Source organism: Chryseobacterium subflavum, from assembly GCF_055762745.1.
In genome coordinates this window covers 691,571-1,152,943 of sequence record NZ_JBVTMR010000001.1, presented here as the reverse complement: position 1 = coordinate 1,152,943, position 461,373 = coordinate 691,571, and the positions used below count along the sequence as shown (strand labels likewise).

340 protein-coding genes, 1 tRNA gene and 1 pseudogene (1 of these 342 running past the window's edge) are annotated in these 461,373 nt (G+C 37.9%); 117 read left to right on the top strand and 225 right to left on the bottom strand.

All coding sequences use genetic code 11. The annotated features are described in order from the left end of the window. Window positions 1-74 precede the first annotated feature (74 nt). A complete protein-coding gene (locus tag AC0INN_RS04875; RefSeq protein WP_273647832.1) occupies window positions 75-971 on the bottom strand; it encodes a carbohydrate kinase family protein in 897 nt (298 codons plus the stop codon). 33 nt (window positions 972-1,004) lie between these two features. Continuing rightward, a complete protein-coding gene (locus AC0INN_RS04870) occupies window positions 1,005-2,006 on the bottom strand; it encodes a LacI family DNA-binding transcriptional regulator (RefSeq protein ID WP_306612039.1) in 1,002 nt (333 codons plus the stop codon). 304 nt (window positions 2,007-2,310) lie between these two features. Between AC0INN_RS04870 and AC0INN_RS04865 the strand changes: the two genes are divergently transcribed. After that, the gene (locus AC0INN_RS04865) at window positions 2,311-2,874 is read left to right on the top strand and encodes a Crp/Fnr family transcriptional regulator (RefSeq protein ID WP_273647830.1); all 564 of its coding nucleotides are present in this window, start codon (window positions 2,311-2,313) and stop codon (window positions 2,872-2,874) included. Between the two features lie 161 nt (window positions 2,875-3,035). After that, the gene (locus tag AC0INN_RS04860) at window positions 3,036-3,362 is read left to right on the top strand and encodes a DMT family transporter (RefSeq protein ID WP_273647829.1); all 327 of its coding nucleotides are present in this window, start codon (window positions 3,036-3,038) and stop codon (window positions 3,360-3,362) included. A 58-nt stretch (window positions 3,363-3,420) separates the two neighbouring features. Here AC0INN_RS04860 and AC0INN_RS04855 read toward each other — a convergent pair whose 3' ends face one another. The 6 genes from AC0INN_RS04855 to AC0INN_RS04830 all read right to left on the bottom strand — a co-directional run bounded on the left by AC0INN_RS04855 (window position 3,421) and on the right by AC0INN_RS04830 (window position 9,493). After that, entirely contained in the window at window positions 3,421-4,188 is a 768-nt protein-coding gene (locus AC0INN_RS04855; protein ID WP_273647828.1) for a class I SAM-dependent methyltransferase, read from the bottom strand. Further along, window positions 4,188-4,997 carry a type I methionyl aminopeptidase gene (gene map, locus AC0INN_RS04850; RefSeq protein ID WP_273647827.1) on the bottom strand — a complete coding sequence of 270 codons (810 nt, stop codon included), beginning with the start codon at window positions 4,995-4,997 and terminating at the stop codon, window positions 4,188-4,190. The genes AC0INN_RS04855 and map overlap by 1 nt, the downstream gene beginning before the upstream one ends. A gap of 109 nt (window positions 4,998-5,106) precedes the next feature. Next, window positions 5,107-5,538 (bottom strand): BT0820 family HAD-type phosphatase, encoded by a 432-nt coding sequence (locus AC0INN_RS04845; RefSeq protein ID WP_172283266.1) that lies wholly within the window; start codon window positions 5,536-5,538, stop codon window positions 5,107-5,109. Between the two features lie 91 nt (window positions 5,539-5,629). After that, window positions 5,630-6,607, bottom strand: a complete 978-nt coding sequence (locus AC0INN_RS04840; RefSeq protein ID WP_273647826.1) for an acyl-ACP desaturase — start codon at window positions 6,605-6,607, stop codon at window positions 5,630-5,632. A 155-nt stretch (window positions 6,608-6,762) separates the two neighbouring features. Further along, window positions 6,763-8,313: a 2,3-bisphosphoglycerate-independent phosphoglycerate mutase gene (gene gpmI / locus AC0INN_RS04835; RefSeq protein WP_273647825.1), complete on the bottom strand. Its 1,551-nt coding sequence runs from the start codon at window positions 8,311-8,313 to the stop codon at window positions 6,763-6,765. 244 nt (window positions 8,314-8,557) lie between these two features. Then, window positions 8,558-9,493: a DUF2268 domain-containing putative Zn-dependent protease gene (locus tag AC0INN_RS04830; RefSeq protein WP_306612032.1), complete on the bottom strand. Its 936-nt coding sequence runs from the start codon at window positions 9,491-9,493 to the stop codon at window positions 8,558-8,560. 195 nt (window positions 9,494-9,688) lie between these two features. Here AC0INN_RS04830 and AC0INN_RS04825 point away from each other — a divergent pair, with 195 nt between their 5' ends. Beyond that, the gene (locus tag AC0INN_RS04825) at window positions 9,689-10,012 is read left to right on the top strand and encodes a translation initiation factor (RefSeq protein WP_306612030.1); all 324 of its coding nucleotides are present in this window, start codon (window positions 9,689-9,691) and stop codon (window positions 10,010-10,012) included. A 1-nt stretch (window position 10,013) separates the two neighbouring features. Here AC0INN_RS04825 and AC0INN_RS04820 read toward each other — a convergent pair whose 3' ends face one another. From AC0INN_RS04820 to AC0INN_RS04810, 3 genes are all read right to left on the bottom strand, one after another. Continuing rightward, entirely contained in the window at window positions 10,014-10,913 is a 900-nt protein-coding gene (locus AC0INN_RS04820) for a leucine-rich repeat domain-containing protein (RefSeq protein ID WP_273647823.1), read from the bottom strand. Between the two features lie 56 nt (window positions 10,914-10,969). Then, window positions 10,970-13,117 carry an alkaline phosphatase PhoX gene (locus AC0INN_RS04815; protein WP_273647822.1) on the bottom strand — a complete coding sequence of 716 codons (2,148 nt, stop codon included), beginning with the start codon at window positions 13,115-13,117 and terminating at the stop codon, window positions 10,970-10,972. 299 nt (window positions 13,118-13,416) lie between these two features. Further along, window positions 13,417-15,270 carry a cytochrome-c peroxidase gene (locus tag AC0INN_RS04810; protein ID WP_273647821.1) on the bottom strand — a complete coding sequence of 618 codons (1,854 nt, stop codon included), beginning with the start codon at window positions 15,268-15,270 and terminating at the stop codon, window positions 13,417-13,419. Between the two features lie 196 nt (window positions 15,271-15,466). On the opposite strand from AC0INN_RS04810, the gene AC0INN_RS04805 reads away from it, so the two are divergent. Then, the gene (locus AC0INN_RS04805; RefSeq protein ID WP_172283278.1) at window positions 15,467-15,934 is read left to right on the top strand and encodes a hypothetical protein; all 468 of its coding nucleotides are present in this window, start codon (window positions 15,467-15,469) and stop codon (window positions 15,932-15,934) included. A gap of 7 nt (window positions 15,935-15,941) precedes the next feature. After that, the gene (locus AC0INN_RS04800; protein ID WP_172283279.1) at window positions 15,942-16,796 is read left to right on the top strand and encodes a nucleoside phosphorylase; all 855 of its coding nucleotides are present in this window, start codon (window positions 15,942-15,944) and stop codon (window positions 16,794-16,796) included. A 43-nt stretch (window positions 16,797-16,839) separates the two neighbouring features. Here AC0INN_RS04800 and AC0INN_RS04795 read toward each other — a convergent pair whose 3' ends face one another. Next, complete coding sequence (locus AC0INN_RS04795; protein ID WP_273647820.1) at window positions 16,840-17,682, bottom strand: hypothetical protein; 843 nt, start codon at window positions 17,680-17,682, stop codon at window positions 16,840-16,842. Between the two features lie 32 nt (window positions 17,683-17,714). Beyond that, window positions 17,715-18,278, bottom strand: a complete 564-nt coding sequence (locus AC0INN_RS04790) for a DNA-3-methyladenine glycosylase I (protein WP_273647819.1) — start codon at window positions 18,276-18,278, stop codon at window positions 17,715-17,717. A gap of 140 nt (window positions 18,279-18,418) precedes the next feature. Between AC0INN_RS04790 and AC0INN_RS04785 the strand changes: the two genes are divergently transcribed. From AC0INN_RS04785 to AC0INN_RS04775, 3 genes are all read left to right on the top strand, one after another. Further along, window positions 18,419-18,718: a hypothetical protein gene (locus AC0INN_RS04785; protein ID WP_172283282.1), complete on the top strand. Its 300-nt coding sequence runs from the start codon at window positions 18,419-18,421 to the stop codon at window positions 18,716-18,718. A 120-nt stretch (window positions 18,719-18,838) separates the two neighbouring features. After that, window positions 18,839-19,651: an enoyl-ACP reductase FabI gene (locus AC0INN_RS04780; RefSeq protein WP_172283283.1), complete on the top strand. Its 813-nt coding sequence runs from the start codon at window positions 18,839-18,841 to the stop codon at window positions 19,649-19,651. A gap of 215 nt (window positions 19,652-19,866) precedes the next feature. After that, on the top strand, window positions 19,867-20,601 hold the full coding sequence (locus AC0INN_RS04775) for a hypothetical protein (protein WP_306612026.1): 735 nt from the start codon (window positions 19,867-19,869) through the stop codon (window positions 20,599-20,601). A gap of 88 nt (window positions 20,602-20,689) precedes the next feature. On the opposite strand, the gene AC0INN_RS04770 is transcribed toward AC0INN_RS04775, so the two are convergent. From AC0INN_RS04770 to AC0INN_RS04745, 6 genes are read right to left on the bottom strand one after another with little or no spacing between them, the layout of a single operon-like run. Continuing rightward, window positions 20,690-22,129 carry a glycoside hydrolase family 30 protein gene (locus AC0INN_RS04770; protein ID WP_172283285.1) on the bottom strand — a complete coding sequence of 480 codons (1,440 nt, stop codon included), beginning with the start codon at window positions 22,127-22,129 and terminating at the stop codon, window positions 20,690-20,692. Between the two features lie 43 nt (window positions 22,130-22,172). Beyond that, entirely contained in the window at window positions 22,173-22,982 is an 810-nt protein-coding gene (locus AC0INN_RS04765) for a glycoside hydrolase family 16 protein (RefSeq protein ID WP_273647816.1), read from the bottom strand. A gap of 45 nt (window positions 22,983-23,027) precedes the next feature. Beyond that, the gene (bglX, locus tag AC0INN_RS04760) at window positions 23,028-25,250 is read right to left on the bottom strand and encodes a beta-glucosidase BglX (protein ID WP_273647815.1); all 2,223 of its coding nucleotides are present in this window, start codon (window positions 25,248-25,250) and stop codon (window positions 23,028-23,030) included. 3 nt (window positions 25,251-25,253) lie between these two features. Next, window positions 25,254-26,684, bottom strand: a complete 1,431-nt coding sequence (locus tag AC0INN_RS04755; protein ID WP_273647814.1) for a glycoside hydrolase family 30 protein — start codon at window positions 26,682-26,684, stop codon at window positions 25,254-25,256. A gap of 4 nt (window positions 26,685-26,688) precedes the next feature. Then, window positions 26,689-28,242, bottom strand: a complete 1,554-nt coding sequence (locus AC0INN_RS04750; protein ID WP_273647813.1) for a RagB/SusD family nutrient uptake outer membrane protein — start codon at window positions 28,240-28,242, stop codon at window positions 26,689-26,691. An 11-nt stretch (window positions 28,243-28,253) separates the two neighbouring features. Beyond that, window positions 28,254-31,163 (bottom strand): SusC/RagA family TonB-linked outer membrane protein, encoded by a 2,910-nt coding sequence (locus AC0INN_RS04745; protein ID WP_273647812.1) that lies wholly within the window; start codon window positions 31,161-31,163, stop codon window positions 28,254-28,256. Window positions 31,164-31,340: 177 nt separating this feature from the next. Between AC0INN_RS04745 and AC0INN_RS04740 the strand changes: the two genes are divergently transcribed. From AC0INN_RS04740 to AC0INN_RS04725, 4 genes are all read left to right on the top strand, one after another. Next, a complete protein-coding gene (locus AC0INN_RS04740) occupies window positions 31,341-32,531 on the top strand; it encodes an MFS transporter (RefSeq protein ID WP_273647811.1) in 1,191 nt (396 codons plus the stop codon). A gap of 22 nt (window positions 32,532-32,553) precedes the next feature. Then, complete coding sequence (locus AC0INN_RS04735) at window positions 32,554-33,345, top strand: NUDIX hydrolase (protein WP_172283297.1); 792 nt, start codon at window positions 32,554-32,556, stop codon at window positions 33,343-33,345. A gap of 159 nt (window positions 33,346-33,504) precedes the next feature. After that, window positions 33,505-34,683 carry an acyl-CoA dehydrogenase family protein gene (locus AC0INN_RS04730; protein ID WP_273647810.1) on the top strand — a complete coding sequence of 393 codons (1,179 nt, stop codon included), beginning with the start codon at window positions 33,505-33,507 and terminating at the stop codon, window positions 34,681-34,683. Window positions 34,684-34,844: 161 nt separating this feature from the next. Next, the gene (locus AC0INN_RS04725) at window positions 34,845-36,788 is read left to right on the top strand and encodes a T9SS type A sorting domain-containing protein (protein ID WP_273647809.1); all 1,944 of its coding nucleotides are present in this window, start codon (window positions 34,845-34,847) and stop codon (window positions 36,786-36,788) included. Window positions 36,789-36,898: 110 nt separating this feature from the next. On the opposite strand, the gene AC0INN_RS04720 is transcribed toward AC0INN_RS04725, so the two are convergent. The 5 genes from AC0INN_RS04720 to AC0INN_RS04700 all read right to left on the bottom strand — a co-directional run bounded on the left by AC0INN_RS04720 (window position 36,899) and on the right by AC0INN_RS04700 (window position 42,658). Next, the gene (locus AC0INN_RS04720; RefSeq protein ID WP_273647808.1) at window positions 36,899-39,598 is read right to left on the bottom strand and encodes a PD-(D/E)XK nuclease family protein; all 2,700 of its coding nucleotides are present in this window, start codon (window positions 39,596-39,598) and stop codon (window positions 36,899-36,901) included. Then, window positions 39,595-40,131 (bottom strand): DUF922 domain-containing protein, encoded by a 537-nt coding sequence (locus AC0INN_RS04715; RefSeq protein ID WP_306612017.1) that lies wholly within the window; start codon window positions 40,129-40,131, stop codon window positions 39,595-39,597. The genes AC0INN_RS04720 and AC0INN_RS04715 overlap by 4 nt, the downstream gene beginning before the upstream one ends. After that, window positions 40,131-40,535, bottom strand: a complete 405-nt coding sequence (locus tag AC0INN_RS04710; protein WP_306612015.1) for a hypothetical protein — start codon at window positions 40,533-40,535, stop codon at window positions 40,131-40,133. Before AC0INN_RS04710 ends, AC0INN_RS04715 begins: the two co-directional genes overlap by 1 nt. 62 nt (window positions 40,536-40,597) lie before the next feature. Further along, window positions 40,598-41,233, bottom strand: coding sequence for a 16S rRNA (guanine(527)-N(7))-methyltransferase RsmG (gene rsmG / locus AC0INN_RS04705; protein ID WP_273647805.1), 636 nt, complete (start codon window positions 41,231-41,233; stop codon window positions 40,598-40,600). 87 nt (window positions 41,234-41,320) lie between these two features. Continuing rightward, complete coding sequence (locus tag AC0INN_RS04700) at window positions 41,321-42,658, bottom strand: M20/M25/M40 family metallo-hydrolase (RefSeq protein WP_306612012.1); 1,338 nt, start codon at window positions 42,656-42,658, stop codon at window positions 41,321-41,323. 121 nt (window positions 42,659-42,779) lie between these two features. On the opposite strand from AC0INN_RS04700, the gene AC0INN_RS04695 reads away from it, so the two are divergent. The 5 genes from AC0INN_RS04695 to AC0INN_RS04675 all read left to right on the top strand — a co-directional run bounded on the left by AC0INN_RS04695 (window position 42,780) and on the right by AC0INN_RS04675 (window position 48,325). Beyond that, on the top strand, window positions 42,780-43,973 hold the full coding sequence (locus AC0INN_RS04695) for a pyridoxal phosphate-dependent aminotransferase (RefSeq protein ID WP_172283312.1): 1,194 nt from the start codon (window positions 42,780-42,782) through the stop codon (window positions 43,971-43,973). A 12-nt stretch (window positions 43,974-43,985) separates the two neighbouring features. Continuing rightward, window positions 43,986-46,925, top strand: coding sequence for a M16 family metallopeptidase (locus AC0INN_RS04690; protein WP_306612009.1), 2,940 nt, complete (start codon window positions 43,986-43,988; stop codon window positions 46,923-46,925). A 149-nt stretch (window positions 46,926-47,074) separates the two neighbouring features. Continuing rightward, complete coding sequence (locus tag AC0INN_RS04685) at window positions 47,075-47,707, top strand: peroxiredoxin (protein ID WP_172283316.1); 633 nt, start codon at window positions 47,075-47,077, stop codon at window positions 47,705-47,707. 61 nt (window positions 47,708-47,768) lie between these two features. Continuing rightward, the gene (locus tag AC0INN_RS04680) at window positions 47,769-48,074 is read left to right on the top strand and encodes a thioredoxin family protein (protein ID WP_306612007.1); all 306 of its coding nucleotides are present in this window, start codon (window positions 47,769-47,771) and stop codon (window positions 48,072-48,074) included. Window positions 48,075-48,076: 2 nt separating this feature from the next. After that, window positions 48,077-48,325: a DUF6952 family protein gene (locus AC0INN_RS04675; RefSeq protein ID WP_027375263.1), complete on the top strand. Its 249-nt coding sequence runs from the start codon at window positions 48,077-48,079 to the stop codon at window positions 48,323-48,325. A 123-nt stretch (window positions 48,326-48,448) separates the two neighbouring features. On the opposite strand, the gene AC0INN_RS04670 is transcribed toward AC0INN_RS04675, so the two are convergent. The 4 genes from AC0INN_RS04670 to AC0INN_RS04655 form a co-directional block, all read right to left on the bottom strand. After that, the gene (locus AC0INN_RS04670) at window positions 48,449-48,817 is read right to left on the bottom strand and encodes a VOC family protein (RefSeq protein WP_306611995.1); all 369 of its coding nucleotides are present in this window, start codon (window positions 48,815-48,817) and stop codon (window positions 48,449-48,451) included. Between the two features lie 133 nt (window positions 48,818-48,950). Continuing rightward, window positions 48,951-49,637, bottom strand: coding sequence for a Bax inhibitor-1/YccA family protein (locus AC0INN_RS04665; RefSeq protein WP_172283329.1), 687 nt, complete (start codon window positions 49,635-49,637; stop codon window positions 48,951-48,953). A gap of 29 nt (window positions 49,638-49,666) precedes the next feature. Continuing rightward, on the bottom strand, window positions 49,667-50,122 hold the full coding sequence (locus AC0INN_RS04660) for a peptidylprolyl isomerase (RefSeq protein ID WP_306611992.1): 456 nt from the start codon (window positions 50,120-50,122) through the stop codon (window positions 49,667-49,669). A 24-nt stretch (window positions 50,123-50,146) separates the two neighbouring features. Beyond that, the gene (locus AC0INN_RS04655) at window positions 50,147-51,181 is read right to left on the bottom strand and encodes an aldehyde dehydrogenase family protein (protein WP_172283333.1); all 1,035 of its coding nucleotides are present in this window, start codon (window positions 51,179-51,181) and stop codon (window positions 50,147-50,149) included. Between the two features lie 59 nt (window positions 51,182-51,240). On the opposite strand from AC0INN_RS04655, the gene AC0INN_RS04650 reads away from it, so the two are divergent. The 7 genes from AC0INN_RS04650 to AC0INN_RS04620 all read left to right on the top strand — a co-directional run bounded on the left by AC0INN_RS04650 (window position 51,241) and on the right by AC0INN_RS04620 (window position 59,301). After that, complete coding sequence (locus AC0INN_RS04650) at window positions 51,241-51,591, top strand: 4Fe-4S binding protein (protein ID WP_306611990.1); 351 nt, start codon at window positions 51,241-51,243, stop codon at window positions 51,589-51,591. Between the two features lie 120 nt (window positions 51,592-51,711). Next, a complete protein-coding gene (serC, locus tag AC0INN_RS04645) occupies window positions 51,712-52,776 on the top strand; it encodes a 3-phosphoserine/phosphohydroxythreonine transaminase (RefSeq protein WP_306611988.1) in 1,065 nt (354 codons plus the stop codon). A 122-nt stretch (window positions 52,777-52,898) separates the two neighbouring features. After that, entirely contained in the window at window positions 52,899-53,864 is a 966-nt protein-coding gene (locus tag AC0INN_RS04640; RefSeq protein ID WP_306611986.1) for a D-2-hydroxyacid dehydrogenase, read from the top strand. A 2-nt stretch (window positions 53,865-53,866) separates the two neighbouring features. Further along, entirely contained in the window at window positions 53,867-55,111 is a 1,245-nt protein-coding gene (locus AC0INN_RS04635) for a DUF1015 domain-containing protein (protein ID WP_273647798.1), read from the top strand. A 56-nt stretch (window positions 55,112-55,167) separates the two neighbouring features. Further along, window positions 55,168-56,574: a M28 family peptidase gene (locus AC0INN_RS04630; protein WP_172283340.1), complete on the top strand. Its 1,407-nt coding sequence runs from the start codon at window positions 55,168-55,170 to the stop codon at window positions 56,572-56,574. A gap of 1 nt (window position 56,575) precedes the next feature. Then, window positions 56,576-57,934: a M20/M25/M40 family metallo-hydrolase gene (locus AC0INN_RS04625; protein ID WP_306611983.1), complete on the top strand. Its 1,359-nt coding sequence runs from the start codon at window positions 56,576-56,578 to the stop codon at window positions 57,932-57,934. A 2-nt stretch (window positions 57,935-57,936) separates the two neighbouring features. After that, the gene (locus AC0INN_RS04620; protein WP_172283343.1) at window positions 57,937-59,301 is read left to right on the top strand and encodes a M28 family peptidase; all 1,365 of its coding nucleotides are present in this window, start codon (window positions 57,937-57,939) and stop codon (window positions 59,299-59,301) included. 126 nt (window positions 59,302-59,427) lie between these two features. Here the strand turns inward: AC0INN_RS04620 and AC0INN_RS04615 are convergent, their stop codons facing one another. From AC0INN_RS04615 to AC0INN_RS04600, 4 genes are all read right to left on the bottom strand, one after another. After that, the gene (locus AC0INN_RS04615) at window positions 59,428-60,591 is read right to left on the bottom strand and encodes a retropepsin-like aspartic protease (protein ID WP_306611981.1); all 1,164 of its coding nucleotides are present in this window, start codon (window positions 60,589-60,591) and stop codon (window positions 59,428-59,430) included. 188 nt (window positions 60,592-60,779) lie between these two features. After that, on the bottom strand, window positions 60,780-61,817 hold the full coding sequence (locus AC0INN_RS04610; protein WP_306612905.1) for a peptidylprolyl isomerase: 1,038 nt from the start codon (window positions 61,815-61,817) through the stop codon (window positions 60,780-60,782). Window positions 61,818-61,895: 78 nt separating this feature from the next. Further along, complete coding sequence (locus AC0INN_RS04605; RefSeq protein WP_172283347.1) at window positions 61,896-62,405, bottom strand: FKBP-type peptidyl-prolyl cis-trans isomerase; 510 nt, start codon at window positions 62,403-62,405, stop codon at window positions 61,896-61,898. A gap of 90 nt (window positions 62,406-62,495) precedes the next feature. Further along, window positions 62,496-63,569, bottom strand: coding sequence for a branched-chain amino acid aminotransferase (locus tag AC0INN_RS04600; protein ID WP_172283349.1), 1,074 nt, complete (start codon window positions 63,567-63,569; stop codon window positions 62,496-62,498). 85 nt (window positions 63,570-63,654) lie between these two features. Here AC0INN_RS04600 and mnmC2 point away from each other — a divergent pair, with 85 nt between their 5' ends. Both mnmC2 and AC0INN_RS04590 read left to right on the top strand, forming a co-directional pair. Further along, on the top strand, window positions 63,655-64,332 hold the full coding sequence (mnmC2, locus tag AC0INN_RS04595; RefSeq protein WP_306611978.1) for a tRNA (5-methylaminomethyl-2-thiouridine)(34)-methyltransferase MnmC2: 678 nt from the start codon (window positions 63,655-63,657) through the stop codon (window positions 64,330-64,332). Between the two features lie 173 nt (window positions 64,333-64,505). Next, window positions 64,506-64,922 carry an NUDIX domain-containing protein gene (locus AC0INN_RS04590; protein WP_172283353.1) on the top strand — a complete coding sequence of 139 codons (417 nt, stop codon included), beginning with the start codon at window positions 64,506-64,508 and terminating at the stop codon, window positions 64,920-64,922. A gap of 13 nt (window positions 64,923-64,935) precedes the next feature. Here AC0INN_RS04590 and AC0INN_RS04585 read toward each other — a convergent pair whose 3' ends face one another. Next, a complete protein-coding gene (locus AC0INN_RS04585) occupies window positions 64,936-65,640 on the bottom strand; it encodes a DUF4294 domain-containing protein (RefSeq protein ID WP_172283355.1) in 705 nt (234 codons plus the stop codon). Window positions 65,641-65,691: 51 nt separating this feature from the next. Between AC0INN_RS04585 and chrP the strand changes: the two genes are divergently transcribed. Together chrP and rpe are read left to right on the top strand one after the other, a co-directional pair. Further along, the gene (gene chrP, locus AC0INN_RS04580) at window positions 65,692-66,768 is read left to right on the top strand and encodes a chryseobasin maturation metalloprotease ChrP (RefSeq protein ID WP_172283357.1); all 1,077 of its coding nucleotides are present in this window, start codon (window positions 65,692-65,694) and stop codon (window positions 66,766-66,768) included. A gap of 107 nt (window positions 66,769-66,875) precedes the next feature. Then, entirely contained in the window at window positions 66,876-67,526 is a 651-nt protein-coding gene (rpe, locus tag AC0INN_RS04575) for a ribulose-phosphate 3-epimerase (protein WP_172283359.1), read from the top strand. Window positions 67,527-67,740: 214 nt separating this feature from the next. Here the strand turns inward: rpe and chrI are convergent, their stop codons facing one another. Beyond that, the gene (gene chrI / locus AC0INN_RS04570) at window positions 67,741-68,256 is read right to left on the bottom strand and encodes a chryseobasin maturation helper ChrI (RefSeq protein WP_306611975.1); all 516 of its coding nucleotides are present in this window, start codon (window positions 68,254-68,256) and stop codon (window positions 67,741-67,743) included. Between the two features lie 117 nt (window positions 68,257-68,373). Between chrI and AC0INN_RS04565 the strand changes: the two genes are divergently transcribed. Then, window positions 68,374-70,212: an alpha-L-fucosidase gene (locus AC0INN_RS04565; RefSeq protein ID WP_306611973.1), complete on the top strand. Its 1,839-nt coding sequence runs from the start codon at window positions 68,374-68,376 to the stop codon at window positions 70,210-70,212. A gap of 128 nt (window positions 70,213-70,340) precedes the next feature. Here the strand turns inward: AC0INN_RS04565 and AC0INN_RS04560 are convergent, their stop codons facing one another. From AC0INN_RS04560 to AC0INN_RS04505, 12 genes are all read right to left on the bottom strand, one after another. Next, window positions 70,341-70,757, bottom strand: a complete 417-nt coding sequence (locus AC0INN_RS04560) for a nucleoside-diphosphate kinase (protein WP_034687444.1) — start codon at window positions 70,755-70,757, stop codon at window positions 70,341-70,343. Window positions 70,758-71,144: 387 nt separating this feature from the next. Further along, window positions 71,145-72,335 (bottom strand): multidrug effflux MFS transporter, encoded by a 1,191-nt coding sequence (locus tag AC0INN_RS04555; protein WP_306611971.1) that lies wholly within the window; start codon window positions 72,333-72,335, stop codon window positions 71,145-71,147. Between the two features lie 125 nt (window positions 72,336-72,460). Continuing rightward, window positions 72,461-73,276: a helix-turn-helix domain-containing protein gene (locus tag AC0INN_RS04550; RefSeq protein ID WP_306611969.1), complete on the bottom strand. Its 816-nt coding sequence runs from the start codon at window positions 73,274-73,276 to the stop codon at window positions 72,461-72,463. Between the two features lie 8 nt (window positions 73,277-73,284). Beyond that, window positions 73,285-74,211 (bottom strand): ribosome small subunit-dependent GTPase A, encoded by a 927-nt coding sequence (rsgA, locus tag AC0INN_RS04545; protein ID WP_172283364.1) that lies wholly within the window; start codon window positions 74,209-74,211, stop codon window positions 73,285-73,287. 274 nt (window positions 74,212-74,485) lie between these two features. Continuing rightward, entirely contained in the window at window positions 74,486-75,565 is a 1,080-nt protein-coding gene (locus tag AC0INN_RS04540; RefSeq protein ID WP_172283365.1) for a chorismate mutase, read from the bottom strand. Between the two features lie 414 nt (window positions 75,566-75,979). After that, the gene (locus AC0INN_RS04535; RefSeq protein WP_172283366.1) at window positions 75,980-76,315 is read right to left on the bottom strand and encodes a hypothetical protein; all 336 of its coding nucleotides are present in this window, start codon (window positions 76,313-76,315) and stop codon (window positions 75,980-75,982) included. 281 nt (window positions 76,316-76,596) lie between these two features. Further along, window positions 76,597-77,682, bottom strand: coding sequence for a DNA polymerase III subunit gamma/tau (gene dnaX, locus AC0INN_RS04530; RefSeq protein ID WP_172283367.1), 1,086 nt, complete (start codon window positions 77,680-77,682; stop codon window positions 76,597-76,599). A 92-nt stretch (window positions 77,683-77,774) separates the two neighbouring features. Further along, window positions 77,775-78,413: a TetR/AcrR family transcriptional regulator gene (locus tag AC0INN_RS04525; RefSeq protein WP_172283368.1), complete on the bottom strand. Its 639-nt coding sequence runs from the start codon at window positions 78,411-78,413 to the stop codon at window positions 77,775-77,777. A gap of 8 nt (window positions 78,414-78,421) precedes the next feature. Beyond that, a complete protein-coding gene (locus AC0INN_RS04520; RefSeq protein WP_172283369.1) occupies window positions 78,422-79,678 on the bottom strand; it encodes an aminotransferase class I/II-fold pyridoxal phosphate-dependent enzyme in 1,257 nt (418 codons plus the stop codon). Between the two features lie 251 nt (window positions 79,679-79,929). Continuing rightward, window positions 79,930-80,685: an SDR family oxidoreductase gene (locus AC0INN_RS04515; protein WP_172283370.1), complete on the bottom strand. Its 756-nt coding sequence runs from the start codon at window positions 80,683-80,685 to the stop codon at window positions 79,930-79,932. 59 nt (window positions 80,686-80,744) lie between these two features. Further along, window positions 80,745-81,140, bottom strand: coding sequence for a helix-turn-helix domain-containing protein (locus AC0INN_RS04510; RefSeq protein ID WP_306611964.1), 396 nt, complete (start codon window positions 81,138-81,140; stop codon window positions 80,745-80,747). A 93-nt stretch (window positions 81,141-81,233) separates the two neighbouring features. Beyond that, a complete protein-coding gene (locus tag AC0INN_RS04505; RefSeq protein WP_306611962.1) occupies window positions 81,234-81,986 on the bottom strand; it encodes a response regulator transcription factor in 753 nt (250 codons plus the stop codon). A 106-nt stretch (window positions 81,987-82,092) separates the two neighbouring features. Between AC0INN_RS04505 and AC0INN_RS04500 the strand changes: the two genes are divergently transcribed. Further along, window positions 82,093-82,740, top strand: a complete 648-nt coding sequence (locus AC0INN_RS04500) for a DUF1349 domain-containing protein (protein ID WP_172283374.1) — start codon at window positions 82,093-82,095, stop codon at window positions 82,738-82,740. A gap of 150 nt (window positions 82,741-82,890) precedes the next feature. Here AC0INN_RS04500 and AC0INN_RS04495 read toward each other — a convergent pair whose 3' ends face one another. Further along, window positions 82,891-83,100, bottom strand: a complete 210-nt coding sequence (locus AC0INN_RS04495; RefSeq protein WP_228457038.1) for a hypothetical protein — start codon at window positions 83,098-83,100, stop codon at window positions 82,891-82,893. Window positions 83,101-83,666: 566 nt separating this feature from the next. Here AC0INN_RS04495 and AC0INN_RS04490 point away from each other — a divergent pair. After that, window positions 83,667-84,002, top strand: coding sequence for a hypothetical protein (locus AC0INN_RS04490; protein ID WP_273647790.1), 336 nt, complete (start codon window positions 83,667-83,669; stop codon window positions 84,000-84,002). Here the strand turns inward: AC0INN_RS04490 and AC0INN_RS04485 are convergent, their stop codons facing one another. Beyond that, window positions 84,003-85,580 (bottom strand): Na+/H+ antiporter, encoded by a 1,578-nt coding sequence (locus AC0INN_RS04485; RefSeq protein ID WP_273647789.1) that lies wholly within the window; start codon window positions 85,578-85,580, stop codon window positions 84,003-84,005. Window positions 85,581-85,944: 364 nt separating this feature from the next. Here AC0INN_RS04485 and AC0INN_RS04480 point away from each other — a divergent pair, with 364 nt between their 5' ends. Both AC0INN_RS04480 and AC0INN_RS04475 read left to right on the top strand, forming a co-directional pair. Then, the gene (locus AC0INN_RS04480; RefSeq protein WP_273647788.1) at window positions 85,945-87,144 is read left to right on the top strand and encodes an MFS transporter; all 1,200 of its coding nucleotides are present in this window, start codon (window positions 85,945-85,947) and stop codon (window positions 87,142-87,144) included. 158 nt (window positions 87,145-87,302) lie between these two features. After that, entirely contained in the window at window positions 87,303-87,707 is a 405-nt protein-coding gene (locus AC0INN_RS04475; protein ID WP_172283382.1) for a hypothetical protein, read from the top strand. A gap of 74 nt (window positions 87,708-87,781) precedes the next feature. Here the strand turns inward: AC0INN_RS04475 and AC0INN_RS04470 are convergent, their stop codons facing one another. Next, complete coding sequence (locus AC0INN_RS04470; protein ID WP_273647787.1) at window positions 87,782-89,062, bottom strand: epoxide hydrolase family protein; 1,281 nt, start codon at window positions 89,060-89,062, stop codon at window positions 87,782-87,784. A gap of 357 nt (window positions 89,063-89,419) precedes the next feature. On the opposite strand from AC0INN_RS04470, the gene AC0INN_RS04465 reads away from it, so the two are divergent. Next, window positions 89,420-89,854 (top strand): organic hydroperoxide resistance protein, encoded by a 435-nt coding sequence (locus AC0INN_RS04465; RefSeq protein WP_273647786.1) that lies wholly within the window; start codon window positions 89,420-89,422, stop codon window positions 89,852-89,854. Between the two features lie 46 nt (window positions 89,855-89,900). Here AC0INN_RS04465 and AC0INN_RS04460 read toward each other — a convergent pair whose 3' ends face one another. Beyond that, complete coding sequence (locus tag AC0INN_RS04460; protein ID WP_306611956.1) at window positions 89,901-91,223, bottom strand: serine hydrolase domain-containing protein; 1,323 nt, start codon at window positions 91,221-91,223, stop codon at window positions 89,901-89,903. Between the two features lie 121 nt (window positions 91,224-91,344). After that, the gene (locus tag AC0INN_RS04455) at window positions 91,345-93,987 is read right to left on the bottom strand and encodes a glycoside hydrolase family 2 TIM barrel-domain containing protein (RefSeq protein WP_306611954.1); all 2,643 of its coding nucleotides are present in this window, start codon (window positions 93,985-93,987) and stop codon (window positions 91,345-91,347) included. 350 nt (window positions 93,988-94,337) lie between these two features. Between AC0INN_RS04455 and AC0INN_RS04450 the strand changes: the two genes are divergently transcribed. Both AC0INN_RS04450 and AC0INN_RS04445 read left to right on the top strand, forming a co-directional pair. Further along, complete coding sequence (locus AC0INN_RS04450) at window positions 94,338-97,148, top strand: TonB-dependent receptor (RefSeq protein ID WP_306611952.1); 2,811 nt, start codon at window positions 94,338-94,340, stop codon at window positions 97,146-97,148. A 44-nt stretch (window positions 97,149-97,192) separates the two neighbouring features. Continuing rightward, window positions 97,193-98,188 (top strand): phytase, encoded by a 996-nt coding sequence (locus AC0INN_RS04445; RefSeq protein WP_306612903.1) that lies wholly within the window; start codon window positions 97,193-97,195, stop codon window positions 98,186-98,188. A 173-nt stretch (window positions 98,189-98,361) separates the two neighbouring features. On the opposite strand, the gene AC0INN_RS04440 is transcribed toward AC0INN_RS04445, so the two are convergent. From AC0INN_RS04440 to AC0INN_RS04430, 3 genes are all read right to left on the bottom strand, one after another. Next, the gene (locus tag AC0INN_RS04440; protein ID WP_273647781.1) at window positions 98,362-99,777 is read right to left on the bottom strand and encodes an alkaline phosphatase; all 1,416 of its coding nucleotides are present in this window, start codon (window positions 99,775-99,777) and stop codon (window positions 98,362-98,364) included. Window positions 99,778-99,874: 97 nt separating this feature from the next. Next, on the bottom strand, window positions 99,875-101,077 hold the full coding sequence (locus AC0INN_RS04435) for a GTP-binding protein (RefSeq protein WP_273647780.1): 1,203 nt from the start codon (window positions 101,075-101,077) through the stop codon (window positions 99,875-99,877). Window positions 101,078-101,083: 6 nt separating this feature from the next. Next, on the bottom strand, window positions 101,084-101,422 hold the full coding sequence (locus AC0INN_RS04430; protein WP_273647779.1) for a MerC domain-containing protein: 339 nt from the start codon (window positions 101,420-101,422) through the stop codon (window positions 101,084-101,086). Between the two features lie 90 nt (window positions 101,423-101,512). On the opposite strand from AC0INN_RS04430, the gene AC0INN_RS04425 reads away from it, so the two are divergent. The 4 genes from AC0INN_RS04425 (at window position 101,513) to AC0INN_RS04410 (ending at window position 105,591) form a co-directional block, all read left to right on the top strand. Further along, on the top strand, window positions 101,513-101,899 hold the full coding sequence (locus AC0INN_RS04425) for a Fur family transcriptional regulator (protein WP_172283402.1): 387 nt from the start codon (window positions 101,513-101,515) through the stop codon (window positions 101,897-101,899). 117 nt (window positions 101,900-102,016) lie between these two features. Continuing rightward, window positions 102,017-104,593, top strand: a complete 2,577-nt coding sequence (locus tag AC0INN_RS04420) for a phosphatidylglycerol lysyltransferase domain-containing protein (protein WP_273647778.1) — start codon at window positions 102,017-102,019, stop codon at window positions 104,591-104,593. Window positions 104,594-104,597: 4 nt separating this feature from the next. Further along, a complete protein-coding gene (locus AC0INN_RS04415) occupies window positions 104,598-105,284 on the top strand; it encodes an alpha/beta fold hydrolase (RefSeq protein WP_273647777.1) in 687 nt (228 codons plus the stop codon). 61 nt (window positions 105,285-105,345) lie between these two features. After that, window positions 105,346-105,591, top strand: a complete 246-nt coding sequence (locus AC0INN_RS04410) for a redox-active disulfide protein 2 (RefSeq protein ID WP_306611948.1) — start codon at window positions 105,346-105,348, stop codon at window positions 105,589-105,591. A 50-nt stretch (window positions 105,592-105,641) separates the two neighbouring features. Here AC0INN_RS04410 and AC0INN_RS04405 read toward each other — a convergent pair whose 3' ends face one another. Genes AC0INN_RS04405 through AC0INN_RS04385 form a run of 5 tightly spaced genes read right to left on the bottom strand, consistent with a single transcriptional unit; the run spans window position 105,642 to window position 111,481 of the window. Continuing rightward, window positions 105,642-106,811 carry a MalY/PatB family protein gene (locus tag AC0INN_RS04405; RefSeq protein ID WP_273647776.1) on the bottom strand — a complete coding sequence of 390 codons (1,170 nt, stop codon included), beginning with the start codon at window positions 106,809-106,811 and terminating at the stop codon, window positions 105,642-105,644. Between the two features lie 4 nt (window positions 106,812-106,815). Then, complete coding sequence (locus tag AC0INN_RS04400) at window positions 106,816-108,381, bottom strand: ABC transporter permease/substrate-binding protein (RefSeq protein WP_306611946.1); 1,566 nt, start codon at window positions 108,379-108,381, stop codon at window positions 106,816-106,818. Then, a complete protein-coding gene (locus AC0INN_RS04395; protein WP_273647774.1) occupies window positions 108,381-109,295 on the bottom strand; it encodes an ABC transporter ATP-binding protein in 915 nt (304 codons plus the stop codon). Before AC0INN_RS04395 ends, AC0INN_RS04400 begins: the two co-directional genes overlap by 1 nt. Window positions 109,296-109,304: 9 nt before the next feature. Further along, window positions 109,305-110,477: an ergothioneine biosynthesis protein EgtB gene (egtB, locus tag AC0INN_RS04390; RefSeq protein ID WP_273647773.1), complete on the bottom strand. Its 1,173-nt coding sequence runs from the start codon at window positions 110,475-110,477 to the stop codon at window positions 109,305-109,307. Window positions 110,478-110,497: 20 nt separating this feature from the next. Beyond that, the gene (locus AC0INN_RS04385) at window positions 110,498-111,481 is read right to left on the bottom strand and encodes an L-histidine N(alpha)-methyltransferase (RefSeq protein ID WP_273647772.1); all 984 of its coding nucleotides are present in this window, start codon (window positions 111,479-111,481) and stop codon (window positions 110,498-110,500) included. 375 nt (window positions 111,482-111,856) lie between these two features. On the opposite strand from AC0INN_RS04385, the gene AC0INN_RS04380 reads away from it, so the two are divergent. The 4 genes from AC0INN_RS04380 to AC0INN_RS04365 all read left to right on the top strand — a co-directional run bounded on the left by AC0INN_RS04380 (window position 111,857) and on the right by AC0INN_RS04365 (window position 116,510). Next, window positions 111,857-112,900 carry an AraC family transcriptional regulator gene (locus AC0INN_RS04380; protein ID WP_273647771.1) on the top strand — a complete coding sequence of 348 codons (1,044 nt, stop codon included), beginning with the start codon at window positions 111,857-111,859 and terminating at the stop codon, window positions 112,898-112,900. Window positions 112,901-113,098: 198 nt separating this feature from the next. Continuing rightward, complete coding sequence (locus tag AC0INN_RS04375; protein WP_273647770.1) at window positions 113,099-113,710, top strand: DUF2306 domain-containing protein; 612 nt, start codon at window positions 113,099-113,101, stop codon at window positions 113,708-113,710. A gap of 155 nt (window positions 113,711-113,865) precedes the next feature. Further along, the gene (locus AC0INN_RS04370; RefSeq protein WP_273647769.1) at window positions 113,866-115,869 is read left to right on the top strand and encodes a sensor histidine kinase; all 2,004 of its coding nucleotides are present in this window, start codon (window positions 113,866-113,868) and stop codon (window positions 115,867-115,869) included. An 11-nt stretch (window positions 115,870-115,880) separates the two neighbouring features. Continuing rightward, window positions 115,881-116,510: a response regulator gene (locus AC0INN_RS04365; RefSeq protein WP_306611942.1), complete on the top strand. Its 630-nt coding sequence runs from the start codon at window positions 115,881-115,883 to the stop codon at window positions 116,508-116,510. Between the two features lie 81 nt (window positions 116,511-116,591). Here AC0INN_RS04365 and AC0INN_RS04360 read toward each other — a convergent pair whose 3' ends face one another. Then, complete coding sequence (locus tag AC0INN_RS04360) at window positions 116,592-117,566, bottom strand: T9SS type A sorting domain-containing protein (protein ID WP_306611940.1); 975 nt, start codon at window positions 117,564-117,566, stop codon at window positions 116,592-116,594. A gap of 284 nt (window positions 117,567-117,850) precedes the next feature. On the opposite strand from AC0INN_RS04360, the gene AC0INN_RS04355 reads away from it, so the two are divergent. From AC0INN_RS04355 to AC0INN_RS04345, 3 genes are read left to right on the top strand one after another with little or no spacing between them, the layout of a single operon-like run. Then, window positions 117,851-118,633: a Rossmann-fold NAD(P)-binding domain-containing protein gene (locus AC0INN_RS04355; protein ID WP_273647766.1), complete on the top strand. Its 783-nt coding sequence runs from the start codon at window positions 117,851-117,853 to the stop codon at window positions 118,631-118,633. A 50-nt stretch (window positions 118,634-118,683) separates the two neighbouring features. After that, a complete protein-coding gene (locus AC0INN_RS04350; RefSeq protein ID WP_306611938.1) occupies window positions 118,684-121,008 on the top strand; it encodes an alpha/beta hydrolase in 2,325 nt (774 codons plus the stop codon). Between the two features lie 29 nt (window positions 121,009-121,037). Beyond that, the gene (locus AC0INN_RS04345) at window positions 121,038-121,382 is read left to right on the top strand and encodes a nuclear transport factor 2 family protein (RefSeq protein ID WP_172283434.1); all 345 of its coding nucleotides are present in this window, start codon (window positions 121,038-121,040) and stop codon (window positions 121,380-121,382) included. A gap of 35 nt (window positions 121,383-121,417) precedes the next feature. Here the strand turns inward: AC0INN_RS04345 and AC0INN_RS04340 are convergent, their stop codons facing one another. Then, entirely contained in the window at window positions 121,418-123,001 is a 1,584-nt protein-coding gene (locus AC0INN_RS04340; protein WP_172283436.1) for a Na+/H+ antiporter, read from the bottom strand. Window positions 123,002-123,229: 228 nt separating this feature from the next. On the opposite strand from AC0INN_RS04340, the gene AC0INN_RS04335 reads away from it, so the two are divergent. After that, a complete protein-coding gene (locus AC0INN_RS04335; protein WP_273647764.1) occupies window positions 123,230-124,069 on the top strand; it encodes an alpha/beta hydrolase family protein in 840 nt (279 codons plus the stop codon). Window positions 124,070-124,133: 64 nt separating this feature from the next. Here AC0INN_RS04335 and AC0INN_RS04330 read toward each other — a convergent pair whose 3' ends face one another. Further along, window positions 124,134-125,018 carry a serine hydrolase gene (locus tag AC0INN_RS04330; protein ID WP_306611935.1) on the bottom strand — a complete coding sequence of 295 codons (885 nt, stop codon included), beginning with the start codon at window positions 125,016-125,018 and terminating at the stop codon, window positions 124,134-124,136. A 141-nt stretch (window positions 125,019-125,159) separates the two neighbouring features. Beyond that, window positions 125,160-125,519, bottom strand: a complete 360-nt coding sequence (locus AC0INN_RS04325) for a VOC family protein (RefSeq protein WP_273647762.1) — start codon at window positions 125,517-125,519, stop codon at window positions 125,160-125,162. 382 nt (window positions 125,520-125,901) lie between these two features. Here AC0INN_RS04325 and ppk1 point away from each other — a divergent pair, with 382 nt between their 5' ends. Next, entirely contained in the window at window positions 125,902-127,926 is a 2,025-nt protein-coding gene (gene ppk1, locus AC0INN_RS04320) for a polyphosphate kinase 1 (RefSeq protein WP_273647761.1), read from the top strand. A gap of 5 nt (window positions 127,927-127,931) precedes the next feature. On the opposite strand, the gene AC0INN_RS04315 is transcribed toward ppk1, so the two are convergent. From AC0INN_RS04315 to AC0INN_RS04290, 6 genes are all read right to left on the bottom strand, one after another. Next, window positions 127,932-128,675, bottom strand: coding sequence for a 4'-phosphopantetheinyl transferase family protein (locus AC0INN_RS04315; RefSeq protein WP_273647760.1), 744 nt, complete (start codon window positions 128,673-128,675; stop codon window positions 127,932-127,934). A 42-nt stretch (window positions 128,676-128,717) separates the two neighbouring features. Further along, window positions 128,718-129,371 (bottom strand): MBL fold metallo-hydrolase, encoded by a 654-nt coding sequence (locus tag AC0INN_RS04310; RefSeq protein ID WP_273647759.1) that lies wholly within the window; start codon window positions 129,369-129,371, stop codon window positions 128,718-128,720. 82 nt (window positions 129,372-129,453) lie between these two features. After that, window positions 129,454-130,425 carry an acyltransferase domain-containing protein gene (locus AC0INN_RS04305; protein WP_273647758.1) on the bottom strand — a complete coding sequence of 324 codons (972 nt, stop codon included), beginning with the start codon at window positions 130,423-130,425 and terminating at the stop codon, window positions 129,454-129,456. After that, window positions 130,426-132,714: an ACP S-malonyltransferase gene (fabD, locus tag AC0INN_RS04300; RefSeq protein ID WP_273647757.1), complete on the bottom strand. Its 2,289-nt coding sequence runs from the start codon at window positions 132,712-132,714 to the stop codon at window positions 130,426-130,428. A 117-nt stretch (window positions 132,715-132,831) separates the two neighbouring features. Then, window positions 132,832-153,366 (bottom strand): non-ribosomal peptide synthetase, encoded by a 20,535-nt coding sequence (locus AC0INN_RS04295; RefSeq protein ID WP_273647756.1) that lies wholly within the window; start codon window positions 153,364-153,366, stop codon window positions 132,832-132,834. A 10-nt stretch (window positions 153,367-153,376) separates the two neighbouring features. Continuing rightward, window positions 153,377-179,191 carry an SDR family NAD(P)-dependent oxidoreductase gene (locus tag AC0INN_RS04290; RefSeq protein ID WP_306611930.1) on the bottom strand — a complete coding sequence of 8,605 codons (25,815 nt, stop codon included), beginning with the start codon at window positions 179,189-179,191 and terminating at the stop codon, window positions 153,377-153,379. A 1,011-nt stretch (window positions 179,192-180,202) separates the two neighbouring features. Between AC0INN_RS04290 and AC0INN_RS04285 the strand changes: the two genes are divergently transcribed. After that, entirely contained in the window at window positions 180,203-180,832 is a 630-nt protein-coding gene (locus AC0INN_RS04285; protein WP_306611929.1) for a class I SAM-dependent methyltransferase, read from the top strand. A 118-nt stretch (window positions 180,833-180,950) separates the two neighbouring features. Here AC0INN_RS04285 and AC0INN_RS04280 read toward each other — a convergent pair whose 3' ends face one another. Continuing rightward, window positions 180,951-182,081, bottom strand: coding sequence for a 1-acyl-sn-glycerol-3-phosphate acyltransferase (locus tag AC0INN_RS04280; RefSeq protein WP_306611927.1), 1,131 nt, complete (start codon window positions 182,079-182,081; stop codon window positions 180,951-180,953). Between the two features lie 342 nt (window positions 182,082-182,423). On the opposite strand from AC0INN_RS04280, the gene AC0INN_RS04275 reads away from it, so the two are divergent. Further along, a complete protein-coding gene (locus tag AC0INN_RS04275; protein WP_306611925.1) occupies window positions 182,424-183,287 on the top strand; it encodes a helix-turn-helix domain-containing protein in 864 nt (287 codons plus the stop codon). A gap of 227 nt (window positions 183,288-183,514) precedes the next feature. Next, a complete protein-coding gene (locus AC0INN_RS04270) occupies window positions 183,515-184,009 on the top strand; it encodes a hypothetical protein (RefSeq protein ID WP_273647750.1) in 495 nt (164 codons plus the stop codon). A 62-nt stretch (window positions 184,010-184,071) separates the two neighbouring features. On the opposite strand, the gene AC0INN_RS04265 is transcribed toward AC0INN_RS04270, so the two are convergent. Next, window positions 184,072-185,337, bottom strand: coding sequence for an MFS transporter (locus AC0INN_RS04265; RefSeq protein ID WP_306611923.1), 1,266 nt, complete (start codon window positions 185,335-185,337; stop codon window positions 184,072-184,074). Window positions 185,338-185,447: 110 nt separating this feature from the next. Continuing rightward, entirely contained in the window at window positions 185,448-186,041 is a 594-nt protein-coding gene (locus tag AC0INN_RS04260) for a TetR/AcrR family transcriptional regulator (RefSeq protein WP_306611921.1), read from the bottom strand. A gap of 189 nt (window positions 186,042-186,230) precedes the next feature. Between AC0INN_RS04260 and AC0INN_RS04255 the strand changes: the two genes are divergently transcribed. Beyond that, window positions 186,231-187,355, top strand: a complete 1,125-nt coding sequence (locus tag AC0INN_RS04255; protein ID WP_306611918.1) for an endonuclease/exonuclease/phosphatase family protein — start codon at window positions 186,231-186,233, stop codon at window positions 187,353-187,355. Between the two features lie 118 nt (window positions 187,356-187,473). On the opposite strand, the gene AC0INN_RS04250 is transcribed toward AC0INN_RS04255, so the two are convergent. After that, complete coding sequence (locus AC0INN_RS04250) at window positions 187,474-188,028, bottom strand: OmpH/Skp family outer membrane protein (RefSeq protein ID WP_306611916.1); 555 nt, start codon at window positions 188,026-188,028, stop codon at window positions 187,474-187,476. Between the two features lie 270 nt (window positions 188,029-188,298). On the opposite strand from AC0INN_RS04250, the gene AC0INN_RS04245 reads away from it, so the two are divergent. The 5 genes from AC0INN_RS04245 (at window position 188,299) to AC0INN_RS04225 (ending at window position 197,759) form a co-directional block, all read left to right on the top strand. Continuing rightward, a complete protein-coding gene (locus AC0INN_RS04245; RefSeq protein WP_306611914.1) occupies window positions 188,299-191,313 on the top strand; it encodes a ligand-binding sensor domain-containing protein in 3,015 nt (1,004 codons plus the stop codon). Next, on the top strand, window positions 191,306-191,920 hold the full coding sequence (locus tag AC0INN_RS04240) for a response regulator transcription factor (RefSeq protein WP_306611912.1): 615 nt from the start codon (window positions 191,306-191,308) through the stop codon (window positions 191,918-191,920). The genes AC0INN_RS04245 and AC0INN_RS04240 overlap by 8 nt, the downstream gene beginning before the upstream one ends. 246 nt (window positions 191,921-192,166) lie before the next feature. Further along, the gene (locus AC0INN_RS04235) at window positions 192,167-193,276 is read left to right on the top strand and encodes a hypothetical protein (protein WP_306611910.1); all 1,110 of its coding nucleotides are present in this window, start codon (window positions 192,167-192,169) and stop codon (window positions 193,274-193,276) included. A gap of 66 nt (window positions 193,277-193,342) precedes the next feature. Next, window positions 193,343-194,269, top strand: coding sequence for a hypothetical protein (locus tag AC0INN_RS04230; protein ID WP_306611908.1), 927 nt, complete (start codon window positions 193,343-193,345; stop codon window positions 194,267-194,269). A 388-nt stretch (window positions 194,270-194,657) separates the two neighbouring features. Beyond that, the gene (locus AC0INN_RS04225; RefSeq protein ID WP_306611906.1) at window positions 194,658-197,759 is read left to right on the top strand and encodes a non-ribosomal peptide synthetase family protein; all 3,102 of its coding nucleotides are present in this window, start codon (window positions 194,658-194,660) and stop codon (window positions 197,757-197,759) included. A 51-nt stretch (window positions 197,760-197,810) separates the two neighbouring features. Here the strand turns inward: AC0INN_RS04225 and AC0INN_RS04220 are convergent, their stop codons facing one another. Further along, on the bottom strand, window positions 197,811-198,941 hold the full coding sequence (locus tag AC0INN_RS04220) for an alpha/beta hydrolase-fold protein (protein ID WP_306611904.1): 1,131 nt from the start codon (window positions 198,939-198,941) through the stop codon (window positions 197,811-197,813). Window positions 198,942-199,178: 237 nt separating this feature from the next. Here AC0INN_RS04220 and AC0INN_RS04215 point away from each other — a divergent pair, with 237 nt between their 5' ends. The 5 genes from AC0INN_RS04215 (at window position 199,179) to AC0INN_RS04195 (ending at window position 204,644) form a co-directional block, all read left to right on the top strand. Beyond that, window positions 199,179-199,628, top strand: coding sequence for a MarR family winged helix-turn-helix transcriptional regulator (locus AC0INN_RS04215; RefSeq protein WP_306611902.1), 450 nt, complete (start codon window positions 199,179-199,181; stop codon window positions 199,626-199,628). Window positions 199,629-199,648: 20 nt separating this feature from the next. After that, the gene (locus AC0INN_RS04210; protein ID WP_306611900.1) at window positions 199,649-200,497 is read left to right on the top strand and encodes a universal stress protein; all 849 of its coding nucleotides are present in this window, start codon (window positions 199,649-199,651) and stop codon (window positions 200,495-200,497) included. A 138-nt stretch (window positions 200,498-200,635) separates the two neighbouring features. Further along, window positions 200,636-201,565 (top strand): bifunctional helix-turn-helix transcriptional regulator/GNAT family N-acetyltransferase, encoded by a 930-nt coding sequence (locus AC0INN_RS04205; protein ID WP_306611898.1) that lies wholly within the window; start codon window positions 200,636-200,638, stop codon window positions 201,563-201,565. A 641-nt stretch (window positions 201,566-202,206) separates the two neighbouring features. Beyond that, a complete protein-coding gene (locus tag AC0INN_RS04200) occupies window positions 202,207-203,631 on the top strand; it encodes an MATE family efflux transporter (protein ID WP_273647738.1) in 1,425 nt (474 codons plus the stop codon). Between the two features lie 116 nt (window positions 203,632-203,747). Beyond that, the gene (locus AC0INN_RS04195; protein ID WP_306611895.1) at window positions 203,748-204,644 is read left to right on the top strand and encodes an aminoglycoside phosphotransferase family protein; all 897 of its coding nucleotides are present in this window, start codon (window positions 203,748-203,750) and stop codon (window positions 204,642-204,644) included. A gap of 41 nt (window positions 204,645-204,685) precedes the next feature. Here the strand turns inward: AC0INN_RS04195 and AC0INN_RS04190 are convergent, their stop codons facing one another. Together AC0INN_RS04190 and AC0INN_RS04185 are read right to left on the bottom strand one after the other, a co-directional pair. Next, the gene (locus AC0INN_RS04190; RefSeq protein ID WP_306611894.1) at window positions 204,686-205,279 is read right to left on the bottom strand and encodes a dihydrofolate reductase family protein; all 594 of its coding nucleotides are present in this window, start codon (window positions 205,277-205,279) and stop codon (window positions 204,686-204,688) included. A gap of 53 nt (window positions 205,280-205,332) precedes the next feature. Continuing rightward, the gene (locus tag AC0INN_RS04185) at window positions 205,333-206,208 is read right to left on the bottom strand and encodes an alpha/beta fold hydrolase (protein ID WP_306611891.1); all 876 of its coding nucleotides are present in this window, start codon (window positions 206,206-206,208) and stop codon (window positions 205,333-205,335) included. A gap of 314 nt (window positions 206,209-206,522) precedes the next feature. On the opposite strand from AC0INN_RS04185, the gene AC0INN_RS04180 reads away from it, so the two are divergent. From AC0INN_RS04180 to AC0INN_RS04160, 5 genes are all read left to right on the top strand, one after another. Beyond that, a complete protein-coding gene (locus tag AC0INN_RS04180) occupies window positions 206,523-206,666 on the top strand; it encodes a bacteriocin-like protein (RefSeq protein ID WP_172278250.1) in 144 nt (47 codons plus the stop codon). Window positions 206,667-206,693: 27 nt separating this feature from the next. Beyond that, window positions 206,694-206,840: a bacteriocin-like protein gene (locus AC0INN_RS04175; protein WP_172278248.1), complete on the top strand. Its 147-nt coding sequence runs from the start codon at window positions 206,694-206,696 to the stop codon at window positions 206,838-206,840. Between the two features lie 373 nt (window positions 206,841-207,213). Beyond that, entirely contained in the window at window positions 207,214-208,626 is a 1,413-nt protein-coding gene (locus tag AC0INN_RS04170) for an inorganic phosphate transporter (protein ID WP_306611888.1), read from the top strand. 51 nt (window positions 208,627-208,677) lie between these two features. Beyond that, a complete protein-coding gene (locus AC0INN_RS04165; protein WP_306611886.1) occupies window positions 208,678-209,508 on the top strand; it encodes a universal stress protein in 831 nt (276 codons plus the stop codon). 134 nt (window positions 209,509-209,642) lie between these two features. Then, entirely contained in the window at window positions 209,643-210,089 is a 447-nt protein-coding gene (locus tag AC0INN_RS04160) for a YybH family protein (RefSeq protein ID WP_306611884.1), read from the top strand. Window position 210,090: 1 nt separating this feature from the next. Here AC0INN_RS04160 and AC0INN_RS04155 read toward each other — a convergent pair whose 3' ends face one another. From AC0INN_RS04155 to AC0INN_RS04075, 17 genes are all read right to left on the bottom strand, one after another. Then, window positions 210,091-210,906 carry a helix-turn-helix domain-containing protein gene (locus tag AC0INN_RS04155; protein WP_306611882.1) on the bottom strand — a complete coding sequence of 272 codons (816 nt, stop codon included), beginning with the start codon at window positions 210,904-210,906 and terminating at the stop codon, window positions 210,091-210,093. Window positions 210,907-211,106: 200 nt separating this feature from the next. Then, on the bottom strand, window positions 211,107-212,162 hold the full coding sequence (locus tag AC0INN_RS04150) for a hypothetical protein (RefSeq protein WP_306611881.1): 1,056 nt from the start codon (window positions 212,160-212,162) through the stop codon (window positions 211,107-211,109). Between the two features lie 72 nt (window positions 212,163-212,234). Further along, window positions 212,235-213,101 (bottom strand): AraC family transcriptional regulator, encoded by an 867-nt coding sequence (locus tag AC0INN_RS04145; protein WP_306611879.1) that lies wholly within the window; start codon window positions 213,099-213,101, stop codon window positions 212,235-212,237. A 180-nt stretch (window positions 213,102-213,281) separates the two neighbouring features. Further along, complete coding sequence (locus AC0INN_RS04140) at window positions 213,282-214,034, bottom strand: hypothetical protein (protein ID WP_306611877.1); 753 nt, start codon at window positions 214,032-214,034, stop codon at window positions 213,282-213,284. Between the two features lie 222 nt (window positions 214,035-214,256). Next, complete coding sequence (locus AC0INN_RS04135; protein ID WP_306611874.1) at window positions 214,257-215,171, bottom strand: alpha/beta hydrolase family protein; 915 nt, start codon at window positions 215,169-215,171, stop codon at window positions 214,257-214,259. Next, entirely contained in the window at window positions 215,168-215,620 is a 453-nt protein-coding gene (locus tag AC0INN_RS04130) for a glycine-rich domain-containing protein (protein ID WP_273647726.1), read from the bottom strand. The genes AC0INN_RS04135 and AC0INN_RS04130 overlap by 4 nt, the downstream gene beginning before the upstream one ends. A 57-nt stretch (window positions 215,621-215,677) precedes the next feature. Then, window positions 215,678-215,872 carry a hypothetical protein gene (locus AC0INN_RS04125; protein WP_273647725.1) on the bottom strand — a complete coding sequence of 65 codons (195 nt, stop codon included), beginning with the start codon at window positions 215,870-215,872 and terminating at the stop codon, window positions 215,678-215,680. A 471-nt stretch (window positions 215,873-216,343) separates the two neighbouring features. Next, a complete protein-coding gene (locus AC0INN_RS04120; protein ID WP_373428010.1) occupies window positions 216,344-217,345 on the bottom strand; it encodes an alpha/beta hydrolase in 1,002 nt (333 codons plus the stop codon). Window positions 217,346-217,378: 33 nt separating this feature from the next. Further along, window positions 217,379-218,071 (bottom strand): type 1 glutamine amidotransferase domain-containing protein, encoded by a 693-nt coding sequence (locus AC0INN_RS04115; RefSeq protein ID WP_306611869.1) that lies wholly within the window; start codon window positions 218,069-218,071, stop codon window positions 217,379-217,381. Between the two features lie 278 nt (window positions 218,072-218,349). Further along, window positions 218,350-219,387 carry a serine hydrolase domain-containing protein gene (locus tag AC0INN_RS04110; RefSeq protein WP_306611867.1) on the bottom strand — a complete coding sequence of 346 codons (1,038 nt, stop codon included), beginning with the start codon at window positions 219,385-219,387 and terminating at the stop codon, window positions 218,350-218,352. 405 nt (window positions 219,388-219,792) lie between these two features. After that, window positions 219,793-220,326 (bottom strand): dihydrofolate reductase family protein, encoded by a 534-nt coding sequence (locus AC0INN_RS04105; protein WP_306611865.1) that lies wholly within the window; start codon window positions 220,324-220,326, stop codon window positions 219,793-219,795. 71 nt (window positions 220,327-220,397) lie between these two features. Then, window positions 220,398-221,132, bottom strand: a complete 735-nt coding sequence (locus tag AC0INN_RS04100; RefSeq protein ID WP_306611863.1) for a helix-turn-helix domain-containing protein — start codon at window positions 221,130-221,132, stop codon at window positions 220,398-220,400. Window positions 221,133-221,187: 55 nt separating this feature from the next. Continuing rightward, window positions 221,188-221,982: a Cof-type HAD-IIB family hydrolase gene (locus AC0INN_RS04095; RefSeq protein ID WP_306611861.1), complete on the bottom strand. Its 795-nt coding sequence runs from the start codon at window positions 221,980-221,982 to the stop codon at window positions 221,188-221,190. An 83-nt stretch (window positions 221,983-222,065) separates the two neighbouring features. Beyond that, entirely contained in the window at window positions 222,066-223,115 is a 1,050-nt protein-coding gene (locus tag AC0INN_RS04090; RefSeq protein WP_306611859.1) for a UDP-glucose--hexose-1-phosphate uridylyltransferase, read from the bottom strand. Further along, complete coding sequence (gene galK / locus AC0INN_RS04085; protein WP_273647723.1) at window positions 223,099-224,283, bottom strand: galactokinase; 1,185 nt, start codon at window positions 224,281-224,283, stop codon at window positions 223,099-223,101. Before galK ends, AC0INN_RS04090 begins: the two co-directional genes overlap by 17 nt. A 90-nt stretch (window positions 224,284-224,373) precedes the next feature. Further along, on the bottom strand, window positions 224,374-225,027 hold the full coding sequence (gene fsa, locus AC0INN_RS04080) for a fructose-6-phosphate aldolase (RefSeq protein ID WP_273647722.1): 654 nt from the start codon (window positions 225,025-225,027) through the stop codon (window positions 224,374-224,376). Window positions 225,028-225,119: 92 nt separating this feature from the next. Further along, a complete protein-coding gene (locus AC0INN_RS04075; protein WP_306611857.1) occupies window positions 225,120-225,992 on the bottom strand; it encodes an AraC family transcriptional regulator in 873 nt (290 codons plus the stop codon). 156 nt (window positions 225,993-226,148) lie between these two features. Between AC0INN_RS04075 and AC0INN_RS04070 the strand changes: the two genes are divergently transcribed. Further along, entirely contained in the window at window positions 226,149-226,745 is a 597-nt protein-coding gene (locus tag AC0INN_RS04070) for a hypothetical protein (RefSeq protein WP_273647720.1), read from the top strand. Between the two features lie 114 nt (window positions 226,746-226,859). Here the strand turns inward: AC0INN_RS04070 and AC0INN_RS04065 are convergent, their stop codons facing one another. From AC0INN_RS04065 to AC0INN_RS04040, 6 genes are read right to left on the bottom strand one after another with little or no spacing between them, the layout of a single operon-like run. Then, on the bottom strand, window positions 226,860-228,893 hold the full coding sequence (locus AC0INN_RS04065) for an alpha-glucuronidase (RefSeq protein ID WP_273647719.1): 2,034 nt from the start codon (window positions 228,891-228,893) through the stop codon (window positions 226,860-226,862). A gap of 27 nt (window positions 228,894-228,920) precedes the next feature. Further along, window positions 228,921-229,895, bottom strand: a complete 975-nt coding sequence (locus tag AC0INN_RS04060) for a glycoside hydrolase family 43 protein (protein WP_273647718.1) — start codon at window positions 229,893-229,895, stop codon at window positions 228,921-228,923. Window positions 229,896-229,916: 21 nt separating this feature from the next. Beyond that, window positions 229,917-231,026 carry an endo-1,4-beta-xylanase gene (locus tag AC0INN_RS04055; RefSeq protein WP_306611854.1) on the bottom strand — a complete coding sequence of 370 codons (1,110 nt, stop codon included), beginning with the start codon at window positions 231,024-231,026 and terminating at the stop codon, window positions 229,917-229,919. A gap of 9 nt (window positions 231,027-231,035) precedes the next feature. After that, complete coding sequence (locus AC0INN_RS04050) at window positions 231,036-232,481, bottom strand: MFS transporter (RefSeq protein ID WP_273647716.1); 1,446 nt, start codon at window positions 232,479-232,481, stop codon at window positions 231,036-231,038. A 28-nt stretch (window positions 232,482-232,509) separates the two neighbouring features. Further along, complete coding sequence (locus tag AC0INN_RS04045) at window positions 232,510-234,414, bottom strand: sialate O-acetylesterase (RefSeq protein ID WP_306611851.1); 1,905 nt, start codon at window positions 234,412-234,414, stop codon at window positions 232,510-232,512. A 21-nt stretch (window positions 234,415-234,435) separates the two neighbouring features. Continuing rightward, window positions 234,436-236,823, bottom strand: a complete 2,388-nt coding sequence (locus tag AC0INN_RS04040; protein ID WP_306611849.1) for a glycoside hydrolase family 127 protein — start codon at window positions 236,821-236,823, stop codon at window positions 234,436-234,438. Between the two features lie 514 nt (window positions 236,824-237,337). Between AC0INN_RS04040 and AC0INN_RS04035 the strand changes: the two genes are divergently transcribed. Both AC0INN_RS04035 and AC0INN_RS04030 read left to right on the top strand, forming a co-directional pair. After that, window positions 237,338-238,024, top strand: a complete 687-nt coding sequence (locus AC0INN_RS04035; protein ID WP_172278194.1) for an NUDIX hydrolase — start codon at window positions 237,338-237,340, stop codon at window positions 238,022-238,024. 646 nt (window positions 238,025-238,670) lie between these two features. Then, complete coding sequence (locus AC0INN_RS04030) at window positions 238,671-240,389, top strand: RICIN domain-containing protein (protein WP_273647713.1); 1,719 nt, start codon at window positions 238,671-238,673, stop codon at window positions 240,387-240,389. A gap of 80 nt (window positions 240,390-240,469) precedes the next feature. Here AC0INN_RS04030 and AC0INN_RS04025 read toward each other — a convergent pair whose 3' ends face one another. From AC0INN_RS04025 to AC0INN_RS03860, 34 genes are all read right to left on the bottom strand, one after another. Next, window positions 240,470-242,197 (bottom strand): sodium:solute symporter family transporter, encoded by a 1,728-nt coding sequence (locus AC0INN_RS04025; RefSeq protein ID WP_273647712.1) that lies wholly within the window; start codon window positions 242,195-242,197, stop codon window positions 240,470-240,472. A 3-nt stretch (window positions 242,198-242,200) separates the two neighbouring features. Beyond that, the gene (locus tag AC0INN_RS04020; protein WP_273647711.1) at window positions 242,201-243,358 is read right to left on the bottom strand and encodes an aldose epimerase family protein; all 1,158 of its coding nucleotides are present in this window, start codon (window positions 243,356-243,358) and stop codon (window positions 242,201-242,203) included. Between the two features lie 27 nt (window positions 243,359-243,385). Then, window positions 243,386-244,882, bottom strand: coding sequence for an L-arabinose isomerase (gene araA, locus AC0INN_RS04015; RefSeq protein ID WP_273647710.1), 1,497 nt, complete (start codon window positions 244,880-244,882; stop codon window positions 243,386-243,388). A gap of 38 nt (window positions 244,883-244,920) precedes the next feature. After that, window positions 244,921-245,631 carry an L-ribulose-5-phosphate 4-epimerase gene (locus AC0INN_RS04010; protein WP_273647709.1) on the bottom strand — a complete coding sequence of 237 codons (711 nt, stop codon included), beginning with the start codon at window positions 245,629-245,631 and terminating at the stop codon, window positions 244,921-244,923. A 33-nt stretch (window positions 245,632-245,664) separates the two neighbouring features. Continuing rightward, complete coding sequence (locus AC0INN_RS04005) at window positions 245,665-247,365, bottom strand: ribulokinase (RefSeq protein WP_273647708.1); 1,701 nt, start codon at window positions 247,363-247,365, stop codon at window positions 245,665-245,667. Between the two features lie 128 nt (window positions 247,366-247,493). Further along, window positions 247,494-249,482: an alpha-L-arabinofuranosidase C-terminal domain-containing protein gene (locus tag AC0INN_RS04000; protein WP_306611844.1), complete on the bottom strand. Its 1,989-nt coding sequence runs from the start codon at window positions 249,480-249,482 to the stop codon at window positions 247,494-247,496. 52 nt (window positions 249,483-249,534) lie between these two features. After that, window positions 249,535-252,168 carry a beta-glucosidase gene (locus AC0INN_RS03995; RefSeq protein WP_273647706.1) on the bottom strand — a complete coding sequence of 878 codons (2,634 nt, stop codon included), beginning with the start codon at window positions 252,166-252,168 and terminating at the stop codon, window positions 249,535-249,537. A 295-nt stretch (window positions 252,169-252,463) separates the two neighbouring features. Next, complete coding sequence (locus tag AC0INN_RS03990; RefSeq protein ID WP_306611841.1) at window positions 252,464-255,202, bottom strand: T9SS type A sorting domain-containing protein; 2,739 nt, start codon at window positions 255,200-255,202, stop codon at window positions 252,464-252,466. A 269-nt stretch (window positions 255,203-255,471) separates the two neighbouring features. Beyond that, a complete protein-coding gene (locus tag AC0INN_RS03985; protein WP_306611839.1) occupies window positions 255,472-257,994 on the bottom strand; it encodes a glycosyl hydrolase 115 family protein in 2,523 nt (840 codons plus the stop codon). Window positions 257,995-258,011: 17 nt separating this feature from the next. Next, window positions 258,012-259,232, bottom strand: a complete 1,221-nt coding sequence (locus tag AC0INN_RS03980) for an SGNH/GDSL hydrolase family protein (RefSeq protein ID WP_306611837.1) — start codon at window positions 259,230-259,232, stop codon at window positions 258,012-258,014. A 25-nt stretch (window positions 259,233-259,257) separates the two neighbouring features. Then, entirely contained in the window at window positions 259,258-261,195 is a 1,938-nt protein-coding gene (locus AC0INN_RS03975) for a glycoside hydrolase family 97 protein (RefSeq protein ID WP_306611835.1), read from the bottom strand. Window positions 261,196-261,197: 2 nt separating this feature from the next. Continuing rightward, window positions 261,198-262,574 carry a glycoside hydrolase family 43 protein gene (locus AC0INN_RS03970; RefSeq protein ID WP_306611833.1) on the bottom strand — a complete coding sequence of 459 codons (1,377 nt, stop codon included), beginning with the start codon at window positions 262,572-262,574 and terminating at the stop codon, window positions 261,198-261,200. An 8-nt stretch (window positions 262,575-262,582) separates the two neighbouring features. Beyond that, window positions 262,583-263,989: a glycoside hydrolase family 43 protein gene (locus tag AC0INN_RS03965; RefSeq protein ID WP_306611830.1), complete on the bottom strand. Its 1,407-nt coding sequence runs from the start codon at window positions 263,987-263,989 to the stop codon at window positions 262,583-262,585. Window positions 263,990-264,002: 13 nt separating this feature from the next. Continuing rightward, entirely contained in the window at window positions 264,003-266,027 is a 2,025-nt protein-coding gene (locus AC0INN_RS03960) for an NPCBM/NEW2 domain-containing protein (protein WP_306611829.1), read from the bottom strand. 17 nt (window positions 266,028-266,044) lie between these two features. Further along, on the bottom strand, window positions 266,045-267,412 hold the full coding sequence (locus AC0INN_RS03955) for a glycoside hydrolase family 43 protein (protein WP_306611828.1): 1,368 nt from the start codon (window positions 267,410-267,412) through the stop codon (window positions 266,045-266,047). Between the two features lie 17 nt (window positions 267,413-267,429). Further along, on the bottom strand, window positions 267,430-269,877 hold the full coding sequence (locus tag AC0INN_RS03950; RefSeq protein WP_306611826.1) for a glycoside hydrolase family 31 protein: 2,448 nt from the start codon (window positions 269,875-269,877) through the stop codon (window positions 267,430-267,432). 48 nt (window positions 269,878-269,925) lie between these two features. Next, window positions 269,926-271,851: an alpha/beta hydrolase-fold protein gene (locus AC0INN_RS03945; RefSeq protein WP_306611824.1), complete on the bottom strand. Its 1,926-nt coding sequence runs from the start codon at window positions 271,849-271,851 to the stop codon at window positions 269,926-269,928. Window positions 271,852-271,950: 99 nt separating this feature from the next. Further along, window positions 271,951-273,558, bottom strand: coding sequence for a glycoside hydrolase family 43 protein (locus AC0INN_RS03940; protein ID WP_306611821.1), 1,608 nt, complete (start codon window positions 273,556-273,558; stop codon window positions 271,951-271,953). An 87-nt stretch (window positions 273,559-273,645) separates the two neighbouring features. Continuing rightward, complete coding sequence (locus AC0INN_RS03935; RefSeq protein WP_306611819.1) at window positions 273,646-275,364, bottom strand: glycoside hydrolase family 43 protein; 1,719 nt, start codon at window positions 275,362-275,364, stop codon at window positions 273,646-273,648. An 11-nt stretch (window positions 275,365-275,375) separates the two neighbouring features. Further along, entirely contained in the window at window positions 275,376-277,886 is a 2,511-nt protein-coding gene (locus tag AC0INN_RS03930; protein ID WP_306611817.1) for a glycoside hydrolase family 95 protein, read from the bottom strand. A 37-nt stretch (window positions 277,887-277,923) separates the two neighbouring features. Next, the gene (locus AC0INN_RS03925) at window positions 277,924-279,198 is read right to left on the bottom strand and encodes an MFS transporter (protein ID WP_306611815.1); all 1,275 of its coding nucleotides are present in this window, start codon (window positions 279,196-279,198) and stop codon (window positions 277,924-277,926) included. Window positions 279,199-279,202: 4 nt separating this feature from the next. Further along, window positions 279,203-279,835 (bottom strand): bifunctional 4-hydroxy-2-oxoglutarate aldolase/2-dehydro-3-deoxy-phosphogluconate aldolase, encoded by a 633-nt coding sequence (locus tag AC0INN_RS03920; protein WP_306611813.1) that lies wholly within the window; start codon window positions 279,833-279,835, stop codon window positions 279,203-279,205. Beyond that, window positions 279,832-280,842: a sugar kinase gene (locus tag AC0INN_RS03915; protein WP_306611812.1), complete on the bottom strand. Its 1,011-nt coding sequence runs from the start codon at window positions 280,840-280,842 to the stop codon at window positions 279,832-279,834. The genes AC0INN_RS03920 and AC0INN_RS03915 overlap by 4 nt, the downstream gene beginning before the upstream one ends. Beyond that, window positions 280,832-282,250: a glucuronate isomerase gene (gene uxaC / locus AC0INN_RS03910; RefSeq protein ID WP_273647688.1), complete on the bottom strand. Its 1,419-nt coding sequence runs from the start codon at window positions 282,248-282,250 to the stop codon at window positions 280,832-280,834. The genes AC0INN_RS03915 and uxaC overlap by 11 nt, the downstream gene beginning before the upstream one ends. 237 nt (window positions 282,251-282,487) lie before the next feature. Then, the gene (locus AC0INN_RS03905) at window positions 282,488-283,303 is read right to left on the bottom strand and encodes an SDR family oxidoreductase (protein WP_273647687.1); all 816 of its coding nucleotides are present in this window, start codon (window positions 283,301-283,303) and stop codon (window positions 282,488-282,490) included. 31 nt (window positions 283,304-283,334) lie between these two features. Beyond that, window positions 283,335-284,510: a mannonate dehydratase gene (gene uxuA, locus AC0INN_RS03900; RefSeq protein WP_306611809.1), complete on the bottom strand. Its 1,176-nt coding sequence runs from the start codon at window positions 284,508-284,510 to the stop codon at window positions 283,335-283,337. 79 nt (window positions 284,511-284,589) lie between these two features. Beyond that, window positions 284,590-286,548, bottom strand: a complete 1,959-nt coding sequence (locus AC0INN_RS03895; protein ID WP_172278139.1) for a RagB/SusD family nutrient uptake outer membrane protein — start codon at window positions 286,546-286,548, stop codon at window positions 284,590-284,592. Between the two features lie 12 nt (window positions 286,549-286,560). Beyond that, window positions 286,561-289,455 carry a SusC/RagA family TonB-linked outer membrane protein gene (locus tag AC0INN_RS03890; RefSeq protein WP_306611807.1) on the bottom strand — a complete coding sequence of 965 codons (2,895 nt, stop codon included), beginning with the start codon at window positions 289,453-289,455 and terminating at the stop codon, window positions 286,561-286,563. Between the two features lie 93 nt (window positions 289,456-289,548). Further along, entirely contained in the window at window positions 289,549-290,877 is a 1,329-nt protein-coding gene (gene xylA, locus AC0INN_RS03885; RefSeq protein ID WP_273647684.1) for a xylose isomerase, read from the bottom strand. Between the two features lie 107 nt (window positions 290,878-290,984). Beyond that, window positions 290,985-292,469: a xylulokinase gene (locus AC0INN_RS03880; RefSeq protein WP_273647683.1), complete on the bottom strand. Its 1,485-nt coding sequence runs from the start codon at window positions 292,467-292,469 to the stop codon at window positions 290,985-290,987. Window positions 292,470-292,484: 15 nt separating this feature from the next. Beyond that, window positions 292,485-293,210 (bottom strand): NUDIX hydrolase, encoded by a 726-nt coding sequence (locus AC0INN_RS03875; RefSeq protein ID WP_172278131.1) that lies wholly within the window; start codon window positions 293,208-293,210, stop codon window positions 292,485-292,487. 686 nt (window positions 293,211-293,896) lie between these two features. Beyond that, complete coding sequence (locus AC0INN_RS03870) at window positions 293,897-294,082, bottom strand: hypothetical protein (RefSeq protein ID WP_306611805.1); 186 nt, start codon at window positions 294,080-294,082, stop codon at window positions 293,897-293,899. 53 nt (window positions 294,083-294,135) lie between these two features. Next, window positions 294,136-296,832, bottom strand: coding sequence for a DNA ligase D (gene ligD, locus AC0INN_RS03865; RefSeq protein WP_273647681.1), 2,697 nt, complete (start codon window positions 296,830-296,832; stop codon window positions 294,136-294,138). A 93-nt stretch (window positions 296,833-296,925) separates the two neighbouring features. Continuing rightward, complete coding sequence (locus tag AC0INN_RS03860; RefSeq protein WP_273647680.1) at window positions 296,926-297,117, bottom strand: DUF3606 domain-containing protein; 192 nt, start codon at window positions 297,115-297,117, stop codon at window positions 296,926-296,928. 392 nt (window positions 297,118-297,509) lie between these two features. On the opposite strand from AC0INN_RS03860, the gene AC0INN_RS03855 reads away from it, so the two are divergent. Both AC0INN_RS03855 and AC0INN_RS03850 read left to right on the top strand, forming a co-directional pair. Further along, complete coding sequence (locus AC0INN_RS03855) at window positions 297,510-298,277, top strand: succinate dehydrogenase/fumarate reductase iron-sulfur subunit (protein ID WP_273647679.1); 768 nt, start codon at window positions 297,510-297,512, stop codon at window positions 298,275-298,277. 36 nt (window positions 298,278-298,313) lie between these two features. Further along, window positions 298,314-299,309, top strand: a complete 996-nt coding sequence (locus tag AC0INN_RS03850) for an SDR family NAD(P)-dependent oxidoreductase (protein WP_273647678.1) — start codon at window positions 298,314-298,316, stop codon at window positions 299,307-299,309. Between the two features lie 564 nt (window positions 299,310-299,873). Here the strand turns inward: AC0INN_RS03850 and AC0INN_RS03845 are convergent. The 5 genes from AC0INN_RS03845 to AC0INN_RS03825 all read right to left on the bottom strand — a co-directional run bounded on the left by AC0INN_RS03845 (window position 299,874) and on the right by AC0INN_RS03825 (window position 315,035). After that, window positions 299,874-300,452, bottom strand: coding sequence for a Crp/Fnr family transcriptional regulator (locus AC0INN_RS03845; RefSeq protein ID WP_273651045.1), 579 nt, complete (start codon window positions 300,450-300,452; stop codon window positions 299,874-299,876). Window positions 300,453-301,782: 1,330 nt separating this feature from the next. Continuing rightward, on the bottom strand, window positions 301,783-302,946 hold the full coding sequence (locus AC0INN_RS03840; RefSeq protein ID WP_306611802.1) for a hypothetical protein: 1,164 nt from the start codon (window positions 302,944-302,946) through the stop codon (window positions 301,783-301,785). Window positions 302,947-304,169: 1,223 nt separating this feature from the next. After that, window positions 304,170-307,613, bottom strand: a complete 3,444-nt coding sequence (gene cas13b / locus AC0INN_RS03835) for a type VI-B CRISPR-associated RNA-guided ribonuclease Cas13b (protein WP_306611800.1) — start codon at window positions 307,611-307,613, stop codon at window positions 304,170-304,172. Window positions 307,614-308,290: 677 nt separating this feature from the next. After that, window positions 308,291-309,685: an ion channel gene (locus AC0INN_RS03830; protein WP_306611798.1), complete on the bottom strand. Its 1,395-nt coding sequence runs from the start codon at window positions 309,683-309,685 to the stop codon at window positions 308,291-308,293. Between the two features lie 193 nt (window positions 309,686-309,878). Continuing rightward, the gene (locus AC0INN_RS03825; protein WP_306611796.1) at window positions 309,879-315,035 is read right to left on the bottom strand and encodes a hypothetical protein; all 5,157 of its coding nucleotides are present in this window, start codon (window positions 315,033-315,035) and stop codon (window positions 309,879-309,881) included. Window positions 315,036-315,663: 628 nt separating this feature from the next. On the opposite strand from AC0INN_RS03825, the gene AC0INN_RS03820 reads away from it, so the two are divergent. Next, window positions 315,664-316,737 (top strand): DUF932 domain-containing protein, encoded by a 1,074-nt coding sequence (locus tag AC0INN_RS03820; protein ID WP_306611794.1) that lies wholly within the window; start codon window positions 315,664-315,666, stop codon window positions 316,735-316,737. Window positions 316,738-317,164: 427 nt separating this feature from the next. Here the strand turns inward: AC0INN_RS03820 and AC0INN_RS03815 are convergent, their stop codons facing one another. The 5 genes from AC0INN_RS03815 to AC0INN_RS03795 are packed head-to-tail and all read right to left on the bottom strand — an operon-like array spanning window position 317,165 to window position 326,028. Beyond that, entirely contained in the window at window positions 317,165-317,545 is a 381-nt protein-coding gene (locus AC0INN_RS03815) for an SMI1/KNR4 family protein (RefSeq protein WP_306611792.1), read from the bottom strand. Between the two features lie 3 nt (window positions 317,546-317,548). Continuing rightward, on the bottom strand, window positions 317,549-318,058 hold the full coding sequence (locus AC0INN_RS03810) for a hypothetical protein (protein ID WP_306611790.1): 510 nt from the start codon (window positions 318,056-318,058) through the stop codon (window positions 317,549-317,551). A 12-nt stretch (window positions 318,059-318,070) separates the two neighbouring features. Beyond that, the gene (locus AC0INN_RS03805; RefSeq protein WP_306611788.1) at window positions 318,071-321,601 is read right to left on the bottom strand and encodes a DUF6443 domain-containing protein; all 3,531 of its coding nucleotides are present in this window, start codon (window positions 321,599-321,601) and stop codon (window positions 318,071-318,073) included. Between the two features lie 38 nt (window positions 321,602-321,639). Further along, window positions 321,640-324,480, bottom strand: coding sequence for an RHS repeat domain-containing protein (locus AC0INN_RS03800; protein WP_306611786.1), 2,841 nt, complete (start codon window positions 324,478-324,480; stop codon window positions 321,640-321,642). A gap of 6 nt (window positions 324,481-324,486) precedes the next feature. Then, a complete protein-coding gene (locus tag AC0INN_RS03795; RefSeq protein WP_306611784.1) occupies window positions 324,487-326,028 on the bottom strand; it encodes a T9SS type A sorting domain-containing protein in 1,542 nt (513 codons plus the stop codon). A gap of 381 nt (window positions 326,029-326,409) precedes the next feature. Between AC0INN_RS03795 and AC0INN_RS03790 the strand changes: the two genes are divergently transcribed. Next, the gene (locus AC0INN_RS03790) at window positions 326,410-326,799 is read left to right on the top strand and encodes a helix-turn-helix domain-containing protein (protein ID WP_306611782.1); all 390 of its coding nucleotides are present in this window, start codon (window positions 326,410-326,412) and stop codon (window positions 326,797-326,799) included. 80 nt (window positions 326,800-326,879) lie between these two features. Here AC0INN_RS03790 and AC0INN_RS03785 read toward each other — a convergent pair whose 3' ends face one another. From AC0INN_RS03785 to AC0INN_RS03705, 17 genes are all read right to left on the bottom strand, one after another. Then, window positions 326,880-327,323, bottom strand: a complete 444-nt coding sequence (locus AC0INN_RS03785; RefSeq protein WP_306611780.1) for a TraQ conjugal transfer family protein — start codon at window positions 327,321-327,323, stop codon at window positions 326,880-326,882. A gap of 16 nt (window positions 327,324-327,339) precedes the next feature. Further along, window positions 327,340-327,903 carry a conjugal transfer protein TraO gene (locus AC0INN_RS03780; protein WP_306611778.1) on the bottom strand — a complete coding sequence of 188 codons (564 nt, stop codon included), beginning with the start codon at window positions 327,901-327,903 and terminating at the stop codon, window positions 327,340-327,342. Between the two features lie 24 nt (window positions 327,904-327,927). Further along, the gene (gene traN, locus AC0INN_RS03775; RefSeq protein WP_306611776.1) at window positions 327,928-328,872 is read right to left on the bottom strand and encodes a conjugative transposon protein TraN; all 945 of its coding nucleotides are present in this window, start codon (window positions 328,870-328,872) and stop codon (window positions 327,928-327,930) included. Window positions 328,873-328,894: 22 nt separating this feature from the next. Further along, window positions 328,895-330,208 carry a conjugative transposon protein TraM gene (gene traM / locus AC0INN_RS03770; protein WP_306611774.1) on the bottom strand — a complete coding sequence of 438 codons (1,314 nt, stop codon included), beginning with the start codon at window positions 330,206-330,208 and terminating at the stop codon, window positions 328,895-328,897. Next, on the bottom strand, window positions 330,178-330,486 hold the full coding sequence (locus AC0INN_RS03765; protein WP_306611772.1) for a TraL conjugative transposon family protein: 309 nt from the start codon (window positions 330,484-330,486) through the stop codon (window positions 330,178-330,180). Before AC0INN_RS03765 ends, traM begins: the two co-directional genes overlap by 31 nt. Before the next feature lie 85 nt (window positions 330,487-330,571). Further along, window positions 330,572-331,195 carry a conjugative transposon protein TraK gene (gene traK / locus AC0INN_RS03760; protein WP_261511569.1) on the bottom strand — a complete coding sequence of 208 codons (624 nt, stop codon included), beginning with the start codon at window positions 331,193-331,195 and terminating at the stop codon, window positions 330,572-330,574. A 142-nt stretch (window positions 331,196-331,337) separates the two neighbouring features. Beyond that, the gene (gene traJ, locus AC0INN_RS03755; RefSeq protein WP_306612899.1) at window positions 331,338-332,348 is read right to left on the bottom strand and encodes a conjugative transposon protein TraJ; all 1,011 of its coding nucleotides are present in this window, start codon (window positions 332,346-332,348) and stop codon (window positions 331,338-331,340) included. Between the two features lie 23 nt (window positions 332,349-332,371). Then, window positions 332,372-333,001, bottom strand: coding sequence for a DUF4141 domain-containing protein (locus tag AC0INN_RS03750; protein ID WP_261511568.1), 630 nt, complete (start codon window positions 332,999-333,001; stop codon window positions 332,372-332,374). A 22-nt stretch (window positions 333,002-333,023) separates the two neighbouring features. Then, window positions 333,024-335,528, bottom strand: coding sequence for a TraG family conjugative transposon ATPase (locus AC0INN_RS03745; protein WP_306611768.1), 2,505 nt, complete (start codon window positions 335,526-335,528; stop codon window positions 333,024-333,026). 5 nt (window positions 335,529-335,533) lie between these two features. Beyond that, window positions 335,534-335,857 carry a DUF4133 domain-containing protein gene (locus AC0INN_RS03740; protein ID WP_306611766.1) on the bottom strand — a complete coding sequence of 108 codons (324 nt, stop codon included), beginning with the start codon at window positions 335,855-335,857 and terminating at the stop codon, window positions 335,534-335,536. A gap of 11 nt (window positions 335,858-335,868) precedes the next feature. After that, a complete protein-coding gene (locus AC0INN_RS03735; RefSeq protein ID WP_306611764.1) occupies window positions 335,869-336,174 on the bottom strand; it encodes a DUF4134 domain-containing protein in 306 nt (101 codons plus the stop codon). A 685-nt stretch (window positions 336,175-336,859) separates the two neighbouring features. Next, window positions 336,860-337,216, bottom strand: coding sequence for a Crp/Fnr family transcriptional regulator (locus tag AC0INN_RS03730; protein WP_306611762.1), 357 nt, complete (start codon window positions 337,214-337,216; stop codon window positions 336,860-336,862). Further along, a complete protein-coding gene (locus AC0INN_RS03725; RefSeq protein WP_306611760.1) occupies window positions 337,213-337,446 on the bottom strand; it encodes a cyclic nucleotide-binding domain-containing protein in 234 nt (77 codons plus the stop codon). The genes AC0INN_RS03730 and AC0INN_RS03725 overlap by 4 nt, the downstream gene beginning before the upstream one ends. Before the next feature lie 971 nt (window positions 337,447-338,417). After that, entirely contained in the window at window positions 338,418-339,230 is an 813-nt protein-coding gene (locus tag AC0INN_RS03720; protein WP_306611757.1) for a hypothetical protein, read from the bottom strand. Between the two features lie 38 nt (window positions 339,231-339,268). After that, complete coding sequence (locus AC0INN_RS03715) at window positions 339,269-339,901, bottom strand: conjugal transfer protein TraD (RefSeq protein ID WP_306611755.1); 633 nt, start codon at window positions 339,899-339,901, stop codon at window positions 339,269-339,271. 2 nt (window positions 339,902-339,903) lie between these two features. Next, complete coding sequence (locus AC0INN_RS03710; protein WP_306611753.1) at window positions 339,904-340,320, bottom strand: DUF3408 domain-containing protein; 417 nt, start codon at window positions 340,318-340,320, stop codon at window positions 339,904-339,906. A gap of 5 nt (window positions 340,321-340,325) precedes the next feature. Continuing rightward, complete coding sequence (locus AC0INN_RS03705) at window positions 340,326-341,093, bottom strand: ParA family protein (RefSeq protein ID WP_306611751.1); 768 nt, start codon at window positions 341,091-341,093, stop codon at window positions 340,326-340,328. A gap of 761 nt (window positions 341,094-341,854) precedes the next feature. On the opposite strand from AC0INN_RS03705, the gene mobA reads away from it, so the two are divergent. Further along, the gene (gene mobA / locus AC0INN_RS03700; protein WP_306612897.1) at window positions 341,855-342,292 is read left to right on the top strand and encodes a conjugal transfer protein MobA; all 438 of its coding nucleotides are present in this window, start codon (window positions 341,855-341,857) and stop codon (window positions 342,290-342,292) included. Window position 342,293: 1 nt separating this feature from the next. Then, a complete protein-coding gene (gene mobB / locus AC0INN_RS03695) occupies window positions 342,294-343,601 on the top strand; it encodes a conjugal transfer protein MobB (RefSeq protein ID WP_306611749.1) in 1,308 nt (435 codons plus the stop codon). Between the two features lie 27 nt (window positions 343,602-343,628). On the opposite strand, the gene AC0INN_RS03690 is transcribed toward mobB, so the two are convergent. After that, a complete protein-coding gene (locus AC0INN_RS03690) occupies window positions 343,629-344,186 on the bottom strand; it encodes a hypothetical protein (protein ID WP_306611747.1) in 558 nt (185 codons plus the stop codon). A gap of 292 nt (window positions 344,187-344,478) precedes the next feature. Here AC0INN_RS03690 and mobC point away from each other — a divergent pair, with 292 nt between their 5' ends. Then, window positions 344,479-346,473 (top strand): conjugal transfer protein MobC, encoded by a 1,995-nt coding sequence (gene mobC, locus AC0INN_RS03685; RefSeq protein ID WP_306611745.1) that lies wholly within the window; start codon window positions 344,479-344,481, stop codon window positions 346,471-346,473. 199 nt (window positions 346,474-346,672) lie between these two features. Here mobC and AC0INN_RS03680 read toward each other — a convergent pair whose 3' ends face one another. Continuing rightward, window positions 346,673-346,915, bottom strand: a complete 243-nt coding sequence (locus AC0INN_RS03680) for a helix-turn-helix domain-containing protein (RefSeq protein ID WP_306611743.1) — start codon at window positions 346,913-346,915, stop codon at window positions 346,673-346,675. Window positions 346,916-347,320: 405 nt separating this feature from the next. Between AC0INN_RS03680 and AC0INN_RS03675 the strand changes: the two genes are divergently transcribed. From AC0INN_RS03675 to AC0INN_RS03660, 4 genes are all read left to right on the top strand, one after another. Further along, window positions 347,321-347,521, top strand: a complete 201-nt coding sequence (locus tag AC0INN_RS03675) for a hypothetical protein (protein ID WP_306611741.1) — start codon at window positions 347,321-347,323, stop codon at window positions 347,519-347,521. A gap of 53 nt (window positions 347,522-347,574) precedes the next feature. Then, window positions 347,575-347,874 carry a hypothetical protein gene (locus tag AC0INN_RS03670; RefSeq protein ID WP_306611739.1) on the top strand — a complete coding sequence of 100 codons (300 nt, stop codon included), beginning with the start codon at window positions 347,575-347,577 and terminating at the stop codon, window positions 347,872-347,874. 107 nt (window positions 347,875-347,981) lie between these two features. Further along, on the top strand, window positions 347,982-349,724 hold the full coding sequence (locus AC0INN_RS03665; RefSeq protein ID WP_306611737.1) for an ATP-binding response regulator: 1,743 nt from the start codon (window positions 347,982-347,984) through the stop codon (window positions 349,722-349,724). Between the two features lie 140 nt (window positions 349,725-349,864). Continuing rightward, the gene (locus AC0INN_RS03660) at window positions 349,865-350,809 is read left to right on the top strand and encodes a terpene synthase family protein (protein ID WP_306611735.1); all 945 of its coding nucleotides are present in this window, start codon (window positions 349,865-349,867) and stop codon (window positions 350,807-350,809) included. A 6-nt stretch (window positions 350,810-350,815) separates the two neighbouring features. Here the strand turns inward: AC0INN_RS03660 and AC0INN_RS03655 are convergent, their stop codons facing one another. Continuing rightward, window positions 350,816-351,109 (bottom strand): hypothetical protein, encoded by a 294-nt coding sequence (locus AC0INN_RS03655; RefSeq protein ID WP_306611734.1) that lies wholly within the window; start codon window positions 351,107-351,109, stop codon window positions 350,816-350,818. 759 nt (window positions 351,110-351,868) lie between these two features. Here AC0INN_RS03655 and AC0INN_RS03650 point away from each other — a divergent pair. Further along, entirely contained in the window at window positions 351,869-352,222 is a 354-nt protein-coding gene (locus tag AC0INN_RS03650) for a hypothetical protein (RefSeq protein WP_306611732.1), read from the top strand. 205 nt (window positions 352,223-352,427) lie between these two features. On the opposite strand, the gene AC0INN_RS03645 is transcribed toward AC0INN_RS03650, so the two are convergent. Together AC0INN_RS03645 and AC0INN_RS03640 are read right to left on the bottom strand one after the other, a co-directional pair. Continuing rightward, the gene (locus AC0INN_RS03645; RefSeq protein ID WP_306611730.1) at window positions 352,428-357,836 is read right to left on the bottom strand and encodes an N-6 DNA methylase; all 5,409 of its coding nucleotides are present in this window, start codon (window positions 357,834-357,836) and stop codon (window positions 352,428-352,430) included. After that, window positions 357,826-358,260 carry a DUF1896 domain-containing protein gene (locus tag AC0INN_RS03640; protein ID WP_306611728.1) on the bottom strand — a complete coding sequence of 145 codons (435 nt, stop codon included), beginning with the start codon at window positions 358,258-358,260 and terminating at the stop codon, window positions 357,826-357,828. Before AC0INN_RS03640 ends, AC0INN_RS03645 begins: the two co-directional genes overlap by 11 nt. A 168-nt stretch (window positions 358,261-358,428) precedes the next feature. Between AC0INN_RS03640 and AC0INN_RS03635 the strand changes: the two genes are divergently transcribed. Next, complete coding sequence (locus tag AC0INN_RS03635; RefSeq protein ID WP_306611727.1) at window positions 358,429-359,103, top strand: DUF6904 family protein; 675 nt, start codon at window positions 358,429-358,431, stop codon at window positions 359,101-359,103. A 67-nt stretch (window positions 359,104-359,170) separates the two neighbouring features. Here AC0INN_RS03635 and AC0INN_RS03630 read toward each other — a convergent pair whose 3' ends face one another. From AC0INN_RS03630 to AC0INN_RS03605, 6 genes are all read right to left on the bottom strand, one after another. Further along, window positions 359,171-361,240, bottom strand: coding sequence for a type IA DNA topoisomerase (locus AC0INN_RS03630; protein WP_306611725.1), 2,070 nt, complete (start codon window positions 361,238-361,240; stop codon window positions 359,171-359,173). 27 nt (window positions 361,241-361,267) lie between these two features. Next, window positions 361,268-362,743, bottom strand: a complete 1,476-nt coding sequence (locus tag AC0INN_RS03625; RefSeq protein WP_306611723.1) for a DUF3945 domain-containing protein — start codon at window positions 362,741-362,743, stop codon at window positions 361,268-361,270. A gap of 81 nt (window positions 362,744-362,824) precedes the next feature. Then, the gene (locus AC0INN_RS03620; protein WP_306611721.1) at window positions 362,825-363,262 is read right to left on the bottom strand and encodes a helix-turn-helix domain-containing protein; all 438 of its coding nucleotides are present in this window, start codon (window positions 363,260-363,262) and stop codon (window positions 362,825-362,827) included. A gap of 9 nt (window positions 363,263-363,271) precedes the next feature. Continuing rightward, window positions 363,272-363,568 (bottom strand): helix-turn-helix domain-containing protein, encoded by a 297-nt coding sequence (locus AC0INN_RS03615; protein WP_306611719.1) that lies wholly within the window; start codon window positions 363,566-363,568, stop codon window positions 363,272-363,274. A 241-nt stretch (window positions 363,569-363,809) separates the two neighbouring features. Further along, window positions 363,810-364,652 carry an RteC domain-containing protein gene (locus AC0INN_RS03610; protein WP_306611717.1) on the bottom strand — a complete coding sequence of 281 codons (843 nt, stop codon included), beginning with the start codon at window positions 364,650-364,652 and terminating at the stop codon, window positions 363,810-363,812. A 362-nt stretch (window positions 364,653-365,014) separates the two neighbouring features. Then, window positions 365,015-366,199 (bottom strand): helix-turn-helix domain-containing protein, encoded by a 1,185-nt coding sequence (locus AC0INN_RS03605; protein WP_306611716.1) that lies wholly within the window; start codon window positions 366,197-366,199, stop codon window positions 365,015-365,017. Between the two features lie 495 nt (window positions 366,200-366,694). On the opposite strand from AC0INN_RS03605, the gene AC0INN_RS03600 reads away from it, so the two are divergent. Continuing rightward, entirely contained in the window at window positions 366,695-366,979 is a 285-nt protein-coding gene (locus tag AC0INN_RS03600) for a MerR family transcriptional regulator (protein ID WP_306611714.1), read from the top strand. A 535-nt stretch (window positions 366,980-367,514) separates the two neighbouring features. Here the strand turns inward: AC0INN_RS03600 and AC0INN_RS03595 are convergent. Together AC0INN_RS03595 and AC0INN_RS03590 are read right to left on the bottom strand one after the other, a co-directional pair. Beyond that, window positions 367,515-368,021, bottom strand: a complete 507-nt coding sequence (locus AC0INN_RS03595; protein WP_306611713.1) for a hypothetical protein — start codon at window positions 368,019-368,021, stop codon at window positions 367,515-367,517. A gap of 209 nt (window positions 368,022-368,230) precedes the next feature. Further along, window positions 368,231-369,193: an NADP-dependent oxidoreductase gene (locus AC0INN_RS03590; RefSeq protein ID WP_306611712.1), complete on the bottom strand. Its 963-nt coding sequence runs from the start codon at window positions 369,191-369,193 to the stop codon at window positions 368,231-368,233. 112 nt (window positions 369,194-369,305) lie between these two features. Here AC0INN_RS03590 and AC0INN_RS03585 point away from each other — a divergent pair, with 112 nt between their 5' ends. Continuing rightward, entirely contained in the window at window positions 369,306-369,611 is a 306-nt protein-coding gene (locus AC0INN_RS03585; protein ID WP_306611711.1) for a winged helix-turn-helix transcriptional regulator, read from the top strand. A 426-nt stretch (window positions 369,612-370,037) separates the two neighbouring features. On the opposite strand, the gene AC0INN_RS03580 is transcribed toward AC0INN_RS03585, so the two are convergent. The 6 genes from AC0INN_RS03580 to AC0INN_RS03555 all read right to left on the bottom strand — a co-directional run bounded on the left by AC0INN_RS03580 (window position 370,038) and on the right by AC0INN_RS03555 (window position 374,847). After that, on the bottom strand, window positions 370,038-370,286 hold the full coding sequence (locus AC0INN_RS03580) for a hypothetical protein (RefSeq protein ID WP_306611710.1): 249 nt from the start codon (window positions 370,284-370,286) through the stop codon (window positions 370,038-370,040). 342 nt (window positions 370,287-370,628) lie between these two features. After that, window positions 370,629-371,264: a hypothetical protein gene (locus AC0INN_RS03575; RefSeq protein ID WP_306611709.1), complete on the bottom strand. Its 636-nt coding sequence runs from the start codon at window positions 371,262-371,264 to the stop codon at window positions 370,629-370,631. 131 nt (window positions 371,265-371,395) lie between these two features. Beyond that, the gene (locus AC0INN_RS03570) at window positions 371,396-372,787 is read right to left on the bottom strand and encodes a site-specific integrase (protein ID WP_306611707.1); all 1,392 of its coding nucleotides are present in this window, start codon (window positions 372,785-372,787) and stop codon (window positions 371,396-371,398) included. 272 nt (window positions 372,788-373,059) lie between these two features. Further along, window positions 373,060-373,144, bottom strand: a tRNA-Ser gene (locus tag AC0INN_RS03565). 93 nt (window positions 373,145-373,237) lie between these two features. Continuing rightward, on the bottom strand, window positions 373,238-374,296 hold the full coding sequence (locus AC0INN_RS03560) for a 3-oxoacyl-ACP synthase III family protein (RefSeq protein ID WP_172278118.1): 1,059 nt from the start codon (window positions 374,294-374,296) through the stop codon (window positions 373,238-373,240). 257 nt (window positions 374,297-374,553) lie between these two features. After that, on the bottom strand, window positions 374,554-374,847 hold the full coding sequence (locus AC0INN_RS03555; RefSeq protein ID WP_228456933.1) for a winged helix-turn-helix transcriptional regulator: 294 nt from the start codon (window positions 374,845-374,847) through the stop codon (window positions 374,554-374,556). Between the two features lie 183 nt (window positions 374,848-375,030). Between AC0INN_RS03555 and AC0INN_RS03550 the strand changes: the two genes are divergently transcribed. Next, the gene (locus tag AC0INN_RS03550; RefSeq protein WP_273647677.1) at window positions 375,031-376,092 is read left to right on the top strand and encodes an NADH:flavin oxidoreductase; all 1,062 of its coding nucleotides are present in this window, start codon (window positions 375,031-375,033) and stop codon (window positions 376,090-376,092) included. Window positions 376,093-376,267: 175 nt separating this feature from the next. Here AC0INN_RS03550 and AC0INN_RS03545 read toward each other — a convergent pair. Then, window positions 376,268-376,659, bottom strand: a pseudogene (locus tag AC0INN_RS03545) (RidA family protein). Between the two features lie 102 nt (window positions 376,660-376,761). Next, window positions 376,762-377,325 carry a Crp/Fnr family transcriptional regulator gene (locus AC0INN_RS03540; protein WP_306612895.1) on the bottom strand — a complete coding sequence of 188 codons (564 nt, stop codon included), beginning with the start codon at window positions 377,323-377,325 and terminating at the stop codon, window positions 376,762-376,764. Window positions 377,326-377,433: 108 nt separating this feature from the next. Here AC0INN_RS03540 and AC0INN_RS03535 point away from each other — a divergent pair, with 108 nt between their 5' ends. The 4 genes from AC0INN_RS03535 to AC0INN_RS03520 all read left to right on the top strand — a co-directional run bounded on the left by AC0INN_RS03535 (window position 377,434) and on the right by AC0INN_RS03520 (window position 380,307). Further along, window positions 377,434-378,267, top strand: coding sequence for a sigma-70 family RNA polymerase sigma factor (locus AC0INN_RS03535; RefSeq protein WP_273647675.1), 834 nt, complete (start codon window positions 377,434-377,436; stop codon window positions 378,265-378,267). Window positions 378,268-378,315: 48 nt separating this feature from the next. After that, entirely contained in the window at window positions 378,316-378,948 is a 633-nt protein-coding gene (locus AC0INN_RS03530; RefSeq protein ID WP_273647674.1) for an FMN-dependent NADH-azoreductase, read from the top strand. Further along, window positions 378,911-379,267 (top strand): nuclear transport factor 2 family protein, encoded by a 357-nt coding sequence (locus tag AC0INN_RS03525; protein WP_273647673.1) that lies wholly within the window; start codon window positions 378,911-378,913, stop codon window positions 379,265-379,267. Before AC0INN_RS03530 ends, AC0INN_RS03525 begins: the two co-directional genes overlap by 38 nt. A gap of 176 nt (window positions 379,268-379,443) precedes the next feature. Continuing rightward, entirely contained in the window at window positions 379,444-380,307 is an 864-nt protein-coding gene (locus AC0INN_RS03520; protein WP_306611704.1) for an NAD(P)-dependent oxidoreductase, read from the top strand. Window positions 380,308-380,327: 20 nt separating this feature from the next. Here the strand turns inward: AC0INN_RS03520 and AC0INN_RS03515 are convergent, their stop codons facing one another. From AC0INN_RS03515 to AC0INN_RS03435, 17 genes are all read right to left on the bottom strand, one after another. Then, window positions 380,328-381,068, bottom strand: a complete 741-nt coding sequence (locus AC0INN_RS03515) for a sterol desaturase family protein (protein WP_306611702.1) — start codon at window positions 381,066-381,068, stop codon at window positions 380,328-380,330. Between the two features lie 81 nt (window positions 381,069-381,149). Then, window positions 381,150-382,157 carry an SDR family oxidoreductase gene (locus AC0INN_RS03510; RefSeq protein WP_306611700.1) on the bottom strand — a complete coding sequence of 336 codons (1,008 nt, stop codon included), beginning with the start codon at window positions 382,155-382,157 and terminating at the stop codon, window positions 381,150-381,152. Between the two features lie 209 nt (window positions 382,158-382,366). Further along, window positions 382,367-383,125, bottom strand: coding sequence for a hypothetical protein (locus tag AC0INN_RS03505; protein WP_306611698.1), 759 nt, complete (start codon window positions 383,123-383,125; stop codon window positions 382,367-382,369). A 6-nt stretch (window positions 383,126-383,131) separates the two neighbouring features. Beyond that, a complete protein-coding gene (locus tag AC0INN_RS03500; RefSeq protein WP_273647669.1) occupies window positions 383,132-383,623 on the bottom strand; it encodes a MarR family winged helix-turn-helix transcriptional regulator in 492 nt (163 codons plus the stop codon). Between the two features lie 171 nt (window positions 383,624-383,794). Further along, the gene (locus tag AC0INN_RS03495; RefSeq protein WP_172278092.1) at window positions 383,795-384,160 is read right to left on the bottom strand and encodes a response regulator; all 366 of its coding nucleotides are present in this window, start codon (window positions 384,158-384,160) and stop codon (window positions 383,795-383,797) included. A 16-nt stretch (window positions 384,161-384,176) separates the two neighbouring features. Next, entirely contained in the window at window positions 384,177-384,758 is a 582-nt protein-coding gene (locus AC0INN_RS03490) for a chemotaxis protein CheB (RefSeq protein ID WP_273647668.1), read from the bottom strand. Window positions 384,759-384,765: 7 nt separating this feature from the next. After that, entirely contained in the window at window positions 384,766-385,596 is an 831-nt protein-coding gene (locus AC0INN_RS03485; protein WP_273647667.1) for a CheR family methyltransferase, read from the bottom strand. Beyond that, on the bottom strand, window positions 385,597-385,962 hold the full coding sequence (locus tag AC0INN_RS03480; protein ID WP_172278087.1) for a response regulator: 366 nt from the start codon (window positions 385,960-385,962) through the stop codon (window positions 385,597-385,599). It abuts the gene before it with no gap. Between the two features lie 15 nt (window positions 385,963-385,977). After that, on the bottom strand, window positions 385,978-389,583 hold the full coding sequence (locus AC0INN_RS03475; protein ID WP_306611693.1) for a response regulator: 3,606 nt from the start codon (window positions 389,581-389,583) through the stop codon (window positions 385,978-385,980). A gap of 6 nt (window positions 389,584-389,589) precedes the next feature. Further along, complete coding sequence (locus tag AC0INN_RS03470) at window positions 389,590-391,059, bottom strand: hybrid sensor histidine kinase/response regulator (protein ID WP_273647665.1); 1,470 nt, start codon at window positions 391,057-391,059, stop codon at window positions 389,590-389,592. A gap of 329 nt (window positions 391,060-391,388) precedes the next feature. After that, window positions 391,389-391,664, bottom strand: a complete 276-nt coding sequence (locus AC0INN_RS03465; protein WP_172278081.1) for a hypothetical protein — start codon at window positions 391,662-391,664, stop codon at window positions 391,389-391,391. Window positions 391,665-391,718: 54 nt separating this feature from the next. Continuing rightward, on the bottom strand, window positions 391,719-393,071 hold the full coding sequence (locus AC0INN_RS03460) for a S41 family peptidase (protein ID WP_273647664.1): 1,353 nt from the start codon (window positions 393,069-393,071) through the stop codon (window positions 391,719-391,721). Between the two features lie 25 nt (window positions 393,072-393,096). After that, window positions 393,097-393,834, bottom strand: a complete 738-nt coding sequence (locus AC0INN_RS03455; RefSeq protein ID WP_273647663.1) for a hypothetical protein — start codon at window positions 393,832-393,834, stop codon at window positions 393,097-393,099. 180 nt (window positions 393,835-394,014) lie between these two features. Beyond that, entirely contained in the window at window positions 394,015-394,938 is a 924-nt protein-coding gene (locus AC0INN_RS03450; protein WP_172278074.1) for a T9SS-dependent choice-of-anchor J family protein, read from the bottom strand. A gap of 65 nt (window positions 394,939-395,003) precedes the next feature. Beyond that, on the bottom strand, window positions 395,004-396,320 hold the full coding sequence (locus tag AC0INN_RS03445; protein WP_172278072.1) for a hypothetical protein: 1,317 nt from the start codon (window positions 396,318-396,320) through the stop codon (window positions 395,004-395,006). A gap of 315 nt (window positions 396,321-396,635) precedes the next feature. After that, on the bottom strand, window positions 396,636-399,938 hold the full coding sequence (locus AC0INN_RS03440; protein ID WP_273647662.1) for a TonB-dependent receptor: 3,303 nt from the start codon (window positions 399,936-399,938) through the stop codon (window positions 396,636-396,638). 72 nt (window positions 399,939-400,010) lie between these two features. Next, window positions 400,011-400,958: a FecR family protein gene (locus AC0INN_RS03435; RefSeq protein ID WP_306611689.1), complete on the bottom strand. Its 948-nt coding sequence runs from the start codon at window positions 400,956-400,958 to the stop codon at window positions 400,011-400,013. 270 nt (window positions 400,959-401,228) lie between these two features. On the opposite strand from AC0INN_RS03435, the gene AC0INN_RS03430 reads away from it, so the two are divergent. Then, window positions 401,229-401,855 carry an RNA polymerase sigma factor gene (locus tag AC0INN_RS03430; protein WP_273647660.1) on the top strand — a complete coding sequence of 209 codons (627 nt, stop codon included), beginning with the start codon at window positions 401,229-401,231 and terminating at the stop codon, window positions 401,853-401,855. 133 nt (window positions 401,856-401,988) lie between these two features. Here the strand turns inward: AC0INN_RS03430 and AC0INN_RS03425 are convergent, their stop codons facing one another. Continuing rightward, window positions 401,989-403,455, bottom strand: coding sequence for a beta-lactamase family protein (locus AC0INN_RS03425; protein ID WP_273647659.1), 1,467 nt, complete (start codon window positions 403,453-403,455; stop codon window positions 401,989-401,991). Between the two features lie 131 nt (window positions 403,456-403,586). Further along, window positions 403,587-405,722: a S8 family peptidase gene (locus AC0INN_RS03420; protein WP_273647658.1), complete on the bottom strand. Its 2,136-nt coding sequence runs from the start codon at window positions 405,720-405,722 to the stop codon at window positions 403,587-403,589. 539 nt (window positions 405,723-406,261) lie between these two features. On the opposite strand from AC0INN_RS03420, the gene AC0INN_RS03415 reads away from it, so the two are divergent. Further along, complete coding sequence (locus AC0INN_RS03415) at window positions 406,262-406,768, top strand: DinB family protein (protein WP_172278060.1); 507 nt, start codon at window positions 406,262-406,264, stop codon at window positions 406,766-406,768. 52 nt (window positions 406,769-406,820) lie between these two features. Here AC0INN_RS03415 and AC0INN_RS03410 read toward each other — a convergent pair whose 3' ends face one another. Further along, window positions 406,821-407,441, bottom strand: a complete 621-nt coding sequence (locus AC0INN_RS03410; RefSeq protein WP_172278058.1) for a helix-turn-helix transcriptional regulator — start codon at window positions 407,439-407,441, stop codon at window positions 406,821-406,823. Between the two features lie 191 nt (window positions 407,442-407,632). Here AC0INN_RS03410 and AC0INN_RS03405 point away from each other — a divergent pair, with 191 nt between their 5' ends. The 4 genes from AC0INN_RS03405 (at window position 407,633) to AC0INN_RS03390 (ending at window position 409,773) form a co-directional block, all read left to right on the top strand. Next, window positions 407,633-408,259 carry a superoxide dismutase gene (locus AC0INN_RS03405; protein WP_273647657.1) on the top strand — a complete coding sequence of 209 codons (627 nt, stop codon included), beginning with the start codon at window positions 407,633-407,635 and terminating at the stop codon, window positions 408,257-408,259. Between the two features lie 30 nt (window positions 408,260-408,289). Continuing rightward, window positions 408,290-408,790 (top strand): DUF2480 family protein, encoded by a 501-nt coding sequence (locus tag AC0INN_RS03400; RefSeq protein WP_273647656.1) that lies wholly within the window; start codon window positions 408,290-408,292, stop codon window positions 408,788-408,790. A gap of 5 nt (window positions 408,791-408,795) precedes the next feature. Then, window positions 408,796-409,359, top strand: a complete 564-nt coding sequence (locus AC0INN_RS03395) for an NADPH-dependent FMN reductase (protein ID WP_306611684.1) — start codon at window positions 408,796-408,798, stop codon at window positions 409,357-409,359. A 66-nt stretch (window positions 409,360-409,425) separates the two neighbouring features. After that, entirely contained in the window at window positions 409,426-409,773 is a 348-nt protein-coding gene (locus tag AC0INN_RS03390; protein WP_172278050.1) for a 4Fe-4S dicluster domain-containing protein, read from the top strand. 118 nt (window positions 409,774-409,891) lie between these two features. On the opposite strand, the gene putP is transcribed toward AC0INN_RS03390, so the two are convergent. The 3 genes from putP to AC0INN_RS03375 all read right to left on the bottom strand — a co-directional run bounded on the left by putP (window position 409,892) and on the right by AC0INN_RS03375 (window position 414,513). Beyond that, the gene (gene putP / locus AC0INN_RS03385) at window positions 409,892-411,388 is read right to left on the bottom strand and encodes a sodium/proline symporter PutP (RefSeq protein WP_273647654.1); all 1,497 of its coding nucleotides are present in this window, start codon (window positions 411,386-411,388) and stop codon (window positions 409,892-409,894) included. A 93-nt stretch (window positions 411,389-411,481) separates the two neighbouring features. Further along, complete coding sequence (locus AC0INN_RS03380) at window positions 411,482-414,046, bottom strand: M1 family metallopeptidase (protein WP_306611681.1); 2,565 nt, start codon at window positions 414,044-414,046, stop codon at window positions 411,482-411,484. Window positions 414,047-414,168: 122 nt separating this feature from the next. Then, a complete protein-coding gene (locus tag AC0INN_RS03375) occupies window positions 414,169-414,513 on the bottom strand; it encodes a YciI family protein (protein WP_273647652.1) in 345 nt (114 codons plus the stop codon). A 566-nt stretch (window positions 414,514-415,079) separates the two neighbouring features. On the opposite strand from AC0INN_RS03375, the gene AC0INN_RS03370 reads away from it, so the two are divergent. Both AC0INN_RS03370 and AC0INN_RS03365 read left to right on the top strand, forming a co-directional pair. After that, window positions 415,080-417,413, top strand: a complete 2,334-nt coding sequence (locus AC0INN_RS03370; protein ID WP_273647651.1) for a TonB-dependent receptor — start codon at window positions 415,080-415,082, stop codon at window positions 417,411-417,413. Between the two features lie 3 nt (window positions 417,414-417,416). Further along, window positions 417,417-418,226 (top strand): DUF4249 domain-containing protein, encoded by an 810-nt coding sequence (locus tag AC0INN_RS03365; RefSeq protein ID WP_273647650.1) that lies wholly within the window; start codon window positions 417,417-417,419, stop codon window positions 418,224-418,226. 102 nt (window positions 418,227-418,328) lie between these two features. Here the strand turns inward: AC0INN_RS03365 and AC0INN_RS03360 are convergent, their stop codons facing one another. The 4 genes from AC0INN_RS03360 to AC0INN_RS03345 all read right to left on the bottom strand — a co-directional run bounded on the left by AC0INN_RS03360 (window position 418,329) and on the right by AC0INN_RS03345 (window position 424,265). After that, complete coding sequence (locus AC0INN_RS03360) at window positions 418,329-419,627, bottom strand: TolC family protein (RefSeq protein ID WP_172278031.1); 1,299 nt, start codon at window positions 419,625-419,627, stop codon at window positions 418,329-418,331. Window positions 419,628-419,676: 49 nt separating this feature from the next. Then, on the bottom strand, window positions 419,677-422,094 hold the full coding sequence (locus AC0INN_RS03355) for an FtsX-like permease family protein (RefSeq protein WP_306611679.1): 2,418 nt from the start codon (window positions 422,092-422,094) through the stop codon (window positions 419,677-419,679). A 74-nt stretch (window positions 422,095-422,168) separates the two neighbouring features. Next, window positions 422,169-422,891: an ABC transporter ATP-binding protein gene (locus tag AC0INN_RS03350; protein ID WP_273647648.1), complete on the bottom strand. Its 723-nt coding sequence runs from the start codon at window positions 422,889-422,891 to the stop codon at window positions 422,169-422,171. A gap of 132 nt (window positions 422,892-423,023) precedes the next feature. Further along, window positions 423,024-424,265, bottom strand: coding sequence for an efflux RND transporter periplasmic adaptor subunit (locus AC0INN_RS03345; protein ID WP_273647647.1), 1,242 nt, complete (start codon window positions 424,263-424,265; stop codon window positions 423,024-423,026). Between the two features lie 198 nt (window positions 424,266-424,463). Between AC0INN_RS03345 and AC0INN_RS03340 the strand changes: the two genes are divergently transcribed. Together AC0INN_RS03340 and AC0INN_RS03335 are read left to right on the top strand one after the other, a co-directional pair. Next, window positions 424,464-425,807, top strand: a complete 1,344-nt coding sequence (locus AC0INN_RS03340; RefSeq protein WP_306611676.1) for a sigma-54-dependent transcriptional regulator — start codon at window positions 424,464-424,466, stop codon at window positions 425,805-425,807. 58 nt (window positions 425,808-425,865) lie between these two features. Further along, window positions 425,866-427,182, top strand: a complete 1,317-nt coding sequence (locus tag AC0INN_RS03335; RefSeq protein ID WP_306611674.1) for a sensor histidine kinase — start codon at window positions 425,866-425,868, stop codon at window positions 427,180-427,182. Window positions 427,183-427,223: 41 nt separating this feature from the next. Here the strand turns inward: AC0INN_RS03335 and AC0INN_RS03330 are convergent, their stop codons facing one another. Further along, window positions 427,224-427,850: an FMN-dependent NADH-azoreductase gene (locus AC0INN_RS03330; protein WP_306611672.1), complete on the bottom strand. Its 627-nt coding sequence runs from the start codon at window positions 427,848-427,850 to the stop codon at window positions 427,224-427,226. A 62-nt stretch (window positions 427,851-427,912) separates the two neighbouring features. After that, window positions 427,913-428,497 carry a Crp/Fnr family transcriptional regulator gene (locus tag AC0INN_RS03325; RefSeq protein ID WP_172278018.1) on the bottom strand — a complete coding sequence of 195 codons (585 nt, stop codon included), beginning with the start codon at window positions 428,495-428,497 and terminating at the stop codon, window positions 427,913-427,915. 213 nt (window positions 428,498-428,710) lie between these two features. Here AC0INN_RS03325 and AC0INN_RS03320 point away from each other — a divergent pair, with 213 nt between their 5' ends. The 3 genes from AC0INN_RS03320 to AC0INN_RS03310 all read left to right on the top strand — a co-directional run bounded on the left by AC0INN_RS03320 (window position 428,711) and on the right by AC0INN_RS03310 (window position 431,029). Further along, window positions 428,711-429,691, top strand: coding sequence for an amidohydrolase family protein (locus AC0INN_RS03320; RefSeq protein WP_306611669.1), 981 nt, complete (start codon window positions 428,711-428,713; stop codon window positions 429,689-429,691). An 18-nt stretch (window positions 429,692-429,709) separates the two neighbouring features. Then, window positions 429,710-430,561, top strand: a complete 852-nt coding sequence (locus tag AC0INN_RS03315) for a helix-turn-helix domain-containing protein (protein ID WP_306611665.1) — start codon at window positions 429,710-429,712, stop codon at window positions 430,559-430,561. Window positions 430,562-430,633: 72 nt separating this feature from the next. Further along, window positions 430,634-431,029 (top strand): VOC family protein, encoded by a 396-nt coding sequence (locus AC0INN_RS03310; protein ID WP_172278012.1) that lies wholly within the window; start codon window positions 430,634-430,636, stop codon window positions 431,027-431,029. A gap of 107 nt (window positions 431,030-431,136) precedes the next feature. Here the strand turns inward: AC0INN_RS03310 and AC0INN_RS03305 are convergent, their stop codons facing one another. The 4 genes from AC0INN_RS03305 to AC0INN_RS03290 form a co-directional block, all read right to left on the bottom strand. Continuing rightward, the gene (locus AC0INN_RS03305; protein WP_306611664.1) at window positions 431,137-432,591 is read right to left on the bottom strand and encodes a SusD/RagB family nutrient-binding outer membrane lipoprotein; all 1,455 of its coding nucleotides are present in this window, start codon (window positions 432,589-432,591) and stop codon (window positions 431,137-431,139) included. Between the two features lie 19 nt (window positions 432,592-432,610). Beyond that, window positions 432,611-435,568, bottom strand: a complete 2,958-nt coding sequence (locus tag AC0INN_RS03300) for a SusC/RagA family TonB-linked outer membrane protein (RefSeq protein ID WP_306611663.1) — start codon at window positions 435,566-435,568, stop codon at window positions 432,611-432,613. Between the two features lie 11 nt (window positions 435,569-435,579). Then, the gene (locus tag AC0INN_RS03295) at window positions 435,580-436,836 is read right to left on the bottom strand and encodes an alkaline phosphatase family protein (RefSeq protein WP_306611661.1); all 1,257 of its coding nucleotides are present in this window, start codon (window positions 436,834-436,836) and stop codon (window positions 435,580-435,582) included. A 406-nt stretch (window positions 436,837-437,242) separates the two neighbouring features. Next, a complete protein-coding gene (locus tag AC0INN_RS03290) occupies window positions 437,243-438,430 on the bottom strand; it encodes a hypothetical protein (RefSeq protein ID WP_306611659.1) in 1,188 nt (395 codons plus the stop codon). 179 nt (window positions 438,431-438,609) lie between these two features. Between AC0INN_RS03290 and AC0INN_RS03285 the strand changes: the two genes are divergently transcribed. Continuing rightward, a complete protein-coding gene (locus tag AC0INN_RS03285; protein WP_306611657.1) occupies window positions 438,610-439,065 on the top strand; it encodes a GNAT family N-acetyltransferase in 456 nt (151 codons plus the stop codon). A gap of 148 nt (window positions 439,066-439,213) precedes the next feature. Here the strand turns inward: AC0INN_RS03285 and AC0INN_RS03280 are convergent, their stop codons facing one another. Further along, window positions 439,214-439,564 carry a VOC family protein gene (locus AC0INN_RS03280; RefSeq protein WP_306611655.1) on the bottom strand — a complete coding sequence of 117 codons (351 nt, stop codon included), beginning with the start codon at window positions 439,562-439,564 and terminating at the stop codon, window positions 439,214-439,216. 111 nt (window positions 439,565-439,675) lie between these two features. Then, window positions 439,676-440,062, bottom strand: a complete 387-nt coding sequence (locus AC0INN_RS03275) for a winged helix-turn-helix transcriptional regulator (protein WP_306611653.1) — start codon at window positions 440,060-440,062, stop codon at window positions 439,676-439,678. A 179-nt stretch (window positions 440,063-440,241) separates the two neighbouring features. Here AC0INN_RS03275 and AC0INN_RS03270 point away from each other — a divergent pair, with 179 nt between their 5' ends. Further along, window positions 440,242-440,874: an NAD(P)H-dependent oxidoreductase gene (locus AC0INN_RS03270; RefSeq protein ID WP_306611651.1), complete on the top strand. Its 633-nt coding sequence runs from the start codon at window positions 440,242-440,244 to the stop codon at window positions 440,872-440,874. Window positions 440,875-441,210: 336 nt separating this feature from the next. After that, window positions 441,211-441,600: a surface-adhesin E family protein gene (locus tag AC0INN_RS03265; protein WP_306611649.1), complete on the top strand. Its 390-nt coding sequence runs from the start codon at window positions 441,211-441,213 to the stop codon at window positions 441,598-441,600. Between the two features lie 143 nt (window positions 441,601-441,743). Here AC0INN_RS03265 and AC0INN_RS03260 read toward each other — a convergent pair whose 3' ends face one another. Further along, the gene (locus AC0INN_RS03260; protein WP_306611647.1) at window positions 441,744-442,688 is read right to left on the bottom strand and encodes an alpha/beta fold hydrolase; all 945 of its coding nucleotides are present in this window, start codon (window positions 442,686-442,688) and stop codon (window positions 441,744-441,746) included. 260 nt (window positions 442,689-442,948) lie between these two features. Here AC0INN_RS03260 and AC0INN_RS03255 point away from each other — a divergent pair, with 260 nt between their 5' ends. The 5 genes from AC0INN_RS03255 to AC0INN_RS03235 all read left to right on the top strand — a co-directional run bounded on the left by AC0INN_RS03255 (window position 442,949) and on the right by AC0INN_RS03235 (window position 447,941). After that, the gene (locus AC0INN_RS03255; RefSeq protein WP_273647626.1) at window positions 442,949-443,932 is read left to right on the top strand and encodes an aldo/keto reductase; all 984 of its coding nucleotides are present in this window, start codon (window positions 442,949-442,951) and stop codon (window positions 443,930-443,932) included. A gap of 82 nt (window positions 443,933-444,014) precedes the next feature. Next, entirely contained in the window at window positions 444,015-444,923 is a 909-nt protein-coding gene (locus tag AC0INN_RS03250) for a helix-turn-helix domain-containing protein (RefSeq protein ID WP_306611645.1), read from the top strand. A gap of 421 nt (window positions 444,924-445,344) precedes the next feature. Next, window positions 445,345-445,875, top strand: coding sequence for a hypothetical protein (locus AC0INN_RS03245; RefSeq protein WP_273647624.1), 531 nt, complete (start codon window positions 445,345-445,347; stop codon window positions 445,873-445,875). Between the two features lie 170 nt (window positions 445,876-446,045). Further along, a complete protein-coding gene (locus AC0INN_RS03240; RefSeq protein WP_306611642.1) occupies window positions 446,046-446,945 on the top strand; it encodes an SDR family oxidoreductase in 900 nt (299 codons plus the stop codon). A gap of 81 nt (window positions 446,946-447,026) precedes the next feature. Continuing rightward, the gene (locus AC0INN_RS03235) at window positions 447,027-447,941 is read left to right on the top strand and encodes a helix-turn-helix domain-containing protein (RefSeq protein WP_172277982.1); all 915 of its coding nucleotides are present in this window, start codon (window positions 447,027-447,029) and stop codon (window positions 447,939-447,941) included. Window positions 447,942-448,029: 88 nt separating this feature from the next. On the opposite strand, the gene AC0INN_RS03230 is transcribed toward AC0INN_RS03235, so the two are convergent. From AC0INN_RS03230 to AC0INN_RS03200, 7 genes are all read right to left on the bottom strand, one after another. After that, window positions 448,030-448,437, bottom strand: coding sequence for an ACT domain-containing protein (locus tag AC0INN_RS03230; RefSeq protein ID WP_306611640.1), 408 nt, complete (start codon window positions 448,435-448,437; stop codon window positions 448,030-448,032). Between the two features lie 183 nt (window positions 448,438-448,620). Continuing rightward, window positions 448,621-450,426: a serine hydrolase gene (locus AC0INN_RS03225; RefSeq protein ID WP_306611638.1), complete on the bottom strand. Its 1,806-nt coding sequence runs from the start codon at window positions 450,424-450,426 to the stop codon at window positions 448,621-448,623. A gap of 178 nt (window positions 450,427-450,604) precedes the next feature. Continuing rightward, window positions 450,605-450,940, bottom strand: coding sequence for a TfoX/Sxy family protein (locus tag AC0INN_RS03220; protein ID WP_273647620.1), 336 nt, complete (start codon window positions 450,938-450,940; stop codon window positions 450,605-450,607). A 41-nt stretch (window positions 450,941-450,981) separates the two neighbouring features. Further along, a complete protein-coding gene (locus AC0INN_RS03215) occupies window positions 450,982-451,692 on the bottom strand; it encodes a DUF2071 domain-containing protein (RefSeq protein WP_306611635.1) in 711 nt (236 codons plus the stop codon). Between the two features lie 308 nt (window positions 451,693-452,000). After that, window positions 452,001-452,426 carry an HIT family protein gene (locus tag AC0INN_RS03210; RefSeq protein ID WP_172277974.1) on the bottom strand — a complete coding sequence of 142 codons (426 nt, stop codon included), beginning with the start codon at window positions 452,424-452,426 and terminating at the stop codon, window positions 452,001-452,003. A gap of 86 nt (window positions 452,427-452,512) precedes the next feature. Next, window positions 452,513-454,885, bottom strand: a complete 2,373-nt coding sequence (locus AC0INN_RS03205; RefSeq protein ID WP_306611633.1) for a TonB-dependent receptor — start codon at window positions 454,883-454,885, stop codon at window positions 452,513-452,515. Between the two features lie 121 nt (window positions 454,886-455,006). Continuing rightward, window positions 455,007-456,197: an FAD-dependent oxidoreductase gene (locus tag AC0INN_RS03200; RefSeq protein ID WP_273647616.1), complete on the bottom strand. Its 1,191-nt coding sequence runs from the start codon at window positions 456,195-456,197 to the stop codon at window positions 455,007-455,009. A 101-nt stretch (window positions 456,198-456,298) separates the two neighbouring features. Between AC0INN_RS03200 and AC0INN_RS03195 the strand changes: the two genes are divergently transcribed. The 3 genes from AC0INN_RS03195 to AC0INN_RS03185 all read left to right on the top strand — a co-directional run bounded on the left by AC0INN_RS03195 (window position 456,299) and on the right by AC0INN_RS03185 (window position 459,233). Then, on the top strand, window positions 456,299-456,757 hold the full coding sequence (locus tag AC0INN_RS03195) for a MarR family winged helix-turn-helix transcriptional regulator (protein WP_172277968.1): 459 nt from the start codon (window positions 456,299-456,301) through the stop codon (window positions 456,755-456,757). Between the two features lie 113 nt (window positions 456,758-456,870). Continuing rightward, the gene (locus tag AC0INN_RS03190; RefSeq protein ID WP_306611631.1) at window positions 456,871-458,538 is read left to right on the top strand and encodes a histidine kinase; all 1,668 of its coding nucleotides are present in this window, start codon (window positions 456,871-456,873) and stop codon (window positions 458,536-458,538) included. Continuing rightward, a complete protein-coding gene (locus AC0INN_RS03185; RefSeq protein WP_273647614.1) occupies window positions 458,535-459,233 on the top strand; it encodes a LytR/AlgR family response regulator transcription factor in 699 nt (232 codons plus the stop codon). Before AC0INN_RS03190 ends, AC0INN_RS03185 begins: the two co-directional genes overlap by 4 nt. Window positions 459,234-459,244: 11 nt before the next feature. On the opposite strand, the gene AC0INN_RS03180 is transcribed toward AC0INN_RS03185, so the two are convergent. Beyond that, on the bottom strand, window positions 459,245-459,844 hold the full coding sequence (locus AC0INN_RS03180) for a DUF6624 domain-containing protein (protein WP_306611629.1): 600 nt from the start codon (window positions 459,842-459,844) through the stop codon (window positions 459,245-459,247). A gap of 253 nt (window positions 459,845-460,097) precedes the next feature. On the opposite strand from AC0INN_RS03180, the gene AC0INN_RS03175 reads away from it, so the two are divergent. Together AC0INN_RS03175 and AC0INN_RS03170 are read left to right on the top strand one after the other, a co-directional pair. Next, window positions 460,098-461,126 carry a rod shape-determining protein gene (locus AC0INN_RS03175; protein ID WP_172277960.1) on the top strand — a complete coding sequence of 343 codons (1,029 nt, stop codon included), beginning with the start codon at window positions 460,098-460,100 and terminating at the stop codon, window positions 461,124-461,126. Window positions 461,127-461,352: 226 nt separating this feature from the next. Then, window positions 461,353-461,373: the 5' end (the start) of a DUF3574 domain-containing protein gene (locus tag AC0INN_RS03170; protein WP_273647612.1), read on the top strand. It continues 375 nt past the right edge of the window; the window shows 21 of its 396 coding nt (coding positions 1-21); its start codon is at window positions 461,353-461,355; its stop codon lies off the right edge, out of view.

The following is a 461,373-nucleotide window of genomic DNA, read 5'->3' as shown; positions in this document are numbered from 1 at the left end:
AAAAATTATATTACGGACTGCAAAGTTAGTAAAAGAAAACTGGTCTTTAGGATAAATTTTAAAGATTTAAGTCTTTAATGCTGGTCTCTGAACTTTTGAAATTCTTCATATTCATACTCCGGACATGCCCCTTCTTTTGACGTAATGAATGCTCCTAATGCAACAGCTTCTTTCATAATGATTTCCGGAGCTTCCTGCTGTATTCTTTTGGATATAAATCCCGCCAGAAAAGAATCTCCGCTTCCTACAGTGTCTGCAATGGTGATCGGAACAGCCGTGCAGGTATAGCTTTCTGTCCCTTTAAAATACCTGGCACCTTTGCTTCCTTTGGTAAGAACTATTTCCTTAATCTTAAAATGATCCTGAATTAAAGCAGCACTCTGATCTTCATCAATATATTCTTCATTAAGAAAATCGATGATCTGTCTCATTTCTGCTTTGTTCATCTTTACAATATCAGCTTGATGAAGCAAATCTTTAATAAGCTGTACCTCTATGAAAGGAGGTCTGAAATTGACATCAAATATTTTAAGTTCTGCATGTTCCAAAAGCTTAAAAAGAGTTTCTCTTGTTTTTTTATTCCGTGCGGATAAACTTCCGAAAATAAATGCCTGGGCATGAGATACCAACTCAGTAAGCTCCGGAAGGTTTTCTATATAATCCCAGGCTACTTCATTAATAATTTCATAGCTGGCTTCATTATCCTCATCAATAGTAGCTACAACGGTACTCGTTGGTTTATCAGCATCGACCTGAATATAGTCCGTTGTCATTCCCCAGTTTTTGATCTGACTGACCAGCTGGTTACCAAGATCATCGTTCCCTATTCTGCTGAGTACCTTCGCATCAATTCCCGTTTTAGAAACATGATAAGCTACATTAAAAGGTGCTCCTCCAGCTCTGGATCCTTGTGGAAATATATCCCAAAGAACTTCTCCGAAACATACTACATACTGATTATTTTTTTTCATTAGGTTAAACGTTTAATATATAGGTTAAATTTTTTATTTGACTGATTTTTTTATAATTAATTCTGCTTCACAAACTACTGTTTCTCCCTTTTCAGAGAAATTTTTTGTTTGTTCATCGAGGAGTTTTACAGCTTGTCTGGCCATTTCTTCCAACGGCTGTCTTATATAGGTAATTTCTGTAGGAAATAAATTGTAGGCATCGGTTTCATCAAAAGCAATGACAGAAACATCTTCAGAAACCCTGATATTATTTTTGACAAGATAATGCAATCCTGCATTTCCTATTTTATTGTTTAAAAAATATAATCCTGTTTTTCCTGCACCTATTTTAAGATGTTCATCTAATCCTGCATGAACTTTTGAGGTAACATTTCCCATTTCTACCAGCACTTTCTTTGATGCAATACCGTGTTCCTTGATTTTTCTCTCAAACCCTCGCTGTCTGTCAAGCAAATGCGGAAGATGGGTATTGTATCCCACATAGATCAATTCATCAAATTTATGCTCCATCAGATAGTTGAAAACCTGCCCGGAAATTTCAAAATTATTCAGCGTTACTGCGGGAAGCTCAACATTTTCGAGATAATAATCAATAGACACAATAGGATATTCGTCCTTTAGCAGTTTCTTAATGATATCATCAGAGCCTGCTACAGGACTTACAAGCATTCCGTCCACCTGTTGCTGAGAAAAAAGCTCCGTAAGCTTTTTAAACTTATCAGGATTTTCATCAGAACTTCCGATAAGTATGGTATACCCCAGCTTCATGGCTTCATTTTCTATACAACGCGCAATATTGGAATAAAAATCATTTGAAATATCCGGAACAATAAGACCTATTAACTTGCTTTTGCTCATTTTTAAGCTTCTGGCAATCTTATTGGGTGTATAATTGATTTCTTCTGCAATATCCAGAATTTTATTCCTGGTTACTTCACTGATTCTGCTTCCCTCCTTTTTGTTGATCACATAAGAAACAGTTGCAACGGAAACTCCGGCAATTCTTGCAATGTCTTTGATGGAAGCTCTCTTCATTTTGTTTATTTGGCGTACAAAAATATTTTATATTTACTAAAAATGAAATAAAAACAGAATTTATTTTATATCAAATTACAGATGCCCATAATTTCTTGAAAAATCACAAATTTATCTTATATATAACTATAGATCAGAAATATACAAATCTTATTTTCATTATTTCTCAGCTGTTTAATCCTAATTGACCAGAATAGTATTTTGCGATTTACTCATTTTAAAGATCGCAAATGTAAAAATTAACCATAACATCTTCATTAAATCAGTAAAAACAAATAATTTTGACTGATTAGAATTTGCCTTCATGACTATAGACGAAATCATCGATAATTTACTGATTCTTCCTGAATCTTCACGGGAAAAGCTTAAAGCTCATATTACTGAAGCAGCTTATCCCAAAGGATTTTGCCTTATGGAAGCAGATAAAATCATTCCTTATGTTTATTTTATTAAAAAGGGAATTGTTCGTGCCTATGCCTCCACCCAGGATAATGATATTACTTTCTGGTTTGGCAGTGAAGGAGAAACGATCGTCTCCATGAAAAGTTATGTAGAGAATAAACCGGGTTATGAAAGTATCGAGCTGCTGGAAGAATGTGAGTTGTACCGATTAGAAACAGAATATCTCCGAAAACTTTTCAATGAAGACATCTATATTGCCAATTGGGGCCGTAAGTTTGCGGAAAGAGAGCTTGTAAAAACAGAAGAGTTAATTATATCCAGACAGTTCAAAACTTCTACCGAACGCTACAAAGACCTGATGCGTGACAAACCCAATCTTTTGAGAAGGGTTCAGTTGGGACACATTGCTTCTTATCTCGGAATTACTCAGGTAAGTCTGAGCAGAATCCGTGCTGAAATCAAGTAACACTGTATAAATTCAGCATTTTAAAGTACGACATATCATAAAAATTTTGACCTACTAAAACTATCTTAGATCACAAAAAACTTTGGAGCATCATTTTTTAACATTTGTAAAATTATTTTCCCCTTTAAATACAGAACTTTGCATCAGAAAAAAATAAAAAAATGAACTGGATTATTTTAATTATTGCAGGGTTGTTTGAAGTAGCTTTTGCTTCCTGTCTTGGAAAGGCAAAAGAAACGTCAGGATCAGAAATGTATTATTGGTTTGCCGGTTTTTTGGTTACCATGACCATTAGTATGCTTCTTTTAATCAAGGCAACGCAAACTTTACCTATCGGAACTGCATATGCTGTATGGACGGGGATTGGTGCAGTAGGCACTGCTTTAATGGGAATGCTCTTTTTTAAGGATCCGGTAACGTTCTGGAGGATATTCTTCTTGTCAACGCTGATTGGTTCCATCATCGGATTGAAAGCAGCATCTCACTAATTAAAGCTGTATCTTTAACCAAATAAAAATGTCTACATTATGGTGTAGACATTTTTATTTATTTTTTGAAAACAACAGGTAAGATCTCATTGTATCTTAATCCGTATTTTTTAATTTCTTCTTCGGTAAACTTTTGTGAATAGAAATTGATATCAACATCAAATCCGGCCTTTTTCAACCTGTCGAAATAATCCATTCCATACCAACGTACATGATCATACTGCCCGAAATGTTTCTGCCGCTCTTTAGGATCCTTTATGGTAAAGTCCTCATAGGTTTTTTCCAGTGAATTCTTCATGGGTACCTGGAAAATCCCCCATCCTCCCGGTCTCATTACCCTGTATAATTCACTGATTGCTTTTGCATCATCTTCAATATGCTCTAATACATGGTTGCAGAAAACAATATCGAAACTGTCATCAGCGAAAGGAAGGTTCAGGATATCTGCTTTCACATCTACAATAGGAGAATATAAATCAGCAGAAATATAATCCAGGTTGCGCATCCTTTTGAACTTTCTCAAAAATTCCTGCTCAGGAGCGATGTGCAAAACTTTATAGTTCTTAATAAAAAAATCGGTTTCATTCTGAAGGTATAACCACATCTGACGATGCCTTTCCAGACTTAATGTTCCCGGAGATAAAGCATTTTCCCTTTGTTTTCCATAGCCATACGGAAGAAACTTACGGTATGATTTTCCATCAATAGGATCGAAAAATTCATCTCCCTTAAAAAACTGGTAGATAAGCGGCCTTGCCCAGATGCTCATCGTAATAAGCGCAGGACGCGGAATAGTATTCAGTAAAAGCTTGGTTACTTTTTTCATTAGAAATCCATTTGAAAAGGCTTCTCCTCATCACTTTGAATACCTAATGCTTCATATACGTATTTGAAAGTAGATAGCAATACAGGTTTCCCGTTGATCACAGCCACATCATGCTCAAAATGTGCTGATGGCTGATTGTCAAGGGTAGTTACCGTCCATCCGTCATTATGGAATTTTACTTTTTCAGTTCCCAGATTAACCATAGGTTCAATAGCAATGGCAAGACCATCCTTGATCACTTTTCCACTTCCCTGTCTGCCATAATTCGGAACCTGAGGATCTTCATGCATCTTTCTTCCTAATCCGTGCCCTACAAGCTCTCTTACCACTCCATAGCCTTCTTTTTCACAATGAGCCTGAATTGCATGAGAAATATCTCCAATCCTTTTTCCACGGATGCATTGTTCAATTCCTTTATAAAGGGATTCTTTGGTAACCTGTAACAGTTTCTTAACCTCAGGCTTCATTTCCCCTATCTCGAAGGTATACGCGTGATCTCCCACAAAGCCATTTAAAACAGCCCCACAATCTACAGAAAGAACATCTCCTTCTTTAATAATGTCATTATTGGGAAAGCCGTGAACCACCTGTTCATTCGGAGAAATGCACAGCGAATTGGGGAATCCCCCGTATCCTAAGAATGCCGGTTCTCCTCCATGATCTTTAATGAAATCATGGGCTAATTTATCTAAATACAAAGTCGTAATTCCCGGTTTGATTTCTTTCGCTAACATTCCTAATGTTTTGGAAACCAATTGAGCACTTTGTTTCATAAGACGAAGCTCGTCTATTGTTTTTAATTGAATCATTTTTATACGATGTTAGATAGTAGATTTTAGAAGTTAGATTAATGATTTAATCTTAATAAAAGACATGCAAAAATCTAATTTCTAATGTCTCCTTCTCATATCTATTAATTTACCAGAAAAGGCCTTTTTTCTTTTCTTTCTTAAGTTTGGAGTATGCTAAAACTTCTTTACCTTCCACACGGAATTCTATCCTTTCGTGGATAATATTATAGATTTCTCCCCATCCCGGAAAACCACCTAAATTTCTGTCATCAATAAACCAGTCTGCATCTATTTTTCGGGATTGTGTTTCAGGGTCGAAAACTTCCCCTTCAAAACTACCGTTTACAGAATAAAATTCTATTCCGTTTTTCTTGCAGAATTCTACTGCCTCATCTAATGTTTTTCCGTGTCTGTATGTCCAAAGAATTAACCTGTAACCCTCGGATTGAAGTTTTCTTAAAGTTTCAAATGCAAAGATCTTCGCTTTTCCGATCCCCGGATAAGCATCGTCAACGATGGTTCCGTCGAAGTCTACAGCAATTTTTTTATTATTTAACATTTTCTGCGTTTTTAGCTGTGCAAAGATAAGAAATAAAAAGAGTGCCAAAAACACTTAGCACTCTTACTTTTATTTTTTAAGTATTCCATACCTAACTTTTCACCCAACTGAACTGGAATTGTAAGTCAGGAGTAGAAACTCTATCTGTAATTTTCTGTAATCTCGCCGGAAGCTTCATAAGGTATTCCTGTGCTTTTTCAGCCTTTTCAGTAAGACCTTTGATGTGTTCTATTTTCCACTCGTCAAGCAGATCTCTCATGATATTGATATAATCCTGACCGGTATACACCATACATCTTTGTGCGGCATCTGAGAAATGTCCCCATAACTCACCTGCTTTCTGTCCTGACTGTCTCATTAAGTGAGCCGGCATAACAATTTTCTTACGCATCATATCTTCAAATGCCAGAATCATTTCCGACGGATCCAGCTCAAGGATCTTTGCAACGAAATGTTTATATGCTTTAGCGTGTCTTGCTTCATCTGCAGCAATCACTCCACACATTTTTGCCAATTTCCCGTTTCCGGATTGTTTAGCTAAAGTACCTACCCTTCTATGCGAAATATTAGTTGCTGTTTCCTGGAAGCTTGTATATACAAAGTTTCTGTAAGGATCCATACTTGTTCCAAGATCAAAACCGTCACTGATCAGGTACTGAGTCGTAATCTCTACTTCTCTCATGTTAACCCTGCCGCATAAATAAAGATATTTATTCAGCAAATCACCATGCCTGTTTTCTTCACCTGTCCATGATCTTACCCAATTGGCCCAGCCTACTTTTTCTTCCTGATCAATACCTTCTACACCCATTAACCAAGATTCATAGGATGGTAGAGCCTCTTCTGTAATACAGTCACCGATAAGGGTTACAAAAAGGTCATAAGGCATTTCACGAGCGAAGGTCTGAATTTCTTCTAAATCATATTTGAAATTTTCACTTGACGGATCCGGAAGGTAATCTGAGGGTTGCCATATTTTTTCAATTGGCGTCAAAAACTTTTCCAGAAAAGAACTTACTTCCTTTTCTAGAATACTCATCACTTCCTTCCTTACCAGCGTTTGATACATTTCAGTTATTTAGATTTATTATAATTAATATACAAAGATAGGATTTATTTATTATTTAGAGCATAATAACTTATGTCTCTCATAATATGTATGACATATATCATAAAAAATGCCATTATTAATGTAACGGCATTTTTTATTTTTTATTGGTAATCTTAGTTTACTAAAACATCTCCTGTCATACTTTCCGGAATGTCTATTCCCATTATTTTTAAAATAGTCGGAGCTACATCGCCCAGTTTTCCGGATTTCCCCGGTTTTAAATTCCAGGTACGGTCCTTATCCATTATAATAAGCGGTACCAGATTCGTGGAATGCTGTGTATTTGGTGTCCCATCAGGATTGATCATGACATCTGAGTTCCCGTGATCTGCAAGGATAAAGACGGCATAACCATGTTCATAAGCTGTAGTAGCCACTTTCTCAATGCACTTATCTACCGTTTCAGCAGCTTTTACAGCAGCTTCAAATACTCCGGTATGTCCTACCATATCCGTATTCGCAAAGTTCAGGCAAACAAAATCCGCAGTTTCATTTTCCAGTTCCGGAACAATAGCATTGGTAATATCATAGGCAGACATTTCAGGCTTAAGATCATAAGTAGGAACATCTTTAGGGCTTGGGCAAAGCAATCTTTTTTCCCCTACAAATTCTTTCTCTCTACCACCGGAAAAGAAAAAAGTAACGTGAGGATATTTTTCTGTTTCTGCAATGCGGATCTGCGTTTTACCGTTTTTTTCGATGATTTCCCCCATCGTTTCCTGTAAAACTTCTTCATCAAAAACTACCTTTACATTATTAAAGGTCTTGTCATAATTGGTAAGGGTAACATAATACAGATTCAGCTTACGCATAAAGAATTCCGGAAAATCTTTCTGAGACAGAACTTCTGTGATCTCTCTTCCCCGGTCGGTACGGAAATTAAAGCAAATAACCACATCATTATCCACAATTTTAGCTACAGGAACCACATTACCTGTTTCCGTAGTATTCATAAGGATAATCGGCTTTAAAAACTCATCGGTAACATTATTATCATATGACTGCTTGATTGCTGCCAATGCATCAGTTGTCTGAAGTCCTACGCCTTCTGTTAACGCATCATAAGCTAATTTCACTCTTTCCCATCTCTTATCCCTGTCCATGGCGTAATATCTTCCGACAATAGTTGCCAGTTTTCCGGTCGTAGCAAGCATATGTTCATCAAGTTCTTTGATGAATCCCAATCCTGAATGCGGATCGCAGTCTCTACCGTCTGTAAAAGCGTGGACAAAAACATTTTCATTCAGTCCGAAATTTTTAGCCGCCGTTAAAAGACCTTTTAAGTGATTGATATGGGAATGTACTCCTCCATTGGAAACCAATCCGATAAAATGTACTTTTTTATTTTCCCTTTTAGCATATTCGAAAGCTTCCTGAATAACTTTTTCCTCCCCGAGGGTACCATTTTCTACAGCCATATTCAGTTTTACAAGATTCTGGTAAACCACTCTTCCTGCTCCAAGATTCATGTGTCCCACTTCTGAATTCCCCATCTGTCCTGCAGGAAGACCTACTGCAGTACCGCTCGCTTCAAGTGTGGTGTGTGGAAATTTATGAAAACAACTATCTATAAATGGTGTATTGGCTTTATCAAGTGCTGAAACTTCAGGATTTTTTCCCAGTCCCCATCCGTCAAGTATGGCCAGTATTGCTTTTTTCGACATTTTTTGTAACTTTTAATATACAAATTTACCTATTTTCCAATGAAACTGATCCTTTTAAAGACTTAAATTTTTATTAAAGCTTTTATTTATTTCTCTTTAAACAATGGATTTTTTTACAGTAACGGATTTTGAAATTCAATAAGATTCTCATTAATAATAATGGTGGCTGCTCAATCTCTATTCCTATGAACAGCATTATACTTGTATGAACTCTCACCAATTCAAATATTCAAACGTTTACAGTTTACGCTTTAAAAAAGTCTTCAAACTTTTTGTGGTCTTTCTTTGTGTATTCTTTGATGTATTGATCTAAAAAACCGCTTTCTTTCAAAAATAACAAGGGATCTTTGATATTCAATATATCATGGATTGCTTTATGCTTATCTGTTTGTTTATTAAAATAGGCTTCTGAAATTTTATATCCCATCCAATATCCTAAATCATTAGGACGGTCATCTTTTTTACTGGTTTCATAAAGCCAGTCCGTAGCACTGTTTCCCTTTAATAAAGCGACAAACTCCTTTTTTAAAGGATCAGCATGTGCTTCACCATATTGAAATGCTTTTACATTAATATTTTCACCAGATATCAATTCGCTGACAAAATCCGCTCCTCCCTCAAGCAAGGTATATTTTAGCAGCATGTCATTTCCCATAATATTTTGTTGAAAATGAATCAATTCATGAGCAATAAGCCCCGTAACGCCATCCAGATTTTTAAGCATTTCAGTGCCAATTATAATACCATCATTAGAAGTCGTTCCTCCGGAATTAAATCTTCCATAGACAAAATATACGGGTGGAAATTTAGCTTCGGGATACCAATATTTTAAAGCGCTGTAAATTGCCCTTGTCCTTTTTTCTTTTTGATTGATCCCACTCAGTACATTCCGGCTTTTTAAATAATCTTCCCTCTTCTTTTTTACTTTTGAATATAAAGAATCGGCATTGATGATCCTGAATTCCATAAAACCTTTTACTCCGGGAGATCCGTCTTTTACATAATCTGCAAAAGGATTTTTCTTTGATGTTTCTATCTGATCAAAAGCTTTCCAGAATTTATCAGTATCTCTTGTTTCAAAGACAGCATCCAGAGGATTTGTGGAAAAATTTGTCTGAGCATTTACCCCTGCAAAAATTAAAGTGAATGCTATAAGAATGGTCCTTGTTTTTATTTTCATGATCTCATTTTAGTTGAGTGTATTTTATGAATTCCAAAAATATGAAAATCGCCTTTGTATTTAATGTGGAATACAAAAGTTTTTTGCTTTAAATCAATAGGCATTCACGGCATATACTATTGGAATGAATACTTTTTGCTTATGATTATGAAAAATCTGCGGCGAGGTATTAATTATTATTTTTAATTTTGCTTTATGGATTTACGAGATCAACTAAAGAACCTTTTTCCTGACCATGAAGAGCAGGATTTTGAAATGCCTGAAGAAAAATTCAAGCAGAAAGAACCCCTGATATGCAAGTTTGAAAAAAAAGGAAGAAATGGAAAACCCGTTACAGTGATTGAAGGCTGGGAAAGAAGTGAAGAAGATTTGAAAAAAATCTCCAAAAAGATCAAAACCACTTTAGGGATCGGAGGATCGGAAAAAGATGGGATGATCATTATTCAGGGGGATAACCGAGATAAGATTATGGAGATTCTTAAAGATATGGGCTATAAAACGAAAAGGGTTGGCGGATAGCTTAGAAATAGATCTGAGTATCAGGTAGCAATTTCTTATATTTTTCAATGGTAGCCTTATCCATAGGATTCCCCGTTAATATCAATGTTTTAAGATTTTTCAGCTGAGAAATATCCTTAGGCAGGTCTTTTAAGTTATTGTTTGCAAAGTTCATACTTACCACATTTTTCAATCCTTTTATTTTTGCCGGAATTTCCTGAATATTATTCTGGCTCACGTTAAGGAACTCCAGATTTTTTGATTGAAAAAGGGATTCAGGTAGTTTGGAAATAGCATTTTGCTGTAATTCCAGATACTTCAGATTCTTGGGAAATTCAAGATTGCCAAGATCATTGATCTGGTTCGCTGCCAGATTCAGGTATTTTAAATTTTTAATTTGATTCAGACGTTCGGAAATAAAGCTGATCTGATTATCCTGGAGATTAATTTCCTCCAATGCCGGAATTTCCGTTAAGGCTTCCGGGAAAACATTCAGATTATTAGCATCGAGATGAATTACTTTCAATTGCTGTAACCTGGCAATATTAGGATTAACAGAGGTCAGGCTGTTCAGATTCATTGAAAGGGTTTTCAATTGAGTAAGCTCTCCTACTTCATCCGGAATAAACTTGATGCTGTTTTCATTGACATTCAGTATCTCCAGATTCTTCAAAGCAAATAGTTGAGGATCCATCTTTTCCAGATTATTTCCCATGATATTAAGAAAGAACAGGGAAGTAAATTTTCTTATATCAGAAGGAAGATTAAATAAACCTTTACCTCTGAAACTCATACTGTATACCGGCTTTTCACTTTTTAAAGCATCTTCGATAGTCGTGTAGGTAGGATATTTTACCGGATCAATCTGTGCATAGCTGTAGTTCAGTGCGAACAGAATAATCAATAAGGAAAGTTTTTTCATAGATAGATAAAAGCTGCCGATAACAGAATTACCGGCAGCAACTGAATATTAATACATTACTTCTTTATTACTTTTACTGTTTTCTGGAATCCTTCTGCCTCGATATTTACGATCAAAACACGGGAAGCTTCAAGTTGGGATGTAAAGTCTAAATCCAACGCAGTATGAGAGCCTGTAAATTTCTTTGTGAATACAATTTTACCATCCATGCTGTAGGCTGTTACAGAAATATCTTTCAAGCCTTTAGAAGAATTGATCTTCACAATTCCTGACGTCGGGTTTGGAGCTACACTAACTGTACTTTCCGTTTTAGCGTCAATTGTTCCCAAAGTACCGTTTTGTCCTAAATTATTTTTAAGAGCGACAACAATGGTGGCCGATTTTCCTCTGTAGTCAATTGTATTTCCAGTGGCATCCACATCTGTAGAGATTGTCGCATCCGGATGCTGAATCGAAAAGAATCCGAATTTATGATCTGGAGTAAAGGTAAGTCCTGTAGGCTCAGAACCTGCCGGCATAGAAGCAAAAAGTCTCACTTTAGGATTCGCCTGAGTGTGATCCGGAGCTACTACCCAAATATAATTTTTTCCTCCATCCTGTAACACCCAAAGGTTCCCAAGTTCATCAAAAGTAAGATTGTCATTCCCATCTCCCCATGCTTCTGATTTGATCCCTTGTGCCGTATTGAAAGAATATACAGTAGAAAGCCCTCCGACAAACGTTTCTACTTGAGAAGCGGTAGTTCCGTTATCCTGTAAGCGATATACTTTATTTAAACCTTTTGCAGTAAAATAAATCTTCCCATCCAATGGGCTGATATCCACATCTTCTATTCCGTTGAATTTTGTACCTCCTAATGAAAAAGCCAGGTTATTTGTATTATTCTGGTCTGCTTTTGTCTTATTAGGTACCTGGATCCATGTTGCTGTATTTACTACCGGATCTCCTGTACTGCTTAATCCCTGATCCAGTTTCAGTACATAAAGATTACCTGATGAAAGGTTGTTGGGTGTATCCATTACATATTTATAAACCAGATGGGTTCCTCCATCCTCACCATAATAAGCTGTCGTTCCTGCATTATTGATCACTACATTTTCGTGATTCATTATACCCATCTGCCATAATTTCCCTTTAGAACCGTCCGCATTCTGTGAAATTACCTGAGCCGTTGCAGGATCAATTTCTACCAACCAACCATAATCTTTATATCCGTCAGCATTGGTATCACTTGAGGTTACAGATTCTTCAGCTGTAACCACAGTTCCCCAAGGAGTAATACCTCCTGAACAGTTTCTGATCGTCTGTACAAGGCTTGGTGTAGAGAAATCCACAGCTCTGGATTTTGTCAGCTGCCAAAGCTTCGTTGAAGCATTATAATTGATTTCAGCCATCGTAACTCCACCTGGATTTGTTTCATGGTTTACTGAAAGATAACCATCGGTTGAGCTGGAGTTTTTAGCGACATAAGCGGTAAAATCATTCTGTCCACCTACTAATCCACCTCCTTGTGTATAGGCATCCCCTTCTTTTAAAATAAGCTGATATTTATGCTCGGCAGGGATGATCAGTTTATTGGTTTGTGAAGTAGGAACAATAGAAGTGAAACAACTGATGTGAGCCGCATTACAACCAACAGGGTTCGTTGTTCCGCTTACCGTTTTTAAATAAGCATCAATTCTCAGGTCTGAGCTTTGTCCGCTTCTGTTGTGCAGTTCAATGGATATCCTGTTGTTTCCGTTAACAAATTTTGATTTTGGAATCGAGAAAACATTATATACATTCTCTGCAGCACCGTCAATTGTGGTCACAGAAGGTGTATTAAAAGCGATAGTTCCGGTAGGCATATTGTCCCTTACTACTTCCTGTCCGTTAAGGTATACAACAATACCGTCATCTCTCATCACTCCTAACTCCATAGTATCGGAAAGATCAGCAAGATTAACACTAAAATCTTTTGCAAAATAAGCTGCAGTAAGACCTGAATTAATAGTGGTAGTTACAGGATCACCATATCCTAACGGACCGTTTCCTGTAGACCAGGAAGAAACATCAAAATTGGTATCTTTCCACTGGGTAACCTGCGCCTGGTTGTTGTCGATATACCTCCATGAGGAATTTTTATTGAAAACAAAGGTCTGTGCCTGAAGGGCAGAACCTGATACGAGTGCAAGAGCTGCAACTGTTAGTAGTTTTTTCTTCATAATAATTTCGATTTATTAGATGTTGCAAAACTATTTTTTTATCACCAGCCCTCTATTAATAGAGTTTTAAATAAAGTATCAGCAATGTTACAAAATTAAAAACCCAATGTTAAGTGAATTAAGTTTGTGTTAAATATGATGCAGGATTTGAAATTCGTGGTTATGTGATAATTACCATATAAGTGGAATATTGAACTTAATACGATTACTTTTTAAGTATAGCACGATCATTTCGAGTTTCGAAATTCATTTATTAAATCAAAATAAGCCTTAGCCCGCTCATTATAAACACTTCCCTGTTATCTTTTGCTTACATCCGTCAGAGCGTTTAGAAATGCAATGATCTGCTTCATTTCAGTTTCGGTAAGATTAAGTTTATCCGCTGGTAAAGTCTGGTTATTTATTTTTAACCCCAGACCTTCGCCTCCTCCTTCATTATAAAAATCCAGCACTTCTTCCAGAGTATTAAATGCTCCATTATGAAAATAAGGCTTTGTAAGCGCAATATTTCTTACTGTCATGGTTTTAAAAGAATTTTCATAGATCCAGGAATTTTCTTTTTTCACCGGGCTTTTCACTCTTCCCAAATCAGAATCCAGTTCTAAAGGCAGTTTACTGATCGGCGCTTTTGTAACCCCTAACACTTCCGATTCATTCTCATTATAGAAGGGAGGAACCAATCCTGAGAAATGAGGGGCAAAATGACAGGTTGCACAATTGGCTTTTCCCATGAATAAATTGAATCCTTTTTTAGCATCATCTGAGATTTCTTTCTCATTTCTCATAAAGCGATCAAAATCACTTTCAAAAGAATAAAGGGAAGCTACATATGAACTCAATGCTTTGGAGAAATTCTCTTTACTGATCTTCCCATCTTTAAATGCTGCACGGAATGCTCTTTTATATTCCGGTTTTTCCTTTAATTTTTTTATAATACTTTCATAGCTCGTATTGAATTCCTGTTCATTGTAGATAACATGCTCTGCCTGTTGCTCGATATAAAAAGCACGCATATCGTAAAAAAATCTTTTAGCAAATACCGCGTTGTACAAAGAAGGAGAATTCCGCAACACGGTTTTTCCTTCAACGTTACTTGGCGACTTTCCTTTAAGGTCTGTGAAAGCATTTTCCGGCAAATGGCATGTAGCGCAGCTCATTTTCCCATTTCCACTTACACTTTGGTCATAGAATATTTCTTTGCCCAGTTTCTTAAGCTCAGGATTATCTTCAGAAGCCTTTAAAAGAGTATAAAAATAGGGATCCAGAAAATCGCTGCTGAAAAAGTTTTTGTTCTGAACATTCCATCCCGAAAACGCCTTGAGGTCATCCGTTCTTCCGTCCCAGTTTCCAAATTCTTCATAAAGAGGCTGGATGTATTTTTTATAAAATTCAATGCGGTCAAATGTTTCAAAATTTTTATTAACTGCCAGGTATCCGGTTGCATCAGAAAGAATGGTATTTGCTTTCTGAATATTATAATTCCTGAAATAAGGATCATCATTAATGTATTTTTTTATTCCCAAAAGCGCATACGCTGCCTCTTCAGAAATATTTAAAGAACCGGGTGTATCAAAGCCTGTAACTCCCAAGCTATAAATCCTTATTAACTCAATGCGGAGCGGTAATGTTTTATTGACACCTTTGCTCAATCCGTTTTTTACCGAGCTTAAATAAAAGTTAGAATAACTATTGTACAAAAAATCAGTAATGGATTTTATTTTCTCTTTCTGTTCAGCTGCCTCTTCCGAGTAAATCAGTTCATCCAAAACCTGTAATCCTTCCGGGGGCAAAGTATAGGCGGACGTTCCGGCTGCCTCAATATGAAATAACGGAGCAGCATTAAGATGGGTTTTTGTGAATTCAGGGTAATGATAGGCAATATAGAATTCTATTTCCTTAAAAGAGTTTCGGGTAGTACTCAATGATTTCTGCAGATCTTCAAGAGATATTTTGTCATCCCCAAACAGGTAAACATCTCTTTTCAACTGTTCAAGCTTATTTTTAAAGTCGGTTAACCCGTTATTGATAAAAGTATTTTCATTTTTCGTCCCTTTATCTGTAGGATTAAATGACATGATTGCAAAACCGAAAGTTAAAATAATAAGCAGTAAAGAGTATTTCATGAAATTTTTAGCGGCAAATGTAATCATCATACATTATCTCAGTTTTAAATCTGGATTAAATAATGTTTATATTTTAATTCATGAATTTTTATTAATTTTAAACCCCGAAACCAAATTCATTATACTGAAAAGCCGGATATACTGCCTGTTCTTTTTAAAATATGATGTGAGATTAATGGGATGAGGATTTTATATATTTACAACTAATCAAAAACGAAATATCATTATGAAAACAAAATTACTACTGGCTTTTGTAGCAAGTCTTTTCTCATTTGGGATTTTTGCCCAGAAATTAGGTCAGGAAATGGCAGTATATGCAGAAAAAAAGGGTAATGATTATTACCTGATCCGTCTGGTACAGGATCAGGCCGTACCTAAAGTTTACGTTTACTCCAACGGCGAGACCAAACCTTATAAAACTTATACCGAATTAAAAGATGTTGTAATGGATTTTCCGGGAATGATGTCTTCGAATAATTCAACTAAAGAAGAGCTGGTTTCTGTTTTGAAAAAAGATAATCATTTTTATGAAATTACCTCCCAGAGAAAAGATCCTAAAAACTTTGAAAAAACAACAGTAACCGTTTACGAAGTTTTCAATGGCCAGAAAAGGATCGTAGAAGAGTACGGTTCTATTTATGAGCTTGTAAGTTCTCCTTATAAAGATGCCATTTTCATTGACATAAAAAAATAAACATAATATGCTAAATAAACTTGCAGCTTCCGAGCTGGTACTAAATGATGACGGAAGTGTTTACCACTTAAACCTTTTACCTGAAGATATTGCGGATAAAATTATCCTGGTTGGTGATCCTGACAGGGTTCCGAAAGTATCTCAGTATTTTGATAAAGTAGAGATTAAAAAGAATAAACGGGAATTCTATACCCATACAGGAATTTTACGCGGTGAAAGAATTTCAGTAATGTCCACCGGAATCGGTACGGAGAATATCGATATTGTAATGAATGAGCTGGATGCCCTGGTTAATATCGACCTTAAAAATAAGGAAATTAAAACTGAACATAAGGCGCTTGAACTTTTCCGTATGGGAACATGCGGTAGCGTGAATCCAGATGTACAGGTGGACAATATGCTGGTAACCCAAAATGTTGTAGGTTTGGATGGTCTTATGCACTTTTATAAGGATTACCATTTTGAAAATGATTTTTCAAAGAACTTTATCGAAAAGTTCCCTTATGAGAAAATTAAGCCAATGCTTTATTTTGCTGACTGGGCTGAAGATATTGCTGAATACTACAAAGATGCCAGATATCATGGAAATACCGCCACATTCCCTGGATTCTATGCTCCACAGGGCAGACAACTTCGTCTGAAATCCCTGGATGATAAATTCCTGGAGACATTGAACGAACTTGGCATTACTAATTTCGAAATGGAAACTTCGGCAATTTATGCATTTTCAAAGCTATTGGGACACAAAGCAATTACCGTAAATAATGTAATAGCCAACAGAAGACGTGGGGAATTTTCCTCTGATCACCATGCATCGGAAAAGAACCTTATTGAATGGGTATTGGAGAGAATAATCAAATAATAAGAAAAAAACAAAAGGATTTCAAAATTGAAATCCTTTTGTTTTATGGACAATTCTTTTCATATTCATTGATGATCTTCACAAACATTTTAATATCATATTCGGATCTTTTTCGTGTAACATAATTGAATCTATCTTTTTTATCAAGACTTTTAGATTCATCAATCGCTTTTTGGTAATTGTCTTTAATGTCCTGCTTCATTTTTTTCCTAAAATCCCTGTCCTGTAATTTTATATAAAGATTATCCAGATACTTTACAAATTCAGGGCAATCCCCACCGGCATATTTAAAAGCATTAATTAATTTTTCATCGAGGCTTCCCAGGTTAAACAATGAAACTTCATCCACATCAACAGGCATTACGGCAAAATCTGATTTGTCATTTTTAATATACATAATCGTGCCTGCGTACATGCATCCCATACCATTGCCACAAACTGTATATTCATACCCGTAAATATCTATTTTACCATCGTAAAGAATGGGAAGGATGGCTGTATAATTTTTATCTTTCACATCATTATCCTTACTCACTTTTTTAATGCTCAGCTTTTCATAACCTATAACTTCATCATCATACTTATCTACTACCTTTATTTTTTGAATATCATGATACCCTATTTTCTTGATCTCCGACGCTTCAGAAGTTTTGTATTCAAATAATTGTTCATTCTCAAAAACAGATTTATTTTTATTTTGTGCTACAATCCCCATAAAGGATTCAGCTTTGGGGAAATAAATATCTCTTAACAAAATATTTTCGGTAGAACCATCAGTTTTAGTGATTTCAACCGGAATAAAAGGCCTCTTTTCAAGTGACTTCTTGGATTGCCCGAACATTAAATTTGCGCAGATCAGACCTGCCATAAGTAAAATTCTATTCATCGTTTTTAGTTTTATATAATTTTGTTGTTGTATCAGGATTGCAACCTCAGAAAACAGTTCTCGATGTGATCATTTACCATACCGGTCGCCTGCATATGGGCGTATACTACCGTTGATCCCATAAATTTAAAACCTCTTTTCTTGAGGTCTTTGGATAAAATATCGGAAATTTCAGTAGTGGCTGGAACATCTTCCAAGCTTTTGGGCTTATTGTCAATAGGTTCACCACCAACAAAACCCCAGATATATTCGGAAAAAGTTCCAAATTCATTCCGGACTTCCATAAACTTCTGTGCATTGTTGACGGTTGCTAAAATTTTCAGCCTGTTTCTTATAATGCCGGAATTCTGCATAAGCTCCTCAATTTTTTTATCCTGGTATTTTGCAATCTTTTTATAATCAAAGCCATCAAAAGCCTTCGTAAAATGTTCTCTTTTGCTTAAAATAGTATACCAGCTTAATCCTGCCTGGAAACTTTCAAGAATCAGAAATTCAAAAATCTTTTGATCATCATAAACAGGATTCCCCCATTCTTCATCATGATATTTCCTGTACAGATCATCTTTTTCACACCATCCACAACGTATTTTTTCCATATTTCAAGATTGTATTTATCCCTTTAAAGATAAAACGGATTTAGAAAACTATAACAAAAGATTATGAAAATTTTAACAACAGAGCCGGATTTTAGGAATGGTTATTGTTTTACTATAAACAACACTAAATAATAAATGTTATGAACAATTCGGATTACAACAAAGCAGAGGACGCAGTAAATAAAACAGAAAACTCTTTAAAAAATGCAGCGACCGATGCGAAATGGAAAATTAATGATTTAGCAGACAAAGCTAGGGATTATATCAATGAAAAAAGAAACAATGACGAAGAAGCTAGTCAGGAAGATTGGCTTGACAGGGTAAAAGCTAATATTTCTGACACTTGGGAAGACATCAAGGATAAGGCAGATGAAGCCTGGGAAAAAACCAAGGATGCGGCTGAAGATGTAAAAGCGGAATGGAATAAAAAAACCAATTAAAATTTCAGTCATATAAATATTTTCAAAAAAACGGAACCTTTTTATAAGGCTCCGTTTTTTTATTATGTTCTAAACACAAATTATCGCTACATTTGTAATATTAATAAACATTAAAAAATTATGTCATACGGTTTACTTAAAGGCAAAAAGGGAATTATTTTTGGGGCCCTTAATGAACAATCGATCGCATGGAAAGTTGCTGAAAGATGCCATGAAGAAGGAGCTGAATTTATTTTATCTAATGCTCCTATTGCTTTGAGAATGGGAGAACTTAACGGTTTAGCTGAAAAAACAGGCTCAGAGGTTATCGGAGCAGATGCTACTTCTGTTGAAGATCTTGAAAAACTTTTTGATGCTGCGATCGCAAAATTCGGAAAAATAGATTTCATCCTTCACTCCATAGGAATGTCCGTAAATGTAAGAAAAGGAAAACATTATACAGAAATGAACTACGACTGGTTGGAAAAAGGATGGGATATCTCCGCTGTTTCTTTCCATAAAGTAATGCGTGTGGCATGGGAAAAAGACTGTATGAATGAATGGGGAAGCATCCTGGCACTTACTTATATTGCTGCTCAGAGAACATTCCCTGATTATAATGATATGTCTGATAACAAAGCTTATCTTGAAAGTATCGCGAGAACATTCGGAAACTATTGGGGGGAAAGAAAAGTTCGTGTAAATACGGTTTCCCAGTCTCCTACTCCTACCACTGCCGGAAGTGGAGTAAAAGGTTTCGGAGGTTTCCTTGGATATGCAGAAGACATGTCTCCACTTGGAAACGCTACGGCACTTGAATGTGCAGATTACTGTGTTACACTTTTCTCTGATCTTACCAAAAAAGTAACAATGCAGAATCTGTTCCATGACGGTGGGTTCAGTAGTTCGGGTGTTACTCAGAAAGTAATTAGTAAGTATGACGTTGAGAAATAATCAACTTTCTTAATAAAAAATTAAACAGGCTGTCTTTTCAAGACAGCCTGTTTTTTATTTGCTAGCTTACTATTAATATAGCTTTACCTAAATCGGCTTATTTTACAAAAAATGACACATAGAACGTTTTGATTATATGTCAAACATAATATATTTAATTCGTATTTTTTCTCTTATAATTGAATTAATTTAACTTTGCCAAAAAGCAACAAATTATGAAGAAGTTAAAAATACTTATTTTTATAAGCATTATGCCATTTGCGTACTCGCAAACTGGACAGGTAGGAATTAACACAACAGCCCCAACTGCTACTCTTGATGTGAATGGAAACACAAGAATCAGGAACGTAGACAGTATTGCATCCGCTCCGAAATATATCTTAACATCAGATGATAATGGGATTGTTCAAAAAGTGAATGTTGAGAAATTATCGGACAGCAATCCTGAAGTGATCAGAAGAAAAATCTATGCGGTACTTTCCAAAAACTCATCGCAGTTTCTTACTACAAAAGGGACTGACTACAACTTAACATATGATGGTGTGGTAAGCGGCATTAATACGGATCACCTGTCCTTTAATAGCCAAAAAGACAGAATTAATTTACCCCCCAATAAAACATTTAAAATAACCGGATACATTGGAATTAAAGGAAGTACCACTGGTAATAGCAATACTACTCCCGGTTATATCACATCTCTGTTTTCAGCCGGTGGTGACGCTGAAGCAATCGTAACAACCCAGGGATATACGGAATCGTCTACAGAAACCTTTGATGATGGAGGTGTTACTCCTCCTATTATCATCGTAACAACAGGCTCCACTGGCAACGCGTATGTTGAACTCAAGGTACGTTATGGAGGAAGTAATGCCGGAAACTCAGGATATTATGTTTCAGGAGCATCTACAAGAACATCTGTAGGAACCTATGTTTTACTGGAGGAATTGTAAATATCATTTTTATTTTTTAATAAAAAACAAGGTAGGCTGTCTAAAAAAGACAGCCTACTTTAATAAAAAAATATTAATATGAAGTGTATTATAGAATTACTGTTTGTATGGAATGCGCCGGCGCAGGAAGTTTGGCAGCCATTCCTTCGATCCAGAGGCTCGCATTGATATCACTATCTGTATTATTCATAATAACGGTAACCAACTGGCCGTTCTCATTCATGAATGAGGTAGAAATCAACCCTGATGTATTGGTAGAGCTTCCAATTCTTTGCGCATTGGGTTTAATATACTTTGAAACATGCCCTACATAATAATATTCGTAGGTATAATGTACTTCTCCTGACTGGGTATCTGCAATAATCGGTGCAAAACATAAATTTCCTACATGATTCGGCCCTCCTGTTTCGTCAAGCAAAACATTCCAGTCCGTCCATAATGAAGTACCTCTGTTAAAGTCATTGATCATATTTTTTCCGTACAATTCACCAAGACTTACATCATTGATCCTTGACATATTGAAAACTTCCTTACATCCTTCTGTAAAAGCCAGGAACTTATCCGGAAATGCCCTGTGTGTTTCCCCAACATTATCAAACAACTGGGTCTTATTGTGCCAGGTCTCATACCAATGATATGCAATTCCTGAAGCATATTTTGAAGTCTCAGGATCACTTAAAGTTGTTGTGGCTCTTTGAAAGATCAGATCTCTGTTATGATCCCAGATCATTACTTTTTTATCTTTAAATCCGTTTTTCCATAGAGTGGGTCCCAGGTTATTCTTCAGGAAAGCGGCCTCTTCTTCAGCAGTGTACAAACAAGATTCCCAGGTTTGCTTAGCCATGGCTTCATTTTGTACAGTTAATCCCCAGATTTTGATTCCTCTTTTTTCATATTCCCTGATGAACTTTATATAATAATCCGCCCAGGTCTGATAATACTGGTTCTCAAGCCGGCCTCCATTCAGCATATTTTTATTCGATTTCATCCATGCCGGTGGGCTCCATGGTGAAAAATACAATTTGAATTGATTCCCTATCGCCTTTTGAGCTTCCTGGATCATCGGTATTTTATATTTTTCATCATGAGCAACGGAGAATGATTTTAATGAGGTGTCATTATCTTCTACATACGTGTACGAATCACTTGAAAAATCACATGAATTCATATTGGTACGCACTACAGTGTAGCCTAATCCATTCTTACCATAATAGGCTTCTATGATTTCTTTCTGCTTATCCTTCGGGAGTTTATAAAACGTCTCTGCAGCTGCATCTGTTATTGCACCTCCGATTCCGATCAGTTTCTGATATTTAAAATCCGGGTCTACAAAAACACAGGCTTCATTTTCTTTAGGCTGATCAAATTTTGCAAACTGCACCATTCCCTTATCTACCATCTTTTCGTCAGTTTTGGAATTCGTCAGTATAACCCTGGCCGATTTTCCGGCATTCTTCTTCCAGTAATTCTGTGCGTTGACATGACTGGCTATCCCTGCAATAAGACAGCTTACAATTAGTTTTTTCATTATTATTACTTCCTGTTTTTACGGAGCTGTGCAACTCCCTTCATTATTTATTCTTATAAACCCGTACATAATCTATATAGTACTTCTGAGGAAAAATAGAGTCATCAATTCCTTCTTTCCCACCCCAGAATCCACCTATAGCCAGATTCAAAATGATATAATATGGCCGGTTAAAGGGCCAGGCTTCGTTTGTTTTTTCCTCGTTCTCGTACGTGAAAAATTTTTTATCGTCAATATAAACCTCTATTTTTTCCGGCGTCCAGTCTGCTTTATACACATGGTAGCGTTCACTGGCATCATTAACAATCAAAGTATCTGTTTTCTGAGTTCCCTTGATATGATTGTATTTTTTCGTGTGCACTGATGCATGGATGTATCCGGGATTGAATCCCACATGTTCCATAATATCAAGTTCTCCATCATCCGGCCACTTCTTCATATTCTCACTCATCATCCATATGGCAGGCCACGTTCCTCTTCCTTTGGGTAATTTAGCCCTTACTTCAATTGTTCCATATTGAAAAGAGAACTTCCCTTTGGTTAAAAGTCGTGCAGATGTGTATTTATTTTTATCCCATGCTTCTTTTCTTGCTTCGATCACCAGATTCCCATTTTCCATTCTTGCATTTTCAGGACGGTCTTTTGTATAATACTGAGCTTCCTCATTTCCAAAACCACCTCCGCCTACATCATAATTCCATTTTGATGAATCAGGTAATCCCTTTCCATTAAATTCATCACTCCAGATCAGCTTCCTGCCGGAATCTGTTTTATATGAAGCACAATCTAACACTGAAAACAGCAGCATCCCTCCAACCCATACATGTAAACTATTTCGAAAAAAAAATTTCATATGCGTTAATATAAAGCGGGCTACTACCCGCATTAGTAATCCTGGCTATTTAATCCAATTAATTTTCTTTGTCTGAACTTCCTCAGAGTTTGTTCCTACCATAATTTCAAATTCACCCCCTTCCCAATCAAAATTCAACTTGTCGTCATAGAATTTTAAATTTTCAGATGACAGTGTAAAACTCACAGTTTTCGTTTCTCCTTTTTTCAGGAATATTTTTTGAAATCCTTTTAACTCTTTTACCGGTCTTACCACTTTTCCGAATAAGTCTCTAATATAAAGCTGCACGACTTCTTCACCGTCATAATTTCCATTATTGGAAACATTAACTTTAATTTGTAAAGATTGATTTCCTCTAAGATTTTCAGAACTTAATGTCATATCGGAATATTTGAATTTTGTGTAACTCAATCCATATCCAAAAGGAAATTTAGGGTCATTATCAAGATCAATATATGCTGAAACATAACTCCTTTCTTTATTGGTTTTTGCCGGTCTTCCGGTATTATAATGGTTATAATACACAGGGATCTGACCTTCAGTTCTGGGAAAAGTCATCGGAAGCTTTCCACCCGGATTTACAGAACCAAAAAGGACATCCGCAATTGAATTTCCTGCTTCAGTACCAAGCCACCATGTGTATAAAATTGTTGGAATATGGTCCGCTGCCCAATCAAAAACCAAAGGTCTTCCTGCATTAATCATTAATACAACTGGTTTTCCTGTTTTTGCAATTTCCTTCAATAATTCTTCCTGAACTCCAGAAAAGTGAATATTGCTTCTACTCTTCGCCTCTCCACTCATAGCGTGCCCTTCACCCAAGGTCATAATAACCACATCCGCTTTTTTTGCCGTCTCTATTGCTTCAGCAAACATAGAGCGATCCTGATCGTCAACATTACATCCTTTGGCATACAATAATGTGGAACCTTTATCCAGTTGATTTTTAATTCCATCAAACTGGCTCACAATTCTTTGATTGTCATCTTTGAATGCTACAGACCAGAAACCATGATTCACAACAGTTTCTTTCCCGAAAGGACCTATCAAAGCTACAGTTTTTGTAGATTTTGAAAGTGGCAGAACGCTATTCTGATTTTTTAAAAGGACGATACTTTTTGAACCGAACTCTCTCCCAAACTTCCTGTTCTCAAGATTATCTGTTTGTTCTTTTTGTCTTTTCTCATCACTAAAACGGTAAGGATCATCAAATAATCCCATTTCGAATTTTTTAATTAAAATTCTTCTGGCCGCATCATCAATAAATTTCGGATCTACTTTTCCGTCTTTTACAAGTTTAGGAAGTTCAGCCATATAAACACGGCTTTCCATATCCATATCACTTCCTGCGATAATAGCCTTTTCAGCAGCTTCCGCTTTATCCTTTGTATATCCGTGGTTCACCATTTCACCAATGCTGCCCCAATCTGAAACCACAAAGCCTTTATAGTTCCACGCCCCTTTTAACAGGTCTCTGAGGATGTATTGGTTTGCCGTCGCAGGAATTCCATTAATGTCATTAAATGAATTCATAAACGTAGCAACTCCGGCCTCTGCTGCTGCTTTAAAAGGGGGTAAATAAGTTTCATTCAATTGTCTGGGGCTCATGTCCACAGAATTATAATCTCTGCCACCCACTGCAGCACCATAGGCTGCAAAATGTTTGGCACAGGCCATTATAGCATCAAGGTTTCCTAAACCTTTCCCCTGAAATCCTTTGATTCTTGCCAGGCCAATTAAAGTACCGAGATATGTATCCTCACCCGAGCCTTCCATGACCCTTCCCCATCTCGGATCTCTGGCAATATCGACCATCGGTGCAAAAGTCCAGTGGATGCCATATGCTGAAGCTTCCGTTGCTGCAATTCTTTCAGACTTTTCAATTAATCCTAAATCCCAGCTCGCAGCTTGTCCGATATTCACAGGGAATGTAGTTCTATATCCATGGATCACATCCTGGCCAAATAATAATGGAATTTTCAACCTTGATTCCAATGCCAATTTCTGAAAAGCTCTTGTTTCTTCTACACCAGCTACATTGAGCATGGAACCTACCTTACCTTTTTTTATTTCTTCAAGAACAGTTGCCGAATTGGAATTCTGAGGTCCTGTTGCATAAGCAAAACCACTATATTGAACCAATTGTCCTACTTTTTCTTCTAATGTCATTTTAGACAAAAGCTCAGAAACTTTCTGGTCGATTGTTTTTTGTCCGTATGTATTGAGGCCGAAAGTGGCAAATGCCAGTAAGAAATAAACTCTTTTCATAATTTAGAAAATATAGGTTGCAACAGCGTTTCCGGGTAAACTTACCTGAGCTGTTTTTTGATTAAATTTAAGAGAGAAGGTCTCTTCTGTTTTATTATTATTTTGTACGATCAAAACTGTTCTTCCTTCAGGTGTTCTGAATGCTACAGTCGACAGATTATCGGTTTGAGATGAAGCTATCCTTTGCGAGTTTGCCGGAATGAACTTAGAAGCGTGAGCAATAATGTAATACGAAACATTTCTCGTGAAATTTTCTTTATCGGAAACTGTAATGGCTCCTTTACATTCCGTACAGCCCCCTTCAGTGTGCGGCTTATACTGCGGATCATTAGCAAGGTTCCATTCCAGAGCTATTTTACTCCAGTTTCTCATAGAACCGATGATCACATTCTTGGTATGCCAATTCAGATCTTCATTAAAGTTGCTCCTGGAGCCTGTCCACTGCTCTGTAAAATAAAGGTTTTTATCAGGATAAGCATTATGGACAGTACTTAACGCAGAAATATCGCCTTCATAAAGATGGAATGCAGAACCATCCACATATTGATAAGCTTCAGGATCACTCAGTATGTTGGTTGCGTATTCAGGTTTATTACAATTGTGGTCGTACACAACAATCTTAGTTGTAATGCCTTTAGATTTAAAAGCAGGTCCCAAATGATTTTTAATAAAATCTTTCTGCTGATCAGAGGTCATATATAAACTCGGATTGTTTCCCGGGTGTAAGGGTTCATTCTGAGGAGTAATGGCATCAATTGTAATCCCTTCTTTTTTCATTCCCTGAATGTATTTTACAAAGTAATCAGCATATACCTTATAGTACTCAGGCTTTAAACTTCCCCCTTTTGACTTTCCGTTATCTTTCATCCAGACAGGTGCAGACCAGGGTGCCGAAATAAACTTAATTTTAGGATTAATTGCTAAAATCTCCTTTAGCATAGCAATCAGATCTTTGTCCTTTGCAAGGCTGAAATGTTGTAATGATGAATCTTTTTGTCCTTCCGGTAAATCGTCATAGGAGAAAACTTCACTGTCAAGATCTGAAGCTCCGACACTCAATCTTATATAAGAGACTGAAATGGACTGATCCTTTTTACCAAAAAGTTCATATAATAATACTTTTCTTTTAGTTTCTGAAAGCCTGTTGATTACTTCCACACTTCCTCCTGTCAGCGTATATCCGAAACCGTCAATATATTGAAACTTCTGCTGGTCATCAATTTCAATATTCTGACTGCTACCCGGATTGTTTGTAAAACCAATTGAAGGTTGCTGTTGTAATTTTATACTCTCATCTCCTTTCGTAAGCCATATCTGAACTTCGTTTCTTGTACTTACCGAATGTGACTTGCATGCTGATAAAGATAAAAGTACCACACCACAAAGTGGTGTGATACTTCTAAAAAAGAAACTATATAAACTGTGAAACTTCATGTTTTTAGTAGCCAGGGTTTTGTTTTAATGCTGTATTTACTAGTTCATTAAAAGGAATTGGCAAAATTTCATTTTTACCTGCAGTAAAGCCTCTTGCTCCCAATTTTGCCGGAGCATCCCCCCATCTTACCAGGTCAAACCATCTGTGTCCTTCACCTGCTAGCTCTCTCCTTCTTTCGTCTTTAATAGCCTGCATAGAAACCGGAACTGAAGGCAATCCTACTCTATCCCTTACAGCATCTAGTAGGGCCTGAGCTCTTGCTCCGGAACCTCCTAAAGCTTCTGCTTCCATAAGATAAGTATCTGCTAATCTGATGGCCATATAATTTTGACGGAAGTTCAATTCTGTAGCTCCCGGCTCCGTGGATTTATCAGCATTTGTAGGTAAAAATTTCTGTAAGAAATATCCTGTATCCTTGAATCCTGGCGTATAGGTAATCTTACCGTCTTGCTTTAATTGTTTTGCATTAAAGATGGTCGCATTTAAACGAGGATCTCCCTGCATGAAATTAAACAGATCGTCGGTTGCAGGATTGAATCCCCATCCTTTATAGATGTCCGGTGCATCATTTGCAGGTTGTCCTGGTGCCGGAGCCACCTTTCCGTAAGATATTATTGCTACCATCTGGTTGACTGTATTTCCTTCATCCTTTCCACTTCCCCAAAATGCCCAGTCTGCATTACTCTTATTGGTATGCATTACTTCTAATATAGACTCTGATGTGAATTTATTGTTCACCACCCACAGATCGGCAAAATTAGCAACCAATTTATATCCATACTGGCTCGTTCCTCCTGGAGTTCCGTTTACCATTGCAAACTGGGTAGCCGCTTCAGAATTCTTTTTATCATATAAATAAATCTTGCCTAATATAGCACGAGCAGATCCTTGTGTGATTCTTCCAAGTTCACTTTTGTTTGTTGATGCAATGGATACCGGCAGATCATTAATAGCGGAAAGAATATCGGATTCTATCTGGGTATACACATCTTCAGGTTTTGCCTGAGGAATATTATAGTAATCATCGTCATATTTAATCGGTTTTAAAATCAATGGAATATTTTTGAATATCCTCAATAATTCAAAATAATACAATGACCTTAGGACTTTTGCTTCTGCAATGAAACGCTTTCTTTTCTGTTCGTCCATATTTGAATTCGGAATCCTTTCAAACAATAGATTCGCTTTCGCAATCCCCTGATAAAAATCTTTCCAATAACTAGGAGGCATAATAATAGGATTGATCGTATAATTAGAAAACCCCTGTATTCCTGCACCATCCGTGGAACTTCCCCCTCCGGAATAGAAATCATCAGATGCTCCGTTGAAGAAAGTAACCTCATTTTCAAATCCACCAGAGTATTTTCTCAACATATCATACACAGCCACAAGACCACTGAATGACTCAGCTTCGTTTCTAAAATAATTATCGGGTTCAAATGTCCCTGAGTTCTGTACATCCTCTAGGTTGCTGTTATTACAAGAAACAGCTCCAAAGCCTATTCCTGCTAATAATAAGACAGATAAACTCTTATATATAAATCTTTTATTTTTCATTTTTCTTTTAATTAAAATTGTACACTAGCTCCGAAAAGGAAAGTTCTTGCCTGTGGATAATACGCCCGGTCGATTCCGAATGTATCTCCTCCTGCTATTTCAGGATCAAATCCCGTATACTTAGTGAAAGTAACAAGGTTTTCTGCCGTAACGTAGAATCTTACTTTACTTGCTCCAATTGTTTCAGAAAGATTTTTTGGAAGTGTATATCCTACCTGTACCAGTTTCAAACGTAAATAATCACCTTTTTGCAAATAATAATCAGACATTCTTGTATAGTTTTGATTAGGATCATCTTTAGTCACTCTTGCAATGGTGTTGGAAGTTCCTTCTCCTGTCCAACGATCAAGAATGGTTGTTTGATAATTGGCTTCCTGGATATCCAGTCTTCTCAATCCCTGGAATATTTTGTTCCCTGCTTGTCCCTGAGCAAATATCATCAGATCGAAGTTTTTGTAGTTCATATTCAGGGTAAGTCCAAACGTATATTTTGGAACAGAATTCCCAAGGTTTACATAGTCATTCTCATCAATTTTTCCATCACCATTAGCATCCAGTCGCTTGAAATCTCCTGGCTTTGCGTTAGCCTGAATCACACCTCCAGAAGCATTTCTGTACGCGTCAATTTCTGCCTGGTTTTGGAAAATACCTAAGTTCTGATATCCATAAAATGATCCGTAAGAGGAACCAACCTGTAGTCTGGAAACAGCTCCCATTGATTGGTATGAAGCAAAGTTTACATAAGGTTTATCTCCTTCAAGCCTTGTAATTTCATTTTTCAGATAAGCAAAATTTCCGTTTGCTGAAAATCCAAAATCACCCCAGTTCTTTTTATATCCAAGACTTACTTCCACCCCGTCATTATTCATATCCCCGATATTTCTCCAAGGGTTGTTGATCAGACCAAGGTAACCCGGAAGATCGATTTTTCTCAAAATATCCGTACTTTTCTTTCTGTACACATCTACTGATAAATCAAAGTTCTTAAAGATTTTTAAATCCGCAGCGATGTTTAGCTGAGATGTCCTTTCCCATTTCAGATTAGGGTTCTCTAATGTACTTGGCGCATATCCAATATGGATTACATCATCTCCGAAGGTATAATTACTTCCAGGAATCAGGAAGTTGGCATATTGGAAATCATCAATGGCATCATTTCCTAAGACTCCATATCCCCCTCTTAGCTTAAAGCTGTTAATAACATTATTTTCCGGCCAGAATTCTTCATTGGATACATTCCATCCCAAAGACATTGCCGGGAAGTTCCCCCAGTGATAAGCTCTTGCGAATTTTGATGATCCGTCTCTACGAATTGTTCCGGTGAAAAGGTATCTGTTTGCATAGTCGTAAACCACTCTCGCAAAATAGGATGTTTTATGGGTTTCTTTCCCGTCCCAAGCGTTGGTAGATCTGTCGGACTGAGGAATTTCAAAATTAAAAGAAGCTTCCTGCCAGTTATTCGTAGGTAAGTTTTTATAAGTAGTGTTTTGACCTGAAGAAATATTATACTCATAATATCCTTGTCCCAACAATACATTTAAGCTGTGCTGTCCAAATTTATTTTGATAGGTAACCGTATTCTCTGTACTCCATTCAAATTTTTTCTGTGTTTCTCTGAATAAGCTGTTAAAGTCATTCTTAACTGCAGAACTTAAATAAGATACCGGCGTAAATGCCTGATTCCCCCAATAGGAAAGCTTCCCATTTACGCTTGATTTAAAGCTCAGGTGCTTGCTTAACTTCAAATCCGCAAATACATTGGCAACCAAATCATCCGTCCAGTTATACCTTCCTAACTGAGTTTGCTGGAAAGCCAATGGGTTGGACATCTCTTTACTTACATAGTGAGAGATTCCATATGGATTTCCGTTAGGATCGTTGATGTGATTTGGGTTATTAATGTAGTCACTAGGAAAAGGCTGATTAGCCACTCCGTTTGTTACTACTACAGGAGTTGTTGGATCGAGGTTGATCGCGGAACTCAAAGGTCCACCAAACTCTCCATTCGCATTGATTCCCTGTGATTTAGTATGTGTATAGGCAAAAGTTTGTCCAACCGTTAAGAAATCAAATACTTTATGCGTGGAATTAATTCTTCCGTTAATCCTTTTGTAATTAGAGATATCCCGCAATACAATACCCTGTTGGTCATAATAACCAAATGAAGTATAAAAAGTAGATTTATCGCTTCCTCCACTGATGCTGAATTCATGGGAAGAACGTTGAGCAGAATTAAAAATTTGTTTTTGCCAATCTGTTCCATTTCCCAAAGCTGAAGGATTTGCAAATTCAGGTGCTCTTCCATCATTCATATTAGCTTCGTTCATGATCATCCCATACTGTGTAGCATTAAGGAGATCCAGTTTTTTTGCAGCACTTCCTACTCCAAAGAAACCATTATAAGAAAGGTTTAATCTTCCTTTAGCTCCCTTCTTAGTAGTAATCAGGACAACCCCTTTCGCTGCAGAAACCCCGTAGATTGCAGCCGAAGCACCATCTTTCAGGATTTCCATTCCCTCAATATCGGACTGATTTAACCAGGCAATGTTATCCACTACGATGCCATCTACAACCCACAAGGGATCGTTACTTCCCGCACCAAAACTGGTAATACCACGGACCCTGATTGTAGCAGGAGAACCCGGTTGCCCGGAATTTGAAATTACGGAAACACCCGCTGCCCTACCTTGCAGAACCTGCTCTGGTCTTCCCATAGGAACGTCATCAATATCGGAAGCTTTGATGCTCGATATTGCTCCGGTCACATTACTCTTCTTTTGAGTACCATAACCAATCATTACCACTTCCTCAATTTTCTGTTCTTTCGGAAGAGTATCATTGGCTGTTTTCTGGGCACTGAAATTAGCTGTAAAATATAGTACAGCAACTACTCCCAAACCTCTTGATATTCTAATATTCATATACAGTTAGTTTTTTAATTCTCATTTTGAGACAATAAAAATATATTTTTTTTTAAATAGTTAACATTATATTAATAAATATTTTAATATTTCTTTTATTTTTGGGGGTTCAAAGCCCTTTTTTTTGATTAAAATTTCATAAAAACTCATAAAAATTTAATAAAATTAATCCCCAAAATGACGAGCAAGCTTCACAATATTTCACTTCCGTTAAAACTTACCTTCCTCATTTTCTCTATGGTCTTAAACTGCATGGGTATTGTTATCTTGCAACTTTCCGAAGCCAAAATCACTTATGAAAAATTGGGACTTTTAGAATCTTTCAAAGATTTACCAATTGCCTTTTTTTCTCTTTTTGCCGTCAATTTTATAAGCAGAATCGGGACAAAAAAAGCTTTGATCTTTGCTCTGATTATTGTAGGAATCTGTTCATCAATTCTCCCCTTCGTAAAAGTATTCTGGTTTTATAAGCTTTGGTTTGCTATTATAGGGACATGCTTTGCCATAGGGAAGATTTGTGTTTTCGGAATTATCAGAAATAATATTTCCGATGAAAAATCCCTTACCAAAACCATGAGTAATGTAGAAGCATCATTCATGATCGGGATCTTTGTGGTCAATACGGGGTTTGGGTGGCTGATCTCCAGTCAATATTCGGAATACTGGAAGTTTGGGTTTATCGGAATTTCCTTCCTCTCCTTTGTTACCATTATTTTGTTTTCAAGATTGGAGATCGCTGAACCGGAAAAGAATTTTGAAAATAAAACCTTTCTTTCCGACCTGTCAGGATTTATAACTCCTTCTATTGTTGTATTTCTGGTTGTTGTCTTTTCCATTGTATTTGTTGAGCAAAGCTTTAATTCCTGGTTACCTTCATTTTATAAAAACCATTTGAAGGTCAATTCGTTCTTTGCCCTTCAGGCATCTTCCTTTTTAGCTCTTTTCTCTTATGTAGGAAGAACAATCACCGCGAACGTTATCCATCGTTTTCATCTTTCAAAATATTATATCTTCTGCTTACTGTTTATTATTTTCGTGTTAGCAGGTATTTTAGGAATACAATACCTTGATTCTGAAGATTCAAAGGTCATTTTATTTTTATTTCCTGTTATAGGATTGTTTCTTTCTCCTCTCTATCCGGTTCTTAATTCCAAAATGATTGTTCAGGTGGATAAAGAAAAAACGAATCTTTTTACTTCATTAATCGTTATTTTTTCGTCTTTGGGAAGTTCAGTAAGTTCTATCGTTATATCACTACTCTTTGAAAATCAATTACTAACGTACTATCCACTATACATTTTATTTATTGTAACTGTCCTTTTTTCAATAAGTTTGATTTATTTTAAACTTATTAAAAAAACATATTGAAAATAATTTTATTTTTACTCCCATGGAAATCAAGGATTCAAAAAATAAAGAAACGCTTAAGGAGCTTATTGATACTAAAGACTTTGTAGCCCACATTTCAGTGGACTGTACCATATTTGGTTTTCACAATAATATCCTGAAAGTTCTGCTCTTAAAATATCATGATTTAGATCTCTGGTCACTTCCCGGCGGATTTGTGTTTAATGATGAAGATCTGAGAGAGGCTGCTCAACGTGTACTTTACGAAAGAACCCACCTGAAGGACATTTTCCTGAAACAGTTCCATACCTTTGGAAGGATAGACCGTACGGAAAACAATGTCCACCAGATCCTGCTTAAAAATAAAGGCATAGAAGTACCAAGAAATCACTGGATATTTCAAAGGTTCATCACTGTAGGATATTGCAGTCTTATTGACTTTTCCCTTGCCAATACTTTTCCGGACGCTTTTAATGAAACCTGTGAATGGTTTGAAGTGAACAACCTGCCTAAAATGGCATTTGATCATGATAAAATTATTGAAACAGGATTGGAATACCTTCGAATGAATATCAATACCGAGGTGGCTGCCAGCAATTTATTACCGTTGAAATTTACCATGAAGGACTTGCAGTCATTGTACGAAACCATTTTAGGCCAGAAATTCAGAAGGAATAATTTTCAGCGTAAAATATTAAGCCTAAATATTCTTGAAAGACTGGAAAAACTATATGATGGCTCTGCCAACAAAGCGCCTTATCTCTATAAATTTAAGAATAAAATCCATAATTCCGCCAACCACTATCCTATTTCCAACGAAGAGGAAGAGGAATAATTCAACGTTCTTATTTAAAGCTTAGATTATCGTCATCCTAAAAAGTTGGCGTAATTCTATATGTCCTGCAGGTACATTAAAAAAATAGGCTGAAATAAAGCAAGCAAAAAAAATTTTTCTGAAATCGCGAAAAATGCTATTTTTAGGAAAATTTAAAAAATGTCATATTATCCTCTTACAAGTATTCCTGACTATTACGGAATTGATGCCTTACTTACCGAAGAACACAAGCTAATCCGCCAATCTATAAGGGATTGGGTAGAAAGCTTTGTAATGCCTCAGATAGATCATGCTGCTCAAAATCATACAGATTTACCTGGTTTAATGAAAGAATTAGGGAAAATAGGTGCGCTTGGTCCATACATTCCGGTAGAATACGGTGGTTCCGGATTAGATCAGATCTCTTATGGTCTTATCATGCAGGAATTGGAAAGAGGAGATTCAGCAGTTCGTTCTGCCGCTTCTGTACAAAGTTCTTTGGTGATGTTTCCTATTAATGAATTTGGTTCTGAGGAACAGAAAAGAAAATACCTTCCTCAGCTGGCATCCGGAGACATGATCGGATCTTTTGGATTAACGGAGCCTAACCATGGATCAGATCCCGGCTCTATGGAAACCTATTTTAAAGATATGGGAGATCATTATCTTCTGAATGGTGCGAAAATGTGGATCACAAACTCTCCTTTATGCGATATTGCGGTAGTTTGGGCTAAAAATGAAGAAGGAAAAATTCAGGGATTAATCGTTGAAAGAGGAATGGAAGGATTTACGACTCCTGAAACACATAATAAGTGGAGTTTGAGAGCTTCTAAAACCGGAGAATTGGTATTCAATAATGTAAAGGTTCCAAAAGAAAACCTTCTTCCTGGAGTAACGGGATTAAAGGGACCTCTTTCTTGCCTTAACTCGGCAAGATACGGGATTTCCTGGGGAGTAATCGGGGCAGCAATTGACTGCTACTGTACTGCTGTTCAGTATTCTAAAGAGAGAAAACAATTTGGCAATCCAATCGGATCTTATCAGCTACAACAGAAAAAATTAGCTGAATTTTTGACAGAAATTACAAAAGCACAATTGCTTTGTTTACAGTTAGGAAATCTTAAAAACGATCACAAAGCAAGTCCTGCACAGATTTCAATGGCTAAAAGAAATAACGTAAAAATGGCTATAGATATCGCCAGAGAATCCCGTCAGATTTTAGGAGGAATGGGAATCATGGGGGAATTCCCAATGATGAGACACGCTGCAAACCTTGAATCGGTAATTACTTATGAGGGAACCCACGATGTTCACCTGTTAATTACCGGAATGGATATTACTGGTATTAATGCTTTCTAAGTATAAAATAATAGAGATGTATAAAGCGTCCGGTCAGCTGACCGGACGCTTTTATTTTGTAATAATTGCAATACTACTATTCAATGAATAATTATTGATATCTCAACAAGGTGAATTTAATTTTTAAAAATTCTATATTAACCTAACCAAAAATTGTCATTATGAAAAAAATTACTCTTTTATTGCTTGGACTTGCTGCTCCATTTTACTTTTCTCAGCAGGCAGGAGACGTAGCCAGTTTTGAACAAAAGCTGGATTTAACTCCCCAGGGAGTTATCAATTTTATCGCCAATAACCTTGGAGAACAAAATGCTCCTGATTTTGTAAGTTATCTTAATGGATTTAACGTGGGTTTGAAAGCGTACAAAATTACTTACTACACTAAAAATGAAAACAATACACTGGTAAAAGCAACCGGTCTGGTTATGTACCCTAACGTTAACTACAAACTGTCTACCGTTGTTTCCGACCATGGAACAACAGACAGCAGAAATAATGTTCCTTCTAATTTAAGGGGTGTATTATACGCAGGATTTGTTGTTGAATTATCCTATGTACTGAATGGATATATCCTTATGGCTCCGGACTATGTGGGAATGGGAAGTGGTGATGGCGTTCATCCTTATGTCCATTACCCTACTGAAGCCAGCGCAACTATCGATTTTGTAACAGCTGCCAATAAAGTATTAGCACAGTTAGGGATAAAGCGTTATGATGAATATTTTCTGACAGGATATTCCCAGGGAGCACACGCTGCAATGTCTACTTTAAAAAAGCTGAACGATTCGAATCCCACTCAATTGAAATTCAAGTATGCCTACATGGGTGACGGGCCGTATGATTTTTCAGGAGTTACACTGCAAAAAGGGGTTTTAGAAAAAGATGTCTATCCATTTACTTCTTTCCTGGCCAACGTAGTAAATACCTGTAACAACATAGGATATAAAACATATAACACCAGTATTTCAGAGGTTATCTCCGCGGAATATATGGATAAGTATAATTATCATGTCCTGCAGGATAATGGAGGGTTATTATGGGGACCTCTCATCTGGAGAAAACTTTTCACAAATAATTTTGTGAATGACGTTACTAATAACAACAATAATAAACTCAGACTTTGTTTAAAATCAAATGATGTTTATGACTGGTATAACAAAACGCCTATGACTTTAGGGCACTCAAGTGTAGATCTTGCGATCCCACCTGAAAATACATCAAAAACGATTGATGTACAAAGAGGCTATTACTCATGGTGGGATCTGGATAAATATAAGCTTCAGTCTTTTTACTGGGGCCCTCTGGGACATGTTGGAGGAATAGTTCCATTTGTTCTGGCATCTAATGCAAAATTTAATACCCTCAGGAGCGGTGGGCTTTTTAATGAATGGGCGAAAATCACTTCAAAGTCCGCTGATTCACAACCAAAGCTAAATCCTCTTTATTCGTCACAGATACAACCTAATTCAGGATCTATGGAAGTGATTGAAATAAAAGATTTTAACAAAGATAATTCTCAAGGAAACTCATTAACTCATCAGAATTTAGGCACTTTACAAGATGGTGTATATCTACTAAAAGTATCTCAAAACGATGAAAATAAATGGATCTCGTATATCAAAAATGCCCCAACTCCTATTAACGAAAAGGATATTGTAAATTCCGAAAACAATAATATAATCAGTTTAAAGATCAATCCTGATGAGTTGATGGCTATTAATATATTTGATGAGAATAGAAGCCTTGTTAAAACAATTCCTCAAAAAGAATATACAAGAGAAGGCGGAATTAACACAAATACCTTAGAATCAAAAAATTACACATTTGAAGTCTTAACAGAATTCTATGGTCTTCAGTTCAATAAGAGCATCACCGGAAATAATGTAGAAAACAGTACTGATATATTCTCTCAAAATAATCAGATTAAAGTCCGCGCCAAAAATGGCCTGAAAAACATTCATATTTATTCAATTTCAGGAACATTAATACAAAATGTGGATCTTACTGCCTCCAGCTTTGAATCCAAATCTTTGGAGCCGGGAGTGTATGTAACGCAGGTAACCCTATCTGATGGAAAAACTATTCACAAGAAAATAAAATTATAACATTACTTTCTTCATTTCAAATTATATTGATTCCAAAGCTGCCTTATATTACATATATAAGGCAGCTTTTTTTATAGGAAGAACTCTGTGAACATCAGCATTCATTCAGCTTAATTAGTAAATGATTTGATATTTTCTTTAAAACTAACCTCAGGGTTAAGAATTTCAAGAATAAGACTACGTACCGATTTCATAGCTTCATCAATACCACCTTTTTCAAATTGCAGGGAAACAACCCCTTTTTTTGCCTCTGCGAAACTCCAGATCCCGGTTTCAACAGGAAAACCCCAGAATTCAGGAAGACTTTGAATTACATACTGATAAATACACAACTGAAGAGCCTGTTTTCTGTCGCTGTTATGAAAATAGGCATCTACATTATCAGCATCAATTTTTACGATCAGATTTTTAATTTTTGCGGTCTTGTAATCGATAATCCTTACAGTTCCGTTGAGGCGATCTATGCGGTCTATAAATCCAAAGAAAGAAACTTTATCTTTTGTGATGTCGTCCAGATAAAAATCCACATTCTCAAACCTTCTTTCGATGGCAATAATTTCCAGTTTGTTTCCTGACTTTACAAGATCCAGATCGTAAGTAAGAATGCTTTCAATTACTTTTTTTGCAATTGCTTTATGGATAAAATTCATTCCCTTTTCATAGAATTCCGGCTGGTGTTTAAGCTTTTCAATTGCTATATCGATATATTGATCTATTGCTTTAATTGATTCTTTTAAATCATTTTCTTTTAATATCTTACCTTTAAGTACTTCATATATTTCTTGAAGTGAATAATGAACCAGATTTCCGTAATTTTTAACAGACAATTCTTCTTCGATTTCATCAGTTTCCGATGTATTTAAAATCTTTGATAAATAAAAATCGATAGGATTATAAAGGTAACTCGTCAAATGGGAAGCAGATACTTTTTCTTTCCATTTTTCAAGTCTTTCCAGAACAATATCCGTTTTATTGATTTCAATAGGCTGAGAGGAAATGGGTTCGGAGGAATTTTCTATAATCAGGTGCTCGATATTGTGTGAGCTTTCCATTTCAATCTGGGTAATAAAACGGCTTTTTTCACCACTATTAACGCCTGAACTTAAAGCATTGAATAAAAGATGTACATTCTGAGCATCCTGAATCAGCCTGTAAAAATGGTAGGCATAAATACTATCATTTTCCAAAAAGGTGTGAAGATCAAAGAACTTCCTTATATCAAAAGGAATATAAGTATTCTGCGAATTTCCTAATGGCAGCTTTCCTTCATTTACAGATAGCAGAATCACGTTCTCAAAATTTAAAAGCCTGGTTTCCAGCAATCCCATGATCTGCAATCCTCTTAAAGGCTCTCCCTGAAAGTCGATACTCTCGGAATTAATATGCTGATTAATAAGTATTTCAAGCGTTTCCATCTTAATCTCAAAATCATAAGGGGTCACCTGATTTTTAATGATCCTGAATGCATTTTCAAAATGGGAAACATTTTCATATTGGATATCATCTATTTCCAACCATTTAATCTTCTTACAAAAATCAATAAGCATGTCAAGGTATCGTCCTGTTGAATCTGCCTTTTGAAGTAAATGAAAATAAGAGAGTCCGCTTAAAAGTTCCCGTAATAGCTTCTGGGATATATAAACGATATTTCTCTCTTCTATCCTTGCTTTAAAATGGTTGATAATCTGTTCATCCTCAGGTGATTTCGGGAGCTCTTCGAGGATGGGAAACAAATCCCTGTAATAATATGAGGATTTATTTTTTTCCAATTGTTTCTGGAGATAGAAAAGCTGTTTGACAGCATTGGAAAAAGAGAGATTCTTCAGAGGAAACCCCATGGTAATATTCAGATGGTCAATACCATGCATAACATCCAGACTTGCCGGAAGCAGATTTTCATCCAGCAGCACCAATGCAGTATTCGAATAGGTTTTATTCTCAATTTCACTGAATATTTCAGGCAGTATTTTTGTTTGAGTTACATTACCGGATACTTCATAAACTTTGATGTTTTTAGGTTGGTTAAAATCATCTTCGATCCACTGAAAAGCCCTGCTGTCATTAAACTCCTTCCACAACTTATGATTTCTCAGAAACTTTCCGGCTTCTTGTCTTTCATCATCGAAATAGTAATGATCCGCCTGGAAAAAGCACTGTCCTTTATCCCATTGGAGCAAACTCCTCACCAGCTTTTCTTCCACCGGAGTGAAAGCATTAAACCCACAGAATACAAACTGCTGGTCGGTCGCCTTGGCGAAATCGTTTATTTTAGCTTTAGCTGTTTCATGGATCATTCCTGAAGTAGCCCAATTCCTTTCCTGTAATTTCTTTTTTAAAACAGGAAGAAAAATATTCATATTCCTCCAGAAATTAAGGAACTTTTTCCTTGGAACATCATCATCTTCTCCTAAATTCTGAGCCCATTCCTTGATCCTCTCTTCATCAAACATATACTGGAGTACTACTTCATCACTATCTGAAAATTTCAAAATATCATCCCAGTCTTTTTGTAAAGTAGGAAACCACTTCAGAAAGTCAGAGAAATTATCGTTGGGAATCAGGTTAAGACTTTTATAGACATCAAACGCAAAAAGCCACAGGGCAATCCCCTGAATGGGTTGCTTATCCGCAATACGGTCAATAAGTTCCTCTATCGTATAAAAGTTGGGCAGAAATCCTGAATAATTATTTTCCTCAAGGATCTGACGGATAAAAACAATGGGTCTTTTTCCGGGAATAACAATATTAAATACGGATAAATCTGTATTTTGGGCTAAGAGTTCGTGAATGATTTTATTGAGAAATTTCAAGACTTTTTATAGCTATTTAATTGGTCTAACTGTTCCGTTATACTGGTATTATATTCAGCTTGCTTTTCCTTATTCATTCCATTTTGTGTTTCTTTGTCATAGGCAATCTGGAAATCTCTGTATTCATGCAACACCCTGTCATAAATAGCTTTGAATTTTTTCTGGTAATCACCTGCGGTTTTAATTTTTTCCATTACTTCTTTCCGAAGCTTTCTGGCATATAGTTCAGCAATATCAAAATGCTTTTGCTCGTGGAGTAACACATAATCATTAATCCTTTTGACATCTTTCCACGACTTATCTTTATTGAAAATAGTTAGAACTTCAATTTTCACAGGAGATGCAGGGTTGGAGGAAGTGACAACGGAATATTCCCAACCACAATGGGTATAGGCAACCACATCTTTATTGCTTTTTCTGCTCACCGGACTTTTAAAATCATCCCAGGTAAGCTTCTGATCTTCTTTCCAGATAATTTTCTGACCGAATATCTGAACGGATACCAAAAGACAAATAAAGATGGTCCACTTCATTATTTCACTACGATGGTTTTGGTGATCCAGCTGTTCGTTCCCTGCCAGAATTTAAAGGTATAAGTTCCGGTCTGCTGAGGATTGAAATTGATCTGATTCATACCCTGGTGGGTAGATTGTGAACATTGAGCATCAGTTCGGAATTTATAAGCAGTAACCGTTCTGGTTAAATTATCACTGTGAATGTAATCATAGCCATAGAAGCCTTCACATTGTGACACATAAGAAGAATAAGTTTTTATATGCTGAATATCAAAAACGTTCATCGTGTCTTTAGAAATTTTTACACTATCAATTTTTACCTTATCAATAGATTGTATGGATTCATAATCATCATCATGACAGGAAGTAACAACTATCCCTAAAATTATTGCAGAAAACCCAATATTTAAAAGTCTTTTCATAACACAATATTTTTCGATTATTAATAAATATTTAGCAAAAATTATTCCTTTGTTAACGAAAATTAAGAATTAAAATTTCCTTTCGATAAATAAACTACTTTTTTGGTATCAAAAAACTCTTCTTTAAAATAAGTATTAAGATTATAAATTTCACACTTCAAACCGGCAAGTTCTTCAGCGAGATCTCCTCCTTTCAGATATAGCACCCCATTATGCTTCGCATTAAATTGTTCTTTTTCAAATTTACCTTTCAACCATCTTAGGAATTCAGGCATTTGAGTAACCGCCCGGCTCACTACAAAGTGAAATTTTTCTTTTAATTTCTCAGCTCTACCATGGATTGCAGTAACATTAGTAAGTCCTACTCCTTCTGCAACAGCATTTACAACACTGATCTTCTTACCGATGGAATCTATGAGTGTAAATTGAGAATCCGGAAATAAAATAGCTAAAGGAATTCCGGGAAAACCACCTCCCGTTCCAATATCAAGAACCCGGGTTCCGGGAGAAAACTCCATTACTTTAGCAATCCCTAATGAATGCAGGATATGCTTTTCATATAAAGATTCCATATCTTTTCTGGAAATCACATTGATCTTTTCATTCCACTCATTATAGAGACTTTCCAATTGAGTAAATTGTTGTATCTGATTTTCTGTGAGATCCGGAAAATATTTTAATAGTAACGATATAGACATAAGAATTATTATAATTTGCAAAAATAAGTTTATTTCACGTTGTATTCAAATTAAGTCGCCTAAATCAGGGTTTTTAAGCCAATAAGATTATTTTGCAATAGCCGGTATCACCGGTACACTTACGTTTCCGCTTGTATTCACGGTTTGTACTGCAAAAATATAGTTGTCTTTTGAGAGCGGGATTTTCAGTGAAAGCTCCTTGGTAAATATTTTCTTCTGCCACAAAGGATTATCTGTTTCTCTCACTAACACATAGTAGCCTGCAGCCAGTCCTGATTTTGGTTTTTTCCAATGCAGAACAGTAGAGTTGGTAAGTTCTTTAACTTCTATTTCAACCTGCTCGGGCTTTGATGCAGATTTAGCAAGACTGGCTAATACAGCAACATTGGCAGCTACATTCTTTCGCAAATAATTAAAGTCAATAAACTCAGGAAGATCACCATATTGCTTATTATTTTCTTTTCTTATATCCTGATGCTGATGATCATAATTTTCATAATATTCCGTCAATCTTACAGAAGGAAATCCATAGTTCACAAAGCTCGAATGATCTCCTCCACGTAAAAACCTGTCATTTCTGTAGATCAGCTTTACTTCAAGTTTTTTCACATATTTTTCAGCAACCTCCTTAATGTATCTCGCTAACTGACGGGATTCGCCATCATTTTCCAAGCCCAGATTTCTTAATCCCAAAGCTTTTTTATCCAGGTCAGCATAAGGTAATCCTTCACTGAACACCCGCAGTGTGTGATCATTGATTTCACCAGTCTCTCCCGCTTTGGCATTTCCTATCATATCATTATTCAAAACAGCTTCTAATTGCACATTCTCCTTTTTCATTTTCTCTGCCAGTAATTTAGAACCAAGCAGCGACTGTTCTTCTCCGGAAAAAGCAACGAAAATAACAGATGCCGGAAACTTGGATCTGCTGAGAACCCTTGCCGCTTCTATCACAGCACTTACTCCACTTCCATCGTCATTTGCCCCTGGAGCAAACGATGTCCTGTTCATTACATCCATAACACGAGAATCTAGATGTCCTGAAATCAGGAAAACCCTTTTGTCATCAGGGTCAGTCCCCCTTAAAAAAGCACACGCATTCCCAAGGTTAGTCACCTGATCTACCCTTTTTCCATCCGGCTGAATATCTTGCTGCTGCAAATAAACTTCCATTCTTCCCCCTGAATTTTTTGCAAATTCTTTAAACTTACTTAAAACCCAGGTTCTTGCCGCTCCTATCCCATTTTCCGGATCATTTATCTTGCTTAACGTATGTCTTGTATTAAAACTTACAAGACTGTTGATATAACTTTTCAGGGAATCTGAGTTTACCTCGGAAACATATTTTTTTATTTCACCGTCTTTTTCAGGTATTTGTGAAAAACCTATAAACGGAATCAACAGCAGAAGAACAGAATATTTCATAAGATTAAATGTAAGATGATTTAAATATACAAAACGTACAGCTTGAGAAGCTTTTTTTATTTTAATATTATATTTAAATTAAGTTTTATTATATATTTTTGTTACAATACAAAAATATTACATGGACAAACTTTCAGATAGAGTAAAAAGACTTGGATACTCGCAGACTTTTGTAATGTCTAATAAGGCTAGAGAAATGAAAGCCAACGGAATAGACGTTATCAGCTTAACACTTGGCGAACCGGATTTTGATGTTCCCGACAATATAAAACAAGCGGCTTTTGATGCTATTAATCAAAATTACAGTCATTACTCTCCTGTTCCGGGCTTTCTGGAGCTTCGTGAAGCCATTGCATACAAATTAAAAAGAGATAATCATTTAGAATATAAACCTACACAAATATGTGTTTCCAATGGTGCCAAACAAGCTATTTTAAATGTTCTGGCTGCCATCATCAATGACGGAGATGAAGTGATCCTTCCAACACCGTATTGGGTAAGTTATGACGAAATGGTAAAAATGATGGGCGGAAATTCCGTTATGGTTCCAACCTCTTATGTAACTGATTTCAAAATCACTGCCGAACAGCTGGAAGAAGCGATTACAGATAAAACCAAAGCTGTTTTATTCAGTTCACCTTGTAATCCTTCCGGTGGATATTACACTTACGACGAATTAAAATCCCTGGCTAAAGTCATTGCTAAATACCCTCATGTTACTGTGATTTCTGATGAAATCTACGAGTTTATCAACTATGAAACTAAAACAGCATCTATAGCCCAGTTTCCTGAAGTATATGAGCAAACAGCCGTAATCAACGGAATGTCCAAAGCTTTTGCGATGACAGGCTGGAGAATAGGATATTCCGCATGTCCTGAATGGTTGGCGAAAGCTTGTGAAAAAGTTCAGGGGCAAATGACCAGCGGAGCCAATACAATGGCCCAGAGAGCTTCTATTACTGCTCTGAAAACAGATCCTTCAGAATACAGATACATGATCGATGCCTTCAAAAAAAGAAGAGATCTTGTCTATGATCTGATCACTGAAATCCCGGGATTTAAGGTTCTTTTGCCTAAAGCAGCCTTCTATTTCTTTCCGGATATTTCTTACTATATAGGCAAAACTTTGAACGGAACCGAAATTAAAGATGCTGATGATTTTGCTATGTTTATTTTAGAAAATGCCCATGTAGGATGCGTTGGTGGTGTTTCCTTTGGAAGCCCTGAATGCATCAGATTCTCTTATGCTGCATCAGAAGATGATCTAAGAGAGGCCATGAGAAGAATCAAGGAATTATTAGAAAAATTTAACTAACAATACCAACCGATGAATTTATTAAAGAGAATCACTATTGCAACAAGCATTGCAGCAGCTAGTTTTACGGGCTATGTTCATGCACAGGATTTCCAGTGGAAAGAAGCTACGGCCAACGGTTATACTTACCGATATGTAACCAATGACCCAACCGCCGCAAGATATTATAAACTGAAAAACGGCTTAACTGTTATTTTAAGTCCAACCAAAAAGGACCCAAGAATCCAGACGTATATTGCTACCAAAGCAGGAAGCAAAACCGACCCTGCTGATCATACAGGTTTAGCCCATTACCTTGAACACATGCTTTTTAAAGGTACCGACAAGTTCGGATCCAAAGACTGGGCAAAAGAAAAACCTCTGCTGGATCAGATCGATGCATTGTATGAAAAATACAATCAGACAAAAGATGAAGCCAAGAGAAAAGAGATCTACAAAGAAATAGACAAAGTATCCGGAGAGGCAGCGAAATATGCCATTGCCAATGAATATGATAAGATGATGTCAGGAATGGGAGCAGATGGCACCAATGCTTTTACATCATTTGAACAAACGGTGTATACGGAAGACATCCCTTCAAATGTTACCGATAAATTCTTAGCTGTTCAGGCAGAAAGATTCAGACAACCAATTTTAAGGCTTTTCCATACGGAGCTGGAAGCAGTTTATGAAGAAAAGAACCGCGGCCTGGATAATGATTCAAGAAAAGTTTATGAAGCGATGTTCGCGGCCATATTTCCAAATAACAATTACGGGAAACAAACTACGATCGGAACCGTTGAACACTTAAAGAACCCTTCCCTAAAAGCAATCAGAGAATATTTTAACAATTATTATGTTCCTAACAACATGGGAATCATAATGTCTGGAGATTTTAATCCTGATGAAATGATCGCTAAAATCGATAAGGAATTCTCCTATATGAAACCTAAGGAGATTCCTGCTTACACTGTTGGGCAGGAGCAGCCTATTACTGCACCGATCACTAAAGAAGTATTTGGCCCTAACCCAGAAAACATTACGATAGGCTTCAGATTTCCGGGAGCGACAACAAGAGATGCCAGACTTCTGAATCTGATAGGAAGCATGCTAACTAACGGGCAAGCGGGACTTATTGACCTTGATCTTGTGAAAAAACAAAAATTATTAGCTGCCTATGCTTTCCCTTATGTTTTAAAAGACTACTCTGTTCTCTTCCTGCAAGGAAACCCTACAGAAGGTCAATCTTTAGATCAGGTTAAAACATTGTTACTGCAGGAGATTGATAAATTAAGAAAGGGAGAATTCTCTGATGATCTTATACAATCTATCGTAAATAACGAAAGGAAGAATATCATTCAGAATAATGAAAAATACTCTTCAAGAGCAAGTACTTTAATGGATGAGTTCACTTCTGATATTGACCACAAAGCAGCTTTGGAATATGTAGAAGAGATATCGAAACTTACTAAAAAAGATATCATGGACTTTGCTTCCAAATATCTTCAGGACAACAATTACGTTGCCATCTATAAGAGAAAAGGAGAAGATAAAAACATTGTAAAAGTAGATAAGCCTACAATTACTCCTGTTTCTGTAAACAGGGACGACCAGTCTCCTTTCCTGAAAAAGATCAACGAAATGCCTGAGTCGGCTATCGCACCGGTTTGGCTGAATTTCGATAAAGACATCGCAAAAAATAAATTAGGCGGTATTGATGTTCTTTCTGTAAAAAATACAGATAATGAATTATTCAGGCTGTATTATCACTTCGATTCAGGAAAATGGAACAACAAAATGCTTCCTTTGGCAGCAGAATACCTTCAATACCTCGGAACCAAAAATAAATCGTCCGAAACCATCAGCAAGGAATTCTATAAACTTGCATCAAGTTTCAGCGTAGGTGCCGGAAATGAGGAAACCTATGTAACCATAGAAGGTCTCAGCGAAAATTTTGATAAAACATTAGCTTTATTCGAAGACCTGATCAAAAACTGTGAAGCTGACCAGGCTGCTTTAGATTCTTATAAAGCAAGATTGAAAAAAGCGAGAGCCAATGCAAAACAGAATAAAGGCAGCATCATGGCTGGATTGAGAAGCTACGCACAATATGGCCCTCAAAATCCATTTAATAATGTATTGACAGATGCAGAACTTGATGCCTTAAAAGCAGAAGACCTGATCAAAATACTTCACGATTTGTTCAACTACAAACACAAAGTATTGTATTACGGTCCGAAATCCGGAAGTGAAGCCGTTGCATCCCTCACTCCCATCCACAAGCTTCCGGCTACCTTAAAAGATATGCCGAAGTCTAAAACTTTCACCCAGGTACCAACAGATAAGACCAAAGTATTATTTGCTCATTATGATATGGTTCAGGCTGAAGTTTTCTGGGTAAGAAACGGAGAGCAATACAATGCAACGATTACTCCTACGGTAAGCTTATTCAATAATTATTTCGGAGGTGGAATGGGATCAATTGTATTCCAGACCATAAGAGAATCCAAAGCCCTGGCTTATTCTACTTATTCTTACTTCTCTCTTCCAAGCAAAAAAGAAGATAAAGATATGATTACTGCTTATGTAGGAACTCAGGCAGATAAATTCAATGAGTCCACTACAGCGATGAATGAGCTTCTCACTACTTTACCGCAGTCTCAACAACTATTTGAAACAGCTAAAAGTGGTTTAAAGAAATCTATCGCTTCGGAAAGAATCACCCAGGACGGAATCATCTTTACTTATTTAAGAGCTCAAAAGCTGGGCAATTCTACTGATATCAGAAAGAATGTTTATGATCAGGCTCCTAAACTGTCATTTGCAGACATTAACAGTTTCCACGATAAGGAAATGAAAGGTAAAAATTTCACCTACTGTATTGTAGCATCTCAGGACAAAGTAAACGAAGCCGACATGAAAAAATTAGGAGAGGTAAAAAAACTCAACTTAAACGAAATTTTCGGTTACTAAATATAATGAAAAAGCTCTGAATTCAGAGCTTTTTTCTTTCTATCGGTTTGAAAACAATTATAGATTTTATTAATCGATTTACATTTGTTCGATAGACAAATCATTCCTATATTTGCAACAGAAAATTTAAATATAAAAACAGAAAAATTATGTCTTTAGTAGGAAAAAAATTCCCGAATCTAACAATCGATGCGATGTCTGAAATGGGTGATGATTTAAGAATCAACATTTTTGAACAAACGACTAAAAATCAGGAGAAAGTTATCTTATTCTGGTATCCAAAAGATTTCACTTTTGTTTGCCCTACAGAGCTCCATGCTTTTCAGGATGCTTTAGGTGAATTCGAAAAAAGAAACACTAAAGTAATCGGAGCTTCATGTGATACTAACGAAGTACACTTTGCATGGTTGAACACTGCAAAAGACAATGGAGGTATCGAAGGTGTAACTTACCCTCTTTTAGCTGATACTCACAGACAATTAGCAAACATCTTAGGAATTGTAGATCAGGATTTCGAATACGATGAAGAAGGAAATGAAAGCTTTACAGGTTCTAATGTAACTTACAGAGCAACATATCTTATCGACGAAACAGGAAAAATCTTCCATGAGTCTGTAAACGATATGCCACTTGGAAGAAACGTGAAAGAATATCTAAGACTAATAGATGCTTATACTCACGTTCAAAAGCATGGAGAAGTTTGTCCTGCAAACTGGGAAGAAGGTAAAGAGGCTATGAAAGCTGACAGAAATTCAACCGCTGAATATTTAGCTAAAAACTAAAAATAATAATGGGGTTTGAGTTTTCAGACCCCATTTTTTTTAAATTAAAATCACAACAATTATGTACACAGAGTTAACAGAAGATACATTACAGAATATAGTAAACGATAATGAAAAAGTAGTCGTTCAATACGGTGCTACATGGTGCGGAAACTGCAGAATTATGAAACCAAAGTTCAAAAAACTGGCTTCTGAAAATGAAGCAATTCCATTTCTTTATGTAGACGCTGAGAAATTACCTGAAAGCAGAAAACTGGCTAAAGTAGATAATCTTCCTACGTTTGCAATCTTTAAAAACGGAGTGCTTGTTAACCAGGTTCAATCCAATCAGGCAGAAAGTTTAATTAACCTTTTCAACGAATTATAATTATGAAGTTACCCGTAATCAGACAATTTTATCAGAATCAGACCCCTGAAAACCTGGAAAAGACCCTTGAAGTATTGGAAAGCTTCAGTGAATTCAGAGGAACAAGTGAAGAAGATTTAAATGTAGCAGGAGAGCTTATTACCAATATCTGTGGAGCGTTAGAAGTTCACGCTAATGTTCAGAACGGAATGAGCGAAAAAGATGCTTTAAACTCTTTTGCACAAAAGGTATTAGGATCTATAGATAAATAGTTTTAATTTATTTTAAAATTAAAAGATTAAAGTATTTAAAGATTAGATAACCTGATGTCTAAATACTAAAAATCCCGATGATAATACATCAGGATTTTTTTTAGTTTACATCCTTTGACAATATCAATCACACTGTTTAATGATAAAAACCGTCCCTGCCGGATCTGTGATCCAATGCATATTATCAGGGATTTTTTCAAATTCATCACATGTTTCTACATGATGATTCTTGAGATGAGATATCGCTGCCGGTACATTAGGGACATTAAGCTCAAGCCATGTTTCGGAATGGGTATAATTATCCACACAATCAAGCCACACTGTATTTCCGCCAAACTTCACTTCGTGAGTTCTTGATACTGTCGGGTTGTCGATAGTCTTCTCTTCAACCTCCATTTTGAGAATATCTTTATAAAAAGAGATCGTTTGTTCGTATTTGTTTTTAGGAATTTTTATGGCAATATTAACTCCTCCTTCAAATTTTGTTTCCATAATTAAGTTTTGGTATTAAGTTGTTGCACCCAAAATACGAAAAAATTGACATCCTGTATTTTTTAAGACTTTGATATACTAAAAGATCCCGATGCATAACATCGGGATCTTTCAAATATATTGTGTTGATTATTTAGCTTCTTCTGCTCATCAGGATGCTTAAAACATACCAGAATAAAAGCATGATTGAAGCGAAAAGTTGAAGAGCCGCACCAACATATTGATCTGTAGCATAAGAATCTTTAAGTTTACTTGTCTGGTATAGAATGGTTGCAGAAGCAAGAATCACCATACCTACAGAAAACCAAAGTCCAAGATTGAACCCGAAAATCATTCCGGCTACAATAAGGCCAATTGCTATAAATCCACCAATCACAATGATGTTTCTCAGGAATGAAAAGTCCCTTTTGGAGGTAAATGCTACGGCCGATACACCAGCAAACATAGCGATGGTTAACATAGCCGCCTGAAAAATAACATTAGGCCCAGAGTATACCATTGCAATATAAATCAAAGGCAGGAAAATAACAGCTTCCAATAAAACATAAAATCCAAGCCCTAAATATTGTGTTGATTTGCTTTGCGACAACGACCATTTGGCTGCCAAAACGGAAGCAAGCCAGAAAACACCGATAATCAATAACCATGCATACTTCTGAGCAAACATCATAAAAATCAGCTCCTGTGGAACTGTTTTCAATAAGATCGTTTCAACCCCAATAAAAGCAAGGATAGAAAGCGCAACATGCAAATAGGTTTTTTTGTAAAAAGCAGCCTTCTCTACATCGGTAGACTGTGCTACTAAAACGTCTTTAATCATAATTTATATTTTCTTTAAATATAATGAATTTATTTATTTTTCTCGAGAGGTTTTACTCCAATAATCCTGCCATCTTCCTCAAATAAAACAGTAATGAGATCTTTTGGCAAAGGGGATTTATCATCAGAATATTTATACTGAATAAAAGGATAGCTTACTCCATCCATCAACGTCTGATGACCTGATTTAAAGACTTCAGCTTTTTTCTCCAGCTGAATCCCGTCTTTAAGCTTCTGCAATACCTTATCAGTCACGAGGGTCTTTACCTTTTCAGAAAGTAAACCATCGATTGTTGCACGATCAGCAGAAGTTTTCAGAGCCTGTATAAATGCAAAATACTTTTCATTATATAATGCAATTTTATCCTTATCAAGCTCTACTGTTGATTCCTTTCTGTTATCATTTTGAATTTTTAAGCCTACAACTTTTTGTGAAAATAAAAATGACGCGGTAAAGAGGCTTATGGTAAAAAGCAATTTTTTCATACTATGAGATTTGGTGGCTTAAAGTTAGACTATTTCCAGGAACTTCATGGTATCCACATTATCTGCATATGTATTCAGTCCCGGATTCTGGGCTTCTCCAAAACGAATAGAGTCTAATCCTAATTCATCTTTAGCCACAATACATTGGATATTTTCTTCATTTTCCGCAATAAAATTTCTCACTTCATCCATTGAAGAATACCTGCTGAAATTGATAACAGAAAGAGGACTGAACAATTTATCGTCTTCTTTTAACATCACAAAATTATTATCCCAGAACTTATCCTGGTTCAATAGATAAATTGCGCGGTTATAATCATAATTATTAGCATACTTATGATGATTGATGATATCTTTATGATCGATAAAACTTTCAAAAAGCCTGTCGATCAGGAAATCTTCAGGAATTAAAATCCTCGTGACATTTCTGCATCCTAATCCGAAATATTGGAAAATATCATTAGCGAGAAGCTTAAGCTCTTCTTCTGTTTCATCTCCTTTCAGAACAGCAACCGATGTCCTGTTTTTACGAATGATATTCAGATGATTTTTAAAGTAGTATTCCAGGTACCTCGCGGTATTATTGCTTCCTGTAGCAATTACAGCATCAAAATTGTCTAATCTTTCAACAAATTCGTACTCCACGTTATTATCAGAAAATTCCCTCCATTTTTTTAATAAAAAAGGAATTATATATTGATCTTTTGACGATAATTTGATCACCGGAATATGATTGCTTAATACAACAGAGATCACATCGTGCCAACCTACAAGAGGAATATTTCCCGCCAGAATAAGCCCTACCCGCTTTGAAGTTTCAGATGCAGAATAGTCTTTAAGCCAATCCTTTATATTCGTTTCGGTAAGCAATTCAGCCCATTGCCGGAAAGCAAATTTCTGATTATCAATAGTAAACCACGGATTCTCTATTTCCGACTTTCTCAACAATAATTCAAATTCAGAATCACTTTCGTTGAACTCCTCCGTACTTTTTGCTAAATACGCTCTTATATAATCACTTAGTTTAATAAGTCCTAAAACTTGATTTTCGATATTCATAATTACTGCAAAATTGGGGAATATTTTGTAATTTTGTGCAAATTTAAAAAAAATTAGCGATGGCTATTAAAATAACTGATGAATGCATTAATTGCGGAGCCTGTGAACCGGAATGCCCGAATAATGCAATATATGAAGGAGCCGTAGACTGGAAAGCTTCCGAAGGTACTGAGTTAAGTGGTACTGTAACATTGCCATCAGGATTAACGATAGATGCGGATGCACCTCAGGAACCTGTAAGTGATGATGTTTATTTTATTGTTACTGATAAATGTACAGAGTGTAAAGGATTCCACGAAGAACCACAATGTGCTGCAGTTTGTCCTGTAGATTGCTGTGTTCCGGATGAAGACCATGTAGAATCCGAAGAAGCACTACTAAATAAAAAAGCGTTCTTACACGGTGAATAAAAAATGCCGTCTCATCAATTATGAGACGGCTTTTTAATTATAATTTCTATAAATCTATTTAAGAATATAAAGTGAAACCACAGGTTCTAAAAACACCTGTACAACCAAAAAAATAAAAATATGAGCAAAAAGCACAATTTCAGCGCAGGACCATGTATCTTACCAGAAGAGGTATTTCAAAAATCAGCAGAAGCTATTCTTGATTTCAACGGTATCGGGTTATCTATCCTTGAAATTTCTCACAGAAGTAAGGATTTTGTTGCGGTGATGGACGAAGCACGTGCCATTGTAAAAAGGCTGATGAACCTGGGTGATGATTATGAAGTATTATATTTAGGTGGTGGTGCTAGCTTACAGTTTGCAATGGTTCCTTACAACCTTATGAAAGTAGGTGGTAAAGCTGCTTACCTGGATACAGGAACTTGGGCTGCCGGAGCTATAAAGGAAGCTAAAAAAGTAGGAACTGTAGATGTTGTAGGTTCTTCAAAAGAGGAAAATTACTCTTTCATCCCAAAGGACTATACTGTTTCTTCAGATTATGATTACTTCCATTGCACATCCAACAATACTATTTATGGAACTCAGATGAAATCGTTTCCCGAAGTGGATACATTGATGGTTTGCGATATGAGCTCAGATATTTTTTCAAGACAACTGGATTTTACTAAATTCGATTTAATCTATGCTGGAGCTCAGAAAAATATGGGACCTGCAGGTGTAACACTGGTTGTTGTAAAAAAAGAAATCCTGGGAAAAACAGGAAGAGAAAACATGCCTTCTTATTTTGATTATGAACAGCACATCAGTAAAGAATCAATGTATAATACACCACCGGTTTTCCCGGTATATGCATCTTTATTAACACTTCAGTATCTTGAAAGAAACGGAGGAATTGCAGCAGCAGAAAAAAGAAATGAGGCTAAAGCTAAACTTCTTTACGATGAAATAGATAACAATCCTTTGTTTGAAACGTTCTGTGTAAAAGAGGATCGTTCACTGATGAATGTTTCTTTTAGATTAGTCGATGAGTCTAAAAAAGAAGCTTTTGATAATGCATGGAAAGCAGCAGGAATCAATGGATTAAACGGACACCGAAGCCTTGGAGGTTACAGAGCAAGTCTATACAATGCCTTGCCTATTGAAAGTGTTCAGGTTCTTGTTGATGTGATGAAATCCATTAAATAATTGAGGCATTAAAAAATTGAAGAATTGAAAGATTATAATGCTAATTATAATTTTATTAATTTGCGAACCAATTTTAAATATTTAAATTTTTCAAATCTTTAGATTTTTAAATAAAAGAAAGTATGAAAGTTTTAGCTAACGATGGAATTTCCAAAGCAGGAGAACTCGCTTTAAAAGAAGCTGGAATTGAAATTCTGAACAACCGTGTTGCGCAGGATCATGTCATCAATTTTATTAACGAAAATAATGTTGATGTTCTACTGGTAAGAAGTGCCACCAAAGTAAAACAGGATCTTATTGATGCCTGCCCGGGTTTGAAGATCATTGGAAGAGGCGGGATCGGAATGGATAATATTGATGTAGAATATGCCAAAAGCAAAGGAATACAAGTCATCAATACCCCTACAGCTTCTTCTAAGTCAGTAGCCGAGCTGGTATTTGCCCATTTCTTTTCCTTAGCAAGGTTTCTTCACGAATCGAACAGATTAATGCCTTTGGAAGGAGAAACTCATTTTGATGCAATGAAAAAGTCATTCAGCAATGCCTATGAGCTTTCGGGAAAGACATTAGGCGTGATTGGTTTTGGAAGTATTGGTCAGGAAGTAGTGAAAATGGGAATTGCATTAGGAATGAAGGTTAAGGTATTGACGAGAAAACCTAAAACAAAGACCCTTTCGTTATCTTTTTTTGACGGACAAACCCTGGATTTTGAAATTACATCTACCAACGATTCTGATTCTTTCTATAAGGACACTGATTTTATAAGTATCAATACTCCTAAAACCAATGAATATATTATAGACACCGATCAGTTCGAGAAAATGAAAGATGGTGTTTATATCGTAAATACTGCAAGAGGTGGGGTAATCAATGAAGTTTCCCTTCTTGATTTCATTGAATCCGGAAAAGTGGCGGGAGCTGCACTGGATGTTTTTGAAAATGAACCTACTCCTGAACTGATCTTACTGATGAATCCATCTTTGTCTCTTTCTCCTCATGTAGGAGGCAATACAGTGGATGCCCAGGAAAAGATCGGGGCAGAACTTGCAGAACAAATTATTAAGCTACAAAAAGAAACTATAAAATAAATATGCCTGTTTTTAAACCATTTCGCGGAATTAGACCTCATAAAGATCTTGAGCAAACTTTTCCTACCCATCCATTAGACAATTTCACCCAAGAGGAAATTGCAGAAAAAGCTCAGGTTGAAAATACTTACATCAATATGATAAAGCCCTATGTTGTAAGTAAATCAAAAGATATTGACCGGAACCTAAGGAAGATCCGTTCTACGTTTGAAGAACTTCTGGAAGAGAAAAAACTCGTTCAGGACAGTTCTGCATACTATCTTTATGAACAGATCTACCCCAACAAACAGGTTTTCAGAGGATTACTTGGTCTAACAAGTCTTGAAGATTTTTGGAACGGAAAAATCAAAAGACATGAAAGTACCATCCCCCAGAAGAAGGAAAAGCTGGCACATTATCTTGAAAAAGTAAACTTACAGGCAGAACCGGTACTTCTTACCTACCCTGCCAATTCCAAAGTGGAGCTTCTTATGAACCATGAGGAGAAAAACGTGCCGATCTTCAACCACGTTGACTCTAAAGGGATCAGACACAAAATCTGGAGAATAGACAACCGTCTTAAATTACAGCAATTCAAGGAGGTCATCGAGCAGATAGATTCTTTTTATATTGCCGACGGTCACCACAGAATTGGTTCCACAGCATTGAATGCAAAGCATCAGAAAGATAAAAATAAAAGACACAACGGTACTGAAGCCTATAATTTTGTATTCAGCTTTATCGTGTCCAATCAGTCCATTAAAATCCATGATTACAACAGAATTGTAAGTGATATTAACGACTTATCTGCTGACGATTTCTTAAAACAGCTTGAACATTATTTCCTGATTCACGAAAAAGAAGAAACCCCATACTACCCTTCTCAGAAATTCCATATTTCGATGTATCTGGACGGTAAATTTTATTCGCTGCACGTGAAGCATGACCTTCGTTCCCAGGAAATGTCATTGGATAACCTTGACCACCATTTATTGGACAAATACATCTTTAAAAACATATTGAAGATAGAAGATCCTGATAGTTCAGATAAAATTTCCTATGTAAAGGGAACTTCCAATCTTGAAGGTATCACTATTCTAAAAGAGAAAATAGACAACGGTGAAGGACGAGTAGGTTTTGGAATTTATCCGGTAAGTTTTAACGATATGATTAAAATTTCAGATCTTAAATTGAGTATGCCTCCAAAATGTACATTTATTGAACCGAAATTGGTTACAGCACTCTTAATGTACGACATGAAACCTTAAATTATTTCCTTTTTTTTCCTACTTTTATGCACGGAAAAGAAAAGGTAAATCAAAAAATGAAAAAAATATTCATTATCATACTTCCACTCTTTTTGAGTGGATTTTTATTTTCTCAAAAAAAAACTCAAAAAAAGCCTCAGAAAAAATTAACCACAGCCAAATTCAACTACGCAGATGAATTTAAACAGATCTCTGATGAAATCTTAATCAATGGTACTGCCTACGAGAATTTAGGAGAATTAACTAAAGGTATAGGTCCTCGTTTCAGTGCTACACAGGGTTATACAAAAGCTACAGAATGGGCAGAAAAAAAGCTGAAAGAAGCAGGTGCCGAAAATATATGGAAGCAGGAAGTTAAAGTACCAGTATGGATCAGGGGAAAGGAATCTTTACAGATAAAAACCAACAATGGAGAGTGGAAAAATATCAGAATGCTTTCTTTCGGAAACTCTGAAGGAACAGGCGGTAAAGACCTTACAGCAGATATTTTGCTTGTGAATGATATTCCGGAACTCAATGCTCTTACTTCAGCTCAGGTAAAGGATAAAATCATTTTTGTGAACTCTCCCATTGACCAGAAGATCATCAATACTGTAGATTCCTATCTTATTTCTGCAAAATCTAAATTGCTCTCCGCTTCTGTAATTGGCAAGAAAGGGGCGAAAGGCCTGATCATCCGATCTCTCACTACAGCATCTGATGATGTTCCCCACGCCAAAATGATCTATTATGAACCCGATGACAGAGTAAAAATACCAGCAGTAACCATAGGCGCAAAATCAGCCAATGAACTGGAAAAATTGTTAAAAAAACAGACTGTCAAGGCAAAGCTTAATATGTCTGCAGAATCAAAAGGAGAAACGATCAATCATAATATCATCGGAGAAATTCCGGGAAAGAAAGATTCTAAGGTAATCCTTTTAGGAGCACAGCTGGATTCATGGGATTTTGCAGAAGGAGCTCATGATGACGGCACAGGAGTCGTACAGTGCCTCGAAGTATTAAGAGCAATTAAAGCTTTAGGAATTGATAACAACCACACCATAAGAGTTGTCCTGTACGCCAATAGTGAAAACGGTGGCCAGGGAAGAGAAGGCTACGCTGCTTATGTGAAAAAGAAAGATGAAAAACACATTTTTGCTTTAGGTACGGATTCGGGAGGCTACTCTCCAAGAGGGTTTTCATTGGATATGGCTCCACAGCGAAGAAGATTGATATTTGATTGGAAAAACTATTTTCTCCCTTATGGAGTGTATGATTTCGATCAAACCTACGCTATACAAGACATTTCACCATTAAAAAAACTGGATATCCCACTTGCGGAATTAGTCGTAGATACTCAGCGTTATTTTGACTACCACCACTCTTCCGAAGATACTTTTGATAAAGTAAACAAAAGAGAGCTTCTCCTGGGAGCTGTCGCTATGACACAAATGATTTTCATGATTGATAAAAATTGGTAATATGAAAAAATTAATAGAAACCACATTAGCTCTCTTAAGCATAGCAACATATGCTCAGGCCCAGGGAGATTCAATACAATTCAGTAAAATTTCCACGGAAATTCTAAATAATGGAAAAGGATATGAAGAACTCAGAGATCTAACACAAAATATTGGAAATCGTTTAAGTGGTTCGGAAGCCTACGAAAAGTCGGTACAATGGGCAGCGAAAGAACTTCGCAATGCCGGGGCAGATAAAGTATGGCTGCAGGAAGTTAGGATTCCAGTCTGGAAAAGGGGAAAAGAGTCTTTATATATAAAAGCCGGTTCAGGAAAGCCCCAAAGCCTCAAAATGCTTTCTTTGGGAAACTCTGAAGGAACAGGAGGAAAAGATGTTTCCGGAGAAATCGTTATGGTCAAATCATTGGAAGAATACGAGCAGCTTCCGGCTGAAAAAGTAAAAGGTAAGATCGTTTTCTTTAACCATCCTTTTGATCAGAATTATGTACAGACTTTCATAGCTTACAGGGATGTCGGTGCTTACAGACGCTCTGCGGCCGCACTTACCGCAAAGAAAGGGGGTAAATTTGCAATCGTCCGTTCTTTGTCTTCTGCATTGGACGATGTTCCGCATACCGGAGGCATGAAATATGAGGATAATATTGAAAAGATTCCCGCAGTTTGTATAGGAAATACAACTGCAGATCAACTGGAAGAACTTTTAAAAACCCAGAAAGTGATTGCAACACTCAATTCTAACTGTGGGATGAAGGGAGAAAAACTTTCTCACTCTGTTATTGGGGAGATTACCGGTAAAAAAGACCAAAACGTAATTGTTGTAGGTGGCCATCTGGATTCCTGGGATGTGGGCCAGGGTGCTCATGATGATGGAGCCGGAATCGTACAGAGTATAGAAGTCTTAAGGACATTTAAAAAATTAGGAATTCAAAATAATCATACCATAAGAGCAGTTTGTTTTGCGAATGAAGAAAATGGAACCAAAGGAGGCAAACAATATGGAAAAACTGCAAAAGAGACCAATGAGAAACACCTTTTTGCAATAGAGTCTGATGCAGGAGGATTTAGCCCAAGAGGAATATCCTTAGAAATGGATGATATTAAAAGAAAACAGATCCAGGGTTGGGTTAATTTATTTTTACCCTATGGCGTTTATAATTTTGATGGAAAATATTCAGGATCCGACATCGCTCCTCTCCATGAGATGGGAGTACCTACAGCTGAGCTGGTTCCCGATCCTCAAAGGTATTTTGACATCCACCATACGGAAGAAGATACTTTTGAGAAGGTAAATCGCAGGGAACTGCTTCTGGGATCCGTAGTAATGACACAACTTATTTATATGATTGATAAAAACTGGTAGACATGAAAAAAATAGTAAGCACATCTTTATTCCTTTTAAGTATGACCTTGTTTGGTCAGGTAAAAGTAAAAGAAGATTCAATACAATTCAGTACAATATCCAAAGAGATCCTTAACAACGGAAAAGGATATACAGAGCTAAGAGACCTGACCAAAAACATTGGCCATCGTTTAAGTGGCTCGGTGGCTTATGAAAAAGCAGTTCAGTGGGCAGCGCAGAAGCTGCGTGATGCCGGAGCTGATAAGGTATGGCTTCAGGAAGTTACCATTCCTGTCTGGGAACGAGGAAAAGAATCTTTAAAGATCACAGCAAACAGTGGCCGATGGAAGACCCTTAAAATGCTTTCTTTAGGAAATTCTGAAGGTACGGGCGGAAAAGATGTTTCCGGAGAAGTCATTATGGTAAAATCCATGGAGGAATACGATCGTCTTCCTGCTGAGAAAGTAAAAGACAAGATCGTGTTTTTTAATTATCCTTTCAGTCAATCGTTTATAGAAACTTTCAGAGGTTATGGGGATGCTGCTAAGTATAGAGTAACTGCCGCAGCTTTAACGGCTAAGAAAGGGGGCAGATTTGCCATTATCCGTTCTCTTTCATCAGCTTTTGACGATATTCCTCACACGGGTGCTATGCGATACGAAGATAATGTAGACAAAGTACCGGCTGTTGCAATCGGAAATACAACAGCGGATGAACTGGAACAACTTTTAAAAACCCAAAAGGTATTGGCTACTTTGAATTCCAACTGTGGAATGAAAGGAGAAAAGCTCTCCCACTCTGTTATCGGGGAAATAACAGGTAAAAAAGATAAAAGCGTAATCGTTGTCGGTGGACATCTGGATTCCTGGGATGTGGGCGAAGGCGCTCATGATGACGGAGCCGGAATTGTACAGAGTATAGAAGTTTTGAGAACATTTAAAAAATTGGGTATTCAAAACAACCATACGATCCGGGTAGTATGTTTCGCCAACGAAGAAAACGGATTAAAAGGTGGCTTACAATATGGAAAAACCGCTAAAGACACCAATGAAAAGCACCTTTTTGCTATAGAATCCGATGCCGGAGGTTTCAGTCCAAGAGGAGTTGCTCTGGAGATGGATGATGCAAAAAGAAATCAGATCAAAGGCTGGGCTCCATTATTCCTCCCTTACGGAGTTTATAATTTTGAAGGAAAATACTCCGGGGCTGATATTTCTCCCCTTCATGCTATGGGAGTACCTACAGCAGAATTGGTTCCGGATTCTCAGCGGTATTTTGATATTCATCATACTCATGAAGATACTTTCGAAAAAGTAAACCGGAGAGAATTGCTGCTGGGAGCGGTAACAATGACCCAACTTATTTATATGATCGATAAGAACTGGTAATATATAAAAAAACCGCCGTACGGCGGTTTTTTTATTTTATGTACTATTGGAAGTTCATTATTTACCGTAACGAAAAACCAGGTTATTTGATTAGTTATCGAAATATTTAAGGTAGACTGTTTGTACCTATTTTAGAAATTCTTTTTTATCAACTCTCAGATCCATAATATTACCGGCTCTTTTTACTCTGATTCCAATAGTTTTATAATCCCTCTCCACCCGATTCATCATATAATGGCAAGCAGATTCTTTATTCAAATGATCCAGATCCACATCATTTATGCTTAAGATTGAATCACCAATTTCCAAAGAGGAACTTTCTCCTTTAAATATAAATGCAACAACCGGCTTGGTATCAATAAAACGGTATCCAAAACCAAAAGATTCCAGTGTTGGCGGATCATTTTTAATCTTCTTCATGTAAATCTTTTTATTCTGCCAGTCCATTATAAATGCAAAGTCTTTGAAAAAATCATTTCCTATTAATCTTGAATTTCCGGTCATGACCATTTCATTATCAAAGATTCTGTTTCCTAAACCTAATGCAGGCATTTTAAAAATAAATCCTGGGACCGGCTTTCCTGCCCCAAAGGCCCCCACAGAACTAATTCCGTAAGTTTCAACATATTGTTTTATCTTTTTTTGATCATAATCACTTTCTAAAATCTTAAGCCTTCCTGTAAATCCGGTATCAAAAGTAAGCCTGATGTTTTTATCTAAAATTTTAGTTTCCACGACCGGTGTTTTCTGATTTTGTGAATCAAAGGGGACTACAGTTTCATAATCATCGAACTTAAAGTTCGAAAGATCTTTTGTCGCTTCAAGCAAATTTTCAGAATAATTCACTTTCCAGAAAAGTTTTGCCATCTGATTAGCACCAATAATACCATCAATTTTAAAACAGCCAAGCTCAGAACCATTCAGGTCCATTACAATAGCACCTATATTTTTAAAAACCACATTATCAACAGTCATTTCCGGTAATTTTGTGAAAATCTGTTCCTGCTTATTTTTCTGGGAATCCTTTACTTTACTGGTATGCTCTTTCTGTAGATTGAGCTCAGTATAAATGGTATTGGAAATAACGGTAGGGGCACCGGAATCAAACAAAAAATTATACAATTTCCCATTAATGTTCACCTTTACAAGTGGTAAATCATTAATAAAATTCAGATTAATTTTCTCAACAGGCTGTGTCAATTGTACTTCTCCACTTTCAAAGAATCGCTTTCCCTGAGCTGAAATCATTATTAAAATAAAAAGGAAAAATAAGGAGAATACTTGCTTCATTAAATTATTTTGAGCTAAAATAGTAATTTTACCGTTGATCACGAAATAAAAACACGATCCTGCTCATATAGTTCTACATGGACTTATCTTGCTAAAAGAGTTGGTTTCCCATCCTTAAATTAATTGTGTTTTTATCCCAATAAAAAAAGCCGACTAAAAAGCCGGCTTTTCCTATAATGGTATTTGAATTATTTCACTTTTACAAGCTCAACATCGAAAACTAACCATGCATTTGGTGGAATAACACCTCCTGCCCCTCTTTCTCCATAACCCATTGCAGGCGGGATCAATAAGGTAGCTGTTTCACCTTCTTTCAGTAACAGGATTCCTTCATCCCATCCTTTGATTACTCTACCCATTCCGATTGGAATTTCGATCGGCTCATTTCTTTTAAAAGAAGAATCGAATTCACTACCGTCTACCAATTTACCTGCATAGTGTACAGATACATTGTCTCCTGATTTCGGAGTTTTTCCATCCGTAGTCTTCGTAATTTTATAATATAATCCGGATTCAGTTTTCTGCATTCCCGCTTTAAGGTTTTCTATCATCTTCTCCTGATTAGCCTTAAATTCTTCTTCTTTTTTCTTTCTCTCAGCTTCTTCTTTTGCTAAATAAGCCTTGTTGTTTTCCTGAATCTTAGCTTTTCCTTCATTGAAAGTTTTAGCCGGATCATAATTCTTATATTCATCCCCTTTACTGAAAACATTCACCTTCTCTAAAACAACATCTGTTTTAGGTTTATCCTGAGGTCCTTTTTCAACATTAGCGATGGCATCAATTACCTCTTCTCCTTTTACTACTTTTCCGAAGATTGTGTGTTTTCCATCCAACCAAGGAGTAGCTACTTCTGTAATGAAAAACTGAGATCCGTTTGAATTAGGTCCTGAGTTAGCCATTGATAAAATACCTTTTCCTGTATGGCGAAGGTCGTTTCTCTCATCTTCGAATTTATATCCTGGATCTCCCATTCCGGTTCCCTGAGGATCTCCCCCCTGGATCATGAAATCCTTGATCACTCTATGGAAAATAGTTCCATCATAAAAAGGAACTCCTTTAGCTTTAGATTTGTTATCAATTTTCCCTTCTGCAAGACCAACAAAGTTAGCTACAGTAACAGGCGATTTTTTGTCTTCAAACTTTACAATAAGGTTTCCTTTTGAAGTTTGAAGATTAGCATAAAGTCCGTCTTTAAGACCTTCGTAAGTTTCTTTGTCTACGTTCATTTTTTTATAAATTGGTGTACAACTCATCAGCGATATACTTGCCGCTGCCAGAATTATATTCTTGTTAAACAATTTCATTTATTGAGCTTTTAATTTTATGATTAATGGGATGTCGTTATCTATTTTTTTTTCGTCTCCATAAGTACCATACGCCAGAGAAGATGGAACCAAAATCGTAACTTCCTCACCATCGTGTATAAAACGCAAAGCATTTTCTACCGCTTTTAATTCATCAAAGTGCCCGAATTTGGCATCTCTTCTTTCAACAGGCTGATCATAGATCTTGGTCTGATCAAAATCATAAAGATCATAAGAATAAGAGATCAGGGAATTATCCGGTCTCCTCTCTCTTGTATCAAAACCTTCAGCATTGACCCAATAGTTGAGTTGGGTAGGATAAAATTTCACCGGCTGATTTTTGATCCACTCCTGAATATGCATTCTTTCCGAAGCGTTAAGGTTTTTCATCCTTGCTTTCGAAATATCCAGATCTTTCTGGCTCAAAACCCCACCCAATGGCGGATGAGCCTGTGAATTCCTGTTACAGCTCAGCAATCCCAATACTGATATGAAGAGTAATTTTTTCATAAACTTTTGCGAAAATAAGCATTTCACAGGATATAATAAACAAAAAAAGCCAAGAATATCTTGGCTTTTATATAATTTTCAAAGTAGAAATTAAACGGTTTCCAACACATTTTTTTCTACCAACACTCTCCATCCGAACGAATCATCCGAAAGATTCGTCTGTATGCTTACCAAATCATTTTTAAGGATTGCTGCAAAGCTTTCTTCATCAGATAATTTTGGTAAATCCAGTTTTTCACCCTGGTATCCTAATGCCTGGAAAATAGTTGTAACAACAGCAGTTCCAACCCCCCAAACTTCTTTCAATGTACCATTCTTCTGCGCTTCAATTACAGCTTTTACAGGTATTGGCTCCACTTTCACTTCAATTCCTCTTTTTTTAGCCAATTGAATGAAACTGTCTCTTGTAACTCCGTCCAGGATCTTTTCTGAAGTAGGAGGAGTAAATACAGTATCGTTGATTCTTACGAAAACGTTCATTGTTCCGCTTTCCTCAAAATATTCGTGAGTAGCATCATCCGTCCAGATGATCTGATCATATCCTTCTTCTATTGCCAGCTGAGTAGGATAAAATGATGCAGCATAATTTCCTGCAGCTTTTGCAGATCCTACACCTCCGTTAGCAGCTCTTGAATAATGATCGGAAATTTTTACTGAAACAGGTTCAGTATAATAACTTTTTGCAGGTGTTGCAACAATTGCAAACATATATTTTTCTGCTACTCTTGCTTTTAAAGCTTCTTCAGTAGCAAAAATCAAAGGTCTGATGTACAAAGACATTCCTTCTCCCTGAGGGATCCAGTTTCTATCGATATCTACCAATGCTTTCAGACCATCTAAAAACATTTCTTCCGTTACCTCAGGCATTGCAAGACGCTTAGCCGATTTATTGATACGTTCAAAATTCTTTTCAGGCCTGAATAGGAAAACCTGTCCCTCCTGATCTTTATAAGCTTTCATTCCTTCGAAACAAGCTTGTCCGTAATTTACCCCCATCATTGCAGGTGTAAAGGCTAAAGGCCCATAAGGCACCAATTTTACGTCCCCCCACTTTCCATTCTCATACTCACATATTACCATATGGTCTATGAAAGTATTCCCAAAAGAAAAATTATTTGGGTCGAATGATGAAAGTCTGGAATTCTCAGTTTTTTGAATTATCATTTCTAAAATTTTTTATGATGTTCTACAAATTTAACATAATTTTCTAAATATAAAAATTTTAGACTAAATTTGACAAAAAAATAGGGTGAAACGAGAGATAAAGACCACAAACGACGGAAGTAAAACACTGTTTATCAATGAATTAAATGAAAACTACCATTCTCATCACGGAGCATTACAAGAAGCCGAACACGTGTTTATCAATAATGGACTAATTTTGATAAATGATTACGAAATTAATATTTTAGAACTCGGTTTGGGGACAGGTTTGAATGTTTTGGTTACAATTAATGAATATTTAAAAACTGATAAAAATCATGTCATCAACTATTTTTCTCTGGAAAAATATCCCATAAATGAATCGGAAATTAAAGATTTGGCCTATTTTGAACTTTTTGACAACATTGAATTCAAAGAAATTTATCATAAAATTCATGCTGCAGAATGGGAAAAATCAGTAGAAATAGTTAAAAATTTTAATTTAAAAAAAATAAAATGTGATTTTTTTGAATTAAAAAACATTGATTTACCTAAAATAAACCTTGTATACTACGATTGTTTTGGTGCGCGCGTACAACCTGATCTATGGGAAAAACCATTATTTGAGATGGTTTCAGACAAAATGAATGTGAACGGATTATTAACAACCTACTCTTCCAAAGGAAGTGTCCGAAGAATCCTTCAGGAACTTAATTTTACTGTAGAGAAGAAACAAGGTCCGCCGGGGAAAAGGGAAATGCTGAATGCCATAAAGAGAGGGTGATCAATAGAAAATCGGAAGCCTGAGGTTTGGTAATTATAAGAATTGCGGATCAGAGGTTCAGGATTTACAACATCTGAGATCTTATGATCCACCTTTCATTTTTCAGCTTTCAACTTTCAATTCACTTCTTTTTTTTCACAAATTTCCTTAATTTAGCTATACAAAATATATATATGATAGATAAGATCAACGTCAGAGTATATGCCTGTGCGATAAAGGAAAAAAAAGTACTTACCTTATTTGAAGAATATGCCGGAGACCAGCTTGTAAAATTTCCGGGAGGAGGTTTGGAGTACGGAGAAGGATTACTGGAATGTCTCCACCGGGAGTTTGATGAAGAGCTCAATGTAAAAATAGATATCGTGGAACACTTCTATACACAAGAAGATTTTTTAGTATCCCGTTTCAGAGAAAATGAACAACTCCTTACCATATATTATATAGTTAATATTATCAACGAAGAAGATTTCCTTATTCTGGATCCTTGTATAGAAAAAACGGAATGGATCGATATCAACAGACCGGACAATCCATTTCCTTTACCCATTGATCAAATCGTATTTGATAAACTGAAAGAAAAATACCTGTAATTACTTACAGGTATTATTTTTTTATTTTAAAATCACCGGCTCCCGGATATGGCTGAAGATAGCCAGAATTCCAGTTGGATTGTAATAGTGATTCTATGAATTCATCTGTTCTGTTTCTATGAGGGTCATATTGATCTTTAAGATCGATACTGGCCATTTTACCTTTAACATTCCACCAGAAAGCGCTCCACCCTCCCCTTAGTTCTTTAATAATCTCATAAACATTCTTTCCTGTCGCCCTGTTCATAAGCTTGGCAAAAACCTGACCTTCTGTTGTTGTAAGATCGCGTAACTGCTTTTCGTACTGATCAGCCAGGATATTCTGACGGTCCCTTACATATTTTCTTTTTGCCTTACTGTCGAGATTGGTCATTTCTTTCTGAATATCCCTGTACTGTTGTAAAGCTGCTACAAATAACGGATATACCCTGTATAGTTTTTTATTTAGAAAATAATAATAATTCCTGTCCAGCTGGTTATTGAATTTAGGTTTGTTGAGAAGGACAAGTTCATCCATCACGACAACTGTCTCTCCATTTATTTCATAGAATTTGGCTTTCTGTCTTTCATCATAGTAATATTTATTTCCAAATTCATCTACTTTTAACTCCTCCGGAGGGTATTGGCTCAGGGGTTTAGCAATAATAGAATCCGTTTGTCCAAAAACACCAATCCCAAAAAAGAAAAGAAAAAGACAAAAAATCTTGCTAAAATTCATTATTTTTACGCGTATTAGAGCTAATATTGAACGCAAAAATCATTCCTTTTTATGAAATTTGAAAAGAAATCTTTAAAATTTTTAGAAAAATACCTCAATACATCATCTCCGACGGGTTACGAGCACAAAGGACAGGAAGTCTGGATGGATTATATCAGACCTTATGTAGACAAAATTGAAGTTGATCACTATGGAACCTGCTATGGAATTATCAATCCTGAAGCTGAATTCAAGGTAGTCATTGAAGCGCATGCTGATGAGATCTCGTGGTATGTGAATTATATTACGGACGACGGATTAATTTATGTAATAAGAAACGGAGGTTCCGACCAAACGATAGCTCCTTCAAAAGTAGTTCATATCCATGGAGAAAACGGGATTGTAAAGGGTGTGTTCGGATGGCCTGCAATTCACACCCGCAGCAATAATCAAAATGAGCCTACTCCTAAAATTGAAAATATCTTCATCGATTGTGGAGCAACTTCTAAAAAAGAAGTTGAAGAAATGGGTATCTATGTAGGATGTATGATTACTTATCCTGACGAATTCTTCGAAATGAATAATCGCTATTTCGTGTGCAGGGCTTTAGATAACAGAATCGGTGGATTTATGATTGCAGAAGTAGCCAGATTATTAAAAGAAAATAAAAAAACAATTCCTTTCGGTCTGTACATTACAAATTCTGTTCAGGAAGAAGTAGGCTTGTACGGTGCAGATATGATTGCCGATACTATAAAGCCCAACATCGCCATCGTGACAGATGTAACACATGATACAACCACTCCTATGATCGAGAAGAAAAAAGAAGGTGATCAGAAGTGTGGTAACGGGCCGGTGATTTTCTTTGCTCCAAGTGTGCATCATACCATCAGAGAACTGATTATAGATACTGCAAAAACAAAGAAAATCCCATTCCAAAGAGCTGCAGCCAGCAGATCTACAGGAACGGATACTGATGCATTCGCCCATTCTAATGGTGGTGTTCCCAGTGCATTGATTTCATTACCTTTGCGGTATATGCACACAACAGTAGAAATGGTTTCAAAAGAAGATGTAGGAAACGTGATCTCCCTGATCTATGAAACTATTTTAAAGATCCAGCCGGAAATGAAATTGAAATACCATTAATAAAGACATCAGATAAAAGATGTCAGATGTCATACTTTTTAAAAAACAGGTCTGATATCTGGTGTCTGGCATCTGATATCTTTAATAAATCTAATATAAAAGTAAAAATGAAAACTAAGCTAATTGCTCCTTCCCTTTTATCAGCAGACTTCGGGAATCTGCAAAGAGATATTGAAATGTTGAACAATTCTCAGGCAGACTGGTTCCATATTGACGTGATGGACGGGAGATTTGTACCGAACATTTCATTTGGTTTTCCTGTAATGAAAACGGTTCAGAAGCATGCCAAAAAATTTGTTGATGTTCATTTAATGATCGTTGAACCGGAAAAATATGTTGAGGAATTTATTGACCACGGAGCAGATTTGATTTCTGTACATTATGAAGCTTGCACACACCTGCACAGAACGATCCACCTTATTCAGAGCAGAGGCGCTAAGGCAGGTGTTGTACTGAATCCTTCCACTCCGGTTTTAATGCTGGAAGATATCATAGCAGATGTAGATCTGGTATTGTTGATGAGTGTAAATCCAGGATTCGGGGGACAAAAATTTATTGAGAACACCTATAAGAAGATTGCTGAGACCAAAGACCTGATCTTAACCAATAATTCCACTGCTCTTATTGAAGTGGATGGTGGTGTTAACCTTGATAATGCATCGAAATTATTCGAAGCAGGCGCAGATGTTCTGGTGGCAGGAAATGCTGTTTTCTCTTCTGAAAATCCTGAGAGAACAATTGAGCTGTTAAAAATCTAAGTAACGTCTCATTATTATTGAACCTATATAAAAAGGCAGCCCTTCAGGCTGCCTTAATTCGTTGAAAATCTGAGCTTACGATGGTTATTAGTTTCAGTCATTCAGACTTTAGCTTAGATTTTCGTTGTTCTATGCTTGTGTAAAGATGCTAATAAAACACAATACCGTGCATCCGTAAAAATACGGAATTTGCATTAAGTACTAATACTGAACATTATTCCGTTTTAGCCCATATACAGGCACAAATAACCAGAACAATACTGATGGTAGAACATATTGACCTGATGTTATTGAGAAGGTTCCATCTGTTTTCAAAAGCTTCACGCACTTTTTTTAATGCTTCGGCAGTAGCATCTCCGATATTAAACTGATCCAATTGATCATTCATAGGTACATTACCTACCACGGTAACCCCGAAAACGCCAACCAGATAAATTATTGTAGCCAATAAAAGCAAGAGAAAAGACGGATGCTGCCCTCTGAATATATAAGTACAAATAGGAAGCATCGCTGCCGTTCCCATAAAACTCAGGAAGAAGACCGGATTGAGAATTTCACGGTTTATAGACTGCATTGCTTTCAGGTACTCCATGTCGGATAGTTTCCCTAATCCCAGTACAACCGAGCAGGAATAAGCATAAAATAATCCTGCAATAAGGGCTGTAAGTGTTCCAGTAATGATCAGAATAAGTGTTGTCATTTTCATGTCTTTTGTTTTGGTGATTATCATTTTGTTTATTTTATAAAATTAGCTTTATTCTGAATACAATCACTCACAAAATGAATATGCGCTCCAACTAGGAAATTAAAGAAGACTTTTGTTATTTTAGTACACAAAAATATAAGCATGAGAAATAAGTGGATCATTGCCTTTTTGTTCGGAACTTTGGTTGCAGGAAATAGCAATGCACAAAATAAGCCCAACCCGAAAAAAATGGAATGGTTTCAGGATGCAAAACTGGGGATCTTTATTCACTGGGGAATCTATTCGGTAGATGGAATTTCGGAATCCTGGTCTTTTTTTAATAACTACATTAACCATGAAAATTATATGAAGCAGCTGAATGGATTTTCTGCTGCGAAATATAATCCAGCCTACTGGACAAAACTTATTAAAAATTCGGGGGCACAATATTCCGTAATCACCACAAAGCACCATGATGGGGTTTCTCTCTGGAACTCTCAGGCTGAAAAAGCGACTACTATTGCAAAAAATTCAATAGCCCGAAAAGATGTTCTCTCACCCTTTATTGACGAACTTAAAAAATCAGGGTTAAAAACTGGTCTTTATTATTCTCTGCCGGACTGGAGCCATCCTTATTATGATATCAACACCAGAACAAAGAAGAGATATGAAATTAAGAATGATCCAGGACGATGGCAAAACTTCATCCAATATTATCAGTCACAACTCAATGATCTGTCAGACCGTTACCACCCCGATCTTTTATGGTTTGATGGCGATTGGGAACATACTTCTGAGGAATGGCAGGCATCAAAAACTTTAGATAATTTAAAAAAATATAATCCAGATATTATTATCAATTCAAGGTTAACCAATCATGGAGATTACGAAACTCCGGAGCAAGGAATCCCGGTCATCAGCCCTCAAAGTGAATACTGGGAATTATGTTACACCATGAATGATTCATGGGGATACCAACCTTTTGATCACCATTATAAAACTCCTAATATGATTATCAGAACATTGGCAGATGTAATCAGGATGGGTGGTAATTTACTTCTGGATATCGGTCCTAAAGCAGATGGAACCATTCCGGAAGAGCAAGTAAAAATCCTCCAAAACCTGGGACGCTGGACCTCTAAATATCCTGAGGCTATATATGGAACACGCAGGGGCTTGCCTTTTGAAAACTACAAAGGAAAATCTGCAATATCTAAAGATCATAAAAAACTGTTTCTGTATCTTGAGGAAGCTAAAAATTTCACAAAAATATATGGGTTAAAATCCTTCCCGGTTTCTGCAGAAGTTCTTAGTGATCCCAATGCAAAGGTAAATATGGTAACCGATCCTGCCGGAAACCTGACTTTACATTTTTCTAATGTACAATTTGATCAGGATGTGACTGTTATTGAGCTTAATTTTAATAAGGAAATTCAGTTTAAAGCCCCCCATAAAGGAGATATTCCATCTTTAAAACAACTCACTGATCATTCCGATACGTTTGCAGCTATCTATGAAATTGCTGAACAGCTTCATAATGGCAATAATCTCCTGGACCATTCCGGACTTACCGCAGATGGGATGGATATGAGCATTCCAAAGACTTCAAAAACGAATACGAAAACTTTATCATGGATCAGCGATCATGCCGAAGCTCTTTTTGAAACAGGAAAAGGATTACCGGATGGGCATTATACAGGTATGAGTGCCCTTTCAAAAGATAAACAAACTCTTTATCTTTTTGTAGAAGGAATTCCCACGGGGCCGGTTGCTTTAAAAGGAATTAAAAATGGCATTTCAAGAATTCGTATTGTTGGGGATGGTTCCATGATCGACCATACTGTTTACAATAAATTGTACTGGAGTGAGCGGCCTGGAATTATCTATATTGACATTCCAAAAGAAAGGCTGGATAAAGAAATGACAGTCATTGCTATACTTCTGGATAAACCATTGGAATTATACCGTGAAAAAGTAGGTGCTATAGAAAGTAATTTATAGGATCTGAGATTTCATCATATTAACCACCTTCTAAAAAACGGCTATTATAAAAGTTTCCAATAGCAGGGTTTGAAAATAAAAAATCCGGAGAATTATCTCCGGATTTATATTTTGAATAAATTCTGGTCTTAAAAGATCTCTCTTCCGGAAAAATGGAATTGTGCTTCGATAAGAGCATTTTCGTCAGAATCTGAACCGTGAACGGCATTCTCTCCTATGCTTCTTGCAAACATTTTTCTGATAGTTCCTTCTGCAGCTTCAGCAGGGTTTGTTGCACCGATAAGAGTTCTGAAATCTTCCACTGCATTGTCTTTTTCTAAAACAGCTGCAACAATTGGTCCTGAGCTCATGAATTCTACTAATTCCCCATAGAAAGGTCTTTCAGCATGTACTTCATAGAATTTTTTAGCATCAGCTACAGTAAGTTGAGTTAACTTCAAAGCTTTGATTTTAAAACCTCCTTCTGCAATTTTACCTAATATAGCACCGATATGTCCGTCTGCAACTGCGTCAGGCTTAATCATAGTGAATGTAATGTTAGACATAAACGTATATTTTTTTTAATGCCGCAAAATTACAAAAAAAAACCTTATCTCCATTTTAATTTTTTTTTAACATAAAAATAACTTTTATTAAGAAATAGTAAATTCATCTTTGGCACAGTAATTGTTTATTCTATTGCGATTCTCATGTTTAATTTGAGTTTTCATGGTTATTAGTTTTTACCCAGCTTCGGCTGGGTTTTTTATTGTTAAAATCTATGATATCTCCCTTATTTTCTCAAAAAAAAATCCCCAAAATCATCACCAAGAACCCCAAAAAGTAAAAAAACGATATTTTTTCGAAAAAAATACCACTCCAACATACATGTCAAAGTGGCATTTTTTTTATTTTAAAAATCTTATTATCAACAAGATCGAAATGAGATATTTCTAAGCGTAAACCTTTTTTGCCAAAAAAGTTCTATAAGCAAAAAAGACAGCAACCCCTGCCAGTGCGATCCGCGCTATAATCATGGGCATAATGGATTGAGATTCTAAAAAACCAACTATAGCTGACATGAGGAAGGTAACCATTAACTGAATAAATCCCATCAGGGCTGCAGCTGTTCCACGTCCCTCTTTAAAAGGAGATAATGCATGGGCAGTAGTAATAGGAAAAAGAAGTCCTATTGCTATAAGAGAAGAAAACAGAACTGCAACTTCCAATCCCACGAACAATTGGCCCAGAGATATAAATAAATGTAAACAGCTCATTGACAACAACAGGATAGCAGCAGAAAATAGAATTCGGGTATCCTTAACTCTCTGGGTTAATTTCGGAGTAATATAGGCTGCAAATATTAATGCCATGGAATTAAAGGCAAATATAAAGCTGAATACTTCACTGGAAAATCCATGAATTTCCATAAAAAGGAATGGAGCATTGGAAATATAAATAATCAGTGATGCAAAAGCAATACTCCCGATAATAGTATTGTTGATAAAATCTCTATTGGAAATAATAACTTTCAGCTGATTTTTTAATTGGATTTCAGTTTCCGAAGTTTCAGGTGATGCTATCCGGGAATTGGTTTCCGGAATATACTTAACAACAAGAAATAAAGTAATAGCTCCTAAAATGCTTAAAAAGCTAAACGCACTATTCCATCCCCAAAACCTTAGAAAAACACTTCCCATTAATGGTGCTACAATGGGAGCAATCCCGCTTATCTGAGATTGCTTGGAAAAGATAGTTACCGCTTTTTCTTTGTCGTAGAGGTCTATTACAATGGACCTGCCAATGACAATCCCGGCACTTCCTCCAAAAGCCTGAAGAAAACGCATGATCCACAACACATATATATTTTCGGTAAAGATAATAGCAACGGCTCCAATCATAAATAGGATTAATCCGCAATACAGCATAGGCTTCCTCCCCTTTTTATCAGATAACGGTCCCCATAGTAGCTGCCCGATAGCAAAACCGGCAAAAAAAATGGAAATGGAAATCTGGATATGCCCTATATCGGTTCCGAAAATTTTTGCCATTACAGGAAAAGCAGGAAGATAAAGATCTATACTTAAAGATTCGAGCGTGTTTAAAAGAGCCAGAATAAATACAATAATACTCAGTTTTTTCATAATTTTTTTTAAATCATTACATGCCAACATTGACTTTTACAGCATACAAAATTCTTATAAAATTAAAGGTCATCCAATGAAACTATTGAAGGCTTACCAGGACAAACTGAGGATTATCCCTGGAATCAGTCATTCATATTTTTGAATTGTTCGGGGCTGTACCCTGAATGCTTCTTAAAAAAACGGGAAAAATAAGAAGAATCATTAAAGCCTAATCTGAAGGCTACTTCTTTTACTGTCAGTGCTCCAAAACTTAACTCTCTTTTTGCCTCAAGTAAAAGGCGTTGAGCGATCATTTTTTTTACTGTTGTCCCTCTTGAAATCCGCACAATGTCATTAAGATGATGAGCGCTTATGCTAAGTTTTTCTGCGTAGTATCGGGTTTCTTTCTGTGTAATATAGTAGGTATCGATCAGCGTAATGAGCTTTTGTATACGTTGCTTGTCATGGAGTAAAGGCTCTTGTGAAGTAAGATCCTCTGTGATAATAATACAAAAAGCTTTTAAATAAGCTTTGATTAAATTCATCCGGCAATTTCCATGGTATTCGTCCTCAAGCAGCTTAATGATCCCCTGGCAATTTTTCCGGCTTTCATTATCAGGAAAAAAAGGAGCTGCCCCATTGGTAAGGATGAGTTCCACGTCACAAATTTCCTGGAAGATTTCCCGGCTTATGGCAAAGACGTATCCTTTTTCACCCCGGAGCTTCATATTGAACACCTGTCCCGGAGCTATAATGCAGATCTGATTATTTTTGAGGTGATAATTTTCAAAATCAAGTTCAAGATGACTATCATCTTTTACCTCTTTGAACCACAGGATCTCACAAAAATTATGCCTGTGGACGTCATTAAAATTTTCAGGATGTCCATTTTCCAAAGTGGTCAGCTGAAATTCCTGATAGGTAAGGTTATGAACAGGAATATGCTTTTCCTCACTCATGAATAAGACTATTTTTGAGAAGCTTCTTCTGCTTCATCCATTAATTTTATATAGGTAGAATATCGGGAATGCTGAATTTCTCCTGTTTCCAGGGCAGCCACTACTGCGCATTTAGGTTCATTGATATGCATACAGTTATGGAATTTACAGTCTTCCCTTTTTTTGAAAATTTCTGGAAAGTAATGTTGTACTTCTTCTTTTTCTATATCAATCATCGCAAATTCCCTTACTCCGGGTGTATCAATAACATTTCCTCCAAAATTCCAAAAATGCATTTGGGCAAACGTAGTCGTATGTTTTCCTTTCAGATGGCTATCTGAAATTTCTGAAGTCTTTAGATTTAATCCGGGCTGCATTGCGTTAACCAATGTGGATTTACCACAACCAGAATGGCCGAAAAATACAGAAGTTTTATCTTTTAAAATTTCCTGAAGCTGATCCAGATTAAGTTTAGAGTAAGATGATATCTCAAGTGTATCATATCCGATTTCCTGATACATAAACTCTATATCTTTTACGATCTCTATTTCTTCTTCATTCAGGACATCAATTTTATTAAATAAAATAAGAGGTACAATATTATATGCCTCACAACACGCTAAAAAACGATCTAAAAACCCCAGAGAAGTTTCCGGATACCGAAGTGTAAAAATGAAACATGCGAGATCAATATTAGAAGCTATAATATGAGCTTCTTTGGAAAGGTTTACCGATTTCCTTATCAGGTAATTCTTTCGTGGTTCTATTTTAGTAATCCAGGCAATATCATCCTGTTCCAGCTGAAACTCTACATAATCTCCCACAGCTAAAGGATTCGTAAGCCGGGTTTTGATAAGTTTAAACTTGCCGCGAATTCTGGCTTCGAAAATTCTACCGGTTTCCATTTCCAGAACCTGGTACCAGCTTCCTGTAGATTTAATAATTTTTCCTTTCATACGTATAGAATGCAAATATAAGGAATTCGGTGATAGGTAGGAGGATGTATAGTACAGAGTTTAAAATGGAACATTCAAAATACAAAGCTGGGAAAAATGAAAAGCTAAAGTAAGACTATAAGGCTTTTGAAAGTGAGAAAATATATTTTCCGATTTCATCATAAGATCAATATTAAAAAATTCAGGACTTAAGATTCAGTTTCGTAACGAAGTTTCTGTTTCGTGCACGTCTGATTCTTAAGCCCTGAATCCGTTAATTATTATTTTATAATTGTTATTTCTCAATCATAATATTGTTCTGTACTTCAATCGACTCTTCATGTATCGCTTTGAAAACCTTTTCAATAAAATCCTGTGACATTCCTGTTTCTTTTGCTTTTTGAGTAGCATATTCGGTAATCACTTTCCAACGCTCCGGCTGGAAAATAGCGATATCATTCTCTTTTTTAAGCTTGCCAATTTTCTCAGAGATTTTCATCCTTTGGGAAAGAAGCTCAATTAACTGAAAATCGAGATCAGAAATCAACGTTCTGTGTCTTCCCATTTCACCGTCAAATCCTGCTAATCCTGCATTTCTCATTTTTAGATTACCAATAAGTTCAGCTAAAACTTCCGGTGTAATCTGCTGTGAAGCATCGCTCCATGCTTCATCTGGATTACAGTGACTTTCAATGATAGCTCCCTGGTAACCTACGTTCATTGCCTCCTGGGTAATATCTGCCAATCCAGTTCTGTTTCCGCAAATATGGGAAGGATCAATCAGCATCGGAATATTCGGAAACTGGCTTTTGAAATCCAGAGCAATCTGCCAGTTCGGATTGTTTCTGTATTTTGTTTTCTGGTATGTAGAAAAACCTCTGTGTATAGCTCCCAGATTGTGAATCCCTTGCCCTACAAGTCTTTCCAAGGCTCCGATCCATAATGCCAGATCCGGATTTACAGGATTTTTAACCAATACAGGTTTATCCGTTCCTCTTAAAGCCATTGCAATTTCCTGAACGGTGAATGGATTCACAGTAGAACGGGCTCCGATCCAAAGAATATCCACATCTGCTTCCAAAGCGGCAAAAACGTGATGTGCGTTGGCTACCTCGGTAGCTGTTTTGAAGCCGTATTCTTCTTTTACTTTTTTCAACCAGTTTAATCCAATAACTCCAACTCCCTCAAATCCATTGGGTTTTGTACGTGGTTTCCATATACCTGCCCTGAAAACAGGCACCTGCGCATTGGTTTCTTTTATCCTTCTCGCAGTTTCCAACATCTGAGCTTCACTTTCAGCGCTGCATGGCCCGGCAATCATTAATGGCTGTGAAAACTCATTAATCCAATCGTTTTTTAAATCTTTTAAATTCATTCTGTTAATTTATTTTTATCTTATTTTTAATCTATTATAATGCACAAACGGTTCTTCCCTTATAAAGTTTCTTTATAATTCTTTTCAAAAAATGCCGTTTAAAAATTTTTTATTGGGATGAGGAATTAATGAGAGAAGATCCGTTAATTCCTATTTTTTGGAAAGAAATTTAATTAGTAGTACCAGTAAAATCGGTAATAACTTCTAAAATTTCTATAATAAGTAGCCGAAAAGCTAAAATAACCGCTAAAATAATCAGCGGGTATAAAACCAAAAAGGTTTAAAGTAGACAGAGATGGGATTAATAATTTTTCCACTTTATTCTGTAATTGTCTATTCTTTAGCTTTACAATTAAATCATTTGTTTTTGTCAAAAATCCATTTTGAACAAAAAGATTTGACAAAGATATAAAATTATGTCAAATCAAACTTCATTAAATCATCAAGATCTTTTAATAAAGGATTTTTCTCAACGAACTTTTCGAATATTTTTTTCTTCGTAACCACCTCTATCTTAAGGTTTTGAACGTCTTTTTTATAATCAATTTCAATTGAATAATTAAGTACTTTTCTTTTAAAATGATTGAAAAATTCTCCACTTATTTTATCAAATTCAGCTTTTGCTGAGTCCGAAGGATATAAAACCTGTACTGTTGTCTCATCAATTTTAACCAGTTTAAAAGATTTTATAGCATTGAAAACTACTGCTTGTTTGAATTGGATTTGTTTTAAAAATAAATTCCATTCCATTAACAAATCCGTTTCGGTAAAATGATGCTGCGGAAGATTATCAGCTTTAGTAACAACAGCTTCTTCCTTTTCTTCTTTTTCCTCTTTATTTAAAAAAGAATTAATGCTGAATCCTGAAGAAATACCTTTTGATAAAGGTTTGGATGTTTTTCTTATCGTGGGTTCAGCCTGATGACCTATGGGAGTCGAAGGTTTTTCAATGCTGTCCTGTTTTACGGGCTCTGTTTTTTCCTGTTTGGGAAGTTTTATTTCCTGTTTCTCACTAAGAAACGGAGCCAGTATTATAAACTTTTTTTTTTAGCAACGTCTGCCTGGGCAGTCAATGAACATAATTGCATTAATGCAATTTCTACAGTAAGTCTCGGGTTTTTGGAATTTTTATAGTTGATGTCTGCATGGTTGCAGATTTCAATGGCATCAATCAATTGCTGAACATTCCATTTCTGGCTTTGCTCTACAAATTTAGTTTTTGTTTTCTCTCCTACCTCAATTAAATCTATCGTTGAAGCATTTTGAGCCATCATGAGGTCCCTACAATGGTTTCCAAGTCCTGCGATAAAAATATGCGGATCAAAACCTTTTTTTACAATTTCATTGAATGCGGAAAGGGTTTCAGGAATCTTATTGTCTTTAGCCAGGTCCAGAATATTGAGATACTGATCGTAATCAAGAATATTAAGTACTTCAGCAGCTTTAGCCAATGTAATATTTTTCTGGGAGAATGTAGAAAGCCTGTCGAAAATCGAAAGGGCATCCCTTAATGCACCGTCTGCTTTCTGCGCAATAAGATATAAAGCATCATCTTCATATTGGATATTTTCTTTCTGGGCTATATTTCTTAAATGCCCCTGAATATCCTCAATAACGATCCTTTTGAAATCATATATCTGGCAACGGGACAAAATCGTAGGAATGATCTTATGTTTTTCCGTTGTTGCAAGAATAAAAATTGCGTGAGCGGGCGGCTCTTCCAGTGTTTTAAGAAAAGCATTGAAGGCTGCAGAAGACAGCATATGCACCTCATCAATAATGTATACCTTATACTGGCCAACCTGCGGTGCAAAACGAACCTGGTCGATCAGTTCCCGAATATCATCCACTGAGTTGTTTGAGGCAGCATCGAGCTCATAAATATTATAAGCAAAACCGTCTTCTGAAACGGAACCATCCTTTTCGTTGATCTTTCTGGCCAGAATTCTGGCACAGGTTGTCTTACCAACACCACGAGGCCCACAAAATAGTAGAGCCTGTGCTAACTGGTTCTCTTCAATTGCATGTTCTAAAGTATCTGTAATATGGGATTGTCCAACAACAGTGTCAAACTCTTGCGGGCGGTATTTTCTTGCAGATACGATAAAATTTTCCATTGGTCAAAAATAAGAAATATAGTTCTAATTTGAAAGTCAAAAATCTTCAAATTATCCACAAAAAATATATCTCACATCAAACAGGAAAATTTTTACTGAGCAGCTTTTTTCTTGTAGGCATTATCTATTAACTCCACAATTACCTTTTCAATCTCGGCTCTTCCTTCAGTTGTCCTCATATCAAGACCACAAAATTCGGTTCCGTTATAGGCCGGGAAAAGATTAAGGTAGTAAACACCTGCCACAATTAAAGCCAATAAAGCTCTAAAACTTGTTGCATCTTCTCCGAAATATGGGTCTGTAACATTTTCAAATAAATTAGCCCCAACATCTTCTCTTTGCTTTAAGATATTTTTAAGGATAGGCTTACTTTCAGAAAGTTCCCAAAGAATGATTTTCTGTAATTCTTTATTTTTCTTCAGACTCTCGAACTGCATAAGAATTCCTTGAGTAAGGGCTTCTTTACCTTTTCCAACCTGTACTTCCTCCTCAATATTCGGGCTGAATTTACTCCAATAATCCTGAGATTTAATATATTCGTCAATAAGCTTATCTGTACTGCCAAAGTATTCATAGATAAGTTTTTTATCAAAACCGGCAACCGCTGCAATTTTACTTACTTTCAGTCCGGCATAGCCTTTTACTCTCAGAATTTTACCCACTGCAGCAAGCAGTTTCTGTTTTGTTTTTTCTTTGTCCCTTATAGGACCTTGCACCACTTTTCTAGGCATAATTATTATTATTTTTTCGCAATATGCATTTTTTTATTAATATCATCAAAGACATTAAGCGTTTTATCTAAATGTTCTTTTTCATGTCGCGCTGTTACCGTCATCCGGATACGGGCATCTTTTCTCGCTACGGCCGGATACATAATAGGATTCGTGTAAACTCCGTTTTCGATTAATATTCTACCGATATCCCACATTTTATTTTGATCTCCAATCTTTACCGGGATAATAGCAGAACAGGTAATTCCTGTATCCAATCCCAGATCATTAAGACCTGTTTTTAGATAATTGATATTTTCCCACAGTTTATCTTTCCAAATGGGTTCTTCGTCAACAAGATCAATTGCTTTTACTATTCCGGCGGAAGAAGGTGGCGCTGTAACAGAGAATATATGTTGTCTCGACTGAAACTTTAGGAATGATGCTATTTTTTTATTTGCAATAACATATCCTCCCAGGTTACCGAAAGTCTTACTCGAAGTTCCTGTTATAAAATCCACTTTATCCAATAAACCGTCATCCTCTAAAGCTCCTCTTCCTGTTTTTCCCAAAACTCCAACACCATGGGCATCATCTATCATAAGATAGGCATTGTATTTTTTCACAAGATCATATATTTCCTTGGCCCGTGAAGTATCACCCTCCTGAGAGTAGACTCCGTCAATGATAACGAGCTTTGTACGGTACATACTCTCAGACATCTTCAAAATATGTTCCAAAGCTTCCAAATTATTGTGAGGAAATGTTTTTTTATTGGTAAAAGCACATCCTTCATGTACGCTTGCATGCACTCCCATGTCCAGTATAGCAATATCTTCCTTCTGCATTAAAATCTGCAAAGTCGCACTATTAGCTGCATATCCGGTAGTAAACAAGACTACTTCGTCTTCATTCCTCCCAAAAAAGGCAGAGATTTTTTTTTCCAAAATATTATGATAATCAAAGTACCCCCCAATAAGCGGTGAGGCTCCTGTACCCGTACCATATTTTTCAATTCCTTCAATAGCTGCCTGCTTTACTTTAGGGTGTTGTGTAAACCCTAAATAATCACTTGATACAAAACTTACATACTCCTTATTGCGATCTGCAATGCTGATATTTAACACTGCATCGGCTGCTGAAGTATTTTTTAGCCTATAATTCATGTGTCCCCTGGTTTTCATGTGATCCAGGAATTCGTAAAAATATTCTGCCCTCTGAGCGATATCATAATCAGGAATATTCTCAAAATCCTTAAATGTCGCTGTTGTAAAATCGATACTCATCCTTTATATTATTAGTTGTTTAGCAGGCAAATATATAAATAATTCACTCTTCTTGATTTTAATTTTCATCGAAAATTTATTATAAATACCATATTTCGATCTTACCACTTAAAAATCAAATAATTTTACAACAAAATCCATTTATAATAATTAATTATAACATTTATAGGCTAAATACAGAGTCATACTGAAGAAAAAGAAAAAGGTGATTGCATAAAACAATCACCTTTTTTATCGGTTGAATAAGAGATCTACCTTGTTGTGTATCCTCCGTTTGCAAATATGGTCTGACCCGTAATCCACCATCCGTCACTTACCAAAAACTCTACAAGAGGTGCAATATCTTTTATATCTGTTAGCCCACCTAAAGCAGAAGCAGATTTATGATAATTAACAGCATCATCACTTTCCTGTCCGTAAAAGAACGGGGTATCCATTGGTCCCGGTGCAACAGCAGTTACAGAAATACCACGATCACCAAATTCTTTGGAAGCCATTCTCGTAAAGTGTTCTACCGGGGCTTTTGCTCCTGCATATGTGGAATACAATCCGGTATAAGCAGCCAGCAATGATGTAACGATCGTACATATTTTCCCGTGATCATTTAATTTCTTTCCAGCTTCCTGAATAAAGAAATATGCCACTTTGGAGTTGATGTTAAACATAGAATCATATTCTGCTTCTGTCGTTTCCACAAAAGGTTTCTTAAGAACCATACCTACAGTATTGATCGCAATGTCAATTCCACCGAAAGTTTTTATCGTTTCGTCGAATAATCTTGTGATGTTTTCAACTTTTGTAAGATCTCCCTGAAACAGGAAAGCTTCCGCTCCCAACGCTTTAACTTCATTTAAAGTCTTTTCACTTTCTGCTTTTGAACTTTCACTGTTGTAGTGAATAGCAAGCTTTGCTCCTTTTGAGGCAAAATCTCTGCTTAATAATCCACCAAGATTTTTTCCTCCTCCAGCGATTAAAACCACTTTTCCTTTTAAATCATTTTTTGACATAATTATGTTTCTTTTTAATTAGTTATGTCTTACAAATGTGAGCATTAGGAATAGTTTTTTTATGGTGAACTTTTTGGAACTTTTGTCTTTGTTCTTTTTCTGTATTCTCCAGGTGTAATTCCTGTAAATTTTTTAAAAAATTTTGAAAAGTTGGACGGATCATAAGTAAATATCCTGGCTATTTCAGCAATTGAAAAATCGCTTTGTGCAAGCATTACCTGTATCTGCTCTACGATTTTAGTATCATAAAAATAACAAGGATGATTCCCGGTTTCTTTCTTTACCGTATCTGTAAGGTGGGTGTGAGAAACAGCCAGGCTGTCCGCAATCTCATTCACTTCCATAAATTCAGATATATTGCCGGAAATAACATCCTGAATATGCCTATCTAAGAATACCATATAACTATTGGTGATTTCTTCTCCCCTCTTCAAATTTCTTACGTCTTTTTTCATATAAGTATCGTTATGTGTTTTACTAAAAATACCAATTTAAAAAGATATTACGCAAGTTTATGGTGAACTTTTCGGAAGATTAGCCTTCATTAATCAATGAAAGCTGTCATTGAATGCCTGTATTGAATTTTTTACTTTCAGCTTTTCAAGGATATTTTGCCTGTGACGGCTTACTGTATTTACACTAATAAAAAGTAAGTCTGCAATTTCCTTACTGGTAAAACCCTCTCCTACATATTTTAAAATTTCCATTTCTCTCTGCGATAAAATGTTTCTGTAATTGAGTTTATCCTCCGCAACAATCTTCCCCTTTATTGAATTAATGATCAGAAAGTCCGGAGGTAAAAGTATAGACTGATCAATAGCGATACTATAAAGACAGAGAGCAAATCTCAGTTTGTTATTGTAAGGAGAATAGAAATAAAACATACGGTGCTGCACAAAGACATATTCCCCATTCTTGTCTTTCATCCTTATTCTGGATAAAACGTTATAATGGGTTCTTTCTTCCGGCTTAAAAGAATCCACCAGCTTGAAAAATCTCAGTTCATGAATATATTTTTTAACCTTATCATCAGGATGTATTCTCTTCAGGATTTCCTCTTCCCAGATGGAATTTATGATTAGTGGCTCTATCTCCCTTTCCAATCCAAGTTCCAGGGCAGTATCGGATTTATAAACGTAGCTTCTGTTTTCCTGCATATCACTTAATACAGAGATGGTGTTTTCCATTTGGGTATACACTCTAGCTATGTTTTTATATACATCAATATCCAATAAACATTCACTGCTTTTATTTATCCCTTTAATCAGCAATGTTTCATTCAATGTTTCTACAATCTTCATAAAATGGTTATTTATCAGTATTGATGATACTATTGTTAAGTTTTACTTTTGCTAAATTAATAATTTACATTCAGTTATATATTGATATGAAAAGATATTTTGCATCATGAGGAGAATCATTTTAAGTTTTTGCACCCTATTGTTTATCAATACAACTTTCGCCCAGACATTAGAAAAAATGATGTGGTTTAATGAACCTGAAAAATGGGAGATTAAGGGCAATACATTGTCTATGTTTGTAACTCCGCAAAGTGATTATTGGAGAATCTCTCATTACGGCTTTACAGTAGATGATGCACCATTTTATTATACCACCTATGGTGGTGAATTTGAAGCTAAAGTAAAAATAAACGGAAACTACAAGGCCAGATTTGATCAGATGGGTTTGATGCTGAGAGTGGATAAAGAAAACTATATCAAAGCAGGGATCGAATTTGTAGACGGAAAGTATAATCTAAGTACGGTCGTTACTCATACGACGAGCGACTGGAGTGTCATTACCCTGGATAAAATCCCTTCAGCAATATGGATAAAGGCAGTAAGGAGACTGGATGCAGTAGAAGTATTTTATTCTTTCGACGATAAAAATTACATCATGATGCGCAATGCCCATCTACAGGACAATACTCCGGTAATGGTCGGGTTAATGGCTGCATGTCCTGACGGAGCAGGATTTAATGCTGTTTTCGAAAACTTTAAAGTTAAGCATTTACCTGATGAACGTCGTTTACAATGGCTTGACAATCATCAATAACGATTGAGTTACATTTCAATATACAGTCAATTTTTTAATACCTCCCATTTTTGGGAGGTTTTTCATTGACATATTGATATTTCAGTTTCATTTTTTCAATAAATTTCAGAAAATATATGGTAGCAATTAGGAACTAAACTAAATATATGTTTAACATTTTTTAAAGCTTTTATAAAAAGCGATCTCGGAAGCCTTCTTGTTCTTGAACCTGATTGACAAAATAATTTTTCTTCCAATCCAGGTTTTCCCTACCTCATAGGTCCAGATTTCATTATGCGGAAAATTAAAACCATCACCTATTTCTTCTACTATTTCACGACGTGTTTTTCCAAGCAAATGCTTAAATTTTTCTTTCATCATTGTTTTGTGTTTGCTGATTAGCATCAAAAAAGAGACCAAAAATATAAGCTTACTTCCTTCTTAAAAATCCATATAAATAATTAGTATGCAATTGATTAAACATATATTACTCTAACACAATCTACATGAATATATTTAATCAAAAACTTTGCTTCATTAAATAAAAGATAAGGCTGAAAATCTCTTCAAGAGGTTTCCAGCCTTAAACACTTGTACTTAAAAGTATGTTAAATATTGTTATGCTCTATAATTAATAAAGATTATCCTTCTAAAATGAACCTTATCGGGATTATAAAAGCAGTGTAGCAAAAATAAGACTCCCTTACTTTTTATTAAAATAAATTGCATAGAATAAAAAATCACAATACGTAGAAATAATTCTACATTAGCTATAGATTTTATTGGAAACCGGTAAGCAACCACAAACAATCATATAAAAAATTCTGAAAAAACTTTTTCCATCATTATTTATATATTTTGGTCAGATTTTTGAAGTGAAAAATTTAAACACAAATAATGGAATTGGTTTAAAAAATTCTAAACAAATTAAAAACTATTGCCAGATTATGATTTTTGAAGATGAATCCCACTACCAATTGCAGGATAAGCATAATTTATCATTTGTGAAAAATATCATTAATTTCCATGGAGATAAATCTCTTATATTAAATTCTCTGCAGAAAATAAGGAATTGTACTTTATGCGAAATGAAGAAAAGAATTATTGATAAATATATTAGCGATTACTCCGTTCACCTCAATCAAGATATTGAAACCGAAGAGTTTCACACCATCACGGAAGTGTATAAGCTTTCGCCTTCTTACGCGAGGCAGTCCTATCAAAAGGTATTAAAGGAAAACGAATATTTGCAGAGGCTTCTTTCCTCATTGAACATGGATTGATTAATGGGTATATCTTATTCTTTCTTCTTCAAGATCAATTCTCATCAGATGCTTTCTGATAATGTCTTCATCATAGCGGTCACCATGATTCTGATCTACCAGCCAGGTCCGTTGTTGGTTTAGGATAGCCATGTATGCAGATTTAACTTCCGGAGAAATCCTGATCTGAGCATCATCTCCTATTTTTCCCTGCCACTTGTCATGTATGTTTTGTAAGAAAGGACTTGTCTTCAACATTTCTCCATAATTATTCGTGATATGTTCAAGCGTATATTGAGCCATTTCTCTTTTAATTTGTTCATCGGCTTCTTCATCCGGAAGATGATCATTAAAGGAGGGCATATTTACTTTTCTGATTATAAAAGGCAGGGTCAGACCCTGAAGCAGTAATGTGGTCAATATAACAATGAAAGTAATAAATAAAATCAGGTTTCGCTGAGGAAAATCAGGACCACCAGGATATAACTTAATAGGTATTGAAAGTGCTGCTGCTAAAGAAACTACCCCACGCATTCCCGTCCATCCCATGATTAATGGAGCTTTGAATCCGGGACTTCTCTTATCCGCTACCGTAATATAATTTCTGGCAATAAGAGTAATGATCACGGCTCCATAAGCAGACAAAATCCGGACAACTATCAACACACCCGTTATTAAAAGGCCATATCCTATTGCTGCAGAAAGACTTACTCCTTCCAGTCCTGAAGTAATTTCAGGAAGGTCTAATCCGATTAGCACAAACACCAAACCGTTTAATACAAAGGCGAAACTTTCCCAAACATTGATTCCCCGTAAACGTGATGAAGCACTTAATACACGATGCCTGTGATTAGAGAGTAGCAGGCCGCCGCTCACTACCGCAAGTACACCGGAACTATGCACTTCTTCAGCACAGATGTACATAATGTAAGGGGCTACAATTGTAAGAATGGTATCCATATTGGCATCTGTAGGCAGGTATTTATGGCACTCCATGAAAATCCATCCTATGACCAGGCCGATTCCGAGTCCTCCTACAACCATCCAGGAAAAGCTTAACGCCGCTTCATGCCATACAAATTGCCCGGTAGCTACAGCTACCATTGCAAAACGTAAAATAATAAGAGAAGAAGCATCGTTTAAAAGGCTCTCCCCCTCCAGGATTGATGACATCCTTTTGGGAACTTTCACAAATTTAAGAATGGCACCTGCACTTACAGCATCCGGCGGAGAAACAATTCCTCCCAGCAAAAACCCTAATGCCAAAGAAAATCCGGGTATGAAATAATTCGCTACAAAAGCGACGGAAATTGCAGTAAGAAAAACAACAACGAAGGCAAAACTTCCGATAATGCGCCGCCATTTCCATAATTCCTTCCAGGAAATAGACCAGGCTGCCTCATAAAGCAAGGGTGGAAGAAAAATAATAAAGATAAGTTCCGGATCAACCTTTATGGCGGGAATACCGGGAATAAAACTAATCAGTAATCCTGCAATTACCAAAAGAACAGGATAAGCCACCTTTATTTTATTGGCCAGCATTATAAGTAATACGATAGCAACAATAAGTGACAGATAAAAGGGGAAATTTTCAATCATTTTATCATGTTTAGAAATACAATGATAATGATTTGCTGACTTTTAATCCAAAAAAAAAATTGAATTTATAAAACGTTTACAAGAGGTCATTCCTTAAAAAATCTAACATTTGTTTCTATTTCATCGCTTTTAAAACCGTAAAACAGAAATCACTGTTGATGATAAGAATTCCTTAGTCCGTTGATATTATTTAGAAGATATTCAAATTTAAAAAAGAGCTTTTTTAATCAGAGTGTGAAGAATTTATTTTTCATGATCGCTTATAACGATTTATATTATCAAAAATAAACGTTTTTCAAATTGAAAATTTATCTGGAAATTTGTATAATCCTTTATGGTTATGAAGTAAAGGAATATGTATCCCATGAACTTATCTGAAAAAGCAGAAAGAAAAAGCAAACGTTTTCATTACATTAAATTATGTATTTTTCTTTCCGGATTATCTGTATTTGCCCAACTTTATCTTTTCCAGCCATTGCTTCCTTTGGTAGCAGATCATTTCCATACGACCGTAGGAGACAGCTCTTTGCTCGTTTCTTCTTCTACAATAGGAATGGCAGCAGGCCTTTTTTTCTTTGCTTTTAATGCAGACAGCTATTCAAGAAAGGGATTAATGGCATTTTCCCTTCTGTCTTCAGCTGTTCTCACTATTATTTCGGCATGGATTCCAAGTCTTACCGTATTGATATTCATTGGCATTCTAAAAGGTTTTGTGATTTCCGGTGTGTCCGCGGTAGCTCTGGCCTATCTCACCGAGGAGGTCCATACATCTGTGGTTGCCCTGGCTATAAGTATGTATCTTAGCGGGAATACAATAGGAGGAATGAGCGGAAGAATATTGGCGACACTTCTTTCAGGAGAATTGGGTTGGCAGAAAGCAGTCCTGATCATAGGCATCGAGAGCCTTATCCTTGGTTTACTATTCTGGAGGCTTTTTCCCGGATCAAAATTTTTCAATCCGCAAAAAGTAGATTATCACCTTAAAATAAAACAGATGAAGAGATTCCTTACAGACTCTTATATGCTAAGGTTGTATTTTGTTGCGGCGCTGTTGATGGGAGCTTTTGTAAGTGTATATAATTATCTTACATTCCGTTTGGAAGCCGCTCCATTCTCGCTCAATCATTTTTATATTGCATTTATATTTTTGATGTATACATTCGGAGTGTTCGGAACGATGATTACCAGCCGTTTATCAAAGAGAACGGAACAGAAGAATATTCTGAAAGGATCAATATTATTTATGATTGCCGGCGTTATCCTTCTTCTTTCGGAAAATATCTACATTGTTATTTTCGGACTCGGATTATTTACACTTTCTTTTTTTGCGGCCCATACTATGGCGAGCCAAATGACAGCGCTCCGTGCAAAAGAAGGAAAATCTTCTGCAACTTCTATGTATTGGCTATTTTATTATTTTGGTTCCAGTATTCTAGGGAGTGGCACCGGTTATTTACTACACGGCACTTCGTGGAGTTATTTTATCATATTCCTTATTGTAGCTATACTTACAGCCTTTCTGCTTGCATCCTTAAAATTTAACAATATCCACAAAGTATCGTAAGTAATAATCATTTATTTCAAGTAATATTTTATAATCCATAAATATTAACCTAATACATTAACATATATTTAAATAAAATATATTCTGTCAGGCATAGTATTTGCAACTCTATTTATTAACACACATCATTTTTAATAACCTCCTTAACACTAAATATTATGAACGTTGCAGACTTAAAGATTAGAAATTTAGTTGAGTACAAAAATCAAATTTTCACAATCACAGAGATCTTCCAAAATAATGCAAAAGATTATTTTGTAAAAATTGAAAATGATATCCAAAGTATCTCTGCCCCGGCTGATGCCATCAATCCAATCCAGATCACTGAAGAATGGCTGGAAGAATTCGGTTTTTCAAGAACATACAGTTCTGAACAACGCATCCGGTATGAGCGACCGGAAGAGTTTATTAAATATGACATCGATCTGAGCCCCAAAAAAATCGTAGAAGGTTTAAAGATTTACGGCAACTCAATCCGGTGCAGATACATTCATGAGTTTCAGAATATTTTTTCATGCCTTTTCGGAAAAGAGGCCTTTACACGAATGCAATATCACCAATAATGTAAACATAACAACTATATATAAATCCACAGCTTTCTGAAGCTGTGGATTTTTTTGTTTCTGTTTTATCCCATTTATTTTCTTAAAGGCTTAAATGCCGACCGGAGTTCCTGTGCAAAAATCTGGGGCTCTTCCCAGGATGCAAAGTGTCCTCCTTTTGTAACTTCATTAAAATACATCAGGTTAGGATATGCCTTTTCTGCCCATGTTTTGGGAGCCTGATAAATTTCTCCGGGAAATACAGTAATGGCTACAGGCACTTTGATGTCTCTTGTTTTCTGCTCTACGACATTAAAATTGTTATTATTATTTTCCCAGTATAGTTGTGCAGATGAAACAGCGGTATCCGTGAACCAATATAAACTGATATCATCAAGCATCTCATCTTTCGTCAGGGATTTTTCAGCATTTCCACCACTGTATGTCCATTCATTGAATTTATCCAGGAAAAAAGAGGCTAGTCCTGCAGGTGAATCTGTTAGTCCATAACCAAGTGTCTGAGGACGTGTTACCATCATTGCAGCATAACCACCGCCGCGGGTATATAATTTATTCAATGAGGCAAAAGCTGCTTTTTCTTTTTCTGACAAACTTTCAGGTGCCGGGCCTCCCGCTTTTAGAATATCAGCTATTTCTGCAGGCACAGTTGCAGGCATATTGACATGGATTCCCAGAAGCCCTTCCGGAGCCTGACGGCCCATCGCATCGGCAATAACCGCACCCCAATCTCCTCCCTGGGCTACATAATGATGATAACCCAGACGTTTCATCAGAACATCCCAGCTTTTGCCTATCCTTTCAACATCCCAACCTGTTGTTTTAGGTTTTTCTGAAAACCCGTAACCAGGCATAGAAGGAATTATTACATCAAAAGCGTCTTCAGCTTTTCCACCATATTTTACAGGATCTGTAAGAGGTTCAATGGCTTTTAATTCTTCAAATACAGACCCTGGCCAACCATGCGTAATAATCAAAGGCATTGCATTTTTATATTTCGACCGTACATGAATGAAATGAATATCCAACCCATCTATTTTAGTTATATACTGTGGATAGGCATTTAGTTTATTTTCCGCCTTATGCCAGTCATAACTATTTCCCCAGTATTTTACAAGATCCTGAATCTGGTTTAGTCTTACTCCTTGTGACTGGTCTGTTACCGTCTCTTTACCTGGCCATCTGGTCGCATTGATCCGCTGGCGAAGTTCTTTGATGGCAGTTTTGGGAATACGTACATGGTAAGGGCGGATGGTTTCAGTTTCTTTTGTTGTATTCTGTGCAAAAGATGTTGCTGATAATAACATAAATACACCTGCAGTAATAGTCGTTTTTAAATTGTTTGCTTTTGTTTCCATTGTTTTGATTTTAAGAAGTTGATTTTTTAATTATTTTTTCGGCAAATGTATTGTGCTGCTCGTCGCAGATCAATCATCATCAGGTCCAATAAGACTAAATGAACGATAAACCGGTCATTTCAAAACTTAAAATCTACACCCGCTTTTTGAGTACTTATTCTGATCATTATTTTCTGCTCTAATCATAGTATATCCTTCAAAATTGTTCTTCCTAAAACCCCTGAAAAATATCCCAGATCCTATTTGCCCGCCTCATCCTCCAAAATGTCTGTTTCACCCTTATGAAGCTGGTAACCGAAGAAGATTCAGACTTTCTTTGCAAAGTATTTCAACAATTATTAACTAAAATTTACACTCATGAACAATGATCAAAAAACAGCAGAAATAGTAAAAGTACTCTATACTGCGAAAACAAAAACTACGGGAGGACGACAAGGCAACGCTAAAAGTGATGATGGAAATCTGGATCTGTTATTATCTCCTCCGGGATCAAAAATGGCGGGGACAAATCCGGAACAGTTATTTGCTGCAGGATGGTCCGCCTGCTATATCGGAGCTTTAGGTCTTGCTGCCAAAAAATTGGGAGTACTAATCCCTTCTGAGACTTATGTGGATGCCGAAGTAGATCTGGGAATGAATGGGGAAGACTTCCTTTTACAGGCCCGGCTTTCTATTGCTCTTCCTGGTTTGGAAAGAGAGATTGCACAGCAATTAACAGAACTCGCTCATCAGACCTGCCCCTATTCTAAGGCAATACACGGTAATATCAAGGTAAGTACTACTCTTATTTAAAAAGAAAATCCACAACATTGAAGTTGTGGATTTTTTTAGAATTTAATCAATTTACCTTTTTAGTTTTAAGATGTAATCCATCCGATATCATCTCGAGTTCATAAACTCCTGTATCTTTGTTTAAGGTAAATATCAGTCCGTCATTTGAGGCAGGATCAAAAAAGAATGTAAATTCAGAATCAGGGACACCTTCTGAGGTCTCGCCATCTTTGTTAGTAATGTACAATTTTCCCTCCTTAATGGTAATGACTAAATATTGAGATTGGTCGATTTCGAGAATGTATTTTCCTTCATACCGCTTCATTACATTTTCAGATAGACTAATCTTTTGTCTTTTTATTGCTCGAGGAACATGGTATGCTTTTCCTTCAAATATCTTCACGATATCTTGCGTCACCTGTTGAAAAGGAACTCCGGTGTAGTTGCTTAGAAAAATGAAATCAAATCCGGTTTTCCGGTTTTTATAAAAATAAGCCCGGTATCCAGGTCTGCCGCCAGCTTGTGCCAATACATCATTTTCGTCAAACAATTCTTTAATAAGATCTTTTTGAAGATGTTTACCATTAAAACCTTCTTGGGAGAAATGGAAAAGATCATCAATCGTTGAAGCGTAATTGCCGGTTTCAAACCGATCGAGTTCCTTTGCAGAAGCTTTAATTATTTTCCCATCTTCTATATCAAATCCATTCACAAAATTTTTAATCGGACTCTTACCATTATATTCATTGGTATTGTGAAGACCAATAGGGTCAAATATTTCTTTTTTTATGAATTTTAGATAACCCTCAGAAGCTACTTTGTTAATAATGTTATGCAATAATAAAAATCCAATATTGGAGTATAATGTCTGGGATCCGGGTTCAAATAAAAGTTTTTCCTTTTTAGCCAATTCAATGATCTGGTCACCGGATAATTTATCAAACTTTTCATAATCTGTAATTTCCCTTGGTAAGCCAGACTGATGCTGCATAAGATGCCGGATGGTGATTTTTTCTCCTTCCGGAAAACCAGACAAAAACTTTGACAAATGATCGTTAAGCGATATTTTGTTCTGTTCTACCAATTTCAGGATTCCATATTTTACAAAAACCTTTGAAACAGAAGCAATAATAAATGTACTGTTTCTATTGATCAGCATATCCCTAGGTCCGTTTTGTAAATTGTGTGTTTTATTGAGAAGCACCACTCCATTTTTTGCAATTATAACATTTCCATTAAACTGCCTTAGAGCTGTAAGAGATGAAAAATATTCATCTGCTTCCTTTTTTATTGTAGTATTTTCCACACCTACATTTAGTTGCGAACCTTCCTGACTAAAACCCAGTGAAAAGAACAGTAAAAAAAGCATCAGCGAAAATTGATATTTCATAATTATTGGTTTTTTGGTGGTAAAAGGCTTTACGAATAATCCGATTTAAAGTTAGAAAAATATAGTAATAAGTTTATTTTTTTACCTGTACCCAGCCTTATCCAAATCCTCTATTTTGATACTAAAATATCTTCCTAAGCTGTATTCCATTTAAAATGGCTTCGCCTTCATGAGGAATAAAACCAACTGTTATTCCCTGTCCTCTATTTACCAAAATAGTAGTTTTTGTACTGTATGCTGTAATAGGAGCAAGATGATTATCGTCTGAAAGATTTTCAAGAAAAATAAAACCATTCAGGGAAACATCAAATTTCCGAGTATATCCCAACTTATTTTCTGACCGGGTATTGCTTTCAAGGTTATACACCAACTTTTCCTGTTCCGTAGGGGTAAGGAGCTCCGCAAAGTGCAGTGTAATTTCGTAAAGTCCGTCAGGGACATCAGCTTTAAAGCTTTTCAGACCAACACGCTGTGTTTCATACATTGCATCATAAGCAGTTCCCAGTATATTTCTTCTTGAACCGTACTTTTCACTTTTTTCATCTTCCCGATACACTTTTCCGCCTACATATCCCCAGCTTCCCGGTTTATACTCCTGCTCAGGCACCCAGCTTTCTTTCGTTACTTCATCTTCAAACATTCTCTGATCTCCCAAACTTACATTTAAAGTTGTAAATGTATTTTCCGTATTTTTCAACTGATTGGCAATTACATGAAAATCAATGGCTATAAGATCTTCGTCACCTCTGTCCGTAACAGCTTTGAGGGTGTTAAGTCCATTTTTAAAACTGCATGCAAAGACAGCTTTCCCGTCTTTCACATTTTGTATGCCAATCAATTGTCCGTTATTCCAAAGCTTCACTTCTTTCTGATTGCTATACACTGTTACCGGTTGAGTGGCTTCTGTATTACTTCCGGGGTCCGCCTGCTGTGCCCGGTACAACCAGTCCGAGCCTCCAATTTTCACAAAAGGCTGTTGAGCCAATGCTGCTTTGTATATGAAATAGCTGTCTTTTGGTTTTCGGTCCGTCGTAAGTAATCCTTTGTTGTTAATATGAGGAACGGCTTCCTGACGGCTTTCGTTTCCAAACTCTGCAAGATTCCATACAATGGCACCTGCAATGAAGGCGTATTTTTTAATGATCTTAAGATAGGATTCATGATAAAGATTAGCATATTCCTGGGTTTTATCAAAAATTACAGGGCTGAAACTGTGAAGCCGGTAATCTGAATCTGCTCCGAACTCGGAAATAATCAAAGGTTTTAAAGGAAATTCTTTATGATGCTTTAAAACAAAAGTTTCAAAGTCTCCGAATTTCCCTCCATACCATCCCTGATATAAATTCCATCCCGCGATTTTAGGTATATCGATAAGTCCAACTTTTTTATATAAATCGAAATCTCCGTGAAATGCAATCATAGTATATCTTTCCTTATCTTCATCCCGGCAGAGATTTTCCATTTTCAGAGCAAGCTCATGAAGATTTTTCCAATACTTTTCTCTTTCCGGTGTTTTGTCCTTATACAAGGGCTGAATAAGAACCTCATTCATATAACTCCATATAACTACGCTCGGATGATTATAATTCTGCCGTATCATTTCACGTTGCATATCGAGCATATTATGAGTGTAAACTTCACTTTCGGTGATCTGATTGTTACCCGGTGTTTCCACAGCAGTTAATATTCCAAGGCGATCACATGCTTCCATAACAGCAGGATCCTGGGGATAATGAGAAACCCTTAAAAAATTTCCACCCATATCCTTCAGCCATTGCACATCATTGATATGCAAGGCGTCGGAAAGAGCAGATCCCATGCCTTTAAAATCCTGATGCCTGCTTGCTCCCATAATTTTATAGGGTTTACCGTTCAGATAAAATCCTTTTTCAGCATCGAAATGATACCATCTAAAACCTAAAGGATTGACCACCTCGTCATATACGATCTCATTTTTTGCATCTCTCAATACATTCACAACTTTATACAGGTAAGGATTTTCAGGACTCCATAAATTTGGTTTTTTGATGTTTTTTACCTGAACCGTAAAGCTTCCATCCTTATCAGGATCCGTTTCAGAAACGGCGACCTCTTTGCCTTCTTTATCATAAATCGTTGTTGTAATTTTAACCTTTTTGCTGACAGAAACTTTCCCCCTGATCTGAACACTGGCAGATTCTTCACTTACGGAAGGAGTAGAAATAAACACACCGCTACTTGCATAATTATCCATATCGAAATGGTTTTTGTCTACTGCAATGAGATAGACATCCCGGTAAATACCACCATATACGCTGAAATCTCCTCCAAGCGGGGGAATATCAGGATCATGGCTGTTATCCACTTTTACCCTGATTGTATTTTTTCCTTCGTTTAAAAGGCTGGTAATATTGAAACTAAATGCAAGATAAGATCCTCGATGTACCCCCGCCCTTTTACCATTTACAAATACTTCTGCAACCTGGCTGGCCCCTTCAAAATAGAGGTATATGTTTTTATCCTTCCAACCCTCAGGAATGTACAATTCTTTCTGGTACCATCCTATTCCCCGATAGTACCCGGGTTCATCATCCATAACATCTTCAACATTCCATGTATGGGGAATATTTACCTGCTCCCAATATCCTTTTTTATTATCATCTTTTTCAACTCCTCTGTGAAATTGCCAGGAAGTATTAATACTTTGCTTGATCCTTTGTGAAAAAGACACAAACGGAATTAATGACAGGAATACTATAATCAGATTTCTTATCGAATAGGTCATACTTCGGGATTTTGGAAATAATTATTTGTTACAATGTAATTATTGTCTCAAATAGAGACAAATACAAATTTAATAGAAATTATCGTGCTTTAGTTTTTTTTCTTTCTTTTAGTTAATTCACATTTTAATATAAAAACCATTCTTATATTTCATTGTAAGACATTCCATATGCTTTTAGTTCAAGTCCTATCCATTTAATTAAAAAACAACTTTATTTGTTTATAATTACATTAAAATTTAAACATAAAAACTCACATATTATTAATAATTTATTAAAGCAACGTTCATCTTAATTTCAGCCCGTTCCAAGCTTTAGAACCTATTTTTACACTGAGAATTAATATACTAAAGTGAAGAAAATTTTAACGTCTGTTCTATTGTGTGCATCCATCTATTTTTATGCACAATCCGGGACCGTTTCCGGAAATATCAATGATGATTCGAAAATTACATTACCGGGAGCAAAGATCTCCCTTGCACCTGGAAACATTTATACGACATCGGATGAGCATGGAAATTTTGTTTTCCTGAATGTTCCTGCGGGAAATTATACAATGAAGGTAGATTATATGGGATATGGCAGTAATGAATACAACATTGTGGTGGAAGCAGATAAAAACACCAGACAAAACATCATTTTTACCAGAAAAGAAACCCAGATTAAAGAGGTTGTGGTAACCGGGGCCACTTTACGGAACCAGGCCAGAGCCCTGAATAAACAAAAGAATAATGCCAATATTACCAATGTAATCTCTTCTGATCAGATTGGGCGTTTTCCGGATGCCAATATTGGGGATGCTTTGAAAAGAGTTCCTGGAATTACGATACAGAATGACCAGGGGGAAGCAAGAAATCTTATCATCCGAGGGCTCGCTCCCAATCTGAATTCGGTGACTTTAAACGGTGACCGTATCCCATCTGCAGAAGGTGATAACAGAAATGTTCAAATGGATCTGATTCCGTCCGATATGATTGCAACAATTGAAGTCAACAAAACATTGACGCCGGATATGGATGCGGATGCAATAGGTGGATCTGTAAATCTTATTACAAGAGCTTCACCTAACGGGCAAAGAATTTCCGCAACATTAGCAGGCGGATACAATCCGATTCGTGAAAAGGGAAATTATACCGCAGGCTTCGTATATGGAAACCGATTTCTGAATAATAAACTGGGTGCCGTTTTTAGTTTTTCCTATAATAATAACAATTTCGGATCGGATAATATAGAACCGACCTGGAGCCTTGCCGAAGATATTGCAAAGACAGCCTATGTCAGTAAAATGGGAGTTCGTTATTATAATGAACATCGTATACGACATAGTTTTGACCTGAATATGGATTATGAATTCAATTCGAAAAACAAAATTTATGCTTCTGCAATGTATAATTTCAGGAATGATAAGGAAAACAGGTATGCTTTGGGCTACAAAATAAAACCTGTGTATAATACGGATGAAACTGAAATCACAGGATGGAGCGGAAGTATTACGAGACAAGATAAAGGTGGAGATGCTGCTAACGATAATACGCGTCTTGAAAAACAGAAAGTTCAGAACTATGCATTAAGAGGAGAACATCTCCTGGGTTCCAAAATTGATCTGGACTGGTCTATGAATTATGCTACCGCCAGTGAAAAAAAGCCTCATGAACGACATATAGAGTTTGAACGTAAAAACGTAAATTTCCTGAGTGACCTCAGTGATCCGGAAAGACCAATGATCAATCCTGCAACATCAGATAATCTCGGGAGTTATAAATTAAGTGATCTTTCTGATTCCAACAGTTTCACCCAGGAAAAGGAATTCGGAGCAAAAGTAAATCTACGTTTCCCACTTTCTGTGATTGAGGATCAGAAAGGAAGATTACGTGTGGGAGCGCGTTTACGTATAAAACAAAAAGAAAGAGAAAATGATTATTATGCTTTTGAACCGCTTAACAGTTTGGGAAGTCTTTTAACGGTTCCAACTACCTATTTTGATGGTTATAACTTTCAGCCGGGTAATTATGTTCCGGGGGCTTTTGTAAGTACGTCGTACATGGGAGGACTGGATCTGTTTAATCCCAATCTATTTAAAGGAGAACTTAAGCCGGAAGAATTCCTTTCCAGTAACTACCGTGCAAAAGAGCATATATATGCCGGATATATCCGATGGGATCAGGATCTCAGTGACAAATTCTCTATGATTGCCGGTGCGCGTCTTGAAACGACCACAATTGATTATACAGGAAACTATGTAATGGATGAAGAAAATCTTGTAGGAAAGATCAATAATAAAAACACATACACTAATATTTTACCTAATATTTCCTTCAAATATGTTCCGGAACAGAATCTTGTTTTCCGGGCTGCTTTTACTACGGCTTTGGCACGTCCTAATTATTATGCACTCGTACCTTTCTTAAACGTTATTTCGGCAGATGAGCTGATATCTGCAGGAAATCCAAATCTTAAAGCAACATATGCGTATAATTTCGATTTCATGGCAGAAAAGTACTTTAAATCAGTGGGGATTCTTTCAGGAGGTGTCTTTTATAAAAACCTGAAAGACTTTATTTATACCTATTCCAGAAAAAACTATACAGCGGCGGATTTTTCACAAGATTTTACAGGTCAGACCAATCCTATTCCTGACGGGGAGAGTAACTGGAGATTTACGCAACAAAGAAATGGAGATAATGTAGACATCTATGGTTTTGAGGTCGCTTTACAGAGACAGCTGGACTTTATTCCGGGGGCATTCTGGAAGGGTCTTGGAGTATATGTTAATTATACCTATACTAAATCCAAAGCCAAAGGAATTACGAACGAAGAAGGTGTGGAAAGAACAGATGTAGGATTACCGGGAGCAGCTCCCCACATGTTCAACGGATCTCTGTCGTGGGAAAATAAACGTTTTTCAGCAAGGGTTTCTATGAATTATGCATCTTCTTATATTGATGAACTGGGTGGAAATTCGTTCGATGACCGCTATTATGACAAGCAGTTGTTCCTTGACGCAAATGCCTCATTCAAAATTACCAGCCAGCTGAGAGTATTTGCTGAAGCCAATAATTTAACGAATCAGCCGTTAAGGTACTATCAGGGAATTCAAAGCAGAACAGCTCAGGTAGAATATTACAGGCCCCGGTTTACGATGGGTGTAAAGTTTGATTTTTAATGTTATACAGAATGATAAAGATAAATACACGTGTTGCTCTCATCATGTTACCTTTGCTCATTAATTGTGCAGGACAAAATGAATTGGGAAAAAAAATAGAACCAACTGTTATTACAGAACAGGTCGGTTATGATACCGATGACCCGGCTATCTGGATCAATCCGGAAGATGCTTCAAAAAGCATTATCATAGGTACCGATAAGGATACCAATGGCGGGCTGTATGCTTTCGACCTGAATGGAAAGATCATTAACAAAGTTACGGGCTTAAAACGTCCGAATAATGTAGATCTCGAATATGGATTTTATTTACACGGAAATACAATAGATTTTGCTGCCGTTACAGAAAGGGAAACGAATACAGTTAGACTTTATTCTCTTCCTGAATTAAAGGAAGTTGGTGCATTCCCTGTTTTTGATGGTGAAAAAGAGCGATCTCCCATGGGAATTTCTCTTTATAAAAACCCTGAAACAGGCGATTTTTTTGCTGTTGTCGGAAGAAAATCCGGACCGGCAGATGGCTATTTGTGGCAATATAAATTAACCGAAAAAGAAGGGAAAATTACGGGCGAGGTTGTACGGAAGTTTGGAAAATACAGTGGCTTGAAAGAAATAGAAAGCATTGCGGTGGATGATGAAGCAGGATATATTTATTATTCTGATGAACAATTCGGGGTGCATCAGTATTATGCAGATCCATCTAAAGGAAATGAGGAACTTCTGGTTTTCGGAAAGGGTGATTTCACATCTGATGTGGAAGGAATTTCCATCTACCCTACTTCTTCAAAGAATGGATATATCCTTGTTTCCAACCAGCAAAAAGATACTTTCAACGTCTATATGAGGGAAAATCCGTCAAAAGGAAAGATTGCAGAAATTCCGGTTTCAACCAGTGAAAGCGATGGTTCGGAGGTTACAAACGTAAACCTTGGTCCAAAGTTTCCAAAAGGGATGTTTGTAGCAATGAGCAACGGAAAGGTTTTTCATCTGTATGACTGGAGAACGATTGAAGATAGAATTAAAAGCCAGATAAAGAACTGATTTTCAGTATGGATAACTGATGTAAAATATATTCATCATTGAAATACCACGGTTGAAATCTATTTTTAATATAGAAAAACAAGAAGCCTTTACTATTACGTAAAGGCTTCTTTCCACCAAAAGATATAAATATGAAAAAAAAATATTTATTCTGAAATCCGGATACCGCAAGATCAAAGCTTACCGGTATGTGCTGAAAGCTCTGTGGCTTCAAGCATGATATAATGTAAATCTGTGTTTTTTACGAAAGGTTTTAGCAGTTCACTTCCCGGCCCGAACATGGCAAGTTCCACATAATCACCCGAGTGATCCATGCTGATCCAGCCAACAGAATTATGCTTTTTCTGAATTTCCGAATACAGTTTAAAGGGAAGCTTTTTATAATTATATAACCCACCTTCTTTATCAAGACTGGTGTAGAAACTTAAAAGACTTTTAGCTTCATCATCAGCCAGGCTTATGGCGTTGGTCTCATAGATCCAGTCTTTCGTTTGCTGCAGGTTAAAATCGGGATGGATTGCATTCAGGACATATTCATTGGTGAATTTATAATGGGCAATAGTATTGAAGTTTCGGGTAGCATCCGCGCCATAAATTGTTCCCGGATTGGCATTGCCGTGATCTGTGGTGATAATAACCAATGTGTTCTTATCTTTTTCAGCAAAATCAACAGCTACTTTTACAGCTTCTTCGAAAGCAATCTGATCATGGATAAGTGCCGCAACATCATTTGCATGTGCAGACCAGTCCACCTTACCTCCTTCAATCTGAAGCACAAAACCTTCTTTATGATCTTTCATCTGGTCTATTGCCGTCTTTGCCATCTCAGCAATTGTTGGTGTAGATTGTAAAGCTGCTATATTAGCCCTATCAATTGAATAAGGTAGTGCTCCTGTATTGAATACTCCTAATACCGGTTTGCTTTTATCGATATTCTGCAGATCCGAACGGTTTTTTAGAATCTGATATCCTTTTTGTTTATACAAACCGTATACATCTTTTTTGTCTTCTCTTTTCGCGGGATTAAAAAATTCATCTCCTCCCCCCATCATCACGTCAAATCCTATTTCAGCATACATTTCCGCAATTTCAGGCTCGGCATTCCTGCTGGCTGAATTGATACAAAAGCCGGCAGGTGTGGCATGGGTAATGGTTACAGTAGTGACACATCCTGTTTTTTTACCCGCTTTTTTAAATTTCTGCCAGATGGGAACATATTTTTCACCATTAGCGCCGATATTTAGTACGCCATTCTTTACCCTGAACCCACCACCGAAAGATGAGCTTGCAGCAGCAGAATCGGTAACAATTGAACTCGCAGAGGCAGTATCCATCAATGCTCTGGATACTTTATTTTCTTTATATAAATTGATCCAGTTTCCACTTTTCCCAAGGATATTCTGGGAATACAGGTTCGCTAACGCCAGTGTTCCGGAACTCATTCCATCGCTTACCATAAAAATGATATTCTTAGCTTTTTTGTAGGATTTGGGTTTTACAGCAGGTTCGGTGGCCAGAACATTAACCGGATTAATTGCAAACAATCCGGAAAGCAATGCCGAACCTTTTAGAAACTTTCGTCTGTTCATTTTCATTAACATTTCACGATGCAATATAGATAATTAAAATTTAATAATGAAACAATGTTGCATTAATTAATTGTAAATTTAATTTTAACAGAATTGATCATATATTCTGCGGAAAAGGATCCTGAAAAATTACAGATTCATCAAACATTTTCTTTTCATCTCCGGTTAAGAGACAATACTCCAGATCTGCCATCATCTTTTCCTGATCTAAATTCTGCCCGATAAAGACCAATTCATTGATGCGGTCCCCCCAGTTTTTATCCCACCGGCTTTCTATAAATTCCTGATTTTGCAGAAATGAAGAATACTGCACTCTATTGCTCATAGGCATACTGGACCACCATACTCCTGCTTTTTCAAGACGGAAAGAACCGCCTGCCTGCGAAAAGTTCAATGCGTCATCAGGACGTGAAGCAAGCCAGAATAAACCTTTTGCCCGTAAAGCACCTTCCGGATATTGTTCGTTCAGATAGGTCCATAACCTCATCGGATGGAATGGCTTTTTGTTTCTGAAAACAAATGATCCTATTCCATATTCTTCAGTTTCCGGAGTATGATGTTCTGCTTCCAGCTCTTTCTGCCATCCGGCAGATTGTTGGGCTTCTTCAAAATCAAATAAATGAGTATTCAGTATTTCCCCGGGAGCTACTTTCCCAAATTCAGAAGTGATAATCCTTGCAGCAGGATTCAACTTTCCGATGGTTGCTTTTAAAAAGCCAATAGTTTCTGAGTTTACCATATCCGTCTTATTCAATATGATTACATTGGCAAACTCTATCTGATCCGTCAGCAGATTTACGATCGTACGGAAATCACCTTCCATATCAGTAAGATCGCGGTCCATTAATAACTCGTTGGAGCCAAAATCTTTAAAAAAATTAAAGCAATCCACTACAGTAACCATTGTATCTACATAGCTGAATGCGGAAAGATCAATCCCGTTTTCCTCATCTGCATAGGTAAAAGTTTGTGCTACTGGAACAGGCTCACTGATACCGGTGCTTTCAATTAAGAGATAATCAAATCTTTTCTCTTTTGCCAGCCGTTCTACTTCAATCATCAGATCTTCGCGAAGAGTACAGCAGATACAGCCATTACTCATTTCCACCAGCTTCTCTTCTGTACGGGATAATGTACCCTGATTTTCTACAAGGCGTGCATCGATATTGATTTCACTCATATCATTAACGATTACCGCTACTTTTAAACCTTCTTTATTGTGTAAAACGTGATTCAGTAATGTCGTTTTTCCGGCACCAAGAAATCCGCTGAGCACGGTTACGGGAAGTTTATTCTCCATAATAGGTTAATGTTGATGATTATTAAAATTGAAAATATGGCCTGCAATTAAACCTGCAGCTCCAACATATATTAAAGGAATATGGATTTCAAAAATCAGGTCTACCAATACAGACACGGAGATTAAAAGAATGGAGATCCAAAACCACCATTTCAGCCATGTTTTTGAGATTTTCTTCGTGACTCTATAAACTACGATGGCTCCGATGAGCAGAAACGCCAGATCGATATAGGGATTGTGGGATATTCCAAGGGGAACGATCATCAGTAAAGGAAAGACAATACAATGAATCAGGCATAAAACCGCTGCGGAAATACCTACTGCATCTAAAATTTTTGATTTCATAAATGATATTTAAGTTTAAAATACTTATCGTAACTTTGTTGCAAATGTAGATATTAATTTTAATTAATGCAACAAAGTTGCAATAAAATCATGAAACAAGTCAGAAACACCCAGGCCAAAACAGAAATATTAAACATTATTAATAGCTCTGACAGCGCATTATCTCACACTGCTATCCAGGAAAAAATCGGGGATCTGTGCAACCGTGTTACCACTTACCGCGTGCTCGACCGTCTTGAAGAGGAAGGAAAAATCCATAAGATCGTTAATGTGGATGGTGTTGTAAATTACGCAAAATGCCATCATTGCACAGAAAATGATCACTCTCATAATCATATTCACTTTAATTGTGAAAAATGCTTGTCTGTAACATGCATAGAAAATGTGGTTCCTGAAATAACACTCCCTAAACACTTTGTTGCCAAAAGCTACAATTTTGTGGTAAGTGGAATCTGTCCGAAATGCTATCAGAACTAACAACAGGTTACTTTAAATAAAGTAAAATATCTGTGAATTGCTACACGTTTTTTATTTATTTTTGATTTCAGGACATTTCAGCGTAAAAAATACATGAAAGGGTTCTATATCACGAATATGAAAAACATAAAATTTTCAAAAATCTTCAGGCTGGTTCGTTGGAAAGAATTTCTGGCAGTTATTATTTTATTACTGGCCTTCGTATTTTTCCGCAGTGAAAGACACGAACTCGCAACCATAGGCCCTCAATTGCAAAACTCAAAATTAAGCTGGGTTCTGACAGGTATACTTTTAACATTGATTTATGTCCTGCTCCAAGGTTTAATGTATGTAACGAGCTTTCGTGCAACCCAACTGAATGTAGGGATATCTGATGCCACCGTTTTATTTTTAAAACGAAACTTTCTCAGTGTATTTCTTCCTGCCGGAGGTGTAAGCTCGCTGGCATACCTTCCCAGGAATATCAGAACAAAAGGATATAAATCCTCCAAGATCCATCAGGCAAGTGCAATTTATGGATTTGTAGGATTACTAACGGTAATGATCGTAGGAATCCCGTTAATTGCTTACGCAGTCCTGATCAATAAAAGCTTCAATGACAGCTGGGTGGGGATTATTGTCTTGGCTGCTATTCTTTTAGGCAGTTATTCAGTATTCGTTTCGTTCCGTAAGAAAAATTCCTTCTACCAGTTTCTGGATCGGAAATTTCCTAAATTCATTGCTTCCATAGATGAGATATTCAATAATGAAATCGACAGAAAGTATTTCTGGATCACTATTTTAGTTTCAGTACTTATTGAATTCTGTGGTGTTTTCCATCTCCTGATTGCCATGTATGCTTTCGGAGTTCCGGCATCATTTTCTGCTGCAGCGATATCGTATGTTGTTTCGATTCTACTGATGATCGTCTCCCCTTTCCTCCGTGGCTTGGGAGCCGTGGAGTTTTCGCTTACCTATATTCTTACGAACTTCGGATACAGCCACGCTGACGGTTTAGGCATTACTCTGCTCTACCGTTTTTTTGAATTCTGGATTCCATTGGTTCTTGGGATTTTTGCTTACCTATGGAGCGGACGGAAACTATTGGCCCGTATTTTACCTGTAGTTATGATTTTTTTATTGGGCATCATCAATATCCTTTCGGTAATTACTCCAGCCCTTACGGATCGTTTACACATCCTGAAAGGGTATCTGCCCTGGGAGCTGATCCATATTTCCAAAATGATCACGCTCATTTCCGGGGTCTTGCTGCTTGTAACCTCCGCTAATCTTTTCCGGGGATATAAAAGAGCCTGGTATTTTGCAGTAGTACTCACCATAGTATCCATTATTTTTAATTTGTCTAAAGCACTTGACTATGAGGAGGCCTTATTTTCTGCATTTACTTTGGGACTTCTCTGGTACAGCAGAAAGGAGTATATCTTTACGACTAAAATCGTTTCTTTACAAAGAGGTTTCAGCTGGTTTTTAGGAATATTCACCATTATCCTTATTTTCAACTATTTCAGCTTTTACTTTATCAGTAAATCCCATTTCGGCATTGATTTTACAAAGAAAGAAGCCCTTTATTATACATTGTACACATTCCTGCTGTTCAAAGATTCGGGACTTACCCCTCTTACCGGATTTGCACGGGATTTCCAGAACCTTAACTATATTCTTGGGGTAATTTCCTGGTTGGTGCTCATTCTTTCGTTTTACAGAACTCATTCCTGGGTCGTGAAAGATGAGAAAGAAAATGCCATTAACGCTAAACAGCTGATAGAAGAATTCGGAACATCTTCATTGGATTATTTTAAGTTGGCCAAAGAAAAGGAGTTTTATTTTTCTGAAGAAATTAATGGGGTTGTGTCTTTTCGTACGGCGAATGGATTTGCAGTTGTTCTCGAAGAGCCCGTATGCGCTGAACATCACAAAACAGACCTGATCAGGGAATTCGATCTGTTCTGTAAGAAAAACAATTTAAAAACCTGCTATTACAGAGTGAGTGAAAGTGGTATTATTTATTTTAATCCCTTAAAAAAACAAAAATTGTTTATCGGTCAGGATGCCATCCTGGATGCTGAAGGTTTTACGCTTACAGGAAAAGATAAAAAGACGATCAGGAATGGCATCAATGCGGTTGAAAAGTCCGGTTATATTACGGAAATACGATATGCGCCTCAGGATGATAAAACTATAGACCAGATCCAAAGTGTTTCTGATGAATGGCTCAGGGAATTTGATAAAAAGGAAATTGTTTTTGCAGAGGGAATGTTTGATCGCGATACGGTAAGAAACCAGGATCTTATTACCATTTCTGATAATAACGGACGATGCGTTGCATTTCTGAATATAATTCCCCATTGTGCTCCTGACGAGTGCAGCTATGATATGATCAGAAAAACTGAAGATGCTCCCAACGGCAGTACTGATGTACTGATCGTAAAACTTGTAGAATATGCCAAAAGCAAAAACCTGAAATACATAAACATGGGAATGACTCCAATGGCAGGGATACAACAGACCCATAATACGGCTGAGGATATCATGAAGTTTGCATATCAGAGGGTCGGTAGCTTTAAACATTATCAAACACTGCGAAACTTTAAAGAGAAATATGCCAGTCTCTGGGAAGATCAGTATCTTGTTTATAACAGTGATTTTGAACTGCTCCAGATACCAACGGCATTAAATAAAGTGATGAAACCATAGAAAAATGATGAATAGACTACGAAAATTCGGCAATCTCCTATCATTATCCCTACTGATCATTTTTTCAGGCTGTCAAAAAGATAATGACTTCAAAATAACGGAATGGAATTCAAACACCGACAAACCTGTTATCTTTTACATCAGTGGCGACGCCGGCTTTAATACTTTTACAAAAGGCCTGGGTACAGATCTCCACAAATTAGGGTATGATGTGTTTGCTTTGGACACGAAGGCTTACTTCTGGAATAAAAAAACACCGGAACAAACTTCCGGAGATATAGAGAATTACATCAACCAGCAATTGCAGGGACGGAAAAATCAAAAAGTAGTTCTTCTTGGGTTTTCATTTGGTGCTGATGTAACTCCATTTGTATATAACCGTTTTACTCCTGATCTGAAAAGCAAGATCCAAAAAGTATTTATTATGGGGCCTTCCAAAAGCAATGACTTTCAGATTCACCTGGATGAATATTTTGGAGTTGAGCCCAAAGGAAGTGTACAGGTCATCCCGGAGATCAACAAAATGGGAACAGTTCCTGTACTGCTTATTGTAAGTGATTTTGAATTTGCCCATTTTCCGTATTATGAAATAAAGCTGGGTAGTAATTATAAGATGAAACATATTCCGGGAAACCATCATTACGGAAATAATACGAAGATGCTGGCCAACTTTATCAATCTTAATTTATAAAATACAGCGACCGCACCGGTTGGAAAAATTAATAACCTTGAAGTCATCAACAAAAAATAATATGAAAAATAAACCAATAACAGAATACACCAATGAGGAACTCATTAATCAGGAAAAAAATTCAAAAGCAATAACCATTTTGCTTATGGTTGCTATTCCACTTTTATTCTTTAGTAATCTTTTTATAACATTCAAACACAAATTCAGTGCTTTGGCCGTGATTCCTATCGCTCTGGTTCCTATTTTAATTGTAAATATTAATAAATGGAAGCAACTTAAAAAAGAAAAGGCCGATAGAAATCTATAAAATAAAAGCCTTCCAGAATTATTGAAAGGCTTTTAAAATAGGAATATAAGTTAATCCCGTTTCTTATTGATATATTTTTCAAACCGTTTTAAACCTTCTTCCAAAACTTCTCTGGGACAGGCAATGTTCATTCGCAAAAAACCTTCCCCGGAACTGCCATACATTGTTCCCGGATTCAGCCACAATTTTTCTTCCTTAAACAGGAGTTTTGAAAGTTCTTCAGATCCTTTACCCAAAATCCGGCAATCCAGCCATACAAGGTAGGTCGCCTGTAATAGGCCAATGGTTATATTGGGTAAATGATCTTTGCAGAAATCTTTTAAAAACAGATAATTATTATACAAATATTCTTTTAATTCCTCCATCCAGTCCCTTCCATGTGTATAGGCAGCAATTAAAGCTTCAGCCGCAAATGGATTGATACCATAAGTCTCCTGTACGGATAATATTTTTGAAATTTGTTTTTTAAACTCCTGATCTTTAGTAATAACATATGACACAGGCAGGCTGGACAAATTAAATGTTTTACAGGGAGAACCGCAGGTTACAGAAAGTAGATCATAATCTTCCGCTACAGAAAGAAATGGCACATGCTTGTTTTCTTTATACACGATATCGGCGTGAATTTCATCAGAGATAACCATCACATTATGTCTCGAACATATTGAAGCTATTTTTTCCAGTTCCTGTCTTGTCCATACTCTTCCTACAGGGTTGTGGGGACTACAAAGCAGCAGCATTTTATTCTGAGGGTCTGAAGCCTTCATTTCGAGGTCTTCAAAATCAATCTGATAGTTTCCGTTTTCGTAGATCAGATGATTTTCAACCGCATGGCATCCGCAATTTTCAATCAGTAAAAAAAAATGGTTGTATACAGGTGATTGTACTATAATATGATCTCCCGGCTGAAGGTATGTTCTTACAATAGCAGAAATTACCGGAATCATTCCCGGAACAGGAAGCAGCCATTCTTTTTTTAAACTGACCTCATGACTTGTTTCCCACCAACTGATAATTGCATCATAAAGTGCATGGGGAGTAAAGCTATATCCAAACATTCCCTGTTCAGCTTTCCGTGAAAGAGCATTTATGATTTCAGGAGGGGTTTTAAAGTCCATATCAGCCACCCACATGGGGAGTACATTATCATCTGCCACAGAATCCCATTTGATGGAATTGGTGCCTCGTCTGGAGATTATTTCGTCGAAATTATAAGTCATTGAATTAAGGAGTATCTAGATAGTTTTTGAGATCTGAAATATTTTTTATGTTTAATTGCCGGGCCTGTTCCCGTCGCATCATCAGGGCGTAGGAATTATTAAACCCTAAAGGCTGAAGCCATTCTATACCATATTGTTTTTTAAATTCCGCGTTTACATAGTTGTAGGTTTTTTCAGGACTTGGGCTCACCTCTTTTAAAATTGTTTCCGAAGGTTTTAAAAGGACCAAAAGGCCTGTTCCCGTATATTCAGGATAGAAATCAATGGCATCATTAACTAATGCATCGAAACAAATTTTCGTTCCTCCCAAGCCTGTTTTGGTTTCTACTTTATAATCCGTATTGCCTTCAATAAGCATCTTATACATTTCTGTAAGAATATATTGCTCTCCAAAAATTTTGGAGCCGATCCGCACCGTCCCTCCATTCCCTTTTCGGGAATTTTTGAAAAGATCATGCTGCTTCAGGAAGTCCTTTGCAATTTTTTCCGGGGTTTGGTGGAGGTAATCAGACCGATAATTAAGATCCGTCATGACAGAGTCATTGAATTTTCCTGCCAGCAAATTGAGCGTTTCTTGCAGCTGCGGAAACTTTTGTAATGTTTTTGTCTTTATAATGGGTGCGGCAAAATACGGTGGAAATATTTTTTTATCGTCCTCCAGTACATACAGATCATAGGCTTTAATCCTTCCGTCTGTAGAATATCCACTTATGAGATCCAGTTCCTTATCGTAAGCTGCTTTATACATAATGGCATCACTTACAATAAGTGGTTTGGCATTAAGCCCGTATACTGATCTCAAGCCAATATCTCCATCCTGCCTTCCCATAAATTCAGGCGTAAAACCTGCTTTAAGCTTGGTTCCGGAGTAGGAATTAAACACATATACACCTCCAATAATAACCAAAACTATGGGAATAATGAACAGCATCTTACGAAGCCTCCTATAGCCGGATTTCTGTAAAACAGCAATCAGCTGATCCAGGATAATAGCCAGTAACGCAGCCGGGATGGCTCCTGCTAAAATCATATTGGTATTATTAAGGGAGATTCCTCCAAATATAAATTCTCCTAATCCTCCTGCCGCAACAAATGAGGCTAAAGTTGCCACACCTACATTGATTACTGCGGCTGTCCTTATTCCTGCAATGATTACAGGCATTGCCAATGGAAGCTCTACTTTGAACAAGAGCTGTTTTTTGTTCATTCCCATTGCCTGGGCAGCTTCTACAACCGAAGGATCTACTCCCGTAATTCCAGTATAGGTATTCCGTATAATTGGTAGAAGGGCATATATCAGTAATGCTACAATGGCTGGAGTAGCCCCGATGCCAAAGGCAGGAATCATAAATCCAAGTAAAGCTATACTCGGAATGGTTTGCAGTATACCGGCAGTTCCCAGGACAGGGTTGGCAAATAATTTCTTTCTGGCGATGAATATTCCTAACGGAACACCCACAATTATTGCCAGGAGTAATGATACAAAAGTAAGCCCAAGATGCTGTATAATCTGGAGAAGAAGTTTATCCTGCTGTTCGGCAATAAATTGCCAGAGGTTCTGCTGTGTCATTATGCCTGTGCTTTTCTGTAAAGGTTAAATGCCTCGCTCAGTTTTTCGTACTGATCCGAATAGCTTTTATCTGCACTGAGTTTCTGTAAAATATTCCACACATTTTCCTTTCTATCAAATTCTTCCCTCAAACTTTCGTTCTGTTCAAGAAAAGGACTTATATTATCCAGCGTGGCAACTTTATATTCAAGCAAAAGCCTGTTTTCTGCAAAGAAATTTTTCACAAAATCCCCGGCAGGATGATAGAGCATTTCCTTGGGAGTTCCGATCTGGACAATCTTTCCTTCATTCATAAGGCAGATCCTTTGCCCCAGCTCGAAGGCTTCCTGTACATCATGTGTAACAAGAATAATGGTTTTATTTTTAAGTTCCTCTAATGATTTAAATTCAGAATGAATATCCGCTTTAGTAATATTATCTAATGCTCCAAAAGGCTCATCCATTAATAATATTGGGGTATCTGCTATTAAAGCTCTTGCGATCCCGACCCGTTGCTGCTGTCCGCCGCTTAATTCCTGGGGAAAACGGGAAAGCAGTTCTTCCGGCAGGTGAAGCTTTTCCATAAGTTCTTCCGTTCTGCTTCTGATCTTCTTTTTCTCCCATTTGAGCAGCTCGGGAACCACAGCAATATTCCGGCGGATGTTATAATGAGGAAAAAGCCCGGCATGCTGCATAACAAAGCCAATATGCATGCGGAGTTCTTCCGGTTTCTTTTCAAGAATATTTTGTCCGTCAATCCAGATATCACCAGAATCAGCTTCTATCAGACGGTTGATCATTTTCAGGGTTGTGGTTTTTCCACAACCGCTTGTTCCGAGAAGCACCAGAATTTCTTTATCCTGTGCTTCGAAAGAGATATGATCAACGGCAATCCGGTCATCAAATTTTTTGGTGAGTGATTCTACTTTAATCATAGGCAGGACTTATCTCGCTAATCTTATTCCTGTAAACTGCCACTGAAGACTTGCATGAAAGAAATTCCTGTATGTATTTCTGCTATGCCCTTTCGGTGTAGCTTCGGAAGCCCCTCTTAAAACCATTTGATTGACCATAAACTTTCCGTTATACTCGCCTACGGCACCCGCTTCTTTTTTAAATCCGGGATATGGTAAATAAGCACTTCCCGTCCATTCCCACCTTTCTCCCCACTGAAAATGTACGGAAGCAACCTCCCACTCCGCTTCGGTTGGAAGACGCATTCCTTTCCATGCTGCAAAAGCTGAAGCTTCATAGAAATTGATGTGACAAACCGCTTCGTCAGGATCTACTTCCTGTAAACCGTCTAAGGTATAATACATCCATTTTTCATCGATCCAATGCCAATATAGCGGTGATTTCACCTCATTTTGTTTCACCCAGTCCCAACCCTCTGCATGCCAATGTCTGAAATCCCTATATCCGTTGTCATTTATAAATTCCAGATATTCGCCATTGGTAACCAGACGGTCACTTATTTCAAAATTGTTGAGGTATACTTTATGTCTTCCCAGTTCGTTATCAAAGCAAAAGCCATTACCATTAAAACCAATTTCATACACCCCTTCACTTAATCTGATCATTTCACCGGTCAGAACTATTTCCTTGCTCTCTTCCTTATCTTTCCGGTACGCCGGGAAAAGAGGATTGTGACCTAAAATATATTTGATGTCCGTAAGCAACAACTCCTGGTGTTGTTGTTCATGATTGAGTCCCAGCTCCAAAAGCGGCTCAATGGAAGGGTTCATAAATTCACTCTGAAGAAAAGCAGTCATCTGGCGGTCCACATATTCCCTGTAGCGATACACATCTGCCACTGAAGGGCGGCTCAAATTACCCCGGTCTGTACGGATGACTCTTGCTCCTATGGTTTCGTAATAGCTGTTGAATACAAAATTATATTGAGGATCAAAAACAGTGTACCCCGGAAAATTCGGAACGAGAATAAAGGTTTCAAAAAACCATGTGGTATGTCCTAAATGCCATTTTGGCGGGCTTACATCCACGATAGGCTGTACGACAAAATCTTCAGTCTCAAGAGGAGCACAAATAGCCAACGAATGGCTGCGAATATTCCTGTAAGTCGTTACGGCATCAATAATCTTAGGATTTGCTATCATCTTTTTAGATTTTTTATTATTTATTTAAACTTCCAGACGGAGTCAATAAACCATTTCTTCGAGTCTTTAATTTCTCCGTCAATCTCAAAGCCCGTTTTCTTTGCCAATTCTTTTATATCGGCCTCAGAAAATTTCTGTGAAACCTCCATATCTATCAGTTCATTTTCCTTAAATATAATCTCCGTATGATCTATATTTACCACCTGATCGGCCAGACTCACGAGATAACTCCTGCATGCTCCGCTTACAGGATCATACGTCTGATAATGCTGAAATTGCTCAATATTAAAATCAGCATTAAGTTCCTTATTGATACGCGTAAGAAGATTAAGGTTAAAAGCTGCTGTTATACCGGTGGCGTCGTTATAGGCATTTAAGATGGTGTGAGGATTTTTTTTAAGATCAAACCCTATCAGAATCCTGTCTCCGGGATTCAAGTGATCTTTCAATCCTATACAAAATGCATTAGCCTCTTCGAGTTCCATATTACCGATGTTCCCTCCCAAAAACAAAATGACTTTTCTTCTTGAGGAAAGCGAGGCCGCTTTATTGAGCATTTGAAAATATTCTCCCTCGAGCTGGGTAACTTTTAAATCAGGTATCTCCTTTTTTAATTTCTGATCCAGGACAGATAAAATATTACCTGAAATATCAATGGGCATATAAGTAAAATCCAACCCCTTATCTATCATATATTTAAGAAGATAGGTCGATTTCATAGCATCACCTGCCCCCAGTTCGATCAGATCGAAAGGAGTATTGTCAAAACCTATCAGATTAGCGATATCGGCTGTTTTATTTTGAAATATATCAAGCTCACATTGGGTAAGATAGTATTCAGGCATTGCCATTATCTTCTGGAAAAGCCGGTCTCCTACTTCATCATAAAAATATTTTGAAGATAATCTTTTGGGATTGCTATCCAGTCCTTTTTTTACATCGAGGAAAAAATTTCCGGTCTTATTGTGATTGTTTTTTATTTGTGAATTGGTGTTTGAGTTCATTTTACGTTTTCATTATAGTTCGGTAAGCACTACAAATTACCGTCCTCCTCATTACTCTTCATAAAAGTAGTTGCTTGGCGCATTCAATATAATTAAATGTACACTTAAATTTTGATTTAGCTATTCTATTTTCCATCTTTTTAATAAAATTATGAAAATTTAAAAGTCAAAATTCATATTAAAAAGTTCTTATTAATAGCAGGTTATTCACTCCCAACCCTGAAAAATGTCCGTTAAATAAAATATACCTCAGAAATATGATTTTAATATTTTATTTTTGGTCATTACTCGGTTTGGTATTGTAACATGTTCTATTTATCAGGAATCTTTATTGCTTATTTTTCTTCTTTTCTCATTTTAGGTAAGAAAAGGAAAATGATGGCAGATTACCTTTTGGCATTATGGTTCTTTATCATTGGGATTCATTTGACATTATTTTATTTAAATTTTTCCGAAAACAATATTACTACTCCCTATTTATTGGGATTAGAGATTCCTCTTCCTTTGATACATGGACCTATGCTTTATGTATATGTCCTTACGCTTACTCAGCAAAACAATCGCAGATATCTGAGGATTCTGCATTTCATTCCTCCTTTGGTCGTGTATCTTATTTTGTGGGATTTCTATTTACTTTCGACAAAAGATAAGATTTTAATTTATCATAATGGCGGAATGAGGTATCAAAACATAAGAGAAAATATCAATATACTTATTTATATTTCCGGAATTACATATATCATACTTAGTATCAGATCATTAAAAAAATACAAAGACAGTATTGCAAAACAGTATTCTAACATTGAAAGGATCAACTTGAACTGGGTATATTACCTTATTTTTGGAATCGCTGTAATCTGGATCTTAGTTATCCTTAAAGATGACAGAATCACATTTACCTCAGTTGTAATTTTTATATTACTGGCGGCTTATTTCGGAATTACCAAAGCAGGAATTTTAAATTTACCAGAGCCAAAAATAAAAGATACTGAAAAAGATGATACCACACCGCCTAATGAAAATCAACAGATTAAATATCAGAAATCGATTTTAAACGAAGCCTCAATCCAGGAAATCTACACCAGGCTGACTTCCAAAATGCAATCTGAACAACTTTTCAAAGATCCCGAAATAAACCTGGCTACACTGGCCGGCAGTATCGAAGTACATCCCAATACTCTTTCTCAGGTTATCAATACCATTGAAGACAAAAACTTCTACGATTACATCAATATACAAAGGATTGAAGAATTTAAAAGAATCGCTATCCTTCCGGAAAATCAAAAATTCACTATTCTTTCACTGGCATTTGAATGTGGGTTTAATTCCAAAACTGCTTTTAACCGCAATTTTAAAAAATATATGAATTGTTCCCCGAGAGACTTTTTAAAGGAGCAGAATCTTGAGATTGGAGGTTAGAGGTTAGAGGTTAGAGGTTAGAAAGAAAATAATTATTCGACTTCCACAAAACAATCCGCTCAATCAGTTATTTTATGTGTATGAAATTAGTTCCACCTTACATTCTGGGGCATTTATTTTTTTAACAATCCGCACTTTTGCTAAAAAAACAACATTTAACACCCTATTGTTAAGCCATTTAACTCAAGCTCTTTTACTATGAAAATATTTTTGTTCGTTATCCTGGTTATTTTTGCATTATTAATCGGACTATATCCTTTAATTTATCTTTTTGTTGATCACAAACATACTTTTTTACAAACCAAGCTTCCTGAAGTTGTTCATGATACAGTCTGGAGAGCTCTTTTCTTTAGCCATATAATCTTCGGGGGTATCTCTCTTTTTATTGGATGGAGACAGTTTGGGGCAACATTTAGGAATAAGCATAAAGTTTTACACAGAATAATAGGTAAAACATATATATTCTCAGTAATTATCAGCTCAGTATCGGGTATATATATTGGCTTCTTTGCTAATGGAGGAATTATTTCTTCATTAGGTTTTATAAGCCTGGGAATGATTTGGTTTTCTACAACCGTTGCCGCATTTTTAAAGATAAAAAGAGGTGATGTTTTACAGCATCAGAAACTGATGACCTATAGCTATGCCTGTACTTTTGCAGCAGTAACACTAAGACTGTGGATGCCTTTATTAAAAATAGCTATAGGGACACCAGATATATCCTACCTTATTGTTGCCTGGCTATGCTGGGTTCCAAATCTCTTAGTAGCATATTATATTAATAAAACTCACTCATTGCAGAATCAATAATGTTTTGAAAAGATGTCTCATGAAGGCTTGAGTTGTTTAACCAGATAAAAATCCACGAACTGCACTTAAGTATCTACCATTTAAATGGTGATAAATGTATATTTGTATAAGTAAGAATTTTATTTTTGCTGCACCAAAGATCACAATTTATACGTATGAAAAGAAAATTACTCCTGTTACTGGTATCTTTCACTTTCAGTTTTTCTTATTCTCAAAGGTTTTACACCCTTGATGATGATGGTCCTTATATCGACAGCCTTACTCATGTTATACAGACAACCAAGTCAGACAGCATACGAGGAATAAACAGTTTTAAGCTGGCCGATCTATTCAGAAGAAGTAAAAAGAACGAGCTATCTGACAGATATCTCCTTACTGCCAATAAGATAGCACTCAAATATCCTTTCTTAAAAGCTGCGGCTATTTATTATAATGCGGCAGGATTAGTAAGCAAGGGAGATTTTGACAATTATGGTAAGCAGCTCAACCTTGCTCTTACTGAGCTCAGGAAATATAAAACCAAGGACTCATATTCATTACAGGCTTTTATCCTGAAAAACATATCTCTTATCAAAGTTTTACAGAACAATGAGCTGGAAGGGATGAAAATTCTCATCAATGAAGCCATCCCTACGGGTAAAAAAGGAAACGATCTGGAAACTCTGAGTATTCTTTACAAATCCGTTGCAACCATTTTCATGAACTATGATGAAAGGATTAAGGCAGACAGCTACCTGAAAACCGCTAAGGAATATATTGAACAGGCCTCCAGATCTACATATACTTACCAGGAAACAAAGGCCGACATCTATATTATAGATGCTGAAAACAAAAGCCGCCTTCATATGTTGGCGGAGGCTAAAAAATCTCTTGATATCGCATACAATATCATTAGAAAATATCCGGATTCTAATCTCAACGGTAGCTATTATACAGCTGAGGGCTTTTATTTTTACAGACTCGGACAGTTTAATAATGCTTTAAAAAGTTATGATAAAGGGATTGTAAACAGTACCCTCCATCATGATATCCTTTTAACCAATCGACTGAAGTTTTCCAAATATGAACCCCTGAAAGCTCTGAACCGGCTCGAAGATGCTAAAAACCTGCTGCTGGATCTTATAGGAAGCACGACCCATTTTGCCCTTGACCAGAGAAACTATACAAAGGAACTGGCGCAGACCTTTGAAAGTCTGGGGGATACCAAAAATGCTTATAAATACCTGTCCAGATACAATACGATCAATGACAGCCTCAACCTGAGTGAGTATCAGGAAAAAATAGCAGCTCTTGAAGCCAAGTTTAACCGGGCGGAAAATGAGAAGAAGATCAGCCAGCTTGAAGCTCAACGCGAACGTGATCGTTTGGTTGCACAGAACAATAAACTTTACTATGGTTTGCTGGTTGCGGTTTCGGTTATTCTGTTATTACTTGTTATCTTCCTTTGGATCAATTCAAAAAATCAGAAGAAAATAGCCACCCAACAGTCCCTTAATTATGTACAAAACCTGGAAAGCTTAAAAAATCAGAAGGAAATAGAAGTCATGCAGGCGGTGATCAGAGGAGAAGAAGATGAACGTAAGAGAATAGCCCGGGACCTCCATGACGGCGTGGGAAGTATGCTATCTTCCCTTAGAACCAGATTTTTAAAGATAAGCAGTTCTTCGGGACCTGCATCGAAGGATGAAATTGAAAATATGAATGGAATCCTGAACAATTCAATTACTGAATTACGGCAGATTTCTTTTAACCTTATTCCGGAAACGCTTCTCAAATTAGGTCTGGAACATGCATTAAATGACCTCTGCCATATGTTGGAAACCGATGACATCCGTATTTATTTCCAGGCCAATCAGATCCGGTCTGATATTCCGGAAAATATTCAGATTATGATTTACAGAATTATTCAGGAATTACTGAACAATGCTTTGAAACATTCATCCTGTACAGAAATCCTGGTGGACTGCAGCCAGAATCAATCCCGTTTTTTCATTACGGTAGAAGATAATGGTAAAGGTTTCGATACCAGTCAAATCAAGAACTTTACAGGGCAGGGATTGAAAAATCTAAAAAGCAGAGTGGAACTTTTTAATGGAAAAATAGACATCCAATCTTCTGCAAATCATCCTACTACTTTTAATATTGAATTATCCATTTAACTGCACCCATCATGACAAAACCCTACAAAACAATTATTGTTGATGACCATCCTATTATCGCTGAGGGACTGCAAATGCTTTTTTCGAAATCAGATGATGTGGAAATTGTCCGGAGCTTTAATACCGGTGAAGCGCTCCTCAATTATGAGCATCTTGGTAAAGCAGATGTTGTTCTGCTGGATGTATTTCTTCCGGACATCAATGGCATCGATCTGTGCCTGAAAATAAAAAAAAACCATCCTAAAATCATCGTATTGGCAATGAGCAGCCAGTCCGAAAGAAGCATTATTTTACAAATGATCAAAAACGGAGCACATGGATATTTGCTAAAAAATGCGTCACTCGAAGAATTCAAATCCTGCATTAATAAGGCTGTATCCGGAGAAATGGCTTTTAGCTCAGAAATTGAAACAATTGTTGAAAAGACCAGTATTTATGATCTTAAATCGGTTCCCAGGTTAACCCAAAGGGAGAAAGAAATTCTAAAGCTGGTATCGGAAGGTAAATCGACACAGGAGATCTCGGATATCCTTTTCTTAAGCTATCTTACAGTACAAACTCACCGGAGAAATTTATTGAACAAATGTGAGGTCCGTAATGTGGTTGAACTTTTAAAATTTGCAAAAGAAAACGGACTTTGACAAAAGGAAATGATCTCCACATAAAATAAAAAGTACTATCCAAAGCGGATAGTACCTTTCCATCATAAAAAATGAAAAAAATTACTGTTTACTGATTTTTTTCGAAATAATTTTCCCACTTTTTAATTCTCCGTGAACCACATATATTCCATTAGGCAGCTCTGAAACATCGATCATTCCGGAATTCTGTGTTTTCTGAACAACTTTACCATCTAGGCTGATAATACTGATATTCTTAATGTCATCTTTAGATTTTATTGTGATGAATTTTGATGTCGGATTAGGATAAATCACAATCTCATCTTTTTTGTTATCCATATCTATCGTAGATAATGTAGACGACGGTGAAAAATATGCCAATGAAGGCTGGGTCGTGGTTTGTCCGTTAGTTGTAAATGTATTAAATGCAATTACCAGAACTGGTCCGTTGGATTCAGTGACCCATTGATACGATTCATTATGATAGTCCTGAGATACTCCGCCGCTGGTTTGGGTTGCCGTTCTTACTCTCTTAATCCTCAAAGCATTCTGAAAAGTTCCGTTAGGTGTTATCACAGTGCCATATCCGTCTACTTTAAAGTTTTCCTGTCCGTTCTCTACCGTACCAGGAATATTGATCTGATAAGTATCTGTAAATTCCTGAAGGTAATTAACAGGAAATTTGTAATTGATCAAGGGATCAGTATAGGTCATCATTACATCTCCCGGTGTACTGTAATTACCAATAGTTGTGGCTTCCGTATCACTATTGAGAAGATAATCGTAAGTACTTCCTCCTACCAATTCGCTTATTCTGTTGGCCGTTGGAAATTTAGAACAATTAGCATGCCCCGGACACGGATATAGTTTAGTACTGATTACGGGTGTGCCTACATAAGATGAGAAATCCCAGGTTTGTCCGGCTCCGGAAGGTCCCGGATTCAAAGATGCCGAAACATTGGCATGATAAACATCAGTGGTAATGTTAATTTTATCAAGTGCCGCTCTCGTCACTGTGGGTTGTGCCGCAATGCTCAACCCTGTTAAAAATAAAAAAGTACAGATTAATTTTTTCATTTTGTTATTGTTTGGTGTTAAAATATATACTGTTAAATCCATGAAATGAATTCCAGATCCAGCGAAAATATGGTTACAAGCTATTACCCTTCCTTTCATCAATTATAAAAGCAAATTTACCTGCATAAAGAGGCCCCTCCAATACCTGCCGGAGCGTATTTTTTTCTACCTGACAGCAGGTATATACTAAATAAATTGATTAATTTCACCTACTTAAAAAAAATAATAGTACACAAGTTCGAATTCACATCATTATAATTAGGAAGGAGATAAAAAAAGTTAATATGAAAAAAGCAGGAATAATCGGTTGTGGCTGGCTGGGATCAAGGATTGCAACAAAATTGTCCGAAACCTTTGAGGTCTATACAACAATAACAAGTCCGGACAAGGCTAAGCACTTGGAAAAACAAGGATTTCATCCTTACCTTGTCAATTTTCCCGATTATCTGCTGACTGAAAAAATGGATCAATGGCAGATTATCAATGAACTGGATGTCCTGATCATTACTATTCCCATTTCGGGAAAAAGCTGCTGTGCAAGTTCTTTATACAACAGGATCCAGAATCTTTTTTCATTTATAGAAGATTATGACGGACAGATTTTTCTTATGAGTACAACAGGGGTATATCCTGATCTCAGTAAAGAATTTATCGAGGAAGATGTATCTCCTGATCAGATTTCCGGAGAAAGAATGATCAGAACCAGATATCCCCAAACTAATATTTTAAGGTTGGCTGGTCTCATGGGAGATGATCGTTTTCTAAGCAAATATAATGTCTCAAATCTCAATTTTTTTGTCAATCATATTCACTACAACGACATTTGTTCGGTTATTGAGAAAATGATTGAAAAGCAATGTTCTTCCAGAATCTATAATGTGGTTGCCCCACTTCATCCCACCAAATCAGAAGTCATCAGTATTCAGAAAAACATATTGAACACAGATACCACAAAACCGGAAGGAAAGAAAATCTCTTCAGCCAGACTGATCGCTGAACTGAATTTCGAATTTGAATATGCTGATCCCAAGTACTTCCACCCTCCTTTTTCAGCAGTTGATTTGTAGCTTCTAGAGTAGACTTCCATTTTATAAAAACAAACACCAAGCAATATATTATGAACGAAAAAACTTCACTATGGAAAAAAATAACAGGTTGGTTTCAACGTTTAGAAAACTCGATTGCTCCAAGCCGTCAGACATTAAAAGCAAGCGGGTATGGCATTCTTTTGAGTTCCTGTATTTTTTTCATTCTGGTATCCGCGGATAAATTCCTTCCTGCCATAGGATGGGGAAATTTCATTTTATTTCTGCTGATTTCACTTCTGGTAAGTTACCTTATTGGCGGATTAATAGGCTGGTTGGCCGGCTTAATAGGCAGAACACCTTCTAATTTCAGACATGCAATCGGTTTTACCCTGTTTTTTTTCTTCTATCTTATTTTAATTACATCTACATTTCGCTGGGTATTGATTGTATTTCTTGTTCTTTTTCCTTCTCTTACCTTTGGAGCTTTGTTCTATTGGAGATCCAAATCTAAAACAAGCTGGTCATTGCGTCAGAAAATACTTACCGCAACTTCACTTTTTATTGGAATTCTTGGAATCGTGATTGGCGGTTATATTTATTTGGATTCGGGGAATACTCCTTCAGCAGTTAAAAATTATAAAATGTCCGGGAAACTTCCCCTCCCGATCAATGCTCCTGACCCTTCCCTTCCGGGAAAATACAAAGTAGCTTTCCTTACTTACGGATCGGGAAAAGACAAACACCGTACGATCTATGGCCGGGATGTAAATATTAAAACAGCTTCTGTAGACGGCTCCATACTTCTTAACTCATGGGATGGAATGTCCGGTAAACTCCGTACACGCTATTTTGGATTTGATAAAACGCAACTTCCCCTGAATGCAATGGTTTGGTATCCTGAAAATCTCAATGGAAAGGCTCCTTTGGTATTGATCGTTCATGGCAATCATCTGGCCCAGGACTGGTCTGAAAAAGGATATGATTATCTGGGTAAGCTTCTGGCAAGCAAAGGATATATTGTAGCATCCGTTGATGAAAATTTCCTGAATACAAGTTTTACGGATATCGACCAAAAAGGATTCAAAGACGAAAACGGAGCAAGAGGCTGGCTGATGCTTAAACATCTGCAGCTTTGGAGAAAATGGAATCAGGATCCTCGTAATCCGTTTTTTAACAGGATCAATATGGATCAGATTGCGCTCATAGGACATTCCAGAGGTGGGGAAGCCATGTCGCACGCTGCGCTGTTCAATAAGCTGCCTTATTTTCCTGACAATGCCAATGAAAGATTCGATTTTAATTTTAATATAAAAGCTTACATAGCTATTGCACCGGTGGACGGACAGTATCAGCCGGCATCTATTTTAGCACCCCTGGAAGACATCAATTATTTTGTCATCCAGGGAGTTCATGATATGGACATGCAGTCTTACGGCGGACTTGCCACATATAAACGGATTCAGTATTCACGGCATTATAAGGGATTCAAAGCTGGATTGTATGTTCATCAGGCAAACCACGGACAGTTCAATACTTCATGGGGAAGCTATGATTCCAGCAGTCCGTATATTAATCAGTTCAATATGAAAAACCTGATGCCTGAAAAGGAACAACAACAGATCGCAAAAGTATACATATCCGCTTTTTTAGATGTTAACCTGAAAGGAGAAAACGTCTACAAACCTCTTTTTACAGATTATCGGTATGGACGAAAATGGCTTCCGAACCATATTTATTTCAATCAGTTTGAGGATAGTGAAACGACATTTGTTGCCCGTTATGAAGAAGATCTCAACCTATCTACTGCCACTTTAAAAGGCGTACAGATCACGGGTGAAAACCTTAGCTTATGGCGGGAAGCCCAGCAGAAGCTGATCTGGAACAGTCAAATTTCAAGAGCTGCTTATATCGGGTGGAATCACAGTGAAAACGGTAATAAACCAGGAAAATATACTTTTACTTTCCCTGACAGCCTCCGCCAGGATTTAAAGGGAAAAGCATTGGCATTTAATCTTGCAGAGAGCGATGAATCTTCGGTAGCAGCCCGGAAAGGAAAAAAAGAAACTAAAAAGGAGGAGTCCGTAAAAAAAGATCTGCAAAAAAAGGCCATCGATTTCAGTATTGAGCTGACGGATCAAAACGGAAAAAAAGCACATTTCCTTTTGAGTGACTGTGCACCTTTACAACCTCAACTGAAAAAGAACTTAACCAAATTCAGTTTTTTCAATGATAATCCTGATGCAGAATCTATTCCAGACTATTTTTATTTTGACCTTGATACCGTCAGAAAAAAGTATCCGGAACTGGATCTGGATAAGCTGAAATCGATCTCATTGATCTTTGATAAAACTCCGGAAGGTGTAGTTATTCTGGATGACATCAGCTTTGTTAAACTTCCTACTTCTACCCATTAATCTATTGACCCTAAAAAACTAAATATTCTATGGACATTAAAAATTTTGCCAACCTTTGGATCAACTCCTGGAATTCTCATAATTTGGAAGACATCCTGAGCCATTATGCAGATGATATCGAGATCACTACTCCGATGATCAAAACATTCACATCAGGTGAAGATACCCTTAAAGGAAAAGAAGCTGTTAGAGAATATTGGGGGCGTGCTCTTGAGAAGGTACCCGATTTGCATTTTGAACTGTATGATGTCACTTACGGTATCAATTCCGTTGCATTGTATTACCAATCCATTATGAACAAAAAAGCAATTGAGGTGATGTTCTTTAATGATGAGGGCAAGGTGAAAAGGATGCATGCATTTTATACTGATTAATAAAAAATAAACGGGCCAAAGCCCGTTTTATTGATTTATAAAAGTCTGATTCTCTCTTCTTCCAGATCGATCTGATATATTTGCCAATTGATGTATTCTTCATGCAATTCAGGATCTTTGTTAAGTCCCGATAAGAACTTACGCTGATTTTCCAGCAATTCGAGGTAATTCTGTTTGGTCCGTTCGGTCATTCTCAAATGTTCCGGCTGGCTTATTTTATATTCCCACTGGTCAATCATCTTTTGTAAATGAGGATCTTCATACTCCCCCATTTTTTGTTTTTCTTTTAACAAACGTATTGTTTCTACCACAAGATGGTTTTTTACTTTCATTTTTGCTTCATCCTCCGGTAATTCCCTGCCGTAATCAAACAATTTTGAGCGTTCAATGATAAGAGGAAGAGTAAGCCCCTGGATAAGAAGTGTAAAAAGTATCACTGTAAAGGTGACGAACAATATCAGATTTCTATGTGGAAAAGCTTCTCCGGTCGGTAAGGTCAACGGAATAGATAAAGCAGCGGCTAATGACACCACACCCCGCATTCCTGTCCAACCTAATAACAGCGGTAAGCCAAGTATTCTCCGGCGGCTTAAACCTCTTCCGGGAGCAACACTGGGCCTGAACATAACAGTTGCAATCAGTGCGGCATAAGAAGAGATCATCCGGGTAGCAATTAAAATTACCGTAACAAGGGCTCCATAAAAAATTGCTGTTCTTAAAGGAATCCCATCTGCCCTAAGCCCCTTCACAATTTCCGGAAGAGCTAATCCGATGATCATAAATACGATACCATTTAAAATAAAGATCAGCGCTTCCCAAAAACTGAGCCCTTTGATCCTGCTGGCACTACTGAGAAAAGTAAGCCTCCGGGTGGATAAAAACAATCCACCGGCGACTACGGCCAGCACACCTGAACTATGTGCCTGTTCAGCCACCCAATACAGCAGATAGGATTCCACCAGTGTAAACACAATATCTGAAGGTGCATCCGTAGGCAGTCTTTTATGAGCCTGGATAAAGAGCCATCCTCCTAAAAGTCCGATTCCTATTCCTCCTATAACCATCCAGAAGAAATCCGTAATCGCCGTCTGGAAAATAAATTGTCCCGTTCCTATAGCTACTAAAGCAAAGCGGACAATAATAAGCGATGAGGCATCGTTCAGTAAGCTTTCACCTTCCAGAACTGCGGAGGTGGATTTTGGAATTCTCACAAACTTCATAATTGCTCCCGTACTAACCGCGTCGGGAGGCGATACAATTCCTCCTAACAGAAAACCTAATGCAAGGGTAAAACCCGGAATAAAATAATTAGATATCAATGCAACTGTGAGCGCGGAAAAAAATACAACCAGAAACGCAAAACTTCCAATGATCCGCCACCACTTTTTCATTTCTTTAAATGAAATACTCCATGCAGCTTCAAAGAGAATAGGCGGCAGGAAAATAAAGAATATAAGGTCCGGATCAATCTGTATGCCTGGCAGCCCGGGAATAAAACTGATCAGCAGCCCGGCAACAACAAGAAGTATGGGATATGCAATTCTCAGTTTTTCAGCCAACATTTCGATCAATACAATTGCTATAATCAAGGCTAACATGAAAGGTAATAGTTCGTGCATATTCGTTACTCGTTGTTTGAAATAATTATTTGAAATGATACGGATTTTAAAAATAGTATTTTCGGAGATTACTTTCAATAAAAATTATGTATAACACTTAAAATCAAGGCAATTCTTCTCTTATTAAAAAAATTATGGCTTACATTTATTAAAAATTTTTATTCACTATTTTATCAAAAACCTCTTAATAATGAGAAATCATTATTTATTCAAACTACATAACCAAATATGATGAAAACAGTAGAAATCAAAACCAATGAAGGGTATCCTGTTTCTGCCCATATTTACGAAGTTCCTGACAGTAAAAATATTCTGATCATATCATCAGCTACCGGAGTAAAACAATCTTATTATAAAAAGTTTGCACAATTCCTTTCTGATCATGGAGTTTCAGTCATTACTTTTGACTACCTTGGTATAGGAGAATCTCTTAAAAAGCCTATTCAAAAACTGAATAATGGTGCTTCAGACTGGGGAAAAACCGATTTGCATGCTGTAACAGAATACACTAAAAAGAATTATCCGGACCAGAATATCATTTTATTGGGGCACAGTATCGGAGGTCAGCTTATCGGGTTATCATCATCTTCTACAGAGGCTGGTAAAATTATTCTTGTCGCAGCCCAGAGCGGATACTGGAAATTCTGGAAAGGGTTTCAAAAATATAAGTTATGGACTTATTGGAAAGCGATGTTTCCTCTACTGATCAGCTTTTTTAATTACCTTCCTTCCAAAAGAATCAGCGGTATGGAAAATTTACCTAAAAATGTTGCTAAACAATGGGGAAAATGGTGTTTGTCACCTAATTATCTTTTTGATCATATTCCGAAGCAGGATCTATTTTTCAAAAACATCACAACCCCTTTAATTTCTGTTAGCATTGAAGATGATCATTTTGCCCCCAGAAAAGCCGTTGACTGGCTCAGTAAAAAATATGAAAGGGCAGATCTGACCAGAATTCATCTGGTTCCAAAAGATTTTAATACTGATACTATCGGGCATTTTGGCATTTTCCGTGAACAATTCAAAGACAATATATGGCCGTTATTTTTACGGGAAATAATTTAAGAAAAGTACAGTGTTAAAGTCCGTCCATAAACATACAAATCAGACACATAAAGTACATGAGCATTTATTTGTTCAACTTACTATACACTAAGTCCGTTATTTTTGCTATTACATCATCATTGGTCTTATTGTCTTCATGGGAGTCGGATATAAATACGGCAATACTGAAAGATTTACCATCTTGAAGATTTACAATTCCAATATCATTACATGCCCGGAGCACACCATTGTCCCTGCCTGATGTTCCTGATTTATGAAATGATTTTGTTTTATTTTGTATCAATCCCTGTATTCTGGTATTTGTTACCGAATGTTCCATTCCGTTTTTTAGCAGATCAAAACTTTCGTGAGATAATATTTTCTTCTTTTCAACCTGATAAAGGATTTTTGTAGCAAAACCAGGGGTAATCCTATTTGATTCAAAGTCTTTTAAAGGACTGGTATAATCATACATAATACTGAAATCTCCCGGATTTCCCATGTGAATTTCATGGATAAAAGTATTGAGGCCGCCAAAGCTTCCGGGAACATGATTCGCAAGCTTATCGAATATATTATTATCACTACGTTTAAGCATAAAAGAGACGGACTGTTTAAGAGACATTGTTGTTCCCTGGGGAATACTATCTCTCAGAGGGCTATAGGTATCTGGTCTTAAATCTTCTTTAGAAAATACAATCTGTTGATTCAGATTCATCTTTCCCTGATCTACAAGATGTAAAATATAAAGACCTAAAAAGTATTTTGATACACTGTATAGCCTGTATTTCTTATCATTATTAATCTTAACTAATTCATTTCCTTCATTATTTCTGACAGAAACTCCTATGTCCATTTTTTTGCCATCTATCAATTTATTGATGTCATTTGTTAAATTTGTTTCCACAGAAGTACTCCTGCACGACGTCATAAAAATGACCAGCAAAAAATACATAAACCCTTTTTTCATCTGAATGTGTTTGTTTTATTATTGTTTTTCTATTTTAAATTTTTAGTTTTTCCTGATTCCATTCAACCTATTATCTAAAACATTCGTATAAGATTTACAAAATCAAAATCTTAAAATCCTCTACCTTAATCAAACCAAAAACTATTCATAATAATGCCCCACCTCTATCATCAGGTTTTCATAGCTGAAATAAAAACCAAAGCTATCCCTTATTTTGCGGGGTTCCTGTTCTCCTACGATACCTCCCGTTTTTAAACGTTGGTATATATCATTAACCTGTTCTATGGTGTCCAGCATAAATCCTATGTGAAAGGCTTCGGGGTAAGCAGGAGTTCCTTCTCGGTTTTTCATCAATACCAGTGTAAAATTACCTTCTCCCTTTAATACACTAACGATATAATCTCCTTTTACATCTACACATTTAAAACCGAAATAGGTCTGAAAGAATTTTGTTGTCTTTTCAACATTGGCAACAACTAAATTGATATGATTAAGCTTCATCTTCTTTTTGTTAAAAAGTGAATTTAGCTATTATTTTTTAATTTAAAATATAGATTCAATAGATTATTTAATAATCAAGCGCTAACGATTACGCTTTTTCTCTATTGCTTATCCCTGTATTTGTACATGTTCAGCCTCATTTCATGTCTATTTTGATCAGGAATCAATATTTAAGATCACCTATATTTTGCTTTATCACAATAACCGGGTCTTATCTAATTTCCAGTATTAATATTTCGCAAACTAACCATGAATTATGGTTTTGATATTAAAAATTGTATTAATTTCACATTCAATATCGCTTAATGAAATTTTGAAAGAGGATTTTCTAAATGAAATTTGAATTCCATCCTTATCTATATTTGACTTCAACAATTATAAAATGTCTAAAAAATATATATTTCCATCCGAATTGTCCTGGTTATCTTTTAATGACTGTGTTTTACAGGAAGCGGCTGATAAAACCAATCCTCTGTATGAAAGAATAAAATTCCTTGCCATTCATTCTTCCAATCTTGATGAATTTTACCGGGTAAAGATCAGCGATCTGCATTCTATTCCTGAAAAAAGCAGTTTGTTTGAGAAGGTTAGTAAGGAAATTAACCGCCAGCAGAATACATTCGGCTCGATATGGAAAAAGCAGATTATCCCGGAACTTCACGAAAATAAGATCATCTATTACGAAAATCAGTCTTTGCTCCCCCTGCATACAGAGGAGATCGACAGTCACTTTAAAACAACCATCCTTTCTTATATCCAAATTGTTTATTTGTCAGAAGACGAAAATCAGGAGTATTTTTTAAATAACAGGCAGCTTTACTTATTGATCCGGCTAAAAAATACAAATGGCGAAATCACCTATTGTTACATCAATATACCAGCTGATAAGCTGAACCGGTATAAATTACTGAGCCCTGTAAAAGGAAAAAATTACATCATATCCATAGACACAATAATTAAAAAATGTCTGCATTATATATTCCCTGACCAGAAAACCTCTACAGCATTTGCTATTAAACTTAACCGGGATGAAAATTACCTGATTGAGGACGAAGCTAGCGGAAATCTGGTTTCCAAGATCAAAAAGAAACTGCAGGAAAGAAAATCGGGTTCATCTACAAGATTCCTGTATGATTTTAATATGCCCGAAGAAATGAGAAAGCTATGTAAAAATGCATTCCATCTGAAGGACTACGAAATGATTGAAGGTGGTACTCATCATAATTTTTTTGATCTGTTTAAGTTTCCTAATCCCAATTTTCCGGATCTTCAGAACGAAAATTTCCCACCGCTGAAATATTTCCCGTTTGAGACCAAGAAATCAATATTTGAAGTCATTGGTGAAGAAAACCAGCTGCTCCATTTCCCATATCAATCTTATCATTATGTCCTACAGTTTTTTAACGAGGCTGCTATTCATAAAGATGTAACGGAAATAAAAGTAACCCTGTACCGCATATCTTCACAGTCCCTCATTGCTAATGCTCTGATCAGCGCTGCAAAAAATGGAAAAAAAGTAACTGTTTTTGTTGAGGTAAAAGCCAGATTCGACGAAAACAACAACCTCTTCTGGGCCAACGAGATGCAAAGGGCCGGAATCAGGATCATTTACAGTATGCCTAATCTTAAAGTACATGCCAAGGTGGCTCTATTAACCTTAAAAAATGCAGGAAAGACAAAGAATTATGCTTACCTATCAACAGGAAATTTCAATGAAAATACAGCAGAAACATACACCGATTTTGGCTTTTTCACCTCTCAAAAAGAATATACGGATGATCTGAAGCAGGTATTCAGGTTTTTTAAAACCAAAGAAAAAAATTACCCTATTTCTAATTTATGGGTCGCAGGATTTAATCTTAAAGAAAATATCTTACAGCATATTGATATTGAAATACAAAATGTTGAGAATGGCAAGAAAGGAGCAGTATTCATGAAGATCAACGGTCTTAATGACAAGGAAATCATCAGTAAACTAATTGAAGCCAATAATGCAAAAGTTGAAATTACCCTTATTGTGAGGGGGATCTGCACTCTGCTGCCGGGAATTAAAGGTTATACGGAAAACATCAAGATTTACAGGATTGTAGACCGTTATCTTGAACACTCCCGTATCTATCGATTTCACAATGATGGAGCAGAAAAAATTTACCTTTCTTCGGCAGATATGCTTAGCAGGAATCTCAACCGCAGAATAGAAGTTGCCTTTCCTATAAAGGATAAAAAAATCATGCAGGAGATTAACGCTATTATCAATATGGAGCTGAATGACCATACCAAAAAGAGGATCATTAACAGTAAAGGCCAGAGTATTTCCGAAGACCAGGCCGGGCAACCGGATAGCTCATCTCAACAGGCTACTTATCTTTGGTACAAAAAGAAAGAGAAAAAGTCAAAGAAAAAATAACTGTTCTACAAACACAATCGTGAAATCACTGCTGTATCCAAACTACTTTTTTTAGGTAATACAATGGACCATGCATGTCCTTTTGACACCCAGGATATGGATTGATATTGAGGAAAATTGATAAAGCTGCAAACGATAACATTTCCTTTATGCTCAATATCCTCAATTTCATATAAATGAAAAGGAGTCATAAGACCGGTTTTCAGGACTTTGGACAGGGCTTCTTTTATCGTCCATAAAACAGTAAGACTTTTGTTTTCATCACCATCAATATCCAAAAGCTTATCTTTCTCATGAGGAGTAATAACTCCTTTAATGGTATCTGACTGCTCTGCACTAACAGCTTCTACGTCTACCCCCATCGGATGTCCTTCCGGAAATACCACAGCTATCCCCATTTCTGTAGTATGAGAAATACTTAATTGGATATTTCCCGCTCCGGATAAATGAAGAACGGGCTGCTGGAATATTCCGGAAACTATTTTTGTATCTGGTAAAACAACTTCATTCATAAATGCACTTAATGCAGTTTTGGCAGCGTATCTACCCAGCAAATAACTGTGCTGAACTTTAGGTAACTTTAATGTACCAAAAAAGTCCAGTTCTTCCTGATGCAAAAAAGAATGTCGTATTTCTTTCAAGTGAGCCAGCGAGTGCTGAGTTACTGCAATAGCAGCAGGATACAAACCATCTGCTCTCTGTAAAGCTAATTTTTCAACTGCACTATTATTTTGTATGGATACATTCATAGCAATAAGTTCATCGTCAATAAACGCATAAAATTAGCATTATTATTTGAAAGAAAAAGGGTCTGGCTGATTCTTCCGCATCCTGAAATCTGTAAAAGCATCTCTTCTGTTCAAAAGGAAATAGATGTTGTTCTGCAGTAGAAAACTTAGTTCTTTTCCCGGCTGTTCACCAAACGAATGTCCCGGCCAGATTAAGGCCTGCTGGGGTAAATATTGTTTTATAAACTGTACGGAATCATAAAGGGAATTGATTCCACTATTGTCACAGATGCCCACTCCTTCAATAAAAATAGTATCTCCTGTAAAACAATGCTTATCAATGAGATAGCAAACACTTCCTTTCGTATGTCCCGGAGTCAGTAAGGCCGTTACACTAAACTGACCTACCATGACATCCTGCAAATGCTGGATAGCGATGAGATTAGGGCATGTAAATTCATATTGTCTGATTTCAATGGCTGACATATATACCGGTACCCCATAATATACTGCAAAAATGGAGGCCAGATCTGTATGATCGTAATGAGAGTGAGTCAATAAAACCCCTCTCAATGTAATATGGTTGTCTTTCAAAAAACTGCTGATCAACTCATAGTCCCATGCCGGATCGATCAATATTCCGGAATGGTTATCATGAATGAGGTAACATTGATTTTTAATACCTTGACCAGATACGAGGAAAACTTCTACTTTCATCTGTTTATATTTATTTTTTTAAGATCAGATGGAATGCCCATCATCACTTCCCAGGGTGTCAAAAAATTTTTGACATGGGTGTTCATACTACTGTATCTTTTATTTTTTGCTGTAATTTTTCCAGCTGCTCAATTTCTCTTCTGTAAGGGCTCATAATGGTTAGTACCTCAGAAGAAGTTTCAGGTTGCAGATTGTATTTAACAAATGCAGCACTGGTTCCCGAAGGTCCCATGTCTATATACAGACAGGGACCTTTGGCTTCCAGAAGATCAATTATTTTTGTAAAATTAGAATACTGACTTATCGCCTGCCAGAAATAATCAGCTGTCAGCTCATTGATTTCTTTCGCTTCAAAACCCGATATAAATCCTTTGGATGGAGCTTTAAAAGCACTGGCTGAACTGCTGTACTGATCGAAATCTGCTTTTGCAGTTTTCATTAATGGAGAATGAAAAGGAACATTGACAGGAAGCCGAAAAGTACTCATTCCTTCTTCAGACAATTTACTTTCAAATACTTCTAAGTGAGACGTTTTACCTGATAAAGTAAAATGTCCTTTAAAATTATCTGATGCAAGAAATAGCTGATGTTGTTTATAGAGACTTCTCAATTTTATTTCTTCGGCAAAAACTACCAGCATACCACCTTCAATATCAGCACGGCAGATGGATTTAGCCTGTTCTATTGCAGCTTCAACAGCACTGGCAGCATCCCATACTCCATTAGCAACACCTGCCGCAAATTCACCCAAACTGTTACCCGATATAAAATCCGGTTTAATTCCCATTTCCAATAGAACTTCATACAAAGCAATCTCAACAGCAACAATTGCAGGATGGGTGATCAACAACTCATCGAACGATTCTTCTGTGTTGGTATACAGTTCATCAATCAATGAGTAGTTGAGCTGCTTTTGTACCATTTGATCCAGTCTTTCAAGACAGCTTTTAAATTTCGGGTGCTGTTCGTACAATTCCCGTCCCATCCCGCGATAATGGCTTCCTTGTCCGGAAAATAAGAATACAATATGTTTTTTAAACTCGTTTTCTGTCATCTAATTATTTACCATTAATGCTGTGTTTTCTAATAATTTTGCTGCTCCTACCATAATATTGACTCCAATCTCGTCAACATGGCGTTTTTTCCAGCTTTCCATCGGAGTACCTTTGACCCACTGATTAAATGCTCCAAGTGCAGAACCTGTATGGATCTGGAAATTGGCTTTATTCTCAATATTTCCTTCAAAAGCCAGTCTATTGGTATACCCAAAATACCAACGGAAGACCAAAGCCATTTTATTTTTAGGATTCTGTTCCGCTTTGGTAATCTCTGCCTCAGCTCCCACATTTCTACAATATTCGCGTACTTCGTTCCATATTTCACTAATGTTTTTTTCAAAATACGTTTTTTCCAATTGTGTTAAGGTCTTTTCAGGGATCTCGTCTAAACTGTTGTACTGATTGTATAATGCGTATAGTTTATTTGCCCTTGCAGCAAACAACACTCCCCTTCTAAGCACTTGTACTTTAGCACCAATTTCAAACATATCTCCTGCCGGCGCATAATCGGTATCCTGTACATTGATGTCCTGTAAAAGGTCTTTTACAGCATCGCTGGTTCCTGCTTCTACCGTACATTGATTCACAGAGCCTGTTACTATAAAGTCGGCTCCCATGATGTACGCACATGTTGCTGCCTGAGGGGTACCTATTCCTCCTGCCAATCCAACTCGTATTCCTTTATCATAAGCATATTCCGCCATAATATCTGCTCTTAAACGTTGGATAGACGGTAACAAAACCATAGCAATTCCACGATCGGTATGCCCACCTGAATCTGCTTCCACACAAATATCATAACTCATCGGTACCTTTTTGGAAAGTGCTGCCTGTTCGGGAGTGATCAACTCTTCTTCCAGAAGATGTCTCACAATTTTTTCAGGGGCGGGACGCATAAACACTTCTGCAACCTCTGGTCTGGAAACTTTGGCAATAATGTTATGCTTACATATTACTTCACCGTTTGGTCCTTTCTGTAAACCTTTTAATCTGTAATACACCAAAGCAGGCATCATCTGCATATAGGCCGAAGCTTCAATATTCGTTACTCCATAAAGAAGTAAAAGCTCGATAGCTTTCATTTCAGAAGCCGGATCATTTAAATTATGCAGGAAGTTAACGCCATACGGTTCTCCATGGGTCAGTTCTTCCTGAATTTTAATAATATTCTTTTCTATTTCTGTCAATGGCATTCCTCCTGTTCCCAAAAATCCCATGAATCCGTTTTTTCCCAAGCGTACTACTAATTGAGGTGAAGCAATTCCTCGGTACATAGATCCTGCAACGTATGCGTATTTAAGACCATAATCTTTACGGAATTCATGGCTTCCCAAGCGGGTGGAAAGGCATTCTTTTTTTGAAGCTTCCCCATTTACCTTACCATTCACTGATCCGTTAACATGAGGTTTTGCTGTTTCGATTACAATTTCCTCTTCATGGATCAATGGCGTACAGTTTTCTGTAATTTCATTGACCATTTTAGTTAAAATAACACTTCCTGTTTCTTCATATTCGGTAACTCCCTTCCCCATTAAAGTCCGGATGGTATCTGTCCACTGTACAGAGCTTTCAATCTGCTGAGCCAAAAGCTCAATGATCTGTCCATCAGGATAAGGTTTTGCTGTAACATTTGCAATCACAGGAGTCTTTAAGGCTGAAAAACTAAAGTTTTGAAGATAATCTTTAAATTCTGTAGCCGCAGGTTTCATATATCTTGAATGGAAAGGAGCGCTTACAAAAAGAGGAAATATTTTAATCTTACGTTCTTCAAATTCCTGCACGATCCTGTCAATGGAATCCTGAGGTCCCGCTATTACAATCTGAGTCGGAGTATTGATATTGGCGATATCTATATCGCTGTATCCTCCTTCTGCTAAAAGTTTTTGTACGGCATCCACTTTAAGTCCCAATACCGCTGCCATTCCACCTCCGGATGCCGCAGCCATCAAAGCTCCTCTTTTCTGAACCAGCTTTAATCCGGTTTCAAAGCTGAATGCTTCTGCTGCTAACAGGGCATTATATTCTCCCAGACTGTGTCCAATGAAAAAGTCGGGTTTACTTCCTGATGAGTTGACATAATGTGTAAATGCATTTACCGTATATAATGCAGGTTGTGTGAATTGTGTTTTCCCCAACTGACGTTCAGGATCTTTGATGCATAATTCTTCAAGGTCGTACCCTAATATTTCTGATGCTAAAATTGTTTCTTTTCTGAACTGATTGAACAGGTCTTTTCCCATTCCTTTGTATTGGGATCCCTGCCCCGGAAACATTACTGCTTTCATATGCTAATATTTATTGTTTTTATGGTCATATGGAACACCCATAATCATTTTCTTGTGTGTTAAAATAATTTTTGGCATGGGTGTTTCATATGTCTTATTGTGTGTTTATTGTGATTATTAAAGTGTCTGTTTTATATTTTCTTCGGTATTTATTTTAGTTAACCATTCTGTACAATATGGTGTATTCACAATGGTAAAGTGATTGGCCTCTGTAGGGATGATCTGCACATCGCTGAAATATTGATCCCAGCCTGCAGCAGCTCCCTGATCTCCCCAATCTTCGCCTGAAAGTTTCGTATTATCTGCCTCTACGAAAATTAAAGTTTGATCCAGCTTTTCTTCCATCTTGTAAACCGCTGAAATAGAGGCCCGGAATACCTCCCACATTCTGGCTACTGTTTTAGCTGGAAGTGTATGGACTGTATCACAGATAAATGGCATATAATCCTCTTGCGGCAGTTGTTTCACAAGCTCTTCTACGGCATCGTCACTCAACCATGGCTGACTGAATTGGATCAGTGATCTGAAATAAGTTCCCAATTTTTGAGCTTCCTCTAAGGAATTGAAAGAAGAAAGCGGATCTGTGAAGCAATCCAGGAAGATAACCTTGTCGATTTCGATGGCCAATTCCTTCGCCTGTCTGATCATCTCATAGATTACAATACCACCATAACTGTGTGCCAATAAATTGATACCTCCAATGACTCCCGTCTGTTTAATCTGTTCCAGGTTATAAGATGCCATTGTTTCAATACTTGTATTAGGAGCTTCATCCGCTGTGATCCCCTTCATCTGCAGTCCATAAACAGCTCCTTCCCCAGGTAAATTACCTGCCAGGGTAAAGTAACCTTCTGTTGACCCAAGCGCACCTGGAATAACAAAAGTTACTTCTTCCATATTTCCTTCTCTTAATGTTAAAACAGATTCTTCACAGGACTCTTCATTACCATTGATCAGTATTTTAATTCCTGCAATCGTTGGATTCTTCATGATGTGGATCAGCTGAATGTCTTTATCAAATGCAGTATTGATCTTATGGGCTAACTGAATCATCGTTAATGAGTTTCCACCCACATCGAAAAAATCATCATGAATACCTACCCTATTTAATTTTAATAGCCTGATCCATATCTCCGCCAGCTTATGTTCTGTTTCATCCGATGGTGCTGTAAACTCACTTTGATTAATATCATTTGGATCAACGCTTGGCAAAGCTTTCCGATCAACCTTACCATTAGAAGACAACGGAATTTTATCTATTTCAATGAATATGGAAGGAACCATATATTCAGGCAGATGAGCTCTTAAATGCTTTTGCATTTCTTCTTTGTCAAAAACATCATTTGCTACGACATATGCAACCAGTCTTTTATTTCTGTTATCATCTTCTACCGTTAGAACCAAGCCTTGTTTTACGAGCGGAGATAACTGCAAAATGGTTTCCACCTCTCCTAACTCAACTCTGAATCCATTGATCTTAACCTGTCCGTCCTGTCTTCCAAGGAATACAATAAATCCGTCAGGATGCTGACAGCCAATGTCTCCGGTACGATATAATTGTTTCTGCATTCCGGGATGTTCAATAAAACTGGCAGCTGTTTTTTCTGGATCCTGGTGATAGCCTTTAGCTACCCCAATTCCGCCGATATAAATATCTCCGGGAACATTCACTGGGCAAGGAGAAAGGTTGATATCTAAAACATACATTTCCTGATTACCTAAAGGATACCCGTAAGGAATACTCTTCCATGACGGATTGATTTCACCGATCGGATAATGAATAGACCATATAGAACCTTCTGTTGCTCCACCAAGGCTGATCACAGCACTGTCCGGATTGATCTTTTTTATTCTGCCCGGTACATCCAAAGGAATCCAGTCTCCACTCATCCAGTACATTCTTAAGCTGGAAAGATGCATTTCAGAAGTATCTTCCTGTCTTTCTATCAACAAATTCACGATCTGAGGTACTGAATTCCAAACAGTCACCTGTTCTTCTTTCACATAACGAAGCCAGATATCGGGATTCAATCCTTCTGTTTCCAGAGGTAGGATCAATGTTGCTCCACAGGCAAATGTTCCGAATATATCGTAAACAGAAAGGTCAAAGTTGAGATCGGATATTCCAAATACCTTATCATCTGAAGTAATGCCAAATCTTGCATTCATATCATACAAGGTATTGACAGCCCCACGATGATCGATCATTACCCCTTTCGGTTTTCCGGTAGATCCTGAAGTAAAAATGATATAAGCCAGTTCTGTATCCGGAACTTTTACAGTTTCATGATCCGCTGATTCTTCGGCGAAAGTCCTTTCTTCCAGAAGGATTATTTTCACTTCCTCAGAGAAGCTTACCTTATCCATATAATCCGGTTGTACCAAAACGATAGTGGATTCCGTCTGTTTAATCAATTCATTCATCCTGTTTTCAGGCAGGCTGCCTTTAACAGGAATATAATGTCCACCAGCTTTCAGAATTCCCAATACGCCCCAAACCTGCTCTAAGCTTTTATGGGAAACCATCGCAACAGGAGCATTAGCCGGAAGACCTGATTTTACAAGTTCTCCCGCTAAACGATTCGCCATTTCATTTAATTCAGCATACGTAATTCGTCTCCCATCGTGCACTACTGCAATTTGATCAGGGGTTTTAAGGACCTGCTCTTCGAAAAGATCAGATAATGTTTTATGTTTCGGATATTCAACCGCTGTGTCATTTCTTTCGTAAAGGAAGTAATTGATTTCTTCTTTGGATAGAACTTCATACGTTTTTATCTGTCTTGCTGTATTTTCCAGAACACCATTCATTAGCTCCATGAAATATCCCATATGTTGTTGTATCAGCTCCGGACTGAATACATCCTGATCATATTTCAGGCTTACAATGATTTCTTTTCTCAGATCCTGTATTTCCAAAGAATACACGTGAGCCGTTTCCTGATATACTTCATCATAAATTTCAATACCTGAACCACCTCCCGTTAATATTTCATCAAAGATGTTCTGATAAATGAATGATACTTTGAATGGTGTTTCTCTATTACCGAAACGGTCTAAATTCAGATCTGATAATAATTTAGGCAAAGGATAAGCTGCATGAGACATTCCATTTATCATTCCTTTTTGAATATTTTTCACCAACTCTGCAAAAGTCTGGTTTCCAGACACTCTGTTACGCAATATCATCATATTGACATAATAACCAATACTGTTTTCATACTCCTTTTTAGGACGTCCTGCAGTCGGCATCAAGATCAATAGGTCTTCCTCTGTGGTCAACTTATGAAGTAACATTGCATAGATCCCTGAGAATAAGACAGAAAGATTGACTTTCAGCTTTTTGCCTAATTCTTTGAGCTGATCTACTTTCTCCTCCACAAGCTTTATTCTTTCAATACCAATCGTAGTTGTTTTGGTACTGTTCTGCTTGTACAAATCGTAAGGCAAATTAATTATGGGTAGTGTCCCAGATAAATTCTTTTTCCAATACGCCAGACTTTTCTCTCCTTTCTTACTTAGAATGAAATTCTTTTCCCATTCTACGTAACTGAAATAGGCAAAATCAGGTTCTTTAGCCACTATTTTTTCTCCGTCTAAAAGTTTTTGGCATTTTTCAAAAAGAGAAGCTATAAACACAGAGCTTGACATTCCATCAAAAATGATATGATGAAATACCAATAGAATATAATTATTATGGGCTGCAAGGTCTCTTCTGACATATAATCTTACCGGTAATTCTATCTCCAGATTGAATGGTTTTCTTACCAGATTCCATGAAACTTCATTGATGTTCTGACCTTCAGCAAGCTCTTGATCATCCACTTCAACTTCTGATACATTTTGAATTTGATTATAAATCTCTCCGGTTTCATCAGTAAGAAAACGGGACTTAAGAACCGGATATTCATCAAGCGTTAGCTGAAATGCTTTTTTCATGACATTATAATCGATGGTTCCCGGAATAATAAACGATACAGGAACATTATAATTTGTATTTTCAGGTTCCAGTTGCTGTATAAACCAAAGTCCTTTCTGACCTTCTGAAAGCGGATATCTTGGTGATTCTTCCTCCTGAATTTCTTCTACATCATTGATGGTACTATCCGATAATGCTTCAGGCTGATGAACGGCTGTTATTTTCTCCTGATATTCTTCGAGAAGGAAATCAGCCAGATCATTGATCGTTGGATAATTATAGAAAACAGCAGGAGTCAGGTCCGTATCATAGAAATCATTGAGTTCATTAGAATACTTGATCAGTAAAATGGAGTCAAATCCGTAATCACTCAGTTTTTCATCCCTTTCAATATCGCTTTCGGATAATTTCAACAGCTGAGCCGTGATCTCCAATAATTTTGATGCGACCTTATCCTGTAATTCAGCACTTTTAGGCATAGCATGCGCTTGTACCTGTTTCTGTTTTACTACTAATCTGTTCAGTAATTGAGATCGTATTTTATCAACTTTTCCATAGGTTACGATTCCCTGGGTGTAATTACTGCCTAATAATTGATCAAAAATGTTAATTCCAACCGACTTAGGTAAAGGAGACAATCCATATTGTTTGTCTAAATATTCCTGATTGGTCTCGTCCATTACCATTCCACCTTCTTTCCAGAATGGCCAATTGATGCTGATCGTTTTCCCTTGTCGTTTCCCTTTATTGCGCTCAGATTCCCTGTACACGGCATAATTATCCAGATAGACATTAGCGGCTGCATAATCTGCCTGGCCTGCATTTCCTGTGATGGCGGCTAATCCGGAAAACAGCACCATAAAATCAAGAGCTTCATCTTTGGTGGCTTCGTCAATGTTCTTAACGCCATTTACTTTAGCAGCAAAAACTTTTTCAACTTCATCAGGAATTTTATTGACGATCAAACTGTCCTGGGTTACCCCTGCACTGTGGATGATTCCATCTATTCGGTGGTATTTTTCTTTAATCTGATCCAGTAAACTCACAACCTCTTCTTTATTATTCACATCACAACTGAAGTAATCTCCATGAGCAAGACCCGCAATGAAAGCTTCTTTTTCTTCATCTAGCTGACCTCTACCTGTTAAGATTACTTTCGTTTTTGGTATTTTGTTGATGTGGGTAGCGAATAATCTGCCTATTCCTCCTGCTCCCCCTACGATCAGATACACTCCGTTTTCTTTAATTTTTAATCCGTCATTATCCGAAATATTAATTTCGTTAATTTTTTTCACTTTTCTAAGCCCGGACTCATAACGGATCTCTGCATCGGCAGTACCTAGTTCTGTCTGTAAAATTGAGGTCAGTTCCGGTGCATCTTTTACAGAAAGTCGCTCCACACTGATGATCTTCCCTGTGATTCCCGGATTTTCAAGACTTGCTGTTTTAAGCAGCCCCGATATAAAGCCGTAATCCAGATAATCTGCAATACAGCAAACGATCAGTAAATGGGACGTATTTTTCTCTAATGCTCTTTTTTTAATTACAGACATCACATCAATCAGGTAATCTTCGGCAACTGCCCCATCGATCGTTGTGGTTTCAATTCCCAATTCTGTTTTAAGATTTTCCGCAAGTTGTGCCGGGCTGTCTACCAACAAGACCATTGGAATCGCTTCGTTATCATGTCCGGCAAAGCTTTCTGCAGCACATTCTTCCCAATTCATCGTAAATATGCAGGCATCTGTTGCAGCATCCGACCATTCTGTTTTCTCAGTTCCATCTACCGGAAGGGTAACAAAATCATGGAAACTCATCAATACTTTTCCATGATCATCCAGAATATCTACATCATAGGTAATTACAGCTCCATTTCCCTGATTGGCTTTGCTTTTTCTGGCATAACTCCAGATATTAAGAGGCAGTTCTTCATAGAATACAACTTCTTTAACACTAAATGGAAGCTGAGTAACCGGTTTTTTATCGATAAAGCCCATTCCCATACAGGTTTGCAATGCACTATCCAAAAGACCCGGAGAAACACTGAATCCTTGTAATTTTGGTAATGTAATCTTCGACAATGCTTCTGAGGATGAGTAATACATATGCTCAATTCCCATGAAACTATTTCCGTATTGAAGTCCCATCTGTCTGAAAATATCATAACATGTTGCTCGGTCCACACTCTCTGACATTCTGTTTTGAATAGATGTAAGATCAAATGAACTCTTCACTGGCAAAGATTGCGTTGAAATACGACCCTGGCTATGAAGCTGCTCTTGTCCATTCAATGAATAGATTTCATAACTAAGTTCTTCATTAATGCTTTTCAAACGAATATGCACCTCTTCTGCCTTTCCATTGACACGTACAGGACTCATCCATGCGATATTTTTAAGAACGGTTATCTTTTCTGATAAAAGCTCGGTTCCTGAAATTCTTGCCATTTCAAGGTAAGCTACACCCGGTAATATAATCTCATTCTGTATTTTATGATCACTTAAAAATTCTTCGTTTCCTGTAAAAGTACTGGAGAACTGGAAAGATTTAACTGTTGAGGTATTACGGTGGATCAGTGGATGCAGATAACTTGTTTGCTGACGGTTGACAGTAGATTTAACCTCCGGAATCCAGTAACTCTGACGGGCAAAAGCATATGTAGGAAGACTGATTTTATTCGGACGTTGTTCCTGGTACAATAAATCCCAGTTGATGGTTATTCCTTTTGTCCATAACACTGCTAACGATTTGATCTCACCATGGGCAATAGCATAGTCAATATATGCCTTACCAGCTCCGCCTTCCAGTAAAAAGTCTGCTTTATCCTTTTTGATGTTTCCGATCATCAGGTTTTCAGTATTCCCTTTCAGGAATCCATCCAACTGAAGCATCAGATCGGCCTGGTCTGCAGCAAGTAGAGCAAAACGTTCTTCCATCGGTTCTCTTCCGACTTGCAGGGTATAAGCTATATCCTGAATATTAGTTCGTGGATTTCTTTCTAACCAAGACAGCAATTTACTAACCTGATTTTTAAGTCTTTCTGCATTTTTTGCAGAAATAATGATCAATGCCGGTTCGGTAGAAATTGATGACACTTTATTTTCCGGATACTCTTCAATGACCATATGTACGTTCGTTCCACTAAAACCAAAACTGCTGATGGCCGCTCTTCTTGGTGCCTGATTTTCTGTTTTCCAATCAGTTAATTCACTTCCTACCTGGAAAGGGCTATTGACAAGATCAATTAAAGGATTGCATTCTTCAAAATTCAAGGTGGGTACCAATTGTTTATGTTTTAAAGAAAGCATGATCTTCAGAACACCTGCTACTCCTGCAGCAACTAATGTATGACCAATATTGGTTTTAACGCTTCCGATTCTGCAATACTGTGTTTTTTCTGTATACTTTCTGAAAGCATTCGTCAAGGCATCCAACTCAATAGGATCTCCCAGACTGGTTCCTGTACCATGTGCTTCTACATAGCTGATGGTCTCAGGATTGATATTGAACTTTTTATAGACTTCCTTTTCAAGTTCCTGTTGTGCCAGAACACTTGGTGCTGTAATTCCATTGGAAGCTCCATCCTGATTGGTTAAGCTGGCTTTGATCACTCCATAAATTCTGTCTCCATCTCGTTCTGCGTCCGCAAGACGTTTCATGATCACAACTCCTACCCCTTCACCCGGAACAAATCCATCCGCTTTTTTATCAAAAGTATGGCATTGTCCTGTGGAAGACATCATTCCGGCTCTGCTGGCCAGAGAATAAAAACCAGGCGTTGTCATGATATTGATTCCACCCGCAATAATCAGGTCGGTTTCTCCTTTTTGTAAGCTGCTGCACCCCATATCCATCGCCAAAAGAGAACTTGAGCACGCTGTATCCACAGAAATTGCAGGTCCCTTCAGATCTAAGAAGTAAGATATTCTTGCTGCTAATACGGCGCTGGAATTCCCCCACATTACTGAAGCTTCCTCACATTCCCGGATATTGTAATCACTTGGAGCCACTCCTGCATATACTCCACACTTGCTGCCTTTTAAACTTTTCGGATTAATCGCTGCATCTTCAATGGCTTTCCAGCAATGCTCCAGGAACAAACGCTGTTGCGGATCCATCATTTCGGCCTCATTTCCTGAAATCTTAAAGAAAACAGGGTCGAATTTATCAATATCCCGTAAAAAACTGCCTGTCCATTTTGGTCCTTCATTGTGAGTATATCCCTGCCATCTGTCTGCAGGTACATCACCGATCAGACTTTTTCCATTTTTCAAAACTTCCCAAAATGCATCCAGATCGTTGGCAGCTCCAAACTGTCCGCTCATCCCAATGATGGCGATATCATTTTCATGGCGATATACTGGTTCCTGAGCTTTAACAGGGGCAGTAAATCTTGTTTTCAAAGGTGTTTCCACTTCACGAACTGAAGCTTGAACTGAAGTTTCAACAGCCACTTCAACTTGTAATGCTTCGCTAAAGTTCTGCATTAAATGCTCAGCAAGCTGCTGGATGGTTCCATAGCTGAAAATATCTGTAGATTTCAGATCCACCTTCAGTTTTTCATTGATATTTTTGATGAGTTCCATACTCAGGATGGAATCAAAACCATAATCCATAAACTGGCATTCTATATCAAAATCGCCTGGTGGAAGTTTGATTAAATCGGCAGCTATTTTGGTCAGCTGTTGGATCAGGCTATTATTATCTATTGTTTTTTTCATAACAGGCATTTTCTGTTTTGGTGCTGCTGTAGTCTGTTGTATAACAGGAGGCACCATTTTGATTTCATGTTTTTTTTCTGGTTGTTTTATTTCGGAAATGATCTTTCCATCGCTGGTAGCACAAATGATCTGTTGTGAAAGGACTTCTCCCTGAGGATAGCTTATTGCTTGAAGATAACCCGTTTCTTTCAACACATTTTGCCAGCTTTCTGATGATAGTCCAGGACTTCCGTTTAATCGTATTCCGCGGTCTTCATACAGCCACCATCCGTCTAATAATCCGAAAGTTAATGTGGTAAATATTTCTGTGCGTGCTATTTCATTCATGATCAGTAGGCCATCCTGTTTTAATAAAGCTTTGATATTATTCAGGGTTACGGCCATGTTTTTAGTGGCATGCACTACGTTAGCACCAATCACGATATCATAACTGCCTAGTTCTATCTGCTGATCGGAAGGATCCGATTCTATATTCAAAATAGCTGTTTCCAGATACGGTGCCATTGTTTTAAACTGTTGCTCTGCATAATGAAGGAAACTGTGTGAAAGGTCCGTGTATAAGTAGAAAAGATGGTCTTTATAAGGTTCCAATGCTCTGAAAACAAATTGGCTTGTTCCTCCTGTTCCTGCTCCTACTTCTAATATTCTGATCTTTTCACCCGGTTTCAAATAAGGAATACTGGCAGCAACACTATTTTTGATGATCCCGGTCAACAAATCGTTGAAGTAATCGGATTGCGCATTTCCTTTATAAATACCGCTTACATAGTCCATGCTTCCTCCGGGAAACATCACTGAAGTAGCCTGTATCTTTCCTGTTATGATTTCTATGAAGGACTCCAGACAAATCTTAAGCAGTGTTCCATGAGGACGGTATTCCTGTCCCTTCATCACAAGCTCACTCATCTGCTGTTCGAAATCAAAATCATTAAGAGCGTCTTTTGTTTCTTCAGCCACAAAAATCTGAGTGTCTTTTACGGTTACATATCCTTTTGTCTCCAATAAATGAATCAAAACAAAAAATAACTGTTCATATTTATCATTAATGGAAAGTTGAGATCTTAAACTACTGATTGTTTGACCCGTAGTCTGCTTTTCTTCCAGTCCAAGTTGAAGTAATACTTTCAAGATTCCTTTACAGCAAAGCATTTCAAATATCTGATCCTGCTCATCTGCTTTTGGATAAATAAGAGCATCCGCTTCTTCCATTTGTAATACGGAACTGGATCTGACTTGTGAAATCTCCTTCTCATGATGCATGGTAGGCATAGCAGCAGCCGTTGCAGCAGAGAGTTTCAAAGCAACGATCTGTTGTTCATTGTTGTTTAACACGGTTTCAAGCAAGTGCATTCCCTCTTCCGTCTCTATGCTTTCAATACCTGCCTGCTTCATTTTTTCTTTATAACCATCTGCCGCTACAATACCGATCTCGCCCCAATATCCCCAATTGATGATCCTAACAGGGATATTCAACAGGTGGTTTACATTAAGCGCATAACTATCTTTAAAAGAACACCCTGACGCATAATTAGCTTGTCCCGGAGCATGTACCAAAGATTGTGCTGAGGAATAGAAACAGATAAAATCAAGAGGTTCGTTTTTGAATATATATACTAAATTCTGGCTGGACAGAGATTTAGGCATGAACGCTTTTTTAAAATCATCTTCAGTCATATTTTTCAAAAGCATATCATGCAAAACAATTGCTGAGTGAAACAGACCGTGAACCTCGCTGTGATTTTCTTTAATTAATTTATAAGCTTTTTCAACCTGTTTTGGATCAGTAGCATCACATGAGTAGTATTCAGGTTTTTGTCCCAGTTTGGCAATTTCTTCCTGAGCCATCATAATTGCTTCATCAGCGACTCTTCTTCCCAACCAGATGATCTTCGCCTGATAGTTCTTTACCAGGTATTCTGTAGTTGCTTTTCCTAATCCTCCTGCACCCCCTAGCAATACATAAGTTCCTCCGTTTCTAAACGTTGAAGAATTTACTTCAGGTAATACAATAGGATACAAATGTTGTCTGTAATAATGCCCGTTTCTCAAAGCAGTAACTGCATTTTCTTTATTATCAAGACTGATTGTAAATAGATCTGTCCAATTAATTTCCGCAGGATTTTTCAATGCAGATACATCCAGATCAATCCGGTTAACTGACCATTGAGGCTGTTCTTTTATCAAGGCTCCTGTCATTCCTATCATACCACTTCCTGCAGAAGTTATCTTACTATCCGGCAAAACTTTCTGTGTATTAGAAGTGAATACGGTAAGTTTCAAGTCTTTGATTCCCGCATCTAATAATTGTTTTATGCTAGTAAATACGGCCAATTCTCTTGCAGAATGATCATCCATTAATGCATCATCACCTATTTCAGTTAATCCCTGTAAAAGATAAACACCTGCTACATCATCAGGAATTGCATCTAAAGTTTCTGTAGTGGTCACCTCCGCACCTTGATTCATTAGCCATTTTCCAAGTTCTTCACCAAATACCGGATCTGAACCTCCGGTAACAAGGATCTGTTTTCCTTCAATTAAAACTGAAGCTTCCGGCTGGGTAATTATCCTGTCCCACATAGGTTTGTGAGCAATGGATGAAGCTTTGCCCGAAGTGCTTTGAAAGGTAACCTGAGGTGACAATACCAAATCCCTGAAATGCAGTAAAACAGTTCCCTCTTCATCCATAATATCCATTTGGCAACAGAAAGTTCCACTTTGCTTTTTCTCAAATGTTGCATGGCACCAGATCACTGAAGGTAATGTTCCAAAAATGGTTATTTCAGCAGCATCTGAAGGCTGATAAAGAGATTGTTCTCCCTGACTTAACAGCCAACCCGTACTGGTTTGTACGATATTATCCAATACTCCCGGAGAAAGAATAAATTCATCAGTAACCGGTAATACGATTTTTGCCAGTGCATCAAGTTTATCGAAATACAATATTTCCACTCCCTGAAAGTCAGCTGCATAAGTCTTACCTGCTTTTGCAAACAAGCTGTAAAGTGCCTCTTTTTCAAGAGAATACTGATAGTATTGTATTAAATCTTCAATATTCTTTTGATCATGGGGCTGTTGAAATTCCGTATTCAGTAAGCCCTGACCATTAAGCTGTGGCTTATTTTCTTTATGTTTTGTGTAGATTTCATACCCGATTTCATTTCCTGCGTTAAAGAGGTTGATCTGAACATTGGCAGGAACTCCGTTTACTCTTATCGGATCAACCCATGACACATTCTTCAATTGGGTAATACGCTGACGTAAACTTCTTTCTCCCGCTTCTCTTGCGAGTTCTAATAAGGCAGAAGATGGCAGTTCTTTATAATTGGTGATCTCACACTGTGTTAAGAAATCTTCTTCTCCCGTATAGGTGCTGATAAATTTCTGCTCATTCAGGTCAGAATCATTGCTGTGCAATAATGGGTGCAGATTATTCTGACCATATTGTACAATTCCGTCGTTAACGATAGGAATCCAGTATCGATCTTTTATAAATGGATAAGCCGGCAAACTGATTCTTGAAGGAAATCCTTTAGGATAAAGAGAATTCCAGTCTGTATCCACTCCATTCACCCAAGCCATTGCTATAGAAAGCAAATCTTTTGTGTGCTGGATGTAGTTTTCATCTTTTTTACGAATATTTCCTCTGATTGGATTCATTGTTTTTTGATCCAGATAATCGCTTAACTGAACCATCAGATCTTCTTTATCAGTCGCAATGAATGCCAGCCTTTCCTCCATTTCCTCTCTACCTATCTGTAAGGTATAGGCAACATCATATAAATCTGCCTGACTGTTTTTTTCTAAGAAATTTTTCAGATTCTCCACCTGGATGGCAATTCTGCTGGCATGTTTTGCAGACAATGCAATGATCACAGGCATTTTATAGTCCAATTTCCTGGCTGATAAAGCTGCATATTCTTCAATGATGATATGAGCATTGCTTCCTCCTGCGCCAAATCCACTGATCCCGGCGATACGAGGTTTCCCTTCATTTGTTGGCCATTCTTCAAGTTGTTGCTGTACTTTAAAAGGACTGTTTTCAAAATCAATATCCGGATTTAGAACAGCGGAATGTAATGAAGGTACCAACTGCTGATGCTTAAGCTGTAAGATCACTTTGGTTAATCCTGAAATTCCTGCTGCCGATTCACAATGTCCGATATTGGATTTGACAGAACCGATGCTGCAAAACTGTTTTTCTGTAGTTTCAAATGCTCTGTTCAGTCCTGCTATTTCGATCGGATCTCCAAGACTAGTTCCTGTCCCATGGGCTTCTACATAGCTTAAATCACTTGCCTTAACTCCACTTTTCTCGATCGCAGCTTTAATTACTGCAGCCTGAGCTTTTGGATTTGGAACGGTATATCCATTCGTTTTACCGCCGTGATTTAATGCGGTTCCTTTAATTAAACCATAAATATGGTCACCATCTTTAATCGCTTCGCTTACACGCTTTAATAATACCGCTCCAACACCTTCTCCAGGTACATATCCATCTCCACCCATACCAAAGCTTTCACAACGGCCTGCACCAGACACAAAACGTCCCTGGCTCAGCATCAGATATTTATTTGGATGTACGCTAATGTTTACTCCTCCGGCAACAGCCACATCGGTATTTCCAACAATCAGATCATTACATGCTAAATGAATAGCCGTTAAGGAAGAAGAGCACATCGTATCAACGGCCATACTCGGACCATTGAAATTAAAGAAGTATGAAATTCTGTTGGCAATACTGCTTGCTATACCGGCCGGCGTTACAAAATTCCCTTTCATTCTTTCCTCAGCACCAAATAACTGGTATTCTTCATACATTACTCCGGCATAGACTCCGATTTTCTTAGCAATTCCGGTTTTGGCATCTTCTGAACGTATACTGTCACGGGTGTATCCCGCATCTTCTATCGTTTCCCATACGGTCTGCAGGAAAAGACGTTCCTGAGGATCCATCAATTCTGCTTCTCTTGGTGAGATACTGAAAAATAAGGGATCAAACTTATCAATGTCATTCATAAACCCACCCCATTTGCTGTAGCTTTTTCCAGGGCGACCTTTTTCTTCATGATACATTTCATCTGCATTCCAACGGTCCGCCGGAACCTGTGTGATACAGTCTTTTCCGATTTTAAGATTCTCCCAGAATTCTTCCAGGTTATTGGCATCCGGATAACGTCCGCTGATACCGATAATGGCAATATCTTCGTTGATGTTTTTATTCCCAGATTGTTGTTGTACCATTGAAAAACGCTGGCGTCTGTTTTGAACATCAACAGGTCTCTCAGTTTTTATAACTTCTTTTGTCAAAGGTGCCGAAGCTTTTACTACAGCCAATCCTGTTAATTCTAAAAGTAATGAACGATGAGCTTCCATAAAGTAGCCACAAAGCTCTTTCAGGGTCAGGTATTCAAAGAATAAGGTACGGGGTAACTTACCAAATACGTCCTGCAGGCAATTAGAAAGCCTGATCACCAATACGGAATCAATTCCGTACTGCTCAAAAGGAACTTCAGCCTTTAATTTTTCTTCAGGCATTCTCAACTCTTTTGCCAGAAGGCCACGCAGATAGATTATGGACGCATTGTAAAGACTATCATTATTGACAGAAGTTTCTGTTGGTGAATAGGATATTTCTTCTGGTTTCTCCACCAAAACCTTCTCCTCTTTAGTATCTCCAAACAGTACCATTCCCTGGGTAATTCCACTATTCATTAAGCTTTCAAATGCCTTAATACCCACATCAGTTGGCATCGGTGCCAAACCAAAGTGTTGCATCATATAGATTTCAGCTTCAGCACTGATTTGCATTCCGCCTTCTTTCCAGAGTGGCCAGTTAATGCTTAAAGTCTTTCCATAACGTCTGCCATTCATACGTTCGCTTTCCCTGTAATGGGCATAATTATCCATCCAGGTGTTCGCTGAAGCATAATCAGACTGTCCGGCGTTTCCATTGACCCCCGCTACGGAAGAGCAAGTGATCATAAACTCTAACGGAAGGTCTTTCGTTGCCATATCCAGATTTCTGGTTCCTTTTATTTTAGCCGCAAAGACTTCTTTTACTTCCTTTTTTGTTTTCTGAAGGATCATACTGTCACGGATCACTCCCGCACTATGAATAACACCGTCAAGTTTCGTATGTTTTTCAATGATATTTTGAATAAGATCATTGACTGCTGACTCATCACTGATGTCACAAGGATAATACAATGCATTATCTAATTGATCAACAGCTTTTTGTTGAGAAGGATTCAACTGTGGACTTCTGCCCGTTAAAATTATTGTTGCTCCTTCTGTTTTATTAAGATATTGCGCAAAGATCAACCCTAATCCACCAGCCCCGCCAGTAATCAGATATACTCCGTCTGACTTGATGTGAACGGGAGCTGTGGAAGAATCAATCAACCTATTTTCCATTGATCTTACCTCGCGTTTTCCTGCTGAATAACGCACTTCATGGTCTGGATTCTGTTTTTCATTCATCAAAATACCACCCAATTCTTCAAGATTTTGAAATGCCTGATCTTCTATGCTGATCAGTTTTCCCGTAATTCTAGGATTTTCCTGGGTTAACGTTTTTAGTAAACCAGTAATAAAACCATACTGATAATACTGATCCTGACTACAAGCAACGACAATATGAGTTGCCTTTTTATGAGGCATTACTGTTTTTGCCAGAGAAAGCATATCCATAAAGAAATCTTCCTCTTTTACTGTATTAATGGCCGTAACCGTTAATGAGAAATGATTGTAAAGATCATCGGCCATGGTCCCGGATCCTCCTGCCAATATGATGATCGGCATTGTATCTCTAAGAGATTGTACAGGTTCTGGCTGATACTTCCAATGATCAGCTAATAAGCTAAGTCCTTTCGGAGCCATTTCGGTATCATTAACACTATCATTGGCTACAAAACCATTCACAGGTAACAATACCAATTCTTTGAAACGAAGAACAACCTGTCCTTGATTATTCAAAAGATCAATGTCATAGCTGCTAATTCTCTTCCCTGCTTTATTTTTCTTAATGTGACACCACAATTCATCTGTTAAATCCTGATACAACTCTATTTCAGCTACGCTAAAGGGCAATAAAATCTCTTTGGTGCTTTTTGCCAGCTGCATTCCTATGCATGATTGTAATGCACTGTCCAGAACTCCCGGAGTTAAAACCAAAGCTCGATCCTTTGGTAAGGAAACTCTTGATAAAACTTCGTCTTCATCATAATACATCTCCCGGATGCCACGGAAACTTTTACCATAACCTAATCCAGATTTCTGGAATAAAGTATAACAGTCACTTCCACTTATTGTATGGGCTAATCCTGCTTTGATTGTTTTTATATTTTTCTGTTCAGGAATGAACAATTCATCAGTAGATAAAATCCCTCTGCAATGTACCTCTTCGGCATCGTCCTGGGTATAGACTTCAAATTCTATTTCATTCTCTGAAGTAAACACACTGGTAAAAACAGTTTGCTCCTTATCGTTGATCTGAATTGGATGTAACCAGCTAACCTCTTTTAATTTTGTAATTTTTGCCTGTAAAGATTGCTCGCCTGCTTCTCTTGCCAACTCCAGATAAGCAACTCCCGGTAATGTCTTAACATCATGTACCAGATGATCCGTTAAAAACAATTCTTTCCCTGTAAAAATGCTGGTAAACTGCTGTTCTCTAAGGTTAGAAGTATTAGTATGCAATAAAGGGTGAAGTTTTGAACCTGCTTTTAATACTAATTCTCCGTCTCCTTTTGGAAACCAGTAACGTTCATTCGCGAAAGGATAAGATGGTAAACTAATAACAGATGGTTTGGCATCATTGTAAATCAGATTCCAGTCAATATTCACACCTTTTACCCATAACTGAGCTAAAGAATGACTCTCTTTTTCTCTGATGATGCTTTCCAGATAAGCCATCCCAGACTTTCCTTCCAGAGAAATTCCCAGTTGATCATTGTGGATATTCCCAATGTATAAATTCTGTGTATTCTTTTCCAGATAACAAGACAGCTGAGAAAGCACGTCTTCTCTACCTTCTGCAATAAAAGCCAGTCTTTCTTCCATTGCTTCTCTTCCCGTTTGAAGCGTGTAGGCAAGATCATCAAGATTGATTTCGGAATGATTTTCAATATGCTTTTTGAGGTTCTCAACAATTACTTTTAATCTCTCTTCGTCTTTGGCTGATAATACAATTACCAATGGCATTTGCTGTCTGTAAGCAACATTTTCACTTACATATTCCTCTACGATCAGATGTGCGTTGCTTCCTCCTGCACCAAATCCACTGATTCCGGCAAGCCTTGGTTTATTATTTACAACAGGCCATTCTTCAAGTTCTTGTTGAACTTTAAATGGTGTATTTTCAAATTTTATGTTAGGATTTAATATCGTAGAGTGCAGAGAAGGTACCAGTTGGCGGTGCTGCATTTGTAACAGAACCTTGGTTAATCCCGATATTCCTGCTGCTGATTCGCAATGCCCAATATTGGATTTTACGGAGCCAATGCTGCAGAATTGTTTGTTTTTAGATTCAAAAGCTTTATTTAATCCTGCTATTTCAATAGGATCTCCAAGACTTGTTCCGGTACCGTGCGCCTCGATATAGCTGAAATCTTCAGCCTTTACACCCGCCTTTTTCATGGCAGCTTTGATTACGGAAGCCTGTGCTTTTGGGTTCGGTACAGTATATCCGTTGGTTTTACCTCCGTGATTAAGAGCCGTCCCTTTAATTAAACCATAAATACGATCTCCATCTGCTAATGCCTGACTGTAAGATTTTAGCAATACAGCACCCACTCCTTCACCTGGAACATAACCTTCTCCTCCTTCTCCAAAGCTTTCACATCTGCCTTTACTGGAGACAAACATCCCTTGGCTCAGCATCAGATATTTATTCGGATGTACACTGATATTTACTCCTCCGGCTAAAGCCATTGTACAATTACCATTCTGGATGCTTTCGCAAGCAAGATGTATTGCTGTTAAAGAAGAAGAACACATGGTATCTACTGCCATACTGGGCCCATTCAGATTGAAAAAGTAAGATACCCGGTTCGCAATGCTGCTGATGCTTCCACCAGGATTTACGAAATTACCTTTCGCATTTTCTTCAGCTCCAAATAAAGGATATTCTTCATACATCACCCCTACATACACACCTACCTGCGGCTGGGTAGCATCTTTATCTCTTCTTCCTTCCAGTTTCTTTTTAGGATATCCTGCATCTTCAAATGTTTCCCAGGCTGTTTGAAGAAAAAGACGTGCCTGTGGATCCATTAATTCTGCTTCACGAACAGAGATATTAAAAAACAAGGGATCAAAATGATCTATTTCATCAATAAATCCGCCCCATTTGCTATAGCTTTTTCCTGCCTTTCCTTTTTCTTCGTCATAAAAATCTGTAAGATCCCAGCGGTTTGCAGGGATTTCTGTAATACTGTCTTTTCCTGATTTCAGGTTATCCCAAAATTCTGAAAGATTTTTAGCCTGAGGATATTTCCCTGAAAGTCCGATAATGGCAATAGGCTCATTAACAACCGATGAATTTCTGCTTGTAGATTTTTCCACAACGTGAAAAGCAGATCTTATATCGCTTTTAACGCCCTCATTGATAGATTTGGAAATAACAGTAGTTTCTTCTGGCAATACTGTTTTTACACCAGTAAGCTCGATCAGTTTTTCAGGGTAAGCATCAACGAAAAACTCGGTGACTTCAGCTAATGTTTGGCATTCAAAAAATAAGGTCCGTGGGATATTGTAGAAGATGCTTTCCAGACGATTGGTCAGTTTTGTGATCATGATAGAATCGATTCCGTACTGTTCAAAAGATGTATCCGGTTCCAGCTTATGATTCTTCATTCTGAGTTCTTTCGTCATTACATCTCCTAAATAGATCATGGACGCGGCATACAATGCTTTATCATTTCCACCCGTTTTCTTTTGGCTGGTCTTAGAAGCTGAAGACCCATTCATCCATGAGTTCAACTTATCTTCTTCACCATATACCACAACGCCTTGCGATGAAATGTTGTTCAACAAAGTTTCAAAAGCGGAAATCCCATCAGAAGTAGGCATTGACCACAATCCAAAATGGCTGGCCATATATTTTTCCTGGTCTGCATCGATCTGCATTCCGCCTCCTTTCCATAAAGGCCAGTTGATACTTAAGGTTTTGCCTGTTCTTTTTCCTTGGTTACATTCTTTCTGTCTGTGGTTGGCAAAATAATCCAACCAGGCATTAGCAGCGGCGTAATCTGCCTGTCCTGTATTTCCAAATACACCTGCTAATGATGAACAAAACATCATAAAATCAAGTTGCTCATCTTTTGTTGCCTGATCTATATGCTGAGCTCCGGTAATTTTAGCAGAGAAGACATCATGAATTTCTGATGTAGTTTTTTTGGTAATTAAGCTATCCCGGGTAGTTCCTGCACTGTGAATCACTCCATCCAGATGACCATAGTTATTTTTTATCTTTTTAATTAAATCTGTAACAGACTTTAAATCCGTAACATTACAACGCTCGTACTGTGCATTTCTAAATCCTTTAATTTTTTCCTGTTGTGTAGGGTTTAATTCGCTTCTGCCTGTCAGAATTAATTGTGTTCCCGGTATTGTATTCAAATAATCTGCGAAGATCAATCCCAGTCCGCCAGCTCCACCTGTGATCAGGTACACTCCATTTTCTTTGATCTCTGTTTTTAATCCCGGATTTTTATCAGAAATTCCTGTTAAGCTTCTAACTTCTCTTTGCCCGGATTGATAACGTACTTCCGGTTCATGGTTTCTTTGTTCTTCCTGTAAAATCTCTGTCAATTCATCCAGTTCATTGATCGAAAGGCCTTCTACACCGATTGTTTTCCCTTGTAAAATTTGATTTTCCTGTACGGCTGTTTTCAACATCGCTGAAATGAAACCATATTCAAGCTCGTCTGCAACAGGATAAACAAAATGAATCTGCAGTTGAGCAGACTTTTTATTTTGTATTTCTTCTAAAACCTGGATAAAAACAGACTCTGGTGTTCCTTCGTTAATTGTTTTTACTTCACATTCCAATCTTTCGCTTAATTTCTCAGCCAATACAGCAGATCCACCTGCCAATAGTACCAATGGAGCATCACCTGTTTCAGTTTTTGATAATCCTGCATTGACCTCATCTAAAGCTTCAGCTTTCCAATTATAATTGTATAAGTGGAGTTCTGGAATTACATTAACGCTATCATTTGTTTTAGCATTCTTTTCCATAGGTACTACAACAAATTCAGAAAAACGAATTACCAGTTCTCCGAAATTGTTCAATAATTCAATATCATAGCTATTAGCCAGTTTACCGGATCTGTTTTTGGTGACATAACACCAGATCTCTTCCGGAAGCGCCTGGTAAATATTCATTTCTCGGACACTGAAGGGCAGCATCAATTGTTGATTCTGATCCGCAAGGCTAATTCCCATACAGGTTTGCAGCGCACTATCCATCATTCCCGGAGTCCATACAAAGCCTTCTGCCGCTGATAAAGCTATTCTTGATAAAGCTGCTTTTCCATTGTAAAAAATTTCCTGGATCCCCTGAAAGGTTTTCCCATATTCAAGCCCAATGGAATTCATTATTTTATAATAATCTGCACCTTCTTTATGGCTTCCGGAATCTTTAAAAAGATCACGAAGATGGTTGATATCTCTTATTTCCGGAGACTGCTGGTCAGCTGTCCCTAAAATACCTTTGGTGTGCAATTGAGTATCGGCTTCACCGCTAAAGATTTCATAGGTTAATCCATCTCCCTGCTCCACGACGTTCATATAAAGCTGAACGGGTGCGTCACTTATCTTAACGGGTTGTAGCCAACTAATGTCCCTGAGTTGAGTAACGTCCTTTCCGGCAACATATTCTCCTGCTGCGCGGGCCATCTCAAGATAAGTGACCCCAGGCAGTACCTTTGTTCCAAGCACTTTATGGTCCGTTAAAAAAAATTCTTTTCCGTTATATATACTGTTGAATTGGTGTTGTTTAGTCATAATTGGTCAATTAATTTTTATAAGCATGTAAAAGAGGATGTAGTTTTTGTTCATCCCGAACTTGTTTTATAGGCTGTACCTGAATCGTATGTTTTACAGGATCTTCCTCCTTTTTGGCAAACCAGTAGCTTTCCTTTGCAAAAGGATAAGATGGCAAACCGATGATGGATGGTTTATCATCCTGATATAACAGATCCCAATCGATAACCGCTCCTTTGATCCATAATTTGATTAGAGACTCGCTTTCCTTTTCCTGGAGAGCACTTTCCAGATAAGCTTTTCCTGCTTTTCCTTCCAGCATGAATCCTGAATCATCCTTACGGACATTTCCTGTAAGCAATTCTTCAAGATGATGTTTCAGATAATTGTTCAGTTGTAAGATCAGATCAGCTTTGCTTTCTGCTAAAAATGCTAAACGCTCTTCCAGTGCGTCTCGTCCTGTCTGTAAGGTATATGCAAGATCATAAAGATTGATTTCTGCATTCTTTTCAACAAAATCCTTCAGATCTGAAACCTTCTCCCGGAGTCTGTTTGTATTTTTAGCTGACAATACAATAATTGCTGGTCCGGAAACGTTTCGATTCTCAGGCTGCGGGCTAACATATTCCTGAATAATGATATGGGCATTACTTCCTCCTGCACCGAAACTACTGATTCCAGCGATCCGTGCCTTATTACCTTGTGTTGACCATTCTTCCAGAGACTGTTGTACTCTGAATGGACTGTTTTCAAAATCTATGTTCGGGTTGAGTACTTCAGAATGCAGAGAAGGAACCAATTGACGATGTTTCATTTGAAGCAACACCTTTGTTAATCCTGATATTCCCGCTGCTGATTCACAATGCCCAATGTTCGATTTTACGGAACCTACGCTGCAAAATTGTTTAGCATCAGATTCGAATGCATTCTTTAATCCGGTCAATTCTATAGGATCTCCTAAACTTGTTCCTGTTCCGTGTGCTTCTATATAGCTGAAATCTTCCGGCTGAATTCCTGCTTTTTTCATGGCCGCTTTAATGACCGCAGTCTGAGCTTTTGGATTCGGGACGGTGTAACCATTGGTTTTGCCGCCATGGTTGACAGCTGTTCCTTTAATCACTCCGTAAATACGATCACCGTCAGCAACAGCACGGCTTAAAGGTTTTAGTAACACAGCTCCAACTCCTTCACCCGGTACATAGCCTTCTCCACCTTCTCCGAAACTCTCGCATCGGCCTTTGCTGGAGGCGAATCCACCTTCACTTAAAATTAAAAATTTGTTTTGATGCAAACTTAGATTGACTCCTCCTGCAACAGCCATTTCTATTTCTCCTGACTGTAAATCTTTACAAGCCATATGGATTGCCGTTAAAGAAGAAGAACACATCGTATCTACCGCCATACTAGGTCCGTGGAAATTGAAAAAGTAAGATACCCGGTTGGCAATACCGCTTGGGTTGCCCAGTAAAGCTGTCGGATTTCCTTTTGCTGTTTCTTCTGCTCCGAATAACTGATATTCTTCGTACATTACTCCTACATATACTCCAACCTGTCCTGACATACCGCTTGTTTCATTTACTTTCCCCTGAAGTTTGGCTTTTGTATATCCCGCATCTTCCATGGTTTCCCATACCGTTTGTAAGAAAAGTCTTTCCTGAGGATCCATGATTTCTGCTTCCCTTGGAGAAATATTAAAGAATAAAGGGTCAAAAAGATCAATATCTTTCATAAATCCACCCCACTTGCTATAGGTTTTGCCTTCTTTACCTTTTACAGGATCATAAAAATCGCTGATCTTCCAACGGTCTTCAGGGATTTCTCTGATGCTGTCTTTTCCTGATTTAAGATTCTCCCAAAACTCATCCAGATTCTTAGCATCAGGATATTTTCCACTCAATCCGATAATGGCAATCTCTTCAGATAGTATTAATGATTCAGGAAGTTCTTTTTCAGGAGTTTCTGTTCGTTGATCTACTGCCTTATCAGATGCTGTAGATTGTATATTTTTTACCTGATCTGTAAAGGCTACTTTCTTATGATCAACGGTTGTTGCTGATCCTGTTAGTTTCATAAGTTCATTGCGATGGGTTTTCAGGAAATGAGAAACCAATTCACCCAAGGTCTGACATTCAAAAAATACGGTTCTTGAAACCTTACCGAGTTTTTCTTCCAATAGGTTCGTCAATCTTACGACTATCGTAGAATCGATACCAAATTCTTCAAAAGGAATATCCTGCTGTAATTTAGCCACAGGGATCTTTAAGGTTCCGGCTATCAATGTCCCAATATATTCTATAGATGCTTCATATAAATGGTCATCAGCCTGGGAAACCGGAGTTTCTTTTGCCACTTCTTTTTGAAGTAGTGAACTTCCTTTTTCTATTCCCAGTTTTTCAGGATCTCCATAGATGACAATTCCCTGATTGAAATTGCTGTTCAATAAAGTGTCAAAAGCACGAAGTCCATCAGCAGTCAGCATTGGCCATAAACCAAAATGATGCGCCATATATTTCTCGTGTTCTGTGCTGATCTGCATTCCGCCCTCTTTCCATAATGGCCAGTTGATGCTTACTGTCTTTCCTGTTCTTTTTCCACGAAGCCGTTCCATTTCGCGATGTGAAGCAAAATGATCCAGCCACAAATTAGCTGATGCGTAATCCGACTGTCCTGTATTCCCGAATATTCCCGCTAATGATGAAAAATAAACCGTGAAATCAAGATTTTCATTTTTGGTTGCCAGATCAATGTTTTTAGCTCCTTTTACTTTAGCAGAGAAAACATCCCTAACCTCAGCTGCTGTCTTGTGAATCATCAGGCTATCTCTGGTTACCCCAGCACTATGAATAATACCATCAATACGGCCATATTCATTTTTGATTTTTTTCATTAAAGCCGTTACGCTTCCAAGATCAGTAATATCGCATTGTTCGTAAGCGGTGCTGGACAATTTTCTTAATCTACTTTTTTGTGAAGCATTAAGCTCACTTCTGCCGACCAATATTACTTTTGTGCCTGCAGTCTGATTGAAGTAATCTGCAAATAATAATCCCAATCCGCCTGCACCTCCAGTGATCAGATAAACACCATTTTCTTTAGCGGCTGTTTTTACCTCTTGATTGTCGTTTATGTTTAAAACTTTCAGTTTTTTTACTTCTCTTCTTCCAAGGTGATATCGAACTTCAGCATCGGTATTTTCCTGTTCAATTTGTAAAATCCTCACTAATTCATTCAATCCGTTAATCGACAGATTGTCTACTTCAATTAGTTTTCCTGCGGACACTAAGCTTTCCTGTACTGCTGTTTTCAATAATCCTGAAAGAAAACTATAATCCATTTCTTCTCCGGCAGGATATACCAATTGAATCATTTGCCCTACAGGTTTTCTTTGCTGTATTTCTTCAAGAATCTGAATGAAAGTTTCTTCCGGAGCATTTTCATGAATCATCTTTACTTCACATTCCAGGCTCTCTTCCAGCTTTTCTGCTAATACTGCAGAACCACCCGCCAAAAATACCAAAGGAGCAACTGATGTGTTTGTTCTTTTTGAATTAAATTCCTCTACACCTGCTTTCTGCCATTCATTAGCATACAGGTACAATCCAATACCACTCTCTGAAGTTTCCTTATTCTGACGTTTATTCTCATGAGCCACCGAAGATGTACTGTTGTTGTTTTCTAATGTTAAAACCACTAACTCAGTGAAACTGATCAGAACCTCACCCTGCTGATTCAGCATTTCAATCTCATAACTGCTGGATTGTTTACCTGAACTGTTTTTTCTCACATAACACCAGATTTCTTGTGATAAAGGCTTACAGATATTGATCTCCCTTACACTGAATGGCAACATCAATTGCTGGCTTTGATCAGAAAGACTGATCGCCATGCAGGTTTGTAATGCGCCATCCATCATTCCAGGGGATAAAGTAAATCCAGCTTCTGGAGTTAGCTCAATTCTTGATAATGCAGACTCCTCATTATACCAAACCTCCTGAACTCCCTGGAAGGTTGTTCCATAGTCCAATCCAATAGATCTGAACAATTCATAATAGGCTGCTTTATCCATTTTTGAAATAAAGCTATTTCGTAACTTATTGATGTTTTTGATCTGAGGAACTACGTTGGAAACCGATCCCATTATTCCTTGTCCATGCAACTGTTTCTCATCCGGACCTGAATAGATTTTATAAGTCCATTCATTATTCAAAGTTTCAATATTAATATGAAGTTGTACTGGTTCAGTATTAACCTTTACAGGTTGTAACCAGTTCACTTCTCTTAATTGAGCTATTGAAACCTCAGCACCCATCTCACCTGCTACACGGGCCATTTCAAGATAAGCGACTCCAGGCAGAACCTGTTCTCCAAAGACCTTATGATCTCTTAAAAAAGATTCACTTCCATTCAGCAGACTGCTAAACAAACAATTCTTTAGACTGGAATTATTCTGATGCAATAATGGATGTGCAATAGCAGAACTTGTAACTATTTTCTGTTCAGATTTCAGCCAATATCTTTCTCTTGCAAAAGGATAATGAGGTAGACTCACTTTATTACACTTCGTTTCCTGATATAATACATTCCATTTTACAGGAAATCCTTTTACCCAATATTCTCCTACAGCTGTCCAGAATTTATTGGCTAAAGCATTTTGAATCGCAGATGCTTCGGAAGATCGGCTGACTTCTTTTTTATAATGTCTGATATTTCCAGTAAAATAATGCCCTTCTTTTCCGATTGTAAAATCAGTAAGTCGATCAACCAGATCCTCAATTGTTTTTGCTGGAATAGCCAATCTTTCTTCCATTGCTGATCTTCCGACCTGCAAGGTGTAAGCAATATCATATAAGCTGATCAACGGTTCATTTTTAATATGTTTAACAAGCTGTTCAGCCTGTACAATCAATTGTTCTCTGCTTTTAGCTGACAATACAATCAATACATCTCCGCTATGCTTAATCTCTTTCTTTTCCTGAGGGATGTATTCTTCAATAACCATGTGCGCATTGGTTCCACTAAAACCAAAGCTGCTGATGGCCGCTCTTCTTTTTGTATTAGCCGGTGTATTCCAATCGGTTAGTGTATCCTGTATTTTAAATGGACTCTCTTTAAAATTGATTAACGCATTAGGCTTCTCATAATTAATGCTAGGCGGCAATTGTTTATGTTTCATTGCCAGAAGTACTTTTAAAACACTAGCCACTCCGGCAGCTTCTAAAGCATGACCTATATTTGTTTTCACACTTCCCAGACTGCAGAAATTCTGTTGATTGGTGTACGCTCTGAATGATGCATTTAAAGCTTCAAATTCTATAGGATCTCCTAATCCCGTACCTGTTCCGTGAGCTTCCACGTAGGTGATGGTTTCAGGATTGATATTAAACCTGTCATATACTTCTTTCTCCAGTTCTTCCTGAGATACTACACTTGGAGCGGTAATACCATTGGTTGTTCCGTCCTGGTTGGTCAGACTTCCTTTGATCACTCCATAAATACGGTCGTTATCCCGTTCTGCATCTGCCAGCCTTTTCAAAACAACAACACCAACACCTTCTCCCATCACAAAGCCATTAGCTCTACTATCAAAGGTGTAGCATCGTCCATCTGCAGACAGCATACCCGCTCTTACCGCCATATCATGTGAATGGGCAGAATTGATAATATTGATACCACCCGCCAAAACAAGATCTGTATCGCCTCTTTGAAGACTGTTAAATCCAAGATCCATTGCAACCAAAGAGCTTGAACAAGCTGTATTGACGGCTATTGCAGGTCCTTTTAAATTAAGGAAATAAGAAATTCTTGAGGCCAATATCGCACTTGAATTTCCCCAAAGCGCCGAAGGTAATGTTCCTTCAGTTCCAGCAATATAATCACTGTGTCCTGCTCCTGCATATACACCGCATTTCAGAGATGAAAGAGAGTCTGGGTCAATTCCTGCATCTTCAATAGCTTTCCAGCTATGTTCAAGGAATAACCGCTGCATAGGATCCATCATTTCTGCTTCAGACCCTGAAAGTTTAAAGAATAAAGGATCAAAATAGTCCGGATTTTCCAAACAGCTTGCCCATCTTTTCTGTCCTTCCACATTGTTATCATCTCTCCTCCATTTCTCATCCTTTATCTCTTTGACAAGACACTGCCCTTCAGCCAATACTTTCCAGTATTCATTCAGATCATTGGCCGTTCCGAATTGTCCACTGATTCCTATAATCGCAATTTCAGCGGTGGAATAAGAATGCTTTGAAACTTTATTTTCAGCAGCCTGACTTTTCTTTTCGGTTAATATGGTTTTATCTGCAACAGCATAGTGATGAACCTCAACAGGAGCCTGCAATTCTTCAGAGAAATTCTTTAACACATAATCCGTCATTAAATTAATGTTAGGATAACTGTATAAATCAGTTGCCTTGATGGTGATATTCAGCTCGGAATTGATATTGTTTACCAATTCAACACCCATAATGGAATCAAAACCATAGTCTTTAAACTGAGTGGTCGTATCAAAATCTTCTTCAGGCAACACAATCGTTGCTGCTGCGATCTGAATTAATTTTTCCATCAGCCAACTGTTATCCTGAGCTGTTTTAGTCTTTACATCAGCAGGTTCAGCTCTTTCTTCTATTGTTATGTTTTCTGAAGAATATTCAAATAGTTCCTGATCTGGCTCTTTTGCAGAAACGGCTAATGTCTTTTTTCCTTCCGGAATCCAATAACGATTACGTGCAAACGGATACACTGGTAAACTTATTTTAGCTGGTTTCTGACCCAGATAACAAGCAGACCAATCTTTTAATACTCCGCTTAACCAGTTTTCTGCCGTTGAAATTAAAGCTCTATTATTTTCTTCCGGTTTGCAAACAGGAACATTCAGATCTCTTTTTTCAGAAAGAAGGTTGATAAGATCTTTGGTATTAGCTGCTATAAATACCGCTTTTTCCTTCATCTTTTCACGCCCATTTTGCAAAGTATAAGCGACATTATGTATATCAAGCTGAGGATTCAGCTCCAGATAGTTCTTAAGATTGATAATCTGTTGTTGAAGTTGCCCCTTTGTCTTTGCCGATAATGGAATAATAGCACTGCCATCTATTTTATGAGTCAATTTTGATGACTGATATTCTTCAATAATGATGTGTGCATTGGCTCCTCCAAATCCGAAACTGCTGATCCCGGCAATTCGTGGCTTATTTCCTTCGCTGGTCCATTCTGTAGTTTCTTTCTGTAAACGGAATGGGGTATTTTCCATTTGTAAATAGGCATTTGGATTTTGCAAGTGCGGATTACCAGGTAAAACTTTATGCTTCATGGCCATCAATACTTTTGCTAATCCGGCCATTCCGGCTGCAGACTCAAGATGTCCGGCATTTGTTTTTACACTACCAATGCTGCAATAGGCTTTTTGTGTTTGCTGTAGTCCTTTATCCTCATATAATGTATTGAATGTAAGCTTAAGCCCTTCAATTTCTATAGGATCACCCAGCGCTGTTCCTGTCCCATGTGCTTCTATGTAGCTGATATCACGTGGATCTATATCTGAATTTCGGTATGCTTTTACCAATAGATCTCTTTGTGCATTGGGATTCGGAGAGGTTAACGTATTAGCTCTTCCACCATGGTTTTCAGCCGTTCCACGGATCACTCCGTAGATATGATCACCATCAGCTACAGCCTTGCTTAAAGACTTGAGGATCACAATTCCCACTCCTTCTCCACGGACATAACCATTGGCACGCTGATCAAAAGTTTTACATCTTCCATCTTCGCTCAACATCCCTGCACTGCTGAAGGAAAGCGTCAGTTCCGGAGACAGTATGGCGTTGACTCCACCTGCAATGGCCATATCGCAATGTCCGTTTCTGATGTGTTCTACGCCTCGATGAATGGCAATTAATGCACTTGAACACGCAGTATCCACCGGCTCACTTGGTCCATGAATATCCAATAGATAAGAAATTCTGTTTACCAATATCGAATGAGCGGCACCTGTGGAAAACTGTGCCAGACTTGTAAGATCGGTTCCGTTATTCAATAACATGGAATAATCTACCGCAGATACTCCGATAAAGGTTCCGGTATTGGTTCCTCTTAATGCGGAAGTGGCTATTCCTGCATCTTCCAAAGCGTGGTATACAGCTTCAAGGGTAATTCTTTGCTGAGGATCCATTAAAGCAGCTTCTTTAGGCGAAATATTGAAAAATAAAGGATCAAATTTGTCGATATCGCTGATAAATCCACCCCATTTTGCTTTGGTTTTGCGGCTTTCTTTTTGAGGATCTCCGTAATATTCCTGCCAGCTCCATCGATCTTCAGGGATTTCTGTGATCAGGTCTTCATTATTTTTAATTCTCTCCCAGAAAGTATTGATGTCAGGTGATCCCGGAAAACGTCCGCTGATCCCTATAATAGCAATTCCCTCTTCAGCTGGCTTTTGAGCTGCCTTTACCGGTGAGCTGTTGTATTGTGAAGAATGTTTTCTGTTTTTACGCCCGGAAAATTGATCAAATCGAGTTGAATCCTGAGCTGGAGTAACAGCCCTTGAATCATTTTTACTTTCTATTGCAAGGTTTGGATATTCTTTGATCAGGAATTCTGAAAATACTCCAATAGCCGGATAGTTATAAAATACCGTAGGCATTAATTTAAGATCATAGAAATTATTCAATGAACTGGTAAACTGGGTCATTAAAAGGGAATCAAAACCATATTCACCAAATTCTGTTTCCTGGTCAACCGTCGAAACCTCCATTTTAAGCAGTTTTGCTACAATTTCACTCACTTCTCTAACGATCTTATCTTTCGCCGTTTTTGAACCACCTACGTTTTCATTTGTACTTTTAGGTACTGAAACATTTTTTTGAGTGGTATTTGCAACTGCATTACCTGTCGTTTTGGAAATTCCTTCTTCTTTACCAAAATACACCGCATATTGTCCTGATTGAGCTTTCAGAATAAGATCGAACATCTCAAGACCTGTTTGTGTTGCCATTGGAATCATACCAAACTGACTTTCAAGGTATTTTTCTCCTGCTGCACTTACCTGCATTCCACCGGACTTCCATAATGGCCAGTTCAGACTGATTGTTTTTCCTGATCTCTGTCCTTTGGCAGCCGCTTCATTTCGGTATTCCACATAATGATCCAGATAGGTGTTGGCCGACGCATAATCTGATTGTCCTGCATTCCCTGTCACCGCTGCAACGGATGAAAAGAACATCATAAAATCAAGAGGTTCGTCTTTTGTTACTTCATCTAATACCTTCGTTCCTGTAATTTTAGGATGAAGCACCTGTTCCAAGTGTTCCTGGGTTTTATTCAGAATAAAACTATCTTTCAACGTTCCGGCACTATGGATAATTCCATTCAATCCCTGATAGGTTTCTTTGATGGTTGTAAGCAATCGCTCTGTGTCCTGATAATCTGTAATATCGCATGAATAATATACTGTTCCCGGAATTTCAGACAGTAGTTTTTCTATTTCCTGATCTGCCGTTCTTCTACCTGTCAGGATAATTTTCACATTTTTAGTTTTGCTTATATGCTTCGCGAAAATCTGTCCGAGACCACCGGCACCACCTGTAATGAGGTATACTCCATTTTCACGGATCGCCATTTGATCTACCGCTAGAATATCTTTTACTACCGGTCTGAACTGTTTTGTTTTGAAAATACCCTGATCATAACGGATTTCAGCATTTTTACTTACTTCATTTTTCAGTAATTCTGCCAGAAAATCAGGATCGAAGCTGTCTACACCGATGGTCTGTCCGGTAACTCCAGGATTTTCCTGAACTGCCGTTTTTAACAAACCGGTAATAAACCCTGCCTGTGGATACTGATGATTTGGGTAAACCACTGTGATATGCATTGAAGTATTTTTCTTCAAGTAACTTTTAAGCTGTTCAAGTATTGTAGTAAAATATTCGATTGGCTGATCGATTGCAATGGTCTGTACCGGGATTCCCAATCTTTCTTTTAATGTTTCTGCCAATGAATCTGTACCTCCTGCAAGCCAAATGAACTGTTTCTCAGTTTCACGTACTTTGGAGGAGTCTTTTGCAACCATTTCTTCCCAAACCGGCTGATAGATAAATGTATCAATATCTTTTTTAACAGACTTTGTGGGTTTAAAACCATCTAACGGAAGGGCTACAAAGTTTCTGAAACTTACTAAAACGACACCATGATCATTGATCAGATCAATATCGTATGCTGCCAGCTTATCTTCTGATTTGGTTTGCTCATTTTTTCGTGCATATGCCCACAATGATTGTCCTTCTAATGTCTGGTAGCAGCTCATCTCTCCCATAAAATAAGGAAGTGCCAATGAATACGTTTCGTCAGCGAGTTGCTGGAAACCATAAATGGTATGGAGCATACTGTCAAGGATTCCAGGAGTATACATAAAGCCTTCAAGGCTTGTCAGATTAATTTTAGCTAAACAACCATGGTCATCTGCATACATCTTTTGAACTCCCTGGTAGGCAGCACCGAGATCAAGTCCTGCAGCCAAAAATTCATTGTACATTCCTTTCCCATCCAATACCTTATCGGCTTTAGCCTTCAAAGCATTGATGTCCATTTTTTCCGGCTGGATAAGCTTATCGGTGGATATCTGACCATTACCATGTACCACTTCTTTATCGTTATAGACCTCATAACAAAGCTGATCACCATCCCTATAAATCGCGGTTGAAATCTTTGCATAGTCATCCACGATGGAAATCGGATTGACCCAACTGATATTTCTAAGTTGTGTTACCTTTTGGCCTGTACTCAATGTTCCGGCAATTCTTGCCAGTTCGAGATAAGCAACTCCCGGCAATATCTTTTCGTTTCTTACTTTATGATCGCTCAGGAAAACTTCCTCACCTGTAAAAATACTGGTATACTTTTGTTCATTTAAATCCGATTCATTCATATGCAGTAATGGATGAATTCTGGTATTTGCCATTGTTTTTAGCAGGAATGAACTGACAGGGATCCAGTATCTGTTTTTGGTAAACGGATAAACAGGTAAATTGATTTTCGAAGGACGTCCGTTGATATATAGCAGGTTCCAATCTACAGATGCTCCTTTAACCCATAAGCCTGCCAATGAATTGAGGTCTTTATTGTCAATGGCAATACTGATATAGGCATTTCCGGAACCCGTTTTATCCTGTTTTATATTTCCCGTAAATCCATGTTCTGAATTTCCTGAAAGATAATCTGTCAGTCTGCTCATCAATTCGATTTTATTGGTTACGACCAAGGCCAGTCTTTCTTCCATCTCATCCCTGCCCGTTTGCAGGGTATAGGCGATATCAAAAAGATTCGCTTCAGGATTTTTTTGAACAAAATCTAAAAGGTTACTCACCTGCTGTTTCAGATTGTCTTTAGTTTTTGCAGAAAGTATAATAATGGACTGGCCGTCTTCCTGATAAGGAGTTGTCTGATCAGGTCGGTATTCTTCAATGATAATATGTGAATTGGCGCCTCCGAATCCGAAACTGCTGATTCCCGCAATTTTAGGACGGTTATCGGATCTGATCCAGGGACCTGTCTCTGTTCGCAACTGGAAGATACTTCCGTTTAATTTCAGGTATTCATTAGGATTTTTTAAGTGTGGATTTCCTGGCAATGTATTGTGTTTCATACACAGTAGTACTTTAATAGTACTTGCAATACCTGCTGCAGATTCCAGGTGTCCGATATTGGTTTTTACACTTCCGATACTGCAATGCGGTTCTGTAGGCTGTTGAAGTCCTTTATCTTTATATAAATCTTTAAATGCAAGCTTCAGTCCTTCTGCTTCTATCGGATCTCCAAGAGGTGTTCCGGTTCCGTGAGCTTCAATATAACTCACATCACGCGGATCAATTCCGGCACTGCGATAGGCATGAAGCAAAAGATCTCTTTGTGCAATCGGATTAGGTGAAGTTAAGGTGTTCGCTCTTCCCCCATGGTTTTCTGCGGTACTTCTGATCAACGCATGAATAGGATCACCATCTGCAATGGCCTGTTTCAATGATTTAAGGACAATAATTCCTACTCCTTCTCCTCTTACGTATCCATTGGCACTCTGGTCAAACGTTTTACATCTTCCGTCTTTGCTCAACATTCCTGATTGGCTGAAAGAAAGAGTCAACTCTGGAGAAAGTAGTGCATTCACTCCTCCTGCAATGGCCATATTACACATACCGTTTCTGATATTTTCAACCGCCCTGTGGATGGCAATTAATGAACTTGAACAGGCCGTATCTACCGGTTCACTTGGTCCATTGATATCCAGTAAATAGGAAATCCTGTTCACCATCATGGAATGTACGGAGCCTGTAGTGGTATGCATTTGTCCCGCTAAATCGGTTTCATGGCGAAGGCGTATCAAATAGTCAGAGGCAGAAACTCCTATAAATATTCCGGTATTGGTCCCCTTAATGCTTTCTGTTGCAATTCCACCGTCTTCCAGCGCCTGGTATACGGACTCCATGAGAATACGTTGTTGAGGATCCATTAGCTCAGCCTCCATGGGAGAAATACTGAAAAATGCAGGATCAAACTTATCGATATCGGTAAGGAAACCTCCCCACTTGGATCGGGTTTTATTCTTTTCCGTTAAAGGATCTCCGTCATATTTTTTCCAATCCCATCGGTCTGCGGGAACTTCTGTGATCAGGTCTTTATTTTCGCTGATATTTTTCCAGAAAGTATCCAGATCCGGTGATCCCGGAAAGCGTCCACTCATCCCAATAATAGCAATAGGTTCATTGACGGATTGTGGTTTTGGTTTGTAAGGAGTGAACTGTTTTACTGATTGCTTTACAGGTGTTGCAAAGGTTGTTGAAAAAGCGCTCTTTTTTATTGTGATTTTTTCAACCGGATTAGCTATTGGAGCAGCAGGAGATTCTCCGTGCAATGCAGTGAGTGCCTCCGTATATTCTTCTGTCATAAATGCAGCCAGTTTATTGATGGTTGCATAATTATAAAAGACCGTTGGCATCAGATCCAGATCATAATAACCGTTGAGCTCATTGTTGAAACGGGTTAATAAAATGGAATCAAACCCATAATCTCCGAATTTTTTATCATTTTCAATTTCGGCAGGCTCCATTCTTACTAATTCAGCAACAATACTGATGATCTTATCGGTCGCTTTTTTCTTTAGCAAACTTGCTTCAACTGGTGCTGTTATTTGTTCGTCAACCGATTTTTCAACAGTTTCGTCAGGAGTATCTTCCTGTACCGTAGTTTCAAGACCATCCAAGGGAAGTGCCACAAAATCTTTGAAGCTTAACAATACATCTCCTTCATTATTCAGGAGATCCAGATCGTATGCAACGACCTGATCGCCGTCTTTGTAATTTTCACTTTTTCTGGCATAGCCCCACAATACTGAAGCATCTGTTATAGGCTCATAAAAATATACTTCTTTTACAAAATAGGGTAACTCCAATGAATAGGCTTCTCCTCCTGAAATAACCAATCCGTAAATAGTATGCAAGAGACTGTCCATAATACCCGGTGTATACATGCAACCTTCCAGTTCTTCAAGACGGATCTCTGATAAAGCGATATTCTCCCCTACGTTAATTTGGGCAACTCCTCTGAAGCTCTTTCCAAGGTTCAATCCGTTTTCTTTGAAATTGTGATAAACTTCTGCTCCAGGAATAACCTTTGAGCAGGCCGCTTTCATCATTTCCAGATCATATCTTCCGAGAGGTTCTCCCTCACCGGTAATGATCAAACCGTTTCCATAAAGAAGCTGGCTATTTTTCTGATTATAAATTTTGTAATTAAGACCTGTTGGTTCTGGATCCAATGTAACGGCAATAGAGACCATTCCATTTTCAAGTTTTAGCGGGTTCAGCCAACTCACATTTTTTAATTTTACCACTTGCTTTTGGGAGCTCAAAGCCCCTGCTGCTCTCGCTATTTCCAGATAGGCTACTCCCGGAAGTATTTTCTCATCATTTACGATGTGATCATAAAGGAAAGATTCAGTTCCATCATATACTGCCGCGTATTGTTTTTGCTTACCATTAGATTCATCGGTATGTAACAAGGGATGCAGATGATTTTCTGTGATTGGTGCATGCACTATTCTTTTAGGAGAATCAGGGATCCAGTACCGTTGTCTTGCAAATGGATAAACAGGGAGACTGATGCGTTTTGGTAACATATCTGTGTATAATAGTTTCCAATCAACATCAATTCCTTTTACCCACAGCTGAGCAAGGCTTTTGATCTCATTATTTTTAAAAGCTGTTTCCACATAGGCTTTTCCTGCAGTTCCCTCGAGAAGGAAGCCGATTTGCTCCTGATTGATATTTCCTTGATAGAATCCAAAGCTATTGCCATTGGTGTAGTTCTCCAACTGAGTCAATAGATCTTCCTGGCTTTCTGCAATCCATGCAAGACGCTCTTCCATCGCTTCACGTCCTGATTGTAACGTATAAGCCAGTTCGTGTAAATCAGTATCCGGATGAGCTTGCAAGAACATTTTCAACTGCAATGCTTTAGCTTTTAACCGGTCTGCATTTTTTGCAGACAGTAGAATAACAGCAGGCTGTCCTTCCACAATTTCTTTTCTGGTAGCAGGAATATATTCTTCTATAATTAAATGGGCATTGGCTCCACCAAAACCAAAACTGCTGATTCCAGCGATTCTTGGTTTGTTGTCAGCAACATTCCAGTCGGTTGTATTTTGTTGCAACCTGAACGGACTTCCATCCAGATTTAAATATGGGTTGGTCTGAATCAAATGAGGATTTCCAGGCAGTGTTTTATGTTTCATCGCCAGGATGACCTTCATTACCCCTGCAATTCCTGCAGCAGCTTCCAGGTGGCCAATATTTGTTTTGACACTTCCAATACTGCAATAGGCAGCTTCTGCCGAAGTTTGATTTCTCTGTTTATATAAAGTATTAAAAGCCAATTTCAATCCTTCTATTTCAATGGGATCTCCCAGCGAAGTTCCTGTTCCATGAGCCTCTATATAGCTTACATCTGCCGGATGAACTCCTGCTCTGCTATACGCTTTAACCAACAGTTCTTTTTGAGCATTCGGGTTTGGAGAAGTTAATGTATTGGCTTTTCCACCATGGTTTTCTGCGCTTCCACGGATAATTCCGTAAATATGATCTCCGTCTGCTTCTGCCTGTTCCAATGATTTTAAGATCACCACTCCTACTCCTTCACCACGTACATAACCATTAGCACTTTCGTCAAATGTTTTACAACGTCCATCTACGCTTAGCATTCCAGATTCACTGAATGAAAGAGTCAATTCCGGAGAAAGAAGTGCATTTACCCCTCCGGCAATTGCCATTTTGCTATCTCCGTTTCTGATGTGTGCTACGGCACGGTGAATGGCAATCAGTGAACTAGAACAAGCGGTATCCACAGGCTCGCTTGCCCCACGAATATCTAATAAATAAGATATTCTGTTGACCAGGATAGAATGTACTGATCCGGTTGCATAATGTCCCTGTCCGGTTAAATCAGACTGATTATTCACTAACATAGAATAGTCGGATGTGGAAACTCCAATAAAAATACTGGTGTCACTTCCTTTGATCTTATCCGGTGCAATTGCTGCATCTTCAAGAGCATGATATACGGCCTCCAGAGTGATTCTTTGTTGTGGATCCATCAGTTCTGCTTCACGCGGAGAGATGTTAAAGAATAAAGGATCAAATTTATCAATGTCGGAGATCAGTCCGCCCCATTTAGCTTTGGTCTTATTTTTTTCTTTTAACGGATCTCCGTAATACGCTTTCCAATCCCATCGGTCTGGGGTAATTTCAGTGATCAGATCTTTATTGTGACTGATATTTTTCCAGAAAGCATCTAAATCATCTGACCCAGGGAAACGTCCACTGATCCCAATAATAGCAACTGCTTTTTGTATTGTATCAGTATTGTTACTGATGACATTCACAGCTGTTTTTGGTAATGCGGTACGTCCCTCATTATTGAAAGCAACTCGTTTGTGTATGATCGTGGCAGGTTGAACCTCTTCTGATTTTACAACTACAGATGAGCTGTGTTTTTGAGTTACTGACGCATAATGTTCTTCCATTAAAAAATCTTTCAGATCATTGATCGTCGGATAATTATAAAAAACAGTGGGTAATAATTTAAGCTCATAAAATGCATTTAACTGGCGGGCAAATCTGGTTAATGAAACAGACTCAAAACCGTAATCACCAAATGCTTTGTCTCTTTTAATAGCCGCAGAGTTTAATTTTAACAACACTGCTACTGTTTCGATAATTTTACCTGAAACTTTTTCTGAAATTTCAGATTGACCAATAGCTACTTGGGCTATTGGAGCATCTTCTACCTTAATTTTAGAAATCTGTACATCTTCATGAGTGTTTTCATAGGTAACCAGAATTTCTCCTTTCCCATTTTTTAGTAAAGTATCAAAAGCCCTTATACCATCTGCGGATGGAAGTGAAAGTGATCCCAGGTGTGTTTCCAAATGCTTTATGTCTTCTTCATTCACCTGCATTCCGCCATCTTTCCATAAAGTCCAGCAGATGCTTAAAGTTTTACCGTTTGCTTTTTTACTATTCCTTTCTGTATTTCGGTAAGTCGCATACGTATTCAAATAAGCATTAGCAGCAGCATAATCCGCCTGTCCGGCATTTCCTTTAATGCTTGTTATGGAAGAGAAGAATACCATAAAATCTAATGGCTGATCTTTGGTCGCTTCATCAATGTTTTTTGTCCCCTCTACTTTAGCTGCAAAAACCTCATCCACCTGTAAAGATGTTTTATTGATGATATAACTATCTCTAAGGACACCTGCACTGTGAATCACGCCATTTAAAGGACCATATTCCTGATTAATAAGATGTACCAGTTTCTGGGTTTCTTCAAAGTTGCTCAGATCACAATGATGATAAACAGCTCCAGGTATTTTAGACACTAAAGTCTTAATGGTTTCAGACCATACACTTCTGCCTGTTAGTACCAGTGTAATATTATTTTTACTGCAAATATGCTCTGCGATCTTCAAACCTAAGCCTCCTGCACCCCCCGTTAAAAGGTAAACTCCTCCTTTTTTAAAGGTTATACCTTCCGTATTTTGTGAATCAAAAGTTACAGACACTGATCTTTTCACGGTTCTTACACCATTAGTATAGGCTACTTCAACATCTTTATTATGCTGCTCCGCTTCAATCATTGAAGTAAGTTCTCCCAAATTCTTAACGGATAAATGATCCACGGCAAGTACTTTACCTGTAATTCCAGGATACTCAAGATGTGCTGTTTTAAGCAATCCGGATACAAAACCATACTCAGGGTAATCACTGTTCTGACAAACGATCGTAATTTGAGTACGCCCTTTCTCCTTTATTTTTTCTTTTATTTTAGATAATACGAAATTGAAGAAAGCCACTGGCTTTTCCTGGTTGATGGATATAACTTCCAGTCCCAGTTCTTCCTGAAGCTTATCGCACAAATCTATGGCACCACCAGCAATAAGAATTATCTGATTGGCGGTTTCAAGTTGTTCTGAGCTTAAGGCTTCTTCTTTCCATTCCTGTTGATAATACACTACTTTTCCTTTTTCATTCGAAGAAGTCTTTATTCCTGAATGATCGGAATCCTTGCTTCCCAAAGGCAGGAAGATAAAGTCTTTAAAGGATAATAATGCTTCTCCGTTTTCATTTAATAAATAAAAATCGGCAGTTACAACCTTGTCGTTATCTCCTTCTTTTTTTCTCACCGCATAACCCCAAAGCTCCTGGGCTTCTTCAAGTCCTTTATAGAAATTAATTTCTCCTGCATAAAAAGGCAGTACCAATGAATAAGAATCCATTAAACCATAAATGGCATGAAGAAGGCTATCCATAATACAAGGTGGATATACGCAACCTTCGTTATTCACCAATTTTATTTTTGACAAAGCATATTCTTCTGCCACATATAAGATCTCTACCTGCTGAAAACTACTCTTCAGGTTTAATCCTTCTAAATCAAAGGCGTTATACAATTCTGATCCTGTGATTTCATTGACACAGTCTTTTTTAAGCTGCTGAATATTCATTTTTGCAGGAGCTGCCGTTAAAACATTGGAAAGTCTTCCACTATTATGAGTAATCAGGGTGTCTTCATGGCCACTGTATATTTCATAAACCACATCTTCCTGATCGCGGTGTAATCCTATGTGAAGTGTTTCTGATTGATGAACCCAGAAAGGATTGATCCAGCTTACTTCTTTAAGTTGGGTAACTTGCTTATGGGTACTGAATTTACCCGCAGCCCTTGCCAGCTCCAGATAAGCAACTCCTGGTAAGATTTTATTATGGCGTACCTGATGATCCGCTAAGAATGATTCTTCACCACTAAAAGTGCTGCTGAACTGTTGTTGATCCAGGTCAGATGTATTCTGGTGTACCAGTGGATGTAGTGTTCTGTCAACAATTTTTCCTGTTGGATTCAATTTTCCTTCAGCAGTAGGAAGCCAGTAGCGTTCCCTTGCAAAAGGATAGGTAGGCAGGCTGATCTTACGAGGTTGTTTTTCAGCGTAAAGCAAATTCCAGTCGAATACAGATCCCTGTATCCATAGATCAGCAATTCCAGCCCAATCTCCGGCATTGATCCTATTCTGAACTTCGGTAGATTTTTCTTCACCTTTAGTTCCTATTTTACAGGTTCCTGTTGTATATGTTTTTTGAGAATCTGTATCTTTTAAAAAGTCATCCAGTAAACCTATTAATGATGGAATATCCTTCACAACAAAAGCTACCCGGTTTTCCATGGCTTCTCTTCCTGTTTGTAAAGTATAAGCGATATCCGCCAATGATAAGGTGTTATCTTTTTCTAAACTATACTTTAAGTTAAATACCTGTTCCTGAAGGCGTTCTTCATTTTTCGCTGATAAGACAATGATCGCAGGATCCTGTTCTAATTCATTTTTAGAAGTCTGCTCTGGTGCTCTGAATTCTTCGATAATAAGATGAGCATTGCTTCCACCCGCACCAAAAGAACTTAACATCGCTCTTAATGGCAATTCTTCTGATTGTCCGTTCTGATTAATGATCACAGGTCTTTTCCATGGCGCTAAATTTTGAGGAACATAGAAGGGTGTATCTTCAAAACTGATATTCGGATTCAGTGTTGCAGAATGAATAGATGGTACTAACTGCTGGTGTTTAAACTGTAACAGAATTTTTGTCAGTCCTGCAATACCCGCTGCAGCTTCCAGATGCCCGATGTTTGATTTTACAGAACCGATGGCACAAAATTGTTTATCATCTGTATATTCATCAAAAGCTTTACAAAGTCCCGTCATTTCAATAGGATCTCCTAAAGATGTTCCTGTTCCATGAGCTTCTACATACGATATGGTGCGTGGATCAATTCCGGTCTTTTGCAAAGCAGACTGAATCAATTCCCCTTGTAAATTAGGACTTGGTACGGTATATCCATTGGTTCTTCCATTATGATTAACGGTAGTTCCTTTGATCACCCCATAAATCTGGTCACCATCCGCAATTGCTTTTTCCAGAGGTTTAAGCAAAACTGCACCGATCCCTTCACCTGGTACATAACCATCTCCAATACCAAAGCTTCTGCAACGTCCGTCACTGGCTAAGAAATTATTCTGACTCAGGAATAAATATTTGCTCAATGACAATGATAAGTTCACACCTCCGGCAATACAGCTTTCCGATTCTCCGCTTCTGATGCTTTCACAGGCATAATGTAAAGCCGTTAATGATGCAGAACAAGCAGTGTCTATGGCCATACTTGGCCCTGTCCAGTTAAAGAAGTAAGAAACTCTGTTAGGAATACTGTATAAAAGGCCACTTGGAGCGACAGGATTTCCTTTGGCTGTTTCTTCTATTCCAAGGTTAACGTATGGCTGCCATAATGCCCCTACGAAAACACCTACTTTCTTAGATTGTTCTGTGAGTTTCTCACGGGTAATTCCGGCATCTTCCAACGTGGACCAGACTACCTCTAAAAATAACCTTTCCTGAGGATCGATTTTCTCTGCTTCTCTTGGTGAGATATTAAAAAATAATGGATCAAATTGATCAACATCATTGATAAAACCACCCCAACGGGCATATAACAATCCATTTTCTTTATCTTCATCAAAATGTCCCTTATAATCAAAACGATCCTGCGGAATCTCTTCAATGCAGTCGTCTCCTTTTTTCATCAAATCCCAGAAATCAGAAAGCGTATTCGATTTTGGATATTTTCCACTCACTCCAACAATAGCAATGTCTTTGTTTGTGTTTTTTTCTGTTGAATGCTCAACAGAAGCAATCTCTTCTACCCTTTCCGGTGTTGAATCAATTTCTTCTGGTTCACCTAATAGGTCTTTTAATACACCCGCATGCTTTTTCTGAAAATACCCTGCCAGCTCATTGATATTGCGGTATTCAAAAAATAGGGTTTTGGATAAGTTTCCGAAGGTTTTTGCTAACAATCTATTCAGATCGATGATCATTCTGGAGTTAATTCCCAGTTCTTCAAAAGATGTTTCAGCATCCATTTCTTCTTCTTCCAGACCAACTCCTTCGTGTAACAATGTTTTCAAAAGACTTTCAATACGTTCTATCGCAAGTTCACCACTCTCAACAGCTTTCACTCTTGGGGCTACTGATTGAGTTGAAGTTACAGTAATGGATGCATTGGTTGTTTCTTTGATTGAAAACCCATTAAGTTTGGCAATAATATTTCCTTCAATATCCATCACCTGAGCATCAAATTTTCTGATGCCGCTTCTGGTTTTGTTAGCTTCGTGAGCTATGGTATGTACGTAACACTCCGCAGGAATCTGACCTGTAAATACAATCTCATCTATGGCGACCGGAATGTATTTGGAGTTTTCCAAACCATTAGGCTTATTATTAATAATAGCGGTCTGGAATACTCCTGTAAGCATACTCGGATGTAAAATATAATCTGACAATGTTTCTGCCACGTGTAAAGGCAAGATGAGGTGTCCTAGAGCTTCTTCTTTGTTGGTCCACAGTTCCTTCATCGGCATAAAAGAAGGTCCTACGTGTAGTCCTTCAGCGATGATTTGTTCATAAACCGTTTCCCTGCTTATACTTATATTTAATTTTTCTTGAGCTGCCTGAATATCAAAAGTTCCCAGTTCGCCCGGTTCAATGGATGTTTCCATGTTGACATCACCCATTGCATGTACTGTTTTTCGACCATTGGTATCTTCACTAAATATTTCGTAAGCATACAATGAACCCTTTGGTACCATCTGAATAAAAGCATTGATTGCAGGCCCTGCTGATGATAATACTTCCGGCCAGTAATTATTGGATAAACTGCAGATCCTTTTTCCAAGCAATGTGGCAGCCTGTCTTCCCATTTCAATGTAGCAGGCTCCCGGAACATTGTATTTTCCATCCACCACATGATCCTGCATGAAGAATTCTTCATTGCTGTATCGTTTTCTAAACAGTAAGTTCTTTACGTCTGATCGTTCAGCATCTACCAATGAAGTAGTTGATATATAGCTCTTTTTAGTGTTGTTTGACAGAGATTCTCTGATCTTTTCAGGATCAAAAGATGGAACCTCGTTGGCAATATTAGCAGCAAGATTTTTGATGGTATTGTATTCAATCAATAAAACAGGATTGATTGTTGCTCCCACTAATTCTGTCAATTTTGTAGAAAGCTTTACCAATCCTGAAGAATCAAGACCTAATTTATTGAAGCTGTCTGTATCTGTTATGACTGAAGTTTTAGGTAAAATATCAGCAATCATATTTCTAATTAACGAAGAGAAATCTCCTTTTTCAGAGTCTCTTTTTTCACTATGGGCTTGATCAAATACATGCTCAACACTTAGGTGAGATTCTATTTTAGCTGCAATTCCTTCAATCAATACCGCCTGACCAGATATTGAGGTATTGTTTATGCTTAATAATTTTACAAAACCTTTTAAGGCATCTTCATTAAGCATCGGTTTCATTCCGAATACCTGCCATAAATGTTCTCGTTCTTCATCGGAGACCGTAATTCCTCCACTTTCCCACAAAGGCCAGTTAATAGCCAGATTGATTCCATGATTTCCTTTTTCTATTTCTTTTCTGTTTCTGATTTCCATCATATGATCAAGGAAATTATTGGCAGAAGCATAGTCGCATTGTCCCTGATTAGGCATCAATGAAGCTATTGAAGAAAATACGATAAAGAAATCAAGCGTTTCATTCTGAAGGCATTCATCCAGATTGATCGTTCCATATACTTTTGGAGTGATCACCCTTTCAAATGAATCCGCTTTTTTATTGATGATAAAAGAGTCTTCAATCAGACCAGCTGCATGAATGACTCCATTAATAGTTTTAAATTTCTTTTTGATTTTGGAAATAGCCACAGAAAGTGCTCTTTTATCAGCCACATTAGCTCTGTAGTATGCTGCATTTCCTCCAAGTTGTTTTAATTGCTGAAGCTTTTCTTCAATGGCTTCATTCTTTAAGCTTCGGCCTATTAATATAATATTGGCCTTATAGTGTTCCGCCAAATAAGCCGCGAATACCATTCCTAAACCACCGGTGCCACCGGTAATGATATAACATCCGTTTTCTTTTAACAACAGTTCTGATGATGAGTTGTTCAGTTGTCTTACTGGTACAACGGTTCTTTCCTGTCTTAGTCTGTTACGGTAAATTACTTCCAGGAGAGGAGCCATCACATAGTGCGTCATTTCCTGCACAATGATATCCTGATAAGAAGATACATCTGCCTCACTGATGCCTAATGTTAGAATTGAAATCCTTGGGTTCTCATAAGCCAAGGTTCTGGCAAACCCACCTGCCATTTGCTGTATAGCAGCAGATTTTGTATCATTATAATTGTAGGCAAACAGCAACTTAATACGTCCAGAATATTCAGCAGTAATTAAAGCTTGCGACAGATACAACAATGCATAAATATCCTGCATATTCTCGGCGACCTGTTCACCACGGCTCATTCCCCATCTGTAGATCCAGTTATCTGTAACCATTCCGTCTTCTGCAAGATCTTTAGTCAGATTTTTAAAGGATTCCGCATCAGTAACATTAAGCTGATAGGTGTATTGATCTTTTTTCTCATAAGAATCCCCCGGTAATACCAAAACTGGTTTTGTATAACCTAATTCTGCCTTTATCTTTTCGTATAATAAAGCGTCCGTATCAAAAATAATAACAGAAGCAGGTCTTTCTGCGTGGATTCCTAATGGTCTTTCCAGCCAATCGGTCGTATAATGTAAGCTCTCAATAACAGGTACAGCCGTTTCCTCAATGGTCACAGGTCCTGATTTATAAGCTCTTTTCACAAATTCATTAAATTCAAGGATCACATTTCCATGTTCATCACACAAAAACAGATCAAAAGAAAACCTGTTTCCATTCTGGTATGTATCTGATTTTTTGACATAAGCATAATGAGCATCTGCCAGATTACCATAACAACGGATCGCTTTTAAATAAAATGGTAATAACTGATGTTGGGCTTCTACATTACCCCAGATGCATAATCCAACTACGGTTTGAAAAACCCCATCTAATAGAGACGGTTCCCAGACTTTTGAGGAAACCGGATTTTCTTTTTTAGTAGGTTTTAATAGGCATATTGCTTCATCAGAGGCAAAAAAGCCTTCTGTGATGGTTTGAAAAGTTTCCTTGTAAGCCAAACCTTCTTTTGCAAATTCCTGATAGATTTCTTCTGCTGTTTTTACAGTGGAGCAACGTTGTTTTATTTTTTGCAAGTCAATAGATCCTGCGGAAGTTGTATTGCTTTTCAGTGAGACATTTCCATTGGAGTGAACCCCGTCAGTAGTTGTGATTTCAAATGAAAATCCTGTATTTATTGGTGTAAGTTTGATCTGTAAAGGAACATTCTCTTCATATACTTTTACCGAATGCATCCAGCATACATCATTCAATTCATTAACCGGACGTCCACAAGCCTGTTCTGCTACCGATCTTGCAATTTCCAGATAAACAACTCCCGGCATCATACATTCGCCTTGCACTACATGATCACGAATAAAATAATTTGTTGATTGTAAAAGAGCTTCATATTCCCATTGTTGCTGATCTTTGTTTAAAAACTGCATCAATGGTGATCCCACTTCCCGAACAATTGCTGAATTTGAAGTGGCCACTGAAACAGAAGCTCCATCCATCCAGCATCTTCTTCTTTCAAAAGGATATCCCGGTAAAGAAATTCTTACACCATCAGCCAGTTGATTTTCAGCATCCTTCTCGGTTTTGTTAATTTTTCCTGTGGAAATATATTCTTCTAACTGCTTAATAAGATCTTCTACGTCAGAAACTACGAAAACAGCTTTAGCAGCCATCGTATCTCTTCCGTTTTGAAGGGTAAAGGCAATATCTTGTATGCGTAATTCTGTCCTATTTTTTCTTATAAAATCTGTAATTCTTTCAGCATATGCTTTTAACTGTTTTTCTGTTCTTGCAGATAATGGGATGGTATAACTCTTTACGTTTTCCTCCGTATTTCTGATTTGTTCTCCATCATACGCCTGTAAAATAACATGTGCATTTACTCCCCCCATTCCAAAAGAACTTACCCCGGCTGTCAATGCTCCACTTTGAATTCCGCTTTCAGAAGGCTTCCATTCTGTATTTTCAGTAGAAATAACAAAAGGACTTCCTTTTAAATCGATATATGGATTCAGCTTTTTATGATGCAATATCCCCGGAATTTTTCCATTCTGCATACACAGCAAAACTTTGATAAGCCCAGCTATACCCGCAGCACTTTCCAGGTGTCCGATATTGGTTTTTAGTGCCCCTAAAGTGCAATTGATATTTTCATCCGCTCCATACTGACTGTAGACTTTTTTCAAAGCACTGATCTCAATAGGATCACCCAATGGCGTTGCCGTACCGTGTGCTTCAATATAGCTTACATTTCCTGCTTCCAAAGCAGCATCTTCCAAAGCAGCATTTACTACTTCAGCCTGTGCACGTACGCTTGGGGAAGTCAATGAATTGGAACGGCCATTATGATTCACTGCTGTTCCTTTAATCACACCGATAATACGATCGTTATCTGCTATTGCCGCAGACAATGGTTTTATGAAAATACATCCTACTCCTTCTCCACGTACGTATCCGTCAGAACTTTCATCAAAGGTTTTGCATTTACCTTCTGAGGAGAGCATCCCTGATTTCCCGTGAGACAAATACATGGTTGGTGTAATCAATGCATTCACACCACCTACCAGAGCAGATTCGCAATTTCCTGAACGAATATCCCTGATAGCATTATGCAATGCCACCAAAGAACTGGAACAAGCGGTATCTACCACTTCACTTTTCCCTCTGATATCAAGGAAAAAAGAAACCCTGTTCGCCAAAATAGAATGTACCGTACCAGTAGAAACGAACGAGCTAATCTCCTGATGAGTAGATTGCAGCATTTCTGCGTAATCATTTTTGGAAACCCCAACATACACTCCTACTTTTTTGCCAGACAGGCTCTCCGTGCTGTATCCTGCATCTTCCACTGCATGCCACGCTGCCTCTAAAAAGACTCTGTGCTGGGGGTCAATATATTTAGCTTCTTTAGGGGATATATTAAAGAATAAAGGATCAAATTTATCCATATCATTGATAAATCCTCCCCATTTGCTATTAGTTTTTGGTATGTCCGACGCGGGATCACCATAGTATTCCCGCCAATCCCAACGCGATTCCGGAATCTCCGTTACACTGAAGGTTCCATTGATGAGGTTATTCCAAAAATCATGATAATTATCCGCTCCGGGAAACCTGCATGACATTCCAATAACGGCAATATCTGTCCTGTTCAACTGGTTATCCAGCTGAAGATTATTTTTTGAAGTATCTTCCATGTTGATCTGTTTTTTTAAAATAGAAACAAGCTACCCCACCCACCTGATCTTATAATCATTGGGTTGTTCTAAAATAGCCTCACATAAAGTGTATTCTATAGAATATTTAGCGGTAGATGATTAATGCCGTATTAAATTCGATATTTTGGAAGAGTGAATGTGATCCGTAGATGAAAATTTGTTCAGGTTAGGATTAAAAGTCTCAAAGACCCTGAACAGGTGTTTAATTTTTTTTTGTGTTGACACATTTTTCATAGAAATTTAATTTTGTTCATTTAGTTTTAACATATAAAGCCTTTATTCATAGGCTTTTCATACTTTTTGATTCTTTATGTCTCATTTTGGTGATATGCTAATGTAAGTTTTTTATTAATACAAACAGCATTAAAATAATATTAAATTATAAGGTTGTTTAATTAAATTAAATATAACAAATTGAGATATTGCAGTTAGTTTATTCATTATAAAGCTTTTAGACCAATATTATTCTCTGCATAACAATAATCACATCAGGGTGAATTTTTTATTAACTGTAAAGCTTTATCACATAACAATATAGTCCAATATGATCTAGTCAATAATTTCAAATTAAAAAGTCTAATAATGGAAATCTATAAATCATTTTATTTTTAAGCTTTATTAATATCATTTTTTCATTTTACGGTGAAACACCCATAATAGAGTAACCTAAATCTTCATCCTTCAACCCTAAATTTCGTTTATCGCATAATTTTATGTTGTTCACATTTTCTTAATTAACTAAAAATAAGGTTTAGATGAAGAATCCTTTCAATTGCACTTAAAGCAAAAACCAGCAAAAAGCTTGTGAGTCTTCAATTTTACTCATTTATATTATCAGGTGAAATTGACAAATCGAGTATTAATAACATGACTTTTGCTTATTCTAGTCAATTGATCATGAATCCATTTTAAGTATATATTCAAAACTGCACTACTCTTTATTAGGGATTAATAATATTTATTTAAATTGGTATCTAAAAATCTAAAATCATGAAAATATTGAAACCCGTTGAGGCATTTGATAAAGCCGCAAAAATATACCAGGATAAGTTCATGGATGTAAGCTTGTTTGGGAACACTTTTAATTTCTTCTGCGATCAAATCGAAGCTGATCGTGCCGATATTCTTGATATTGCCTGTGGTCCGGGAAATATTACTAAATATTTATTGGACAAAAAACCAGAATACAACATATTAGGAATCGATTTATCCTCGAAAATGCTTGATCTTGCCCGAGCCAATAATCCTACAGCAGATTTTCAACTGATGGATTGCCGGGATATTCATAAGCTCCAAAAAAAATTTGACGGAATTGTTTGTGGCTTCTGCCTTCCTTATTTAACACGTGATGAAGCGATCACCTTAATCAAAGATGTCTCCGCATTGTTAAAGCCCGGAGGTGTATTTTATTTGAGTACGATGAAGGATGATTATAGCAAATCAGGATTGATCACATCCAGTTTAGGAGATCAGGTTTACCTTTATTACCATCAGGAAGATTATTTAGCAAAAGCTTTCCAGGAAAATAATTTTGATATGTTGCAGGTAAAACGTTTTAATTCTTCCGATAAAGATGATGTAATGACTACTGACATGGTATTGATCGGAAAACTGAATTGACCTGTGTTATATCATACATGATAAAACTCAGAAGAGTTTGAGTTTACAGGTTTATCTCATTCCCTTTTCGCATTAAAAAAGAATTCTATTTTACAGATTTCAAATATGCTAAAGCCTGCTATTTATTGTATTTATTTTTATTGATAACCGGATTTGCATACATTGCTAAAAAGCTTTGTTTCAGCTCTGCATCGGAAATATCGATACGCATTTCCATTCTTCTCTCGAACAGCATCTTTTCATTTTCCGTATAACATCCGGAATATTGATTGGTCTTATGTAAAAGGTCGTAGGCAATGAAATTTGTTGGCCAGAGTTTATAATTCCGGATAATAGAGTCATCGATTACCTGAGCAATGGCCTGTAGCTGTTTGTTCTTGTTATCAAATTCTGACCCGATTTCATCAAGTTCAGTCCCAAGTACCTTTCCTGCATGCAGGTGAATGCGTTTTTTCTGGCCCAGCACTCCGCTTAGCATTGTTGTAAAATCCTCATCCTTATCTTTAATATAAACTTCATTTCTTGATTTCGCCATAAGTTGCGGCATCTTCAGAACATCTGTAGGATCATATTCATATGAAATAGATAGCGGAACTATTTTCAGACTTTTAAAGAAGTCGGTTAATGACTGCTCCCCTGCTGCCATGGCAAGCATTTTCAGAACTCCTTGTTGTGTAGCGTCATTGCCGTCTTTGGTTCGGCCTTCTCTTTGTGCAATCCATACGGATCGGTTTTCTTTAGTAAGCAGCTCATAAATATATTCGGACATAATCTTTGAACTGTTTAGTTGTTCACGGATCGGCAGTCCACGCTGAACTAAAAAATTACGATTCAGTTTTGCAAGGATATGAAGGAATGATTTCTTTACCAGATTATCCCCAATTGCTGAAGATGTCATTACAAGTCCCTCATCCAGCAATACCAAATTGAGCAGAGAGGTATCGAGAACAATATCACGATGACTGGAAACAAACAGATAAGCTGTATCCTTATCCAGGTCCTCGAATCCGGAAGTACTTAATCCCTCAGAACTTTGCTTCAGGATCTGGCGAACGGTATACGCTATAAAGTGGTGTTGAAAATCGCTAATGGAATGAATATCTTTAAATTGTCCAAGCCAAAATTCTTCGTCCTGATCAGGAAAAGTAAAACGCATCAACGCCTTCATCATAGGATGTTTTGCAACACTCTTCAGAGCATCATTAACTTCATCATCATAAAAAGGCCTGATATCATCAAATTTTGACATATTATTATTTAAAAATTAAACGCACTGCAAAAGAACAAAAAAATATTGACTACGCCCGATGATTCATGTCATAATTGTTATTCGGTAAATTGATTATTGAAAGTTTATGTTTAAAAAGAAAATACAGATTGAAAAACTGACCGGTACAACAAAGCAATATTGACCAATAGTCTTGATTAATTATGTCGAGATAATTTAAAAACAGCTGATAAAATATTGTTTTATTATATTCTCACTTAAAATCAGATTTTCTGATCTATATTTGATAGATATTTAATGGCATGCAAAAAATTCTCTTGATGATAGTGCTACCCATCACGGGACCGGATAAAAAATAAAGTTATGGTAAATGATTATAAAAAATATGACCTGTTTGGTAAGACATTAATGCAAAAAATTGCATTGACCTCACCTTTTAATTATGATTTTCCAGTTACCGAACAGGCGTGTTTTCTATATGTTTTAAAAGGGGAACTACAATATAAGAAGGATAATGATGAAATTAATATACCTACCCATTATTCTTTACTTCTCAATTGTATCACCTCCGGTAAGCAAATCTATCATGCTGCCTCCGAGACTAACTGTGAAGTTGTAATTGTTACTTTTTATCCGGACATACTAAAGAAAATCTACGATCGGGAATTGCCTTTATTACTTCATCCTCCCGGAAACATCATTTCAAATCAATCCAATGAAAAAATCAACAATGAATTTTTAATTCAAAAATATATTGAAGGACTGTTGTTTTATTTTGAGAATCCGTCTTTGGTAAATGAAGATATCCTGATCCTGAAGCTCAAGGAAATTATACTTTTGTTAGCTCAAACCCAAAATGCGGAAGCAATACAAGTGATATTATCACAGCTTTTTTCTCCTACAACTTACACTTTCAAGCAAATCATTGAAGCCAATCTGTTTTCACAATTAACGATCGAACAGCTTGCAGGACGGGCTAACCTGAGTGTGTCTTCCTTTAAAAGAGAATTTTCAAAACTCTATAATGATACCCCTGCCAACTATATCAGAAACAAAAGGCTTGAAAAAGCTGCCGAACTTCTTGCGGTTTCAGATCAGCGCATCACTGATATTGCATTTGAATGCGGATTCAATGATCTGGCTAATTTTACAAAAAGCTTTGGTGAAAAATATCATCAGAGTCCAACGAACTACCGTCAAAAAATAAAAGACGATAACACGATATAATATTCCACTTCCTTATTTCTGTTAAAAATCCTCCGTTATAGCATTCTTAAAACCGGTTTAAGGATGCTTTTTTATGAACCAAAATACCAAACAATTGAACGAAATCGCAAAGCTATTTCTTTTTTTCTGACGCAACTTTGCAATGTTCCTCTTGGGAAAATATTGAAAAAAAACAATTGAACTGTATTTTTTCAAATAAAGGATTTATAAATTAAAAACATCATAAAATGGGACTATCAGGTTTAGGAATATTCCATACGATTATTGGAATTGCTGCCATTGCAGGAGCATTACTATCATTTATTAAATACGGCAAGATCGATCTTAGCAGACTACCGGGAAAAATATATTTTTACGGAACCCTTATCACCTCACTTACAGCATTGGGAATTTCGAAGCATGGAGGTTTTAATGCAGGACATATTTTTTCCATCTTTATCATCGTTTTGGTGTCTGCCGCATATTTTCTTTTTTCAAAAAAGCAAAACAGTAACAGAGCACGGTATTTTGAAAATTTCTCACTCTCTTTCAGCTTTTTTCTGTCACTCGTGCCTACGGTTAATGAAACTTTTACCCGTGTTCCATTAGGACATCCATTGGCAAAAGATATCAGCGACCCTATTATAGGAAAAACATTGGGCGCGCTCTTTATTCTGTTTCTCGCGGGTTCGGTATACCAGTACATCAAACAAAAAAGAGCTAATCAACAAGTGTCATTCTAAATTTCATTCTTTGCTTAAAAAAAATGTTCGGAAAATCCGAACATTTTTATTTTGCATTGTATTTACTCCGATAAAGGAACAGTATCTTCTATGGGAGCTTTATCAACGGTTTTCTTTTTTGCTAAATTGTCCACTCTCCACATTAAGAAGATACCTAATATAGAAATAGCAACGATCACATATCCCACTATATTATAGTGCTCTAAGGGAGCCCCTTTACTTTTTTGGGTAACGATCACGCCTGCAACCGCTGCTGCTATTCCACCTGCTATTTGCTGCAGAGAAGAGTTAATGCTCATGAAAGCGCCACGGTCCTGTAAATCCGGAATGGCACTCGTTAAAGCTGAAGAAGGAATCATACGGCTCATAATCCCGATCATCATCAGGATATTAAATATCATCACCAGCCATAACGGAGTTACGGAAAGGTTAGTATAAAGCACGCACATCCCCATCATCCATACTGAAGCTATTGCAAATATTTTAAACTTGTCTACTTTATCACTTAATTTTCCGATCACAGGCATGATCACCAATGAGCTAACCCCAGAAACCATAAATAACATAGGAAGCTGTTCATTGGTAAGCCCAAGGTTATTAACTGCAAACGCACTTCCGAAAGGCATCATCATAAAACCTCCGATGGAAAGCAAAGCTGTAGCTGCAAACCCTACCCTGTAATTACTTTTTGCAATTGTATGCCACAAATGCTGAAAAGCAGATTTATCCCGTTGTACCGAAAGATGTTTGTTTACAGGCTGCAATTTCAGGAAAATTAAAACAGCAATAACGACACTCAAAGCCGCTACCATCCAGAAAGGTGCTTCCCAGCCCCATTTATTAGCCAGATAAAGCCCGATAGGCACCCCAAGAACCTGGCTTCCTCCGAAGCCCATCTGAATAAATCCCATTACCCTACCTCTTTGTTGCAGCACAAACAAATCAGTTATAATAGCCATAGAAATAGAGCCTATCACTCCTCCAAAAAGACCTGTAATAATTCTCGCGGCGACCAGGGCCGCATAAGACTGTGCCATACCGCAAAAAATAGTTCCGATAATAAATCCGATATAAAAAAATAGTAAAAGCTTTTTCCTGTCAAATCTGTCGGCAAAACCCGCCGTCAGCAATCCTGAAACTCCCGCACTGAAAGCATAGGCAGAAACGGCAAAGCCAAAAGCTGAAGGTTTTAGGCTAAGTGATTTCATGAGCATATCGCCCAGTGGAGACATTACCATAAAATCCAATATTACCGTAAACTGGGTAATTGCTAAAATAAATATGACAAACTTCTGATAGCCCGTAAAGGGCAAAGGTTGTTGTTCCATAATTTCTTTAAAGGTAAATTAAGATTCCGGGAGTCGTCAGTTATGACCAAGCTCCTAGCATCCTTAGTTTGATTAGTTTTTGTGTAAATAATAATGTAATAGAAATTTTATCACTTCTTTTTTAAAGCTTTTACGACAAGATCAAATGTCTGCCATAAAATTTCGTCCGTCATTTTAAAGGATTTTCCGCCAAGACTTTTTCCTTCATTATGGAACCTTGCTAAAGAGTACATGGGTGAAAAAGCAACCGACCAGTATACTTCAAAAGGCATTGGGCTGAGTTCACCTCTCTTTATTGCATTGTCCCAGAATTTCCCTAAAGTCTCCTTAAATCCCCGTAAAAAATGATGAAGAAATTCTTCCTGGTAGCTTGAATTCCTCAATTGCTCAAAAAACAAATGTTTGTCAGGATGAGTGGTCATGTAGCCATACCGATTTCTCCACTGTACCCGTAAGCCTTCTTCAAAATGAGCTTCAGGATCAAAATTATTTAGAATAGCATCAGACATTGTTTGCCCCTCTTCTTTGGCAATCGTTAAAATTAAATCATCCCGGTCTTTAAAATACAGATAAGGAGTAGCAACAGAAATCTTGCAGGCCTTCGCAAGTTTATTCATGCTGAATCCCTCCAGTCCGTTTCTGATGATCATTTTAATCGCTTCTGTCTTAATGAGCTCTCTTTTATCACCTTCTTTTAAACGCATGAGTAAAGTTCTAAAATTTCAGGCTGTAAAATTAATGAATATTTATTAATTAATAAATATTATTTTCCTTAAAAGTTAACCTATACCTCAAATTGTACATAAATCTATGTTGATTAAATTATCCTTGTCAACCAAAAAATATTTATTTTAGTAAAAAAAGAACACCAAAACTAAACTTTAAAATACAATATGAAAAAAATAAAAATATTACTGCTATGCTCACTGAGCATGATAGCTTGTTCTCAGGAGGAATCCAGGCAAAATCTGCTAAAGAATTCAAATAAAAAGACGGAAAACAAATGGTCGTCCACTGCTACTGTAAAAGAACTGAAACTTTTCCAGATCAACATATGGCAGGAAGGAACCTCTGTAACGGGAGGCTATGATGCTATTGTCAATGAAATTGTCCGGTCGGATGCTGATTTTGTATTTCTCAGCGAAGTCAGAAACTATAATAATGTCGACTTCACGAATAAACTGGTTCAGTCACTTCATTCCAAAGGGTATACCTACTATTCCTTCCGTTCAGATGATTCGGGGATATTATCCAGGTATCCGATTATTGAAAACGCTTCTGTCTACCCGGTGAGTAATGATCACGGCTCAGTTTACAAACTGGTCACTAAAATTAACGGACAGCGCATCGCTGCTTACACCAGTCATCTGGATTATACTCATTATGCCTGTTATCTTCCTCGTGGGTACAGTGGGACGACATGGTCGAAACTACCCAATGGTCCAGAAACCAATCTCACAAAAATATCGGAAATGAATCTTGCATCTTATAGAGATGAAGCTATCTCAGCGTTTATCTCCGATGCAAATACAGAAAAAACAAAAGGTTCCATAGTATTTCTGGGAGGAGATTTTAATGAGCCTTCTATGTTTGATTGGGTAAGTAGTACAGCCAACTTATATGATCATCATACCGTAGTTTACGAATGGGATACCACCAAACTCCTGAATAATGCAGGTTTTAAAGACTCATACCGCATGATGCATCCTTCTCCCGTTACCCATCCCGGATTCACCTACCCCTCCGATAATCCGGCAAAACCCGTCAACCAGTTAACATGGGCTCCTGACGCAGATGAAAGAGAGCGGATTGACTATATTTTCTTTATGCAGGCTCCCAATCTTACTTTAAAAAGCTCCCATATTATAGGCTATAACAAGTCTATTGTAAAAAATATCCGTACTCCGGAGAATACCCAGGATTCATTTGTTCCTCCTATAGGTATCTGGCCTTCGGATCATAAAGGAGTGTTATCCACCTTTGAGCTGGTTACGCAAAACGGAACAGGTAATCGATAACTTAAATGTGAGTATCCCAAAAGATAGGAACCACGAAGGCATACTGCATTATGGTAACCAATAGCTATAAAAAAAGCCTGTGACTGATCCAGGCTTTTTAATTTTTATATCTCTAAAGTTATTTTTTTCTTTTAGGTGTTTCTTTCACTTCCACCACAGGGGTTCTATGTAATAAGATATCTAAAACTCTCTCAGTATAGTCGAACTTTTTCTCAAGGTACAGAACATTATTATATCTCTTATCGATCACAGCACCTAATGCTTCTTTCTCAGAAATGGTTTCCATTGCATTGTGAATCTGTTCTTCAAAAGGTAAAACCATATTGGCCTTCAGCTTGTTGATTTCACCGGTACTTCCGAATCTTAAACTGGTAGTCGTTTTAATGTTTTTCTCTAAATCGAATACTTCTTTTTCTCTTCGTTTTAATTCTTCTCCTACCAATAATACCCTATCGTTTTCCAATGCCGATTTTTTCTTTTCATATTCCGACTGTATACTCTGAAGCTCACTTTTCCATGTAGCTATCTGGGCATTAAGCCTTGCTTCAGCCTCTTTATAATCTGGCAGCTTACTCAATATCACATTGGTATCTATAACACCGATCTTCTGAGCCTTACTTAAACTGAAAAGCAAAAATAATATAAGGGTTAGTGCAATTTTTTTATTTCTCATTGGGAACTGTTATTACATTCTATATTGATATTCTAGCGGAAAATTATATAAAAACATTTAAAATTATATTTATCAACGCAGATTTAGCGCCTCTATTGTCCTTACAGGTAAGTATCAACATTTTTTATATCAATAGCTAAAATTCAGCTGTAAAAATAAAATAATTAAATAAACTTTATCCAAAATTGTTAATTAAAGTTTTTTTCACCTACTATTGGTTTATTATTATCTATTCCGCTATATCTTTGTTTTATTCGTAAAAAATAAGATTTGAATAAAAATATACTATTAATTTTCATATTTATTTTTGTTAAGGTCTACAGCCAGAAATACAACATCGAGTTGTATAATACCGATAACGGACTCCCGCAAAACAGTGTAAAAGACATTATAAAAGATAAATATGGATTTATATGGCTCACCACTGAAAATGGAATTGTACGGTATGATGGCGCTCAGTTTCTGGTCTATAAAAATTTCCCGTTGAGCAGTCAACGTTTTACATACTTCTATGAATACCCAGAAAAAGACAGTATTTTCACAGCCGGTGATTACGGGAAAACCATCCTTCTGCGTAATAAAATTCCACGGGTAACAAATTCTTTGAAACAATTCCCTACAGTAGTATCAAAAGATAATACCGGTTACCTTTTGTATTGTTCCAATTATAGCTATACCCGATATCCCGGCATCAAATTTTACATGAACGATAAGGATGGAAGGTATTACATCAAAGAAAACAGCCTTACCTTTACCAGTTTTCGCTCGAAACCTGAAGAAACGCTCAAAATTAAAGCCATCTACAAAAATATTCCCAGCATTTTTACAATCAATGAAATCCTGTTCTACATCAACTTTACCACAAATAAAGTAGAAAAAATAGAAAAAGGAAAAATCACAAATTCCTATCAGGTCCCTTTGCTAACTGACAAGGATAGTAAGATTTTCTGGAGCAGAATAAACAATCAGCTTTTCGTGTTAAGCCATAATAAGTTTTACCTCTGCACCTATGAAAAGGAACAATTTATCATATCCGAGATCGTCCAAATGGACAATATAAAAAATGACAACCTGATCAGTGTATATTATGACAAACGGTACAAGAAACTTTATCTCGGGAGTAGTACAGAAGGATTGCAGGTTATCAATCTTCATGATTTCACTACCGTCAAAGGATCTTCGCCGAAAGCAGAATCCGTTTTTTATGCTACCCTTCCTTACGACAGCACTTCGGTCATTAATCCCTTTGGTGAAATCTACACCCGTAATGGAATGGTCCGTGAGAAGCATTTTAAAAATACAGCTCCTTTTTTTATGGCATACGACCGGCATGAAAACCTTATGATACGAAAAGACCGGGATTTAAGGATCTATAAAAAATCAAATTCGTACAGGGACTTCACTGTTTTAAAAGAGTTTTTTTTAAAAGATTTCTTTTTCGATGCAAAAAAATCTTATGCATTGGTTGCAAAACCCAAAAAGAATAGTGTTTCTGAATTTAGTGGAACATTTGAGATATACAAAGACAACTCCCTGCTATCTTTGGAAAGAAGAATTGTATTGGATAGTGAGCCTACCAAATTTTTAAAGGTCGATCCTGATCATATTTTAGTCGGTACGGTAAAGGGTTTATACAATATCCGGTTGAGCACAAACCAAATACATCCGGTAATCGCTGACCAGGAATTGTCTATCCGTAATATCATAAGGTCAAAAGACGGTAACTTGTGGATCACAACTTTGGGAAAGGGATTTTATTTACTAAAAAACAACAGGCTTATCAGGATGCCTTATGATGCTGATGGTAATATTTCATCTCCTCATACCATTCTCGAAGATCAAAAAGGTTTTTTCTGGATCCCTACCAATAACGGCTTATATAAAGTTCATGAAAGCCAGCTTCTGAAATTTGTTCAGGCCCCGGATTCTAACGTTAATTATTACAGATTTTCAAAAGATTCGGGTTTCTTCACCAATGAATTCAATGGTGGCAGCAATGTAAGTGGCAATAAACTTAAAAATGGGGATTTTGTGCTACCTTCTCTGAATGGATTAGTATTTTTTAATCCCTTAAAAATCGAAAGTTACTACCCTAAAAACCTCTACATCGAAAGAGCACTGATAGATAACAAAGAAGAGTCCTTTCATAAAACTCTTTTTCTTGAACAGAAATCCAGCAGATTAGATCTCTTTATAGATGTTCCTTATTTTGCAAATCCCGACAATATTATGATAGAAGCTAAAATTATGGGGCTTCCCAACGCAAAATGGGAATCCATCGGGAAAGACAGGAAGTTTTCCATTTCCAATCTGAGGTACGGGAATTATTCTTTCATTGCAAGAATGCTTGTTTCCGATAAGGGAAAATACATCTATAAAAAAATCAACCTCATCGTAAGGCCTTATTTTTATCAGACCTTATGGTTTAAGATAGTGATGATATTATTACTATTCTTTGTGTTGTACCTTCTTCTCAAATGGAGGATCCGGTTTTTGCAAAAGAAAAATCTGGAACTGGAAAAAATTATCACCGTACGTACCGAAAAACTTTCCGCTACCGTCGAAAAGCTTGAAACAACAAAAATTCAGCTTCATAAGGAAATCGAGCAGCAAAAAAAACTGATCGGTACCATAACACACGATATTACCACTCCTGTAAAATTTATTGCATTAACTGCAAAGGAAATATTAGGGAATAAAGAATTCAATCAACAACGGACTGAAAAAGTGCTCGCTTCAATTTATAAATCCTCCGATCAGCTGTATAATTTTACGGCAACGCTCAAAGAGTATGCTGATATCTACAGCCACCACAGAACCGATAAAACGGAAACATACTCTCTGCATGATCTGATCACAGAAAAAATAGTGCTTTTCAGTACCATAGCTGAAAGCAATCATACATCCATTATTAACAATGTCGATCAAAAAATACACACCCGGATCAGTAAAAATATTCTGGCAGCCATTATCCATAATCTTCTGGATAACGCAGTAAAATATACAAGAGGAGGAACCATAACCATAGATGCTTTTACCGAGTACAGAAGCATTATTTTAATTGTAGAAGATACCGGTTCAGGAATGGATCAGCAAAAAATAGATTATTATGAAGAGCTTCAGAACAACATCGAAAATGAAAAATTATTACTCCAAAAATATGGGATGGGAATCCATCTGGTGCTACAACTACTACAAATGATAGAAAGTAAAATAATCTTTACCAGAAACAAGACAGGGGGAACTACCTGCCGATTGATTTTAAAAAATAAAAAAAATGATTAAATACATTCTTATAGCTGATGATCATGATGTGGTTCTTACGGGAACAAGCCTGATACTGGAGTCCAGAATCCCTAATATATCCGTTGATCAGGCAGAAGATTACCCGAAAACTCTGGAAAAAATCTCCCAGCGAAAGTACGACCTGATTATTCTTGATATCAACATGCCTGAAAGTAAAAATAAAAAAATGATTTCTGAAATTAAAGAAATCGATCCGGATGTAAAAATATTGATATTTTCGGCCTATGAAGAAGAGATTGCCGTACAATACATAAAAGAGGGAGCCAACGGCTACCTCAGTAAACTGAGCAAAGTGGAGGAAATATCAGAAGCAGTAATCAGGATTTTCCGTGAGGGCTACTACTACCCTTCCGGTATTGTTAATCAATTACTACAGGACTCTCCGCTAGATTCCATAAAGAGGCTTTCGGAAAGAGAATATCAGATTTTTATTTTAATGGTGAAGGGATATGGAAATTTAGAAATTTCCAATGAGATGAACATTCAGATGAGCACCATAAGCACCTATAAAAAAAGGATCCATAACAAACTGAAGACCAATCATCTTGCAGATCTTATTAAACTTTATCAAAATTATACTTCCTGAAGTAAAATTTGCAAACACTGACAACTGACTCTTTTAGTTCTGTTTGAAAAAGAGTTAGTGATCCTGAGAATCGTGTAGAAAATTTTCTACACGATTCTTTATTTCATTCTACAGTCCATTACAGGCTCTTGTGGAAGTATTCCTATAATTTTACGCCTTGTAAATGATACTTTAATATCACGGACTTTTCCTGTTCTGATATAGGATTATTGACACATCAAAACCATAACCATAAACATTTAATAAATGAGTAAAAATTTTATCCCACTAGTATTATTCTTATCAACTATCACCTTTGCGCAAACGGGAAATGTTGGAATTAATACGGTAACCCCTGGCTCTACATTAGACATTAACGGATCGGTAGCGGCAAGTTATAAGACAGTTAATACGGCATCTTACAGTTTAACCGCCACTGATTTCCATGTATCATATAATGGTAGTACGAATACGACATTTAGCCTTCCTCCCGCAATTAATGGCACCGGAAATTTTAAAGGACGTATGTATAGGATTGCCAATAACAGTAATTTTACGATAACCATAAGTTCTGCTTTACCTGAAACAATTAATGGGAATACAAATATTCTGATCCTTCCCAATCAAAGTGCACAGTTGATCAGTACAGGACTTACCGGAGCAAATTCCACATGGGAAAGCATAAGTGGAGTAACAAATACGGCCAGTAACGGTCTAAACCTTTCCGGGAATGATGTTAAGTTAGGAGGTACCCTTTCCCAGGCTACAGACATCGTTACTACCGTAGGAAATAATCTGAGTATCACCGGTACCGGTAAAGTTTTATTAGGATCCAATACGATCCCGGCTGGTGCGGCTGATGCTAAAATTGTTATTGATAATGGCACAACAAACGGAGCGCTGCAGATTAAGGATGGAACACAACAATTAGGCTATGTATTAACCAGCGACTCTAATGGATTAGCTACCTGGTCATCTACTGTTACTACTGCGTTTGCCAATAACTGGACTTCTTATACAGGAACACTGGTAAATCCTTTCACCGGAACCGCAGGTGGAGATAACCTAGTCACAGGGATATCCGTAAACATCCCTGCAAAAGGATGGTATTTTTTTCGTTCAGGAATTACAATCACATCTACATGTAATGATTACTGGTTTTACATCGATGGTATAGGAGAAGTCTGGAAAGCTTATTGTGGGACCGCCAGCCCTGACCCCATTAATTTTGTACCGAGAGATCAGACCAGAGTATTGTACTTCGCAGCTCCTGGTATTTATCCCATAGTTGCGCATAAAACCAATCTTGTAGTACCAACAGGATTTAATGGCGGTAACCCTTCTTTTTACTTAGATTTTGTAAAGTTCCAAAATTAATACAATGAACTTTCAGTCCGTAAAAAGAACAACAGATCTAAGTACCATTTAAAAACAACAATTTATATGAAAAGAAATTCAATTTTCCTGACTTTACTTGCCGCCATGAGTAGCACTCTGAGCTATTCGCAAACAGGAAATGTGGGTATCAACACTACCACTCCCGGGAGCACACTCACTGTGAACGGTTCATTTGCCGCTACGTACAGATCCGTTACAGCAAGTGGAAATGTCGCCCCTACGGATTACTATCTGGCCTACAGCAGCAATACGAACGGAACTTTGACGCTACCTGCCGCCATTACTGGTTCCGGTAACTTTGCAGGAAGAACCTATCATTTCAAAAATACAGGAACAGCCGTATTATCTATTGCAGCCAACGGAGCAGAATTAATCGACAATCAAACAGGAGCAGGCGTTGGCACTGTTAATGTTCCCGCAGGTTACTATGCATTTTTTATAAGTAAAGGAACAACGACAGGAACAACATGGGAGCTTATTTTGCTTTCAAGCTCTGACAGCTTGCCCGCAGCCACCACCAGTTATCCGTTTTCTACAGTAAGCACCACAAGCAGACAGGATCTTACCGCCAGCGCCGGTCCTTACATCAGAAGGGAAATCAATTATCCTCAGGGAACAGTAATCAACACGGGAAATGTACTGAATATCAGTAACGGTCGGTTTACTGCACCTTCAAACGGATATTATATGTTTTATGGTTCCACCCAATTTGATAACGGAAATATTCCGGGTACACCAAGTTTCGACTGGGTTGTATTGTATCTTATGAAAAACTATGCGGTGAGCACAGACAATATTTTGGTACAATCTTTCCAACCTGCTCCGGGTACACTGACGGGAAGAAATGTATCGTGTATCACGTATCTTAATAAAGATGAAACCGTAAGCATGGCAGCCGCCGCCGGAGTAACCGGCAGTCCAATATACCAGGTTGTCGTAAGCTCCTTTTACGGATATAAAATCGCGAATTAATTTATACAAAACCGCGGATAGATTCTAATAACACAACTGAAACTTAAACATGTAGAAATCCCTCATTTTACAAGGTTTCTTATTAAAAAACGACTGTCTCATTAGTAGACAGTCGTTTAATTTAAATCTCTTTATGGTGAAAATTTAACACTTATTGTGCAGTACCTTCAATTTATAATCTTAAATTTATTGACTAATCCTTAAAATAAATCAATTATGAATAAAACATTAACAGATACTTCATGAAATTTAACAAATAAAACTAAAACATAAAAAAATATGACTCCGTGAAAAAAATTTCACATTTAGTTTATTCTAAATTTTATAACCCAAAATAACAACCATGCCATAAACATTACAACATACAACCAAATCAAAAAAAACTAATATGCCAAACACAAACTTAACATCACAAACCCGAATCAACACTATCCTTCCTTTGTCCTCAGAAGAAAGGAACAAAATTTTGTACGAGTTCAATAAAACAAATTGGGACTACAAAAAGGAACAAACATTGGTTTCATTATTTCTCAAACAAGTTTCCCTACATCCGGATAACGTGGCTGCTGTTTATCAGGATCAGCATATAACCTACCGTGAGTTGGATGAAAAAAGCAACCAGATCGCCAATACACTCATTGCAAAAGGGATAACAGAAGGAATGTACATCCCTGTATGGCTGGACCGCTCCCTGGAATGGGTCATTGCAATTCTTGGAATATTAAAAACAGGTGCTGCTTATGTTCCTATAGATCCTGCCTATCCGGTAAAACGCGTAGAGTATATTCTGAATGATACTAAAGCAGAAATTATAATCACCAATCAGGTCCTCTCTCAAGATTTATCTAAAGACCCAAACTTCCACATCTTTTATCTTGACCGTAAGGATGACCTCACTGATTCCTCCGTTCAGCATCCGGAGGTGATTATTCATCACAACACTCTTGCTTATACCATTTACACCTCCGGCTCCACAGGCAACCCTAAAGGAGTAATGATCACTCATGAAAGTATCCAGCATCTGGTAACCTGGCATAATGTTTATTTTAATGTCACCCCCACTTCTCATCTCAGCCTGGTGGCCGGTTTGGCATTCGACATATCTGTATGGGAAACCTGGTCGGCATTGACTTCCGGAGCGACCCTTTTTATAGCGGACAGCGAAGAGAGAACTGAAGCTTCCGCCCTGGCCAGCTTTTATCAGAAAAACAAAATTACCCACGGTTTTGCCCCTACTGTTTTGGTTCCGGCAGTCGTGGCACACACCAGAAATCATAATGATCTTCAGCTGGAATATCTTTTTACAGGAGGTGAAAAACTAAAGCCTGTACTCACCGATGGACTAAACTATGAACTTATCGATTATTACGGTCCTACAGAATGTACCGTATATGCTACTTTTAAGAAGGTTAAAGATCTTCACGGAAAATATGTTTCTTCCATTGGCAGGCCTATAGCAAATGCTAAAGCTTACATATTGGGAAATCAAATGGAACTATTACCCATAGGAGCAACCGGAGAATTATACATAGGCGGCACCTTACTGGCTAAAGGATATTTAAACAATGAGGAACTCACAGCTTCAAAATTCATTATTAATCCTTTTATGGAAACTGAAAAACTATACCGAACGGGAGACCTTGCCCGATGGTCCTCCGATGGAGAAATCCAGTTTCTGGGAAGAATGGATAATCAGGTAAAAATAAGAGGATTCCGAATAGAATTGGGAGAAATAGAACGCACATTCGATCGACTGGCAGGAATACAAGAAGCTGTAGTAATCACAAAAAATACTTCAGGGAATAACAAATATCTTGTCGCCTTTATTGTTTTAAAACCCGGAACATCAAAGGATATCCAGCAAATCAGGAGTTTTCTCAAAGAAGAATTACCCGGATATATGATCCCCGCCCAGATCATCTGTATCGACAAAATACCATTGACCGCGAATGGAAAAACCAATACGGACCTCTTAAGCAGCCTTGCAGAAAAAGAGGCAAAGGAACTTATCTCACACGAACCGCCAACAAATGAAACCGAGAAAATGATAGCTGATATCTGGTCATCGGAACTGGAACTTCCGGTTATCAATATCACTGATAATTTCTTTGATATCGGAGGAAATTCGCTTCTGGTTGCTGTTGTTGCGGTAGCTTTACAGGAAAAATTAAATATAAAAGTATATCTGCGCGATATTTATCAATACCCTGTTCTGAAAAAACTCAGCGATGTGCTTATAGCACGTGCTCACGAGGCAAGAGAAGCAATTCCTTCTGAAGACGTAGAACCTTATGTTGAATTACAACAGGACGTCTACCTGAATCCCGGCACCCGATTCAAGGATAATTTTGATCCAGAAAAACTGGAAAATCCATCTGCCATATTTCTCACAGGCGCCACAGGCTTTGTAGGAATCCATCTTCTTCAGGAGCTTTTAGATACAACGGATGCAAATATATACTGCCTTGTAAGAGCACAGGATGAATTTCATGCCATGGAAAAAATCAACCAGTGCTTTATTCAGTTTCATATCCCGCAAAATCACTCGCAGAGATCAAGGATTATTCCGGTTTTAGGTGATCTGGCAAAACCTTCTTTGGGTTTATCTGAAGAAAAATTCGATCTGCTTGCCACTGTTATTGATGTGATATATCATTCCGGAAGTTCCGTCAATTTTATTGAGCCTTATTCTTATATGAAAGCACCCAATGTAGATGGAATAAGGGAAATTATACGTCTGGCAGGAACAGAAAGAACAAAGTGCCTGGCTCTTTTATCTACAATTTCAATTTATAGCTGGGGACATCTATTTACCGGAAAAAAGATCATGCTGGAATCTGACGACATAGAACAGAATATCATGTCGGTAAGTAAAGATATTGGCTATGTGCGAAGCAAATATGTAATGGAAGCTATAGCGGATCTTGCAGCCCGGGAAGGTCTCCCGCTGATTACGTATCGTTTGGGATATGCGATGTGTCACAGTAAATCCGGAGCGAGCGCACCTTATCAGTGGTGGTCCGGACTGGTAAAAAACTGTATAGAGTTTAAATCTTACCCTGCATTAACAGAACTTAGAGAAGGCCTGATCACCGTAGACTACATGACCCGGTCAATGGCCCATATCACGAAAAATAAAAATGCAATCGGCAAGAAATTCAATCTGATTGCCAGCCCTGAAACTAATCTGACGCTGGAGGATTTCTTTGGCCTACTCAAAAAGAATTACCCTTATGAACTTACTCCCCTTCCCTATAAAGAATGGCGTAAGCATTGGGAAAATGATACCAAAAACAGATTGTATCCATTAACAAGCCTGTTTAAAGATAATATGCATGAAGGCCTATCTACTGTGGAACTTTACCAGCATACTTACATCTGGGACTGTTCAAATGTACAGGAGTTCCTCAAAGACTCAGACATTAAAGAACCTGTATTCAACAAACCTGTCCTTGATGCTTATTTAAAGTATCTGGGCATGCATTCTTAGTTTTTAGTTATGGTGTATCCCCGGCCAAGGCCGGGGATTTTTAATATAAAGTTATCTAAAAATGTGTTGTGCAAACTCATAAAGGCATCTTCTCCAGGTAAGCCATTCGTGATAAGTTCCCGCGGATCTGTATGAAGTATAGGGGTAATTATTCTGAGTAAAGAAATCATGCAGAATCTCATTGAATCCAAAGAATCGTGCTTCTTCTTTTTGCCCGATCCCGATAAAGAAATAAGGCTTTTTCCGTGACTTTAAAAGATGACCAACCGGCAGCTCCTTAAAAGGCTCAGCTTCAGTTCCTCCATAAATTACAGGACTGAATGACCCGATGGCTGTAAACATTTCAGGATGACTTACCCCTATCAGCATCGCCTGATAGCTTCCACGGGAAAGTCCGGCAATCGCTTTTTTACCATTGGTTTTATACTTTTTTTCTACATAGGGAACCAGCTCCTCGATAAAAATCTTATCCAGATTTCGGGATGAAATGACGGTTTTGGAAGAATTATCCGCCAGTTTTTCTTCTTCCGGATTTAATGCCACTCCGTAATCCATTACGACAATCATTTTCTCAGCTTTTCTTTCTGCCAGAAGATTATCAAGAATCCACGCAATATGTCCCTGTCTTTCCCAACCCGTAATATCTTCTCCTGTTCCGTGGTATAGATACAATACCGGTAGTTTCTCTGATTCGTATCCCGGAGGAAGATAAACCTTAAAATTTCGCTTACCTTTTGTTATTCTTGAATTAAAACCATCCTCTATAATCTGTCCATGTTTTACATTCTTCTCAAAGAAAAAATCTTCTCCTGATGGAACTTCGATCCCGCTGGTCGGCTGACCGTAGCCAAAGTACAGCTGAGTATCCGGATCATTGACCCGCTTTCCATCCACGTTCAGCCAGTAATAATGAAATCCAATTTCAAGAGGATTTGTTGAAATATTCCAAAAACCGTCTTTACCTTTTGAGGCGGTAGATTTTATATTTTTCATACCATCCCCACCCTCTAAAGTTACAGATTGAGCATCCGGAAAATACACCCGGAACTGAGCCTTCTTTTCAAAATCCAGCTTCGGAAAATCCTTTCCCGGTAATGCCGTTGTTGAAACACTGTAATTCTGACAAAATAGCATTGACGAAAACAAAACAGAAATGAGAAATATCTTTTGTAAATATTGCATTATTTTGATTTTAACATAAGAAAAATACGAACACTCATTTCTTACATTCCGTGTAAAAATCAAGTTTTCCCTATAATTTAATTCAATAATAAGAAAATATTCTTCTTAAATAAGTAAACAACAGAAAAAAAATCTTTCATTTTTTTGAAAAATTAGTTTTAATTCAAACTAATTTTAAGTATATTTGTTATACAACAGCGATTGATCAAACCTCCACTATACGTTAATATTCATCATATGCCCGTCACACAAAACAACATATCAGAATTAGCCCTGGAGCTTGGTTTGGCAATGAGTGAAATGAAAAGCCGTTTGCGACAGAAAATCCAGACCAGAATCAACGAGTATGATCCGGATCTTTCTTTTGAGCTTATAGAGATCCTTGGAGTTTTATCCCGGAATGACGGGATCAATCAGCAGGAGATAAGCAATAAAATAAGCAAAGACAAATCAAGTGTTACCTACCTGATCAACAATCTTGTAAAACGGGAATTGGTTGAAAGAATAGAATACAGCAATGACCGAAGGAATAAACAGATATTCCTTACCGCAAAGGGAAAGGAAATTGTAGAAATTGTTTATCCGTTGGCACTGGAACTGTATGAAAAAGCAGCCGGTAACCTTGGTATAGAGAAAATACAGGATGCTCTTTTCCTGGTAAAAAAAATGACAACAAATCTTGAATAACTGAGTTTAAATTTACTGATATGAGAACAATACTTGTACCTGTTGACTTCACATCAACTACCGAAAATGCCGTAAAACTTGCTGCAGAATGGGCCACACAATATCAATACACACATATTATTCTTTTAAAAACGTCGCAGGAATCTGAATTTGACTATCTCCACATAGCCGAAGGTCATCTGCTTGTGAATGAAGAAAATGTAAACAGCCTCATTAAAAGTACAGAATTACTCCTTAGTAAATTAACAGGTATCATCACTGAAAAATCACCTGAAGTAACTGTTCTAAAAACGGTAAGCGAATGGACGCTTACGAGAAGCATCAATGAACTGCTGAAAGACCAGCCTTCTGTAGAACTGATCGTTTTAGGAAGTGACGACCAGGCTTCTTCCGGTAACAGCTTTGTGTCTGAAAATATTATAAGTATTGCCAGAACCAGTCCTGTAAAAGCATTGATCGTTCCTAACGGTTACACCTACAGCACGATTAAAAATATTTTAATACCCTGTGATATAAACAGCATAACAAAATTAGACCGGCTGTTTCACCACAAGTCCATCATCGAGCAGATGGATGTTCGCCTTATGTTTCTCAATATCAACACAAGAAAAGGGATCGATGATAATGAAGATAAAAAGAGAGACCTGGAAAAGTACATCCACCAATATTTAACCAAGATTCCGAGTACTATTCATTATTATTACGACGAAAATATTATCAACGGAATTCTGACTTTTGCCTCATCAAATAGAACGGATCTGATTATTGCGCTACCGGGAAGACATAGTTTCCTTTATTATCTGGCAAGCAGAAGTATTTCTGAAGGAATTTACCAAAATGTAAATCAACCTGTTTTGATATTAAAATAACTTCTATATTCTATCTTTTATTTTCAAAAGCTGGCTTAATCAGATTATAAACAACAGAAAATAAGCAAACTAAAATAACATAATGTATTTTTGATGTAAAATAGTTGACAAAGTCAACTATTGATGTATATTTACATCATGAAACAACATTATATTGAACAAATAAGAGCCTTCAACAGGTATTATACACAGGTACTGGGATTACTCAACAAGGGTATTCTTGATGGAGACCTGGGTATTTCGGAAGTCAGGGTTATGCGTGAGATTTATTTCAATGCTGATGTAAGACCTACTGAAGTAGCTGCTACTCTGGGATTGGATAAAGGTTTTCTAAGCCGCATCCTTAAACGTTTTGAAAAATTGGGACTGACTATTAGAAAAAAATCAGGAGAAGACAACCGTTCCAGCGTGATTAGTCTTACAGATTTAGGACGCAGCACTTATGAAAAGATCAACCGTGATTCAGACATTCAAATAGAAAATTTATTTTCAGATCTTTCCGAGCAAAATCTGAAAACGGTCATTCGGAGTATGAACACGATTGATTCTCTACTTCATCACAGAGATAATCATGCAGTTATAGATCCTGTTATTATCCGACCTATTGAAGAAAAAGACAATAAAGCCTTAGCAGATATTATTCGTACAGTTTTTGAAGAGTTCAACGCTCCTCAAGAAGGAAGTGTATATGATGATCCCAGAACAAACCAATTATATCAGCTTTTTCAAGATGTAAACGCAGAATATTGGATAGTAGAATCTAATGATGTAGTTTTAGGTGGATGTGGCTTCTATCCTACAATAGGGTTGCCTTCTGCATGCGCAGAGATTGTTAAATTTTATCTTTCCAATCAATTGAGAGGAAATGGTGTTGGACAATATTTGCTAAAAATGATAGAAAGGAGAGCAAAAAAAGCAGGTTATAAGCAACTTTATTTAGAATCTTTTGAGGTTTTTCAGGGAGCAATATCAATGTATGAGAAATTGGAATACAAACATTTACACAGTTCCATAGGAGATTCCGGGCATTATGCAACAACTATTCATATGTTGAAGGATATCTACTAATTTAAATATTAAAATTAGACGGTGGTGATATAGCCTATCGAAGTATGCTTGCATTAGTTCCTGAAAAAAATCAGGAATTGTTTTATTAAGCAACACTGATAATATAGATATTAATATTCGATATCCTATTGGATGAAAAGGATCAATAAACATCAACAATCTTCTCAAAGACCTGCCTTTGAAATTGATCATTTTAGTAAGTGACGACCAGGCCTCTTCTAGTAAAAGCTTTGTATCGGAAAATATTATAAGTATTGGCAGAACCAGTCCTGTAAAAGCATTGATCGTTCCTAACGGGTGCATCTACAACACGATTAAAAATATTTTAATACCTTGTAATATTCTCTTTCTATATCAATAAGTCAGACAAAAAACTATACGTCATAAGAACTAAAGTAATATAAATAAACATATTATATAAGTCCGGGTTTATTATTTGTCTGATTTTTTTTTCATCTTATTAGTCACTTGCAATTAAAAAATAATTATATTTGCGATTCAATTACTACTGCATATGAAAGTGATAGTAGCCCTCACCAGTGTAATCATTGGTTAATCACCGGGCTTAAAACATAAGAACACTTTAAAGAACGAAGCCTCTTCGTTCCATATTACTATTACTTACTTTTAATTTTACATTTATGTCATATCATAAGAAAACCCCATCGAAGGGTTTGCGCTATTTCACATTGTTGAAACAATCATTACTGGGTACCGAAATGGATTATACGACCGGTAATATTAATAAAGCTGTTATTTTACTCGCCATTCCCATGATGCTTGAAATGATCATGGAATCGGTATTTGCACTGGTAGATCTTTATTTTGTAGGGCATCTCGAAAACAGCAGCTATGCCATACAAACAGTGGGCTTAACGGAATCTGTACTTACGGTAATGTACTCTATCGCAATTGGTATGAGTATGGCAGCCACAGCGGTGGTTTCACGACGGGTGGGAGAAAAAGATCCCGACGCAGCAGCACATGCCGGTATGCAGGCTATTATCGTAGCTTTTGCCGTAACCCTTGTCTTAAGCATTGCGGGGATGATCTATGCAGGGGATATTTTACGGATCATGGGAGCAAGCAAGGAAACCGTTGATGCGGGAGTAAACTTTACCCGGATCATGATGGGAAGCAGCCTTGTGATAATGCTATTATTCCTGATCAATGGTATATTTCGTGGTGCAGGAAACGCTGCTATTGCCATGCGGAGCTTATGGATTGCCAATATCTGCAATATCATCCTGTGTCCTATATTCATTAACGGCTGGGGTATCATCCCTGCATTCGGACTAACAGGAGCGGCTATGGCAACGGTTATCGGGCGGTCAATGGGAGTGGTTTACCAGCTATTTTGCCTGTTTAACGGAAAGCATCAGCTAAAAATCAAGCTTCATCATTTTCGTATTGACTGGCCGGTAATAAAATCATTGGTTGGGATTGCAACTCCTGGTATACTTCAGTTTGTTATCGGGTCATGCAGCTGGATATTTCTTGCTGAGCTGGTAGCAACCACGGGTGGTGATCATGGATCTGCCGGTTATCAGACCGCATTGCGATTGATGATGTTCTTTATGCTGCCAGCCTGGGGTATGAGTAATGCTGCCGCTACCCTGGTAGGGCAAAACCTTGGAGCCAAACAATTTCAGCGCGCTGAAGATTCTGTCCTGGCTACTGTAAAATACAATGTCATATTCATGATCATTGTCACCATATTATTTCTCTTTTTTGGAGATTGGCTGGTTTCATTTTTCACCAATGATATCCAGATCAAAGAAGTTGCCCAAAAGGCTATGTGGATTATGAGTACCGCTTTTGTCTTTTACGGCATTGGTATGGTAATGATGAATGCCCTTAACGGAGCCGGTGACACAAAAACCCCAACATGGATCAATTTCTTTGGCTTCTGGTTTCTTCAGATCCCATTGGCCTATATCCTTACCAAACACGTAGGCATGGGACCAACCGGTGTCTTTATCGCAATACCGGTTGCGGAAACGGCCATCGCAATTACGACATTTATCTTTTTCAAAAGAGGTAAATGGAAAACGGTCAATGTATAGTCCCGGACTTATTATACCATAATTTTCTAAAATGAAGAGGCCACTCTATTGAGTGGCCTCTTTTAGTTAGGTCCAGCTGTTTTTAATTTGTAAATTAATGCTTGAAAAATTGAAGTATGGAAAATTTTTTAACCAAAAAATTTGGAAAGATCTTTAACCTCCAATTTATTGCTGAAGGATGGTGGTCTAAGGCATATAGTTTTACTGCTGAAGGGCAGCAATACATTATCAGAACAGGCAATCATGTACAGGATTTTATGAAAGACCATTGGGCTTTTATACATCTGAATAATACGAAAATTCCTATTCCTGAAGTTTTGGAATACGGAAATTATCATGATAATGTATACTACTGTATTTCAAGAAAGGCAAATGGTGATCCTTCCGATGAGATCATGGACCATCTTGATCATTATTCGCAAACAGAGCTTGCAAAAATAATCATCCGGCAATTGGAAAATATCCACCTGAGCGATACCACGAACCTCAGCGGTTGGGGCTTTACCGATCCCCAGGGAAAAGGTATGTTTCCAAGCTGGCAGCATTTTCTCTTATCATTTTATAATAGCAAAACGACTGCAAGCTGGCAACATCTTGCCCAGACCTCATGGCTTAACAGACAGCTTTTCACACATCTTATCGAAAAAATGAAAAGCTTTTTCCCTTATCTGCCCAATGAAAAATATATCCTTCATGGAGACTTCGGGTTTGATAATCTTTTACTGGACGGAAACCGAAAAGTAACCGCTGTTCTGGATTGGGCCGAAATGATGCTTGGCGACCCGCTTTATGATTTACTGCATATGAATGAACCCTGGATAAGGGATACTGGTCCTGATTTTCTTTCGATCTGGATGAATATGAAACCCGGGTATATCAATTTTGAGCATGTAGAAGAACGGCTACAATGCTACCGTATCCATTATACTCTTTTCCATCTGTATATTCATACTGTACGAAAAGAGCATGATGATTACCAAAAAATTGAAAACTGGGCCATAAACAATTTATAATTTTTAAATATTTAGGTTAAATTAGTTCAATAAAAAGGTCATTATATTTCAACATTACCCGTTACGATGTCTCCGTCACGTTGATAAGCTGCGATCATAACCCCTTTCGAAGTCACATGATTTTCTGTTAGTTTAAATGCTGAAGGAATTCCATTCTCATCAAAAAGTTTTTTTCCCTTGCCAAGGATCAACGGGTAGATTTTAAGCCTTAGTTCATCTACCAGATCATTTTCAAGCAACAGGTGAATTAGCTCGCTGCTTCCCCATACCTGAATATCCGATCCTTCTGTATTTTTAAGCATTCTGATATCTTCCAAAGTTTTTAAGAATACGGTATTTTTCCAATCAGATGTCTCCCTCTCTTTAGACAGGACATATTTTGTCCCTTCATTAATTGCAGGCCAAAAGTCTGCATGCTCAGGCCAATAGGATTCAAAAATTTCAAATGTTTTCCTTCCTAAAATATAATCTGAAGGCTTCATCTCTTCTTTCATAATCTCTCCAAAAAGCTCATCTCCATAGGATACTGTCCATCCTCCATATCTGAAGTTTCCGGAGGTATCCTCTTCAGGTCCTCCGGGAGCCTGCATAATACCATCCAATGTTATCATGGATAAAACGGTTATTTTTCTCACTTTATTAATTTTTTATGATGTATTAAAATCATTACGCTGATCCTTTAATTAAATTACTTTAAAAAAGCATTAAGGTAATTCAGTATGGTCGAAGTCTGCATCATAAGGCTGACATGGTTTTGACCCGGTACAATGGCTAATTGTGATTTGGGCAAGGCTCCAAAGTCTCCTGCAATACCTCCACCTAATAACTTATAGGTTTTTACAAGCTCAATTTTATCGATGCCGTCGTTATCCCCAGCTATGATCAGTACAGGAGCTGTAATTTTTGCGATATTCTCATCTCCCATATTATAAGATTCCGATGCAGAAGCCATCATTTGCTCAAGAAATTTGGTCCATTTTGTCTTATCAGGAGCTACAGCATCATAAGCAGTTTGCATAGGACTACCATTAAAAACATCCGGTTTCATTCCCTTAAAAGCATTATTAATTTCCGGTAGCCAACCCGCGCTTTTATAAGTAGCAGAAATGATGACAAGATTTTTTAATCTCTTTGGACTCTGGATAGCAAACTCATAGGCGATGGCACCTCCAAAACTATAACCTACTACATCAGCACTCTCAACTTTAAGATAATCCATTACTTTTTCCACATCCTTTGCTAATGTAGCATGTGACAATTTCCTGTCCGAATAAGGTGTATGACCGTGTCCCTGCAATTCTATAGCAATCACTTTCCTGGTTTTTGATAATTCAGGGATCAGTTGTCCCCAATTCATATCAATGGTCATAAAAGCACCATGCAATAAAACTACCGGCCTGCCCTCTCCGTATACTTCATAGTAAACCTTAGTTCCTTCTACCGGAACATACCCGCTTCCGGAAGGCTTGATTTTCTGTGCATACAAATTCGAAGCCGTTAACATCATAATTACAATCATGATCAATGGCTTACGAAACGTATCAAATTTGAATAGATTTTTCATAGTAATATTTTAATTTGGTTTATTTTTTTTGATCTTATCTCAAACAGATCAAAAAACTTTTATCCAAAATTACTAAGCCATTAGAAAAGTTCGCTTGCCATAGGGCAAGATTTTATTGGGGTAAACAGTTTTCTTTGCTGATCCTGTTTTTTGCGGGAATTCCTGTTATTTCTTAAATATTTTTTTTACTACATATCTATAAAATCAATGTAAAATCAATAGACAAATCATATTTTACCTGAAAATTTATCAGATAATTTTAGTGATGTAAATGAAATTTGATTAATTTTAACTCGAACTAAGCTTAATTTATTATGAAAAATTTACAAAAAATCAAAAGAGAGGATTTGAAAACAATTAAAGGAGGAATTAACTGTCCTGGTGGCCAGATCTGCTTAATCGGTGGAAAATGGCAATGTATGCCATTCGATGGATGCGGTGGCGGAAACCAACCTTAATTTTAATTTTATCCAAATTTTATTATTATGAAAAATTTCACAAAAATTACAAGAGACCAATTGAAGAATATCAATGGCGGAGCAGTAGGTTGCTCGAATGATTGCTGCCCTCCTCCGGGAATTAAAAGATGTCCATCGGTAGTATGCTTTGCACCGTGTGAAATACTAAGTTAAAAGCTGAAAGGCGATCCGATCAATACGGTTCATTAACTTTAATAAAAAGCATCCTTTAGAAGTATCTAAAGGATGCTTTTACTTAATCATCTGCACTCAATCATTTTTTTAGAGGGTATAACTTCTGTTTCCACAGACTATTCATTGACAAAAACAGAAGAAGTTTTAGTCCAGATCAACTCCAATCAAAATCCCGATTGACCATATTAAAACAGTCGGTCCCTAAAGCATAACAAATTATTAATGATCCGTTTAAATACAGATAAATTAAATCACTTTTCTTTGTTAAAGTGAAAAGTACCGGGCATCTATTCTTAACGCAATCATTGGGGCATACTGCACGGATATCTTTTTACTTAAATAAAAATATTGTATGCTTTTAAACACTACCCTGCCTTTTTCTGGAGAATCAGAATTAACCATAGGCTTAGTGATCGTTTTTGCTTTATCCTTATTTGCTGTAGTTGTCTTTGAATTTGTAAATGGCTTTCATGATACAGCCAATGCAGTTGCCACAGTTATTTATACCAAAGCCCTTAAGCCCGTTATTGCCATCCCCTGGTCCGGTCTCTGGAATTTTCTTGGTGTTTTCACGGGTGGGATTGCTGTAGCGATGGGAATCCTGAAACTGGTACCCATGGACACGCTTATGACACTTCCCATAGCTGTCGGGGCAAGCCTGGTACTTGCTGTGCTAATTGCATCCATCATCTGGAATCTTGGAACATGGTACCTGGGTATTCCCTGTTCGAGCTCACATACCCTCATCGGTTCACTGATTGGTGCCGGTCTTGGTTTCAGCTGGTATTACGGAGGTGGTGTGAACTGGGAAAAGGCAAAAGAAATAGGGCTGTCACTCATCCTTTCTCCTATTGTGGGTTTTGGACTGGCTATTCTGATAATGTGGTTCTTTAAATATGTTCTCCGTTATAAAGCACTGTTTCATATCCCGGAAGGAGAAAATGATAAACCTCCTTTGGTAATCAGGGGCATTTTAATTACGACCTGTACTTTGGTCAGCTTTTTTCATGGAAGCAACGACGGGCAAAAGGGTGTCGGTCTTTTTATGCTCATCCTTATTGCATTCCTTCCTGCCAAATTTGCGATCAATCATGATATTCCCAATGACAGGATCCTCTACACCCTGAATCATATAGAAAAGCTCGTACAAGGCATAGCCGATGCATCTATTGAAAACCGAAATGAACTGATTCCCATAAGTCAACAGATCAAAGCTGTAAAAAAACAACTGGCTTATAAAAGTGAAAAAGATAAAAAAGGGACCTATGCCTTCCGAAAACAGGTTGAAACTCTCGTAAAGTCCATTAAAATGATCAATGACGATAAAAAAATAATCATTGATGATACGAATAGGAGCCAACTTATGCATCAGGCAGCTGAATTAAATAAACTTACTGAGTTTGCACCGGTATGGGTTATTATTATCATATCAGTTTCATTGGGATTGGGAACAATGATCGGCTGGAAAAGAATTGCAGTAACCATTGGTGAAAAGATTGGTAATGAACACCTGAATTATGCGCAAGGAGCTTCAAGTGAAATTGTAGCGGCTTCAACCATCGGTATCAGTACATTTTTGGGGCTACCAGTTAGTACCACCCATGTATTGTCAAGTGGAATTGCCGGATCTATGGTAGCATCAGGAGGCAAGAATAACCTGAACGCAGGCACATTGAAAAATATCGGGATGGCCTGGATTCTTACTTTACCTGTTTCAATAATATTATCTTTGTTATTGTTTACACTCTTTCACCTGTTTATTTAATTTAATATGGTCTCCTTTTAGATTAATCAAATTGTCATCAAAAACAAAAAAATGAAAAAAATACTGGTTGCATCCGATTTCTCTCACAGTGCCGGGAATGCTATGCTTTATGCATTATCACTTGCTAAAGCTTTAAAAATGGAGATAACAGTTTTAAATGCCATACATCCCACAGAGGGAATCAATAATAATATTTACAATGTTGTTTTTATCGAGGATTATTATGCGCGAAAGAGAAAGGCTCTTCAGGAATGGACAGAAAGCTTTATTCAGAGTGAAGAATATAAAGACATTCCGGTTAAAACAATCTGTGATATAGGTTTTCTTCGAAATGTGGTGACCAAATATGCAGAATACCATGAAGTTTCATTTTTGGTAATGGGGATTACAGGTGCTACGGGTATCAAGGGAATTGTAGGTAGCAACACCAGTATGGCGCTATCTAAAATCCGGATCCCTACTTTAATTGTTCCTATTGAAAGTGCAATGCCAGAAGTTCCTGTCATTACGCTGGCCACCGATTATAAAACAACAAAATTATCTGTAAGGGATGTTAAAGCTTTAAATCAGATTCTGAAAGTTTCTAAGCCTAAAAAACTTGAGGTTCTTCATATTTCTGAAAAAGAAACCAACCCTAAGGTTATAAAGAATGGTGAAAAAAAGCTCACGGCACAATTTCCCTCCGTAGAAATTAATTTCAATTATATCGATGAGGAGGGTAAAACATCAAATGGAATTATAGAGTTTATTGATAATAATGAAACAGACATTTTGTGTCTCGTTAAAAGAAATCATAATATTATTTACCGCTTATTTAGTAGCAGCACTGTAGAAGAAATTCTTAACAAATCCGTCAAAGCAATATTGGTACTTCATGCTTAATTAATATTGTTCATTTTTCATTTGTATCAAACCATCCTTTAATCTGCATAAGGTTAAAAGAAAAAATTAATATTAGTTCGCAATTATACAATTTTCATTTTCGATCAATCGGTTACTTTGTAAAAAAAATTAAAATGAAAAAAGTAGTTATGGTAAGCGTATTCATAGCGTTTGCCGGTTTTTGCAAAGCCCAAAATACAGATATGATATCAGAAAGTGCCAGGAAAGCCATAGAATCAAGCAATGCCATCTATGCAGATCTCGCCAATAAGGACGATGGATCTATTCTTACCAGATATACTGAAGATGCATGCCTGTTCCCTCCCGGCGCTTCACCCGTGTGCGGACGGGAGCAAATAGCTTCATTCTTTAAAGGTGGACCTAAGGTACATGTTACATTTACAATTCAGCATTTATATGGGAATGATAAAACATTCATTACTGAAGAAAGCTTTTATGAAATGAGAGATCTTGACGGTAAGAAAATAGACGATGGAAAAGTAATGGTCATCTGGAAAAATACAAAAAACGGATGGAAAATGCATCGCGATATGTTTAGCAGTAATCATCCAGCGAAATAGGCTAAAAGCCTACATTGACAGCCTCTTGAAAATCTTTCCCGTTTTCAATTAGGAAACTCCGGGATTCTGAGGGAACAATACCCGTAAATCTTTTAAATTCCCGGATAAAATGTGCCTGGTCATAATACCCGCAATCATAAGCGATAGAAGTCAGTGATGACCGGGTATTAAGCACCAGATGCAGGGATCTGTTAAATCGGATGACGGACGTAAAGGCTGCCGGACTGATACCGATATTGTTCATGTAAAGTTTTTGAATATATCTTTCCGATAGTCCGGAGTCTTCAGATAACCGGTTTAAATTTAATAGCTGATGATCAAAGGAAATCTGCTTACTAAGAGCCAGAACCATCGACACTTTTTTCAATCGGTTTTCATTTTTTCTCATTTGCTGCAACAAAAAATCTTCTACTATTTTAACCTGGCCGGACAAGTCACCCGCCATCATGATACGATCATACAAGGTTGTACTTTCTGCTGTTACATCATACATATCAGTGGCATAGTTTGTAAATTCAGAGACCGGATCATCAAAAAATAAAGTGCTGGCATGAGGATAAATTCTTACGATGAGCACCGTCGTATTTTTCAGGACCGTAAGTCTTGTTGGAAGTGTAATATGCCCCAGCAACTCTACGGACGGGGTATCTTTTCTTTTGCCATTAATGATAGTCGCAGCTGATCCGCCAGAGATATTAATAATCAAATCGATATAACCACTGGGATAAAATACAGCATCCGTGATATCTTTACCAATCGTTACAACCGTATAATTCTTTACGTAAGGCGCTAAAACAGCTGATGGCAAAATCTGCATAATCGGAATAAATAATTAAGTAATTCGCTAATCCAAAGCCTGTTAAAGTTATAAAAAAACATGACAGATCAAAAGAAAAACATATATTTTTTGGCCCTGGCTGAGATATATGATATTTGCGAAATTTCCATTGGTTACAGTAAAATAAAGATCCTGCAATTTTAAAAACGACAGGATTCTTTATCATCTAAACTATATACTTATTGATTTTTTTTAAAAAGTCCTGCTTTTAGGTTTGAGCCCAACGACCCCTCCGCCAGCTGAAGATAATTACGCTTACTCTGATCTTTTTCAATTTGTACAGTTCCTGTAGTCTGCACGTTTTTCATATCCAGAAAATCTGAGGAAGTTAAATCATTACCACCTATCGCACCGTCACCAAATCCTGCCATATTTTTATAGTCTGTAAAAATGCAATCAGAAGCTTTGTATCTGAGTGTACTTCCTTTTTCCCTTATCCATACCGTAGTCGTATTTGCAATGACATTATGATGAAAATCAAAATAGTCACCATCAGTACCTTTTGTAGTCCAGACCCCACTGAAATACCCTCCATAAACCAATGAATAACGCATGGCACTTCTGCTCCCCTTAGGTCCTTCATTTTTCCAGAAAACAACAGGATTTTTGCAATTGAAAAATACACAATGATCAACCACCAGACCATATCCATTAGCTATAACTCCTACATGCAACGGCAATACATCCGGATTTCCGGTAAAAAGACACTGCGTTACCAGAAGATCATCTAATTTTTTGCCATCCCTCCAAATGGGATAAGACCGGCGTAAGTTTTTACCATCTATATAAGAATAGTCTGGGCTTCCCGTAAATCTAAGACCTTCAATAGTCACATGACTAACCTCCGGTTGTATGCCTCTTGCCTCTTCTCCTCCCACACCCGGTACAAGGGGTGCTGCTGTAACGACAACCGGCATTTTTTGAGGCCCCCAATCTGCATCATCGGGCATAATCTCCGCACGAATAACCAAACGGTTTTTAGGGGTATACTTATCGTTACTGAATACAACAGTCTCGGTGATCAGATGGATACCTTCCGAAAGAATAATTGTAGTGGATTCCTTTTCCTTATTTTGGTTGACGCGTCTTGCTGCTTCTGCAATTGTTTTCAGAGGTTGTTCTTTTATTCCGGAACTGGTATCGTTGCCGGTCCTGGGATTAACATATAATTGTTCTGCCTGTACTATCGCTACACTTATTATAAAAAGCAGAAAGCTGAGTATGTATTTTTTCATATTCCTTTTTTGGGTAAAATTAGGAACAATCTTATACTGCAAAAAGGTCATTTTAATTTTTAAATGGTCATTTTACAAACTCTTCCGGTATTGTTGAGGAGTGCTCCCCGTAAGTTTTTTAAAGAAGCGGTTAAAATTAGAAGGATCAGAAAAACCAAACCCGTAAGCAATCTCTTTTGCAGATTTGTTTTGATACAGCTCTTTCTTTATTTCTGAAATCAGTTTATGGTGAATCATTTGTTGTGCTGATAGCCCACTGAATTGCCTGCATATTTTGTTCAGAAATCCCGGACTGACATTAAGTATTCGGGTATAAGCCTCTACAGTCCTGTCATTTATAAAGTTATTTTCCAGTAAAGATCGAAACCTGTAAAAATCCGGATGAACATAGGTATCCCCCTGAATATGATAAACACTTGCATAATAACGATTGAGAATGACAAGCAGCTGATATAAGACGGACCTGATCAGATGGCCGCTGTCATTCTGAAGCTGCCCGAACTCCCCTTCTATTTCATGTAAAAGGTTCATACATTTCTCAAATGATACTTCCGGTATCTTCATCCCGGTTGGAAATGAATATTGATGAAAATATTGAAATCTATACAGGAACAGCTCGTCTGAAAAAAAGAGATAGAGAAAATCTTTATCAAAAAATAAAGTATATCCTTCAACCTTTTCTTTGATTTCCCAGCACCGAACTTGTCCGGGGCTTGTGAAGATAGCAGTTCCAGGAGTGATGGGAATCTTATTTTCATCCAATGTAAAGGTACCGGCTCCCTTTTCAATAAAAAGAATTTCGTAAAAACTAAGCTGGTGCAATGTGCTATCTAATACAAAATGATTTAATGTTTCAATACGACCAATATCTAAAAGCAGCTCTAAACCATACTTGCAGGGAAGAAAGTGATACGTTTTAATTTTTGTGACCGGTTCCATTTCTTTTAACAACTTTTTCTTGCACCAATGATGGATTAAAAATACAAATTTCCGGAGTGTATATGGTAATGAACAAAAAATTATAATTCTATGATCAAAGATTATAGTATACAGCCAGCCTGAAAAAAGCCCCTCAAAATTATTTGAAGGACTTTCTTCCTGAATTATATGTCACATGATTTATGGTAAAAATGAAGAACCTATAGCTCCGGTTACAGCTCCGTATACAAGCCCACTAGCACCAACCGGTCCTAAAAAAGCACTAAAAGACCATGCAACCATTCCATATCCTGCACCACGCATATCTTTCTTGAATCGTGTATCACCACCTACTTTTGAAGTACTGTTTACAACGGAAAGATAATGATAGCCAACTCCATCGCCTTCCAATTCTGTAGGAAGCCAGAATTTTGATGATGCTAATCCTGTTTCTAAACACGTTAATAGGATGTCTCTATCTTTCTGATTAGAAAGAGAATTGATTTTTAATCTAGTGTCATCCATTTCTTTTGATATGGTGGAAAACGATTTATTATCCCCTGATAAATCATCTAATATTTCATTATAAAGACCCACGGCTCTATCATCACTCAAATTGCTCATGATAACTTTATCCATCTCATCATCTGAAGTATTGGATATTCTGGTCGATATGCAATTCATATAGTCACTACTTACATTCGGAATATCCAGACTTGTCAAAATTTCTATGTCAGATTTACCAGGATTTTGAAGTGCGGTATTCACAGCCACTTCTAAAAATTTATTATGAAGTATCGCCACTTCCACAGGATCTATAGCCTCCCACTTTTGATCATCCCCTTCTGTTACTAATCCACAATCACCGGCTTTGTTACTTAAATTGGAATGTAAAGCTGATACAGAGTCGTTCTCTGTAGATTGTGAATCATCATTACAGGAAAATGAAATCATAAACATTGATATCAGAAGTAATGGTCTAAAGAATTTTTTCATGTTGTTTAAAATTTTAATGTTATTTATTTATTTATTTATTTATTTATTTATTTTTATTTATAGTCATTAGTGTATTTTTTCTCAATCGCTTCTTCTATTTTCTTTGAGTAAATCGACCTTTGTCGTTTCTCAAATGATATTCTAAAACGAACTAATGCCACATTTACTTCATCAGAAGGTTTAGAGATATTCTTTGAAAAATTTGGTTATATTTCCTATCAGGCTTTTCGTGTTATTATTAATTCCATGATTGGCATCTTCATAAATCAGTAGTCTTGTTGAAAAATTATTTTCCTTTAAATTTTTAAACAATACAATTGCATTTTCAACATTTACCCTTTCATCATTGGCCCCATGGATAATCATATTTTTTACTTTTTTATTTTTGATCATAGGAATAGCAAGAACTGAAGAGCGCTTATCCATTTCTTTTTTCGAATTTTTCTCAAAATCAGGAATGAGTTTTTTGTAAAGCTCCAACATTTCCGGTCTGTCTTTTTGATTTAAATCAGCAATGCCTCCTACCGTAATATTTACGTTTACTCTGTCTGTTTCTTTTAGGACTAAAAAGTTGGTCATTGCTCCTCTGCTTACACCCAGCATTCCAACTTTTTTGGGATCAATAGTCTCCTGATGATCAATAATTTCAAATAATTTTAAGACATCTCCAATATCTTTCCCCCCAAATTCATCTTTTCCTTCACTACGGGCTCCTCCCCGTAACTGAGAGCCTATTACCACAAAGCCTTTAGCCGCAATTTTTGATAGAAAATCCGTTAATACTGGTAGAGTTACAGCTCCAAGTTCACCATTGCCTCCACGGTTGAAAATAATTACGGGATACTTCCCTTTTATTTTAGGCTCTATAAGAAACCCTCTTATTTTAAGATTGTCTTCTGATAAATAATTATATCCGAAAATTTTTACTGAGTCAAGATGTTGATATTCCGTTTTATAAACCTCTTTCCCTTCAGTATTTTTTACGGTGTACCCCCCTATTTTTTCCGGTTGTAATTCCTCAAAACCGGTTGATAAATTTTGAGAGAAAACCAGATTCGACAGGATCAGTAAACAGAAATAAATAATTCTTTTCATTTTCTAAGTTTTTTTATTTGCTCTGGAGAATATTTTTTAGGATATTCTTCATACCAGGTTAGTAAGGTCTCTTCTCCCAGATTATCATACACCCTTTCATATAAACTTTTTAATCGGTCTGTATGGCTTTCAACATTAAATGTGTCATTATACCACTCCTGTTGTTTTCTTTTTTCAGGCTGATGATGTATAAAACGTCCAAAATGTGCAGAACAAAAGGCTTCATAGTCCTGAGTAAAAAGAATAAAGTTATGCCACATCTCATCAATTATTAAGGTAGAATCATCAATAAAAACATCATCAACGTGGTTACCCAGCCATAGCCATTTCAATGTTTCGTTAAATATCTTTAAAGCTTCTTCCTTCTCAATATTGTACATGGTTAAAAAACGATCAATAACATCATCATTTCTGTAGGCCAGCACATCATGTAAGCTTTTGTTTATCATAGTAAGTCTAGTTTTAGATAAGAAGGAATGATTGCTCATTCCTTCTTTTTTTAGTAATTAAGGAGCAATTGCAACAACTGGTCCGCTCGGATTGGTCGGGGAAGTTACTGTACAGATGTAGCATTGAGTAATAACAATCGGCTTAGGAGGTGCCGTGCATGCAACACCACCATAAATTCCTTTAAGACCTTCGATTTTCTTCTTCAACAAATCATCAATAACTTTCTTTTTTCTGTTACTTTCAGAACTCATAATTAATAAACAGTTTAATTTTCTCCTACTCTATTAAGCTTTTCGGATTTCGCTTTTTTTAACAGGGCAAACATAAATTTTAATTAGATATATTCATAGCATACACTATTTATATTTATAAATTTAGAGCATATTAAAGCACCACAACTATCTTAATTACAGAACGTTGATTTTTTATAAAATGAAATTAGATCATTGTAATCATCCATGTTAAAAACTATCCTAAACAATATTGAAGAGAACAAAAAGTCCGGTTATAATAAGTGTAAATATGCAAATTATATAAAAATGGCTCTATGCGGCTGGATTAAAGATAATCTATAAAAAAGCTACACCGTTCAACCGATATAAAAAAATGACACCATTCATCTTCAATGGTGCCATTTGGTTTTTAGAGAATAAAGGTTTACTCCCGAATATCAATCCATCATCCGTTTTTTAATAATAATCAAAGATGGGTCTCTGGTTCAATTATTTTGAAAATAAGGCCTTTTTAAGAGCTAAGGCTCCCTGTTGCGAAGAGAACCTGATCGCCTCAATGTGATCAAGAGGATTAAGTAATCCGTAGTCATGAATAAATCCGTTATAGGTTTCGATAGTTACAGGTACTCCTGCCTCATCTAATTTTCTTGCATAGGCCAAACCTTCATCATGCAGAATATCATTTTCTGCAATCTGTACCAATGCAGGCGGAAGCCCTTTCAGTTTTTCCAGTGATGCCTGGAATGGTGAAGCATAATATTCTTTTCTTTTTTCCAGATCCGGAAGGTAATTATTCCACATCCACTTCATTAATGAAGCAGTTAAAAAACGACCATCCGCATAATTCTGCCATGATTCCCGCGTAAAATCAGCATCTGTTACCGGCCATAATAATAATTGGAATTTAATCTCAGGACCTCCTTTATCTTTTGCCATCAGGCAGAGTACAGCTGTCATATTTCCTCCTACACTGTTTCCTGCAACTGCCAAATTTTTCCCATCAACACCGATTTCAGCGCCATTTTCGGCCACCCATTTTGTAGCGGCATATATCTGGTTTATAGCTACCGGATATTGTGCTTCAGGAGAGGGAGTATAATCTGTAAAAACAGCAGCTGCATCACTGTTGACCACCAAATCCCTAACTAATCTCCTATGGGTAGGATAATCACCCAAAACCCAGCCCCCACCATGGGTAAACATAAATACAGGAAGCTTATCAGAAGAGGCATTGGCAGGCCTTACGATGTGGATGTTTACTGTAATACCATCTTGTGTAATTTCTCTTTCTGTCTCTACAATGTCAGAAAAATCGAACTCTACTGATTTTTGAGCGTCTATTAAAACTTGTCTCGCATCCTGAGGTGTCATCGTTTCCAAAGGTTTACCCCCGCTACTGTTAAGAGCATCTAGAAATTCTCTGATTTCTCTTAAGATTTGCGGATCTTTTTCCGCAGGAAGAAATTGTGCCATAATAAAAATTTTAGTGATTAATATGTAAATAATAAAGACCTATCCGCGTATTTATTTTTGTGTTTTCACAAGCTCTTTTACAACAACTTTTGCCATTTCCTTAGAGCTGAATGGATTTTGCCCGGTCACGAGATTATTATATACGACAACATTAGAAGTCATGGGTATAAAAGCTTTTTTTAGATTAGCTCCCCGTTCTTTAATCGCTGCTTCCAAATTAAAAGGAACTTCTCTTTTTCTTCTCGCTATCGTTTCTTCAAACCAATCAAATCCAGTGATTGACTTGCCTTTGATCAGATAGTCACCATTGGACAGTTTTACGTTAAGCAGCCCTCCTACTCCGTGGCAAATAGCAGCTACCATTTTACTTTTTTCATACTGGTTTTTAATGATAACCTGTAAGGTTACATCATCTGGAAAGTCGTACATCGTAGCATGACCGCCCGCCAGATAAATACAATCAAAATTTTCGTTTTTTACTTCATTAAGACTTTTAGAGCTGTTTAATTCTTTCATAAACAAAGGATCCTCGTGGTAATTCCTGGTGATTGTATCCAAAACCAAAGGTTTTAAGCTTTCTGGATCAATAGGTACATCTCCTCCTTTAGGACTGGCAATAGTGACGGCCCAGCCTTTTTCTTTTGCAGCGTGATAAATATGAGTAAGTTCACTTAGCCATAACCCTGTTGCCAATCCGCTTGCATATTGATTTACATTTGTTACGATCAGTAAGAGTTTTTTCATCAGTATTTTTTTACTTTTAAATCTGCCTTCCAAATCCATTCTCTATAATTTATATTCAGCAGATTATTGATATATATGTGTTTTTTTAATGCCCAACAGAATATAATATCCTGTTTGAGAGACTAAAATATACAAAAAAAATCTGCTCACTGTAACCGGATCCATACAAAATGTAACCGAATCTCTGTTTATGAACAAAATTATATGACTAACTAAGATGATGAACACTCCAATAACAGTATTTGTTATAGATAATAATGAAACATTATTGCATGTTATTATTGAACTTTCACCTGTGCTGCAAGTATTCTTTTTGCCCATTCCTGATAAAGAGTATACCACACCCGATCACCGTTGGTACTATTACAGAGTATCACTATACCACTCTTGGTTGGTACATGTAAAAACATTGCAGCGCTCCAACCTTCATTTTCTCCGGTATGTCCTATAGTCCTTAATCCCTCGTAATTCATAAAACGATAGCCCAGGCCACTCTCTCCCTGGTCAGAATATGGTAAAACAGGTTGCTTCATTAATTCCAGCGTTTCTGGTTTTAAAACATTATTCAGATCATTTCGATTAGCTGTAAGGGATATTACGGCGAATCGGGCCAGGTCAACAATTGTTGTTTGCAGTCCTGCAGCGGCCTGCTCTGTGAAAATACGGTTATGTATCGGATTTCCTGATGTATCGTAAGCTGTGGCAGAGGTTTGTAATGTATCCGGCCATTCATAATCTGTATTTTTTAATCCAAGGGGCTTAAAAACATTCTCCTTCATGTAATATGCAAACTTCTCTTTTGTCTTTTCTTCAAGAAGCAGTTGTGCTAATGTATAACCTCCTCCCGAATACTCCCATTTCGTTCCGGGTTCACTTATCAACCGGACACTTTCACCATTTCTTTTTGTCTTTCCTGAAAGCGACTCTTCCAAACTCATTAAAGGTGTTCCCTGTTCCGCACCTCCATATCCATGTACCGAAAGACCGGCTGTATGACTAAGGATACGCCTTAATGTCACTTTTGAAACATTGTATTGGGATTCAGGCAATTTCCATCGCGTTAAATACTGATTTACAGGTTCATCTAATTTTAGATATTTCTTTTCACTGAGTTGCATAAATCCCCACGCAGAAAATACTTTTGAAACAGAACCAATATTAAATACGGTTTCCCTGCTGACAGGTTTCTGTCTTTTTACATCAGCAAATCCAAGATATTGTATCCATTTTACTTTTCCATTTTCAATAATGGCCACTGCCGTTCCGGGAACATTATTTTTTTTCATAGACTCCAAGCCTAATTTCTGGATTTTCATGTAGAGGGAGTCTGCCGGATTATTTCCAGTTGTTTCATTAAGCCGCCCGGTACCATACTTGCTTGAGCAGGAAAGAAAAAACGGTATAATTACAATAAATAAAAATTTGACATTCTTGATGCTTATATACATGTCGGTAGAATTATAAATTTTGTTTCGATTAAGCCAAAGTTTTTGGCAATCATCCGGTCATTATTTGTATCCGGCGAAAACATATTGGTACGTACTGTGAAAAATATAAATATTTGAAACCCGAAAATTCAGTAATTGCGATCAAAATCAAATATACTATTTAAACACACTATATTACTATTTTTTTAGATTTTTAAAGACAGGCAATACTATCATTCCAAAACTATTGATTCCAAATACAGGAAAACCGCTCTTTTAAGCGGCTTTCTTTGATTACTTTTTACGTTTGTAGTGAAGTTGTACCAAACCGGTTTCAAATGTTTTTACGGTAATAAATTCAAGTACCTGTTCTGGTCTTTTGTCATTAAAAAGTCTTGTTCCATCACCTAATAAAACCGGGACAACCGAAATTACAAACTCGTCTATCAGGTCTTGCTTTAATAATTCATTAATTACTTCCGCACCGCCGTCACAATAAATATTTTTACCGTTTTCTGATTTTAAACGCTCAACCAATTCGGTTAAATTACCCGTATAAAAAATCGTTCTGCCTACTTGCGGCCTTTCTATTCTGGTAATTACATAAACATCCCGTTCCCCATTATCATAATGAGATGCTCCGATTTCATTTACTACATAATCATAGGTTCTTCTACCAATAATTATGGTATCAATTTGAGAAGTAAATTCCGCATAGCCATAATCTTCGCCTTCTTTCTCTACAAGTTTTAAAAAGCTTAAATCGTCATTGGGTTGCGCGATATAACCATCTAAGCTCATTGCAATAAAAAGTGATATTTTTCGCATTGTTTTGAATTTTAATGTATCTGCAAATTTACTTTTACCCAGCCTGGTATACTTTGTAAAAATGCGACAAATCAAAGTAACGATGGCAAAAGTCCTGTATTTCTTTTGATTTCATGGCTAAGGTGTGAATGGTCATAGTATCCACATTCAAATGCAATATCTAAGAGACTCCTGTTTTGATCCGGATTTCTGATCAGGTGCAAAGCATTCTGAAATCGGATTATATTGGTATATTCTTTTGGTGATATTCCGATAAGTCTTTTAAAATCCCTTTCCAATTGTCTTACGGACGTGAAATTCCTTTTTGCAAGCTCATATATGCTGATTTTTCCTTTTGCAGAATGTATCTCGTTAAGTACAGGTTGTAACTTGTTGTTCTTATTCTGTACTCTAGCGGAAAAGAATTGATCAAAATAATGGAAAGTATCCTCTAATGCTTTGTCAACGTTAAAGGAATTTGATTTTTCAAATTCAATCGTGTCGTCTACCAGCTCATTCTGTGAAGTATAATTATAGAAATTGGCAAAAGCTGCCGGCTTCAGGCATGCACCGATTAAATGAGTATCAGTATCAATAAAACTATCTTTGAATGAAGTCATTGCTCCCACTACATAAGTTTTTCCGAACTCCATTACAACCGAACCGTTATCCGTCAAACAAGGATCTCCTACATTCATTAGTATACCGGCACAGCCATCCGGAAAAACTCTTTCCCACTGCTCTTCCTGTTCATTTCCTTTCAATTCCCAATAGAAATGAATGAAGGGTTCTAACGCTTTATGCGGATGTGCTTTTTTATACTCCATGGGTTTATTTTATAGCCCGATATTCTATTGCATTTCTTACTACCAATGCCTTTAATCAGTCCAGATAGCCCTTGATTGTTTTTAAAACTCCAAAGCTGTCATTGGTACACGCTTCAAAATTGGCCACCTGCTTTACATTCGGGTGTGCATTTTTCATCGCGTAAGAATATTTGGCATTCTTCAGCATTTCTATATCGTTCATATAATCTCCGAATGCCATCGTATTTTCAGGAGAGATTCCCAAAGATTTCTGAAGGATTTTCAAAGCGTTTCCTTTATTGATATCCTTATTCATAATGTCCAGCCAGTGTTCTCCCGAAACAACCACTTCCAGACCGAATTCTTCAAATCTTTTCAAAACCGGATACAGATATTCTTCAGAGCCTTCAGGATGATAAACTGCTATTTTAAAGGCTGTATCATCAATTCTTTCAGTAAGATCATCCTTTTTCATATTTTCGGTATAATACTTTGAGAAAAAATCTACAAACTGCTGATCTTCGGTTTCATAATATGCCATTTTTTTAGCTGAGAGTACCGCTTTCGCTCCCGGTATTTCCCGAACCGCTTTGATGATCTCAACAATATATTTATATTCCAATATATCAGCAAAAAGCTCCTGATCTTTATAGATCACATAACCTCCGTTTTCAGCGATAAAGCCGATCTCACTCTCTATATCCCCGAAATAATGGGTAATCCCCGGCATCTGCCTGCCACTCGCGGGAACAAATACAATATTTCTTTTTTTCAGTTCTTTATAAATATCCGAAAATTCAGGGCTCATTTCATGGTTGGAATTCAGAAACGTCCCATCCATATCCGTCACAATTAATTTAATTTGTTCCATAATTTTATTGAGAAAAAGAGATGTTATATTCTGTATGTATCAGAATTACCATCTGCATATTCTTTCCAAAGGTATTGATTTTATTATTTTTTCTTGTAATGAATCCGGGGCAGGTTTCTTAATATTGCCGCGCTTTGTTCCGGGGTAATGTCTCGCTGAGGCTCTGCAAGCATTTCATACCCTACCATAAATTTCTTTACTTCCGCACTCCTGAGCAGCGGTGGATAAAAATGCATATGAAAATGCCATTCCGGATGTTGCTTTCCGTCCGTAGGTGATTGATGAATTCCCGCAGAATAAGGAAATGACGTTTCAAAAAGATTGTCATAAATTGTAGTCAGGTCCTTGAGTATGGCTGCAAGTGATTCTTTTTCATCCTCAGAAAATGCTGCAATATTTTCTCTTTGTTGTTTACTGATAATCATTGTTTCATAAGGCCATGATGCCCAAAACGGCACTAATGCTGCAAAATTTTCATTTTCTGTGACCACACGTTCGCCGGCCGTTATTTCCTGCTCAATATAGTCCTCCAGCAATGTTCTTTTATTCTTTTCAAAATAAGATTTCAACTGATCCTGGGTTTTCTGAACCATTGCCGGAACTGATGACTGTGCCCATATCTGGCCGTGCGGATGAGGATTGCTGCATCCCATGATGCTTCCTTTATTCTCAAAAATCTGAATATAATTAATATGGTCGAAAGCTGCTAATTCAATGAACTGCGCCTGCCATGCATCCACCACATTTTTTATTTGTTCCACGGACATTTCCGGTAAGGTAAGGCTGTGGTCTTCAGAAAAGCAAACAACCCTGTTGATTCCACGTTCCGGAAGCAGGGTAAAAAATCCTGAATGTCCTTCTGAGAAATCAACCTCTTCATTAAGCAACGCCCCGAAATCGTTATTAAAAACGTATGTCCCTTTATAGTCAGGGTTGCGGGCTCCGTTAGCACGCCAATTTCCGGAACAGAGATAACAGTCCGGATCATAGGCAGGACGATCATCTGCTGCGGTCTTCTCTCTCTGTCCTTGCCAGGGCCGGTTTGCCCGTTGGGGAGAAACCAGTATCCATTCATTCAGGAGAGGATTGTATCTTCTGTGGGGATGTTTATTACGGTCAAATGATGTATTCATTGGTGTATTCTTTTATCCCGTCTGAAATTTTAACTTGATACACTTTCATCTGAATATTAAAATGTTCAAGATATTTTTCACTGATGGCTTTAATCACTTCTTCAGCTCTGTTTTCCTGAATCAGGTTGATACTGCAGCCCCCAAAGCCGCCTCCCATGATTCTTGCTCCCAGAACCCCTTCCTTCTGCAATGTGTTTTCAACCAAAAAATCAAGTTCAATGCAACTGACCTCAAATTCAGTGGACAGCCCGGCATGGGTTTCTGTGAGAAGTGTTCCCAGATATTCAATATTTCCTTCCGAAATTGCTTTGGCCGCCATTTCTACTCTTCGGATTTCTTTCAACAGATAGAGACATCTTTTGTATGAAATATCTCCCATTTCTTCCTTTGTATGATCAAGCATAGACAATGTAAAATCCCGGAATTTTTCAATCTCAGGGAAATTTTTCCATAAGACTTTTTTACCGTGTTCTACATCTCTACGTCTTTCATTATAGCCGGATGTCAGATGACTATGCTTTACACAGCTGTCAAAAAGCAGCAGGCTGTATCCTTTAAGGTCGGCATCAAAATATTGATGCTCCAAAGAATTACAGTCAAGCATAATCACCTTATTTTCCTTTCCGAAAACGGAGGCAAACTGATCCATAATTCCGCACTGAACTCCTGCAAAAGTATGTTCTGATTTTTGCCCGATCACCGCGATTTCTTTCTTGGTGAGATGAAGGTCAAAAAGTTCATTGAGGATATAGGCAAAGCCACATTCAAGGGCTGCCGAAGAAGAAAGTCCGGATCCCATTGGAATGGTACTACTGAAGACAATTTCCATTCCGCAAAACTGGTTTTCTGACTTCTGCAACTGGCTGAAAACGCCCAGAATATAGTTCATCCACATTTGCGGTACAGGTTTTACCTCTATTGTGACATCAAATGTATATTCTTCTCCGAGGTCTTTGGCTATGATGGTACAAAAATTAGACTGTGGCAGCTTGCGGACAGCAAAACAAATGTATTTATCTATGGCAGCAGGTAATACAAAACCGTCGCTATAGTCTACATGCTCACCGATAATATTAATTCTCCCGGGAGAAAGGAAGATGTGTTCAGGTTCTGCTTTGAATTCAGTCCTAAACTTTTGTATGGTTGGGTTGATTAACTGTTCCTGCATATCAATCTCATTTGATCAACAGATCTGGGCTCATCTAAAGTATAAAACTACTGAATTTTAACAGAGAAGTTATACTTTTTCTGCCCAATCTTATTTCATTTTTTGTGAATCTTTAATAAACTGGTCTAATCCTGAATCTGTAAGCGGATGTTTAAGAAGAGAAAGTATAGGAGCCAAAGGACACGTTACCACATCAGCACCAATCTTTGCACAATTGATAATATGCATGCTGTGTCGGACTGAAGCAGCAAGGATCTGTGTCTGAAAAGCATAATTGTCATAAATCTCCCGGATTTCCGATATCAGATGAAGGCCATCGGTAGAGACATCATCCAGTCTTCCCAGAAACGGAGAAACATAGGTGGCTCCTGCCTTGGCAGCCAGCAATGCCTGTCCGGAAGAGAATACAAGCGTACAGTTGGTCTTTATTCCCTTTTCAGAAAAATAGCGGATGGCTTTAATCCCATCTTGAGTTATGGGTACTTTTACAACAATTCTCGGATGTAGTGCAGCAAGCTCTTCACCTTCCTTAACCATTTCTCCAAAAGTAATTCCTAAAACTTCAGCACTTACATCGCCATCCACAATGTTGCAGATATCAAGATAGTGTTGGTGTATGTTTTGTTTTCCGGAAATCCCCTCTTTCGCCATCAGCGAAGGGTTGGTGGTTACTCCGTCAAGAACTCCAAGGGCATGGGCTTCTTCTATCATCGCCAGATTGGCAGTGTCAATAAAAAATTTCATAAAAAGTGATTGTTATTTTATAAGTGTTAAAATTACACTTATATTTTAATAAATCATCATATGATTACACTTTTTTATTGTTTTGCTAAAAATTATTCCATGAAATAATTAAACTCTTTCCTGTATTGAGAAGGACTTTTTTGGATGTATTCCTTAAACGTTTTATTAAAATAACTGAAATTATTAAATCCGGATTCAAAGCAGACTTCTGTAATGCTTAAGGGCTGTTCAGCAAGAAGCTTGAGGGCATGGGTAATTCTGTATTCGTTAACAAACTGTGTAAAGGTCTTATTTGTGATTTTTTTAAAATAACGGCAAAAAGACGGTACTTTCATATTGGCAAGATCAGCCATTTCTTCCAGGGTTATGGCTTCTTTAAAATGATCTTTGACGTAATTGAATATAAGATTGATTCTTTCATTATCTTCAATCTGTGTCTGAAGGTAATATTTTCCCGCATTTAAAATCCTGTAATCCTGAGTAACAGCCAATTCATCCAATATTTTTAAAAATCTGCATAACCTGTCCAAAGAGGAAGCTTCATGCATCTCAACAATCTCTTTCCCGATTCTTTTTTTCACATCCTCCCCAAATACAATACCTGCTTTTGATTTTTCAAGCAAAGAAGAAATCCTTTGCATTTCCGGTATGTCCCAGATAGGTTCTCCTAAAAAATCAGGTTTGAACTGAATAACCATTTCATACTCATTATGCGTACTTTCATTGGTGAGTCCGCAATGCGGTAGATTGCTTCCTATAAGTACAAGATCTCCTTCTGAAAAATAAGTGATACTACTTCCAATCTGTCTTTTCCCGGAACCTTTGCATACAAAAATCAACTCAATCTCGGGATGGTAATGCCAGACATGTGATTTTATATTCTCATTAGTCAGAAATTTAAGGCTGGTAAAGCTGCTTCCTATAGTAGGTCTTACCGCCTCAAAAGAAGGATTTACATGTTTCATAGGCCAAATACAAATAATTTCATATGCAAAATTAACAAATAATACACTAATATCATTAAACAAGGTTAATATAGCAAATAAATATGAAAATTTAATTATAGCCTGAGAATTATTGGTGCCCTAGCTTTGCAGTATTAATCCTAAAAGCCTTAACCCATGAGCACATTATTAAAAGCCGTATTTTTTGCAGGAGCCTTGTTGTTTTCAGCAAATGTAATGAGTAAGGATAGAGATTTTTCCCTTTCCTTTGGAAACGTACAAGCCAAAACGTTAAATTTTGAGCTGTCGAACGCCAGAAGCGTATCTGTTTTTGTTTATAACAGTGCACATGATGAACTATTCTCCGAAAATCTTACGGATGGGAGCCATGTAATGAAAACGTATGATTTTCAAAGCTTTGAACCCGGAACTTATTATCTGGTAGCAGAATCAGAAATGAAGATAGAGAAGTATAAAATACAAATCAGTTCCGATAATGTAATGGAAGTGGAAAAAAAGCCTGTGAGCTCAATCAATAAGCCTGAATATACCATTTCCGGTAATATGGCGAAGCTGCATATGTCGGATGTAAAGGGTCCCGTAAATATTTCAGTATATGATCTATCCAATACGACGTATTATACATCCAACAGAGAATATGCTGACGGCAATGTAGATATTACCTTTAATCTTAACCCACAAACAGCCAACCAATATATCATCCAGGTTGAAGAAAACGGAAATATTTTTAATAAAATAATTTCCCTTAGATAACCCGCTACATTTAAAGATCATTCATTCCAATTATTTGGATTTAAAATTTTACATAGCTATTATTATTTGAGGCCGCTCTTCTTTCCGATCCGGAAAAAAAACGGCCTCATTTTTTTAATTGTGATGTCCCATATTCAATTTAATTTTTTTCAGATCTTCCAATTCGTGAACAGGGCGTTCGATGTCATAAGGAATCGGTTTTTTGGAAAAAGTCTGGAAATACAGCAGGCAGGCATCCTTCCACCAGACTGCATCTTTTGACTGAATCTTGAGTTTTGACTGAACATCAGCAAATCTTTGTTCATCTATATAAGGTTCCATCTTATCCCATACTTTCTGATAGTCCCTTGCTTTTTTTACTCCGGAATCATACGTATAGCACAGCTCATCCCATAGTGTTTTTCCGTCTTTCATTGTATAATCCCACGGAACATGATGAAACCACAGGATAAGATTTTCCGGACAGGTTGAGATATTCCCATACCTTTCATTCAATGGTGGAAAATATTGCGAAACAGCATTACTTCCTGTTTTTGTTCTGTTAAAGCCCAATCCCTGAGCATCAGCCTGATGATAATAGACGGGTGACCAGTCCGGTCTTCCGCCTTTATAATCTCCCCATGGCTCTGGCCCGTAGTGATGTCCGCCTGCAAAAATATGGTGAAGTCCCAAAGGCATCATATAATCCACAGCGGTTTCTCGGGACGAAAGCATCATTTCTTTTACCGGATTCAGGAATTTCTGATTGTCTGTAAAGGTCATTTTAATCCATTCATCCGCAATCTGCTCTGAACTCAGCTGATGGTTCCATGCCAACCTTCCGAAGGCATACCAGTTGGCCTGTGCAAAATGATGCCCTGTCCAGTTTGTATCTTCCCCGATATTGGCAACAGCCGAAATGGCTGTCAATTTTGCGGGTCTTAAAGTTCCGTCTGTTATTTTAGCAATCGTAGATCCCTGACCGTCCGAGTAAGTATCACTTTCCAGTGTTTCCTTGAATAATGGAGCCAAATAAACCAAATGATTTGAAATGCCCAGATATTCCTGTGTAATCTGAAATTCTACCATTTCGGAAGTTTTTCTTAATGCTCCGAAAAGCGGATTAAACGCTTCGCGGGGCTGAAAATCAACCGGACCGTTTTTGATCTGAATAATCACATTATCCCTGAATTTACCATCCAGAGGAACAAATTCCAGATAAGCTTGTTTGGCTCTGTCGTCTTTGCTCGGACTGTAGACAAATGCTCTCCACATCACTATTCCATGGTAAGGTTTCAGGGCATCAGCCATCATATTGGCTCCGTCTGCATGGGTTCTTCCGTAATCCTGAGGACCCGGCTGCCCTTCGGAATTGGCTTTCACCAAAAATCCGCCGAAATCGGGAATTAACTTATAAATTTCAGCAGCTTTATCTTTCCACCACTTTTGTACATCCTTATTCAATGGATCTGAATTTTGCAATCCGCCAAGCACTTTTGGGGAAGAAAAATTCACAGAAAGATACACCTTGATACCATAAGGCCTGAAAATATCAGCCAGAACTTTGACTTTCTTAAGATAATCTTCCCTAAGCATATTGGGCGATGCATTCACATTATTCAAAACAACGGAATTAATTCCTACAGAAGCATTCGCTCTCGCGTATTCTTCATAGCGCGGAGAAATTTTCCCGGGCAGATCTTCCCATTTCCAAAGCGATCTTCCGGCATATCCCCTCTCAATGCTTCCGTCCAGATTATCCCAATGATTCAGAATCCTTACATCGTATGATGGCTTTTCAATACTGTTTAAGTGAGACAAGTCGGCTTTTGTCTGCTGTAATCGTAAAATATGATAGACTCCGTACAACAGTCCTATTTCTTTGCCTGCAGAAATAACGATTTTTTCAGGGGTGGAAACAATCTTATAGCCGTCTTTCAGATTTTTCTCTTTGTTTTCGGTACGAAGTTCCACCGCCTGTCCCTGCCAGTGGCCGCTCAGCTCTTTTCTGGCAATGTTCAGCGTGGGACTGTTCCCTCTGGAAATAATTTTATCTGCAGATATTCCGTTTTTGGCAGGAAACCGAAGCCATAGCTGACTTCCGTCCTCCGCGAAGGCCAGTAACGGAATGATCAGAAAAAATAGAATGTTGAGTCTCAGATATCGCATTGAAAAATTTTAAATTATTAAAGATGACTATGACCGGTCTTCCAGACCTTCAATCCTCTTGATTTTCCCTTCCTGATCGTATTCCAGTTCAATCACTTTCATACTTCTCAACCATGTTTTACCGCCACTGGGAACAGAATCATGGAAAAACAGGTACCACTTCCCTTTGAATTCCACAATACTATGATGAGTAGTCCATCCTACCACCGGAGTAAGAATTTCACCCTGAAAGGTAAACGGCCCGTAAGGATTATCCCCGGTTGCATAGCAAATCAGGTGGGTGTCTCCTGTGGAATAAGAAAAATAATATTTCCCGTTGTACTGATGCATCCATGATGCTTCAAAAAAGCGGTGTTTATCTCCATGAAGCAGTGGTTTTCCGTTTTCATCAATGATGACAACGTCTTTAGGTGCTTCAGCAAATTCAAGCATATCATCGCTCAGCAAAGCTACCTTAGAATGGATTGCAGGTTCATTATTTTCGGGAATTACAGCAGATTCAAGTGCTTTATTATCCCTGTAGCGCTGTAATTGTCCACCCCAGATTCCTCCGAAATACATATAATATTTTCCCTTATCTTCAAAAATGCACGGATCGATGCTGTAACTGCCCATCATCGGATGCTTTTCAGGAATGAAAGGCCCGTAAGGTTTGTCGCTCACAGCAACCCCGATTCTGAAGATATCATTCTGATCTTTCAAGGGAAAGTACATATAATATTTACCGTCTTTGAACGCAACATCACAATCCCACAGCTGTCTTCCCGCCCATGGAATATCTTTTACCGAAAGTACTACGCCATGGTCTTTAATTTCTCCACCTTCCACATCATCCATTGAGAAGACATGATAATCATTCATGTCAAAATGGTCTCCGTTATCGTTTTCTTCAATTCCACTTTCGCGGTCATGAGAAGGATAGATATAGATTTTATCTTCAAAAACGTGAACGGAAGGGTCTGCCATATAATCTTCCGGGAATAAATATTTTGATTTTTTCATTAAGTAAAAATTCTATTGATTTTAGTTTTTCTCTGCCAATTTTATTATTTTTTGTACTACTGGTTTCTCCTGATCTTTCCTGTCAAAAAGTAGCGGGTAATCCGTTCTTCCTTTTACCGGGAAATCGTTTTTCCAGGATTGCTTATCGGTAACACCCCATAAGGTTACTCTTCTTATTTTGTCTTTATGTTTCAAAAACAAACCAAAGAAATCAAGATAGCGTTTTTCCCATTTCGTTTCTACTTCATTGGGAAGTCCTTTGATGTAAGGATTCATTTCTTTCTGATAGGCAACGGTATCTGAAACATTGGCAGAGCTTCCCCATGGAGAAGGCAGCGCACTTATTTCCAGTTCTGTTATATTAACTTTAACTCCGGCATTGGAATAATCTACAATTGCTTTTTCATACTCATCCATAGAAGGATTATCCATTCCGACGTGAGACTGCATTCCCACCCCATCAATGCGGATTCCTCTTGATTTAAGCTTTTCAACCATTTTAATGACTGCTTTTACCTTTTCAGGATACCATTCATTATAATCGTTATAATATAGTTCTGCATTGGGATCGGCCTCCTGTGCATACTGAAATGCCAAAGGAATAAAATCTTCACCCAGGATTTCGTAAAATTTACTTTTTCTGTAGGTTCCGTCTTCCATAATGGCTTCATTCACCACATCCCATCCTTTTACTTTCCCTTTGTAACGGGAAACTACCGTTGTAATATGGTTTTTCATGCGTTGTTTCAATACTTCCGGAGAGACATCCTTTCCATTTTTATCTGTAAAAAACCATTTTGGAAGTTGGGAATGCCAGATTAACGTATGCCCGATGATGAACATCTTGTTTTTTATTCCGAAATCAACAAATTTATCGGCATCGTCAAAGAAGAACTTCCCTTCCTGAGGTTGAAGGAACATAGATTTCATACAGTTTTCAGCAACAATAGAGCTGAATTGGTTTCTGATGATGGCTACTGCTTTTTTATCTGTACCGTCAATCTGGGGAAGACTCATCGCCGTTCCGATGTAAAATTTATCCTGAAATGCTTTTTTTAAAGTACCGTCAGACTTCTGCGCCGACAGACCGGCAGCAGTAAGAGCCGCCAAACCTAGTAAAATACGTTTCATAGTAATCGTTTATTTTCTTCTTTCAGCCAGATCTTTTTCAATCTGAACTTCCATTTTTTTGTTGATTTTGTAGAATAAAAGCAGTCCACAGGCAATGAAAAACGGTATGGATGGAAATATGCTCACAAGCATTTTCGCTCCTGCAGCCACTGTTTCAGGCTGAATAGCCTGTTCGCTCCCGTGTACTGAAATGTATCCGTATTTCCCAATGATCAAAGCGACCAGTGAGCTTCCGATGCTGAGACCTACTTTTAAGCCAACCATCATTGCGGAAAAGATAATAGCCGTTGCCCTGCGGTTGTTTTTCCATTCCGAATAATCGGCAACATCAGCAATCATGGCCCACAAAAGCGGCGTACTGATTCCGTAAAAGAATCCGTGTAAGATCTGTGACAAAAACATCACTTTTACTGCTTTCGGAGGGTAAAATATAAACATCAGGATGAACAATGTAGAGATAAATAATGAAGCAATAAAAGTATCACGCTTTCCAAATCTGTCTGCCAGCCTTTTAGAGAAAGTAATCCCGACGATCATCATGACAATTCCTCCTGCATTAAATAATCCGAATCCCGCAGACTTTGGATCTTCTCCGAAGAAATTCATCCCTGCAGAATTAAAAAATGCGGTAATCGGTGAGATAAAGCTCTTCAGGGCATTTTCATCCACATAGTTGTTAAAATAATATACATAAGATCCTCCTTTCATAGCCAATGTGATAAATATAAATGCGGTCACGGTAAGCATAATAATCCACGGTCTGTTCTGGAATAAATCTTTTAAATCTTCTTTCAGACTTGATTTCTGCTCCGGCTTGGGAATGATTCTTTCTTTGGTCGTAAAAAAAGTAATCAGAAGCATTATGGATCCGATCACCGCCAGCCATGTCATAACAGTTTCAATTCCCTGAGCTTTATCTCCGTGTCCTACATATAAAATGATGGGAAGCATAAATACCTGTACAAAGAACTGTGCAAACATCACGGCTACAAAACGGTATGAAGAAATACTGTTCCTTTCTCCCATATCTCCCGTAATAACACCGCTCAACGCAGCATACGGCAAGTTATTGGATGCGTATAATAGCAACAATAATGAATAGGTAACCGCTGCATAGATCATTTTACCCTGATAGGAAAAGTGAGGCGTGCTAAAGGCTAACAAGGCTGCAATACCAAGCGGTACAGCGGTAAATAGAATCCATGGACGGAATTTCCCCCATCGTGAGCTTGTACGATCCGCCAGTGCTCCGATAAGCGGGTTAAAGCCAAATCCGGCAATTAAACCTACGGTAAGGGTGATGACAGAGGCATCTTCTGCCTTGAGTCCGTAAATATCTGTGTAAAAATAGGTTAAGTAGGTTACCAGGGTCTGAAAAACGAGATTGGCTGCCAGATCTCCCAGGCTATACCCTACTTTTTCTATTACCGATATTTTTTGCGGTTGATTATCCATTGATTGTAATAAGGTTTTCTATGTTAAATTAATTTTTTTCTGTTGTAAAAGGTGAAGCAGGCAGCCCATTTTTGTTTTTAAGATTGCCATCCGGGTTGTCTGCCCAGTCGTAACGTACATTGACAGGGCTGGTGACCTGGTCATTCCAGACAATGACTTTACTACCTTTAGCTTCTGCTTTGGCCCATTGGTAGCTGCCATCTTTCTGCTGTATGGCAAAACCTTTCAGTTCTCCCTGTACCAGATCATCTGTTCCGGGTTTAAAGGATAAAATAATGGTATTCCCTTCTGTTTTCATGGACTGATAAACGGGTCCGTCTGCAATAATCTTTTTACCTTCCCCAATTTTCAGGGCTTGTAAAGCCAATCTGTCACCTACTGTTTTTTTATTCAGCGGATGAATATCGTTCCATTCTCCTAAATCAATAGCTACTGCAAGCCCTGCGTAAGGAACATTGAGGGAAACCTGTCTCTGCTGCTCTCTCAGCTCAGCCCAGCCACTATCCAGAGGTTCATCTTTTTTCTCCATGAAATTAGCCAGCTGCACAATCAGGAAAGGCAAATCATTCTTGTTCCATTTTGAACGCCAAAGTGAAATCATTGTTGATAGCAAATCTCCATATTCTTTAGGTTTTCCTGTATTGCTTTCACCCTGATACCAGATAAATCCTTTGATGTTATAATTGATCAGCGGGTTAATCATGGCATTATAAAGTCCTAACGGTTTCCACCGGATAAAAGTTTGTCCGGGAGCCATTTTTTCCATTTTTGCTCCTATTTTATATTTCCACTCGCCTTTAAGATCTGTTTTTTGTCCGTCAATTTCGAGGTAATACGGTTTATCGGAAATAAACTGCCCCTTCCCGCTTCCATTGATTACTCTTACGGTAATGATATTCTTGCCTTCTTTTAAAACACCTTTGGGAACATCATACCAACGTGGCGGATATTCATAAGTCACATTTCCTACTTTAATTCCATTGATGTAAGTAACATCAGCATCTTTTATCCTTCCCAGATTCAAAAATGCTGTTTTCAAATCCACTCCTTTTGGAAGAATAATTTCTTTGCGGAACCATACCGAACCGTCAAACGAGCCTTCCTGATCCTCCCACGATCCCGGTACCACCATGGTTTTCCATCCGGAATCATCCCCATTATCTTTCTCCCAGTGCTGGTTCAACCCTATATCACTCTGATCAAGCTCTGCATACCATGCTTTGCTTAGGGACCGTTCCTGAGATTCTGTGGTTTTTATCAGGTCATCATTTTTCCATCTTTCTGCTTCAGTAAGATATTCCGGATATTTTCTCAGTGAGTTTTCATCCATCCAGGCCTGAACCGGAGAGCCTCCGAGGCTGGTGTGAATGATTCCTACCGGAACTTTGTTTTTTTCATTCAGTTCTTTGGCAAAGAAATAGGCAACTCCTGAATAATCAAGAATAGTCTGAGGGTTGGTACTTTCCCACTTCCCGCCGTCAAGATCATTTTGAGGCGCTTTAAAATTATATTTCTGCGGGACAGTAAAGAATCTTATATTCGGATTATTGGCATTTTTAATTTCATTTTCATAAAGAGGTGTCAGCCTGCGCATCGGAAGTTCCATATTGGATTGCCCTGAAGCCACCCATACATCTCCAATAAGGATATCCTTAATGGTGATCTCATTAATTGTCATGCTATATGGACCACCGGCATTAAGCTTTGGAAGCATAAGGGTCCAGTTGCCATTCTGATCAGCCGTGGCATGATAGGTTTTACTAATAAACTTAACCGTAATTTTTTCTCCCGCATCTGCATATCCCCAGATTTTCAGATCCTGGTTCCTCTGAAGGATCATCCCGTCCGAAACCAAAGCAGGGAGCCTTACTTTTGCATGAAAACTGCAAATGGCTGCCAGAAAAAATAATAAGTATAGGGTTCTGTTTTTCATGGGAAAAATCTGTTTTTATTTTTAGTTCAGCTTGTATTGCTTTTCGTATTTTCCTTTCAGCAAACGGACTTCGATGATTTTAGCGGTCATCAATTTTTCATCTGCCAGGAATTTTACCGTTAGATGTTCTTTATTCTTTTCTGAATCCGGTATCGGAACAACCAGATATTGAGATAAGGCTCCGGACTTTCCGTTCAAATTCTGAGTAATGATGTTTTTACCGTTGATTTCAATATTCAGTACTCGATTGGCATTGGCATCAAAATAAAGCAGGTAAAGGAATGAAGCATTTTTTCCGTTATTTTTCATCTGATAGCTAAACCAGCCTTTGGCATCTCGGAAGTGCCGGTCTTCCATATAGCCTGTACCTGAGTCTTTGCTTTCTATAAAATGATCTGATTCCGGCTGCTGTTCTCCTAATTGGATTCTATCAGTTGTGATGACATCCAGTTCTTTGGTTTCCGATTCCTCTTTCGCCTTCTGTTTCAGCATATTTTCTATCCCGTTTTTGTCGGCCTGCGGCCAGTACAGAATATATCTTTCTGCCTGGATACTGTAAAACGGTACAAGCTCTAAACCTTTCCCGAATTTTTCCGACGGATAAAGCCCTGTAACGGCAAAGTTGAGCGGTTTACTGTTCAAAGGTGAAACATGGCTAACCACCTCGGAAGAATTTCCAAGGATAACTGGAATTTCGTTTAAAGGAATCTGCGGACCATGAGCAATATGGCCGCCTCTGCTATCGTCCGCAAGAAGTCCCTGTTGGTTTTCGGCACCGTATGTTGCGGCAAGCACTACAGGACCGTATTTAAATGCATAATAATTGGAATGGTCAGGAAGTTGTTCTGCAGAAAGATGCATCGGCAAAATCATTTTCACAACATCTCCTTTTTTCCATCTTTTAGTCAGTGTAAAATAGCCATCGGAACCTCGTTGTACTTTCTCCTGTTTTCCGTTGATCAGAATTCTTACTTCCGAGGCTGTGGTCCATTCCGGACATCTTAGTTTTAAACCAAATTCTGATTTTCCTGCGGCATCAAAGATCAGTGTTGTTTCAGGAACTTTCGGGAAGTTGTTCACCTGTCGGAGCACTACTTTTTGCTGTTTCCAGGTCAATGTGGAAGGAATAAACAGGTTCACATATAAATCCTTATCCGACCGGGCATAAATCATTTCCCCGTATTTGGCATGATTTTCCATCCCTGATCCTACACAGCACCAGAAGCTAGTCTGAGGCTGTGAATAAACACGATAGTGTCCGGGACGCATCGGGGTAAAGTACACGAAGCCTCCCTGGTTATAATTTTCCGTGGAAAGGATATGATTGTATAATGCTTTTTCGTAATAATCGATATAATAAGATTCAGGCAGCGTTGCATAAAGCTCTTTCGTCAGCTTGAGCATATTATAGGTATTGCAGGTTTCCGGACCTTCTATACTTTTTATCATGCTGCTGAAATCATTGACAGGGTTAAAATGCTCACTGACACTATTCCCGCCAATAACAGACGATCTTTTCTCGGTAATATTATGCCAGAAAAAATCAGCGGCATTACTCCAGGAAGTATTATTTTCAAGATCAGCAATGCGTTTGTAGCCGATTACTTTTGGAATTTGTGTATTGGCATGAAGACCTGTAAGCTTATCTTCTCCCGCCAGAAGAGGATTAAGGATAGCCTGATGGGAAAAGCGATGAGCCAGTTGCAGATATTTTTTGTCATGGGTAATATCGTAAACATCCGCAAAAACTTCGTTAAGTCCTCCATGCTCACTGCGCAGCATATCCTGTATCTGTTCATCAGAAAGACCTGACACTTCATTCAGCATCCAATCCGTAAGTCGGATCAACATTGTCTTTGCTTTGTCACTTTTTGCGTACCAATATGCATCGCGTAATCCTGCATATAACTTATGAATATTATACAAAGGAACCCAGCGATCATTCAATCCAAAACCTGAGGCGCGTATATTCCCCTGCTTTATTTCTTTCCAGATCTTTTTCCCGTTGGGAACCCCAGAAATGTATCCGTCCGGAGAGGCTTTCTGACATCGTTCCAGCTCTCTGATCATATAATCAATCCTCTGCTTGATTCCGGAATCACCTGTAGAAGCATACATTAATGATAATGCAGAAAGATAATGTCCTCCTATATGACCGTCCAAGCCGGTGTTTTCCCAATTGGGGTAATTATCTGCTTTTGGTTTTAGTCCGGCTTCCTTAAGATAGGGAGCCAGCAATCTGTCCGGCTCCATCTCCATAAGGTATTTCCGGTCTGCTGTCATGGCTTTATTGAAAACACTCTCTGATAACCTTACAGTTTCCAAAGGGAAATAATGAATTTTCTCCTTTACCTGCGCTGAGGTAAATGAAGTGAAACACAATAAAATAACTGAAAATTTTGGTCTCATGAATAAATGTTAATTCAACATTTCTAAAATAATGGAAACAATCTATATACGAAACTTTTTTTGAGTCTGTTTTAGTTATTTTTTTATTTAAAACCTTTCACAAAGCCCGGAAAATAAAAGAAAAGCCACTACCTTATCATAAAAAATAAGATAATCAATTCACAGAAAAAGAAAACTTTGCAATCACAGGATTCCCTATGAAAATGAATTAAGAATACGTTTTAATAAAAATTTCAATGATATAGTGAATACCTTATCGTATTTTTAACGTTAAGCTATTTTAATTAATAATAATAAGTGTTAATTCTAATTTTAACACAATTTTAACATTAAATTCATATACATTTAACTGGATTTCATTGCTATTTTTCATTTTTAATCCCAGTTTTAGCTCCCAAAATACCTTTGTAGAATCGTTTTAATAAAAATAATGATTCAGATTTAAAAGTGTAAGAATTACATTTGTATAAGATCGTAAGTATAAAAGTTTTACCTTTGCATCAAAATATAAAAGATGACTGAGGATTACTCCCAATATCCCAAACACCTGGTTGCTGTTGACTGCATTATTTTCGGTTTTGATGGCGAAAATCTTAAAATCCTATTGGTAAAAAGAAATTTTGAACCCCAGATGGGCGAATGGTCCCTCATGGGTGGATTCATTGGCAGTGAAGAGACATCCGATGAAGCGGCCAACAGGGTTCTGTATACATTAACTGGTCTTGAAAATATTTATCTTGAACAGCTGAAATGTTATACGGAAATTAAACGTGAGCCTACAGCCAGAATCATGTCAATCTCCTACTATGCATTGATCAATATTGAAAAAGATATTCAGATCAATGAACAGTACAGTGCAGAATGGGTTGAGCTTCAGAAAGCACCGGATCTTATTTTCGATCATAACGATATGGTAAAGGATGCGGTAGCCAGACTGAGGAGAAGAGCTTCCACCGGACCTATCGGCTTTGAGCTTCTTCCTGAAAAATTCACCATGAAGGATCTTCAGAATCTTTATGAAGCCATTTTTGACGAAAAATTCGATAAGCGTAATTTCACAAGCAAGATCAATAGCATGGATATCCTTGTCAATACCAATAAAAAGGATATGACCTCATCCAGAAAAGGTTCTTTTCTTTACCGCTTTGACGAAAAAAAATACACCAAGAAAATATCGCGCGGGTTTATGTTTAAAATGTAATTGTTTTTGATATTATGCAAATCATCTATTTAATATCTATACCCTGCACCTTTCCACAAATCTTCTATGACCTTAAGATAAATGAAATCTCGTTTTTTACGGGATTTTTTTTTGAGCTAACCTGGAAATTTCAGCTGGCAAATAAACATTTGCGCCTTTTTATAGAAGTATCATAAAGAAAATTTATGATAAGGTTTTCTATTTTCCCTTTCAAATAAAACAATTATAACTATTTGCCAATTATTATATTTATGATATGATTTTTTTATGTTAATTTTAACTAAAATATTGCCATATATTTAAATAAATATGTATTTTTATACAAAACTAACAACAACAAATATCATTTATTTGAATTTTCATCATATCATGCTTCATGCGTGAAAAATGGAGAAAAAGAGAATAAGGGTTTTCATATCTGAAACCTGACAGAGATAGTCCTGTCATTTCCTCCCCGTGATTAATGCCGAAAAACCGCAACAGATTACAACACTTTGAGATAAGCAGTTTTTAGTCAATACGCCCTGTCCAGTCAACTATCCCATTAAGATTTAAAAAAATCGAGTATCTGCATGATCCTTCTAAGGGTAAAGAGGAAAAAATCGATCACCAAAAACAAAATTAATAACCCTTTAATATATAAATTATGAGAACAAACACAATGTGGCTATTTATGGCCTTTCTGTTAACCATTCTTTCGGGCTGCTCCCGGATGGAAAAAACTTTACAAGAAGAACCTGAAAACAATGTAAGCGCCAATGCCAGTGCAAGAGCATTGGCAGCAACTCCAATGCTGCATGTTGGAGGCAGATACCTTAAAGACCCTTGTGACAATAACGTTATCTTACATGGGGTTGCCATAACCCCCAGCCCCTGGTTCAATGGATGTCAATATGGTGCGAATTCCGGCTACTGTACCTGGGATAATTACAATGTACAGGGTGCTCTGAACTACAACAAAGCTGTTATGAACAAGCTCAGCAGCGCTTCCGATGGCTGGTACCTCAATTACATCCGCCTTCATATTGATCCGTATTGGACCAATGATCCCGGACCGGCTATCCCGGAGAACGATATCTCAAGATTCAATTACAGCCGCCTGGTTACCTACACCGATCAGGTAATTATCCCACTGATCAACCATGCCCGCAGTCTGGGAATGTATGTCATCCTTCGCCCACCAGGTGTATGCCCAAATCGTATTGCAGTCAATGATGCGTACCATAGCTATCTGAAGACCGTATGGACTTTTCTGTCTCAGCATCCCGGATTAAAGAATGCTGACAATGTGATGTTTGAATTAGCTAACGAACCTGTTGAAATCCTGGGAACAAATGGTGCTTGGGGTAGTACGGGAAATGAGCATTTTGCAGCACTCAAAAACTTCTTTCAGCCACTGGTTAATATCATCCGTAACAACGGAGCCAACAATGTTTGCTGGATTCCGGGTACAGGCTGGCAATCGCATTATCAAGGCTATGTCAATAATCAGATCACAGGAGGTAATATTGGCTACGCTGTTCATATTTATCCCGGTTACTGGGGTGGTCTCAACAACTATCAATCCTTTCAGAACGCATGGAATGTCAACGTTAAACCGATTGCAGACATTGCACCGATCGCCATTACCGAGACCGATTGGGCACCACAAGGATATGGTACCTTCGGCATTGGTAATACCGGTACGGCAGGCGGAAGCGGATTTGGTGCCAATTTAAAATACATCGTGGATCAATCCGGCAATGTAAGCTGGAATGTTCTTGCCCCGGATAACCTCCTCCACAAAGGCGATCCTAATGCAGGAACAGCTTACAACAACGATTGGGAAGCCTGCGCTGCCCCGGTTAAACAGTGGTTTCAGCAATATGCATCCTCCAACTACCCCGTTGCCAACTGCAACACAAACAGTAGCCTGGTTAATAATGGTATTTATGAGATCGAATTTCAGACTGATGCCAACAAAGTAGTTGATCTGAAATCAGGAGAAGACGCCAATGGTGCAGTATTAAGGCCATGGACAAGGAATGGCGCTGCTGCACAGCGATGGGTTGCCATTGACGCAGGTAATGGCTACTGGCGTTTTGTATCCAAAGCCAGCGCAACCAATCGTTGTATTGATCTGGCCAGCAATAGTAATACATTGGGAACTTCGATCAGGCTTTGGCAGAACTATAGTAATGACGCACAAGCCTGGCAGGTAGTTGCTGTCTCTAATGGTTATTACAAAATACTATCCAAGGTGGATCCTACACGCGGCTGGGATATTCCCAACTGTACCATGGATGGTAATTCAAACTTACATCTTTGGGATTATTATGGTACATCCTGCCAGCTGTTTAAGTTCAAATTTATAGCAATGAACTAAACGTACATAACCAATTCTAAGATCAAAAAAAATAGGATGCTTTTTCAGCATCCTATTTTATTTGTTATGTATAATAATTTCTACCAAAACCTTACATACAAGGCCGTCAGTAAAAGCAGCGTCATTACGATCAATACTAAAGTTCTGTTATCCACTTTAAACATCGTCACATCAATGGCAAAAGCTTTAGGGTTTACTTTCGGACCTGCAAGACTGATCAGGATCATCACGATTATCGTGATAAAGAATGACCATCCCATATTGATCAGGAAAGGAATCTCGGTAATGGTATGAACTACACCATTCTCCAGCTTTTCATAAGTGAATGCAGTATACAACCATGTTTCTTTCCCGAAAATCTCTACAGCAAAACTGTTGAAGAAGATCGCCAGGACAAAACCTAAGATAACTCCTACCAATGCAGCTGTACCGGTTGTTCTCTTCCAGAACATTCCCAGAAGGAACATGGCAAAAACTCCAGGACTGATAAAGCCTGTATATTTCTGGATAAATGTGAAACCTCCTTCACCTCCAATTCCTAAAACGTCTGTCCAGGTAAAAGCCAATGCAACCATCATGGCAATAATAATGACCCAACGGCCTGTTCTCACCATCTGGATTTCGGTGGCATCTGTTTTAAGGTATTTTTTATAGATATCCAGCGTAAAAATAGTTGAAATACTGTTCACTTTTCCTGCCAGTGAAGCCACAATCGCTGCGGTCAAAGCGGCAATAGCCAATCCTTTCAATCCTACTGGTAAAAATCCTAATATTGCAGAGTAGGCTCCGTCTTTCACTCCGTTGAATCCCGGAAGATGTCCTTTTGAATATAAAACATAAGCGGCAATTCCCGGAAGCATTACGATTACAGGCATGAATAATTTCAGAAAACCAGCAAACAGAATTCCTGTTCTTGCCGTCTTCAGATCTGCCCCTAAAGCTCTCTGGGTGATGTATTGATTACAACCCCAATAGTTCAGGTTAACAATCCACTGACCGGCAAAATACATCGCCAAACCAGGTAATACGACATACTTCTGTACATCCAGATTCTGAGGCATTGCCAACGTAGTTGTGGTGGTTGTTGGTTTTTGAAGAATCAGCTTAAAGTGCTGCGGAGCCTCATTGATCAGGGTATTAAATCCTGCTAAAGCATTTCCTACAGCTGCTCCGTTGATTCTCTGGTCCACAATCTGCAGCGCCATATACACCGTTGCAAAACCACCAATGATAAGAACTGCCACTTGTATAACGTCTGTATATCCTATCACTTTCATACCTCCAAGACCAATCAGAAGGGCCATAAGCAGAAGAGCGATCATAATACCGTGAAGATGTTCTCCTCCCAGTAAAGTATCAATAGCAAGAGCACCCAGATAAAGGATAGAAGTAAGATTCACGATAACATACAGAAACAGCCAGAATACAGCCATGATCAGTGAAACAGATTTGTTATACCTTCTCTCCAGAAATTGAGGCATGGTATAGATCTTATTTTTAAGATAGATCGGAATAAACCAGACCGCAATAATAATCAACGCAAGAGCAGCGATCCATTCGTAAGCGGCAACAGCGATTCCGACAAAGAAACCTTCGCCACTCATTCCGATAAACTGTTCAGCAGAAATATTGGAAGCGATTAAGCTGGCTCCGATAGCCCACCAGGTCAAAGATCCTTCGGCAAGGAAATAATCTTTACTTCCTGTAGATTCAGATTTTTTCTTTTTATAGATCCATAATCCGTAGGAAGCTACCACTACGAAATAGATCAGAAATATGATGATATCAATAGTTGCTAATTTTCCCATAGTTTAGTTTTTAACGGAGAATTTATAGATGGTTTTCGAGTGGTATTTCTGCCCAGGCTTCAATTCTGTAGAAGGGAAAGAAGGCTGGTTTGGTGAATCAGGAAAATGCTGGGTCTCTAAGCAGAATCCTGTTCTGAATTCATTTTTACCACCTGTTTTGGTATCAAATTTTCCGTCAAGAAAATTTCCGGAATAAAACTGCACACCAGGCTCATCGGTGAAAACTTCCATCAGCCTTCCTGTTCCCTGATGATATACTTTGGCGATACTTCTAAGTCCTTTTCCATTCAGGATCCAGTTATGGTCATACCCTTTTCCTTTTTTCAGCTGATCGTCGTCTGCACTGATATCTTTTCCGATCGGTTTTGATATCGTGAAATCAAAAGGAGTCCCTTTTACAGCTTTCTGCTCACCTGTAGGAATTAAGGTTTCGTTCACCGGAAGAAAATGATCTGCATTAATCTGCAGTTCATGATCAGTAATCGTTTTAGTAAAATTCCCGGACAGGTTAAAATAAGAATGCTGGGTAAGATTTACCACTGTAGGCTTATCCGTCTCAGCCTCGTAAGAAATTTCCAAGGCGTTGTCGTCTGTAAGCGTGTAAAAAACAGTTGTTGTTAATTTCCCCGGATATCCTTCTTCACCATCTGCACTGATATAAGATAATTTCAATGTCGGAAATTTTGCATCTTTTACTGCCTCAATATTCCAGAATCTGGTATGAAATCCCTCCTTTCCTCCGTGAAGGCTGTTGGGACCATCATTTTTATCAATTTCGTATGTTTTACCTTCCAGTGCGAATTTGGCATTGGCAATCCTATTGCCGTATCTTCCGATCAAAGCACCGAAATAATAAGGGTTGCCATCGAAATATCCTTCGGGTTTTGTAAAGCCAAGCACTACATCTTCGTATTTCCCATTTCTGTCCGGAGCGGTTAAGGATGTGATAATTCCCCCGAAGTTGATGACCTCAACTTTCATCCCGTTTTTATTGGTCAACGTATATTTTTTAATAGAATCGCCTTTTGGCGTCACTCCATAGTCTGAAGTAGAAATATTCTCCATTTTTCCTGAAATATCCTGTTTATTATTTTCTTTTTTACAGCCGAAAATAATTAAAAATAATAAAATAAAAATGCCGTTATATGTTGTTTTTTTCATAATTATTTACATATTTTTTAAAATTAATTAACGATAATACATTTCATTCCAACGAAGTGTATTTTTAAAGTCACGCATTCTGGTATCTTCATCAATGACTAATGATTCAATTCCTGCTATCTCAGCAAAATCTTCCAGCTGTTCTGCTGAAATATTTTCACTGTAACATGTATGGTGTGCCCCTCCTGCCAGTATCCAGGCTTCTGCGGCCGTATATAAATCAGGAAGAGGTTTCCATAAAACCCTTGCTACCGGGAGTTTTGGCAACTCTTCTGTAATTTCCAATGCTCTGGTTTTATTGATCAGCAGTCTGAAATGGTTTCCAAAATCCATCAGGGCAGCATTCAGAGAATCAATATTTCCTCTGGAGTTAAAAACAAGACGAACCGGATCTGCTTTTCCTCCGATTCCCAGTGGATGTATCTCACATGAAGGTTTCCCGGCAGCCAGCACAGGGTCTACTTCCAGCATATGGGAGCCTAAAATAGAAGGATTGGAAGGGTCTAAATGATAGGTATAATCTTCCATAAAGGCATTTCCACCTTCAAGGCCCTGCCCCATTGTTTTCATGGCACGTACGAGTGCTGCTGTCTTCCAGTCTCCTTCGCCTGCAAATCCGTATCCTTTCTGCATCAGTCGCTGTACGGCAATTCCCGGCAGCTGCTCCAGCCCGTGAAGGTCTTCAAAGGTATCTGAAAATCCTTTAAATCCTCCGTCTTTTAAAAATTTTTCAAGTCCTAGTTCAATTTTTGCGGCGGTGTGAAGTGAGCTTCTGTTGGCTCCTCCTTCCAAAAGGGAAGCTGCCATATGATAAGAAGATTCATATTCTTCCATAAGGCTTTTTATTTCTCCCTCACTTACAGAATTGATAACGCCTACAAGATCACCTATTCCCCAGGTATTGACTGAAAAGCCGAACTGGGTTTCAGCTTCCACCTTATCACCATCTGTAACGGCTACAAACCGCATATTATCTCCGAAACGTGCAAATTTAGCGCCCTGCCAGTCGTCCCATCCTGCTGCAACACGGCTCCAGTCACCGATCTGCTTCTGAACCCTTTCTTCCGACCAGTGCCCAACCACTACTTTTCTGTTCTTTCGGAGCCTGCTTACCATAAAACCAAATTCACGGTCCCCGTGAGCCGCCTGGTTAAGATTCATAAAATCCATATCCATCGTGGACCATGGAATATCTCTGTTGAACTGGGTATGCAGATGCAGAAGAGGCTTCTGTAAAATTTTTAGTCCTCTGATCCACATTTTAGCGGGTGAAAAGGTATGCATCCACGTGATTACTCCTATACAGTTTTCTGCATGATTAGCGGCTGCAATGGTTTCAAATATCTCTTCGGTAGTTTTTACCGTTGGCTTTACAATGACTTTTACCGGGATGAAAGAAGATTTTTCAAGTTCTGCCACAATTTTCTGTGAATGGTCTGCCACCTGGGCAAGTGTTTCAGGTCCGTATAAATGCTGACTTCCTGTGATGAACCAGACTTCTTTGGTATTGAGAGGTGTTAACATAATTTTGTTGATCGTTAATAGTTGTTATGTTGAAGTGTTTAGTGTTTAAATTCCTGTCCGTAATAAGCATTCTTGCCGTGCTTACGTTCATAATGTTTTTTGATGAGTGAGTCTTTCAGTCGTTCCGCATCAGGATTGATCTGTCTGGTGAGATAAGCCATTTCGGCAATGGTCTCCAGTACTTTGCTGTTGTAAACTGCTTTCTCTGCATTTTTCCCCCAGGTAAACGGGCCGTGATTGCCGATCAGAACCATTTCTACCTCTTCCGGAGAGAGCTGTTTTTGTTTAAAACATTCCAGAATCTGTATTCCTGTATTGTATTCGTAGTTTCCTTCAATCAGCTCATCCCGCATAGGCGGAGCGCAGGGAATATCTGTCGTAAGATGGTCCGCATGAGTGGTCCCGAAAACAGGAATATCCATTTGTGCCTGTGCCCACGCTACGGAATAGATCGCATGGGTGTGGGAAATTCCACCGATGTTTTCCCAGTTTTTATACAGATAAGCATGGGTTTTGGTATCGGAAGAAGGTCTGAGACTGCCTTCGATGACATTGGCATCAAAATCCAGAATCACCATATCTTCAGGCTTTAAAATGTCGTAGGGAACACCGCTTGGTTTAATGGCAAAAACACCTTTATCACGGTCTACAGCACTCACATTCCCGAAGGTATAGACCACCAGCTTCAGGGCATCCAACTGCATATTCGCTTCATAACATTCTCTTTGGAGTTCTTTATAGGTATTCATTTTGAGTATATTAAAAAGGTTAAAATGGGAGAATCAGGAGTTCTGAAGTTCCTTCCTGTTGTTTTTCAGTTTGGTATTGTATTCTACAAAATCAGCGAGCTTTTGGTATTGCTGCATTAATTCTCTGTAGTGTTGTACTTCTTCCGCTTTCGGATGGTATTCCGCTTCAAATGCAGAGCCCATTTTCATGCTTGCTTCCTGTACGGTCGGATAAATTCCTGCTGATACAGCTGCATAAACAGCAGCCCCTAACGCGGGAGTCTGGTCCGAAGCGGCAACAACAATCGGCATATCCAAAACATTAGCGAGTGTCTGCATGATAAACGGCGATTTCCTTGCTACTCCTCCGATTCCGATCACTTTATTGATTTTCACCCCTTCCTCTTCAAAACGGTCAACGATCTTTTTAGCTCCGAAACAAATAGCATTGACCAAAGCTTTGAAAATATGAGGAGCTTTTGTTCCCAGAGAAAGCTGACTAATTGCTGCCTTAAGTTCCTGGTCTGCATCCGGTGTTCTCCTTCCGTTTACCCAGTCCAATGCAACCGGAACAGTATCTGAAAGAGGAATTTTTTCTGCTTCAAGGGTCAATTTTCTGATAAGTCCGTCCTCCATTTCTTCAGCGAGCTTTGTTTTCTGCTCCTCTGAAATACTTTCGGAATGCACCATAACCTGGTGAACCGGCCACATCAGGATATCTTTATACCATGCCAGAACATCTCCAAAAGCTGACTGTCCTGCTTCAAGCCCTATCAGTCCGGGAATTACGGAGCCGTCAACCTGTCCGCAGATTCCTTTTACAGTTGTGTCCCCGATAGCTTCCTGCGAGGCAACCATAATGTCACAGGTGGAAGTTCCCATGATTCTGATCAGTGTATTTTCTTCCACTCTGGCTCCTACAGCTCCTGAATGGGCATCAAAGGTTCCTACGGTAATGATGGTTTTGGTGGTAAGACCGGTTTTTGCGGCCCATTCTTCATTCAGGTAGCCGGCAATTTCATCTGAAGTATAGGTTTCCTTGTATAATCTTCCTCTGAGCGCTCCCAGAGAAGGATCTAGCCTGTTGAGAAACTCTTCGGAAGGCAGACCGCCCCACGACTCATGCCACATGGCTTTGTGGCCGGCAGCACAACGGCTTCTTTTGAATGTTGCCAGGTCTTTATGATCTGATAAAAGATAGGTCAGATAATCACAGTGCTCCATCCAGGTGTACGTAGCATTTTTTACCTCTGCATCTGCTCTGCTGATGTGCAGTATTTTAGCCCAGAACCATTCTGAAGAGTAAATACCGCCTTCATATCTTGTATAATCTTCACCACCCCAGGTTCTTGCAAGGGTATTGATTTCTTCGGCTTCACGAATGGCAGTATGGTCTTTCCATAAAACCATCATGGCATTGGGATTCTCTTCAAATCCCGGAACCAGCGCCAGAGCAGTTCCATCACTTGTTACTGGTAACGGTGAAGAGCCTGTAGTATCAATACAAATACTGACGATCTGCTCTGCCGGTATCCCGCTTTCTTTTACTATTTCTGAAATCGTTTTTTCCAGACCTTCAATATGATCTGAAGGATGCTGTCTGAAACTGTTGGCTGAAGGATTACAGAATCGGCCTTCCTTCCATCTCTGGTAGTAGCTGACTGAAGAAGTTATTTCGGAACCGTTTTCAGTATCAATAAGGACGGCCCGTACGGAATCTGTACCGTAGTCCAGCCCGATAACATATTTTTTCATGGTGGTGAAACGTTTTTGATTATTGAGATTTTAAATTCTCCTGATGAGATAAAAACAAATATAAGATTCTATTTTAAATAAATGTAAAAAACACACTTATTTTTTATAACATACTATAAAACAGTTTTTTAAATTGTTTTCACCTTTAAAACAACCAAAGAATTGCCCGGAATTTCTGTTGAAATTTCACCTTTTTTAGCTTCTGAATTCTCCTCTTTGGGTTTCACAGGTTCAGCATCGAAATTATTTTCACTGGAAAGCTGCGGCGCAGACAGAAGAATTTTGGTTACTTTTTTACCGATTTTCAGAGTTTCTGGTTTGATACTTACCGTTTTAGCCTGAGTATCAGTATTGACCATTTTAATAATGATCTCATTATTTTTGGCATCTTTTACAGCTGTAGCATATAATTTTTCCTGGCCGGATACCGCTTTTCCGTTATGTTCTATTTTTAATACATCCGTTCCTTTATTGTTGGAAAATAATTTATGAACATAATAATTCGGGGTCGCGTAGGATTTCAGATTATTGAACCAGATGAGATCGGGCGTCCACTGCCAGCCGTCAGCATGGGCAAAAAGCGGTGCGTAGGAAGTCATATAGACCACATCTGCGTTTCTTTCAAGTCCGGTCATAAAAGCAGCTTCTGAAAGAGCGGTTAACCAGTTATTTTTATTATCAGGCTTTACCACGCCTACAGACTGGGCTGCATATTCCCCGGCAAAAACTTTTGGCCCGGAGCGGTCATACTGGTCGTATCTGCCTGCATTTTTCATAAACCATTCGGGGGAATTGTAATAGTGCTCATCAACAATCTGTGCATTAAGCTGCTTCAACTCTTTCCATCCATATTCGAAGAACTCGCCGTCGGGTGACGGTCCACTTCCGGAAATAATCTTAATGTCAGGATATTTTGTGTGAATGGCTTTTTCAAATACTTTATAGCGTTCGATATAATCCGCTCCCCACTGTTCATTTCCCACTCCGATAAATTTTAAATTAAAAGGCTTTGGATGCCCCATTTCAGTACGGATTTTACCCCATTTTGTGCCGGAATCTCCGTTGGCAAATTCAATCAGGTCAAGGGCATCCTGAATATAAGGATCAAGGTCTTCCATTTTCACCAACTCCGCTGTGTTGAACTGGCATGCCATTCCACAGCTCAGAATAGGAACGGGTTCTGCACCCAGATCTTCGGAAAGCTGGAAATATTCATAAAATCCCAGTCCGAAAGACTGTCCGTAATCCGGTGTAAGACGATGTGGAAATCCTGTACTCCATTTATTGATAAGATATTCGCGGTCTGCTACATTTCCTATTGTTTTTTTCCACTGATACCGCTCAGCCAACGTTCTTCCTTCTACAATACAGCCTCCAGGAAATCTCAAAAATCCGGGCTGCAAATCGTATAGTTTCTGAACGAGATCTTTTCGTAAGCCGCCTTTTCTGCCTTTCCAGGTGTCTTGCGGGAAGAGGGATATCATATCCATGTTCACGATGCCGTTTCCGGTAAATGTAATCCGCAGTTTTGCTTTTTCTACAGTTTGAGGTGCTTTGAAAACAGCTGTATACTTCTGCCATCCCTTTTCTTTTATGAGTATGGAAACTGAAGAAATTTCCTTTTCATTTTCATCAACAAGACTTGCCTTTACCGCAGCAACATTTCCTGAAACATTCTGCAGATTAAAACTGAAATCATATTGTTCTCCCTGATGAAGCCCTATTCCTCTGAATCCTTCATTCTCCAGAATATATTTTTTATCATTCAGAACGGTAATTCGTGCGTAATTTTTATTGGTTTTGGCAGGATCAGAATAAATGGTCAGAAATCCGGAATACAGATTAGGGGAAAGTGTTTTTGTATTGGGCTGTTTCCATCCTGTGAAAGGTTCATCAAATTCAAAGCTCCGGTTTTTAATTAGTTCCGCATACAATCCGCCATCTGCTGCAAAATTGATGTCTTCAAAAAAAATCCCGTACATGGTGGGCTGTATTTTAATAGGTGTAGAGGTTTCTTTCAGATCAAGGTTAAAGGTACGAACCGTATTATTCTGAGCCGAAAAAAAAGCAGCACTGAGGGAAATCGCGATGGAAAATATTTTATTTTTGGTTGTCATAGATCGTTATTTTGAAAACTAAAGCATGTCTCAATTTGTCTTGAATCAATTTTTATTTTACTGTTAATGGAATGCTTTTCAACACGGCTTCATCAGAAGTTCCGCCATAAAAAATGGTATAGTCGCCAGGTTTTGAAACCAGATCATCTGCTTTTTCATCATAGAAGGCAAATGAATCTTTGGAGAGGGTCAGCTGAATATTTTTTGTTTCTTTAGATCTGATTAAAGTCCTCTCAAAAGCCCTTAACGTTTTTACCGGTGCCTGGGTATCATTATTTCTTTTGATATAGACCTGAGCGACTTCTTCGCCATCCCTTTCTGAAACATTGGTTACCGGAATTGTGATCGTCACATTTTCGTTGGTATTGATAGTATTTTTGCTGAGTTTTGAATCTCCATAAACAAATTTTGAATAGCTCAGGCCATGCCCGAACGGATAAAGAGGTTTTTCCGTCATATAACGGTAGGTTCTTCCCTGCATATCATAATTCTCAAATCCTTCGTGTTTGCTTGTCTTTGAAAGAGCGTTATCCAGCTGCTCAAGGTTTTTGTAAAAGGTAATGGGTAATTTTCCTGAAGGGTTATAATCCCCTGCCAAAACATCTGCTACGGCCGTTCCTCCTGATTGTCCGCCATACCAGGCATTCAACAGGGCATCATAATTTTTCTCATCCTGTTCCAATCCCAGAGCACTTCCGGTACAAAGAACAAAAACAACAGATTTTCCGGTTTTTCTAAGCTCCGCTAACAGTTCCCGTTGCACTTTAGGAAGGGCAATCGAAGTTTTGTCACCTCCTCTGAAGCCTTCTGCATTTACCATCATCTCTTCACCTTCCAGACTTGGAGAAAGTCCGCCTGCAAAGACAATAACGTCTGCATTTTTCACCTTTTCCCTCACCGAAACAAAATTAACAAGGTCTTTTCTGTACACTTCAAAAGTGATACTCACATATTTTCCTTTTTGTGTATGACGCAGTTCTATCTTGTATTCTTTTCCTTTTTCCATTTTTACAGGAAACTCTGAAGGATGTCTTGCATCAGGTCCTTTTCTTGTGGCAATTTCTTTTCCGTCCACGAAAAGGGTATAGACATCGGAAGTGGAAGCAGAAAACACAACCTCTCCTGTATAGGTACTTTTAAAAATCCCTGAAATGATGGCTGAGGTATTTTCTCTTCCTACATTGGGTGCAAGCTGGGTTCCTCCAAAACTGTTGTAGCTGATTGCAGTGGAATTTACGGAAGTATTTGCCGGCTGGCCTTTGAATTCATTGTTATTAAAAAACGTTACTTTCATTCCTTTCGAGCCGTTTTTCTGACTGATAAAATTCTGATAGAGTGAGGTTCTGGACGAAGGATCTGTTACTTCGCTTCCTTTTTCGTAGATAATTTCAGCGTTTGGAAATTTGGTTTTGATTCCGTCTAAAATCGTGACAATTGAAGAAGGAGTTCCGTTATAGTTTCCTAACTGCATCAATCCGTCGTTGGCGTTTGGTCCTACAACGGCAATTTTTTTAATACTTCTGCTGAGAGGCAGAACATTCTTTTCGTTTTTCATCAGCACAATTGATTTTTGTGCCATTTTCAGTGCCTGCTTTTTATGTTCTTCAGAATCGACTACAGAATACGGAATGGTATTCCAGTGAACGGAAGATTTCGGATCAAGCATTCCCAGCTCAAACCATCCTTTCAGGATTCTGCGCATCGACTCATCAATATCCTTTTCGGTAATCAGTCCGCTGGCAAGAGATTTATTCAGATTGTTATAAGTATCTCCGCATTCCAGATCCGTAGAATGTTTCAGGGCATCTGCTGCCGTTGTTTTTTCGTCAGGATGGGTGCCGTGGTATTTTTTCTGAAAGAAATCGGCCAGTGCCCAGCAGTCTGAGACCACCATTCCGTCATACTTCCATTTTCCACGGAGAATTTCAGTAAGTAAAGTATTGTTTGCACAACATGGCTGTCCGTCAAAAGCATTGTAAGCGCACATCACTTCTCTTACATTTCCTTCCTGAACCAATGCTTTGAAAGCGGGAAGATACGTCTCATACAGATCTTTTTTTGAGATTTCTGCGTTATAAGAGTGGCGGTTCCATTCCGGTCCGCTGTGTACCGCAAAATGTTTGGCGCAGGCGTGGGTTTTAAAAAATTTCGGGTCGTTTCCCTGCAGACCTTTTACTGCAGCAACACCCAGAACAGAGGTCAGATAAGGGTCTTCACCATAGGTTTCCTGGCCTCTTCCCCATCTTGGGTCACGAAAAATATTGATATTGGGTGTCCAGAAGGTCAGTCCTTCATACCGTCCTGTTTTTAGAGCCTCATCAAAAGATCTGTTGTATTTTGCCCTTGCTTCATCAGAAATCATTTCAAAGGTTTTAAAATGCTCCGGAACATCCCATGTGGCCGCCATCCCGATTGCCTGAGGAAAAACAGTAGCTGTTCCTGCTCTTGCCACCCCATGAAGTGCTTCATTCCACCATCCATAGGCTGGAATTTCCAAACGCGGAACTGCCTGGGAATTATCCATCATCATTCCTATCTTTTCTTCTGTAGTCAGCAAAGTAAGAAGGTTCTCTATTCTTTCATTAACCGGAAGATCCGGGTTTCTGAATGGGTATTTATAATGATTCTGAGCAAAAAATAAAGATGCTGCCAGTGTTGCACATAGTATTAATACAATTCTTTTCATAGGTAGTATGGTTTCAATAAAGTCCGAAAAAGGCTGTGGATTTTGTGATTAATCATTTTTAAACCACTGATTTCACAGATTTTTACGGATAATTATGTTTTCATTCTTATTTTACACAAATTGCCAGTATTATTCAGCAACAATGCAATGAAAAACAAATATAACGTTCTATTTTAAATAAATGTAAATAATACACTTAAATTAAGAATAAATCCTACTTACTTTTGGTTTTCATCTACTAAATTGTGGAAATAAAGCCACCACAAGCAGTGCTCATGATGGCTTCGGATTCAGTTTACTCTTTGATGAATTTTTGTTTTACGATTGTATTATTTTTTTGAGTAACCTCAATAAAGTAAATACCGGCCGGGAAATCTCCCACATTAATTTGGTTTTTCCCTGAATTTATTTTCATTCCGGATCTGATGATGCTTCCTCTTCCGTCAAAAATGGTGGCAGCAGCTTCTGACAGATCAGAATCAATGAAAAGCTCTGCTTTTACCGGATTAGGATATATTTTTACAAACTCTTTTTTAATTTCAGCAGAAATATCTCTGGTGCTTAACGATCCGAAGTTTAAAGGAAGAACGTTGGCAGAATAAGTATTTTCTTCTGTAAGATATGCTTTGAAAGTACCAATTAAAGGCTCATTTCCGGCAGTTACTTTATAGAAACCTGTTACTCCGTTTTCTGTTTTCAGCACATAAGCATTCGCCGGAACTTTGATGCCCTGGTAAACTCCGTTCATCTGATTGACCGTGATTGCTTTGGGTGTGGAAACATTTCCTGTACCGCTGAAAGTAATATTCCCTGTCGCATTGACGATTACCGGAGTGTTTGCAGGAATGATTCCGTTTGAAATTGCGGTACAGCTGATATTATTGGCATTCGGAGACATCAGATAAGCAGTAACTCCGGAAGGTATATTAGCCTGGAATGGCAGGATCAGCACATCGTAACCATTAAATGTACGGCTGTAAGAGGCAGCATTGGCTGTGAAGTTAAACGGCACCTGAAAATCCATACCCTGACCGGAAAGGATAAGATTTGAACATGTAGTACCGGAGATCACATTATTGGCAGATGAACTTACGTTTGAATTTACATAATAAATGCTGTTAGAGTTAGCACTCATAGGCTGCCAGTTATTGGAGGAAGTAACTCCTGCTGCATTTCTGAAGTCTACAGAAGTGTAGTAGCCATTTTCCAGCGCATCCATCAGATAGCTGTCACTTGCGGAATAGGTACCTCCGAATTTTGAAGCAATTTCATTACCTACATTGAAATAAACATCTCCCAGATTAATCGTAAGCACAGAGCTGTAATTGGAATTTCTCAGTCCTAAAATTCCTTTGCATCCGTCTGTAAGCACCTGCCTTGAAATATCTAAGGTGATATCGAAGTTTCCTCCCTGCGGAAAATTAATCTTGCCGTAATTATATGATTTCGTTACGCCCTGGCTGTTGATATAGTATAAAGTCGTATTGTCTGAGTAACTTTGTCCCGCCGTTGTATAGCTGTTTACATGCAGGATCAGTTTATTGTACCTATCGTTAAGCTGAAGATAACCATTAGCTGCGGTCATGTTATTGCTGATAAGAGGACTTGGATTGGAGAACGTCACCGTTGTATTGCTGATATTGAATCCTGTCCCAAAAGCTGCACTGGTAGGAGTTTGTGTTTCAATTTTATTATAATGAATATCACCGCCTGTCATGAGAGAAGCAGGCCTGTCACCGCTTTTATTAAAAACGAAAGTCATGATACTGGAAGGGCTGATATCAGCAGTAGGCCGGAATGTTGCCGTACTCAAAGAAATAGGTGTGCTCACCATATTGGATTGCGTATTGGTCAGTACTTTTGTTCCTGAAGTCGTGTAAAAAGGCAGATCAACTTTTAAACTATAGGAGTTCTGAGAAGGATTAATAACCATAAGAACAACCTGATTTCCATCCTGCGAAATATAGGTAGAACCCTGTAAAACACCTGTTTTGTCATCCCATTTAGCTTCTATTCTCGTCTTTCCTGTTGTGTATTTGGCATAATGAGAAAGGATGTAACCTCTTTTGGTCATTACACCTGCGGGAGTTCCGTAAGTTCCGTCACCCATTAAGCCATAATAACGTTTGGCAGAATAATGAATCCAGGCATTGACATTACCCAATAATGCATTGTTGACACTGCTGGCAAAGGTAAATGCATCTGTATTCCAGCTGAAGTCACGGGCCGGCTGGGTGGATGAAGAGTTCCAGTTGATCAGATATTCTGTCTGCCAGATTTCTTTATTATAATTCTGGAATTGTTTGTAGGTAGACTGCATAAGCCCGTATTGATGCCCTCCATACACTTCAAAATTGGCCATTGCCGCAGGATCCAGCAAAGCACTGGCAAAATTATCCGTAAATCCCACACTTTCCGGGGCAATCACTTTACAATTGATGAGTTGCCCGTAATTCTTGATGAAATTGGTAATTTGCGCAGGAGTCCAGATGCATCCCTGATACTGTGCCATTTCATCCGGTTCATTTTGAATGGAGATATAATCAAGATCTACTCCATTGTTCTGGAGATAGGTAACAAAGCTGTTAAGATAAAGCGCATAGTCCTGGTAATTTTCCGGCTTTAAATATCCCACCTGCTGTACTCCGTTCGCATCAGTATACACTGCATTCACATGGTTATTGGTTTTCCAGGCTGCGGGCATGGTCCAAGGCGAAGCAAAAATGGTAAGCCCCATAGATTTGGCGAGCTGTGCTGTAGCTAATACAGAACTCCAGTTGCTGCTGTTTTCGGGAATATATAATCTCATAATATTATATCCACCTTCACTGGAAGCTCCCCAAAGCTTCTGAATCTCTGATGTAGACATATGGTTATACGCAAACTGGGGACTGCAGACAAATCCTCCGAATCCTTTTATTTTCTGATAAGGAATATTCTTATCAATTTTTACAGTTGTAAGCTGTCCATGCAGCATCAGGCTACAAAACAGAGCTATAGAATGAATGGTTACAAGACTTAAAATTTTTTTCATAATGGTTTAGTTTTAGATAGTCGTGATTTTGATCGTAAACAATTAAAGTAAGGGCAATAGACTCCCTATCAAGACGGTTGATTTTCAAAAACCGTCAGGAAAATACCCTGAATACTATCAGGCAGCGATCTGTTAAATAAAGTTGCTTACAAAATCATTCGCTGTTCTTTCTCTTCATTCTCTGTGAGGGAACTGTATTTCAGATTGGAATGTGAATTAAGATTAATGTTTCATAATTAATGTGTTGTTTGTGATGAGTATTGGGTCACTCAGTGAAGCATTTCGCTTTCGGGAGCGCCCAGGTAAGAGGGTTTTAATCCTCCTGTGTTGATCAGGAGTTTTTCAAGGACAATGCCGGGTTCCAGCACTCTGAAACGTAAAGTGTGTTTTCCAGCCTGCTGAACCGAATGCTTTGTAATAGATTTAATAATATGTTCTAACTGCCATCTTCCCAATTCACCTTTGTAATGACCATTGAAGTTGACAATTTGAGGAGTTTCGTTGTCAAAAGAAATCTCATAACGCAATCCTTTATTATGATTAAAATTTAAAGTCGGTGCTAATAGTAACTGGACTTCAAACTCCCCTTTGGATTCAAAATTAATATCATATTCCAGCCAGATATTTTCATCAGCTTTTGGATAGGCATTCTGTGGAAACGTTGTCACTCCCGACTTTGTTTTTCCAAAATCAGGAATCACTTCCCAATGGATCCGGTCAGAATTGCTCATTCTTGCAAAATTTTCTGCTTCAATGGAAACATAGCCGTTTTTCTCCTGAAATACCTTTTCTTTGGGAACCTCAGCGTCAGAAATATAGGTCACTTCAGGCATTATATTTTCTTTTCCGTCTGCCCAGCTTTTATATCCTATCCTCATCTGATCCATCATATGCTTCCATTTCCCGCCGGCAATCACATTATTGTATTGATTATCCAGGTAAGCGTTTCTTTCAAAACATGCCTTCACTTTATCTGCGTAGAAATTGGCTTCAGGATCTTTTTTCGCTGCCAGTTCCCTGTTTTTTGCCACCGCATAATACATTTCGTATAAATTACTGCATGCATCAATCGGATACAAAACCAACTGATAATACGCATCCTGATATTCTGCAGGAATCTGCTCTTTTAACCGTAAAGCTTCTACGGCCAATGCTCTGTAATCATTTAAAACCGTTTCAAATTCATGGTAATTCTCTAGGCTGTATGTTTTACTGTCAAGGGTTTCAGGAGTTACTCTTCTGTTGTATTTGGCATATAGATTAATCATCCTGGCAATTTCTTTGGCGTGTTTTTCTCCAAACTGCTGAGCAGCCCATTTCTCAGTATATTCCAAAAGGTTTTTAGCATTAAACTGCTTCGGATTCAAGGCCATTTCCAAGAAAAAACTGATCGGAAACTCCATAGGTTTTAAATCTCCTACATTCACGACCCAAAGCTTATCTACTTTGTGTGCATAGGAAAGGGTCATCTGTTCCCAGACTCTCTGGATGGGGCTTATGTTGATCCATTTGGAGTTTCTTGGTCCGCCTACATAATCAAAATGGTAATAGATTCCATAGCCTCCTTTATGCAAAGGTTTTGAGAGGTCCGGAAGCTTTCTTACATTTCCCCAGTTATCATCACAGAAAAGCAGAATAACATCATCCGGAACCCTCATTCCTTTATCATAGTAGTCCTGAACTTCTTTATACAATGCCCAGACCTGAGGTGTTTTTTCAGCTTTTTTTCCGGCAACCTCAGCAATGATTTTACGCTGGTCTTTTACAATTTTCTCCAGCAGGGAAATATTGGTTCCCTCTCCCATCGCTTCGTCACCATCACCCCGCATTCCTACTGTAACAAGTTTTTCCCAGTTTTTACTTCTCTCCATTCCGGATTTCCAGAATTTCTGTAAAACCTCCGCATTTTTAGCGTAATCCCAGACATTCGGGAGGTTATTTTTTTTAATATACCTGTGCCAGTCGGTTTGTGCCAAAGCCATAGGCTCATGGTGGGAAGTTCCCATGACAATACCCATTTCATTTGCCAGTGGCCCGCTCAGAGCATCATCGTCATAAAATGCCTTTCCCCACATTGCCGGCCAGATGTAATTTCCTTTAAGACGCAGGATCAGCTCAAAAACTTTCTCATAAAATTTACTATTTACTCCGCCAAATGTTGCTCTGGCCCATCCTCCCAATGAAGGTTCTTCATCATTAAGGAAAATACCGCGATACTCTACAGCAGGCTCGCCATCGGTATATATTCCTTTTTTAAAGTATACATTTTCTTTTTTCTCAATCGGAACATCTGCCCAATAACACCATGGTGAAACACCTATCTGCTTAGACATTTCATAAATCCCGTAAATCGTTCCTCTTTTATCACTCCCCGCAATCACAATGGCGTCAGAAACGCCCGGAAAAGGATTGCTGATATTCTGAATGATATATTTTTCTCTTTTCCCTGTTAATGTTTTTCCATCCAGCTTTTTTTGACGAATTAAATTATCAATGGTCTTGCTTTTACCTGCTTCACCAATAATGATGATCATTCCATTTACTCCGGAGTTTTGGGAAACCAGATTAGGCTGAACACCGGTTACTTTTTGAAAATCAGATTGAAGATTCGCAACGGCACGCAGAATTCCTTTGTCCGAATCGCTGTCTGAAAAAAGCATCAAACCTGAATTACGCTCTTTCAATACCATCGAATTTTCTGTCTTAGCAAAAGAAATAAATGGTTCGGTTGCTTTTACAAAAAATATAAACAACAACGTAAGAAACAGCGAAATGTTTTTTGTAAAATTCATACTATATCTTTTTGATTTTAATTTTTAAATAAGTTCAGATCCACAAATTCTCCCATTCTTTTGTAACCAGCTTCATTGGGATGAAGAAAATCATGGTCGTGCATATCGTTTAAGATGACTTCCGGATTTTCACTTTGCATTTGTTTTGCAAAATCGATGACAGCATCAAACTTCCCGCTGTTCCTGATCCAATCGTTTACTTTTTTCCAGGCCTCGATGCGGAAAGGTTTGTCGTAGAATGACTTTCCGAAAGGAAGAATCGTTGCTCCGTACACTTTGATCCCTTTAGCATGTGCCTTATCAATCATCACCTGGTATGCGGCAATCAGTTCTTCTGTTCTTTTGGAAGCGTCATCAGCATCTCTTGTTCCTCCCAGATCATTCACTCCTTCCAGAATGATCAACCATTTTACACTCTGCTGATTGAGGATGTTATAATCGAAACGGTCTAATGCTGTAGGACCCAAACCGCCGCGCACTACGCAATTCCCACCAATTCCGAAATTAAGGACACTTACATTCCTGGTTGAAGGATTCGCCAGTAACCGCTGCGAAAAAATATCCGGCCAGCGATTCTGCCTGTTGGTTCCCGATCCTCTTCCGTCGGTAATGGAATTTCCCATAATAGCCACCGCATACGAGGGTTCAACGGTCTTTACATCGATGTTAAAAAGTGAATACCAATGATCTGTTTTTACAGGATTTTTAAATACTGCAGCATTGGCCTGCTCACCTTTAACAATAAAAGAAGTTGTTCTTGACCCCGGATGTCCGGTGACAGATTGGGTTACTTTTGTATAGGAAATTGTAATAGCCAGTAACGAATTAGGTTTGAGGTTAAAGTTCACTTCATCAGAATAAATATCAGATCCGGGAGCAATTTTAAAATTGTTTTTATTCTCAAACGTTAATGATCTGATGGTGGCTGCATCTACATTGCTGCTATCGGATGGCACGGCAATAGAAGCCGCTTTTACAGCCAGACTGTCCATGGAATATTTGTTGGAAAAACGTAACCGCAATTTTTTTCCACCCACAGATACACGCACAATCTGACGCAGGGTGTTCCCCGAAAGCCCCGGTTCCGGTGGAAGATTTTTGGGTTCCACCAATTGGGGAGCTGTTGCCCAGGTGGTAAGCCAGCGGTCTTTGGATGACTGCTTTTCCAGACTCTGTGAGGAAGAGCAGGAAACCAAAAATCCCGAAATGATAAAGATGTATAAGTTTTTGAAGCGCATTTTTCCTGTTTTTGTTTATCAATCTTTAATTTCTTAGTACAAATCCTCCGTTCGGCTGAATTTCAATCGTAAAGTCGCCTTTTGCATTTACTTTCACTTCTTTTTCCGATGAATTTCCCTGTGCATCATCATTAATCAATCTGACTGTTTTCCCGGCAAACATCGGAAGCTTTATTTTCAGTTTTTGGGATTGCTTCTCGGCATTTACGCCAGCCACATACCATTGATCCGCATGTCTTCTCGCAACCACGGCATATTTCCCGGGATAGCCGTCTATGAAAACGGTTTCATCCCAAAGTGTCGGAACTTCTTTCATGAAGCTGAGCTGAAATTCCGGAGCATCGGTCAGATTATTCGGCATTACACCAAACATTTGAACGGGATTCTGAAACAGGATTGCTGTAGCCAGCTGAAAGCCGTCCGTAGTATGTCTTTTATTTTTATCCCTGTTGGATTTCGTTAAATATTTGTTGAGGAAAGTGCCGCCAAACTCCATACTTCCCACTGTATTTCTGATGAAAGGATGAAGTGTGGCAAAAAAAGCTTCCTGTTTCCGTACATCTTCTGAGAAATAGAGCATTTCTGAGGCAAGAACGGCTTCACTTCCTGCATAATTCGGGTACATTACTTCCCAGCCTCTCGGTAAAGTAGCTCCATGGAAAATAATAGTTAGTCCAAAATCGTTGGCATCCGACAGAATATCTTCGTAAAGACGCATGGTTTCCTGTTTGTCTCCTCCGAAAAAATCTACTTTCAGTCCTTTTACGCCCGCTTCTTTCAGCCATTTCATTTCTTTTTTCCGTTCAACGGATGAGCTCATTTTATTTCTCGGTCCCATCGGTGCGTCATTAGCTGCCCCATTGGAATTATACCAAAGCAATACCCCGACATTTTTAGATTTTGCATATTGAATAAGCTCTTTCATGCGGTCTTTACCTATGTTTTTATCCCAAAGCGCATCCATAAGAATAAACTGATATTTCAGTGCAGCAGCAAGGTCGATGAATTTCACCTGATCATCATAGTTCATACTGTTATCCTGCCAAAGAATCCAGCTCCATGTAGATTTTCCGAACTGATAATCCTGTGACGGCTCATACATCGGATCTACAACATCAAAAGGAATCGTGGTCTCCACAACAGGTTTCAAAGAATTCCCCACTGTAATTGTTCTCCACGGCGTCTTTCCTGGAAGAGAGACGGCTGCTCCGGTACTTCCGAAACCGTTATTTTCAGCAATGTTCGGATAAGCGACTTTGTAAAGATTTTTTTCTGCTGTGGTTTCAAGGTGTGAAGCACAATACGTACTGTTCACTCCTGTCTCGGAAAGTAATACCCAGCCCTCATTTCCAATATGGAACAGGCCAGGGAAAACGTATCCGTAATCGGATGGCATTCCCAGCTCAGCATCTGCTTTATAGCCGCTTTCATAACTTGGCGCTGTACGGGCAAAACCTGTCATCGGCTTCATCATAGGTGAAAGAAAGGTAGTTGTCTGTGACGGGAATCTGTATCCTGTAGTTTCTGACTGTACCACAACACTCAGCCGCTCTTTCATCGGTGGAATATTGTAACGGAAAGCAATATTGTTGTTGCTCACCTGAAATTCAATGCCTATTTCATGCTGATCTGCATTGATGAAATTAGCCGATAAAGTATTGGCTTTGTAATCAATCTCATATTTTTTGATTTTTTCGTTCGTATATTTCTTAGAAACGATATCTTTTTTGCTGTCCACAAACTTCATATTCTTTGAGAAATCGGACTCATTGGTGACTAAGCCTAACGGGGATTTTTCAAGCATTATTTTTCCCTGAAGGATAACATCATAAAAGGCTTTCCCATCTTCTGAAAAAACCTGAAGCTTCATATGCCCATCAGGGCTTGAAATTTCTGCTACCTGCGCAAAGCTTTTGCTGATCAGAAACAGGCTGAATACGATATATAAAACTTTTTTTCTCATAATTAATTATTTTCAAGAAAGGTCCAGTAATCAAAATACATAATATCTGTTGAGCTTTTTCCATTAAATACAAAGTACAGATCATGAATACCGGTAATCTTTTCAGCCATCTGAACTTTTACCGTTTCCCAGCGGTCATCTCCACCTGTAAGCGGAACCTTTACCGTTGCGGCAACCGGGCCGTTCACAGCATCCAGATGAACGGTCATTGTTACGTCACTGTTATGGGTAGTTCCTACTCTTGCAGAGAATGCAGTGGCTCCTTTTTTCCGGAAATCCACATTCTTTACACTGGTATATGCTCCATTTTTCTTTGCTTTGATGAAAACACCAGCCTCTTTATTCTGATAGGATTTTACATTTTCCGACCATGCAATCATTTCTGCCTGATTGAATGAATAAGGATTAACTGTCGCGATAGCTTTTGTAATTCCGTTGGTCATTTTAAATGGCGAAATGGAACCGTCTTTATTGAAGGTAAGCTCTTCCAGACTTACTGATCTTGTAAACCCGCTTCCGCCCGGCAATGCACCATTGTGATAAAAGAAATAGGTTTTCCCCCGGAAATCAATAACACCGGGATGATTGGTGAATGACTTCCCTTCCGTAGGCATTACAATTCCTCCATATTTCCAGGGTCCCTGTGCTGTTTTCCCTGTAGAATAGCCTATGAATTCAGGAAGCGGACCTCCCGGCCAGAAAAGATAATACAGGTTTTTCCTTTTGTACAGCCACGGGCCTTCCTCGTATTTTGTGGGTCTTTCCGGGTTAGGCTTTCCGTCCCTTTTTCCAAATGATTCTTCGGTCATCGGAACTTCTGTAATATTTCCGGAATAGGAGATCATATCTTCATTCAGCTTTACGTATTTTAATTTAGGATTTCCCCAGTACATATGTGCCTGTCCGTCATTATCCACAAAAACGGTGGGATCAATATCTCCCCATTCGCTCTGAACAAGAGGTTTTCCCATCGGATCATGAAAAGGTCCAAACGGACTGTCGCCAACGGCAACCCCTATAGCGCCTTTGTTATTGATTTTGGACCACATCGGAACATATAAAAAAAACTTTCCGTTTCTTTCTACGCATTGTGCGGCCCAGGCATCGCGTTTTGCCCAGTCGAAATCTTTATACGAGAGGATTGTTCCGTGATCTGTCCAGTTGACCATATCGTTGGTGGAATATACTTTCCAGTCGTTCATGGTAAACCAGGTGGAATCATCCTCATCGTGTGTGGTATACACATACAGCCTGTCATTGTACGCCATTGGTGCCGGGTCTGCAGTATAATTGGTCTGAATAATAGGGTTCTGCGCTGATAAACCTTCGGAAAAGCCTATCAGACAAAACCCCAGTATATATTGTATTGTATTTTTCATAGTCAGTTTTATTTTTTCTGAAAGCTCCAGTAATCGAAATTAAACAGCTTTCTTCCTGCCGTAATATTTTTGCCCTGGAACACAAAATAGACATCGTGAACACCGGAAACGGATTCTGAAATTTTTGAGGTCAGGGTTTTGAACTCTTCCCAGCCACCGGTTCTCGGAATTTCAATCTCGGCTATTTTCAGCCCTTTAACATCATCCAGATGAACTTTCAGAATTCCACCATCAATTCCTGCGGCCACTGAAGCTGAAAATCCTGAAGTTCCCTTTTCAAAATCTACCGAACGGACCCTGATATACCCTCCTGCTCTGGCATCGGAGACATATACTCCGGTTTTTCTGTTTTCGGAAGTGCTGCATTTTTCCGACCAGGTCATAGTTTCGGCTTCGGTTCTCTGATATGGATTTAAGGTTCCTGCCGGAGCTACACCTTCTTTGGTCATGGTGATCTTCGGAATAGTCCCGTCAGCATTATATCTGAATTCTTCTACAGCAGTTGAGCGTCCGTAGCTTCCTCCGGCCGGCAATAGTCCGGTATGGTAAAACAGGTAGGACTTTCCTTTGAAATCGATAATTCCGCCATGGTTGGTAAAGCTGTTAGTAGGCTGGTCGGTCATTATTTTTCCCTGATATTTCCACGGCCCGGTTGGCGATGGACTGGTTGAATAGGATAAACATTCTGTTCTTCCGGTCATTCCGGCATACATCATATAATATTGATTGTTTCGCTTGTAAAGCCATGGTCCTTCTACATATACATCATCAAATTTTTCCTGTTTTTGCAGAACCTCATCACTTTTCCCGGGACGTCTCAGTCCACCGAAAGCTTCTACCGATTGCGGAATTTCTGTGATTTTCCCCTGATAAGAAGTCATATCTTTATTGAGCTGCACATAAAATAATTTACTGTTTCCCCAATACAGATAAGCCTGTCCGTCATCATCTATAAAAACTGTCGGGTCAATATTATCCCATGTTCCGGTTGAAATCAGAGGTTTTCCCAAAGCATCTCTGAAAGGCCCTGTAGGACTGTCAGACACCGCAACCCCAATAGCCATATTGTTGTCAACGGTCTGTACACAGATATACCAGTAGAATTTACCGTTTCTTTCAATACACTGTGCTGCCCAGGCTCTGTCCCGCGCCCAGCTGAAAGACTCTAAAGAAATAGGCGAACCATGGTCTGTATAATTGACCATATCTTCCGTGGAATACACCCGCCATTTGGTCATCGTATAAAAATCAAATCCCGGCTGATCATCCCCTGTATAAATATACATTTTCCCTTTATAGACCATGGGAGCCGGATCTGGTGTAAAGTGGGTCTGAATAACAGGATTCTGTGCAGCAATACCAATCCCTGCCAACAGAAAAGAAAGTGTGATATATTTAAAGTTTCGTTGATTCATATCTTAATCTTATTTATTTGAGTGAAATGAATTTATAATAGGCAACACCATGTGCCGGAATGTCCAATGAAAGACCTTTTTTGTCCGTATTGATTTTCGCAATATCTTTCTGCCTCCAAAGGTCACGAACCGCCTGAACACCGGAAATCCCTAATTTTTTGAACTCTTTATATGACAGTGTCACTTTTTCTCTTCCGAAATTGGCAAAAGCTACTGCCTTTCCTCCGTCTTCCAGCTCTTTGACATAAATTCTGAGCTCACCAATGGTCTGCAAACAAATCCCCTGTTTTCCCAAAGCATCCTGATTGACGGCAATAACTTCGTCATTCGTCAGAAGGTTTAAAGTGAAATCATCCAGTTTCTCAAGGTCACAGCCAATCAGCAACGGGGCTGAAAAAATGCTCCACAGACTCATATGAAGATACTGTTCATCAGGCTTCAACCGGCTCTGATGTGGATTTCCCCAGCCGACAACGCCAACAACCAGCATATCCGGATCGTTCCGGTTTCCGGGTTTCGCAAAAGGAGCTGCCTTGTCCTGAGCAAGGGCAATATTCTTTACGCTTGACCAGGTATCTGTAATATCGTTGGTGGTACGCCAGGATTGTGCATTGACCTCATCACCCCACTTCCACACATCACCCATTCCATATTGGCAGAGGTTGTACACGATGTCTCTCGGCTGCTGCTTCAAAAGGCTTCCCATCAGTCTGAATGGTTTCACGCCTTTATCCAAATCTCCGCCTCCTTGAAAGGCAAGAGAAGGAACTTTATCAGGATCATTATCCGGCAGCCCGTCAATTACTCCGCCATAGCTACACCAGTCGTATTTCAGGTAATCAACGCCCCATTTGGTGTAGCTTTCAGCATCCTGTTTTTCGTAGCCGTAGCTTCCGGCACATCCGCCACAGGTCCATGGACCGGGGGAAGAATAAATTCCCATTTTCAAGCCATTGTTATGCATGTAGTCTGCAAGACCTTTCATATCAGGAAATTTGGAATTGGTCAGGATGTAACCGTTTTCATCACGCATTTTTCCCTGGAATGAAGGATCTTTTCCATCTCTGTTATACTGCCAGGAATCATCGATATTGATATAATTCCAGCCGTGATTGATTAGTCCTGACTTTATAAGAGCATCTGCTGCACGTTTCACTTTATCGGCAGAAACTTCATGTCCGAAGCAGTTCCAACTATTCCAGCCCATTGTTGGCGTGAGAGCGATTCTGTCCCCACATTCTATTTTTAATTTTTTTGAAGCTGAACCTTTCGTATTTTTAGCATTCAAAGTCACTTCATAACTTCCTTTAGAATCTATTTTTCCAGTGATGATTCCGGTCTCTGAATCTATTGTTAAACCTTTCGGAAGATTTTTTGCCGTAAAAGTCATTGGTCTGTCGCCCGTTGCTGCAACCCTGAACAAAAAAGGTGAGCCAGGACGAACTCCATAAACGCCTGCTGAATTAATTTTTGGAGTTGCCGCAGGTTTTGGCGTTAAAATATAAGGTACTGACGAAATCGGGTTAAATGTTATCAGTTTTGCACCGTCCGCTGTTTCAAACTTAGCATCTGCCCAATCGGCGTGGTCATAATAAGGTCCGTTTCCGCCGTCTGTTACGACTAATTCTAATTGTTTTACACCTTCCAGCGAAACAGAAACAGGCTTTGCTTTATCGCCTAATTTCATGACCCCGCTTGACCAAAGTTTTTTGTTGTCGCCATAAATTTCAAATTCGGCAGCGGGATTCTGCCCTTTGATTTCATCATCCATTCCCACCATTGCGGTAAAGCTTTTTGCTTTCCCGTTTAATCTAATCAACAAAGAACTTTCAGCGTGAGTTCCGAAACCTCTTTTGAAAACTTCGCCGGCAATGGTTATAGGTTTTCCGTCTACCGAAGTATTGATGCCCGGTTTTCCGTGCCCCTGTGTTACAACGCTCAAATCCAACTGATCTAACCAAACAGTTGACTGCGCCTTGAAAATATTTCCCGACAGCAAAAATGTTACAGCAATTAAAAGTATTTTCGTCTTCAACATTATTTAAAAATTTGGATTTAATTAAATTTCCACCAATCGAAATAGAAAAGGTCTTTTTCTCCTTTAAAAACAAAATATAAATCGTGAATTCCTCTTACACTTTTCAGAGGTGTATTAATGGTTTTATATAAGTCGCCCTCACCTTTTCCTGTAACGTTAACAACGCCAAGCACAGGTCCATTAAGAGCATCTGAATGTACTTCTATTTTTCCTCCATAGAGAGATGCAACATTCACATCTAAAGATTTTACGCCTTTGGAAAAATCTACTCCCTGGATTTTAATATAATCACCATTGTTAATTGAAGTAACGATGATGCGGTCTGTGATTTTTTTGCCTCTGTTATAGGGTTGATTGCGTTCCCATTCTGTGACCATTTCTGTTTTCAGGCCTTCGCTGTAAGCCATCGTTTCTGCTTCAACTTTTTTATAAGGATTCAGAGTACCCACTCTTTTTGCTCCATCCACAGTCCAGAAAGGAAGCTTCTGAATGGTTCCATCTGCATTGTAGGTAATTTCTGTGACACTGACAGACCGGCGTTCGTAATGCTTGCTCATGGTCTGCATCCTAAGCATATGGTTGAATCCGAAAACATAAGATCTGCCTTTGAAATCTATAATACCGGGATGATTTCCGCTGGATCTCTGGTCGCCATCCATAATCACGCCTCCATAATTCCAGGGTCCTGTAGGTGATTTTGCCATAGCGTAACCAATCCCTTCCGGGCAACATTTTGATGCGTAAGCCATATAGTAGATTCCGTTTCTTTTCCACGCCCAAGGTCCTTCCTGATACTTGAAAGGATCTGGCTGGTCTTTCACCTTCGCAAACGAAGGGTCTTTGGTGATTGGTCCGGCAAGAGATATCATATCTTCATTCAGTTTAGCATACCAAAGATTGGGATTTCCCCAGTACAGATAAGCCTGCCCGTCGTCGTCAATTAAAACTGTGGGATCGATATCATCCAGAGAATTTTTGATCAAAGGCTTACCAATAGGATCGGTGAAAGGACCATACGGACTGTCCGCCACTAAAACACCAATCCCCATATTGTTCGGCATTGGACAATACATATAGAATTTACCGTTTCTTTCGACAACCTGTGGTGCCCAGGCACCGTTGTCGGTATTTACCCATTTAAAATCTTTGAGCGAAGCCACTACACCGTGGTCTGTCCAGTTGACCATATCTGTAGAAGTGTATAATAACCAGTCTTTCATTTTGAATCCGAAAGCATCGTCCTCATCATGGCTCGTATAAAGATAAACCGTATCCTTATAAACCATCGGGGCCGGGTCTGCAGTATACTTGGTTTGGATAATCGGATTTTGAGCGAAAGAAATCTGGAAAAATCCCAATGCTAATATCAAACTTAAATTTTTCATACTCCTATATTTTAAGTTTATTTAAAATGGATATCTGTTTTTCCCCCGGAATAATCCACTGTTTTCTGCTGACCATCAGGAAGAATCAGGTTGAAACTCCTTGTCTCAATCATTCCTTTGTATTTACCTTTCCGGTCACCTATCGTTAGTGTTTTTGATTTTTCGTTCCAGTGAAAAGGTATTTCTGTATAGAATCCTTTTTCGTAATTATAGTTATCGAATTCATCTTCGTATACAATGAAATCGGTATCGCTTCCCGGATAAACTTTTATGGTAAGATGATCCCATTTTTTCTCCGTTGCATATTGTACATCGGGGCCTAACGGAATGATACTTCCTGCTTTTACATACAAAGGAATAGTCTGAAGATTAACAGATTTCTGAATTTCTTTCCCTCCACTGTATTTTTCATTGGTCCAGAAATCAAACCAATCTGCTCCTTCCGGAAGGTAAACTTTCACGCTTTTGTTTTGAGTAAAATCTATATTTGAAACCGAATTATCCTTATTGCTGTCGGTTTTATTCCAGCCTTCATTTTCATCGGTTTTAACTGTCTTTTCAGGAGTATACTGGGCATTGAGAACCGGCGCCACCAGCAATGATTTTCCAAAAAGATATTCGTTATTCATATCCCACGTTTTTCTGTCTGAAGGAAAGTCCATAGAAAGGGCTCTCATAAAGCTTGACCCGTTTTTTGAAACATCATGGGAAACAGAATAGATATAAGGTAACATACTGTAACGCAGTCTGATGAATTTTTCTATCGCATCATACACAATGTCTCCTTTATTTCCAAACTGATAAATTTCCCTCGCAACATCGGTTCCATGCGAGCGCATCATTGGTGTAAAGGTTCCATACTGCAGCCATCGGACATACAGTTCCTGGAACATTGGATTTTTTGAACCTCCATTTCTTTTGTAAGTACCAGCAAAGAAACCGCCGATGTCAGAGTTGAAATTCGGATTTCCTGTAAGACTGAAATTCAATCCTGCCGGCACCTGTTTGCGCAATGTTTCCCAGGAAGAATTGACATCTCCGGACCAGGTGTTGGCTGCATATCGCTGCTGGCCTGCAAATGCTGACCTTGTTAAAATAAAAACCCTTCTATCACTGGTGGTTTCACGCTGATGATCGTAAACACCACCTACCGTCATCAGCGGATACGCGTTTCTTACTTTTCTGAATGAGCCAAGATAGGTTTTAGTGTCCAGATCTTCCGCTTTCTGGCTGAGATGATCAGGTTCTGTTGAGTCCATCCACCAGGAATCTACACCAAGGCTGAAAACGCCTTTGTTCAGGTATTTCCAATATATATTTCTGGCTTCAGGATTGTACGCATCATAAACACGGACACCGGAAGGATAATTCATATCCGGAGGCCAGACCTCGCGGCCTGATTCAGGCCACGTGCTGATGTTAAAAAGCATTCCCTTTGAATCCATTTCACGGTACTGTTTGGTCATTGGTCCGAATGACGACCAGATGGAAACCGAAAGATGGGCATTCATATCATGGATCTCCTGTACCATTTTTTTAGCATCCGGAAAATCGGGGCTGATGAAGTCCATGGCATTCCACTGGTAATTATTTCCCCAGTATTGCCAATCCTGTATGATTCCGTCTAAAGGAACTTTCAGATCACGGTATTTTTTAACCACCTCTGTCAGTTCATCCTGGCTTTTATAACGTTCTTTACTTTGCCAGTAGCCATATGTCCATAAAGGAAGCATGGGTACGGTACCTGTAAGATCACGCATTCCGGCAACGACTCCATCGGCATTTTTTCCGTAGATAAAATAATAATCTATACCATCTCCCACTTCTGATGAGAAAGAGGTTTTCTGAGGCGTATCCGTAAATTGTGTGGGTGAATAGTTATCCCAAAAAACACCATATCCTTTTACAGACTGGAAAAAAGGCACAAAATCCCAGGTATTATTCTGAATCATTTTTACATCGGTATTCCGCTGGGACATTTTTTCATTTTGCAGAATTCCCAGACCGTAAATAGGTTCGTCTTTTTCAAGCTGAAAATCCTGTCTTACAGAATAAGTCTGCGTTCCGGCATCATTGAATGGCTTGAAGTCATTTGCGGTTTCTTTCAAAAGCTCTTTTCCGGATGGTAATGTATAAGTGATCACTCCATTTTTAGTATTAATAGAAAGCAGGAGGTCATTTGTTGTTAATGAAATAATATTATTTTTTTCTGAAACTGAGAATTTGATTTTCTGCTCCTGTTTAATGACCGACAAACTATTTTTGACAAATAATCTGCCTGCGGGATATTTAATAATCCTGATCGTATTTTCTCCATAAAATTTCACTTCAACATTCATATGATCAGCAGAAAACTTCAATCCTGAATCTGTTTTCTGATAAGACTGTGCACTGACATTTACCATTCCGGAAAACATGATGACTGTAATAATGGAAGTTTTGATGTTCATTTTTGTAAAGCTCATTTCATTTCAGATTTGAATTATTTTCTTTATGCCATTAACTTAAAATCTTTATTTAAAAAGTACCTGGGCAAACTGATGCAGACTATTTCTCCAAACCGGCCATGTGTGTCCTCCCGGATAATCTGTGTACGTATATTTAATTCCGGTTTTATCCAGTTCTTTCAGCATTTTCTGACCGTTTTCATAAGCAATATCATCTTTTCCACCCATTGAAATCCAGAAATTTCTGATGTTGGATGAAAAAGCAGATTTATTTTCATTTAAAAATTTGTACTGTTTATCGGCAACATCCTGAAGCATCGGTAGCATATATCCTGAACTGAAAACTCCCAAACCGGAAAACATCTCAGAGTTCTGAATTCCGGCATACAGCGTATAAATTCCACCCATGGAAGGTCCTGCCAACGCACGGTTTTCTTTACCTTTTTTTATCCTGTAATTAGATTCGGCAAACGGAATGATGGATTCTTTCAGCTCTTTTTCAAACATCTGAAGATTGCGCTCTCCAAAGTTCCGGATTCCGCCTTGTCCGATATTGGCGTCCGGCATAATGATGACCATTTTTTTTGCTTTTCCTTCCGCGATGAGATTATCCAGAATCAGATTAGTTTTGCCTTGGTTGGCCCAGCCGCTTTCATCTTCACCTCCGCCATGTAAAATATACAGTGCAGGATAAGATTCAGCAGGATTCTGGTCGTACCCCGGCGGTGTGTAAATAAAAACTCTTCTCCATGAGTTAGTGACTTTGGAATAGAAATTTTTAATACGGATATCTCCATGAGGGACGTCTTTTAATGCATAGAAATCATCTCCTTCGAAAGGAATATCTATTCCACTGGCATACCTTCCCATTCCGTAGAATGTTTCGCTGGACGGGTCAGCAACCGCAACCCCGTCAATCAGCAGGGAATAATAATGGAAACTTCCGCTTTGCGGATCAGTTGTACCTGTCCAGAAGCCATCAGCATCTTTTTTCAGATCGTATTTTTTTCCTAAATCGATCTGAACTTTCTGTGCTTCCGGTGCCTTCACTTTGAACATCACTCTTCCGTCGGGAAGGATCTGAGGATACTGGGCATTTCTGATATTGGTTGCCGCAGGAGTTCCCAAAACGGTAAATCCTTCAAACTTAGTTTTGTCAACAGGCTTAAACAAGAGCTGTGAAAAAATGTATAAATCATTTTTCCAGACCTTAAAATCATGGCCGCCTGGTTCTATATAAAAGATATGAGAGATTTTATTTTTTCTCAGATAATCACTGGTTCTCTTGCTGAAAGGCATCAGCCCGTCTGCATCACCGCAGGAAATAAAAATCAGCTTCATCTTTAACGCATCCTGTGGATTGGGTAAAAGCTTATTGGGCTCTTTTGTATTGGGTGCAGAAGAAAATGCGCCCAGCCAGGCAAACTTATCAATGTTTCCGAAAGCAAAATTCTGTGTCTGTCCGCCTCCCATTGACAACCCTGCCAAAGCACGGTTTTCACGGTCTTTTTTAACCGGATATTTTTTCTCTACAAACGGAATCAGGTCATTCAGCAGATCTTTTTCAAAAGTTGCAAAAGCTTCCACTTTATCCTGAGCCATTATATTTCCCGTCGCCCTGTCATCCTTCATCGCACGGCCGTTGGGAAGTACAACAATCATCGGCTGCAGTTTTCCCTGTGCATACAGATTGTCCAGAATAATATTGGGTTTTCCCTGATTGAACCATTCTTTTTCATCCCCGCCAATTCCGTGAAGAAGATAAAGAACAGGATATTTTTCATTTTTTTTGAATCCCGGCGGTGTATAAATCAAAGCTCTTCTTGTTGTTCCAACGGTTTTCGATTGGTATTGAATCGTGTCAATTTTCCCGTGGGAAACAGCAGCATTTTCCACATCGAAACCCTGCGGCGCCTGCTGATCAAAAGTTTGTGCGGAAACAAACATTCCCGACAAAACAAGTCCTAAAGCCCATATAACTGATTTATTCATGATTTTTATTTGTATTTTTCACACTTATTATTCAGATAAAAAAATAATAGCGTATATTTTACTTACTGTTTACAACAGACTTTTATCTGCTTCTGATTCTTATTTTCCGGCTTCAGTGACTCTGAAAAAATCCACATCTACGAAGCCTCCGGTATTTTTAGTGGCATAATTGAAAACCGCGAATTTTGATCCCATAAAAAATCTACGGTAATTAAAGATCATTTTGTAACCTTTTGCCATTTCCTTCCAGTTCTTCTGATCCGTACTGTAATAAAAGTCTGCAAGATCTTTCCCGAGGTTAAAATCAGCATCGATACGAAGAAAAACTTTATCAGAATTAAGAGGAATCCGTTTTTTTTCTTCTTTTTTAACCCCTATAATGGCTTTTGTTTTATTATCCAGGCTCACTTCGTTGGTTGAAAAAACAATGAATTTTTTTTCACCCTCCTTCACTACTGACAAGATCCCGGAGTCCCCGTTGAAAGCACTGAACCCTGCAACATCTCCATCTTTCATTCCTTTGAGATCCATTGCGACAACCGCTGAAGAGGTTGGACCTTCCATTCTCTGGGTCAAAGTATTGGGTGCTGCGTACAGATTGTCTACCACTCTGCTGGTTTTCAGTCTCAGAAAACCTTTTCTTTCGGATAAAGACCAGGCTTCATTTACCGGATTATGATTCCATTGCCACTGGATTTTCATTGTTTTACCAGAGAACTCATCGCTTTCCACCAGATGATTTTTGGGTTTGAACGGCGGAAGCGGAACTTCTCCTTTCAAAGGAACTTTTCCGTTATCTCCCAATACCGGCCAGTCATTTTCCCATTGAACAGGCAGAAGCAGCGGAACGCGTCCCACTCCGTTTCTGTCCTGGAAAATAAGGGAATACCAGTTTCCGTTTTTATCATCTATCAAAGCGCCTTGCCCTGCATAGGAAAATCCTAAGAAATTATCTTCCAGAATTATTTTTTTCTCGTAAGGACCTGTCACTTTATCTGCCCTGTAGACTACCTGACGGCGTTTTCCGTTTCTTGGCCATGATATCATCATCATATAATATTTCCCTTTTCTCTTGATGATCTGGTTTCCTTCCAGAAGTCCGGTTTCCGAAGCATCTTTCTGAAATATCTCAGTTCCATCCTGATTTCCGATCACTTCTTTAAAATCAGGACTCAGTTCAAAAGCTTTGTTGGAAGTGAAAACATAGATCCTGTCATCATCATCGAAAAACAGTGATGCATCGTGAAAATGCCGTGTTCTGGTGATGAGTTTCCATTTTCCTTTTTTGGGATGATCAGTCACATAGAAATACGATTTGAAAGGTTCATCATTCGGAGAAAACAAAACATAATATTTCCCTTTATGGTAGCGAATTGATGAAGCCCATTGGCCCCTGCCGTAAACGGTTCCGTTCAATAAATCATATTTTGAGTTGTCGTTCAGAGTATCGAAAACATACCCGGACATTTCCCAATGTACCAGATCCCTGGAATGCATTACCGGAGCTCCCGGCATAAGATGCATGGTAGTACTGATCAGATAAAAATCATTTCCGCTTCTGGTAATGGATAGATCCGGTGCATCTGCCCAAATGATGGGATTGGTAAATGCGGTACTCTGGTTTCCGGAAGAGTTTACCTGGGCTGAAAGAAGATTCAGCCCGATAAACCCCAAAAAAGAAACTATATAAGATATTTTGATTTTCAAAATGTATTGTGATGTTTGGTTTTTACGCTTAGTTTTTCAATTCAAAATACTTAATCTTTGTCATTAAGTATCTTTTCTAATGCCCTGCTATTGCGGGATAATATCATTGGAAGAGGTGCTGTACAGTCCGATAAGACTCCCCGTAAAACCTCCCGCTACATCAGTAGAAAGTATATCTCCTGAAACCGGTCCTCCCAGATTTTTGAAATTTTTGCCGTCCAAAGAATAATTGAAGCTGATTTCATCTTTTTCTCCTGTAGCCTGAAATTTGATACTCTTTGAAAGTGAAATTTTTTCACTTGCAATCAATTTTGATTGGCCTTTTTCTGTTCTTTCCAATACGATGTAGAAATCTTTATCTTTTTTCGTGATTCCGAAAACGTAATTGAATGTTTCGCTTTGGTAGAGGGTAATTCCAGCCAATTCTTTTTCCGATTTTGGTTTATAATCCAAGGTTACGGAAGTTTCGAAGTCTTCGTGCTGTAATCTGTGGAACAAAGATGAAACCGGAGCCAACGCTTTGATATTCGTTTCCATTGGGTTCACTTTTACACCATTTTTTGTTGCAGTAATGAAGTTTTCACGCGGTCCACGCATGGCAATCCAACGGAAATCGAGGTTTTTATCGGTTAGTTTATCGTTATAGGTAAAGTTTCCATTCGGAAAAAATCCGTTTTGCCCGGTTTGATTCTGAACGCCTTGTGGCATTTTCAGTTTTGGTTTCATTGGAACCAGGCCATTTTGGAAAACAGGATATGTTCCGCTCCAGTCAACCGGAAGGATGAATGTTTCGCGGCCTTTATTAACACGGTTGCTGACATTCGGACGAATTGCTAAAAATACGCCATACCATTGTCCGTTCGGACCTTCCACCAAATCTGCATGACCTGCCCAATCCACTTTTTCTTTTCGGTCTCTCGGAAAATATCTTTGCGTAAGAATCGGATTATTTTTAGCGGGAACAAATGGTCCTTTCGGAGAATCTGCCATAAAAATCACTTCACTATGGTTGCCTCCGGTTCCGCCTTCTGCACACATCAGGTAATATTTCCCTTTGTATTTGTACAAATGCGGACCTTCAATCCAAATAGGTTTTTGAGAAAGGTCAACTCCACCGTTTACGATAATTCTGTCTGAACCCGCAACAACCTGATCTTTTTCAAGGTCGTAATCCCACATTTTAATAACACGGTGACCTTGATACTGCTCGGTCCCTTGTGGTGGCGCGTCGTTGTGAACGATGTAAGCTTTTCCGTCATCATCAAAGAAAATGGCAGGATCAATACCATCAAAATTCAGTTTCTGAACTTCGCTCCACCCTTTTGCCGGATCTTTGGTTTTTACAACCATATTTCCGATACCGCCCGCAATCTGGGTAGTGATCATATAAAATGTATCGTTGTGTTTATTGTATTTGATATCAGGTGCATAAATCCCATGAGAAACACCTCCTTTTTCCACCTTAAGCTGAGAAGGCCTGTCGAGAACGTGTCCAACCTGCTTCCAATTGACCAAATCCTTGGAAGTGAAAATCGGAACGCCCGGAAACATTGAAAAAGAAGAGTTTACCAGGTAATAGTCATCACCTTTTTTGGTAATGCTGGGATCGGGATAACAACCCTGCAAAATCGGGGAATAGAACTCGTCCGGTTTAAGAGGATTGTCATTATATATTTTATCGTTTCCACGGTAGTTGAAGTCGGAAAAAGTCTGTGCAGAGAGGTTACTGATGGAAAGTAGTGCTGCCACTGCAATGACATGGGTTTTATTTCTTAAAAAAACAGGATTCATTAGACTCTTTTTCATATATAGATTTTTTAGTTTTTATTGTAAATAGATTTAGTTTCAGATTGTCTTTCAGAGCTTTTATCACTCCATCTTAATGTATATACCTTCCCTGCTTCAGTCGGGAAATCATAGATAAGGTTAGTTTTAAATTCAACTGGATTCAATTTTGCTTTATCAGAAATCAGAGGTTTTGGAGTTTCCGGAATTTCAAATAAAGAATTCGGGTTTTTACCTTCTGCTTTTTTCAGTTTTGTATTTCCGGAAAGTTTCATTTCGTTCGGAAGTCTTATTCTGCAGTTTCCTCCCAATCCTGATTTTATGGTAATTTCTTTAGCTTTATTATTTTCCCAGATAATACTGACTTCGAAACCTCCATATGCTTTCAACCCTGAAATGCTGCCGTTTTTCCACTCATCAGGAAGTGCGGGAAGGATGTCTATAAAACCATTTTGAGTCTGCAGAAGCATTTCGGTAATCCCGGAAGTGCAGCCGAAATTTCCATCAATCTGGAATGGCGGATGTGCATCGAAAAGATTCGGATACGTTCCGCCTTTGCTGCCCCAACCGTCTTTTTCTACCAGCGTTAACTGATCTTTGATTAATTTATCGGCGTGATTTCCATTTAATAATTTAGCCCAAAGATTGACTTTCCAGCCCATTGACCAGCCTGTGGATACATCACCACGGTGAACGAGAACGGTCCTGGAGGCATCCAGCAATTCCGGTGTGGTAAAGGGACTGATCTGGTTGGAAGGAAATAATCCGTACAAATGGGAAACATGTCTGTGGTTGTCTTTAGGATCGTCCAGGTCTTCCATCCATTCCTGCAATTGTCCGTAACTTCCGATTTTCATCGGTGGTAATTTTGAAATAATAGTATTCCAGACCTGAATTTTATCTGAATCTATATTGAGAATCTGTGCCGCCTTTTTTGTTTTGGTGAACACATCGAACATCAACTGATTGTCCATTGTATTTCCTGCTGCCAGAGCACTTCCCTGGTGTCCCTGCGGAATATTTTCGGGCGACATTGACGGGCTTGCCACCAGCCAGTGATGCGCAGGCTCTTCAATCAGGAAATCTTCATAGAACTGTGCTGCAGATTTCAGAACAGGATAAATGGTTCGCAGATAGTTTTTGTCTCCGCTGTATAAATATTTTTCCCACAAATGCTGTGAAAGCCAGACTCCGCCCATGGGCCACATTCCGGCATTGGCAAAATCCACTACTCCTGTTATTCTCCAGATATCGGTGTTATGATGTGCTACCCAGCCACGGCTATTGTACATTGTTTTTGCCGTTTCTTTTCCTGTTTCGCTCAAATCTTTTATCATCCGGATCAATGGTTCATGCATTTCAGGAAGGTTGGTTTTTTCTGCCGGCCAGTAATTCATTTCCGTATTGATGTTAATCGTATACTTGCTGTCCCAGGCCGGTTTATTGGAATTGTTCCAGATCCCCTGCAAATTCGCGGGCTGGCCACCCGGCTGAGAGGAAGAAATCAGGAGATAACGCCCGAACTGATAATACAATGAAATAAGTTCCGGGTCATAACCCATTGCAAAATTCTTAATACGGACATCTGTAGGATTTTTTGCTGCTTCAGAAGTTCCTAAATCCAGATCTACTCTTTTGAAATAGTTCTGATAAGCATTCAGATGGTTTTGAACTAAAGTTTTGAAACTTTTATTTGCTGCTGCTTCAATATACTTTCTGGCTTTTGCAACCTCGTCTGTATTTAAATTTTTGTAGTCTGTAAAATTAGTGGCCATTGCAATAAGAATCGTAACCTCATGAGCATTGCTTACCGAAATTCCGCTCTCTGAGATCTGAGTTTTGCCACCTTTGGTCATGAGTTTTGCCAGTGCACTGAACTTCACCTGCCCCTGAATGCCGTCTAATGTGGAAGAAACCCCATCCATCTGTAAAGTAGTGGCATCAATGGCTTTGACTTCCTTTTTGAGCTCGCTGTTGAATTTTGCTGTAAAGTTTAATGCATTTTTGTGATCTGAGCTTAATTTAATGACAATCACATGATCAGGAATTGAGGCGAAAACTTCTCTTTTAAAATTAACGCCATCAGAGGTAAATGTAGTGGTTGCGATTGCTTTTTCAATGTCCAGTTCTCTGTAATAATTTCTGATATCCTTGAGGTTATTGAAATCCAGCGTAAAATCACCAATATTCTGGAATGCCGAACCGTGAACTGTTTTCGCTGTTAATCCCTTATCCGCAAGGATCTGGGCTCTTTTAAAGTTTCCGTTGAAAATATAATACCGAATTGAATCCAGAACTTTTGGAGCATCCGAATTATCATTTCGGGAAGGGCCTCCGGACCAGAATGTCCCTTCGTTCAACTGAAGCTTTTCCTGATAAGGGTCTCCATAGACCATAGCTGCAATGTTTCCGTTTCCTACCGGTAAAGCTTCCACCCATTGTTTTGCGGGCTTGTCATACCACAGCTTATACTTTCCTCCTTTCTGGGCAAAGGAAAATATACTGATCAGAAGACCTATGGTGATGTAAAACCCGGATTTCATTTTTACTTTTTAAACTTCAAACTATATTATTGTTATACTAAACTGTTTTCTTTCTGTTGATCAACGAAATGAGTCCCCAGGCTGCAACATATGAAATTCCTGCAATAAAGAAAATAATATTGTAACCACCATTGACATTTCCTGCCTTTTTGAATGTGTCCAAAACGATCCCGATGAACAATGGAAAAATAATTCCTGCCGCTGAACCGAGCATTCCGCCAAAACCAATGACAGAACTTACATAGCTGTTGGGTAACTGATCTCCGACCGTGGTCATAAGATTGGCTCCCCATCCCTGGTGTGCGGCTGTTGCAAAAGCAATAATGATCGTAATCATCCACATATTATCTACGTATTTTGAGAACATGACCGGAACCACCATCAAAGCAAATAATAACATTGTAAAACTCCTGGCTCTTCCGATGGCCCAGCCTTTTTTGATCAGAAATGATGAAAGATATCCTCCGCCGATACTTCCGATCGTCGTTCCGCTATAAATAATAATCAATGGAAGGGATGGTTTTGTTAAATCCATTTTGAATACATCCGAAAAATACGCCGGCAGCCAGAACATGAAGAAATACCAGATAGGATCAGTTAACATTTTACCGATGGCAAACGACCATGTTACTTTATATTTCAGTAATTCCGATAAAGGAATTTTCGTTTTCTCTTCAGTTTTTTCAGCCTGATCGCTTTTTATATACTGCAGTTCTTCCTTGCTGATATTTTTGGCTTTTTCCGGAACGGCATAAAATTTCCACCAAAGGACAATCCAAACCATACCCAAAGCGCCAATCCATACAAAAGTCTGTCTCCAGCCGTAATGCCCGAGAATGAACGGAACCAATAGTGGCGCTAAAATAGCTCCCACCGTCGCTCCTGAGTTAAAAATTCCCGTTGCCAGTGCTCTTTCTTTTTTGGGAAACCATTCAGCCACTGATTTGATGGCGGCAGGAAAGTTTCCTGCTTCACTGATTCCCAACGTGCTTCTCGCAATGATAAACCCGATGGTATTTTTGACAAAGCCATGTCCTATCGAGGCAAGGCTCCATACAATCAGGGAAACGGCATACCCGATTTTGGTTCCTACCCTGTCTATAAATCTTCCCATGGCCATATAACCTATAGCATAAGTCGTGGTAAAAGCCATGACGATATAACTGTAATCTTTTTCATCCCAGCTGAATTCTTTTTCCAGCACAGGTTTCAGCAAGCCCATTACCTGACGGTCAAGATAATTGATCGTAGTAGCGAGGAAGACAAGAGACAGCATCCACCATCTTATATTGCGGTTTTGAGGAGCCTGCATTGAGTTATTGATTAAGTTGTTGTAATAAATTTTTTGTTTTCAGCGTCAGTTCTTCATCATTAATATCTTTTCCGATGAGAGAGCTTCCCAACCCTGCTGCTATGGCACCTCCATTGAGCCATTCTCTGATATCTTCAGTTTCAGCATGAATTCCTCCGGTTGGCATAAAATTCATTCCCGGAAAAACAGGTTTCACAGATTTGATGTAGTTCTTTCCTAAAGCATCAGCCGGAAATATTTTAACCAGTTTTAAACCGTTCTGATAGGCAATATTGATATCGGAAGGGGTGAAACAGCCCGGAATCAGAAGGATATTTCTTTCAAGTGCATGTTTTACCAATGCTTCACTGATGACAGGTGTAATGATGAAATCTGCTTTTGCATGAGCATAATCATCCATTTCCTGTACATTTTTTACTGTTCCGATTCCTAACAGAAGGCTTGGAAATTCAATATGGGAAATTTCTTTCAGCTTAGTGAAGTTTTCCAGTGCCTGATGACCGCGGTTGGTATATTCTATCACACGGATTCCTGCTTCGTATAAAGCTTTTATGATATTTTTTGAGACTTCAAACGATTCGTTATAAAACAACGGAACGATTTTCTGGTCTTTTATTTTTTGTACTATTTCACTCATAATGTTTCGATATTAATGCTTTCATCAATGGTATCTCCCTTTACAAAAAGCTTTTTAAAAGCAACTTTTGTAGCATCTTCCAGAATCTGCTGTTCAGGATTTCCTTTTAAAATTCCATGAATTAGGGCGGCCATAAAAGAATCACCGCTTCCTACTCTTTCTTTAATGGTATCTGAGTTATATTTTTTCGAAATCAAAAGCTCATCAGTAAATAAGGTGGCAAAGTAATTCACCTGTTCTCCGTTTGTAAAACGGAAGGTATTCGCAATTTTTTCCACCTCAGGGAATTGTCTTCTGATTTCCAATGCTGTTTTTTCGGCCTGTTTAAGAAGGTTTTCATCATCGAAGTTTCCGTTAAGCTCATATTCAACAGGAATATTGAGAAACTGCTCCACAGACCAGATATTTCCCATAAGAACATTCACAAAAGGCATCAGCTCTTTAATTTTGTGAGGATTCTGGTTTTGCCAAAGCAACGCCCTGTAATTCAGGTCAAGAGAAACCGTAATATTTCTTGTTCTGGCTTCCTTCATGATTTGCAGACATTTGTGGAATGCCTGGTCACTCAAAGCCGGTGTGATGGTACTGATATGCAGCCATTTTACCTCTGAAAATATCTCATCATCACTGAAAGTTTCAAAATCCGACTGGGTAAAAACAGACGGAAAGCGATCGTATACCACTGAAGCATTCTGCATATCGCCATCGGAAGAAAGATAAAATGTTCCTATTCTTCCCTTGTTCTTTTCTGCAAGGACTTCTATTCCTTTACTGTTAAGCTGAGATTCCAGCTGGTTTGCTACAAAATTCTCCGGTAATGCTGATAACAGTTTCACAGAATTCTTCCACTGGGAAAGTGCAGCTGCTACATTGTATTCTGCTCCGCCTATATACATCTTCAGAGACTGCTCATTCAGCCAGTTTCCTTCGGAATCCGGGGCAAAGTGGAGAAGCAGTTCCCCGAAACATAATATTTTCGATGAATCCTGCATGGTTTTATATTTCAAAATAATTTTTTGTATTGTGATAACAGATATCCTGGATGATCTTTCCTACCCATTTTTCGTCATCGGGAAGAAGACCTCTTTCCATTTCACTTCCGAACATATTGCATAAAAGCCTTCTGAAATAATCATGTCTTGAGAATGATAAAAGGCTTCGGGAATCAGTCAGCATGCCGACAAAAGTGCTGATAAGACCGATATTGGAAAGCGTATTCATCTGCTTGGTCATCCCGTCAAGCTGATCAAGAAACCACCAGGCTGCTCCAAACTGTACTTTGGATTTGATGCCTCCTTCATTGAAATTTCCGGCAAGAGTAGCCAGAACTTCATTAAATGCCGGATTCAGATTGTAAATAATGGTTTTGGCCAGTTTTCCTTCTGAATTCAATGCATCAAGCAAAACGCTCAATCGCTGTGCGTAATATGGTTCTCCAATGGCATCATATCCTGCATTGGCACCCATTTTCCTGAACATTTCTGAATTGTTGTTTCGTGTTGCTCCTACATGAAACTGCTGTACCCAGCCTTTTTCTGCATACATTTTGCAAAGTTCTTTCAGCAAATAGCCGCATAATGCATCCGGATCGGAAAATGTCGAAATATTTCCTTTCAGAAATTCTGAAAACTCTTTTTCAAGGTTTTGATTCCACTTTGTGGTATCCGGGAAATATTCAAAGCCGTGATCGGCCACTTTTGCCCCTGCTTCCACAAAATAATTGATTCTGGACTGAAGTGCATTCAACACATCAGAGATTGATGCGATGGAAAAACCACAGACTTTTTCAAGCTTTTTAATTCCTGAAAGATATTGTTCAGGATTGATCATATTGATATAGGTATCAGGACGGAAAGCCGGAAGAACAGCTGTTTTAAACCCACTATTTTTTAAAGCCTTGTGATGAACCAGATCATCAGCAGGATCATCTGTAGTACATAAGGCTTCTACTTTAAAATTTTCAATAATGGATTGTGGCAAAAAACCAGGTGTCTGCAAACTTTCATTCATCTGATGATACACTGCATCTGCATTATTGGATGATAAATATTCGCTGATTCCAAAAGGATTTTTGAGTTCCAGATGGGTCCAGTGAAATAACGGATTACGAAGGGTATAAGGTACTACCTCTGCCCATTTCCTGAATTTCTCCTGATCTGAAGCATTTCCGGAAATAAGCTGTTCATCAATGCCGAAATTTCTCATGGCTCTCCATTTGTAATGGTCACCATCCAGCCATATAGCGGTTGAAGAACGGAAATTCTGATTGGTAGAAATCACATCCGGTTCAAGATGATTGTGATAATCGATCACCGGCATATCTTTGGCATAGCCGAAATACAGATTTTCTGCCTTTGCCGATTCAAGCAAAAACAATTCTCCGAAAACGTCTTTATTTTTAATGGAATTACTCATGATTTATTTTTACAACCCTGAATTTTAATTAACTTGTTTAAACTCTGCAAAACCACAAAAGCCTTATTTTAAAACACTTTGGCTCACTTAAGAAAGTTTAAAATAATTCTGCAGAAAAGTTCACATAAGATGAAAATCAAAGATTTTCACAACACTTAGGTGTCTACTTTTTAAAAACAGGACCTTGAATGAAACCATTAAGGTCCTGTTTACTGTATATGAAAAAATTAGTTTTTTTTATACTCCACTGAATGCGCTGAAGCCTCCGTCAACAGGAATCAATGCTCCCGTGATAAAACTTGCGGCATCTGAACATAGAAACTGTACAACCCCGTTCAGCTCTTCTACTTCTCCAAATCTCTGCATCGGTGTTTTGGCCATTACTTTTTTACTTCTCTCCGTTAAGCTTCCATCCGGATTCAGAAGAATTGCACGGTTCTGATCTCCAATGAAAAATCCTGGTGCCACGGCATTAACGCGTATCTTATCTCCGAATTTCAATGCCAGGTCAGAGGCCAGCCATTGGGTAAAATTGGTAATTGCTGATTTGGCTGCAGAATATCCGGCCACTCTTGTAATCGCTGAATAAGCAGCCATGGAAGAAATATTGATAATGTTTCCGCTCCCCTGTTCAGCCATTGCTTTTCCGAAAACATAGCTCGGATAAACAGTTCCGTTGATATTAAGATCAGTAACCTCCGCCCATCCTTTCATATCCATATCGAAAAATGACTGTTCGGGAGATAAGGTTGCTGACGGGATATTTCCACCGGCTATATTGAGCAGAACATCAATGCTGCCATATTTTTCTTTTATTTTCTCTGCGGCAGCTTCAAGGCTTTTAATATCCATCACATTGGCTTCCACAGCGAATGCATCTCCTCCCAGGTCTGTAAGTTCTTTTACCCTGGCATCCAGTGTTTCCTGGTTTCTCCCCAGTGCAACAACTTTGGCGCCGGCCTCTATAAAGCTTTTGGCAAGACTTCCTCCCAAAACACCTGAAGCCCCTGTGATGACTGCTACTTTGTTTTTAATACTAAACAGGTCTTTCATTTTACTTTTTATTATTTATTACAAACGCAGTTTAATTTTTCTGTAATTCCGACTGTACTGCGGCCATTACTCCTTCGATCTGGCCCAATGCCAGCATTCTTCCTAAAAATGAATAGCCGGGATTATAACCTTTGTCAATATCTTCGGTTAAAAGTCTACCATGATCAATTCTCATAGGAAGATCAGGGTTTTCTTTTTCGAATACACGGATCACTTCAATAAGCTTTCCTCTTCCTCCCAAATGATGAGCCTCAATGAAGTCACCGTTTTCAAAGACATTTGTACTTCTCAGGTGAACGAATTTGGTTCTGTGGGCAAATTTCTGTGCCAGCTTGGGAACATCATTCTGAAGGTTAGCACTTAAAGATCCTGCACAAAACGTCAATCCGTTGTGAGGGTTATCAACAGCTTTCAGAAGCCAGTCGATATCTTCTTCATTGGTCACTATTCTTGGTAAGCCCAATAGTGAAAATGGAGGATCATCTGGATGTACGCACATCTGGATATTCCATTTTTCACAGACAGACATTATTTTTTCAAGGAAATATTTCATGTTCTGGCGTAATCTGTCTTTATCGATTCCATCATATAACGCCAATAAACTCTTGAATTTTTCTACAGGATTCAATTCACCATCTTTGATATTTCCGTTTACGAATCCCTGTGTTTTTACAATGACTGAATCTATCAGGTCATTATTATCTTTTTCCGTTAATGTATTTTTTAATTCTTCTACCTTCTGAAGGATCTCCGGATTATAGTCGTTTTCTGCCCCTTCTCTTTGAAGGATATGAATTTCGAAGTACGCAAATTTGGCTTTGTCGAAATAGAGGGATGACGAACCGTCTTCCCATTCGTGGAAAAGATCGGTACGTGCCCAGTCCAGAACAGGCATAAAATTGTAGCAAACTGTTGTAATGCCTGCTTTACCCAAATTTTCAAGGCTTGTGATATAATTTTCTATTAAAGAGTCACGGTCTTCACCTCCGTATTTGATCGCTTCGCTTACGGGAAGACTTTCAACAACAGACCAGCGAAGTCCGTGGCTTTCTATATAGTTTTTATAATCATTGATGGCCTCCAGATTCCAGATTTCTCCGTTGGGGATATCGTGCAGGGCAGAAACAATTCCTTCTACTCCTATTTGACGAAGCGTACTCAGTTCTATTTTGTCTTTTTTTCCAAACCAACGCCAGGTTTTTTCCATAATTTTTAAATTTTAATTCAGATAAACAAAGCAGGTGCTTTCACACCTACTCTGTTGCTGATATGAATGTAGAATAAAATTAATTGTATCCGGGGTTCTGATATTTTGCCTTGATGTCTGCAGATACTTCCATCGCATCAATCTGATTCTGTGGAATAGGTCTCAGATAATGAAAAGGTTGTATCGTTCTTGTCACCGTTTGCGGATCATGATCTCCATAAGAAGCTCCCCCGATCTGATAGGTAGCCGCATAATCTCCCCACTTCTGTGTACGTACCAAGTCATACCATCTGTAGAATTCGCCGTAATATTCGCGGGATCTTTCTGCAAGGATATAATCAATGGTAATTACCGCTGGTGTAGCCGCAATCATGGCAGCACTGTTATCCGCTACGTAAGCAGCATTCTGGGCATTATTGAACTTCCATTTTCCGGCACGGGCACGGATGACATTAATTAAACTTCTGGCTGTCATAGCACCTGAAGCTCCTTTTACTGCTGCTTCTGCTGCAATAAAATAGAATTCTGAAAACTTGGCAACGCTGAAAGGACGGGTTAATCCCGCATTCGGATATCCTAAGCCATTCGGATCATCGGTACGATAAGTTCCAATTTTCCATAAGCCAGGGTATACAATCCTGCTGATTCCATTCGGTGCAATTACCCAATCGGCTCTTCCAGCCAGTGTTCCTGCTCCTACACCACTTTGTCCCGCTCCTGTAGGATAAGCAGGCAGCTGGCTGTCATCGTTAAGAAAGCTCAGGATAGCCCCACCCGGTTGTACCGGTAAATTATTGGCGTTATAAAGTACAGGAACCGTTGTAAGACCCGTTCCATTCTTGTTCCAGTTTCCTCTGTACGTGGTTACAAAAGTTCCATCATAACGGGAATCATTGGTTTTATCTGCAAAAGTATTTTTAATGACTCCCAAAGTAGGACACATACGAACCCAAGGACGTCCCAGTGATTGCGCCGCCTCTCTCTGTACTGAACTTACAACGTCTGCGCCAACCCAAGCTGTGGTTTTACTGCTTTTGATAGCCGTATAGTTCCAGGTCTGCATCCATGCTGCAAAATTGTCCGGAGCCCAGCCTGATCCAAATCCTACAGGATCACTTTCATTATAGTAAGTACTTGATTGTATATGGTCTGCATAGAGCATCGATTCCGTGTTTCTGTCGTTTGAACCTACATTGACATCATAAAAAGTAGGCTGAAGCGCATAAGGTCCCGGGTTGTTGATTCCTTCCATTGCGACGTCATAAGCCTGCTGAAAATACCATTGAGCATTATGTCCGTCAGGGTCAGTTCTTGTTGCTTCAGGGTAAGTCGGAATATTGTTAGGATTCTGCAGCCACCATCCATAAGTAAGGTAAGCTTTGGCAAGCATTAATCTTGCTGCATTTTTGGTTACACCACCTGTTACTCTCGGTGATGATGGTAAATTTTCTATTGACTTTTTAAGATCAGCAAAAACCGTTTTTGTATAGACTTCCGGCACAGTATTCCTTGCAGAATTCGTGGACGGAAGCGTATTATATTTCAATTCTCCTGCCCCTAAATCCAAAGGAACTCCTCCATAGGTCTGCACCAGCATGAAATAGTAAAATCCGCGGAAGAAACGGGCCTCGGAAATCATGGATTCTGCGATTCCGAACCCCGGTCCCTTTTCAATGATTCCATTGGCTGTATTGATATACGGAAACACTGAATTCCAAACCATACTAGTAGGAAAAGTATTGGAATTGATAATACCGTTTCCGGACATATCAAGTTCTTTAAAGTTACCATCCGCACTTTGGGCCCATGTTGATTCGTCAGTTCCATTCTGGCAATTGCTCATGAAATATCCATTACCGTACAATAATCTCATCTGTCTGTACAGAGAGGTAAATCCCTGATTAATTCCATCCGGTGTACTAAAGTAATCCGCTGTATATATTGATCTTGGCTGCTCATCCAGAATTTCATTACATCCTGTAAATGTTAGGGATAAAAAGATTGTTCCCAATACCAGTTTTTTGTTAAAATTTATCATGACAATACAGTTTTAAAAGGTTAAGTTAAGTCCCATTAAGTAATTTCTTGTGGAAGGGTTGTTGGTTCCTATAACAAGCTGACGGCTTTGATATCCGCTTACGGCCTGGTTTTCATTTCCAAAAGAGTTCGGTTCCGGATCCATTCCTGAGAACTTATGATAAGGAGAGAATAATACAACAGGATTTGTTACGGTAAAGTAAATTCTTAAGCCGGTGATCTTCAAATCCTTTAAAAAATCTTTGTTGAAATTATAGCCTAATGTAATCGTACGGAGCTTAAGGTAAGAAGCATCAAACATCGCTAAAGTAGAAGAATACTTCGGGTTATCACCGCTCAAATGGCGTCCCGGACGAGGAAAATAAGCTCCTGTATTATCTTCTGTCCAGTAATCTACATCCACGTTGTTCCCTCTACCTGTTAATCTGTTAAGATAACTTGCAGATCCGTAAATGGTACTTACCAGGATTCCTCCGTTTTGGAAAGCCCCTACCGTGCTTAGTTCAAAGTTCTTGTAGGCAAAACGCATATTGAATCCTCCCTGAAATTTAGGAGCGGTATCAAAAATCTGCCTGTCATCAGGTCCTATTGCCCTTACCGGTGTTCCGTCAGGATTATAACCTCCGGTGTAAAGAACTTTGATAGATCCTACTACATCTGCAGCAGTTCCCGGTTCCAGAATGCTTTGATAGGGATCTCCTGCCTGCCAAAGGCCTACATACTGATAATCATATAACGAATTGATATTATGACCTACAAACCAAAGATTATTCACATCGCGTGTTGTTCCGGATGCAAGAGATAAAATTTTGTTTCGGTTGGTATAAAAATTAACTCCGGCTTCCCATGTAAACCCATCCGGATTATCGAAAATGACACCGTTTAAGGAAACTTCAAAACCTTTATTTTCTGTTTCCGCTACATTGGAAACAATGGATGACCATCCGCTTGTTGCCGGAAGACTCTTCTGTGTCAACAGGTCATATGTATGGGTTTTGTAATACTCCACACTCCCCGTAAGGCGGTTGTTCAATAAACCGAAATCAAGACCGTAGTTTTGCGTTTTTGAATATTCCCAGCCCAGGTTCGGATTTGGTGGCTGACTTCCATAGATCCCTGTACTTCCTGCACTTCCAAAATTATAAGGAGCAACACTAAATCTTCCCATAGTAGAATATGGATCTACTGCCTGATTGGAGGTCTGTCCCCATCCAACCCTGAATTTAAGAAGATTAATGGCTTTGATATTCTGCATAAAGGATTCATTGGTAACATTCCATCCTAATGATAATGCGGGATATGTATGCCATTTGTTGCCGGGAGCCAGTCTGGAAGATCCGTCTGCACGAAGTGTTGCTGTCAGCATATACTTGTTATCATAAGTATACATTACCCTTCCCATTGCAGAAAGAAGACCCGTTTTCCAGTAGATCTGGTCTTCCGGTCGTACGGTAATATCTGCCTGAGGCGATTGTCCCAGATTATAATACTGAAAAAAATCTGCAGGGACATTCTTTGCGCTCATGTATGAGCTTGTATACTTATTCCCTTCTGCGGAATATAATCCTACCGCATTAATTTTATGCTTTCCAAATGTACGGTCGTAGGTTAAAAGGTTTTCCAGGACCCAGTGATAGGTTTGGTTATTCCCTCTTCCTGCAGCTGAAGGCCCAAGAGGATTCGTATTAAATACTCCTACCCCAGCATAATTTCCACTATTTGAAGTACGGAAATCCAAACCTACGTTCAATCGGTATTTCAGTCCTTTGATCGGAAGATTGGCTTCCCCGTAAAGGTTGTTGTAGGATGCAAAAGATTTGGTTTCGTCAATATATTTATCTCCAAGACTTTCCAGGCTCCCTCTGGTATAAATCCATGTCTGATCAATACCTCCAGCCGTGCTCATTACCCTCTTTGGGCTTCCGTCCGCATTGTAAGGATTGGCAATTGGAGAAAATCCCAGCACTGCTCCCGGATTTACCCCATTTCCTTCAGAGATTGAATAATTGGTATTGGATGTAAAACCAAATTTAAAAACAGAGCCTACCTGCTGGTCAATAGCCATTCGCAGGGCAAATCTTTCATAACTTTGAATAGGGATCAATGCATCTTGCTTGAAGTAAGATAACCCTACATTATAATTTCCTCCGTCTGTTCCTCCTGAAACCCCGATATCATGACTGGTCATCATCGCCGGTTTGTAGTACAGGCTTTGCCAGTCCGTATTAACACTGTTGCTTTCATCAGCACCATTTGAATATAAAGGTGTTGTATTTCCTGCCGGAATCGCATAAGCACGCAACTGTGCAAACTTAGGACCATCCATCATAGGATATTTTGAAAACAAGGTCTGAACTCCCGTAAAGGTATTGTAAGTGAATCTGGGTTTCTGCCCTTTTGCTCCTCTGTTGGTTGTAACGAGGATAACTCCGTTTGCTCCTCTGGATCCGTAAATCGCCGTAGCAGAAGCATCTTTAAGGATGTCAATACTTTTGATATCACTTGAGCTTATATCTCCCAGTGATCCTACGAAAGGAATTCCATCCAATACAATCAACGGATTATTATCTCCTGTCAGAGATCTTGTTCCCCTGATACGGATCTGCATGGCAGCACCCGGTTTTGTAGAGGTTTGTGAGATATCTACCCCTGCCGTTCTTCCCTGTAATGCCTGAGTTATGTTAGCAGAAGGTACTTCACGCAATGCATCTCCTTTTACCGTGGCCACAGAACCTGTAACCGCCTCTTTTCTTTGTGTTCCATACCCTATTACAACAACTTCATCTATTTTCTTTTCTTTAACTATCGTATCCTTTTTAACCTGTGAATATGCTATGCCGGAAGGCAATAAAGTCATTGCAAAAAATAATGCTGCTTTATTGCTTTTATTGAAATAAAATCGGTTCATAATTATTATTTTTAGTATTAGTTATTGAATAAAAGGCTGATTAATAATTATAGTTTGTAAAGTCCTTAGTGTTTACAAGCCTTTTATTTTTTATTATATATGCATATTCACGATGGCTTCAAACAATTCCTGCTTTCCGCTTTTTGGCTGTGGTTCGCCGATTTCGTGAGCTATTCTCTGAAGATCTTCCAGGGTAAGTTTACCTTCCTCGAAAGATTTTCCATTCCCGTTATCAAAAGAAGCATAACGATCTGTTCTCAGTTTTTTGTAATCAGAATTTTCCAGAATATCAGCTGCTGCAAGAAGACCTTTTGCGAATACATCCATTCCTGAAATATGGGAAATGAATAAATCTTCAGCATCTATAGAATTTCTTCTGATTTTCGCATCAAAGTTTACTCCACCGGCTCCCAGGCCTCCCGCCGGAAGCAGTACAAGCCACGCCTGAACCATGTCGTAATAATCGATCGGGAATTGGTCGGTATCCCATCCGTTCTGATAATCTCCTCTATTGGCATCAATGCTTCCTAAAAGTCCGGCATCTACAGCTACCTGAAGCTCATGCTCGAATGTATGCCCCGCCAACGTAGCGTGATTCACTTCGATATTCAGTTTGAAATCTTTATCCAATCCGTAATGTCTCAGGAATCCGATCACTGTTTCGGAATCATAATCATACTGATGCTTGGTAGGTTCCATTGGTTTTGGCTCGATCAGGAATGTTCCTTTAAATCCTTGCTGACGCGCATAATCTCTTGACATGGAAAGAAAACGGGCCAGGTGATCTTTTTCACGCTTCATATCCGTGTTTAAAAGACTCATATATCCTTCTCTTCCACCCCAGAAAACATAATTTTCTCCTCCCAATGCTATCGTTGCATCTATTGAGTTTTTCACCTGAGTTCCTGCGCAGGCCACGACGTCAAAATTCGGATTGGTAGAGGCACCGTTCATGTATCTTTCATGGGTAAAAACATTGGCTGTTCCCCATAGAAGCTTAATTCCTGTTTCCTGCTGCTTTTGTTTTGCATATTCTACAATAGTCTGAAGGTTTTTCTCATAATCCTTCCAGTTATTAGCAGGATCTACCAGGTCGATATCGTGGAAACAGTAATAATTGAAGCCCATTTTGGACATGAATTCAAAACCAGCGTCCATTTTATGCATGGCTCTGGTCACTGCATCATTTCCGATGTCCCATGGATGGTGGATCGTAGGACCTCCGAACGGATCACTTCCGTTTGCACATAAGGTATGCCACCAAGCCATTGCAAATCTGGTCCAATCTTTCATAGGTTTTCCCATCACAATCTTTTCAGCATCATAATATCGGAATGCCAACGGGTTCTTACTTTCTTTTCCTTCAAACTTAATTTTTTCAATACCCGTAAAAAACTCTTTTGTACCTGTTAAAGTGTTCATATTTATTTGATTATTTTTAATTTGTTTTTTTAATTTTTGCGTAGGAATTCCCTTCTCACTGGTTCTTAAAAGTCAGTAAGAGGATGAAAAATACGGTTGTAATTGCTTTAGATTATTTCATTAAGATGATGTTTCCATCGCGCATAGGCTTCTGTATATTGTTCTTGTTTTTCGTGTTCCGGCTCTATCACCGCTATCTTTTCAAGTGAAGAAAATGCTTCCCTGGAATCTGAATAAAATCCAATTCCCATTCCAGCAGCTCTTGCAGCTCCCACTGCTCCATCGGTATCATAAAGTTCAATGACCGCATTGCTCACGCTGGCCAGAGACTGGCGAAAAATTGAACTTAAAAACATGTTGGCATTTCCTGCACGGATGACCTGTATATCCATTCCGATATTTCTCATGATATCCATTCCGTATTCGTAAGAGAATACAATACCTTCCTGCGCCGCACGCAGTATATCTCCCTTAGTGTGTATATTGAAATTGATTCCGTGAATAGAACAGCTGGTATCTTTATTTTCCAGTACCCTTTCAGCACCGTTTCCAAAAGGAATGATACTTAACCCTTTTGAGCCAATAGGTGAAAGCGAAGCCATATCATTCATATCCCCATAAGAAGAAAGTGAGGTTGCGAAATTATGCTTCAGCCAGGAATTTAAAATACCGGTTCCGTTGATACATAGTAAAACTCCCAGCCTGATCTGTTCAGGTGTATAATTGACATGGGCAAATGTATTTACCCGTGATAACTTATCATATTCCAGCTGATCCAGAACACCATAGACAACTCCTGAGGTTCCTGCTGTGGAGGCAATTTCTCCGGGATTAAAAACATTCAGGGAGAGCGCATTATTCGGTTGATCACCTGCCCTGTAGGATATAGGTGTCCCTTCTTTTAAGCCTAATTCCTCAGCTGCTGCTTTGGAAACCGTTGCCTGGATACCAAATGTAGGTACGATTTCAGGGAAAAAGCTTTTAGGAATACCATAGTAGTTGATGATATCTTCCGAAATGCAGTTGTTTTTAAAATCCCAGAAGATCCCTTCTGATAATCCTTCAATGGTTATTCCGATCTCCCCTGAGAGTCTCATAGCAATATAGTCTCCCGGGAGCATGATTTTATCTATCTTTTCAAAAATTTCAGGCTCATTTTCTTTTACCCAGGCCAGCTTTGATGCTGTAAAGTTTCCGGGTGAATTCAACAAATGAGACAGGCATTTTTCTTCTCCTATTGTTTTAAAAGCTTTTTCGCCGTAAGGCACAGCACGGCTGTCACACCAGATAATGGATGGCCTTAAGACATTCTGATCTTTATCCACCAGAATCAGACCATGCATCTGCCAGGTAATTCCAATTCCTTTGATATCTTCAGCATGTACACCGGATTCATGCATCACAGCTTCATGTGCCAACCTCAGATTGGTCCACCAGTCGACTGGATTTTGCTCTGCCCATCCCGGATTTATAGCAGTGATTTTCATTTCTTTTTTGGGAGAAAATTCAGAAGCAATCACTTTTCCACTGGATGCCTCGATGAGACAAACTTTCACAGAAGAACTGCCAATGTCATAGCCTAGTAAGTACATAATTTTTTAAAAAGGTTATTTTATAAGTTTTGTATTGTTTTTCTTGTAAATCTTAGCGTCAAATCTGTAGTACCTTGCTGCACGGTGTGACACATCTTTTTGAATTTCATCCAAGGGAACAATATAGGGGAACGAAGAAATTTTTTTATGAAAATTCTTGATGTCAATATTTTTTTCACTTAATGCACTATAGAGCTGATAGAGCTGTCTGATGGTGAATCTTTTCGGCAGCAGCTCAAAAATGATAGAGAAATCAGATTCAATCCATTTTCTGATCTCCATTAGAGATTCACTGATAATTTTGTTGTGATCGAAAGGCAATCCCGGAACTTCATCAATAGGATACCAGTCTACGGTATCATATTTTGTACTGTTGATCTTGTGGTCTATTTTACAAAGAGAAAGATAAGCCACTGTAATGATCCTGTCTATATGATGTTTGTATTCCTGATCCATCCATTTGATATCATGCGCATTACTTGCTCTCATGGGATCTGCAAAGCATTTGAACTGTTTGAGGACCATTTTTTTAATCCCTGTAAGTTCATGCAGTACTCTTTGTGCAGCATCATCCACATCTTCGTCGCTGAAAATCAAACTTCCGGGAAGCTTGATTTGTTTTTCCAATGGTACATCATCTACATGACGTTGTACTAATAATATATTCAACCGGTTTTCATGGTCAAATCCAAACACAACGCAATCTACAGAGACGTAGGTATGAATAAAATTCTGATTCATTAGTTTGTTAACATTTTGGTAACATTACAAATATAAAAATTCATCTGAATAAAAAAAATAAATCCATCATTATCTACTGCTTATCAACACATTACATATCGAATTTTTATGATATGAATTGTATAAAAATTATGATAAGGTTATCATTAAAAATACACTTACTTATTTCATAAGACATGAGTTCACAATTAATTGCAATATCACAACACCAAAAAGAGGATCATTTTTTTCTGAATAAATATTATGATAAGAAGAATTAATTTTTTTTTCATTTTAGCTGAAAAAAAAATGTAAAAAAGACACTTTTTATTATGAAAAAGTAAATAAAAACCTATTTTCATTCACCAATTTTCCGCTCTAACAGCAAAAAATTATGAAACAATAAATTTAAAAGGTGTGATTATTTGATCTGGTATCCGTCAAAAAAATCCAATTATAACTTGGAATTGCCAGATGATTTCGATATCATCTACTGCTATCAAAAGACAGGCAAGATGTTTACTATGAAGAAGAAAATTAGTGTTGAAAACAAAAAATATATGGCAACTTTATTGTCGGTCATTAATTGCAAAGAAACTTATATTCTGCAGTGTCCATCTCTGGACACCACAGAATATTAAATCTTTTACTGATGTAATAGTCCGGAGAATCTGAACTATGTAATTTCTTCATTACTATTTCCTGGCTTAGCTCTCATCCTTTGTATTCTTGACTAAGCTGATTCCAGCAAAAAAGAAAAGTAAACCGATAATTCCCACCACGATAATCGGCATATTGGCTACACCTTTGGTGATTAAGCCATTTCCTACATAAATAAGGCCACCTATCCCAAGTAGGGTTAATATTGTCCCAAAAATTCTTTTGACGTTCATGATATTATTTTTTATTAGGTTAGTATCCTCTATTTTTGACTTGCTGGCATTTTTCATTTCCCAGCATATTTATCAATTATCTTTTTAAGGTCAATTCCCTTTCCTAGCACTGGCTTAAATATATCGCCTTCACTTTGCAATCGCTCCAACGTATTGAAAATATGAAAATCACTCATTTTAAGTCCCTTTTTAACTTCATCCCAATGCAGAGGCATAGAAACAGTCGCCCCAGGTTTTGGTCGCACAGAATACACCGATGCAATAGTTGCATGAGGCCTGTTTTGTAAAAAATCAAGATACATTTTTCCCTTACGGTCTTTAATGACCCGTTCCAAACTTGTATAATCAGGAAGTTCTTGATGTACCAAGGTGACTATTACGCGAGCAAATTCTTTGGACTGTTCATATGTATATTTATTTCCCAACGGAATATAGATATGAAGACCGGTCGATCCACTTGTTTTGCAGTAAGAATCTATACCCATATCATCTAAAATCTGTTTTGTAACCTGTGCGGTTTCGATTACCTGATCAAAAGAGTTTTTATCAGGATCGAGGTCTACGATACAGTATGTCGGATGTTCAGGTTTTTTTATTGTACTATTCCAGGGATTCATCTCTATACAGCCAAGATTTGCCATATATAACAATGTTGCTTCATCTTTCCCAACAAGGTAGTGCTTGTCCTCATTATCTGTTTCACTCCTATACAAAAAAGTATCAGCCCAGTCCGGTGCTGTATCTGTCACATTTTTAAAATAAAAGCTTTTACCTTCAATACCATTGGGAAATCGGTTCATACTCTGAGGGCGGTCCTTTAAATAAGGAAGAATAAATGGTGCTACCTGGTAATAGTAATTGATCAAATCGCGTTTAGTAATTTTTGCTTTTGGCCAAAAAACCTTATCCAGGTTTGTAAATTTAAGTTCGTGCTTATTGACGGTTTTCACCTGTGTCTTTTCAGTAGGATTCAATAAGGTTTTCCTTTTCATTTTGCCAGCAGGTTTTATTATTTTTTCATGATGTTCATCAGTAATCTGAGCTGTATCAATTTCTTTTTCAAGAATAATTTCCATTGGGTCTTTATCTTCCCGCATCCCCTCAAAGGAAGGGTGACGCATGACTCCATCACTGGTCATTTCTGTAAAACTTATTTCACAGATAAGTTTAGGCTTTAGCCATGTAACGGAAGCATGAGGGGGATTAGGCCGAAATCGGGAAGGTTTGTTGACATCAGGCTCCTCAGAAAAAGGAGGCTTATTAGTGAACAGTGGTTTAAATTGTTCCATCATCTCCTTCTGCAACTTGTCATTAAATCCTGTGCCCACTTTTCCTTTATACACAAGATCTTTACCTTCATAAACTCCTACAAGGATGCTGCTAAAAGATTTTCTGGAGTCATCATTCAACGTAAAACCTCCAATAACCACTTCCTGTCTTTTATTGGCTTTGATCTTAAGCCAGTCCTTTGTCCTTACATGTACATGGTACAAACTATCCTTCTTTTTGGCCATTATGCCTTCAAGTCCCATGTTCTTTGCAGCTTCCAAAAATTCTATCCCGGAAGTATAAAATGGTGTACTGATTTTTATTATATCATTCTCCTCTAATATTTCTTTTAGAATTTCCTTCCGCTGACATAAGGTAAGGTCTGTAAGGTCCTTTCCATCATGCCATATAATGTCAAAGACATAGTACAGTAAAGTTCCGTCTGCCTCACTGCGCCAGTTTTGTAATGATCCGAAGTCAGCCTTGCCATCCTCCCCTACAACGACTATTTCTCCATCCAAGATAACATTAAGATTAAGCGCCTTGAGCGAATCATATACCGGATAAAATTTCTCGTTAAAGCTTTTGTCATTACGAGATTTGATCTCAACCTTGCCCCCTTTTAAAAAGGACACTGCCCTGTACCCATCCCATTTCACTTCATAGAGCCAATTTTTATCTTCAAAGGGCTTATCCACAAGTGTAGCAAGCATTGGTTGTACATGATTGTAAAAAGCCTTCTTTGGCGCGCCTTTTAAAATCTTATCCACATCAATATCCTCCTTCTCTGATCTGTTTGAGCTTAATTGTTCCTCAATGAGTTCTGGAGTCGTTTTTTTTTCAGTAGTCTTATCTTTGAGCCTACTCTCCTTTTTTACATTAGGTTTTCCATAAACTTTATCTGGAGATTTTTCCATCTGGACTATTGTCTTTTTGGAAATCACGGATTTATCTTTTAATGTAATATCCCTGGTCGTTGCGTATTTATCTTCAAGCTTCATCAGAAGCCAGCTATTCTCGCCCCTACCATAAGCTTTTACCAAGGCGAATTCTCCTTTTAGTTTTTTACCATTTAGCTTTATTTTCAACTTACCGGCATGAAGTTGGTGCAATAGATTTTCCTCCTGCTTTTTCAAATCTCCTTCCACTGGCTCCGAAGGTTCATAAGTACCTTCGTCCCAAACAATCACCGTACCCCCACCATACTGTCCCTTTGGGATAATACCTTCAAAATCCCGGTAATCATATGGATGGTCTTCAACCATCATAGCAAGTCTTTTAATATTCGGATCCAGGGAGGGTCCTTTAGGAACCGCCCAACTTTTTAACACTCCGTCCATTTCAAGACGAAAATCGTAATGAAGATGGGAAGCATCATGTTTCTGAACAACAAACCTCAATTCTTTGCCAGATGGCTTACCCCCAAAGGGTTCGGGAGTCTTTTCTTCTGACCGCTTTTCACGATATTTTTCTAAAGCCATACCAATTGTTTTTTAAGTTAATGGATTTTAGAATCTAAAAATTTGGCCGCACTTAACAAATGCACAGCTGACACTCTAATGATGCAAGTATTGCTATTTTTGGTGACGCTTCCTTAAGTAATCTTCTAATGTTTTTCGGTCATTAGAACCGTTTTCTTTTATAGCACCGACAACGGCTTGTGAGGTTACTCCCATTTTTTCCTTGAAATACTGGATTTCATAATTTTCTGAACCACTTACCTGTTTGCGGTCTTTTTTCCCTTTTTTGGATTTATCGTCTGTCATGGTTTAATATTTTAAGTGATTTACATTTGGTGATTAAAAAAAATACAAATATTACGCCGTTACGTATTATTTATTTTTACATAAGATAACCAAAACTAAAAAGTTTAAAAACATAAGACTTATGAATGAAAATTGTTGTATAAAAATAAATTAGTGATCAAAATCGGATCTGTCAGACTTTACAGCAATCTGTTTCTTAAAGCTAATATATTAACTGGGGGTTGTAAAATTGATTTCAGTAACCATGTATTCACAGGCAAGAAAAAATAGCATTAAATTATATTTCCTTTTCTTTAATAAGTATTTCCTGCTGTATTCAGTTATAATATGATTTTACTCATAAAAACTATAATGGTATTAATTATACTTTGATAATCAAATTTAAAACTGCTATGAATACTAGGAAATATTTATCTCTTACCTTGAAAATCTGGCGACAGAAAAATAGAAAAAGTAAAGGAAAATTTGAAGTATATATAATTTCTGGTGTTTCTACCGATTCTTCCTTTCTGGAAATGCTGGATATACTTAATGAACAGCTAATTTATGAAAATAAAGACCCTGTTGCTTTTGATCATGACTGTCGTGAAGGAATTTGCGGAATGTGTTCTTTATACATAAACGGAAGAGCACATGGTCCGGACACAGGAATTACAACATGCCAGCTCCATATGAGGATGTTTAACGATGGAGACACTATTATCATTGAGCCATGGAGAAGTATTGCATTTCCTGTTATCAAAGACTTAATGACAGACCGTAGTGCTTTTGACAGGATAATGGCAGCAGGTGGATTTATTTCTGTCAACACTTCAGGAAATACGCTGGATGCCAATGCTATTGCTATTCCCAAAGAGAATGCTGATAAAGCAATGGACGCTGCCGCCTGCATTAGCTGCGGAGCATGTGTAGCTTGTTGTCCGAATGGTGCTGCAATGCTTTTTGTTGGTGCTAAAGTTTCTCATTTTGCATTACTGCCACAAGGAAAGATTGAAAGAAAGAGAAGGGTTTTAAATATGGTAAAAGCTATGGATGATGAGGGATTTGGAAATTGCTCTGTCATTGGAGCATGTGAAATTGAATGCCCCAAAAGTATTTCACTGGATACTATCGCCAGAATGAACAGAGAGTATATGAATGCCTGGCTTAGTGAAGAATAGGGCGAGATTCTACATTGTAATTTTAATTATTTAATAATGATTTTAGTAACCGGAGCTACCGGAATTCTCGGTAGGGTAATTGTTTTGGAACTTCTCAAAAGAGGCAGAACTGTGCGTGCCACAAAAAGAGACTCCAGTGATTTGGAAGAAGTGAAACAATCATTGAAGTATTACTCAGAAAATGCTGAAAGCTATTTTAATAAGATAGAATGGGTGACGGTAGATTTACATAACAAGGAAAGTCTGCAAAATGCACTTAAAGATGTTCAGGAGGTATATCATTGTGCCGCGAAGGTAACTTATGATCCGAAAAAACAGAAAGATGTTACCCAAGTCAATGTTGAAGGAACTGAAAACATAATTGAATGCTGCCACCGTTTCCATAAAATAAAGTTTCTGTATGTAAGTTCCGCAGCTATTTTCAATAAAGGAAAATGTGAAAAACTTATTGATGAAAATTCAGATCTTATCAGCGGTGAAAACAATACAATATATGCCATCTCAAAATGCAATGCGGATAAAGCGGTGCTTGATGCATTTCATCAAGGTTTAGATACCATTATCATTAATCCGGGGATGATTATCGGAAGTGGTAACTGGCAAAAAAGCAGTGGCGAATTCTTACAAGTTTTTGCTAACAGATTGTATTCTTTCCCTGGCGGAACAGGATGTGTAGATGTAAGGGATGTAGCAGAAATCGCTATCGAACTGATGGAAAAAAATATTTTCGGAGAACGTTTCATCATCATTTCAGAGAACAGAAAGTACAGCGATCTGTCTAGACTAATTAAAAAGACGGTTAATCCTTTTATTTTATCTGAGAACATTTTAAAAATAGGGAGAATTTTAAATATTCTTTCTGGAGGATTAATCCCAAAATTAAGATTACTGACCAAAGCAAACATAGAATTTTTAACCTCTTTCTCAAAAATGTCTAATGCTAAAATTGTAAAAACTTTGAATTATGAATTTATTACTGTGGAAGACAGCCTCGATTTCCATATCAGGAATTTTCTGAGTAAAAAAGAATGAAGCAGCACGTTTTGTTGATCAAATAAATGGACAGATACAACAAGTTCAACGCCATTCAGATATTAATTAAACTCCTGTCAAAAGAAATTGTGGCTGCTCTTGAAAGTTTCTCTTAATCTACTATCATGGTACTATTATCATTAAAAAAAATTGAGCCTTCCTGCAAACCAATAGTACTCGTTTTTATATACAACATTTCTACAGCAGGTTCTCTACCTCTACTTTTATGATTTTAAGGGACCATTTTCAAATTAAGGCTGTATTAGAGTTGTACATTTAAAGCATCAGTTTTGGGATACAGCTCCAACTTTTTGTAAAGATGATTTCTCCTTTATAAGCAGAGAAGTAAGTAAAATTTTATAAGCAGAAAGCCTAACTGATATATGCCAAAATATTTTTTTGAAACCCATAATACTGTGTTTATTTTCCCACTTTTATTCTTAAAAAGGCTGATAATTCAGTCTCTATCATGTATCAAGGGAAAACTGTAGATTTATCGTATTGTCAAACCAATTTTACAATAGAGTAATTCGGGTTTTATGAGTGACTTCATAATGGTACGAATTAATACAAAATTTTTCTGTTAATTATTTTTACAATTTTTTCTTTTTCCATACGTTTGATAGCTTTTATGGCAGTTTCTACACGAATTCCTGTAAGACTGGCAAGTTGCTGTCTTGTAAGAGGTACTTGGAAAGAGAACGTAGCTTGCTCTTTTTGAAAACTTTTCATGTAATCCATAACGCCAATAAGCCTTTCCTCCGGACTTTCCAGAGAATTTTTTTGAAGCATAATATATTTGTAATACAGCCCGTCTGATAGCTCTTTGCAGAAATTAAAAAAGAGAAGTGGATGCTTTGCCAGCATCTCTAAAAAATCTCGTTTACTTAATCTAAGAATAGTACTGGCAGTGATAGCTACTGCACTCATTGGGTATGGTTTATCATCAAATAAAAGCGACTCACCAAAACTTTGTCCATCAAATAGAATATTCTGGATAAATTCTTTTCCTTCGGCATTATAATTATTCAGTTTAACTTCACCCTTTACTATTTGATAATAATATAACGGTGCGCCTCCCTCGTGAAAAATCGTTTCTTCTGGATTGTATCTTTTTAACCCAGCACCAGCTGAGCTTAAAATTTCTTCGCTAATAACATAATCTTTTTTTAACTGTTAATAATTTTAAATAATCATCTTCGTAAAAACTTATTTGGTAAATAAAATGTGTAAAAATGCTTCATTAATGGATCATCAAAGTCGATAACGAGAAGCTGTAGTTATTAAAGCATAACATCCGGTATTTTACAGCTCTTGAATCTATTTTTTATGGCAATTTTAAAGTGATTTAAAAACTACTGCAGAGTTATCACAAATTTTTTGAAGTGCTTTTGAAATTTCATTCATCCCAAAAACAATACATCCTGCAAATCTTAATTTGCAGGATGTATTCATGTTTTTACGCTTTCAGAAAAACTCTTGTTAAGCATTTGCGGAGAGTGAGGGATTCGAACCTATCTCGTGTATATGTGATGTTTATTGAACTTCTTATTTAATGTTTGAAAAGCGCCACGATATTGCCACACTAACTTTTCTTGTTTCAAGAAGTTTTATAAACTACTCTAACTTTTGCTTTGCGGAGAGTCAGGGATTCGAACCATTACAGCAACTTCCTTATTGGTGTATCATCTGTGCTTCATAAATTATGAAGTGCCATGAAACTGCCAGAAATACTATAATTTCATCAATTCTTTCCAACTCTCTTTCGCCTGCAAAAAATATTTACGACTTAAAATAAAGAACACAAAATTTCTTAATACAAATTAAGCTTTTTTTATCAATTTTGTATATACAATAACGGTAAGATTTCCGTCTCTTTGTGTTCTGGCTTGAAAGATATTATTTTTTATAAGATCATTTAATTTATAATAAAAGACAGGTTCAACGGGCATATTAAAACTTTCCAGGCATCCTTTATAATTTACATTACTACTTGCTTCTTTTAGATGATACCAAAATATGGAAGAACATCTTGTACATTTTAATTTAAAGCCCTGAAGGAAAACTCCTAATTTGCAAAGTGTTTCTAATAATTGCTGTAAGCCCAACCTTAAATTCTCCGGGTTTGCAAAGGTTTGCCCTTTGGGGCCAAGTGGTTCTACATGTTCTTCATATACGCTGATACATTTATTAAATATTTCCCGAAAATAAATCGAATCTCCTGCTGCCTTTTCACTGGTACATAATTCTTCAAAAATATCTACCCAAAATTTATCTGTAAAAAATCATCGATCAAATGAAAATCACCGTTAAATTTTCTAATAAAGGAATTCATTCTATTACTACTATCGTGCGGACCTATAGCAATATATCTTGTCTCTGACCTTGTTCCCCTGAAAAACCGGACTTCGTATAAGCTGTTTTAAAAGCTCAGAAAACTCCGGAACATTTATTTTAACAGTTCCTAAATCATCTAAGAAGTTGTGAACAAATAAGAGATATTCCTTTTTTTATTAATTCTACCTTCTACTCCCTTTAAGATGTATCTTGTTTCAGTGGTTAGGGGAAAACGAAGTGACTGTTGATGAAGTTTATTAATCTGATCTATCTCAAGATCAACTGCCCATTTTTGAGGATAGAAATTAACATTATCTGTAAAGCTCAATGGAGGAATAAAAAGCAGATTATCTTCAGAAAGAAGGGTTTGAATAGTAGGTCGTTCTCCAGATTGGCTCTCATGTAGTCCTTTATCGTCGGATACTGTAAACGGAAAATTTAGTATCTCTTTATACTGAACACTTTTGTACCCAATTATTGGTCTTAAATGTTCTGTTATCAATCCCACTATTTCTTCTTTGTTAAATGTGAATGATACAATTTCAATGGTATTTTCTCGACTGAAATCACTAAGCACACCACCAAAATACTTGTCCTTAGCAATTAAAGCCAGCTCATCAATAGTCAGGTAAAAAACATTATGGCATTGATAAAGTTGTCGATTCCAATAATAAAGAAGATCCACAGTAGATGTTTTATCTTTCGCTATTACGATCTCAGATGACTCATATCGAGTAATACCAAAGCTCCTTAATATTTTAGTATTTAAATTTTGTCTTGATAAAAGTGATTGAATGAGAGGCTTACACTCATAAATAATTTGATTCAGTATCGAGAAATTCTCGGAGGTAATCTTTATTCGATTAAGCTTTTCTGTTAATTTAGACCCACCTATATATTCGCTTGAAGTTAAGCCAAAGTTTGTATCATAAAATTCCAGGAGAGGGCTTTCAGTTCTATCTATGTCTTCCGGTACAAGGATGTTATAATCTTGATCAAATTGTGATACAAAATATAAAGCATTCACTCCTAAAATGTCTTCTTCTCTTGGCTCTTTATCAAGATTAAAATAACCAGTCGGGTTAAAATAACCAAGTTTCTTTATAACAGACGGATCTACTCCATTCGAATAAAAAATATAGTCCGGATCATAATGTTTTATTATCTCTAAGTAGCCTTCAACAATTACCTCACCTTTCATGGGTATGATGGGATTGTACCTTCCACCCCATTGTTTTTGGATATGCTTGATAAGTTTTATGAGTTTTTCATAGGAATAATCGATATCGATAAAAAACATTTATCGAAGATGTCGCGGTTTGGAGGAAATCTGAAATTGATTCATCAGGTAGTTGTATTTCTTAATCTGGGATTAGTTAGTTTATCTGCTACTTGAACAGTAGTTTATCTGCTGGCATTACAAATATAACATATTAAAATATCAGCGTATTGAATTACGAAATACATTTTGCAATAATCTTCGGCTTTTTGTATCAACCACGATTTAAAGATTCATTATTGTGAATATGCTTCAACTGTGATATGTCCCAACATCCTGGTCTGGAACTTATACGAAAAGTTAGTTGTAAATACCCTTCAAACTGTGATACGTCCCAACCTATGTCAATGATCTTAATAATCGCAATTAGTCGTGAATACCCTTCAAAATGTGATATGTCCCAACAAAATGAAAACACTAACAGAACAAGATTTTGTTGTGAATACCCTTCAAACTGTGATACGTTCCAACTTATCCTTTATCCTATTTAACCCAGGAGATGTTGTGAATACCCCTCAAACTGTGATACGTCCCAACAAATTATGGAAAAGCTTATATCAATGACTAGTTGTGAATACCCTTCAAACTGTGATATGTCCCAACTAGACGAACTTAAACCAGATGATTAGATAAGTTGTGAATACCTACAAACTGTGATACGTCCCAACCTTAAGATTCTGGAATAGCTATAAAATGCTGTTGTGAGTACCCTACAAATTTTGATACGTCCCAACGAACCATTATCTGCCAATGTTAAAGCTGATATCTTGAGTACCCTAAGAACTGTGATACGTCCCAACTCGCCTTAAAACAAATAGGAATTAATCAATGTTGTGAATACCCTTCAAACTGTGATACGTCCCAACACTTTGATAAAAATAATGCAGACGAAGCAAGTTGTGAATACCCTTCAAACTGTGATACGTCCCAACACAGAATGGCAATACATATGCACCAGGTTAGTTGTGAATACCCTTCAAACTGTGATACGTCCCAACTACTAGTTAGGTTAGAGGACTATAGGACTAATTGTGAATACCCTTCAAACTGTGATACGTCCCAACGTGCACCAACAACTGTTATCTCTGCTTTAGGTTGTGAATACCCTTCAAACTGTGATACGTCCCAACGAAGTTCCGGATAGAGAGGAGGAAATGAAAGTTGTGAGTACTCTACAAAATATTTGTTCTAACAATTATTACATCATGTAAAAATAACATAATTGTGAACATTCCTTGCTTACTTTACATCATTATCTTTTTTAATTCACTTATTGCGTATTTTACAAAGTTTAGATAAAATAATGACACAGAAGCTTCTTCTTTAAATCCATACTTATCTCTAATATAACAATAAAATTGATAAGATGGCAGCTGGTTATGCGCAAATTTATTTCGAATAGCTGTTAATAAATATGCTAATTGAATTAATTCGGACTTCGATTCCAAAGTCTTAGTATCTAAGTTTTCGAAATCGCTTTCATTAAGATATTCTAACCAAACATCTTCTCCATGGTTAAATAAACCCGCAACTTTTCTTAAAATACCATTGACAAGGTATATTTTGAACTTCGGATGATTATTATGTTCCAATTGTACAGGGTGATTAAACCCATTCCAGCCACACAATATTAAAATTTCATGCTCTAATTTCTGAATCTCTTTAAAGAGCTTTTCTCTTCTAATAACTTCGTAGGAATTCTCGCCAATATAAAATTCATTTTCTAGCTCTATTTTACTCCAAGTCCTTCTTTTATCATAAGACAAAAGTACCTGTATTTTTTCATCCGATAAGAAACTATTAAATTTTCCTATATCCTTTAATCTAACTGCTTGTTCAACTATTTGCCCATTTTGATAAGGAACAGTTTTACTCCATAGAAAATTATCCTTAATGATATTTGGACTATTATCTCCTTCTTCACGAACACTTTGTGAAGCTGCTGCCCTCTCCTTTGCTATTCTTTCTTCCTGAGTTAAGTAAAAATCGCTTAAAATAAGTGTCGTGGAATAGTTAAATACTTTTTGAAATAAATTCTCCGCAATAAGTTTCAGAAAAAGATCCTGTATTTTTATCGTCTTAATTTTAAGATCTTGTTTAGTTTTAATTCGCTCTTTTAACTCATTACTTCCCAATACTTTTCTGTTTCCAGTATTAACAAAAGGTTTTTCCATATGTTCTAAAAAAACATCATTGTAATCACGGGCCCAATCATAAAATTTTTGAAATTGATGATCCTTTTGATAACCATAGCTATACCAACCTGCAAAAGATTCCGGACTGTCTTCTACCTTGACTCCTTTTATAAAAGTTGGTTTTTTGTCAAAAATACCTCTTGGAAAAATGAATGGCTTCGATAAAATCTTATGTTTCTCAGTCTGCAAATCCTCCATAATATAATGACGTTTATCAAATAAATCTTTTGGCATCTGCAGCTCCATGAACTTTTGGAGATTTTTACTGTCAGAAGTATATTGAGAAATGCGCTCAGATAAAAAAGAAAAATATTTCTTTCTTCCCTCCAAATAATCATTATAAAAGTTATCAAAGAACTTATTCTGTTTAAAACTATTTAATATCCATTCATTCCAGAGTATTGTTTCATCTTTCAAATTCCAGTTACTTTCCAAAATGGCTAAAGCTTCTTTTGGTCTCGTATTATAAAATGCTAATGAAAGTTGTAGCTGACTATGCTGGTATCCTTTCCATTGTTTTCGAGAATCTTGAGGCATGAAACGTTTTACATCATCAGCAATCCATGCTGCTTCCCTTCCAAGTTCTAAATTCGTAAAAACAAACTTCCTTATATATTTACCATCTTTCTTTTGTTTAAGAGCTTCTTGATTGCCAAATATCAACTTAAGTTTCTGTTCTGTAACAATCAGTTCCTTAGAAATTAGCTGAAGTAATTTATCTGTATTTATGATTCTATTTCCTTGATTTTTTTTGAGCCTACGACTTATTTGAGAGGCAGGAAGTGGATTTTCAGGATGATAATTTTTTACGACAGTTAATCTTTCATATAGCTTATTTTTTATTATTTCTTCCATTTCTACAGAATCCTTGCCGTTCACCAGTATTTCATACAATAGAGCGGGAATTTCATTTAAAGACAGCAAAGCGATTGGTTCTTCCTGATTTAGGACAGACTTTGTGCCAATCATTTGTGTTATTTCAAATTTTCTCTTTTTCCCGGCTTCTCTTATTTTTAATTCATCCGGTGCCTGGGAGCGCCTTGCATTTTTAAATTCTACAATTTCCCTTTTGAATTTAGCATCTGTAGAAATATAAATGGGTATATTATTTTCTATAAATACATAAGAGGGATTAGGAAATATCTCCCACCCTTCTTCATCGCTCAAATTTAAAGCAGTGCGTAGATACTGAGCTTTAAGTGAGGTAATTTCCGAAAGCCTTCCGAAAACTTTTATCCGGTCTTTAACTACCCTTTCCGTTTGGAATGTAGTACCATTAATATTTTTGAGCCTTTTGTCGTGAACATAATTTCCAACATGAACCTGAAATCTTAGTGAAGGAAACTTCACAAATTCGTCTAAAAATCGAATAGCAAAATAGTTGAACTTATTATCATACCGCTTACGAATTACAGGATGTACAACTTTTGCTCGCTCTAAACCTAAATCTTCATTACCCTCTTTTATATACTCATTAATATCTTCTATAAATTTATCTTTGGTTTCTTTATCAAATGCAACATACAGTTCATCCGGAACTTTGCTAAGTTCATCGATAATTTGTACAAGCAAAGTTTCTTCGTGAAATTCATTTGATAATTTTGATTTTAATCCTTTAAAACATAAATAGGAAAAAACCCAGTGGGTTGCCATAAACTTAAGGCCATTTACATTGTCGTTTTCATCTCTAATAACTTTAGCCTTAAACCCCTTACTTCGACTCTTTAAGTCTTCAATTTCTTTTCTTTTAAGAAACATGCTGAGCAGGAATAAAAGACCGCTTTGTGAGATTTCAATGCCATTTTCTACCGATTCTAAAGAAGTGAGTGCAGAACTATAAGCTAATTTGGTTTTAAAAGACTCTCCGTCTTTATAAATCAGATGATTAAACGCATTGTTAAGAACGCCATTTTTAATTCCTTCCTTATCATGTACATTTACTTTCTTTCCCTGACGCTTCAGTTCTTTTAATCTCTCAATTTGCTTTTGATAACCGATTTCGAGTTCTTCAGATAAACTTTGACTTAGCAAGTGCCTTGTCTTATCATCTTTCATCTTTTGATCTCTTACATCTCTCGCCGTCCTGGCAAAAATATCGTCCAAAAGAATAAATAGAGATGCATCAAAATCTAATGGTCTGTGAAAAAAATGAGTATAAAAGTTCCTTAGTTTACTAATTGATGTGATTAGTAAAGTAAGATCTGATCTAAACTGTACTCTGTTATTTTGGGTATTGATCTTATCAATAACGGGGAAATACATTTTTAAAAATGATACTCGCTTTTGAAAGTCACTATCGGAAAGATTATCCTTTAACGATACATCAGCAAACTGTTCCAAATTTGCTTGTCCTACGTTAAATTTTTCTGAAAAAGCTTTTAAAACAATTTTAATATTATTTTCTGCTAAGTTTAAAAATCCTCCGAAAAAATGTTTATCCTTGATTTTGGAGTGGTCATAAAAAATTCCTTGACCTATAGTTTGGGTTTCCATGCGTGTTTTTAGTTAGTATAAAATAAACCTTACCAATATAGCAAAATCATTTATAACTCCAATACGGTTTTACCTAATAATATATTGGACAGTATAATTATAGTCGTTCTTCCCAGGTTTTTTAATTGTATGGCATAAAGAAGCTCTCCTGAAGATTTAATATGTCTAAATCTTCCTCACCTTCTAACCTACATATTAGATTGTTGTTTAGAGTATATAAAATATAATGTAATGAATATAAAAACTGAGTTCTATAACCTCGTAAAGCTGCTATGGCTGTAATCAACTACGGAAATTCATAATCGCCCTTAAAAGTTGAATAAAATTCATCTATGTAGCAATAGCTTCTTTCTATTAGTACTCTAATATCAATTTCTTGAAATTATCATAATACTAAGTTATGTTCTGCTATCTTTGTATTAATATCCAATGCCAATGGCAGATTCCAACCTGCCTTCTCCTATCAGCTTTTCCGGTCGGGATCACTATCATCCAATGTGATCTACGTACTTCCGTTCTTATCAGAAACCCCATGGAGAACTGCTTTAATAAAAATGTTAACACGCTATATTTAATTAAATTTATATATCGATATCTTCAAATGACTAGCTTTCAAAATATAAACCTCTTAATTAAAATTGTCAAAATTGTTGAAAACATCCAATCAAGAGATATATCTAATAACGCGATTTGTTAGAAAACCCTGCAACAAATAAGCCTATAATAAAAGCTCCCAAAAGCGCTTCTGAAGCAACTAACAATTTTAGTATATTACTACCATTTAAAGGGGTAATATCACCAAACCCTAGCGTCGTAAAAGTGACAGCAGAAAAATAGATTGAGTTCACTACATTCCCTTTCACTTTATCTAAATCAGTGAAATAATAAATAATTGAATAGAAACTAATAATTGTCATTGTTGACCATATTATTCGATTTAATTTCTCTCCAAATCCCCAAATCAGGTAGGAGACAGCGTATGAAAAGAATTTAACTAATAATTTTAAGTGATAACCGATTCTAGAAAATGTATATATGTGATATTCTCTGCTATAATTAATCAAAGATTTCCACAAGCTAGATTCGGCCCATATATACCTTAGTTCATAAAATCTTTCCGAATAATAAGATCTGCTTGCTTCTGTTCTTAATCCATTTGCTTGATAAACAACTCTCAATGTTTTATAAAAATTGGCTATTGACTTATACAAATCCTCTTTTCCAGAAAACCATGACTCCGCAGGTGGTATATATTGAATCTCATTAATAATATCAGTATCTTTAAAATTGAATAAACTAAGAGCACAATTATCCAGCAGTAAATCGGTTAAGCGGCATGATCTAAAATTCGCCTGAAACAAATCACAATGATAAAATTCAAACCCATATAATTTGGAATTTTGCACCTCAATTCTCTCAAAATGACAACTATAAAATGTTCTGAATGATCCGTTAGAATCTGTAACAAATAAATTTCTTAAAGTGGCATAAAAAACTTCAGAGCCCCTACTCATTTCAAACTCTCCATCAATAGTGAGAAAGTCGATATCACAAAAATCAAGATTACGAAAAATAAAAGAACCCCATCCAGGAATAGTAGTTCCTCCCATTTTTAAAATCTGAAATCCTGTGTTTATTGTAGCTCTTGATTGCTGGGGATGACTATTGCTGTATAAGGTAAATCTGAAAGAATTGAAAGGCATTTTGATAAAAATGTCTTTTTTTTTGTCTTTTAACCACTTAAAGTAAGGTATGAAAAAATAATAATCTCCCTCACTTAAATCTCCCAGTATAATCTTCTTACTTCGTTCATTATATATAGGCTCGAAGGAATATGGAAAAAAGCCAATTTCATTATTTTTTATAACTATAACCTCATTTTGAAAATAGAAAAACTTGCCAGGTTGATCTGTCTCAAGAATTTTATCAATGGTAAGTTGATTATCTTTTAACCACTCATCAAACTCTGGTAATGTGGTTCGAAAATGTTCAAATAGTTGTAATAAATCGTTATTTCGACGCCATTCATTGAATTGCTCAAAAGGTAATTCCCACAGTTCATCTATTGTCATTGTAATATTAATTTTTTTAATCCAATTAGTTTCCAAATAAAAGCCTCGCCTAAGTTCCATTAAATTCAACTACAAAACCTATAACAATCATAAATTTGAAAAATAAAAAGTACATTTAATCTTTCAAAATATCCATATACTTAATTCTAGCTCAACAACCTGTACTAATTTAATAAGACAAGCTTAGACTTATTTAATTATTTACCTGAAGTAAACGCTGAAGTTCCAGTCCAATTGAATTATGTATACTAACAAGAAATAATACCAAGTCTTTATAGTGATTAAACATCGTTGAATCAGCTCTAATTGTGTCCCCATCTACCTCCCAAACCTTGCTCAAAAAAGCCCCAAGTTCATCTATCGCATAATACGGCTGTAGAATTCTCCCTTTAGGAATAGGACCTTTAAAATGTTCTTGATAATATTTAACAGTAAGATCTACATATGACAATCCCCACTTAAGAAAGGGTCTACCAGAAGGTGTTTTTAGGAATTTACAGCACGCCTTGACTACAGGAGGCGCCATAATTTTTTTCTCGAAAAAGTTCTCAAAAACAGAAATAGCTTTAATTGTAAAGCCGCTATAGTTATACTCCCAAACGTTAGCATTCCCTGAATTCAAAAGAAAAAGGCTTAAAGGCAAATATTTACCATTTCGTCCTTCTTTGTAAGCCCAGTTTGCTCCTTCAAGACAAAACTTAACTACGCGCTGCCATTGCCATATAAAAGCATCGTAATGATCTGCCCTATCAAGATTATTTAATAACAAACTTTCGCAGTAGATTTCTGTCCATTGAGGCGTAATATAACCGAATTTAAGAAGGGGTTCTGCAAAATAGCTAAAGAAGTCAACAGGCATAGGTTCTGAAATAAGTGAAGGAATCGAACGAATTACCCAAATATCAAATTCATCCGGAAACTCTTCAATTTCAGTTCTGGAATTATCAGGACTTCCAAACTGACAGATAACCTGTTCAAGTGCCTCTTTCCATAGAAACAATATATGGTCCCATTCTTCCTTATTATCATTGAGATTAGAAATAGGTAAGCTGTTATAAGCAAATCGCAGCAACGATAAATCTAGTCCTGGATTTAGGAAATCCATCTGATTATTCGTATCAAACATTCTCTCAAACGCACTTTTGCGTCTAACCTCATGTTTACGGTACTGCTCCCATTTACATGGATCTTTTGTAATTTCTCCTGCAATAAAACGATTGTTTAGTCCTATTAGCTCTGTCTCCGCCTCTGTTCTATCATTAAAAGCTGGCACATTATCAATTTTGGCATATTCTAACGTATAATTCTGCAGCTCTATAAATTGCTCGTGGTTCCAACCCCAAATTTTAGCTAACGATGAGAACAGTACATTCACCAATTCAGAATGAAAACTGGTAAAAATCAAGGTAATCCATTTTCTGGTCAACGGTAAGTCAGCGTCTTTCCATAAATATGCTACAAGGTTTGGTAAAAAAATATTCCAGCTATATTCTATACTATGATCTAAAACTTTAATTTCCTCTTTTTCTATGCGCTCAAATATGGTAGTGGTATAGGTCAGTATTGTTTCATAATAAGCAGGATAATCATCTATCCACACATCTTTGAATTTCAAGAGAAGCACATATCCTCCTAAAATACTACTTAACGGGGTTTCTAATGTACTAAACCAATCTTCAAAATTTCGTAATTTAAGTTTTTCCAATAACTCCCAGAAATTTTCAATATCCGACAATTTAATTTGTTTCTCATCTTTAATTATCTTGTAAATCGTAAACGCACTTGGTACAATCTGGCGGGCATCATAGGATTCCCTTATTGGATTCATTCTACTAACTAGATCGGCTGGTTCAATATATTCGTAGTTTAGAAGGTCATCTTTATAAGGTTTAATTACATAATTTTCGGGATTAAAAAAAGAAAGTAATCTATCTTGGTAAATATCAAAATCAATATTACTTCTCATCTTACTAAGTCCAGCTTCCCATTTTTCTCTTACATCATCATAGATTACCCTAAAATCGGAGTCCAACAAAAGATTCCTAATCATGAGATCATCTAAGGGGGTAGTCCTAAAATCTGTTTTATTCCATTCCATAGCTTCCTCAGCCTGCACCTTGGGAAGATTATTTAATCCATATTGTTCTAGTTGATAGGAAATAATATTATGCTTTTCCCATATATAAAACTTCATGATGTACAAAATTGGTTTCAATACCCCTTTAAAAAGGATTGGATATCCTTTACCCACAGAAACAAGCATACCAATAAATGCGAGGGATTCTGATTGCTTCAAAATATAATCAATACACTCTTCAATCTTAAAACTATCTTCCTTAATCTCGTATAGATAACGTTCCGTTGCCATTAATGCACTTACCAGCGAACTTGGCGGGATACCAATACCTCTATACCAGAAGAAAAGTGATAGGTCACCATAATATTTTCTTTTCTCCCCATCTATTTCTAGTATTTCAAAAGGAGTTTCAGTTTCTGACTTGTATAAAGTACGCCATTGTCCTGTTGCGAAGTCTACGAATTTAATAATGCCATCAAGAGCTGCCAGATGATTTGTATAGAGAAAATTCAAAAAAGGGCCTCTCCTAAAAAAAGCAGGACTCCACTGACGAGGGATGTTCAAATCAAAGTCATCGATTCCTCCATCTCGATAATAATCATCACTAGGTGCTTTAATCAATGTACTTAGCATCACCTCATTTGCCAATTGCGGATTAAGCTCAAAGACACCAAGCAGTGCTCCTCGATTCAAACAAACATCAATAAAATCATTATCAAGGTGAAAGAATGGCCCATCATTCCACTTTTGAGCTTCTCTGAATCGGTGGCTTTTAGGTACAATCTCTCTTACAGTTTTATTTTCTTGCTCAGCCGGTTGTATTCTTCCTGCCAATTGCAAAATAACCTTACCCGCTATATCAGGCACCTCATTATAACCACAAAGAAGCCCTTCAAATGCACAATCTTTAGAAATCTTGTTTCCATAAAAGCTAATTCTTTCAGCAAATATCTCATTAGAAAGATCAACAGCTAATAGTGCCATTTCCTTTCTTCCAATAGTTTGTTGTGCCGTATGAATTAGCCAGTCCCTTGAAATTCTGGCGCAGTGATAAAAATCATCACTTATAATAATTTCACGATGTTCAAAAATAAAGTCTATTATCGACGGCCAATATTCATATATCGGTATTCTATGTAATACAGCTGCTTGAGTCGCTGAGTATCCAGTAAAACCTTCAACAATCTTCAATATCTTCGGATTTACTGCTGTAGCTTTAGTAAGAAATGTTTCCAATAAGCGTTTTAGCAAAGAACAATTTTCTGACAGAAGCTCATTCTTTAACAGTCCAAGATTACGCTTGGCTCCTGTACTAAAAATGACGGATTCCAGCAAAATATCTTTAATGATCTTCTCTTTTGAATTACTCTCATCAAGTTGCTGATAAAGCTTAAGCCATCCTTTCTCATTAGTTTTTTGTTCTAATAAAAATATCCCATACTGCCTGAATGCCTTTGCCCATAGTGGAGAAACAATATTAATGGAATCTATAAAGGATTTAATATTCTGCGCATTTGACCGGATAATCTTATATCTCGCCCAATCTCCATACAAATCATGTTGAAAATATAGATAATCTTCATACTCATAGAGGATACCTAATGTTACCAATACAGAAAGAGCCGAAGCAGAGGCAGCATCTACTACAGAAGTACTAATCCCCATGTACAATGTTTCAGCCTGCATCTTTGCAATTGATTTAGCCACATTGCTTCCAAGCATTCCACTGTTACCCACCTCAATAACCCTTTTCCATAAGAAATCAATAATCTCCGATTCTGTAATTAGTTCTTTATCAAATTCATTAGCGTTACTCCCGGTGATTGTGGAGCTGAGAGCATCTAATATCTTTATATTGGAAAACAAACTTTTAATTTCATAATTCCTCATAACATCTGATAAATGAGGAAAATGAGAAACTAGGCTTATAACATTAATTTCATGATTATCAATTACAAGCTTTTTGAGAGCAGACGGCATTGCCCCATGGGTATCCAACTTGATCATAATATCGTCAAAATCCTCATCAATAGAGGTAAGTAATATCTTATACTCCCCTTTTGACAAAGCAATATCCTTTAATAGTATAGAGAAATTTCGAATTTGACTTTCAGAATAAAAACGTTCCAGTCCATCGATAACAATCAAAAACATACTTTCTGTATTGCCATCAATCAGTTCTCGAATTGAATAACTTAAATCAAGTTTACTTTCTAAATCGCTTTCAAAAAACGATGCATCTGACCATAAAACAGTTTGTTCTTTTTGCACAGATTCCACATACAACTTTGCTAATGAAGTTTTTCCATACCCTGAAGGAGCTGTCACTGCAAGAACATTCACATTCTCATACCCAATTGAAATTTCTGTAAGGAGAGCCGAGCGGTCAATTTCGAATTGACCTCCTATTGAGGTCTTAATTATACTCAAACTGCGGTTTGTTGAATGCGTTATCAACTCAAAAGCATGCCTGAAAGATGGAAATACACGCAATTTAAAAAGATGCCTAAGTTCATTCAGGAGCTCCGCCAAATCTATAAAACCTCCAAAAGCACGGCGGTCTTTACAGATTTGCTGCAATTTTTCATATAATTGTCTATTTAGTATTTCTGACGGATCTGATAATACTTGACCTGAAAGCTGAAGTAATTCTGATTCAGATTTTGAAATTACAGCTTCAAAGTCAAACTCAAGAACCATAAATCTGGAAAGTACTGCACCAGGTAAAAGTCCAGGGTCTCCTGCATCCTGATTAAGCTTAGCAGGACAGTAAAAGCTTTTATATAAATCCAGCTTATCCGAAGATGTATAACCAGGAGTAGTAATATTGGTTTCAAGATCAACTGGATCTTGGTGTTTTGCTAGATTTATAAGGGTATCAAGGTCATGACGGATATTTCCATCAAGTGGTGGCTGGGCAAAGCAAAAAAAATCTTCATGAGGGTTAAACACCCGATTATTTAGTTGCAACTTTTGTTCCCATAAAAGTTCTAAAGCTCCCTTATAAATTACATTTTTCGAAAACTGTTGATTACTTTTCACTGAAATACCAACAGATCTTACTTCCTCTCCATAGCTCAGCGATATGACATAATCATCAAAGGCCCAACCTCCCGCTGACTTCTGTAGATCTATTCTTCTAATTACTCCTAATTCTGAGGAAAATGGGTGTTTCTCCAATAGCATGCAAAGAAGAAAATATGCACCAACTTTATCTTCATAGTTAAATCCACCACCACCAGTTTGTTTTGGAGTCGCAACTTGAGTAGCCATTAATAATTTGTATTTAATAGTTAGCTAAGTTACAAAGAACTGAGCATGCGAACAATACAATGTCATAGTGAAAATACAGATAATAACTGGTGGGATAAATTAAAGTGTAAAACCACTAGTATTAGCGTATCAATCACTACTCTCCACAAATCACCGGATTTTCCTAAGATACAATCAAAATAATGAAGCATTAAATTTTGACTCAAGGTAATCGACAGATTGTTACCATTACACAATAATCCTTATTATCTATCCTTTCAATTTCTTTGCTCCAACTGTATTCTTACCGTTATACCTACTGACATTGATTCTAAATGTCGCACAACTCCAAAGGTTATTACACAGATAATACATTTAATACATTCCAAAGAAACCGGTAAAAAGGCAGCTAAGGTAAGTCGTACAGCTCTCGCACAAGCCCGCCAAAAGACTACGGCATAAACACAATCCCACAGCACATAGGCAATCCTTTATTCCGTTTCCTTTTGGCTTTTCCCTTTGTACGACTTCCATATCTGCTTTCTTTTTTCCGGTTTTTCTTTTGGAAAGTATCACGAAAAAACGAAGCAAGACAGGGAAAAAGAGATAAAAAAATCATTCTCTAACAATCAATTTAAAATAAAACATCATGGCACACAATTTAAATTTCAACAACAAAACAGGACGCTATTCATTTTTCAGCGTGAAAGAAAAAGCCTGGCATGGATTGGGACAAATTATTCAGAATTATCCCACCAGTGAAGAAGCTATCAGGTATGCGGGACTCGACTACGAAGTAGCTAAATCTCCGCTCTATACTAAAGGCTCTGGTATTATTGAAACCCCAAAAGGCATAGAAATCGGATCAAATGAATTACATGTTCCCAACTACTTCGCCAATATTCGCACAGATAATAATGCAATACTCGGTGTGGTAGGAAAAGACTATCAGATCATACAAAACCGTGATGCCTTCACTTTTTTTGATGCAATCGTAGGTGGCAATGATGGTATCCTTTACGAAACTGCCGGGGCTTTAGGACAAGGAGAACGTATCTTTATCACTGCTAAATTACCCGACTATATCCGGGTAGGAAGTGGGGATGACATTACAGAAAAATACATATTTTTGACAACTTCTCATGATGGCAGTGGCAGTATAACGGCAGCATTTACCCCTATCCGTATTGTCTGCCAAAATACGCTTAATGCTACACTGCGAAACATGAGTAATGTGGTACGCATTAAACACACCTCAGGAGCTAGACAACGACTAGAAAATGCTCATAAAGTAATGGGATTAGCTAATTCATTAAGCAAACAACTAGAGGACACATTCAATCACTGGGCAAAAGTAAAGGTAACCGACGAGGAAATAAAAAAATTGATCCAGTTAGCACTATGTTCCAATAAGGAGACCTTGGATCAACTCAAAAAGGGTACAGAAGATGAAATTTCAACCGTATTTAAAAATACGGTAGATGAAGCCTTCGCTTATGCAATGATAAGTGACACACAACAAATGGAAACTACTAAAGGGACACTATATGGAGCTTATAACGCTGTAACAGGCTATTATCAGAATGTACGCAATTATAAGGATAGCGAAGCTAAATTACAATCTATCGTGATGGGAGGTACTGCTCAAGTAAAAGCACAAAAAGCATTTGAACTCTGCACCTCATTTGCAAAAGACGGTGCAGAATCTTTCTTTCTTAATTAACCAGGTGAGACAGTCCGTCACACTATGACGGACTGTATTTATGAAAAAATTGAAAATTGAACAGCATGAGAATAATAGATTTATACGGCTCCAATCGAGGTTACCAGCCTTCACAAAGCAATAGCCTCCACAGCCTCATAATAAAATCTGGCTGCAAAAATGCAATCCCTTCCGAAACGGAGGGAACGCATTTTTGCGCTTAACAATGGCGTAGCTCGTCAGGTTATAACTTACCCCCTCCATAAAGGCCTTCACACGTTTTACCTGACCAGCTACTGCATATTTAGCGGAACTATCAAAGTCCCGATACTACAATCAAAAAGAAATAATACATCATCACTTAAATAATAAAAACCCTTTTGAAGTTAATCAAAAAGGTTTTTATAAAAATAGTACTCGTTACTTTTTCAATTGTTACTTAATATATTTATAGCCCCTCATTCTCAAACTTATAAATGAATTCTGTAAACGAATCGGCTAGTAAAACTGCATCTTTTTCTTCCATTCCTACAAAAGGGATAGAATAAATACGATTATTATTTTTATTGAAAAATATTCCAACGCCGGCACCATTAGTTCCAATTGTGACAAAGTTTGGAACATGGGATGCTACCTGATACTCCTCATTAATTTCGTCTAATTCGTCAAACGGAAATAATTCAATATATCCATTCTCAGAAAACTTTTCATTATCTTCTAAAGCCTTTATATAAGTAAGATAATCCTGTTTCCTTGTTAATAAAAAGATAAATTGAAATTTCACCTGATTATAATCAGGAGGAATTACTAATTGCTTTAATAGTTTCAAGTTTTATTCAAATTCTGGATAATTAATAGGGTACTTATTTCCTTTAGCAATCTCAACTATTCCCAGAGGGTTTATAACAATACCAATATATGAATCTCTATTTTTCTCGTCTAATTTTCCAACTTTTGTAAAAGTTTCATCATTAATATGCCACACGAACCAATTATTAGATATTCTTATAGGCTCTTCACCAGGACCTACACCATAGTCATCGGTATCTCTGAATAATATTGAGCCAATATTTCCTATATTCGAATTGCTCCCTGTCTTTATCCATAGATTCATCTTAAGTCCTAAATCACATACACAATGAGCATAATTCAATATTTTGTCGTTTATAATTGTTTCATCATTCGGATTTTCCTCTAGAAAATATTTTTTTTCAAAAATCCTAACTACATCACTATTAAGCTGTGTTAAGTCGATTGCAATTAACTGCATATATCGCTTTTCTTCATCATTGATAGGAATAGAAAAGATATCTCCTATCTGAGTTTTTATTTTTCTTGACATTTTTATTAATTTCTAAAATTTAATACCATATTTTATCCAATATTTTTGAGATATGGAATTTATTTTATTTAAAAGTTGACCACCATATTTTTCTAATTGATATCTGTTAATGAGAGTTTGTTCCATTGCTCGTGCTTCAGCTCTTGTTAACCCAGTCGCACCTTCAATAGTTCGATAATCTAATAACGCTTTAGATCCTCCCGATAATTGATGTTCCAAAAATCGTAATATAGGATTCCTCATTGTAATACCAATATATTTAACATTACCAGCAGCATCCAGGCCTTTATAAACAGAATATAATGCTTTGCCTTCTTTCAAAGCTCCTGCTGGTCCTACTGGTACATCTCCTGCATAAGGTTCAACCGATGGATTAAAATACGATTTTCCTTTGTAATTTACTGATTCTCCTATTCCTAGCTCTACCCAATTACCTTCGCGATATTGATAACCTGTAAATCCTATTGCGAATATTTGACCATCTTTCGCTTGCTTAGGACATTTCGGACAATCGTCTGCACCAGCTCCAAACTGCTCAAAATTAAATTGAGAAAAATTCGGTGTATAAAGCATTGCCATCATATCTTTATACTCTTGTGTTTCTCCAAAAGTTTCCTGCCCTCTACCTCCCGCGGTACTCAGTTTAGACATTGAGTCTTCAAAATACATTGCAGTTACATCCTGCTGGCCCAAAAAATCTAAATAGTCAGCTATTCCACCATGTCCTCCTTGAGCGAAATATCTCAGGAGACTTCCCCTCTCACCCATTCCTATAGATCTTTCAGGATCTATCGTAGGAGCGTAGATGGATTTCCTTCCATCCGGATCAATAAAACTTATAGGATTATTAAATGCGTAGTTATACGGCGAAAATCTTCTCATTTGTTCCGCCAAAGGATCAATCACGCCCCATCTTGCAATGTCGGACATATACATCCTGGACCCGAAATCATTCCATCCGGTTTCACTTTGAAATTCCTTGCCATTGTACTGGTAATTATAAGAAGGATTTCCTTTTATCCCATAGCCATTATGTTTCAATCCAAAAGGATAGTAATTGTTTTCAGTAAGAACTTCTGCGCTACCGGTAGAGCTTTTGGAGTAGCTTAGCCTTATATTCCCCAAATGATCGGTGTAGTTGTAAATATACTTATTATTTTCAAAACTGTAGTATCCCTCCTCAGTAGGCACAAACTTAAGGATTGGTGAGCCCGTTCCAAGAGATGTCGTACTCGTTTCATATTGAAATCCGTCCAGATAATCCGTTACCGTATTGGCAAGAAAATTAAACTGGGCATCATCCCTGTATTTATAATCTTTTTTTAGCTTTGTCCCATCTGCGCAATATGTATATAATGTATTAACATAGGTTTGAGATCCCCTGTTCCCAACAAGCTCATTAAATTTAATATACTTCGGGAGGTTAAGTATATTATAATCGATCTGTAAAATTCCTTTATCCTTCTGGTCTGTTATATTCCCGTTATCATCATACCCAATACTATTTCCGGAAGTTTCGGGATACCCCCCATAGTTGTTTGAGGAATCAGTAACGGAGTTAAGCTTATTTCCCGTATACTGATAAGTAAGGTTATCAATAAGTTCGGTTGCTCCTGTAATGCCTTTTGTATTTCTTTGTAAAGAGCTGATGTTTCCGTTCAGGTCATAAGCCAGGGTTTCGTTATAAAAATTATTTTGGGGAACCGATGAACCTGGTTCATAATAAGTTCCTTTGGTCAGCCTGGTTAAAGCATCATATTGATAGGCATATCTTCTCAGGACATTATCTGAAGAAGTCCTCCAATCCATTTCCGAAATTAGTCCGTTGTATTTTGCAGTTGCATTAGTGGGATTCTGGAATTTAAGCTCATAGGCAAATAATTTCCCGTTAAGGTTGGAAGGATCATTAACTTTGGTAAGAGCACCCTGGATGTTGTAGGTGTAAACAATATCCTGAAGGTTGTTTCCAACCTTTTTACCTGAAAGCTGGTTAAGTTCATTATAAGTATTCTCCGCAAGTAATTCCTGAGCGCCCGTTCCTACCTGATGCCATTGTTTTTTTAATCTGTTTTGGCTGTCATATTCATACGTCTGGGTTATAATTTTTTCTGCGTCAGAAGCTAATCTTTTGTGGTAGATTTTAGACTGTTTTACGGCGCCTGCAAAATCAAGCAAAGATTCTGTTTTGGTATAGCCTCCCAGGTGATTAATAGAGTGCGTACCTATAACCCTGATCTTATCATCATACCATATATAATTTTTCGTCCAGTTATCATCTTCAATATTTTTCACATACGAAGCTGTTGCAAGGCTTCTTGTATTGACTGCATTAGCCGTGTTATCACCGATGGTATTAACACCCTGAATCTGCGAAGGTCGTGTGGGAGTTCCAGTTGGATAAGTGTCGTAGTAGTTAACAGATAATATGGTCTCAAAATAAGGAAAATGATCATTTGAATAATAAATTTGCATTCCGTTTTTAGTAAAGCCTGTAGCATTCCGGTTCTCTCTGATAATATTACCTCCAATCATATTCTGCATTTCTATTCTGCTGCCTCCTGCCACTATCCCGGTCATAATAATTCTGTCAAGGTTGTCATATTTAGTAAAAACCCATTTTGCCGTAGGGCTCATTACAGCTTCCTGTGTGAAAATCAACCTGTCAGCTTTATCATAAACAAAATATTCCCATCCTTTCCCTGGTATTTTTTTCTCTACCTGTCTTCCTTTAGAGTCATATTTATACTGATAACATAATGGGTCAAGTATACTCTGGGAAACAGTGGTCCCGTTAGCCATCTTTTCAACTGTCTTTGAAGCTTCCGGTGAAAGTACAAAAGCAAGCTGGTTATACTCGTTATAAATATAGTAAGTGTTTGCACTCTCTGATGCACTCATTACTTTCTTCACCAGCAAGGTCTTTCCGCTTGCGCTTTTAAACTCTATACTTTTATTCCCGTCTTCATCAGTTATCGTGTTTTTAGAAAGCTTTTTTAAAGGATAATATCCAGCTTTCACAATATCTGTTTTGGTAGCATTATTTTCCCACGTGGTAGAGACCGTGAATTTCAATACTTCATTAGCTGCATTTGTCTCATAATTATACAGCACTGGCTTGTTAGCCCAGGCATTTCCCGGTTTTACGCTCTGCTTTACCCTGTTATAAGGAGCAATATCCATTGTCGTTACTCCAAATATCTTTTCTAAGCCATAGGTCTGGGAAGCATCCGCAAGAGGATCTGTATAAATACCTCCATCCTGGGTTACACTTTGTGGGATAGGCAGATAAGTTTTATTCGTTATTTCCGTAGGATCATATACTATATGTTGTACTATGTCTTTTCCTGATGGAGTTCCTTTAATACTGATGATCTGCTTAGGACGAGCAAGCCCATCGAAATATTGAACTGATTCTACTTTTTTGGAGCAATCTTCGGTAAGACAGCTTTTCGTATAAGAATAGTTTTCGTTGTCAGTAAGCCCTGACTGGGAGAAGCCCCACCCAGAGACTAACAGCATCAAACATAAAATAATTTTTTTCATCCTGATCTGTGTTTTATATTGTATACCTGGCTTCATGATCATTGGTTTTTAAGGTTGTTTTTAAACTCCTGTAACGTATTGCCCGTTCGGTCTGTGATCTTAATCAACCTGTTGGCATTATCGTATTGGTAGTTCTTTCTGACTCCTGCTGGAGAAGTTTCAGTGGTTACTCCAATGAGCGGATCATAAGTGTAGGTCGTTATATTGTATTGTTTCAGATTCTGATTTTTTCTGAAAGTATCGAAAGCCGTAATGAAAGCAGGTTCTGTAGAAGGGTCTGAAATATCATTGAGCGACGCGTTGATTATAGGCTGAATGATATTAAGAGCTGTAAGCTGGTCATAGGTAATACCTTCAACTTTAGCAATCAGCAGTGTATTGTTATAACCATACACCAGTGATACAGGAACTCCGCTTTTACTGGTAAGCTGCAATACGTTCCCAAATGCATCATATTGATCAAAAGTTCCTTCAGTAGAAGGTGTTCCGCTTACAACGTCATAGGAAATTGTTGAAGAAGGATAGGCATCTGTGGTACGATCGAACTTCACTTCAGATTTAGAAATATTTTTTGAGATTCCATCTTGGGTAACGTTAGTTTCCGATTGTAACGGAACTGCAATTAAATTGACATTTTTCAGCTTCTGGTTATTCAGATCATCAGCATATTTGTAATTTTTTTCAGAATAATCTCCGGTTTCGTCAGTGGCTGCTTCTTTAATGATATTTCCATATTTACCTTCTGCTGTTGTTGTACTTGAATTGGTTAAAACAGTATTGGCATCCGGATACGAAAATCCATTGACCGTTTGAGTTTCTATCCATGGAATCTTTGGGGGAACAGGAATATTAGCATCAACAGGAGTATAATTTATGGTGTACTGATATTCATTTTTCTGCACCAATTCCCCATTCCCTTTATATTGCTCAATCTTTTGGGGGAGCAGCATATTCAAAATATTATAATTAAGGTCCGCATAATTAAAGGGACTTTGAAATGGAAGATTAAATAGACTGTTAGCATCATTAGGTGTGATAAAAGAATACTTGGTAAAATAGTTCTTAGTTGTATTGGTGACCCTTACATTTTTGTAAAGCATTTCTTCAAAAGGTTGATAAAAACCACCATCTATAAGCATATTGCTATTATCCCAACTATAAAGCATACTATTCGGAACCCCAGGTTTTGAAAAATCATCATAATTATAATCCAATACTTCTATAGGTGCGGCAGTGGGATCATCATATTTTTTAATACTTTTCACTCTCAGGCCTTTAGTATAGTTAAAAGGTTCGGAAAGCTTTTTTACTCCATATATAATAAATGTTCCTTTATCAGGGGATGACCCGGTGAGCCTTAATTTGTTCGTACCATTGGTCACAAAATACTCATAGCTTGAAGATTCTGTAGCATTTTGAAATGGCGTCCTGATGATTTCAGTTCCGGCAGCATTATAAATTTTATAAGAAAAGGGAACAGTAGGACCTTTTAATTGCAGATCATTTACCCCTCCGATAATATAACACACATTTGTGTAAATTGAGCTATCAATAGTAAATGGATAGTCTTTGGTAATAGCCATGTCAAAGTTGATCTCTGCTATTTTTACCAACTTAAAATCTTTAAAAGGATGATTTAAGATATTCCCACCGCTATAGGATAGACTATATTGATAGCTTGCCACGGGAAGTGTGTTTGATTCGAATTCATATTCTATCTTTCCTCCTGAAGGCAAATGGATGGCTCTCAATGCCCCGTTATAAGCATATTGAGGATTAACAGATTTTGTATCATACAACCGATCCTGCTCAAAAATCTGATAAGAAGAGACTGTTCCAAAACCATATTGATCTTTCTTGGTTACGTTGTAGTCAATATTATAATCAAAACTGTATTTCTCTATAAGATTATTGTTCTTATCCTGTTTAATTAAAGCAATTAGCTGGTTGTCATTTCTATCCAATTGATATTGCTGGATAACTCTTGAACCAACATCTTTGAGCATTACTTTTTGCAAGGTATACCTGTCAAAGTCACTTGAACCTGGTGTCCAGTTTGTAACAGGTAAAGGGGTACTACCCTGGTAATATTGAAAATCAATAGATCCAATATTGGTTATATTGATCTTTAACAGTTTGTATGTTGTTATGTACTGTGTTCCTCTATAATCTGAAATACTTTGTGTATAAGGTACATAGTCATAGGTCGCAATAGTATTATTGCCTTCATCTCTGATCTGGGTAAGATTATAAGCACTCTGAAACAATTCTTTCTTATTGCCTATTCCATAAAATGAAATATCGTTTTTATCAAAAAGATATTTTAACCCGTTTTCATCAATTACTGTAAAAGATTTTATCAGGTATTTTGTGGTATCAGTAGTTTTCTCGAAAATGATCCTGGTTTTTGATGTCTCTGTCTGTATAATTTTAGGACCATTGGTATTCTTATCATAGGCGATTGCAAATCTTCCACTTCCTCCAGGACAACTATACTGAAACATATTGGAATTGTAAATCTTGTTGTCACCTATTTTTGCTGCCTCATATTCTTTCACATAATTATGGGATGATCTGGACACGTAAGCTCCCCCACTAATATTCCATCCCATAGCGATACTACTGATCATTTGCATAGATGAAATATCCGAAGCAGAATAATTTAACCCCAGATTGATCTTAAGTTTAGATGATTGAGTGGGAACACTGAATAACGGAACACCTATACTGGGATTACCTCTGGCAATATCCACTGTACCCATAGTTTCATAATTACTTTTTTGAAGTTCAAAAGTATTTACACTTTGAGCATAGTTTATGATACTATGAACTAAAAAGCAAAATGAAAACAAGTTTTTTATAAAGTTATTTTTTCTCATCTGTATTTATTTCTTGATTAATTTAGCATTAGCCGTTTTGTTTGTATCTGTTTTAATTATCACTAGATAAGCTCCTTGGATTAATGGTTGTGTATTGATCTTCGTCACTTTATTCTTAGTTTTCAAATTTTGCAACTGTCTTCCACCCATATCATATAAAGTGATATAAGCATCTTTGAAATCAAAGCCAATTTCTACATATGCAAAATCAGATACCGGATTTGGATAGATCTTGATGTCTTGTTTTTCAATTAACTGGTCTAGCTGTTTATCACCTAACTTAATAATCTTCCAGTTCTCCTTTCCTAATTCGTCTGCACTGGTTCCTGCTAAGATGATGGAACCATCTCTGTTCAGTCTAATATCCGAAAGTCTTTCTTCCTGTTTTTTTGATTGACCTTTAACATATTTTCTCCACTGTTCATCACCCCTATCATTAATATATAACATCCAAAATGTTTCGTCGTCTGCTTCTATTCTTCCCTCCGCCTGAGTATAGCCACCCAATAAAATTCCTTTAGAAGTTTTATCATCTGCTGAATGAATTATACTCATTCCCATTAAGATATCTCTGTTCTTAAAGTTGTAAGATTTCTGCCACTCTTCATCTCCCTTTTCATTCAGTGATATTAGCCATAGATCAGTTCCTTCTTCTATTCCAACCGATTTGTTTCCTGATCTTTCACTTCTTGATTCACCGCCAATAATATATCCGGTTGACGTCAAAGCCAGTGTTCTTAAATGATCGTCTGCCTTACCTCCAAAGTTTTTCTCCCATTCAACCTTACCATCTTTCGAAATTTTAATGATCCAATAATCTCCTTCCCCAAAGTTTTCAGTTTGTTTTGACCCATCAGTACTACTTCTGGAATAAACACCTAACAAGGCTCCACCGTCTTTCGTTGGAATCATTTTTTCAACTTCATCATTTCCCCTTCCGCCAAATATAGATTGTGACAGCTCTTTTCCATTTTTGTCGAGTTTTATTAATAAAACATCTTTTGAACCATAACCTTTAGTTGAGTTTTGAACATTCCCGGCTACAAAGAACCCTAAATCTGTCGTTTGAATAACCGATCTTGCTTCTTCTTCAGCATTTGTACCTAAAGTCTTTTGCCATAATTCGTCACCGAATTCATTTAGTCTGATGAGCCAGATATCAGATCCGCCTTTAGAATCTTCTTTTTTATCCAAACCTTTATTTGAAAAAGAAGTGCCTATAATAGCAAATCCCCCTTCCTGTGTAGCTACAGCAGAAGAAAGATAATCATGGTTTTGCCCTACAAAGTATTTTTCCCATACCTGCTCTCCTTGCTGGTTCAATTTCACTAAATGAAGATCATAACCATTATTTTGTTTGCTGGATTCTTGTAGTTTACTGCTCTGGATTGAGCTTCCTGTGATCAGGTATTGCCCGTCGATAGTCGTAGTAATCTGGCTTAAAAAATCTTGTGTAGTGGACTTAATATCTTTTTGCCAGACTACCTCTTGTCCATAGGTGTTAAGTATAGTGCATAAGATTACTGCACCAGTAAAGGTTTTTCTCATAAACATTTGAATTTTTAAAGTGCTAAATCTAAAAATAATTCTCAGGGGAGTATACCGGGATTTCCCTATATTTTAATGTGAGAATTACTATTTTCATAAGCTGTTATTTCTATTTTTATTATTGCTTTCACAAAACTACAAACGGAAGGCGACAGAACATGTCGTATTATTTTATCAAATAATAATTTTGCTTTGCAGCTTAAACCTATCTAAAAAGATAGCTTATTTTCCTCGATGTTATTTTGAAATAAGTTCGGCTAATCTAAAAATAATTCTGTCCCAAGTGAAAACTTTTGGTTATAAATTTAATAACCAGCGGTTATAAATTGCAAGCCATTTATATTATATATTTTTTATATTTTAGCCATATAAAATTTACTTATGGCAACACTGGGAACCAAACTAACAAGACTTAGACAGAGAAAAGGATACTCACAGCAAGAAGTTGCTGATTTGTTGCACATATCACAACCTGCTTATCACAAGTGGGAGACAGATACCTCGAAACCAGGTCTTGAATCGGTAGTTAAGCTATGTGAAATCTATGATATTGAAATTAATGATTTATTGGAAGATGGAAATACAGTCATTTCGAATAATACATTTGATTCTTGTTCTTCCAATGTAATTGGGGCAGCTTATAACCCTGTATTTAATATTAATTCTTCAGCCATGATGGAGGGCATTATAAAGAACCAGGAACATCTTGCTAAATTAATGGATTCACAGAATAAACTTATTGAGGCATTAATAGAAAAGTTAAGAGCATAATTGTTATCAATTAAAAAAGCCGGGATTGAAATCCCGGCCGTCAACATCCTCATACAAATTAACCCATCAAGTGAAGAATATCAGTTAAAATTAAATTCAGCTGTTTTTTCGTTTCCGAACTGATCTGAAACCCATATCTGAAACTTGTGCCCCTCTTTTGATTTCGGTTTGTAGTGCAGCTTGAAAGAATCTGTTGGAATTTTATACAGCTTGTTAGGCTGAAAAGATTTTTCTTCCTGAAACATCAGCCTACCGATCCCTTCGTATTGAAAATACCTAATCGAATATTGAGTATCCTTATAGAATCCTTCCCTTTTTATATGGCAAGGAATCTCCACGATCTCTCCGGGTTCTATTGATGATGGCACCGGCATAATCTCTAATGTAAAAGGAAAGTTAGTCTGAACCTCCAGCTCTTTGGAACAGGAGACGAGCCCCAGGCAGATAAACAGGAACATCATGAATGAGCCCCATTTCTTAATAATACCTGTTTTTAAATATTGTTTACTGCTAAAATATTTCATAGTTGTTGATTTATCATTAGAAAATAAAACGAATTCCCACACCAGCCATGGGACGGCAGCGTTCCAGGGATGTCCCCATCACATACCGGGTTTTTCCCTGCACTAACAACACTATTCTATCTCCCAGATAAGTTTCCAGAGAAAGACGTAATGCGCCCCCATAGATAAAGCGATCCTCATTGAGAATGACAGCTCCCATAGGAAGTATCTTTTTGCTCTCATTGATGGTCTCGTAACCTGCTACAGCACCTAGTCCAACGTAAAGGGATACTGTTCTTGTCCAGTCTCCCAGTAGATAGAGATTATAGCTACCCTCAGCTGCAAAACTCTCCGCAGGAATTTCTATCCCTCCAAAGGCATATTTCCGACGGGAATAATCAAATGCCCACAGTAGATAGTTGCCTTTCTTTCGGCTAACCGTCATTCCTGCTTGTATATAATAGGGAGTGGGTAAAAAATTCCCTCCCAAGATCCTGCCTATGGAAAACTCTATTCCTTTCTTTCCTTCCATTAGTCTTTGGGCTTTAACTTCACTAAAGCCCGCCAAAATCAGGATGAGTATTAAAACTATATTTTTCATTGTCTTAAAATTTTAGGTATTAGTTTAAAAATTCAGGCGCATATCCTTAACCAACCTTGCTTTGATGAGATCTTCATTCTGTATGTTCAGCACCTGGTGCCGGCCACCATTCTTTTCAAAGATTTCAATGAAGAGTACCTTATCATCAGGAATAGTGAGCTGTTCCAGCAGGTAAACATTTCTTTCTGTACTAATCCCCGCAACTTCTTTCAGTTCCATATATTCTCCAAGAGGCTCCACTGTCCTTTCTTGGATAACCGTACGCTTACTAATCTTCTTGTCCACAACCTTAAAGCTTATAAAATCAATGGCAAAAGGAATATTAGTTGCATTGTTAAACTCCAAATAGAAAAAAAGCTTTCCATTGAGTGTATAAATCCCTTTAAGGAGCACTTTTATCCCAAAGCTCTCTGCACCAATATGCCGAACAAATCGCTTATTGCGTTTATAGATACTTGCCATCACCAAATGAGACAATGCCGGAGCATCAGTACCGAGTTCTTTAAAAAGTGCTTCGCCCTCTGTAGCTGTGGATATATTGTCTTTGCTGTTCTTTCTATCTTTTGATAAATTCACAGTAAGAGTATCAGGATATTCACTATATCGGACATTGAAATTGTAAAACTTTCCATCCTCAGTAACGACGGAAAAATTGGTTTCATCTGTAAAACCTCTTACCGCAGCTTTAACCCTGAGTACATTTTCCACACTTTCTGCTTTCCCGGCAGTAATATTCTCACTACCCAAATCCACGTAACGTATGGCAGAAGGAAATATCAAGTGGGTGGTTTTATCATAAGTCACCCTTACATCATAGGGAACAATGGTTGAATAAGGCTCTTCCGTTGGAAGGCTCTTCACCTCTTTTATGGTATCAACTGGTATATCTGCTGGCTGTAACTGTGCCCACGCATCATTTTGCATGAGGGTTAACAGGACAATGACAGCCATTCTAAAAATGTGTTTCATAATTAATTTTTAATGCGTTGTTCTAATTGTATTTATTGTTTTTAGGGAGCAGGAAAAGAAGGTATCCTGCTTTTACAGTAACTTTTGGAGCTCCAATCCTCTTAGCCAGGTAGCCTGATGCTCCTTGTACTACCCCTTTCGTTAGATCAGAGATCAACTGCTGCCCTGTCGAACTGCTCAGCACAATGTTAGTTCCTGCGGAACTGCTCATCCCCGAAGCGATTTCCTTTATCGCATTGACATCTGGAGTGTAAGGAAGATTAAGCCCAGGCTGGCCATCCAGGTCATAGGCCGAAATTTCTACAGGGACTATCTTACCCTTATACTCTACCGAACTAATTTCCAGTCCTAGCCTTCCATCTCTAATCCCAGCTCGGGCCGTGAGGAGTGTTCCGGGTGGGATGGCTATTCCCGCGATACGAATACCTTCGAGTAGACGCAAAGGAATACTGCTACCTACTGTGATCGTTTGAGTTCGGTGAATGCAAGCATGGATGCTATTGGACAATATTTTGGAAACAGCAGAACTTTCCCCAATACCTCCGTTAAAAAATCGCTCCTGTCCACCGTTCAATACTGAAGCCACAAATTCCTGATCGGTCTGTTGCTGTCTTTGGGTAAGAGAAGACACTACGCTCTTCTCCGTCATATATACTGGTTCAATATACCGTTTAGAAACAGGATGCTGCTTTATTGTATCAGAAGCCGCAGGCTTCTGTTGAGGCATAACCTGAGGAAGATATTTGGCCGCCATTTGATAGGATTTCTCCATCATAGCAATCGGATCATTGGTAATAGCATCCTGTGAAGAAGCTGCATTGGCTTTTTCTCTTTTCAACTCCCTGATTTCCTTCCGTAATGTTTCCTTCTCATTGTCATCATGGTAAAAGCTTCCCAGGGTATTCTGGATCTCCTCATAATTCTGCCGACTGGTTAATGTCGGATTTGCCCGGTTCTTACCACCTTCTCCTGTTAATGGATTCGTGCTGGCAACACTATCACGGCTATTCCAATAATCAGATAAAGAAAGCATTGCATTCTTTCGTTCATTCTGCTTTTTTTCAAGAAGCTCCTGTTCATATGCTTTTTCTTTATCTCCTAATAAACCAGCATCATTAGCCTGTGGTAACGCATTATTAAGCCCTGCCTCTGTAATTACCTTCTTTTCATCAGGCCGAAAAATAAGGTATAGGCATCCTGCAAAGGCTATGGCAAGAAGTCCATAAATTGCAGCTTTCTTAAACTCTGGCTTTTTACGGGTAGAAGCGTCCACCTTCATGTCCTTTTTACCACCTGCCTCATGGATCAACACTGTACTTTTCCTTTCCTTTTCCATAATTTTTCTATTTCCCTGTTATCGACTGTAGTTATTAAGGCTACTTTTTTACTTTTTTGTAAAGCAGGCAATGGATTGGTGATATGGTCAATGTCACTTCCTTCTTTCTTACCTCTTTTTGCATCCAGGTAAATCCAAACCATTGTGGCCATCGCCATCAACAAGTATAGTATGGAGATAATTAGGATGAATCGCAAACGTTGGCGGGGGGTCAAACTGTTGCAGTAGACCTTTAAATCCGCCTGCCAGGTTCCCGCCATCTTTCTTATATTTTTCATGGTATTCTTATTTTAGATTATACTCTTCACCGGTGAGTTTTGATACCTTTCTCACAGGGCTTCACCGCATGATAGTAATATTGGGTTAGCGCTCTACCACCTGTAGATCTTTATTTATCAGAACCGTAAATTTTTCGATAATAAAACCTTGAGGATTAGCTTCAGATTTTACTGAATTAATCAAGAAACAAGAAGTTACCAGACTACGCTCAGTAATACTGCTGCTGCGCGTAATATACTGACGTGCATAGGTTTGCACTGCATAAGGATAGCGATCAAAATTGCACTTGATACTGTCTATTTCTAAGCGTTGGAGTACATTCCCAGAAATGATCTGGTTATAGTAACCCTTTTCTGAAAGATCTTTGTAGTAGTTGAAAGTACTTTTGTCAGACAATAGAAATGCACGCTTCATATTGTACTCTATAGCGCTTTTATCAGGCGCTAGGGTGAAAAAGAGTTCGTGAAACCTCGTTACATGCTCTTTTGCTTCCGCCGGTCTGTTAATTCTGATGTCCTGGGATAGTGCCATCATCAATGATTTGCCCTTTTCCAGGACATAAATTTTCTGACGCTGCTTCTCTGCAAACTCATAAGACTTCCAAACCGTAAATGCAGTAACAGCTAAACACATTCCTGCGAACAGAAAAGAAAACAGCCTAAGCTGCTTAAAGCTATTCTCAATGTTTCTTAATATTTTAAATTCCATATTGTAATTGTTAAATGGTAAAAAGCCGGTCGGGTAACTAGTTTATGGGTAGGATTAGACTGTATCTGCTATAATAAAAAGAATATCCTTGCCCGTTATTCATGAGTGACCCTTCCGGCCGTAATCAAGTATCAACGCAGTACTACTTCTTGGTCAAAAGCTGTCCTTTGACTTGTCCTGCTGCATTTCCAGCTAAAGCTCCAACTCCTGCTCCGGCAATGCTTCCTGCTTTGCGGACAGATTGACTCAAATTGCGATTAAATCCTCCCATACCTCCTGATTGAATAATCCAGCTTGTTACGGTTGGAATGGTAAAGTATCCGACAATACCGATGAGCATGAATATGATATACACCGTATTCGAGCCATCAGGAATGAAACTGGGATCGGAAAGATTTTCTATATCTTGTTCAACCATCAGTCCCTGGATTTTCGCCAGCATACAGCTGAAAAGATCTGCCACCGGAAGCCATAGGTACACCCCGATATACCTCGATATCCATTGGGTAAGATTAGATTGGAAACCATCCCATACTGAAATGGCAAAAGCAATTGGACCCAGAATACTGAGTACAATCAGGAAAAACGTCCGTATCGTATCAATCACCAGCGCAGCTGCTTGAAAGAGAATTTCCACCAGCTCCCTGAACCAATCTCTTATTTGTTTTTCAAGATTATACGAAGCCCTTTCAACATACATACCGGCCATGGAAGCGATATCTGAAGGCGACCATCCCAATTCGTCCAGCTTTTTGTCAAACTCTTCGTTGGAAGACAAAAAAGCTGTTTCTGGATTCCGAAGCAGTGCTTCTTTTTCCAATTGGTCTTTCTGTGCCTGAAGCTTATGGAGGTCCAACGTCTGCCCTTCTAGCATACTATGGGTTCCTGTGACAATGGGACTCAATACCCCGTTGATGGTCCCAAGAACGATAATCGGAAAGAACATCACACAAATTCCTATGGCAAAAGGACGCAGCATCGGGTATACATCAATAGGTTCTGCGCGGGAAAGTGCCTGCCAAACTCTATAAGCAACATAAAACAGCGCTCCTAATCCCGCAATCCCCCTTGCCACTCCCGACATTTGGGAACAAAGCGGCATCATTTCATCATACAGAGAGCGAAGCACTTCATGCAGGCTCTCAAATTCTATCTGTAATAACATAATGTTGTAGTTTACCAGTATCTTAATTTGTCAGTACCATAGAGCTTTAAAACTCTGGCTCCGTCATTCTCTTTCTTGGCTCTCAGATAGCTCACCGACACATTCTTATTGGTGTAGTAACGTACCAGGTTGTAATATTCCCGGACCTCTTTATACACCTTATCAATGATATCCATGCGCTCCTTGTCGTTCATTTCCAGCCCTGAGTTACCAACAATCTGTTTGAGGTCGTTTAAAAGACCGCTACTCTCTTTAAGAAGTTGGGAATACCCATAGGCGATGGCCGTGACCTCCTGTGGTGAGAAATGAGGATCATTAATCATTTTCCCAAAATTGGTCACATACATTTCTGAAATATCACCAACCAAGAGGACGGTCTGCTGAACTTTCCTGGCATCTTTCACCAGGTTATTAACCGCCTTTAGCTTGTCGTAATACTCCTTTCCCTGTGTGTATACTTTCTCTACCTCCTTAAAATTTTTGACGACATTAGATACCGTCGAAGAGGTCTGAATGATTTCGTTCGCACTGTTGATTATACCGGAGAATAGATTTCCCGGATCAGTTACTACAAACTGTGCTTTAAGTGATGTTGTGCCTAGCAAAATGCCAACGCATAGCATCAGAATTGACTTTTTCATTGATTAATTTTTTTTTGGATTTTTATTCGTTGTTTTCTCGTTTTAAATAGGCGATCTTTTGTATAGCCGCCTCTATGTCGCCTCCAAGCTCAGCAGCAAGCTGCATCACTTCGTATTTCTCCGTTTCCTCAGTGGTAAAAGCGAGATATTGCTCCGCACTAACTTCTGTAGCATACACCGCCGAGTGGGTTCCGCCAAGCCCTATCCAGACTTCTTTATATAACCGGAAAGGATCATTGTTTTGATTGATTGAAAGAATTTGACCTCTTTGTTTTTCCGTCAAGCCTAACATTTTTTGGATGTCATCGAACTTGTTCATGTACTTGCGCTGATCCAGAAGAATCTTACAGTCTGAATTATTGATAATAGACTCTTTAACAATAGGTGAATGAATAATATCGTCTACTTCCTGGGTAACTATAATGGCTTCTCCAAAATATTTTCTTACCGTCTTAAAAAGATACTTTATATACTCAGCCATACCCTCTTTAGCAATGGCCTTCCACGCCTCTTCAATCAAAATCATTTTCCGGATTCCCTTGAGCCTTCTCATCTTGTTAATGAAGACCTCCATTATAATAATTGTTACAATTGGGAGCAGAATTCTGTGCTCGCGTATTGCATCAATTTCAAAGACGATGAAACGTTTGGAAAGAAGATCCAGCTGCTTTTCGGAATTAAGCAGGTAATCATATTCTCCCCCTTTATAGTAGGGTTCAAGTACATTCAGAAATCCAGTCAGGTCAAAATCCTTCTCCCTTACTTTTTTCTCTATTAATACCTGGCTGTATTCATCCCTTACAAATTCATAGAAGCCATTGAAAGAAGGTATATGAATCAGATCTTTTTTCAGGTGATCAATATATAGGTTGACAGCATTCGATAATGCCACTTCCTCGGCACGGGTTGGTGGTTCATCATCCCGCTTCCATAGCGTGAGAATGAGAGTTTTAATACTTTCTTTCTTCTCAATATCAAATATTCGGTCGTCTGTATGGAATGGATTAAAAGAGATCGGATTCTCTTCGGTATAGGTGAAATATATTCCATCCTTACCTTTGGTTTTTCCTTTGATAAGTTCGCATAAACCCTGATAAGAGTTCCCTGTATCCACCAAAAGGACATGAGCACCCTGCTGGTAATACTGTTCTACCATATGATTAGTGAAAAAAGATTTTCCACTACCTGATGGACCCAGCACAAATTTATTACGGTTGGTAATGATCCCTTTCTTCATCGGCAAATCAGAGAGATCTACATGAACAGGTTTTCCCGTCAGCCTATCCGACATCTTAATACCAAAGGGAGAAGGAGAATTTCGATAATTGGTTTCTCCACTGAAAAAGCATAATGCAGGTTCGATGAAAGTGTAAAAGCTTTCCTCACTGGGGAAATCCCCTGCATTACCGGGAATACCCGCCCAGTATAGAGTTGCTACATCGCTGGTATTATGCCTTGGCACACATTCCATAAGCGCCATTGCACTTCCGGTATCATTCTTGGCCAACTTCAACTCATGCAGATCTTCAGACCAGCACATCACATTGAAATGAGCACGAATCGAAGGCTGTCCATAGGAATGGGCTTCATTCAGATAATTTTCTATCCATTCCCTATTAATCTGGTTGCTGCGGCTATAGCGACCCAGAGAATGCATATTGCGGGCTGTCTTCTCAAACTTCCGGAGATTGTCTTCACTGTTATCTATAAAGAGATATTGATTATAGATATGATTACAGCTCAGAAGCAGCCCTAACGGAGCAGCAAAAGACAACAGGCAATCACTACGGTCTGTAGATAATTTTTCATACCGAGTTTCAGAACCTACCGATGAAGGTAAATCGTCCGTATCAGAGAGTGTATGAAGACATATTCGCTTATTGCCGACGCGCATTTCCTCAGACCCCAGGCACAGATCCTGAAGGACTCCCTCTTTACCGGTTGATAGGGTTAGATACCTAGATAATAAGCCTTGATCCTTCTCATTTCCCAATAAATCATCCTCTTCCATTCTTACCATGGACAATAGGCCACTGTCATTGACAATACGCTCAAACTGACTTACAGCTTCTGCAAATCGATGTAAGGTTTCACTATCCTGACTTTCTTTAGGAACCACTGAACCCCGGCAAAGCGATGAAAAGTTACTTTGCTTGCGCATTCTATCCCTAGTGGTAGCGGTTAGATAGAGATAACAATAATGATTCAGGAAAGGACGCTCATTAAAATGCAATTGATAGCTGCGTCCTAAAAAGCTCTGATCCTCTCGGTCTAATTCAGGTTGATAATCTTCTTTGATAAACCAATCCTGTTTGCAGATCACCGTATAATCAGGGAGGGTCTTAATAGCCTTATGCCAGGTGGAATGGATCGTTTCATACTCTTCCGTCCCCACCGTAAAGATCTCAGGAAGCCGAACTTTGAAACAGGCAGTAACATCCGCCTCTTTAGAGATTAAAAATCCCTGCTCGAAACCCAATAACGGAAACATGCTTTCCAGGGTCGCTGATTTTGACGTGTTTTTCATGGCGGTTAACTTTTCTGGGTTGATTGAAAATACCTGAAGACAGCTTTGCGGGAGAGAATGTACTTGGGATGCTTTTTTCTCGCGGCTAACTTCATCACCCCATATTGTCCGTACGTCTTATTCAGACGGAAGGTTTGCCACACAATCAGCGTGCAGCTAACAGCCCCAGTACCTATGCAGGCGTAAGGAGATAGCCCTGCCATATAGAGTACCATGACCAGAATGAGTGCTGCTAAAAGCCCACCTGCAAATACAAACAGGTATTGGGCTTTCAGTCCGTACAGCTCCACCGTTCTGCCGATTCCTTTATTAATTTTAAACTCTGACATGGTGCCGGATATTAAAGGAAAAAGGATCTTAGAATAGTAGCCGCCACGATCAAAAAGATACAGGCTCCAAACCAGCTCGCAGCAGTCTTTGAAGTATCGGGATCTCCGCTGCTGAATTTGTTGTAAACCTTTACTCCACCGATGAGGCCCACCACCGCACCAATGGCATAAATCAATTTAGTGGCAGGATCAAAATAAGAAGTAACCATTTGGGTGGCTTCGTTGATCCCGGCAGAACCATTTCCCTGCGCGTAGGTTGCAGCTACTCCTAGGAGCATGAGTCCCGTTAGCAGTTTTTTCTTTTTTTGTTTTTCCATGTTTAAAATGCTTTTTTGTTTGCGAATACTGCTCTTTGCAGTTGTCACAACAAAAATGACATGGAATCCAAAGTCCTCTACTATGACGTCTTCCAGAGGACACATTTGTCCGGAATTGTCCGGTTCAGAGGAGATGTATAAGAATAAAATCAACGAAAAAAGTATCCGGAATAAATGACAGGTTAATCAGCGAAATGAACTAAGTCCAATAGAAATTGTACGAGTTGTTGGAAGAGTACTTTATAGAAACAAAAATGCAACTATATAAATATTTGCAATCAATAAAAAAGGAGTCCTTCAATTGAAGACTCCTATCCAGTATTAAAACAATTTTAAAGTTTCTACGTAAAAGCTTCCCGGGGTGGGAAGCTGTCAAACCTAATGGAATTTATTAGTTGGAAAACTAATAATCTAATTTACTAAGTATGTTTAATTATTTTTATGATCGCGATCACCATATATCTTATGGTAAATATTTGTAATTTTATAGGTGATGTAATTTTTTTAACAAATCGCATTTGTGTTTTTTTATCCTCAGCTTAGGCTGGGGATTTTTTATTAAAAAACTTCCCTGGTTGAAGAAGTTGTCACAAAATAATGAAAGTTAGTGGTAAGAATACTATTTCAAATGTAGCGAGTTGAACTTTGGTGGTTCTATGATCATAATCATAAAAAATTTAGTAGATTATCTTGCCCTTTTGATTTTTAAGATGTGATCTGCCTCCATTTTTTTTATTGTGCGTATAACTGTTTCTACGGTCATACCTGTTAGATTTGCTATTTGTTGTCGTGTAAATGGCACTTCAAAAGCACCAGAGATATTTCTAAAGTTGTACTCTTTGATATAATCTAAGAAGGTTTTGATCTTTGTCAGTGGTTCAATACCCGATAAATTGAAAAGCATTATATATTTGTAATAAAGCCTTTCGGACATGCTTTGCATAAGACTTTTCATTATATCAAAGTTTTGGCTTATTAAACTGTTAAACTCGCTTAGGCCAAGGCATAATATATTACAATCTGTCTTAGCAATTGCACTCATTGGATAAGGTTTTCTGTAAATAATAAAGATTCGCCGATACTTTGTCCGTCATATAAAATGTTATGATTAAATTCTCTTCCATTTTGATGAAAGTTAAATAATTCCACTATACCTGTAACAATCTGAAAATATTGGTTTGGAGTAGAGCCTTCCTGGAAAATTATCTCTCCCTGAGCGAAATATTTGTTAACCGCTCCATGCTTAATTAACAAATCTTTACTTATTATCATAATTGTAATCTCGTGGGGTTAAAAAAATGTTTTTGATAAAGATTGACTAATATTCATATCAAATTATAGACCGTTTTTTGTTTATAATATGGTTTCTGATATATTTTTCTAATCAAAAATGAGACCTTCATTAGAAGGGACTCCAGTGATAATATTTAATACAATAAGATTTAAGATTTAGTCTATCTCTATTTTATCCTAACTAGGGCTTGATAAAAACCATTTATTCCAATGGCAATACCACCCTGTAGCCTCCATCCTAGTAATAAATTTGCTTCAACTACTTCATGAAGGCCATCGAGGGAATCATTACAAACAACTCTGTATTCCATAATATTTTTTTTGCTTTTAATAAATCTACACATAATAATATTGCCTACAGTCATAAAATTTGCTAACTTTTTCGATATATCTTTGTAAATTTATAATTCAATGTATTTGTTTTCGACAAAGCATTGATGTTTCTTTAGCCTGTCTACGGACAGGTTTTTTAATGCCTATTAAATCTGGAAAAACGCGAATTGCTATAAATTATACCTGAAAACATTTGGTAATTTGATATAATTTGTATCAATTTTAATAAATGCAAATAAGTGGCGAAATTAAGCAAGTTCTTTCTGATCGGATCAAGATTATTACAAGTCAAAAGAAACAGGAAATAGACGTTTTTTACACGGCTAAAAACGAGCCGTTTGTTAAAAAACTAGTTCCTCGTGAGCGCGTTGAATTCTCTATTGTACTAGAATCAGTCGAAGTCAAGAATATCATTTTGGGAAAAGTTTGGTTATTTGATATTATACATCCAAAACCTCCGCTGCCTACAAGTCGGAAAAAGGGGGATGATGACGGTAACTGGGCAGACTCTAAACTAAATAAGAACTAAAAGGAAAAGGTACTAGTAATATGGGTGCAAACTCGCGATATATATATGCAGAGAAAGGTAGTCTTCCTTAATGAGAATGGCGCAAGGGCTATATTCTTCGACCTTTACCTTTTGGTTTATCAGAGAGAGAATCTTTCTTCAACTCTTTCTTTTGTTTGAGCAACAGATTACTATCAATGATTTTCAACAAAGGGGTATCTTTCCAGGGAATAATAGTGGCTGTATGTTGACTCCTTAGACCAACCCATTTTAAATCGGCTTTTGGATCTAAACCCATTTTTCTGTTCCAGCCAACAGGGTCAAGCTTTTTCTCCATAGGGATTTCAATGGCAATAAGATCTTTGGGAAATTCTGTTATAGCATGGTAATTGGGCTCCTGAAACTCACGGGTTTCAGGGTTGTAAGGGATTAAATATTTCTCTTTATTCTCAATATAGTATCCATCTAGTTTCGAAAAAACAATTCCTTTTGATAGAAAATCATCCTTGGGCCGAAGCATATCCATGCGAAGGTCTACATAAAAAGTATGACCTGCAATATCTAAAATAGGTAGAATTCCTATGAATACCCGCTTATCATATTCAACTTTATCTACCATGATATCAAAATCTGTCTTTCCCTTAAAATCTTGTACAGAAAAGTTATACTTCATTGCCATACCTTCAGGGTCTAATTCTATCAATGCTGGTAATTTTACCATAACAGAGTTATCAGAATAAAAAAAGAACGGAATGTTCTTATCATCCCGACAATATTCAAATTCGTATCCGTCCCCCGTATCCTTCATATCAGAAAACTGGATGGTATTATGAGGATTATTTTTCTCCCATAGCAGAAAGTTATTAACGTCAACTACAAATTCACTTTCCTCAATATTAATCACCGGCTGTATGTACTTCATAGTGCAACTATTAAAAGTTAAAAAAAGGGAGTTGTCATTTAGACAAACTCCCCGATGTCAAATTGATCCAATTCTCCATTCCGCATGATGGAAGAAAAAGAAGTCGATTCTCTGGCAATACTTCTGTCTAGCAATTGTGCAATCTTCTCCGATGCCCCTTTCATAGAACTTTCCAAAAGACTCAGCAACTCGGTTCCCTGTATTCTTTGAACTATATCCGCTGCTTCTTCAATTTCGGAGGCTCCTGGCTTCTCTTTCAGCAGAAGCACCCCCACAGCGCTTAGTTCCTCAAAGGTAACCCCCATAGCAAAACCTTGGCCGCCTTCCGAAAGTCCGTCTATTCTCCATTCTTCCTCTTCTTCTTCAAAGTCAGGCATCACCATGAAAACTTCTTCCTCTTCTTCCTGCGGAATTTCAATCCCGGTAGAATTCCCACCGGATTCTGATTCAAAGGTAACAGCTGATCCATCCACTTTTTTCGTTTGGCTACTTTTGTCCGGCAATGGTAGTGAAAGGCGGGAAACACTTCTGGTTTCACCCATGATATCCGAAAACCCGACTGTATTATTCTCTTCAGGTTTTTTCTGGCTTATAGTTTTCTTGGGAAAGATTTTATCATGTAGCAGAAGAAGAATCACAATCACCAGGCATGTGAGTATCAAGCTTTCCATAACTATAAAATGGGTTTATATTTCTCATTAAAACTTTTGGTGATCTGCTCCCCAAATTCCAAAAAATGGTATTCCAGTACATTGTTCAGATAGGTGTAAATAGTTAGTTTATCTTCACCTATAACCTGGACAATACGTGATAGCTTTTCGTGAAAATCAGGCTGGATATATACCGTCTTCCCATCACGAGCATTTGTATCAGTCTTTTTGAAAAAAAGACTTTCATAATCAGCATCAATTTGCCTTTTCAATTTGCTTCTCTCCTTGCCCGCAGGTTTTTCCTGCACGGGTTCTACCATAGCTTTCGGCTCCTCAGAGGGAAGTCGTAAACCATCTTTTTTTACCCCTTCAGCCATAAGACTCATCATCAGCTCTTCGTTGATATCAGGACCGGCTTTTTTAGAATTTTCTTTTTCCATAAAAACTACAATTGAATAATTTGTAAAAACTCACTAATGAAGAGATCCAACCCACAGGTTTTCATCAATCTTTCATCAGCAGGCATTAATGTACTGCGAAACACTGCCTTGGCTCCTACTTCACTTTCTTTACGAAAACGGGTACTGCTTCTGATCTGGCTACGCATAAGACTTAGACCTAGTTCTCCAATCACCTGGATGTAAACATTGTATAAAGGAGTGCTTTCCCTACCATCAACCTGATTCCAAAAGAGGTTAATACTTTCAATGGAAGTTTCTCCCTTTTTCATAATCACATCCTGCAATAGCTGTGTAAAAACCAGCGTACTTTCCATCACTAATCGGTCTGCTGTTATTGGGGTAAAGATGTGATGCATTCCAGCCAGTGCCTTTAGGATACCAGGGGTGTTTACCGTTCCAGGAAGGTCAAAAAAGACCACATCAATAGGTACAGCAGAAGAATCAAAGAAGTTTTGTGCTGCTTCAACAACCCCTTCTGCTTTATGCTGGATGATAGGATATGCTTTCTTATTAATGGTTGTAAACTGCTTGTACGCAAGCTTCTTTAAAACCTCGTTTTCCATAACCATATTGAGGTCGCGTTCTTTCATTTTAATCAAACTGTGCTGAGGAAAATCCGCGTCAAATACCGCAACATTATAGCCTAAACGATAATGAAGTATACTGGCAACCAGTGTAGTAAAAGTACTTTTCCCCACACCCCCTTTCTGAGATGAAAAGGCGATGAATAAAGGTCTTTGCTTTGTTCTCATTTTTTTTCTTTTAATGTTATATAATTGCTTACTTAGGTCTCTATAACTGTGCATATGTACTTTTCTGTATCTATCTGTATACAGATAACCCTGTATAGTCTTATTTACTTACCCAATTGCATTTGTATTGCTATAAGCAGTTGTTTATGTATATAACTAGTCCCCTATAAACCCATCTATATAAGGATCTATGTGACTATACAGTTATTGTAATAGGTATGTATTTATGTAAGAAGCTATGTACAACTCCACCGGCATATGTACCTCCTTGCCTCGATAACTACCTGCTTACATTTCTATTTACTTCTCTATATACTTAGATCTATCAATCCATATAGAGGTAATCACATCATTGCGTAACAACATCTCTATCTCTGCACGTCCGCTTTCAGGGACAAAGAAATGTAGATAGGTACCAACCTATTTCTATGTGGCGGTGATTGTCCTGTAAATGCAGTGTTTGGCTGGGTATCGCATTGCAATACCTCGATAAACAAAGTTTTACTTTGTAGTACAATTTTTATTGAATGGTTTATGCAAAAACAAGCCGGCATTTGGAATACGGAATTAAACAGCAACAAGCTGTTGTTTCCTGCTATAATCAATCCGTCCCGAAGGGCGGATTTTGTTACCACCCGGTAACAGCAAGTTGTGTTTTGAGCTGCTCGAATCCTTCTCCGCTGCTCAAAACCACTTGCCCTGCCGGGGGCTGGAAACATCCTCCGAAGTCGGATGTTTTTATGAAATTAAAATGGACAGTTATGGATAAGACAAGGAATCAAGAACAGAAAAAAGGAGGACGAAAACCGAAAGAAAGCCCTGCGGTTTTCCGGTATTCCATCAGCTTTAACGCAGAGGAAAACGCGCAATTCTTATCTCTTTTTGAGAGGTCAGGAATGAATGTTATGGCTCATTTTATTACCGCCTGTATCTTTCAGAAGACTATCAAGACCGTAAAAATCGACAAGGCAGGCATGGATTATTATATGCGCTTGACCACTTTATATGGGCAATTCAGATCGGTTGGAGTTAACTACAACCAGCTAGTTAAGATATTATACCGTCATTTTTCAGAGAAAAAAGCAGCGGCATTTCTCTTTAAACTGGAAAAAGAAACTAAGGAAATGGCAGCATTATGTAAAAAAATAATCCAGCTAACAGAGGATTTTGAAGCAGAATATTTGAAAAAAGAAGGGTAAAATGATTGCAAAAATAGGCAGAGGGAATAGTCTTTATGGGGCTCTTTCTTACAATCAGCTCAAGGTGGATAAGGAAAATGGACAGGTTCTTTTTACCCATAAAATGCTTGAACCCCCTAGCGGATCATATACAGTTTCCTACCTAGTACGATCTTTTGAACCGTATTTGATCGCAAACCGTAACACTGAAAAACCGGTATTGCATATATCGCTCAACCCTGATCCCAGGGATAACGTTAGCGATGAGAAATATAAACTCATGGCCCAGGAGTACATGCAGGAAATGGGCTATGGTGAGCAGCCTTTTGTTGTGTTTAAGCACACAGATATAGATCGCACTCACATTCATATTGTATCAGTCTGTGTAGACGAAGACGGAAAAAAAATTTCAGATAAATTTGAAAAAGTACGATCCATGAAAGCGTGTCGTAATATCGAAAAGCAATATGGGCTAATACCGGCAATAGAAAAAGAAGAAAAGCAGGACGGCGGTTTACAGTTTCATCCTGTTGACTATAAAAGAGGAAATATCAAAAGTAAAATTGCTTCTATTGTCAGGCATTTACCGCAGTATTACCAATATCAAACCCTTGGCCACTACAATGCGCTTCTTTCACTCTTCAACATCACAGTTGAAAAAATGGAAGGGGAATTGCACGGTCAGACCAAAAAGGGACTCATTTATTTCGCACTTAATACCAATGGAGAAAAAGCCAGTCCTGCATTCAAAGCATCCCTCTTTGGGAAAGGTGCAGGATATGAGGCGCAGAATAAACATTTTACTAAATGCAAGGGTGTTTTGAAGGAAAGTGAAGCAAAGCACATTATCAGCGAAAATATTGCTACCGCATTGAAATCTACAAATAATGGACAGGATTTTAGGAAAGCGCTCGCTTCAAGGGGTATTAATATGGTAATTCGCCATAATGATGCCGGAAGAATCTATGGAGCTACATTCATAGATCATCATTCTAAAACGGTTTGGAATGGCTCCCAATTAGCAAAAGAATTTTCAGCCAACATCTTTAATGATCGGTGGAAAGATGACCAGAGACCTGATTTCAGTATCACACAAGAAAAGAATGCACCATTCAATCATATGGCATTAGAAACTCCTGCTTCATCCACAAATCCCAACAGTTTATTTGACTTCTTAGATAGATCGGAGACTACCTTTTTGGAAAACAAACACGGTTTTATAGAAATTATAGGGGGATTATTGCCAGAAGTACAGCAAGAAAATTACCCGGAAAATGATTTTGACAACATGATGAAGAAGAAAAAAAGGAAGCGTAAGAGGAATCAATAATATCTATACTTCATTATCAACTCTAAATTATGAAGATATTTTCAGCCCTAAAGCATAGCTCCAGTACAAAATCTTTGGTGCAGTAGGTGTTTTGAATTGATATAAGCCATAGATATAAAGTGAAAAAAGCAGAAATGCACTCCAGCTAAGCACAATGCACAATACACCAAGCCTTTCTGTCGGGCTGAACATTCCAGATATCAATGATTTTACTATAAATGCAGGAATAATACAGCATAATAACACGCAGATTGTCCATGGAAACATCCACAACGTCCGGTTTTTTGCTCGTAACCCAATGATGGTACCTTTAAAAAAATAAATGATGCAGAAGATAAGATAAGTAAATACTATAGAAAAAAGCCAAATTTTAAGATTGGCGGTTTCTTTACCCCATAATCTTTTTGACAGTAAAAATCCGGCATAAAAGAACACCCCAAAAATGACTGCTATTTTTATAACAGAAATAAAAACTCCTAAGACCCCAAACATCAATCCTGTGGCTGATTGACTTTCATTTCTTTTCCGAGCGCTATATTCCTCCTCGCTCTCTCCAGGGAAAGCATCGGGATTATTCCAATCCATAACATTCCTTTTTTAATCTTGATTAATCAAACAAATGAGATAAGAAAATGATTCTTATGAACAATAAATTTAAAAAATATTTTTTTGGGGAGTCCAAATTACTTTTAAAGTTCAGCAATAATAAAGTTTGATAAACTATCACCGATTTTTTAAGCAATAAAATCCTTCAAAAAAATTTCACTATATACTATACTGATGGACAAATAAAGCCTCCGAAAGCCATCCGTACCGTATTTTCTATCACTCTAAGTGAAGGCCTTACATTGATCTCTGACACACAATTTTATAGATTATGCAAGGAGAAGATGATTTAAGAGGATTGGCAAAAATCATGGCGTTTATGCGTGCTGTAAGTATCCTTTTGGTACTGATGCACTTTTACTGGTTTTGCTACGAGTTTTTCGCTCAGCGGGAATGGACATTGGAGGTAATAGGAAGGATACTTATTAATTTTAACAGAACCACCGGATTGTTTCTGGCTCCATTCTATACTAAAGCATTTGCTCTGGTATTGCTTGCCCTTAGCTGTTTAGGAACCAAAGGAGTAAAAAATGAAAAGATCACCTGGTCAAAGATCTCTGTGGTCTTAATGATTGGTCTGGTGTGCTTTTTTCTAAATACCCCTTTGCTGAATCTCTCTACGGCGCTGGCTACATTACTATACATTCTGACAACCTCAGTAGGTTACATTGCCCTTATGGTTGCAGGGCTATGGATGAGCCGTTTACTTCGTAACCGCCTGATGGATGATGTTTTCAATAATGAAAATGAGAGCTTCCAGCAGGAAACCCAATTAATGCAAAATGAATACTCCGTTAACCTTCCAACCAAATTTTATTACAAAGGCCAATGGAACAACGGATGGATAAATGTCGTAAACCCCTTCAGGGCTACTATTGTACTGGGAACTCCTGGCTCAGGAAAATCATATGCCATTGTCAACAACTATATTAAGCAACATATTGAAAAGGGATTTTCGATGTATATATATGACTTCAAATTCGACGACCTTTCTACCATTGCATATAACCATCTTCTAAAACATACTGACAAATACAAGGTAAAACCCAAATTCTACGTCATCAACTTTGATGATCCTCATCGAAGCCACCGCTGTAATCCACTGAACCCCTCTTTTATGACAGATATATCAGACGCCTATGAAGCTGCTTATACCATTATGCTTAATCTGAACAGAAGCTGGATCCAGAAGCAAGGCGATTTTTTTGTTGAGTCACCAATTATCCTGCTGGCAGCCATTATTTGGTTTCTAAAGATCTACGAAAATGGCAAATATTGTACATTTCCCCACGCGATAGAATTGCTAAATAAAAAGTACTCCGATGTGTTTACTATTTTAACTTCTTACCCTGAGCTTGAAAATTACCTTTCTCCCTTTATGGATGCTTGGCAAGGTGGTGCTCAGGATCAACTTCAGGGACAGATCGCATCTGCGAAGATTCCTTTATCAAGAATGATCTCTCCCCAACTTTATTGGGTTATGACAGGCGATGATTTTTCTTTGGATATTAACAACCCTGAAGAACCCAAGATCCTTTGTGTGGGCAATAATCCAGACCGTCAAAACATCTACTCTGCCGCTCTCGGACTGTACAACTCACGCATTGTAAAACTGATAAATAAAAAAGGGCAATTAAAAAGCTCTGTAATCATTGATGAACTACCAACAATATATTTTCGTGGATTGGATAACCTTATTGCAACGGCCCGTAGCAATAAGGTTGCTGTTTGCCTTGGATTTCAGGATTTCTCCCAACTTACTAGGGACTATGGTGATAAAGAAAGTAAAGTGATACAAAATACAGTGGGTAATATCTTTAGTGGCCAGGTCGTTGGCGAAACCGCCAAAAACTTATCAGAGCGGTTCGGAAAAGTGTTACAGAAGCGCCAGAGTATGACCATCAATAGGAATGATACCTCAACATCGATATCAACACAGCTCGATAGCCTGATACCTGCCTCTAAAATTTCTACCTTAACCCAAGGTATATTCGTAGGGGCTGTTTCTGACAATTTTGATCAGCGCATTGAACAGAAAATTTTCCATAGTGAAATCGTAGTTGATAATGATAAAGTTGCTTCTGAAACTAAAGCCTATGATAAGATATCATACATCAGATCATTTTTGAATGACAATGGAGAAGATACTATGAAAGTGGAAATTCAGGAAAATTACAAGGACATAAAGTTAGATATTATATCCATTATTGAAAGAGAAAAAGAACGGATCAATAACGATCCCGATCTTCAGCACCTTAAAACATAAGACTTCTATCATACGAAATGACAGCCTTACTGACCATCATAAAGGGATTATAGGAACATCTTGAATTTTCCATATGTTCCTATAATATTTTGCATTAACGGCTGCATAACATATAATATCATCCGAAAATTCTAGTATTGCACTTCACTTTTTAATGCATATTAATATTAAAAATAGAACCGGGATTCTTCCTGGTTTTTTATTTATCTTTTTTAGTATAGGGGATGATCTCACCAGGTTCCGCTCCAAGTGCCCAGATTATTGTTACCAGGGTTACTGTATGCAGATCACGTAAGCCATTTTCAATTTCGCTTATTCTGCCAACACCCATGCCACCGGCAGCAATACCTAAATCAGTCTGTGTCCAACCCAGTTCAATTCTCTTTTTTCTGATGTTGGCACCAATCTCATATAATACAATTTTATCGTCCAAACGATCCATTATTGCAAAATCTTGTCAATTTCTGGCATTTGATTTCTCACCTTTGGTAAATTTGTGTTTTTTATTTATTTTAGACGTATAGAACGAGGTTTTAGAACAATATCGAAAGTTCAGGTTATAGTAAATTGATAATCAATTGCTATTGACCAAATTTTCAAGGACTAGATTATATTTAAACTTGACGTGTGCGAAAGATTCCATACTTGCGTTACCTTGGACGGGAGAGCAGGTAGTCGGAAAAGCGATGCTCGTTGCTCATCGGCGCGGGCACTCGCTTGTTAATGTTAGTCTGTCTCCCGTCCAAGGTAATCAGACAAAACGTTAGGCAAGTGAGTGTCCGCGTCATTTTTATATATGCCAAAGCATTATTTATCCAGGGTATCTCAACCCGTAAAAACTCTTGGCATGAGTAAATTCTTATCAGACGAAGTACGGTATTACCGCTACCTGGTGCTTATCCTTATTATTATTCTGGGATTAAGCTCCATTTTTTCTATTTTACTTTCTATTCTTTTAGTACGCAGTAATCTGACGTGGGAACATGCTGAAACAGATATTCTTTCAGCCCTCCAAAGCCAGATCCGCCTTTTTTTACTGGCCGTATAACCCATTTTGCTTTCACGACGATAACCCGACTATTAAACCCAAAAATCACAGTAATGGCTCTAACATCTTTTTTTATCATACAGGTTGACACCCATCCCGAAACTGCTGGTATTGTCCATTTCCGCTACCTTTCGGCTCATTGCCCTGTCGCATTTGCACTCATGGACACTACGGCAGATAAGCAAAGCTATTTATATAAAATAATACTCCTTTTTGTTCCCGATGGAAGGCAAATGAACCAATTTATTGTTACAGATATTAAATATGTTGGCTCCAAGCAGGAGCTGGCCAACTGTATTTCTCACCTTCTTCTTTATGCTGAAAACGTAAGGGTCAACATAAATGCAAACTAACCACTATGGCGGCCCCAACATATAGCAATGGTTATTACCAAAATCGTTTACAAAGAATTTACACTTTGATCTTAGAAAAAATTTTATTTTGATTAAACCTTTTTTCCATGAGTTATTCCCTCGAATCCATCCGTCATATTGGTACCTCTGGTGTAAGTGAGGCACAAAGAAAGGTTATTTTAATTGTCAACACCATTTCCATTATTACCTCCTTGCTTGCGGTTTCTGCAGGGACATTTCTTTTTGTACTCACCGGGAAAGCGGCTATCGGTATTGCAGCGTATACCGAGGTGGGTATGTTTTCCAGTATTATTGTCATGAATCATTATAAGAAGTATGGTGTAGCACGTATTGCCATTCATATCTTCCAAAATGCAACCGTATTATATTTCGGACTGCTGTTCGGAAAACATGTGGACGTAAAATTAATGGTCGTTTTCTTAGGAATCATACCACTGCTTTTATTCACCGACAAACATGTAAAAATTACCTGTTCAATTGTTACTTGCGTGACCTTGTTTATTCTGGAATACAATTACCAGTATCCCATTTTTGAACCAATATCACTTAGTCTCCATGATGAGCGAATTACGCGATGGCTAAGTCTGGCCGTTATTTTGTTTTTGGTAATGGTCGTTGTCTGGTTTAATGAAGAAGACAAGCGAAAAGCTAACGAATCCCTTGCCCACGCCAATGAAAGACTGGAACAACTTACTGACCAACTTCAACAATCAGTAGCATCCAAAGTCAAATATGTACAACAAATAACTCATGAAATCAGAGGACCATTTAATGCCATTTTTTCGATCGCCCAACAATTACTTGATAAATTACCCAAGCTGGATAATTTTAAACATATCGAAGATGATATCCAAACACTCAATGCAGGCTGTTATCAAACACTTAATATTATCAACAGTGCTTTAGATGTTTCTAAATTGGAAGTAGGCTCCTATCCGGTCACAATCGGTACGATCTGTGTGCGCAACTGGATAAAAGACATTATGGATATCTTCCAATACATAGCCTCCCATAAGCAGGTCACCATAAAAACAACAGTGCGCCCAAGTGTCCCTAGTCATATTAAAGGTGATCATGAAAAGTTAACACGTATTGTCAATAACCTACTGTACAATGCCATTAAATTTACGCGCAAAAACAGTACAGTAACCATTACGGTAGATAGTAATGAAACATTTTGGAACATCAGTGTTGCCGATCAGGGCATAGGGATACCAAAGGTAGAATTGGAAGAAGCCTTTAAAATATTTCATTCCAGCAGTACCGATAGTGCAGAAGGAACAGGCCTCGGGCTTTTTTTCGTAAGTGAAACCATAGGTCTTTTGAAAGGAAAGATAGAGGTATTTACCCGCTCTGGACGGGGCAGCAATTTCGTAACTCAATTCCCATTAATAACAGCTGCTCCAATCACAGAACCCCGCGTAGATGAGAGTGCCCTCACACAACCAGATCTTACCGGGAAACAAATACTCATAATTGACGATGACCTGATGCAGGCCACTTATTTGAAAAGATTTCTGGAAAGTAATGGTGCTATTGTACGTCTCGCAGAAACCGGAATGGATGGTTTTTGCCAATTGGATAAACAGGCGGCAGACCTGATTGTTCTGGATAATACACTCCCGGATATTAGCGGCATTGAGGCTCTCCATGCACTGCAAAAAAGCCATTTCGACTTAATCCCGGTCATCATGGTAACTGCTGATAAGAACATAACCCGGGATGATGCAATAGCTGCGGGTGCTTGTGAATATCTGCTAAAACCAGTTATTTTGAAGGAATTAAGAGCGCTGGTGGGTAACTGTTTCCAGGTTGCTACTACCAGATGAGTAATAAAAATAAGTGTATATAAAACATTGCTGACAAAAAAATCCGTAAATAATGCGGCTGCGACTCGTTTGCAGCCGCTGTTCGTATTTTTATCAAGCCAGTCCAGGCTGGTCCTATTTTACTCACAACGATCCGAAAAATGCTTGTCACCCTTCCTCGTATCTATTGTCCTTACAATGGAACGATTAATCCGCTTGTCCATTTAGCAGAAGACCATACAGACGCATGGTTACGCCAATTTAACTTACTTCCTGATAACACTGCCTATAAAAAATACAGGGCTCAAGGGTTTGCCTACATGGTAGCAAGAATGTTTCCCATGGCACAGCAACCATTGCTTTTTGTCCTCACTGACATTAATAGCCTTCTTTTTTTGCTTGATGATCAAATAGACCCTGTTTCAAAGGATGAAGGAAGGGATAAGCTGCAATTACGTCCTTTTATTTCTGCTTTCATGTCTGTTTTGTTTAACCCGTTGCCTCAGAAGTATGCTCATCCTTTTTTAAGTGCCTTGGCTGATTTCTGGAGCAGGGCTACTGCCATAACAACGGATCTTTGGCAGTGGCAATTTGCAACAGCACTCTGCCAAACCTTTCATTCTGCTCTCTGGCAGATGGAGAATGTCAAAAATGGGTACAAACCCACCTTAGAAGAATATAAAATGCATCGCCGTTTTTTAGGAGCCGCCAACATCGCTACAGCTTCCATACCCGCCGTATTGGATATTAATGGCAATTGGGGGCGCCTGACACAGCAGGTTGCAGATCTCACACGGCTGGCTGAAAATATTGTTTGCTGGGCCAATGATCTGTACAGTCTCACCAAAGAAATTGAACAGGGGGATACTTACAACCTCGTGTTGATTATTCAACAGGTATACAACCTGTCTTTGGATGAGGCAATCAATAAGACAGTCGGTATTCATGACCAGGACATGAAGCGTTTTCAGATCAAGGCAGATGCACTTATAGGAAATTTGCCTTCACTTACCCATTATATCAATGGACTGAAATATATTATCCGTGGAAATGTGGACTGGTCACAAAGTGAAACAACCCGCTATGAGTTTACATATGCCCAGTAATTATATCTACTTATGGGACAGCTTTTGGCGTTTACTTTCTATCTCTGTTGCTATCATCCCAAAGATAATCCGCTTATCCACTCCTATCAGATGAGCAGCTGCGTTAATTTCGTCAACAGTAAAAGAACCTAGATGTTTGAGCCGGTAAAGTAAAGTTTGGTAGTTCATGCCCATATCCTTTGCAAAATTTGTTTTCTTCACAGTCGGAAAAATAGAGCTGAGTGTTATAGCATGTCCCGCGTCAATTAATACTTTTACGGTAGCATACACCTCTTTATTCTGGATTTTATGAGTTGTCATCGCTGATTAGTGAAATATTATCTGTCACTAATATGCTCTAATAATTGACTGTTGCTATTTAATGTATGCTATTGTAAATTTTATAGTTCACTAAATAATATTTTTAGTTCAGAATTTCATCTTTTTATTGAAAAGACCTATATTTACTTCTGGTAGTAAGCTTACTATAACCTAGTTACCAGTACTCTTGTTTTCAACCGTAATGATTTTTATTCTTATCTAGTTCCAATTTAGATATACCCTTAATTTAGGGTAAACTTATTTCCCTAAAGTTCCTATTAGCATTATTTAAGTTAAATCCCGTTGTATGGATAATTATATAACCGGAAGCGGTAGTCCGGAAAAGATATCATTATCGGACTGTTTTACCCATGGCGAAGCAATAGAGAATTACAGACTGCTTCTTTGTTACTATACCGGTACCCGCGAGTTTATATTACATCGCAATCCACGGTATCGTAGTCAATTTCTAACTATTGCCCCTATCGCAGCTGACCTGTTACATTTGCATTATGATCCTGCCTGGGAAATACGGATGGACACTTTTAAGTTGTATAATGCTGCAGATATCTGCCAACATTTGCAGCAAATAAATGAGTATAGAAAAACATGCCCTTTCTACCTACGAACATCGGCAACTGAACGCGCATATCTCAATCTATTTGTAGAAATTTTGCTCCAATGGATCTGTGAGATATTACCCGAGACCAGCTAAAAACGGTTTCTCCTATAAACTGCAAATACAAATCACTTAAGATTATGCAAAAAATGAGGCAGGCAAAACACGCCAAAAGGATTGTCAGCGATGAAGAACTACTATGTGATGATATACGTAAAAGGGGAAAAGAAATGAAAGAGCCCAATATCATCTTCGGGTACTATGCACTTATTGATACCCTCCACCATCCGATTATGAATGAAATTGCATTGGAATGCGACTGGCCGATTTCAAAATACCATAGGAAAAGAAAATCGCCTGCCGAAACAGTTTCCAATGCTGAAAAAGAAAAGATTATTGAGATACTCACCAACAAGAAAAAAGAATTTGATAAGAATTTTGAACTGTTCATCGCATCTGCAAACGTGGATAAGAGTACTAAAAAACCTCGGTAAAATCTAAACGATAAATCATACTCATGAAACCAGTACCATCCAACCCAATATTCATTCCAACAGAACTAAATCATATGATGCTGTAAATATTTTGCAAATGTCCACAAATTACCCTAGGTCACTCTTTCATCTGTTTTATAATAGTAGTTAGAAGATACGTTTAAATTGATTTGGGATCATCTTGATTTTTCAATATACAGGAAAATCAAAGCGGTCCTCTTGCGATGTGCACACCTTTCACGTGGGCGAAGGTGTTTGCTTCGGAAGCAATGGGCTTCTCAGACACAGTTGCCTGCTCTGTATTAATCTCTGGTTTTTCAATTGACAACATTATGGTTCTCTCCACAGAAGCCAGCTGGGTTTTGAGAGCTGATAAATGTTTTTCTTTGGGCCAACTTCCTCCAACAACTTCTTCAAGTACCGGCAAATCCTTTTCCAATTCTGTAATTCTTTTATGCTCCTGTTCTATGAAGCCAGGGATTTTCTCAAGAGCGTTTAAAAAATTAAGTGATGCTGTCTTCGCATCTGTAGCCATCATCCCATTATTATAGCTGTATTTAATTCCGCCTTCGCCTTGTACAAAAAAGCGGTTATATTTTACGGCCTCACCTTCTTTTTTCATAACCTCAGTTTTCACCAAAAGGGAAAAACCATATAGTGAACCAATTTCCTGATAATTCCCTTCGGCAGCGAATTTCTCAGATAACATATTTAACCTGGCACCTACCTCCTTTACATTCGCATTTTCTGCAAGACCTATAAGTCGGATAGGATTGATTACCGTACCATCAGCATTTTTTCTAATCCTCCCTTGTAGGTGATCCCAATCGATATTCATCCGCTGCAAACGAGATCTGTGGGATTTCAATTCGGCCTTGGTATCTTCAAGCTTAAATCTGGAGCTGCTCTTCGAACGGCTGAATGCCTGACGTTCGCTTTCCAGTCCTGCGATCTGTTTTTCAAGTTTGGCTTTTTCAAGTAAATCGGTATTACCCGACAATATAGCAACGTATTCGGAATAATTCATTCCTGTACTTTCATCCATTCCCCCCTCATCAATAGTCCGTTTCCCCAAGCTGTTTCTCTTAAGCTGATCAATAAACACCTGCTTGTTGTACAGGGTATTGAATTTGAAACTATCCAGCGATTTCTCAACGGCATAAATGAATACATCCACTTTATTGCCAGCAAAGAATTTGGCTATTTCATTGCCTTTTCTCACCGCCCTACCATCTCGCTGAGCCAAATCACTAGGGCGCCACGGAATATCCAGATGGTGAATAGCAACAGCCCTCTTTTGAGCGTTAACTCCTGTGCCAAGCATCTCTGTAGACCCGAATAATACCCGTATTTTACCTTCATTGACATCCCGGATAAGTTCTTTACGCTGCTTTTCTGTTTTGGCCTCCTGTATAAAACGAATTTCATGCGCTGGTATCCCGTGGTCAGTGACAAGCTTGCGCTTAATCTCAGTATATATGTTCCATTCACCAGGCTTATAAGTTCCAAGATCCGAAAAAACAAACTGTGTTCCTTTCTGTGTGTTAAATTTCTTGTGATACGATGCAATATTAGCAGCGCAAAGGGAAGCTTTATTGCCAGGATGGTCTTTATATTTCGGACTTATTAGCCTCATGTCGAGAGACATCTTCCGTGCATAGTCAGTAGCAATCAGCATCTTCGCTTTTTCTTCACTCTGAGAAAGTCTCGGCCTTCCCAATACTTCTGCATTTCCACTCTTGGCAAATTCCATCAGCTTTTTAATGAAAACCTCCTGATCAGGAGTCGGTGGAATGTGGTACAGAATTTCGTTTTTATCAGGGCGGTCAATACCAATATCTTTGGCGGTACGATAATCGGTTATTTCTGCATAAAACTGCGCAAGTTCAGGTACCTTAATGAAAAAACGGAATCGTTCCTTTGATACGATGTTATTGGCAACCGAAAATTCATAGTCTACAGTCTTACGGGCAAATATGGCCGCCCAAGCATCAAAGCAGGTAATACCCTGCTTTTCCATAGCTTTTGGACGTAGGTATTTAAAAAGCAGGTACAACTCTGTTAATGAATTACTGATCGTTGTGCCTGAAAGGAAAGTAGCACCTAAGTCTTTACCCGAACGCTCCTGGATCGTGCGGAGGGCAAAAATCAGGTTCATCGCCTTCTGACTCCCAGCCATATTTCCCAATCCGGCAACCCTGTCATGCCGCGTATTGAACATGAGATTTTTGAACTTATGGCTTTCATCAACAAACAAGTGGTCGATGCCCATCATCTTAAAGTCTACAATATCGTCCTTGCGGGTTTCAATGTCATGTTTTAGTGTTTTGAGCTTAACTTCTAAGTTTTTTTTACGAAACTGTACTCCTTTCAACATGGCACGGGAGACATTTTTCCCCTGAGATTCCAGAACCTTCAAATTCTCTTCAACACTATCAAGCTCCGCTTGCAGAATTTCTTGTTGCAGCTCAGGAGACTGAGGGATCATACCAAACTGATCATGGGTAAGAATAATACAGTCCCAGTCGTTGTTTTTAATATCACCAAAGATGCGCTGGCGTTTTCCAGGAGTAAAATCATCTTTGCCAGGATATAGTATTTTGGCATGGGGATAAGCCTTCCGATAAGTTTCTGCTATTTCATGAACATTAGCCTTTAATCCAATGATCATGGGTTTATAAGCGAGTCCCAAACGCTTCATTTCCTGTGCTGCAGTACACATGATCAAGGTCTTACCTGCGCCCACCTCATGATCACAAATGGCTCCGCCATTAAGTTTAATCATCCATACAGCATCTTTCTGGCTGGGATATAAGTCCTCAATACCCAAAGCTTTGCGGTCAAGGCCAGGGAATGCCTGATGAGAACCGTTATACTGCGGACGGACAAAGCAGTTAAAGGTATCGTTGTATTGATCAGTTAACCGATTTCTAAATTCATGATCCTGCGCATATAACCAGTCAGTAAAAGCTCCACGGATCTCATCAATCTTAGTATTAGCCATCTGAACCGCCTGAATATCCCTTACCGTTACCTCCTGATCCCCGATCATCACTTTCTTAGTGATATCTGGGGTCGTGTTCACAAGTGCATGTTTTAATAGCGCAATACCATCATACGTGCGGCTTTCAGACTTAATGGCGTACTTTTCCGTGATATGAATATTCTTGGATGGACAATGGATGGAAAAATCATCAGTACTTTCCATGTATCCGATGTTCACCCCTGTGTTAAACAGAGAAGAAGCAAAACGACTGTAGATCTCCGGGGCTATCCATCTTTCCCCTAGATTAAAATCAAGCTCCTCAAACTCAATCCGCTCCGGCCTAACGCTTTCCAGTACCTTCAGGCTAAGGGTAGCCTCGTTGTCCTCTGGATTTTTGAGAAGATAGGAACTAATTTCTTTAGCCTTAGTTACGACATCTCCCGAAATCCATTTTTCGGAGATCTCATATTGTCTTTCAAGAGGGTTATAATATATACGCCCATGGAGAGCGCTCTTTAGCTCTTCTGTGGCAATCCCACTGATCTGTTCCATATACCCCAAATCAACACCTCCAAAGGTATTCAGGGATGCGATTAATGCCTCTTCAGGAGTTTCTACAACGGTCAAAGATGTAGAAAAACTGACCGGATGGTTAAAGATATCAGCCTTATGGATCACACCTCCTACCACACGCTCTAAATAAGGCATTTCCTTACCGGAACTGTCCGTTTTGATCAACTTAATGTTCTCTGCTTCATTCAGCTTTCCATATTTCTTGATATAGGCATCATACAGGCTATTGAGATTTCTTCTTTCTTCCTTGTGTTCAGTGTGTAGTTCTGCCTCTTTGTGATAAAGATCCTGATAGGCATCCCGGAGAGCGATATAGGCTTTAGCTCTTTCCTTTTGACTAGAGGGTAAACTCAATGGATGAAACGTTGCTGTTTTTCTGTGTCTATCCATTTTTAGAAGATACCCCACAGTTCCTTGATATCCTACCAGACAATCATCCCTATAAAAGTTCTTCCATACCTCGGAATAAGAAACAGGTGCATCCGGAATAGTGATTGTAGTTTCTACCTGATCTTCCGACGAGGAAAACAGATCTCCAATAACGCTATTTTTCTCGCTTACCTTGGAGATTGGTGCAGGTGGAGTCATTTTTTTATCAGCTGTATTTACTGGCAAGGAATCAAAAAGCCCAGGCTGCCGACGAGGATGTGTTTTCCCTTTGGAAATGCTCGTTTTTTTCTTTGATGGAGATGCTGCTATTGCAGCGTCTGCATTATGATCAAAAAGGCTAAATAAACTTAACTGCACCTCCACCTGCGAAGAATGGGCTTCCTTTTTAGGAGCTGTAAGCTCTGTCTTTTCTTTAGGAGCTGCCGGAGAAGTGGTGACTATGAACTGTTTTCTCTCGTCATTCAATGCCACCAACGATGGTCTATTAATGGATGGCAAAGCAACTTCCTGAAAGAACTTGTTATAGAGTTTAAGATCAAAACGATTCTTAAAATCGGTTGCTAGAATATTCTTAGTTTCATGAGCAATAGCGGCTATACCACCACTATGTAAAAGCAAGGTTGTTGGCTTTCCATATCCGTCAGTAGATGCAATTGTTTTATTACTTACAACTGGATTAGCATATTGGATGAAAGCATTGATATGATCATTTTGCTCAGTAGGTAATGTCTCGCAGAAATATTTCTCCAATTCTGAAAGCCCCTGTTTGTTTCTATTTTTCTGTAGGACTACCAGATCACTACCAACATCGGTTCCTGCGTAGTCTGAAAAAAGATTGTTGGGCAAACGTACAACCGATAGCAAGTGGTGTTCTTTCATCAGCGCCTCACGTATAGCATGATTGCCTGGACTGTCCAACACCCCACGACTTGTGATAAAGGCTAGTATACCCCCGTCACGGAGGGCATCAGTCCCCTTCAGGAAAAAATAATTATGGATACCACGCGACGCCTGCATACGAGCAGCATCATTACCGCGTGAATAACTGAGATCAAAAACGGCACTTGTTCCGAATGGGATGTTACCCGTCACAACATCATAACTATTTAAGTCTTCTTTGGGAAATTCTTCAAAACCACTGATATGAATATCCTGATGTGGATATAGCTGTGTAAGGATCTTGCCTGTTAAAATATCCTTTTCGTAAGCGGTAGTATGTAACACCTCTTTTCCCGAAAAAGGAAGGAGGAAAGCACCTATTCCTGCTGAGGGTTCGAGAAACCTCCGAATGTCTACTCCATGCTCTTTAAATACCTCAGAAAGAACATTGACTATTTCTGGAGGGGTATAAAATGAGGTGAGTACTGAAGTACGAAGGCTATCAAGAAATTGACGATATTCTTTCTCATCACCTGCATTTTCCCGAAGAAGCTTAAACAATTCCTGTGTAGAAGCAAAGAGGCCATGTTCATAATCTTTCCAGTGCTTTATATCGTTAGGATCTTCAGCAGGGTTAAGAACAAATTTAAGCCCGCCGAAACCACTATACAGCATAAGCATATTTCTTTCAGCCTCGGTAGCATGACGCTTTTCTTTCTCTAATCGAAACATCGTACGCAATGCCTCTATATTCTGCCTAAGATGCTCACGCTTACTAAAGACCATGATCTTCGATCCAGAGTTGAATAGTTCCTGTCAGCTCCGTATAGAGCAATTCGTAATCCTGATGATCCTGAAAATCATCAGTCAGGATATAACCTTTAAATACTTCTTCACATACCGGAAGCATCTTCATGGCAAAAGGCTGCAACTCTTCATCCGCCATCAACCTGTCAAACTCATTACATACCACTTTAAACAAGGTATCGTATCTTGAAAAATGCAGCCCTTCAAAAAGGACTTTTTCAGCCATACGCAAACTTGCATCATGGGAATTCCCGGCCTTAAATGCCTGTTCATAAACACTTGCGCAATTTGCGGAGCGCTCCTCCACAAACGCGGTATCACCCACCTTTTCAGGAAAACTGCTCACTAGCAGTTCCAATAACCTTAATGTGAAATAAGAAAGGTCTTTTCCTTCTATACTCATACTCTCTTCTTTAATTTAGATCAAAGGCAAAAATATCATGGAAAGTCAGTGAACGTTAAAGATGGCATCCCATGTCCACTATTGGCTGCCATAGGCAATTTTAAAACCTGAATTGCAAGAGAAATTCGTATTTTTGGAGGCACGAAAATGATTTGTTAAAACACTATAATGCATATAATCCCTACAAAAAAAGGACTGGGTATTGAAATATGGGGAACTTATGATGCCCTCAGCCTATTCCATGACACAATCAGTAAATTCTGGAATAACACAAACAAATTACCACAGCAAGGCTATGATAATCGAGATTATCTTATCAGTGGGTTTATTCATGAAATCCGTAAAGCAATGGAAGGAAGTCGGTTAGTCCGTAATCCCAGCCAATTTCCCTCCTTACCTCAGGAATATTATGGTGCACAGGTTTCATGGGTGCACGTTCTTTTTTCTTGGACTGCTTTGAAATTTAATATGCAGTATGCTGAAACTACTAAATTGGATGTCTCCCAAATTTTACTCTTTGAATTTTGGCTACAGGATGCCATGATGAAGTTTGATAGCAAAGGTGCTAAAGAGGTCGCCGGGTATATTGAAGATGGTCTTCATGGTGGAAATCCTTACATATATCAATATATGAGAAGCATTAACTACGACTTTTTCACATTAAAAGGAGGGGTTAATGCATTTAGAAAACTTCCAGACTTACTACGACGAGGAGTATACTCTACTGAGGAATATAAAACCTACAAGATGTTTTTAGAAAATGAAGCTAAAAGGCTGCATTGCGAAATATCTGACCTGGAACTTAGTGATGGTGATTTTGATTACGAAAGTGTTGTATGGTAAGGAAATAAAAACTCCCCATTAAGGGGAGTAAAAATAGATTCCTAGTTTCTGTATCTTTTGAAACACTTTATACAGACTTAAATTCAAATGAAGATTCTCCTTTTTCATTTAAGACGATATAAGCATCAAATTTCTTTCCTGACTTGCTTTTCATGCCTTTAATCAGCCCCGTTTTCCTCTTCGTAGTGAGACTATCTATATCTGTATTAGTTAATACTACTCCACATACATTTCGGAACTGAAACCAGTTACAGGATTCATCAGGGCATTTTACAATTTTGTCCCGAATAAGCAGATGCTGTTTCTTGCACTTCGGACAGACCAGTGCAGGTAGTTTTTCTATGGAATCGGATAAAGCCAGCAGTTCCCTGGTAATTGACCCCGCATAAGTCTCCATTTCTTTTTCAAAGGTCTGGGCATCGCCTTCCTTATTTTCGATCTTTGCCAAAGCAAGTTCCCATTCAGCAGTCATTGAAGCATCAGCAATCTTTTTGTCTTTTACCCAATTATAAACCTGCAATCCTTTATCTGTCGGGATCAGTGATTTCTTTTCACGAATAATATATTCCCGGCTGAAGAGTGCCTCAATAATAGCTGCCCTGGTAGCAGGTGTTCCGATACCAATGCCCTGTAAAACCTTACGCTCATCATCATTTTCAATTTCCTTCCCCGCATTTTCCATACCAGATAATAAACTTGCCTCAGTATAAAGCAACGGCGGCTTAGTTTTCTTTTCCAGCACGCCAGCACGTCCAATCTTCAACTCATCACCCACATGTAATTCCGGGAGCTCTTGAGCAGTACCATTTTCTTCATCTATAAAACTTCCTTTAATACCACGCCAGCCTATATCCAGTATTTGGCATCCTTTCAACGTAAAATCATAGTGTAGCGCCTGTAAAGTGACATCTGTGATTTTCTTCTCACAGGCTTGTCCAACAGCCTCTAACAGACGTAACGCAATCATATCATAAATAGCATTCTCCTTTGCCGGTAGCACCGTAGGAACTTTCTCAGTCACAAGTAGCCCATGATGGTCAGTTACTTTTACATCATTAACAATACGTTTATTGAAGCGGCCCCAAGTAATCTTTTTACAAGCTTCCTTTAAGGACGGTTTTTCATCCAAGGCTCTGGCAAGAGCTGGAATCTCAGGCCACAGATCTTCAGAAATATACCTACTACCTGTGCGCGGATAGGTAATGAATTTATTCTCATACAAGCTTTGGGCTATATTTAGGGTTTCTTCGGCAGAAAATCCCAGGCTTTTGTTAGCCTCCTTCTGTAGCCCTGTAAGATCAAAAAGTAGCGGCGGTTGTTCAGTAACTGTTTTATGCTCCACTGTGCTCACCGTTGCTATGCCTATCCGTATAACGGCTTTCTGCACATCTTCCGCCTTTTGCATGTTGTCCCACCTGGTGACCGAGAGACTGCTAAAATCCGTAAACTCCTTGCGATGCCAAAGCTGAACCTGCCAGTATTTCTGGACAACAAAGTTTTTGTTTTCCCTATACCGCTTACAGATCAATGCCAAGGTTGGTGTTTGTACTCGTCCCAAAGAATATATTCCACTATTGGCGGTGATGGTCAACGCCTGAGAAGCATTGATCCCCACCAGCCAGTCTGCGTGACTCCGTGCTCTCCCCGCCTGATAAAGACCATCAAAATCACCTCCTGGCCTAAGATGCTCAAAACCCAACCTGATTGACTTTTCCGTAAGGGAACTTATCCAGAGTCGTTCAAAGGGTTTTGTACATTGCAGATATTGATAAATAAAACGGAATATAAGCTCGCCTTCTCTTCCTGCATCTGTTGCTACAATAATACTGTCACAGCTTTTAACTACTTTATCAATAACCATTAACTGCTTTAAAGCTCCCTTATCCGACTCATAAACCTTGTTTTTTCTCACTTTCCTTACCGTCAGTACAAATGGATCAGGCAGGATCGGTAAAGACTCCTGCCTGAAACCAGTAATACCATAGTCTTCTGGCATTCCCAGAGCCACCAGGTGGCCTAAAGCCCAAGTAACCTTATAACCACCTCCTTCGAAGTAACCATCTTTTTTTCCAACAGCTCCCAAAAGTGAAGCAATCTCCCTGGCTACACTCGGTTTCTCTGCAATTATTGCTTTCATAAAATCGTTTTGATGAATTATTCAGAACTACCGTTTTCTCCCCCTAGATTGAGTTGGAGTTTCATGTTTTTGGTCCTCTTGCTGCTTGGCATTTTTAGGAGTTTGCTGACCTGGCTGCAACGGTTCCTGAATCTTGCTGGTAGCCTCATTAGACTTACCATCAGAATTAACAGCTACCTGTGTGGCATGAGCCTGAGCAGGTTTTACTTTGTCTTTCAGCGCATTTGGATCTTTAAAGGAAAACATGGTTTTTCCATTCTCCTTATTATAAGTGATATACCCTTTATATTCTTCCCCTTTCTTATCAATAAGCCCAGTGACATACACTGTCTTCCCTTCTTGAAGCTTTTGGAATTGTTTGTCATCAAGTTCCTTACCTCTGAAGACTTTTGAAACCTCCTGTATTTCTCCATTTGGGCCTTGTGACAAATGATTACTTTTATTTCTGTCAAAAAGGAATTCTACATAACGTTTGTCAGCATTGAACTGAACATTAGCGTCGAATTTTTCTCCTTTACTGGAAGTCATCCCTTCAATAAAGAGGGGCTTGCCTTCTTGTAAGATCTTCTTTTGTTCTTCGTTTAAGATGACCCCTTTAATTTCATTTGGGATTTTGATCCAGTCAGAACGATACGCGACGAGTTCATTGGTTAATCGGTCCACACTGATTATGGAAGGAATAGTTTCGCCCGTTTTAGGATTCGTCAGATTAACAATACGTCCCATATTCCCAGCCATCCGCAGATTAGACTTATCCTCGTCAGTAAATTGATGACCAAAAAATTGAGTATTCAAATTAGGCTCCTTTCGGATACCATGAATGGCCATCACTATTTTTCCGCCCTTCTCCTGAAGGGACAGTCTTCCTTCACCGCTTAGAATACAAGAACCCAGGTTAATATTCACAGGAACGACAATATTAGTTTTATAGCCTTTAAGTAGCGGTTCCAAAAGATTCTTCTCTTCCAGCTTCTCTTTACTTAAGCCCAGGTTAGATATCGTTTCCCAGTCGATCTGTTCAGGCTTAAAGCGGTATTCCTGTGAAACTGCTTTTTCTGTTGGTGCTGCCGCATTGGTTTGCGGGGTTGCTTCTGTTGTTTCCATTGTATTTTCTTTATTTTGTTGATGTTTTTGTGTTTCTTTTACGTGATGTTTTTCCATAAGTCCTTCTCCCTCTTTCGTAGGAGAATTAATATGATCTTGCATTTTCTTCGCCATCCCAATGGCAGATTTCAAAGGAACTTTAAAAAATGAAAAACGAGTTGGGTCTTTGAGCTGGCGAAAAAAATTTGAAAAAAAATTGGTCAATAAATCCCCGTGCATATCTACACGCATGAACTCACCCTGGTTTTTTTTCGCTACATCTGCCTTTTTTAGCTGCCCATCCTTATCAATTCCGGTAACTGCTGAAATTTTCTTTTCTTCTTTATCCAACACCAACAAAATCTCATGAAGTTGTCCGGTCTCGGCCAGTGGCTCTTTTGTTAATATTTCTTCTTCCATTATTTCATTATTTTTATTCGAATGTAGCCTGAGATAAATATCATCCAGTATGTTTTGTCCTCCTTTGTCCGGGAAAGGCACTCATAGTGTCAATCTTACTGATTCTTCTATGGGGTGTGATAATCCATCTCGCATAAACTGATGCACATCTGAAAGCTTATAGTAGGTTCGCCCACCGAGCATATAATATCGAAGCTTACCAGAACTTCGGTACCGCTGTAATGAACGCCGGCTGACTTGAAGGGTCCGGCATACATCCTGATTATTTAAAAGTTGTTCATTGTCTATGATGTACATCCGGTTTTCAGGAGGTTTCTTTTGGTTCTCCACTACGTCTTGATTGGAGATGGTCTGCTTCGCTTCCTTATCCAAGATCAGAAGGATCTTCTGAAGCTGTCCCGCGATAGCTCGCAGTTCTTTTTTTAGGGCTTTTCTTTTCATTGTTTCTTTATAAGAGGGATAGGAATAAAGCGACTTCTCAGGTAATACAAAACGCAATACTTTCTTCCTGAAGAGCATTTATCCCCATTAGACTTTTTGTACCGGGTGGGAGAACCCTTCCCTGATAAACTGATGTACATCTGAGAGTTTGTAATATGGTTTGCCACTGATCCTGTAATAGGGAAGTCTTCCCGAACCGCGGTATCGCTGTAATGAGCGACTGCTTATCTTAAGGATCTGAAGTACATCCTGATTATCCAAAAGTTCTTCACCATCTACTAAATGCTGTCGCTTATCAGAAGACTTTAGCTGCTCTGCCAGGATATCAAGGCGGGTTGAAATCCGCTCCATCCATGCGATAAATTCCATCTTGTCTATATTCATGATAGTGGGATTTTGCTTGTAACAAAGCTCCCCAAACTTCAATAAATTCATTGCCAAGGCTTGCCCACCGCAATACTATTTTTTTTAATTAGCGATAAAAATCCTGCTACAGTACTTATATACCGGATTGACTGGATTGGCAAAAGTAATTGGGAAGGAAACAGGAATAGATGCCAATGGGCACACATGGGCATCAGTTTGATTACCAATGATGAGATCGCTATAAAATTGGGAGGTCCAATTATAAATTCTTTTCCTTGTAGGAGTCAAGGCTTGATTTAAGTCGGTCCAGGTAAGAATCACCGGTACGAAACTTCATTCGGTGAAAAGCATGATTGGCATCCCCTAACTGAACATTAAATACCATTTGGAATAAGGTCACCAACTGCCGGATGCTTAATTTCCCATATCCCACCGACTGAGAAGCGTGAAGAGCATAAATAAGCTCGATGAGCGCATTTTTAGATTCAGTCCATAAAAATTTTTTATCTCCAAGATTTTCCGGTAATGAATTACCGGATTGATCAAATTGCCCAGAAAGGCGTAAATGAAGATATTCGTACAATAATTCACATTCTATGATTCGTGCCGCTTCATAATCATAATAGGTAGAAAAACGATGGTCAGCATCAAAAAAACGGCTCCTTGCACCAGGCAGCAAATCAAGGTGTCCTCTCACAAAATACTCCTCATCTTTATCTGAGCTTTCAGACCTGTAATATTTATAGAAATCAGTTCCCGCAATATCCCTGATATAATAACTTTCGAGTTTTTCTAGTTTTCCCTTGAAATATTTTTGAGAGATATTACCTACTTCAACAGGTCTGCCGGCTTCAATCTTAAAAATCTTATTGTAATAAAGCAGCTTCCCAAAAATCAGCGGCTTTATGGTCCTAAAAAACTCAATTTCATCCTCAGAGTTCTCAAAACCCTCTTTAAGCACACACTCTTTCAACTTTTCAAGATGTTCATGCAAACAGGTAACCATCTTCCTGGATTCTGTTACCACTCGCTCAGGGGCTAATGTAATTCTCTCCTCTTCCTCCTTCAAGATTTTTAGAGTGTTTCTGAATGTGGGTTTCATGGATTTTATTTAATGGGTTATGCAAACATTTAGGGGGTAATTTCTTAATATTAACGATACATTTTGAGCTAAACGCCCCAGTGATAATTGAATTTATTAGCATACGATTTCTAAGCCTGTTGCCAAGCTGATCTGGTCTGAAGAACCTTTGTCACTGTAAATTTCTCTTTTCCTTATCAATTATAACAACGCTGGTTCATTTTTGTCATCTTTGATTGAATTAGTGCCCTATTTTCAAAATTATTCGAGGACTTTTGTTGATTGAAAATCTGTAATTACTCTGTTCACATGCAGATTGTTTCCAGCAAATAAACAATATCTACCAGTTCTATCCCACTCAGAACATCTTTTGAGAGTTTTTTTTAATAATCTCGCTTTATTTCCTGTAGATACGATTTGGGAGAATATCCTGTATATTGTCTGAAAATGCGGTAAAAGCTGGCTTCGGAATTAAAGCCACACTCGAAAGCGATACCAGTAAGACTTAAATGTTTATACGCAGAATCATCGAGTCTTTTTTTGACTTCGTTTACCCGATAACTATTCACCCAGGCTCGAAAATTCAGTTCGAAGCCTTCATTAATAGCCGCAGAAACTTGTCCCATTGGATAACCAATTGCTTTAGCCGTTTCCCTCAGGCTCAATTCGGGTTCCAGAAAAAGAAGATGTTTCTCCATCGACTCTTTCAATGCTGATAGAATATCTGAATAATCCTTTTCCGCTTCGATCAATGGTTCAGAAATATCCGGAAAATCTACTGATTCGTTCTGCTTTCCTAACGCTTCCTGATGCATCCCTACAACCTGCATTTCAGAAGCTAATACCATTTGATAGCCACGAATCGAAAGGAAGTAAATAAGTATAGTAAGATAGCTATAAAAAACTTTGACGTAAGCAAAAGAATCAGTAAATCCGAGAATAGTAACTGGAACTGAAGATAAGAACAATACGGCACCCAATATGCCTGTTCCGATAAGGAGGTTCTTAAACCAGCTCAGTTCGGAATATTGTGTTGATGATTGGCTCATAAATAGCCACTGGCGATAGGCTTGTATTTTTCTCAAACTTAGATACCAATAAATAGCTGTGGAAAAAAGTGCCGTAATATCTTCAATCCATTTAATTGTATTATTAAACAGATACCCTTCAGCAATGAGGTATTTGCTGTGAAAATCAGCCTCTGTAATAGTCATCGCATATACCACAAAAGCGTGGAATTGGAATAAAAATACAGGAAAAAAATGCCATAGTTTTTTTCGGGTAAACGCAAAATTCTTTTCTGTCAATGAACAAGTATATAAGTAAAAAAGTGGCTGAATCAGGGTATCAATTGCTAAGGGAAAATACTGTAAAACAGGATGCTCATTGATACCCATAATAGGCATGAGGACTTTGAAATTTAACAATGACAGAGTGATTAATATAGCTGATAATAATTTCTTATCAGGCAAATTGGAAGGATAAGCGCCAACAACACCTGCCCCCACAACACCTTGTATAACACCCACAATAACAACTATATCAAAAACACCTAATGTAACACTCATCGAATTTCAGACGTATTAAATTACTTCTTTAGTGCAGTAAGGCTCCGGGTTGGGTTATATAATCGGAGCTCCTTCAAAAATACTAATAAATTGATTTGAAACGCAACTCTAACCATTCAATATCCAATAATTTTCAATAAGGTGACAAGGGTTGTATACTGGAAACTAGTATAAGCAGTTTCTTTACATCGTCTTGTCTCTTTATTTTCAAGAAAGAAAAGCTGGCTTAAGAAGAATCAAAGGCCAGGTTTAGGAAAATTAGAATTTAATCATGAAAAGTTACAAAATAACAGTTGTTCATCTAAAATACTTTTCATCCAAATAAATGATTAACCGCTAATTAACATTTACCCCAAAATAGTAGTTTAGCCAATTCCTTTCTAATCATCCTTCCATGTGAAAGGGTCATACACTTCCTTTCCCAGACAAAGGTGGACAATTACAATATCCATCTTTTTCTTACTTCTACTTTTATTACACTAAATACAAAAAGAAATGGAACAAATTACAAGGAATGATCTAAGACAATTCGGAATAAAGCTATTGCACGATATTGAAGTCCTTATTGACAAAAAAGTCCAGATGCAGCCTGATGTTAGACCTAAAGAGCTACAACTAGAATGGCTTAAAAGTAAATCCATAAGGAGCATTATGAATATTTCTCCCGGAACATTGCAGAATATTCGAATAACCGGAAAAATCCGTTTTCGAAAGATAATGGGATCATATTACTATAGTAGAACTGATTTATTAAAACTTTTTGGAGATGAAAATCAATAGCGAGATAGAGTGGATAAACTTTCTAACAGCAATCACTCATGATTCAAGACTAAACGTTTGGCATCTTGCTCTACTGCAAGCACTGATCCAACTTGCTTACCTACAAAATGAAAAAAAACTAATACACGTAAGTCGCAGTAGGCTCATGGCACTTTCTCATATTAATAACTTGTCGACCTACCACAAATATTTTAAGCAAATACAGGATATGTCTTATATAAAATATACCCCGTCATATCACCCAGGATATCAAAGTACAGTAGAATTTGTATACTCATAACCTATGGTTACCTAGTGTTCATTTACATTCAAACAAACTGATAATCCATTTTATCTTTACATTACATTGAACAACAGCAATTTAAGTTAATCCAGTTTTTCTATTTATTGTTACTCCCGGGGAATTATTAGAATTAAATAATTTGCAAATTGGGTATTCTTGAATATGCACTGCTGGAAGGGATTATCCGCTTCCAGCAGTACCTCTTCAATAGGTTGGGTTAATAATAAAGATGCTTATCCATTTAAAAAAATGCTACTTATCATTTGGATTCATTTTCTTTGACAACTCTATTTCAGCAAGATAATCGCTGTCCAATACAGGTTCTGAATCCTGGGTACCTATACTATAAATACCGGATCTGTAACATTGAATTATGGTTTCTAACCAGCAGTTGACATAATCATAAATAGGGGTGACCGCTTTGAGTGAAATTGCCCTACTTATATCATGCTTCAAAATCCTTCCATAGGAAGCAGATGTTTTATCACAGTCTACTAGAAATAAGACACCTTGTATAGTTTCAAATAAAGTGAAATACTGTTTTTTAAAATCTCGATCGCTCTTTGAATAATAAATATGGTTCTCTACAGCAATTTCTAATGCTGAAAAAACGGCTCCAAAGAATAAATTTTGACCTCGTGCTAACTTGTCTTCCAGAAAATGAGTACCATTATGCCACTTGTATATATCTAAGGCTTCCGGTGGTAGCGTAATTCCGATAGTGGTTTCTTTTTCCCTTACCTGAAAAATTACTTGCATATTGCCAAACTTCCGACAGTTCAATAAATTGAATATTATAAAAAAACAGAATTTAAATACCAACACATAAAGCTGCTAATTTCGTTTTTTAGCATGTTACTATTTTAAATTCTGAAAGCGAATTGGTGACATTGAATAAGATTGTAAAATGGCGATGCCTTTAATCGGTTTGCTTCAATGTTAAAGGCACTATTTTTTGGATTCCAATGCTAGCAAATAGAGAGAATGGCCTTACCTCGTCTTAATTTCTTCGCTTCGATTTTTGAGCCTACTCTTCCTGATAAATTTCCTTGTAAATCAATCCATGCTTGTGATGCGTCTTCTAATGGATAGATTTCTGAAATAGCAATTTGCAATTCGTTACTATCAATCTTATTTGCTATTTCTTTTAATAATTGGGAAGAAATTTGCATGTGCATTAAAATTCCCGCTATACCATAATCCTCAAAAATCTCTTCGGCAATTGGTTGATTTGTTGCCACAAGTTTGCCGTTCGGCTTCAATACTTTTAATGAGCGGATTTGATTATCTCCACCTACAAAATCTAAGACCAAATCTATAGGCGTATCTAGTTCCTCAAATTTTTCATTTTTGTAATCAATCACTTTCGATGCACCTAAAGAATATAAGTAATCAAAATTGTCTCTGCTGGCTGTGGTAATCACGTTTGCACCAATGCTATGAGCAAACTGTACCGCAAATCCACCTACAGAACCTGCTCCTCCGTGGATCAAAACAGTCTGCTCTTTTTTTAAATTTCCGTGGGTAAAAACTGCTTGCCAAGCAGTTTGAGCACTAACAGGAACCGATGCTGCTTGCTCAAAATTCAAAGACCGTGGTTTTAAAGCAATATATTCTTCATTAACTGCAATATATTCGGCATAAGTACCTCCGTGAATACTGTTGCCATAAACTTCGTCACCGATTTCGAAGGCAGATACATCGCTCCCTTTTTCAATAACCACCCCACTAAAGTCATCTCCCGGGATCCAGGGTAATTCAAGGGGGAAAATTTGCTTTAATTTTCCTGAAGCTTTACCATAGTCAATATGATTAACGGAAGCTGCCTTTATTTGGATTAACACTTCATTTGGTTTAAAACTGGGTTTTGGGATTTCATTGAGTACTAAATTTTCGGGACCTCCATAGGCCATAACCTGTAATGCTTTCATATAATGCAATATTTTTTCACAAAGCTACGCAGTTGGTACTATATTTGTCAAGTACCTACCTAAAGGTATAGTACCTATATTCGTACGGTAAGTATTTGAAATTAAATTAGTTATGAGAAAAAAAATAAATTGTCCAGTTAGAAAAGCAATGGATATGATTGGTAGTAAATGGAAAATGAAGATAATTGAGGCTTTGAGTAAAGACAACTTGCGCTATGGTGAGATCAAAAGAAAAACGGAAGGTATAAGTGAAAAAATGCTTATTCAGGAATTAAAAACACTGGTTGAATATGAGATCATATCCAGAAAAGATTTTAAACAAATACCACCCCATGTGGAATATAGTTTAACTAATAAAGGGAGAGAAGTTTTACCCATCATTGAAGACATTATCGCTTTTGGTCTGAAAAATCTATAATATATTACTTTGAAAATTTATTAGATCTATAAACAACTGTCCGCTCTTAATATGTGAGATTTACAGATGTTGTTTTCATTTATGGGTGTGTATTGATAAATATCCGGAGCTATTTTAAATACATCCATTTGTAGACGATAGCCTGCTATTGGTCGGTTATAGTGATTTTATTTTTTATGGTAGTAACTCTCTTAAGGTATAAATACTGTTTTTTTAAGAATTTTATGAGCAGTTGCAGTTAAGATCGAAGATTCAAAATATGCGTTTCATTTCGGTAGCTATACTACGATTCCCAACATTACGGTTTGTCCTTAAATTAAGAATTCGGTGCTATCTTTTTGGGGAATAATTAATTCTTGTTCCGTCTGCTCTTCTTTTTCATATTGAACTCAAATATCTGCTCCTCGGGATCTTCTGCCATAGTGTTTAGTAGCAGTGAATCCAAAGTCCCCAATCACTAATAATACTTCCTGTATTAACCATAAAATCGAATAGCGGATGCAGATCTTCTTTTAAATATTTTGTATTACTTAAAGGAGCTTTTTGGGAAGCTAAAAGATCGATTTTCAAATTCTCATTTATGTTTTTACCTGAAAAGAGTTTATGAAATACGTTTGCAGAGAATTGTTTGCCTAAATGAGAACCATTGAATACATGTCCGGTATTGTGATCCACAAACGTAATTCCATACAGCCTGCCCTGTTCATTTCTTCTGATGACTGTATTTATTCCGTGGTCTATTAAATAAGCTGTAAAATCCTTTTCATTGGCTGTTATTTTTAGGGCCTCAGAAATAATCTGACTGGTTTTCGCTTTAATTTCAGTTGGTACTTCTTTGCTTTTTTCGAACCTGAACCGAAGTGCAGTAAGTCCCGTTTATTCGAATTTTGTTAACCCTTGACCAACCAAAATCGGTTACAAAATCCCCATAAACGTGTGTCCAGAGTTTTATCAATTTTAAGCATACTATTGTCTCGCTTGGAAAACAGACATTATGAAAATGTTAGATGGTTAGAGTCAGTAGGCCTTTAATACCTTTGAAATTGGATCATGCAAAAGCTTTATCTCATAGGGATCATGAGTAATTCTATAAATATTGCCATCTTCGTCAATCCCTAAAAAATCTCCATTCTCTAATTCCTTTACGTGATAATAGAGCTTGGAATCAAATTCAACGGAATAAACTTCTGATGGATCTAATAATTTCACCTCATCTTCATTTAGCAACTTAGCCAGCTTCTTAAAATCTTCATTTTTTTCATCAAGGAACTCAGTTTTATATTCTGAAATATTTATTCGATCAACATCGAGTTTTGGTTTTGCGGTTGTTGGCGTTGCATATCCAATAACTAGTCCGGAGTGCATGAAAATTTCAATCAGGATAAATTGAGCTGATTTTATTTCATAAACCTGAATATTAGTCAGTTTGAAATAGCGACCAGTTTTTGTTTCATACTTTTTTGAAAGCTGACCATTGTAAGAAAATCCAATATAGTTTTTTGAATCATCTTTTTGAGGAAATCTTCGATTCAATAGCCCATCCTTAATTTGATCCTCAAATGCATGAAATTCAGGAGGCAATCTTTTAAATATGTTAACTAAAAGATCGACTTCAAATTTCTCAACTTTATTATTTTTAAAAATTCCAAACATAATATTAAAATTTTGCGAACCATGTATATCTTCCTGAAAACCAACCTACTTCTTGCTTAAAGCCAGCCCGGAGAAATCTAAATCGGTATGGATCTATTAAAGCATGTTGAACGGTATTAAGTTTGATAACATTAAGAGCTTATACCTGCCTTAAACTTGTTAAAACTCGCTTCAAGTTGAGCCAGCTTCTTTTTAAAAGCGTTTTGTTCGCCTGTCTGTTGCGCTAACTTTAGACTCTCAAACTCTCTATTAAGATGATTTAATAGTCTTGCGATATCTCCATCATTCTCAATTTGTGAAGTTTCAGAACCGGACAATCTTTCTTTTAATTCTATCATTTCCCGGCTTATCGTTTCTTGCTCGGTAATCGCATAATCTTCGGTCTGTTTTACAGAGTGGTGTCCCAGCATTTCTTTAACAACATTTATTGGTACACCATTATTAAGAGTTATAGTACTAGCAAATGTGCGTCTTGCTTTGTGGGTATTAAGAGATGTATTGATGCCACACAGGGTTGCTATTTCTTTAAGATACTCGTTCATCTTTTGATTAGATTTCACAGGAAGTATTGAACCTCTTGAAATACACAGAGCATTATCCTTATATTTATTCATAATTTCTAATGCTTTTGGAAGAAGGGGGATGTCAGTATTCGATTTGGATTTTTGGCGACTGCTCATAATCCACAATCTGCCATCATTTCCTTCCTTAATATCCGTCTTTTTTAATTGGTAGGCATCAATATAAGCAAGACCGGTATAACATTGAAAAACAAATATATCCCGTATAGTGGAAAGTCTATCGCTAGAAAAATCTTTATTTTCGAGTAATTGTAATTCCCCTTTGGTCAAAGGTTTCTTTTTAATCTTCGTCTTTTTGCCCTTAAACAATTTAAAGGGATCATTGGGAATAATTTCCTTTGCAATAGCGCGTAATACTATTTTTTTAAAATTACTAATGTATTTTAAAGCTGTATTATTAGCGCATTCCCGCACTGTTTTCAAATAGAATTCATAGTCTGTGATAAATTCGTAGTTCAGTTCACGGAATTCGAGATCTTCCTTTTTGTATTTAAACTTAATAAATTCCTCTACGTGGGAACGTGCCGTTACATAACGGGTATGAGTTCCTTTTGAATACTCTTCAGGAACCAGGGCTTGCATCTCGTCATTATGTTTTTGAAACTCTTCAAGTACTTTAGCTTTTGAAGGCTCATGGCCCTTTATAAATTCAATAATCCGCGCAGCAGTAATTGTCTTTCCTGTATTTACTAACTCAGTTTTGAAATTACCAACTTTTAATTCTAATGAATCTAAAAAGAAATTGAGTGACCTGGCATCTTCTTTCGTACCAATAGCTCTTTCTAAATTCTGATCCCATCTGCGCATATCCCATTTGCGCTTCGTTGAGGTCTCCTTTGGAACTCCATCAACGGTAATTCTCACATAAACATATCTGAATAGGTCAGATTTTCTTTTCGGGCTTTTTAAAAAGAATGTTAGCCCATAACTAATCTCTAGCATAATTCGACAATTTTTAGTGTTAATAAATGTCGAAATAATGCGTCCTTAAATCAAGTCGTCTGCGTACCATACATGTTGATAATCAACGTATTAAATACTAATCTGTGGCACTTTTTTTCATAATCTAAAAGTGCCACGATATTGCCACATAGATTATGAGGCTTTTTGCAAATTTTGGGATTTCCTCAAAAAAAATAAAGCCTGCAATTTTAAAAAATTGCAGGCTTTATTAGCTCTTTTAAGCATTTGTTAGTGTATGCTTTCACTTATAGCGGAGAGTGAGGGATTCGAACCCCCGGACCTGTTACAGTCAACAGTTTTCAAGACTGCCGCAATCGACCACTCTGCCAACTCTCCCTGAACTCCGGCTATACCTTCGTTTTCAGTGGTGCAAATATAGAGAGTTTTTTATTTCTGACAAAATATTTTTAGCAGTCTGTGAATAAAATATTAAAATTTATACACAAATGCATTAATATTCATCCCTGCTCCTACCGAGGCAAACAAGACTATATCTCCTTTATCGATATCATGGGAATCCAGTTCATCTTTCAGGATCATGCTTAGTAATGAAGGGATTGTTGCCACACTGCTATTGCCTAGTTTTTTGATAACCATAGGCATAATATCTTCGGGCATAGGTGTATTGTACAACTGATAGAATCTTTTAACAATAGCTTCATCCATTTTCTCATTCGCCTGGTGGATGATAATCTTATTCAGCTGATCAATTCCATAGCCACTGTCATCCAGACATTTCTTCATTGCATCCGGAACATTTGAAAGAGCAAATTCGTAAATTTTACGCCCATCCATTTTAATGTATTTGGTATCCGGGCATTTGTCATTGTTGTATGATTTTCCGAAATATAAATAATCTTTTTCGGTCAGGGTAAAAGAGGCTGAGATATGGGATTTTATTCCGTTTTCTTCCTCAGAGATCTCCAGAATGGCTGCCCCTGCCCCATCTGCATAGATCATACTATCCCGGTCGTGGATATCCACTACCCTTGATAAGGTCTCAGCTCCGATAACCAGGCATCTTTTGGCAATACCGGATTTAATGAATGCATTGGCCTGGATGATTCCTTCGATCCATCCGGGACATCCGAATAATACGTCATAGGCGACGCAAAAATTATTTTTGATTTTTAATAGGTGTTTCACCCTTGAGGCAAGACTCGGAACCGTATCGGACTGAACAGTTCCAAAGCGGACGTCCCCAAAGTTATGGGCAAATATAATATAATCCAACGTTTCAGGATCAATTCCTGCATCTTCGATAGCTGCTTTGGCAGCAATAAAGCCCAGATCGGATGTAACCTGATCATTGCTCGCATATCTTCTTTCTTCAATGCCCGTAATCTCCTTGAGTTTACTGGCAATAATAGCATTACTTTCTTTTAATGACTCGCCGCTTTTGTTTATAAAATTGTGTTTATCAAAGAATAAATTGGTAATGGTTTCCGGGGGGATGTAGTTTCCTACACCAATGATTTTACTGGTCATCTAAAAGTTATGATCTATTAATCCATTTTTGATTTAAGAATTAATTCGATAAATATAACGATTAATTATAAAAAAAAGTATTTGAGATTAGAGATTGTCTTCTTTTTTTACTTAATCTGTTATGTATGTCATAAGCATTTACTGAATTTTAATTCACTAATGCACCTCTTATAAAAAAATAAAATAATCTTTAACTGAGTAGGAATCAATCATCAACCTGGCATCAAAAACTCTTAATCTTATAAAACCAAAGAAAGTTATGCCTCAGCCAAAACTTCTTTTGTTTCATAATTTCTTTCCCAATCTTCCAATAAATTTAAAATGGGCAAAAGAGCAAGTCCCTTTTCCGTGAGGGTATATTCAACCCGGGGTGGCAGTTCTTTAAATTCCTCTCTAATTAGCAGTCCATCCTCTACCATTTCTCTTAGCTGGTCGGTAAGAACCTTACGCGAAATGACATGAATGCGGGCTGCAATCTGTCCAAACCGTAATTTTCTGTCATTAATTACCATAACAATGACAGGCTTCCATTTACTTCCCAGGGAAGACATAGCCTTTACCAGGGGACAACAGTGCTGGGTTATTTTATTTTCTTTCATAAGTTACAAGCCGGTTACTATCGTTTGTTACGACAAAGTTACCACAATTTTTTTTCTAATAGGTACAAAAACGAATTATTATTAGTTACTTTGTGTAACAAAAGAATAAAAATTATTAATAAAAATTAATAGAAAATGAGTACAGACGCGTTATTCACTCCATTTAACTATAAAAATCTACACCTTAAAAACAGAATTGTAATGGCTCCCATGACAAGAGCACAATCGGATAATGGTGTACCTACACAACAAATTGCAGATTATTATGGCCGTAGAGCAGCCTCAGAAGTTGGATTAATCCTTTCTGAAGGAACTGTAATCAATCGCCCTGCCTCTAAAAATATGCAGAACATCCCTGATTTCTACGGTACTGAAGCATTGGCAGGTTGGAAAAATGTAATCGATCAGGTTCATCATAACGGGGGTAAAATGGGACCACAGATATGGCACGTGGGCGACACCCGTTCATCTGACGACTATCCTTTGGTTCCAATGGAAAAAGCTTCTACTATGTCTCTGGAAGATATTCAGGACACCATAAATCAATTTGCAGCTTCAGCGAAATCAGCTAAAGATTTAGGCTTCGATTGTATTGAGATCCACGGTGCTCACGGTTATCTTATCGACCAGTTTCTATGGGAGGTTACCAATACAAGAACTGATGAATATGGTGGCAAAACAATAAAGGAAAGAACCCGCTTTGCTGTAGATGTAGTAAAAGCAATCAGAGCGGCTGTAGGAGAAGATTTTACAATTATCATCCGACTTTCGCAGTGGAAACAGCAGGATTATAAAAGCAGGCTGGCCACAAACCCTTCTGAGATGGAAGATTGGTTGCTTCCTTTAAAAGAAGCGGGAGTAGATATCTTCCATTGTTCACAACGTCGTTTCTGGGAGCCAGAATTTGAAGGTTCGGATCTTAACTTTGCCGGATGGGCAAAAAAAGTAACCGGCCAGCCAACGATTACCGTAGGGTCCGTAGGACTTAAAGGTGATTTCATGTCGGCATTTGCGGGTGAAAGCTCAGAAAAATCTGACCTTACGGAATTACTGAGAAGATTAGAAAGACAGGATTTCGACTTAGTGGCTGTAGGCCGTGCTTTACTGAACGATTATCAGTGGGTGAAAAAAGTAAAAGAGGGAAAATTAGAAGAACTTTCAGGCTTTGCAGCAGAAAGTATGGGAGTTTTGTATTAAACCGTTACAACAATTTCTTTGTTTATATATAAAGTTTTCTTCAATAACCGGAAATCTAATCTCCTGATGATTTCCAATGTGCAAAAAGGATTTCAGAAAGTATTCGGAAATTACTGGCATAAAAAACCTTCAAGTTTAAGACTTGAAGGTTTTGTTTTTTTAATAAAGTTGTTCATTATTTCACCACGGTCGCTTCGAGCTCCACTGTTAAAGTTTCAAACAATCCTGTTACTTCAAGTATGGTAACTGCCTGTTCTCAATACCATGCCTGGCGATCCACTCCTGAAGGATAGGAAAATGAGGCCACAGCTCTTTCGTAGATGTGGTGTAAATATTTAATCTGACGATTCCTTTGCATTCATAACCCGCACTAGTAATTACTTCCTCCAGATTGGTTATAGCCTGTTCCAGCTGGGATTTCATATCCTGTGTACTCGAAGTTCCGTCAGGATCAATAGCCGCCTGCCCTGAACAGTATAAGGTAGCTTCTGCATTTTTCACTTCTACAGCCTGGGAATAGCTTCTTTCTTTTTGCCAGTTCCAGGGATTGATTGTTCGCTTTTCCATTGTTGTTTGCTGTTTATATTGTTGTAGCAAAGTTGCAATATATCATCCACTGGAACAACTCTTGACATGGATCACGATTATGAAGTGATGAAGATCACTCCTTTATAAAGAAAAGCGGCTTAAGGTTTCCCTCGAAACGCCAAGATAAGCAGCAAGAAGAGATTTAGGCACACGCTGAACCAGTGCCGGATATTGTTTAAGCAGCTGATCATACCTTTCTTTCGTAGAGGAGGTCATCATCGAAAGTATACGTTGCTGGGCTGATATAAAACCAAAGTAAGCTTTCTCAAGAAAAAAATGTTCCATTTTGGGAATCTCACTGCATAATTTTTTATATCCCTCCAATGTTAAACACAGAACTTCCGTATCTTCAACGCATTCCAGAGACATCGTTGCTCTGGATCCTGTGTAAAAAGCTTTGAAATCACTCTCCCACCAGTCTTCCATGGCAAAGCCTACAATATGGCTTTTATCGGTATCATCAGTGTATACCAATTTTAAAAGCCCTTTTAGAACAAAATAATTGCAGGATACAGACTCCCCTTCCTGAATCAGGAATTGGTACTTTTTATATTTCTTCCTCGTGAAATACGAGGAAATGATGGTAAATTCCTCGTCACTTACCGGAACAACTTTTTCAATATGTATTCTTAACGGATCCTGCATCTGTAGTAGCTTCGAAAGTATAAAAATACTACTTTTACTTTCTTTATCATTTAATTTGATCAGAATGGTCACGTTTTTCCCCTCTGATGGGTCTTAAATAGAAAAGGCATGCAGGAAAATTATCGTCAGCTATTGACTTACGCTTATAATATTACAGGTTCATATGAAGATTCACAGGATCTCGTGCAGGATGTTCTGGAAAAATACATTTCATTGGATAAAACAGAAATCAGGAATGAGAAGAATTTTTTAATAAAAAGCACCATCAATCACGCTATAAATTTTAAAAACAGGCACACAAAAAAGATGGTATATGGAGAGTGGCTTCCGGAACCGTTGTCTTTTGATAATGTGGAAAACAGACTTATTCAGGAACAGACTGCCCGTTATACTTTGCTTGTTCTTTTAGAAAAACTAACGGCTAAAGAACGTGCTGTCTATATATTGAAAGAAGCTTTTGACTATTCCCACCAGGAAATCGCACAACTCCTTGATATCTCTGCTGAAAATTCAAGAAAATTACTGAGCAGGGCAACGAAACACCTTCAGAATATCGAGTATAAGCCAGATCATATCAACTCTTCGATTTCCCATGAAACCCTTTCTCAATATCAAAAAGCATTAAGCGAAGGAAGCATCCCGATGCTTGAGGAGCTTTTACTGAACGACATCAGGCTTTCTGCAGATGGCGGACAGCGTGTCCGGGTGATAAAAGCAGTGGAAGTAGGAAAATCAGCTACAGCTGCCCTTCTTGCCTATGTCCAGCAGCAGTTTCTTAACCACAAACCTTTTACTTTTCACAGGTTCAGTCATCAACCAGCCATATGTTTCTGGAGGGAAAATCAGATATACAACTGCCATATTTTAGATGTTGATCGTGATGGCAGAATCCGGGAGATTTATTCCATAGTAGATCCGGAAAAATTAAAAAGATTAACATAAACGTCACGTTTCCGAGAAGCGGTGTGTCTTTAAAGAAAAAAGCAGAACATGACAACACTACTTCGCCTCGACAGCAGCCTCAGGATAAATGATTCCTATTCCCGTTCCATGGGTGATTATTTTACAGAACAATGGAAAGTAAAATATCATGACGGAATGATTATCCGGAGAGACCTGACCTTACAGCCTATTCCCCATCTGACCCAGGAAACACTCAATGGATTTTTTGATGACTCATTACATTCAAGACACATCGGATTGTCCGATCTGCTTATAGATGAGCTGTATTCCTGCGATGAGATCCTTATTACCTCTCCGATGTACAATTATGGAATTGCCTCTTCATTAAAAGCATATTTTGACCTTATAGTCCGGACGAAAAAAACCTTTGCCTATGACACCAATGGAATAAAAGGGCTGCTGACCGGTAAAAAAGCATACCTCATTACGGCACTGGGTATTCTTCAGCCTGCTTCTCAGGAAAAAAATCCTATTGAAATTCAGGTCACAAGCATATTAAACCAGCTGGGTATCTTAGATATAAGTTATTTTCCGATGGATGGAATGGTAGATCCGGAGCAAGCAGCTATAAAAATCCAACAACAAAGAAAGCAGATTAATCAACATTTAAATCAATCAGATTATGCAACAGATAAAACAGACTATAGAAAAATTTATTAAAGCAGGTGACACCAGTGATACGAATCTTATGGACGAAGTTCTTCACAAAGATTACCAGAATATTCAGGATGGATTTTTCGAACAAAAAGGGATTTTTATTATTTCCAAAGAACAATACATTGAGTACATCAGCAATAAAACCTTTGGCGGAAAACCTAGAACCCTTGCTTTTGACTCAATTGAGCAAAAAGGGAATATTGCTATTGCAAAACTCAGCCTGGAGAGCGATGTGCTCCGCTTTTCATCTACCATTACATGTATACAGGAGGATGAAAAATGGCAGGTCATTACCAATATTCCGGTGATTGAAAAGAAGTAAATTTCACCGTAACCTTACTTACAGCCAGTGTAGAAAATATAGATACCGGCTGTAAGTGTAATATTGGCTTTTAAACTATAGAAATTATCCGGGACAATATGTTTAGGAATTAAAAAAAATTAAAGAAATTTGCAATAAAATTTACTTCATCATTTGAATGTTAAACTGAAATTATAATGACTGCCCAACCTGTTATAGCCATTCTCTTTCCCGGAGACATGGGAACACAAATCGCCAAAACCTTAATCAAAAATAAATATACGGTTATCACCGCAGGTGAAGGAAGATCGCAAGTGACGCTCCAAAATATTAAAGATGCGGGAATCCATGATGTGAATACTCTACAAAACATAGCAGAACAGGCAGATATTATTATTTCATTGGCAAATCCTGAAGCAAGTCCGAAGGTGGCAGAAAATATAATCGGCCATCTCAAAAACACGGATAACCGACCTGTCTTTATAGACCTCAATTCCAATACTCCTCAGATTGCTTTATCTATTGAAAAAATGTGCAGTAAGGGGAATATCAGATTTGTAAACGGAGCGGTAATGGGTGCTTCCAAAGATGTTCCGGACCAGGCAACATTTGTTGTAAGCGGTATCTGGAGAAACTTATTTGCAGAACAATTCGGCGGGATATTTAAAATAAAAGATGCCGGTGAAAAAACAGAAGCAGCTTCAGCTTACAAGCTTCTGTTTTCAATGGTCAATAAAGGAATGAACGCTTTGTTTTTTGAAACAATGATCGCTGCAGCCCATTATGGCATTCTTGATGAACTGAATGAAAGCCTTCAGGCATTTCTTCCGGGAACCTATCAGGATCTGATTAAAACAACTCCTACTTACCCACAGCATATTTCAAGAAGGATTGATGAAATGAAAGGTCTGACCGATATGCTCAGAAGTGAAGGACTTCCCAATACAATTGCTGCCGGTACCGCTGAAACTTTTGAAAGGGTTGATGAATCCGGTATTTTTAAAAACGAAAAATTTGATGGTGTTACAGAAGCTTTTAGGAGTTTTAAAAAATTAAAATAAAATTCAGCCAACTGTAATCATTATTTATAAGTCCCGAATATCCTGTCCCAGATGGAAGTGTAGAAACCAAAGTTTTTAGTTTCATCTACATGATGTTGGTTATGGAATTGTGTTGTTCCCACAAAATACTTGTTAAACTGAGGTGGGAAAAACTCTTTATTTAAATGACCGATTGTTCCCCAAATGAGATTGATAAGAAGATACAGACTAATGGAGAGAACAGAAAAATCGTAACACACCAATACGGCCAGTATCACCAATCCAAATCCTATTGTTTCTGCCGGATGCAATACAAAAAGGCTTAAGAAGTTGGTGTTAACATGTTCATGATGTCTTCCATGCAATCTTTTATAAAAGTAAGGTGTATGGGCAATAAAATGAAAAAAGTACATACAAAGATCCATCAGTAGGATTAAAGCCAGGACCTCTAAAAAAACGGAAACCGCTGAAAACCTATTTCCTAATGTAATCCAATGATTTTTCCAAAGGAAAACACCGCAGAGCATTACTAAACAATTACAGAGAATGGTTACGAAGCTCAGATAATAATCCGACCGCATGACAGGATGACTATGCTCCTGTAGCTTATTTTTGGGACAGGTCTTTTCAATACTCAGGTAAAGACCTATTGAAAAAAGATACAAAGCGATATTTACAGCCAGGCTAGCCCCTACCCAATCCAACCAGGTCAACCGTTCCAATATTTTTATATATTCGGGAAATCCCGATCCGCTGAAATTCAAAAATCCGTTCTCTATCATGAAGTATAAAAATATGAATTTCAGGGCAACGGACGAAATGAAATGCGTAGTAATTTTACTGCTGAAATATCGCTTCTTATATTAAGAATTCTTTATTTGCTTATTTCCGGAACCGGCTTTCAAGATCATGTAAGCCAAACCTAAACCCAGTCCCGCTGCAATGGCTAATTTTGTCTTTTTGGAAGGGACGGGCAGCATGGTTTCCCCATAAATGCGGTGAGGCTCTGACGAAGGCTTTAAAATATTACCCGAATCAGGTGGAGCATTTTTAGCTTTCATCATCATTCTCATCCCTGCAGAAGCTATATTAATGATCGGTTTCGGAAATAATCCGTAGATATTTTTAAGAAGTAATGAGGTAAAATCGGGAAACAGATCTTTTCTGGGGTTTTTAGCCAACTCCACAATTTTTTTGGCTGTGTCCCGGGGATCTGCTGCAAACGGCGGAATTTTAAAATCCAGTCCGGAATATTTTGCCGAATGCATATTTCCGGTGGATCTTTGAATCTGAGGATAAATATTACAAATATGAATATCCGGATAATCGGAAATCTCCCCCTGAAGACAATCCATCATACCGCGAATTCCGAATTTTGTTGATGAATAAACAGCACTATAAGGAGCCGGCATAAAACCACCGATAGAAACATTATTAATTAAGATTCCCTCCTGCTGCTTTTTGAAGATGGGGAGCGCACTGTAAGCCCCATGCATATATCCGAACAAATTTGTTTTGATGACCTGCTCATTAAGTTCCATGGGTATTTCTTCAAATTTTCCGCTTGCCATGACACCGGCATTATTTACCCAAATGTCAATTCTTCCGTTAAATTGAATGGCTGTTTCAGCAAGATGAGCAACTTCTTCAGCTTTTGAAACATCTGTAGGTACCCCTATTACCGCCACTCCAAGATCCCTGCAAAGACTCACGGTTTCATCCAGAGCTTCTTTACCCCGGGCAGCAACTACAATATTACATCCTTCCAAAGCAAATGCTTCCGCAGTAGCTTTACCAACTCCACTACTTCCTCCGGTAATAACTACGGTTTTTCCTCTTATACTCTTTTTTAATTTAGTCTCAGATTTCATTTTGTAATTGATTTGGTTAATGCTTACAATCAACCTATTATCATGCCATAAAGGATAATCTAGTCCATTAATATTCTAATTTTTATATGTTTTTTACAATTAAAAAGTTCAAAACAACTATACTACAACTATAGATCGAGATCGAATAAAGCAGCTTTACTATAGTGTATTCAGATATAAACAAGAAGGTATAAAAACCTCTGTATCTTTTAATATACTACGTAATTGATTTTATCCACTCCGGTGTTTCCTGTTTTGGGATCAAAAGCATAAACGATGATCTCATAATTTCCCGGTACAGAAATAGAAGTGTTCCCTTCAAAAAGATTGGTAGAAACCAATGATAAATTGATTTCACTTACCCGTTTTCCATCTTTATTAACTAAGGCTTTAGTTTCAAACTTATCGGAATCCCATACACCACCTTTATCGATCACACAACCGCACATCATAACAATATTGGCCTGTATCTGAAAAGGTTTTCCACTGATTGAGCTTAATCCGATATATTGATGCGTTCGGGGCTTTAAAATATCAATAATAAACCCGGGTATTTCCAGGATGATCCCGTCGCCCAGAATATCTTTTCCAGGAATAAGCCATATTTCCGTGCTTACTTTCGCCTGTGCCTGTTTATGATTGAATGGTGAAAACACTTCTATACTTACAAAAGTAGGTTCATCAATATTAACCGTGGCCAGAAATTTACCGGTTGCATCATCAACAATAGAACTATCTCTATGTTTTGGAGCTTTCATGATCAGATCCGTATTTCCTGTACTGCCACTGGTTTTTCCTTCAGCCAAAATGGTATTATTGATCTTATTCCTTACAATCACATACGCTCCTCCCAGAGAACTTCCGATGAATTTAGCATCTTTAGCTTTCGCTCTAATGGTTATTCTGGTCTCTTTTGCAAAGGAAAATACGCAAAATACCGAGAGAAGAATGATAAGGTATTTTTTCATGGGTTTTTATTTTAATTGGTTTTTATACTCCTGTTTGAAGCGATAATAAAAGGAGGTCTCCTCCAAAGAGGCTTCAATAGTATCAAGGTATTTTAAGATCGTGAGATCTTCCTGCAATACTTTGAGAATGGCAGCCTCACAGCTGTTCCAGAGCATTTCAAATTCGGGCATTAATCTTAATGCTTTGGGAGAAAGTGATACGATCTGTTTTCTTTTATCCGAATCATCTTTTTTTACATCCAGATAATCTTTGGCCGCCATTTTTTTTACCGTGACCACAACAGACGGATGGGAATATCCCAGACTTTCAGCAATATCTATCAGAGATAATTCTCCTTTATCCCTTAGGATCATAAATATCAGATACCAGTTGGGCTCTATGTCGTAATCAAGATCTTTATAAAGTTTCTTCACACTGTAAGCCATCTTTTCACTGATCCTTTTAAACCGGGAATCAAGTGCCTTATAGCCAAGCTCTTTTATGAAATCATTGTTCATGGAATTGTACATATTGGACATTCAAATATATAAAAAATATACACAACTATATAGGTGGCTATATATTTTTTGAAAAAAAAGTACAAGATCATGAATAGAAATAAAAAATCCTTACTTTGTCAGGTAAGGATTTTATACATCCGGTATGATAAACACGCTTTTTTATCCGGTTTATCCTTTCAGGTATTTAGCTACCTTTTCTTCAAGATCATCCAGGTTGAATGGCTTGGCAATATAATCATCAGCCTGAGCGCTTTCCGCCAACGCATTGATATCATTGTTAGCCGTTATGTAGATCACAGGGATCTTTTTGAACTCTTCATGGTTTTTTAGAAGTTTCGTTGCTTCTACTCCCCCGATATTGGGAATCCAGTTATCCATTAGAATCACATCCGGCTGAAACTGTGATACCTTATCGATGATATCATGCGACGTTTCTGAAATCCCTACTTCATAACCACTTTCTTCAAAAATGATGGTTGCAACGTCCAGGATCGTCTTGTCATCATCAAAAATTAAAATTTTCTTCTTACTCATATATATTAGCTTTAATTTAAAACCGGTTTAATTGATTAATGCACTCTGCAAGATTTTCAGGAGTAATGATGAGATCATAGCTCACTCCTTCCACTGCATGTCTGGGCATATAGTTAACCTCCGCGGTATCCGGGTCCTGGATCCACACCCTTCCATGATTTTTTTTAATATACTGTAAACCTTCTACTCCATCGGCATTAGCACCGGATAACAATATTCCGACAAGACTTTTCCCATATATTTCTGAAGCTGACTTAAAGGTTACATCAATCGATGGACGTGAATAATTCATTTTTTCCGAACTATCAAGAGATACCAGCTCTTTACTTTCAAATAAAAGATGATAGTCGGCTGGCACAATATAGATCTGATTATTATTTATTTCTGTTTTATCTTCAATTTCCGTTACTTCTATAGAAGAAAACTGCTGCAGCAAAGTCGGTAAAATGCTTACGGATTGAGATTTACGGTGAACAACCAATATAATGGGAAAGCTGATCTTATGATCCAGCTTTTTCACCATATCCAGTATCACCTCTAAGCTTCCCGCAGAACCTCCTATAACAATGAGTTCAATATTCTCTTCTATTTCTTTCATATAAATATTAATGATGGTCTACTTTCTTCCAGATCCGCTGATCATCGGCCTGATGATAATATCTGTTCAGATTCGAAAATCTAAGAGTTTCTTTCGAACCTAAAGCAAGATAGCCCAGATTTTCAAGGCTATCGTCAAACAGCTGAAAAACACGCTCCTGTAAAGCTTTATCAAAGTAGATGAGCACATTCCGACATATAATCAGCTGAAAACTGTTAAAGGAGCTGTCTGACACCAGATTATGGGTAGACAAAATCAACTTTTGCTTGAGACTTGAATCAAACATTGCACTATCATAATTGGCCGTATAATAATCTGAAAAATCTTTTTTACCTCCTGAAAGTATATAATTCTCTGAATACAATTTCATCTGTTGCAGAGGAAAAACTCCGGCACGGGCTGTTTCCAGCACAGAAGGGTTAATATCCGTAGCATAAATCAGTGATTTCTGATAAAGACCGGCTTCCTTCAATAATATGGCCATAGAATAAGCCTCTTCCCCGGTTGAACAGCCTGCCACCCAGATTCTGATTAAAGGATAGGTTCCCAATTGGGGTAAAATATTTTCCCGTAATGCTTTGAAAAAATAGGGATCACGAAACATTTCCGTCACATTCACCGTAATTTCCTCGATAAAGTGCTTCAGATAATCCGGATCATTAAGCACAGTATATCTTAACTCTGCAAAACTGGCAAACTTATCGATCAGGCAGATCCTGTTTACCCTTCGTTTAAACGAAGCCCTGCTGTACATGGAAAAGTCATAACCATACAGTTCATAAACATCTTTTATCAGATGCTCTACCTCTTCATCCTTTACAATACTTGGTTCCAGCATCTACGACAGTTTTTCAATGGCAGTTAATAAAAGATCGACATCGATAGGCTTTTTCACATAATCCTGTGCTCCAACATCAAGACATTTCTGGCGGTCTTCCTTCATGGCTTGTGCCGTCACGGCAATAATGGGAACCTTACTGATCGAAGGTGTTTCGCGGATAATCCTGATGGCTTCATAACCATCCATTTCCGGCATCATCATATCCATCAATACGACTCCGATCCGGTCGTCTTTCTGTAAAAGTTCAATGGCTTCCTGTGCCATTGTACAGCTCTCCATTTGATATCCTCTGGCTTTCAGAGTAAGTTTAAGTGCAAATATGTTTCGCGGATCGTCATCCACGATCAAAATCTTTTTTTTCATCAGAAGTGAGTTTTTTTAGCTTTCATATAACCAAACACGCAACAAAGATAATAACTGATCAACATCCACAGGCTTTGATATATAATCTGATGCCCCGGCGGTAATGCACTTTTCACGGTCGCCTATCATGGATTTTGCCGTAACGGCAATGATCGGTAATCTGCTGAACGCCTGTTTTTTTCTTATTTCCTGTATGGTTTCATAGCCATCCATTTCCGGCATCATCATGTCCATCAAAACAGCATCAATATCCGGATGTTCTTTAATCTGTTCTAAAGCCTGCTTCCCATCCATCGCCAGGATGACTTCTACTTTGTATTTTTCCAACGTTTTGGTCAGTGAAAATATATTCCGTACATCATCATCCGTAATCAGAATCTTCTTTCCACTTAATACTTCAGTAAGTGATCCGAGATTTTTGTTTCGCGGTGCTTCGGTACTTTTCTCTTCAACCAAATGTAAGAATAAACCGACTTCATCCAATATCCTTTGGTATGAATGTGCCGTTTTAACAACAATAGAGTCAGCATATTGTTTGATCTTCAACTCATCAGAGGAAGACAGGTTGTTTTCTGTAAAAATAATGATCGGAAGGTTTTCAAGGCCTTCATAGCTTTTGATTGATTCTATGATCTTATATCCTTTTCCTCTTGCCGGTCCCACATCCAGGATCACACAATCTACCTCAGCTTCCGTAAGCGCCTTTATACTGTCCTCCACATTATCTTTCACCGCCAGAGAAATATCAAAATTGCTTAAGAAATATGACAATGCGCTGGCATGCTTAGCATTCTCCTCTACAATAAGAACTTTTTGAGGTGATTTTCGAAGGGCTTCTTCAATTTTTTTAAATACATCCGTCATCTGTTCAAGGGCCACAGGTTTGTTGATAAAGTCAATGGCTCCTCTCATGATACTTTCCTGCTTTTTAATATGCAACGAAGACATCATGTGCACCGGAATAGGTTTGGTTTTTGGGTTGGATTTCAGCTCATGCATTACCTGCCATCCATCTTTTACCGGCAGCTGAATATCGAGTAAGATAGCTAAAGGATGATATTGTAATGCTGCAGAGAGCCCATGGTCTCCTCTTACAACCACTACTCCTTTATAATTTTGTCTGTGGGCATACTTCAGAAGTGCCTTTGCAAAGTTGGTATCGTCTTCGATGATCAATATAACTTTGTCATCCTTCGTAATATTATCCCGGTCATCTGCTATTTCTTCAGGAATTTCTAAAACCGTAAGCGGTTGTTCCGGTTCTTCTTCATATCCTGCAATGTTCTTAATCTCCTCTACATCTTCTTTTATGATCTCTACCAATTCTTTATCAAGTGATACCTGGACCGTTTCTGAGACCGCCTTTACCGGAATTGTTAAACTAAATTCACTTCCTTCGTTAACTGCACTGGTAAGCGATAGTTCTCCACCCAATAATTTGGCAATCTCACGGCTTATGGATAATCCTAAACCTGTACCTCCGAATTTACGCTGGGTAGATCCGTCTGCCTGCTGGAATGCTTCAAAAATAATTCTTTGCTTATCTTCCGGAATTCCGATTCCCGTATCTTTTACGCTGAAGGTAATAAAGTCTTTATTTTTAGGATCTTTTTTAATATACAGCCCCACGCTTCCTTCCTGTGTAAATTTGAAAGCATTGGAAAGCAGGTTACGTAAAACCTGATCCAATCGTAACCGGTCCGTTTCTATAGACTTTTGAAGACCTTCTTCTATTTCAAGGTCAAATCTGATCCCTTTTTCATTAACCAAAGGATTGAACAGGTTTCGCAGGTCATTCACCACATCTTCCAGGGCAACGTCATCATATTCCAGAACCATTTTCCCGGACTCAATCTTAGCAAGATCCAGGATCTCATCGATCAATGTTAGCAAACTTCTTCCGGAACTCTGGATTACTTTCGCTGACTCTACCTGGTCCTCATTCAGATTTTCTTCCGGGTTCTCTACCATTAAACGGGAAAGAAGCAGGATAGAATTAAGAGGGGTCCTCAATTCATGCGACATATTGGCTAAGAATTCTGATTTGTACTGCGTACTTAAAGCCAGTTCTTCCGCTTTTTTCTGGATCTCTATATTACGTTCTGCAATGAGGTGATTTTTTTCTTCCAGTAATTTTGAACGCTCTTCCAGTTCTGCATTCGTCTGCATAAGCTCTTCCTGCTGAACTTTCAGTTCTTCTTCTGAAGCCTGAAGCTTTTGTGTCTGTGCCTCGAGTTCAGTATTCAGGTTTTCAAGTTCTGCATGCTGTACCTGAAGTTCTTCTGATTGTGCCTGCGTCTCTTCCAATAAACGCTGTTCCTTTTCACGACCTTTTGCCGCACTTATGGCAGTTGCTATATTCCTGCAGCTATCTGCGAAATAATTGATTTTATCCTGATCGAAATTTGTGGTTGAGCCCACTTCCAAAACTCCGATACTCTGCCTGTCCAGAGTAATCGGGATTACAACGAGTCCATTAATCTTTAATTTGCTGCTGGCAAATGTTGCCGCAAAATCTTCGTCGTTAAGGTCGTTATATACCTTTGTTTTCTTCTGAAGAAAGACCTGTCCTACCATTCCCTCTCCCGGTTCGAAAGATTTTTTCATATTATCTTCCAGCGCTACAGCACTGTTCAGGAATAATTTACCTTCATCAAGCAGGTAGATGGCACCATTGGTTCCTCCTCCGTATTCGATAATATGATTCAGGGAATTGGTAACAACCTCTTTAACAGACTTATTCCCAACCAGAGATTCATTCAGTAAAGCCAATCCTTTCTGGTGCCAGTCGCTTCTGTTTATTTTATCAAAGGATTTCTTTAGGGAGTCCGTCATATTATTCAGTGATTCCACAAGATCTCCAAGATCATCCTGTACATTATCCACAGCCCTTTGACTATAGTCTCCGTTGGCAACTCTATTGGCAATCTGCTGGATTGCACTTACCCGTTTTGTGATTTCCAGATCTTTTGCTTTCAACTCTTTTTCAAGCTTATCCCTGCGGAGAAGGTCACTTCTTAATTTAAGATAAAAGAAAGTAGTTACCACTATGGCTGCAAGTGCTGAAAAAATGATAAAAATAACAGTTGTGTTTGAGGAACGGTTAAGATCTTTGTTTTTTATTTCAAGCTGAATTTCTTCATACCGTACAAAATCACGAACGATCTTTCTGCATTTGTCCATATAGGATTTGCTTAAAATAAGCTGATCCTGCGTCATTACGATTCCTTTGCTCCTGTTTTCAACAAATTGCTTAAGGTTACCGATATTCGTGTTCACATTATATTCCAGATCCGCCAAACGCTTTAGCTGTGCCTTATCTTTAATGTCTAAGGATTTAGCATAGGCAATTGCTTTAGGATAGGCTGCAACGCTTCTGTTATAGGGTTCCAGAAAATTTTGCTTGCCGGTAAGCTGGTATCCTCTGTTGGCAGTTTCTGCATCCAGGAGGGAAATTAATATATCTTTTACTGCAGTAATGGATCTTCTTGTACGGGAAAGGCTTTCGCGGTTTTCCATCTGTTTCTGAATGCTCCAGTACGATGCTACGGAACTTGCTATTAAAATTAACAGCGAAAGCCCGACTCCAAATTGCAGATTTCTTATAACTTTTTGTGGCATAAAAAATTAGTTTAAGGGTAAAGTGAAGTAAAATGTGGAACCTTCATTGACAATACTTGACAATCCGATTGTTCCATGGTGCTGCTTGATGATCTCTGAACAGATATACAAGCCTATTCCCATTCCCTGAAATTGTAGTGACGATTCTTCTACACGATAAAATTTCTGGAATACTGCCTTTTGTTTGAAATCAGGAATCCCGATTCCAAAATCGGTAACACTTACTTTTACCTGGTCATCATCTACAAATGTAGTGACAATAACCTGGTTATTTTGTGGTGAATATTTGATGGCATTGGTCAGGAAATTGATCAATACCTGCTCTATACGAATTTCATCAAACGGAATAAGGATATCCGGTATTTCCCCGTGACGCTGGATTTTTACCTTATTTTCATCATGAGTCTGAAGTATCGTTTCTATAGCATTTTCAATTATCTTCTCAAGATTGGAAGGTTTCCTGTTGATCTTCAGCTTCCCGTTTTCAATTTTAGAGACATCCAGTAAGTCACTGATAAGGCTGTTCAATTTTTCGATCTGATCCTGGACCTTGGTTACATATCCTGCTTCTGCACTGTCTTTGTCAAGTTTTAGCTTGCGTTCCAACAACTGAACATACGCTTTAATGCTTGTAAGAGGAGTTTTCAGTTCATGACTGGCAATACTCAGGAATTCATCTTTCTCATTTTCTACCCTCTTCTGATCATCAATATCCGTAAATGTTCCTACCCAGTTTTTGACATGGTTACCTTCATAAACCGGTGATATTCTCAATAAATGATACCTGTATTCTCCGGATTCAATATTTTTTATCCGCGTCTCAAGCTGAAGTGATTTTCCATTTTTCCTTGAAATTTCAAATTGCTCCTTTATATCTAAATCATCAGGAAAAGTTTCGGGGAAGTTTTTATCAGATGTTGAATACTGATACCATCTGCCGTTGACAAAATCGATGATCCCTTTATCATTCAACGTAAATGCAATTTGCGGCAAGCCTTCCAGCATCAGATGAAAGTGATCAATCTGCGACTTCATGGTAACCTGTGATTCTCTTCTTCCTTTTACCTCAAGCTGTAAACTCTGCTGAGTTTTTTTCATTTCAATATTCTGCTCCTGCAGATTATAAAATGTTTTAACTTTCAGTAAAAGAATTTCGGGATCTACCGGCTTGGTGACATAGTCCTTACCTCCGGAAGCATATCCTTTGGTGATAAATCTCTTTTCTGTATTTACCGCTGAAAGAAATATAATAGGAATTTCTTTCGTTTTGCTATAACCTGCAAATATTTCAGCTACCTCAAAACCATCCATTCCCGGCATCTGAACATCGAGAATAATTAGGGCATAATCATTTTTCAATGCTTTCCCTAATGCTTCTTCACCGGAATTAGCAGTATCTACCTGAAAATCTTTGGATTCTAATAGTTTCTTTAATGAGTAAATATTGTTTTGGTTATCATCGACAATTAAGATCATAAAGCACAAATAATCTAATGGGAGTTAAGTCCTCAAAAGTACTCACAAAATCCCAAAAAATGATTGATTTTCTTAATAATGTTCCTAAAATCCATTATCCATTAAAAAACCAACCAATAATACAATTATCAGCACACATTCATCACAAAATGCCAATTATTCCCTAATTTAAATGCTATTTAACCGAATTTAACTCAATATAAAATCAAAAAAAACCTGTTTACTGAACCATTATAGATACCACATTTTTATCAATTAATTTTCCGGCTCAGGTTTTTATTCGTAAAAGTTGAGTCGCGGGACCCTATTTTTAAATAGATACCCTTTATTTATTTTCGGTTAACCCTTTCCCGTTTAATCTTTCTAATATTGTGGGTAAGGTGCTTTCTGATCTCAATATGTCTTGACCTGTAGAGTTTAATACAGGTTTCTAATCTCTTTTTTATACTGAGATACTCTTCATACAGCGCTGATAATTCTGTGTTCATCATAACAATTTCATCTGTATAGGTCCTGTCCTGATCGGGAGATTGCTTTAAAAGCTGCTCCAGATCATTAATTCTCTTGATTACTTCCTGGTGTATTTTTGGCTCTATTCCCTGCATAGTGAATTCAATTTTAAAAAAATATAGTTTGATTTGGTTTTTTATTTTTAATATTTAGTGTTTACCCATAGAAAACGGCTTTTCACTTTCTGTAATTATTTTTATCTGGTGCGTAAAAGTTTCGAAATAAGCGGATTTAGACGACACCTTACCTAAAGCCGATTGCAATAAGGTTTCATCAGCCTGCCCTAAAGACTTCAGAGGCAAAGATGCGTATTCATCTACAGGAAACTGCGGTGAAATTCCATTGCTGTATTCTCCCTGTCCGTTAGCATTATATACTTTATAGATGACCGGGTGAAGCTGCCAGGAAATCTTTTTAGGTTTACGATCATCCGTAATGGCAAATCCGGCCATATCTTTTCCTAGTGTTTTTCCTCCCATCTGTATCACCTGCATATAAGGTTTTAGATTATTGATAACGATTTCCGAGGCCGAGGCCGTACTTCCCGAGGTAAGTATATATACTTTGGTCAGCTGCAGATTATTGGCATGGAGTGTTGTGAAATTCAGAGCGGCAGGGTCATAGGCAATTTGTTCGGCAAATGTTTTTTTCACCTCACCCCCATTTTTATTTCCTTTATAGGTTATAAAAGGAGAATTGCCCGTTATTCCGGAAGGGATCATTGCACATAATGCGGCCGCAGAAGCTACTGATCCTCCATAATTGTACCTGAGGTCCACGATAAGATCCTGTACACCGTTAGCTTTAAATTCTGCAAACTTCTGATTGAGACTGTGAGACATGCCATCCGGAAAATCATAGATGTACAGGTACCCTGTCTTTTTTCCGTTTTGTTCAAAAATTTTAGATATAACAGGCTGGCTGAGCGAAAATCCATAGTATACTTTTATATCTTTTTCATCAATCACGTTTCCGTTGTCCCAATTACCTACGCTCAGGTCAAGCGTAGTATTGTCCGGAATAGAATTTAAAAGACTTTCCGCATTCGAAGCCGTAATCTCACTTCCATTGATCTTCTTAATGATCATCCCTCGTTTCAGGCCGGCATTCTGAGCCGGAGAATCCTGTAATACCAATTTTATCACAGCTGTTATCTGCCCGTTAGCAAGCTGCAATACTGCATAATCAAAGCCATACATGTTGCGGACCGTCCGCAGGTAAGTAGAAGCATCTTCCGTATTTACAATGCTTGAAAAACGGTCATTCTGAGATAGGAGGCTTGCAAAAAATTTCTTTACAGGAAGATGATAATCCGGTTTTGCAGGCATCTGATCCTCCCAGAAATAATAACGTTTCATGTTTTCATGAACCCATAGATTGACAGACTCTACGCTTCCGTCGGGAAAATCAGGAACAGACTCCTCCTCAGAACGGCAGGAAACGATAACTGCTGAGCTTAAAAATAATAAAACAAGTAGGTAGGATTTTAAAAATTTATGCATGATCTTATCCGAATGATTTTTTATTTTACAGGTAGTCTGCGATGTCAATATCACCCATAATCTGAACAGTACCGCCTTCCGCTTTTTCCTGTAGCACGATCATATTAGCTCCGATATCCTGTTTTATTTTTACTCTAATCGTTTGTGATCCAAAATAAGGGTCAGTACTTCCAGGCTTGTACAACTCCAGATAAACGGGAGCAGTAACACTGAAAAAGCTATACATTTTAAGTGAAGAGAAGTTATTTTTTTCAATATTTTCAAATTCAGCGAGAACATCTCCATTCTCTTTTTTGAGTATTCCTTTCACACTTTGTAATGTAGTATGGGAATATTGTCCCAAATTCGGAAAAATAAGTTCGAAACCTACCTTCCCCAGGTTAACCTGTGGCTTTACTGCATAGGTCTGAAGATAGATCCCGGGCAGATTGAAGAAATTCAGATTTTTATACTGATCCACTGTATTAAAATCGATGTTATATTTTGCGATCTGTTTGCCGGTTTCATGGTTATAGATCTCAATCTGATCTGTTTCCCCTTCGTCCACGACAAAGCTCAGCTTTGTTTCTATAGTATTGGTATAAGATGTACTTCCATTAATGCTTACCGGTTTTCCGTTAAGCCGGAGCTGCAGTACATCCGGTTTTGAATATCCCTTGACACTGATTTCTGCAGGTTTCTGTGATTTATCATAAGGTTGCAGCACATCATCGGTACACGATATCAGACCTGTAAGAACAGCAAAGGCGATTATTTTTTTCATTGTATGATTCATTATAAAAATTCGATTTAGAAATATTGCCCTTAGCACGCAGAGGGCAATACTTTTAAATTCTATAGTAAGCAGGAAAGGCATATATCCTATGATGATGGTTTTGATATGGTTATTATTTTGCATTTGTAAAAATTGAAAATAAGAGACTGCCTTCCTGCATCTAAAACATTATTTTTTGATAAATTTCACTTTCTCAGAAAGCACTCCATCCGAAACCACGGCGATATAGCTTCCGGAAGATAAAGTCGTAACATTAATTTCTCTACGGTACTGCGTAGTAATAACAGATTGTCCGGCCATATTGAAAACAGTCACAGTAACATTGTTTTCTTTCAGGGCTGGATTAAGTTTTAACATCAGTGATGAGGATACGGGATTCTGCATCACCATAGTAAGATCTTTTGCTTTTTTTACATCCTGTGTTTTTAGAACTGAAGTATAGATCGCCATTTCGTTGATGTTGATATTCTGTACATTGGTATCATCAGCCGCATATCTGTTCGACCACAATCCGATGTAGATTTTTTTTCCTGCAAAAGCAGAGAGATTAACAAGGCTTTCAACAAACTGATTGAGGTCCGATGGGAAAGGATTAGCAGTTCCTCCTGCTGCAATCACATATGGGCTGGGAACATTATTGCCGTTTGCATCTACTGCCAATGCCTGAAAATCCGATAATTCAGGGACAGGCTTTTGTGCAGTACTTACATAGATGTACAGATATCTCTTTACCACCTGATGTGTTGTTCTCTGACGTCCTATGTATGCTGCTAATGTAATCGTTCCTGAAGATGAAGTGAGATCAATCTCCGGAGAAATGGCCCAGTCATTTTCTGTAGTGAAACCGGCCACATTTCCGGAAGGAACATTACTGATTGAGTAACGAAGAGAACCAGCCCCTCCATAAGCCAAAGAAGTACCGTTATGGTAGATGTTCGGTCCTTGTACCCATCCATTTCCGTTTCCGTTCAGATCATGGAAAGACCATCCCTGCATATCACTTGTTGAATTAAAAGAATTAGTCCATACAGGATATTGTGCAGACACTAATTTTGATAAAACCAAAACAGATAGTAAAATTACTTTTTTCATTCTATGAATTTTTAAAGTTGAATTAAAAAATGGGATGGCAGGTAATGCCACCCCATGTTGATCAATTATTGTACAATTGAGAAATTATATTTTGTCCATGTACCCTGGAAATCTCCACAGTTTCTTGGAGAAACGTTCCATGCTGTAGCCTCGTTAAAGAATGGCTGAGACATTCCCCAAAGGTTAGCAGGATTACTTGTAGAAGTAGTTACTCCAGGAATAGTAAGAGCAGCAGTGGTAGTACCGATCTTAGAAGCAGTAGCGAATGTAAATCCATGTGCCTGTACTCCTGTAAAGCTAAGGTCTGCAAGATTTACCGGAGCACTGCTCTGAGTTTCCAATAAAATTCCGATAGGATAACCTGTAACAGTAGCATTATCTAAATTCAATTTACCGTTTCTTCTTACGTGGATGGCATTTTCATATAATCCACCTTTTAATGGGCTTTTAGCACCAACAATTGTAAGATTTTTAACTGTAGGACGGGTAAATGGAGAAGCAGTAGAACCTGTTCCATCGTTATCAAGCTCGATACCGTTCGTATCAGAAACTCCACCACTTTGACTGTGCGTTGAGTTGTAATCAGCTAAAGCTAATGCACAAGTAATTGTTCCTGTATATCCGAAGTCAAAATCGAAGTTATCATCGTCCGGAGCGAAAGATACAAGGTTTGAAGCGTTTACAGTACCTCCGAAGAATTCAAAAGAATCATCTTTACCATAAGATACCTGGATGTGGTCTAGTGTAGTTCCGTTACCTACTCCACCTAATGTTAATCCGTTGATTTCGTTTCCTGAGTTAGGAGCGAAAAGGTCGAATCCACCGAATTCGATACGTGCATATTTAATAGTTCCCCCATTATGAGCGGCATTCGTACCTCCATATTGGTAATCTGCACCTGTTAACCCTTCGATAACAGTAGTTGTAGGCTTGTTTGTAGGAGCATCTCCCAACATGATAACCCCTCCGAAATCACCTGGAGTTGCTGTAGTATCTTCATCTCCGTCCAATAATCTGTAGCTTGTAAAGATGATCGGCTGAGAAGCAGTTCCTGTAGCGTTTATTTTCCCAGTTTTAGCAATAACCAAAACTCCTGTAGGTGTATTTGTTGTATTAGGTTTAGCTTTAATGAAAGTACCTGGCTGGATAGTCAAAGTAGCTCCACCTTTAACAGTTACGATTCCATCAATTTCAACCACTCCACTCCATGTAGTATTGGTAGTAATAGCACCACTTACTGTAGTCACAGGAAGTGCAGAAGCAGTTAAATATTCTGCAGAAGCAGATTGCATTTCAAATTTAGAAGAATCTGATAAAGAATCATTCTCACGACAAGCTGTTAAAGATAAAGCTGTTACAGCGATTAAAGTTAATTTTCTCATTGTTGTAAAATTTAGAAATATGGATCCGGTTATTTTGTTTTTTGGTCCGGATGATTCCTGTTTACGGGATATTCACCTTTATCTCCGTGATTTGGTTACACATTGTTTTTAAAACTCCATTTCACCCAGGGTGCAAGTGAATAAAGCTTCCCCTTAAAATCCTACCGGACGGGGAAATCCGGTATTTCCATTTTTTGACTGAAAGTTCACTGATGTGCGCATCAACAGATCTATCGATTCAGATTTCAGGCTATGGGAACCTGTGACATGGCTTATAAGATCTCATATATACTTTTGTTAAAAGTTCTTTTATATTTAAAAACTATAACTTACTGATAAACCGAACTGTCTACCATTGTAAGCCCGGAATAATATTTTATCAATTCCTTTATCATATTTATCCGTTGCTCCCGGTAAAAGTCCTAAAGATTCTCTCTGGGTATCAAAAGAACTTCCGTTTCCTTTGGATACTGAGTAAGAATTGAAATTATTATAATACTCCCTTACTCTGTTGAACAGGTTTCTGACATTTAATTTGATTTCCAGGTTCTTATCTTTCAATAGCTTATAGGAAATCTGTGCATCCGCTACGGCATAAGGACGCTGGATCTCTTCTCCAATGTAAGCATAGCCCACTGTAACGTACTGATCTCCTTTAGCATTGTACAGGAAACTAAGTCCTAAACGATCTCCATTGTACAGCAGCCCCAGATTATAGGCATACGGTGTCTGCCCGTAAAGGGGACGATCTACTTCATAAGTGTCATCGGTATCCTGAGTTTTATACCGGTCTTTAAAAGCTATAACCTTAGTATCGTTATACGTGAAATTTCCGCTGATAAAAAGATCTTTCAGGAAGCTTTCGGGTCTGATAAAGCCAAGGCTCTTTCTTACCTCTACTTCAAATCCTTTCAGCTTTGCATTTTTAGAGTTTCCGTTATAAAGGAAGAGGTTCCCCTCACTGGAAATATAACCTTCACGCTCTATCGGTCTGTCGATATTTTTATAATATAAACCTGCAGAAATAATTTCTCCAAGACCCGGAAACCATTCAAACTTAAAATCGTAATTATTAATGACTGCTGATGTCATTTCCGTATTGTAAATAAGTCCGTTCGCCACAGGATCAAAATAAGGCAACCCTGTTCTTTCATTAAACTGAGGACGAATGACAGACCTGTTATAAGCCAGCCTTACATTGATACTGTTGGAAGGACTGTACGTAAAATTGGCTGATGGCATCCACTGCCATGGCTTTTCTTCAATCGGTTCTTTGGTAACGCTTTTAGGATCATTCGGATCCTGTTGCTGAGAAATAAGATCATACTTAAAATATTCTGCCCGTACTCCCCATACCAGCCTCAACTTATTTTTCCAACGGTTATCAAACATGATGAAAGGTGCGTGCTGGGAAACTTTCCCTTCATATTTATCATTTTTATACAATGCTTTGGTTTGCCACCCGATTCCTCCGGGTACATAATGAGATCCGTCAAACCATCCTGAAAGTGCTCCATACATGATCAGCATATTCTTTTCACTATTCGGAACATCGCGGTTTTCATCTACCCTCAGGAAAAACTTCTGTTGCTGGTTGGTATTGCTTTTTGAGGCCCCTGCATACCCCACCTTAATATCATTTTTAAAATTTCCGGCATCCATACTCCATTTAAAGGCAGCTCCATAATTATAATCCGTTTCTTTATTTGCAATATATCCCCTGGCGAAATTATTCCCGGAATTATAGATCTGGTTATAACTCAAAATTTCGTTGCCGATAAAATTATAATTGGTCTGATACTGTGTATAATCTTTTGTATCGGAAGTGACACCAGTTCTTGCTGCAAACCAGCTGATTTCTTTATTTCCTATTTTATGGTTCCCCTCCAGCTTGTTCTGTAATAAAGTCTGATAAACCGGATAATCCGTAGTTTCTGTTATAGGCTTATCTAAAAATTTAAGGTCTGTGTTGGGAGGAACGATCTCATGGTAAAAATAGTTATAAGCATCCGAGGCATCCCCGTTTCCGCCTGTATATTCATTCCATCCCGTAATCCTTGTCAGAGTCTGATCATAAATATGAGTATAGGAGTTGCGGAATGAAATCCTGTTTTTCCCAAGCTGTAATCCCAGATTCAACATGGCACCGATAGTGGAGTTATAGCTGTACGAGGCTCCTTGATTCCTGAAATTAAAGGTATTGACCGGTGCTATTCCCAATTGTTCCCAGTTGTTATTCACTCCACCTACATTATCCAGCCAGCCTCCTCTGGCTGTATTTTCAATATCCAGTTTATTCTGTTCATTTCTCGTGGTAATGGCAGCAGCAAATCCCCATTTATTATTATTTTTCAGTCTGTAATTTCTTCCCAAAGCAATCTGCATATTGGAATTCAGATCTGCTTTGGTAGCATAATTGGTAAAATTATCATTGGTAAACCTTTTGGATTGTTCAAAAAACAAGGGATTATTCCAATCCATGGCTTCCAAACCTTTAGGGAAATCCCTGGTTCCATCATCATATCCCCAATAATCATATTTTCCTCTTTTCTTTGATAAAAACTCTTTGAACGTAGAGACGTCATTATATGAAGTTCCCAGATTTACCGTGGTAAAATTTTCGTTCGGAATATCTTTCGTTCTCACCTCCACATATCCTCCGGCAAAACTTGCATTCATATCCGGAGTGGCCGTCTTGCTGATCACCACGCTTTCCACCATGGACGTGGGGATGATATCAAATGAAAAATTCTGGTTATAAGCTTCTGTACTAGGCAAATTGATTCCATCCATGGCAGCGGTATTCCAACGCTCCCCCATGGAGCGGACCACTACATATTTATTATCTATCGTGGTTACCCCGGTTACTCTTTTTAATGTTCCTCCTACATCATTGTCCGGTGTTTTTGAAATCTGTTCAGCAGAAATCCCGTCACTCATCTGTGCGGCTTTCTTTTGCTGAGCCAGAAGTCCTGCCTGGGTATCCGCTTTGCGTGTTCCTGTAAGCACCACTTCCTTAATATTCATTTCTTTATCGGAAGAAATATGCTTCATGGCAAAAGAAACAGTATTGATATCGTCATTACTGATTTGCAGTTTCTCCACCCTTAATGAGCTGAATCCCGAAGCCTTTACACTTAGGGTATAAACTCCGGCAGGAATGCTGATACTAAAATCCCCGTTGTTATCCGTTACTGCCGTTTTACCTGCTACACTTACTTCTGCTTTTACAATGGGATTTCCTACCTCATCTACAATTTTTCCTGTAAGCCTTCCGTTTCCCCGGGCAGAGGATATGGAAGTATTCAGGCCCTGATATTTTACTGAGATCAGTTCTCCCCTCTGGCGTACTGCTACAGGTAGATTGTCTGTAATATTTTTCAGGCAATCGTTCACAGGAAGGTTATCACATTTTACCTCTCTCACTTTAAGATCATTTATATCAGCTTTTGAATAGACCAGACGCATTCTTGTTTTATCTGCAAATTCTTCCAATGTATTGATCAAAGGCTTTCCGGCCGGGGCAGAAAAGGACACTTTCATCGTTAACTCCTGCGCGTCTACTGTCGTGGCAAAAAAGATCACCGCTACCGTAAGACTGCATTTCAAATTTCTCATGTTTTTAACACCACTTTTCATTATTGACTGACTCATAATTCTTCGTAAACTCTATCTAAATTAATCCGGTTGCTATTTTTTTAATATGTAAGTGGTATTGTTTTCTTTTTGTACCTCAAGCCCTGTGATAAATGCCAATGCTTCTACATTTTCATCCCAGTTGCTGCCGGTAAGGTCAGCAGTAATTTTTTTTTCTGCTATTTCTTCCGGATATCTGATACTTATTCCATAATTTTTATATAGTATTTCCATGATGCTCCTAAACGAAACATCATTGAAAGTCAGCGTCATTAGTACTGAAGTCTTTTTTCCCGATTGCTTATTTATTTTTTCATTTATTAAAGCAGCAGTATGGGCCATTCCAAAATTTGTCCACCTTTGGTTTGGAGTCAGGTAAGAAACTGCAGTTCCGGGTGAAGAAACAGCCACTTTACCTTCATAAAGTTCCACGGTCTTGCGTTCTCCCCGCTGCATTACCTTAAATACCGTTCCCATTACCCTTGTGCTGAAGCCATCCGCACGAACTATGAATGGATGTTTTTTAGATTTAGCTACTTTAAATACAGCATCACCCTGCAAATCCACCACTCTGGTATCAGCGGGAAAAGATTTTTCGACAGTAAGCTTTGCACCCGGTAAAAGCATTACTAAAGATCCGTCCTCAAGTTTTATCGTTTGATTGTCATTGATCGCAACATATACATCCGGTTTTATAAAAAACATATACCCCAGGAAACCTGTAAGACTAAACAGCAGAAGCAATACAGCGGCAGCCCTGTACATATTTTTCTTAAGAGAAAATATATTCGCCTTATGAGATTGTTTAAAGTAAGACTCAAGACCGGCCAATACTTTTAGCTTAGACTCCTGAATATGTTTTTTATCCAAATCTTTAATAGCTTCATTTTTCCATAGTTCAAGGATCACCGATTCTTTCTCTGAGATCTCATCACCAGACACCTCCCTGCTCCATAACTTAAAAACAAATGTCTGTGCCTTGCTGTATTTCAATTTCTTCACTGTATAATGTTGTTGTATTAGTTTTATATTTTTGTATTAATTCTAATAAATACCCTCACTTATAATACTGGGCAAAAAGACAAACTTCCCAAACCCCATTTAACATTTCCTTAATATCACATTTGTTTTTTCAACAAAAACACTTGGTTTATGAACAATTCGATACATTATAAGTGGAAAAATGAAAATATTTTCAGAAATATTTAATCTTATAGGTTATATAATTCACAAAACATTAATATTAGTTTAGGTAAATTTGTAACAGACATTATGAAACCTACAGACTATACTTTATTAAAAAAAATAAAATCGGGCGACCGGCCTGCTTTTGCGATATTGTATGAAAGATATTGGGATAGTTTCTATACAATGATCTTCACACGGACAAAGGACAGGGATGCTACTGAAGAGCTGTTGCAGAACCTCTGGATCAGGATTCTGGAAAATCCGGAGTTTGTACAGACAGATGAGGAGGAAAGTGCCAAAGGTTATTTATTTCGTTTCATCCATTACCGTATTTTGGACTATTATGCAAGCATCAGAAAGATCCAGGAAGTATATGTAGATGAAAGCGAAGATTTCTTAGCCGAAATAACGGATGCAGAATATGCGGAAATACTGGAGGAAAATGATATTACGGAACTGTTTGCTATGATCGATGAAGTGATTTCCCAACTTACTCCCACTGAACAAAAAGTATATGACCTTAGAATCCGCAAGAACATGTCTGTGGTAGAAACTGCTGAAGCCCTTAATTTAAGCAATAAAACGGTGAGTAATAATTTAAGTAAAACCCTGAATGAAATCAGAGAAAAGCTTAATCCCAATTATGAATCTTCCAAAAAACTTGTTTCCCTTCTGATTCTTATGGAAATGATGCCCAATCTGTATTCTTAAAATCATTTAAATCTGATATAAAAATCCGGCCCTGTTTCACAGGGGCCGGATTTTGTTATACTTACTTGTTATTTCCTGTTGAAAAAAATCCAAGATCAATACCTGAAATCATTTTTTCATTTTACAATTCTCATTATTTAACCGATGAATTTGTGGACCCATTTGCTGTAAGGATCTCATTGAGGACTTTTTTTCCATATTCATTATCAGGATTCAGGTCTATTGATTTTCGGTACATTATGGCAGCCTGACTTTTATTTCCTAACTTTAATAATGCTTCTCCGTAACTATCGTACGCATTCCAGCTATTGGGAAACAAATAAACATTCAGTTTAAAAATTTCGGAAGCATTTTTAATATCATTTTCAGACATCATCCGGTACCCCCAATTATTAAGTTCAGCTTCCTGAGGCTTGAAATCCGGATTCTTTTTCTTTTCCGAATTAACCAGTTCTATTGCCTTATCAAAACCAATCTTTTTTAGATGAAGTCTAAGATAAGTAACCGGATCGGATTTAATAATTTCCGGATAATATACTCCGGCAAGCTCTTCCAGAAATTCTTCAGGATAACTTCCTGCTAAATTTGTAAGCACAATAATGGCAAGATGATCATCCGGATATACCAAAAATGCAGATCTTCCTCCTCCTGACATTCCGATAGCCTTGTGTTTTGTCCTGAATTTCGTCAATCCCCAACCGGGAGACCACATAGTCTGACTTCCATTGTTCATTTTTATAGGTTTCCACATTCTCTGCAGAGATTCTTCTGTCTTCAAAAGCTTTCCACTCTGCAGCGCAATGATCCACATGGCCAGATCCTCAGCCGTACTGTTCAGCCCAGCTCCGGTTCTGCTATAAGGAGGAAATATAAAATAGTCGTTGACTAGCTTTTGCCGATTCCCATTTTCTCCTTCGGTCATATTCCTGTAACGGTAAGTGGGTGCAAAGTGAGGAATGACATCCTTGGAATCTCCAAATAATGTATGCGGCATTCCGACTTTTTGAAGCTGTTCCTCTTTAAAAAACTGATCAAAAGACTTCCTACTCAGTTTGTTTATAATCTTTCCCAGTAGATAATAGTTGGTTTGATTGTAGCTAAACTGCTCACCTGTCTTGAATTCCATAGGCAATCCCTTAAGTTCGTCCCAGATTTCTTTTTCAGTTTTCGATGTATCACCGGTAGCCGGATCAAATAACTTGAGTATCTCAGGAAAACCTGAAATATGAGTCATCATTTGTTCTATGGTCACTTTCTGCCATTGTTCCGGAAGATCATCCAGATACCGGGACACGGGTGCAGACAAATCAACTTTGCCTTGCTCAGCCAGCTGCATAATAGCTGTAGCGGTAAATACTTTCGTACAGGAGTTAATAGCAAAAACAGTCGTATCTGTAACCGGAACCTGATCCTGTACATTGGCAACTCCGAAAGATCTTTTCACTATCACCTTACCCTCCTTAACTACAGCGATTTGTAGGCCGGGAATTTTGCGTTCTGCCATTTCTCTTTTAATAATGGCTTCAATGGCTGAAGCTGTTTCCTGGCCATATCCATAAGAAGAAAATATACAAAGAATGAGTAAAAAGAAACTTTTCATGTCGAGGCATTTGTGATAAGACAATATAAACCTGCAATATATTACAAAAAAAGGCACCGAAATATGATTTTATAAAAGTCAAATCATAACCGGTGCCTTTAATTACAAAAAATAGTAGAAAGAATTACTGCTTATTCTTTAATAATTTTTTTAGAGATCGTTTCTTTATCTGTTTTTACCTCAATAATGTAAATACCATTGGCATTCGAAGACAAATCTACACTCGCTTCGTTGGTGTTTATCGTTCCGCTTTGTATCTTTTTACCTGAAAGATCATACACATTGAAGGTTGAGTTTTTAGGTGCATTCAGTACTTTAACCACATCTTTGGTAATGGTAGGAGCAATGATTAAACTTTCGGTTTTTGCAATTCCTCTCTCACTTGTTGCGAGAACTTGTTCACTGTAGCCTGTAACAATAATCGAATAATCCTGAGGGGCCCCTGCTCCGGCACTGTTCACCAGATTCCCTTTATTTGTGATTTCTATCCTGTAATTTCTACCTGCAACCGGAGCATCAATGACTACCTGTTCCACGTTATCCACCGTGTTATCTCCTTTGGTTGCCGGGGTCATAGGACTAGCAGCATCAAGTTTCCATGGAGTATAAACCGTATTATTCGTCGTATCAATGATTCTCAGATCCAGATCATTCACCAATCTCGAGCTTCTGTTGTTATAAACTTGTCCCCAGGTTAGGTTCGCAGGAACATTGTAAGCAGGATCAATCCAGGATATGGTTACTTTTAGAGGTTCAGTTCCTGATGCTTTTATCACTTTTGTGTTGGCAACACCGTTATTGAGAGTTTCATTATTGAAAACTACAGTATTGTTTGCTTTTCCAACCAATAGCTCAGCGCCTTTTTTTGCATTGATATATCCCCAGCCAAACCATGGATCAGGACCTACATTACCTGCTTCAGAAGCAGAATGAACCATTAAAGTTTTAGCACTGGCAGCATTAAGAAGCTGATCAGAAAATAGATCTTTGTAAATCTGGGACCATAAACCGATTACTCCGGTTACCACCGGGGCGGAATAAGATGTTCCACTTCCATAATCATATTTCACACTTCCCGTAGTATCTTCTGCTGTAGAAGCTGAAAACACATTTGTACCCGTGGTTGTGATATCCGGTTTTATTCCACCGTCATCTCTTGGTCCTGCACTGCTGTAATCAGAATGCACCACATCCGAAGGAACAGAATATTTAAAGTTATTCGTAGAGATCACATCTGTAGCGCCTACCACAATAATATTTTTGGCTAATGAGCCTTGACCTATACAGTCATAGCCTTGTGCACAATTATTTGCAGGTAAAGTATCTGTAGAAGCAAACTGAACCAGATTACCATTGCTGTCTCTGTAATACTTTGGAAATGTTGTGGTTCCTGGCATTGTAGGGCCATATCCGAAAGAATTCCCTGCTGATTTTACTATAATATAAGAAGGATTACTGTATACGATCTGATCATAATTCTGATCATTGGATAAATAAGATCCCTGAGTATCAAAAGAGGTATCAGGACTATCATAAGCACCATTCCATAGCCAGACATTGCTTCCGTTAGCATCTTTTACTACATCCCAACCTGGATTAACCCCGTAAGAATGATTGGATATTTTAGGCTGTGCAATTAATATTTTTTGAAATACATTACTTGCCGCTGTATTTCCCGGTAGTACTGTTTGAGCAAATCTATATGAATCTATGGTTGAATTTACCGCAACTCCCTGGATATTTCCAGTAACTGCCGCACCATTTAAAGTTCCTGAAATGGTTAATGCCCTGCTTCCTATAAATCCGGCAACTCCTGTTGAATGTGCACTGTAGATCTGAGTTGAAGCTTCTCTATTGGTAATTCTACCAACTGCATTGTCAAATGCGGGATGAGCAGCATAAACCCTTCCTCCGTCAAAGACCGTAAATTTAATATTCTCTCCTTTGTATGCATTGGTAAGTCCCGCTACACTACCCGCTGTGTTCAGAGCGTCAGCATTGGCATTCTGAACTTGTCTTATATCCTGCTGTTTGTAGAAGTAAGGCTTTCCATCAGGTAGAAATCCTGCCAGATTGCTTCTTTGCTCTTCAATTTCCTTTTGATTGGCTGCTCCTTTAGCGGAACCATATTGTTTGGCTACATATGAATCAAACCTGTCGTTGTTTTCTCTGTTTTGCTTTTCGAATTCTTTTTGTAAGATATCATTGGATTGAGCACTCGCAAGACTAACCATCAGGGTGCTGATTACAAGTAATTGTTTTTTCATTAGTGGTAAATTTAAATATGTTTTTTAAGTTAAAAATCAATCCAAAAAGAGCATCTTTTACAGCTCAGAAAAGCACTTCACCAAAATCCATCCTGCATTTAATTATTATCCTTTATTTTCTAATAATCCATGAATTATTTATTTTTTTTGAAAGGATCACGTTTTATTAATGCAATTTAATTGCAATAATAATAAAAAATTTTTAAAAAGCAACAAAGTTGCAATTAATATTCAATAAAAAATTTCCCTTCTTCCGGCTTATAAATGATTTATACATTACATAAGAATAAGTTGAATAAATTAAACACATAACATCAATTTTGTAAATTTATTATCTGAATATGCCTGCAAATATAAAATATACTTTCAATTAGTCTACTAAAATAGTAGACTTTTTTATTATGTTAAGTACTTCCCTGTTTTTGATCAGCCTAAAAAGATCATAAAAACAGTAAATTCAGATTTTCATATATTCACAAAATGTTTGGACCTATAAAGACATCTTTTAAGTTTAAACTGACAGAAATAAAATTAATACGATGGAGATAAGATCAGCACAGTCATTTATTGATTATTACGAAAAAGTACGGTCCCGAACCCTTCGGCTGCTGGAAGTTATCCAGCCGGAACACCTTGATTTTTCATATAAACCGGGAAAGTTTACCGTAGGCGACCAGATCAGGCATATTGCAGCCATTGAACGTTATATGTACGGAGAAACCATTGCAGGAAGAAGGAGTGCTTATCAGGGCTGCGGAAAAGAGCTGGCAGATGGTTATGACAACATACTGAAATATTTTAACGAAATGCACCGGCAGACTATCGATATTATAAGCCGGCTATCGGATGAAGACCTGTATAAGAAGTGTCTTACTCCCGCGAATCAGGAAATTACAATATGGAAATGGCTGCGGGCAATGCTGGAACATGAAATCCACCACAGAGGCGAACTTTATATTTACCTGAACCTGTTGGATGTAAAAACACCTCAGATTTATGGCTTTTCGGCAGAAGAAGTACAGGAAATGAGTGTGAAAATAGAATAAAGATATTTTTCTTAATTGCATATTGCCCTTATCCTCTCCTCCGATCAGGCTATTATACACTGATCTTATACACACATCTCTGAGCTCCGGACAGGATATGCTTTACCCTTTCTACTTTATAGTCCAAACCTATCAGGTTCTGAAAATTGGATAATTCTGCCCGGCAAAACCCCTGGCATTCACTTGCAGCTGCACAGATCGGACAATGGTTTTCTATTAAAAAATAATCAGCTCCTTCCTTTGTCCATTCTGCCATATACCCTTCGTCATTCCTTATTTTTGATAGAATTTCCAGTCGGTCTTCCAACGATTTTGCTTTGGTAAGCGCTTTCTCGTACCTCTGATACGTCGTTTTTTCCCTGTCATTGATCAATAAATCCAGTGCATTATCTCCCAATAGGTCTTTTACAGACTTCAGAAGCTGTACGGTAACGTCAGCGTGGGTATCCGGGAATTGTGAAAGCCCCCTTCGGGTAAGGATATAATAAGTGGAAGGACGCCCCACTCCTTCACTCCTGATAACAGACTCAATAAGTCCTTCTTTAACAAGATTTAGCAAGTGCTTTCTCGCCCCTTCCTTTGTTATGGAGAGTTCTTCAGAGATCAAAAGCGAAGTAGCTTCCCCTCTCATCTTTAAAAACATCAGAATACGATCTGCTGCCGGTTTTTTCATTTGGCAATATATAGGTTGTTTTATTTCTTACAACAAAGATAGTCATTTTCTATTATATCGGCTTTATAACGACAAATCAGTCATTTATAATATATGGGAGGACTCAATAGGACCACCAATTAAACAACCCAAAAGTTGTTTAATTGAAATAAATGTTTACCTTTGAAACACATTAATAAAAAATCAAAGTAATGAACGCATTTACCCTACCCCAGCTGCCGTATGCTTACGATGCATTAGAGCCTTTTATTGATAAAGCAACAATGACTATTCATCACCAAAAACATCATCAGGCATACGTTGATAATCTAAATGCTGCCTTAGAACAGGCCGAAGAAAAAGAGACTGATCTGGATTCTCTTCTACAGAGGATCAGTGAGTACAGCCCTGCTGTAAGAAATAACGGCGGTGGACATTTTAACCACTCTTTATTTTGGGAAATCCTCTCTCCTGCACCTAAACTTCTTCCTGAGGGAAAACTTGCAGAGGTAATCGACTCCACTTTTGGAAACCTTGATACCCTTAAAACTGAGATAAAAAAAGCAGGTCTGGGACAATTTGGGTCGGGATGGGTTTGGCTCTATGTAAAATTCAATGGTTCTATTGCCTTAAGCTCAACCCCTAATCAGGACAATCCTATGATGGATATTCAATCTGCCAACAGAGGGTTTCCAATATTGGGAATAGATGTTTGGGAGCATGCTTATTATTTAGCCTACCAAAATAAAAGAGCAGATTATCTGGATGCATTCTGGGCAGTTCTTGACTGGGCATCAGTAGAGAAAAAATATGAAGAAGCTCTCTCAAAAATCAAATAACATTCCTAGAACAAAACAGGTTGCCTACTTATGAACCAGAATATTTTTATTAATAAAGCTGAGGCTTCGGGAATCATTCCATTTGATCTTTGGGATTATAAACCCACTATAGAGATTGTTGAGTTTGATCTTAAGGATCATCTCTTCATGGGAATGATTCTCAAAGAAAAAGAATTTAAAGAGTCCCTGTCATCTATTGATTTCTCGGTGTACACTGGAAAAGCCGTCGCTGTTATCTGCTCTACAGAGGCCATCATTCCACCGTGGGCATATATGTTACTGATGGATAAATTATCCGGGTATTCTGTTTATACAGATATACGCAGTTCAGAAGAGATCCTTCTGGATCTTTGGAAAAAAGAACTTCAAAATGTAGAACCGGAGCAGTATAAGGATCTTAAAATTGTTGTTAAAGCAAGATCCGAAACTTCTCCTGCTCTTTATCTTTTAATCACCCAGCTTATGAAACCATTTGTCAAAAGTCTGATGTATGGTGAAGTAGGCCTTCCTAAAGTCATATTAAAAAATTAAATAAAATGAAAGCAATTATCTTCAACGGCGCTTTGGAGAGAAGACCAAAATCCACTTCAGGGATCCTTTCCAAATATTTTACGGACAAACTTGAAGAGCTGGGCATCATTCATGAAACATTTGCCCTCGCTGATTCCGGTATTCCACTTTATGATATTACCCTTACCAAAACACCATTGGCTGTAGAGCGTATGACCCAATTATTCCTGGGAGCAGATATTCACTTCTGGCTGGCTCCTCTCTATCATGGAAGTATTCCGGGTGTAATGAAAAACTGCCTGGACTGGCTTGAGGTAACCGCTGACAATGAACAGCCCTACCTTACAGATAAGACAGTAGGCCTTGTATGCTGGGCAGATGGTTTACAGGCCATGCAGGGGATCAGCGCAATGGATTCTATTGCCAAATCGTTACGGGCATGGCCGCTGCCTTACAGTGTTCCTATGATCAGAACGTCCCTGTTTGATGCTGAAAATAAAATCTCTCCTCTTTATTCCGATAAGCTGGACAGATTGATCAGCATCGCAACCACAAACAGGATAGAAAAAATAATTTATTCCAAAGTATAAAGAAAACATCGGGATTGATAATATAAAATCCCGTACCTTTATTAAAGAATCTAAACGATTGATATCATGGCTATAACAATAACGGATGCGTGCATTAACTGTGGAGCCTGTGAGCCGGAATGCCCGAACTCTGCAATTTATGAAGGTGCCATCGACTGGCGTTGGCAGGATAAAACAAAGCTTTCCGGGAAAACTATTTTTCCTGACGGTACGGAAGTAGATGCCAATGCCTATAACCAGGCTATTTCTGATGATGTTTATTATATTGTCCCGGGAAAATGTACAGAATGTAAGGGTTTCCATGAAGAGCCTCAATGCAAAGCGGTTTGTCCGGTAGACTGTTGTGTTGATGATCCTGAACATCGGGAAAGCGAAGAAGTTTTATTTAGCCGTCAGCGGTTTTTGCATACCTGAGATTAACAAAACCATAATCTTTAACAGCTATTTCCTACATAAAGATTTGAATGTAAATAAAAAGCCAACTCTACAGAGTTGGCTTTTAGTATAATGAGCATCTTAATGCATCTTTATTTTATTCCTTAATGATCTGGCTTACCTCATCAAATTCACGTTCAATAACCGGATCAGGTTTATAGGTAGCCAATGAAACAATAACATTGGTGATGAATGAAAGTGTAAATCCGGGAATCATTTCATACCAGTCTTTCAGTGGATGCTGAATATACACCCAGCATAGGATGGTTATACCTCCGGCCAGCATTCCTGCCAAACCACCCTGCCACGTTGTCTTTTTCCATAAAAGAGATAGTAAAATCAAAGGACCGAATGCAGACCCGAAACCTGCCCATGCATTTCCCACAAGATTAAGAATACTATCCTTTGGATTCAATGATAATAACATAGCAACAACAGCAACTAACAGAACGGAAAGCCTGCTGGCGATCAGTAATTGTTTTGAGGTTGCCTTTTTATTCAGAAAAGCTTTGTAAATGTCTTCTGTTAATGAGCTCGAAGTAACCAGCAACTGAGATGAAATGGTACTCATTACTGCTGCGAGAATCGCTGTAAGCAAAAATCCTGCAATAAACGGATGGAATAGTATCCTTGAGAAATAAATAAAAATAGTCTCTGCCTCGGTTTTTGAAGCATCAAATTTCATCATGGTATTTACATCAAACTTTTGCAGATAAGCAATTCCTACCAACCCTATTGCTAAAGCGCCAGCAACAGTAAAGATCATCCATGTGATTCCGATCCGTCTTGCTTTGATCAGATCTTTCGGCTTATCAATTGCCATAAAACGAACCAGGATATGTGGCTGCCCACAGTATCCTAATCCCCACGCAAGAAGGGAAACAATACTCACCGTGGTCGTTCCCTTAAACAGGTCCAGGTACTTTGGGTCTTTTGCTTCGATCAATGAAAAAGTTTCCTGAACACTTCCTATCTCAGAAATAGCGACAATCGGTACAATGACAAGCGCCAGTACCATAATTGTTCCCTGCACAAAGTCCGTTAAACTCACCGCAAGAAATCCTCCTAAAAATGTATATAATACCACAACCAAGCTCGTTAATAATAAACCGGCAGTATAGTCCATCCTGAATGCGGACTCGAATAATTTCCCCCCTGAAACCATTCCTGCAGAAGTATAGAGGGTAAAAAACACAAGAATAAAAATAGACGAAGTTATTTTGAGAAGGTGATTTTTGTTTTTAAATCTGTTTTCAAAAAATACCGGAAGTGTAATGGAATTCTGGGCAACCTCTGTATATACCCGGAGTCTGGGTGCGACAATAATATAATTGAGATAAGCTCCTATCGTGAGCCCTATCGCGATCCATGCACTGGAGATCCCGGTAAAATACATGGCCCCGGGAACTCCCATCAGCAACCAGCCACTCATATCGGCAGCCCCGGCGGATAGCGCGGTAACAGCTGCTCCCATTTTTCTTCCTCCTATTAAAAATTCCTCTGAATTACTGGTTGATTTCCTGTAAGAATAAATACCTATGCCAATCATCAGCAACAGGTATAATCCGACAGAAATTGCTTCATATACTTGCATATCATTTTTTTTGCGACACCGAATATAACCATTTTCTGAAAAACAGATGTATACCTGTTCATACAAATCCTCCTGAACAAGCAGGAAAAGTGTTTATTTTACAAGTTTTTGGGCCCTTCTCAGATTATCAGAGGCCTGCAAAATCTTATTCTTCAGGATTTTATTATAATCCGGATTGTTCAAAAGGAACTGATTGACAATTTCAAGTGCCTTTGGATCCTGATAATTTCCGAATGCAGAACGAAGCCAGTTATCAGGAAAAAATATGTCTCCGGTTTTTTGTATTTCCTGTAACAATTCTAAAGTTTTTGGAAGATAGCTGATAGAAGTCTGCTGTCTCAATGGGTGATGTAAATATCCTACGGCAGCCACCACGGCAGATTCATTGGTTCTGTTTTGTTTTTCGGATAAGCTTTTGAAAAAATCATCACGGATTTTCTGATCTGAAGATGCCGCTTTCATAATGATCTTAAAACGGTTGATCCGGTCCGGGTTTTTAATACGAGCTAACTGTTCCTGCAGGAGATCATTATTGTTGTTATTCCTTAATGATAAGGAAAGCGCAAGTCCTGTATAATCCTCATCATTCAAAGACACACCTTCGGGTGGAGTTTGTGATTTCCAGATGGCATACAAATTATCATACGCTTTTTTAGATTGAAAGATTCCCTGGTATCCGTCAAAAAGAATTTTTTTATTATTTTTTGTGGTTTGCACCTGTAACGCTTTCCATAAGGTATTTTCTAAATTTTCCGATTCTTTTATCCGCTGAGATTCCGGTAAAAATTCCCAGTAAATACCCGAAATATATCCCATGATAAGACGTAGATTCAGCTCTGAACTTTCATTTTGAAGTTGTGCTGTAAAAAAATACAACAAATCCTGTGGACTAATGCCCGTTCCTCCCAGCATATTTTCATATAATGAAATATAGGCGCTCGCTCTGTTGACAGGATCTTTAACCAGAGAAAAGTTGGACAGCATCCCTTTGTCTATACCGAATATGCCGTATCCAATACCGGAAGAGTTCTGAAGAATGAAAAGAGGTTTCATTTTTCCTTTTAATGCTGTAATTTCCTGCTGTCTTCCTGAAATTTTAACTTCTGTTTTTTCAACCCTGTCCGGATAAAATAAAGCAATCTGGAACTCCTGTGGCCAGGATTTATGCTCTTTTCCATGCTCGGGATGTTGTAAGATCGTAAATTGATCAATCGTATTCCCTTTATATTGTACTTCATTATCAAAAACCGGTCTTCCGGGATCATTCACCCAAACTTTATTCCAGCTTTGTAAATCCTCATCTGTATATTGGTCCAGAATCCTGATAAGATCCGGCCAGGTTGCATTGCTGTATGCATATTTCTTAAGGTATTCATCAATTCCTTTCCTGAAATTCTCCTCTCCTGTTAACAGCTCCAGCTGTCTCATCATAATGGGGGCTTTGTTATAAATAATAGGACCGTACATCAATCCTGCATTTTTCAGATTATCCAGAGTCTGACGTATCGGATTCGCTCCCAGAGTCCTGTCTACTGAATAAGCAGCCGGAAAGTGTGTCGTTAAAAACTTGAGATCATACACACTTTTATCTGATGCAGCTCCGGTACTTTTGTCTGCCATAAAATTGGCAAATACCTCTTTCATCCAGACATCGTTGAACCAATCCATTGTCACCATATCTCCGAACCACAAATGGGCTACTTCATGGGCAATAAGATTGGAACGACTGTTTAACTGATTTTGGGTGGCATTTTTATCTAAAAACAAGGTTGAGTTTTGAAATAGTATAGCCCCGGGATGCTCCATACCTCCAAACTGAAAATCGGGAACCGCAACCATTCCATGCTTTTGGAATGGATGTGGAATGTCAGTCCATTTCTCATAGTAAGCTAGAGAATTTCGATAGAGTGTGAATACAGAGTCCATACTGTTCTTAATTTTCACAGAATCCGTTTCACGGTATAGGATTTTAGAATCTTCTTTTCCGATTTTTGCTGTAAAATCTTTAAAATCTCCGGCAGCAAAAGAAAATAAATAGGTTGGAAGCAGGTCTGAAGCTGCAAAATTCAATGTTTTTGTTCCTTTCCGGATACTTGTTTCTTTCAGTTTTCCATTGGCTAAAGCATTCCATTTTTCAGGAATCGTAAGGGATAAGGTGTAACTGGCTTTCAGATTGGGCTGATCAAAACAGGGAAACATAGTCCTGGCCCGGTCTGGAACAAAAAGAGTATACAGATAACCATCACGTCTGTTCAATGCTGCATTACCTGCGAGAAACGTAAAATGAATCTCGTTCGCTCCTGATTGAAGAAATCTGGATTCAATTATTATATGTTCATTTTCCAGAACCGGTTTTACGGCCTTACCGTTTACAGATACAGAAATTAAATATGCGGCTTCTTCCTTAAAGTCTATTTGTAACGGAGCTTCATCCTGTTTTTTATAGGTAAAATGCAGAATTTCATTTGCCTTTATCCTTTCGGATTTGCTTTCCGGAATGTTTAAACTAAGCTCATATCTGATGCCGCTTAATGTATTTTTTCTGAACTGTGCCAATTCGTAAGAAACTCCTTGTTCTACCCTTGGCGGGGATTTCATTTGTGCCTGAGAATAACTAGCAAATGCAACAATAAATAACGTCAATAATCCTTTTTTCATAGATCAAATATAAGAATTGATCGGAAATTAAATGCAGCTAAAAGATAAATGCAGAAATAACAAGGGTGGATGGCAAAGCCAAAGATAGTATATAGATTATTGTTCATTTCATCAAAGGCTTTTTAATCCTGATTTTGCAGTTCCCTTATTTCAGCATAGCCATCAAATTCATAAATTGGGCAGGTTTTCATTATTTCTACCGCTTCGTCAAAATCAGTACACTTCAACAACAAATACCCTCCAACGATTTCATGATGATTCTTATAGATTTCATTGGTGACTGTATTTCCATTATCTTTTATCATTCTTCCTTCTAATGTTAAGCCGCTCCCACCTTCCAGCTTTCCCTTTTGTCCCCAAGTCGAAAACCAATTCTTCCAATTTTCCTGATGAGCTTTAATATCATCATCAGAATGTTGTATGGTCCTTCCATCAGGTTCTCTAAATAATACGATAAATTTTTTCATTGTTTTATATTTAAATGGAATGAGTGAATCATAGCATAACTTTTAAAATTAGCTTTTAATGATTGGTATCAAATACCTATTAAGATCTTTACATTTAAAAAAGATACCTCCGATACCTGTTACTTTTTTCATGTTTATTGTTTTAGTGTTTAATAATTTGAAAAGTTTTTAAAATTATTAATTTTTTTAATCTGCCATCCAATATTTTTATCATTTCTCAGTTATTTTCATGAATAACAAACTATTAATCCTATAACAAGATGAATCAAATCCGGTAACTGGCCGATCCGTAAACCTAAGACCATGATGCAAAACTCACAATTGTTTGAAAATTAACAGTGATAAATGTATTTTACAAATCAAAATACCTATTTTCGCGATGTATATTTTCAAAGGACGTATTTCTAAGTTAAAAATATTCACTAAAAACTATAAAACTGTGACCTACCTATTCCTCAAAAACCTCTTCCTGAGTTAAATTAAACTTCCTTTTCAATCCTTGTAACAATCCACCATTAAACCCTACTACTATATTTAAAAAATCTACTACTTAAATAATAAACTGAATGCAAACATCTTTTTTTAAAATTGCGGCTGCCTCAGCTGCACTCTGTTTCAGTACGGTCGTTTTAGCCCAACAAAAATACACGGTTAGCGGAACGATCAAGGATAAAAAAAACGGAGAATTGTTGATTGGGGTTACCGTAAAAGTAGCTGAAGATCCTTCGATAAATGTGGTTGCCAATGAATATGGCTTCTACTCTTTATCGCTACCGGAAGGAAATTACACCATGATCATTTCATATCCGGGATACAGGGATTTTGAACAGAGCATCACGGTAGATAAGAATATCAAGCTGGACCTTCCGCTGAACCAGGAGGAAGAAGAGAGAACAGCAAAGATTGATGAAGTGATCATCTCCGGAGTAAAAAAAGATAAAAACCTTTCTACTGCCCAAATGGGTACCGAGACTTTAAGTATTAAAAATATTGAGAAGCTTCCGGTTTTATTCGGTGAAAAGGATGTTATGAAAACCATTCAGTTGTTGCCGGGGATCAAAAGTAATGGTGAAGGAAGCAGTGGATTCAGTGTTAGAGGTGGAGCTACTGATCAAAACTTAATTTTACTGGATGAAGCTCCTGTTTATAATGCTTCTCACCTGTTGGGCTTTTTCAGCACATTTAACAGTGATGCCTTAAAGGATGCCAGTATCATCAAAGGAAACAGCCCCGCACAATACGGTGGTCGCCTTTCTTCTGTCATGGACGTGAAAATGAAGGATGGAAATAATAAAGATTATAATATCAATGGAGGAATTGGTTTGATCAGCAGCAGATTAAGTGTGGAAGGTCCTATTCAAAAAGAAAAATCATCGTTTATAGTTTCCGGAAGAAGAACGTATGCGGATTTATTTCTAAAAGGAAGTGAAGATTTTAAGGACAGCAAGCTGTATTTCTATGATCTGAACTTAAAGGCCAATTATCAGATCAATGATAATAACCGACTGTATTTATCCGGATATTTTGGAAGAGACGTTTTGGGAATCGGGAAGACCTTTGCGACAGACTGGGGAAATACAACCGCTACTTTGCGATGGAACAGCATCATCAGCAGTAAATTATTCTCCAACACTTCCCTGATCTACAGCGACTATAATTATAAAGTAAGCCTGGAAAGTAATGATAATAAATTCGGACTGAACTCAGAGATCCAGGACTGGAACCTTAAACAGGATTTCACATGGTTTGCCGGAAATAAGCATTCGGTTCGTTTTGGCCTACAGTCCATTTACCATACCCTGACACCGAGCAGTGCCTCAGGAACAAGTGTCAGCAGCTTTCCAAGAAATCCACGGTATTCGTGGGAAAATGCCATTTATATAAACGATGATTTTAAAGCAACCGAAAAGCTGACCATTAATTATGGTGTGCGGCTCTCTACATTCAGTGTTTTAGGTGGAGATACATTTAATAGTTATGATAACGGTGTTCTTACGGACAGCAGATATCTTGAAAAAGGAAAATTCGGGAAAACGTATGTAAATCCGGAACCGCGTATTACAGCCAATTACAGGATCAATGAAGTGAGCAGTGTAAAAGGAGGATACTCCAGAAACACCCAGAATCTGCATCTTTTGAGCAATAGCAGCAGCGGAAACCCTACAGATCAGTGGATCGGAAGCAGCTATACGGTAAAGCCCGAAATTGCAGATCAGGTAAGCGTAGGCTACAGCAGAAATTTCAATAACAACAATTACGAGATTAATGCTGAGGTGTATTACAAATCAATGAAAAATCAGATCGACTTTAAAAACGGTGCGCAAATTACTTTTGATACTGCAGCAGATGTAGAAAGTGAGTTATTATTCGGAAAAGGAAGGGCTTATGGTCTGGAATTGATTGCAAAAAAGAAAAGCGGGAAATTAACAGGCTGGATCTCATATACATTGTCTAAAACAGAGAGAAAAATCAATGGGATTAATGATAACGAATGGTACAATGCAAGAATGGATAAAACCCACGACTTATCCGTTGTGGCCACCTATCAGCTAAACCCCAAATGGTCCTTTTCCGGATTATTTGTTTACAGCACCGGAAATGCGGTAACTTTTCCTACCGGAAAATATGAGCTGAACGGACAAACCGTTTTCCAGTACAGCAGCAGGAATGCGGATAGAATGCCTGCTTACCACAGGATGGACCTAAGTGCTACTTATGAGCCTAATTCCACTAAACGCTTCCATGGATCTTGGTCATTTGGTATTTATAATATATATGGTCGAGAAAACGCCTATACTATTACTTTTGAAGACAATCCAAATAATCCGGGAACTACGCGTGCTATGCAAACTTCATTATTCCGTTGGGTACCTAATATTACTTACAATTTCAAATTTTAAATCATGAAGAATATTTTTTTTATCATATTATCCTTGTTTTTATTGACCTCTTGTCAAAAAGAAATAGACCTTGATCTGGCTGATCAGAGTGGAAAGATCGTCATTGAAGGAAACATTACAGATCAACCTGGTCCTTATATTGTAAGAATAACAAAATCAGTAGCGGTTACAGAAAATAATTTGTATCCTGCTGTTACCAATGCACAGGTGATTGTAAGCGATAACATGGGACAAACCGAAACCCTGCAATATATCGGAGACGGAAAATATCAGACGACCAACTTCAGCGGAGTATCAGGAAGGACTTATACTTTAAAAATACAGGCTGAGGGACAACAATATACTGCTCAAAGCACTATGCCCGCAGCTGTAAGTTTTGATGGCCTTACTCAGGATTCCTTTGTATTCGGAGGAGAGACCACTTATACCCTTTTGCCTCTTTTCACGGATCCTGTAGCCTTGGGAAACCGTTATCTTTTTAGCTTTACTATCAACAGCAAGCCTAAAAAGACGCTTGAAGTATTTTCAGATAATATCAATAACGGATTACTGAATCAGCGCCCTTTGTTTCTTCCCAATGATGACGAAGACGGAAACAGCCACAAGGTTGTAGTTGGTGACACCATCCATGTCGAAATGCAATCTATTGATAATAATGTATTCACGTACTACAGTGCATTGCTTCAAATCATTGATGGAGGCGGCCCCGGTGGTGGAGTAACTCCATCCAATCCGCCGAGTAACATCAGCAATGGTGCTTTAGGTTATTTTTCTGCTCACACTCTGAGTAAAAGAAATGCTGTAATTCAATAATCTATAACGATTGAATCAAAAAAAAAGGCTATTCCGAAAATCCGGGATAGCCTTCAATATAATCAGTGTTAAATATGTTTTTATTTTTCTGCTGAACCGTTTTTATAAACCGGATTCCAGCACTTTTAATAATTCAGTCTGCTGAATAAGATCATTCTTACTGCTGATGAGATTATAATTGGCCTGGAGCCAACCGTTCCTTACAACGAAGAAGGTATAGGCATCCATTAAACCCTCTTTGTATTTTTCTTCCGATTTCTGAAATGACAGTTTCTGATTTTCAAAATTGAGATCCAGAAGATGGTATTTTTCCTGTGCATTCAGAAACTGGGCTTTTATGGAATTGATGGTTTGTGTGAGATTATTAATTACCAGTTCTTTGTCATAGTTGGAATTGATAGCATTCAGTTTTGCGATCTCAACATTTGTTTTTACCTGAAGTTTATTGAAAACGGGAATACTGAGGCCGAAACTAAGGGATTGATTCTTATTTTGTCCGAACTGATCAGAAAAACTAAGGGTCGACGCATTATCTTTTCCCAAAACCTTATTATAAAAAGTTGACCAGCTATAGGTTCCGTTCAAAGTTGGCCAATATCCGGCTCTTGCTACCTCTTCCTTTTTTTTCTGTGCATTGATCTCCGCCATCACCGACTGGTAAGCCGGATTCTTTTCTAAAAGCCTTTTTGTAAAGTCGGGATCCTGAAATTCACTTTCTGAAAGAGGATTCTCATTATCCATAACAAAATCTATCGAATCTTGTGTTACCGCCATAGCATTGAGAAGGTTAATCCTTGACAGGTCACGCTGGTTCTTGGCGGATACCCATTGCTCCTGTAAAGTTCCTAAATTGGCTTTTATATCATAGATATCGCTTTTGGGCCTGTTGCCAATCTCCACCTCCTTTTCAGTCCGTTTAATCTGCTCTTCAATGCCTGAGATCTGGGTTTCCAGCACTTCCAGCCAGCTTTTGCTGTTCTGATACGTGAAGAACATCTGTATAACATTCAGCTTTACTTCATTTTTAGCCTGCGCAAGCTTGTAGGTACTGGTTTCTTTATTCAATTTAGAAAGAGAGATATTCAGGAAATTTTTCCAGTTGAACAGTTCCCAATCCGCCCTTGCGTTGAATTGATCGTATTGTGTATTAAGAGCTTCACGCTGATTACTGGACTGGTTGATTGAAGATCCGAAACTATACGTGTGGTTTACCCCTGCTTCTATTGTTGGCAGGAGCATTCCTTTTGATCCGGTGATCAGCCTGTCATTCTTTTCTACGGCAACAGCGGCCTGTTTTATTGACGGATGATGCGTAGATGCATAATCCAGGCACTGTTGCAGGTTCCAGGTTTGCTGCCCCGGATACAGGCTGATAAAAAATATGAAAATGAAATTTTTCATGAGTTCGTTCTGATTTAAGTAGATTAAAAATATAGTATGATTGCGCTACTTATTCATATTTAAGGTACTTTACAAGATTGACTTTTGTAGCTTTGTACGCTTTTATACTTACCACGGCAAATGTCAATGCAAGCAATACACAGAAACTGACGATAAATGGCCATAACGGCATATCAATTCTGTAAGCAAAGTCTTTCAGCCATTCGTTCATCAGGTAGTAACATATAGGTACACTGATCAATACTGCAATTATGGCAATCCAAAGAAACTGTCTGGTCAGTCCGAAGACCAAAATACGGTCAGACGCACCTAAAGTTTTCCTGATCGCTACTTCTTTTAGCTTTTGTTCGATCATCAGGGAAGAGAGAGCAAAAAGCCCAAGCAGAGCCACCATAAGCACCATGGCATTGAGAATAGTAAATAAGGTCTGCTGTTTCTGATACTGTACAAAGGTTTTCGCAAATTTTTGATTTACAAAATAGTATTGGAACGGATATCCCGGCTCAGCTGAGTTTTCCCAGTATTTTTTTACCTTGTTTACTGTTCCTTCAATATCATCAGGTTTTACCTTTACCTGGATACTTTGCAGAGCATACCTGTTTGCGGCAGTTTCTTTGTAATGGAAAAATGCAATGGGCTCTACTTTAAATTTTAAACTTTTAAGATTAAAATCTTTAACGATCCCAACAATCCTATATTTTTTATTGTCATCGAATCCCGGATTTAAATTTCGCGCCAAAGCTTCCTCATCGGTCCAGCCAAACTTTTTAACAAATGCTTCATTTACGATCAGACTGTTAATTGTATCTGAGGCGAGATTAGGGTTTAGCCAGCGTCCTTTTAACAATTTCACTTCCATAAACTGCAGGTAGTTGTAATCCATGGAGCTGTAGTTTGTATTAATAGTCTCCTGCATATAATCGATATTAGCACTTTTCTTCCTGCTACTCCCCGCAACTGCATCTCCAAAGGAAACCGCTTCTACTCCATCAATTTTAGAAATTTCGGACTTCAGACGCTCATACTTCAGCCACGGTTTAGGATCGTTTTCATTGAAGGTTATCAGCATGATTTGCTTTCCATTAAAACCAAGATCTTTGTTCATCATATATTTTACCTGACTGTTTACAATAAGCCCACCGATGATAAAAAACGAAGAGATCATCAACTGAAGGGTAAGAATTCCGTTTCTTAACCATATCCCGTGCTTACTTCGTGAAAAATTCCCTTTCAGTGTTTCAATAGCTTTAAAGCTGGAGAGATAAAAAGCAGGAATAAGTCCTGACAGCAAAGTAACCAAAAGTACAATGATCAGGGAATAAAGAAAGACATGCCAGTCATTCAGCTTTATTTCTTTATCAAAAAACTTATTAAAGCTCGGAAGCAGGAGTTCCGTAAGGACCAGAGAAATAAAATAGGATACCATGCAAATTATAAAAGTCTCTAAAAGAAATTGTCTCATCAGTGAAGACCTTGTTCCTCCGATTGCCTTTCTCACTCCTACTTCTTTGCCTCTTTGAGATGCTTCTGCTGTTTTTAGGTTAATAAAATTAATAGCAGATAAAACAACGATCAGTACAGATAAAATAAACAAGATCAGCACAGTTTTAAAATCTCCTGCAGCCAGCGGGGAAGATTTCGCATGGAGTTTTATCTTATCAAGTGGAGTCAGTAAAACGGTGTTGGGGCCATATTTTTCGAGAAATTGCTGGGTACTGATTCCAGAATCTTTTGCGTCTACCGCTGCCCTTACTTCAATGATGTCTCTTTTAAATTTCTCACTGAAAACCGACGGATCCACTCCCTTTTTTAACATGAAGAAACATGCATAACGATAGTCATTCCAGTGGTCACGGTCACTTCTGAACTGTTCCACAGGATTAATGATAAACTCCGGTTTTATCTGCGTATTTCCTTCCGGAAGTTCGTATACCGCGGTAACGATATAGTCTTTATTTTCAATCTTTACAGATTCCCCCGCAACATTTGTCTTTCCGAACAGCCTGATAGCCGTCTGTTTGGAAATAGCAATAGAGGTTTCTGTTTTTAAAGCATCTTTTGCTCCTCCTGAAATAATCTTAAAAGGAAAAAAATGAAAGAAGCTTTCAGATGCCAGAAGACCGTCCTGCTGAAATGCTGTATGGTATTTTGTAGTCATTTTATTACCGATTCCGGTACCAAAGAAAAGAACGTAATCCTGAACTTCGGGAATTTTCTTAAGGGCATTGAATGCCATAGGATAAGAAATACTGCTACGGTAAGAGTTCTCTGCCTTAGAATAGGTTTGAAAGGCATAGATATCATCTTTTTTAGGATTCCATTTTTCATAGGATTCCTCATCATTCCAATGCATCAGGATCAGCATAAATCCTGTAAGCCCTATCGTAAGTCCAAATATATTGATAATGGTGGACAGCGCATTTTTTTTATAATTGACGAAAGCAATTTTAAGCCAGTTCTTGAACATAATTCTGTTGTTATTAATAATGAATGGTACAGATCATTTCCATGATCTTCATGGGTACACTGAAGGATTTTGATTTATCCGAATTCTTTAGCATCCGCCTTAGCGAATACATCTTTTCTCTGAGAAGCATGTTCCTCATTAAAAATCTCTCCGTCTTTCATGGTGATGATTCGGGAAGCGTATCCGGCATCATAGGAAGAGTGTGTTACCATAACAATGGTAGAGCCTTCTCTGTGAAGTTCTGCCAACAGATTCATCACTTCGTTTCCATTAGAACTGTCCAGATTCCCCGTAGGCTCATCGGCAAGGATCAGTTTGGGCTTAGTGACAAGAGCCCTGGCTACGGCTGCTCTTTGCTGCTGCCCTCCCGAAAGCTGTTGGGGATAATGTTTGGCCCGGTGGCTGATATTTATCTTTTCCATAATTTCTTCCACCTTCTTTTTTCTTTCTGAGGAGGAAACCCCATTATAGATCAAGGGCAGTTCAATATTTTCATAGACGGTAAGCTCATCTATCAGATTAAAATTCTGAAAAATGAAACCTATATTCTTTTTACGGACATCCGATTTACCTTTTTCGCTAAGTCCCACCATTTCCACTCCTGAAAACTGATAGGAACCGGCTGAAGCAGAATCCAGAAGTCCGAGAATATTGAGAAAAGTAGATTTTCCACAGCCTGAAGGTCCCATTACAGCAAGGAATTCTCCTTCTTTAATGCCCAGGCTTACCTTATTTAATGCATGGGTCTGAACATCTTCTGATATATAAATTTTTGAAAGGTTATGAATATTGATCATGATAATTTGATATTTAATTGTATTATGTATTGTTGATAAATCCCTGATATCAGGTTCATTAGAGAAGCTTTTACCTAAATTGCTGAATCGGCTTCATCTCTGTAACAATATGAATTAAAAGTATTCATATTTTTACTTTTTTATGGTGAGTATCTCATATTTTTTAAGATCCGCATAATCTGATATGATTACCGTTTCTCCTTCATGAAGCCCCGATTTCACTTCATAATATAAAGGGTTTTCCCTACCCAGGCTTACGTTTCTCCGTTCGGCTTTATTTCCTTTAACCACAAACACCCATTTCCCATTGGTATCTTTATAAAAATTCCCTTTTGGAATCATGGTACTCTGTGTATCTGCCGAAAGTTTTAGTTTTACTCCGAATGTCATCCCTATTTTGAGGTTTTCAGGCTTTTTGTCCGTGAAATTAAGCTCTGCTGAAAACTGCCCGTCTTTTACTTCAGGAAGTATTTTGGTAATCACCACCTCATCTTCCTGTCCGTTATTATCCAGAACTCCCTTAATTCCGTTTTGCAGTTTGTTGATGTAATATTCATCTACTTTAGCTACCAGCTTATAGCCGTCCATCAGATCTATTTTTCCAATGCTTTGGCCATTCGTAAGGTTCTCACCTACCGATATTGTGAAAGATGAAAGTCTTCCGGAAGCCGGAGCCATGATCAGGAAATTATTTTTGTTAGAATGTAGGATTTGTAAGCTTTTATCCATCTGGTTTATCGATGTATTAATTGCCGACATTTGAGCGCTTCTGGAATTTTTTTCACTGGAATAGCCTTTTTCTACAATTGATTTCCTTTGTTTCTGGTACGTAAGATTCTGCACACTGATGTCATAATCTGTTTTCTTCCCGATCTCTGCATCATAGAGACGTTTTTGAAGGTTAAAATTCTGTAGGGCTGTATTATAATCATTCTGTGCCTGCAGCAATTCCTTATCCTGGGCCAGCTCCTGATTTTTCAGTTCCAGAAGTGTACTCCTCATCTGGCTGATCTGCTGCATGATCCCTGTTTCCTGATTCATATAGCTGAATTCGGTATTCGGATTGTAGACTCTTGCTATCGGCTGACCTTTTGTGACCATCTGACCGTCTTCAGCAAATATTTCCTTAACCGCTCCTCCTTCCAGAACATTTACAAATGAAGATTTAAGCGATTGTGTCTGTGCATTCACCATCAGCATATCTTCAAATTTCCCTCTCGTAACCTTATCGGTCTGGATATCTTCTGCCGAAACATTATACGTCTTTTTCTGGCTGCTGAAATACATCCCGGAAAGCGACAAAACAGCTATAGCTCCCAATCCCCCTAAAACAAATTTTAATTTCGATTTCTTTTTTACTATTTTCGTATCCATAATAAAGATAACTCTTTTTGTTACAGTAAATTACACAACACAGATGCCAGAAAATTATACTTTTATAAGTGTCTGATAATCTGAAATAATATTAATAAGAGGAGTTGATCAGGTGTTCATTATCGGACACTTTTTGTCCGATAATGAACATTTTTAATAGAAAAAGAATGAGTTTTAATACAATCAACAAATACCGATATGCGAAAAAAAGAAGCGCACATTCTCATTGTAGATGACGACGAAGACATTTTGTTTTCTGCAAGAGTCTGGCTTAAAAAATTTTTCACAGAGGTCAGCTGTCTTAGTAAGCCCGTACAGATCATGAAATTCATGACTGAAAACCAGGTTGATACAGTAGTACTGGATATGAACTTCAGAAAAGGTTTTGAAAGCGGCCAGGATGGTTTGTACTGGATGAAGGAGATCAAAACACTTGAACCTCAGCTTCCCATTATTCTTATGACCGCTTACGGCGAAGTAGAACTTGCGGTTGAAGCTTTAAAAAACGGTGCGTCGGATTTCATCCTGAAGCCGTGGAATAATGAAAAGCTCTATGCCTCTGTGAATCTCGCTGTAGATATTTCCAGAAAAAATAAAAAGCTGAGTCAGTGGGAAAATATAAATCAGAAAAACCATCAGTATCAGCTTTATAGTCATTCTCCGAAAATGCAGGAAGTCTTAGAACAAATCGAAAAAGTAGCCCCTACGGATGCCAATGTTCTGCTTCTGGGAGAAAACGGGACGGGAAAATATGTCCTTGCCGAGTCTATTCATGAACAATCGGAGAGAAAAAATCAGCCTTTTGTGCATATTGATCTTGGAAGTATTTCCGAAAGCCTTTTTGAATCAGAATTATTCGGTTATAAAAAAGGAGCATTTACTGATGCCCACCAGGATTACGCCGGAAAAATAGAAAATGCACAAAATGGAACAGTTTTTCTTGACGAGATCGGAAATCTACCGCTACAGTTGCAGACAAAATTATTAAGCCTTATTCAGAACCGGAAATTGTCGAGATTAGGTGAAACCAAGGAACGCTTACTGGATGTCCGTTTTATTTTTGCCACTAATGAAAACCTTAAAAAAGCGGTAGCTGAAAATCGCTTTCGCCAGGATCTTTACTACCGTATCAATACCGTGGAAATTCATATCCCTGCTTTAAGGGAAAGACAGGAAGATATAGGTCTTCTGGCTCAGTATTTTCTGGACCGCTATAAACAGAAATACCATAAACCGAACCTGGAACTTACGGAAGGTTTAATGCTTACCATTATCAATTATTCCTGGCCGGGAAATATCCGGGAGCTGGATCATTGTCTTGAAAGAAGTGTTATCCTGTCCACCGATCATCATCTCCAATTGCTGATGCCTCAGCCGGAGGAGCAAGAGCAAACCATTATCAATCTTAATATCGAGGAAATGGAAGAAGTACTGATCAAAAAGGCATTGAAAAAACATACCGGGAATATTTCTCTGGCAGCCGAAGATTTAGGTCTTTCCCGGGCTGCACTTTACAGGAGAATGGAGAAATTTGGGATATGAGTGGTAGATGGTAGAAATTAGAGGTTAGAAAGTAGATTTTAGACAATGTATTAAAATTATGAATAAATATAAATATTGGTGGTTGCTTTACCACTTTCTGGCAATCATGAGCGGAATTGCTACCTATCATTTTTTTTTACAGGAAAAATGGTTTAATGCGAGTCTTTTTGCCGGAATAATGGTGCTCTTTGTTATTTTGATCAACCAATCGCAGATTGCTTTAGCTTCAAAAACAGAGAAGATTATATCTTCTATCAGAAAAAAAGATTTTTCATTATTTCCCAAAGAGGAAGGAACAGCGCTTTTGGATAGCAGCATCCGTTTGTACTACCAGAGCAAAGAAGAACAATTTTCCCTATCGTCTTATAAGCTTCTGTACGAAAGTATTCTGGACCAGATGGAAACAGGACTCATGATCCTTTCCGAGGAAAATAAAAACTGGGAAGTATTTTATGTGAATGAAGCTTTTCTTACAAGCCTCCAGGTTCCAAGATACAACAACTGGAGCCTGTATGCATCTAAAGCTCCTGAATTTTTTAAAATTATTGAGGATACAGGATACAGCAATTCTCAGGAATTTTTTGATATTTCTATTCGTGGAAATTCCAAGCAGTCCTTTTCATTAAGAACAAAACAGGTAAAAAATCCGCAACACCGTTTTTACATCATCACCCTGGAATCCGTTCAGAAGATCATAGAACAAAAAGAGAAGCTCGCATGGAATAACCTGATGAAGGTGATTTCACACGAACTCCTCAATACACTGACCCCCGTAAACAGCCTGATCCAAAGCCTGGAATACATCAGTAATCAGGAAACCGTAGATAAAGAAGACCAGCAGGAAATGAAAGAAAGCCTGATGATCATTAATTCCAAATCAAAACAGTTGCTAAGCTTTGTTGATGATTACCGCCAGGTTGCAGAATTACCCAAACCCGTTCTGGCTTCTGTTTCCCTGAAAAAAATAGTAGAATCTGCATTAAATTTCCTGAAACCGGAATTTGAAAAGCAAAATATTTCAATCGTCCGCGAAATTGAAGATTTCAGGGTTCTGGCGGATGAGAAAATGATAGAACGCAGTCTTATCAATTTGTATCTCAATGCGATATTTGCCGTTTCTGAAAAAGCAAATAAAACCATCACAACCACTGTCCGATCTCAAAATAACCGCATCATTATCGCTATTACCGACAACGGATCAGGCATTACTCCTGAAATTAAAGACAAGATCTTCCTTCCTTTCTTTACAACCAGAGCCAGTGGTTCCGGAATCGGGCTCACACTTACCAAAAGTATAATGGAAGCGCATGGAGGGTATCTCAATTACCAGGCACTGAATGAGGGCAGCAGTTTTGAATTATGGTTTTTAGTATAACTGCTTTTCAATTGTAATTGGAAAACCTAAAATACTCTGCTTTATTCAACCAGGCTTATCTGCTCAAAGATTTGCCTTTTGGACTTTTCAAATATCTCTCCGCCGAACTCTTCATTGTCCAGAGAAAAAAGGGTTATATCTTTTACTCCCATAATCCCGAATATAAACTCCAGATACGTGGTCTGAAAATTCATATGAGCATTTTTCTCTCCTGCTCCATAGCCTGTATCTCCCCTGCTGGACAGTATAAATATCTTTTTATTTTCAAGTAAGCCTACATAATCCCCATCAGGAACTCCTGATCGAAATTTCCAGGTTTTATTGAATCTCATCACCTGGTCGATATAGGCTTTCAAACCACTGGGAAGCGACCAATTATACATTGGTGTGGCAATGACATAAATATCATGTTCTTTCAATTCATCCACCAGTTCATCACTCAGCTCCAAGGCTTTATGATCCGCTTCTGTCCTGTCTGCAGGCTTGGTAAACGCCCCGGCAATCCAGGATTCATCAATTCCGGGAATCACCTCTGTTCCTACTTCCCTGTAGGTAAATATATCCTGAGGATATTTTGATGTCCAGTTGTCTGCAAAAAGCTTTGACAGTTTTCGGCTGTGTGATCTTTCATTTCTTACGCTTGCGTTGATGATCAATACTTTTCTCATATGCTTCGTTATTATAATGAAGCAAAATTCCAGATTATAAAAGAGAGAAAAATTGACCTAGTTCAAGAGGATTTATTTTTTTTTCGCAGTCTGCTAATAAATTCTGCCGACACTCCCAGATAGGAAGCAATCAGATACTGCGGAACCCTGGAAGCGATATCAGGATATCTTTCAAGAAAATCAAAATACCTGTATTCTGCATCATATACATTATGGTAGATCAGTCTTTTTTGCAGGACCCCAAGGTAACTTTCAAGGATAAGCCGGAAATAACGCTCAAGTTGTGGAATAGCCCGCAACAGATTTTGAAATGAATGGTAATTGATCTGTAAGACCTTGGTTTTTTCAAGAGCCTGGATATTGTAAATAGAAGTCTTCTGTTTAGAAAAGCTATCGATATCACTAGCCCACCAATCGTCAATAGAGAAATAAAGAATTTCTTCATTACCATTCTCGGAATTGATATAAAATGCTTTCACGAGACCTGAAACCACATAATTATCATACCGGCAGACATCCCCGTTTCTCAAAAGATAATCTCCCTTTTCCAAAATTTTCTCTGTCCAGAAACTCTCAAAAATTTCAGTCTCTTCCTCTGTTAAAGTAACATATCTGGAAATATTTTTCAGTAAAGGGTTTTCCTTCATAAGCGATCTTTAATGAGATGATCAACAAATGTACAGAATATTCCAATCTATTCATGGTTTATAAAAGATCAGGTAATGAGTTAATGCATGAGCACTCTCCATTTCATATATCCCAGAAAAAAATTACCGCGAATTGTGCTATCATCCCTGTAAGTTCTTCATTGATTGCGTACCTTTAGTATTCTATTTTTGTGGCAATAAAATCCTTTTACAATGAGAATAGTAACAATAGAGGAACACGTGTCCTTTCCTGAAATGTCCCACTTTCTTCCTGACGGTATAACGGATAAAAAGCAGCCATCGGGTCCGGCAATGAGACTGATGCCTATGTTGTCGGATATTTCCGGACAACGACTGGAATCGATGGATCAATCGGGTATATCCATGCAGGTCCTTTCTGTAGAAAATACCGATGTCAATTTACTGGATCAGTCATCTGCTCCTGCATTTGCTTCGCAATATAATGATTTGCTGGCGGAGAGAATAAAAGATCATCCTGACAGGTTTGCGGCATTTGCCCATCTTCCGATGGTGGCTCCCTCTGCTGCGGCTGATGAGCTTGAACGCACCGTAAAGACTTATGGTTTCCGCGGTGCTATGATCCGCGGACTTACCTGTGGAGAATTCCTGGACGCTCCTAAATTTGCACCTGTTTTTGAAAGAGCTGAAAAGTTAGGAGTCCCCCTATATATACACCCCGGAATCCCACCAAAACCTGTCTTGGATGCTTACTACAGCAATATAGGCACAACCTCCGGTTCTTTTGATGCTCTTGCCTGCTGGGGATGGGGATGGCACTCAGAAACAGCTATTCATGTACTGCGACTTCTGATAGCCGGAGTTTTTGATGATTATCCCAAACTGAAAATAATCATAGGGCATATGGGCGAAATGTTACCGATCATGTGGGACAGGTCCAATAAGGCTTTTCAGCCGGGTAATGGAGGCCGTAATCAAAGAACAATGGCTGATACATTCAGAGAGCAGCTTTATATAACAACGAGTGGCTTCTTCACCCAACCTCCTTTGCAAATAGCATTGGATACGATAGGCATAGATCATATTATTCTATCGGTAGATTATCCTTTCAGTGATAATCAGATGGGTATTGATTTCTTACACGGCATAAATCTTCCAGCTGAACAGATCGCAAAGATCGCCCATGGAAATGCAGACCGCATCCTGGGACTTTAATAATTGATTACATTCTCTATGCAAAATATTCCCATCCATCAATTACAGGAAAAAACTGATCATAGTTTTTTAATTTCACGATTTGGCCCTGAGCAGATCAGTCGGAAGCATTCCAGAGATCTTGGGGCACACCGTGACGATCATTATATATTTTTTATGATGCTGAAAGGCTCCGGATCCACAATTGTAGACTTTGAAAATAAAATTATCCGTGAAAAACAGCTGTACTACATTTTACCGGAACAGGTTCATTACCGGATTCAGTCGAGAAAAGCTGAAGGATGGTATATCGCTGTAGATCCTTCATTGGTGGACCCATCATGCCGGAACACTTTTGAAAGCTGGCTGGGCTTTCAGGAACCTATTGATCTTCGTCCGGAAGATGCGGAAGATATGGATCAGCTATTGAGTATTTTACATAGAAAAACAGATCATTCTTCCCGGGATAAACTCAATTTAAATATAGCTTACTCATTACTGCGTTCCTTTTTTGAAATGGCAGCAGATGTTGTTCGTATCCGGGAGAATTCTGAAGCCAATTCAAGAACCGCTGAACTGTCCTTTCAATTCAAAAATCTTCTTAACAAACATATCAGGAAATATAAAAGTCCTTCTGATTACGCAAAAATGCTCCATATTTCAGAGTCATACCTGAATGAATGCCTGAAAAAATATACGGGTTCCCCTGTTTCATTCTGGATCAGGTACAATATAATTCTTGAAGCTAAACGGCTTTTATACTTCAGTGACCTCAATGTAAAACAGATTGCAAATGACCTGGGTTTCGAAGATCATTCCTATTTTTCACGCTTTTTCTCTAAAGAAACGGGAATGACAGCCCTTAATTTCCGTAAAAAATTCAGAGATTAATTTTTCTACTGACATACTCTTGTCACAGCCTGAGCTTACTTTTGTTCCAGGATATTATTAAATTCAACAAACATGAAATTAACATCATTAAGAATTATCACAAAGGACATTAAGCAATCCGTACAGTTTTATGAAAATGCAATGGGACTGACAGCTCAATGGTATACAGAAGATTTTGCAGAGCTCTCTACAAGTTCTATCACTTTAGCTATAGGAAGCACACGCACCATGACGCTCTTCAGTGAAAACCTCACAGCATCTACCGGAAGCAAAAGCAGCATCATAGAATTTATTGTCGACAATGTAGACGATGAATATGAGAGAATTAAAGGAATTACAAGTGAAATTGTCCAGGAGCCCACCACCATGCCGTGGGGTAACCGGTCACTTTTATTCTGTGATCCGGACGGAAATCTGATCAATTTTTTCACACCTGTTTCTCCGGAAGCAATTAAAAAGTTCAGCTAAAAATTTATATTGAATCATCATATCCTTCATTTTCTAACTAACGGCAAACTCCTGCTTCTTCGAAGCAGGAGTTTTTTTATTGATCCGATGTGTAAATTCAGTACGGCTTACTTAATCAGCCACATGGTCTCATTAATATTATCACCAGCCGGATACTGCTTGGTGATGGCATTGTTAAGATTGGTATTGTTATTATTGATTTCCGAAGAAGGATACATCCATCTTTTAGGAATCTTGCCGTTGTTCAGAATTCCGGGACCATCAGTATTGAAGTGAGGAAAACCTGTTCTTCTCTGATCATAGAATATTTGCCATCCCGTATTAAAAAACAAGGCCGTATGCTTCTGATCCATAATCTGTTCGATCTCTTTTCCAGGCTGCAGATTAATGGTTGGCTGAGCCAGATAAGCCGCTACATCTGTAGGACTTATTTTATAGAAAGTCATGGATGCATTAATGGCATTCAGGTAGTATGTATTTGCGTTTGCATTGATCCAGCCTCTTACGGCCGCTTCGGCCAAAACAAATTGGAGTTCAGCATATCCCATTAATAAAGAAGGCTCATTGATCGGATCATTAAAATATCTCGGATTAATTCTTGATGCCAGACCATTAGATGCTTTGGTAGAATTCTGCCCCAGATCCCCACTTCCATATAATCCGTCATAAAAGCTAAACGGATCTGAAGGACTTGTCCCAACTGTACTTGTTTTCTTTTCAGCCATTTTAAATAACCTTGGATCTTTGGAAGTCCTGAGTTTATCTACAAAACTTTGCTCCATATAATAGGCCGTCTGCAGATCATTACTATTAAAAAACGGATACCGGTTATTTACAAGATTATAAAACGGTAATGCACCACTGTCATTGCTGGATTCCATCACAGGATTTTGGGCCGGATTATTGATAATATTGGCAAAAGTCTGTTTTACATTCAGATCCGGATCATCCGCTTTTTTAGAAAGATCCATTAAGATCCTTAATCTGTAGGAATTGATCAGTTTTCTCCACTTAAGCAAATCTCCATTATAGATAATGTCCCCACGGATCGGAGTATTCAGATTGGAAAGCTCGGTATTGGCTAATGCCAGCTCATTAAGGACGTTTTTATAAATGCTTTTCTGGTCATCATATTTCGGATAAAAATTAGCCGTGTTTATTGCCTCACTATAAGGAATATCACCAAATGTCTCGGTTAAGGAGATAAAATAATAAGATTTAAAGAAGCGGGCCAGTGCAATATATTCCTTTCCTCCTTTTTTATTGGCTTCCTCCACCATCTTTTCCACCTGCTTGATGTTGTCATAAACACCAAATGATCCTCTTTGCCAGTTGTAATACTGCTGCGCATTAACTCCGTTGATATAGGTAAGTTGTCTAGATGCAAGAGCTGCTTCCGCCTTAATCGTACTGAATGCATTCACTTCGATTCCCGGAAGGATGTTTTCCGCATCTACACTTTTAGGACGGTTGGGATCATCATGGAAATCATCTACCCTGCTGCAGCCCGTAAGTCCTATTAAAGCAGTCAGCAACACTATATATATTTTAGCTACTTTCATTTCTATCGTATTTTTATCATTAGAATTTTACATTGAGATTAACTCCAAAACTTCTTGTTGCAGGAGTCTGAAGCTGGTCGACACCAGAATCGGGATCTACATTTTTAATCTTTGAAGCCAGCCAAAGGTTTCTACCGATTAACGAAACACTCGCTGATGATACTCCTAATTTTTCGGCAAAAGATTTTTCAAAATTATAAGTAACCGTGATCTCTCTCAATTTGATAAAGGTTTGCTTATAATAATGGTAATTGCTTTCAAAAGCATTGCTGGTACTCTGCATATAAGCATTGTAGTTTACAGCAACATCATTGGGAACAAAAACACGGGTATCAGATTTTATATTACCATTCTGGTCATATGTTATAGAACCGCTTACCACTCTTACACCCGGTGCTATGTAAGTATTGTTTCCGGCATTGGCATCATCCCTATACTGATTAACTGTTCCCGGGGCAATCCCTCCCCACCACATTTTCTGATTGGTAGTGGAATACATGGTTCCTCCAAGTCGGCCATCAAATAATAAGGAAAGTGAGAAGTTCTTGTAGCTGAAATTATTGGATAAACCATAAGTCCAGTCCGGATCAGAATATCCCATATTGCTTTCAAAGGGTGCTGTGGAATTCACAGGATATCCGTTTTGAAGGACCAATTGCCCGTCCGGTGAAGTTTCATAAGGCATGGCAGTCAGTTTATCAGCTCTCTCTCCTACCCGGATGAAATTGTTCCTTCCGTTGGCAGCGTTATAGATTGTTGTATAATCTTTACCTCCATAAGCTTCTTTTAAATACTTCCGGTAGTGGCTCAAATTCAGCTGTGTACTCCATCTGAAATCCGATTTCTTAATGACATCCGCATTCAGGGTAAACTCCACCCCTTTTCTTTGAAATACATTTCCGTTGGTTAGGTACGTTTTATATCCTACTCCCTCAGACAGAGGAATACTCGCCAGATTATTATAATCCCGGGTTTGATAATAAGCAACGTCTAAATTAATTCTGTTTTTTAGAAATGAAATGTTCGTTCCTACCTCCCATGAGTTCGATGTTTCCGGCTTTATATTACTGTCGATCAACACGTCCCCGAAAACAAATGTTGATTGTCCGTTCCAGCTGATATCACTTTTTTCAAATGCAGAGATATAACCATACGTATCGTTGGCCAGCTTACCATTGGAAACCTGGGCCAATGATCCGCGAAGTTTGGCAAAACTGATCCAATCCGGAAGCGTTACCAGTTGGTTAAGTAATACTGATCCGGAAACAGACGGATAGAAATACCCGTTATTTCCTTTCGGAAGTGTGGATACTTTGTCATATCGGGCAGTCATATTCAGGAAAAATGCTTTGTAAATTTCCATATCTACGTACCCGTATACGCTGTTGATCTGTTCAAATTCTTTCCGGTTTCCTGCTTTTGGAGCAAATAGCGGTCCTATACTGTTAAAAAGATTATACCATCCCGGGCTTACCAATCCATCAGTACGGATCTCACTATTTTTCTGTTCCCTGTAGAAATTAGACAAATATCCTTCACCGGTTAATGAGAAGTTTTCTGAAAAGCGGTTCTGGTATTTAAGTCCCAGTTCTGAAGTAATATCAAAATAATTTCCGTTAATCTGCGTATAGTTTCCTAATGACTTATTTCCATACCCTATATAGCTTTTAGGCTCTCTATATTCGCGGTTCAGGGCATACACATTTGTCCCCACTCGGGCTTTAGCTGATAATTTGGGAATGATCTGGTATTCCAGGTTTACATTTCCCATTACATTGTCCTTATAGTAAGGTCTCAGGTATTCATACGCCTGAAAATAAGGATTGTTGTAGTAAGAAACATTGTAATGCCTTTGCTGGTATCCTTCTTTTCCGGCTACCCAGTAATTTCTCAGGTCTCTTACATCTACATCGGCACCGGTCCATAATACCAGATTATAAAGATAGTTCGTAGGTCCGTATCCTACTTCCGGGAAGTTGGAGGTATATTCTTTATTATAGGTTAAAGTAGAATTAATCGTAAGCTTTTCAATAGGATTTACGGATCCTGCCAGACTGATTGACGTAGTTTTCAGATCGGTATTCGGAACGATTCCCTTCTGATAAATATTAGAAAGGGAAAATCTGAAAGTTGCTTTTTCACTTCCCCAGTCCACACTCAGGTTATTGGACTGGATAACGCCGGTATCAAAGAAATTTTTAATATTATTCTTTCCACGGGAAATCCATGGTAAGGGTATCGGTTTTCCGGTTGAAGGATCAATCGGACTATTGTATTGCGGAGTTTCATAATATCCACTGGGTGTTGTAGGATCTTTCTGGTCTAGCTTAGGACCCCAGATCCATCCGCCACCTTCACTTCCGGAACCACTTCCGTCTATATAGGCATATTTCCCGTTATTTCCTCCCCCGTATGTTGTCTGCACTTTAGGAATACGGATAAAAGAAGTCTGAAACATGGTGGAATTATTAAATGAAATACTCATTCTTCCTTTCTTACCTTTTTTAGTGGTAATCATGATTGCTCCGTCCTTTCCCACTGATCCGTACAAAGCAGAAGCTGTAGGTCCTTTCAATACACTGATATTATCGATATCATCCGCATTGATCCTCCACAAATCAGCGGTCCTGTCTGGAACACCGTCAATAACAATAAGCGGCTTGGCACCCCTCAGGCTGATTCCCGGATCCTGAAAAAGATCCGTACTGTTCTTAACATTCAATCCGGCTACCCTTCCGGAAAGGGAATTGATGAAATTCGGTTCCTTTGCTTTTTCAAACACATCGCCTTTCACCTCCTGTACTGCATATCCCAACGTTTTTTTGTCTTTTTTGATCCCAAGTGCTGTAATAACAACCTCATCGATCTTTTTCTCATGGGTCTTTATGGTATCGGCGCCATCTATTTTCTGTACGTTCTGGCCATAGACTTCCAGGCCTGTGACTAAGCCCAGGCCGATTAAAAGATGTAATTTCATAAGTAGATTCCTTATTTATTTTGTTGAGTGATCCACGTATTCAGAAAGCCTTCTTTGGTTTTCAGAACAATCTTGTAGATATCGGAATGATCGAGTTTTTGTTTTGAGATAAACTTACCGCTGCTCAGATCTGCCTGTCCCAACAACTGGTAATAGTCTTTACCACCGGTTTTGAAATTATTGGTAGTGGTCACATACACCTCAGCAGATTCCTTCGTGGGAGTTACCACTTTCCATGTTACTTCCAATGTTCTGTCGGTTAACAAAGAGGCATTCAGTTGGCTTACCGCTCTGTTTTTAAGCAAATCGATTCCGTCCATTTCCTGTTGAACATTCTCAGGTACTTTGATACTGAGAAAGTCAGTCATCGTAGGAAGAATATCTGTAATGGCAACACGATTATTTTTGGCATATGCGTTAATATTGGGTTTATTGATTGCAATCCAGGTATCCCGTTCTCTATCACTTTGCCCGCCATGCCCTTTTCCGTTACTGGCAGATCTTCCATGATCCGTTGTAACGATGAATAACCAATCCTCTCCATGCTTTGCCTCACGTTCTTTTACGGCATCATATATTTTTCCGATCAGCCTGTCCTCGAAGGAGATTGCCTTATACAAAATATCTCCATCTCCGTGGCGATGTCCCATATCATCAGAAAATTCCAGGTATACCCAAGACAAATCAGGGGCATTTTCTTTAATATAGCTTGCTGCTTTTCCTGCCACCAGGCTATCGATCTTACGGATATATCCGCTTTGTTTGTCGTGTGGAAATTTCAAGGTATCCTTTTCCAACCCATCATAAGAAAAATCCATTTTTATCTTTCCTGTGGCCGCCAGGCCTTCACCGATCAGCTTCGTACGGTTGTCTTCCCAGGTTGAAAATACAGCTGTCTTTTTGCCGGGATACTGATCTTTAAAAAGCCTGAAAATGGTTGGATAGCTATAATTAGGATCTTTAATATCGTTATCAAAAACATGATGCTTATTCACCCAGGTTCCTGTCAGCAAACTATTGTATCCTACTGCTGAAATCGTGGGCGTTTCACTGTACCCTCCTTTTTCTCCTCCTACATACGCTTTCAGGAGTGCACCGTCTTTTTTAATCTTTTTAAGATTGGGGATTTCAGATTTGTCCAGCATATCTTCAGCGATACCATCTACAATAATAAAAACTACTTTTTTTTGCGGCGAATGTTTCTGTGCGTGCCCGGTAATACCGGTGAAAGAAAGAAGAATAAAAAGGGAAGTTTTGAAAAGGTTCATGCTACATTTTTTATTGGGGCAAAATTCTATAAAAAACACAGACTATCTTTTAACAAACCATTAACAAGTTTAAATAATATATTAACTTTCATTAAAATCTTACTCCTGTTTATAGAAGATAGAGAACACTTGTCAACTTTTTACAAAAACATTATTTAATAAAAACTTCAATTTAAATTCATGAAATTTTCTAAAATAGAATTTAAGATAAAATAATTTACACTAAACCTCTAAACACATGATTATGAAAGGCTTTTAAACGGAATATTTTTTTTTTACTTGTTATAATGAAGGTAAAATTATTCTTAGTTTAAAAATAATCGTTGTTTCACTTATTCAGGGATTTGGAACTATTATCTCTATACTTATTTATCGTTTTCTAATAAAAAGTAGATAAAATCTTTTTTTACTTGTCACCCATCTTTTCCATTGCAGTCTTTATTTTCATTAGCATTTCAATGGCATTTGGATTTTTAGGATTCAGGGAAAGTGATTTTCCGTAATTGATAATAGCCGAATTATAATCTTTCGCCACAAAGCAGGCTTCTCCAAGGCTATCGAATAGATTTGCATCTTCCGGATACATTTCAGTTGCAAAAGTAAAAATCTTTATTGCACCATCCACCTGTTTTTTATCCCGCATCCATTCATATCCGATATAGTTACTGAGCCAGGCTAATCCTGATGTTGATCTGTATTGTTCAATTTCTGTTTTTGATTTTCCTGCTGTTCCTTTTGCCCAGAGATCTTTTAAGTATCCTGCCGGATCGTTCGGATCATTGTATCTTTTGTAAAAAGCCACTCCTTCAGATGAAGCAGGGAAAAGTTCAGCCATCATGTATGAATGAATTCCTTTTTTCAGTTCTTCTTTAAGATTGATCATTACGGAATATTCATAATCGTGGTGAAAAAACAATTGGATCGTTCCTTTGCTTAGATCATACACATTGGTATATTGGGTATCTTTCACATGCATTTTATCCATAACAGAAGAACAAAAAAGAGAAGTCCCATTGGGATGGTTGGTTTTCAGGAAATTTACTCCATTCATATAATAATCCAACTTCTTCTTGTCTTCTTCTACTGTATTTTTGGTAGGATTAAAATTCGACTGGATATAATATTCCTGTTTTCCAAGGGTCAATGCACCCCCTTCCACAAGAAGGTATTCACCCGTTTTATCAACAAACATCATAACACTTGATGTCAGGAAGCTCATATCAATGGTTGACAGATAATCTTTTACCTGATGAACGTTATCATAACTGCTCATCACATGCTGAACGATCTCGGTAACAGGTTTTTCAATTTTCCCCGGCTGTTTGGCAACAGGCAGTTCCGGAGTAGCAAAACCATCAAAAACCAATCCCGCTTCATTCATTGCGCCTTGTGGAAATCGGTTGATAAAACCTACATAAGCCACTCCGTATGCATTCTGCATTTTAGGTTCAAACCATATCTCGGAATTCGGACTTACCCAATCTTCGTTGTTGCCAACGATCGTCCTTCCTTTGTGCGTCATTTTAAACATACTGCAACAGTATGCCGTATGGCTCAGAATAAATAATAGAAGCGTTAATAATTTGATTTTCATGGATTAGTATTTTGTGACCATCAAATTTAATTAAAAAAATACTTTATAAAACATCTTGTAAACTCACATTATGTAGAGACTAGCAAGATACGTACTGACAAGGGGGAATTTCCATTTATCACTCCAAACTTTGCCGGAACAAATTTTATATCTTTGATAATTAAATTAAAAATTTACAGATGAAGTTAACGTTTAAACCTGCTTCTCAGCTGGATTGTGATTTATTAACGAAAACAGCTAAGACAGCCAAACAACATTGGGGATATTCAGATGAATTAATCGAGAAATGGCATGATGATTTGGCTGTTACTCCCGGCAGCTTTATTGATAGAAAAATATATAAATGCTATTCTGCTGATCAATTTATAGGGTTTTATATTCTAAAGGACAAAGGAATATTTACAGAATTAAACGGATTATGGATACTTCCTGAGTTCCATGGAAATGGTTTTGGAAGGGAAATTATGGATCATGCAAAATCAGAAGCGCTTCAATTAGGATATAGCTATATGGAGTTATATGCTGATCCATATGCAGATGGTTTTTATCAAAAGATTGGTGGTAAAATAGTTGGAAAAATTGATACGTTGATTAAAGACAGATATTTAAATACATATCGCTTCGAATTAGAATAACATTATAAAACAATAGAGAAGAAAGGAATATATAGTTGTGTAGATTTCAGCTTAAAGACACAGACTTTGCACAGGCTAATAATATCTTTATAGTAGATTTTAATTCTCATCAAAGTGAGCAAATTAGATTTGGTGACTAAAATAGGTATTATGATGCCTGAACGACACAAAAAGAATTTCCTTCAGGATCAAGCAATACGACATAGTCAGCATTCGGTTCATAATTCCAACCTTCAACTTGACTAGCGCCGATGTTAATCAAACGTTTTACCTCTTCCTCCTGATTCTCTGTTATTAAATCAATATGATGCCTTTTTGGTTCGTCGGAACTGGTTAGTTTCAACGACAATTGCATACCTATACCATCCTTGGGTACTAAAATTGCAAAATCAACATCGGGATCTCGTTTCAGTTCATAATTTAATGCCTTACACCAAAATGTAATGGCTCGATCAAGATCCTTTACGCCCCAAACAATTGAAAGTATTTTTAAGCCCATTAGACTGCATTTTTTTATTAAACTATTGCCTTTTTCAGGTCACAATACCATACAAAATTAGATTTTTTATTTAAGATCTCCCGTCTTATCGTAATTTCAAGGTTGCTTGCATCAGTCGATCACTTCTGCAACCACCTCACTTCCCTTCTGCAATAAATCCTTCCTATACTTCATCCCCCACTCACCCATCGTATCAATGATTGTATGGAGACTTTCTCCAAAACAGGTCAGTTCATAATCTACGGAAACGGGCATGGTATTATTCTGGGTTCTTTTGATCAGGTTATTCATTTCCAGTTCTTTTAATTCCTTGGAAAGGGTCTTTGATGCGATCCCTTCTACCTGCCTTTTCAGATCCATAAACCGCATTTTTCCTATATAGTACAAATGGCTTATGATGAGCGTTTTCCATTTCCCATCCAGCAGATACATGGTATCACGTACGCCACGGATGTGATTTTGGCATTTTATTGAGATCTCAATTTTATCTTTTTTCATACCCCGAAAATTAGACTTTAAAATTACGGAATTATTTGTATTAAAAGTCACCTGGTTACTTTTTTGTAACTGGTTACCAATGGGTAACAGGTGTGTTTTGGAAACCAAAACGCCCTAACTTTGTTCCATCAAAATGAGATAAAAACCTCAACAATTTTTAATAAAAAACACTCAACATTATGTCATTACAAGAAACATTACAATGGAGATTTGCCACTAAAAGCTATAATGGTAAAACAGTAGAAAATGAAAAGGTCGACCAGATCCTGGAAGCGATTCGAATGTCGCCTTCAAGTTCCGGTCTACAGCCTTTTAAGGTTTTGGTGATCACCAATCAGGAATTAAAAGAAAAGTTATATCCCGTATCATGGGAACAAAAACAGATTCTTCAGGCTTCTCACTTGCTGGTTTTTGCAGCATGGGATGAGTACACTCCGGAAAGAGTAAACACCTTTTTCGAATTTAGTAATAAAGAACGCAACCTGCCTTCCAGTGCCACCGATGACTACCGTTTAAAGCTTCTTGGCATTCTGGAAAAAAGAAGTAAAGACCAGCATTTTGTAGGCGCTGCCCATCAGGCTTACCTCGCATTAGGATTTGGCCTTCTTGCTGCAGCCGATCTGAAAGTAGATGCCACTCCTCTGGAAGGATTCGACAGTGAAGCGTATGATGAGATTCTTAATCTTCGTGAACAGGGATTAAAAAGTACGGTTCTTTTAGCATTGGGATACAGGGATGAAGAGAATGACTGGCTGGTAAACCTGAAAAAAGTAAGAAGATCTAATGAAGAGCTGTTTATTGAGATGGATTAGGGTGGAAATTAGAAGTTAGAAGTTAGATAATAAAGAGGTTTCCATTACTAATGGACCTCTTTTTATTTTTTTATATAATTCTTCTTTAGGGTGGTATGTTATCCTATAGAATCTTGGTTTTCCATATTGAGCAAAAGATTCACCTAAATAAATTTATCAATATTGAAAATTGGATTAATATTATTATAACAAACAGTAAATATCGTTCAAAACGCTATGAAACAAGACATTAAGGCTCAATTTCAAAGCTAAATATTTTTACGATAATGATTAATTCCATATTTTTAAAATTATCAGATTTTATTTAAACAATTTCTAATAAATTTTTACACAAATATGAAAAGATCTTTAATTCTACTCCCTTTATTTATTGGAGCCAATTTATTTGCACAAGAATGGAAATATGTAACAGCAACGGATGATGGTACAATTTACCATCTTAAGCCGAACAACGATAATACTGCATGGATAAAACAAACATCCAATAAAATAGAATACTATCCCGATAACAAAATGGGAAGTAAAAAAACAACTGAAGGCTATCAAATTTTATTATATAAATTTGATTGTTCAGAAAAACAACTTGGAATAATTCAGGTAACAATTTATAATAAAGAAGGGAAATACCTAAATAACTTTAAAACAAAAGAATTTTTAGTCGAAATGAATTATGTAATTCCTGACTCAGTTGGTGAAAATATTTTAAATGCAATGTGTAATTATTAAATAAAATTTATGCTAATCAAATGCAAACAAATTTAAGTTTATGAAAAGCTTGTAAAATAACTTTGTATCTTAACAAGAAACCGGCCTTAAGGTAAAAGAAGAGAGCCTCCGTTATCGGTAGGGCTCTCAATTAAAAACAAAAACTACTCACTCAAAAACGCCACAGCCTTCGCCACAAACGCATCATGATTCTGAAAGAAAGACGCATGTCCTGAATCCGGAAAAATCACGAGTTCCGCATGCTCCAAATTTTGTTTCATATTCTGTGCATTCTGAACCGATACGGGAAGGTCATTTTCCCCGTGAACGATAAGCACCTTATTTTTGATCATTTTTATTTCTTCAAGAGCGTTGGCATCAGGTTGCGCCCAACTCAGAACAGCCGTAAACTGAGCATTGGAAGTTGCGTCGCTTAATGCAGGATCCCGATCCGTTGTACGAAGCTGAATCCTCTCATAAGATAGCTTTCCTGCCGCAATACTCGCTGCAGATTGGGTAAATCCAAATTTCAGGAAAGATTCTTCAGGACTTAATCCTGCAGTTCCGGCAATGATATTCGGCAAATTGGATAATCCGATTGCACCTTTAGGTCCGGTACCTGTTAAAATAACTTTATTGATGAGTGTAGGTTGCGTTAAAACCACTCTTTGTGCCACAAATCCTCCCATCGAAAAGCCCATAATATTTACTTTCGTCAGGTTGAGTGCCTTGATAAAAGCAATGGCATCATCGGCCATCCCCTGCACGGTATTTGGGGTTGTTCCCTGGGAAGAAGCCACGCCCTGGTTATCGAATATAATGATCTTATATTTCTGAGCCAACCCGTCTGTGACTGCCGGATCCCAGTCGTCCATGGAGCCTCCCAATCCCGGTAATAATACCAACGGTATCCCTCCTTCTTTTCCCCAGGTACGATAAGCGATGTCATTCCCCTTTACTTTTATAAATTTTGTTTTGGCGTTGCGGTGGTTCACCATCTGGACTTCCTGGGTGATGATCTCACTTTCTTCACTGCATGACACAGTTGCTACTGAAAATAGCGTTACACATAAAATACTTGCTGCTGAAATGGTTCTGAATGCTTTCATTGTTGTTTATTTTTGTATGATTATGGTGCAAACATAAAGCGCACAAAAAGGCGGAACACTTACAAAGTATCTCAAACGGACAATTTCAGAGGTTAATCAGACATTTACCTCACTTAAAAAAGCTTCTTCCTTACCGTTTATTTCCATGAAATGCATTTCTGCCGATTTTCCGCAATCTGGCTACGTGATCCCTCAATCAGGCTACATGAACCTTATGCTATAAGCTGAACTTTGCGACATCAACTTTAAATAAGAATACAATGAAATCAAGAAAATTGAGAACTCTCGAAGTATCGAGTATCGGTTATGGCAGTATGGGACTCAGCCAGGGGTACGGATCAGTACCAGAACGGAAAGAATCCATAGAGTTACTTCACAATACCTATGATCTGGGCTGTACTTTTTTTGACACTGCAGAAGCCTACGCCATGGGAGCTAATGAAGAATTACTGGGTGAAGCTTTAGCCGGTTTCAGGAATGAGGTGAGCATTGCCTCTAAATTCTGGATACAGGATAGTATAGAAAATTATTCCGCAGAAAAACTAATGGGATTGATCCGAAACAAAATAGAAGGCTCATTAAAAAGATTGAAAACAGACCACATCGAACTTTATTATCAGCACCGTGTAAACAAAGATATTCCTGTAGAAGATATAGCCTGGTGTATGGGTAAGCTGATCAGGGAAGGAAAAATACTGGGCTGGGGCCAATCACAAGCCACAGAAGAAGAGATCAGGAAAGCACATGCCGTAACACCCATTACCGCGATTCAAAGTGAATACTCTATTATGGCCCGGCAGTTTGAAAAAAATGTGATCCCGACCTGCGGAGAACTGGGAATCGGTTTTGTAGCCTTCTCGCCTCTGGCTAATGGATTTCTGTCCGGTCATGTAAACGCAGATACATCATTTACCGGAATTGATGCCCGTAGAGTAATCACCCGCTTTCAAAAAGATAACATTCTCGCAAATCAGCCTCTACTGGATCTCTTAAATGGGTTTGCCACCATGAAAGAAGCAACTCCCGCGCAGATCTCCCTGGCGTGGATGCTCCATAAAAATGATTTTATCGTACCGATTCCGGGTTCAAGAAATTTAAAAAGGATCCGCGAGAATATAGAATCTTCTGATATTGTCCTTACTGAAGATGAATTTAGGCAGATAGAAACAGCACTGGCTACCATTCAGGTTCATGGCGACAGAAAAGATGAAGATCTGGCAAAACTAAGAACATTAAAAGATTAAACTGATAATAGAAGAGTCGGTTCTTTAACGCAATTTATTTGTAAATTGTAAAAGAATTTCTGATCAGATACAATTATATAAAATGGATAAAAACATTCCACAAAAATTTGAATCTTTATATGACTTGCATAAGGTGTTCGGGCTTCCCAAGCCCGTACATCCTTTGGTAAGTTTTATCAATATCAGAGACATCCGAATCAATCCGGATGAACTTTCCCCAACCATGATGTTGAATTTTTATAAGATCGCCTGTAAAACAGATCTATGCAGCCAGGCCCGGTACGGACAAAATTATTATGATTTCCGGGAAGGCGGACTGGTATTCACGGCCCCCAACCAGATATTTGAAAGCCCGAATGATCAAACGAATTCTGGCTTTATCCTGCTTTTTCATCCCGATTTTATATTGTCTTATCCTCTGGTAAAAAAAATAAAGGAATATGGCTTCTTTTCCTACGCTGCCAACGAAGCTTTACTTCTCTCGGAAAAAGAAAAGGAAACCATTTTATCGGTTTTTAAAATCATTGAAGAAGAACTCAATAACCGGATCGATGATTTCAGCCAGGATGTAATGATTGCACAAATAGAGCTTCTGCTAAGCTACAGCAACCGGTTTTATAAGCGACAGTTTATTACCCGAAAAGCAGTGAACCACAGTATACTTGAAAAATTTGAAGAAGTTCTTGATCAATCATTCAATGATTCAAGCCTATTGGAACATGGAATTCCCACAGTTCATTCCCTAGCAGAAAAACTGAGTATTTCCCCCAGTTACCTGAGTGATCTTTTACGTTCGCTAACCGGACAGAATACCCAACAATATATTCATCAGAAACTCAGCAATCTTGCAAAGGAAAAACTGTCAACCACACAATTATCAATCAGTGAAATTGCTTATGAGCTTGGATTTGAGCATCCGCAATCTTTTAGTAAGTTTTTTAAGAAAATGGTGAAGGTAACGCCTATTGCATTTAGGGAATCGTTTAATTGAAGATTTTTTTAATCTGCGAAATGCCTCATAAATTGGGGTTGGATAAACCGATTGTTATATTCTTTTGTCTTGAAACAAAAGAAACAAAAATTCAAGACTGAAATCTTCCGCTAAAAATGTATTCTGTTCTCTAAAAATTCCAAAACTTGCGCGAATTCAGAATAAGTTATTCGATTCGGTATTGTTGTCGCGCTTCGGACAGTAGAATTTTTTTACGTTCACAGAATACATTTTCTTTACGCTACAGCTTCCTAGGTCGGTTAGGAATTTACTTCAAAGTTGAAATATAGGTCTTTTTAAATCTGCTTAATCTACTAGAAATAAACATACTGTCATTGTGTAAATCACCCAAAAGTGTTATTGCCCTGGTTTTGGTTTTAGGATAAATTTACTATTAACTAACAACCAAAAACTTACAATTATGAAAGCATTTATCTTTGCAACACTTCTTTTATTTTCCGTAGTGGTACACGCACAAAAAACAGCACCTCTTGACAATGTACTCAAACAAGTTACAGAAGCCCTACATGAAGTAGAAACGATGAAAAATTTTAAGCAGCCTAAAAATGTAGCAGTTACTTTCGAAAGCGAAACATCAGGAGAAACAAGTACTGGCCTGAAGATTTTAATCTTCAGTATTGGACGATCCTGGAATAAAGCACAAAGTACAGAAATTTCTTACCAATTTAATTTGGTTCCAAAGGAATCCCTTATCCAGACTGGAACATTTAAAACAGCTCTCGCAAATGCAATAAGAAAGGCTTATGATGAAATGTCAAAGGTTACTGTAAAAGATATAGTTTCCAAAGGCTTTACTATCAAGATCAGTTTCGTGATAGAAACATCTACTAATGCAGGGGCTGAAGCTGAATATAGCCTGATTCCATTAAGTGCTTCTCTTGGAAAAAGCTGGAAGAAAAAAGCAATACATACCGTAGAACTCGAATTTTAATAAAAACGAGTATCATAGCTTTACAACGCTCTTCAGATATGTACTGAAGAGTGTTTTTATATAATTAAATATTTTATGTAAATCAATTTTCCGGCTACAACAAAGTGTGTTTTGGCTACGTAGAGAAATCCTGTTCTTTCCAACTTTGTAGTGTTAAAAACAAACAGGAAATGAAAGTATTTGTAACAGGAGCTACAGGATTTATAGGCTCTGCAACAGTAAAAGAATTACAATCCGGCGGACATCAGGTTATAGGATTAGCCCGTTCTGAGGAATCCGCCGAAAAACTAAGGAAGTCCGGTGTAGAAGTATATTACGGAGATCTCAGTCAACCGGAGACATTGATAGAAGCAGTTGAAAAAGCTGATGCAGTAATTCATCTTGGATTTATCCATGATTTCAGCAAATTTAAAGAAATGTGTATCCTGGACGGAAAGGTCATTGAAACGATCGGCTCTGTACTGGAAGGAACACAAAAGCCATTTGTTATTACTTCAGGAATCGGTGTGCTTAAAAAACAAGGTATGATTACGGAAAAAGATATGCCGGAAGGTAATAGCATCCCAAGGATTATTACAGAACATGCAGCAGACAAAGTAGCTGCTAAAGGAGTTCAGGTATCCGTTGTCCGTCTTCCCCCTGTGGTACATGACCTGGGAGATAAAATTGGCTTTATTCCTTCGTTGATTGGGATAGCAAAAGCAAAAGGTTTTTCTGCATACATTGACAGCGGTAAGAATTTCTGGCCTGCTGTACACCGTAAAGATGCGGCCAAACTCTTCCGACTGGCCGTAGAAAACCATTCGATTAACGGAATACGCTACCACGGAGTTGCAGAAGAAGGCATCGAATTTAAAAAGATCGCCGAAACGATAGGTACAAAACTGGGTATACCAGCACGTTCCATTTCAGCAGGTGAGGTAGCAGATCACTTTACCTGGTTTGCCCATTTTGCAGAATTTAATGACCTTGCTTCAAGCGCTGCAACACGGGAAATATTAAATTGGGAGCCAAATGAAATCGATTTGCTATCGGATTTACACGGAGAAATTTATTTTCCTGCCCAATAAATTGTAAATTTACTATACCACATCAGGGAAGAGTATGTGAAAGCTATTTACATATTCTTCTCTTTTTATACCTAAAAGATTATGTCGGCAAAAGAACCCATAAGGATCAAAACGATTTCACAGTTTCATGCTTTGCGTGGCTTACCAAAGCCTAAACATCCGCTGATCAGCATCATTGATTTTAGAGATATGCAAAAACCCGATAAAGGAAGTGAAAGCCTGGTATTTGATTTTTACTCCCTTTCAGTAAAAAGAAATATGAACCATAAATACAAATATGGACAGCAAGACTATGATTTTGATGAAGGCATATTATTTTTTATGGCTCCGAACCAGGTACTCCGGATTGAAATGGACAACCAGCCACGTCCCGCTGAAGGCTGGATGCTGATGATCCACCCTGATTTTTTATGGAATAAACCCCTGGCTAAAACTATAACCCAATATGAATTTTTCGATTATTCCCTGCATGAAGCCCTTTTTCTTTCTGAAGATGAAGAGCAGATCCTTCAGCTTCTGATAGATAATATCCGAAAGGAATACAATACTAATACAGATAAGTTCAGCAGTGATATCATGGTTTCATTACTGGAAACGCTTTTTAATTATTCAAACCGATTTTACCAGCGCCAATTCATTACCCGTGATAAGGCACATCATGAAATCCTTGAACGGTTAGAAATCCTACTCAACCAATATTTCAACAGTGAAATGATCATAAATAATGGCATCCCAAGTGTTCATTATATTTCCGGAGAGCTCGGTATTTCTACAGGATATCTGAGAACATTACTCCAAAACCTTACCGGACAAAGCACCCAACAGTTCATTCATCAGAAGCTAACCGAAAAAGCAAAGGAAAAACTCAGCACAACAGGCAGCACCGTAAGTGAGATTGCTTATGAATTAGGATTTGAGCACCCACAGTCTTTTAGCAAATTCTTTAAGAAAATGACGAATACCACTCCGCTTGGATTTAGGGAACTTTTTAACTAACCATTATACCTTGCCAAGGTTAAGCTCTGCTATTTATTATCAGACCCATTTATAAACAATCCAATAATCCATTATTCTATCTGAAAAATCATACGGTGTTCCCAACCTTCATCGCTTTCAAAGCTTCCATTGCTTTTTCTGCATCATCTTTTGCAACAAAAATATGATCATGAAAATAAGCTGCCACCACATTGCAGCTAATGCCTTCGTGCTTGAGTGCGTTAGCGAATGCAGCCGTAAGCCCTACGGCTTCAAGTGAGGAATGAATACTCAAAGTGATCCATGAAGAAACATAATTGTATTCCAAATTCCATTTTTCAGCGACCGGCTTTTCCAGAACAACGGTTATGGCTTCTTTTTCACGAAAGAAAAATACAAGTTTTTCTATATCCGGAATCTCATGTAAGTGACCTACTTTGCAAAAAACATATTCCCCTGAATTCAGCACCGGTTCCATATGTTGCAGCAATATTTTTAAATCTGTTTCTCCTGACATTTTTTTTGTACAAAACTACAGGTTAAGCCTTAGGATTTATTTATCAATTGATAAAAAATGCTTCGTGATAGTTATTAAATGGAACTATGAGCCACAATAAAGAAAAATACTCATTGATTAAACCGTGAAATAGGAACGGCAAAATGAACGCCCCTGGAATTCAGGGGCGCTAATTAAAAACTTTTATTTTGTTGTTTTTAAAATCTTAATTGCATTTTCATTCTCCGGATTGATTTTCAGCACTTTCCGGTAATTTTCCAAAGCTTTATCTTTTTGTCCTGCTTCAAGGTAGGCTTCCCCAAGACTGTCGTAAGTATTTGCACTTTGGGGATACAATTGGGTATTGACACGGAAAAAATCTATTGCATTGGTATATTTCTTTTCGCGAAGTAAGGTATAACCGAGACTGTTAATATAGTCTTCGGAAAGCATTTCATTATCCGCATCTTCTTTTTTTGCTTTTTTATAAGCTTCCAGACCTTTTTCAAAATATCCTTCGCTAATCAATTCCAATGGTCCTTTCTCATCTTTCGCCCATTGTGGGTTTTCCGAACGGATGGTTTTATTCAGGAGTGTTTCCATCAATTCACGTTTTCCTGTCTTTGGGTTAGTCCTAAAACTTATTTTAAAATTCCAGTTTCTTAACGCATAGTTATTTTCCCCGATTTTAAGAAGTTCAATCGGTGTTTCCATATTCATCTTCATCATCAGTTTTCCCTTTTCCTGATATACCCTGTAAACACCATACTTATTGAATTTATATCGATCAGCATTGCTGAAATCCTCTTGTTTTAAAGGTAAAATTTTAAGAGTGGGAGCCATAAATTCCGGCCACTGATATTCAGTTGCCACAGAACGTATAACCTCATTGATAAACTGAGGTTTGTTGGTATTGGTTAATACTACAATTCCATCCCCACTTGTTTTACTCGCCGTAAAAAGGCTGGAAAAACCTTCATTCCAGCCACCGTGGGAGAAATATACCTGATTGCCATAGGTCTCCAGCATAACACCTAATCCCTCAAAAGTTTCAATGTAAGGAGTGGTAAATGCTTCCGCCATCTTTTTGGAAATAATGGTATTACTTTTACCATTCAACGTATTCTGGATATCGACCACAAAACGGGCATAGTCTTCTGCTGTGGACCATAAACCGGCGGCGGCCTGTTCAGGATAGATATGATATCTGCCCTGGACTTTAGTTCCGTTTTCTAAATATGCTGTTGCGGCAATTACGGATTGAGATTCTGGCAAAGGCTGAGTGAAGCTGCTGTTCTTCATTCCGAGAGGCATCAGGATTTTTTCCTTCATCAAAGTTGCAAAATCCTTTCCTTCAATATCTGTAAGTATTTCCTGCAACACAGTATATCCACCGCCAGAGTAACGAAAAGATTTTCCGGGAAGCTTATCCACCTTCACAGCATCAGTATTGGCAGGCTTTTCTCCGTTCAACACCTGAATCACTGTAGGAAGAGGTTTTCCTGCCTCGTATCCGGGGAATCCATGTACGGTGAAACCGGCTGTATGGCTAAGAATATTCTTAAGCGTTACCGGCTTCTGTTTTGTCCACTCATTCTCAGGAATTTTCCAGGATTTCAGATATCTGTTCACATCAGCATCGGGATCTATTTTTCCTTCTTCTACCTCCTTTAATGCAGCATAAGCCGTTACAGGTTTACTCATAGAAGCAACCTGAAATAAGGTAGCGGTGGTAGCTGGAGTTTTATTTTCCACATCTGCGAGTCCATATGCTTTGGTCCATATCACCTGGTAATTTCTGATCACTGCTATACTGACGGCTGGAATATTATAAAACTTCATTCGGTCTTCCAGTTTCCATGCAGATTCTCCCTCAAATCTCACGGCAGGTAATAAACCTGATTCTATCCGGGCAATTTCATTTTTCAGCTGAGCATCTGTCTGTGCAGATAAAGAACTGGAAATCAGCCCTAGAAATAATACAATATAAAAACGAGTTCCGGTTTTCATAATTTTTAATTAATAGCCTAAAAATAAGTAAGTATTACGAATATCAGCGGAATTAATTTTATAAGATACCTATTATTATATTCAAGGCAGTCAAATTCATCCCATAGATTGCTGATACAGTTCCTGTAGTGTTTTATTTTCCGATCCTTGAAAAAAATCTAATGAAAAGAAGGGCTCCTCATTTCTTTTTTGCCTTTTGAACCACTTTATTATAAGCAAGACAGAGGTCTATATAGTATTGAAAATCTTTGTTTTTGTGATATCCTTCTTTACTCACAAAAATATACCCTTTTGCTACCCTTTTCCCATGAATCATCGGGCGGCAATACTCTTTTTCCAGCTCCAGCTCTGCTTGTTGAGGATCAATCCTGCATAAGATCTCCTCATTACGAACTCCGATGCATAGTTTATCATCTACCATAAAGCTTAATCCCTGGAACATTTTTTTCTCAACCACATTATTCTCATGCATCAATGTTTCTCTTATCCGGTTTACCAGTTGTTCGTTGTACATGATTATTTTTTTTAATTCTTGCAGGTATACTCTTTAATGAATCACCATTTTTCAGGCATCGATTTCCATGTGTGCTCGATATTGGTCATCAGCAAAGCATTATCAAACGTTATAGAGCCTTTTGGGAAAAGTGTTTCATCTTCATAAAAAGTTGATTTCAAATCCATCACTTCAAGAGGTCTTATTTCCCATGTATAGGTATTCAACTGAAGTCCTTCCAGCTTATCTTTATGAGGCGAATACCCGAGACATCCCTCCTGAAAAAAGTCTGAAGCCTTCTGCAATGTTTCAAATATGGAATGATTATCAAATACTTCAATTTCCTTAGCATCAATTGAAGTAATCAGCTGATCGGAGCTTTTAAAATCAACATGGTAATGCTTGTTATTTTCCTTTACATTAAATTTCGCATAATAATGTTTACCCGGAAATACACGTCCGCCTATAAGCGTATTGATCTTCGATGAAGTATCTCTTCTCGGAATATATACCCCGGTCCTTACCTCTCCGCCTTCGTCCCATTCAACAGCAATTCTGTGTGCTCCGTTCTCGGAATCGATCCCCATAAAATCCGGCAGCCCCAACGCTTTAATATTTTTAAGCCTAATCAGGCAAATACCTATTATTGCTTTATTTTTATAAAGCTTTGGTCTGAATGGAAAAGGGAGAATCTTTTCTACTGCGTCAGGATCAGCAGTAAAATTGATCAAAATCCTTCGATCTATATATCCATGTATTTCTGGTAATTTCATTTTTATATGTTAAGATGCGGCCATCCCCTGTCTTAGAGACAAATGTAATTCATTTTTTGGTCAACCTGATAAAGTATTTCAATATGTTTTACACAGAAAAGATGTTAATTTCGTTCTATTTTTATTTGCTGTTTTTTTATGAGATTTGCTGCTATAATTGCTTTCAGTATTATGAAAAAATTAATTTTAATCTGCACCTTTTCTTTTGCTTTTATCCAAATAATAAATCCTCAACAAATCATATCCTGAAATTCAAATTCCGATCGTGAACTGTATGCTCAGAATATTGGGAAAATACTTTTTCTACATTATTCCATCATCTTTTTAATAGATGTACATACCTCATCAAGCTCTTTGCGATCCGGAAGGACTGAATATCTTTCACCAAACCGCAAACCAAAACCATCATTACGGAATCTCGGGAAAATATGCAGATGGGTATGAAAAACCTCCTGGCCGGCAGCTTCACCATCGGCAAGAAAATAATTGATTCCCTCAGATCTTATATCCGATTTCCTAAGGGCCCTATTAATTTTAGCAGCAACATTGAACATTCCTGAAGTAAGATCTTCGTCCAGTTCGGCAATGAATTCCCTGTGTATTTTCGGCACTACTAATATGTGTCCCGGATTAACGGGCTGGATGTCCATAAAAGCAATTACCTGATCATCTTCGTGGATGATGCTTGCAGGGAGTTCTCTGTTTATTATTTTACAAAAAATACAATTGTTCATAAGGGCTGGAAAGTTTTTTATAAAAATAGTAAAACGGAAATGATCATAAAATACAGGATTGTTTATTCAACAAAAAAAAGATAAATCTAGTTACGGTTTCCTGTTTTGGCCTGCCGCACAGCCTGGTTATCTTTTATATTCAATCGGTAGACCAACGTCAGGCGATATCGGGCGGCATTAGGGATATTGGTCTGGTTGATCACATAATCTGCTCCGGTGGTTACGCTGCTTAGTTTGCGTAATTCAAAAAGATTGCTCACATCAAATGTGACGGTTGCCCTGTCTTTTAAAAAAGTTTTGCTGCATCCAAAGTCGATACTGTGTACCGCATTAGTATGGGTTTGAGCTGTTGCATTGCCCCCCCTGAAATTATATATTGTCTGGAAAGAAAGTTTATCCTTCAGTTTAAGCTGAGCACTTAAACGGGCAGTCAGTGTAGTTCCTGAAAAATCAAAAGTCTGTTCCCGATAAGATCCTTCCTTTGCATAATGAAACAGGTTGAGCTCTGTATTCAGCTGAATCCATTTTAACTGATTGTATAATACGGACAGCTCTATTCCACTCCGGGTTTCTTTATGAATATTTACAGGCATGGTAATAAAAAGCCCTTCAGCATTCCTGTACGTGTAATCCTCAATTATCCCCTTGTTTCTTTGGTAGTAAACCGATGGATTAAAAGTAAGCGTCTTTGTGTTCTTTAGAAAAGAAAATTCCACTACCTGTGCATATGACGGATTAAGATCCGGATTTCCCACATAACGGCTGCTGAGATCTGTCAATTCATTAAAAGGATAAATCATGGTAAGGGACGGCCTGTTGATCCTCTTGCTATAGTTGCCCTGCAAAGTCGTATTCCCGTTAAAATGGTAACTTAGGTTTAATGTTGGAAACAAACGGGTGTAATTTTTATTGCTTGTGTAGGTTCCCATCCGGTCTTCAATTCCTATTTTGGTAAGCTCACCACGTAATCCTCCCTGATAACTAAAGGCTCCTTTCTTACCTGAAAACTGAACATAGCCACTTCCGATCAGCTCTTTATATAAAAGGTGATTATCAATCTGATCAATGATATCCCAGCCTGAAATATTTTTCTGCTCAGCAATGAAATCACTGTTGACCCTGCGGTCCTCCAATTTTAATCCGTATTCAATGGTAGAAGTACTGTCCAGCGGGTGGATCATATCCGTTTTGATCATAAAATCCTTACTGCTTCCTACTGAACCTGTCCTGATCAAAGGCAAGCCAGCCGCCAACGGGAAAACCCTTCGCGTTTCAAGATTCCATTCTTTATCACTGTCCCAGAAATCATACTGCATATCGACAGTAAATTTCTTTCCGGGCTTATCAAAGCTTTTGGTATAATTAAACTCCAGCTGATTGTAGCTCCTCTTTTCCCAGGATTCTCCATTGCGTGTGACACTGCTGTCTGCCAAACTATTTCTCCCAGAGTACAGATAATTCATACGGGTTTTATCATGATCACGTGTTGAGTTCCGGAGAAAAGCAGCAGTAAGGCTGTTCTGATCATTAATTTGAAAATCTGCTCCAAAATATAACAGTTTGGCATCGTCATGCCTGTTTTCATCCTGTCTCTGATCCAGTAAATAAGAGGCATCGGAAAGTCCTGAAGACTGCTGCATGGTGTATACCCCCACATAATCAGACAACCTGAGTCCGTACGTAGCAAATAAATTGAGTTTATTGGATTTAAAATTCAGACTGGGACTTATTCTGGTTTCATTGGGAATACCTCCAACAACACGCAACTGGCCACTAAAACCTGCTTTTTTATTCTTTTTAAGGATTATATTGATAATACCGGCTGTTCCGGCTGCGTCAAACCTTGAAGAAGGGTTGGTTATCACTTCTACCCGTTCTATCTGATCCGCTGGCAATTGCTCCAATGCATTGCTTTGCGTTAACCCTGTTCTCCGTCCATTAATCAGTATGAGGACATTGTTGTTCCCTCGTAAACTGATCCCGCCACCCGGATTTACACTTACGGAAGGGACCCTGTTTAACAAATCGGTAACTGCTCCCGATTGTGACAGAACATCCTTACCTACTTCAAAAATTTTTTTATCAAGCTTCAAACTGACTGGGCCTCGTTTCCCTGTTAAAGAAACCTCTTCTAAAAGCTTTGCATCAGGTTCCAGGAGAACAGTTCCGACATGTATTGTCTCCGAGTTTACCTGTATCTGTTTATGGCTTTCCCGATAACCAATCAGGTGATAAACAATGCTATAATTTCCCATGGGAATTTGGTCCAGCCGGAATGCTCCTTTGCTATCTGAGATAGCCACTGCAATGGATTTATCGTTACTGTCCTTTAATGTAACGGTCACATCGGATAATGGCTGTCCGGAATTTTCGCTGATGACGCCTTTTATCATGGCTTGCTGGGCAAAATAAAGCGGAGCTGCCAACATGATCAGAAAGATGATTATTAATTGTTTCATGAAGTAAAATTAGAACGTGCTCATGTCTGTTTAAAGTAAAAACATGTGAACCGCTCCAGAGGCTTTCGAACAGCAATCCGGAAGATTAGACTCAACTATTACTTCTGTAAACTTCTCTCTTTTACCACTTAATCTTATAGCTGAAAAGCCAGTCGTTTCCTTTTGATCCAAAAAGATTGATGAAAATTCTAATCATAGTTTCCCTGATGAATTGCTTAAAACCGTTTACCACTACTTTATCCTCTCCCCTTTTTCTTCCTTCAAGTACAATTTTTTCTACCCGAGGTCTGCGCTCTTGTTCAAATAGTGAAAATGCGGACAGACATTCTTTTTGATCTCTGAGCAATTTAGCCAGCAACATTGCGTCTTCCAGGGCCATAGACGCTCCCTGTCCGGAGTTTGGACTTACCGCATGGGCTGCATCTCCTATCAGTATTATTTTTCGATGAGACCAAACAGGAAGAAAACGTACATCAAAAACATTGACGCGTATGTAAGAATCTGCATTATTAATGATATCCGATACCGGAAAACTATAGCTTCCATATTGTTTATTCAAAACTTCCTTTTCCTCATCCACATGAATGTTTTTCAATTGATCTTTAGACCAGGGCATTTGGGAAATGACGTTGGTCCACCACATTAATTCTTTATCGTTTGCTCCGCTAAAGCCAAAGAAACCGTTTTTGCCATAAATAAAATTAATGTTCCTGAACTCCCTGTCTGTTAAATCTGCCAGCTTATCTCTTGAAATAAAACCGGCATGCGAAACAATCCCGGTAAATTCCGGTTGAATTTCAGGGGCAACGGACTTTCTTACCTCACTATTGATCCCATCTGCTCCAATCAACAGGTCCCCGATTGAAACAGTATCATCATCAAAGTAAACGATCACTTTCCCATCGTCAGTCTGGACAATATCTTTTAATTTCTTTTCAAAATAAAGCGGGATATTCTTAGTTCGGACAGCTTTCCTTAAGATATCTACCAATGTCTGCCTCTTCATACTGACTGCAGGTTGCGGAAACTTCTGCAGATCTGTAAACAGCATTTTTGCCAGCCTTTTTCCTTTGGCATTTCTAAAAACTCCTTCATGAACGGGACATCCGCTTTGAATAATTTCCTCTGCCAGGCCAAGCTCTGCCAGTACATTCATTCCGTTTGGTGCTATATTCAGGCCACCACCCGCAGTTTCCTTTCGTGATCTTAGCTCAAAGATTTCGGAGGAAATACCAATTTTTTCAAGGAATAATGCCATGGCTGTACCAGCAATTCCGGCACCTAAAATAATGGCTTTTCGATTCTCTTCCATAACTGATCGGTTTTTGTTTACTTTGTATATAATTAAGTTTGATTTTATTTTACTTATGAAATATTTCATAAAGTAAAATAAATTATTTTACACCAACAACAATGAGCAGAAATAAAATAGAACAAATCGGTGAAAGACTCAAAGAACAAAGTACCCATGCTGTTAGAAGGAGCAATCTTATCGCCGCTCAATTGAAAATCAATCCTACCGATCTTGAAGCTTTGGAAGTCCTGTTACGAAACGGAAAAGCGACTGCTGGAACACTTTCCAGCGAAACAGGAATATCAGGAGGAGCCGTTACCAAAATGATCGATCGCCTTGAAAAAGCAGATTTTGTAAAAAGGGTCCTGGATAAATCTGACCGAAGAAAAGTAATTATTGAACCCAACTTAAATACCATACAACAAAGGGTATTCCCGTTATACGCTCCTTTAATAGCTGCTACAACAGAATTATTCAAAACATATTCTGACCAGGAACTCGATATTATCAACGGTTTTATGGAAAAAATACTTCAGATAAGCAGTGATGATCTGAACCAGATGACATCGGATCTGTAATATGATGTGATAAATAAGTCTATGTATCTGCAACCTAATTAAAAACATGCAAACAGCTCTACAGACTTTCAAACGACAACCAGGATTTATCCATTACCTTGTATATTTACATTATGCATAAGGTCCTGCTTTTATTGGTATTCCTGAACCTGGTGAATATCCCGGTTATTCAGAATGATGAACCTGTATCGCTGTATAAAACAGGAGATGATCCGGCCTGGGCAGCTAAGAACTACAATGACAAAAACTGGTCACGGGTAAGAGGAGATACTTCTGATAAGATATTCTGGTCACGGACCCGTCTTGATCTCCGGCAAGTAGAACCTGAACTTACGCCTTTAGGACTTCAGATTGAATCTTTTGGCGCATTTGAAGTATATTGGGATGGTGTTTTTATCGGAAACAACGGACAATTACCTCAAAATGGAAAACCTGAAACCCCAGGTTCCGAAAGCAGTTATTACAGAGTTCCGGACAGCCTGATTTCACCGGGTTCCCATATTGTTGCATTGCGAACTTCTCAATCATTACTTCCTCATGTACATCGTGACATTGGATTTAAGATGAATAAATACACGACCTTATTAACCAAGCCCCTGGTTACCATGTCGTACATGAATCTCATGGCAGGAGCTTTTCTTATTGCAGCAGTCTATTATTTTTTCCTGTACCTGAACAGCAGGCGAAGACCTCTTGATATCCTTATTTTTGCAACCACCTGCCTTTTATTTTTTGTTTTACTGATCATGGAATACCTTAAATTTCATGTGGTTATTCCCTACTCTCAGTTTTTTATCCGCCTGGAAATTATTGGATGGCTCACCTTTGCCAATGCGCTTTTGGTTCCCTGGTATTTTATTATTCAGTTTAATTTTAAAAGAGGAAAGTGGCTCATGGCAGCCCTTCTGGTAACACTCTTATTATTATATGGATTTAATTACGGACACTACGACCTTACCGCAAGACTATACAGTCTGGCAATGCTGATAGCAGCTATCATTGTCGTTCTGAACGGCATTATCCAAAAAGAAAAAGGAGGTTTTATCGTACTGGCAGGACTCTTGATCAGCGGCTTGATGCATAAATTTATTTTTTACGACTATGGACTCTTTATCAGCTTCACTATCATTGTTTTAAGCATGCTTTACCTGCACTCGATCCGGACCAGTGTTATTGAAGCCGAACACCAGCAGGCTGTATTGCTTTCTTCAAGGCTGCAACTGGAATTGCTGAAAAAAAATATTCAGCCTCATTTCCTGAGAAATACCCTGACCTCTATGATGGACTGGGTCGAAGAATCACCCAGGGAAGGATCGCGCTTCATCCAGGCATTGGCCGCAGAGTTTGACATTATGAACGAGATTTCCGAACAGACCCTGATTCCCATAACAAAAGAGCTCGAACTTTGCCGGCAGCATCTTTCAGTTATGGGTTTCCGGAAAGAGATAAACTATAAATGGGAGCAAAACGGAATAGATGAAACGCAATTCATTCCACCCGCCATTATTCATACTTTACTGGAAAATGGCATTACCCACAGTGAACCATTGCCCGGAAATATCATTACATTTAAACTGAGCTATTCCTTATCGGGAAATCATCACAAATATGTATTCGAAACCATTGCAAAAAACCGTGAGGTATTCACAAGCCGGAGTGGCGGCAACGGACTTAAATATATTCGTGCCCGTCTGACAGAAAGTTACGGACAAAACTGGGTATTCAAATCCGTTCAAACAGAAAACAGTTGGCTATCGACCATTCAAATTACAAGATCATGAATATACTGATTATAGAGGACGAATCAAGGATCGCACATCGCCTGCAGCGTATGACAGCAAAATTCTTCGAAAACAGACCTGTTCGGATTACAGTTTGCGATTCTCTGCAAAAAGGACTTTCCCAAATAGAACACGATCTTCCTGATCTGCTGCTTCTCGATCTGAACCTCAATGGTGATAATGGTTTTGAAGTATTGGAACATATGGTAGCCTCTTCTTTTCACACCATCATTGTTTCAGCCAATACCGATAAAGCAATCACTGCCTTTGCATATGGAGTACTGGACTTTGTTCCCAAGCCTTTTGATGAGGACAGGCTTTTTCAGGCTCTTAACCGTTTTAGCAGCCCTTCCATCAAATCCGGTGACGATATCCAATACCTGGCTGTGAAGAGATCCGGACAAATACGGTTGGTGAATATTTCGGATTTGATTTATATAAAAGGAGCCGGAATTTATACCGAACTTCACTTAAAAGATGGCCGGCAGGAGCTGCACGATAAATCTTTAGAGCTTTTACAACAGCTTCTTCCGGGAGAATTTGAGCGGATTCACAAATCCTATCTTGTCAATCTGTCTCAAGCTGAAAAGATCACCATCAGCTCCGGCTCCCGTTACGGCTTATTGCTTAAAAACGGGGAAATCCTTCCGATTGGACGTTCAAAATACAAAGAGCTCAGAAATAAGACCATTTGATTGTTACCGTTTTATTTTATCCATCCTACTTTCTTCTTCCAGATTTCCAGCTCATTTTTTCTTTTGCTAAAATCTTCAGGTGGCGATTGATTTTCTCTTTTTACCTGCTCACGGATTATGGCCGTTTGCTCTTCGAGTGTATTCAGCCCAACAGATTTTCTTCGTTCATTAACTTTTGTGATATTGTCAATAAAATTCGGGACCATTTCTCCGTTCTCATTCCAGTCAAATTGGGTTCCGTATAGCTGCGGCTTTCCTTCAAACACGGCAATCCGGTCACTAAGATAGGCGAGATTTTTAGGATCGGCCTTTTGTTCGTCTACTGCATCTTTTAATAACCGGACGCATTTTCTCATCAATTCAGGCTGGCCGATAGCATGCTGTATAATCAGCCAGGCAGCTTCACTGGCTTCTTTACCCACTTTGTCAATACCGGGGTAACCAATAATATCCATGATATCATTCAGTTTTTTCGCATTCCTGTTATGCAATTGTTCCATTTCTTTATGATATCCTTCCCCGAGTTCCCCTCTTTTGATAAGCTGATCATGCAATTCGAGATCTTCATTTTTTAGTTCAATAATTCTTTCTGCAAAATGGTTATGGCTCATAATAAGTTTTTAATAATATTTACTACAGGTATTTTTGATCGCTTAATACCTATCTTGATCTGCCTTTATAAATATACTCTATATTTTAAACTAATCAATTGAACTCTGACACTCCCGGGAAACTTTCTAAAACTCTGGAATGCAGATTAGGGAGAAAGATAATTAACACAACTTTAACGCCTTTACTTAAATTCGGAGGCTGTGATTTTAATACATAAAGCCGTACTTTGCAGCCTAAAAAACAACGAAAAAGATGGGGCTATTTGATATGTTTACACAAGAGATCGCAATGGATCTTGGAACCGCTAACACACTAATTATACATAATAACAAAATCATCATTGATCAGCCCTCGATCGTCTCTATTGACCGTACAACGGGAAAACCAATAGCAGTCGGAGAACAGGCGAAGCTTATGCAGGGGAAGACCCATGAAAATATTAAAGCAGTACGTCCGCTGAAAGACGGTGTGATTGCTGATTTTCATGCTTCCGAACACATGATCAAAGAATTCATTAAACAGATACCGGGAATTAAGGGAAGATTTATACAGCCAGCACTTAGAATTGTCATTTGCATTCCTTCAGGGATTACGGAAGTGGAAAAAAGGGCTGTAAAAGATTCTGCATTGAAAGTGAATGCAAAGGAAGTTAAGCTGATCTATGAGCCAATGGCCGCTGCAATTGGTGCGGGTATTGACGTTCAGAATCCGGAAGGAAATATGATCGTAGATATAGGCGGCGGAACGACTGAAATTGCAGTCATTGCACTGGGTGGAATCGTTTGCGACAGATCGCTTAAAATAGCCGGAGATGTCTTTACCAATGATATTGCTTACTTCCTGAGATCCTATTACAATCTGTATGTTGGAGAGAGAACAGCTGAAAGAATAAAAATCGAAATCGGATCTGCACTGGAAGAGCTGGACTATCCTTTGGAAGACATTCCGGTACAGGGAAGAGACATGATCACCGGGAAACCTAAAGAGATCATGGTGAATTACAAAGAGATTTTTAAAGCCCTGGATAAATCCCTGATGAGAATTGAAGATGCGGTGATGGAAACGCTTTCCCTCACTCCGCCTGAACTGGCAGCAGACATCTATAAAACGGGAATCTATCTCGCCGGAGGTGGCGCCCTTCTTCATGGACTTGCAGACAGAATACACAAAAAAACAGGATTACCTGTATGTGTGGCGGAAGATCCTTTGAGAGCCGTTGTAAGAGGTACAGGTATCGCGCTTAAAAACATCAATAAGTTTAGTTTCCTGATGAGTAACTAATATTGACCGGAATAAATAGCAAAAGGCTTTGAATACATATTTAAGGCCTTTTTGTGTTGGGTAAAAAACAACAATATTACAAATGGTTAAAATATATTTATCACCTGAAATTGAATTGTTTTAATTAAAATTTTATATTTGCTGAGTACATAATTTGCATCCGGATTATAAGAAAAGCAATACTAAAAAGGAAAAAGTGTTCCAACATATCATCACCCAAAAAGCCATGAAAACTTTAAAAACAGCC

Bases quoted from the DNA above. Each gene is read 5' to 3' on its own strand.
- AC0INN_RS04315 (WP_273647760.1), bottom strand. From the start codon at position 128,675: ATGAATGTATCCATACAAAATAATAGTGCAGTTGAAAAATTAGCTTTA.
- AC0INN_RS03800 (WP_306611786.1), bottom strand. From the start codon at position 324,480: ATGAGAAAAAATAACTTTATAAAAAACTTGTTTTCATTTTGCTTTTTA.
- AC0INN_RS03345 (WP_273647647.1), bottom strand. From the start codon at position 424,265: ATGGATACGAAAATAGTAAAAAAGAAATCGAAATTAAAATTTGTTTTA.
- rsgA (WP_172283364.1), bottom strand. From the start codon at position 74,211: ATGAAAGGAAAAATTATTAAATCTACAGGAAGCTGGTACCAGGTTCTG.
- AC0INN_RS04075 (WP_306611857.1), bottom strand. From the start codon at position 225,992: ATGAAACATGTAAATCCTTCTTTTGAGGCGGTAAGACCTACTATAGGA.
- AC0INN_RS03710 (WP_306611753.1), bottom strand. From the start codon at position 340,320: ATGGAAAAAGAAAATTCTAAAAAAGCCGGTCCTGATATCAACGAAGAG.
- AC0INN_RS03300 (WP_306611663.1), bottom strand. From the start codon at position 435,568: ATGAAATTACATCTTTTAATCGGCCTGGGCTTAGTCACAGGCCTGGAA.
- AC0INN_RS03595 (WP_306611713.1), bottom strand. From the start codon at position 368,021: ATGCAAGTAATTTTTCAGGTAAGGGAAAAAGAAACCACTATCGGAATT.
- cas13b (WP_306611800.1), bottom strand. From the start codon at position 307,613: ATGGAAACCCAAACTATAGGTCAAGGAATTTTTTATGACCACTCCAAA.
- gpmI (WP_273647825.1), bottom strand. From the start codon at position 8,313: ATGTCGAAAAAAGCAATACTGGCCATACTTGACGGATGGGGACTGGGA.
- AC0INN_RS04510 (WP_306611964.1), bottom strand. From the start codon at position 81,140: ATGAAAAAAGACGTAAGAAATTTGAAGAGGGGAGAAGAAATCACCAAT.
- AC0INN_RS04180 (WP_172278250.1), top strand. From the start codon at position 206,523: ATGAAAAATTTACAAAAAATCAAAAGAGAGGATTTGAAAACAATTAAA.
- AC0INN_RS04475 (WP_172283382.1), top strand. From the start codon at position 87,303: ATGAACGTTGCAGACTTAAAGATTAGAAATTTAGTTGAGTACAAAAAT.
- AC0INN_RS03645 (WP_306611730.1), bottom strand. From the start codon at position 357,836: ATGGTCTTTAGTAAGCGTGAGCATCTTAGGCAGAATATAGAGGCATTG.
- AC0INN_RS03720 (WP_306611757.1), bottom strand. From the start codon at position 339,230: ATGAAGTACATACAGCCGGTGATTAATATTGAGGAAAGTGAATTTGTA.
- xylA (WP_273647684.1), bottom strand. From the start codon at position 290,877: ATGAACACTTTAACAGGTACAAAAGAGTTTTTTACGGGTATTGAAAAA.
- AC0INN_RS03735 (WP_306611764.1), bottom strand. From the start codon at position 336,174: ATGGAAAAACAAAAAAAGAAAAAACTGCTAACGGGACTCATGCTCCTA.
- AC0INN_RS03220 (WP_273647620.1), bottom strand. From the start codon at position 450,940: ATGTACAACGAACAACTGGTAAACCGGATAAGAGAAACATTGATGCAT.
- AC0INN_RS04785 (WP_172283282.1), top strand. From the start codon at position 18,419: ATGAACAATTCGGATTACAACAAAGCAGAGGACGCAGTAAATAAAACA.
- AC0INN_RS03235 (WP_172277982.1), top strand. From the start codon at position 447,027: ATGTCGGCAAAAGAACCCATAAGGATCAAAACGATTTCACAGTTTCAT.
- AC0INN_RS03895 (WP_172278139.1), bottom strand. From the start codon at position 286,548: ATGATAAATTTTAACAAAAAACTGGTATTGGGAACAATCTTTTTATCC.
- AC0INN_RS04755 (WP_273647814.1), bottom strand. From the start codon at position 26,684: ATGAAGTTTCACAGTTTATATAGTTTCTTTTTTAGAAGTATCACACCA.
- AC0INN_RS04260 (WP_306611921.1), bottom strand. From the start codon at position 186,041: ATGCGTTTAAAAGAAGGTGATAAAAGAGAGCTCATTAAGACAGAAGCG.
- AC0INN_RS04540 (WP_172283365.1), bottom strand. From the start codon at position 75,565: ATGAATTTAAAAGATTTAAAAAACGATTGGATTAATGAGTTTTCACAG.
- AC0INN_RS03570 (WP_306611707.1), bottom strand. From the start codon at position 372,787: ATGCTAGAGATTAGTTATGGGCTAACATTCTTTTTAAAAAGCCCGAAA.
- AC0INN_RS04355 (WP_273647766.1), top strand. From the start codon at position 117,851: ATGAAAAAAGCAGGAATAATCGGTTGTGGCTGGCTGGGATCAAGGATT.
- AC0INN_RS04185 (WP_306611891.1), bottom strand. From the start codon at position 206,208: ATGAAAAATCTATTCAAATTTGATACGTTTCGTAAGCCATTGATCATG.
- AC0INN_RS03810 (WP_306611790.1), bottom strand. From the start codon at position 318,058: ATGTCAAGAAAAATAAAAACTCAGATAGGAGATATCTTTTCTATTCCT.
- AC0INN_RS03780 (WP_306611778.1), bottom strand. From the start codon at position 327,903: ATGAAAAATATAGTTTTAATACTCATCCTGATTTTGGCGGGCTTTAGT.
- AC0INN_RS04855 (WP_273647828.1), bottom strand. From the start codon at position 4,188: ATGAAAAAAGTAACCAAGCTTTTACTGAATACTATTCCGCGTCCTGCG.
- AC0INN_RS03575 (WP_306611709.1), bottom strand. From the start codon at position 371,264: ATGTTTGGAATTTTTAAAAATAATAAAGTTGAGAAATTTGAAGTCGAT.
- AC0INN_RS03980 (WP_306611837.1), bottom strand. From the start codon at position 259,232: ATGCGCTTCAAAAACTTATACATCTTTATCATTTCGGGATTTTTGGTT.
- AC0INN_RS03790 (WP_306611782.1), top strand. From the start codon at position 326,410: ATGGCAACACTGGGAACCAAACTAACAAGACTTAGACAGAGAAAAGGA.
- AC0INN_RS04105 (WP_306611865.1), bottom strand. From the start codon at position 220,326: ATGCGAAAAATATCACTTTTTATTGCAATGAGCTTAGATGGTTATATC.
- AC0INN_RS03205 (WP_306611633.1), bottom strand. From the start codon at position 454,885: ATGAAACAATTAATAATCATCTTTCTGATCATGTTGGCAGCTCCGCTT.
- AC0INN_RS04730 (WP_273647810.1), top strand. From the start codon at position 33,505: ATGTCATATTATCCTCTTACAAGTATTCCTGACTATTACGGAATTGAT.
- AC0INN_RS04135 (WP_306611874.1), bottom strand. From the start codon at position 215,171: ATGAAAAGAATTATTTATTTCTGTTTACTGATCCTGTCGAATCTGGTT.
- AC0INN_RS03515 (WP_306611702.1), bottom strand. From the start codon at position 381,068: ATGATAGAGAACGGATTTTTGAATTTCAGCGGATCGGGATTTCCCGAA.
- AC0INN_RS03295 (WP_306611661.1), bottom strand. From the start codon at position 436,836: ATGAACCTTTTCAAAACTTCCCTTTTTATTCTTCTTTCTTTCACCGGT.
- AC0INN_RS04735 (WP_172283297.1), top strand. From the start codon at position 32,554: ATGGAAATCAAGGATTCAAAAAATAAAGAAACGCTTAAGGAGCTTATT.
- AC0INN_RS03725 (WP_306611760.1), bottom strand. From the start codon at position 337,446: ATGATAATAAGTAAAGATTTGTTAATTAAGCATGGAGCGGTTAACAAA.
- AC0INN_RS03880 (WP_273647683.1), bottom strand. From the start codon at position 292,469: ATGTACTTACTAGGCTATGACATTGGCAGTTCTTCTGTGAAAGTTTGT.
- AC0INN_RS03500 (WP_273647669.1), bottom strand. From the start codon at position 383,623: ATGAACAATGATTTCATAAAAGAGCTTGGCTATAAGGCACTTGATTCC.
- AC0INN_RS03430 (WP_273647660.1), top strand. From the start codon at position 401,229: ATGAAACCTACAGACTATACTTTATTAAAAAAAATAAAATCGGGCGAC.
- AC0INN_RS04670 (WP_306611995.1), bottom strand. From the start codon at position 48,817: ATGGAAACAAAATTTGAAGGAGGAGTTAATATTGCCATAAAAATTCCT.
- AC0INN_RS03690 (WP_306611747.1), bottom strand. From the start codon at position 344,186: ATGGATTGGAATAATCCCGATGCTTTCCCTGGAGAGAGCGAGGAGGAA.
- AC0INN_RS04020 (WP_273647711.1), bottom strand. From the start codon at position 243,358: ATGAAAAAAACAACATATAACGGCATTTTTATTTTATTATTTTTAATT.
- AC0INN_RS04070 (WP_273647720.1), top strand. From the start codon at position 226,149: ATGAGCACATTATTAAAAGCCGTATTTTTTGCAGGAGCCTTGTTGTTT.
- AC0INN_RS03670 (WP_306611739.1), top strand. From the start codon at position 347,575: ATGGCTCTAACATCTTTTTTTATCATACAGGTTGACACCCATCCCGAA.
- AC0INN_RS03820 (WP_306611794.1), top strand. From the start codon at position 315,664: ATGGCACACAATTTAAATTTCAACAACAAAACAGGACGCTATTCATTT.
- AC0INN_RS03605 (WP_306611716.1), bottom strand. From the start codon at position 366,199: ATGAGTGTTACATTAGGTGTTTTTGATATAGTTGTTATTGTGGGTGTT.
- AC0INN_RS03400 (WP_273647656.1), top strand. From the start codon at position 408,290: ATGAACCAGAATATTTTTATTAATAAAGCTGAGGCTTCGGGAATCATT.
- AC0INN_RS03680 (WP_306611743.1), bottom strand. From the start codon at position 346,915: ATGGATCGTTTGGACGATAAAATTGTATTATATGAGATTGGTGCCAAC.
- AC0INN_RS03620 (WP_306611721.1), bottom strand. From the start codon at position 363,262: ATGCTCTTCAGGAAGAAAGTATTGCGTTTTGTATTACCTGAGAAGTCG.
- rpe (WP_172283359.1), top strand. From the start codon at position 66,876: ATGAAAACTAAGCTAATTGCTCCTTCCCTTTTATCAGCAGACTTCGGG.
- AC0INN_RS03610 (WP_306611717.1), bottom strand. From the start codon at position 364,652: ATGAAACCCACATTCAGAAACACTCTAAAAATCTTGAAGGAGGAAGAG.
- AC0INN_RS03600 (WP_306611714.1), top strand. From the start codon at position 366,695: ATGGAACAAATTACAAGGAATGATCTAAGACAATTCGGAATAAAGCTA.
- AC0INN_RS04385 (WP_273647772.1), bottom strand. From the start codon at position 111,481: ATGAACTCAAACACCAATTCACAAATAAAAAACAATCACAATAAGACC.
- AC0INN_RS03850 (WP_273647678.1), top strand. From the start codon at position 298,314: ATGATTTTAGTAACCGGAGCTACCGGAATTCTCGGTAGGGTAATTGTT.
- uxaC (WP_273647688.1), bottom strand. From the start codon at position 282,250: ATGAGTAATTCCATTAAAAATAAAGACGTTTTCGGAGAATTGTTTTTG.
- AC0INN_RS03440 (WP_273647662.1), bottom strand. From the start codon at position 399,938: ATGAGAAATTTGAAATGCAGTCTTACGGTAGCGGTGATCTTTTTTGCC.
- AC0INN_RS04170 (WP_306611888.1), top strand. From the start codon at position 207,214: ATGCTTTTAAACACTACCCTGCCTTTTTCTGGAGAATCAGAATTAACC.
- AC0INN_RS04280 (WP_306611927.1), bottom strand. From the start codon at position 182,081: ATGTCAAAATTTGATGATATCAGGCCTTTTTATGATGATGAAGTTAAT.
- mobC (WP_306611745.1), top strand. From the start codon at position 344,479: ATGCAAGGAGAAGATGATTTAAGAGGATTGGCAAAAATCATGGCGTTT.
- AC0INN_RS04025 (WP_273647712.1), bottom strand. From the start codon at position 242,197: ATGGGAAAATTAGCAACTATTGATATCATCATATTTCTGATCTATTTC.
- AC0INN_RS04610 (WP_306612905.1), bottom strand. From the start codon at position 61,817: ATGAACGTAGACAAAGAAACTTACGAAGGTCTTAAAGACGGACTTTAT.
- AC0INN_RS03635 (WP_306611727.1), top strand. From the start codon at position 358,429: ATGCATATAATCCCTACAAAAAAAGGACTGGGTATTGAAATATGGGGA.
- AC0INN_RS03950 (WP_306611826.1), bottom strand. From the start codon at position 269,877: ATGAGCTTTACAAAAATGAACATCAAAACTTCCATTATTACAGTCATC.
- AC0INN_RS03840 (WP_306611802.1), bottom strand. From the start codon at position 302,946: ATGTTTTTTATCGATATCGATTATTCCTATGAAAAACTCATAAAACTT.
- AC0INN_RS03415 (WP_172278060.1), top strand. From the start codon at position 406,262: ATGGAGATAAGATCAGCACAGTCATTTATTGATTATTACGAAAAAGTA.
- AC0INN_RS04040 (WP_306611849.1), bottom strand. From the start codon at position 236,823: ATGAGACCAAAATTTTCAGTTATTTTATTGTGTTTCACTTCATTTACC.
- AC0INN_RS03825 (WP_306611796.1), bottom strand. From the start codon at position 315,035: ATGGCTACTCAAGTTGCGACTCCAAAACAAACTGGTGGTGGTGGATTT.
- mobB (WP_306611749.1), top strand. From the start codon at position 342,294: ATGATTGCAAAAATAGGCAGAGGGAATAGTCTTTATGGGGCTCTTTCT.
- AC0INN_RS03230 (WP_306611640.1), bottom strand. From the start codon at position 448,437: ATGTCAGGAGAAACAGATTTAAAAATATTGCTGCAACATATGGAACCG.
- AC0INN_RS03465 (WP_172278081.1), bottom strand. From the start codon at position 391,664: ATGCAGGGAATAGAGCCAAAAATACACCAGGAAGTAATCAAGAGAATT.
- AC0INN_RS03245 (WP_273647624.1), top strand. From the start codon at position 445,345: ATGAAAGCATTTATCTTTGCAACACTTCTTTTATTTTCCGTAGTGGTA.
- AC0INN_RS04830 (WP_306612032.1), bottom strand. From the start codon at position 9,493: ATGAAAATAAAAACAAGGACCATTCTTATAGCATTCACTTTAATTTTT.
- AC0INN_RS04290 (WP_306611930.1), bottom strand. From the start codon at position 179,191: ATGGAAGATACTTCAAAAAATAATCTTCAGCTGGATAACCAGTTGAAC.
- AC0INN_RS03640 (WP_306611728.1), bottom strand. From the start codon at position 358,260: ATGAGTATAGAAGGAAAAGACCTTTCTTATTTCACATTAAGGTTATTG.
- AC0INN_RS03350 (WP_273647648.1), bottom strand. From the start codon at position 422,891: ATGATCAATATTCATAACCTTTCAAAAATTTATATATCAGAAGATGTT.
- AC0INN_RS04030 (WP_273647713.1), top strand. From the start codon at position 238,671: ATGAGAACAAACACAATGTGGCTATTTATGGCCTTTCTGTTAACCATT.
- AC0INN_RS04725 (WP_273647809.1), top strand. From the start codon at position 34,845: ATGAAAAAAATTACTCTTTTATTGCTTGGACTTGCTGCTCCATTTTAC.
- uxuA (WP_306611809.1), bottom strand. From the start codon at position 284,510: ATGGAAAAAACCTGGCGTTGGTTTGGAAAAAAAGACAAAATAGAACTG.
- AC0INN_RS03365 (WP_273647650.1), top strand. From the start codon at position 417,417: ATGAAGAATATTTTTTTTATCATATTATCCTTGTTTTTATTGACCTCT.
- AC0INN_RS03505 (WP_306611698.1), bottom strand. From the start codon at position 383,125: ATGAAAAAATACCTTATCATTCTTCTCTCGGTATTTTGCGTATTTTCC.
- AC0INN_RS03905 (WP_273647687.1), bottom strand. From the start codon at position 283,303: ATGAAAGACCTGTTTAGTATTAAAAACAAAGTAGCAGTCATCACAGGG.
- AC0INN_RS04675 (WP_027375263.1), top strand. From the start codon at position 48,077: ATGAAGTTACCCGTAATCAGACAATTTTATCAGAATCAGACCCCTGAA.
- AC0INN_RS04825 (WP_306612030.1), top strand. From the start codon at position 9,689: ATGGATTTACGAGATCAACTAAAGAACCTTTTTCCTGACCATGAAGAG.
- AC0INN_RS03705 (WP_306611751.1), bottom strand. From the start codon at position 341,093: ATGAGAACAAAGCAAAGACCTTTATTCATCGCCTTTTCATCTCAGAAA.
- AC0INN_RS03550 (WP_273647677.1), top strand. From the start codon at position 375,031: ATGAGTACAGACGCGTTATTCACTCCATTTAACTATAAAAATCTACAC.
- AC0INN_RS04095 (WP_306611861.1), bottom strand. From the start codon at position 221,982: ATGGAACAAATTAAATTAATTGTGACGGATATGGATGGGACGTTTCTG.
- bglX (WP_273647815.1), bottom strand. From the start codon at position 25,250: ATGAAAAGAGTTTATTTCTTACTGGCATTTGCCACTTTCGGCCTCAAT.
- AC0INN_RS04650 (WP_306611990.1), top strand. From the start codon at position 51,241: ATGGCTATTAAAATAACTGATGAATGCATTAATTGCGGAGCCTGTGAA.
- AC0INN_RS03795 (WP_306611784.1), bottom strand. From the start codon at position 326,028: ATGAGAAAAACCTTTACTGGTGCAGTAATCTTATGCACTATACTTAAC.
- AC0INN_RS03485 (WP_273647667.1), bottom strand. From the start codon at position 385,596: ATGCTGGAACCAAGTATTGTAAAGGATGAAGAGGTAGAGCATCTGATA.
- AC0INN_RS04360 (WP_306611940.1), bottom strand. From the start codon at position 117,566: ATGAAAAAATTAATCTGTACTTTTTTATTTTTAACAGGGTTGAGCATT.
- AC0INN_RS03175 (WP_172277960.1), top strand. From the start codon at position 460,098: ATGGGGCTATTTGATATGTTTACACAAGAGATCGCAATGGATCTTGGA.
- AC0INN_RS04455 (WP_306611954.1), bottom strand. From the start codon at position 93,987: ATGACCTATTCGATAAGAAATCTGATTATAGTATTCCTGTCATTAATT.
- AC0INN_RS04370 (WP_273647769.1), top strand. From the start codon at position 113,866: ATGAAAAGAAAATTACTCCTGTTACTGGTATCTTTCACTTTCAGTTTT.
- AC0INN_RS04860 (WP_273647829.1), top strand. From the start codon at position 3,036: ATGAACTGGATTATTTTAATTATTGCAGGGTTGTTTGAAGTAGCTTTT.
- AC0INN_RS04770 (WP_172283285.1), bottom strand. From the start codon at position 22,129: ATGAAAAAACTAATTGTAAGCTGTCTTATTGCAGGGATAGCCAGTCAT.
- AC0INN_RS04220 (WP_306611904.1), bottom strand. From the start codon at position 198,941: ATGCAATATTTACAAAAGATATTTCTCATTTCTGTTTTGTTTTCGTCA.
- AC0INN_RS03335 (WP_306611674.1), top strand. From the start codon at position 425,866: ATGAATAAATATAAATATTGGTGGTTGCTTTACCACTTTCTGGCAATC.
- AC0INN_RS04165 (WP_306611886.1), top strand. From the start codon at position 208,678: ATGAAAAAAATACTGGTTGCATCCGATTTCTCTCACAGTGCCGGGAAT.
- AC0INN_RS03585 (WP_306611711.1), top strand. From the start codon at position 369,306: ATGAGAAAAAAAATAAATTGTCCAGTTAGAAAAGCAATGGATATGATT.
- AC0INN_RS03410 (WP_172278058.1), bottom strand. From the start codon at position 407,441: ATGAAAAAACCGGCAGCAGATCGTATTCTGATGTTTTTAAAGATGAGA.
- AC0INN_RS04805 (WP_172283278.1), top strand. From the start codon at position 15,467: ATGAAAACAAAATTACTACTGGCTTTTGTAGCAAGTCTTTTCTCATTT.
- AC0INN_RS03495 (WP_172278092.1), bottom strand. From the start codon at position 384,160: ATGAGTAAGAAGAAAATTTTAATTTTTGATGATGACAAGACGATCCTG.
- AC0INN_RS04375 (WP_273647770.1), top strand. From the start codon at position 113,099: ATGAAAATATTTTTGTTCGTTATCCTGGTTATTTTTGCATTATTAATC.
- AC0INN_RS03265 (WP_306611649.1), top strand. From the start codon at position 441,211: ATGAAAAGATCTTTAATTCTACTCCCTTTATTTATTGGAGCCAATTTA.
- AC0INN_RS04345 (WP_172283434.1), top strand. From the start codon at position 121,038: ATGGACATTAAAAATTTTGCCAACCTTTGGATCAACTCCTGGAATTCT.
- AC0INN_RS04160 (WP_306611884.1), top strand. From the start codon at position 209,643: ATGAAAAAAGTAGTTATGGTAAGCGTATTCATAGCGTTTGCCGGTTTT.
- AC0INN_RS04780 (WP_172283283.1), top strand. From the start codon at position 18,839: ATGTCATACGGTTTACTTAAAGGCAAAAAGGGAATTATTTTTGGGGCC.
- AC0INN_RS04715 (WP_306612017.1), bottom strand. From the start codon at position 40,131: ATGAAGTGGACCATCTTTATTTGTCTTTTGGTATCCGTTCAGATATTC.
- AC0INN_RS04485 (WP_273647789.1), bottom strand. From the start codon at position 85,580: ATGATTGAAAATTTCCCCTTTTATCTGTCACTTATTGTTGCTATCGTA.
- AC0INN_RS04660 (WP_306611992.1), bottom strand. From the start codon at position 50,122: ATGAAAAAATTGCTTTTTACCATAAGCCTCTTTACCGCGTCATTTTTA.
- AC0INN_RS04500 (WP_172283374.1), top strand. From the start codon at position 82,093: ATGAGGAGAATCATTTTAAGTTTTTGCACCCTATTGTTTATCAATACA.
- AC0INN_RS04590 (WP_172283353.1), top strand. From the start codon at position 64,506: ATGATAGATAAGATCAACGTCAGAGTATATGCCTGTGCGATAAAGGAA.
- AC0INN_RS04550 (WP_306611969.1), bottom strand. From the start codon at position 73,276: ATGAGTGAGGAAAAGCATATTCCTGTTCATAACCTTACCTATCAGGAA.
- AC0INN_RS04235 (WP_306611910.1), top strand. From the start codon at position 192,167: ATGAGTAAAAATTTTATCCCACTAGTATTATTCTTATCAACTATCACC.
- serC (WP_306611988.1), top strand. From the start codon at position 51,712: ATGAGCAAAAAGCACAATTTCAGCGCAGGACCATGTATCTTACCAGAA.
- AC0INN_RS03340 (WP_306611676.1), top strand. From the start codon at position 424,464: ATGCGAAAAAAAGAAGCGCACATTCTCATTGTAGATGACGACGAAGAC.
- AC0INN_RS04680 (WP_306612007.1), top strand. From the start codon at position 47,769: ATGTACACAGAGTTAACAGAAGATACATTACAGAATATAGTAAACGAT.
- AC0INN_RS04055 (WP_306611854.1), bottom strand. From the start codon at position 231,026: ATGAAACGTATTTTACTAGGTTTGGCGGCTCTTACTGCTGCCGGTCTG.
- AC0INN_RS03185 (WP_273647614.1), top strand. From the start codon at position 458,535: ATGAATATACTGATTATAGAGGACGAATCAAGGATCGCACATCGCCTG.
- ppk1 (WP_273647761.1), top strand. From the start codon at position 125,902: ATGTCTAAAAAATATATATTTCCATCCGAATTGTCCTGGTTATCTTTT.
- AC0INN_RS04060 (WP_273647718.1), bottom strand. From the start codon at position 229,895: ATGAAAAAATCAAAATATTTATTCCCGGAAGATTATATGGCAGACCCT.
- AC0INN_RS04745 (WP_273647812.1), bottom strand. From the start codon at position 31,163: ATGAATATTAGAATATCAAGAGGTTTGGGAGTAGTTGCTGTACTATAT.
- AC0INN_RS04655 (WP_172283333.1), bottom strand. From the start codon at position 51,181: ATGAATATCGAAAATCAAGTTTTAGGACTTATTAAACTAAGTGATTAT.
- AC0INN_RS04440 (WP_273647781.1), bottom strand. From the start codon at position 99,777: ATGAACAGACGAAAGTTTCTAAAAGGTTCGGCATTGCTTTCCGGATTG.
- AC0INN_RS04200 (WP_273647738.1), top strand. From the start codon at position 202,207: ATGTCATATCATAAGAAAACCCCATCGAAGGGTTTGCGCTATTTCACA.
- AC0INN_RS04640 (WP_306611986.1), top strand. From the start codon at position 52,899: ATGAAAGTTTTAGCTAACGATGGAATTTCCAAAGCAGGAGAACTCGCT.
- AC0INN_RS04150 (WP_306611881.1), bottom strand. From the start codon at position 212,162: ATGAAAAAATACATACTCAGCTTTCTGCTTTTTATAATAAGTGTAGCG.
- AC0INN_RS04690 (WP_306612009.1), top strand. From the start codon at position 43,986: ATGAATTTATTAAAGAGAATCACTATTGCAACAAGCATTGCAGCAGCT.
- AC0INN_RS03210 (WP_172277974.1), bottom strand. From the start codon at position 452,426: ATGAACAATTGTATTTTTTGTAAAATAATAAACAGAGAACTCCCTGCA.
- AC0INN_RS04145 (WP_306611879.1), bottom strand. From the start codon at position 213,101: ATGGAACCGGTCACAAAAATTAAAACGTATCACTTTCTTCCCTGCAAG.
- AC0INN_RS04035 (WP_172278194.1), top strand. From the start codon at position 237,338: ATGACTGAGGATTACTCCCAATATCCCAAACACCTGGTTGCTGTTGAC.
- AC0INN_RS04435 (WP_273647780.1), bottom strand. From the start codon at position 101,077: ATGGAGAATAAACTTCCCGTAACCGTGCTCAGCGGATTTCTTGGTGCC.
- AC0INN_RS04000 (WP_306611844.1), bottom strand. From the start codon at position 249,482: ATGACAACCAAAAATAAAATATTTTCCATCGCGATTTCCCTCAGTGCT.
- AC0INN_RS03965 (WP_306611830.1), bottom strand. From the start codon at position 263,989: ATGAATCAACGAAACTTTAAATATATCACACTTTCTTTTCTGTTGGCA.
- AC0INN_RS03750 (WP_261511568.1), bottom strand. From the start codon at position 333,001: ATGAAAAAGTCAATTCTGATGCTATGCGTTGGCATTTTGCTAGGCACA.
- AC0INN_RS04565 (WP_306611973.1), top strand. From the start codon at position 68,374: ATGAGAAATAAGTGGATCATTGCCTTTTTGTTCGGAACTTTGGTTGCA.
- AC0INN_RS04205 (WP_306611898.1), top strand. From the start codon at position 200,636: ATGAAACAACATTATATTGAACAAATAAGAGCCTTCAACAGGTATTAT.
- AC0INN_RS04400 (WP_306611946.1), bottom strand. From the start codon at position 108,381: ATGACACAGCAGAACCTCTGGCAATTTATTGCCGAACAGCAGGATAAA.
- AC0INN_RS04295 (WP_273647756.1), bottom strand. From the start codon at position 153,366: ATGACTAAACAACACCAATTCAACAGTATATATAACGGAAAAGAATTT.
- AC0INN_RS04535 (WP_172283366.1), bottom strand. From the start codon at position 76,315: ATGGAATGGAATTTATTTTTAAAACAAATCCAATTCAAACAAGCAGTA.
- AC0INN_RS04420 (WP_273647778.1), top strand. From the start codon at position 102,017: ATGAAAAACATAAAATTTTCAAAAATCTTCAGGCTGGTTCGTTGGAAA.
- fsa (WP_273647722.1), bottom strand. From the start codon at position 225,027: ATGAAATTTTTTATTGACACTGCCAATCTGGCGATGATAGAAGAAGCC.
- AC0INN_RS03195 (WP_172277968.1), top strand. From the start codon at position 456,299: ATGAGCAGAAATAAAATAGAACAAATCGGTGAAAGACTCAAAGAACAA.
- AC0INN_RS04275 (WP_306611925.1), top strand. From the start codon at position 182,424: ATGGTAAATGATTATAAAAAATATGACCTGTTTGGTAAGACATTAATG.
- AC0INN_RS03830 (WP_306611798.1), bottom strand. From the start codon at position 309,685: ATGACAATAGATGAACTGTGGGAATTACCTTTTGAGCAATTCAATGAA.
- AC0INN_RS03730 (WP_306611762.1), bottom strand. From the start codon at position 337,216: ATGAGTGCAATTGCTAAGACAGATTGTAATATATTATGCCTTGGCCTA.
- AC0INN_RS04380 (WP_273647771.1), top strand. From the start codon at position 111,857: ATGATGGCAGATTACCTTTTGGCATTATGGTTCTTTATCATTGGGATT.
- AC0INN_RS03660 (WP_306611735.1), top strand. From the start codon at position 349,865: ATGCTTGTCACCCTTCCTCGTATCTATTGTCCTTACAATGGAACGATT.
- AC0INN_RS04415 (WP_273647777.1), top strand. From the start codon at position 104,598: ATGATGAATAGACTACGAAAATTCGGCAATCTCCTATCATTATCCCTA.
- AC0INN_RS03460 (WP_273647664.1), bottom strand. From the start codon at position 393,071: ATGCATAAATTTTTAAAATCCTACCTACTTGTTTTATTATTTTTAAGC.
- AC0INN_RS04155 (WP_306611882.1), bottom strand. From the start codon at position 210,906: ATGCAGATTTTGCCATCAGCTGTTTTAGCGCCTTACGTAAAGAATTAT.
- AC0INN_RS04465 (WP_273647786.1), top strand. From the start codon at position 89,420: ATGAACAATGATCAAAAAACAGCAGAAATAGTAAAAGTACTCTATACT.
- AC0INN_RS03475 (WP_306611693.1), bottom strand. From the start codon at position 389,583: ATGCCACAAAAAGTTATAAGAAATCTGCAATTTGGAGTCGGGCTTTCG.
- AC0INN_RS03870 (WP_306611805.1), bottom strand. From the start codon at position 294,082: ATGAACGTCAAAAGAATTTTTGGGACAATATTAACCCTACTTGGGATA.
- AC0INN_RS03890 (WP_306611807.1), bottom strand. From the start codon at position 289,455: ATGAACCGATTTTATTTCAATAAAAGCAATAAAGCAGCATTATTTTTT.
- AC0INN_RS03985 (WP_306611839.1), bottom strand. From the start codon at position 257,994: ATGAATTTTACAAAAAACATTTCGCTGTTTCTTACGTTGTTGTTTATA.
- AC0INN_RS03765 (WP_306611772.1), bottom strand. From the start codon at position 330,486: ATGAAAAATATAAGAAAGATGGCGGGAACCTGGCAGGCGGATTTAAAG.
- AC0INN_RS04700 (WP_306612012.1), bottom strand. From the start codon at position 42,658: ATGAAATATTCTGTTCTTCTGCTGTTGATTCCGTTTATAGGTTTTTCA.
- AC0INN_RS03325 (WP_172278018.1), bottom strand. From the start codon at position 428,497: ATGAAGGAAAACCCTTTACTGAAAAATATTTCCAGATATGTTACTTTA.
- map (WP_273647827.1), bottom strand. From the start codon at position 4,997: ATGATTCAATTAAAAACAATAGACGAGCTTCGTCTTATGAAACAAAGT.
- AC0INN_RS03655 (WP_306611734.1), bottom strand. From the start codon at position 351,109: ATGACAACTCATAAAATCCAGAATAAAGAGGTGTATGCTACCGTAAAA.
- AC0INN_RS03290 (WP_306611659.1), bottom strand. From the start codon at position 438,430: ATGAAAATCAAATTATTAACGCTTCTATTATTTATTCTGAGCCATACG.
- AC0INN_RS04845 (WP_172283266.1), bottom strand. From the start codon at position 5,538: ATGTTAAATAATAAAAAAATTGCTGTAGACTTCGACGGAACCATCGTT.
- AC0INN_RS04405 (WP_273647776.1), bottom strand. From the start codon at position 106,811: ATGACTTATAATTTCGACGAAATAATCTCCAGACGAGGCACCAATTCC.
- AC0INN_RS03280 (WP_306611655.1), bottom strand. From the start codon at position 439,564: ATGGGCTTAAAAATACTTTCAATTGTTTGGGGCGTAAAGGATCTTGAT.
- AC0INN_RS03675 (WP_306611741.1), top strand. From the start codon at position 347,321: ATGAGTAAATTCTTATCAGACGAAGTACGGTATTACCGCTACCTGGTG.
- AC0INN_RS03625 (WP_306611723.1), bottom strand. From the start codon at position 362,743: ATGGAAGAAGAAATATTAACAAAAGAGCCACTGGCCGAGACCGGACAA.
- AC0INN_RS04265 (WP_306611923.1), bottom strand. From the start codon at position 185,337: ATGGAACAACAACCTTTGCCCTTTACGGGCTATCAGAAGTTTGTCATA.
- AC0INN_RS03590 (WP_306611712.1), bottom strand. From the start codon at position 369,193: ATGAAAGCATTACAGGTTATGGCCTATGGAGGTCCCGAAAATTTAGTA.
- AC0INN_RS03990 (WP_306611841.1), bottom strand. From the start codon at position 255,202: ATGAAAAAAATTTTAAGTCTTGTAACCATTCATTCTATAGCTCTGTTT.
- AC0INN_RS03190 (WP_306611631.1), top strand. From the start codon at position 456,871: ATGCATAAGGTCCTGCTTTTATTGGTATTCCTGAACCTGGTGAATATC.
- chrI (WP_306611975.1), bottom strand. From the start codon at position 68,256: ATGATAATCACCAAAACAAAAGACATGAAAATGACAACACTTATTCTG.
- AC0INN_RS04125 (WP_273647725.1), bottom strand. From the start codon at position 215,872: ATGAGTTCTGAAAGTAACAGAAAAAAGAAAGTTATTGATGATTTGTTG.
- AC0INN_RS03520 (WP_306611704.1), top strand. From the start codon at position 379,444: ATGACTGCCCAACCTGTTATAGCCATTCTCTTTCCCGGAGACATGGGA.
- traK (WP_261511569.1), bottom strand. From the start codon at position 331,195: ATGGAATTTAAAATATTAAGAAACATTGAGAATAGCTTTAAGCAGCTT.
- AC0INN_RS04620 (WP_172283343.1), top strand. From the start codon at position 57,937: ATGAAAAAAATAGTAAGCACATCTTTATTCCTTTTAAGTATGACCTTG.
- AC0INN_RS03405 (WP_273647657.1), top strand. From the start codon at position 407,633: ATGAACGCATTTACCCTACCCCAGCTGCCGTATGCTTACGATGCATTA.
- AC0INN_RS03805 (WP_306611788.1), bottom strand. From the start codon at position 321,601: ATGAAAAAAATTATTTTATGTTTGATGCTGTTAGTCTCTGGGTGGGGC.
- AC0INN_RS04175 (WP_172278248.1), top strand. From the start codon at position 206,694: ATGAAAAATTTCACAAAAATTACAAGAGACCAATTGAAGAATATCAAT.
- AC0INN_RS03305 (WP_306611664.1), bottom strand. From the start codon at position 432,591: ATGAAAGTAGCTAAAATATATATAGTGTTGCTGACTGCTTTAATAGGA.
- AC0INN_RS03930 (WP_306611817.1), bottom strand. From the start codon at position 277,886: ATGAAATCCGGGTTTTACATCACCATAGGTCTTCTGATCAGTATATTT.
- AC0INN_RS04130 (WP_273647726.1), bottom strand. From the start codon at position 215,620: ATGATAAACAAAAGCTTACATGATGTGCTGGCCTACAGAAATGATGAT.
- AC0INN_RS04115 (WP_306611869.1), bottom strand. From the start codon at position 218,071: ATGAAAAAACTCTTACTGATCGTAACAAATGTAAATCAATATGCAAGC.
- AC0INN_RS04110 (WP_306611867.1), bottom strand. From the start codon at position 219,387: ATGAAAATCCAGAAATTAGGCTTGGAGTCTATGAAAAAAAATAATGTT.
- galK (WP_273647723.1), bottom strand. From the start codon at position 224,283: ATGCAGGAACAGTTAATCAACCCAACCATACAAAAGTTTAGGACTGAA.
- AC0INN_RS04775 (WP_306612026.1), top strand. From the start codon at position 19,867: ATGAAGAAGTTAAAAATACTTATTTTTATAAGCATTATGCCATTTGCG.
- AC0INN_RS04810 (WP_273647821.1), bottom strand. From the start codon at position 15,270: ATGATGATTACATTTGCCGCTAAAAATTTCATGAAATACTCTTTACTG.
- AC0INN_RS03935 (WP_306611819.1), bottom strand. From the start codon at position 275,364: ATGAAAAAGAGTCTAATGAATCCTGTTTTTTTAAGAAATAAAACCCAT.
- AC0INN_RS04365 (WP_306611942.1), top strand. From the start codon at position 115,881: ATGACAAAACCCTACAAAACAATTATTGTTGATGACCATCCTATTATC.
- AC0INN_RS04840 (WP_273647826.1), bottom strand. From the start codon at position 6,607: ATGTATCAAACGCTGGTAAGGAAGGAAGTGATGAGTATTCTAGAAAAG.
- AC0INN_RS04210 (WP_306611900.1), top strand. From the start codon at position 199,649: ATGAGAACAATACTTGTACCTGTTGACTTCACATCAACTACCGAAAAT.
- AC0INN_RS04250 (WP_306611916.1), bottom strand. From the start codon at position 188,028: ATGAGAAATAAAAAAATTGCACTAACCCTTATATTATTTTTGCTTTTC.
- AC0INN_RS04665 (WP_172283329.1), bottom strand. From the start codon at position 49,637: ATGATTAAAGACGTTTTAGTAGCACAGTCTACCGATGTAGAGAAGGCT.
- AC0INN_RS03310 (WP_172278012.1), top strand. From the start codon at position 430,634: ATGAAATTAACATCATTAAGAATTATCACAAAGGACATTAAGCAATCC.
- AC0INN_RS04240 (WP_306611912.1), top strand. From the start codon at position 191,306: ATGATTAAATACATTCTTATAGCTGATGATCATGATGTGGTTCTTACG.
- AC0INN_RS04470 (WP_273647787.1), bottom strand. From the start codon at position 89,062: ATGGAAACAAAAGCAAACAATTTAAAAACGACTATTACTGCAGGTGTA.
- AC0INN_RS04520 (WP_172283369.1), bottom strand. From the start codon at position 79,678: ATGAGTATCGATTTTACAACAGCGACATTTAAGGATTTTGAGAATATT.
- AC0INN_RS03945 (WP_306611824.1), bottom strand. From the start codon at position 271,851: ATGAATAAATCAGTTATATGGGCTTTAGGACTTGTTTTGTCGGGAATG.
- AC0INN_RS03955 (WP_306611828.1), bottom strand. From the start codon at position 267,412: ATGAAAAATTTAAGTTTGATATTAGCATTGGGATTTTTCCAGATTTCT.
- AC0INN_RS03200 (WP_273647616.1), bottom strand. From the start codon at position 456,197: ATGGAAGAGAATCGAAAAGCCATTATTTTAGGTGCCGGAATTGCTGGT.
- AC0INN_RS03275 (WP_306611653.1), bottom strand. From the start codon at position 440,062: ATGAAAAAAGATAAAATTGAGATCTCAATAAAATGCCAAAATCACATC.
- AC0INN_RS04285 (WP_306611929.1), top strand. From the start codon at position 180,203: ATGAAAATATTGAAACCCGTTGAGGCATTTGATAAAGCCGCAAAAATA.
- AC0INN_RS04430 (WP_273647779.1), bottom strand. From the start codon at position 101,422: ATGAAATCAAAAATTTTAGATGCAGTAGGTATTTCCGCAGCGGTTTTA.
- AC0INN_RS03360 (WP_172278031.1), bottom strand. From the start codon at position 419,627: ATGAAAAATTTCATTTTCATATTTTTTATCAGCCTGTATCCGGGGCAG.
- AC0INN_RS04010 (WP_273647709.1), bottom strand. From the start codon at position 245,631: ATGAATACCTATAAAGAACTCCAAAGAGAATGTTATGAAGCGAATATG.
- AC0INN_RS04765 (WP_273647816.1), bottom strand. From the start codon at position 22,982: ATGAAATTTTTTTTTCGAAATAGTTTACATGTATGGGTTGGAGGGATG.
- AC0INN_RS04005 (WP_273647708.1), bottom strand. From the start codon at position 247,365: ATGAAAAAATATGTTATCGGGCTGGACTACGGTACAGATTCCGTACGG.
- AC0INN_RS04330 (WP_306611935.1), bottom strand. From the start codon at position 125,018: ATGAAAAAAGGGTTTATGTATTTTTTGCTGGTCATTTTTATGACGTCG.
- AC0INN_RS03665 (WP_306611737.1), top strand. From the start codon at position 347,982: ATGAGTTATTCCCTCGAATCCATCCGTCATATTGGTACCTCTGGTGTA.
- AC0INN_RS04750 (WP_273647813.1), bottom strand. From the start codon at position 28,242: ATGAAAAATAAAAGATTTATATATAAGAGTTTATCTGTCTTATTATTA.
- dnaX (WP_172283367.1), bottom strand. From the start codon at position 77,682: ATGGAAAATTTTATCGTATCTGCAAGAAAATACCGCCCGCAAGAGTTT.
- AC0INN_RS03490 (WP_273647668.1), bottom strand. From the start codon at position 384,758: ATGAAAGAAATAGAAGAGAATATTGAACTCATTGTTATAGGAGGTTCT.
- AC0INN_RS04875 (WP_273647832.1), bottom strand. From the start codon at position 971: ATGAAAAAAAATAATCAGTATGTAGTATGTTTCGGAGAAGTTCTTTGG.
- AC0INN_RS04685 (WP_172283316.1), top strand. From the start codon at position 47,075: ATGTCTTTAGTAGGAAAAAAATTCCCGAATCTAACAATCGATGCGATG.
- rsmG (WP_273647805.1), bottom strand. From the start codon at position 41,233: ATGTCTATATCGTTACTATTAAAATATTTTCCGGATCTCACAGAAAAT.
- AC0INN_RS04090 (WP_306611859.1), bottom strand. From the start codon at position 223,115: ATGAATACATCATTTGACCGTAATAAACATCCCCACAGAAGATACAAT.
- AC0INN_RS04445 (WP_306612903.1), top strand. From the start codon at position 97,193: ATGTTACCTTTGCTCATTAATTGTGCAGGACAAAATGAATTGGGAAAA.
- AC0INN_RS04305 (WP_273647758.1), bottom strand. From the start codon at position 130,425: ATGACAGAAAACGAGTTTAAAAAACATATTGTATTCTTATTTTCCGGA.
- AC0INN_RS03975 (WP_306611835.1), bottom strand. From the start codon at position 261,195: ATGAGAAAAAAAGTTTTATATATCGTATTCAGCCTGTTTCTGATCAGC.
- AC0INN_RS03785 (WP_306611780.1), bottom strand. From the start codon at position 327,323: ATGAAATATTTTAGCAGTAAACAATATTTAAAAACAGGTATTATTAAG.
- AC0INN_RS03855 (WP_273647679.1), top strand. From the start codon at position 297,510: ATGAATACTAGGAAATATTTATCTCTTACCTTGAAAATCTGGCGACAG.
- AC0INN_RS03715 (WP_306611755.1), bottom strand. From the start codon at position 339,901: ATGGAAAGCTTGATACTCACATGCCTGGTGATTGTGATTCTTCTTCTG.
- AC0INN_RS04585 (WP_172283355.1), bottom strand. From the start codon at position 65,640: ATGAATTTTAGCAAGATTTTTTGTCTTTTTCTTTTCTTTTTTGGGATT.
- AC0INN_RS04255 (WP_306611918.1), top strand. From the start codon at position 186,231: ATGAAAAAAATAAAAATATTACTGCTATGCTCACTGAGCATGATAGCT.
- AC0INN_RS04560 (WP_034687444.1), bottom strand. From the start codon at position 70,757: ATGTCTAACATTACATTCACTATGATTAAGCCTGACGCAGTTGCAGAC.
- AC0INN_RS04790 (WP_273647819.1), bottom strand. From the start codon at position 18,278: ATGGAAAAAATACGTTGTGGATGGTGTGAAAAAGATGATCTGTACAGG.
- AC0INN_RS03455 (WP_273647663.1), bottom strand. From the start codon at position 393,834: ATGAAAAAAATAATCGCCTTTGCTGTTCTTACAGGTCTGATATCGTGT.
- araA (WP_273647710.1), bottom strand. From the start codon at position 244,882: ATGTTAACACCTCTCAATACCAAAGAAGTCTGGTTCATCACAGGAAGT.
- AC0INN_RS03215 (WP_306611635.1), bottom strand. From the start codon at position 451,692: ATGAAATTACCAGAAATACATGGATATATAGATCGAAGGATTTTGATC.
- AC0INN_RS04410 (WP_306611948.1), top strand. From the start codon at position 105,346: ATGAAAAATAAACCAATAACAGAATACACCAATGAGGAACTCATTAAT.
- AC0INN_RS03740 (WP_306611766.1), bottom strand. From the start codon at position 335,857: ATGTCAGAGTTTAAAATTAATAAAGGAATCGGCAGAACGGTGGAGCTG.
- AC0INN_RS04215 (WP_306611902.1), top strand. From the start codon at position 199,179: ATGCCCGTCACACAAAACAACATATCAGAATTAGCCCTGGAGCTTGGT.
- AC0INN_RS03315 (WP_306611665.1), top strand. From the start codon at position 429,710: ATGCAAAATATTCCCATCCATCAATTACAGGAAAAAACTGATCATAGT.
- AC0INN_RS03425 (WP_273647659.1), bottom strand. From the start codon at position 403,455: ATGAAAAGTTTCTTTTTACTCATTCTTTGTATATTTTCTTCTTATGGA.
- AC0INN_RS04505 (WP_306611962.1), bottom strand. From the start codon at position 81,986: ATGAAGATTGTAGAAACATTGAATGAAACATTGCTGATTAAAGGGATA.
- putP (WP_273647654.1), bottom strand. From the start codon at position 411,388: ATGCAAGTATATGAAGCAATTTCTGTCGGATTATACCTGTTGCTGATG.
- AC0INN_RS03375 (WP_273647652.1), bottom strand. From the start codon at position 414,513: ATGAAAAAATTTATCGTATTATTTAGAGAACCTGATGGAAGGACCATA.
- AC0INN_RS03860 (WP_273647680.1), bottom strand. From the start codon at position 297,117: ATGACAGACGATAAATCCAAAAAAGGGAAAAAAGACCGCAAACAGGTA.
- AC0INN_RS03420 (WP_273647658.1), bottom strand. From the start codon at position 405,722: ATGAAAAAACAATTACTTGTAATCAGCACCCTGATGGTTAGTCTTGCG.
- AC0INN_RS04630 (WP_172283340.1), top strand. From the start codon at position 55,168: ATGAAAAAAATATTCATTATCATACTTCCACTCTTTTTGAGTGGATTT.
- AC0INN_RS03270 (WP_306611651.1), top strand. From the start codon at position 440,242: ATGTCATTACAAGAAACATTACAATGGAGATTTGCCACTAAAAGCTAT.
- AC0INN_RS03875 (WP_172278131.1), bottom strand. From the start codon at position 293,210: ATGAATCAGAATTTTATTCATACCTACGTCTCTGTAGATTGCGTTGTG.
- AC0INN_RS04710 (WP_306612015.1), bottom strand. From the start codon at position 40,535: ATGAAAAGACTTTTAAATATTGGGTTTTCTGCAATAATTTTAGGGATA.
- egtB (WP_273647773.1), bottom strand. From the start codon at position 110,477: ATGATAGCAAATCCTAAGATTATTGATGCCGTAACGACTTACAGGAAT.
- AC0INN_RS04600 (WP_172283349.1), bottom strand. From the start codon at position 63,569: ATGATAATTCAAAAAACTGAGAATTCCAGACTTTCATCATTCGACCCA.
- AC0INN_RS04870 (WP_306612039.1), bottom strand. From the start codon at position 2,006: ATGAAGAGAGCTTCCATCAAAGACATTGCAAGAATTGCCGGAGTTTCC.
- chrP (WP_172283357.1), top strand. From the start codon at position 65,692: ATGAAATTTGAAAAGAAATCTTTAAAATTTTTAGAAAAATACCTCAAT.
- AC0INN_RS03650 (WP_306611732.1), top strand. From the start codon at position 351,869: ATGCAAAAAATGAGGCAGGCAAAACACGCCAAAAGGATTGTCAGCGAT.
- AC0INN_RS03960 (WP_306611829.1), bottom strand. From the start codon at position 266,027: ATGTTGAAGACGAAAATACTTTTAATTGCTGTAACATTTTTGCTGTCG.
- AC0INN_RS03240 (WP_306611642.1), top strand. From the start codon at position 446,046: ATGAAAGTATTTGTAACAGGAGCTACAGGATTTATAGGCTCTGCAACA.
- AC0INN_RS04800 (WP_172283279.1), top strand. From the start codon at position 15,942: ATGCTAAATAAACTTGCAGCTTCCGAGCTGGTACTAAATGATGACGGA.
- fabD (WP_273647757.1), bottom strand. From the start codon at position 132,714: ATGAAAGCAGTAATGTTTCCGGGGCAGGGATCCCAATACAAAGGAATG.
- AC0INN_RS04310 (WP_273647759.1), bottom strand. From the start codon at position 129,371: ATGAAAGTAGAAGTTTTCCTCGTATCTGGTCAAGGTATTAAAAATCAA.
- AC0INN_RS03535 (WP_273647675.1), top strand. From the start codon at position 377,434: ATGCAGGAAAATTATCGTCAGCTATTGACTTACGCTTATAATATTACA.
- AC0INN_RS04865 (WP_273647830.1), top strand. From the start codon at position 2,311: ATGACTATAGACGAAATCATCGATAATTTACTGATTCTTCCTGAATCT.
- AC0INN_RS04490 (WP_273647790.1), top strand. From the start codon at position 83,667: ATGATTTTTGAAGATGAATCCCACTACCAATTGCAGGATAAGCATAAT.
- AC0INN_RS04740 (WP_273647811.1), top strand. From the start codon at position 31,341: ATGACGAGCAAGCTTCACAATATTTCACTTCCGTTAAAACTTACCTTC.
- AC0INN_RS03285 (WP_306611657.1), top strand. From the start codon at position 438,610: ATGAAGTTAACGTTTAAACCTGCTTCTCAGCTGGATTGTGATTTATTA.
- AC0INN_RS04795 (WP_273647820.1), bottom strand. From the start codon at position 17,682: ATGAATAGAATTTTACTTATGGCAGGTCTGATCTGCGCAAATTTAATG.
- AC0INN_RS03925 (WP_306611815.1), bottom strand. From the start codon at position 279,198: ATGCAGGCTCCTCAAAACCGCAATATAAGATGGTGGATGCTGTCTCTT.
- AC0INN_RS03630 (WP_306611725.1), bottom strand. From the start codon at position 361,240: ATGAAAGCAATAATTGCAGAGAAACCGAGTGTAGCCAGGGAGATTGCT.
- AC0INN_RS04050 (WP_273647716.1), bottom strand. From the start codon at position 232,481: ATGGATAATCAACCGCAAAAAATATCGGTAATAGAAAAAGTAGGGTAT.
- AC0INN_RS04225 (WP_306611906.1), top strand. From the start codon at position 194,658: ATGCCAAACACAAACTTAACATCACAAACCCGAATCAACACTATCCTT.
- AC0INN_RS03370 (WP_273647651.1), top strand. From the start codon at position 415,080: ATGCAAACATCTTTTTTTAAAATTGCGGCTGCCTCAGCTGCACTCTGT.
- AC0INN_RS04065 (WP_273647719.1), bottom strand. From the start codon at position 228,893: ATGCGATATCTGAGACTCAACATTCTATTTTTTCTGATCATTCCGTTA.
- traN (WP_306611776.1), bottom strand. From the start codon at position 328,872: ATGAAACACATTTTTAGAATGGCTGTCATTGTCCTGTTAACCCTCATG.
- AC0INN_RS03555 (WP_228456933.1), bottom strand. From the start codon at position 374,847: ATGTCTTCCCTGGGAAGTAAATGGAAGCCTGTCATTGTTATGGTAATT.
- AC0INN_RS03560 (WP_172278118.1), bottom strand. From the start codon at position 374,296: ATGACCAGTAAAATCATTGGTGTAGGAAACTACATCCCCCCGGAAACC.
- AC0INN_RS03355 (WP_306611679.1), bottom strand. From the start codon at position 422,094: ATGTTCAAGAACTGGCTTAAAATTGCTTTCGTCAATTATAAAAAAAAT.
- AC0INN_RS03615 (WP_306611719.1), bottom strand. From the start codon at position 363,568: ATGAATATAGACAAGATGGAATTTATCGCATGGATGGAGCGGATTTCA.
- AC0INN_RS04340 (WP_172283436.1), bottom strand. From the start codon at position 123,001: ATGCACGAACTATTACCTTTCATGTTAGCCTTGATTATAGCAATTGTA.
- AC0INN_RS04480 (WP_273647788.1), top strand. From the start codon at position 85,945: ATGAACTTATCTGAAAAAGCAGAAAGAAAAAGCAAACGTTTTCATTAC.
- AC0INN_RS04270 (WP_273647750.1), top strand. From the start codon at position 183,515: ATGGGACTATCAGGTTTAGGAATATTCCATACGATTATTGGAATTGCT.
- AC0INN_RS03255 (WP_273647626.1), top strand. From the start codon at position 442,949: ATGAAATCAAGAAAATTGAGAACTCTCGAAGTATCGAGTATCGGTTAT.
- AC0INN_RS03250 (WP_306611645.1), top strand. From the start codon at position 444,015: ATGGATAAAAACATTCCACAAAAATTTGAATCTTTATATGACTTGCAT.
- AC0INN_RS04335 (WP_273647764.1), top strand. From the start codon at position 123,230: ATGATGAAAACAGTAGAAATCAAAACCAATGAAGGGTATCCTGTTTCT.
- AC0INN_RS04195 (WP_306611895.1), top strand. From the start codon at position 203,748: ATGGAAAATTTTTTAACCAAAAAATTTGGAAAGATCTTTAACCTCCAA.
- AC0INN_RS04045 (WP_306611851.1), bottom strand. From the start codon at position 234,414: ATGAAAAACAGAACCCTATACTTATTATTTTTTCTGGCAGCCATTTGC.
- AC0INN_RS03330 (WP_306611672.1), bottom strand. From the start codon at position 427,850: ATGAGAAAAGTATTGATCATCAACGCAAGCGTAAGAAATGAAAGATCA.
- AC0INN_RS04695 (WP_172283312.1), top strand. From the start codon at position 42,780: ATGGACAAACTTTCAGATAGAGTAAAAAGACTTGGATACTCGCAGACT.
- AC0INN_RS03745 (WP_306611768.1), bottom strand. From the start codon at position 335,528: ATGAAAAACACGTCAAAATCAGCGACCCTGGAAAGCATGTTTCCGTTA.
- AC0INN_RS04495 (WP_228457038.1), bottom strand. From the start codon at position 83,100: ATGATGAAAGAAAAATTTAAGCATTTGCTTGGAAAAACACGTCGTGAA.
- AC0INN_RS03450 (WP_172278074.1), bottom strand. From the start codon at position 394,938: ATGAAAAAAGTAATTTTACTATCTGTTTTGGTTTTATCAAAATTAGTG.
- AC0INN_RS04395 (WP_273647774.1), bottom strand. From the start codon at position 109,295: ATGATTAAAGTAGAATCACTCACCAAAAAATTTGATGACCGGATTGCC.
- AC0INN_RS03970 (WP_306611833.1), bottom strand. From the start codon at position 262,574: ATGAAAAATACAATACAATATATACTGGGGTTTTGTCTGATAGGCTTT.
- AC0INN_RS04460 (WP_306611956.1), bottom strand. From the start codon at position 91,223: ATGAAATATCAATTTTCGCTGATGCTTTTTTTACTGTTCTTTTCACTG.
- AC0INN_RS03530 (WP_273647674.1), top strand. From the start codon at position 378,316: ATGACAACACTACTTCGCCTCGACAGCAGCCTCAGGATAAATGATTCC.
- AC0INN_RS03480 (WP_172278087.1), bottom strand. From the start codon at position 385,962: ATGAAAAAAAAGATTTTGATCGTGGATGACGATCCGCGAAACATATTT.
- AC0INN_RS04100 (WP_306611863.1), bottom strand. From the start codon at position 221,132: ATGGAGTATAAAAAAGCACATCCGCATAAAGCGTTAGAACCCTTCATT.
- AC0INN_RS04635 (WP_273647798.1), top strand. From the start codon at position 53,867: ATGCCTGTTTTTAAACCATTTCGCGGAATTAGACCTCATAAAGATCTT.
- AC0INN_RS04605 (WP_172283347.1), bottom strand. From the start codon at position 62,405: ATGAAAAAATTACTCTTCATATCAGTATTGGGATTGCTGAGCTGTAAC.
- mobA (WP_306612897.1), top strand. From the start codon at position 341,855: ATGGATAAGACAAGGAATCAAGAACAGAAAAAAGGAGGACGAAAACCG.
- AC0INN_RS04515 (WP_172283370.1), bottom strand. From the start codon at position 80,685: ATGTCAAAAAATGATTTAAAAGGAAAAGTGGTTTTAATCGCTGGAGGA.
- AC0INN_RS04140 (WP_306611877.1), bottom strand. From the start codon at position 214,034: ATGATTTCATTTTCCTGTAATGATGATTCACAATCTACAGAGAACGAC.
- AC0INN_RS04615 (WP_306611981.1), bottom strand. From the start codon at position 60,591: ATGAAGCAAGTATTCTCCTTATTTTTCCTTTTTATTTTAATAATGATT.
- AC0INN_RS04525 (WP_172283368.1), bottom strand. From the start codon at position 78,413: ATGCCTAGAAAAGTGGTGCAAGGTCCTATAAGGGACAAAGAAAAAACA.
- AC0INN_RS03225 (WP_306611638.1), bottom strand. From the start codon at position 450,426: ATGAAAACCGGAACTCGTTTTTATATTGTATTATTTCTAGGGCTGATT.
- traM (WP_306611774.1), bottom strand. From the start codon at position 330,208: ATGGAAAAGGAAAGGAAAAGTACAGTGTTGATCCATGAGGCAGGTGGT.
- AC0INN_RS04325 (WP_273647762.1), bottom strand. From the start codon at position 125,519: ATGAAGCTTAATCATATCAATTTAGTTGTTGCCAATGTTGAAAAGACA.
- AC0INN_RS04425 (WP_172283402.1), top strand. From the start codon at position 101,513: ATGAAACAAGTCAGAAACACCCAGGCCAAAACAGAAATATTAAACATT.
- AC0INN_RS03510 (WP_306611700.1), bottom strand. From the start codon at position 382,157: ATGAAATCTGAGACTAAATTAAAAAAGAGTATAAGAGGAAAAACCGTA.
- AC0INN_RS03320 (WP_306611669.1), top strand. From the start codon at position 428,711: ATGAGAATAGTAACAATAGAGGAACACGTGTCCTTTCCTGAAATGTCC.
- AC0INN_RS03180 (WP_306611629.1), bottom strand. From the start codon at position 459,844: ATGAGCCATAACCATTTTGCAGAAAGAATTATTGAACTAAAAAATGAA.
- AC0INN_RS03920 (WP_306611813.1), bottom strand. From the start codon at position 279,835: ATGAGTGAAATAGTACAAAAAATAAAAGACCAGAAAATCGTTCCGTTG.
- AC0INN_RS04815 (WP_273647822.1), bottom strand. From the start codon at position 13,117: ATGAAGAAAAAACTACTAACAGTTGCAGCTCTTGCACTCGTATCAGGT.
- AC0INN_RS03380 (WP_306611681.1), bottom strand. From the start codon at position 414,046: ATGAAAAAAGGATTATTGACGTTATTTATTGTTGCATTTGCTAGTTAT.
- AC0INN_RS04625 (WP_306611983.1), top strand. From the start codon at position 56,576: ATGAAAAAATTAATAGAAACCACATTAGCTCTCTTAAGCATAGCAACA.
- AC0INN_RS04555 (WP_306611971.1), bottom strand. From the start codon at position 72,335: ATGAAAAAACTGAGTATTATTGTATTTATTCTGGCTCTTTTAAACACG.
- AC0INN_RS03395 (WP_306611684.1), top strand. From the start codon at position 408,796: ATGAAAGCAATTATCTTCAACGGCGCTTTGGAGAGAAGACCAAAATCC.
- AC0INN_RS03260 (WP_306611647.1), bottom strand. From the start codon at position 442,688: ATGAAAGCATTCAGAACCATTTCAGCAGCAAGTATTTTATGTGTAACG.
- AC0INN_RS03525 (WP_273647673.1), top strand. From the start codon at position 378,911: ATGCAACAGATAAAACAGACTATAGAAAAATTTATTAAAGCAGGTGAC.
- AC0INN_RS04350 (WP_306611938.1), top strand. From the start codon at position 118,684: ATGAACGAAAAAACTTCACTATGGAAAAAAATAACAGGTTGGTTTCAA.
- AC0INN_RS03390 (WP_172278050.1), top strand. From the start codon at position 409,426: ATGGCTATAACAATAACGGATGCGTGCATTAACTGTGGAGCCTGTGAG.
- AC0INN_RS03540 (WP_306612895.1), bottom strand. From the start codon at position 377,325: ATGCAGGATCCGTTAAGAATACATATTGAAAAAGTTGTTCCGGTAAGT.
- AC0INN_RS03470 (WP_273647665.1), bottom strand. From the start codon at position 391,059: ATGATCTTAATTGTCGATGATAACCAAAACAATATTTACTCATTAAAG.
- AC0INN_RS03445 (WP_172278072.1), bottom strand. From the start codon at position 396,320: ATGAGAAAATTAACTTTAATCGCTGTAACAGCTTTATCTTTAACAGCT.
- AC0INN_RS03995 (WP_273647706.1), bottom strand. From the start codon at position 252,168: ATGAAAAGAATTGTATTAATACTATGTGCAACACTGGCAGCATCTTTA.
- AC0INN_RS04230 (WP_306611908.1), top strand. From the start codon at position 193,343: ATGAAAAGAAATTCAATTTTCCTGACTTTACTTGCCGCCATGAGTAGC.
- AC0INN_RS04820 (WP_273647823.1), bottom strand. From the start codon at position 10,913: ATGAAAAAACTTTCCTTATTGATTATTCTGTTCGCACTGAACTACAGC.
- ligD (WP_273647681.1), bottom strand. From the start codon at position 296,832: ATGGCTTTAGAAAAATATCGTGAAAAGCGGTCAGAAGAAAAGACTCCC.